Genomic DNA, 461,373 nt, shown 5'->3' on the forward strand with positions numbered 1-461,373 from the left:
ACAGTTGCGGTGTCGAAGCTGCCTGCTGGCCGTCGGAAGAAGTGGTGCGAGCGACAATGGTATGCTCGCCGGGAGCCAGTGATGGCACGGTAAGAGTCCAATCGACGGTAACGGGAATTTGGTCACCTTGGCCGAGCACCACGCCGTCCACTTCGAAAGACAACGAGGTGATGGTCCCACCATCGATCTGGGCGCGGCCCTGCAGAGTCATCAGGGTGCTGGCAGGCAACAATGCGTCTGCCTCGGGGGAGATCACCCGGACGTCCGGCACGCCGATGACGTCCCAGACGACGGTTTCACGTGTGGAGAGCTGGCCATCGGATACCAGCAGCTCGAAAAGATAGGAACCGCCTGCGCCGAAGGTGACCGGCGTTTCCAAGGCATGCGGATTTGCGATGACGACTTCCTCCGGGCCGGCGATCTGGTTCCAGTGGTAGGTGAGATTGTTCGATGGATTGCCATCGTCGCTCACCGTGGCAGCAAGTGTGGCTTGATCGTAGGGACGCGCGGGAGCGGCCGGCGTCATCGTGACCACGGGTGCGTGGTTGTTCGAGGGATTCACCTGGATGGTGGTCCGGGCGACGGCGCTGAATTCGCCATCGGAGACGACGAGTTCGAATAGGTACTCGCCTTCCACGGTGAAGTGGATCGAGGTAGTGGCTTCTGTTGGCGTGGCGATCTCCGCGGCAACGGGGCCATCGAGTTGGACCCATGCATAGGTCAGCGGGCTGCCGGAGCGACCGTCATCTTCCACGGCTGGTTGCAGTGTTGCATTCAGGTTCGGCAGGTTACCGGCAAGGAAGGATGGCAGGGCGACGCGGGGTGTCTTGTTAGGGAATCCGGTGGCGGTCGCCGGAACGATGACGATCACATCGTCGAAGCCTACGAGTTCGCCGTCCGATGCGGACAATCGCAGGCGATAGGTGCCGGGAATGTCCACAGTGACAGCGGTGGACAGGGCCGACGGACTGGCGAAGACCACATCTCCCGGGCCGCTCACCAGCGACCAAGCCTGGATTACTGGCTGGGCAGAGGGCTTGCCGTCGTCGGTGACGGTTCCTTCGAGGGAGAAGCTCGCGGCGTTGGCTTCGAAGTCGGTGCCTGCTGAAACGACGGGGGCTTGGTTCGGTGTCGGGGGCAGCGGCGCGGCAGCGACCTGTACGGGGATCTCGCGGCGTGTGGTGGCGAGGCCGTCCGAGACCTCCAGCACGAGGGTGTAGTCGCCGGCCGTCGTGAAGGTGGCCTGTGTGCCCATGCCGCTGGTTGGCGTGAAGGTCACTGGGGCCGGGCCATCGAGCACAATCCAGCGGTGTTCTAATAGGCCGGTCGGACGTCCGTCGTCGGTGACTTGCGGTGCGAAGTCGGCCTGACCTGCGGGAAGCTGGAGTGAAACGCTGGCAGGGAGTGATGTGATGACCGGTGCTGCATTCGGAAGCGTGACGACATCAATGGTGACTTCGTCGGAGACGGTGGTGGTGCCATTCGTCACCGTGAGGCGCACGACGTGGCGTCCCGCCTGCGAAACGGTAATGATGGCATCCGGACGCGAGGCTTGATTGAAGGCCACGGATCCCGGTCCGGAGACCTTGGTCCATGTGGTGGTCAGGGAACCGCCCGAGAAGGCAGCTGTATCGATGGCGGGCGCGAAGGTGTGGGACTCGCCGGGCGCGAGCGCGACGTCAGGTCCTGCGTCGACCCGTGGGTCGGCGGCAGGCGGGGCGAGGTATTTCCCGCTATCTCCCGCTTGGACAATGGCGAGGATCTGCGGCTGGGTCAGTGCGACATTGTAGAGCGAAAGCTCATCCACCTGACCGGGGAAGACCGGCGTTTCACCCGGGAAGCTGCCGACGAAGCACTCCTTGTCGAAGTGATGGACGGTTCCTGCGGGTGCGGTGGAGTCGGTAACCAGCACGCCATCGATGAAGGCCTTCTTTCGAAGCGTGACGGGATCGTAGGTCAGCGCGAGATGGAAGGGACGGCCCAGTGGCAGCGGGCGGACTTGGATGTCATTGACGGCTCCAAAGGCGGGACTGCTGGTCCGCCAGAAGAAGCCCGCTTCCTTGGCTCCGGAAGGCAGCGTGAATTCCGCGAGCTGCAGGCGGTGGACATTGATGCCGGATACGTTTTGGAAGGAAAGGACGTTGGCGCCTGCTGGCGCGAGCGGCGTCGGCAAGCTCATCCACGTCTCGATGGAGAAGCCGCGGCCGCTATCAGCGGGAGCAACGGCCGGTGGCAGATAGCGCACACGAGAGACGCTGCCTCCGAACTGGAAGCCATCGCCTGCTTTCACGGGGGCGTAGAGTTCGGTGCCGCTCCAGATGCCGGTGCGGCCGGTGATGACATCCACCGGGTGACGGTTGCCTGGCATCCATGCGACCAACCCATCCGGTGCTGCGGTGGCAGTCGGCAGGCCGGCATGGACCTGCATGAGATCGCTCGCCGAGGTGGTGGCGTCGGTGGCCGTGAGCTTGAGTGTGTAGATGCCCGCCACGCTGAAGGTGACCGTGGTATCCGGCGATGAGGCATCGGCGAAGGTGGCCGTGCCCGGCCCCGACACCTGTGACCAGGCGCTCTTCACATCGGTCGTGTCGTCCGAAACCAAGCCATTGAGCGATGCCGCCAAATTACTCACGCGGAGGTCGATGCCCGCGTCGACCACAGGGGCGCGGTCGAGCGTCGGAGGTTGCTTGCCGGTGGATGAGGACTGATAGAGCTGGCCTGCTTCTCCCATGGAGAGGGGGCGGTCATAGAAGGCGAGGTCATCGATATCGCCATCGAAGCGGCGGTAGGCGTCCTTCGCTGTTGCCGGGCTGAAGCCCGGGGTCGCTGGCATGCCTCCGATGGTGAGCTGGCCGGCGGTGGAAAAGAAGGGGCCAAACGGTGCGGTGAAAACGCGTTGGCCTTGGCCGTTGAGATACAGCCAAGTCTCGTTGTTAGAGCGATTGTGGGTCAGCACTGCGTGGTGCCAGGCGTTTGTCGTCAGCGCCGTGGTCGTCAGTGCGACGTCTCCGTAGACGCTGTTCGCAGTCGCAGGGGGAGAGAGGAAATAGAGTTGGCCGCTGGATGAGGTAGAACCCGGGCGACCCCAGGAGATGCCATTGAGGGCGCCGGTGGCGGGATTGAACAAGGAGACGAGATAGCCGCCGGTGAGGGAGCGGGCGCGGAACCGGAGTTCAATGGAGAAGCCCGTCGATGAGTTCAGTCCGATCTCGCCCGCCGTTCCGCCGGCAAGCACGTCCGGGCTGTCGAGAAGCTGCACTGCGTCATTCAGCACACCGGTGGTGAAGCGCGGCGAATCCCAGAATCCGGAGCGGGAGAGGTGACGGCCGCCGACCATGTCGCGGAGATTGCCATCGAAGGGCCACCACGACGTGATGCCTGATGGGGCAGGCAGGCCGACCGGATGATCGACCTGAACCAGCACGGTGTCCGATCCGGTGCGCTCGCCATCGCTCACGGACAGCTTGAAGCGATACTCGCCGGCAGTGGTGAAGGTGACGCGCGGGTCGAGCTTGTGAGGATCGCTGAGGGTGGCCGAGGCGGGGCCGGAGACTTGTTCCCAGAGGATCGCCGGAGCGACGAGGCCGGGTTCGCCGTCGTCGGTGAAGGTGCCGTCGAGGAATGCCTGTCCGCTGGTGTTAGAGAGTCGGGTGGCGGTTCCCGCATTTACCTGTGGCGGCGAGTTTAAGGGCAGCCGCAGGGTCTCGAGAAGGTTGTTTAGGAGGACGACTGCTTCGGCTGGTGTTTCCGCGGAGATGAAGTCGCCGGGTGCGGATGCCTGGAGCCGCATGTTTGCGTCGTCGATGGCGTCAATGCCATTGCTGAAGGAGACGACGATCACGCGCACGCCGGCGGCACGAGCTGCCTTTGCCGCCACGTCGGAGTAAGGACCAGCACCGTCATTGAAGACGAGGATCACGCGGTCCGGGGCACCGCTGCGCGGAGTCGCGAGGACGTGATTGAGTGCGCCCTGGATGCCGTTATCGATGTTAGAAGGCTGGAAGCTTCCTTCGGTGCCGGGCTCGCCGCGGGATTGGACGAGCGATTGTTTCACCAGTGTCAGGTCAAAGGTCAGTGGTGTAACCATGGGGCCATTGAACTTGCGCATGGCGGCGCGGTCGGTGGCGGGATCGAGTTTCGAAAGGACCATGGCCGCGGCTTCACGCGCCTTGGTGATCGGGAGGGATGGATCGCCGTCGTTCTTGAGAGCCCACATGGAGCCCGAGTGGTCCATGGTCAGGACGAGATCGAGCGGCCGACGTTGGGCTGTCGCGGTGGCCTCGACGACGACGAGATCTTCACTCGACCATTCGCCGTCGAAGGCTGCGAGCTTCAGGACATAGGTGCCCGGCAGTGACACCGAGATCGTGGTGGATGCCGACAGGGGATCTGCAAACGAGACCTTGCCCGGTCCGGAAACCTGGGTCCAGCCAATCGCCAGATCGGCAGTCGCGGTTTCGTCAGACACTGTCCCTAACAGCGCGATCGACTTGTTCTGGAAGTCTGTGGTCAGGTCGGCTCCGGCGGCGACCACCGGTGGCAGGTTCGGGATCGGGCGCTGGACGTGAACCGTGACGGTATCGCTCGATGCCAGTTCGCTGTCATCGGCCTCCATGCGGAATTCGTAGTCGCCCGGTGCGGAGAAATTCACCGAGGTGGTGGCCTTGTCCGGTTCGGCGATCACGGCGGAGGGGCCGGAGACCTGCGACCACAGCTTTACCAAGGTGCTTCCGGCGGGAAGCCCATCGTCCGATACTGCGGCGCTGAGGAATTCATCGGCTGGAGCGCCGAGGCGGAACGATACCGCATCGAATAGTGCGTCGTTCTTGTCCGCGGGAGTCATTCCGACGAAAACCACTGCCGACTGGTCCTTGGTATCGGCCTTCGTCGCGATGAGCCGGATGCGCGCGCGAGTGGTGGATGCGGGCACCAAGGCACCGGTGCCGAACTTCAACCAGCGATCCCCGATGAGGCTCGCGGCTGCCGCGTGCGATGCGAGCAACTGTCCGGAAGCGTTGTAAAACTCGACGACCGCTTCAGGGCGATCCAGTTCACCGGTGGGGACTTCCGCGGATGGCCGGCCGGTGTAGTCCTGCGGCAGCGGTTGCTTGGGCTGATAAGTGAAGCTGCGGGCTTCGAAGGCAAAGCGTGCCGCGCCGAGTGCGACTGCAGAGCGCTGGCTTTCGGTCAGCTCGATGTCTTGGGAGAGTTCCGCCGTTTGGTCGCCGGGCACTTGGAAATAGACGGCACCCTCGGATGCAGCCGGATAGATGTTCGCGGTGGTGAACGAGTAGTCCCGCTTGCGTGAGTCCGCCTTGCCCTGACCCCAAGTGGCGCTGCCCACGGCCGACCAGCCGGGGATGGCTCCGTTTACGAGCGCTTCTTCATTGCCCGGATTGACGATGAGGTTCGGGCCCAGTGAATCGAGGGTGGTGGCGCGATCCGCACCTGCCGCGACGACTGGAGCGCGGTTCACCTTTTCCACCGAGAAGGACACTGGCTGTGATACCGTGCGGCCACCGTCGGCATCGACGGCTGTGGCGGTGAGCGTGTGTTGCCCGCCGGGAAGGTTTTCCAATGCTACCTGTAGCGTGCCGGTAGTGCCGCTGCCCACACGCGTGCCATCAAGCAGGAGCTCGACGAACGACAGATCGCTATCGGGGTCCGATGCCTCTACCTTGACGGTGATGGCCTGGCTGCCGGTGATGCGGGCACCCGATGCCGGCGAAACCACTGCTACCGTGGGATTGCCTGCGACGCGTATGATCACGTCAGCTGGAGCGGACGCGGCCTCGATATCGTGCGCCGTGTAGCGGAAGCGGTCGACACCGGAGAAGCCGGCATTCGGCATGTAGATGGCCTTGCCGTCGGCAATGACCATGGAGCCGTGCAGCGGATAGCTGGTGATGGTGAAGGTCAGCTGATCTCCATCGGCATCGCTCACCGGGAGTGGCAGGGTGAGAGGCGTTCCCTGGCGAGTGGAGGCGCGGGCATTTCCGGCGACGGGCGCGTCATTTGCCGCTTGCACGACGATCTGGACCTGCGAGGTCGCGGCCAAGCCCGCGGGATCGGTGGCGGTGAAGTCAAAGGATGCCGTACCCGAAAAATCCGGTGTGGGCGTGAACACGAGAGACGGCGCGCTACCGCTCAAGGTGCCCGGAAATCCTGCGGGCACCGACCAGGTGTAGGCCAAGGAATCACCATCGATATCCGATGCGGCCAACTGGATTGCGATCGGCTGGTCTTCAATGCCCGTGACAGAGATCGCGGCGGCGATCACCGGTGGATCATTGACCGGCGTCACAGTGATGCCGACTTGGGCCGAGGAGGTGGCACCGGACGGATCCGTCACGTCATACGTGAAGGCCGTCGTTCCGTGGAAGTTCGCGGAGGGAGTGAATTCGAGCGTCGGTGCAGTTCCGGTGATGGTGCCGGGAAAGCCCTGGGGAAGATGGAGTGCGTAGGTGAGGGAGTCTCCGTCTGCATCGGTCGCGGATAGAGAGAGTGCAACGGGCAGATCTTCCGAGGTGGTCACTGCAAGGCCCGCTGCCTGGGGAGCGCGGTTTGCCGGCTGGAGTTGCAAGGTGATGGTCCCGACCGTGGAGGCGGCTCCTTGGGTATCGATGACCCGGAAGGTGAAGGTGTCCTCTATGACCGCCGTCGAACGGGGGCCGGTGTGGGCGTAGGTCAATGCCGGGGCTGATCCGCCGAGCGCGCCATGCTGCGGCTGGCTGAGGATCTGGTAGGTCAGGGCATCACCGTCCGGATCGGTGGCGGTGAGGGTCAGCGGGGCATTCGCTTCGCCTTGATTGAGGAGGAAGGTCGCATCTTCCGCCGAGGGGGGGCGATTTGGCTGCCAGACGTGGATGATGACGGAGGCGGGGGCGGAGTCGGTGGTGCCGTCGGAGGCGTTGAAGTAAAAGATGTCGGAGCCGACGAAGTTGAAGCTGGGAGTGTAGGTGGCGGTCGCTCCGGAGATCGTGACCGTGCCATGACCCGGCGGCGTGGTCACGGTGTAGGAGAGAGCCTGTCCTTCCGGGTCGGTGGCGATGAGGGGGATGGCGATGGAAGCACCGACGGGAGTGGTTGCCTCCGTGGCCGTGGCCACGGGTGGCAGGTTCGGTGTGGTGCCGCTGCCTTCGCACTCGATGATGCCGCCGCCGTTCAGCGTGAGCCGGTCGGTGAAGGCCATGCCGTGGAGCAACGAGCTTCCATTCACCGTCAGAGTCCCTGTCGGGACGACGAGTTTTCCGTGGAAGGCGCTCTGGCTATTCAGCGTGAAGCTGCCGGCGGAGATGCTCAACGCGAGCCATTCGGGATGGCTGGGATGGCCGAGGTAGCCGTTGGCATTGAGGGAGTTCTTCAGGCGCAGTTCGGTTGGCCCCGATACATCGATGTGGGAGCCGCTGTTGAGATCGAGTTGCTGGATCTCGTAGAGGGCGGGGGAGGCGGTGGATCCTGGCTGAAGCACGAGAGTGCTGGCTCCGTTCAGGGTGATGCGCTCGTAACGTCCCGGCGGCAGGTTGATGGAGCTTCCCTGGGCATTCAGGGTCAGGGTCCGGATGGTCGCGAAATTGCCCGCACTCTCGCCCTGCTGATTGATATTTACGGCGCGGGTCCCGGTTCCGGCCAGAGGCGGGGCGGCTGTAGGCAGCGGCTCGCCATCAACCCGCCGCGTGATGCCGCCGAGCGAGATCCCATTGTTGAGAGTCAACCGGTAGTTCGAGGGCTGCGATGATCCCGTGCTATCTTGAACCGGGGGAGAAGTTGCGCCGCCATTAATCCGTATTTCAGGAGTTCCCGGGATCAGCAGTGATCCATCAACGGTCAGGCCGGAGTTGATATTGAAATTTCCTCCTGTCATCACCCGGACGCTGCCCTTGACGCGGCCTTGGTTGAGCTGCGGTGGCGATTTTGACACCACCGCGTCAGTCACGGAGGCGCTGGAGGCAAGGATAGAGCAGGAAAAAGCCGCAGCTATGAAGGAACGAAGGGAGGAGATCCGGGGGCGGACGTTCGTCATGCAAAGCGCAATAATTGAGGGTTGCTACATCTGACAAGATCTCTGTTGTGAAAAATAGATTTGGAATTCCCTATGGTGGATTCCTCGGTTTGTTTGAGTCGAAGTGAGTGGATTGGTATTCTAACAATAGTTTTAAAATACGTGAATCCATTCGTGTTGGCGGGATTCTTGCCATGTGTCCGACAGCATGCCGGGGCGGTCGTAGCCCAGCCGACGGGTGCGAGCGGAACACCGGATGGTCGGAATCGCCTTGCCCGAACCGTTCACAAGCGGGTAGTAACGGCCACCCCGATGCGGCAATCCGGGCCTGTAGCTCAGCGGTTAGAGCAGGGGACTCATAATCCCTTGGTCGTGGGTTCGAACCCCACCGGGCCTACTTTTTGGGAGCCTTTTCGAAGGTGAGGTAGGTAGGGCTGCCGCTTGCGGTCATTTTCACCGAGTGAGGTGTGGGCTGCGGAGGCAAGGCAAGCTCCTTGGTGCTTCCGGTGAGTGGCATTTTTGTGGCGCTTGCCAGTTTTCCGGGGACGCTTTCCAAAGTGACTTCGGTTTCCTTGCCGTCGAGGGTGGGTGTCCAGACGGCCCAGATGATCTTGGTGCCGGTCTCGTGTTGATACTCCTGAATGCGAACCGTTGGCTCGCTCTTCACGATGCGGGTGAAGCGGTAGTCGCCGAGCGTCTGCTGGAGATGGCTTACGGCGTGGAACGATGGCTTGGGCTTGAAGTTTCGCGTGAGGCCGGAGCTGGCGTGCAGGCTTGCCTTGTCGTCGTCGTTGAAGAAGTAGAGGTAAGCTCGTTCGACGGGCATGGAGGAGAAGACGAGGTAGGAGCGAACGAGCCACTCGGCTTGCTGCTCGTCGGTGACGCCGACCCACTTGGAGAAGTCGCCGGTCTTTTCCTGCGGCTGCGTGGTGCTGTCGTAGCCGAATTCGGTGATCCAGATGGGCTTTGTCTTGGCGTGCTCATCACGCCAGTGGCAGAGGTCTTCGACGTCCTTGAGATAGCGGGGCAGGGCGGGATCTTCGGGGAAGCTGCGTTTCCACGTCGGCCAGTTTTCGAGTTGGGCGTAGGTGTGGATGGTGAGGACGTCGACCAGATCTGTTAGGCCGGTGAGGCAGGTGACGCTTTTCTCGTAGTCGCTGCCCTTGCCGGTGGTGAGGTTGCAGGTGGCGATCTTCAGCTTGGGGTCACCTGCGCGAAGGCCGGTGGCCATGGCTTTCAGCATGCGGGAGTAGTCGGCATCGCTCCACTTGCCGGGCTCGTTGCCGACTTCCACGGACTCGACGAGCTTGCGGGCGCTTGATGGGCCAAATTCCTTCGCGAAGGCCCGGCCGTAGGCTTCGGCGTCCTTGTCGATGTCCTTCCAGCTTTCCCGTGGCACGGACTCGAACATCAGGCAAGCGTCTGTAATCCAGCCGCGTTTTTGCCAGGAGCCATAGACGCCGCTCCAGTCGACACGGTTCTTGGCGGAGGGAAATTCGGGTAGCACCGCGGTGTCTTTGCCGAGGTCCCACTCGACGGGATGGTAGTCGCGCACCAGGCGGGCAGCCGGTTGGTAGAGGTCCGGCTTGAATTGCACCGTGTGGCCGTTGAGGCCGATGAAGTCCTTCATCAGGGGGCGGGGGGCGGACCATGCGATGCTGGCGAGGGCGGCGGTGAAGGCGAGTGTGAGGCGCATCGCCGGCGGATACGTGAGGGGATTTCGGCCTTTCTTCACCGTGGAGTGATAAATCTCCCCGAGGGCTCCGCTTTCGGGGGTGAGAATGGCTTCCCCCGAACAGGACTGGAATGACTGGCTGGCTGAGAATGCCGCCCGCTTCCTGCTCTTCGCCCGGCAGCAGACGCGCTGTGAGCACGACGCCGAGGACGTGCTTCAGGAGTCATTGGTCGAGTCGTGGCAACGCGCCGGAGGGCGGCCGGAGGCTCCGCTGGTCTATGCCACGATCCGCCGCCGCGCCATCGATCTGAGTCGCTCGAACTCCCGCCGCAATGTCCGCGAGCAGGAGAGCAGTGATCTCTTCACGGCCTCGTCTGATGACCGCGAGACCACGGAGGTCCTCGAACGCGAACTCCGCCGGCTGCCGCCCGATCAGCGCGAGGTGCTCATCCTGAAATTCTGGGGCGGCCTCACTTTCGTCCAAGTGGCGGAGGCGCTCGAAATTCCCCAGGGAACAGCCGCTTCCCGCTATCGCCTCGCCCTTGAAGCCCTTCGCCAACCCCTTGCCACCGCTTTGACATGAACTCCGACCACGACCTGGAAGAATTGCTCGGTCGGCTGTCGCCTGCAGCGCCCGGACCTGAGCTGATGGAGCGCCTGCGCGAGGCCCGGCCGCCGGAGAAGAAGCCGCGTTCTCTCCGTCGCCTTTGGCTGTTGCTGCCACCGCTCGCCGCTGCGGCGGGAGTTGCCTTCGCATGGCTCGGCCATGAGCCACCCGCTGCTCCGCAGCAACCGATCGCGGAACAGCCATCGCAGGAGCCGCTGAAACCCGTGGGTAGCGTCCAGCACCTGATGGAAGTCGCCGATCTCGGCATCGTCGTCGGCGAAGACCAGCAGCCGGTCCGCCTGATCCGCACCCGCTGGATCGATGAAGTTGTCTACGCCCGGGCCGGTGGTGGTGAGCCCGTCAAGGAAGGCCGTCTGCGTGAGGAAGTGCTGCCCGTCTCTCTCGACCTCTACTGAAAAATCGAAACAACGAACCACTGATACAAGTACCATGAAAACGACCTGTTTGTTAGTTGCCCTGAGTGGCCTAGCCGCGGCTAGTGGCCTAGCCGCGGCTCAGCAACCTGTTCCCGGCCCGCCGCCGATCCCTCAGGCGCCCGGCGTTCCCGGCGCTCCGGCTATTGCCGCGCAGCCCCGCGTCTTTGGAATGGCCGGAGGTGCCGGCATGGCAGGAATGCCTCCGGATGTAACCATTCTCACCTCTGAAGCGAGCGATCTGGTGGAGCCGTTGACGTGGGACGTTCGCGAGGCACAGCGCCGTTTCCAAGAGGTCATGCGCTCGGGGCCGGTTGGTTTCCTCGGGGTCAACGCGACGGTGGTGCCGCCGGAGCTTTCCGCGCACCTTTCGCTCCCGGAGGATACCGGCTTGCTGGTCGAGGTCGTGTCGAAGGACAGCCCTGCGGAAAAGGGTGGCCTCCAGACGAATGACGTGCTCGCGAAGCTCGATGACCAGATCCTGATCGACCAGCGCCAGTTCTCGGTGCTCGTCGCCAACAAGAAGGAAGGCGACACGGTGAAGATCACATACGTCCGCAAGGGCGAGACGCATGAGACCAATGTGGTGGTCGGCAAACGGGAAAGCCCGGGCCCGCGGGGAAGGATGGAGAAGGCGGATGCTGATGTCCTTTTCCAGCGTGCCGGAGGTGCGCCGCTGCGCACCTTCGTCCGGCGCTTCCAGATGCCGGGTGGCGGGAGTGGCGAGGTCAAGATCGCCGGGGAGGATTCCAGGGTCGAGATCCTGGACGGCGGTCCTACTACGGCTCCCGGTGAGCCGCCTGCTCCGCCGAATGACGATGTGAAGAAGCAGCTTGAGGAGATTCGCGCGATGCTGGAGGCGCTCCAGCAGAAGGTGAAGTGAATGTTTGAAAGTCACGGGCATTCAGCATCATTGCGCAATCCGGGGCGGCGGGAGTGGATCCTACCGCCCCGGCTTTGATAGGGGGGCGAGAGTTTCTTCCCACAAACGTGGCAGTGGGTTCTGGGAAACTCTTTTCCAGCGAGGGTGTTGCCCTGAGTAGCACGTATCCCGTCGAACGGAATGGTGGAGCAGTTGGAATTCACTCCGATTCTTTGCCTAACTCCATTTCACGGTTTCACCTCGATTCATCATGAACCTAGCCTCAGCTCAGCCCGCGCTCGATCCATCCACTCGTTCACGACGGCAGTTTCTCTCTAACGTTGCGGGAGCCGGAGTGGCGTCAGTGCTGATGCCTGCCGTGGCGAGGGCTGCGGACGAGATGGATCCAGAAGTCGGGAAGCTCGTCGCCGCTACTTTAGGCATCGACATGCACAACCACATCGATGTGCCGCTTGCCGCTGCGGATTTGCCCGGACCGGAAGTCGACCTGGCAAGTGAGATGAAACGCTCGGGGCTATCCGCCATCTGCATGACCTTCGCGGTGGACTACCAGCCGATCCGCAAGCCTGGCGATGCCTACGACCGCTTTGTGAACGGATTGACCGCGACGGACGCGCTTCTGACCCGGAACAAGATGCGCCGTGCCTTGAATTTAAAAGATCTTCAGACGGCTCATGATGAAGGCCAGCCGATCGTGGTCCAATCGATTGAGGGTGGTCATTTTCTCGAAGGCAAACTGGAACGCGTGGAAGAGGCATATAGACGCGGATTGCGGCACTTCGGGCTGCTTCACGACCACGACGCGGAGCCGCCGCTGGGTGACATTTACACGGTGCCGGCTCACCTCGGCGGGCTGACTGAATTCGGGGGGAAGGTTATCAAGGAGTGCGAGCGCCTGGGCATCGTCATTGACCTTGCGCATGCCAATATGGAGACGGTGACGGCTGCCTTGAAGATCGTCACCAAGCCGGTTCTGATCACCCATACAGGTTTGGATACCCAACTGGGGAAGAATCCCCGGATGGCGGATATGATGAAGCCCCGCCTGATCGGCAAGGAGCAAGCGAAGGTGGTGGCCGAGGCAGGCGGTGTCATCGGCGTGTGGACGCACCTCGCGGATTCTCCCGAGGATTACGCGAGCAATGTTCGGGCGCTGGTGGATGTCATCGGCGTCGATCATGTCGGTATCGGGACCGATACGAAGCTGACGCCGCCTCCCGGCGGAGGAGCGAGACGTGGTGGTGGCACCAACCAAGCCTGGCCGGATCAGAAGGCCGGCTTCTACCACGCTGTGGTCGCCGCGATGCTCAAGTCGGGCTTCACGGCCGAGGAAATCGGGAAGATTGGTGGCGGTAACTTTTGTCGCGTCTTTGACGCGGGCACTGCCGGGCACTCTTGAAATGCTGAAGATTGAGTCGCCAGCAGCGCGATTCTACGCTGGTGTTAGTCGTCTTTTGAGACGTCAGGCCATGGCAACGAGCGACATGAATCCGAAGGTGGATGCTTTTTTGGGCAAGGCTGAGAGGTGGAAGGAGGAGTTCGAGAAGCTGAGAGCGATTGCTCTCAGTTGTCCGCTGACGGAGGAGCTGAAGTGGGGGAAGCCTTGCTACTCGTTAGAAAGCGGTAATGTCGTCCTCATCCATGGCTTCAAGGAGTATTGCGCGCTGCTGTTCATGAAAGGTGCGCTGCTGAAGGATGCGAAGGGGATCCTAGTCCAGCAGACGGAGAACGTGCAATCGGCGCGGCAGATCCGATTCACGAATGTGCGGGAGATCGTGAAGCTGGAGCCGGTTTTGAAGGCTTACCTCAAGGAGGCGATCGAGGTGGAGAAGGCGGGGATGGAGGTGGAGTATAAGAAGACTTCCGAGTTCGTGGTGCCGGAGGAGTTTCAGAAGAGGCTGAAGGGTGATGCGGCTTTGAGGAAGGCGTTTGAGGCTCTGACGCCCGGGCGGCAGCGGGGATACTTGCTGCACTTCGCCGGGGCCAAGCTATCGAAGACGCGAGAGGCGCGGATTGAGAAGTGCGTGCCGCTTATCATGATTGGCAAGGGGCTGAATGATTAGCCGGCTGGACTAGAATGGCTGACCATGCATCCTGTGATCTTCCGATCATGAAATATCTAGCCCTGATGGTCCTTCCGGTCATCGCCTGCAGTGCTCTAGCTGAGGAGGATCCTTTCGCAGGGGGCGAGCCCAACAAGGCTGTCGTTGAGAAAGACGATGCATTCGAGGTGGTAGCCGATCCAGCCGGAAAGGCGTATTTCCCTGAAGGCCGGGCTTCTTACTATACAAAAGAGTTGTTGGCGATGAAGGAGCCTTCCGTTCTATCTCCGCTGGAGAAGGGGGTGGATAGAGTGTTCCGGTTTACCTGCCTTCGCAGTTTCCATGATCCGCTGGTGGTGCGGATCACCGAGGCGGGCGGAATTGTCACGGCGCGAGCGGTCCAATTGCACAGGGACGAGAGTTACCGGCCTGTGGGGATCGTTCACGACAAGACATGGGAACTGGACGAGAAGAGCAAGAAGGCTATTGCCGAGATTGTGCCGACAAGGAAGGATTTCTGGATGCCTCTCAGTGATGCAGAGGAGACGCTTTCAGGTTTGGATGGATCCACATGGATCTTCGAGGTTCATGACAAGGAAGGCTATCGCATGGTCGATGTTTGGAGTCCCGGCGTGTTGTCGAGCATGGACATGGAAGAGATGAAGAAGATGCTGGATGGCCGCGGGCTGGATCTGTCCAAGATAAGAGACTTTCGTGTCTACAAGAGGACCGGAGAAAAGCTCTTGGAGATTGGAGAGATTCTTCCGAAGCCGGAGGAGCGCTACTGAGGCCACATCGAGATGTGATGCTTCACACCATCGAGTGCATCCAGAACATGACGGAGTCTTCCACGTTCGCGATCATGCGGACCTGGCTGTCCTGGGAGATGACGAAGCCGATGACGCCGGGTTCGACGGAGCAGAGGCGATAGACGGCGCGGTGGCGGGTGCCGTCGGATTGGACATTCCAATCGCCGAGCGTGGTGCCGTCGAGGTCGTGGGCTTGGAAGACGCGGAAGACGTTGTGGGGGACTTGGATTTCGCCGCCGAAGCCGAGGACGCGGGCGGCTTGGTCCAGCACTGCGGCACCGTCCACGAGCATCAGGTCGGAGAAGAAGCGGGCGAGTTCGAAGAAGGCTTCTTCCAAGCGATCCAGCTCGGCGTCCTTGCTGGTGCGAAAGACCTGCCAGGCGTCTTCGACGGTCGAGCCCTCGGGGCAGAGCTGGCCGACGCGACGGATGATCTTTTTCATCAGGTGGGGGAAGCGATTGCCGGCTTCGTCCGATTCTGAGGTATACTTGCAATCGACCCAGCGGAATGGGTCGCCGCCGTCCACGCCGGTCGAGGGAAGGAAGACGACGGTGCCACCGTGGCCGCTGGTGCGGACGAGGTTGATGACGCGCTTGATGAATTGCAGTGAGACGAGGTGGCAGAGCTCGGCGTAGTCGTTCTGGCTCAGGGTCGGCGGGAGGCAGCGGTCACCGAGTTCCTGGACGAGGTGGAGCCGCAGGTGGGCGAAGCGCTCGCTGAGGAGGCGGGATTGGAAGACATCGAGGCGCGGGCCGTGGAACTCGCGGCCGCGCCATTCGCCGATGAGCTGGTAGTCGTGGTAGAAAAGCAGCCAGCCGGGGTCGCGGACGTGGATGATGGGGTGCTGGATGACGTGGCTGGCGGGCTTGCGGCCGCCGGCGACGAGGTTCATCCAGCGCGGGCCGGTATTGAGGATGCCCCAGATGCGGATGCCGCGGTCGCGGTCCGGCCAGACTGCGACGGCGGAGTGGAAGAAGCTGGCGGCGGGGCTGAGGCGCTTGATTTCGTTCGCGGAGAACGCGTGGGTGGTCGAGAAGCGGATCGCGTGGACGCCGTCGGGTGGGCCGTCCGAGATCGGGAAGGCATCCGGGGGGGCGAGGATGACACGGGCGCGAACGGCTCGGCCCTCTTCCTTCAGCAGGCTGGAGGAGTAGAGAACATCGCAGGCGCGGCGGATTTCCTCTGGTGACGGGCAGTCCGGGCGATCATTGAGCAGCTGGTGAAGCTGCGAGACCATCCCGGCGAGGTCGAGGGGAGAAGAGGGAGCGGCGGCGACCATCTCGGACATGACCCGACTAAAGAGCGGGAGAGCGCATCCGTCCAGACCCGGACTTGAAACATCCTCTGTCATCGGCGCGTTTCCGCAGGGCCATGAAAACCCTCTTCGCCGCCGCGCTCGGACTCACGCTTTTCTCCAGTCTCGCCCATGCCGATCCCAAGGTGGTGGCCTATGTGCCGAACTGGATCAATCTGGAGGAGTTCTCCAAGACGATCGACTACGCCAAGGTCACCCATCTCAACATCGCCTTCGAGAATCCCACGGATGACACGGGAGAGCTGTCCTTCAACAAGCGCAACAAGGCGCTGTTAGAGAAAGCCAAGGCGGCGAAGGTGAAGGTGCTGGTGTCGATCGGTGGAGGATCGGCATCCGGTGACAAGGTGCTGAAGGAGCGCTATTTCAAGCTGATGGCTGCTGACAAGCGGGCGGACTTCGCGAAGAAGCTCGCGGCTTATGTGGTGAAGCACGGCTTCGATGGGCTCGACGTGGACATCGAAGGGCCCTCGATCAATGAGGACTACGGGGACTTCATCGCGGCCCTCGCTGCAGAGCTCCAGCCGAAGGGGAAGTTGCTCACGGCGGCGCTGTCGAAGGGCTATGGCGGAGACAAGGTGCCGGATGCGGCGCTGGGTCACTTCGATCTGCTGAACATCATGGCCTATGATGCAAGGGGCTCGTGGGATCCGAATGCGCCGGGGCAGCATTCGTCACTGGAGATGGCGAAGGAGGCATCGAAATACTGGCTCGGTCGCGGAGTGCCGAAGGAGAAGGCGATCCTGGGCGTGCCGTTTTATGGCTATGGCTTCGGGAAGGAGTTTCATGATGGCGGCTTCGGCTACTCGGATATTCTGGCGAAGCATCCCGAGGCGAGTGAGCAGGATCAGGTGGGGGAGACGATCTGGCACAATGGGCGGCCGACGATTCGCGAGAAAGCGAAGTTCGTGAAGGACGAGGGGCTGGGTGGGGTGATGATCTGGTCGCTGGACAACGACGTGAAAGGGGAGAAGTCGTTGTTAGAGGCGCTGCATGGGGAGTTGGTGAAGGAGAAGAAGTGAGAGGGGGTACATGAAAAAGGGGGGACAAGAGTGTCCCCCCTCCTCAAGTTGCTGACCTCAGCGCATCCGGTAGTAGTTGTCCGGATTGTAGAGGAAGTAGACGTCCTTAGGCGTGAGGCGTGGGAGGTAGGAGAAGGGCTTGCCGGTGGCGTCGACCTCTTCTTTCACTTCTGCGGCGGGCTGTGGGGCGCCGGGGCCGGTGGGCTTCAGGTCGGGGTTCTTGGTGAAGGAGGTTTCCTCAATGCCGGTGACGATGTGGTCCACCCACTTCAGCTTGTTCGCGTCTTCGCCGAATTCGCTCCAGTCGCCGCTGCTGTTGTGAGCGTACATCTGCTTGATGAATTCATCGGTGCTGACGCCCATCTTGGCGGCCACCGGGGTGGCAAGGCGGGTCCACCAGCGCTGGCTTTCCTTCACGACTTCGGCCTGCTCGGTCAGGTTCATCTGGCCGAAGAGCGTGGAGCTGATCTGGTGGTGCAGGATGATGGCGTTCGGGTAGCAGTAGCTCTGCTTGGCCAGGGTGGTGATGCCGGCGGCCATCGAGGCGGCGAAGGACTTCACCACGACGTGGACGGGTGCATCGCTCGACTCCATGGCCTTGAGGATGCGGTAGCCGGCCATGACCGAACCGCCGGGCGATTCATCGATGACGATGAAGATCGGCAGCTTCTTGTCGGCATTGTTGTAGAAGTCGATGCGGTCAGTGATCTGGTCCGCGGTGGCCATGGTGATGAGGCCATTGAGGGGGATGCGGCGGTCGGAGATGACCAGCGTGCCGTCATCGCGCAGCGGGTTCTCGAGATACACCGGCTTGGCGTCGGCGTAGGACTTCCGCTTGGTCTCCATCTCCATGTTGGAGATCTGGTTCTGGAGCTTGCTGAGCTCGATGCCGGACTGGCTCTGCACGGCCTTGAGCTCATTGGTGAGGTATTCGGCGCGGGCCTTGGAGAGTTCGTTGTCGCGGGTGATCTGGGCCTTTTCGGCTTCGATCTTGCTCATCGCTTCTTCTTCCGCGGCCTGGCGCTTGATGGCGGAGAGGCTGAGACGCTCGGTGAGAAGGTCCCGCTCCATCTTGAGGCGGGTGATTTCGGAGCGCATCGCATTGGTCTCCGCGGTGAGCTTCGCGGCGGCGAGGTTGTTTTCGGCGGTGAGCTTTTCCTGCTCCTCTTTTACGAGGTCCTTTTTCTCTTCCGGCTTCTGGGCTTCGGCTGAGGCGGGTTTGCCGGTTGGCACTTCGGCGGGGACGTCGACGGGCTTGATCGTCGGCATTTCGGCGATGGCGATCGGCGGGGTGGCGGCCGTGGCCTTGGCGGCGGTAGCGGCAGCATCGGCCGTGGCCGGAGTGGCGGCGGGCTCCTGGGCTAGAATGGCAACGGTGGCCAGACCGAGGACGACGAGGGCGGAACGGGTGGTGGTTTTCATGATGTCGGAGTGCGGGAAAGCGCTACGCGGCTCCCGGAGGCTTGGCTTTCAAGCGGCACGGGGGCACGGGCTTGTCTTATTGGAAAACAAGCACAAGCAATGCCGTCCCGTCGAGTCCGTAAGGGACTGGAAAGCAAGGCGGCACGAAGGTAGGGCCGCGCTAGCTCCGAAAGATCAGTTTCCGCCGCCTTCCTTCTCCAGACGCTTTTGCTTCCGGATGCCGAGGAAGACCATGGTCGCGGCGAAGGCCAGGAACAGGCAGGCGGCGATGCCGAGCAGCGTGATGAAACGCTGGCTGCCCTGCTTGAAAGTGGCGTCGCTGACGACCTCGGGCAGTTCTTCTCCTGGAATGCGGGCGAGGACCATCTTGCCGTCCTTGATCTCGGCGCGGGTCATTTTGGCCATCACGGGGCCGAGAACGGGGTCCTTCAGGTAGCGCTCAAAGAGGCGCAGGGTGGAAAAGTGCTCCATGAAGCCCTGCGGGATGGTCGCTCCGGGGACTTCCAGGGCCTCGACCTGGAGCGCGACCTCGCGGCGGGCGAGCAGGGGGTGGCCCTTGATTGTGCCGATCAGGTAGCGGGGATCAGAGGCCATCATGCCCTCTTCATCCTTGCGGGCGAGGCGCGGGCGGCCATTGAGCTGGTAGCAGATGTCGATCAACAGCGCGTCAGCGGTGATTTCGCGGACGCGGAAGCTCTTGCGGAGCTCCTGGAGCTGCGGGAAGGCGGCGATGGAGAGATTCAGATCGTCGGCCGTGAGTTCGAGCCGGGCCGGCTTGGACGCGTCGTCGAGGTCGGTGCGGAAGGCTTCCAAGCGAGCGACGAGGGCATTGACCTTGGCCTCGTTGCCCTCGGTGGGTTCTACGGCGACCGGGGCAGGGGCCTCCTTGGTGAATTTCTCGATCTCGGCGGCCTGGCGGAAGGGCATCCACGCGGTGAAGGCGATCAAGCCGACCATGATCAGCAGGGCCAGAATGAAGATCAGGCAGCCGGCGAGAGGCGAGCGGGCGGAAGCTTGCGGAGGCATGGGCGGCGGTTCTTAGCCGCGCGTTGGTGGAAATCAACCCGCGATCTTCAACCACAGCCACATCGAGACGTAGGCGACGCCGAAGGCGCAAGGGAGGGTCAGGACCCAGGCGCCGAGGATTTTCCGCACGATGCCCATGTCGATGGCGCTGAAGCGCTTGGTGGCGCCCACGCCCATGATCGCGGTGGTGATGGCGTGGGTGGTGGAGACGGTCATACCGAATTTCCCGGTAACCGCCAGCAAGGTAGCGGCGGTGGTTTCGGCAGCGAAGCCGTGGACCGGCTGGAGCTTCACCATCTTGTGGCCCATGGTCTTGATGATGCGCCAGCCACCGGCGGAGGTGCCTGCGGCCATGGTGAGGGCGCAGACGACCTTGATCCATACAGGGACGTCAGGCGAGAGTTCGCGGACCTTGGAGGCCATCGCCTTGAGTGGTGGCTTGCCGTCCTTGGCGGCCTTCTCGCCCTCGGACTTCAGAGTCTTCGGCCAGTCGGTGACCTTGACCGCGACCATTTCACCGAGGATGGGGAGCTTGGGTAAAATACGAGAGTTCTCGTAGGCGACATTGGCGTCGTAGTCCTTCTTCACATCGCTTCGGGTGCGGGTGGCACCGGCTTCATCGCCGAGCGATTGATGGACCTCCGCAGCGAGCGAGAGGAAGGCTTCGCGGAACTCGCCGGAGCGCATCTTGAAGCCCTCGGCCTCGAGGGCGGCGGCGGTCTCCTGGGTCTGCTTGCCGGCGATCACGGTGCCGAGCAACTGCTCCGCTGCGGGGGTCTTCTCCATCTTGAGAAAGTGGAGGAAGTCCGGCAGCTTGTCGAATGAGCCGGCGGTGGTGGCGGCGACCAGCGCGAGGGTGATGATGCCCATGGTTTTCTGCGCATCCGCCAAGCCGTGGGCGAAGCCCATGTAGCTGGCGCTGAAAATCTGGGCGCGGCCGAAGAAGCGGTTCACCCACATCGGGCGGGCATTCCGGAGCAGCGCATAGAGCAGCGTCATGACGAGGAAGCCGCCGATGAGACCGATCACCGGCGAGCCGATCATCGGGATGAGGACCTTGTGGATCACGCCTTCCTTCACCATCTTGCCGTCCTTCAGCTTTTCCTGGGTCCAGATGATGGCGTCCAAGTTGATCTTGCCCAAGATGTTTTGGGCATTCGCCATCGTGGCACCGCACAGGCCGCCGACCATGGCGTGCGTGGAAGAGGAGGGGAGGCCGAGCCACCAGGTCAGCAGGTTCCAGACGATCCCGCCGAAGAGCGCGCAGATGATCACCGAGGAATTCACGAACTGAGAATCCACCAGGCCCGACGAGACCGTCTTCGCCACCGCGTGGCCGATCAAGGCGCCGATCAGGTTGGTGCAAGCGGCGAGCATGATCGCCTGCCGCGGCGTGAGGACTTTCGTCGAGACGACCGTGGCGATGGAGTTCGCCGTGTCGTGGAAGCCATTGATGAACTCGAAGGCAAGCGCGACGAGAATGACGACGATGATGAGCGTCATGTCCGGCGGCTCAGGAGTTCTTGTAAGCGATCTGTTTCGCCACGTTGCCGACGTCGCGGCAGCGATCGAAGACCTTTTCCAGCAGGTCGTAGAGGTTGGAAACGATGACAACGAACAGGGCGTCGTATTTGCCGCCGTAGAGCTCCTTGAGGCACTCGAGCATGAGCTTGTCCGCATCGCCCTCGATGGTCTGCATGCGGTCGTTGAGTTCCTTCATCTTCACGATATCCATACCCTTGCGCAGGGCTTGGATCATTTCGACCACCAGACCGGTCGCTTCATCGAGCATCGCGGCATGGCGATTGAAGTCGGTGGTAGCCACCTTGTCCTGCGAGATCAGATATCGTTCGACGAACTTCTCGACGGTCTTCGGGATCTTGTAGAGGGCGGTAGAGAGGGCCTCGATGTCCTCCCGCTCAAGGGCGGTGACGAAGCTCTTTACCAAGAGTTCGCTGATTTCCTGGGTGATCGCCTTGTCCTTTTTCCGGACTTCCGCGAACTTGTCGAGGGAGGGGGCCTTCTCGTGGCGCAGGATGTGATTGAGGCCGACGATGCTCTGGCGGGCCTCCTCGGCGCTGGCGATGAGCAGGTCGAAAAAGCGGTCCTCTTTGCCGAAAAGGCGTTGGATCGAGATCATTGGGGAAAGGTTTCGGGCGGGATTTGTGTCGAAATCGTCACACGTGGCAAGCCGCACGAAGGGATTTCCCTGACAGAGTGCCGGCGGCCCGACGCTGAAGCGGGGGCCGGATCTTTACAAGCCGCCATGTCACTGGTAACCGAAGCCCCGCCGCGGAGACGGCCGAATGCCCCGCCGATGACGTCTGAACAGCCCGCGACGCCCGCTTCCGCCCCGAAAAGTCCGGCCGATGTGCCAGCGATCCAAGTCCAAGGCGTCGATTTTTGCTACGGGGACAAGCAGGTCCTGAAAAACGTCACCCTCGACGTGCCGACCAACGAGGTGGTCGCCTTCATCGGCCCCTCCGGCTGCGGGAAAACGACGCTGCTGCGCTGCTTCAACCGGATGAACGATCTCGTTCCCGGGGCGCGGGTCACCAAGGGCTCGATCATCATCGAGGGGGCTAACATCGCTGACCGATCGATCGACCCCGTGCAGCTCCGCCGCCATGTCGGGATGGTCTTCCAGAAGTACAACCCTTTTCCCCGCAGCATTTACGAGAACGTGGCCTACGGTCCGCGCACCCTTGGCGAGCGGAAGAAGGCGGCGCTCGACGAGGTGGTCGAGAAATCGCTCCGGCGCGCGGCGCTGTGGGATGAGGTGAAGGACCGCCTGGACGACATCGCCACCGGGCTGTCTGGCGGCCAGCAGCAGCGGCTGTGCATCGCCCGCACGATGGCGGTGGATCCCGAGATCATCCTGATGGACGAGCCGTGCTCGGCGCTCGATCCGATCGCCACTTCGCATGTGGAAGATCTTATCATGAGCCTCCGCGAGCACTATACCATCGTCATCGTCACGCATAACATGCAGCAGGCGACGCGGGTGTCGGATCGCACGGCATTCTTTTACCTGGGCGAGATGGTGGAGTACGACACCACGCGAAAGATCTTCGAAAACCCGACTCACAAGCGTACCTTGGACTACATCAGCGGCCGGTTCGGCTGAATTTCCCCTCCATGCACTCGGATACTCCACATATTCTCCGCGAATTCGACCAAGCCTTCGGCGCGCTTCGCAACGAGGTCATCGCCATGGCCGGGCAGGCCCGCCTCAATCTGGAACGCGCCATGCAGGGCCTGCTCGAGCGTGATCTGGAAAAGTGCAAGGCCGTGGTGGCCGATGACGACGAGGTGGACGAAGCGGAGATGACGATCGATCGCATCGGCATGGAAGCGCTGGTCCGCTTTCACCCGGTCGCGAGTGACCTGCGGCTGGTGATCACCTCGATGAAGGTGGCGTCGAACCTTGAGCGTATCTCTGATCATGCGGTGAACATCGCCAAGCGTGCGCGCAAGATGATCGCCCGTCCGGCGTGTGCCGAGGTGCCATTCATCGAGCCGCTCTATGCGATGGCCGGTGAGCTTCTGCGCGATGCATTGTCCGCCTACTCCGATCGCAATGCCGAGCTCGGTGAGTCTCTGAAGGCGCGCGACAAGGAGCTGGACAAGCTTCACAAGCGGCTGATCGCCACGTTTAGCGCGCGCTTGGAAGAGGGCGGCTCAGGTGCGGAGGATTACCTGCATCTCATCTTCGTCGCTCGCTCGCTGGAGCGGATCGGCGACCTCGCGGTGAACATCGGGGAAGACGCGGTGTATCTCGATTCGGCCCGCGACATCAGGCACGACAAGAGCCGGATCCCGCCGAAGGAACCGCAGGTCGAGTGAGGGGGCGTGCTGTTTGGCTGCTTCCGCGTTCTCACGAACGCGCCTGCGTTTAAGAAAAGCCCGCGACAGGATGAACCCGTCGCGGGCGGTGCGTTTGTGCGAGGAGGTCAGGGAGCGGCGGAGGCCTTGGCGCGGAGGAAGCCTTTTCCGGTCAGGCCGTTCGATCCATCGAGGCTGAAGGTCTTCCATTCCCAGCCGCTGTGGAGGGCCGGTGGATTTGGCGGGGCGACCGGCGTGGACTCGACGCTGACGCCGGTGGCAAAGGTGGTGAGGCCGGTGCTGCCTTCGATGGTGTAGCCGACGTCCGGATTGCTGCCGGTTGCCGGGGTGCCGGCGGTGAACGAAGTGCCGGTCCGCACGGCCACGGTGAGCAGCAGTTGCTTCTGGGTATCGACGTCGCCGCCGTCTTGCGCCAGGCCGTAGATCCGGCCGTTGTTCTTGCCGTCGCCGGGGTCGCCGTCGAAGGCGAACTCGGTGATGTTGTCCAGGCCATCGCGGTCCGGATCATCGGTGGCACCGGCTTGATTGGCCGGAACGCTGCCGCCGCCGACGTAGGTTTGGATCCACGATTCGAATGGAGTGACTGCGGCAGGATTGATGATGGCCACGACTGGCGGAGTGGCGCCATTGCCATCGTCATCATAGGCGTAGTTGAGCGTGAAGCCGCTGGGCAGGCCGGTGACGCTGGCGAAGGTACCGGTCACGCCGCCGCTGAGTGACTTGAGGATCACGTGGGTAGATCCTGTCAGGGTGCCCGAGCCGCTGAATGCCAGTGTCGATGTTGCACCGAGGGTGATAGGGCCGGACGAGCTGGTGATCCGTGGGACCCGCGGCGAGGACGAGCTATCGTAGGTGAGGCTGAGGGCGCCATTGATGGCCGCGCCCGCGTTGGCGGAAAGGAGGCCTTGCGGGGCGAAGGTGGTGCCGGAATTCACCGTGACCAAGCCGCTGGTCTGGCCGCCGAAACCCAGCGTGCCTGCACTGACCGTGGTGGGTCCGGAGAAGTTGCTGGTGGCGGAGCTGAAGATCACGGTGCCCGCGCCGGTCTTGGTGAGCGAGCCGGTGCCGGTCGCAGGACCTGTCAGGGTTATCACCCGGGGCTCATTGGCTGGGCCTGATCCGGTGACCACGGCGGGCCCGTTGAGATTCACCGGCACGTTCGAGGTGGAGTTGGCGAGGGCACCAAGGGTGCCGCCTTCGAGTTTCAGCTGGGCGGTGATCGGGCCGGTGGAGCCGAGGTTCATGCCGCCGCTGCCGACGTAGAGTTCGCCACCGGCGAGCCGGAGGATGGAGGTGCCACCTAGCGCTGCCTGGCCGAACTGGAAGCGCTCCGCCTTCGCCACGGTGCCGGTGCCGTGGACGTGCATGACGACCTGGCCGGCGGCGTTTCCGCCGAGGAGGACGCCCCCGGCGGGATTGACGTCGGTGGAGGTGAAGGTGCCGCCGCCGATGTCGAGGATGGACCAGCGGTCCGGGCTATTGATGGCGACGGTGGTGGCTCCATTGACGGTGAGACTGCCGCTGTCGACGCGAGCGCTGACGCTGGAGTTGGCATTGTTGCCGATCAGCAGGGTATTGGTGATGGTGGCTGCCGCTCCGTGCACGTAGAGGCCGGCGGTCGTCGAGCCTGCGGCGGGTTCGGTGGTGCCGAGATTGAGGGCACCGCGGCTGATGCTCATGCTGCCAGCATTCAGCGTGCCGCCGCTGGCATTGATGAAGAAGGCCCCGGAGGCGACGTTGGCGGGATTGGAGACGGCCCCGTCGATCGCGACGCTGCCGGCGACGAGTTCGAGACCGGCAGATGCATTGACGAGCGATCCGGTCCCGGTGGCATGGAAAGAGCCTCCGTTCACGCGGAGTTTGGCTCCAGCGGCTGTGGTTGTGAGTGAGCCGGCGGTGAAGCTGGAGCCGGTGTCCAAGGCGAGGACGCCCGCATTGATGGTGGCGGCTGCGTTGAAGGTATGGGTGCCGGTCAGGGTGAAGGTGCCCGTCCCAGCCTTGGTGAACGCGGCCCCGGTGCCAGCGGTGGAGGCGGGGTAGCTGGTGCTTGCATTGTTCTGGCCGACGGTGAGCGAGACGGGATCGCCAATCGTGTTCGTGAGCGGGAAGGAACGGTCACCGGTCAGGCCACCGAGTGTCACCGAGGTGAGGAATTCCGAGACGGTCAGATTGCCACCGGTGGTGGAGTGGGTGAGGGTGCTGTTCTGAAGCGCGAGACCATCCGCGATTTCGACCGTGCCGGCGGAAATCGTGGTCGGGCCGCTATAGGTGCTCGCGGCATTCAGGGTGGACTTGCCGGTGCCTGCATAGGTCACGCTGCCGGTGCCACTGGTCGCGTAGTTGAGGGTGACGTCGTCGGAGCGGTTGAAGCGCAGCGCACTGCTGTTGGCGATCGGACCATTGATCGAGCCGCTCGCGCCTCCGTTGCCGACCTGCAGTGTGCCTCCGCCGACCGTGGTGGTGCCAGCGTGGTAGGCGTCGGCGGCGATGATCAAGGTGCCCGCACCGGACTTGGCAAGGCCGCCGCTGCCGTCGATTTGTCCGCCGAGTGTCAGGGTGCTGGCCGCATTCTCCACGCTGGCGGTCAGGCCGTTGTCCGTGAGGCCCAGCGGCGCGCTGATGGTGTGGCTTCCGCTGACGACCTGCAAGGTGGCTCCAGCGATCCCGTCATCGAAGGTCAGGGTGCTGGCTCCGGCCACGGTGAAGGATTGGGCGCTATTGAATCTGAGGACTCCGACGGTGGCGGCTGCCCCCAGCGTGACGGTGCGCGGCTGGGTGATCGGCGTGCCCTGGGCACCGCCGAGGTTGGCGATGGCGGAGACGGCGTTCGGCACGCCGTTGCTGGTCCAATTTGCGGGAGTGGCCCAGGTGCCGCTGTTGTTGATGTTCCAGAATGATTGCGGGCGACTGCCGACTTCGATGGTGAGGGTGATGAAGTTCCCGGACACGCCGAAGGTGTAGGTCTGTCCGGAGATCTTGGAGCTCTCCGCTACGGCCAAGGAGGAGATGCCAGCGCCGCCGATGGTTCCGTTGAAGGCGAAGAGATTGTAGGTGCCGGTGCCGGTGAAGGGCGTGTTGGTGCCGACATTGTAGAGCTCCACGGTGCCGCCATTGATGACGAGCCCGTCGGCATTCGATACCGTGATGAGGTCGGACGTGGTGGTGTCAACGGCTTCCCATTTGATGGTGGATCCGGCGGCAAGATTGAGCCCCCCTGCAGTGATGCTGCCGACGACGCCTTCTCCCGGAATGACGGTGCCACCCGACGCCACGGAGACGACGCTGGTCATGAGGCCGTTGCCAGCCAGCGTGGCGGTGTTGTTGATCGCGACGGTGCCGCCGCCGGTGGCGGAGCCGCTGGTATTGCTGATCACGAGCTTGCCGGCATTGATCGTGGTGGAGGGCGTACCGATGCGGCCGGTGCTGCCACCGGGGCTGTTCAATTCAAGGACGCCGCCGCCGAGCACGATGTTCGTGGGCTGGAAGTTGCCAGCGATCTTGATGGTGCCGGTGCTTACCCCATCGTTGTTGAAGTTGTAGGTGACGCCGCCGCTGTTGTTGCGAACGTTGAACGTGGCTGTGGAGCCGAAAGTCAGCGTGCGGCCGGTCTTCACTTTGACCGCCACATTCGCGTTCGCGGTGGAGGCGCGGTAGAAGACGTTGTCGATCGTGAGATCCTGCGTCGCGGCAGTCATGTCGATGCCGCCACCGCTGCCAACCGTCATGGTCTGTGCCGCGCCGACGGACGCCAAGGTGACCAGCCCGCCGGGGTCGAGGATTTGGATGGTCTGGATGCCGACATTGGCCACGTTGATCGTGTTCGCGGTGGTGACCAGATTGTTCCAGATGCAGACTGCGGAAGGAGAAGTGGTATTGATCGGCGCGTCGGTCGCGGCGGTGGTGCCTGTGGCATCGAGCCACCATGAGCCCAGGTTGGTGAGGCTCGTGGTGTTGTTAGCCTTGTAGTAGGTCACGGCCTCCGCGGTCGCGGCGAGCGAGATAAAGACCGCTCCGATGGCGACCTGCGGGAGGGTGCGGAAAAGGATGGGTTGTGACATGGCGGGGTTTGCTGGGTTTGGATTGGGAGGTGGATAAGATTCGATTCGTGAAATCGGACGAAAGACGGGCTTGGGGTCTCGGGATTGAGTCGGGCGAGTGGGGAGTCGCCGGTTACTGGAGACTGCTAGTGATGGCAGTCAGAGCCCGGATCAGGGCTCCATGCGCGAAACGACGGATTGGCGATTCGGCATGCGAACCGCCGGATTTGGACAAGGCCGCGAGGGGCGATGCCGGAGGAGACGTTCATGGATTTGTCGGACAAGCGGTGATGGGTTGCTTGAACCTTGGGTCTCCTATTTCCCTGTCGTAAACCGCCGCCAAATCAAGGCAGAGCTGTCCTGCCTGCATGATTTTCAACATATAATGCAGGAAACGGAATCCACCTGCTTCACCCGCGGCACTGTTGCGCGAATGAAGGGCGAATTCCGTTTCTCCAAGTCTGCCAGATGACTCCCGGTGGCCTTATCTGCCACCCACGGTCTTCACTTCCAGCTTGCTGAAGCAGGCGTGGGTATCCACCACGCGCAGGCCCACTGTGCCGGCGGGGTAGCTTTCATCGCGAACCGTGAGGACCTCCTTGCCTCCCAGGGTCACCTTGATCACGGGACCGCGGGCGATCACGCCGAGCTGATGGGTCGCTTCGGCTGGCAACTCCACCGGAGCACGACCGATTTCCTTCCAGCCCTTGCCGTCCATTTTGCCGAGAACCAGCATCTTGTCGCGAGGGATCAGGCCGGCGAAGTAGCCGCTCTGGGCATCGAAGCCGACCGAAGGCTGGGTGACGCGGAAGAGGAGCCCGGCATCGCGGTCGCCCTTCACGAAGCGCAGCGTGGCGGTTGCTTCGAAGTCCGTGAATTCGCCGCCATCCAGCACCAGCTTTTCGCCGCTGCGGTAGTCATTGACGGGCTTCTCTGGAACGGTGCCGAGATGCATTCCATCCTTCTCGAAGGCGACGAATTGCAGGTGGCCGTAGTAGGAGAATCCCTTGGGGTGGCCCTGGGTGAAATCCGCGCTGACGGGGAGCTTGGGAGTGGGCGATGACTCGCCGGAAGGAAAGGGCAGGGGCGTGCCGGGGGCGACGGGCTTGCCGAAGTCCGGAAGGCCATCCGCGCCGAAGGTGAAGGGCTGCACGAAGATCGCCCGCCGCCAGCCGGTGCCCTTGTCGCGCTTGGCGTGATAGACATGCCACCACTCGCGATCGTCCGCGCTTTTCACGAAGCAGCTATGGCCAATGCCGTAGGTTTCATCGGTGCCGCGGAACACCGGCTCGGGGCGCTTGGTCCATGACTTGGGATCGAGCGGGTCCTTGCCGGTGAGTTCGAGCATGCCGAGCTTGTAGGTTGGAAGCCATGAAGCGGCGGTGGAGTAGGTGACGAAGGTGCGGCCGCCGTTTTGCAGGACCTCGGGGCCTTCGGCGAGGCCGCGCGACTCCTGCTTCTCCTCGGTGCGCTCCCAGAGGTAGTCGTCGTTCTTCGCGAGCAAGACGCGCGGGCCGGAGAGTTCCGTCGGCGACTTCATCGGGGCGATGTAAAGGAACTGCTTGTCGGTGCCGGGGGCGTCCCAGCCGGACCAGATGGCGTAGCGCTTGCCGCTGACTTCCAGCACGGTCATGTCGATCGCCCAGATGTTCGGCGACTTCCCATCCTTGCCATCGCCGGTGGCGAAAGGCCCATGCACCGTGTAAGGGCCGAGCGGATCGGCATCGCGCGAGGTCAGCACGTAGGCCAGGTGGTTGGCATTCTTCCCGTCTGAGGCGGCGAAATAGACATGCCACTTGCCATCTAACAGGTGGATCTCCGGGGCCCAGACTTCCTTCGCATAGGGACCGCTTTCCGGAGCGGTCCAGATCACGTGCTTCTGGCCCATCGAGGTGAGACGGTCGGAGACCCAGAGGGCGATTCCGCGGTTTCCTTCCGAGTGGCACCACACGTACTGCTTGCCGTTCTTCGTCACCCACGGGTCGGCACCTTCCGAGATTGGATTGAGGAAGGTCTTCTCGACGGCGGAGACGGAGGCGAGCAGGCAGAGGGTGATGGCGAGCGGGCGGAACATGTTTTACGGGTGATACGAGTGCTGGATCATTGGTGCAAGGAATGGAGTTGTCATACATCTTTGAGGTGATTCCTCACTGATTGCCTTCGGCTATCGAAATGGCTAAAGGGACCTTGATCCGATGAAGAGCGGCATGTTGAAGCCATTCTATAAGTTTGGAATCTTTTGGTATGCACTGGTGCTTCTCTGCGCGTTTGCGGGGTGGACGATCCGTCACCAAATTCAAACCTCACGGCTCAGGGTCGACGAATCGTCGTTTCCCGAGGGCCATCCGACCTACTACCAATCCATTTCACTCGAGCGAACAGCCTGCTATGGAACATGTCCCGTTTACACGGTCATCCTCCACCGCGATGGCAGGGCTGAATACAAGCCACGGGCGCATTTGGCGCAGCAGGGAGACTTCGAAGGAGAAATCAATTCTTACGAGTTCGAGCGTCTATCCTATTTGCTGGAGAAGAATGGCTTCGAGCGAATGAACGGGAGTTACAAGGCTGGCTTCACCGACGCGGCCACCTGCATCGTGACCGCGAGCTCCTCATCCGGGGCGAAGAAGGTTTCCGACTATGGTGGCGCGGGGCCGATCAACCTTTGGGTGATCCAGCAGTTGATCGATGGCATCCGTGCGCGAACCGACTGGAAGCCGGTGCCAAAAGCCTCTCCATGAAACCTCGCGGCTTCTTGTGGCGGAGTGCTTATTTCCGCTGCTGCATCTTGCAGTTGGGATCGGGGGCGGTGCGTTCGCCGATCTCATTGACGGGGTGGGTGAAGAGGTAGCGCCAGGTGTCCTCGTAGAGATATTTGCCGGATTTGTCCTTGGGCGAGTTTCCGCCGGGAACGACGGCGCCGTGGGCGCGGTTGGGGTCGTTCTTCACGTCCGCTTCGGTGATGAGGCGGCGGCTGTTAGAGTAGGGTGGGGTGGCGCTGTCGATGTTGACGATGGGGCCGTAGTCGTTGAGCTGGAGCATCTGCCAGGAGCGGCAGTAGTGGTCGTTCTTCCAGCCGTCGTCGAGGACGTGGGAGAAGCCGAAGTAGCGCTCGCTGGGCGTGGCGGAATGAAGGCTTTGCCAGGATTCGTATTGGTCGCGGGGGCCGGAGAACATGACGACGCGATCGACGCGGACTTCCTTGGCCATGCGAGCCGCGGTCGTGGAGCCGTGGGAGATTCCAGCGAGAATGACCTTGTCCCAGATGAGGCCCTTGCCACCGGGGGCGAGGAATTGATCCCAGTTGCCCTGCGGGTTCTCCTTGGCCAGCCACTTCACGAATTGAAACGAGCGCTCCATGATGCCGTCCGGCTTGGGGATATCGACGGCCTTCGAGTGATCCTCGCCGGTGGCGGCTTCGAGGCGGATGTTAGAGAGGAACAGGTCGTCTGCAGGTGGCGGGCCGCTGTAGAGCTTGGAGAACCAGCCATTGGCGTAGTGGACCTGGATGGCGTGCAGGCCATAGCCGGAGACGTGCTCGAAGAGGCCTTGGTTGTGGCCCATCAGCCAGATGACGAGCTTGCCCTGCGGGGCGACGCTGGTGTCGACGCAGGCGTGTTCGGTGTCCTGGGGCTTGCCGTCCTTTTCGAAGACGAAGTCGATCTCCGGGTGCTCCTTGGCGCGCGGGTCGATCTTGCTGGCGCGAGCGTTGAGGTCGTAGCGCTTTGGAGAGGGATCCTTGTAGGCTGGCGGCGCGGCGAAGGCGGCACCGGTCAGGAGAATCAGTCCCATGTACAAAGCGGTTTTTCTCATCGGCATCGTAATACGCTGCGAAGCGGGGGATCTTCACGGACAAAGGGAATTTCCCGGTTTGTATGGCAACTTGCGAGTGGGTGGGGCGGAGAATCGAAGCGGCCGCTCCGGCACCTACGCGATCGCGTAATGGCGAAAATGTCCGGAGTTCCTAAAAGTGCGGGCGTCTTGGAGGTCCACCCAGATTTCCATTACACCCCCTGTGCAATAATCCCCTACCCCCTACACCCCCATGACCGATCAAGAAAAGATCAGTCGCCTGGCTTCTGCCGCGACCGAATCCCCTTCGTCGTTCCCTTCGAACCCGAGTCCGATCGTTGTCGGACCCCCGTTCGCGATTCGAAAGACGCTGTGCTCAGATTGCCATGCGTCTGAGATGCCACTGCCGTTCTTCCCAAGAGTGGCATTCTATCAGGAAGCCCGCGTAATGCTGGGTGACCGCAAGACTGGACCGAACCACCGCCGCTTGCGCCCACATCAGCGGCCCACGCTGGCTGCGGCCTCGTGCTGCCTGATGTGCTCGCTGAGCGCCTTGTTCGTCACATCCCCGCGCGGTGAGGAGTCTCTCACCGCCGTGGCCCGCAATGTGATCCAAGCCAGCAGCGATGCTGGCATGATGGTGTCCAATTCGGCACCTTGAACCGGTAATTCAAGGGTGGGTCAGGCTTCCACGCTGCTTTCGTGGTGCCTGCCCACCCGGACCGGTGACCATTCCAAGGTCGCGCTGCGGAAATCCCGCGGAGCCGCGACTCGGTAGCGGCCATCGTCGCCGCGCTGCGCCATGGTTTCGTGGCCGTCGATGTTCACCGTGAGTTCGGGTTCGGCGCTGCCGATTCCGCAGAAGGTGAGGTGCACCGTTTCATAGCCCGGTGTCCATGAGCCCAGCCATTCGCGGGTCACGGTGACGCGGCCTTCCGCGCCTTCGACGCGAAGGGTCGAGTCACGATAGACGCCTTGCTTCCATGCCTCGCCGTCGCCCTGGTCTTCGTACCAGCGGCTGGTCTCGCTGCCATTCTTCCACCATGCTCGCAACTCGGGCTCGGGGTTTGGAATCTCGCCGGTGTGTTGTTGGAGCGGCCAATGCGGGATCACCGCGCCGCCGCGTACGAAGACCGGGATGCGGTCGATGGGGCACTCGATCCAGATGTCGGTAGCCACGGCCTTCGGCCGCGAATCATCGTGGTAGGAGAACCAGTCCGCTTTCGGCAGGTAGAGGAAGCGGCCTTCCTCGCCCTCGGCCAGGATCGGCACGACGTAGAGGTGGTCTCCGAAGTAGAACTCCGCGCTGCGCCAATAGGCGTCCGGGTTCTCGTGCTCGACCAGAGGCAGCGAGCGGAGCATCGGGGTGCCGTCCTTCACATACTGCCAGAAGGCGGTGTAAACGGCGGGCAGGAGGCGGTAGCGCATCTCGATCGCGCGGCGGACGAAGTCGGTGGTGTCTTCGCCGAAGGACCAAGGTTCCTGATCGCCATGATCGCCGGAGGAGTGAGTACGGAAGAAAGGATGGAAGACCGCGAGCTGGACCCAGCGCAGGTAGAGCTCGGGCGAAGGCGTTTCGATGAAGCCGCCGATGTCCGACCCTATGAACGACATGCCGGAGGTGGCGAGCCGCTGGCACTGGGTATTCGCCATGTTCAGGTGCTCCCATGAGGCGACATTGTCACCGGTCCAACCGCAGGCGAAACGCTGCGTGCCAGCGTAGGCGGAGCGGGTGATGGAGAAGGGGCGTCTGCCATTGCCAAAGCGCCGCAGGCCCTCCTGCGTCGCGCGGATCATCTGCATTCCGTAGATATTATGCGCCTTGCGGTGGGAGCAGGGATGGCCGTCGTAGTCGTGGCGGACGTCGTGCGGGAAGGTGCCGTCTTCGAAGACCGCCGGCTCGTTCATGTCATTCCAGATGCCGTGGACGCCGACATCTTCGATGAGGCCTTTGAATTGATCCGCCCACCAGTGGCGGACGTCGGGCTGGGTGAAGTCGGGGAAGTGGCAGAGGCCGGGCCAGACTGAGCCCTTCATGAGATTGCCGTCCTGGCGGCGGCAGAAGTAGCCCTTTTCGACGCCCTCGACCCAGACGGGATAGCCGGGATCGATCTTGAGGCCGGGATCGATGATGGCGACGGTCTTGAAGCCGTCTTGCTCAAGCTCGGCGACCATGCGCTTCGGATCGGGGAAGCGCTCGGCATCCCACGTGAAACAGCGGTAGCCGTCCATGTAGTCGATGTCCAAGTAAAGCGCGTCGCAGGGGATCTTGCGGTCGCGGAAGCCCTTGGCGATGCCGCGGAAGAGCGTTTCCGGATAGTAGCTCCACTTGCACTGGTGGTAGCCGAGTGCCCAGAGCGGCGGCATTTCCGCGAGGCCGGTGAGGCGGGTGTAGCGGCGGACCACTTCGAGCGGGGTATCGCCGTGAATGAAGTAGTAGTTCATCTCCCCGCCCTCGGCGCGGAAGGTGGTCACGTTCGGCTTCTCGCTGCCGAAGTCGAAGCCGGTGCGGAAGGTATTGTCGAAGAAGATTCCGTAGCTGCGGCCGTGGCAGAGGCTGATATAGAAGGGGACGTTCTTGTAGAGAGGATCGGTGTGCGGGCCGTAGGCGTAGGTGTCGCTGCCCCACAGTTCGAACTGGCGGCCGCGCAGGTTAAGGTCGCAGGACTTGTCACCGAGGCCGTAGAAGTATTCGCCGTGCTGGCAGACCTTGCTCATTTTCACGACCTCGCCGCCGAAGACCTTGTTGTCCTCCCAGTGGAAGCCCTTGTCGTCCTGGCAGAGGATCTTCCCCGTGGCGGTTTCGGTGATGGTGGTCTTGAGCCCGTGGCGGGTGATGCGGATCGAGAGAGAGCCGGTCTTGATGGCGAAGCCGTCGGCGAACTCGATCAGCTCGTGGTCTGGCTGGGCGGGGGCGAAGGCCGGGTCGAGGGCGTAGGAAAAATCGTCGTCGAAACGGCCTTCGGGGGAAAATCGGAAGCGGACGATGCCCTCCGCTACCAGTTGGACGGCGAGCAGGACGCCGTTGTCGGTCAAAAACTCGAACAGCCCGGCGCGGGGGTGCCGGGTTTCGCGGATATTTCCAGGGAAGAAGTCCGCCGCGAGCTGCGCGGTGCGGTGCTTCTCCATGTAGTTGCCGGAGAATTCGTCGGAGGCCATGGGTGAGTCGGCGGGTTCTGGGGGTGAACGCCGTTTGGAATATAGGCTGGGAGCCACCCGCGTGCCAAGCTCCCGGAACGCGTAGCCTAGAAACTACGCAGACGGGCGGATTTTCCCGAATCGAGGGCCCTCCATGAATGCCATTCAGAAAAACTGTGTCTGTAGATGCCTCGAAATGGACTTTGGCGGGCGTTAGGCATACAGGATGCAATGCGCGTTACGTCACGCCGACACACATGAAGATCGCGATGCTGTCTTGGGAAAGCCTCCACTCGATTCCAGTCGGGGGAGGAGCCGTTCACGTCACCGAACTTGCCGCCGCCCTGGAGCGGCGGGGGCATGAGGTCCACGTTTTCACCCGCCTCGGAAAGGGGCAGACGACGGCGGCGATCATCGATGGGGTGCACTACCACCGCTGCCCGATCGAACTGCATCCGGACTTCATCACGGAGACGAATAACATGGGTAACGCGCTCATGTATTTCCTGGCGGCTCACGAGGTTCAGTCGGGGAAACCGTTCGACATCATCCACGGCCACGATTGGCTGTGCTCCAAGGCGGTCGCGCAGGCCAAGAACGACCATGGTCGCAAGACGGTCTTCACGATTCATTCGACGCAATTCGGCCGGACCGGAAACAACCTTCATACGGGAGTGTGTGACCGGATCCGGGCGATCGAGCGCGAGGGCACCTATGTCGCGGATCGCGTGATCGCGGTGTCCGGCTATCTGGCGGATGAGGTGAAGTGGCAGTATGAGGTGCCGGAGTGGAAGCTGAGGGTGGTTTACAACGGCATCGATTGCGCGCGCTTCGATGATCCCATTGATCCGGCCATCTGTCGTGCGAGCTATGGGGTCGCGCCGATGGATCCGATGATTTTGTTCGTGGGCCGCATCAGCACGCAGAAGGGTCCCGATCTTTTGTTAGAGGCAATGCCTTCGATCCTCCACTACAAGCCGAATGCGAAGGCGGTCTTCGTCGGCGGTGGTGACATGCTCGGTCATCTCCAGCACCGGGCGAAGGAACTCGGGGTGGATTTTGCGGTGAGATTTCCCGGTGCGATGAATCCGGATGGCGATGTGATGAATCTCTTCAAGAGCGCGGACGTGGTCTGCGTGCCGAGTCGCAATGAGCCCTTTGGCATCGTGGTGCTGGAGGCATGGGCGGCGTCGAAGCCGGTGGTGGTGACGCGCAATGGCGGGCCGCGCGACTTTGTCTCGCACGGTGAGGACGGCTACATCGTGGATGCGAGTGCGTGGGGCATTGCCGACGGCGTGAAGGCGGCGTTCTCGAACTTCGAGCACGCGCGGTGGATGGGAAGCCGGGGTCGGGTGAAGGCGGCGTATGGGTTTAGCTGGGATACGATCGCGGAGCAGACCGAGGCGATCTATCGGGAGATTGTGCCGGTGGGGGCTGAGGCGGAGGTGAAAGCCAAACCGGTTGATGGTGCTCTGGAGAAGAATGCGGAGGTGCCTGTGAAGAAGGTGGGGGAAGCCAAGACGACAGCTCCGGCCGAAGTCACCAAGGTGGAGGTAACCGAGGTGAAGCAGGCAGCTAAATGATTTTTCGTAGGCGCGGTGGTGAGGCTGCGGGGGCGACCGGTGAAGCAGTCTTTGCCCTTGGCTTCCGCGTTCTTACGAACGCGCCTACGGCTGGTTTGCGCGGGCTCGGCGAGATTGGACGCGTCGACGGGACGTCGACACCCCTTAGCCGTGTCGACAGAATGTCGACACTCCTTATACTGCCTTCACTTGCTCCTTCGGAACGCCGCGCATTTCGAAGATCCGGAAAATGGTGTCTTCGATCAGGTTATTCGGGCAGCTGGCGCCGGCGGTGATGCCGATGACGGCGGGAGCTTCGCCTAACAGCGCGCCGGGGTAGCCACTGGTGATCTCCGACTTTTCGTGGAGATCGAAATGGACGATCTGCTCCAGCGATTGAAGGCACTGGGCGTTGCGGATGAAGAACGTTGGCAACGCTTGTTCGCCGATTTCCACGAGGTGGGTCGTGTTCGAGCTGTTGTAGCCGCCGACGACGAAGAGCATGTCCATCGGACGGCGCAGCATTTCGAAGAGCGCGTCCTGCCGTTCCTGGGTGGCACCGCAGATGGTGTCGAAGACTTGAAAGCTCTCCGACGAACCATCGCGAGCTACCACGGCGGCGCGGACGCGGCGTTGGATCTCCTCGGTCTCGCTCTTGAGCATGGTGGTCTGGTTCGCCACGCCGACTTTCTTCAGGTGAAGGTCGGGATCGAAGCCCGGGGAGACGGCGTGGGGGAAGCGCTTGAGCAGTGTTTCCCGGTCGCCGCCTTCGCGGATGTAGCGGCAGACGATGTCGGTTTCCTCAAGTGTGAGAACGATGAGGTAGTGGCCCTTGCCGTCCTCACCGAGCGCGCGGGAGGCGGTGGCCTGGGTTTCCTCGTGGCCGGCCTTGCCGTGAATGATCGAGGTGATGCCGTCCTTGGCGTAGCCGCGGACCCGGCGCCAGACCTTCATGACGTCGCCGCAGGTGGTATCGACCACGTAGCAGCCGAGTTCCTCGATCTTCTCCATGAAGTTCGTCGGCGCGCCGAAAGCTGGCACGATCACCACGTCCTCGGCGGTGAGTTGGTCGTAGTCGTTAGTGAGCTGTTTCCACGGCAGGGAGACGATGCCCATGTCGACGAGCTGGCGATTCACCTCGGGATTGTGGATGATTTCGCCGATCAGGAAGATGCGGTTGTCCGGGAAGACGCGGCGGGCGGCGTAGGCGAGGTCGATCGCGCGTTCGACGCCGTAGCAGAAGCCGAACTGCTGGGCGAGGCGCACGGTGGTATTGCCGAGGGTGATCTCGCCGCCATTGGCGCGGATCCGCTCGACGATGGACGACCGGTAGTGGCGCTCGACCTCGGCATTGACCTGGGTCATCACGTCCGGGCGGCGGACGTTCACTCGGGGGCGCTTCGGGGCGGCTTCGCTCATGCGGGGGCGATATAGCGCCGGGACGCCGGGGAACAAATCATTTCCGGACAGGAATGGGGTGCTGCCGGGACGCCCAGAGTGCCAAGGAGTTCGGAGTCAGAGGCCGGGGGTCCTGGCGGCCTGGCGCTCCAAATCCTCTTTCCTTCCGAGCACCGGCAGCGCCAGCAGGGAGAAAAGCACCACCGCCATGACCTGCATTCCCAGCAGATAATAGGGCCATGGGCCCATGTGATCGAGCAGGCTGGGGTTCACCGGCTTGTGGGCGGTGAAGCCGAAATTGGTGCCAAGCCATGCGTTCACTACCATGGAGAGGAGCACGTAGAGATCTCCCAAGAGAAGGGCGGTCAGCGGGCCTTTCCACCACGGGCGTTCCGTCCGCCAGCCGCGGATGATGGGCAGGTAGAAGGCCGCTCCCACGATCGCGAAATGATGGACGAAAAAGCTGAAGAACGCGGGGTGGGGGAAGCCCACCGTGATGGCGGGGGTGAGCAGGGCCTGGATGGTGCCTGCCAGCCCCCAGAAGTAGGTCAGCAGGCAGAGTGTCCGCTTTTCGGTAATCAGGGCGAATCCAGCGATGATGGCAGCCAGATCGCACAGCTGCAGCGGCAGCGAGCTGTCCAGATCGGGGTCGCCGTCGATGGTCAGCCACGCCGCCTGCGTGTAGCCGAAGGCCGTCAGGCAAAGGAAGGCCAGTAGTCCGCGGGCGATCCGTTCGTTCCTGCCGCCTGTTTTTCCCAAGGCGATGATCGAGGAGATGCCTGCGATCCCAGCGACCATCGCCCAGCCGTGCATGGCGGTAAACGGATGGAACACGGGCGGCATGGGGGCAGACAATCGCTCTGGCATCTCCTCGGCAAGCCGGGAAGGCGGATCGGGTCATGATCCGGAAGAATCCCTCGCGTCGGCTCGCCGAGGCCGCGTAATTTGCTGCCATCATGAAGCGCGGCTCTCTTTTTGCGATGGTCCCTGCCGCGTCGGTGCTGCTTGCTCTCCGGTCGCATGGCAGGCCGGTCAATCCGGATGCGCTGACCGAGGCGGGTTTCACGATTTCCGTCCAATGCTGGTCGCTGAAGGAATTCACGCTCTGGGAGGCGATCGAGATGGCTGCCTTTGCAGGAGCCAGCGCGATCGAAGTCTTCCCGGGGCAGAAGATCGGTGGGGAGCTCGGCGGCACGAAGCTGGGTCCGGATATGAGCGATGAGCAGATCGCCACGCTGCTAGAGTATGCGAAGAAGAACGGCGTGGTCCCGGTGAGCTTTGGCGTGACCGGCATTTCCAAGCGCGAGAAGGAAGCCCGGCAGACCTTCGAATTCGCGAAGAAGATCGGCCTCCACGGTGTGACCACCGAGTCGCTCGAGGCGCTGGATACCCTCGAGAAGCTCGCCGAGGAATACGACATCAAGGTCTGCTTCCACAATCACCCCAAGCCGACCGCGATGTGGAATCCGGACAAGACCTGGGAGGCGATCAAAGACCGCCACGAGAACATCGGCTTCTGCGCGGATGTGGGCCACTGGGCAACCTCCGGACTCGATCCCATGGAGGTGGTCAAGAAGGTCGCGCCGCGCGTCCACTCTTTCCACATGAAGGACCGGGAGGCGTTGGGCGAGTGGACTCATGACCGTCCCTTTGGCACCGGGGTGATCGACATCGCCGCGATTCTCGACGAGGCCCGCAAGCAGGGCTTCGCGGGCGACGTGACGATCGAATACGAGCATAACTGGAAGAGCAACGTGCCGGAGATCGCCCAGTGCGTGGGCTATCTGCGCGCCTACGCGAAGATCAGGAAGGCGTAAGCCATTGAAAATGGACGGGGAATTGGAACGGCTATTTCTTTCCCCGCCCGCCTTCCCGTGGTAGTTCCGTCACTGCCATGAGTGATCCCTATTTGCCGCCGTCCGAGCCCGCGTCTGTCGCTCTGCCGCAGTCCGGGCTTTCCAATGAAGAGCGCACCTGGGCTTTGGTCGCGCATCTTTCCGCACTGTCTGCCTATCTGACCGGATTCGGGATGATCCTGGGGCCCTTGGTCGTGTGGTTGATCAACAAGGACAGCAAACCCTTTGCCGCGGAGCAGGCGAAAGAGGCGCTCAATTTCAACATTTCATGGCTGCTGTGGGGAATCCTTTGGGGTGTGGCCGCCTTCATCCTCACCTTCGTTCTTGTCGGCATCCTGATGTGGATCGCGTTTGCCTTCTTCGGAGTCGTGTGGACCATCCTCTGCATCATCGGCGGGATTAAGGCGAATGAAGGCGTGGCCTACCGCTATCCGCTGACGATCCGTTTCATTTCGTGAGTTTGAGGGAGTGCCACATCATCACCGGTCCGGCGGGTGCGGGGAAATCCTCCCATGCCCGCCGGCTTGCTTTGGAATTGGGCGCATGCCTCATCGATAGCGATACAGCGACGGAGCGGCTTGTCCGCGCCGGGCTTTCGCTGGCGGGGATGGATCCCGATGATCGCGACTCGCCTGCTTACAAGCGGGTGTATCGTGATGCGGTGTATGAGGCGATGTTCGACCTCGCTGTAGCGAACTTGCCGCAGATTCCGGTGGTTCTTGCTGGTCCGTTTACTCGCGAAGGCGGTGAGACGGATTGGCCGGAGCGGCTGGAGCAGCGGCTTGGCGTTAAGCCGGTGCTGCACTTCGTGTGGTGTCCCATCGAGGTTCGCCGCGAGCGGATGATTGCGCGAGGCGAGGACCGGGATTTGCCGAAGCTGAAGGATTGGGAAAGCTATGCTGCTTCCTGCCGTGAGGAGCGGCCGGTGTGGGAGCATGTGTTCGTGGAGACAGGTTGTTAGAGCGTGGGGGGAAGGCGCCGCAACGGGAAGATGTGGACGTCCACGTGATCCACCCAGAGCATCGATTCGGGTGGACCGTGAGGTTCTGGCAGGCCGTCCCATTTTACCGGGAGGGTGGACCACTGGTCACACTTGGCAGGGCCCCAGCGGTAGGGCGGGTGATGGACCTTGCCGCTGTAGAGGCGGTCGTTCCTGCCGCGGGAGAAGAGGATGTAGCGCTCTAACAGAAAGAACTCGAGCGTGCCGGGATGTGCTTCCCGTATTTCGCCGGCGGGGCCGTACTCGTAGACCGCCTCGTCGAGTTCGCCATCCCGCAGGCAGTGATAGCGGGTGGCATTGAGATCTCCGCCGTAGCGCATGCGGGCGTGCTCGTAGGGAAGCAGGAAGAGATTGCGCGCCAGCTCCACGGCGACGGGTTGGTTGCAATCGAGTGAGAGGAACCACACGCCCGGCTGGCCGGAGTCATCGTGGCAGTAGATCCGGACGTTGAGCTCGAGGAACCACGACAGCCCGGGCACGGCAGGCATGAGGACGGGCCTGACCCGCTCCATCAGGAACGGCACCACGCCGAGCCAGGCCTCTCCCTCGTGAAGATCGAGATGAAGGCCGGCGGGCAGGAGCGGGCGAAGCAGATCCGGATCGACGCGCCAGTGGAGGAACAGCAGGCGCGACCAGCGCTGCTTCATCACCGGGAGTCCCGCGGGACGATCGCGGGCGGCGAGGCGATGGTAGGTGGTCGGCTGCGTGTGGTTCACCCGCCCATGGATGGCTTTCCGGGGACCTTGAGAAAAGGAAAGGCTGCACAAGCCCCGGCAAATTCCGTGGGCCATGGACAGAGTTGGACTCCGGAGCGGAACATTTCCGAAGATTTTTTGCTAAGTCGGCTGATCCGCCCGGCATCCATGCGTGCAATCCCGCTTCCCTCCTAGGTCTGCGGGGATGCTGTCAGACAAAATCCGAGAAGGATGAAACGTGTTCTACCTGAGAAACGTTCCGTCCCGACCCACGGCGAGGTCCCCAAGACCAAGCCACCCGATTGAACCCAATATACCCTCAGAAGCCCAATGACCCAACGTCAGACCCTGCTGGCGCTCGCTGCAATGACGAGCCTCTCCGCGACCCCTGTCCTAGCCCTTTCCCTCTACTGGGATGGCACGAATACCACCCCGGACGCCGATGGCGGTGCGGGGACTTGGGATACCGCCACAACCTTGAATTGGGATACGGCGGCCACTGCCGGAAGCGATGCCGTATGGCCCGCCACAGGCACGGACAATGATGCGGTCTTCGCCGGCGCCGGCGGGGCCGTCACTATCCCGACCAACGGCGTGGTGGCGAATGACCTGAGCTTCCAGAGCACAGGATACACCGTCAGCGGCGACCCGCTGACCCTGAATGCCGCGACGAACAATATCACGGTAGCCGGTGGCGTCACCGCAGCGATCTCCGTGCCGGTCACCGCCACCGCGGGCAATGTCAACGTTGTCGGCACCGGCACGCTAGATCTCAGCGGGGCCTATGCGGGAAGCGCCCGGAATTTCACGGTCTCCAGTGCCACGGTGAACCTTTCCTCACCTACCTTTGCGATCAAGAAGTTCATCGTGGGGGCCATCATCGGCACCACCACTCCCGCCACGCTCAATCTCAACGGCGGGACGGTCACCACGTCCGGTGACTATGTGGGGATTGGGGACGGCATCAGTGCCACGCTGAATGTCCAAGGGGGTAATCTGACGCTGGGCGCGGCGACGACGGCGCTTTTCCTGGGGACCAATACGAATACGGTCGGGACGCTGAACATCACGTCCGGCAGCGTGAATGTGAACTCCGGGCCGCTGAACGTGGGCACGGGCTACAACGGCGCCCAGACCACGGCCTCGACGGGCATCCTGACCATTTCCGGCACCGGTGCCTACAACCACAACAGCGGCAGCCAGGTGAAGCTCACCAACTCGGCGAACCAGACCGGCACGGTGAACCTGCTGGCGGGCGGCACTTTCAGCATCAACGGGCAGGCAATCACCAAGGGCTTGGGCACCGCGACCTTCAACTTCGACGGTGGCACGCTGCGCTCGCTGGTGAGCACCGCGAACTACTTCACTGGAGGCCTCAATCCCGTGGTGAATGCCGGCGGCGCGAATGTCGATACGAATGGCTTCAACGGCACCATCTCCACCAACCTGACCGCAGGCACGGGCAATGGTGGCTTGACCAAGAAGGGCGCTGGTTTCCTAGGCTTGGCCGGGGTGAACACCTACACCGGCAACACGGTGATCCAAGGCGGTCAGCTGATCGCGAACGCGCTCACCGCCATTCCGGCTCCGGCCAAGGTCTCGGTGGCAAGCGGTGCGGGCTATGGCACGCGGCTCGGCCTCGTCAGCGAGGCTGACTTTCTCAGCCTGGCAGGTGCCGCGGCGTTTGCTCCGGGTTCCTACGCTGCCTTTGACACGGGCAGCGGCAACCAGGTCCTGACCACGAACATCGCCACCGCCACCAATCTCGGTACGGCGATTGGTTTGGCAAAGGTCGGCGCCAATACGTTGACGGTCGATCTCTCGGCCCAGACGTTCACCGGCGACATCGCAGTGAATGGCGGCCCGCTGACGCTGGATACGGCGGGCACGCGCAGCTATGGCGGAGCCATCACCGGAAACCAGACGCTCAATGTCCAGGGCACCGGCGGCCTGACGCTTACCGGCACTTCGAGTATCGGCCAGTTCAACAAGTTTGGTGGCAGCACCTTCACTTCCGCCGGGACAATGACCGTGGCGAACGGCCAGAACTTCTATGCTCATGAAGGGACCTTCCGGCAGACCGGCGGCGTCGTGAACAGCGGGGCCTATGTGGTCATTGGCCGGACAGCCGGCCTGACCGCCGAGTATGTGATCAATGAAGGCGTGCTGAATGCCAGCGGCGTGACCGGAACCTCTCGCAATACCGTGCTCGCCGAGCAGGGCAGCACCGGGATCCTGACGATCAACGGCGGACTGGTGAATGCCCTCAACAGCGCCACCGGCGGCGCGGCAGGCAACTCTGTCTATGGCATCCGCATGGCTGGCACCGTGGCGGACACCGCGACCCTGAACCTGAATGGCGGCACGCTGGTGCTCAGCCGGACCACAGGCGTGGGCACCTCAACCTTCAATTTCAATGGAGGCACCTTGAAGGCGAACAACAGTTTCACGGACTTCATGTGGGGCTTGACCCGGGCGAATGTCCGCAATGGCGGGGCGGTGATCGATACGAATGGCAGCAACGTGACGATCGCCCAAGCCCTGCGACACTCGGAAATTCCAGGCGATGCGGCGACGGACGGCGGCTTGGTCAAGCGCGGTGATGGAGCCCTGGACCTCGCCAGTTCCGAGAACGACTACACCGGTGACACCACGGTGGTGGGCGGGAGCCTGGTGATGCACTCGCCCACGCTGGCGGACGGCTCGGACGTTACGATCGGGAGCGGGGCCTTTTTGGACCTTGAGACCGGCGTGACCGATACCATCCGGACTCTGGTGATCAATGGTCAGCCGGCGGCGGTGGGCACGTGGGGCGGCAGCGGCTCTAGCGGGGCGGATCACGTCAGTGACGCGATCCTTGGCGATGGGCTACTTCTCGTCACCCAATTGGCAGCCGTTTCCGACTATGACGCCTGGGCCACCGGCAAGGGATTGACCGGAGGAAATGCCGCGTCCACGGCTGATCCGGACCAAGACGGAGTGAGCAACCTGCTGGAGTTCGCGCTGGATGGCGATCCGCTCAGTGCCTCCGATAAAGGCAAGCAAGTCGTGCAGATTCAGGATGTCTCCGCTCCTGCTGGGAAAGAACTCACCCTGGTGGTGGCGGTGCGTGATGGGGCAACTTTCACCGCAGGCAGCGGCAATTCGCAGACCGCGACGGTGGACGGCGTGGTCTACCGGATCGAGGGATCACTTGGCCTCGCCAGCTTCGACAGCCCGGTCTCGCATGTCTCCGTCTCCGATGATGCGGGCATCGACATGCCTTACTTGGGTGGAACGGATTGGGAGTATCACACCTTCAAGCTGAATGCCTCCGAAGGACTTCCCTCGAAAGGCTTCCTGCGGGTGAGTGTGCAGCCGGCTCCCTGAGCCACACCGTTGACCATTGTTAGATCACACCGCGCGAGCTTCGGGGCTCGCGCGGTTTTTCGCGTTTCAAGCCGAAGCTCAGAGCGCTGCGATGATCTTCTCCATCCGCTTGCCGTAGTCGACGTAGCTGTCGTAGCACTGCTGCCAATCGACCTGCGACTGGTCCTTCACGTGGAAGACAGTGGCGACGTGGGGCTCGATGGCGATCCAGCCCTCGTAGCCGCGGGACTTCGCATCGGCGAGGATCTCGGGGATCTTCGCATCGCCCTCGCCCGGCATGGTGTAGATGGGCTCCACGCCGTCGGTTGGCGGGCTGATGCAGTCCTTGATGTGGATGTGGACGACGTGGTCGCGGACCGTGGTCCAGAACTCCCACGGGTCTTGCCATGGGTAAGGCTCGCCCTTCGAGCGGTCGCGTTGGAACAGAGGATTGCCGGTGTCGAAGACGAGCTTGAGGCCGGGGATTTCCTCGATCAGCCGAAGCGTGTGTTCGGCGGAGAAGCCGCCCCAGTTCATACAGTTTTCGTGGATGGCGGTGAGGCCGGCATCGTCGAAGCGCTGCACAATTTCACGAAGGCGGCGGAAGCGCTCCTGCTCCTGCTGGTCTTCGCCCCATGGCTCCTGGGCGTAGGACATCACGCGGATGAGCTTGGTGCCGAGGCGTTGCATGCGCGGGATGGCGCGCTCGATTTCAGCAAGCGTGATGGCGAAGTCGGTGGTGATCTTCTTGCCCCAATTTCCGATCAGCGAGCCGAATTCGGGGATCTGAATGCCGGCTTCATCGAGACGGTCGGCGACGCGGTCGAAGTCATCCTGCGGCAACTCGTGGAGGTTCGCGCCATTCATTCCGCGAGCGGAGATGGCGGACCAGCCGAGTTCCTTGGTGGCCTTGATCTGGGTCTCGAGGTCGCGTGCGGCCTCGTCGGCGAAGCCCGTCAGTTTAAGGGTCGGAGCGGACATGTCTGACAGATGTTGAGCCTGCCCGGCCGCTGCCTGCAACCCGCAAGTGCATCCCCTCAATGGGTGCCCCATTGAATGGAGTATTTCACCTCGTTCCCACCGAGCCCCGGACGAAGAACTTGTGGGCTTCATTGAGGGGGACCTCAACTTCGACGCTGGTGGAGCCGTCCGGGTTCTGGTGGAGGAGCCGGTCCGCCGGAACGAAAGGAAGCCAAGACGACAGATCGTCGCTGGTATCCAGCAGGATCGCTGAATCGGGGACGGTGCCGCGCCGGGTGTAGCCCACTCGCAGGCCATTCGCGGAGTGGCCGAGCAGCCGGATCGGGTTCACGGCATCCTGCTGCAAGGGATCGCGCAGGAAGACATACTCGGTACCGAGATCGAGGCCGTCGCCGTCCGGGTCATCATGCAGACCAGTGAAGGGACCGCCGGCGGGGAAGTGGAGTGAGCGCCAAGCGCTGAAGTCGGTGAGGGGGAAGCCATTGGACGAAACTCCCTTGCCCTGAAGTGGGATCGTGATGGTGCCAGCGATGGTTTCGAGGTTCAAGGTTGAGGCTGTGTCGCCTTCCGCTGTCGGCTGGAAAGTAAGCGGCAGGGTGACGGGAGTGTCGGCGACCACCGGGAATTGGGCGGCTGAGTGGAGCTGGAATGGTCCGGCCCCAAGCGGTGACGCGGTAGCGGTGATGGGTTCGGAATTGTCTCCGGAGATCAACACGGTGCGGGTCAAAAGATCGCCTTGCATCACCGCTCCAAAATCGAGTGAAGCTGGCTGGATGGTCCATGGGGCGATGACTGTCATTTCCGCCAACAAGGGAACGGTGGGACGCAGCGGGTCATTGCTGGTCAAGCGGAGCTGCCGGCGGTAGGTCCCGGGAGCCAGTCCGGTGCTGTTAAAACTGAGGTTAAAGTCCGCGGAGGCACCGGGAACCAAGGTGCCGCCGGTGGCGGAGCAGCTCAGCCAGGAAACATCGCGCCCGCGCTGCAGGACGCTCAGGGAATTTGCCGCCAGCACGCGGGCGGAACCGGTGGTGTATCGGGCGTCCGAGAAAAGCTGCTGCCCCAGTGCGAGGATACGTCCCTGGCCCAAGCTGCCTTGAGCGGCGAAGCCGCGGCCATCGGGCAGGAGCGCGAGCAGGGAAGCTTGGCCGGTGGCCGCGAGTCCGATCTCGCAGTCCGTTCCCGTCAGGGCGGAGACGCCTTGCATCAGGGGGAGGACAGCGAAGCCCGTGGCTTGCGCGGTGGTCACGGGGACGTGAGCTGCACTCAGGCCACTGTCCTTGATCAGGCTATTCAGACGGCTTACGGAGGAATAGGTGCCACCTTCAAGGATCAAGGTGCCTCCGGACTTCACCCATTCGCGCAAGGCCGAGAAGTGGGAGCTTACCAACGAGGTCATGCGGCCGTCGATGATGATGGTGTCGTAGGCAGCGGGCGTCAGCAGCCCGGCAGTGGTCGGGATATTGGTCGGCGTGGCACCCCAAGTCGCGAGGTCGGCAAGGAGGGATTGATGGTTGTTCGCGAAGACACCGACCCGTAGCCCGGCCAAGACCGGGGATGTGGTGCCCGGCGCGGAGGGATTCATGACGGACGAGGTCCAAGTCAGGTTCTCGGGGCCGGCGTTTGCAACTTGGAGTGGCAGGGTCGAGGTAGCACCGGCAAAGCGGGTCAGTGGAGGAAGCTGGACTGGAGCTTCCAAGACGGGGCCCAAGGTTGCGGTTCCGGACAGGGGAATTGCCGGAGGCGGTGTCACGGCATTGGAAATGATGCGCAGATTCCCGCCATACGAGTTGGCGAGGAGTGGGCTGAAGCGCACTGTGAAAGTCGCCGACGCGCCACCTTTCAATGTAAGCGGGAAGGCAGGACCGGTGGCGGTGAAGCCCTCCGGAAGTTCCAGGGCGGAGATGATCACCGGCACCGTGCCCTTGTGGTCCACCCGCAGCGTGGTGCTCGCCGGCACTCCGGCCTTGGTGCTGGCGAAGGTAATGGACGACTTGTTTGGCAGCAGGGTCGACTCGGTGGGAACTTCAATCGTGATCGGAACGGTGACCGCCGGTTGGGCCGGGCTGTTGGTCGTGTACTTGAGCGTGGCCTGATAGGTGCCCGGGATCATGCCCGCGGAATTGATCGTGAAGCCCGCCGTGCTGGTGGCGCCAATGGCGGTCGTCCCACTCACCGGGGTTGGGGTGACGAAGCCGCGCAGGCGGCCGGCCATCCACGAGAAGCATTGGTCGGTGAGCTTGCGGTTGCCGGTGGAATTGTAGGTGAAGACATCGTAGAAAACCGAGGTCGAAGCAATCACCCAACCTTTGCCTTGCGGTCCGACGACGGTCGAATTGTTGAAGGTGGTGCTGTTGATCTGCCTCTTCGTGAGAGCCGCAGCCTGTCCACTGAGGTTGAACTGCAGGTAAGGGTAGCTGGTATCATACAGCGAGGTGATCCCGCTGGTGATGGGATGGGGCACGACCTGCAGCGAACCGTAGCCGCCAGTGCCCGTGGCTGCCACAATGCCGCCACCAGACATCAGCGAATTGATCTTCGTGATGCTCGAATTCTCGGTGGTAACCATCATGCAGCCACCATTTTCGATCCAGGTTTTGAGGGTTGCGATGTAGGCGGTTGATAGCGAATCGATCGTCTGGTCGAGAAGGATCACATCATAGGGAGTCGGGTTAGGCGAGGCGGCTGCCGCAAGATAGGTGACCGTGGCACCACGTGCGACCAGAGCAGCTTCAAGGTAGTCCAAGAAGGGATCAAAGACCGAGATGACCCCGATCTGCAGTCCCTGAAGGTCCTTGCCATTCGGGGCGGCATAGGGCGTGTATTCCACGCTCGCGCTCCATTGAAGGGCGGCTCCGCCGGGATTGCTGATGTTGAAACTCCGCGTTGCCGTGGTGAGACCGCCTTGGAGATTCACCGTGTAGGGAGTGGCATTGGTCGTAGCGAGCGGGGGCGGGGTGGCGGTGCCGTTCAGCGTGATTTCCGCGGCAGGAGTGTTCGCTGCATTCGAGGCGATCCTGAGTTTTCCCTGGAATGTGCCGACTTGTGGCGAGTTGAAGCCTAGTGTCAGTGTGCGGGACGCGCCCGGGACCAAGGTGAAGGCGCTGTCAGCGGGGGTTACGGTGAAGGGAGCATCGATGGTGAGCGAGGACACCGAGAGGACTTCGGTGCCGCTGTTGGTCACCGTTGCAGAGATGGTGGTGGCATTGGCACCGGCGAAGACCGAAGCGAAGGTCGCCGTGGTACGGGAGAGGGTGATGGCGGGGGTGCCGATGACGGTGAGTTCCACTGGGACAAGCACCACGGGACGTACCGGGTCATTGGTGGCCAGCTCGATGCTCGAGCGATAGATTCCGCCGATCAGCCCGCTGGCATTGGCCGTGACGGTGACATCGGCGCTGCCGCCCGCGGCGACGGTGCCGCTGGCGGGACTCGTCGTGCGGAAGGTGGGTGTTCCGAGGGTCGCGTCGAGGAAAGACGACATGATGCCCTGCACTTGGGCGTCGTCGCTCACGCTGCCGGTGCTGCCGACGTACACCAGATGGTAGAGGCGGGTATTGGCGGCGAGGCCGGAGATGGTATGGGCGTCGTCATTGGTGTCGCTAGCGAAGCTGTGGGACAGTCCTGGCTTGTCTTCCACGATCACGAGATGGTGGAGGGTCCGGAAGCCGGGACCTTGGACGCGCTTGAAGAAGCCGCGATAGGTCACCTGGCCGCGCTGGAGTAGAACGGAAGAGCCCACCGCAGCGCCGGCACCATTGGCTCCGAGATTTCCCCGGATGCGGAATTCATTCACGTTTTTCAGATCCGCCGCGAAGACAAAGAGTCCCGGGTACTTCCGCGTGAAGTACTGGCCGCTGGTTCCCAAGCTGCCAGGCGCAGCCGTGATGAGGCCATCCGTGTAGATCAAGTTGCTGTCGGAAAGATCGGTGGAGAGTTTGTTGCCGCCGTCGAAGAGATTTGCGCCGCCGTCAATGATCTCGCTTCCGGTGAAGCCTTCGTCGAAGTGCTCGCGATAGGGGATCGCGGCCGTGACGCTGGCCTGATTTGCATCCAGCTTGGTCAAGGCAGTGCTGAGATCGGTGGCAGACGTCACCGCGATCGATGGTACTGACCAAGTCAGGGCCGAGTTGCCTTGGTTGGCCAAGGTAAAGGAGCCGGTCATCGTGGTGCCCGCAGCGAGGGTGAATTGCAGGGGCAGCGGGGTCGCGAGCGCAGCAACGGGGGGGAGGATGGCACTGCCAGTGACGGGAACTTGAAGCGCCGGCTGGGCGGGCTCGTTCGAATGGATCGTCAGGCTGGCGGCAAGGGGGCCGCTGGCGGTGGCGGGTTGGTGGCGGACACGAACCACCACGCTGCTGAAGGCAGGGACGCTGAGGGGATAGCCAGTGCCGGCGATGGAGAAGTCCGGAGACGAAGAGTCGATGCCAGTGATGAGCAAGGTGGCCGCTCCGCGGTTTTCCAAGGTGAAGTTCTGTTCGCTGAATGTTCCCGCGCAGGTTGCGGGCATGGTGATGGATGCGGGCGTGGTTTCGAGGTCCGGCGTTCCGGTCACGGTGAGGCGCACCGGCACCGTTAGATTCTGGGCGGGGCTGGTGGCGGTCAGCTGGATCTCAGCGAGATATTCCCCGGCCGCCATGCCGGTGGTCTTCGCCGTGACCTGCAGGGGCGAAGCGCTGCTGGCGGCGGCGGTGCCGCTCGGCGGTGAGAGTTCCAGCCAGTCGATCATGCGGTGAGATCCCCAGAGCGCTAGGCGCACGGCGAGATTGAGGTGAGACACCACGCCAGTCTTGTCGTAGAAAACGTCGTCTCCGAAACATGCCACGCGTCCCTTGCCCAGGGATGAGATCGCACCCACGGTCGCGGTCCCCATTTTCATGATGGGCACGGCGGGGGCTGCGAGCGTGAGCTGCCCATAGTAGTAGGTGGCGGGCAGGGCCGTGACGCCGGTGGTGACCGGGTGGGGGAGGAACGTCGCGGCCGGACTACTAGAGTTCCAGTAGGAGAGCGTGATGCCGCTGCCGGCCAGGATGCTGTTCGGATAGGAGAAGTAACTATTCTGGTCTGCCAGGAACAGGGATCCGCCGTCCATGACCCACGTCCTCAGCAGGGTCAGGTTGGAACTCGACAGGTAGTCGACATTGCCATCAAGGTAGATCAGGTTCTTGCCCGAGATATTGCCAGCGGTGAGGCTGGAGTAGTTGATGTAGCTGGTGTCCGCACCTTCGGTCTTCAGCCGGGCCACCAGGTCATCATAGTAGCTGGAGGAACTGGAGATCACCAGGGCCTTCAAACCTTGCAGGGGCTTGGTGAGGGATCCATCTCCCACCGGCACCACGGTGGAGGTCCAAGAAACGGCGGAGGCGCCGGAGTTCGCGAGGTTCAAACTCTGGGTGGCGGAAGAGCCCGAAACCAAGGACAGGGCGAGGGTGTTCGGCCCCACGGACAGAGCTCCGGAGGCCATGCCGCTGCCATGGAGTCCGATCTGCCGCGGTGCCTGTCCGGGTGCATTGGTGGTGAGGGTCAGTGTGCCGACGACCTCTCCGAAGTCCTCCGGGCCGAAATGGATCGCGAGGCTGCGGGTTTCTCCTGCTGCCAATTGCAACGGGGCGGATAGCGGCAGCGAAAAGAATGGTGAGCCGGCAAGAGCGGCTTGGACACTCAGCGGGGCGGATCCCAGGTTGGTGATCTGTAGCGCCTGACTCCGGATGCTGCCGATGGAGGTCGGCTGGAATTCCAAGGCTTCGGCGGACACTTGGAGAATGGGCGCGCCGGTTACTTGCATTGCCAAGGGGATGGTCACTGCGGGACGTCCGGCCTGACTGTGGAGCAGGGACAGGATCCCCTTGTAATTTCCGACGTTGGCATGGCTTGCATCGAAACGCAGTTGCACCGGGGTGCTGCCGCCTGCCGGAATGCTGCCGGAGGATGGCTCCGCATAGACCCAGGTGAGACCCGGATCGATGAGTTGAAGAAAGGCTTGCATGACGGGGCGCGCCACCTCCTCCGCACCGAGTGAGGAACCGCTATTACCAGCATAGAGCAGATAATGGATGCGCCGGGTGCCGGACAGGCCGCTCACGGTATGATCGTCTTCATTCGTGTCCGTGGGGAAGCTGTGACCGAGCCCCGGTCGGTCCTCGACGATCACGAGCTGATTGATGGAGGGATCGCCGGCTCCGTAGGTCCGCTTGAGGAAACCGCGGTAGGTCCTGCCGTGAAAGGTCATGGTCAGTTCGCTGCCATCGACCGTGCCGGAACTATCCGCCCCGGTGCCGCCGGTGATCTGGAAATTGTCCACGCCCTGCATTTCGGCGGAGAACACGAAGAGTCCGGGATACTTGCGGGTGAAGTAGCGCCCGCCGGGGCCGAAGGATGCGGGCGAGGCTGTGATCTTGCCGTCGGAGTAGTTGAGGTAGGTGGTAGCGGCTAGGTTCGTGGCAAGATAATTGCCATTGTCGTACATGTCGTTGCCGCCGTCGGAGATGTTGGTGCCGGTGACGCCGTCGGTGAAATCGTAGCGGCCCGGGATCAGGCTGGTGATCGTCTGATAGTCGCGGTCGAGATCGACTAACAGATCGGCCAAGACGTCAGTGTCATTGGCGGATTCATTGCTGGTATCGCTCATACCCACGCTCCACTCGAGGGGCATGTCGCCCGGATTGCTGATGAGGAGTTGTTCGGTGCGCGCGGTGCCTTGAGGCGTGCTGGTGGAGAAGGCCAGCGGGCTGTAGTTCAAGAGGGCGCCCGTGAAACCAGTCCCACGGAGCTGTGCGCTCAGCAGAGGATGGGTGGGATCGTCAGAGCTGATCGTGATCGCCCCTTCTTGCAGCCCCACATCAGGAGGACAGAATGTGACCGGAAGCGTCAGCCGCTGCCGGGGTGCCAGCGTCAGAGGCGCGGGCGAAACAATGGCGAATGCGGGGTGATTGATCGTAATCGCTGAAATCGAGACCGGTTGTGTTCCCGGGTTTTCGATGGCGATGTTCCGGATCGCGGTGCCATTGACGGCGGAATCCGGGAAGACCAACTCCGCGGGATCGAAGGAAATGGCGGGAGCGTCGGAGACGCTGAGCTGCACCGCGATCTCGCGTTTCGGGGTGGTGGGAGAGTCGGTAGTCAGCACTAGCCCCCCTTGGTAGATGCCCGCCTCGACGAAGCTGGCATCGAACAACAGTGTGACGGTGGCCGTCTCGCCCGGAGCCAACGTGCCCGAGACCGGGTCTGCGATCTGGAGCCAGCGGCTGCGTGCCGCCAGCCAGTCCACCGCTTGATTGACGAACAGCCGGGTCTGTCCCGTGGCCCAGTCGCTGGTGTAGTGAATCTCGTTGCCTGCCATGAAGACCCGGCCGGCTCCAAGCCAGGAGGCCGCAGCAAAGATGTCGCCCGAAGGAGTGCGGACCAACGCCTCCGCCGGGCCGCTGACCGTGCAATGGGCGCCGTAGGAACTCGCCCCGATTGAGGTGACATTCTCGGTGATCTCGTGGGGCACGATGTCGGTAAGCGTCTCGAAGATGAAGCTATCGTAGACGAGCCCTTGAATGCCGCTGCCGTTTGCCAGCGCGTTGATGTTTCCCATGGAGACGCTCTCGTCGCCTTCCAGAAAGAGGGCACCGCCCGCCATGGTCCAGGCGCGCAAGAGGGCGATGTCGGCGGCTGTCAAGGAGGACGCCGTGTCGTCGAGGACGACGATGCTGATGCCATTGAGAGAAGTCGCGCCAAGTGGCAGGGTGAGCGCTGTGACGGAGGCACCGCGGCTGCCCATTTCGGTTGCGAATTCGGAGAAGCTCCCCGTGAGCATGCCGATCCCGACGCCGCCCAAGTCCACGTCGACATCCTCGACCGAAGGCAAGGCGTCGTGGACCCGCACCGCACCGGGGCGATCCGGATCCTCCTCGGTTCCGGCGACATGAGCGGGCAGGTTCGTGCTTTGGTTGGCCGAGATCGAGGCCACGGTGGACTGCCATTGGAGAGGGACGTTGCCGTCGTTGGTGATCTGCACCGTGCGGGTGGTAGAGTCGCCCGCCAAGAGGGAGACGGAAATGGATTCTGGTGCGGCAGAGAGTTGCGCCTTACCCAAGCGGAGCTCGAGGCCCTCGGCATTGGGAGGGAGCGTGACGGTCGTGGTCGTGCCGGCCATGTAACCGGCAGCGGTCGCGCGGAGCTGATAGCTTCCTTCGTAAACCTGGAAGTCGAAGTGTCCGTCTGCGTCCGTGGTGATCGTGCCGCCAAGTGGTCCGGAATAGGTGAGGGCGGCACCACCGATAGCTCCCAGACCATCCTTGCGCAGCACCTGTCCGCTGATGCGGTGGAAGCTGTGGACTTCAAGTGGCCGCAGGGACGTCCAGCTTTCGCCGGTGGCGGGAGTCACCGTGAATTTAAGCGGCACCTGGGCCGGAGTCGGGAGATTGGGAGCGAGAGCGATGGTGAAGCGATGCAAGCCGGTGAGCTCTCCGGGATCCAGATAGCTGAGCGGGAAGGGACCGCCTGTCACGGTCACGCCGGGCGTTGGCGTTTCGAGGCCGAGTGTCGCGGTGCTCGCTTCCGCGGGCTCCGACCCGACGTTCTTGAATGCAACATCGAAGGTAATCGTTTCACCAGGGCTGGCGATGCCATCGCCGTTTCCGGCCAGCTCGGCGACCTCGACCACGCTCGGAAGCACCCGGGGTCCCGAAACGTACTCGGCGGCGCGGTGCAGATTCAGGCGTCCGCCCGAAACGCAGATCCCGTTCAATGCAGGCAAGCGATCGGCCGTTTGCAGCAGCACCTCCTTGATGTCCATATGGCTGCGTTCCGGACTGATGGCATAGAGCAAGGCGGCGGCGCCGGAAACATGGGGCGTGGCCATGGAGGTGCCGCTCTTGGTGCCGTAGGTATTGCCGGGCGTCGTGCTATAGATGTCAGTGCCAGGAGCGCCCAAATCGACGGTCGTCTTGCCGAAGCAGGAGAAGGATGAGAGCGCATCGGTGCGCGTGGTGGATGCCACGGCGATGACATTGTCGAGATTGTAGGTGCTTGGGTAGTGAGGGGTGATGTCGTTGTCCGTGGCATCGTTGCCAGCGGCCGCGATAAACAATTGGCCCGCGGCACCGGCGTCGCGGATGGCCTGCTCCAAGGTGGCGCTGTAGGCACCACCGCCCCAGGAATTGGATGTCAGCGTGACCCCAAGCTTGCGGCCGTAGTTGACAGCGTCGACCGCGTCGGAGGTGCTGCCACTCCCGCCTGGGCTGAGGAATTGCAAGGCAACCAGTGAGACTTCCCAATTGACTCCGGCAACGCCGATCAGGTTGTCACCCACGCCACCGATGGTCCCGGCGCAGTGGGTGCCGTGGCCATTGCCGTCGGTGGGGTCTGAGTCGTCGGTATAGAAGTCCCAGCCATGGACGTCATCGATGAAGCCATTGGCATCATCGTCGATGCCATTGGCCGGGATCTCACCGGGATTGGTGTACATGTTGGCGGCCAAGTCCGGGTGACTGCCATCAATGCCGGAGTCGATAATGCCGACGATGACATCGCGGCTGCCGGTGGAGATGCTCCAAGCCTCCGGGGCATCGATGTCAGCATCCGCGACTCCGGAAGACTGGCCGGTATTGTGCAGACCCCAGAGCGAGGAGAAGCTGGGGTCCGACGGCGTCACGTCGGCGAACTGCAGATAGTCGGGCTCGGCAATCGCCAGTTGCTCGTTTCCGAAATCCGCGCGGAAGCGTGAGATCAAGCCATCCACGGCATCGAGTATGGCATGGGGGGCTTGGACGAGATAAACGTCGTCGGTGAGCAGCTTCCGCCGGATCTTGAGACCCTGCCGTGCGCACCAGTCTGCAACAGCCGCGCGGTCGAAGCCGGCGGGGAAGCGCATCATCGCGTGATCAGCGACCTGGATCGTGCGGCTCAGGCGCTTGTCCCGGCCGTCGGGCAGGTGCTGCCATGTCTCTTCAACCTGAAGCAGGGGATACTTGAAGGAGCTTTCAACGAGTTGTGAAATACGCCGCCTGTTTTGGTTGCCGGGCAGGCTGAGTTCGCGACGGTCGAGAAGCTTGGCCGTGGCCAACAGGTGATCGGCGGGAGCCTCCACCCCTGCGGACGAATCCAGTGCGTTGCGTTCCGGTCCGCTCTGGTCACGGGAGTCAGGGCCCGCCGTGGAAAATGCTGTCGCTTCCGTAGATGCCGTGCTGTCGCCGCTGCCAGTCACCGGGGCGTGGCGGGGACTCAATAACAGGAGCAGGGCAATGAGAAGGAGGGCAAGGAGCGTGAGGAGGCGCTTCATGGCAGTGGTGCGCGGACGAGAAAGACACCGCGGAGACCATGCTATGCCGGATCCGGGCGCAATTATCCCCGGATGATGAGTAATTCAGCGGCCCGGGGTGGGCCGGAGATATGGAACCCGGGCCTGCCGTGCAAGCAAATCACCCCCCTTCACGAAAATGTCATCATTCCTTCAAATAGACCTTTTCCCCGCCCTTGGAGGCGCTCTCGTAGATTGCGCGGATGACGGCGACCGGCTTGCGGGCTTCGGCGGCGGAGACGGTAGTCTCGCGGCCCTTCTGGATGGCGTTGACCACTTCCTCGAAGTTCCGCTGGTGCTGGTAGAAATTGATCGCCTTGGGATCGTTCGCGCCAAGGCCGGCGGCTTGGCCTTTCATGAGCGTGGAGCGGATTTCGGCGTCCTCCGGCTTCTCGTTCATGAAGTCCCAGATTTCGAAGGCTTCATCGGCGAGGAAGACGGAGCCCTCGGTGCCGCTGAGTTGGACGCGGGCCGGGTGGCCATCCTTCGACCAAGTGCAGGTGGAGCCTTCGATCACGCCGCGTGCGCCGTTTTCGAATTCGACGATGGCGACGGCGATGTCTTCCACCTCGATGCGCTCGTGGGCGAGGCACGCCATGCTTGCCTGCACGGCTTTCACGGGACCGGCGAGATAGATGAGGGCGTCGATGGTGTGGATCGACTGGTTCATCAGCGCACCGCCGCCATCGAGTGCCCAGGTGCCGCGCCAGCCGGCGGAGTCGTAGTAGGCTTGGTCGCGATACCACTTCACGTAGCAGGAGGCCGAGGTGAGCTTGCCGAAGCGGCCTTCGTCGGAGGCCTTCTTGAAGGCTTCCATGCCGGGGTGGAAGCGGCGATTGAGGACAGCGGAGAGGGTCTTGCCATTCGCCTTGGCGGCGGCCATGAGCTGGTCGATGCGCTCGACGGTGACTTCCAGAGGCTTCTCGCAGATGACGTGCTTGCCGGCATTCAGGGCGGCGAGGGAGGGATCGAGGTGAGCGCCGGACGGAGTGCCGACGGTGACGATTTCCAGCTCGGGATCGGCGAGGAAGGCAGCCATGTCGGAGTAGGCCTTGGCACCGTATTCGGCGGCCAATTTCTCGGCGGCCTCACCGCGGAGGTCGAAGACCGAGTGGAGTTCGCCACCGGTCATCGCGGTGATCGCCTTGGCGTGGAAGTGGCCGATCATGCCGGCACCGATGATTCCGAATTTCATGGTTTTGGTGTGAAAGAAAGAGGGTTTTCCTGCGGGTCAGGGCTGTATGACAAGGTGCCCGTGAAGCTCGCTGCGATGAGAAAAGCGGGGGATGACAAACTTGTCGAGAAAAGGCTTCCCTAACAAGCTTTCAGGCTTGCCGGATCGTCCACGGCACTCTGGAGTCGCCGAAACTCAAGAACGGTTCTTTATGGCAAACTTGTCCGACAACTCTCAGCACAGGGCATGGTGGACCCAGCTCAATGGCTACCACTGGTTCGTCATGACCGTCGCCTCGCTGGCGTGGTTTTTCGACTGTCTGGACCAGCGGCTGTTCTCGCTGGCGCGCAATCCGGCGCTGAAAGCACTGATGCCGGGAGCGCCGGACGGAGACATTCAGGCGGTTGGCAAGGAGGTCACAGCCCTGTTCCTGGTGGGCTGGGGGATCGGCGGCATGATTTTCGGGGCATTGGGGGACCGCTATGGTCGCTCGAAAATGCTCACCGTCACGGTGCTGCTCTATTCGATCTTCACCGGGTTGAGCTTCTTCAGCACCCACTATTGGGACTTCGCGATCTATCGCTTCTTGACCGGCGTTGGCGTCGGCGGCGTGTTCGGTCTGGCCGTTGCCTTGATCGCCGAAACGGTACCGGATGGAGCGCGGGCTGGGGCGCTTGGGACGCTTCAGGTTCTTTCCACCGTCGGAAATATCACCGCGGCTTTCATCAACATGGGCGTGGATGCGCTGCAGACAGCCGGAACCATCACGCCGGGCACGGGCTGGCGGTGGCTATTCCTGGTGGGCGCGGTGCCAGCCTTCCTTGTGTTCTTCATCCGGGGCTACCTTAAGGAGCCCGAGCCGTGGTTGAAACTGAAGCGCGAGGGCCGCTTGCCGACGGGGAGCATTTTGGCCCCTTATGCCGCGCTGCTGCGTGACGCGCGGTGGCGACGCAACCTGATCGTGGGAGCCATCATTTCCTCCACTGGCGTGGTGGGGCTTTGGGCAATCGGGGAATATGCGGTGGACCTCCAGCGAATTGTGTTTCGCAAGCATTTCGAGGCCACGGGTGCCGTGGGGCCTGAACTCGCCAAGCTGGTCAATGGAGCGGTGACCAATGCCTACCTCCTTACCATGGTCGGCGCGGCGTTCGGGATGTCTTTCTTCACGTGGCTCTGTGGCAAGACCGGCCGCAAGGTGGCCTTTGCGGTTGGGTTCTCGTCTGCCGCGATCATCACGGCGCTGGTCTATTGGAAGATGAACTCGCCGATGGATGCGTATTGGATGACGCCGCTGATGGGCGGGGCGCAGCTTGGCGTGCTCGCTGGCTTTGCGATCTATTTGCCTGAGCTTTTCCCAAGTCGTTTGCGGAGTACCGGGACGTCTTTCTGCTACAATCTCGGTCGCTTTGCCGCTGCTGGCGGGAGTTTCTTCTCCGCGGCCCTCGCCAAGGGAGCGTATGGCCAATATGGCTCGCCTGACATGGAGCGCTACTCGGCCATGACGATGTGCGTGATCTATCTCGCGGGGATCATCGTCCTAATCTGGGCTCCGGAGACGAAGGGGAAGCCGCTGCCGGAGGATTGATCACTCCCGCGCTGCGGCGAGCTTCGCGTCATCGAGGTCCAGCCGGTAAAGGATCTGATTGTAGTTGTAGCGCGGCGTTGGCTGCGCGTGGTCGGCGAACTCAGCGGTGTAGGTTCCTTCGAAGACGATGAAGCTCGCATCTTCCGGCGTGAGCTCGGGGTGAATGCGCGGGTTGTAGAAGGTGTAATTGTCGTGGGTCAGGACCTTAACGGCCTTGCCCCACGGGCCCATGGGTGAGGCCGCCTCGGCATACCAGATCTCGCCGAAGGCGGAGGGCTTGCCGTGGAGCTGGGTGAAGATGGTGACCCAACGCTTGCGGAAGGGATTCCAAGCCACAGAGCCGCGGTGGGGCTTCACTTCCGAGCCGTCTTCGGCCGAGCGTGGGGATGGGGGAGTGGTGACCTTTTCCCATTGATCGCGCAGTTCCCAGCCTTCGAAGGTGGCCGGGCAGCGCATGGTGGGAAATGGATCGCCGAAGAGGATCCATTCCTTCTTCTGTTCGTCTTTCCAAAGGAGCGGATGGCCGCGCGGAATGAGGCCTTTTTCTCCGTCGCCTTCCTTCCATAGGACCCGATGCCGGGTGAAATTTTCGGTCTGGCGGTCCCAGGTGCAAAGGCCGACTTCATATTCGTCGAGGTGGCCTTTGATCTTCGAATAGGTCGCTACCAGCCGTCGTCCGGAGTAGCGGTCGGGGATCTCGACCATGCCGGTGAGCCACGTCGGGCCGTCGCCGGGGATGGGAGCGACGCCGCGCACCTTGCCCTGGGCGTCACGGAAGTGTTGGAAGGGAATCGAGAGTGGGGGCTTGAACTCCGGGATGGGTTGAACAGCGGTACGGGCTGCGGTGGACTGAAAGACTCCGAGGGGATAGCCCGCCAAAGTGGTGTCCCCCCACAGCCAGAACAGTTCGTTGCCTTGCCGCGCCACAAGAACGGAATCGCAGCCGAAGACGCCGGTCTCCGAGGCCTTCGCTTCGCCGCCGAGCTTCTGCTGCTCCGCGAACATGCCTGCTCCTGTGAGCCGGCCTAGCCGCTTGGCAATGTTTCGTCGCTCGACCTCGATGCGGATGGTTCCGCCGGCTGTCGGCGAAGTCCGGATGCCCTCGTAGCCGAAGCCGTCCTTCTTCACGCCGTAGCCGTGGCCCTTCACGCTGAACCAGACGGCGCGGTCGAAGAGCTCGGGATCTTCCAGGGCGATCAGGCCGGCATTGTCGCTGACATAGCGGGCGTCGTGGGTGGTCCGCAGCTCGACGAGCGGGACAGGCCAGCCGTTCTCCTTGTCGACGATTTCGATGCGGCAGGGCTCGATCGCGAGTCCGGCGGATGAAAGAGCGAGCAGGGAGAGGGCGGCCTTCATGGCCGGTCGTTACTTCGCTTCGGCGAGATCCCTTACACAGCGGAAGCCGGTATGATTGGTCGGTGACTCGCTATCCTGCGAATGCCGCGCGGCGGGCCGGTAGCGCATGCAGTAGGAGACGTGGCAGAGGAAGGAGCCTCCCTTTGTCACGCGGTGGACCTTGCCATCGCCTTTTTTACCGGTGTCGCGATTGACCCAAGTGGTTGGGCCGGTGGGATTGTCGGGATCGCACTCGGTGAAATAATCCGGATCGTAGAGGTCGCTGCAGAGTTCCCAGACATTGCCGGCCATGTCGTAGAGGCCGTAGCCGTTCGGCGGGAAGCTTTTGGCGGGGGAGCTGCCTTTGAAGCCATCGTCGCCGGTGTTCTTGTTAGGGAACTCGCCCTGCCACGAGTTGGCCATCCACTTGCCATCGGGCTTCAGCTCATCGCCCCAGGTGTAGATCTTTCCTTCGAGACCGCCGCGGGCGGCGTATTCCCACTCTGCTTCGGTCGGGACGCGCTTGTTGGCCCACTTGGCATAGGCGACGGCGTCTTCATAGATCACGCAGACCACGGGGTAGTTCTCTTTGCCAGTGATCGAGCTGTCCTTGCCGGTCGGGTGTTGCCAATTCGCGGTCGGGTCCCAGCGCCACCACTCGATGGAGCGGCCGGGAATGTTCGGGTCGCCTTCGACGTGGGCGTCCTCGCGGAAGACGATCGAGCCATTGTTGAACTTCTCGCCCGGCAGGTTGCCGCGGGCTTCCGCGGGGAAGTCCTCAGCCTTCACCTCGCGCTCCGCGAAGGTGGCATATTTGGTGGCCTTGATGAATTCGGCGAACTGGGCATTGGTGACCTCAGTCTCGTCGATCCAGAAACCTTTTACGGTAACCTTGTGGGCCGGGCCTTCCTCCGGGAAGGTTTTCTCCCCGTAAGGTGTTTGAAATGCCCCGTCGTGTCCCATGGTGTAAGTGCCTCCGGACAAGCGCACCATGCCGTCCTTCTTTTCCAATCCCGCCACTTGGGCAGGAGTGGATGATGAGGACGAGGCGGCCGTTTCCTTTTGGCAGGATGGCAGCAGGGCGAGGAGCAGCAGCAGGCGCTTCATGACGGATGATTTCGGGAAATGGTGAACCGTTCCGGGCGGCGGGGCACGGAAAAATGTCCGCTCTGCCGTGATTGCAATGCCGGGCGATCCGTCGAGGATAGCGCCGCCGCCATGAACGATCGTCGAATCTATCCGCTCAAGGGACTGCCGCAGCAACGCCAGATCTGGAGCTGGATTTCCTATGACGTGGCGAACCAGTCCTTCACGTTGATCGTGAACACGATGCTGTTCTCGGTGTTTTTCGGCGCGGTGATCGTGCAGGACGATACCAAGGACGATCGCCTGTGGTCGCTGGCCTTTGGCGGCAGCATGCTTTTGGCCGCCTTGTTGTCGCCGCTGGCGGGCGCGGCGGCGGACGAGCGGGCCTGGAAAAAGTCGGGACTGATCGTTACCGGCGTCGTTTGCGCCCTCTTCACCTGCGGTCTCGCCTTTCTCAAGCCGGGGCAGATTTGGTTGACCATGCTGCTCTATATTCCGGCGAACTTCGCGTTCGCGATCGGGGAGAACTTCCTCGCCAGCTTCTTGCCGACCTTGGCGCGAAAGGAGGAGGTGGGGCGCCTGAGCGGGTTCTCGTGGGGACTCGCTTATTTCGCCGCGCTGGTTCTCATTTTCATCACTGCGGGCAGCATGATGCTCTTCAAATTGAATGACCCGGAGAAATGGCGCCCGTTCTTCATGATGGCCGGGCTGTGGTTCCTTTTCTTCACCATTCCGACGATCCTCTGGCTGAAGGAACCTGCGGTGGAGCACACCGTTCACTCGGGGAAATCGTGGCTCACCGCCGGCTTCGTTCGGCTTGGTGAGACCTTCAAGCACCTGCGCGGATATCGCGATCTCGCGATGTTGATGGCGGCCTCGTTCTTCTTTGGCACCGGCATGAGCGTGGTGGTCTCGTTCGCCAGCAAGCTGGCGGGAGAATACGGATTCACGAACGAGAAGATGGTGATCTTCATGGCGGTGATCACGGTGTCCGGGATTATCGGGACGGTGGTGCCGATGCTGTTCCAGGATCGCATCGGGCACCGGCTCACTTCGGCGTTGCTGCTCGGCGTGTGGGTGCTCGCGGCCGCCGGCTTCGCGGGATATGCCTACCTTTACGAGGCTCACATGGTGAACGGTGTCGGCCACTATCCGACGTGGCCGCTGTGGCTGATCGGGAACTTGTTAGGCTTCGGTCTCGGTTCACTGGGTTCGGCGAACCGGGCGTTCGTCGGGTATCTGGCACCGCCGGAAAAATCGGCCGAATTTTTCGGGATCTGGGGTCTGATGATCAAACTTGCGGCCGTGATGACCTTCCCGTTTGCGTGGGTGAAGGACACGACCGGCAACCCGCAGGCCTTGCTCTTGTTAGCCGGTTTCATCGCCGTGGGACTGGTGCTCACGCTGCTGATCGATGAAAAACGCGGCCACGCGGTGGCGCAGCGCGGTGTGGAAGGGGCGGAATAGGGTCGAAAATGGCCGTTTAAATTGTCGCAAGGCGGGTTTGTCATTTCCGGCGGGGTCGCTAGTGTCCGCGGCGTGAGCGACCCTTCCGATGAGCTGGCCAAGCGCCTGCTGTCCGCATTCGAGCTAGGCCCGTCCTGGGCCCGGAACGATGCACCGGCGAAAAAACAACCCGAGCACCGTGACCAAGATGCCCCGCGCGAGCGCGAGCGGCGGGATCAGGGCGACCGCGATTTCCGCGGCCGTCGTGATGACCGCGGCGGCGATCGGCGGGACCAGCGCGGAGGCTTTGGAGGCGGTGGAGGAGGCGGCGGACGTCGCGATGATCGAGGCCCGCGTCGTGATGGCGACCGCCGTCAGGGCTATGGACAAGGTCAGGGTCATGGCCATGGACGCGATCAGGGGCCGCGTGACTTTCCCCAGCCGGCGGAAGGCGTGCGGGTCTCGATTTCTCCCGCGGCGGAGGCGGTGCATCTCGTGGTGAAGGAAATCCATCACGTCGCCCGCGTTTACTCGCTCTATGATGTCGCCCAGATCCTGCTTGCCGGACGTGAGCGGTATCACCTGCAGTTCGCCGTTTCGGACAAGGTGGGACCGATCTTCAAGAGCAAGCTCGATTCCTCGATGTGGCTGACGAAGGAGGAGGCAATTTCGCATTTCTGGCACTCGGATGCGGCGAAGGACCTCTACGAATCCGAGGAGATCGAAACCGACCCACCGGCTGGCAATTTCCAGGTCGTCGCGCGCTGCGGCATGAGCGGCGAGTGGCTCGGACCTCCGAACTTCCATTCTTATCAGACGACGCTGCGTCGTATTCATCGCGAGCAGTTCTCGCACATGCCGTTCGAGGTTTATTCCTCGCGTGTCCGCACGGAGCGTGGCGAGGAAGCGGTCAATGCGTGGCTGGAGACGATGAAGAAGCGCGTGCGCTGGCGGCTCAAGGGTGCCGGTGATGACGCGTGGAGCTTTGATCGTGGCGAGATCGAGCGCGACTTCGCGACCAAGCGTTTCGCGGAGGTCTTCGAGGAAATCCGCAGCGCTGAGGTTTCCGGCAATATCCCGGCCCGCGATCTCTCGCCGGGCCTGCTTGCCTGTGTCCGCATAGCCGGTTCGCATGCGCGCAAGCATCCTGCCATTTTGATCCCGGCGATCTGTCGCTTGTTAGAAGGCGAGCATCTCTCGGTCTTCAAGCGGGAGGGCAAGCTCTTCACCGGTCCTGCCCGTCCGCATCCGCTGACGACCGATGCCATCCTCGCCGAGCGCCCGTCGGCCATGGTCGAGTGGCTGGAAAAGAACCCGACCGCGAAGCTCGCGGACCTGTGGAAGGGTGTCCTTCCCGAGGGATCCACTGAGCCGGGCAAGGAATGGCTGGCGGATCTCTTCTGGCTGTTGACGCAAGGTCACGTGCTTCTCTTCGCCGATGATTCACTCGTGCTGCCGCGCCGCCGCGCTCCGCAGCAAGGTGGTGGAGGACCCAAGCCTGCCGGGGCCAAGGCTCCGGCGACGAAGGCCGCGAAGAAAAAGAAGAAGAAGCGGAAGCGGAAGGCACGTGGTCCGAAGGTCGCCGTGCCGAGTCACGCGAAGACCGTTCGCACGATCTCGCGCATGTCGCCTGGCAAGCTGCGGACGCTTCGTGGTCCCGATCTCCTGTGGCGCCGCCGTCTGGTGAAGCGCGGGAAGATCATCGCGCTGGCCGAGGAGGAATAACCGGCGCTGGTTTTCCTCACATCCCTTAACGCAAAAGCTCACCCGCCATCGGGTGAGCTTTTTGCTTTGGATGAGTGCCTCGCCCCGGCGAGCCCGGATTCTCCCCCCAGATCACCCAGGTTCTGACCCGGGACGAAGCAACGGGACTATCGCAATTCTTCGGGTCGGGGCAACACCGATCCATGGCGGTGACGAGTTTCCGACACCGCTTGCTCGCGGAAAAATCCCGGAAGTTCGGGCTTTCCTGACCATACGGGCTCGTGGGTGACAATCCGGACACCGGCTCCAATCGCTGCGGCGACAAGGCGCGGAGCGGGTGACGGCGAGCGCAGTAGTCCGTAGCGGCCTGCCGCGAGGCGTTTCACCAAGGCATCATCCGTTTCATGGTGAATCACGATTTCCTTCAGGGGGAACTCGCGCCCGGGCGGCAATGAAAGCTCGATTCCAACTCCGGCGGCGCGGGCGGCGATGAGCATGCGGGCGATGGCGGTGATATCCGTGGTCTCGTTCGCGCGGATCAGGCAACGCGTGAAGGGACGATAGCGGAAAACGTTTGCTTCACATTTCAATGCAGACGGATCGTGCTCGATGCCGAACTCGTGCTTCATCCACCACGCATCACTGCCAGCGGCGGCTTCGAGTTCGTGCGAAGAGACGATCGGCGCGAGCGCTTGGAGCAGCTCCATGATTTCAGGTGCAGGCGTTTCTCGAAGTTGTGGAAGGCCATTGTTTTGCCAAGTGGCGAAGAGTGAGACGTAATTCGGGCCGCCTGCCTTGGCGCCGGGGCCGAAGCAGGAACGCTTCCAGCCGCCGAAGGGCTGCCTTTGAACGATGGCACCGGTGATGGGGCGATTGATGTAGGCGTTGCCGACTTCCACTCGGTCGCGCCATGCATCGATCTCCGCGGGATCGAGGGCATGAATGCCACCGGTGAGGCCGAAGTCGGAGTCATTTTGAATGCGGATCGCGTGGTCGAGGTTGTTGGCTCGGACGAGGCCGAGGACCGGGCCGAAGCATTCGGTGCGGCGAAACCAACTGTCTGGCGTGACGCCCAGCTTGATGCCGGGAGACCACAGGCATGGATTTCCATTCAGCATCTCTGGCTCGAGCAGCCATTCCTCGCCGGAATCGAGCGTGGTGAGTGCGCGGTGCAGTGCCTCGCCCGGTTCGCGGATGATGGTGGTGACGACTGAGTCGTATTCCCAGGACGGACCGGTCTTCAGCGAAGCCGCGGCATCGCGGAGGCGGCGGCGGAAGCCGGGATCGTCGTAGAGTTCCGCCTCGATGATGGCGAGGGAGGCGGCCGAGCACTTCTGGCCGGCGTGGCCAAAGGCACTTTTCACCAGGTCCTTCACTGCGAGATCGGGGTCGGCGGAGGCGGTGATCACGAGAGCGTTCTTGCCGGAGGTCTCCGCAAAGAGACGCAGCTCCGGCTTCCACGAGAGGAACATCCGCGCGGTTTCGTAAGCACCTGTTAGAACGACGGCTCCGATGCGCGGGTCAGTGACGAGCGAGCGGCCGATTTCGTTGTCGGGGCAGGGGAGGAATTGCAGCACGTCGCGAGGCACGCCGGCTTCCCACAAGCAGTTCACCATTTCCCAAGCAGTCAGCACGGTCTCGGGTGCGGGCTTCAGGATGACGGTGTTTCCGGCGGCCAGTGCGGCGAGAATGCCTCCGCAGGGGATCGCGTAGGGGAAATTCCACGGCGGGGTCACCAGCACGGTTCCGAGAGGTTCGCAGGCGAGGCCGTCGAAGGCGCCCTCGCGGGAAAAACTACGGGCATAGTAGTCGGCGAAGTCGATGGCCTCGCTCAGCTCGGCGTCGGCTTCCATCACCGCCTTGCCGGCATCGAGCACCATGGTGGCGATGGCTTCGCCGCGACGGGATGCGATGATGGATGCGACTTTTGCGATGATTTCAGCGCGGGCTGGCCAGCCGAGGTTCTTCCACGATTCGCGTGAGGAGACGGCGACTTGCAGGGCGCGTTCGATGTCTTCGGGTCCGCCGAGCGCATGGCGGTAGGCCACTTGGCCGGGCCGCGAGGGATCGGTGCCTTCGGCTGTCGCGGAACCCGGGGTGCTCTTGCCACCGATTTGAAGCGGGACGAAGGTTGGCTCCGCCTTGCGCATGGCCTCCACTCTCTCACGGGCCCAGCGGACATTGTGTGGCAGTGACCAATCGGTGTCGGCTTCGTTGTGGAAAGGTTCGTCGAGTGAGTGAGGCGGACGGCTTTCGGTGTTGCGATCCTGCACGCGCTGCGGGCCGTGGGTCGCGGTCCCGATCATGGCGCAAGCATTGAGGAAACGCTTCTTCTGCCGTTCCCACGCGGCGTCGCCCGGCTTCATGCCAAAGAGGTCGTGGAGGAAGTTTTCAGGCGAGGTGTTCTCATCCAAACGGCGGACGAGATAGGCGATGGCGCTGTGGAAGTCCTCGCGCTTCACGACCGGTGCGTAGAGGAGCAGCCCCTGCGCGGCATCGCGGACGGTGCGGGCCTGGTGGTTGGCCATGCCTTCCAGCATCTCGAATTCCACGCGGTCCTCGACGCCTTCGCGAGCGCGGAGCAGGAGGCCGTAGGCGATGTCGAAGAGATTGTGACTGGCCACTCCGAGCCGGACTGCACGGGCGACATCCTTGCGGCATCCTTCGTGGAGCATGCGCTTGAAATTGGCATCCACCTCCACCTTCGAGCCGTAGGGAGCGAGCGGCCAGTCGTGCGTCTCGGCATCGACCTTCTCCATCGCGAGGTTGGCACCTTTCACGATGCGAATCTTGATGCTCGCGCCGCCGGCATCGACGCGCTTGAGCGCCCAGGCATTGAGTTCCTTTTGCACCGGCCACGCGTCCGGCAAGTAGGCTTGGAGAACGATGCCAGCTTCGAGTTTTTGGAATTCGGGCTCATCCAGCACTTCGCGGAAGGCGGAGCAAGTGAGGCGGAGATCGCGGTATTCCTCCATGTCGAGGTTCACGAACTTCGCCGGAGTGGACTTCATGGCGGCGCGATAGAGCTCGCGGAGGCGCTTCTTGATCTCGGTGAGTGTTTCATCGACGGCGACGAGGTGGATCTGGCTGAAGATCGCGGAGATCTTCACCGAGATGTAGTCGGTGTCGGGATCGGCGAGGCGGGCGAGATTGGCTTCAAGGCGGTGATTGGCTTCCTCTTCGCCGAGGACGGCTTCGCCGAGTTGGTTGAGATTCATGCGCATGCCGGCATCGCGGCGGCGGCGGAGGTGGCGGCGGAGTTTTTCTTCCTCGGCGGGAAGGATGACGGATGAGCTTTCCTGGCGCATCTTTTCCGCCACGAGCGGCATCACGATCTCGGGCGCGGCGGCAGAGGCGATTTCGCCGGCGCGCATCGCCACTCGGGCGGGGAGGGGGAGGTAGTGGGGGACGCCGTAGTCCTCGATCAGGTCGCGGAAACGCTTTGCCTCGCGCGCGGCCGTCGGCGGGCGAAAGACTTGGTCGGCCATGGCGAAGGTGAAGGCCTTGCCGGACGCGTCGTCCATCATGGCGGCCATTTGGCGTGCTTGCAGCTTTTCGCCGAGGCGTTGGCCGCGGGTCGCTTCACGCAGGAGCTCGGCGGCCAGCTCGATCGCTTCCTCGGGCAGTTCAGCGTCGGAGGGGCGGAAATGGCGGCACCGATCAATGCGATCGCAAACTTGAGTCATACCCGTCACTTTAGCACGGGCGTCTTGACTGAATAGGACATCGACCTCGCGATCGGTGGCCAATTTGGGCTGAGATTCCGGCAATTGTTGGATCGCCAAGGAGGGCATTCGGGTCGATATTCCTAGGGAATTTTGCAGTTATGCAGGCCGAAATTTTTGGCCACGCTGCGACGTTCTTGTTCAACCCAATGCGCCTGCTTTCAACCCAAGTCCTTTTGCTCCTGTCGCTACAGGTGGCCGGGGCAGACGAACCTGTATCGTTCAACGACGCCATCCAGCCGTTGATGTCGGAGACCTGTTACCACTGTCACGGACCTGACAGCGGGACGCGGGAGCCGAAGGATGAGCCACTGCGGCTGGACCGGCCGGAATTCGCATTCGCGAAGCGAAAGAGCGGCAAAGCGGTGATCGTGCCGGGCAAGCCGGACGAGTCGCTGATCATCCAGCTGATGCGCAGCACGGATCCGGACAAGCAAATGCCGCCGCCGAAGGCGCACCGGCAGATCAAGCCGGCGGAATTGGCGCTGATCGAGCGCTGGGTGAGTCAGGGCGCGAAATTCGAGGAGCACTGGGCCTTCGTGACGCCGGTGAAAAAAGCTCCGCCGCACCTTGAGGGTGACACGTGGTCGCGCAATGACATCGACCGCTTCATTCTCGAAAAGCTCAAGGCGAAGGGACTGACGCCCGCGCCGCCTGAGGATCCGCACACGCTCATCCGCCGGGCATCGCTGGATCTCACCGGCATGCTGCCTGATCCGGCCGATGTCGACGCCTTCGTCGCCAATCCGACCGATGCCGGCTACGAGGCCTATCTCGACAAGCTGCTGTCGTCACCGCGCTACGCCGAGCACAGGACGCGCTACTGGCTGGACTACGTGCGCTACTCCGACACGCACGGCCTGCATTTCGACAACGTTCGCTCGCTGTGGCCTTATCGCGACTACCTGATCCGCTCATTCCAGCAGAACAAGCCTTTCGATCGCCTCGTGACGGAGCAGCTCGCGGGGGATTTGCTCCCGGCTCGGACGATCGATGAACTGGTGGGAACGGGTTACGTGCGGGCAAACGTTTCGACGAACGAAGGCGGCACCATTCCGGAAGAAGTGCAGGTCAACAATACCCGCGACCGTGCCGAGGCATTCGGCGGGGCCTTCCTGGGACTTACCGTCGGGTGCGCGGCGTGTCATGACCACAAGTTCGACCCCACCTCGACGAAGGACTTCTACAGCCTCGGGGCTTTCTTCAACAACACCGCGGAGAAGTCGTGGGACGAGAACATCCAGGACCCTGCTCCGGTGCTGAGGATTCCGTCGGCTGACAAGCTTCCGGCATTGGAGGATGCGATCGCCCGGCGTCATGAACCGGCGGCGAAGTACGAGGAGCTTCGTAGAAACGAGATGGCCGAGTTCCGGCAACGGCAGGCCGAGGGCTTGAAGCCGGTGCCGGTGTCACCGGAGGCGCTGCAGGTTCGCTTCCGTTTCGACGAAGGCAAGGGTGACACGGTGGTGAACAGCGCGCCTGACGCGAAGACGAAGAGCTACCAGGTCGATACGAATCCGCTCATCTGGGGCGAGAACTCATGGCTGTGGCCGTCGATGCGGATGGACATCAGCAGCAAGCTGCCGCTGCCCGATCAAGGTGACTTCGAGGCGAACCAGCCGTTCTCGCTCTCGTTCTGGACGATGGCGCGGATGAAGACCGCGAACATTGACACGGGGACGGGCAGCATCGTTTCCCGCATGGGGGGCAGCGATCGCATGGACCACCGCGGTTGGGACATTTTCTGCGATGGTGGCAAGTATGTGATCCACATCATCAACAAGTGGCCGCAGTTTGCGATCCGGTTGGAAAGCGATCCATTCCCGCGCGGCGTGTGGCGCCATGTCGGTTTCACTTACGATGGCTCGTCCAAGGCGGCTGGAGTGAAGCTCTACGTGGATGGCAAGTCGGTTCCGCTGAAGGTCACGCATGATAGCCTGGAGCCCGGGCAATCGATCCGGACCGACGCGCGGATGGAAGTCGGACGTCGTGACGATGAAGAACCGTTGCGCGAGAGCCGCTATCAGGATCTGAGGCTTTATGGTCGTGCGCTTTCTTCGGAGGAATTCGGGCGTCTGCCCTTCGAGGACCTGGCGGCGGAGATCATCGCCCGCGAGCCTGATCCCGCGAAGTGGACGACCGACGAGCGATTCATTGTGCTAGACCGCTGGTTCCTTTCGGCGCAGCCAGATGCCGCGCGCTTGAAGGAAGAACTCGCTCGGATCGATGGCGAGATCGGCGAGATCACGAAGGATGGAACTCCGACGTTGATCGCGAAGGAGCGGGAGTCTCCTGCCTACTCGAATATTCTGGTGCGTGGCGTCTACACCTCCCGCAAGGAGCGGGTGACGCCGGCGACGCCGCATTTCCTGCCGCCGATGAAGGACGGCCTGCCCGCCAATCGGCTGGGGCTTGCGAAGTGGCTGCTGCAGGATGACCAGCCGCTGTTAGGCCGGGTTACTGTGAACCGGATGTGGCAGGAGGTATTTGGTACGGGCATCGTGGAGACGGCCGATGACTTCGGTATCATGGGCACCCGGCCGAGCCATGGGGCCTTGCTCGATTGGCTGGCGGTGGATTTCCGTGAGTCGGGCTGGGACATGCGGCGGCTTTACAAGATGATGCTGACCTCGGCGGCGTATCGCCAGAGCACGGCGACGACTCCCGACAAGCTGGCGAAGGACGACAAGAACCGGCTGCTTTCACATGGTCCGCGATTCCGGATGGATGCGGAGGTGCTGCGCGATACGGCGCTGCAAGCGTCCGGCCTGCTGGTGGAGAAGACCGGTGGACCGCCGGTGAAGCCCTATCAGCCGGTCGGCGTGTGGGAGGCGGTGTCAATGCCGGAGTCGAATACCAAGCAGTATCAAGCGGACAAGGGCGAGAGTCTCTACCGGCGCTCGATGTATTCGTTCTGGAAGCGCTTCGCTCCGCCGCCATCGCTGGAGACCTTCGATGCGCAGGCGCGCGAGGTCGTGTGTACGCGCCGGACGCGGACGAACACGCCGCTGCAAGCGCTGGTGACGATGAATGATCCGCAGTTCGTGGAAGCCGCGCGCAAGCTCGCCGAGCGGGCGATCAAGGCAGGCGGGCATGATACGTCGCGCCTCGATTTCATGGCGCGGACGACGCTTTCGCGGGATTTGAGCACGCCTGAAATGGAAGCCCTTTCGAAGAGTGTGGAGCTTTTCCGGAAGCACTTCAGCGAACACGCTGACGACGCGACTGCCCTGCTCACCACCGGTGAATCGCCGGCGGACGCCACGCTTCCTCCTTCGGAAGTCGCCACTTGGGCGATGGTGGCCAACCAATTTCTCAACCTCGACGAGTACGTGACCAAATGAAGCCGTTCCTGCATCCCTGTTCCGATTTTTCCGGCGAAGGTCCGTCCGTGCTCGATATGCCGGTGCCGCTCGCGCTCAAGCAACGCTGGCTGGAGCTTGCCACGCGGCGGCAGTTTCTCGGCCGCTCCGGCAAGGTGCTCGGGTGGGCGGGTCTTGCGAAGCTGATGTCGGGGCAGTCCGCCTTGGCGTCAGGTGGCGAACCTAGTGTGATGCTCCCGAACTTCGCACCGAAGGCGAAGCGTGCGATCTACCTGTTCATGGCGGGTGCGCCGTCCCAGTTCGAGACCTGGGACTACAAACCGGAGCTGATCAAGCGGTTCGACCAGGACCTGCCGGAGTCGGTTAGAGGAGGTCAGGTGCTGACCGGCATGACCGCGTCGCAGTCCCGCTTCCCGATCGCGCCGAGCGTGTTCAACTTCCAGCGACACGGTCAGGCGGGGCATTGGGTCAGCGAGCTCTTCCCGAACATCGCGAAGGTCTCCGATGAGTTCGCGGTGATGAAGTCGCTGCACACGGATGCCATCAACCACGAGCCTGCGATCCTGCTGATGAACTCCGGCAACATGGTGCCGGGCAAGGCGTCGATCGGCTCGTGGATTTCGTATGGCCTCGGCTCGATGAACGAGGATCTGCCGACCTTCGTGGTGCTGACCTCGAAGTTGCCGCTGTTCGTGAATATCCAGGCGCTATCGTCGCGTCTGTGGTCGTCAGGCTATCTTTCGCCGGAGCACGCGGGAGTGGCACTTCGCTCCGGCGGTGATCCAGTGATCCATCTTTCGAATCCGAAGGGCGTCAGCCGCGAGCTGCGGCGTGCGATGATCGATGGCGTGAACGATCTCAATCGCCAGCTTCACGACAAGATTGGCGATCCCGAGACGAACGTCCGCATCTCGCAATACGAGATGGCCTTCCGCATGCAGGCCTCGGTGCCGGAACTCACGGACCTTTCCGATGAGCCGCAGTCGATCTGGGACATGTATGGGCCGAAGGCGAAGGAGCCTGGCACGTATGCCTACAATTGCCTGATGGCGCGGCGCATGGCGGAGCGCGGGGTGCGCTTCACGCAGATCTTCCACCGCGGCTGGGATACCCATGGCGACCTGCCAAGCCGGATGAAGATCCTTTGCGAGGACATCGACCGGCCGACGGCAGCGCTGATCGCGGATTTGAAGCAGCGTGGCTTGCTGGATGACACGCTGGTCATCTGGGGCGGTGAATTCGGCCGCACCGTGTATTCGCAAGGTGGTCTCTCGAAGGAGAACTATGGCCGCGATCACCATCCGCGCTGTTTCTCCATGTGGATGGCAGGCGGCGGCGTGAAGCCGGGAGCCGAGTACGGCGAGACGGACGATTTCTCGTATAACATCGTCAAGGATCCGATGCACATTCGCGATCTGAATGCGACCATTCTCAGTCTTCTCGGCGTGGATCACGAGAAGCTCACTTTCAAGTTCCAAGGGCTCGATCAACGCCTCACCGGCGTGGAGCCCGCGAAGGTCATCAAGGAGATCATCTCATGAATCAGGGCGTTCCCGTGTTCGCACCGGGAACGCGGAAGGCGACCTTGTAGAAGCCCTTGGTGGCCTTTGCTTCGACGTAGATCGAGAGGCTGCCCTCGGCCGTGGCGACGTGCTTGTGGCGGTCGATGGTGCCGGTCTGGGTGATCGAGAAGGGCAGGGCCTTCCATTCCAGATCGGCCATCGTGGGGTTCCCGTAGATCTCGTAGCAGTAGCCCGTGTAGGCGGGGATCGTGAGCTTATAGCGGACGGTGTTGCTAGGTCCGACGACGGGAGTGCCGGTGGCGACAAATCCTCCAGGCGCGGGGTAGGTGGGCTCCAGCGGAGTGAGGCCGCTGACGAAGTCCCAGTTCGCATAGACCTCGCCGGTGGTGGTGCCGGCGACGGGCAGGAAGCTCAGCAGGATGGCGGACTTCTGCGCGGCGGTTAGTGAGGCGAAGACGTTGTCGTTCGAGTTCTGGGTGGCCCATTGGGTGCCGTTGGCGGCATAGGCGACCTCGTTCCAGCCGGTCTGCGTGCAGGCGCGCGTGGTCTGGCCGGGCAGGGTGACGCCCCAGTGGAAATGCCGGGTGCGGCCGGTGTAGAGGCCGGCCTTGATGGTGCGGAATTTGAAGTAACCGCTGGAGCCGGTGATGAACTGGCCGAAGCCGGCGAAGTTGGCGTCGCAGGCGGCATTGCGACCGGTGCCGGTCGAGTAGAGGTAGTCGCCTTCGTTGTCGGCATGCCAGCACTCGACCAGGGCGTTCTTCACGGGATTTCCCGAGGAATCAAGCACGCGTCCGGTGACGTAGGTCACGATGCCGGTGGCGCTGCTGAGATGATCGGTGAGCTGGACGAGGTCGTTGTCCTTGTCGAGCGGGATGTCATCGGCCAGTGGGTAGTAGGGCCCTTGAGTGACGATCGGCGACTGGGTCAATGCCTCGGCGAGGAAGCCGGGAAGCGTGAATCCCGCGGAAGCGGCGGCCATGCTCTTGAAGAAGCGGCGGCGGCTGACGGGAATGTAGACGGGCAGCGGTTTGCGTTCGTTCATGGCGATGAGTTTTTTGGGAAGACGAGGCGGCCGCGGGGAGAGATGGAGGTCCGTCCGCTCCTCCGCCATGGCACACGGTGCCACGGCCGGACGGACCTCCGCTTTGCCAGGAAATCTAACTGGGCGATCGGGGAGGAGGCCCGCCTGCTCCTCCGCCGGGACGTGCCCGGCCAGGCGGACCTCCGGAATTCCCGGACGTGTTTCCGATGGACGATGTCGGTGGCGGTTCCGGGCGTGCCGGTGTAGCGTCACTGACGCGGGAGCCTTTCGGAAGCATTCCCAAATTCGCGAGCAAGCCGCGGCGGCTGGCGAAGGCGAGATGGATGGGTAGCTTCATGGGGTTTCCGTATCGATGGGCCCACCGTAGCCGACGGTCGATTAAGGGCGCGTTAAGCGCGGAAAAATCGCCGGAAATTTCGTTCTCCCCCTTTCATGGTAGCTTAATCCAAGACGTGCTAGCCTGCCTCCGGCACTGGGTGTGCCGCCTGTGATTCATGCGACTTTTGATCATCGAGGACGAACCGCGACTCCAGCGCGCGCTGGCCAAGGCCCTGCGCGAGGAGGGCTATGCCGTGGACACGGCGGAGGAGGGCGAGGATGGCCTCTTCAAGGCGACGGCCTTCAACTACGATGCGGTGGTGCTGGATGTGATGCTGCCGGGCATGGATGGGTGGGAGATCCTGCGCCGCCTGCGCGCAACGAAGCCAACACCGGTGCTGATGCTCACTGCCCGCGATGCCACCAGCGACCGGGTGAAGGGTCTCGATGGCGGCGCGGACGATTATCTGGTGAAGCCCTTCGAGCTGGATGAACTCTTTGCCCGCATCCGGGCCATCATCCGCCGCCATGCGGGCCGGCCGCACTCCACGGTGGTCATCGGCGATGTCGAGATCGACACGCGCGGCCGGAAGGTCGAGTTCGGCGGAAAGGGTGTCGTTCTAACAGCACGCGAATACGCCATCCTCGAATACCTCGCGCTGCACCGCGGCGAGGTGATCAGTCGCACGGAACTTTACGAGCACCTCTTCGACGAGAATGAGGACACACTTTCCAATCTGTTGGATGTCCACGTTCACGGCATCCGGCGGAAGCTGCGCGCGGACCTGATCGTTACCCGTCGCGGCGAAGGCTATCTCATCGAGTGATCATGTTCACGCATTCCATCCGTTGGCGCTTGCAGATATGGCTGGGTATCCTGCTGGTGGGGCTGCTTGTGGCCTTCGGTGCGACGGCGTGGCAGCTTGAGAAGACGCAGCGGGTGCAGCGCTTGGACGATGAACTTGCGAAACGGGCCGTGGCGCTGGGCGTGAGCATTCGTCCTCCTGATCCGTCATCCATGGGCAATCGGATGTCGTCGGGGCCTGGTGGTTCGCAGCGGCGTTCGCCGCGGGATGAGGATGTGAGTTCCGGTGGGAACGGCGATGACTTTGGTCCCGGGCCTCCGCCGGAATTCCGCGATGGAGGGCCGGGAGGATCTTCCAAGCGCCGCCCTCCACCCGACGAAGGCGAGGGCAGTCCCTTTGACACATCCAAGGAATTCGACCGCGGCAGTTTCGAGCCGGGACCTCCATCAAGGTCGCGCACAAGGTCTGTCTCCTCGACGGCGAAGGCGATGTTTCCGGGCGAGGCGGGAGAGGGCTACTACTACGTCGTGTGGACCGGGCGGCAGGCGCGTGCCCAGAGTTCGGAGAATGCCCCTGTTGCCGTCCCGCTGCCGCAGCGAGAGGCGCGGGATACACAGACGCGTTTCCGCGACCGTGCTGGAATGCGGGAGGCCTTCCACTTCACCGAGATGGGTGAATGCGTCTTGGCAGGACGTCCGGTGGGGAAAGATCTCGCCGACATGAAGCCCTACGCCGCGCGGTTGTCGCTGATTGGCGTGGGGGTGCTCGTTGTCGGGCTTGGAGGAGGGTGGGTGCTGACCACGCGCTCGATCCGTCCGATCGAACAGATTTCTGGTGCGGCGAAGCGCATCTCCGAGGGCAAGCTTTCCGAGCGGATCCCGGTCGATCAACCGGGCAGTGAGCTGGGGCAACTCGCCGAAGTGCTGAATACGACTTTCGAACGCCTGGAGGATAGCTTCGCCCAGCAGAAGCGCTTCACCGCGGATGCCTCGCATGAGCTGAGGACGCCGCTGTCGGTGTTGATTGCCGAGACCCAGACGGTGCTGTCGCGCGAGCGTCCGGTGGAAGAATATCGTGAGGTGCTGGCTGGAAATCTCGATACCGCCCGGCAGATGAAGCGGCTGGCGGAGGCTCTGTTAGAGCTGGCCCGCCTCGACACGGGAGCAGAGCGGGAGCCCGGTCCTCCATTGGAAGTCGGAGGATTGGTGGACGACGTGATCGTCCGGCTCCAGTCATTGGCGAAGACTAGGAACGTCGACATCAAGCGGCAGGGTGAGGTCGCCCTGATCAGCGGTAGTCCGGACCGCCTCGCACTGGTGATTTCCAATCTGCTGGAAAATGCGATCCATCACGGGCGCGAGGGCGGAGCGGTGGCGGTGACGACTCGCCAGAATGAGAGCGAGGTTGTGATTGAGGTGGCCGATGATGGTCCGGGCATCCCGGAGGAGGACCTGCCCCATGTATTCGAGCGCTTCTACCGCGCGGACAAGTCACGCACGGGTTCGCAGGGCCGCTATGGGCTGGGTCTCGCGATTTGCCGGGGTCTGGTCGAGGCGGAGGGTGGAACGATCGGTGTTGAAAGCGAGATAGGGAAAGGGACGCGCTTCACCGTGAGACTGCCGGCGGCTCAGGCAGGCTGAGATCCCGCGTTGTCGAGGTCATCTGGCTGATGATGCTTCCGCAGCTTTCTGGCGCGCAGGAGGATGCCGTCGAACATGAGATAGACGACCGGTGTGGTGAAGAGCGTGAGCAATTGGCTGAGGGCGAGGCCACCGACGATCGCGTAGCCGAGCGGCTGACGGAGTTCCGAGCCATCGCCGTGGCCGAGGGCGAGCGGAATGCCGCCGATCATCGCGGCGAGGGTCGTCATGAGGATGGGCCGGAAGCGTTTGACGCAGGCGTCGAAGATGGCCTTCTCCGGTTCCACGCCATGGTCACGCTCGGCCTCGATGGCGAAGTCGATCATCATGATCGCGTTTTTCTTCACGATGCCGATGAGGAGCAGGATGCCGATGATGGCAATCACGCCGACATCATGGCCGAAGGCCCATAGGGTGAGCAGCGCACCGAGGCCGGCGGAGGGCAGGGTGGAGAGGATGGTCAGCGGATGGATGTAGCTCTCGTAGAGCATGCCGAGGATGATGTAGATCGCGACGATCGCTGCGGCGATCAGCAGCGGCTGCGACTTCAGCGAATCCTGGAAGGCCTGTGCGGTGCCTTGGAAGCTGCCGGTGACGGTGGCGGGAATGCCCATTTCCGCAGTGGCATTCTCCACAACGGTGACGGCGTCGCCGAGTGCCACGCCCGACGCGAGATTGAAGGAGATGGTGACCGAGGGGAACTTGCCGAGGTGATTCACCGTGAGCGGCTTGCTGGCTCCGGTGGAGAAAGTCACCAGGGACGAAAGCGGGACCTGTCCGCCGGTGAGCGGGGACTTGAGGAAAATCTTGTCGAAGGTGGATGTGTCTTTCTGAAGCTCCGGCGAGACTTCGATGATGACCTTGTATTGGCTGACCTGGGTGTAGAACTGCGTGATCTGGCGCTCGCCGAAGGAATTGTAGAGGGCGGAGTTAATGTCCTGGGCCGGGATGCCGAAACGGCTGGCTGCCTGGCGATCGATCTCCACGGTGAGGGCAGGGGCGGCGGACTCCTGGTCGGAGGTCACGTCGCGCAGTTGTGGGAGCTTCTTCATGGTCTCCATGATCTTCGGCGCCCACTCGTTCAGCTCATCCATGTCGGAATCCCGCAGGGTATACTGGAACTGGGTCTTGGAGGAGATGCCGCCGAGATTGAGGTCCTGCTGTGCCTGGAAGAAGACGGTGAGACCGGGGATGTTTGACGTGGCTTGGCGCAGCCGGTTCATAACCACGCTCACGGGGTCGCGCTGGTCGCGTTCCTTGAGAGTGATGAAAAACCGGGCGCTATTCATCGAGCCGCCACCGCGCCCGCCGGAGCCGAGGCGGTTCTGGAAGGCCAGCACGGCGGGATCTTTCTTGAGGATATCGCCGACCTGCTGCACTCGAGCAAACATGGCATCGTAAGAAATGTCAGGAGATGCCTCCGCAGTGGCATTCATCAGGCCGGTGTCCTGTTGGGGGAAGAAGCCCTTTGGCATTTTCATGGCAACGAAGCCGGTCAGTGCGACGGTGATTACCAGGGAGAAGAGCGTGATCTTCCGATGGCGGAGTACCGCGTGCAGCATTGCTTCGTAGGTGCGCTCCAAGCCGCCGAAGAATTTCTCCAGCCCTCGCTCCAGAAGGGCGCGGGGTCCCTTTCCGGTGGCGGGATTGAAGTGCCTCAGGAAGCGCGAGCAGAGCATCGGCACGAAGGTCAGCGAGACAAAGCAGGAGACCATCACGGCAGCGGTGACCGTTACCGCGAACTCGCGGAAGAGGCGGCCGACGATGCCGCCCATGAGCAGCACGGGAATGAAGACGGCAATGAGCGAGAAGGTGATGGAGAGAATGGTGAAGCCGACTTGCTTCGCGCCCTTGAGGGCGGCGTCCATCGGCTTCATGCCTTCCTCGATGTAGCGGTAGATGTTCTCCAGCATCACGATCGCGTCATCGATCACAAAGCCTACTGAGATGGTCAGGGCCATCAGCGAGAGATTGTTCAGGCTGAAGCCGAGGAGCTTCATGACCGCGAAGGTTGCGATGATGGACACGGGCACCACCGCGCTGGCGATCAGGGTGGCGCGGATATCCCGCAGGAAGGCGAAGACCACGACGGTGACGAGGATGACCGTAAGGACGAGGTGGAACTCTACCTCCGACACCGAGGCGCGGATGGTGCGGCTGCGATCGCTCAGGAGATCGATGCTCATGGCCGGCGGGATTGATGCGCGCAGCGAGGGCAGGAGATCGTTGATGCGTTTGATCGTCTCGATCACGTTGGCAGATGCTTCCTTGCGAATGACGAGGCCGACGCCGGGCCGGTTATTCACGAGGGCGGAGGAGCGAGCGGTCTCCGGTCCATCGACGGCGCGGCCGACATCGCGGACGCGGATGGGAGCGCCCTTGCGATAGGCGAGGATGAGGTCGTTGTAGGGCTCCGCCTTCAGGAGCTGGTCATTTGCGTAGATGGAGAAGCTTTGGCGCGGACCATTGATCGTGCCTTTGGGAGAATTGATGGTGGCGGAAGCGATCACGCCGCGGACGTCGTCGAGGCTGAGGCCGACAGCGGCGAGCTTGGCGGGATCGACCTGAACACGAACTGCGGGCTTTTGCTCACCCATCACATCGACCTGAGCCACGCCGCTGAGCTGGGAAATCTGCTGGGCCACCACGTTCGCGGCGTAGTCGCTCACTTCGGTCAGCGGCAGCACATCCGAGATGAGGCTGAGCATCAGGATGGGTGAGTCCGCGGGATTGACCTTCCGGAAATTGGGCGGGCTGGGAAGGTTGGTGGGAAGCTGGCCGGCGGCGGCGCTAATGGCCGCCTGGACCTCCTGCGCGGCGGCGTCGATGTTCTTGGTGAGATCGAACTGAATCGTGATCTGAACGTTGCCCAAGCCGCTGGCAGACGTCATCTGGGTGACGCCGGGGATCAGGGCGAGCTGGTTTTCCAACGGCGTGGCCACCGAGGATGCCATGGTTTCCGGACTTCCTCCGGGCAGGTTCGCGGAGACCTGGATGGTGGGGAACTCCACCTGCGGCAGTGGGGCGACCGGCAGCAGTGGGAAGCACACGAGACCCACCAGCAGGATGCCGATGGTCAGAAGCGTGGTCGCGATGGGGCGACGGATGAAGGGTTCGGAAATGCTCATGATTCCGACTTGTTGGTGGTGACCGCGGCACCGGGCTTTAGCTTGGTCTGGCCTTCTCGCACCACGCGGTCGCCGACTTGAAGGCCGTCCTCGATCACCGTGAGTCCGTCCAGGGTGACGCCGGTCTTCGTCTGGCGCGCCTCCACGGTATTATCATCTTTCACCAGATAGACGAAGGGGCCCTTGAGTCCCGGCTGCACGGCTTCCGCGGGCACGACCAAGGCGTCCTTCTTCGTCTCGACCAGCACGCGTGCATTGACGTATTGGCCGGGCCAGAGGGTGTAGTCTTTATTCGGGAAGGAAGCCTTGAGCTTCAGGGTGCCGGTGGTGTTGTCGATCTGGTTGTCCACCAGCTTGAGCTGACCTTCATCAAGCAGGGTGTCATCCTCATCCTCAGCTTGGACGGAGAGTTCCGCGGCACCGGGTTTCATGTGCGGCCGAAGGTCGGAGAGGTGGCGCTGGGGCAGGGTGAAGATGACCGAGATGGGCTGCATCTCGGTAAGCACGACCAAGCCTTCCGCCTGGCTGGCGGTGACGACGTTGCCGGCATCGACCATGCGCACGCCGGTGCGGCCGGAGATGGGGGCGCGGACGGTGGTGAAATCGAGATCCAGTTGGGCGGCATCGATGGCTGCCTGGTCGGCTTTCACCTGGGCTTCCAACTGAGTCGCGGAGGCTTCCGCCTGATCGACCACTTGCCGGCTGATCGCGTTCTCTTTCACGAGGGTCTCAGCCCGGGTGAGGATGGTTTTGGCATTGGCGAGCTGCGCTTCATCCTGGGCCTTTTTTGCCTTCGCTTGGGCCAGCACGGATTCGAACGGCCGAGGATCGATCCGGGCGAGCACGTCGCCTTCCTTGACGATCGCTCCCTCGGTGAAGTTGATGCTTTCCAAGGTGCCGCCGACCCGGGGACGGACGGTCACGGTATTGGCCGCCTGGACATTGCCGATGCCTTCGAGCCAGATCGGGATGTCCTTCTTCACGACCTTCGCGACGGTCACCGGCACGGGCCGTGAGGCACCACCGGAGGAGCCGCGGCTCTGGCTGTCCGCGGCGGTATTCATCCGCTGGCGCGCGAAATAGGCGCCGGTGAGAACCAGCAGGAAGATCAGGAACCAAACGACTTTCTTCATCGGCGGGGGAATCACTACCACGGGAAGAGGCAGAGAGTATGTCGAACGCCGGTTTTTATTGTCGCGAATTGTCGCAAGGCCCCAGGTCGCGACACAATTTGCGACACTTTTTTGCACGCCCTCGGGGCCGGAAACGGCGATGCTAGCTGCAATAAGGAATGGAACCGCTTCCGCACATCGCCGTGGTGGACGATCACGGGGAGATCCGAGAGCTGCTGGTGCGCTATCTGGGCCAGCACGGCTACCGGGTGAGCGCGGCTGCCAGCGCGGCGGAATTCCGGGGAATGATGGCTCGCGGGGAGGTGCCGGATTTGGCGGTGCTGGATATCATGATGCCGGGAGAGGATGGGCTGTCGCTGTGCCGTCACCTGCGGTCGGGGTCCACGCTGCCGGTGATTTTTCTAACAGCGATGGCGGAGGATACGGACCGGATTGTGGGTCTGGAGTTGGGTGCGGACGATTATCTCGTGAAGCCTTTCAATCCGCGTGAGCTGCTGGCTCGCATTCGTGCGGTGCTGCGCCGGACCGGGGGCGATCCCGCGGAAGGCGAGAAGCCGGTCGCGAAAGGGAGCAGCGTGCGCTTCGGCGACAAGGTCTTCGACATGACGCGCCATGAGGTCACGGGTCCTGATGGCGTGGCGGTGCCACTGAGCACCGCCGAGTATCGGCTGCTGTGCGTCTTTCTGGAGCATGCGGGCAAGGTGCTGAGCCGTGATGCGCTGCTGGATCTAACAAGCGGTCGCGAGGCGGAGGCATGGGACCGGAGCATCGACAACCAGGTCAGCCGCCTGCGCCGGAAGATCGAGGAGGATCCGAAGAATCCCGTCCTCATCAAGACCTTCTGGGGCGATGGCTACTGCTTCACCGGGGAGGTGACACCGGCATGAAACGCCTGTGGATGAAAAGTCTCACGGGGCAGTGGATCGCGCTGCTGCTGCTGTCGCTGGTGTTCTCGCAGCTGGTGTTCCTCGCGATCTATCGGGATGAGCAATTGCGCACGGTCTCGCTGCTGAGGCGGGATGAATTCGTATCGCGCTCAGGCTCGGTGGCGAGGCTGCTGGACGCGGCGGGGCCGGATCTACACGACGACATTGTTAAGGCGGCGAGCACCAGTGCGGTGAGGTTCTGGCTGGCCGCTGGCCCCGAGTCCGACCCGCTGACGTGGCAAAAGCAGGCGCTGGAGCGCATGATGGAAGCGAGCCGTCCTCCACCGCCCGGAAGCTTGGAATTGCAGGGCGGGCTGAAGTGGGAGGCGCTGCCTGTGGACGAGTGGAGAGGTGGCTCGCCGGCGACCTTGTTGCACTTGGAGAAATGGAATGGCTTTGGTCTGACGACCCGGATTCACGACGGGGTTTGGCTGCACTCGGTCTATGCTAAGCCGGGGCCGGTGACGGGTCCTCCCGGATCGTATTATGTTTCGATGGGGATCACGGCCGCGGCGCTGTGTCTGGTAACCGCGCTGATCGCGAACCGGGTGGGGCGACCCCTGCGGCGTCTAACGGAAGCGGCGGAGAAGCTCGGGCGTGGCGAAGAGACCGAGCCGCTGCCGGAGGAGGGAGCGGATGATATTCGACGGACCGCGACGGCATTCAACCGCATGCAGTCCCGGATCAGGCGCTACGTGGAGGACCGCACCGGCATCATGGCCGCGATCAGCCACGACCTGCGCACGCCGATCACTTCGCTGCGCCTGCAAGCGGAGTTCGTGACCGATGATGAAACCCGCGACAAGCTGGTGTCCACGCTGGATGAGATGAAGGCGATCACCGAGGCGAGCCTGGCCTTTGCGCGCGAGGAAGCCTCGGCGGGTGTCACGCGGACGGTGGATTTGCACGCGTTGCTAGAGAGCCAGTGCGAGGATTTGCAATTGCTCGGCTGGAAAGTGGAGTTCAGCGGGGATGAGCCCTTGCCCTGGCGCTGTCGGCCGGACGCGCTGCGGCGGGCCGCGAGGAACGTCATCGAGAATGCCGTGCGCTATGGTGGTGTGGCGCGGGTCAGCACCAGGACCGCGGCGGGAATGCTGGAGATCCTGGTGGATGATGACGGTCCGGGAATTCCAGCACAAGACATGGAGCGGGTATTCACGCCCTTCGTGAGGTTGGAGGAATCGCGCAATCGCTCGACGGGAGGCACGGGACTCGGCCTACCGATCGCGCGGTCGATCCTGAGAAATCACGGCGGGGATTTGATCCTGGAGAACCGGCAAGGCGGTGGCTTGCGGGCAGTCATGCAATTGCCCGGCGCGTGAGCCGCGCCAAACCATTGAAATCCAGCCGTGTTGAATTTTGTTTATCAAACCATAAATCATTGGTGCACGCGTGATCTTGTTGAGGAAGGGGGAAATCCAATAGAACTCCGTTACTCAGATCGCCTGATATTTTCAAATTTCCAGTCGCCGGCTCGCCGGTTTCGCGGCACCCACCGCAAACATACAGAAACGTCCCACGGTCCCATCCCAAAGGAGTCCCGCCTTTCGGACCGTCCACCCCCCATCTGGTTTGCGGCAGTGTCATCTGCCTTAACCCGGATTCACCCTTACAACTAGCCATGCAACCCCGGATCCCCCTCCGTGCGGCCGCCTTGTGCGCCGTATCTGTCCTGTTGTCCTGCCTGTCCAATGCCTCCGCCCAAGTCGAGTGCTGGGCTCCTGGCATGACCGCTCCGGTGACTCTCTCCGAGAGTACCCGCAACCGCGCCGTTTCCTTCACCAAGCCCTACCGCTACGACGTCTTCGGCGTCGCCGGCCGGTTGATCCTGGGAAACAAGGCGGTGAATACCAGCGTGGTGGACAATGAGTTTCACCTGAAGCTGCTCGGCCTCATCGGCACCGGCAGTGCGGTCGATTCGACCGCCTACGTCCGCCTGCAGACCGGATTGACCCAGTTCTATCCGATCGATCTCACGGTGAAAGGCCGCTTTCCCGGAGTCCAAGTCGGACCGATCCAGCAGTATGGGCAGTCGTGGACGCTCTGCGACCCGAAGAACCCGCGCGATGTGAATTTCACCTTTCACCTCGTCGGTTCAGGCCTGCTCGGCAGCGTGCTCGCCCCGGCGTACTACAATCTCAATCCCAGCGGCTACTTCTACGTCCTCGGCGAGTATCACGCCACGCCGCCGGTGATGACGGGGGATATTTCAGTGGCCTCGAATTCGATCCTCTACGGAGCCTCGGTACCCATCACGTACCGTATCAATCGCGCGGAACTGCCTCCCGTCTATCGGCCGCCGTTCCTGGGCCTTGATCTGGGAGATGCGAATCTCACCATTCTCGGCACGCCGCCGTCCTCCTCCGGGAGCAACACCAGCGGCGGTGTCATTGATCTGCCGGACTACCATGCTCCCGACCTTGTCAGTGTGACTGTCGATCTCAGCGGCAGCCAGGGAAACGGTTGGCTCAAAATCCGCCGCACTCCATGAAAATCCCCCCCTCGCTGTTCGCCGTCCTCGGTCTGCTTGCCAGCGCCCCCACCCGAGGTGAGGAACCGCGCCCCAGCGGCAGGGGGCCGGAAGTCCTCCCCCCCGGACTCCAGCCCCCTGCCAGCGACGTGACCAATGACGAAGCCTTTCGCGCCAAGCGTGCCGCCAGCGGTGCCACGATGCTCAAGCCGGTGCCGCGCCAGGCGAAGAGCTACAGCATCGAAGAGCTGTCCATCTTCATCAGCCACGGCGAGACCCATGTGATCCTGCCGAAAGGTTCGGTGATCTTTTGCCCCGATGAGCTTGCGAACCGCGTGTCTAACAAGGTGTCTGGCAAGCCGGTGACTTGGAACGAATTCCTCGTCGCGAACCGCAATTGGATTTCCACCCACGAGGTCACGCTCGCCCAAGTCCGCGGCGAGGCCCCGCTTTCCGAAGAGGATCGCAAGGCTTTCACCACCTCAGGCCGCATGGTGATCGCCACCCTGCGCGGCAACCCGATCACTGTTCTCCCTGTCCCTCCACCCGACATCCAGCCATGAAACTCCTCCCAGCCCTTGCGCTCATTGCTGCCACCGTCCTGCCTTCCGCAGGCAAGGACTTCGTCCGCCAGATCCAACTGATCCAAGGCCAGACGGTCGTCTATGACATGCCGGTTTCCGGACTCAACGGCCAGATCCTCTCCAAGCCGCTCGAAGGCGACGGGGCGATCATGCAACTCTACGCCTACGAGGACGAGACCTACGATCCCTTCAGCTTGCTCGATCTCAGTGCCGGCTCTCTCGCCCACGTCAATGTCTCGCTCGACTCGCATCTGGTGGATGTCAATCTGCTTGGCATTCACCTCGATGTGATCCTCGGCGGTTCCGGCGACTACCAGCCGCTGCCGAAGTTGGTCGACGAAGTCACCATCGGGACGTATTTGCCGACCGCCACGCTGACCCTTCGCTCGGAAGATACCTATAACCCGCCGCGAACCCGCGCCGACAAGCCGTTTTCGATGAAACTGGGCATCCGCAAGCTCACGGAGCCGGGCGATCCACTCGGTGGCGTCAGCAAGGTGAAGCTGACGCGCGATTTCAAATTCTATCACCCGGATCTGTTTGTGCCGTATCCGAATGGCGCCGGCCAAGGCAGCTACGACGAGGCATTCGAGTTCACGAAGAACGGCGACTTTGCCGATCCGGAGATCTATCAGATGCTGCCTGCCGCGAGCCCGACCAAGGCCTGCGGGGAAGAGACCTTCACCGCCAAGGTGCCGCTCGGTGGCAACGGACGCGAAGCTGCCATCGCCACCTCGACGATCCAGATATGGCCGGTGTGTGACGCGACGATCGAGAACCTGGAAGCCGGGAAGCGTTACACCGGCATCCCTCCGCAAGCGCGGGTGGTGTGCAATGACCTCTACCCGGACAGCCTCACGTATGCACAGATCTACAAGGGCCAGCCTTCGCTGGGCACGACGGGCCGCATCATCGGGTCGTCGGTGGTTTCATTCAACACCTACTCGCCGCAAGACGCCGTGGTTCCGCTGACCGTGAGCGAAAGCGACATCAAGGAGGATGGCACCTACACCGTCGAAGTGCTGACCGTGACTCCTTTCGACCAGCGCAAGCCGGAGCGGATCGCTTACGTGACCTTCGATATCGATCGCACGATCAAGGTGAACGCCTCGCTGGCCACGGCCGAGGAGAAGTGACGTGTCAGTCAGGAGATCAGGCGTTTTGCCAGCCGGTAGGCTTCGGCATCCCGCTTGTCCGATGCCTCGGCGAACAGTGATTTCACCCGCTGTTCGCCGCGATGGCAGATGAAGCGCGCGGTCTGGAGCGAGGCGTCATCGCCCAAGGCGTGCGCCCTTGCGGCGGAGACGGTCATGGCAAGCAACTCCGAACCGGCATCGACCAGCCGGCCTAACAAGAGCTGGCGTCGTTCGAGCTTCGGGCCGTTGAGCGCCATGGCGTGGAAAAGGGTGCGGGCGAGCTTGCGACTGAGTGATGCGGTCTTGGCCAAGCCGCGGCGCAACTGTGGATCGAGATTCGAAGGAATGCCGCGTGAGAGGGGAAGCCAGCGCTTTGGATACCAGCCGGCGTAGAACATGCCCGCGCGGAGGCCCGTCTTCGCGCGTTCGGACAGAGGCTTCCGGGTGTCGAGAGCTGCGGCACCACGGCGCAGGTGGGGATCGAGTGCTTCGCGCGCGATGAAGAGGTGCATGATTTCCGTGGAGCCTTCGAAGATGGTGTTGATGCGGCAGTCGCGCAGCAGCCGTTCTACTGGGTCCGGCTTCTCGCCGCGGGAGCGGAGAGAGTCGGCGGTCTCGTAGCCGCGGCCGCCCTTGATCTGCATGGTCGAGTCGGCACCACGCCAGCCTGCTTCGGTGCCCCAGAGCTTGGCGATGGCCGCTTCGAGGCGGATATCAGCCTTCTTGTCGGCATCGACCAAGGATGAGGTGTAAAGTACGAGGGATTCAGTAGCGAAGGCATCGGCCGCGAGGTTGGCGAGCTTGCCGGCGATGGACTCGTGCTTGCCGATCGCCTGGCCCCATTGTTCGCGTTCGCGGGACCAGGGCACGGTGATCTCTAGGCAGCGATCCAGTAGTCCGACGCAGGCGGCGGGCAAGGTGAGGCGGCCGGTATTGAGCGTGGTCAGTGCGACCTTGAGGCCCTTGCCTTCGCCGAGGACCACGTTTTCGCGCGGCACCTTCACGCCGGTGAAGCGGATCACGCCATTGTAGAGGGCCTTGAGCCCCATGAAGCGGCAGCGGGTGATGATGTCCACTCCGGGCCATGTCATCTCGACAATGAAAGCGGTGATGGCGTTTGGCTTGTCCGGCAAGGGGGTGCGGGCCATCACGATGAGGTGCTTGGCCTTGAGGCCATTGGTGCACCAGAGTTTCTCACCATCGAGAATCCAGTGACTGCCATCGTCGGAAAGCCGTGCCGAGGTCTTCATCCGGGCGGGATCCGAGCCGACGTCGATTTCGGTTAGAGCGAAGGCAGAGACGGAGCCTGCGGCGCATTGGGGGAGATACTTTCTCTTTTGCTCTGCCGTTCCGAAGGCGAGGAGCGGTTGCGGGATGCCGATGGATTGATGGGCCGAAAGGAGGGCGGTGAGATTGCCACAGTGGCCGCCCAGGAGCATCGCGGCACGTGAGTAGTTCGTCTGCGACAGGCCGAGGCCGCCATAGTCGCGGGGGATCTTGATGCCGAAGGCCCCGAGCTTGGCGAGGCCATCGAAGACGGCATCGGGGATCTCGCCCTCGCGGTCGATCGCATCGGGATCGGTGTGGTCACGGAGGAATGCGGCGAGCTTTTCGAGGAAGGCATCGCCTTCGCTCCGGTCGGCAGCGGATTGCTGAGGGAAGGGGAAGATGAGCGAGAAGTCCGGCGAACCATCGAAGATCGAGGCTGCGAAGCCAGACAGTTCGCGAGTGTCGCGAGACGACTCGGCGAGTTCCAAGGCCGCCCGCTGACCGGCGGACATCTTGCTCGTATCAATCAGGGTGTCGTGCATGGCTCAAGAGGGGTGTTTGAGTTCGTCCTGAAGGGGGCCGCCACGGAATGGCGCGTAGCCGGTGCCGAGAACCATCGCGAGATCGATGTCGTCGGCCGTTTCGGCGATGCCTTCGCTGAGGCAGAGACGGGCTTCCTGGCTCATCGCGTGATTGAGCCGCGCGGCGACGTCGGAGGGTGCGGGTTCATTTCCGGTTCGGAGGGCGAGTGCGGCTGGATTGGGCGTGGCTTCGTTGTGATCGTAGCTATAGAAGCCTGCACCGGACTTGCGACCGAGTTGGCCTCGGGCGATGAGCTTTTCCAACAGATCGGGAACTTTCATCCTGTCGGGAAAGGCTTCGGCCAAGGTCCGGGCGACGTGGGCGGAGACATCGAGTCCGACTTCATCGAGCAGGCGCAGCGGTCCCATCGGCATGCCGAAGTCGAGCATCGCATCGTCGATGGCCTTGGGGTCGCCGCCGCGTTCGAAGATCCTGGCGGCTTCCACGAGGTAGGGCATGAGGATGCGGTTCACCAAGAAGCCGGGAGCATCGCGCACTACCACGGGCAACTTTCCGAGTGAACGGACGAAGGCGACCGCGGTGGCGAGCGTTTCATCGGACGTGGTGGCCGTTCGGACGACCTCCACCAAGGGCATACGGTGGACGGGATTGAAGAAGTGCAGGCCGACCAGTCGCTCAGGATGGGTGATGACGCTGGCGAGTTCGTGGACGGGCAATGCCGAGGTATTGGTCGCAAGGATGGTGTCCGGACGGACGCGTGATGAGAGATCGGCGAAGACCTTTTGTTTGATATCGAGCCGCTCCACGGCGGCTTCGATCACGAGGTCGCAGCGGTCGAGGGGGACGGGAGTTGCGGACGGGTGGATTCGATCCATGCCGCGGGCTGCGGCGGTGGGCGTGAGGATGCGGCGGCTACGAGACTCGTCGTAGTTTCTGGCGATCGACTTCATGCCACGGGCGAGGGCGTCATCGTCGAGATCGCGAAGGATGACATCGTGGCCGCGGGTGCTGAGCCAGTAGGCGATGCCCGCGCCCATGACACCCGCGCCGATCACTGCGCACTGGCCGATCTTGCGTGGTTCGGCGGCGACGAAACGGTGCTTTTTCGCCCGCTCCTGGAGAAAGAACAGCCGCAGAAGCTGTCGCGTTTCCGGGCGTGGCGCGAGTTTCAGGATCGCTTCCTTTTCGCGGCGAAAGCCTTCCTTGATCGGTCCGCTGCAGGAGGCCAGCGCCACGTCGAGAGCCGCCTCGGGACCGGGATAGAGGCCGCGGGACTTGGCGCGCAGTGCCGAGCGAGCCTTGGCACCGATGATGGCGATGGAGAGTGGATTGTGCAGATGGAAGAAAGGCTTCAAGTGGCGCTTGCCGCGGTCGAGGAAGGTCAGGGCGTAGGCATCGAGGTTTTCCTTGGGAACGACGGCGTCGACGAGGCCTTTTGCCTTCGCAGCGCCGGCGGCCATCACCTTGCCACCGAGGATGATGGGCAAGGCTTTCGGAAGGCCGATGAGGCGGGGGAGCCGGGTGGTTCCACCCCAGGCAGGGAGAATGCCGAGATTGGTTTCAGGCAGGCCGATCTTGGTGACCGAGGCATCGCTCGCGACGCGCCAGTCGCAGGCGAGGGCAAGTTCACAACCACCGCCGACGCAGGCTCCATGGATGGCGGCAACGGTGACGTAGGGGAGGCGCGCGAGTTTCTCGAAGGTCGCTTGGCCGAGCTCGATCAGGTCGCGCAAGTCATCTCCTTGAAGAGAGGAAAGCACTTTCAGGTCTGCGCCTGCGATGAAGATGGAAGGCTTGGCAGAGCGGATGATCAGGCCGGTGAGTTCCGGGTGAGCGGAGAGGGCATCGAGCTTCTCGTTGAGTTCGACCAAGGCGGGGCGGTCGAAGATATTGGCGGAGGAACCTTCGCGATCGAAGGTGAGGACGCCGTGGGTGCCGTTGAGTTGGAAATGGAAGTGTGGCATGGCGTTGGGTGGTTCGTCACGGGCGTTCGAGCCAGAGGGCGGCGCCCTGGCCGCCGCCGACGCAGAGAGTGGCGAGGGCGGACTTGCCGCCGGTCTCGCGAAGCTGGTGCAGGGCTGTTAGAACGAGGCGGGCACCGGTGGCTCCGACTGGATGGCCGAGGGCGATGGAACCGCCGCGGCGGTTGAGCTTTTCGTGGGGGATCTCGATGGGCGGCATCGAAGCTCCGCTTTTCAGTTCAGCGAGGACGGCGAGCACCTGGGCTGCGAAGGCCTCGTTGATCTCGATGACATCGACATCATCCGGCGAACGGCCGAGGCGGGCGATGGCGTGAACGGGACCGAGTCCCATGCGCGTGGGGTTGCAGCCGACGTAGGCGTAGCTGGTGAGACGACCGAGGGGTTCGACGCCGATTTTCTTCGCGGCTTGTTCGCTGCCGACCAGCAGGGCGACGGCACCATCGGTGACTTGCGAGCTGTTGCCGGCAGTAACGCTGCCGCTCTGGCGGTCGAAGATGGGACGGAGCTTGGCGAGCTTCTCGGGTGTCGAATTCTCGCGGATCCCGTTGTCGCGAGTGACTGCCTTTCCGGGCAGGTGAACGGGCGCGATCTCTTCTAACAGCCTGTCGGCGGAGGCGAGCGCCTTGCGGTGAGAGGTGGCGGCAAAGGCGTCCTGGAGCTGGCGCGAGAGATTGAACTCGCGGGCGAGTGTCTCTGCCGTGTCGCCCATGATCTGGCCGCAATAGGGATCGGTCAGGCCTAGCTGGAGGCCAACGCGCGGTTTGAAGTCCGCGGGTCGGAAATCGGCAATGGCCGTGATCTTCTGGCCGATCTCTTTTGCCTTCGAGAGTGTGGCGAATTTGGCGACGGTCGCATGAGGATAGAAGAAGGGGATCTGCGACATGCTTTCAGCACCGCCGACGAGGAACAGTTCGCCTTGGCCAGTGGCCATCCGCTGGTGAGCAGTAGTGATTGCCTCCATGCCCGATGCGCAGTTGCGGTGGACGGTCACCGCAGGCGTCTTCTCGGGGATGCCGGAGCGCAGGGCGATGACCCGGGCAATGTTCGCGGCATCCGGTGGCTGCGCGACGCAGCCCATGATGACCTCATCGATCAGGCCTGGGTCGATGCCGGTGCGAAGCAACAAGGAGGTGCAGGCATGACAGCCGAGATCGTCTGCCGAAAGCATGTCGAAGTCGGAGCCGGAGCGACAAAAGGGGGTGCGGATGCCGGCGATGATGAAGAGATCGCTCATGAGACTTCGGGGTTGGGGCGGTGATCGACGACTTTTTGCTCTTTCAATTCCTTCCCGACGCCTTGCATGCGGCGCATGTCGTCCCAGGTGTGGAACACGATGTCATTGGGCGCGAACTCGACTGCTTGGCCGAAGCGATGGCTGATGTGATGGCGGAGTGCATCCCGGTCGCAGCCATTGATCGGGACTGCGTGAACGAAGACCTGATCGGTTTCGAGCGGGTCGTCGTGGCGCTTGCGCAGTTCGATCTGCCAAGCGCCGAGGCCGTCGGTATCATCGAGCAGGTTTTCCAGGGCATTGAAGTCGACGAGCGTTCCCTTGAGCTTGCCTACATTGAGTTCGCGGATGTCGGAGACGCGGGAGATCTTTCCTAACAGACGCGGGCAGGTCCGGCCGCAGTGCGGGCAGGGTTCGTAGGTGATCCCGCCTTCGACAAGGTCACCGGTGCGGTAGCGGATGACGACGGTGCCACGTGCATCCAGCGGAGTGCAGACGATCTCGCCGGGCTGCCCGTCGGGAACACGCTGGCCGGTCTTTGGATCGATCACTTCGAGGAAGACCATGTCAGGGTAGGTGTGGAAGCCGGTGGTTTCCTCGCCTTCCGGCGGCATGCACTCGGTCCACGCGAGCTTGGCTTCGGTGAAGCCGTAGGTGGACATGATGGCCACGTGCTCGGCACCAATCTCCTCGCAAAGCGCGCGCAGTTTCCGGCGCATGCCAAGGGGGACCTTCTCGCCGCCGAGGACGATGCGTTTCAGCTTGGTCCAGCGCTCCTTCTCGTGGGCGGCCTGCTGGAGCAGGTGATAGAGGAAGGTGGGCATCGCGATGATCGCATCGGGATCGATCTTCGTGACGAGCCGGAGATTGCCGTCGGTGCCGAGCGTTTTCCCGCCGCCGGTGGACATCATGAAGGTGTTGAAGCCGATGCCCGCGTAGTGGGCCAACCAGAAGGCGAGGTGAGGCGCGAAGGGAAAGGCGTTGATGTGCCGCCATGAGGGATCGGACTTGCAGAGTTCCATCATGCGGCGTCCGCCCTCCTCTAGGTTGGCGAGGTCGTGCTTGGTGTAGAGGAATGGCACGGGTGCGGCGGAGCGGCCGGTGGTGCTTGTCAGAAGGATCGGCCGGAGCTCTTCCTCAAGCGCCTGCTTCGTCGCCGCGGGGCCGTGAGTGAGCGCGTAGCGCAGCGTGGACCACTGGTGACGCAGGGCTTTTTCATCGGGAATGATGACGAAGTCGCGCGGGGTGGAGAGATCGGCCTTCGAGGTGAAGGGCAGCGATTGGAGATCATCGGTGCTGCGAATGTCGCCGGCCTCGATGTCGAGGTCTTTGAAAAGTTTCCCGTAGTGCGCGGTGAAGGGCACCACGCGGTCCTTCAGGAGGCGCTGCAGCAGCGCGTCCTGGCGGTGGTGGAGTTCGTCACGCGACGTCGTGGCCCACCATGGGTTGAACGGATGGGGTTTCATCAGCTTGGAAATCTGGGCGCAGCAGGGCGCGGATCTCATCGAGATGGTCGAGGGCGACCTGACGACCAGCATCGATGAAGCGGCGGAAGCCTGAGTAGTCGTGCCAAGGGGCGAAGAAGTGCTCGGGCCTCAGGCATAGATCGGCACGCTTGCACGATTCATGGGCGAGGCGGATCTGCGCGGCGCGAATGCTCTGGCGAAAGGTGTCGATGATGTTGCCGCGAGCCATGAAGTTGATGTTGCGGTTGACGGCGATGCCGCAACGTTTCCATAGACCGAGATCGGGAACTTCCTCGACACGGCAAAAGCCTTCATCGACATCCGCAAAGGTGGGGATGGTGGAAATGGCCAGCACCCGATCGACATCGGAAAACTTGTGCAGTGCCCCCACGGGAACGGGATCGATCACCCCTCCGTCGACACAGCGATGGCCATCCAGCATGACGGGCGCGATGATGCCGGGCATGGCGCAGGACGCGTGGACGGCATCGGCGATTTTTCCGCGGCGGCGGACAAGGCGCTCCTTGGTATCGATATCGAGCGTGACCACGAGAAGGCGGCGCTCCAGGTCCTCGAAGCACACGTCACCGAGCGAGCGTTCGAGATGAGCTCGCGCCTTGTGGCCGTGGAAGAGTCCCTTCATCGGTGGGAACATCGGATCCGCGAGCTTCCAGAGTTGGCGGCGATCCTGCATTTCGGCGGCGAGATCCTCGAGCGCCTTGCCGGAGAATCCCACAGCCCACAGGGCGCCGATGTAGGCGCCCATGCTGGAGCCGGCGATGGCATGGACCTCAATGCCGTTTTCCTCCAACACCTGCAGGACGCCGACATGGGCGAGGCCGCGGGCTCCTCCGGACGACAAGGCGAGTCCTAGTTTTGGCGCTGGCGCACTATCCAAAGGACGCTCGCGTCGGGCCGGGCGCGGGCTGCTGCGGAAGAAACGTAAGATCTTGCCGAGCATGGTTTGGGGTCCTTTCTGCTGGAAGACCGGCTTTTCCACCGATCCACCTAACAGTAGTCCCTAAGCCAGCGAAGATCAACTGGGCGCTTTTACGAACATTCGCAAATCACAGGGTGATCTGCGCGCCGAGCTCGACGACGCGGCCGGGCGGGAGGCGGAAATAGGCCGTGGCGGGGGATGCGTTCCTTGCCATGACGGCGAAGAGTGCGAGCCTTACCCGATCCAGTGCGCTGGCGTTTTTGCCGACGCCGTAGGTTTCCCGGCCGAGGACGTAAGTGGCCTTGCCCGGGTGGAACTTCACTTCTTCGGGCAGCCGGGTTTTGAGAGCTTCGGGCACGTCGGGCGTGTCCGCAAATCCGAAGCTGAGATGGACCCGGTGGACTCCTTCGCCAAGGTCGTTGTGGCCGAGGCACTCGTTCGGGTCGGCGTGCGGCTGGTCGAGGGTCTGAACGTGCAGCAGCACCACGCGTTCATGGAGGACCTGGTTGTGTTTCAAATTGTGGAGCAGGGCGGTGGGGACGTTGTCGCCGCGGCCGCTCATGTAGACGGCGGTGCCGGAGACGCGGTGGATCTGGCCTTTTTTCAGGTCGCTCAGCAGCGCGTCGATGGGAAGCGATTCGCGTGAAAGACGCTGGAAGAGCCGGGCACGGCCCCAGATCCAGGTGACCATCAGCGAGAAGATCACGCCTCCCACGACCAGTGGCAGCCAGCCGCCGTCGATGATCTTGTGGGTATTGGCAGCGAGGAAGGCACCGTCGACGATCAGGAATATCGTCGTGAGGGTGGCGGCCCGCCATTTGCTCCATCCCCAGACGGAAATCGCGGCGGAATAGAAGAGCATGGAGGTGATCGTCATCGTCAGGGCGATGGCGATGCCGTAGGCCGCTTCCAGAGCGTTCGAACTCTTGAAGCCGAGGACGAGGAGGATGCAGGCGACAGCAAGCAGGTTGTTTACGGACGGCACATAGACCTGGCCGGCGGAGTGCTCGGAGGTGTAGCGCACCTTCACGCGGGGCATGACGCCGAGTTGCACCGCCTGGGTGGTGAGCGAGTAGGCCCCGGAGATCAGCGCCTGGCTGGCAATGACTGCCGCCGCCGTCGCCAGGATGGTCAGCGGGAAGCGAAGGAACTCCGGTGCGAGCAGGAAGAAGGGCGCACGGATGGCGCTGGGATCCTCGATGAGCAGCGCGGCCTGGCCCAGATAGTTCAGCACGAGGCCGGGGAAGACGACCGTGAACCAGGCGGCGCGGATGGGTTTCACGCCGAAGTGCCCGAGGTCCGCATAGAGCGCCTCACCCCCCGTCACCGCGAGGAAGACCGATGCCAGCAGCGGGAAGGCATGGTGCCATTCATGGATCATGAACATCAGCCCGGCGTGGGGACTGAGGGCGGTAATGACTTCCGGTTGCTTGATGATTTGGCCGATTCCGAGGGCGCCGAGCGCACCGAACCATAGCATGACCACCGGACCGAAAAGCACGCCGACCCTGCCGGTGCCGTGACGCTGGATGGCAAAAAGCGCGATCAGGATGCCGACGCAGATGGGGAGGATCCATCGCTCCACCACCGGCGCGCTGACGGAGAGGCCCTCCACGGCACTGAGCACTGAGATCGCCGGGGTCAGCATGCCATCCGCGTAGATGAGCGCCGCGCCGGCGAGGCCGAGGATCAGGACGGACTTGGGATCCTTCCGGCCGAATCGCCGCACGCCGGAGCGGATCAGCGCTGACAGCGCCAGGATCCCGCCTTCGCCCTTGTTATCGAGACGCAGGATGATGAAGAGGTATTTGATCGAGACGACCAGAATCAGCGACCAGACGATCAGCGAGGCCGCGCCGACCAGATTCTCCGGGTGAAGCGGCGCGCCGTGGCTGCCGGAAAAACACGCGCGGAAGGCATACAGCGGGCTCGTCCCGATGTCTCCGAACACAATGCCGAGGGCCGCGAGCGTCGCAGCGGGGAGCGAGGGCTGGCGGACCGCATGGCCGGCGGAAGATTGCTTCATCGTCGCGGAACTGCTCTTCCGCCCCGCTTTCCAATCAGCCCGCCCGCCCCATGGCCAGCGAAAAGACCCCGCGCGGGAACGCAGAAAAGGCTTGATTTAGCAATACCTGCGGCTCGCGGGACGGGGTGCCCGGAAATCGCCCGGCTTGCGAGGAATCCCCGCTGGACGCTGGGCCGTCAGGCCGTTAAACGCGGCCCGTCATGGCCAAGAAACCGGTGGTGCTCATCATTCGCGACGGCTGGGGTGTGAACCCCGGGGGGAAGAAGACGGCGAAAAAGGACGGCAATGCGACGCTGCTCGCCAAGACCCCGTTTCACGACGTGATGCTGGAGCAGTATCCGAAGGGCTCCCTCAGCGCCTCCGGCCTCGACGTGGGGCTGCCAGAAGGACAGATGGGCAACTCGGAAGTCGGCCACCTCAATCTCGGTGCCGGGCGGATCGTTTATCAAGACCTGACCCGCATCAACAAGGCGATCGAGGACGGCACCCTGGCCAAGAACAAGACCTTCAAGAAGGCGCTCGCCGCGGCGAAAGGGAAGCGCCTCCACTTCCTCGGCCTGCTTTCCGATGGCGGCGTCCATTCGCATCAGGATCACCTTTGCGCGATGGTGGCGATGGCCAAGGAAGCCGGGGTGGATGACATCTACGTCCATGCCATCACCGATGGCCGCGACACGTCGCCGACCGGCGGTGCCGGCTACCTTTCCAAGGTCGAGGATGAGATCGCGCAATACGGCGCCCGGATTGCCACCGTGACCGGTCGCTATTACGCGATGGACCGCGACAAGCGCTGGGAGCGCACCAAGCTTGCGTGGGACGCGATCGTGCACGGCATCGGCGAGGCGAAGGACGTGCTCGCTTCCGAGGCGGTGGCGGAGAAATACGGCGACGAGAAGACGGACGAGTTCCTGCTGCCAATGGTGTTCGTCACGCCGGGCAAGAAGCTCGTGCGCGATGGCGATGTGGTCCTGTTCTTCAATTTCCGCGCCGACCGCGTGCGACAGATTTCCGATGCCTTCCTCAACGAGGGCACCTTCAAGCCTTTCAAGGCGGGCCGTCGTCCGAAGGTCCACTACGTGACCCTCACCCAGTACGACGCCAACTATAAGTGCGACGTCATCTTCGGGCCGGACAAGCTGAAGATGGGCCTTGGCGAAGTGGTCGCGAAGGAGAAGAAGACCCAGATGCGGATCGCGGAGACCGAGAAGTATCCGCACGTGACCTATTTCTTCAACGGCGGCATCGAGAAGCCGAACAAGGGCGAGGACCGCTACATCATCCCTTCGCCGAAGGACGTGGCCACCTATGACCTCAAGCCGGAGATGAGCGCGGGCAAGGTCACCGACACGGTGCTCGAGCAGCTCAAGAACTACGATCTGGTCATCCTCAACTTCGCCAACCCCGACATGGTCGGTCACACCGGCGTGGTCGAAGCGGCCATCAAGGCGTGCGAAACGATCGATGCCGACGTGAAGGCGATCGTCGACGAAACGCTCAAGCTCGGCGGCAAGCTGCTGATCACCGCCGACCACGGCAACTGCGAGTTCATGATCAATGCGGACGGCTCGCCGAATACCGCGCACACGACGAATCTGGTGCACCTGGTTTACGTCGCCGCCGATGCGGAGAAGTATGAGGTGAAGGACGGCATCCTCGCGGATGTAGCGCCTACCCTGCTAGAGATGCTCGGCCTGCCGAAGCCGAAGGAGATGACGGGTGGTTCGCTGCTGAAAAAGAAGTGAACCGTGGCTGCGGCGAGATGCCGCGCCGGAATCAGCCGCCTTTGCTCCGTGGAGAGTATTGGCGGCGGCAGCTAGAGCACGGGTGATTTCCACCCAGCACCTCGAGCGATTGCCTGAGCGGATGAATGGTTTATGGTTTGGTCCCGGTGGGAAACACCGGTAGCGGCCCCGCGGGATTCAGTTCGGTGGGAGCCTTGAGCGCGAACTTCCGGTCCTTGCCCGGTTCGAAATTGCCGAAGGCGACGGGAACCACGGTCATGACCATGATCGGCGTGTCTTCACCGGCGACCTTCGCGACGTGCAGGAGCATGGCGCAGTTGGGAAACTTGGAGACGGAGAGCTGGTCACCGGCGGCGATCCACCCTTCCGCCTTGGTCTCGTCGGTGGGGAATAGATATTCGATCACCACCGGCCACGGTGCGGGCTTGGTGAATTCGTCGGGAGCGATCATCGCTTGTGCCCGCACGGCGAAGCCGGGATGGAACAGATCGTCCGGGCCGAGCTTGCGGACCTCCTGGACCTGATAGTCGCCCTCGGCATACTGGATCAGCGCGGGCTCCTTGAGGTTCGTCAGGTAGTTCCTCATCAGCGCTGCATTGAAGGTCTGCAGGTCCTCATCGGACAATCCGGCGTAGCGGCGATAGAAGGCGCGGGGATCGGCGGACTCGCCGGGGGGGGCCTGAAGCAGGGGCAAGGGCAGCGGCGGTTCGACGCGCTTCAGTTTGCGAAGGATCTCGTAGTTCCGCGGGATCTCCGGGTGCTGGAACACATGCAGGCAGAGCAGCCAGCTCAGCACCGCGAGGCATAGCGCGACGACATTGGCCAGGGCCCACCAGTAGTAGGCCGGTGAGCGCTTCTTTTTCGGCGGCGGCTGCTTGTCGCGCGGCATCAGCGGCACTCCTCAGGCTCGGGCGTCGGCTCGTTGGCGGTCTCGAATGAGGTGCCGCACCCGCAGGAGCGGGCGGCATTCGGATTGTCGATGCGGAAGCCGGCGTCGTTCAGGTCATCGCAGTAGTCGATGCGGCAGCCTTGCAGCTTGCCGGCGCTATCGGCGGCCACGATCACCCGGGCACCGGGGACTTCCACGATGGTGTCGCCGTCTTCCGGGGCGGCGATTTCCATGACATACTGCCAGCCGGCGCAGCCGCCCTTGCGGACGGCGAGGCGCAGTCCGCTTCCCGGGCTCGCGCCCTTGCGTTCCAGCAGTGTCCGCAGTTCGCCTGCGGCCTTGTCGGTCACCGTAATCATCTGGAGGAAAGACAAGACGCAAGATTCGCAGACGCAAGACACAAGACTGGAACTTTTTCCCGGGCGGCCCACCCTTGCCGCGTGCCGCGCATCCGAATCCTGCCCGAAATCCTGGCCAGCCAAGTGGCGGCGGGCGAGGTGGTGGAACGGCCGGCCAGTGCGGTGAAGGAATTGGTCGAGAATAGCCTGGATGCCGGGGCGGGGGAGATTTTGGTCGAGATCCGCCGGGGCGGGGCTGCCCTGCTGCGGGTGATCGACGATGGCTCGGGGATGTCCAAGGATGATGCTTTGCTCAGCCTGGAGCGCCACGCGACCAGCAAACTCGCCGATTCGGCTGGGCTCGCTTCGATCCGCACCCTGGGTTTCCGCGGTGAGGCGGTGCCGAGCATCGCCAGCGTCTCGCGGTTCCGGCTGATCACGCGTGAACCGGAGGCAGTGGCGGGGACCGAGATCGCGGTGGAAGGGGGAGTCATGCGCGATGTCCGCGAGGCTGGCTGCGCGCCGGGCACGACGGTCGAAGTGAAGGATCTCTTTTTCAACGTGCCGGCCCGGCGGAAATTCCTGCGCGCGGAGAGCACCGAGTCGGCCCACGTGGAGCATCAGCTGCGGATGCACGCGCTGGCCGCCGCTGGTGTCAGGTTTCGCTTTCGCAAGGACGAGCGCGAGGTCTTCGACCTCCCCGCGGGGATGTCGCGGCTGGACCGTGTGCGTTGGATGACGGGGAACGACTTGGGGCGCGAGTTGATCGTGCTGCCGCTCACGCATGGCAACGGGGTCTCGGTGGAGGGCTTCGTGCTACCGGCGATCCACGCGCGCAAGGGACGCCGCCACCAATGTGTCTTCCTCAACGGGCGGCCGGTGGAAGACGGGGCGATTTCCCGCGGTCTTGCCGAGGGCTTTCGCAGCGCGCTGTCCGATGGCCTCCATCCCGCGGCGTGGCTGTGGATCGAGATGGAGCCTTCGCTGGTGGACGTGAACGTTCATCCGGCGAAGCGCGAGATCCGGCTGCACCGGCCCCACGAATTGCGCGAAGTGCTGACCGAAGCGGTTCGCGAAGGCTTGGCCAAGGCGGAGGCGGCGAAGCGGCCGGTTTTCAAGGTGGAAGCGACGGTGGCTCCTGCCCGGCCCGTCGAGGAGCGGCCGGTTTTTCATGGCACGCCAAGGGAAGTCCCGAGGACGGCTGCGCCGCGCGAGTGGCCTGCCAGCCTGCCGGTGCAGCAGCGGATGTTCGAGCCGGTCGCGGCACCCGCAGTGGCTCCCGCGACGACTTCCTTGCCAGTGCCGGTTCCGGAGGCGCCGCCGGTGTCGAAAGCCCCGCCGTTCCGTTACGTCGGCACGCTTCATGACCGCTTTGCGATCCTGGAGTCGGAGGATGGCTTGGTTTTGCTCGATCCGCGCGCGGCACGGGAGCGGATCCTCTACGAGCGCTGGCTGCACGATGCCGATGGCCGCGGGGTGGAGAGCCAGACCCTGCTGGTGCCGGTGCTGCTGGAGCCCGGGCCCCGCGAGTGCGAGCTGGCGCTGCGCCACCGGGACGAATTCGCCAAGGCAGGCATCGAGCTGGAAGACTTCGGTTCCGGCACCCTGCGGGTTGGCTCGCTGCCGGACTTTCTCAAGCTCGCCGACGTCCGCTCCTTCCTCACCGGGCTGATCGACGAATTGGCAGGCGGCCAGCTTCCTGGCAGCCGGGTGGCGTTCGATCTCCTCGCCAAGCTGCTGGCCCGTCGCGCGGCGCTGGTGGAGGCTCCGCGACCGCACGAAGCCTTGCGCCTGCTCGACGTTTTGTTCCGCTGCGAGCTCCCGTACTGCGCCCCGGATGGCCGACCGACGCTCACCGAATTCTCGATAAAGGAGCTGGAACGGCGGTTTTCCGGAGCGAAAAGCGCAGGTTTTTGAAATTTCCGGCCTCAATATTGTCTGGGATATCAGTTATTCAAAATAGCTGAAAATTTCATTGTTTGGGGACTTCCGTCCTGCTTTTCTGACGGAGTCCATGAGTTCGATCGTTCCGCGCCATTTCCCCGCCAACGCTCCTCGAGTGGGGCGGGGGAATGACGTCGGGATCGGCGCAAAGCTTGCAGTGACGGGCATTTTCGAGCCTTCCTGCAAAATTTTCAGCTAACGTGATCACGGAATGTTCCGCTGCGGAAGTTCCTGAGACAAAATGGAATTCAATCCGTTCAAAAATTCGTTAGAAATTTCTTGTTCGGCTTTCCTGATTGTTCATACTGCGCGGCGAAGGACCTTTGAAGGGTCGAGAGTTTTTGGAAAAACACTCATGAAGCCACGCTTGCTCCTCCTCCTTGCGTTTGTGGCGCCGGCAATCCTGCCGGTGGCGGAGGGGGCATTGCTGCTTAGCGATCGCCTTGAGGCGTCGCATGGCGCACTTCTGGACAATCGCCGCGAGGCTCTGCCAGGCCTCAGTAATCCGTTCGGAGTTCCGGACAAGGCCCGCCTGGTCGTCGAGAAGCCGGACACGAGCTTCCGGAATTTCCGCGGCTGGCGCGGCAATGTGGTGGGGACGGTGTTCTGGATCGGCGAGCAGCCGACCGAAAACAACCCGGTCCCCAACACGATGAGCTCCTGGGACATGAACTGGCAGGCGAACTTCGGTGGTTATGACGACCCCGATCATCGCAAGGGCTACCAGCCGGCCGGCTTCGTCCCGAAGCAGAATCCTTTTTACATCGCGCTGCCCTACAATGACGTCGCCAAGGGTGGTGTCCATCGCCCGGAGGCTTCCGAGGTGATCCCGTGGTTCTGGCGCGACTATCGCGGCGACGGGATTTCCGTCTGCAAGGGCCGCTGGCTCGCGATTCACTACCAAGGCAAGGTTTGCTACGCCCAGTGGGAGGATGTCGGTCCCTTCGAGGTAGACCACTGGCAGTATGTTTTCGGCAACGAGGATCCGCGAAATAACCGCAATCAGAACGCAGGCATCGACCTGAGCCCTGCGGTCCGCGACTACCTCGGCTTCCGCAGCGGCGAGCGCGTGCAATGGCGCTTCGTCGAAGGTCGTGACGTTCCGCATGGACCTTGGTCCGGCTGGGACGGCGGCCTGCCCCAGCGCTGAAAAAGATCACCCACCGCAATCTGACGATTGCTGTTCCCACACCCGACACACACCCGAAGACGACGCGAGTCGTCCCCTTACATCAACTGATTCCGTTCCGGAGAGGCGATAACATCCCGATCGCTTCCCCGGAGACCCGGCGAGGGACTCTGTCCCGAGCGGGCACGGTCCGGCTCCACTCTTGTGGCCGTCCCGTGCCCGGCACCCTCGCCGGGTCCCTCTCCTCCAAGGCTCAGTCCCACAAGCCGAGGATCAAGGAGAACGGAGGAGGTCCGTCTCACACACTGTTCACACCAGCCATGAAAACCAGCCGACTGGCTGCCCTTGCGGCGGCTTCTCTCGCCACGTGCGCATTTATCTCTGGAGCCGCACAGGCCCAGACCACCGACCCACTCACTCCTGCAGGAGCGATGACGGCCTTCCCGACCATGGTACAGACCGGCACCAAGCCGACGCTCACCTGGTCGATCATGCACCCCGCCCGCATTGCCAGCGGCCAAACCAGCGGCAACGGAAACGGAAACGGAAACAGCAATAGCGACGGTTCCCAAAACATGGCGTACGTGAATCCGCCAGGGACCCTGATCCCGGCGACGGATTGCTACGTGACCGTCCAGATCATCGGAACGGGTGTCACCGCTTGCGGAGGCGGCAACTCCACCGCGCCGGCGACCGACCTGCGCCTGAGCCTGGCCGGTGCCACCTACAAGCAGCTGTTCTATGGAACCCAGGCAAACGTCGATCCCTCGAAGCAACTCTACATCAAAAAGGTGAGTGCTGGTCAGACGATCGACCTCGGCGGTCGCTACGTGATCGGCACTGGTTGGAGTCCCTTCTACACCACCCGCAGCGGCAACCTCCAGGTGATTGCGCTGGTCAATGGCGACACCTATACGGCCAAGACGAAGTTCCAGGGGCAGGCCGCGATGGCTAGCTATCTCAAGCCCTACATCGACTCGTCCTTCAAGGTGAACATCGGGCCGCTGAGCGTGCTGCTGATCATGGAGCTGGCTCAGACCAACCAGAGCTCTCCGTGCTTCGACTATCAGGACCAGGTGGTGCTGGTCACTTTCAGCGCCAAGCACCCTAACAACGGTCATGGCAACAACCTCGACGGGGTCGATTCCTCGAACCCCGGTCAGGGTCATGGTGGTCCCAACGGAGCGGTCGATCCGTCCGGCGGCGTGGATGACGAAGCGAAGTAACTCCAACTCCTTCGAACATGAAAATTTCCACAACCTGTCTCCCATTCCTCGCGATCGCCTTGGCGGTGCCGGCGACCTCGCTGGCAGTCGAGCCTGTCGTCATGCGGGACGCCGCGACTCATGACCAGCTCGTCGAGAAGCTGAAAGTCGCAACCAACCAGAATCCGCTGGTGAAGTTCACCCCGGCTGAAGGCCCGGATCCCTCTGTGGCGGCCCAGCAATCGGGCGATCTGATGGAGACTTCGGATTTCCTCTCATTCGGCGGCCGGGCGACCCTCGTACCAAAGCATGCGATCCTCAATATCCCGCCGTTGCTTGCGAACCGCATCAAGCTCGAGCGGGGAAGTGCAGTGCAGACTTGGGCGGAGTTCTACGCCTCCAACCGGGGATGGATCACCACCGTCGAAGTAAGCCGCGTTCAGGCTGAAGGAAACCAAGCGCTTGGAGAAGAGCTTTCGAAGCGGATGGAGAAGAGCAGCACCGTGGTGGTGGCCACCTATCAGGGCGGCCCGATTTCCGTGCTCCCGCTCAAAGTCCCAGTCAAAGCCGCTCCTGCCGAAACCGCCGGCGCTCAAAAGCCAGCCACCATCAAAAAGCCATGAACAAGCTCATCCTTTCACTCCTGTTAGTGGCGGCGCCGTTTGTCCATGCGCAGTCGACCAGCAGCTCCTACACGAATTTCATCCGCCAGAAACAGCTGCCTTCCGGGGTGGTCTGGGACATGCCGGTGGCAGTCAACGGCGAAAGCCAGTCGGCGCTTGCCATCAATCCGGGTGGCGCTCAGTTCGAACTGTGGACGGTCAATAACGCCGTCAGCCCGGTCAAATCGTATCTGTTGGAGTCCCGCTACGTGGCTTCATACGTTCCGATGGCGACGGTGGCGATTCGTTCCGAGGATCCCTATGACATCGTGCCCCGCACGCGTGCGGATCGCCCCTTCTACGTGGACGTGACGGTGCAAGGCTTGCTCAGTGGCGCGTCCGATCCCGACGCTTCCAAGAAGGTGAACTTCCTGCGGCACGTCCAATCCTACGGAACGGCTGGAACCGGCGTTGGTCTCGATCGCACCCAGGCAACGCTCCTGTCGCAGAATTACATCCAGCAGAACGGCCTGACGACCACGACCTTCGCGATCACCTCGATTCCTGGGGCCGATCGCACCAAGGTCCGCGGTGAAGAGCGCTATTCGATATTCTCGCTGGCGGATAACCGGACGGACTCAAGCAGCGGGCTTACCTATACGGCCCCTGCTGCTCAGTTGGGCTCGCAGTACATCCAAATCTGGCCGGTGGCGGACGGTGCCTTCGCGGGGATCACCGCCAACCAGCTGATCCGCTACAAGATGCCGACGGTGACGGTCACCCTCAACGATCTCTATCCCAACAGCACCACCTACGTGCAGGCCTACAAGGGTGCCGCGCAGTTGGGAAAGACAGGAACGATCGTCCCGGGCTCCTCGCTGGTGGTCAACGATACCGTTCCCAAAAGCCAGATCCTTTCGCTGGCTGACTACGACGCCACCTTCAAGGACGACGGCCAGTGGACCATGGAGTTGCTGACCAAGACGCCCTTCGGCATCGACCGGCTTGCCTACGTCACCTTCACGCTCGACCGCACGCTCCAGATGAATGCTTCGGTGACTACGATCACCGACTGAAACAACCCTCCGCGCTGCGGAGAAAGTCCATAGTCGCCATGGCCCTTCCTCTCCCATCACTTCCCATCCCCGCCGGGCACCTGCCCGCCGGGGACGGCGAGTTTCTCGATGTCCTGCCGCAAGTTGTCGTTCCGGTAGAGGAGCGAGAAGGTGGCCTCGCGGGTCTGCCGGAGCTGGTCCTCGATCTCGGTGTAGGCCAGCAGGAGGAACAGTCCCTTCACCGGTTCGCGATGGAAGGAGAGGTTGCGGGTGGCGAACTGGTCCTTGACGGTCCGGTCCTGGCGGTTGGCGGAAAGCGCGCCGTATTCTCCGGCAAGTTCCTTCTTCAGCTTGTTGAACCGGGTCTCCATGTCCTCGGCCTTCGCCGCCGGGTCGCGGTAGTGGACCGTGACTTCGAAGAGCCGGCCACTGAGGAAGCGGCCTTCCAGGGCTTGGGCGGCAGCACCCGGGAGATTGCCCTGGCGGGGGGAAATCTTCACGACGCGAAGTGCGGGTTGATCCCCGGGCAGCGAAATGTTAACGTCCAGGGAATGTCGGGAAGCCCAGTCAATCAACTTCTCAGGAGTATCTCCCCAGCGCAAGCCGAACGGCGGCTCCAAGACTGCCTGGGCATGGAGCCGTGCCCAGCCGAGCAGGGCGATCACAAGACAGCGGATGAAGGTGCGCACGGCCGCGGTTTCCCTCTTTTCCGGCGGCGTCGCAAGCCCGCAGGCTGGAAGGGTGGCTCGCTGCTGGTGGAAGCCGCCATTTCGATGACCTTGCTGACGACGCTCGGGCTGACACTCCTGAAGCTCTCGCTGAATGTGACGGCTCCACGACAGTGGACGCTGCAGCAGTCGATCACGGATGCCTACCTGACCTATGAACAGGCTGCGGCGCAGCGCTTGAACTTTGCGGATTTGACGAGTGCCCAGTCGCTGTGGCCGGCCCAGCCGAGCATAGCCACGACTTCGGTGGTGCTCGGCAAGCTTCCGGGTGGCACACCGATCACGGGAACGGTGACGCGGACCCGCTATCCCGACTCTAACAACCTGCCTGCCAGTGGTGGCTCCGGCACCACCACCACGAATCCCGCCGGCATGGAGGTGTGGCGCTTCCAGAGCGTCATCAAGTATACCTTCGGTGGACGCACCTATCTGAAAACCCGAACCGTCGTTCGTTCACAATGAAGCTCCCGATCCGCAAATCCCGCGGCCGCGGGTACACGCTGGTGGAACTGACGCTGGCCATGAGCGTGGGGATCATGATCTCCGCGATCGTGATGACGCTGATGAGACAGCAGCTGAACTTCCTCAGGATCTTCCGCGCCCAGAGCTTCCTCGTGACGGAGGCGCCGATGCTGAACAACTTCGTCGTCAAGATCATCGGCAATGCCGACAGCTTCCGGCTCTATGCGAGCGTGGACGATCTCGTGGCCGGACGGGCGCAGGTGATGACGAATGCGCCGGTCATCATGCTTCGTTTCAAGGAACCGAACGGCACCTTCCGTGCGTCGGTGCTTTCCTTCGAGAACCCCGGCACTGGCACAGGACTCTACTATCGGATGGTGAACACCGCGGGGACGCTTGGCACCGCGCAATGGTCGCTATCCAAGAGGCCTTCCAATGTCCGTTTTGCGATTGAAAACGGGATCCTGCGGATGGTGGTGAGCGGGCCCAATGGTGAAGAAGTAACTTATTCAGGAGCAGTACAGCTATGAAAACGCGATTTCAATCCCGCGCCGCGAGCCGGGGATACATCTCCTATATCCTGGTGCTGACGGTGGGAACCATGCTGACCGTGCTGACCCTTAGCGCCTACAAATACGCCGGGTCATCGCAAACGATCCAGAAGGAGACCCAGCTCCGGGTGGACTACCAGGAAAAGGAAGACGAAGTGCTCCGGGGGATCGTGAACATCGTCCCCAACCGGGCGATGAAGGCCATGCAAAGCGGTTCCAACACTTCCGGAGCCGCACGCGATGCGCTGCGTTGGAGGAACATTTTTTCGGACGCCCTGGACCAGGCCGGGACCCGCTCGTCGATCACCGCGGCCCTTGCCACCCAGATCGGCGGATCGAAGGCGATCATGGCCAACACGGGCGACGTGGCGGTCTATACCGATGACGTCAAGGATGCCAGTGGCAACGTGACCCAGGCCTCCAACATCGAGAACGTCTTCGACGCCATCGACCCTGAAACCGGGATTATTTCTGCCGGTATCGGACGGTCCTTGGGGACGGGATTTCCGGCACCGTTGGAGACCGCCAACAGCAACGTCACGAGCCGTGATCCGGTCTATCCGATCATCAGCACCACGAAGGTCTACGGCAACCTGGCGCAGAGCAGCCTGCCGCTGTCGGTGAGCAGCTATCCGCTTTACACCAAGATTCCCTATCCGGAAATCCGCTTCGGCTACTGCGCTCCGGGCCAGCTATTCGTGGCCAAGCGCAACTGGTGGACGTTCAGCTTGCACCTGGGTGAGCACGCCAACCTGCTCAAGAGCTACGCCCGTGGAGACAGCCAGATCGGTGAGCGGGACTTCATTCTTTCGATCTACGAGATTCCCTCGCAGCTCGCGATTTCGGCGGAGGCGTTCACCAAGATCGGCACTCACGCGGACGGCACCCCGTGGCAGCACGCCACGATCCAGGGCGGCATCTACGCGACGCGCGCCCAGGTTAGCAACGGCATGCACGTGGACCGCCTCATGGCCCGCCGCGGCCTGACTCTCGGGAGCGATGTCACCATCGGCTCAAACACGATCGATGGCAATCCGCTGACTCCGGGTACCCGCGAGAAATACGAGGTGACCACCGGTACCTACATGCCGGTGGCCCTGGCGTCGGATTCCGGCCGTGCGTCCTTCGTCTCGATCAACCGCGGCTCGGATTTCTTCGATCGCTTCGCCCATACCACGGAAACGAGCACCCTTTCGCCGACGACTTGGAACAACTATTCGGTGGGCGCTCTCCAGGCTGCGATGCGCCTCGACATCTCGGCTGTCACCAGTGCCACCAACCGCACGCCCACGGCACTGCGTTTCCAATACTACAAGGGCGGCGCGCGCCAGACGCTCAACCTGCCGCTGACCACGGGACCGGCGACCGGTCTTGCCGCCGGCTACATCAAGGTCGCGGACGATGGCCAGACCTATAACTTCGGAACCACGCTGGTGGACGTGGCTTATGGTGTCAGCGGCGGCACCTTCCTCTACAAGACCGGCGTCACGGGGCCGATCACCTTCAACACCGCCACCTTCGGCAATCCTGGCACTGGAACGAAAGCCGGCTACTACAAGCCCGTCTATCCCTTCGAGATCAAAAACCTTCAGGGCACCAAGCCATGCATCGCGATCTACCCCAAGCGACTCCAGGCTTTCCTCGTCTCGCTCGGGGCGGACGGCCTGGACGTGAACAACTCGATCGCCATCAACGTCGACTATTCCACCACCGGCATCAACTTGCCCGCCTACAAGCCGAACATTCCCTGCACGGCCAATGACTACGGCGTGCTAATGACGGAGTGCGATGACCTCACCCCCTTCACGAAGGGGTTCTCGCTGGTCACCAACCTGCGTCTCTACATCGGCGATGACTTCAATGTGGTGGCTACCACGGTGCCTGCGGGCTCGGGATTGGCAGCTCCATTCTATCCGCCTGCCTCGCTCTTCGCTCCGGAGAAGCGCTATGGCACGGACTACGATCCCTACAAGGTCGAGGTCGCCGGCCAGATCGGCCACCTCAAGGGTGACGACGGCGCGAGTTCCACGCCGGTCAACCTGCTCGACTTCAAGATGGCAAGCGAAGCCAGTGCTGCTGCCGCCAACATCGATGTCAACCTGCGTCCCATCACTCATCCGGCGGAGCTTCCTCCGATCACGATGATGAACTGGCTGGTGGTGCTGGAGGAGCGCCGGAAGATCTTCTACACCGGCGCGGGCGCGAACTGATTCCGGATCATTCGTCGTCGTAAAGAAGGCGTCCGCAGCTCTCGCACTGCACGCCTTCCACGCCGGACTTCACCTTCACGAGGGTGGAGGCGACCAGCTTGATGTGGCAGCCGCTGCACTTGCCAGCGGTGACGGGTGCAATGGCGACGCCGTTCTTGATCTTCAGCAGGCGTTCGTAGAGCGGGAGCAGGGTTTCAGGAGCGGCGGCGGCGAGGCGGTTGCGCTCGGCCTGGACTTCGGCGGTGTCGGCATCAAGGCGCTTCTTGCGATCGGCAAGTGCCACCAGATCCTCGTCCACGAGCTTCTTGGTCTTGGCGAGGGAGGCTTCCGCTGCGGAAAGGGTGGCGCGCAGGGCGTCGGCACGTTCCATCAGTTCCAGTTCCTTGGTTTCGAGCCCGTCCACTTCCTTCTCGTAGCGGACGATTTCATTGCCGAGTGCGGTGAACTCGTCGTTCTTGCGGGTCTCGAACTGCTGGGTCTTGAGGCGGATAATGGTGGTCTTGCGGGTGCCGACATCGAGCTCGACCTTCTTGATCTCGATCTCGTTCGCCTGCACTCCCTCCTTGGCCTTGGCCACGGCGGCATTGTCGCCAGCGAGCTTGTCCTTGGCCCGGGTCTCGTCCTTGGGGATCTTGGCGAGGTCTTCGGCGAGGGAACGCAGGCGGCGGTCGCGGTCTTGGAGCACCAGCAGCGCTTGAATCGATGGCAGCATCCACGGGTGTTAGCCGCCGCATCGGCCGGGGGCAAGCGTCCAACGTGACGGGAAGGGAAAGGAGGGCGGGCGTCGCCTCTTTCAAGTTCCGGATTGTCGCCGGGCATCGTTCCTGCCGAAGCTAGGAAGTATGAGAAGACTTCCACTGATTCTGGCGATGGGATGCCTTTCCTGGCAGTGGGCTGCTGCGGCGGAGCCGACGGTCGATGAGATCCTTGCCAGCGTGGAGAAGAAGGTCGCGCCGAACGTCTCGAATATTGGGACTGTTCCGGAGGATCCCGACCTGCTGGTCATGCAGGCCAACGAGCGGCTCAACCGCGAGATCATGGCCTCCAAGGATCGAAAGCTGCGAGTGATCTACGCCATCACCTGTCTCAATTCTGCGATCAGCTATGTCGAGCAATCTCCAGCTAGCGAGAAGCTTCAAACCGACCCGGATTTCGAGCGACTGAAGAAATTCCGGGCGATTCTAGCGAAGGAGTTTATCGCTCTTTCCAAGAAAGAAGCGGCTCCTCAGCCCTCGAAGTAAGTGTAGCCCGCCAAGCCGGTTCGGTAGAGGTCGAGGACCTCGCGGCGCTCCTTCGGAGAGATCCGGCCTTGGGCCACGGCCTTTTCGGCGAAGGCGCGGAAGCGGCCGACCAGTTCCTTCGGGTCGTATTCCACGTAGGAGAGCACGTCTGCGACGGTGTCACCCTCGACCTCGTGGGTGTAGACGGGCTTGCCGTCTTCGAGGTGCACACCGACGACATTGGTGTCGCCGAGGAGGTTGTGAAGGTCGCCGAGGGTCTCTTGGTAGGCGCCGACGAGGAAGGTTGCGATGTAGTAGGGCTCGCCCGGATTGATGCTATGGAGCGGCAGCACCTTCTTTTCGTCCTCGCGGTCGATGAAGCGGTCGATCTTGCCGTCGCAGTCACAGGTGATGTCTGCGATCACGCCACGTTGGAGCGGGCGCTCGTCGAGGCGGTGAATCGGCAGGATGGGGAAGAGCTGCTTGATCGCCCACGAGTCTGGCAGGCTCTGGAACAGGCTGAAATTGCCGTAGTAGAAATCGACCAGCGTGTCGGAAAGCTCGCGCAGGTCCTCCGGTACGATGTCCAGATCCACGATGAGCTTGGAAATGCGGGTCATGATATGCCAGAACCATGCCTCGGCCAACCCGCGTTCGCGCAGCGTGGCGGCTCCGTAGAAGAACTGGGCCCGGACCTGGTCGCGGTAGTAGACCGCGTCGTTGAAGCACTCCTGCAGGTTGCGCTTGCTGAGGTCCTTGTTGACCGCGATCAGGTTGAAGAGGTTCTGCGGGGCATTTTCGGGGGTCGGGGGTGCCTTCTCCGTGGTCTGCACGGTGGACACGTCGAGCACGTTGAAAACGAGCACCGAGTAGTAGGCGACGATCGCACGACCGGATTCCGAGATCAGGTTCGGGTGCGACACGCCGGCCTTGTCGCAGATCTGCATGATCGTCTCGATGACGTCGGTGCAATACTCGAGGATGGAGTAGTTGCAGGAGGAGTGGAAATTGGTGTGGGAGCCGTCATAGTCGACGGCCATGCCACCTCCGATATCGAGCACGCCCATCGGTGCGCCTTCCTTGACGAGGTCGCAGTACATCCGGGCCACTTCGGTCGCGCCTTCACGGATCGCGGCGATGTTCGGGATCTGGCTGCCCTGATGGTAGTGGAGCATGCGCAGGCAGCCGAGGTAGCCTTCTTCCTTGAGGCGATCGACGACCTCGATGACCTGGCTGGCGCTGAGGCCGAAGACCGACTTGTCGCCGGCGCTTTCCGCCCAGTGGCCGGAACCGCGGGTGGAGAGGCGGACGCGGACGCCGATATTCGGCAGCACGCCCAGCTTGCGCGAGCGCTCCAGCAGGAGATCGAGCTCGCTCGGCATCTCGAGCACGAGCATTACCTTCAGGCCCATCTTCTGGGCGTGGAGGGCGAGGTCGATGAATTCCTCGTCCTTGTAGCCATTGCAGACGATGTAGGCCTCGGTGTCGTGCATGTGGGCCAGCGCAGCGATGAGCTCGGGCTTGGAGCCGGCTTCGAGACCGTAGTGGTATTGCTTTCCGAATTCGGAGATTTCCTCGATGACCTGGCGCTGCTGGTTCACCTTGATCGGATAGACTCCGCGGTATTCGCCGCGATAGCCGGTGTCCTTGATCGCCTGGCCGAAAGATTCATTCAGCTCGCGGATGCGCGAATGCAGCAGGTCACGGAAACGTAACAGGACGGGCAGGTCGGTGCCGCGGTCGCGGAGGCCTTCGATGATCTCGAAGAGGGAGACATCGGAGCCGCCGTTGTCGTCCTGGAGCTTCACCGTCACGTGGCCCTTTTTGTTCACGCCAAAGAAGCCGTGACCCCACTGGTCGACGCCGTACAACTCAGCGGACTGGGCGGGAGACCAGCTATTGTCCTTCTTGGGCTTGGCGACCTTGTCGGCGGCGGGCGGAACCATGCGCGGGAAGAAAAGGCTTTTTGCGGAAAATGAAAGGGAAATGACGGGGTGGGGCGCTTCCACGAGTCCGCCCGGCCGGAGCGGAAAAAAATTGCAGGGCGCGTAACCTTTTCCCAGCCATCCACGGAGTCCCGGTGAACATGAAACGAAACACGCTCATCACCCTCGCCGCCGCGCTGCTGCCGCTGGCTGGATTTGCCGAGGAAAAAGCCCTCTGGGAGGTGCAAGCCCGGCTCGACGGCGGGAAAAACCCGCGGCTCAACGGGTGGATCAAGGAATTCTTCGCCAAGGACGGTTCCGCCGCGATGATCGGGGACAAGGCGGTGTTCCGGATCGCCGGCTTCGAGAATCCGGCCACGCCGGAGGAAGACTGGGTCGCCGAAGTGCGCGATCTCGCCGACCCGGCCGCGGTCATGAAGGAGGTCGAGGGCGAGGCGAAGCCGGATGGTCAGGGCCGCTTCCTGATGGAAGAAGAGGGCGTTTCCTTTGTCGTCTGGCGCGACGGTGATGCGGTGCGCCTCGCTAGCCCGCCGCAAAATGCTGGCACTGCCGTAGCCACGACTGCAGCTCCGCAGGGGGATGCCTGGGTGTCCGGGTGGGTGAATCTCGGCAAGATCTCCGAGCTTGAGGAACTCGCATCGACGACGCTGAAGCTGCCGGAGAGCCTGGGCTTTTCCGCATCGAGCGCGGGCGAGGGGATCGCCATCGACGTCAGCGCTGGCTTGGAGAACAAGGAGGCTGCCGAGACCGCCAAGATGCTTTTGCAGCAGTTCAAGGCGGAGCTGGTCGCAGACAAGGATTTCGGACCGAAGCTGCCGCCGGTCACCATCGACGCCGAGGACGGCAAGCTCACGGTCAGGATCGAATTGACCGAGGCTCACCTCGACGATCTGATCGAGGAGGTGAAGAAAGCCATCGAGGAGCGCTAAACTGCCCCTTCCTACGGTCGTGACTGCGGACACTGACAACGACCTCGCCCTGCGCTGGAAATCCGGCGTGGTGGAGGCCTACAACGAGCTGGTGCGGCGGCATCTCGATCCCGTCCACCGCTACGTCCGCTCGAGATGTGGGAACGATCAGGATGCAGCCGATATCTGCCAGGAGGTCTTTCTCGAAGTCTGTCTCAAGATCGCCAATTTCGAACCGACGCACCCGTTCACTGCCTGGCTCTATACGATCGCCCGGCGCAAGACCATCGATCGCTTCCGCCGCCACAAGCCGACCGAAGAGTTTCACTCCGATCTCCACAGCGGTACCGAGTCGAGCCACCCTTCGAGCATCCTTGAAGAGCGTGATTCCGCCCGGAATGCTTGGGAAAAGGTCTTCAGGCTGCTACCTGAAACTCAGGCGACCGCGCTGTGGCTGCGCGTTCAAGGCCACCAAAGCATCGAGCAAATCGCCGCCACCATGGACCAGAGCGAAGCCAACGTGAAAGTCCTGCTCTTCCGCGCCCGCCAGCGTCTGGCGATCGAATGGCGCCCCACTGTCACCATCACCCCGTGATCCCATGGATACCCTGAATGCCATCTGCGATGCCACCCAGCGCGACATTTCCGCCGCGCTGGACGAGGGCATCAAGCTTCCCGCCGCCGTGATCGATCACGTGGAGCATTGTCCCCACTGTGCCGCATTCCTCGATGCATGGAGTGGTGGCTTGGACGAAATGCTCGGCGCCGCGTTGCCGCCGGCAGGGCTGGAGTTGCGGGAGAAGATTCTCGCAATGCCTCGGGAGAGCGTGCGCGTGGAGTCGACGCGGCATCGTTTCCGCGGCTATCTTTCTGTCGCCGCGGCTGCGGTGGTGATCGGCATCTGCGGCTACACGCTGATCGATGTCCGTCCGGTCGGAACCACCCACCGGCCAAGCGTGGCGGAGCGGGAATACGCTGCCATCAAGTCCGACTTCCGCCGTGGTCTCACTGCTTTGCGCGAGCCGGCCGGTGCCATTCAACGCGTCCTCAGCCCATGACCTCGTGGGTCGATCCGCTTGCCGGCGAGCCCGCCGATCTGGTCCGCATTGCCGGGCTCGGCGTGGACTACGGCGAGCGCCGTGCGGTCGATGCTGTCAACCTGCGCGTCCCCGCGGGAGAGGTGTTCGGTTTGCTAGGTCCGAATGGTGCGGGCAAGACGACGATGTTTCGCGTGATGGCCACGCTGCTCTCGCCAACCCGCGGTGAAGTGGAGTTGTGCGGAGAGAAGATTCACGTAAAGCCGCGGGAAGTCCGCTCGGCGATCGCCTATATGCCGGACCTGGCGCCGATGCCGTCCGACTTGCGTGCGGTGGAATACCTTCGCTTCTTCGCGGAGTCCTACGGGCTGCGCGGCAAGGCCCGCGATTCGCGGGTGACGGAGTGCCTCGACTCGGTCGGGCTCCGGGAACGTTCGAAGGACATCTGCACCAAGCTCTCGCTCGGAATGCGGCAGCGGCTTGCCTTGGCGAAGGCTATCCTTCACCGGCCGCGGCTGCTTATTCTGGATGAACCGGCGAGCGGGCTGGATCCGCTGGCTCGTGCGGATTTGAAGAAGGCGCTGCGCCGCCAGGCCGATGCCGGTGCCACGGTGATTCTAAGCTCCCATATCATGGCGGAGATCCAGGATCTCTGCACCTCGATCGGACTGCTGCAGCGCGGACGTCTGCTTGATGCCGGGCCGATTCGCAAGGTGCTGGCCAAGTTCGGCCAGGCGGAGACGCGTGTCATTGTGCGTGCAGCCGGTCGTCGCGATGAAGTCGCCGCCTGGCTGCGCGAAGTGCCCGGGGTGAATGCGGAAATGCGGATGACCGATGACGAGTCGATCGAGCTGCGTCTCGATGAAAACAAGCTCTCGCGTGCCGCGCTGTTCACCGCGCTGGGGGAAGCCCGTCTGGGGGTGACCGGCATGCATGCGGTGGAAACCAGCGTCGAGGAAGTGGTGGTCCGCCTCGGTAGCCAAGCCTCCCTGTCATGAATGTGCCTGATTTTCCTTCCCTCTGGAATCTTCCGGCGAATCCGGTTTTCCGCCGGCATGCGGTGTCGAGGCTGCGGCTGTGGCGTGTTCTCGTATGGTTGGTGATCACCCAGGTGATCACCGGCTTTGCATGGGGGGTGACGGTGCTTTTGTATCTCCACGCTCAAGGCAACGGGAGGATCGAGTTCAACCTCGCTTCGCCAGCTTTCCAGCGTTTGTTAGAGAAGCACGGCACCAATGCCTACCTCTGCGGCTGGCTGGCGGTACTGATCATCCAGGGCTTGCTGGTGGTGCTGAAAGGCACCTTCAGCGTGGCCACGGGCGTGGCGCGGGAGTCGAACGAGGGGATGATCGATTCCGAGCGCCTCGCGCCGCTGTCCACCGGGCATAAGGTCGTGGGACAATTGCTGGGTCTGCCCTTGTTAGAGAACGTGTTGGCCTTGCTGCTGATTCCTTGGGCGGCGGCGAGCGCGTGGCTCGGCGGGCTTTCTCCGGTGATGATGGCGAAGGTTTACCTGATCTTCGCCACCTCGGCCCTGCTTCACCATTCCATCGGTCTGGTGGCGGGCACCTTGATCCGGCAGAAGATCCTCGCCGGCACAATCTCGCAGGTGCTGGTGATCCTGCTGCACTTCGTGCTGCCATTTTCCCAGAGCTTCGGCATCGGCCTGATCTCTCACCTGGGCATGGAGTCCGCGATCCTCCACGAGATCGTTTCCGCCACGCCGCAGATGCTGGTGCCGAAAGGTTTTTTACCTCCTGACGTCCTTCCGCCGCCGGTCGATTTCTTCCGCTGGGAGATCGCGGTTTCCGGCTATCACTGGATCATCACGGTCACGGCCCTGGCTGCACTGCTCACGATGCTCGTGCGCCGCTGGAACGACCAGGAGTCGCAGCTTCTTGGCAAGGTCGGCACTGCGTTGCTGGCGGCGTGGATGCTCGTGCTTACGTGCGGAGAACTACTGCCCGGTTTCTCTCACGGCCGTGCATTGTCCGACCTCAATGTCCTCAGCCTGGAGTTATCATTGGATCCCGAGTGGTATTCGGGGCCTCCGATGCTTGGCGTGCTCTGGATCGCCGGCTTCGCGCTGGTGCTCGGCCTGATCAATCTCCTGTTCACCGCGATCCTTGTCCCATCCCCGGAAGCGCGGGCCCGTTGCCGTCATCTCGTTCGCGCGCCGTGGTGGAATGACGGCCGGAACGCCATCCTCTGGGTGGTGTTGCTTTCGCTCTTTTCCGCGGGGGCGTGGTGCCGTGTAGTCGTCACGCTCCTGCACGAGACGCCTGCGATGCAGGTGGTCGATCTCCGGGCCTCGGGGATGGGGTGGATCGCGGCGTCATTGCTCGCTCCTGCGCTTGCGTCTCATGCCTTGGTGCTGTGGCGCGGCTGGAAGGTGGCGCTGTTTGCCGGCTTCGCCTTGTGGGTCGTTCCGTTGATGGTCGCGGTGGTTGGTGTGCTGATGTCGGTTGAACCCGACAGTTGGCCGATGTGGATCGCTGGCATGTCGGGCTTCGCGTTACCCGCCTACGGTTCGTTTGCCGAGGTCGCCGGTCTGCCATTAATCAATTGCCGATCTGTCTTCCACGTCTCGCTCGCGCTGCATGCAATCGCGACCGTGGTCTTCCTGCTCAAGGCGCGCCGCAGGATGCCCGTGCCTCCGCCCTTGGTGGCAGCGGTGGCTGATCCTGTTTCGTAGGGCGGCGAGGGAGCATGCGCACCAGGCCTTCGCCGCAAATAACGCCGATCAGATTGGCGAGCGCGTCGTAGCCATCGAAGCTGCGCGCAGGGAAGAAGTATTGGCTGCCTTCCTCAAGCATCATGCACGTAAGGACGATCAAGCTGCCGAGCATCAGCGGGCCGGCTTTGCGGCGCTTCAGTTGTAGGTTCGATAGCACGGTCAGAGTGCCGACGAGGCCCACGTGACCGAGCTTGTCGCCAAAGGGAACCTTGGCGATGAATTCCCAGATCATTCCGATCTGCCCGCGATCCGCGAGGACGACGAGCGAGACGAATGCCGAGGTGAAGAGAACGAAGGCGAGACGGATCAACATGACTTTCCGTCCGGTATGATCCTCCTAACCGGTTGAGGTCAAATTCACTCGGTCGGTTCACGGCGAATTCACCCGGGCTTCACTGGTTTAAGGGGTGTCGACGTTCGGTCGACACGGCGTGGTCAGAATGACCGCGTTTCCTACGACAAGCGGTCTCTGAAATCCGCATAGCCGAATTCGCGGATCGTCTCCAGCGATCCATCCTCATGCTGTAGCACGATGGAAGGGTGGGGGACGCCATTGAAGGTGGTGGTCTTGACCATGGTATAATGAGCCATGTCGTCGAAGACGAGCACGTCGCCCGCTTTCAACGGGCGAGGGAAGGTGAAGTCACCGGTGACATCGCCGGCGAGGCAGGTGGGGCCGCCAATGCGGTAGACGTGGTCGCCGGATTCGGAGGAGAGTTGATAGGTCTCGCCTTGGAAGGTGACGGCGGGACGGGAAGCTTCCTCGTGCGGAATGAATTCCGCGCTCCCAGTGGTGGCGAGATAGACGTCGGGCCGGTAGGGCATTTCGAGGACGTCCGGCATGTGTGCCGTCGCGGAGACGTCGAGGATCGCGAGCTTGTGGCCGGCGGATTCGAAAACATCGAGGACCTCGGCGCGGAGGACGCCGGTGTGGATCGCGGCGGCTTCGCCGGGTTCGAGCCAGACTTCGACGTCGTATTTCGCCTTCGTTTCGCGGACCAGGCGGATGAGACGCTCGCGGTCGTAGAAGGGCTTGGTGATCCAGTGGCCGCCGCCCATGTTCAGGTAGGTAAACTGCGGTGAACGCAGCAGGTGGCCGAACTTCTCGTCGACCGCGGCGAGGGTCTTCTCAAGGTCGTCCGAGTTCTGCTCGCAGAGGGTATGGAAATGCAGGCCGGAGAGGCCGGTGAGATCTGCGCCTTCAAGCTGGTCCGCGGTGATGCCCAGTCGCGAGCCGGCGACGCAGGGATCGTAGAGAGGCGTATGGCCGGTGGAGCACTGGGGGTTCACACGCAGGCCGCAGTGGAGTTCGCCGCTCTTGAAGCGCGGATGCGCCATCACGATGTCGCGGAAGCGGAACCACTGCGACAGCGAGTTGAAGTCGAGGTGGTGGGTGAACTCACAGAGCTGGCGGATCTCGTCCTCCTGATAGCCCGGCGAGTAGGTGACCACGTGCTTGCCGAAGTAGTCGCGGGCGAGCAGCGCTTCCCACACGCCGGAGGCGCAGCAGCCGTCGAGGACATCGCGGAAATGAGGAAACGCCTTCCAACAGGAGAAGCCTTTGAGCGCGAGCACGATCTTGCAGCCCGCGGCATCGGCGGTTTCGCGAAGGATGGCGGTATTGCGCTTCAGCGCGGCGAGGGAAATGACGAACGAGGCCACGGGCAGAGAAGGAAGTCCCGAATGAGGAAGTGCCAAGTTCCAATTTCCAACAGCCTCGACTCGCGGGGCGGCGAGGGGTCGTGCTAGCTGAGATACTGGTCATCGCTGACCTTCTCCAGCCAATCGACGGCCTTGCCATCAAGCTGCTCTTGGATTGCGACGTGGGTCATCGCGGTGGTGGGGGCAGCACCATGCCAGTGCTTCTCGCCCGGAGAAAACCACACGACATCGCCGGGCCGGATTTCCTCGATCGGGCCGCCTTCACGCTGCACCCGTCCGCAGCCGGCAGTGACGATCAAAGTCTGGCCCAGCGGGTGCGTGTGCCACGCGGTGCGGGCACCGGGTTCGAAGGTGACCGTGGCGGAAGCGACGCGGGCTGGAGCGCCGGTTTGGATCACCGGGTCAATGCGGACGGTGCCGGTGAACCAGTCTTCTGGGCCTTTCGTGGAGGGGCGGGAGCCGGCGCGGTGGATTTCCATGGCCACCTTCTAGTTCCAGAGGACAGATGGCGCACGCTTGAAAGCGGCTACCATCCCAGCAATCGGCCAATGGCGGCGCGCAGGGCTGCTTCGAGAGTTGCAGCTTCCGCGTGGCTTACCGGGATAGCCACCTTGCGTACCGATTTGTCCGCCGCATCCTGCCGTGAAAGGCTGAGGAGGTAGGGTGCCCGATCTGGATCATTGCGAGCCACGATCTCGAAGGCGCTATTCGACTTCTCCGACTGGTGAAAGAGCTTGGCCTCGGTCTGCCGGCCTTGCAGCACGGACAGCGCGGCGCCGATGTCGGTAAGGCTCCATTTCATGGTCAACTTCCGTTCCCAGTCGAACTGCTTGTCGCCGGTCTGCGTGGCAGCGTCGACGAACAGGGCGGACTTCGCGGGATTGAGACCGAAGCGGATGACCCCGCCAGTGCCGCGGCTGTTGGGCTTGTAGATCGGAAGCTGGGGAAGACGTTGAGGATCGAGCGCGGTTTCCGTATTCATGCGGAGGAACTGTTCACCGGAACATTTCCTCTGGCAAGGAGGAAATTGCGCATTTGAACAGTGTTTCAATAGCGCATGACTTTCGAGAGGAAGCGCTGGCAGACGGCGGACTCGGGGGAGTCAAACAGGCCCGCAGGAGGGCGGCATTCCTCGATCTTGCCGGCGGCGATGAAGGCGACCTGATCGGCGACTGCGCGCGCGAAGCCCATCTCGTGGGTGCTGAGAATGATGTCTTGTCCGGCTTCGGCGAGTTCCTGGATCAGCTCCAGCACCTCCGCAGTCATCTCCGGGTCGAGCGCGGAGGTTGGTTCATCAAGGAACAAAATCTCCGGCGAGAATGCCACGGCGCGGGCAATGCCGACCCGCTGCTGCTGACCGCCGGAAAGCTGCGAGGGCAGCTTGTCCGCGTGCTTCAGGAGGCCGAAGCGGTCGAGCGCCTGCTCTGCCAATTCGTGTGCCTTGGCGGGTGGATGCCCGTGGACCTTCTCCAGTGGCAGCGTGATGTTCCGCCGCGCGCTGAGGTGGGGGAAGAGATTGAATTGTTGGAAGAGGAAGCCGTTTTGCCGACGGTAGTTTTGGAGCTCGGCGGCGTTGGCAACCAAACGATGCTCGTTGACTTGGACCGTGCCGGCATCGGCGGTTTCGAGGCCGCCTAACAGACGCAAGAGGGTGCTCTTGCCTCCGCCAGAGGGACCGATCAATACCAGCACTCGCGCCGAGGTGAGGCTCAGCGAGAGTCCATCGAGCGCAGTCGTTGCGCCGTAGCGTTTGGTCACGCGATCGACTTCAAGTTTCATCGCGGAAGCGTTTTTCCAACCAGTGCGACAGCCACGCGACGGGAAGGGTGAGGACGAGGTAGCCGATCGCGAGCGGCATGTAGCCCTCGAGCCCGGCATAGGTGCGGGAGATGAAGTTCTTGGTGTTGTAGAAATACTCGGACACGCCGATCACGCTGAGCAGCGAGGAGTCCTTGATCAGCGAAACAAAGAGCCCGGCGATCGCAGGCAGGACCCGGCGCAGTGCCTGGGGGAAGATCACGTAGCGGTAGACCTGGACGGGATTGAAGCCTACCGCGCGAGCCGAGTCCCATTGCGTCTTCGGGATGCTTTCCACGCCGCCGCGCAGGATCTCCCCGAGATAGGCACCGCCGAACAGGGATAGCAGCAGGCCGCCGATGATCACCTTGTCCTCAAGTCCCCAGCCAGCCAGCGGCCGGGAAAGGAGCGGCGCGAAGATCACGAAATAGCCGAACAGCAGGTGCACCAGCAGCGGGGTGTCGCGGACGAATTCGAGGAAGCCGCGGCAGGTCTTCCGGATCACGGGCAGGGGCGAACGCTGGCCTAACAAAAACAGCATCCCAAAGACCACGCTCCCTAACAGCGAGCCCAGTGAAATCCACAGCGTGAGCTTCCAGCCCAGCCACAGCGACTCGCGGTATTCCCAAGCCTTTGCCCAGTTGGCCTGTTTGCCAAACCGCTGGAAGATCGCGGTGCACAGCCAAGCGAAGCCCGCCGCCATGACGACGGCGACGAGGACATTGGCGATCTGCTGGCGGCGAGTCACGAATCCTTAGCGGATGATGAACGGGATACCCTGGGCTTCGAGGAACTTCTTCTCTTCCTGCAAGTACTGCGCGCCTAGTTTTTCGAAGCCGCCATCGGCCCGGAATCCCTTGATGAATTCGTTCACCTGCTCGCGGAGCGCGTCGTTGCCTTTGGCGATGCCGAGCGCCCAAGACTCCTCCACGAAGGCCTTGAGCAGGCCACGGGTGGTGTCCGGGTTCTCCTTGTTGTAGCGGAAGATGCTGAGCTGGTCGTAGATGAAGCCGTCCGCGCGGCCTTGGGCGACTTCCTGCACGCACGAGGCCTCATCCTCGAAGACAACGAGCTTCGCCGAAGGCAGGTGATCGGTGATCCAAATCTGGCCGGTGGTGGCGGCTTTCGCCGTGAGCGAACGGCCGGGCTTTTTCAGATCTTCGATCGACTGGATGTCCGAGTTCTTCTGCACGAGGATAGCCAGGCCGGTGAAGGCGTAGGGATCGGAGAAATCGATCGATTTGCGCCGTTCGTCCGACGCAGTCATCGAGGAGAGGATGAGGTCGATGCTGCCCGTCTGGAGCGCGGGGATCAGGCCGGTGAACTGCATCGGCACGATCTTCAACGGCCGGCCGAGTTTTGCGGCCAATGCCTCGGCAATCTTCACGCCGACGCCGTCAGGCTTGCCGGCCTTGTCTTGCATCTCGAAGGGCGGGTAGGTGAGGTCCATGCCGACGCGGAGTTCCGCGCCGCTACCGCCGGACGTGGACTTCTCGGAGCAGGCAGCCACGGCCAGCGCCGAGGCGGAGAGGGCAAGGAAGCGTCGGCGGTCGGTCATGACGCCGGAGGGTAGCGCAGGCATGGCGCGGCGGAAGCGGATTCCGTGCCTTGTGGGGCAGGTCTCCGGAATGTGAGCTAGCTCAGCAGCCAGCCGCCCGAGCATCGGGCAGGTCAGTGATCCTTCACCGGCGCATCGGCAGGCCCACTTGGGGGGATGCCTTTGTCCGCCTCGTCATTCGGTGGCAGGATGGTAACTGGAACCAAGCGCTCATAGCCCATGTCCTTGGCGACCTGATGGATCCGCTTCAGATCATCCTCCGAAGGTGATTTGATGGCCGTCGACAGATTGGCACGGAGCCCCATGAGTGCGGCCTTCTTTTCATCCGGGTGGTCCAGCTCGACCAGGACCCTTAATGCGAGTTCAAGGCCCTGTAGCCGACAGGTGGTCAGAATCAGCTTTGAAGAGATTTGCGCCCGATCCTTTCCGGGAGGGACAAGCTCATACATCTTCCGGAGGCCGCCCAGTTCATCTTTCCTGGATAGTGACGACGCATACGAGATCAGGGCGATTGACCGGGCTGTTCCCTCCAGCCCGAGAATGAATGAACCGACCGCGATTTCAGGGTTCTTAAGATAGGCTCTTCCGAGAATGCTGTTGGTGTCGGGCCATTTCTTATAGAACTCAGCCAGGATCTCGCTCTCTTTGACCCCTTTTTCCTTCGCGATGGACGCGACGATGGATCTCCGTTCCTCGTTTAGCTTCTCGATCTCCGTGGTCCTGATTTTATCGAGAGACATCGTCTCCTTCAAAGCTCCGAACTTGTCGCTGTAAGGAGCATCGCTTTGAGGCGTTTTCGCCTGGCTGGCAGCAGGAGGCGTCGTATCGTCCTTTGACGGTGGCTCCTGAGGGCCGAGTTCTCCGTGGCAAATTGCCGAGATAAGAACGCAAAGCCCGAGAACCGGGCCGAGGGTAGGCGTATTCATCGCACTGGAAGGGAGGGCTTACATGCAGTCTATCAGCGGCAAGGTCTGTTGATAGGCGCGATCTTCGAATTCTTGATCCGATCAGAACGCATCTATCATACGCGCCGCCCTGCAATCTCTTACTCTTTCTCCCGCGCTTCCACTTCCAGCGGAGCATCGGCGTAGCCGTGGGTCAGGCATTCCACCAGATATCGCTGCATGAACGGCCCGATGCCGCCCATCTGCTGGTATTGCGCCACATGCACTAGCTCGTGGCGTAGCACCCGGGAGTGGCCTTCCAGAATGTAGATGCCTTTCCCCAAGGTCATTCCGGCAGGCTCGAAAAGCGGCAGGCGCCAGTGCGCGGCCAGCTTTACCAGCGGTCGTGGCACGGGCAGGGGAATCGGCTTCAATTCCAGCACCCGGACTTCCTCCGGGCGTTCGATTTTCAGCTCTGCCGCAAACGCCAAGCCCTCGGCCGCGAGCGGCACGCCTTCTGCGAGAATCCGCCGCTCCTGAGCCTGCGCCCACCGTGTTGTCGCCGGAGCAATTCCGGAGGCCAGCGTGAGCGCGAGACCGAGCGGGAAGATCATCAGGAACAGAACTGCTCCACCAGAACGGCCTTGCTGTAGTCGCGGTTCATCCGGGCGATGTGATCGACGCTGATTTCCTTCGGGCAGGCCGCCTCGCACTCGTAGTGGTTGGTGCAGTTGCCGAAGCCCTCGCCATCCATCTGGCGGACCATGGCGAGCACGCGCTTGTCGCGCTCGGGCTGGCCCTGGGGCAGGTGGCCGAGGTGAGAAACCTTGGCGGAGGTGAAAAGCATGGCGCTGGCATTCGGGCAGGCCGCCACGCAGGCGCCGCAGCCGATGCACGCGGCGGCGTCGAAGGCCGCGTCGGCATCCGACTTCGCGATCGGGATTGCATTCGCGTCCACTGCAGAGCCGGTGCGGATGTCGATGTAGCCGCCGGCCGCGATGATGCGGTCGAGAGCGGTGCGGTCGACGATGAGGTCGCGGATGATCGGGAAAGCCTTCGCGCGGAAGGGCTCGATCCAGATGGTGTCGCCGTCGCGGAATTTCCGCATGTGAACCTGGCAGGTGGTGATGCCGCCTTCCTTGCCGTGGGGGACGCCATTGATGGTCAGCGAGCACATCCCGCAGATGCCTTCGCGGCAGTCGTGGTCGAAATGGATCGGCTCGCCGCCGTCCATGACGATCTTCTCGTTCACGATGTCCAGCATCTCCAGGAACGAGGCTTCCTCGGGGATGTGATTGGCGGGGTAGGTTTCGATGCGGCCGTTGTCGTTCGGACCGTTCTGGCGCCAGACCTTCAGCGTGAGGTTCATGATCGGGAGAAAAATCTGCCGGACGCGGGTGCGCGTGCGGCTACGGCCCCAACTTGGAATTTCCGGCCGCGGCGCGCTAGTCGAAAAAGCCGTTTTCCGCGCTGGAACCATCAGGAATTTTCCCGCCGGGCATGAATCGAGCTTTTCGAACCCGACCCAAGCGTGTTGGGATACAAAACCATGGCCTCTCTTGCTACGACCGTCGACGGACTGAAATTCTCGAACCCCTTCGTCATCGGCTCGGGGCCTCCGGGAACCAACGTCAAGGTCATCAAGCGCGCCTTCAAGGAAGGCTGGGGCGGGGTCATCGCCAAAACCGTTAGCCTCGATGCGTCGAAGGTCGTCAATGTCGGCCCGCGCTACGCCAAGCTGATGGCGGGTGACGGCAAGGAAGTCATCGGCTGGGAGAACATCGAGCTGATCAGCGACCGGAAATTCGAGATCTGGCTGGATGAATTCAAGGAGGCGAAGGACGAGTACCCGGACGGCATCCTAATCGCCTCCATCATGGAGGAATATAACAAGGACGCCTGGTGCGAGATCGTGGAGCGCTGTCAGGACGCGGGTGTCGACGCCTTCGAACTGAACTTCTCCTGCCCGCACGGCCTGCCCGAGCGGAAGATGGGAGCCGCGATGGGCCAGGATCCGGCGATTTTGGAAGAGGTCTGTGGCTGGGTGATGGGGGTGTCGAAAATCCCCGTGTGGGCCAAGATGACGCCGAATGTGACCCATATCGAGGACCCGACCGCCGCGGCCCTGCGCGCCGGGTGCCACGGGGTTTCCGCGATCAATACGATCCGCAGCGTGATGGGGGTGAATCTTGAAACGCTCCGTCCCGAGCCCACGGTGGAGGGCTACACCACGCCCGGCGGCTACTCTTCCAAGGCGGTGAAGCCGATCGCGCTACGGATGGTCATGGAGATCGCGCAGCTGATTAAGAAGGATTTCCCGGGGCGGACGCTGTCGGGCCTCGGCGGGGTCGAGACCGGGGCGGATGCGGCGCAATTCATCCTGCTGGGCAGCGATACCGTGCAGGTTTGCACGGGTGTCATGAAATTCGGCTACGGGATGGTGAAGGATCTCTGCGAGGGGCTGCTGACCTTCATGGAGGGCAAGGGCTTCGAAAAAATCGAGGATTTCAAGGGCCTGAGCCTGCCGTATTTCACCACCCACGCCGAGCTGGTACGCATGCAACTAGCCCGCAAGGCCGAGGAAGCGGCGGCCAAGGAGCGTGCCGGCATGGTGAAAAGCGACGCCGAGTGGGATGGGGACGATTTCGTGAAACAGTCCGACGCGCTGGCACGAAAGCCGACTTCGTGACCGGAGGCGATTGACCCGGGAAATCGGGAATAAAGGCCCTACAATGCAATTCCTGCGGATTTGGTCTGCATGAATCCTTGCACAATCGGGTGACGGTTCCCATTTTGCCCCGGCATGCATCCCGATTTGGCGAAACTGCTCGAGGCCGGAAGAATCAACCAAGCCGTTGCAAACCGTCTCGACCAGCTTGCCCCTGGAAAATTCTGTCTTCACAAGGCATGGGGCGCTGGGAAAGTGACTGACTGGGACCTTCCCGGAAAGAAGGTCACGATCGACTTTGAGCAAAGCAGCGGCCAGACCATGGACCTGCAGTTCGCGATCCAGCGGACCGAGTTCCTGGACGCCGGCGATTTCCGCGCCAAGAAGGTCGAGCAACTTGAGGAACTCCGCGCGCTCTCCAAGAGCGACCCGGTCGAGTTGGTCTGCCACCTGCTCGCCAGCCACGGCGGCACCATGACCGTGGATGCGCTGGAGAAGGAACTTTCCGGTGCCGTCATTTCGGCCGATGATTTCCGCAAGTGGTGGGAATCCGCCAAGCGCTCCCTGCGCGATAGCAAGCGCGTGGTGGTCCCGTCCCGCCGCACCGATCCTCTTCAGCTCCGCTCCGGCGATATGAGCCCGGCGGAAGCACTGGTGTCCGATTTCGAGCAGGCCCGCGATCTGAAGACGATGGCCAAGGCGCTCGAAGCCATCACCGGGGATCTCAATCTGTTCAAGGCAGACACCGCGGCGCTGCAGCGCTTGCTCGCCGGTATCAATGATACCGCCGCGAAGAACGTCCGCATCTCGCTTGGACCCGCCTTGGAGCTCCTGTCGGCTCGCGACGAGATGGTCCGCGCGTTCGATGACATGGAGCTGCCGGCCGAGTCGCTCCGCCTTTCCGATCTGCTCGCATCCGAGGAAAACCGCCTCGCCGATGCGCTCAACGGCCTCGCCTCCGGTCGCCAGCGTGCGATCTACGAGGAATTCCCGGCCGCTTTCGGTGAGCGCTGGGTGGACGTGCTGACGTTCATTTTCGACAAGGTCGGCACCCGCGGCGTCGCGGAGATCGCCAAGCTCCTCGAGGAGCGCGGCCAGATGAAGAAGCTCTCCGAGCACCTCGTTTCCGCTTTGGCCCGCCGCTCGCTCGGCACGGATGCCTTGATCTGGGTCTGCCGCGAGCGCGACACCACCGCCTCCGGGATTTTCAGCAGCGAAGTCGGAGCGTGTATCCTCAATCTGCTCGAAACCGACCACCTCAGCGATGGTCCGCGCAAGACCACGCGCCTGCAGTCGATGCTCTCCGACGACAAGGAGTTGCTCGGCGACATCGTGGGTTCCATGGACGTCAACGAAGCCCGCAATTTCGGTCGCCGCCTGATGGAGTGCCCGGTGTTCAGTGAGCTGGACCGCAAGAGCCTGATGGCCCGCGTGATCAAGGCCCGCCCGGAGACTGGCGAACTCGTAGCCGGTCGTGGTGGGAAAAAGGAGCAGGAGTTGCTCGTTTCCTGGCCCAGCCTTGAAAAGAAGAAGGCCGAGCTGGACGACATCATCCGCAACCGCATCCCGCAGAATACGAAGGACATCTCCATCGCCCGCGAATACGGCGACCTTCGCGAGAACTTCGAATACAAGTCCGCCAAGGATCACCAGAAGTATCTCAACAACCGCAAGACGGAACTCCAGCGGGACATTTCCCGCGCCCGCGGCACCGACTTCAAGGCGGCCGACATCTCCGCGGTGAATATCGGCACCATCGTCAAGCTCGTGAACGAGGCCGGCAAGCAGACGACCTACACCGTGCTTGGCGCTTGGGATTCGGATCCCGAAAAGGCCGAGCTTTCCTATCTCTCCGAGCTTGGTGCCGCCTTTCTCAACAAGAAGATCGGCGAAACCGTGGAAGTCCGCGACGAGAACGAGGTCACGCACTCCTACACCATCCAGTCGATCGCCGCGGTGAATCCCTGAAGTTCGAAATGTGCCGAAGTCTCCTCATCTCTGTTCTCGCTGGCGCGATCTCCCTTTCGGGAGCATTCGCTGAAAGCGATGCCGAGAAGGGGATTTCGGAGGCCGAATCCCGGTTCTACGAAGCGAAGTCAAAGATCGATTCGGACTACAGGCGGGATTTTGCCGAGGCCCTTTCGAAAGGAGAGACGATCGAAGTTTACCTTCTGGACTTCGAGACGGAACGCACTCCATCTGATTTTCTCTATTGGGACACCCGATTGGAAGAAGATGAGTTCCCGATCATTCCTTACGGCGCCAAATCGAAGATTCTAAAACGCGCGATTCTCACGGACGACCAGAAGCGAGACTTCCTTCCGAAGCTTCAGAAGGTGATCGGAGTCCAAGGCGATGTCGGAGGTGGCGCCTTCTGCCACATGCCCATTCACGGAGTGAGAATCACCGCCGGTGAGAAGATCATCTTCCAATCGAGCTTCTGTTGGAAGTGCGGGAACTTCGCATTCACTTACCCTGATCGTCCCGCATGGATCGAGATCCACGGAAGCGAGATCGCCGAAGCTTTCAACAAGCTCATGCCGATTCCTCAGTCCGAGATCGATCGCTTTGAATCGAAGTACGGCAAGAAGTCTCCGGATGCTGCCAAAAAGGCTGATCAAAGCGGCGAGAAGCCGGATCGAGCTGAATAGCCTTCAAGCGGCAAGACGTGCCGAAGCCGCAACCCGCATTTAGTTTCCAGCTCCACCTCCTCCCTCAACAATTCTCCAATTCTACTACCATGGAACACACCACCATCGTTGAAATCCGCGGCCGAGAGGTCATCGACTCCCGCGGTAATCCTACCGTCGAAGCCGACGTCATCCTCGAATGCGGCGTCGTCGGCCGCGCCGCTGTGCCCAGCGGTGCCTCGACCGGCGAGCACGAAGCCTGCGAACTCCGCGACGGCGACAAGTCCCGCTACCTCGGCAAGGGCGTGCTGAACGCCGTTGAGAACCTGAATGGCAAGCTGGCTCCCGCGCTCTGCGGCATGCTCGCCACCGACCAGGCCGCGATCGACGCCGCCATGATCGCGATCGACGGCACCAAGAACAAGTCGTCCATCGGCGCCAATGCCATCCTCGCCGTCTCGATGGCTGTGGCCAAGGCCGCTGCCCAGGCGACCGGCCTGCCGCTCTACAAGTACCTCGGCGGCCCGAACGCCAAGGTGCTGCCCGTGCCGATGATGAACATTATCAACGGCGGTGCTCACTCCGACGCCCCGATCGATTTCCAAGAGTTCATGATCATGCCGATCGGCGCTCCGACCTTCCGCGAAGGCCTGCGCTACGGTGCTGAAATCTTCCACGCGCTGAAGAAGGTGCTGCACGACCGCGGCCTTTCCACCGCCGTGGGTGACGAAGGTGGCTTCGCCCCGAACCTCGCTTCCGCTGACGACGCTCTCAGCGTCATCGCTCAAGCCGTTGAGAAGGCTGGCTACAAGCTCGGCGAGGACATCGCCATCGCGCTCGACGTCGCTTCTTCCGAGTTCTGGGATGCCAAGCAGAACGCCTACGTCTTCAAGAAGTCCGACAAGTCGGTGAAGAGCGCTGAAGAGCTCGTTGCCTACTACGCCGGCCTGCAGGCCAACTACCCGATCATCTCGATCGAAGACGGCTGCGCCGAAAACGACTGGGCTGGCTGGAAGATCCTCACCGACAAGCTCGGTGCGACCACCCAGCTCGTGGGCGACGACCTGTTCGTCACCAACGTCGAGTTCCTCTCGAAGGGCATCGCCACCAAGACCGCCAACTCGATCCTCGTGAAGGTGAACCAGATCGGTTCGCTTACCGAGACCTTCGACGCCGTCGAAATGGCCCAGGAAAACGCCTACACCGCCGTGCTTTCGCACCGCTCGGGCGAGACCGAGGACAACACGATCGCCGACATCGCCGTCGCGACCAATTGCGGCCAGATCAAGACCGGCTCGATGAGCCGCTCGGACCGTATCGCGAAGTACAACCAGCTCCTCCGCATCGAGGAAGAGCTGGGCAACGACGCGGTCTACGGCGTCGGCAAGATCAAGGTCCTGCGCTAATCCGCATACTGCCTTTTCCAAAAGCCTCCCGGGAGACCGGGAGGCTTTTTTGTTGGCGGGTATTGCCGCCGGGCCCGTCGCTTGGCATGAAGCGGCCGTGCGCATCATCGCGGGAAAAGCAGGACGACTGGCCATCAAGGTGCCGAAGGCGGTGACTCGGCCGACCACCGACTTCGTGCGGCAGGCGGTGTTTTCGATCCTCGGCCCGCGGGTCGAGGAGGCGGCGGTGCTGGATCTCTTTGCCGGTTCCGGGGCGATCGGGCTTGAGGCGCTTAGCCGTGGTGCGGCCTCGTGCGTATTCGTCGACGAGCATCGTCAGGCGGAGATCGTGATCCGTGAGAATCTGGAAAAGGCCAAGCTGGCCGGAGGGCGGGTGGTCAAAGCGGATGTGCACGCCTGGGTGGCCCGGGACACCGGCAGCTACGATCTGATTTTCGCCGATCCGCCATATGCGAAGACATCCTTGGACCGGGACCATCTCAAGGACCTGATGGGCAAACCGGCTCTTCTCGGGCGGCTTGCTGATGGCGGGCTGCTGATTGCCGAGTGCTTTTCTTCGACCCGGAGTCCGGAAGCGCCGGGATGGGTGCTAAGCGAGCGCCGTGAATACGGGAATAGCGCCATTCTGCTTTACGCCGCGGAATAGGAGCTGGGCGGGTGGCAGAGAGGCGAGAGGGGAATTCCCGTAATTCCCCTATATAGGCATTCGGGAATAGTGGAGTGCTCTTGCCGGTTCAAACATGGGTCACTAGCCTCCGCGCGATGCTGTTTCCGCTGGTTCTGGCGATCTATCGCCTGCTGCTACCCGTCTACCTGTTCGTGGCGATGCCGGGGTGGCTGGTGCGGATGGGGCAGCGGGGTGGCTTTGGCAGCGGACTGCGGGAGCGTTTTTCGATCTATCGGCCGCCTCTGGAAGATGAGCCGTGCGGGCAGGTCCACCTGCACTCAGTGAGCGTGGGGGAGACGATGATCGCGGTGAAGCTGCTGCGGGCGTGGCAGGCGCGGGAGCCCGGCAAGCGTTTCGTGCTCGCGGTGGGGACGGCTACCGGCCACGCGGTTGCGGTGGAGGCTGCGCTTCCCGGAGTGCGAGTGACTTATGCGCCGGTGGATTTCCGGCTTTGCGTGAAGCGATACCTGAATCGCTTCGAGCCGTCCCAGATCGTGTTGGTGGAAGGGGAGATGTGGCCGCACCTGATGCTCGCCTGTCGGAAGCGCGACGTTCCCGTGAGGCTGGTGAATGCGCGGATGTCGCCGCGATCGGAGCGTCGCTACCGGAAGCTTGCTCCGGTGGTGCAGCCGATCTTCGGTCTGCTCGATTTGGTTGCCGCCCAAGAGCCGGCGGACCGGGAACGGTGGCAGGCGCTCGGCGTGGCGGTGGAGAAGGTGCAGGTAACGGGAAGCTCCAAGTTTGATCCCGGTGCCGCGGCGAAACCCGAACAGCGGGTAGAGTTCGCAGCGATGCTGGAGGCATTCGGCAAGGATCGCCACGTGGTGCTGGCCGCCAGCACTCACGCCGGTGAGGAGGCTTGGTTGGGGAAGGTAGTGCGGGAAACCGGAGCGCTTTTTGCGGTGGTGCCGCGCCATGCGGAACGGCGTGCCGAGGTGCGGGCAGATTTGGAGAAGGAGGGTTTTGAGGTGGTGCTGCGCTCGGCATTCCGGCCGCCGGCCGATCCATCCCAGGCTTGCCTCGTCATCGATAGCACGGGGGAGCTGCGCGACTGGACAGCGCATGCGGCCGTGGTGGTGATCGGGAAGAGTATTCTCGGCACTGGCGGGCAGAATCCGGCGGAGGCGATCATCGCGCGGCGTCCGGTGCTCTTCGGACCGCACATGGAGAACTTCGAGCCGCTGGTGACGTCACTGGTCGCTGCTGGCGGGGCAATTCGCTTTCGCGATGCCGCCGAACTGAAGACGTCGCTGGAACGGCTGTTGGCTGATCCTGCGCTTCGCTCCAAGACCTGCGATGCTGCTGCGGAAGTGCTCCACGGCCACGATGGCGCGACCGGGAGGATACTCGATCTTCTGCAGGGAACCGGCAAAACCTTGGAAGTTTGACCCGGTGATTTTCTACAAATTCGGCGCAAAGACCCACTGACGGAAACGTGAGGAAGGATGCGAATCCGCAAAGAGGGGCTGTCGCTGCTGAATTCTAGCCTGTTTGGGCCTTTTTCCTCCGCGGATTCCTCCTGTTTCGTTGTTGGCGATCTCGTTCCAATCGCCGCCTTGATCCCGAGGTTGACGAGAATTCATACCCATTTCTCTTTATTGGCGGGCCACTTTGAGCGACACCGCGGGCCTGCCCATGACGAATCCGTTTCGCGAAGACCTCGTCTCCCGCTCGCGCCCCGAGCCCTGCACCGTTGTGATTTTCGGTGCCACCGGAGACCTCACCCACCGCAAGCTGGTCCCGGCGATCTACAACCTTGCGATCGATGGCGAATTGCCGCCCGGCGTGAAGATTGTCGGCTTCGCCCGCCGCGAGAAAAGTGACGAGGAGTTCCGCCAAGGTCTCGAAGAGCTGAACCGCAAGGTTTCGCGCTCCGGTCATGACGACGCGATTTGGGCGAAGTTCCAGGAGAGCATTTCTTATCACCAGAGCGAGTTCACCGATGCCGATGGCTACAAGCGTCTCGCGGAACGCCTGGATGCGATCGACCGCGATCGCGGCGGGAAGGGGAATCGCCTGTTCTACGTGGCCTCGGCTCCGGAGTTCTTCGATGACATCCTGACCCAGCTCAAGGGTGCTGGTCTGAACAAGGCCAAGGATGGTTGCTGGGCACGCGTGATCGTCGAGAAGCCGTTCGGCACCGACCTCGCGACCGCGCAGCACCTCAACCAAGTGGTGAACCGAACCTTCCACGAAAAGGACACCTACCGGATCGACCACTACCTCGGGAAGGAGACCGCGCAGAACATCATGGTGCTGCGCTTCGCCAACGCGATTTTCGAACCGCTCTGGAACAGCCGCTACATTTCCCATGTCCAGGTCACCTGCGCCGAGAATCTCGGCATGGAAGGTGGCCGCGGTGGTTACTACGACAAGTCCGGCGCGCTGCGGGACATGGTGCAGAACCACCTGCTGCAGCTCCTCAGCCTGATCACCATGGAACCGCCGACCGACCTCAGCGCGGATGGCGTGCGCGATGAGAAGGTGAAGGTGATCCGCTCGCTGCGCCAGTGGGATACTCCGGAGAAGGTCGCCAAGAACGTGGTCCGTGCGCAATACACGGCCGGCCACGTCGACGGCCAGCCGCGTCCCGGCTACCGCGAAGAAGATCGCGTGGATCCGGAGAGCATGACCGAGAGCTACGTCGCGGTCCGCCTGCTGATCGATACCTGGCGCTGGAGCGGCGTGCCGTTCTACATCCGCATGGGCAAGCAATTGCCGAAGAAGGCGACCGAGATCTCCATTCACTTCAAGGACGCGCCTTGCGTGCTCTTCAATGCACTTCCTGGCGGTGTGCCCGGCTCGAACGTGCTGGTCCTTCGCATCCAGCCGGATGAGGGCATCTCGCTGCGCATGGTTTCGAAGATCCCGGGCACCAGTCTGCGTCTGGAGCCGGTGAAGATGGATTTCCACTACTCCACCAGCTTCGGCAAGGGCAGCCCGGAAGCCTACGAGCGTCTCTTGCTCGATGCTATGGCCGGTGATGCCACGCTCTTCGCCCGTCGCGACGAAGTGGAAGAGGCATGGAAGTTCATCGATAACATCGAGCACGCCTGGCACCAAAGCACCACCCCGCCGCCGATGGCCGAATACGTCGCCGGCAGCTGGGGCCCGAAGGAGGCCGACGAGCTTCTCCAGCAGGACGGCAACGTGTGGCGTCGTCTCTAACAGGAATGCCATGACCACGCTTTCCATGCATCCCGAACTCGGCCTCGAGGTCTCCGTCGGGTCCATCGATAAGGAACTTCGCAAGCTTTGGGAACAGGACGAGGCGCGCACGAATGCCTCGCTGATGAACCTGGCGATCTACTCCGAGGCACCGGGTGCCTTGGAGAAGAATTCCGCGGCGATCCGGGAGCTGACCGCCGAGCATGCTTGCCGCGCGATCTTGGTGGGCATTGATCGTGACGCTCCCGAGGCATCGATCCGGGCGTGGATCACGGCGCATTGCCACCTTTCGCATGGCAAGAAGTCGGTGTGCTGCGAGCAGATCGCCTTTGCTCTAACTGGCACGGCGACCGGTCGTTTGCGCAATACCGTCTTCGCTCACCTTGCATCCGATCTGCCGCTGATCCTGTGGTGGCAGGGCGAGCTTTCGCCGCGTTTTGAAGAACGGCTCTATAGCTTGGTGGACCGCTTCGTGTTCGATAGTGCCGACTGGGCCGATCCGCGCGAATCGTTCGGACGCATCAGCGATGCCATCCAAAGCGTGACTCGCGAGATGGTGGTGCAGGATCTTTCCTGGACGCGGTCCTTCCAGTTCCGTGTCTCGGTGGCTGCCTTGTTCGATGACCCGCTGGTGCTCGCGGCCCTGCCGGAGATCGAGGCGGTGGAAATCGTCCATCACCCGGCGAACCGCCAGAGTGCCCTGCAAATTCTTGCGTGGCTCGCGGTGCAAGCCGGTTGGCGCGATGGCATGGAACTCGATCTCGCCGTCCAACGCCGAAATGGCAACAAGGAGGGCTTTTCTTTCGAGGGCCCGACGGGCAAGACGATCGCCGTCACGGTGACGGCTGATGAGAGCTCCGCGCCGCTCGGCTTGGTGAAGCTGTCCGGTGGAGGGGTGACCGTCTCGGTCTCGCGCGAAGCGGGAGCGCCCTATTTGACCCGCCGGATCGAAACGCCGGGGCAGGTGGTGGAAGCACCGGGACCAGTTGATCCGGATGCACCGGCGAGCTTGATCGGCGAGCAGCTTTCCCGCGGTGGAAAAAACACGCTGTTCCAGAAGATCCTGCCGAGGTTCAGGCAGTTGTTAGAGCGGTGAGTCCAAGACTGGCGTGGCAGAAACTACGGCTTTCCTTTGCCTGGGAAATCGTTTGTCTCCGGATATGCGCGATGCATCTGTGATAGGAAGACGACAGAATTTCCTCACTTCGTTGGGTTTCGCCGTGGTGAGCTTGGTCGCGCTGAAAATCGCACAGGCTGAAGTCGCCCCGTGGCGGATGAATGACGGGAGAGTCCTGAACCTGGAACTTCGCGACGCATGGGGTGAGGATGAAGCGGCAATGGTCGAGTTCATCTCCCCTGAGATGAAGCTTCTCACGCTGAAACGTAACGAGATTCATCCAGAGGATCAGAAGAAAATTCCCACCGACCGACCCCGGAGCGAGGACCTTAAGTTCGTTTGGGCAAGAGCCCGGCACGATGGTGAGAGGAAGGATGATGTCACCATCATCTACAATTTCGAGCGCAGCCTACCTGGCGTCACAGAATGCAATGAAGGAACGCTCAAGGTTGCGCCTTTCAAGATCGGAGACGCAGTGGTCGCACCAGAGGCGTGGAAGGTCATCACACACTCCGGCCCAGACGGCGCCGTAGTCGAGTTTCGCACGACGGGACCGTATGACGCGACGAAGCTCGCGGGGGCGAAGTTTAGTGCGAGCGTTGAGCTCGAGGTGGGAAAGGATCGTAGGCGGAGTATCCAGCGCATCGACTTCCCCCAGCGTCCGTTGCAGGAAGTGAAAGTTCGGTTTGGAGAGATGGAGATCACCTCCGTTTAAGGACCTGCCGTGGGGGAAGTCCCCGCGCGATACGGAGTGCAGGTCCACTCGGAGCCGGAGCAAAAGCTGATCAGGTATCTGGTGGAGAGCAATGGGCGCACCGCTGGCCGTGGAGGAATGGAAGCGAGCATCGCCGGCACCTTTGCGACCGTGAAAATCGACTATTGGGAATCCTTCGAGAAGAAGGTAGTCCAATTCGCCGGAACGGCCGGGCAGCCTGATCCCCGTTGAGTGGGTTTACAGGCAGCCGCGAGTCACTCCGCCATGTAGCTCGCGAGTCTCTCGCGAAGCGTGGTGCGGGCGCGGAAGAGCAGGCTCTTCACGGATGAGACCGAGGTCTTGAGGACCTTGGCAATGTCCTCGTAGGGCATCGACTCGTAGCTGTAGAGGATCACCGCGGTGCGCTGGGCTTCCGGCAGGGTCGAGATGGCGCGGTCGATCTGCTGGTGCATCTCGAGCTTCATCGCTTCCTCCTGCGGCTCGTGGCGGGTTTCGGCGGACATTTGGAAGCCGCTATCCTCCTCGCGCTCGTCGGTGGAGACTTCCTTCCGGCGGGAGCGGCGGCGGGTCTCGTTGAAGACGAGGTTCCGCGTGATGGTGAAAAGGTAGGTGGTGAACTTGGCGTCCGGCCGCCAGCGCTTGGCGTGCTTCCAGACGCGCAGGAAGGCGAGCTGGGCGATGTCTTCGGCCTCGGTCGGGTCATTGAGCATCCGGGCCACGGTGCCGACCACGGCATTCTGGTGGCGTTCCACCAGCTGGCGGAATGCTCGTTCATCGCCTTCCGCGATTCGATGCATCAGCGCCACATCCACGTCATCCCCGTCTGCGGCGTCGTTCGCTGGCATCGGGCGGGAATCGGGCATGTGGATCGGCGGGAAGGACAGTGCGGCTTCCATGATCTTCCCGACAAACCGCGGGGCGAGCAGGAAGTTGCGGACGGCAGCGATGATGTGCCCATCGGGCGGCTAAAAGCCGCGGATACGCACATTTGTCGGTGGAATGACGCGGAATTCGACAGTCTATTCAGTCAAAATCACCGGTGGGGCATGGTGGCAGGCGACTAAACGGGATTGTTTGACGGAGAACCCGTCCTTGGAGCAGTCTGCGGGTGAACGACGTCACTCGGCCTCCCTGTTCCTTGAAACCGAAATTCACCCTGCTGTTCGGCCTCATCGCGCTCGGTGGACTCGCCTTGATCGCGGTCCAGCGCCGCGAGATCCTGAGTCTTCGCGCGGAGGCCGTTGGTTTGGAGGCCAAATTGCCAACGCTTTCGCATCACCGCCCGGCCAATCCTGAGGTTGCGGATGCCAGCCCATCCCCGGTTGAAGCCGAGCCTGTCGCAGGTTCTGGCATCAATTGGGATGAAGCGCTCCTGATCGTCAAGGGTTCGTCGCGAAGCGTGGCCGACGGGATCATTCTTCAGAAGCAGATCGCCGCCCTTAGTCCGGAGGGATTCCTCAAGGCATTGGACGAACTCGACGCAAGGGAGCTTCCGGAAGACTCCAAAATGAATCTTGCCCGCCTATTCCTTGGCGGACTGGTCAAAGCCAACCCGCGTTTGGCGGTGGAGCGACTCGGAAAATATGCCGATCTCGACCATCAGATGGCTCCGAGGCTCGGGGCAGCCATGGAGGCATGGGTGAAGCAAGACAGCGGGGCGGCACTGGCTTGGCTCGACCGCTGGGTGGCAAGCAATCCTGTCTACGACCGGGCACTTTCCCGCATCAGCCCCGGCCGGGTCGTGTATGAATCCGCTGTCATCAAGGTGATGCTATCACAAAAGCCGGACCTACTGGCCGCGCGTGTTTCCGCGATGCCCCGCGAGGAAGCCGTGAGACTGTTGACCACCGTAGGGTGGGATGGCCCGGAAGCTGGCGAGCAATTCACTTATGCTGAACTCGTGCGGAAAACGCTTCCCGAAGCGGAGGGTAGCCAGGTTCTGGGAAGCAAGGCGAAGCTGCTCGCGCAGTCTAGCTTGGAAGAAGCCTCGGGGTATCTCGACCGGATCCATCCGACTGGGGAAGAATTGAAAGTGTGTCTCAGCGGTGTCGTCGAATCCCGCATGGAGTCGAAGGCGTCCGATCCCGACCTTGGAAACGAGATCAAGACGGTAAGGGAATGGGTGACTGCCCGTAACCCGGCTCAGGCGGACACTCTAACAGGCGTCGCCTTCGGACACGCTTTGAATGGCCGCGACTTGGACTTCGACGAAGTGGCCCCCGTGGTGATGCAGTTCCACGATGCCGCGGGAAACGATGAGATCCTGCACGCGTTCTTGAAGAACGGAGGATGCTGTCACGGGAGCAAATCCCTGGAACTCGCCGCCAAGATCGCGGATCCCGCGATCCGGGAAGAAGTCGTGCGTCACATCAACAATCATCATTGAACCCACCGCCCGCGGCGCATGAAATCACCTGTCCAGACCGCAGTAACGACCATGGCAGTGGCCGCGATCATCGGCACCGCATGGTACCAGTCGCGGGTTCTTGCAACAGAACGCTCGCGTCTGTCGTCGCTGCGCCAGCAAGTGGAGGCAGCTACTTCAACTCCATCTGCCGCGGTGCCGGCACCTGCAACGGGCCGGCCCGACAAATCTTCCCAATCCCCAACGCCGCCGAAAAAAACGGCTCCGGCGATTGTCCTTAATGAGGAACGGTTGCAGCTCATTCGTGACCTGGCGTCCTCCATGGAAGTGCAGAAGGGGATAGCGGGTCTGAGGACACGGAGTGACGATGCGATGCTGGCGATCGGAGCGATGAGCAACGCCGAGTTCCGACGCTATCTCAAAGCGGTTCTGGCGTGCTCCGAATTGACCGAGGCCGAGCGCAAGGATCACTGCAAGTTCGCCTTCTTTGCGCTGCTGGATCGCCGGCCTGCGGACGCGCTGACACTCTACACGGAGTCCGACGATTGGGCCCGGCTTGGGGTTCCACCGGTATTTGTTTCGCGCGCTTTCCAGCGGTGGACGACGGAGGATTTGCCAGGTGCGCTTGCCTGGCTCCGGGAGACGATTGCCGAGCGTCCGGAGATGATCGAGGAAACGGACAAGGGGCAGGTTGTTTACGCTGTGGCGAAGACCGATCCCGTGCAGGCGCTTTCGATGATCACGGAGTTCGGAATCAATCCGCCTTCAAATTCCACGCAAAGCGTCATCGGGGTGGCGGATACCCCCGAGAAGAGACTGAAGGCCTTGGAGGCCCTGCGGGCCTACCTGCCGACAATCCAGGACAAGGGCGATCGCAACCAAGCCGGCGACTACGCGGTCGCCGTGCTGGGCCGGCAACTCGCCAAGGATGGGGTGGAAGCCGGCACCCAATGGGCGGATTCGGTTGGATTGACCGCTTCAGAGGCTTGGAGCTTGGGCAGCGACATTGGAGACGCCGTTCGCCCCGGCGAGGAGGCGCAATGGATTGCCTGGTTCGACAGCAAGCTCGAAGACAAGTATTGCGGCCGCCCAATCCGCCATATCATGGGCTATTGGGCGAAACGCGACCACAAGGCAGCGGCGACCTGGCTGAATGATGCTCCCGCGGGCGCCGCGAAGAATGCAGCGGTTGCGAGGTTTGCCGAGACGGTGAGCGAGGTCGAACCGGAATCTGCCGCACAGTGGGCAGAGACCCTTCCGCCCGGAACCTTGCGGACGAAGACACTTACCGAAGTGTATTGCAATTGGCCCAAGGAAAGCGAGGCGTCCAAGGCTGCGGCCCGCGCGTTTGCAGAGAAAAACGGTTTGGATCCGTGATGGGTTAGATGAAGAGCGCGAGCTGCAGGCCGGGGCCGTGAACGCCCTCGATCAGGATGCCTTCCACGTCTGCGGTCTTCGAGGGTCCGGTGGCCCAGAGGATATTCCGGCTGGGGCCGAGGCCGGCCATGGCGTCGGGGATGGTGCGGTGGATTTCGCTCTCCTTCAGCACGCCGACGTGGACCCAGGGGGAGAGGGCGGCGAGGCGGTCGGAGGTGTGGGCGTCATCGAGAATCAGGCTGCCGGACTCGGCGATGGCGCCGGTGGCGCGGGTGATGCCGAACTGGTAGTCCTCGTAGCGGCTGCGATCGTAGGCCGTCTCGACGGTTAGACCGGCGGCGGCGAGGGCATTGCCGACGTCCGCCATGAGAACGGGATCGCAATACCCACGGGTCTGGCCGTTCTGTTGGAGAAATGTGACCAGATCCGCGATGCTATTCACGACCTTGCCGCTGACTGCGGTGAAATTCCGAGTGAAGGCCTCGCGCGACGTGCCTTCGAGCCTCGGCTTCGAATAGAGCACTGCGGAGTCGTAGTCCGGGTAATCGGCCTTGGCCTTCACGTCGGTGAGGGCGGTGCGGATCTTCGAGAAAATGGCGTCGCGGGAGCTCATGACTGCTTGGATTTGTTAGAGCGGCTATTGAACCACTTGCGGAAGTCGCCGCCGTGCCACTCGGGGAGGGTGCGTTGGCCGAGCCATTCCTGGAGGGGCTTCACCGGCGCGACTTGAATGGGGAGATGGTTCATCGCCTTGCTCATGGTCATGGCGGTGCGCCACAGGGAAGGGGTGGTGGCGAGGGTGGCGAAGGGGCTCATCGGCGGCGCGCCGGGCGAGTGGATCTTCTCGCGCTTGGCCTTGTCGCGGAGGCGCAGGAGCAGGTCGGGGATGGGGATGTCGACCGGGCAGACTTCATTGCAGGCGCCGCATAGCGACGAGGCTTTCGGCAGGTCGGCGAGTTCGGGGAATTCCTTGCCAGCAAGGAGTGGTGAAAGGACTGCACCGACGGGTCCGCCGTAGGTGGCGCGGTAGGCGTGGCCGGAAGCCTGACGATAGACCGGGCAGACGTTCTGGCAGGCGGAGCAGCGGATGCAGCGCAGGATTTCGCGGCAGTTCGACTCGAGCACGTCGGTGCGGCCGTTGTTGAGGAAGACGACGTGCATTTCCTCGGGGCCGGAGGGCTGGGAGGTGTCCTTCGGGCCCGAGATGAATTCGGTGTAAACGGTGAGCTGCTGGCCGGTGGCACTGCGGCCTAACAGATTGAGGAAAACCGCCAGATCCTTGTCGGTGGGCACGAGCTTTTCGATGCCCACGAGTGCGATGTGGACCTTTGAGGGGGCCATCCCGAAGCGCGAGTTGCCTTCGTTCGTCACCAATACCAGGCGGCCACTCTCGGCGGAGATGAAGTTGCCGCCGGTGATGACGGCCTCGGCCTGCATGTATTTCTCGCGGAGGAAGACCCGGGCGCGGCGGGTGATCGTTTCCGGATCGTCGTTGTAGTCGGCGGCGATGCCTTCGCGCTGGAAAGTACGGGCGATCTCGCGGCGGTTCTTGTGAATGATCGGCCGGACGATGTGCGAGGGCACGTCGTCATCGAGCTGGATGATGAACTCGCCGAGGTCGGACTCCAGGCACTCGATGCCGTGCTCGATGAGATAGGGATTGAGGTGAATCTCCTCCGCTGCCATCGACTTCGATTTGGTCAGCTTCGAGATGCCACGGTCCTTCAGGATGGAAAGGATGGTCGCCTTCGCGTCATCGCCGGTATCGGCGAAGTGGACCTGCACGCCATTGCGCTGGAGCGAGACTTCGGCCTGCTCCAGGTAGCTGTCCAGGTGGTGCAGCGTGTGGTCCTTGATCTTGCCGGCCAGCTTGCGCAATTCATCGGGGTTTTCGTAGTCCTTGAAGAGCACCGTGTAGCGCTTGTCAGTGCTCGCGGCGGAGCCACTGATGACCGAGGTCTGCTTCTCCTCCGAGATCTCCCGGGCGTAGGTGTCGATGAGCTGGTGATCGATCATGGCAGGGTTTTGAGAATACGACACGGATTGCCGGCGGCAACACTGCGCGGTGGCACGGACTTGGTGACCACGCTGCCGGCGCCGATGGTGCAGCCGTCGCCGATGGTTACGCCGGGGAGGATGATGGCTCCGCCGCCGATCCAGCACTTGTGGCCAATGGAGACTGGCTTGCCGGTGGTGACGTAAGGGGCGGATGAACCGGGTGGATTGACTCGCTCTTCCGGCGAAAGCGGATGGCCAGCAGTGTAGATCTGGACTGCCGGGCCGATCAGCACATCATCGCCGATGGTGATGAGGTTGTTGTCGGCAAAGACGCAATTGACGTTCACGAAGGCGTTCCGGCCGATGGAAATGTAGCGGCCGTATTCGCAGGAGAAGGGAGCCTCGATCCATGCGCCTTCACCGAGGTGGCGGAAGAGATGACCGAGGACTCGGGCCCGTCCATCGAGGTCGCGCGAGTCGAGTGCGTGGAACTCCTTCAGCAACGAGCGGCTGCGATGATACTGCTCGATCAGGTCCGGATCGCGCGATGAGTAGGGCTCACCGGCGAGCATCTTTTGCTCCTCCGTCATCGCAGGGTGTCGCGCAGCACTTGGATGGCATGCTTGTGCTCGATGGGGCGCCCTTGGACGCGAGCGAGACCAGTGATGTGCATCAGGCAGGACATGTCGCCGCTGACCAGCAGGTCGGGGTGCACGTCGAGGATGTGATCGAGCTTCAGCGAGCCCATGCGGCCCGAGATGTGAGGGAAAGTGACCGAGAAGGTTCCGCCGAAGCCGCAGCATTGCTCGGCTTGGCCGAAGGGGACGACCTCGGCGTTCTTGATGGAAGAGAGCAGCGACGTGATCGCCTCGCCGGTATTCGTGCCGCGGCTGTGGCAGGAACGGTGAAACGCGAGCTTGGTGGGCTTGTCGAAAGAGCCCTTCCACTCGCGGATGCCGAGGCCGTTGACGATGAAGTCGCACACTTCCCAAGTACGGCGTGCCAGCGAGTCGATGGACGGATCCGGGCACTCTTCGAACTGGAGCGGATTGCCGTGGAAGTTCATCGCGGCACAGGAACCGCTCGGGACGATGACCGGCAGATCACCCGCGAAGACGCCGGCGGTGTAGCGGGCGACCTTGCGCGAAACGGGCCAGTCCCCCGAATTGAAAGCCGGCTGGCCGCAGCAGGTCTGGTTATCCGGGAACTGCACCTCGACGCCGAGATGCTCCAGGACTTCGACAGTGGCCCGGGCGACATCGTCGTAAAACGCATCGCACAGGCAGGTCCCCATCAGCAGGACTTTTTTGCCCGCCGGACGGGCTTGGGTTGCGGCAGCCATCGCGATCAAGGAAAAGGACGTCGGGCCCGGAGGTCGAGTGCGGATGTCGGGGCAGACGTGCTTGGGTTTGGGTTTGGGTGAAAGCGCGCTGGGATTCTCCGCGCCGGGGTGCCGAGTCCCAAGAAGGAGAGTTATTCAGGGCGGAGGCGGCGGATGCAAAGCAGGCCAGCGAAGTTCAGAACCATGGAGGCCAAAAGGCAGTCCAAGGCATAGCCCCGATTGTGGGATCCCGCAACGAAGGTGCCGAAGCCTGCCAACGCCGCGCCAGAGGCAAGGACCGCCAGCCACCAGAATAGCCGGTGTGACCGGAGAAGAGGAATTGCGAAGGGAGAGGCGGAAACGAGGAATGACAGCATCAAGAACCCCGAGATGGCGATCATCTGCCGCCATCCGGGCATGCGGCTTCTTTTGAAAACCTGCACGATTTCCCTCCAGATCTCCCAGCCGCGGTCATGGCCTCCGCCGATGGTCAGGAAATGGAATGCGACCCAGCAGACCAAGGCCGCGATCAACAAGATGAGTGCCACCTTGTTTACCCGGAGCACAGTCGAAGGCGACATGCCTCACTTGGATACGGGATCGCCAGGCGTCCGTCCACTCCGCTTGTCCCCAACCCTCACTTCATGGGGGCGAACACCATTGCCGTCCGGGCCGGGGAATAGATCGTCAGCTTGCCCTCTTCGGAGACGGGATACTCGATGCTCGCGTCGACCCGGCCTTGGCCGCCGATGTCACGGGCGTCGGTGTCGAGGATCAGGCGGTAGGCTCCGGTGCCCGGGATGGGGAACTCGAAGTCAGGCACTGAGATGTCCACGGAGAGATTGAAGACGAAGATAAGGTCGCCTCGGCGGGCGCACATGATCTTGCGCTCGTAGTCCATCCACAGATTTTGGGCGCGTTCGGGACCGGGCACGCCGTGCTGCCTGCCGGTCTCCAACATCACTTTGTCGAACGCACCCAGCCACGCGTATTTCAGCGCGGGATTGTCGGCGAGCGACCATTGGCGGCGGCAGTAGTGATAGGACCAGCCGTTGCCTTCGCGCGGGAAATCCAGCCACTCGGGGTGGCCGAATTCATTGCCCATGAAGTTCAGCCAGCCTTCGCCACCGAGTGCGAAGGTGAGCAGGCGGATGATCTTGTGCAGGGCAATGCCGCGCTCGACCACGGGGTCGGGATCGTCCTTGCCCATGTTCCAGTACATCTTCTCGTCCATCAGCCAGAAGGCGAGGGTCTTGTCGCCCACGAGCGCCTGATCATGGCTTTCAGCATAGGCGATGTTGGCCTCGCCGTGGCGGCGATTGGTCAGGGTGCCCCAGATCTCGTCGAGGTTCCAATCCTCGTCCTTGGTATGCTTGAGCAGCTTGATCCAGAAGTCCGGGATGCCCATTGCGAGACGAGCGGTGAAGCCGACGCCGCCTTCGCTCACGGGGCGGCACAGGCCGGGCATGCCGGACATGTCCTCGGCAATGACGATGGCACCGGGCCGGATCTCCTGCGCCAAGCTGGTGGCAAGCTGGAGGTAGAGGATGGCATCGTGGTCGACACCGTTGGTGAAATACTTGCTGTAGTTATCGAAGGATTCGCAACCCCGGTGCCAGTAGAGCATCGAGGTGATGCCGTCGAAGCGGAAGCCATCGAAGCGGAACTCCTCCAGCCAATAGCGGACATTCGATAGAAGGAACTGGCGGACCTCAGGGCGTCCGTAGTCGAAGACCTTGGAGTCCCACTGGGGGTGATCGCCGCGGTCGTCGCCGTGAAAGTAGAGATTGCCGGAGCCATCGAGGTCATTGAGACCCTCGGCGATGTTCTTCACGGCATGGGAGTGGACGATGTCTAACAGCACCGCGATTCCCAGGCCGTGGGCGGTATCCACCAGATACTTCAGATCCTCCGGCGTGCCGAAGCGCGACGATGGGGCGAAGAACGACGAGACGTGGTAACCGAAGGATCCGTAGTAAGGATGCTCCTGCACGGCCATGAGCTGGACGATATTGTAGCCGTCCGCGGCGATGCGGGGCAGGGTGGCATTCGCGAATTCGCGATAGGAATGCACGCGGCCTTCCTCACCGGACATGCCGACGTGGGCCTCATAGATCAGCGGCACCTTCACCGACGATGGATCGAAGTCGTTCCGCCATTGGTAGCTCTCTTCGGGCTCCCAAATCTGGCCGGAAAAGTCGTGAGACTGGGGATCCTGCACCGCGCGCAAGATGCACGCCGGGATGCGATCGCGATGCGAGCCATCGGCTCCGACGATGTGCAGCTTGACCTTCTGGCCGTGGGAAAGCGTTCCCGCGGGAAGATGGAGCTGCCAGACACCGCCGCGCGCCGGCGCGAGAGGGTGGCTATCGCGGTTCCAGTCGTTGAAGTCGCCGATCAGTGAGACGGCCTTCGCCTTCGGCAGCCATTCGCGGACCATCCAGCCGCCGTCGGGCTGGCGGTGGATGCCAGTGAGCTTGTGTCCGTTCGCGAAGGCAGGGAGGCTGCCGTTGCGGCCTTCGATGTCGGAGAGGGTCTGCTGGAAGCGCTCGATCCGGCCTTGGATGTCGCCGGTATGGGATTCAAGCCATGGATCATCGCGGACCAGTTGGGGAATGTCGCTCACTTCCCCAGCATGAGCGCGGGCCGTGCCAGTGGAAAGAATGGATTGAGTCGTTTCCTGCGGCCTACTTTTTCTCGGGCAACGGGACCTCGCGGGTGATGAGGTCCTTCATGTAACCGGCGTCCAACAATTCCGGAGTGATGACGGGCTCCTTCCCGGGCACATAAAGCACGTTTACCGGGATGGCCGAGCGGCCAAGCTCCTCCAGCTTGGCGTCGATCGCGGGGTTCGGATTGGTCTTGTCGCCACGCATCAGGACGATTCCGCGGTCCTTCATCAGCGCGGCGACTTCCTTCGGATACGCGCGCTTCTTGTTGAGCTGGCACGTGGCGCACCACTTGGCGGTGAAGTCGACGTAGACCGGCTTGCCGTCTTCAAGCAACTCATTGACCCGCGCTTCACTCCAGGCTTCCCAAACGAGCTCGGATTTCGCCGGAGGAGCGGCAAGTTTCATGCCTCCTGCAGCAAAAAGCACGGTGAGGACAAGCGCAATGGTCCGGGCCTTGCGGCTCCGGAACGGCGTATGCCAGCGGCCGAAGATCCATGCTGCGATCGCCACGGCGGTGAGGCCGAAGATCACGTTTAGCATGTTATCGAGTTCGATCTGGCCGACATAAACCCACAGCAAATACCCTGCGGTGGCGAAAAGCAGGAATGCCATCGCTTGCTTGAAGCTCTCCATCCAAGCGCCTGGCCGGGGCAGAAGATCGACCAAACGCGGGAAGATCGACAGGATCAGGTAGGGCAGGGAAAGCCCCAGTGCCATGGCGGTGAAGGCCGTGAAGAATTGCACGGGCGGCAGGGCGATGGCCGCACCGATGGCCGCGCCGAGGAACGGGGCGGAGCAGGGAGTGGCAACGACCGTGGCGAGGATGCCCGAGAAGAACGAACCGCTGACGCCATCCTTGGTTTGGAGCTTTCCGCCGACGGACGTGGCCGAGGCTCCGATCTCGAAGACGCCGTACATGCTCAGCCCGAGAATGAACATGAGGAGCATGAGCACGAGCACGGTCCACGGATTCTGGAGCTGATAACCCCAACCGATTTCCTGGCCCGGGCCAGCGGCGGAACGCAGGGCGAACAACACTCCGCTCAATGCCCAGAAAGAGAGCAATACCCCGGCGGTGAAGGCCAATCCGTGGAGGACGATCTTCTTGCGGTCCTGCCCCGACTGCTGGACGAAGCCCATGATCTTGAGCCCGATCACGGGGAAGACACAGGGCATGAGGTTGAGGATGAGACCTCCCAGCAGCATACCTCCGAGGATTGGAAGGAACTTGCCCAAGGAAAGGGGCGCCGCAGGGGCCTTGCCGATGGTGGTCGGCGGAATCGCGACCGCCTTGCTGGCCCCGTTGATGGGATTGGTGCCGACCAAGATCCCCGCGACCTGCTTGCCTTGCGGAACCGCGTGGTCGAAGACGGGATCCTTGGTGACGCGCTTGAGTGCGAGCAGCCAGTCGTCTCCATCACGCGTCAAACCGGCCCCATTCTGAGCCAGAGCAATGAAGGGATAGTCGGGAATGAAGCTCAGTGAAGCTTGGGAGAGATCGGTGGAGACGCCTTTGAGGCGTAGCTGGAGTTCGGTGCCGGAGGCCTCGACACTGACCTTCCAATCCTTGGATGGCTGGGGGATCTCGGCCCGGGCAGCGGTGAAGAGGGCAGCTTGAGCACCGTCCATCTCCGGCGCGCCTGCAACGGGAAGCGTGATCTCAAATTTCGCCGGCCCTTCCTTGGGTTCATCGCGGCATTGGCCTTCCCGGCAGATTTGCCAAACCGCGGAGGCTTTCAATGTGACCTTCGAGCCGTCCGCCAGATTCGCGGGGGGCGTGATTTGAGTGAGGAAAACGGGGGTGCCTGAGTAGGTGAAGCTCTTGCCGAAAAGACCGTCCGTGACATGAGGGACCGGCCACTGGAGTTCCGAAGCCGTGAAACCCTCCGGCAAGGTCCATTTGACCTCAGGGGATTTCTCGATACCTCCGGAGTTCTTGTAGTAGCTATGCCATCCTCCAGAGGGATGCTGGAGTTTCAGGGCTACGGTGAACGGCTTGCCCGGGGCAATGGATTTCACCTCGGGCACCAACGTTGCCGTGGTATCCGTAGCAGCCGCTTCCTCAAACCCTGTCTTCGGAAGCAGTCCACCCAACAGATCCTGATCCTCTTGGGCGCGCGCCGGGGCGTGAATAGAAAGGAATCCGGCTGACAGGACTGCTAGGAGGAAGCGGGGAAAGCGCATGGTAAAGCGGACGTGACTGGTAACTAGAGGAGCAGGCGGGCGAATTTATCCCACAAAAATGCCGGGCGAGGCCGCGATGGCCTGCCCGGCACGGGAAATCACGGGAATGGCAGCGGGATTAGTAGCCGCGCTGCTCTTGGTCCTTGGCATTGCCGTAGGCTCCGCCGGCAACTCCGCCTGCAGCGGCACCGATGGCGGCACCTTCCAGCGTGCGGCCGGACTGGTGACCGATGATGGCACCGGCACCGGCACCGATCAGAGCACCGGTGGCGGCTCCACGCTGGGTGTTCGGACCGGCGGGCCCGGAGCAGCTGGTGCCGAGGAAAGCGGAGGCGAGGGCGAGGAGAGCGAGGGTCTTCTTCATGATTCGATTGGTTCTGATTCTAGAAACTGCTTCGGCCAGAACGCGCGTGGCGCAAGGGACGAATGCGGCGACAGGAAAGACGTTCCTCCTGAAAAATTTATTCACAAGTCCAAAGTATCGAGCGCCCGGACGCACTCGCGGACAAGTCTGGGACCCTGATAGATGAAGGCTGAATAGATCTGAACCAGGCTCGCCCCAGCGCGGATCTTGTCGACGGCATCCTCCGCACTGGAGATCCCGCCGACGCCGATGATCGGGACTTTTCCGCCGAATTCCGTGGCGAAGGCGCGGATGATTTCGGTGCTACGCTGCGTGACTGGCTTTCCGGAGAGGCCGCCTGCCTCGTTGGCGCGCGGGTGTCCGGCGACAGGGGCGCGGTCGAGGGTGGTATTCGTGGCAATGAGGCCGTCGAGCCCGCCGTCGAGGAAGACCTTGGCCAATGCCGTGACATGTGGCGGATCGAGGTCGGGAGCCACCTTGAAGAGCAGCGGCACTCGCTTGCCGTGTTCCTTTTCGAGGGCCGCCTGCTCCTTCTTCAGTCGCTCTAGCAGGCGGGCGGATGCTTCCTCACCCTGGAGATCGCGCAGGCCAGGGGTATTCGGTGAGGAGAGATTCACCGCGATGTAGTCCGCCACCGGATAGGCGGCCTTGAGGCAGGTGAGGTAGTCGTCCGCGGCGTTCTCGTTCGGGGTGTCCTTGTTCTTGCCGATGTTGAAGCCGATCACGCCTTGGAAGTGCTTCGAGCGGCGGACGTTTTCCACGCCGGCGGTGATGCCGGGGTTGTTGAAGCCCATGCGGTTGATGATCGCCTCGTGCTCGATCAAGCGGAACAAGCGCGGCTTGGGGTTTCCGGCCTGAGGGCGTGGGGTGATGGTGCCGATCTCGACGAAGCCGAAGCCGAGCCGGCCAAGCGCGTCGATGGTATTACCTTCCTTGTCCAAGCCGGCCGCGAGACCGACGCGGTTCGGGAATCGCAGGCCCATGACCTCTACCGGCGACATGAACTCATCGGCGGGGAAGAGCAGGGGAAGGACGCCGGATTGCTCCGCCAGCCGCAGGCCGCGAAGGCTCACGTGGTGGGCAGTCTCGGCATTGAGGCAGAAGAGCAGGGAGCGAGCGATGTCGTAGGCGTCGGACACGCACGGAGCGTGAACATCTCATCACGAAGGTCCAATACCGAACATCGGAGTGATGAAATGATCATCGTTTCCGTCGATGAATAGGAGGGGTCTTTCGATTCACGAGAATGACGAGTTGCCCGTTAGGCTCCGCGCCGATGAACCGCTTCAAGGCCTCCCTGCTCGTCACCATTTTCCTCAACGGCGCCTGCCAATACGACACGCCTGCGAGTTATTCCCTGCCCGTGACACAAGGACCGTCGGGCGCGATCGAGGAGTCCTCGCATGCGCGCCCGACGGTCCACTTTCCGGCGCGAGTCGCGGTGGTCCGAATCGAAGGAAGTTCCGGTGGTTTCCGGATGATCTCCGACACCGATGTGGAGCAGAGTGAACACGCGGCCGTGGCGAGTTCGCTGCCCGGCATCGAGGGGCTGGTCAGTCTCAATCGCGTGGCCTTGATCAGTGAGGTGAAGTCCTACCGGGAGCTGGATGCGGAGGCCCGCAAGGTGGGCGCGGATCTGGTGGCGATCTATCGCTTCGAGGCCAGCGACCGGTCGAGTGATGCTTTCCTGCCCTTGAGCGTGGCGACGTTAGGGCTGGCCCCGACGAATACCTATACCGTGACAGCGACGGCGACCTTGATGGTTCGGGATGCTCGGACAGGTTACCTTTATGGGGTGATGGAGGAATCCGCCACGAACAAGGGGCTGACTGCGGGAATGGATCTCGCCAACGCGCAGGAGCGGTCGAAGCGGAATGCGAAGAAGAAGGCGCTCGATCAGCTCACGGCGAAGCTGCCGGTGTTCTGGAATGGCGTGTTGGCGAAGGGACGGTGACAGCTGGGAGCGCGGGATTTATTCTGCTTCACCCGTAGGTTAGCCCTTCCGTCCAAGCGGAATGAATTCCGCGCTCCCAGTTATTCTCCGGCGTCGGGATAGGAGCCTAACAGCTTAACCATGGAGCAGTGCTTCTCCAGTTCCTCGATGCCATTCTTCACCATGGGGTCCTCGCAGTGGCCGGAGAGGTCGACGTAGAAGATGTATTCCCAGTCCTTCCGCTTGGATGGACGGGACTCGATCTTCGACATGTTGACGTGGAACTGATCGAAGGCTTGTAGCGCTCGGACCAGGGAGCCGGGCCGATCATGGATGGCGAAGAGCAGCGAGGTTCGGTCGTTGCCGGTCTGCGGGCAGGTCTTCTCGCCGATCACGAGGAAACGAGTGGTGTTGGTGGCGCGATCCTGGATCGACTCTTCCAGCACTGTCAGGCCGTACATTTCCGCGGCGGCCGGGCTGCCAATGGCGGCAGCACCTTGGGCGGAGTTTTCCTTCGCCAGTTGGGCGGCGCGAGTGGTGGAGGAAACGTCCACCGTGTCGGCATTCGGGAAATGTCTCAAGATCCAGCCACGGCACTGGGCCAGCGCCTGCGGGTGCGAATAGAGCGTCTTGATCTGCTCGCGGGGAATATCCGCCATCAGGCAGTTTTCGATGCGAAGCAGGATCTGCGCGCAGATCTGGAGCGGTGAATCGACAAACAGATCCAGCGTGTGCGAGACCGCGCCTTCGGTGGAGTTCTCGATCGGCACCACGCCGTAATCGGCACGGCGGCGGGCGACTTGGTCGAAGACTTCGGCGAAATTTGGTAGCGCGGTGTAGTTCACCGAGTGGCCGAATTTCTTGATCGCGGCTTGATGGGTCCACGAGCCTTCCGGGCCGAGGTAGGCGATCTTGAGATCGTCTTCCAAGGCGAGCGCAGCAGACATGATCTCGCGATAGATCGCGCGGATCGATTTCTCCGGCAGGCGACCCTTGTTGCGCTCGATCAGGCGGCGAAGCAGTGCTTCCTCGCGTGCCGGGGCGTAGATTTGGAGGCCGTCGCGCTTTTTCACTTCGCCGACCTGGTGAACGAGGTCGGCTCGGGCGGAGAGGAGATCGAGGAGCTGGCCGTCGATGTCGTCGATGTTCTTGCGGATGTCGTCGAGGTTCACGCGTTTTCTTCTTCGGCAGGGGCGGCGGCAGGGGAAGCGCCAGCGGCGCTGAGGGCAAGCTGTTCTTCTGCGGCGACGGCACCTTCCAGAGGTGCTTCCGGCAGTTTCACTCGACGCAGCTCCTGGGCATTCGGCAGGTCGTCGATGCTGCGGATGCCGAAGTGCTCGTAGAACATCTCGGTGGTCTCGTAGAGGAGCGGACGGCCGGGAAGCTCGGCGCGACCGCCAATACGCACCAGTTCGCGGTCGAGCAGCTTTTGCAGCATGCCGTCGCAGGCGACGCCGCGGACAGCCTCGATGGCGCCCTTCGTGATTGGCTGGCGGTAGGCGATGATGGCGAGCGTTTCCATGGCCGGGCCGCTGAGGCGCTCGGGCTTGCGGCCTGGGAAGAGCTGGCGGACGAATTCGCCGTAGGAGGGCCGGGTGAAGATTTTCCAGCCCTTGGCGCGCTCCATCAGCAGGAAGGCGCGGCCGCTGGCCTCGTAGATGTGATTAAGCGCGGCGATGCCCGCGATCACCTGATCCGAAGAAACGGCGGCGATGCTCACCAGCCAGTCCGGCAGTTCTTCAGGCGTCTCGCCGTCCTCGATCTTGCGGGCGCGGGCGTCCTCGGCCTCGGCGACGCGGGCGCGGATCAGCCGGGCGATTTCCTCGGCCGGCATCGGCTCATCCGAGGCGGTCAAGAGGGCTTCGACAATCGAGGAAAGTTCCATGGCGGGCGGCGGAGCTTAGGATAGCGCCCGGCCATTTCAAGCGTGCCGGCAACCTATGTCACCGTGAGGCAGGCAAGTCCGGACGGCTGGCGATAAAATCGCATTAAAATGCGCACTCCAGAGGAGATTGGGGTTGCCGTGGAAAGGGGCGGCGATCATGCCAGCGGCGGGCCGAAATCTTTTGCTGGGATGGATAGGGAGCACGTCAAAAACAAGCTCGCGGAGCTGATCGCGGACCGGAATTTCGTGTCGATCCGCGCGATTTTCGGCGGACTGGCCCCTGCCGATTCCGCGGAAGTGATCGCCGAATTCGATGCGGCTGAGCAGGTGGCACTGTTCCGCCTGCTGCCAGGAGAATTGGCGACAGAAGTCTTTGAGTATCTGGATGTGGAGGTCCAGGAGGGGATGCTTCACGCCATGGGCGACCAGCGAGCGGTCGAGCTGCTGGAAGCGATGTCTGCTGACGATCGCACCGCGCTGCTGGAGGAGCTGCCCACCGCCGTCTGCGCCCGGCTGGTCAATGCCCTCTCTCCCACCGAACGCTCGGTCGCCCTGCGCCTGCTGGACTACGCGGAAGACAGCGTGGGACGCCTGATGACGTCCGAATACCTGACCCTGCGGGACGAATGGACGGCGACCGAGGTGCTTGATCACATCCGCCGGAACGGCAGCGACAGTGAAACGCTGAATGTGCTCTACGTGGTGGACGGGAGCGGCAAGCTGGTGGATGACGTGCGCATCCGCGAGCTGCTCCTTTGCTCGCCGGAAACGCACGTCCGGGACCTGCGGGACGGGGTTTTCACCGCCTTGCATGCGACGGATGATCGCGAGACCGCAGTGGCGGCTTTCCGGAAGTATCACCGGACCGTGCTGCCGGTCGTGGATGGACACGGTGGTTTGGTCGGGATTGTGACTGTGGATGACGTGCTGGACGTGGCCGAGGAGGAGGCCACCGAGGACATCCACAAGCTCGGTGGCGTGGAGCAACTCGATGAGCCCTACCTCGACATCTCCTTCTTCAGGCTGGTGAAGAAGCGGGCGGTCTGGCTGGTCGTGCTTTTCGTCGGCGAAATGCTCACGGCCACGGCCATGGGATTTTTTGAGAATGAAATCGAGCGGGCGGCGGTGCTCGCGATCTTCATCCCGCTCATTATTTCCAGCGGCGGAAATAGCGGCTCGCAGGCGGCTTCGCTGATCATCCGCGCCATGGCGGTGGGAGAGGTCGGGCTGCGCCAATGGTGGCAGGTGATGCGCCGGGAGATCTTCTCGGGGCTGACGCTGGGGCTGATCTTGGCGGTGATCGGGGTGATCCGGATTTCCGTGTGGTCGGCTTTTTCCGACGTGTATGGGCCGCATTGGCCGCTGTTGGCGGCCACGGTGGGCGTTTCTCTGGTGGGGGTGGTGCTGTGGGGGACGCTGTCGGGTTCGATGCTGCCGTTCCTGCTCAAGCGACTGGGGGCGGACCCGGCGACGTCGTCTGCGCCCTTCGTGGCGACCCTGGTGGATGTCACCGGCCTGATCATCTATTTCGTGGCGGCTCACCTGATCCTGCGGGGAACCTTGTTGTAACGCGGGTTCGCGGGGCTTTCCGCTTGCGGGGAGGGGTGGGGGCTGGTTGCCTTTCCGCCGCTCCATGGCCGCCCCGCAGAACACCATCGCGCTGGTTTTTGATTATGACCAGACACTCAGCCCCCGCTACATGCAGGATGATGTGCTGTTCCCGGAATTCGGCATTGATCCGGCGCAGTTCTGGAAAAAGTGCAACACGCTGGTGAAGGAGCAGCAGTGGGATGGCGAACTGGCCTACCTGAAGTGCATCCTGGACTACCTCCAGATGGATCATGTCACCAACGCCCGGCTGACCCAGCTCGGCGCGGGGCTAAGCTTCTTCCCCGGGGTGGCCGAGATGTTCGACACGCTGCCGACGATTTGCCTCGGCCATGACCATGAGTTGGCGGGGGTGAAGATCGAGTTCTACATCATTTCCTCCGGCCTGAAGGCGCTGCTCGACGGCAGCAAGCTGGCTCCGAAAGTCAAAGCCATCTTCGGCTGCGAATTCGGCGAGGACGAGCAGGGTCACATCAGTTTCCCGAAGCGCGCGATCTCGCACACGACCAAGACGCAGTTCCTCTTCCGCATCAACAAGGGGATGCTGGAGCACAATCAGGACGTGAATGACCACATGCCGCCTGACCAGCGGCCGATCCCGTTTGAAAACATCGTCTACGTGGGCGACGGGCCGACCGATGTGCCGTGCTTCACGCTGATGAACAAGAGCGGCGGGCAGGCCATCGCCGTTTACAATCCCGACGACGCGAGTGGCCGCAGCTTCCGCAAGTGCTTCCAGCTTTCCAATCATGCGAATCGTGTGAAGCACATCGCCCCGGCAGATTACCGGCAAGGCAGTCACCTGTGGCTGCTGCTTGCGGAGATGGTGCGCGAGACTGCTGACCGCATCCTCCGCCGCCGTACCGAGGAGCGCGAAAGCTCCACCGTCGCAGCGCCCACGTTCTAGAAGACAATGGAACCGCCAAGACGCCAAGTTCGCCAAGGTTTGATTCAGCCTTGGCCGGGCGATCCGGCTAATTTGTTAGATCAAGCCGAGGTTTCATGAAGTTCCGCATCTCAGTCATTTTGAACGTCATCTTGATCGTGGTGACGCTTACCATGTGGAAGCATCAGATTTCCGTGGCCATTGGTGACTTCTACTATCGCAAGACGGTCTATACGGTGGTTGCTGGATCGGTGAGCCAGTTGGAGAAAGGAAACACGAAGCTGGTCCGTGATGCCCTCGCTTTGATCTGGGAAAGTGGAGATGCGAAACAACCAATCATCGAGAACGCCGGTCAGAAGCTTGGAGTGATTGGGCCTTTCCAACCCGAGCCGCCTAAACAGAGTCCGTGAACTGCCCCTAACGGGTAGCCGAACATTTGAAGAAACCCTTTCATGTCTGAAAAGAAGCATTTCCATTTTACCGGCGTCTGCGGGACGGCGATGGGCGCCGTGGCAGTTGCGATGAAGCGCAAGGGATTCACAGTCACCGGCTCCGACACGAACGTCTATCCGCCGATGTCCGACTTCCTTCGTGGCGAGGGGATTGAGATCACCGAGGGCTATCGCGCGGAGAACTTGCCGGCGAATGCAGACGTGATCGTGATCGGCAATGCCATCAGCCGCGGCAACGAGGAGGCCGAGGCCGCGCTGTCCCGCAAGCTGCTCTATCAGTCCCTGCCGGAGGTGATGAAGGAGCACTTCCTGCGCGGGAAGCGGAACTACGTGGTGAGCGGCACCCACGGCAAGACGACCACCAGCTCGATGCTTGCGTGGCTGTTCATTTCGGCGGGAAAAGATCCCGGTTGGATGATCGGTGGCCTGCCGAAGAATCTCGGCCGCGGCGCGAATTTCACGAGCTCCGAGTTCAACGTGCTGGAGGGCGATGAATACGACACCGCCTTCTTCGACAAGCGCTCGAAGTTCCTCCACTACCTTCCGGAAGTGGCAGTGGTGAACAACATCGAGTTCGACCACGCCGACATCTACTCCTGTTTGGACGAGATCAAGCTGACCTTCCGCCGGCTGCTCAATGTGGTGCCGCGCACGGGCTGCGCGATTATCAATGGCGATGATCCGAATTGCTGTGAGGTGGCGGAGAAGGCGCCTTGCCCGGTGAAGACCGTGGGCCTCGGCGAGGGCAATGACACGCGAATCACGGACGTGACCTACGAGGCGGATCGTAGTTCCTTCACCCTCGGCGGCGAGCGCTACTCGCTGCGCATGACGGGCGAGTTCAATATCCGCAACGCGGCCATGGCGACTGCGGCGGCTTTGTTCGCCGGCCTAACACCCGATCAAGTTCGCACCGGGTTGGAGAGCTTCGATGGCGTTGCCCGTCGTCAGGAACTTCGCGGCGAGGCCGGCGGGGTGAAGGTGATCGACGACTTCGCCCATCACCCGACCGCGATCAAGTATGCCGTGGGCAGCCTGCGCCAGCGCTACAATGGCAGCAAGCTGTGGATCCTCTTCGAACCACGCTCTAACACCACGCGCCGCGCCGTTTTCCAAAAGGAGCTCGCCGAGGCGCTTGCCTTGGCGGACGAAGCCGTGATCTCCGAGATTCCAGATCTCCACAAGTTTCCCGAGAATGACCGGCTCAATCCCGACCAACTAGTGATCGACATCCTCGCGCACGGCGGGAACGGCCGTTACATCCATACGGTGGACGAGATCGTCGATACCGTCACCAACGAGGCACAGCCCGGCGACGTGGTGGCGGTGCTCAGCAACGGCGGCTTCGGAGGGATCCACAAGAAGCTGCTGGAGCGGCTGGGGTAAGCCCCGCGCAAGGCGATCGCTCTATCCTTGGGCGATCGCTTCCAGCTCGGCCAAGGTCTTTGCTGAGAGGTCAATCTCAGCTGCCGCGAGGTTTTCTTCCAAGTGCGCCACGGAGGAGGTGCCAGGGATGAGCAGGATGTTTGGCGACCGGTGCAGCAGCCAGGCGAGTGCCACCTGCATCGGCGTGGCACCGAGCGATTCCGCAATCTTGTTCAGCCCCGAGGACTGGATGGGGGAGAATCCGCCCAAGGGGAAGTAGGGCACGTAGGCGATGTTTTGCGCGGCCAAGCTGTCGATGAAGGCGTGGTCGGCACGATTGACCAGATTGTAGAGGTTCTGGACGCAGACGATCTCGGTCATCGTCTGGGCCTGCTGCAACTGCCATGGCGTGACGTGACTGAGGCCGATGTGCTTGATCAGGCCTTGCTGCTTGAGGTCCGCCAACGCCGCGATCTGTTCTTCGAGCGGATCATCCTTCGGAGCCTCAAGTCCGCCCATGCGCATGTTGACGATGTCGAGTGCGTCGACGCCGAGATTGCGGAGGTTGCCGTGGACTTGCTCGATCAATTGCTCGCGGGAGCGCGCCATCTGCCATGAGCCATCGGCAGGACGTTCGCAGCCGACTTTCGTGACGATCACGAGATTCTCCGGGTAGGGATGGAGCGCCTCGCGGATCAGCTTGTTGGTGACGTGCGGGCCGTAGAAGTCAGAGGTGTCGATGTGGTTCACGCCCAACTCCACGGCGCGCCTGAGCACGGCGAGGGCGGCCTGATGATCGCGGGGCGGACCGAAGACTCCGGGTCCAGCGAGCTGCATGGCCCCGTAGCCGACGCGATGGACGGTCAGCGTAGTATTCGGGAAGGTGAAGTTCCCTCCGAGAAGGGGTGAAGCTGTGGACGAAGTGGGGTCAGGGGAATTCATGGTGCAAGAGGGGTAAGGCTCCTTGAATGTTCCGTCAAATGACAAAATATGAAATTTGTCATTTGTCTCTTCCTTGCTGGTTTTGCCCGGGTTTCGGTGCATTCTCACCTCGGAACCATTCATGTCCGACGAACTGCCCCTGCCTGAACGCATTCTCGACGCTGCCGAGGTCATGCTGCGCCGCCATGGCGCGGAGAAAGCGAACGTGGTGGACATCGCCCGCCTGATGGAGATGAGCCACGGCAACATCTACCGGCACTTCCCGAGCAAAAAGGCGATCCTGGACGCGGTTGCCGTTCGCTGGCTGCAGGCGGTTTCTTCGCCGCTGCAGAAGATCGCCAACGAGAGCGAGCGGTCTGCGTCAGAGCGGCTTGAGGCTTGGTTTCATACCCTCCGCGCTGCCAAGCGTCGCAAGGTGTTGGATGATCCGGAGTTATTTCGCGTCTACCACGGGATCGCCATGCAGATGCGGGCCGTCGCGGACGAGCACGTGGCGACCCTGCATTCCCAACTCGAAGGCATGATCGCGGATGGCATCGCGCGGGGAGAATTCTCCCGCGAACTGGATGCCAAAGCAGCTGCGCGAGCTTTCATGCAGGCGACCATGGCGTTTCATCATCCGCTGATGCTGATGCAGAACTGTCCCACGGACGAGGAGGCTCACACGGCCATCGGGATCATCCTGAATGGCTTGAAAGCAGGACGATAATGCAGGACCGCCGGTGTCTGCCTACATCCCTGCCAAACGGTGGTTCATCGCCACCGACTTCCGCAGGGCGCGCATCACATCGATCATCGGGATGTGGCCCTTGGCTGCCTGCTTGCACTGCTCGTTGACGAAAGCATTCCGGCTGACGTGGCGGCCGATTTCGCTGTAGAGCTGGCGCATCTGGGTATCGATCAAGCCCTGCTGGGCCTTGAGCGCGGAGATGTCGCGGTTCGCCTGGCCGATCTGCTGGAAGGCAACGGACGCCTCGGCGCGGTGCTTCTGGCGCTCTTCGGAAAGCTGGTTATCGATGATGTCGACCAGTGCGTCACCTTCCGCGATGCTGGAAGCGATCCGGTCGCGATCGGTTTTCAGATCCGTGAAGCGAGTCTTGAGCTCGGTCATCCGGCTGCGGGTTTTCTCGATCGATTCACTGGTTCCCTCGCGTTGAAGGACCTCCGCTTTCATCTTGAGACCATCGTAGACCCGGCGGATTTCGCGGGCCTGTTGAATCACCGAGTCACGATCCTTTGCGAGCTTCTCCAAGTCCGCGAGCAGGCCGCCGCGCTTCTCTTCAAGCTCGAGTTGCGAGTCGGACTTGGCATTGAGGAGGCTGGAGCGCTGCTCGTGGGCGTCGGCAAGGACGGCCTCGCAATCGGAAAGCTTGCTGCGGATTTCCTCGCGCTCCTTGATGAGCTTGCGGAGGTTCCAGTATTCGACGCCGAGTTCCTCGACCTCTTCGACCCGCTCCCACACGGATTGCCCGAGCACCTGCTCCGCCTCGCGCAGCAGGTGCATTTCCGAAGCAGCTTCCGACATGCGGCGCTGGCGGCGGTTCACGCCAAAGGCTTGGGCAATCCGAGCGAAAATGTAGCGGGTGGTCGTCATCCGTTATTTGGCACCAGCGATCCTTTCCTGAAGATTGGCGATGACTGAGAAATCTTCAAGCGTCGTGGTGTTCCCACTGACCGTTCCGGTCGTCACGAGCTCTTTCAGCAGGCGGCGCATGATCTTTCCGGAGCGGGTTTTGGGCAAGGCAGGGGCAAAATGGAGGTCATCCGGCTTGGCGATCGCGCCAATTACTTTTCCGACGTGCTCGCGGAGCTCTTTTTGCAACGCGGGGGTCTCGGTGATCCCGGCTTTCAAGGTGACGAAAGCGACAACTGCCTGGCCCTTCAAATCGTCAGGGCGGCCGACGACCGCGGACTCGGCGACTGCCGGGTGGCCGACCAGCGCACTCTCGACCTCGGCGGTGCCAAGGCGGTGGCCGGAAACGTTGAGGACGTCATCGAGGCGGCCGACGATCCAGAAATTGCCCTGCTTGTCGCGGCGGGCACCGTCGCCGGCGGTGTACATGCCCTTGTAGTCAGACCAGTAGGTCTTCTTGTAGCGGGCCTTGTCGCCGTAAATGGCGCGGGTCATGGACGGCCATGGTTTCCGGATCACAAGGCGGCCACCTTCGTTCGCCTTACACTCCTGGCCGGTCTCGTCGAGGATGGCAGCGTCCACGCCGAAGAACGGCAAGGTAGCGGTGCCAGGTTTAGTCGGCGTACAGCCAGGGAGCGGGGTGATCATGATGGCGCCGGTCTCGGTCTGCCACCAGGTATCGACGATCGGGCAGCGGCCGCCGCCGATCTTTTCGTGATACCACATCCAGGCTTCCGGATTGATCGGCTCGCCGACGGAGCCGAGAAGGCGGAGGGAGGAGAGATCGTGCTTCTTCGGGAAATGATCGCCAGCCTTGATGAAGGCGCGGATGGCGGTCGGCGCGGTATAGAAAATCGAGACACCGTATTCCTCGATCATCTGCCAGAAGCGGCCGAAGTCGGGTTGGTTCGGGGCACCCTCATACATGACCTGGGTCACGCCCATCGCGAGCGGGCCGTAGACGATGTAGCTGTGGCCAGTGATCCAGCCGACATCGGCGGTGCACCAGTAGACGTCGTCATCCTGCATATCGAAGACGTACTTGCAGGTCACGTAGGTGCCGGTGAGGTAGCCGCCGCTGGTGTGGAGGATGCCCTTTGGCTTTCCGGTCGAGCCGGAGGTGTAGAGGATGAAGAGCGGGTGCTCCGAGTCGAAGGCCTTGGCCTCGTGCTTGGCAGAGACCTTGGCGACCTCATCGTGCCACCACGTGTCGCGGCCGTCCTTCATGGCGATGTCCTGGCCGGTGCGCTTGAAGACGACGATGGACTTGATGGCGTTGTACTTCTTCAGCGCTTCATCGACGTTTTCCTTGAGCGGGACGATCTTGCCACGGCGCCAGCCACCGTCGGCGGTGACCACGTGGGTCGCGCCGGAGTCTTCCAGGCGGTCGACGATGGACTCGGACGAGAAGCCGCCGAAGACCACCGAGTGCACCGCACCGATGCGGGCGCAGGCGAGCATGGCGATGGCCGCCTCGGGGATCATCGGCATGTAAACCAACACGCGATCCTTGGACTTCACGCCCTTCGAGAGCAGCACATTGGCGAAGCGGCAGACCTCGCGGTGAAGCTGGGCGTAGGTGAGCACCTGGCGGTCGCCGGGCTCGCCTTCGAAAATGATGGCCGCCTTGTTTCGGCGGGAGCCCTTGGCGTGGCGGTCGACGCAATTTTCGCAGACGTTGAGCTTGCCGCCCACGAACCACTTCGCGTCCGGAGCTTTCCAATCGAGCACCTTGGTCCACTTCGCGCGCCACTCGAGCTCCTTGGCTTCACGGGCCCAGAATGTCTCAGGCTTATCCACCGACTCCTGCCACAGCTTCTTGTACTGAGCCATGCTGGAAATGCGGGCTTTGGCCGAGAACTCCTTGGTGGGTTTGAAGACGCGGTCTTCGACGAGGTGGCTTTCGATCTTGTTGCTCATGGTGCCTTGGGTGACCGGCGCGAGTCGGGTTGCCGGACTGCGGGAAGCTACAAGGCGCATTTCGCAGGGGGCGACTCAAAACTTGCGCTTCGATACCCGCTTTCCCGACTTTTTCGGGGTAGGGGAGGAGCGGCGTTTGATAGGTGGAAGAAGATACGCCACCAGAACGCCAAGGTGCCGGTGCGCCACGGAGCCGTCCATGAAGCGGGCTGCTCTGGTGGTCACCAATGCGCCTACGGAATGTGGAGACTACCGGCCCTTACTTCTGTCTTGGCGCGCGCTTCGCCGCCTTCTTTCCGAAGCCACGGGCAGATGGCGGACGGGAGTCGTCTGTTAGGCTGCGGCGGGAAGGCTTCTTGGGTGGCTTGGGACCGGCTGGAGCACCTTTCCTAGCGGTTTTCTTTGCCGCTTTCTTCGCTGTTTTTGCCTCTGGTCGGCGGTCGGCGCGCGGCTTCGGGTTCTTCTGCAGGAGAGCGATGGTCTTCTCGTCGATCGGGAGCCATGCGCCTTCCGGCAAGTCGCCGAGTTCGACCATGCCGATGCGCACGCGCACCAGCTTCTGGACCTGGTAGCCGAGTGCCTTGAACATCATGCGGATCTGGCGCTTCAGGCCGGTCTCCAGCACGATGCGGTAGCGGCGGGAGGAAAGTCGGGTGACTTCCTTTGCCCTCATCCGCACCTTTTCGACGTAGATGCCGCTCTTGAAGAGGTCGAGGTGCTCGTTGAGCACGGGTTGGTTGGAAGTGACTAGATACTCCTTCTCCACCAGCTTCGACGGGTGCATCAGCGCCTGCGAGAGATCTCCGTCGTTGGTGAGGATGAGCAAGCCTTCCGAGTCGCGGTCGAGGCGGCCGACGTGGTGGAGGTGCTTCAGGATGGGCGGCAGGATGGTGAAGATCGTGTCGCGGCCGAGCTCGTCCTCGCGCGAGCAGACGTAGCCGCGCGGCTTGTAGAACATCACGGTGTTCGTCTCCTTTTCCTGCACGCGCTTGCCATCGACCCGGACGAAGTCGCCGGGCTCCACGCGCTGGGCGGGATTGAGACAGGGCTTGCCATTGATCTCGACGCGGCCGTCCTGGACCATGGCGTCGCAGGCGCGGCGCGAGCCGACTCCGCAGGAGGCGAGGAATTTGTTCAGTCGGGTGCCTTCAGGCATGCGTCAGAGGAGTGTGGGAAATGGAGTGATTGAGGGATCGGGCGCCGCGCTGTGCAAGCTCCAGAAACGCGAAAAGCGCAGCGCCTTGCGGGCACTGCGCATCTGCGGGAAATCCGGGAGAGGCAAGGCTTCAGCCCTCGCCCTTGGTCTTGGGCAGACCGATGGGGCTACGGCCTTCCTTCCAGACACCGCGCTCCTTCATGAGCTTAACGCGTTCAAAACGCTTCATCACGGAACGCTTGCCTTCGGCGCCGCCCTTGGCCTTGAGACTATTGTGCTTCGACATGGGAAAATTCGCGGGTTGCTTGGTCGCGGGGCGCGGAAACTAGGAACCTCTCGCGCGGATGGCAATGGGAAAATCCGGGGTTTTGGCGGAATTATTACGCAGTTCCGAACAATCTATCACCAGCGTCGCCCAATCCGGGCAAAATGTAGCCGCGATCATTGAGTCCGCGGTCGATCGCGGCGGTGAAAACCGGCACGTCCGGCCAAGCGGCTTCGAAGGTGGCGATGCCTTCCGGAGCGGCCACTAGGCAGGCGTAGCGGATGTGGGTGGCGCCCAGCTCGACGAGCCGTTTCACGGCTTCCACCGCCGAGCCGCCGGTCGCGAGCATGGGATCGATCACGATCACCTCGCTGTCTGCGAGAATCGGCGGGGTTTTCAAATAGTAGGGCTCCGGTTGAAGAGTCTCCTCGTTCCGCGCGAGGCCGATGTGGGCGATGGCGGCATTCGGGAGGAGATCGAAGAAGCCATCGAGGAAGCCGAGGCCGGCGCGGAGGATGGGGGTCAGGATGATCCGGCGGGTCATTTCCACGCCACTGGTCATTTCGAGAGGGGTTTCGCAGGGGACGACCTTCGTCTCAAAGTCGGCGGTGACTGCGGGGACCATCAGGGAGGCGATCCGGCGCAGTCGCTGGCGGAATTCGGGGCCGGGGCAATTGCGGCAGCGGAGGCCGGTCAATTCGGCTTGGACGAGGGGATGTTGGACGACGTGAACCACGCTTACCACCCAAGCGCGAACCGTGCCGGGAGGCAAGGACTCAAGGGATGCTGGCGCAGGCAGCGGCTTCCTCCTTGCTCAGAAGCCGCCACTCGCCGGGACCGAGGTCTGCGGAGAGTGCCAGTGTCCCGATTTGCTCGCGGTGCAAGCCGGTCACCCGGTTGTCGATGCGGTGGAACATCCGCTTGATCTGGTGATAGCGGCCCTCGTGGAGGGTCAACCGGGCTTCCCGCTCGCCAATGATTTCAAGTTTAGCCGGTTTGGTCACGAGGTTCTCCGTGTGGAAGTAGAAGCCTTCGGCAAAGGCTGCGACTGCCTCGGGCGGGATTGGGTCGCGTGTCTGGACGCGATAAACCTTCGGCACCTTCTTCGCGGGATCCATCAAGACCTTGGACCAGCGCCCGTCGTTCGTCAGTAGCACCATGCCCGAGGTATTCCGGTCCAAGCGGCCGACCAAGTGCAGAGTGGCGCGGTCCGGATCATCAATGAGGTCGATCACCGTGGGATGCTCTGCGTCTGATGTCGCGCTCACCACGCCGACCGGCTTGTGAAGCATCACGTGAAGCTGACGCTCCGGAATTTGAATGACGACCTCTTCCAATTCCACCCGAGTGAAGCGGTCTACCTCATGATCGAAACGTCGCGTTTCAACCCCATCCAGACGCACCTGACCGGCGAGGATCCGAGCCCGGGCGCGGTTTCGTCCCATTGACTCGTGCTTTGCGAGCAGGCGGTCCAGCTTCACTCGGGGATTCGAGAGTGGATGCTCGTTAAACGCAAGCCGACGGAGCTGGATTCCACCTTGAAGCGTCACTCCGTCTTCCTTACCAAGTGCTCGCCATCAACACGGTGGCCAGCGAATTTTGGACATATACGCGAAACTAAATGAGCTTTGCGCGAAGCGTTCCGAGTTGAAGCTGCAAGGCAAGATTCAGGAGATGATCCCCATTCAGCGGGAGATTATTCACGCCTCTATCCTGCATGGAGGAACAGAACGCATCGTGAATGCGTGGAACTACCTTTCAATCTTACTTGGCAAAGTTTGCGACTACCCTGTCGCGGAGGACGCTGCACGAAACGCATTGGAAGTTTACTCGCGGGAAGAGCATCCAAAGTTGGAGAACCTAGGATCATACCACATGGTCTTATCCCGGATTTTGGCAGCGCAGAAGCGATTTGCCGAAGGTGTCGCTGAAGCCGACCGGGCTGTGGCTTGCTTTGCAATATTCCACAATCCCTCGGATGAGTTCCTTGCAGCAAGAATCGAGGAGGCCGAGCGAATGAGGCAACTTCGGGATCGAGGAGAAGAGAATGAGGTTAGCTCGCCGAAGCCCCACAATGACCGTAGCGGGCCGCGAGCCTGAATCCAAATCGGGGTGCCGCTTGGATGGAGGCATTCGCACTACAGCATGCCCGCCGGGAGGCGATAATCCTCCCAAGCGGGGCCGAAGAACGGAGCCGATCGTCAGGCCAGCCTCACCAGTAGGTCATCGCTGTCAACCTGCTCGCCCTTCTGGACGAAGACTTCCTTGATCACGCCATCCTGTGACGCGCTGACGGTGGTGAGCATCTTCATGGCTTCGAGGACGACGAGCTTGTCGCCTTCCTTGACCTCTTGGCCGGGGGACACGGCGATCTCGGTGACCATGCCGGGCATGGGGGCGCAGGCTTGGGCGGTGTCGGATGGGTCGCCCTTGGCCCGTGCGGCCTTGGAGCCGGTGCTAACGCGTGACTTGTCGACGACCACGCTTTCGCGGGGCATGCCGTTGAGCTCGTAGAAGAGGGTGCGCTTGCCGTCGGCATCTGCATCGCCGATCGAGACCAGTTTGACGAAGAGCGTCTTGCCAGGATCGATCTCGACCTCGACTTCCTCGCTGACGTGCATGCCGTAGAAGAAGGCCGGGGTGGCGAGTCCACTAAGGTCATCGTACTTGCGGCGGAACTCGATGAAGTCGGCGAAGACGCCGGGATACATCAGGTGCGAGTAGAGGTCATCGTCGTCAACCTGGCGGCCGATCTTCTTGGCGACGGCGGTGCGGGTGGCTTCGAGGTCGACGGGTTCGGCGAGGTCGCCGGGGCGCTGGGTGGTGGAGGGCTTGTTGCCGAGCACGACCTTCTGCACATCTTCCGGCCAACCGCCGTCCGGCTGACCGAGGCCGCCGGCAAGCATGTCGATCACGCTCTCCGGCCAGTCGATCGAGCCGGGCTTGAGCTTCGGCACGTCGGCCGCCTTGATGCCGCGGGTGATGAGGAACATCGCCATGTCGCCGACGACCTTCGAGGACGGCGTGACCTTCACGATGTCGCCGAAGAGTTGGTTCACGTCGGCATAGGTGCGGGCGATCTCGCGCCAGCGGTGGCCGAGGCCCATGGCATTCGCCTGCTCGCGGAGGTTCGTGTACTGGCCGCCGGGCATCTCGTGTTCGTAGACCTCAGCGGTGCCTGCGCGGGGGGCGGAGTCGAAGGGCTTGTATTGAGCGAGCACTTCTTCCCAGTAATCGGAAAGCTCGTTGAGTGTGTCGGCATTGAGGCCGGGATCGCGGTCGGAATTGGCGAGCGCGGCGCAGACCGAGTTCAGGTTCGGCTGAGAGGTCGAGCCGGACAGCGAGGCCATGGCGAGGTCCGCGATGTCCACACCTGCACGGGCCGCGGCGATGACGGAGGCGGCATTGAGGCCGGAGGTGTCGTGGGTGTGGAAGTGGATCGGGATGCCGATTTCCTGCTTCAGCGCGGCGACCAGGTTGTAGGCGGCCTGCGGCTTGCAGAGACCGGCCATGTCCTTGATGGCAAGGATGTGTGCGCCCATCTTCTCGACTTCCTTGGCCTTGGCTACGTAGTATTTCAGCGAGAACTTGTCGCGCTTCGGATCGAGGATGTCGCCGGTGTAGCAAATGGCGGCTTCGCAGAGTGCCTTGCCGTGATCGCGCACAGCTTCCATGGCGACCTGCATGTTCGGCAGGTAATTGAGCGAGTCGAAGATGCGGAAGATGTCCATGCCCGCATCGGCCGAGTGCTTCACGAAGCCAGCGACGACATTGTCCGGGTAGTTCGAATAGCCGACGGCGTTCGAGCCGCGGAAGAGCATCTGGAAGAGGATTCCGGGGATTTTCTCACGCAGTCTGCGGAGGCGCTCCCACGGGCACTCCTTGAGGAAGCGCATCGCGGTGTCGAAGGTGGCACCGCCCCACATTTCGAGTGAGAAGAGGTCGGGTGTGCCGGCTGCGTAGGCGTCGGCGATGCGCAGCATATCATGCGTGCGCATTCGGGTGGCGATGAGCGACTGGTGGGCGTCGCGCATCGAGGTGTCGGTGATGAGCAGTTGCTTCTGCTCGAGGATCCACTTCGAGAAGGCGTCGGGCCCTTTCTCTAACAGGATGTCGCGGCTGCCTTGGAAAGACTTGGCGGCGGGATGGGGGACTCGCGGATTGAGGATCGGCTTCTCCGGCTTCCAGCCCTTGGCGGTGGCGTTGCCATTGACGGTGATGTCCGAGAGGTAGGTGAGCAGCTTGGTGGCGCGGTCGCGCTTTGGCTTGAACTTGAGCAGCTCGGGCTTGGTATCGATCAGCTTGGTGTGGGCCTGGCCGCTGCGGAAGGTGTCGTCATTGATGACGTTTTCGAGGAACGGGATGTTCGTCTTCACGCCGCGGATGCGGAACTCGCGCAGGGCGCGGTCCATGCGGACGCAGGCGGTCTCGAAGTCACGACCCATGGCGGTGAGCTTCACCAGCATCGAGTCGTAGAAGGGGGTGATGATCGAGCCCGCATCACCGGAGCCCGCGTCGAGACGGATGCCGAAGCCTGCGGCCGAGCGGTAATTGAGAATGCGGCCGTAGTCCGGTGCGAAGCCGCGCTCGGGATCTTCCGTGGTGATGCGGCACTGGATGGCGTAGCCATTGCAGGGGATCTCATCCTGCTGCGGGATGGCGATCTCAGGCGAGAAGAGCGAGAAGCCCTTCGCGACGAGGATCTGCGAGCGCACGAGGTCGATGCCGGTGACGCACTCGGTGACGGTGTGCTCCACTTGGATGCGCGGGTTCATCTCGATGAAGAACCAGTCGCCCTTCACCATGTCGTAGAGGAACTCGACGGTGCCCGCGTTGTTGTAGCCGATGCCCTTGGCCAAGGCCACAGCGGCATCGCAAAGTTCCTTGCGGACGATCGGATCGAGCTCCACCGAGGGGGCGATCTCGACGACCTTCTGATAGCGACGCTGCACGGAGCAGTCGCGCTCGTGGAGATGGACCACGTTGCCGTGCTGGTCCCCTAGGATCTGCACCTCGATGTGCTTGGCGCGGGAGATGTAGCGTTCAAGGAAAACGGCGGGGTTGCCGAAGGCCTTCTCGGCTTCGCCCTGGGCCTCGGCGAGGAGGCCGGCGAGTTGCTCCGGCTTCTCGACGACGCGCATGCCGCGTCCGCCACCCCCAAAGGCCGCCTTGATGATGAGCGGGAAGCCGATGTCTTTGGCGACCTTCAGAGCTTTGTCAGTATCGCTGATCGGTTCCTCGGTGCCGGGCAGGGTGGGGACATTGAACCGGGCTGCCAGCTCGCGGGCCGCGGTCTTGTCGCCCATGCTTTCCAGCAATTCCGGCGAGGGTCCGACGAAGGTCATGCCCTCACGCGCGCAGGCACGGGCAAAGGCGGCATTCTCCGAAAGGAATCCGTAGCCCGGGTGAACGAGCGTCACGCCCTTCGACTTCGCCATGGCGACGATGCCTTCGACATCGAGGTAGGCACCGACCGGGCCCTTGTCCTTGTCGAGTTGGTAGGCTTCGTCCGCTTTGAAGCGATGGCGGGAAAAGCGGTCCTCCTCGGCGAACATCGAGACGGTGCGCAGTCCGAGTTCGTTCGCGGCGCGGAAAATGCGGATGGCGATTTCACCGCGGTTGGCGGCGAGGAGCTTGTCGGTCTTGGGTTGCGGCATGCGGGGGAGTTCCTAAGGGAAGGGTGGCGAATCGGCCAAGGGGAAAGCTCGCTGTAACGATGCCCCGATCGGGTGTTTCGGATTTGTTAGAAAAGAAATTTCAGAAAGGTGTTGACGGGGTCGGTTTTTCGGTTATTCTCGCCTTGTCGCGACAATAGTAGGCGGCCCGATTGAAGAGTCTTCCGGTTTTTGGGTTTTTCCGGAGTCTTATCGATCGGGCCGCTTCATTTTTGCCCGGATGGGTTGATTGTCAGGTGGCTGGAGAGGGAGTGGCTGCCTAGGGATGGCGGTCTTCAGGCCAACCGATAGCTTCCGTGTCGCGGGGATTTCCGTGGGCGTGCGAGAAGTTGGATCCCTGCCGAATTGTTCGTTGGCAGTAAGGGGTCATTTGGCCGGCCCGGACACCGGCGCTCTCCAGGGTCCTAGCGGCCTACTCGACCTTCGCGATCCGGGCCCGATCCAGATCGAAGGGACTGATTTCCAGCAGCACGGTCGCGCCGTCGGGGATTTCCGGCGGATTCTCGGCGAGTTCCCTGGAGAGATGGGCTACTACCGCCTTGCCGTTAGGGAGCGCTGCCCGGTAAATGCCCGGGGAGAGCGTCTTGAGAATCGTTCCGTAGGGGCGCAGGCAATCGTCGAAAGAGGATGACATCGTGTCGGGTGCGAATGAAGCGGATGCGCGCGAGGCATCGACGGGATTTGAGCGATTTGCAAGCTCCCGCAAAGGCCCCGGCTTGACGGGGTGGTGGTGGCGAAGCATTCTTGCGGCCTTCCCGGTGGTCTCCAAATGAGTTCCGTGAAGCTTTTCCTCTCACGATCGATCCATGAATCTCCGACTGATTCTTCCGGCCGCCGCAGCGGTTTTGCTTGCGGCCTCTTGCACGCCCTACGTTGAGCCCCCGCCGGAAGCTCCGACGGATCCGTCCGGCCGCAAGGCACCGACTCCGGAGGAGCAGGAGAAGATCCGCCAGCAGCGGGAAGAGCAGAAGAAAAAGGACGAGGCCAACCAGACGCCCGACCGCGACACGAAGCCGGAAGGCGAGAGTGGCGCGATCACGGAACAGCCAAAGGGCGAAGGCTCCAATGGCGACGGAGGTAGCGCTCCGGAGAAACCGGCGGCTCCGCAGAAGGAGATCCCGGTGGCCCGCCCCGTTCCCGGCAAGCCCGGCATGGTCTTCAGCCCCTTCAATAACAAGGTCATCGACGTGAAAGGCATCCCAAGCGGTCGCCTCGTCGCTGATCCGACCTATCCGGCCTCCGAGAAGAAGCACTTCCGAGTGCCCTGAGACCCGGCCGAATTTCCCACGCATGATTTCGAGGAGCCGGTCCCGTTCGGGCCCGGCTTCTTCATTCCCAGCCAACCCAATGGAGTTTGAGAAGGTCGCCATCCTTGGCGGCGGGCTGCTCGGCGGCTCGCTCGCACTGGCGCTGGCCCGTCATTTCCCCGAAACTTCGGTAGCCCTTTGGGCTCGCCGGGCGGAAACCGTCGCAACGGCCCGTGATAGGGGCATCCAAGGTGCTACCGTCGAGATGGCGGAAGCGGTAAAGGGGGCGGATCTCGTGGTCCTTTCGACGCCGGTGGGGGCCATGGCCACGGTGCTTTTGGCTGCGCAGACAGCGGGCCTGTCCCGCGAGGCACTGATCACCGACGTCGGCAGCGTGAAGGCCGCCCCGCACCGGCTCCTGCAGCCGATCCTTGAGCGCATTGGCGGGAAATTCATCGGCAGTCACCCGATGGCGGGCTCCGAGCAGACCGGGATTGGTGCGGCGGACGTGGAGCTTTTCAAGGGAGCCGCCTGTTTGCTCACCGATGATGGTCGGGTGGGTGATCCTTGGGCCGGAAAGCTCCAGCGCTTTTGGGAAGCCCTGGGTTGCCGGGTTTCCTGGCTGGATGCTGCCGGGCACGATGCGCTTGTCGCGCGGATCAGCCATTTCCCGCATCTGGTCGCCGCGGCGACTGCCAGGGTCGCCCTGGAAGATCCGGCCCATGGCAATTTCGGCGGCGGCGGCCTGCGAGATACCACCCGCGTGGCGGGTGGCGATCCTGCGATGTGGTCGGAGATCGTGATGGAAAATCGCGATGCCCTGCGAGGTGTCTTGAGTCACGGTATCCGCGAGATGAGTGAAATGCTTGCCATGCTTGAAGCAGGCGACCATGAAGCGCTCCGCCGTTGGTTGGAAGGCGCGAAGGCTGCCCGAGACGCTTCCCTCCGCCGCGACTGAAATCCTTTTCCATGAGCGAGTTCCGAGTTAAATCGATCCGCACGCTGGATGCCGCCTTTCCGGTGCCCGGCGACAAGAGCATGTCCCATCGCGCGGCGATGATTGCCGGCCTCGCCGATGGCGTGTCCACGGTCCGCAATTTCCTGCCCAGCGAGGATTGCCTGAACACTCTCGGCGCCATGCAGGCTTGCGGAGTGGAGGTGGAGGTGCTGGAGGAAATGCCGGGCTTCGGCCCGACCTCGATGCGCATCCATGGCCGCAGCATGAAGCTGAGCGCGCCGACGAAGCCGATCGATTGCGGGAACTCCGGCACTGGCATGCGTTTGCTGGCGGGGCTTTTTGCGGGCCAGTCCTTTGAGACCGAGCTTTTTGGCGATGAATCGCTTTCCGGTCGTCCGATGGGCCGTATCACGGTGCCGCTCGGCGAGATGGGCGCGAAGATCGATTGCCTCGGCGAGAAGCCGGGCTGCGCGCCGCTCAAGATCCACGGTGCCCAGCTGCATCCGATTCGCTACGAGCTGCCGGTCGCCAGTGCTCAGGTGAAGAGCGCGGTGCTGCTCGCGGGCATGTTCTGCGAAGGCGTGACCACAGCGGTCCAGCCGGCGGATACACGCGACCACACCGAGCGAATGCTTGAGTCCTTCGGCGTGAAGATCGTCACAGAGGGCAATGCCATCTCGATCGAAGGCGGTCAGGTTCCGCAGGCGCGCGACTTCCGTGTGCCGGGGGACATTTCCAGCGCTGCCTTCTGGGTGGTGGCTGCAGCTGCCCTGCCGGGCTCGCGCCTCGTCATCAAGAACGTCGGACTCAATCCGACCCGCATCGCCGTGCTCGATGTGATCGAGCGCATGGGCGCCCAGATTACCCGGACCGTGCTTTCCACCGATGACGGCGAGCCGATCGGCGATGTCGAGATTCGCGGATCACAGCTCAAGGGCACCGAATTGCTCCGCGCCGAGATCCCGAATCTCATCGACGAGATCCCGGTCATCGCCGTCGCCGCTGCGATGGCCGAGGGCAAGACCATCATCCGGAATGCCAAGGAACTCCGAGTGAAGGAGACCGACCGCATTACCACGGTCGTCGAAGGCCTGCGCGCGATGGGTGGCCAGATCGAGGAATTCGAGGATGGCATGGAGATCACCGGTGGCGCACCGCTGCATGCGGCGACCATCGAGAGCCACGGCGACCACCGCATTGCCATGGCCTTCGCCATCGCCGGCCTTTTTGCCAGCGGTGAGACGGTGATCCGCAATACCGCCTGCGTGAACACCTCGTATCCCGGTTTCGCCAAGCAACTTGCCGCCGTCCTCGCCGAGAGCAAGGATCTGGCAGACTACGACCTGCCGACCGTTCCCGTTCCTGTTCCCGCATGATCCTCCACCGCGCCATCGCCATCGACGGACCTGCTGCTTCTGGCAAGAGCACGCTGGCCCGTATCCTGTCGCAGAAGCTCGGGCTGATCATGGTCAACTCCGGTTCCATGTATCGTGCCGTGACATGGAAGGTGCTCCAGCGTGGCATCGACCCGAATGACCGTGCGGCTGTCGTTCAAGCGCTTCGCGACATGGAGATCGAATGCGGCGTGGATGGTCATGTTTCCACGGTCAGGGTAGATGGCATCGATCCGGGTGAAGAACTCCGCAGCGAGGAGGTCAACAGCCACGTCTCCGCAGTCTCCGCCATTCCGGAAGTCCGCGAGTGCCTTGTCTCGCTCCAGCGCGACTACTTGAAGCTCGGTGACGTGGTCATGGAAGGCCGCGACATCGGCAGCGTGGTGTTCCCGGAGACGCCGTACAAGATCTACATGGATGCGGACCCGAATGTCCGCGAGGCGCGTCGCGAGGAAGTCGGCGAAGTCGATAGCGTCGCTGCGCGTGACCGCGCTGACAGCCGCCGCGAAACCGCTCCGCTGAAAATCGCCGAGGGCGCTGCCATTCTCGATACCTCCGGCCACACGATCGAAACCGGCGTGGCGGCTGCTTTGGAAATTCTCCGTGGCCAGGGCTTCGCGATGCCTGCCTGACACCCCTCATCTCATGCGCTGGATCTACTGGCTTGGTTGGAATCTCTTCGGCAGTGCCTACCGCTCGCTCTTCGGCCTGAAAGTCGTCGGACGCGAACACCTCGTTACAGATGGTGCGGTGCTCATTGTCGCGAATCATGAGAGCTTCCTGGACCCGCCGCTCATCGGCACGCTGTATCACGACGAGATGTTTTATCTCGCGCGCAAGACGCTGATGACGGGGCCGATGCTGAAGTGGATCTACCTTGCGTGGAATTCCATCCCAGTGGACCAGGACCGGCCGGACATGACGAGCCTGAAGACCATCATCAAGCTGCTTTCGAATGGCCGTCGTGTCCTCATTTTCCCGGAAGGGGAACGGAGCCTCGACGGCAACTTCGGCCCACCGCAGCCGGGCGTCGGCCTGATCGCGGTGAAGTCGAATGCGGTCATCCAGCCGATCCGAATCCGCGGCGCGCGCGAGGCCTTGCCACGCGGGTCCGGTCGCGTTCGCTTCAGCCAGATCTCCCTGCACATCGGCCCGCCAATCCGGCTGACCGAAGCGGAGTTGAACTCGGCAAAGGGCAAGCACGGCTACCAGCACATCACCGAGCGACTCTGGGACGCGGTGAAGGCGCTGTGAGGGGAAGTAGCGAGGGGAGCACTTTTCCATCGAATAGGAAGAGTGGCGTGACCGTTCCATGACAGGAATGTCGTGGCTCCTGCGGCTGGGCATTCCCGTGCTCCAGCGCCTCCTTGACACTTTCTGCCAGACCCCCAGCGTCGTGCTATTCCATGACTCCGCGATCACTTCTGCTCATCTCAGCTACAGCCATCGCGGGATGGGCCACCGGAGCCATCATCAGGGAGGACACGCCAGTGGCAGCAGGCTCAACGGCCGAGCTTCCATCTCCTGCTTCCGAGCGCGCCGTTGCACGAAAGCCACCGCTCGAAGCCACCGTGCCGCCGCCGTCGATGACGCCGCTTCGTTCGACCGATACTCTTGAAACCTTGAAACCTCTGCGTGGCGGTGACCTTCATGCGCGCCTCGCGCTTTGGTTGATCGATGCTTCACCGGAGGATATCTCGGCGTTCTGGGATCATTACCGGTCCACGTTGACCGAGGAAGACTTGAGGCCGTCGAACGCATTGATGGCGGTGGATGGAGGAATGGGAACCGGCCGGTTTGAGATCAGCGAACTGATTCTCTATCATTGGATGCGTCACGATCCCTTGGCGGCGATGGCGGCTGCCAAGCGTGACCATGAGGAATATCAAGCGTGGCGGGCATGGACTGCGCTGGATCCTCAGGCAGCTTTTGACGCGGCACTGGCCGATGGAAAAAGGTCTGTCGAGGACGTCGCGAGAGCGCTTGGCATCTATCAGGCCTCGTGGCTGAGGCAGCATTTGGACGACCTGCCGGAGGAGGCGCGGAAGATCGCTTTGGAAGCAAATACCGGGAATGAGGGTGATGATCCCGGGGCAACTCTCCGGTTCCTTGCCAAGCACGGCTATGGTTTCCGGCCGGACAGTTTCGCCGTTGCGATCCGTGATGATCCATGGGCTGCATACGATTGGGTCGAATACCTGGCGGAATCGGGAAATGGCAGACAGGCGAGGGAGCAGCGGGACGAATTCATCCGCCTTGCTGGCGAAGAGCACCCGGAGGTCATCGAAGCACTGCTTCGAACCACTCCGGAAGGTGCCTTGAAGCGAAAGATGGAAGACTCACTGTTTCGCAGTCGCCTCAGCACTGATCCCGAAGGCGCAATCCAAGAGGCGATGACGACAAAGGCGCCAGCCTTGGCGGTGGATCGACTGGGGGAAGCGGGAAAAATGCTGGCGTCAACCGACCCGGAGCGTGCGTTTGAACTGGCGAAGCGGATGTTCGATACATGCCCGGATGCTTTCGATACCAGCATCACTATCCATCATCCGGGCGGTAGCGCTTCTTACGGTGGCACGCCGAATCAAGGACCGGCATTTGCCAAGGCGCTCATGGAGATCGATCCGGGGCGGGTGCTCGATCTCGCGGTGGCGGGCAATGACAATAGCACGAGATCCTCTACATTCAGCCGCCTTCTCGACGATTGGTCGAAGATGGATCCCCAAGGCTTGAGCACATGGGCCGACGGGCAGTCCGACGAAAATGTTCATGATGCGGCTTTGTATCCGCTGCTCATGGAGAGCCAGGAGAGGGGTGACTTTGCCGGGGCATTGAGCACGATCTCCCGCATCCAGGGCTCCCATCGTGCGCACTACACAGCGAGCACCTTCACCAGCTGGGTTGAAGGCGATCCAGCGGCTGCGGCGGAGTGGCTGAAAGGCTCGGGGCTGCCGGCAGCGGAAGTCGAGACCTTGAGAAAAAAACTCCCCACCAGTCCGGAACCATGAGCGGGAGAATCACTTCGACCCATGCCGCCGCCGTTCTGGCATTCGTGGCCCTGGCGGGTATTTCATCGATGCGGGTGCCGGCCAAGTCAGGACCGGAGTCACTGGCTGCCACTGCTTCCTCAAAGACCCATTCGCGTGATGATGCACGCTCCAAGCGCTATGGTCCGCCCGAGGCCGTACAACGGCGGATGGAGAAGATCCGGCAAACGAAGGACCCCGGCGAACGCATGCGCGAGACCATCGATCTGGTGAATTCGCTCCCCGTGTCGGAGTTGAGGCGCTGGCTTGAACGCGGATGGTTTGCCGCAGGCGATGGCTATGAGAGGAAAGTCTTCACCTTGCTCGCGAAGGAACGCTGGAAGCGGGACGATCCGGAAGGCTATGTGGCCTGGGGCATGAAGCATGAGAAGGATGGCAGGGACGTGCTTGTGGAATGGGCGCGGACGGATCCGGAGCGGATGCTCGACTTTTTCCGGAAACATCCGGATCCGATGCTGGAGCTGCAGCTGTGGGCAACTGCTTCGAATCTAAATCCCGGTTTCGCGACGAATCGCCTGTTAGAGCTTGCGAAGACGGGAGGAGCGGATCCGAACTTCAATTATTGGCCAGTGGATCGACTCGCCGCGATTATCGGGAAAGCGGATTCGTCACTCTTAGAGGCGCATCTCGGCGATCTGCCGGTGGAGTGGCGCGGCAAGGTGCAGGGGGCTATCGTTGCCGCCCGGTTGCAGAAGGACTTCCCGGGTGAGGTCGCAAGGCTAGCGGAGATGCCGGATGGCTGGAAGTTGATGGAGACCGCTCGCCAGAACATGGAAGGTTTCAGCCTGCGGGTCCTGGATGCGGTCGCGGACTTTCCGCCGGCATGGAAGGCGTCGATGGTGGAGAATGCGGCGGCCTTTGTGAATGATCCTCGCTGGGTGGATGCGGACATCGAGGGACTTGGATTTACTGCTGAACAGGCGCGGACGATCCGGGCTCAGGCGATGAGAATGGCGGTCTACTCTTCGCCGGAACGAGTGCTGGGATCACTGCATGAGGCGGATCTAACAGAGGAGCAACGGAAGTCGGTGCTAGGTTCCCTCTTTCATCCCGGCAGCGATCCGACTCAGATGGCGGGGATGCTGGCCAATCTGAAATCATTCGAGCTACGCCAGCTGGCGGAATCGATGATGGTGCCGCCCGCCAATGAAGCCGCGGGGGTGGCGGAAAGTGCCGAAGTTCCGCCTAAAGCTCAGGGAAGTTGGATGGAACAAGCGGCCGAGCAAGGAGGGTCGCAATTTATATTCATGCAGTCATTGGCAAATTGGAACAGCGAAACCGAAGCATCGATGATCGCAGATTTCAAAGCGCTCCCTGAGGAGAAGAAGCGGCATGCGGCGAAGGTCATTGTCGGCGGGCAGGAGTACGTTTCAGATGTAGAAGCGAGCCGTGCCATGAGCGGGGAAGCGATCCGCTATTTGCTGGCGGAAGGTGTCTCAGTAGCCAGCTCGGAGAAGCCGGTGACCGAGGACACCCCATGGACGCAAGCCGCGCTCCATGCCGCGAGATGGGTGCAGGAGGATCCTCTGGCCGCCAGCCAGTGGGTGCTCACCTTGCCGCCCGGCGAGCCGCGGGATAAGGCGATCCAGCTTCTAACAACGACGTGGAATCGGTATGATCCCGATGCCGCGGGAAAATGGGTCCAAGGCTTGCCTTCAGGAGACCGGGAGAAGGTGAAGGCTGGGAAGTGAGCGGTTCTTCAGGTCGCTGGGAGATCTGGATTCATTCGGTTGTACAAGGCCGGTGAACCTACTATCCAGGCGGAATGAACTCCGCGCTCCCAGTGGGCCATCAACTCCAGCGCCACGCTTCGATTGCCCAGCGGTAGCCATCGCGCTCGGTCACGATGTGTCCGAGGCCCGGCCAGGGGAGGTGGAAGCCCATGCAGCGGGTGTGCTTCTCGACTGCCTCGTTCCAATACTTCTTCCGCGTCTCGACCGCGACCACCGGGTCATGGTCGAAGGCGATGGTCCAATTCGGATCGGCGAACATCAGCAGGTGATGGTGTGCGAGATCCATGAGGTGGAGCAGCTCGTCATTGCCGGAACGGATGCGGAAACAGGCGTGGCCGTCGGTGTGTCCCGGAGCGGGTTCGATGCGGACAAGTCCGCCGAGCACTTCGGTGGTGCCCTTCACGGGGCGGAGCTTTTCCTGCAGGATATCGAAGTTCTGGCGCACCTCCTTGATCATGCCCGGGATGGCGCCCTTGTTGCGCTTGCTCTTGGAGAAGTCCGGCTCCGGCGAGCGCCAGAACGCGAGCTCTTCCTCTAACAAATAGACCACGGCATTCGGGAAGGCGGGCTTGCCCTGGTTGACGAAACCATTGAGGTGGTCGGCGTGCGCGTGGCTGAGGAAGCCTGCGGTCACTTGATCCGGTGAGATGCCCACGGCGGCGAGGCCTTCCTGGAGCCAGCCCATCTTGGGATTGCTGCCCTTGCCGAAGCCGGCGTCGAAGAGCAGGACGTCATTGCCCGCCTTCACCACCAGGATGTTCACATAGAGGGGTAGGGGGCCCATGCGTTCGCCGTGGCGGACCATTTCCTCCTTCATCTTCGGGCGGTCCTCCTGCGGCCACATCAGGTCGAGGCCTTCGCCAAGGCCGAGGTCGCAGTCGCTGATCGACCAGGCGTCCGCATCGCCGATCTTGAAGTGGTAGACGAAGGGCTCGCGGAAGGGCTTGGGCTCCGCTGGAGCCTGTCCGGCCGCTTGCTGCGCGCCCGCGTTCGACGCCGTGAGGGCGGCCATGCCGGCGAGTGCCGATCCTACGAATCCCCGTCGTGAAACCTCGTTCATGGCGCGACTCTACGCGCGCCCGAACCGGATTTCATCAGCGAAACGCCGCCTCCCGTGTCAGCCGGGAGAATGCCCGGTCAAGCGGGCGCTGGTCGGAGAGTCCACCTGCTTGCAAGAGCGGTAGCCGTCGCCGTGCTCGGGCAAGGACTCGAGGAACTCACGGCGTTGGCTTTCCTCCGCGAAATCGAGGCCGATCAGGGCGCGGCCGATGCGCTCGCCGGATTGACGGTAGTTGAAATAGCATAGGTTCGCCCGGCCGCGGACGCGCTTGTCGAGGAAGTCGTGCAGGGCACCGGGGCGCTCGTAGAAGTCGAGCCGCAGGAAAACCGGGCTGGCCAAGAGGTCGCCACGGAGCGGGATGGCGCGGAAGGCGATGTCCACCGCGCCGGTCAGGTCTTCCCACTGGAAACCCCGTGCTTGGAGCTTTTCTGGCACGGCATCGAGCACCGCCGCGTCTTCTGCGGTGATGGTGAAGGCGGGCCACGCCTCGCTTTCGTGTACCTTGCCGTATTGGAAATCGGCGATATTCACGCCCTCGAAGCAGGTATCGAGCAACTCCAGCATGGTGCCGGGGCGCTCGGGAATGCGGACCCGCAGGGTGCGGGAGGCGCTCTGCGACGAGCCTTCGGATTGAGCGATGAGGCCGATCTGGAGGAAATCGATGTTCGCGCCGGAGACGACGACCAGCACGCGCTTTCCGGCGAGTTGCTCGCGGTTCTTCATCACGGCGGCGAGGCCGAGCGCGCCGGAAGGCTCGGAGACGCAGCGCAGGCCTTCCCACAGGGTGCGGATGGCGCGGCTGACTTCGGCATTGGTGACCGTTTCGATGCGATCCAGCGTGCTGTTCAGGATCTCGAAGGTATTCGTGCCCGCTTTCCGCACGGCGGTGCCGTCGCAGAAGATGTCCACCTGATCGAGCGGGACCGGCTTGCCGGCCTCCAGCGCGGCCTTCATCGATGCCTGCCCGACGCCTTCCACCCCGACGATTTCGATCTCGGGCCAGTAGGTCTTGAGCCACTCGGAAACCCCTGCGGCCATGCCGCCGCCGCCGATTTGCAAATAGGCGGCATCGAAGGGGCCGTGGCCGGAAAGGACCACCTCATCGGCGAGGGTGCCTTGGCCGGCCATGACCTGGACATCGTCGTAGGCGTGGACGTAGGTCGCGCCGCTGGTGGAGGCGTCGTCGAGGGCGGCGGCCACAGCTTCATCGTAGCTGTCACCGGTGAGGATGATTTCCACGCGGTCGCCGCCGTGATGGCGGACGGCGCTTTGTTTCACCCGCGGCGTCGAACGGGGCATGTAGATCCGGGCTTGGATTCCCAGCGCGCGGGCGGCGAGGGCGACGCCCTGGGCATGGTTTCCGGCGGAGGCTGTGACCACGCCGGTGGCTTTTTCTTCGGGCGTGAGGACGGCCATGCGGTTGCAGGCACCGCGCCACTTGTACGCCTTGATCGGGGAAAGATCCTCGCGCTTTACCCAAATTTCGACGCCGGGCACCAGTGACAGGTGTTCCAGAGGAGTCGGCTGGCCGAAGCGGTAGACCCGCTCGCGGGCAAACAAGATCTCCTGGCGCAAGCGGCGGTCGGGCGGCAGTCCTTCGCGTTCCACGGCGGCGGGTGTGGCGCATCGGGGCGAGGCGTGCAAGGCCGGAGCGATTAACAGCACAGTCTTGACGCACGCGGCCCCCGCGGCGATGGCTCGCGGGCCATGACGAAGTTCCGCCCGTGCATCGACCTCCATCAGGGAAAGGTGAAGCAGATCGTCGGCGGCACCCTGCGCGACGACGGCCCCGGGCCGAAGGAGAACTTCGTCGCCAGCGCCGGGGCGGGGGAATTCGCGGAAATGTTCCGCCGCGATGGTCTCACCGGCGGTCATGTCATCAAGCTCGGTCCGGGCAACGAAGAGGCGGCCAAGGAGGCTCTCGGCGTTTGGTCCGGCGGCCTGCAGATCGGCGGTGGCATCCACGCTGGCAATGCTGCCGAATGGCTCGCAGCCGGTGCTTCGCATGTCATCGTCACCTCATGGCTCTTCGAAGGTGCGGCCTTTTCCGAGAAGCGAGTGTTAGAGCTGGTCGACGCCATTGGCGCAGACCGCCTCATCATCGACCTTTCCTGCCGCCGCACTGCCAAAGGCTGGACCGTGGCCATGGACCGCTGGCAAACGCTCACCGACCTCGATGTCACACCAGCCACTCTCGACCGGCTGGCCCCGTGGTGTGACGAATTCCTCATCCACGCGGCGGATGTCGAAGGCCTCTGTGGCGGCATTGATGGCGAGCTTGTCCAAATGCTCGGTGCCTGGGCCGGTCGTCCAATCACCTACGCCGGCGGCGCTGCCTCCATGGCGGACGTGGAAAAGGTCCAGGAACTCTCGGGCGGCAAGGTGGATGTCACCGTTGGCTCTGCCTTAGACATCTTCGGGGGCAAGGGTGTGCGCTACGACGAACTTGTGGCGTGGAATCAGCGTTGATCCTTCCTCGCAGCTAGATTGTCGGTACAGGCGGTTGCTGGATGGCCGCATGCTGCGCGCACAGCCATAAGACCTGTCCGCCTTTGATTTGGACGGGACGGAGGTCTCCCCATCGCTTGGCAGGCTTCACCTGTTCAAGCAAGGCATCGTGGATGTGTCGCAACGCCACTTCCTCAGGACGGCCCCCATGCATCCTGCCGGTAAGAACCTTGCTTTCAAGCTTCGGCTTGGAGGTGGGCAGGACTTTGGCCGCGTCTCCCATCAGGTCGAGCGCCGTCTTGCAATCCATCCCCGGCAGATCACCCGAAACCGTTCCTGCCATCGGAATGAACGCTTTCAAGAGCGTCGCGGCCCATGGGAGGTAGGGCGCCACTGTTAAAAGCCATTCCTTTGGCATCTTCAGAAGATAGTCGGGAGGCTCATCGCTACAGATGCCGGCCGCGGGATGCGGACCATCGGGGTGCTCGCACCAGCAGGTGATGCGCAGGGAAATGTGCGTCGCCCTTGTGATCCATTTCCCTTGGTCGGGCAGAATCGTGAACATGTTAGGCGCCTTCCCTTGTTCCTGGATCTCGGGGGCCAGGGACTTGAAGATCGCGTGGGCGGTGGCGAGCAGATCTTGGTTTCCCTGTTTGAGTTGCCTCAGTTGCTCCATCAGATCTTCCTCCCGCGGGTCATAGCCTTGCAGCATCTTGTCCACTGGAAGGTCGGTCCGGCCGCATTCCTCGCAGTCCACGGTCCTGCCGCGCCATTCCTCCAGTCGTGATTTACGAAAGGTGCCCGTGCACGCTTTCCCTTCTTTCTTTCCGCAGCAGGGCACCCGATGATCCATCTCAAGCCGCGGCCAGCGCAGTTGGCGGATCTCTTCCAAAGTGCGAAGCACCAGTCCCAACAAGTTGGCGGGATATTTGTCTCGCACTATTATCTGCAGGTTCCGGTCCAGCAGTTCCACGTACGCGGCACCACGATGTTCGGTATCAAGGAAAAATCCATCCCTCCAATTCCGGTCCAAGGCATCGGAAGCTTCCGGATCCCTCACCCGGCGCAGGGGATGGACGGCGGCCGTCAGCGCCGGGATCAGTCCGATCGGCGGATCATGGGGGACGCGGCAGAACAAGGTCGCCTGTGGCTCGTAGGATCGAGCTGCTGGTGTCCAGTACAAGTCGTCCGGCCGATCGCGGACGATGTGCTGCGGGATCAGGCTGGTCCTTTCGTCGCGCTTGTAGGCGATGTCGAACTTCCACATCAGCCAGAGTAAGTAGCCATGGAGCTTGGCGGGGTAGCCGTCGCACTTCCGCTTCGCATCCTTCTTCCAAATCGCCTTCAATCGCGTGTGATCGAGGATGCCTGATTTGGCGATAGTGGGCTTGTCCTCGATCACATGTCCCACGGCTTTTGCCAACCACTCCGGCTTCAGCACCAGCAGGTTTTCCCCTTCTAAGCAGGCATCCGCCTCGTCCGCAGCATCGGCGAAATAGACAGCTTGGCCCTGCACTTCCATGATCGCGGCCAAGTCCGCTGCATTAGTGCGCTCCATTCCTGCTTTCTCGCATTTATCCACAAACTCCCGGAACTCGATCACGGGCTTCTTCGTTTCCAAGATGGCCGTACGGGCCTCGTGCCAGCTCGGAAGAAAGGGTAGATTCATGCCTTCCAATTGCGCCGCCACCTTTGCGATCTCCTCTTTCAGGCTGGCGATGCCGGTTCCGTCCGGGCCCTTCTCGCTGTCGACCTCGTGGAATCCCCAAATCAGGTCCCCGAAGCGTTCTCTCAGGACATCCATCCCCACAACCGCCGGGATAGAGCCATCAGCGTGAGTGGAGACGATCAGCACTTTTGCTGTCCACCCGGCACTTAGTTGGATGCGCTCAAGCTTGGATACCAACTCCGGGTCCAACCCGGTTCGCGGCTTCCAGACTAGCAGGTAGATCGCCTTTGGACTAAAGAAAATCTGATGGGTGATCTGGTAATGGTCTTGACCACCGAAGTCCCAGCAGTTCAGCCGCAGCGCCCTTTCCGAATCCGCGGGATGGGTCAGATCGAGCGGCTCTTGGGCGATCTCGATTCCCTTCGTCTCTCCCAAAGGCTCCGGGACTTTCCCCTGGAGGGCCTTTAACAGCCACGACTTTCCAACATTGCCTTGGCCGATAATGAGTAGCTTCGCCTCGTCGAAGCGACGCGGGGCTTCTAAGCCGCCCGCCAGTGACGCCTTGGCAGCGTTGGAAAAATACTCGACCAGTCTCTTCGCTCGGTCTGGCCCGGTCGCAAGCTGAAGCAGTTCCCGCGGCAGCGGATTTTTATCGAGGTGAAGCTGAGTTAGGCCTGTAAGCTCGCCGATCTCAGGGGGCAGGGAGGCTAGTTGGTTGTTGGAGAGATATAGCTCTGTCAACGCGGCGAGCCTACCGATCTCCGGGGGCAGGGAGGTTAGTCGGTTGTTGCCGACGTAAAATATTTGCAATGCTGCGAGCTTACCGATCTCGGGAGGAAGGGCGCCCAGTTTGTTGCCGTTGAGGGAAAGCGCTGTAAGTGCGGTGAGCTTGCCAAGCTCGGGGGGCAGAGAAGCTAGTTGATTCTTGCCTAGATCAAACACCGCGAGCGCGGAGAGCTTGCCAATCTCCGGAGGCAGGGAGGCCAGTTGATTACCAAAGAGGTGAAGATCGGTCAGCTCGGTGAGCTCAGCAAACTCCGGAGGAAGGGAGGATAATCGGTTGTAGTTAAGGTTAAGATCGGTTAGCGCGGTGAGCCCTCCGATCTCCGAGGGCAGGGATGCCAACTGGTTCTGGTTGAGAAGAAGCTCGGTCAGCTCGGTGAGCTTGCCGATCTCGGGGGGCAGGCGGGTGAGGCCCATTCCGTTGAGATTCAACTCGGTCTCTCCTCTGCGTTTGCAGGCTCTGATTTTCCGCAGAGCCTTGTCGTAGGCAGCCTGCTCTTCGGGTGTCATGGCGGGGTCTGGCATGGCGGTGGGGCGGACAAAAGGGGGAACGCGAAAGGTGGATGGCAGCAGACTACAGAGTGGCGCGGAGGGGGCGGCGAGGCTTTTTCGCCATGGGCTTGGGAGGCTAGCGGCGCTGCCGCGGAAATGTGTCGATGGCGAGGCTAGTTCACCCAGACCCTAAGTCTCAAGGGATGCTGCCGACTCTAAGACGGGTGATGATTTTGGGATTTGAGCATCGGAGCGGGACGCATTGAAATGGTGGCCATGTCGAAGTGCTCAGACTTCCCCTATTTGCCGCAGTTCTTCGAGTGCGAAGCTGAACTGTTCGACCAGCTTTCCAACCGTCCCGGCAACCAGCGCTGTGTGGTCGGCCGGGACGAACTGTTGCTGGTGGTTCACGATGTTCCCCAGGCGGGATCGCCGGACCGGGTGCCATTGATCTTTTGGCGGAGGCAGGATGAGACGTGGGTCGATAGTTCCGGCCACAAGGGGCTGAAAAAGCTCGGGGACCTGCTCGACCGATACGCCAAGCTGCTCGACGAGAAACAGGACATTATCGACGAGGCTGATACTGCGCAGGAAATCTTCGACCTGGCCCGGGTCGCGGCGCCGCTGGCTCGGGCGTCCCGCAATCTCGCGATCGCGATCGACCAGACGCTGGTGCACGACGAGGATAACCGCGAGCTGCGATCTTATCGGGACCGCGCCCGCGAAGCCGAGCGAGCGGCCGAGCAGCTCAGCCACGATGCGAAGCTGACGCTGGAGTTTTGGAAGGCGGAGCAGAGCGAGAAGCAGCAGGTCTCGGCGGAGAAGCTCAACGTAATCGCCTTTCGCTTGAACCTCTTGGCCGGATTCTTCCTGCCGTTGGTGGCGCTTGGCGGGCTATTCGGGATGAATGTCCATTTGCCGGAGTTCGTTAATGGCTGGTTCTGGCTGATCTTCTGCGGCGGTTTGTTGATGGGCGGTTCCCTGGTGTGGATGGTCAGTCGCAAGACCGGAGCCGGCTTATGACCGATGGCTTGTGGATTCTGTTAGGCGGGTTGGCCGTCGTGGCGGCATTCGTCTTCTGGCATGCAGGTCGCGTCAAACGCCGGCGTCGCAAGCTGCGGGCGATGCGGCTTGACGCCCGGCAGAGGGAGCTGGTGATCGAGCGGTTTCCGATATGGGAAGAGATCCCCGAGGAGATCCGGATGGAGACGGAAGGGTGGATGCATGTGTTTCTCTCCGAGATGAGCTTCGAGGCCTGTGGCGGGCTCGATGAGGTCACGGAGGAGATGCGGCTGGCGATCGCCGCGCCTGCCTGCTTGCTGATCGCGAAGAGGCCGCAGGATTACTACGAGAGGCTTCGTAGCATTCTCGTCTACCCGGACGCTTTCACCGTGAAGAACGAGTGGGGCACGGAGGACGTCAATCTCGGAGAGTCATGGGGAACCGGCAGCGTGGTGCTTTCGTGGCAGTCGGTGAAGCAGGGGGACCTGAACCCCGAGGATGGCTTGAACGTGGTGCTGCACGAGTTCGCCCATCAGATCGACCAAGAGGACGGGGCGGGGGACGGCGTGCCCGAATTGGAGGAAACCGAGGACTACGGGCGGTGGTCACGAGCGTTCCTGCCAGCCTACGATGCCTTCTGCGAGCGGGTGAATGCGGGCAAGCGCAGTGTGCTGGATGACTACGGTGCGGAAAACCCGGCCGAATTTTTCGCCGTGGCGACCGAGACGTTTTTTGAGCGCTCAAAGGGCCTGAAGCGCGAGGAACCGGAGATTTACGCGGAATTGGTGAGGTTTTATGGCATGGACCCGGGGACGTGGTGAGTAGTCCGGGGGCTTGCCCTCCGTGGGGAAAGCGGTCAGAAAGCCCCCGCCGATATGATCATTTCCCCGAAAATCCGCGGATTCATCTGCACCACCGCTCATCCGGATGGCTGCGCCGCCCATGTCCAGGAACAGATCGACTACGTGAAGTCGAAGCCCGCATTGAAGAACGCCGCCAAGCGAGTGCTGGTGGTGGGATCCTCGACCGGTTACGGCCTCTCCTCCCGGATCGTGCCAGCTTTCGGTGGCGGTGCCTCGACCATCGGCGTGTTCTTCGAAAAGGAGAGCAGCGAGGGCAAGTGTGGCACGGCGGGCTGGTACAACTCGGTGGCCTTTGAAAACGCGGCCGCCAAGGAAGGCCTCTATGCGAAGAGCTTCAATGGCGACGCCTTCTCCAATGAGATGAAGCAGCGAGTGATCGACGCCATCAAGGCCGACCTCGGCCAGGTGGACATGGTCGTCTATAGCCTCGCTTCACCGCGGCGCACCGATCCGAATACCGGTGAGGTTTACAAGTCGGTGCTCAAGCCAACCGGCGAGACCTACACCAACAAGAATCTCAACACCGACAAGAAGCAGGTCGACAGCGTGACCATCGAGCCGGCGACCGAGGACGAGATCGCGCAGACCATCAAGGTCATGGGCGGCGAGGACTGGAAGCTGTGGATCGATGCGATGAAGGCCGCCGGTGTGCTGGCGGATGGCTTCAAGACGGTGGCCTATTCCTACATCGGGCCCGAGCTGACCTGGGCGATTTACACCGATGGGACGATCGGCCGCGCGAAGCTTCATCTGGAGCAAACCGCGAAGGACCTGAACGCCGAATTCGGCGATGGCACCGCGGTGGTTTCCGTGAACAAGGCACTTGTCACGCAGGCGAGTTCCGCGATCCCGGTGGTGCCGCTCTACATTTCCATCCTCTACAAGATCATGAAGGCAAAGGGCCTCCATGAAGGCTGCATCGAGCAGATTCATCGCCTGTTCGCCGACCACTACGGCGCGGATGGCGGGCCGCAGCTCGATGAGAAGGGCCGCATTCGCATCGACGACTGGGAGATGCGCCCGGAGGTGCAGGCCGAGGTCGAGAAGATCTGGCACACGGTCACCACCGAGACGCTCGACGACGTGGCGGACTTCGAGGGCTATCAGAAAGAGTTCTACCGCCTGTTCGGCTTCGGCCTCGCCGGAGTGGACTATACCGCCGAGACCGATCCTGATCGCTCGTTGCCAAGCGCTTCCTAATCCCATCCAACTCGATGTCCCAGTGGTACTACGGATCCTCGGCCGGTCAGACCGGGCCGGTTGAAGAGCACGAGCTCCGGACGCTGATTGCGTCCGGGGGCGTTGGCCCGGAGACACTGGTATGGCGGGACGGGATGAAGGACTGGCTGCCGCTCCAGTCCGTGCCTGAATTGCAGGTGAACGCCATTTCGCCCTACCAGACGCAAATGTCGGCCGCTTCAGGTGGCGTGCCGGGCTACTATATGCCGACCAGCGGCCTGGCGATTGCCAGCATGGTCTGCGGGATCGTATGCATCCTGCTTTGCGTCTATCACGGCCTGCTGGGCTTGCCGGCGGTGATTTGCGGCCACCTCGCCCTGTCCCAGATCAATTCCAGCCCGTTGCCGATGGGCGGACGCGGCATGGCCATTGCGGGGCTGGTGCTGGGTTATCTCGGGATCACCGCGAGTGTGGGATTCATCGCGTTTTTCGTATTCGCCATTTCCTCGGCACATCCCTAAATCCTTTCCTACATCATGAACTGGTTTTACGCGAAGAACGGCTCTCAGCAGGGGCCGCTGTCCACCGAAGACATGAAAAGCCGGATCGCCATGGGCGAAATCGGGCCGAGTGATCTGGCGTGGTGCGAGGGTATGTCCGACTGGATGCCGGTGGGGCAGATTCCCCAGCTCAAGATCGAGGCTCCGGTGAGAGATGAAGCTCCGCCGCCGGCTTTCGGCGCTCCGGCTCCGTCCGCGTCCGCCACTCCTTACCAAGCACCTGTATCCGCACCGGGCTCTCCGATGCCGGTGCAGATGATTCCCGGCCAGTCCCGGGCGCAGGGGCTGGGGATCGCCTCGATGGTGTGCGGCATCATTGCGTTCATCTTCTGCTGCACCGGTTTCATTTCCGCTGCGATCGCACTCGCGGCCATCATCACGGGGCATCTTGCGATCTCGAAGAACAAGCAAAATCCTGCGGTCAATGGTGGCAAGGGGATGGCGCGTGCCGGCCTGATCCTGGGCTACATCGGCCTTGTGGGTGCCGTGCTCTTTATCGCTCTGAACTTCTGGGCGGCGAGCCTTCCTCCGCAAGAGGTTGAGGAGAAGATCATCAACTTGTTCCCGCAGGAGATTCGCCAGCAGATGCGTGAACAGATCGAGGCCGGAAAGGCCAAGCAGCAGCAACGCTGACAGTGATGCGCGGTGTGCAGCGCCCCTGGACCTTGCTGGCGATCGCTGGCATGGCGGGTGCGCTGCTCCTGCGCGGGTGGATTTCCTGGTGGCCCACGGCCTTGCCTCCCTGCTTGGTCAAGCATTGGACCGGCTTGGATTGCCCTGGTTGCGGCGGTACACGCTGCGCCGTGCGATTGCTGCAAGGGGATATGGCCGGAGCCCTAGGAATGAATGCGGCGGTGGTGCTGGTCGCTGTCTCGGGAGTCGGCGTGCTCGGAAATGCCGTGTGGAGCGAATGGCACGGGCGGCCGGCGAAGGGCGTGCCGCCTTGGCTCGCGTGGTCGCTGGCGATCTTCGTGGTGATCTTCGCGGTGGTGCGGAATTTGCCGTGGTGGCCGTTCACGCTGCTGGCTCCGCATTGAGTGGTGGCGCGACCCATCTTGCGGGTTGCGGGCCGGAAAACCGCCGCCTAGCGTCCGCGCATGGCCATCGAGCAATTCGCCAACCGCTTCGTCTGCGATCTGATCGCTTACGAGCCCGGAAAACCGATCGAGGAAACCGCGCGCGAGCTGGGACTCAATCCCGCGGACATCGTGAAGGTCGCCTCCAATGAGAACCCGCTGGGACCCTCGCCATTGGCGAAGGAAGCCATGCGCAAGGCGCTCGATGAGTCGCATATTTACCCGGACGGCGGCGGCTGGAAGCTGCGCAGCGCGATCGCGAAGAAGTTCGACCTGGATATATCCAACGTGGTGCTCGGCAATGGCTCCAACGAGATCATCGAGATCCTCTGCCACAGCTTCCTGAACCCGAAGGCCGAGCTGATCGCCGCGGAACACGCCTTCGTGGTCTACAAGCTGATGGCTACGCTTTTTGGCGCAAAATACGTGGAAGTTGCTGATCCGGAATTCATTCACGATCTCGAGGGGATGGCGGATGCGATCACGCCGGACACGCGCCTTCTATTCATCGCCAATCCGAACAACCCGACCGGCACCATGGTCGGCCAAGAGGCGCTCGATCGCTTTATGGCCCGCGTGCCGGAGCATGTGGTGGTGGCCTTTGACGAGGCCTATCACGAGTTCCTCGATGACGCGCCGGACGTGATCAAATACATCCGCGAAGGCCGCAATGTCTGCGTACTGCGGACCTGCTCGAAGATCCACGGCCTCGCCGCGCTGCGGATCGGCTATGGACTTGCACCGAAGCACCTGGCCGAGGTGCTTCAGAAGGCCCGCCAGCCGTTCAACACGAACGCCATCGCCCAGGCCGGCGCGCTTGCCGCGCTGGAAGACGCCGACCACGTCAACAAGACCAAGGCGATCAACAAGGAAGGCTTGGCGTTCTACGAGGCTGCCTTCCGTGAGCGCGGGCTTGAGTTCGTCCCCAGTGTGGCGAATTTCATCCTCGTGAAAGTGGGCGAGGGCGACCGTGTCTTCCGCGAGATGCTCAAGCACGGGGTGATCATCCGCGCGATGAGCGGCTACAAGCTGCCGGACTGGGTCCGCATTTCCATCGGCACCCCGGCGCAAAATCGCCGCTGCCTGGAGGTGCTGGATGCCGTGCTATCAGCCGCTGCGGTCTGAAGATATCCCTTAAGCCTGTTTGACAGTCGAGGCGGCTGGGCATATTTCTAACGGCCTCACAAGCTGATGCCCGGATCCGTCGCCTTCCAGGACCAGCGGGAATTCCGTTGCACTCACTGCAGCGGGAGAATTCTCGTCCCCAGAGACATGCCCCCGATGACGGGGCCTTGTCCTCATTGTGGTGGCACGATCACTTCTCCCAGTGGCGACGAGGTGGCGCTGGAGCCGCAGCGTCTGGAGGCAAAGGTCGAGGTGCCGGCGGTCGTCGTGACCGAGAAACCGGTGGCTGTTCCCGTGTCGGTGCCCGTGGCGGAGGTGAAGGGCCCGATGGCTCCGCCGCCATTGCCGCCGTCTTACTTGGCGCGCTCGCCGTTTGCGCAGGATCCATCGCCACCTGTCCAGGAACCGCCGAAGAACGATGCATGGTCGCGAGCCGAGGAATTGGCCAAGGCCCATGCACGCGAAAAGGTCCAAGCCGAAGAGCGTGCAGCGGCCGCCGAGCGAGCCTTGGCAGCCGAGCGTGCGCTTGCCTCAGAGAAGGTCCGGGCGGTCGAATTGGCATCGGAAGCGGGCAGGGCAAAGCAGAAGTCGGAAGCGGATGAGAAGTTCGCCGCTGCCGAGCGTGCGATCAATGAGGAGAGGGCACGGGTGGCAGAGATCGCCGCCGAAGCCGAGAAGGCGAAAGCCAATCAGAAGGTCATAGCGGAAGAGAAGGCAGCTACTGCCCAACGTGCTCATGCGGCCGAACTTGCGCTTGCCGCTGAAAAGGCGCGCGCCGCGGAGATCGCGACGGAGGTAGAGAAAATTCATGCCAAGCAATTGGCCGAGTCCGAAGCCAGGGCTGCTGCCATGGAGCGGGCATTGGCGGCGGAACGCGCATTGGCCGAAGAAAGGGCCCGTGCTGCAACTCAGGCGCAGGAGGCGGCACGCGCCTTGGCATCCGAGCGCGTGCTGGCAGAGGAAAAGGTCCGCGCCGAGGCACGGGCCTGGGAGATCGAGCAGATTCTTGTCAAAGAGAAGGCGGAAGCCGAAGCCAAGTCCAAGGGGGCTGAAGAAGCCCGGCAGGCAGAGATGGCTCTGGCTGCCGAGAATGCCCTGATTACGGAGCGAGCCGCCACTGCCGAACGTGCCTTGGCCAAGGAGCGTGCCCGTGCGGCAGAAAGCGCAGCCGCAGAGGAACGCGCGCTCGCTGCCGAGAAGGCGCTCGCCGATGAGAGAGCCCGTGCCGAGGCCCGCATGGCGGAAATCGAACGAGCGCTCACCGTGGAGAGGGCTCGGGCTGAAGCGCAGGCGCTTGCGGATCGCAAGGCGCTGGAAGAAGAACGCGTGAAGGGAGAGGAAAGGGCTCGAGCTGAAGCTCAAGCCGCCGCCGAAAAGGCTTTCGCAATTGAGCGTGCCAAGGCGGAGGAGGAACGGCGCCTTGCTGAAAAGGCTCGTGCCGAAATTCAGGCAGCTGCCGAAAAGGCGCTAGCCGCCGAGCGTGCCAAGGCTGAGGAGGCGCGACGTCTTGCCGAGGAAAAGGCTCGCGCCGAAGCGAAGGCGGCTGCAGAGAAAGCCGTCGCCGCAGAACGAGCGCGAGCCGAGGAAGCCGCGGCTGCGGAACGCGCTAAGGCCGAGGAGCAGCGGCGTCTTGCGGAAGCAAAGGCCCGTGCGGATGCACAAGCTGCAGCCGAGCGGGAGATCGCCCAGCAGCGTGCGCAGGATCAAGCGAAGCTAGCCGCTGCCGAACGGGCCTTGGCGGCCGAGAAGGCGCTCGGTGAAGAGAAGGCTCGCGCCGAAGAGAAGGCGGCGACTGCGGAACGAGCCTTGGCCGCCGAGCGCGTCATGGCTGCCGAACGCGCCCGCGCCGCCGCCCAAGCGCTTGCCGAGGAGAAGGCTGCCACGCAAGCGATGGAGAAGGCTCGCGCTGCCGAAAAGGCTGCAGCAGAGGAGCGGGTTCGTACCGCCCAACGCGAGCAGGCCGAGTCAGCCCGCAAGGCGCAGGTCGCCGAGCAGGCACTCCAGTCCGAGAAGGCCCTTGCCGTGGAGCGGATGTTTGCCGCCAAACAAACGATCGAGGTCCAGAAGGCGATGGCTCAGGAGCAGGCGGAGTATGGCCAAGCTCCGCTGACAGCATCATCCGCCGCGCCGGTGCCGGATGCTCAAGTTTATGTTGCTGCACCCGCTTCCATGCAGGGGATGCCACCGGGTCCAGGCCCCGTGAAGCCGGCTCCTCCGAAGGAACGCATCTCCAGTGACAGGTATCCACCAGCCAATCAGTCTGCCAAGGTGGGTCAGGGATCGCGCCGTATCATTATCGTCCCATGTCTGGTGCTGCTGGCTCTGATGGCGATCGGTGTGGGAGTGTGGATGTTCCTCCAGCACTCGCAGGACCGTCCCGGGCAGGTAGTAAAGAGACCAACGATCAATCCGAACGTTCAGGCCCAATTGCGGGAGAAAGAATACGTGGATAACGGCTGGCAGACTGAAGCCAAGCAGGTCCTTTCCGAGTTCCTTGCCGCCGATTCCGCAGCTGGAAAGGCAGCCTTTTCAATCAATGGCAGCGATCTCCTACAGACCATGGAGGACTTCTACGGTCCGGGGCGCATCGATGACTCCGACACGCCGTTGTCGGGCTTCGCCGTCGAGCAGCTTCCTCCGGATGATCGCAAGCGGGGGATCTTCATGATGCGCTACGATCAGCCGCCGCAGTTCGAGATGCGGGATTTCTTCCGTCCCCTTGCGCCGGTCGAGGTTGAGCGCGGTTTGGAGGAACCGGGCTTGCTGCTATCGACGCTTGCCCGCGCGGACAATTTCACATCCGAGCCGGTGAAGGTGAATGTGTTCTTCAAGCGCACGCCGGATGGCCTCCGCCTTGACTGGGAGTCCTTCATCCAGACGAAGCATCGCACGTTCCGTAGCTTCACTGAACTCGCCAATCCCGGAGCCAGCAGCGTTTTCCGCTTGTTCGTGGTGGAGGATGTGGCCGAGCAGGGGAAAGACCGCATTGGGATGAAGACCTATCGGATGGTCGATCCCGCCCACAAGACGGACTCGATGCGGGTGAATGTGCCGGTCGATTCCGACGCAGGCCGTGCGCTTTCCATTCTCAACTGGCGCGGCGTGAAGGATGCGCGGCCCAAGACCAAGACCGCCACGATCGAACTCGAGTGGACCAAGGGGATGGTGCCGGATCTCGCGGTGAAGCGTTTTATTTGTTGGGAATTCCTTGGCATCGGTGGCCAAGCGGTGGAGACCACGAGCAAATGATCGCGTCCACCGAAACCATCGCGGCGCTCGCCAGTGGCGGGGGCACTGCGGCGGTCGCCTTGATCCGGCTTTCCGGCCCGCAAGCGGAGGAAGTGGCGGATCGTGCCTGTCATGGTGCGGCGGGGCGCTCTGAAGAGCGCCGTGCCACGCGAGCGAAGGTTCGCGATACGGAGGGGCGCGTGCTCGATGATGTCTTGCTTACGGTGTTCCGTGGGTCTCGCAGCTTCACGGGCGAGCCTGTGGTGGAGATCGCTTGTCACGGTGGCCGCCTTGTCACGCGCCGGGTGCTGGAGCGGCTGTTAGAGTGCGGTGCCAGATCTGCGGGTCCCGGTGAATTCACCGAACGCGCCTTCCTTCATGGCAAGCTCGACCTGACCCAGGCCGAGGCGATCATGGACCTGATCTCGGCCCAGAGCGATCTCGCGCTGCGTGCAGCGCATGAGCAGCTGGAAGGTGGAATCGGTCGCGAGGCTGTTAGACTGCGCGAGGATCTCATCGGGGTGGTAGCTCATCTTGAGGCGTGGATCGACTTTCCAGAGGAAGACATCGATCCCGATACCGGAGATCTTTTCCTGTCTCGCGTGGCTGCGGCTCGTGGGGGTATTGCCAAGCTGCTGGCGACGGCGGAGCAGGGGAGGATTCTCCGCGAAGGCGTTCGCACGGTCATCTGTGGCCGTCCCAATGCGGGTAAATCGAGTTTGCTCAATCTGCTGCTTGGCAGCGAGCGCGCGATCGTCAGTGATGAGGCTGGCACCACGCGCGACACGATCGAGGAAACGATCATCCTTGATGGGGTTCCGCTGCGCTTGGTCGATACAGCGGGTTTGCGCGAGGAGGCGGGCGGCATTGAGCGCGAGGGCATTCGTCGCACGCTTCACGAGGCCGGGCGTGCCGACCTTTTGCTAGTGGTGCGCGATGCGTCGCTACCGGCTGCCGAGAGCGCCGTGGAGCTGCCGGAAAGCAATCGCGCCGTCACCGTTCTCAACAAGTCCGACCTCGGCGAGCATGGCGACTGGGTCGGCAGCGATGGGGTTCGCCTTTCCTGCAACACCGGTGCGGGTCTCGATCAACTTCGCCGGGCGATCCGTGAGTCCCTTGATCTCGGCGAAGCGGACTGGGGGGAACACGCGGTGGCGATCAATACCCGCCACCGCGATTGCCTGCGCCGAGCTGATGAGTCGCTGGAGACCGCGGAGGTTTTGTTAGAAAGCGCCGCGGCTCCTGAACTCGCCGCGCTAGAATTGCGCGGTGCGCTCGATGCCCTCGGCGAGATCGTCGGGAAGGTGGACACCGAGGACATCCTCGGTGCCATCTTCAGCCAGTTCTGTATCGGCAAGTAGCCCGATTACTTCAGACACTCGCGGATATACGCGATGCCCTTCGTGTAGACTTCCTCAGGAGAGGGGAAGAGATCGCGCCAGACGCGTGTGGCGGCGGCCAGCTCGGGCAGGGCACGGCCAAAGGCCTCGATGGTCAGCCAGCCGGTGTAGCCTTCTTCCTTGAGCACCTGGATGCTCTCGCGGATCGCCGCGTGGCCGGTGCCTGGGGTGCCGCGATCGTTTTCGGAGATGTGCACGTGGCCGACGCTCTTGATGTATTTCCGCAGCGTGGCGGCGGGATCCTTCTCCTCGATGTTCGCGTGGAAGGTGTCGAACATCGTCGTGAAGTTCGGGTGATTCACCAGCGCGGCGTATTCGGCGCCCTGTGCCATGGTGGAGATGAGGTAGCACTCGAAGCGGTTCAGCCACTCGATCACGAGCTTCACGCCGGCCTGCTGGGCGTGGTCGGCCACCTCGCGGTGCACCTCCGCAGCCCATTGCCATTCATCGCTCGTCGGGCCATTGCCCGTGAACACGCCCAGCGGCTGGTGATAGGGGCCCATCAGGATCTCGGTGCCAGCGGCGTGGCAGGAATCGACGATGCCCTTGAGGAAATCAACGGCACCGGCGCGGTTCGCGGCCACGGGGCTGGAAGGGTTGTGCGCCTCGTCGGGAACCACGGTTACCGCGGTGGAGCGCAGACCCTGGTCGGCGAGGGCCTTGCCGACGACCTTGTAGTGGGCCGGGTCGGAGGAGAAGATCGGCAGCTCGACGCCATCGTAGCCGGCGTTTTTCAGGGAGGAGAGGAGGTGAAACTGGTCTTCCTGAAGGGCGGGGGTCCAGAGGAGCAGATTGAAGCCGATGTTCATGGTGGATTTCTGACTAAGGAGCCAAGCTCGGGAGGGCTACACATTTTTCTAGGGTATGTGATTTTGCTTCCGTTTTTGTGAGATTTTTTCTGAATCGCGCTCATCGATGAACGATCTTGTCCACGGCGAACCAAGCTGGAAGCTAACCCTCGACCGGGTATCGCTGTGGATTTCCTGCCGCGCCGGGCACATGGCACCGGTCGAGTTCCAGCTCGGCGAGAGGACCGTTTCGCCCTATGCGCTGGCTCCGTGGACACCGGACGAAGTGGACGCCGGGCTCCCGCCGTTGTTGACGGTTTTGCGCGGGGACTTCCTTTGCTTTCCCTTCGGGCCGCAGAAAAACGCACCTCCTCATGGGGTTTCTGCGAATGCCGAATGGAAGGTGATCGCTGGCGGCGATGACCGACTCCACCTCGCCATGGATGATCCGGATAGTGGCGGCTGGCTGGAGAAAATTGTCATCCTGCGTGAAGGCGAGACCGTGCTCTACTGTGAGCATCGTATTTCGGGGGTCTCGGGCGACTACAGCTATGGCAATCACCCGGTGATCGATTTCTCGCACCTCACCGAGGGCGAGGGCCTTGTCAGCGTATCGCCCTTCCGCTGGGGCTCCGTTTATCAGGGACATTTCTCAAACCCGCTCCAGCGGGAATACGGCATCTTGAAGCCTTCCGGGACTTTTTCCGATCTTCGTGAAGTGCCTCTGGCTACTGGTGGGACGACGGATGTTTCAAAGTATCCCTCGCGCCAAGGTTTCGAGGATCTCGTGATGATGAACAGCGAGCCAGCTACGGACGAGCAGCCATTCGCATGGTCTGCGGCAGTGCTCGATGGCTATGTGTGGTTCTCACTGAAGGATCCAGCGGTCTTCCCATCGACGATCCTTTGGATCTCCAATGGGGGTCGTCACGCCGCGCCATGGAATGGCCGCCACCTCGGCCGCATGGGCATTGAGGAGGTTTGTTCCTACTTCGCCGATCCTGTCGACGTCTCCCGCACCAATCCACTCGCCGCGGATGGCGTTCCGACGACGCGTCATTTCCGAAAGGATGAGACCGTTTCGCTGCGTCTCGTCCAAGCGGTTGCTGCTGTGCCGGACAAGTTCGGCCGCGTGACCTCCATCACTCCTGCCGGTCCCGGCAAGGTCGTGATCACCGGTGAATCCGGCGCAACCGTCGAGTCGGCCATCGACTGGAATTTCGTTCTCTAACATCAAGGCATCCGCAACCCAACATCTACCACCCAAGATCATGAAACTTCACAACGCCATGTGGCCCGGCCTGGTCGGGAAGGAACCCGGCACCGACCATCCGCCGATCTCGCTCGAGCGCATGCTCGAAATGACCGCCGCCGCCTCCGTCAATGGCCGCAAGTACGATGGCGTGGACCTGTTCCTGTTTCACCCGCACACCGACCCCGACGCTTCCGACGACGCGATCAAGGTGATGGCCGACCAGATCGCGGCGCACGGCCTGAAGGTCGGCTCGCTGGTGGCCCCGGTCTGGCCGGGCACCGTCGGCGGACCGGCTTTCGGCTCGGCTGATGATCGCAAGAACTTCGTTCTCGCCGTCGAGAAGGCCTGCCGCATCGCCGATATCCTGAAGGCTCACGGCGTGCGCGAATACGGACTGATCCGCATCGACTCCGCCGGTGGCGTGCACGATTGGGCAGAGGATCCTGTGGGCAATACCAAGAAGATCGCCGAGACTTGGCGTGAAGCGGGCAAGATCGCTGCGCAACACGGCGAGCGTCTCGCTGCCGAAGGTGAGATCTGTTGGGGTGGCATGCACTCGTGGAAGGCGATGATCGACACGCTGGAAGCGACCGGCATGCCGGAGACCGTTGGCTTCCAAGCCGACCTCGCCCACACCTACCTCTACCTCATGGGCTACAATGCTCCCGAGGCAGCCCTGCTCAAGGAAGGCTACACCGACGAGGAATTCTGGCCCGCCTACAAGACTCTCACCGATGCGTTGCGCCCATGGACCATCGACTTCCACGTCGCTCAGAACGATGGTTCCGTTCACGGCACCGGCAGCCACGACAAGACCGGCCGCCACTGCCGCGCCGATGATCCGAATGGCAAGCTGGACATCGCCAAGTGCTCCACCTTCTGGCTGCAGGACGCCGCCGCCCGAGGGATGAAGCACATCTGTTGGGACGGTTGCATGTTCTCCAACGAGATCCTCGAGGACGCCCGCACCTGGGAGACCATCCTCGGCAAGATGATCGAAGTCGACGAGGCGCTCTGAAGCGGCGGCCACTCCATTCACCATTCTTCAGGATCCATCTACCATGGCTGCCCCGACTTCAATTCTTGCGGAAAAACTGCACGAATATCCTCATCACGATGTCATCGACGGAGGATCGGATTCGATTCTCGATGACTGCCTCAATCAAAACGACGGGGTGCTGCAGCTTCTGCACCGCTACGCCGGCCGGACATTCTGCACACCGGGCAAACGTCTTCGCCTCGACGAGAAATCCTACTATCCGGACTACATGGGCGGAACCGGCCTCGATGAAGTCTGGATGTGCTGCACCGTGCCCATTGTGACCGGCGTCATCGATACCCGCACGGGAAAGGCGCCGTTCCGTGAAGGAGAAGCCCACGTTCTCACTCCGGGTGGGCAAGTCATCTCGCTCCAGGATCTGATCGAGACCAATCCTGAAGCTGTCATGGGAGAAAAGCTCGTGGCGGTTTCCCAATCCCTGTTCGGCAAGGTCACCTGGCCGATCGTGTCCAAGAAGTTCGACAACCTGAACCCCATTCCCCATCACCTTCACTGGTCGAAGTGGGAGGTTTACGATATCAATTCCTTCGATAACCCCGGAGTCAGCCCGTCGCACTACCACACCACGGCCATGGGGCTGTATCCGTTCGTCACCAAGGACCAGTTCCTTGCCTGCATGCAGCGTTGGGGTCAGGGCGAATACAACGGCGTGCGGCACTTGTCGTCGCACACGATGATGAAACTGGATGACGGCTTCGTGATGCCGAATGGCGTGCTGCACTCACCGACGGACCTTTGCACGCACGAGCTTCACGTCACGATGGACGAGCATTTCCTGGCCGAGGACCTGACGCTTGACGGAAGGATCGGAGCGGCCGATGCGTTCTACGCCTGCCGGGAAGAGGACTATCCGAAGGACCGGCACGAAGACTGGGAATACCTGGTGGACAAGTTCGACTTCGAGGCGAACCAGGATCCCGACTTCGTTCAGAAGAATTCGCGTCCGGCCATCACTGCCAAGGAATTTGCCGGCGACGGAGTGGAGGCACGGTGGATTGTTTACGGTGATTTCCTCGGTGACCAGAAGTGTTCCATTCTCCGTCTCACCCTTGCACCCGGAGCCAGGACGAGTTTCCGCCCGGAAAGCCCCGCGCTGTTCCACACGAACGGCGGACGCGGCCGGGTCGGAAAACTCGAAGTGCGCTATCACCAGGACATGAAGCTCGGCGAAATCTATCCCGAGATCGGATTCATCACCCAGGCCGCGCTGAATCGCGGTGGTGTGGAAATCGAGAACACGGGAGATGAACCGCTCGTGCTGACCTTCGACTTCCCGCAACACGCGCATTCCCAAACACCCGGCGCCGCATGACGCCGTTTTGAATCAAACATCAACCCAACAGACGCACCCTCTTCCCCATCATGAAAAAGCAACTCCGCATCGGCCTCATCGGTTACGGCTTCATGGGCCGCACGCACTCGAATGCCTATTCGCAGGTCGGCCACTTCTTCGACTCGAACCACGAAGTCGTCCGCCAGTCCGTCTGCGGCCGCGACGAGGCCAAGGTGAAGGCCTTCGCCGAGAAGTGGGGCTACAAGTCCTACGAGACCGATTGGAAAAAACTCGTCGCCCGCGAGGACATCGACGCCATCGACATCTGCACGCCGAACGACTCGCACGCCGAGATCGCGCTCGAGTGCATCAAGCATGGCAAGATGATCCTATGCGAAAAGCCGCTCGCCCTCGATGGCAAACAGGGTGAGGAGATGGTCAAGGCCGTCGAAGCCTCCGGCCTGCCGAACCTCGTCTGGTACAACTACCGCTTCCTGCCCGCGGTTAGCCACGCGAAGAACATCGTCGCAGCCGGTGAACTTGGTCGCGTTTTCCACTACCGTGCGAACTTCCTGCAGGACTGGACGATCTCCGAAGAGCTCCCGCAAGGTGGTGCCGGACTCTGGCGCCTCGATGCTGCAGCCGCTGGCTCCGGTGTAACGGGTGACCTGCTCGCTCACTGCATCGATACCGCGCGCTGGATCAATGGCGACATCGTCTCCGTGAGCGCGATGACCGAGACCTTCATCAAGGAGCGCGTCCACACCGCCACCGGTGAGAAGCAGGCCGTCACCATCGACGACGCCTGCGCCTTCCTCGCCCGCTTCGAGAATGGATCGCTGGCCATCTTCGAATCCACTCGCTACGCGCGTGGCCACAAGGCGCTCTACACCTTCGAGATCAACGGTGAACACAAGTCCCTCTTCTGGGATCTCCACGACCTTAACCGTCTTTCTTACTTCGACCACGGCGTTCCCGGTGATCGCCGTGGCTGGAGCAATATCCACTGCTCCGACGGTGATCATCCTTACGCCGGCAACTGGTGGGTGCCCGGCCTGTGCCTCGGTTACGAGCACTCGTTCATCCACGAGATGGCCGAGTTCCTCAAGTCACTCGATGACCCGAAGGCCGAGAAGCGCTACCCCGACTTCCGCCATGCTCTTGGCACCCAATACGTCTGCGACGCCGTCCTCGAGTCGGCGAAGACCGGGCAGTGGGTGAATGTGAAGAAGGCTTGAACTGAACTGTTCAGAATGCCACCGATCCGCATGGGCCGGTGGCATTCTTTTTCAGTGTGTGCCTTCGTTGCTCCTGCTCGGTTTGAACCTCACGTGATGGAGACTGGAATGCTTCGATCCCTTGCTCGTGCTTGAATCAGCATGTTGTGGTGGTTCTCACAGATGAGCCATGTCATCTGGCGGTCGATAATGTAATACTCGAAGCAGTGCATCTCGACGATCACCTTGATGATGGCGGCACCGTTCCCTTCGGCGACCCAATACTTGCCGTTCTCCTCACTGGCGAGAAACCAGTAGTTCTCGTCGACGCTGACCCGCTTCCGGAGTTCGGCGAAAATATCGGGCGGTTGGCAGGTCTCGGTGATGTCGGCGAAGCACGCGTGCAACCAAACTTGATTCAGATCCTGGCGGCCGCGCGTTAAGAAGCGCTCGGCGATGGCATCGAGCAGGCTTTCATGTTGGCCGAGCCGACAGAATCGGAAGTCAATTTCGGGGTGATCTTTCAACACTCCGGTGATGGCATCGCGTAGAGTTCTCATGATGGCTGGCTCAGTCCACCGGCACGAACTTCTCCTCTTGTCCACCGCGCTCCTTGAACTCCTTGTAGCGCCAGTCGAACTGATATTTCCGGCGGTCACCGGCGCTCCATTCGATGGTGAAATAGTAGCGTCCGTCCGATTGCCATTTGCCGGTCACGTCCTTGTTCTTCACGTCGGACTTGTCCTTGAAGAAGAGTTCGCGGGTTTCTGATTTCCATCGTGAGCCGACAAGCAGGTCCACCACTTCCTTCACGTCCTGGGGGCCGGTGAAGGATTCGATCAAGATCCTCTCATTCTCACCGCGATTCTGTTCCCACTTGGTGCCGTCCTTGGTGTAGATGATTTGCAGGTGCTTGCCATGGTTAGGCTTGGGGTCTGCGCCGAGATCCGTCGGATTCGCCGAGAAATCTTTCCCGTTGGCGACGAGTTCCGCGACCTTGCGGGTCACGTCCGCCGATAGATCGCCGTTGGCGTAGGTTGCCTTGAGGATGGTCACCTTGGGGGCGGGTCGAGGCTTTCCTCCTACCAACGTGCCGCCCTGTTGCATCGATTTCACCCGGCTGGCCACCTTGTCCATCTCCTTCTTCACCAGCAGGGCCTGGTCGACCTCACCTTTCTTGGTCAAGTCCTCGACCATGCGCTTTAGCTCCTGACCAAGAGATTGCTCTGCCTTGATGAGATCAGGCCGAATCTGCTCCGCCACCTTCGGGCGCTGCTCCAAATAGATCTTCTCCAGCCGGGCGATGGCCGGATGACTGGATTCGCCATCCGGGGTGCCGGATTTCTCGAACTCCTCCAACGCTTCCTCGGCTTCCAGTCGGTTGACTGTATTATCGGCCACCTTCGCCTCGTCCCGGATTTTCTCCAAGGCGCTCCGATACTTGTCGTCCAGCTCGGCCAATGGCGCCTGTGCCTTCGTTCGCAGGTCGTCTGCCAGCGACCTCTGGTAGTCCAACTCCATGCCTACCGAGGGAGAGAGTTTCTTTTCCTCCACTTGAGCCAGACATGCCGGACGAAGGAGCATCAGCAGGGGCAAGACAAGTTGCGGAACGGGGAGGTGCATGTTCTTCCGAAGCCTATCCCGGATAGGAAATCCGCTTGAAATGGTCAAGATCGCTGGGCGACACCGACACATGCCGGTGAGATCTCGTCACCGAACGATATGCTTTTACACATCTCGCCCGCGATTGCCATGATGCGGGAATTCCGCCAGCGTCTCGCCCGTGATCGGTATCGACCTCGGAACCACCAATAGCCTCGTTGCCGTTTTCGAGAACGGCCACCCGCGCATTCTTGCGAATGAGCTGGGGGAGGAACTCACGCCCAGCGTGGTGGCAGCGGCTGAGGATGGCCGGCTGTTGGTCGGTAGGGCAGCGAAGGACCGCATGATCATCGATCCGTCTTCGGGCATGGCCTGCTTCAAGCGGGACATGGGCACGCCGGCGAGGTATCGTTTCGGCGGGAAGGATTGGAACCCGGTCACCTGCTCGGCGATGGTCCTTTCCGAGATGAAGCGGATCGCTGCGCTGCATCTCGACATCGATGTTACCAAGGCGGTCATCACGGTACCGGCTTACTTCCACGACCAGCAGCGGCAGGCGACAATCGAGGCTGCCAAGATTGCCGGCTTGCAGGTGGAGCGCATCATCAACGAACCCACAGCAGCTGCGCTGGCCTACGGCTACCGCAATCCCGAGCAGGAAACGCAGGTGCTCGTCTTCGACATCGGGGGCGGGACCTTTGACGTCACCTTGCTGGAGATCTTCGACGGCGTGGTGGAGGTGAAATCGACGGCCGGGGAAAGCCGGTTGGGCGGGGAAGACTATACGGACGGCTTCTGCGAGTGGCTGGAGAATAAGCATGGCTGGGTGCCGGGCTTGGCCCAGCGCGGGAGCTGGCGGCAACGTGTCGAGGTCGCCAAGCGCCTGCTCGCGGTTCACGAGGTGGCGAGCGTCGCGGTCGATGGACGATTGGTCGAGGTCACCCGCGAGGATTTCAAGGAAGCCACCACGGCAATCACGGCGCGGCTGCGGCCGGTGGTGAGCCGCTGCCTGCGCGATGCAGGCATTTCAGCCGCAGAGCTGGACGATGTTCTCATGGTCGGAGGCGCCAGTCGCATGAGCGTGGTCAAAGACTTCGTGCAGGATCAGCTCAAGCGAATCACCACGATCAAGTTGGACCCGGACCGGGTGGTCGCGCTTGGTGCCGCGGTGCAAGCCGGGCTGTGCGCCAATGATGCCGCCGTGGGAGATATCGTGCTGACGGACGTGAGCCCCCATACCTTGGGCATCGCGATGGCGAAGGAGGTTGCGAGCGGCGGGGTCGACAAGGGCTATTTCGCTCCGATCATCGACCGCAATACCACCGTGCCGACGAGTCGCAGCCGGGTCTTCAATACCCTGCACCCGGATCAGGATCGGATAAAAATCGAGGTGTTCCAAGGTGAGGCCCGGATGACCAAGGACAATCAGGGGATCGGCGAAGTGACCGTTCACGGCCTTCGTCACATGCCGGGCCAAAAGCGACCGGGGGAGGTAGACGTCCGGTTTTCCTACGACATGAACGGCATCCTGGAAGTGGAGGTGACCGTGCTGTCGAATGGCCAGAAGAAGCATCTGGTGATCGAGCAGCGCCCGGGCACACTTTCGAAGCGGGAGATTGAAGAGGCCGTGGCCCGGATGCAGCCGCTCAAGATGCATCCTCGGGACTCGTTGCCAAACCGCGCCCGCCTCGAGCGTGCCAACCGGGTCTATGCCGAACTGGTCGGCCCGGCGCGTGAGCATCTCAATGCTGTCACCGATCGCTTCGAGGCCGCGCTCGAATCGCAGGATCCGCAAGCGATCAAGGAAACCGCGGCCGTGCTCGATAGCTTTCTGCGTGGCTTCTTCGAACACGAAGGAGAACGGCAGCCTGAACCCCTCGACGCCTGACTGTCATGCCGTGGACCACACTCGGTCTGGATCCCGCGGGCGCAACCGAACGGGATGTGAAGCGCGCCTATGCGAAGCTCCTGAAAACCTGTCGGCCGGATCAGGATCCCGAAGGATTCCGGAAGCTCCACGACGCCTATCAGGCCGCGTTGTATGAAGTTGAGTGGCGCGGGGATGATGGTGATGATCGCGGCGATGCCGGGGAGGGTCATCCCGGGACGGCTTCCAGCGAGATTTTCCGGCTCCCGACCTTCGATGCACCAGTTGCTCGCGAAGAAGGCGATGTGGCAGACGAGCCAGCATCCGAAGACACCTCGTGGGGTGCGAGCGGCACCTTCGGGTCGTCGCCCGGCCTGCAAGCGATCATTGATTGTTTTGATCGCCTGGAGTCGGCCTTTGCCAACGGTGGGAACGGCATTCCCGGTCTGGTCGAGCAGGTGGAGACCCTGCTCTACGAGCATCCCTCGGAAGTCATCCGCTGGGGCGGATTGATGCAGGAGGTGTTTGCCCGGCATGGCGATCATCCGGAACTGGTACTCAAGGCCGACACGATCCTGTTCGAACTCGAGCATGGGGGCGCTTCCGCCACTTTGGCAGTCGTTGAACGCCTCGATCGCAGGGGTGACTCGGAGGGGATCGCGAATCTCGCGAACCTGTTGCTTCAGAACAAGGGGCGCATCGCGACTTCTGCTGCGGGGATTGCTACTGCCCGTCTCGCCGGTGCGACGGCCTTTTGGGCTAAGGGCCGCACCGAGCGTCTCGCGGATTTCGCTTATCAGCATCTCGCCCGCGGAGAGCGCGACTTCCAGATGCAACTCATCGATCGCCATGTGGCGATGGCGACGATGCTGGTTTTGGTGCCGGCCAACTTGAAATCGTTTTGGCGGCAGCGGCTGATTCGACCCGCGGGCAGGGATGATTGGGAGGACGAGGAAAGCAAGGCGGCCATCGGGTGGCTGAAGACTCCCATGGCAGGACGCGGACCGTGTTTCGATACCCTCGTCGGCTTGCTTCCCGCGGACATTGCCGCGCCGGTCAAGGCTGCTGCAGCAAAGCGGATGGCCCCGGACTGGGAGGAGGCTGCGCCGGGGAAAAAGGCCACGAAGTGGGAGCGCAGCTCTTCCTCCGGCTATGGCATCAATCCTCCCGGCTGGTCATGGATCCTCATCGGGATCTTCGCGGTTAGGATCTTGCTCTTCTGTGCCAGCCAAACCTCGAGCCCGCCGTCGCCCTCGCCCCGTCTGAATTTCCCTTCATCGCCGGGGCAATACGATCCGGAGACCCAACGTCGCATCAAGGAGGGGGCCGAGAGAGTCCGCGAACTTCGGGAGAAACGCGAGCGGTCCAAGGACGCTGTTCCGAGCCCGCCTTCGCTGGTTCCGTCGCCCAAGTTAACGCCAGATCAAGAGCAGCCGGAGAACCCTCTGCTGAAGCAGTTCCAAAGCGGGAATCATTAAAATGCCAGATCACGGTCAAACGCTCCGGAACCATCGTTCCGGCAACTTCCGGCCGGAGTGATAGACGATATGCAGGACGCGCCGATGAGCTGGGGCACTGGCTTGGGAAGAGGCGTGGAGCAAGAGCGGTCGCATGAGTAGCACCTCCCTGGTCAAGGCAAGGCAGGGAACCTCGCCGTTGGCGGCGGCATGAGTCGCCGTCTCGGAGGATGGAATGAAACCCAGCCGGTGAGTTCCTGCGCTGATTCTCAACGGACCATTGGCTTCCCCGCAGTCATCGAGGTGAAGCCGCGCCGCGAGAAGTTCCTCCAGCACGTCGAGCGGCGGACGGGCGTAATGAACGCCGGACTTGCATGATGCGAGATCGTAGCCGGGCGAGGAGACCTTGTCGGCGAAGGGGAACATTAGATCCTGATGCCAGGCGACTTTCCAATTTGTGCCTGGAGTTTTATCGAAGGCGATGGCCTGAATGGCCACGGCGGACGAGGGGAGAATATTCCCGGAGACCAACTGCTGCTTCAGGGCAAGTGCGGCGAGTCCCACGGCTGCCAAATCGAGGAGGCAGCGCATACCGGCTGCGCCGTCGGTGAAGGCTTCACCTCGCAACTGTTCTAACAGATCCTCCCCGAGGTCGGAGCTGATCAGATCGTATCCGTCACGCGCGAGATCCATCTTACCACCCGGTGTCGAACGCCCGCTTGCCGATCATCTTGCCGGCCTCAAGATCAAGATGGGCCTGCGCGAGGGATGCGGGCGTGAGGATGCCGCCGTTTTCTTTCATCGTGCTGAAGATACGGCCCGCGTCGACAAGTGTGGCCACCTCCTTCAACAGATCGTGCTGCGCGATCATGTCCGGCGTCTGGAACATGGAGCGGGTGAACATGAACTCCCACGAGAAGGTCACGCTCTTCGGCTTCATGAGGCCGATGTCCGGCACGGTGGGCGACTCGACAATGGCGGTGATCTTGCCCTGGGGGATAATGGCTTTGGCCATGTTCGCCCAGTGGCCGGTGGTGTCGGAGAAACAGGCGATGTAGTCGACGGCAGCGATGCCGCGTTTGTCGAGCTCAGCAGTCCAGTCGATCGAGTGGTCGATCACGCGATGCGCGCCCATCCGTCGGCACCATTCGACGGTCTCCGGCCGTGAGGCGGTGGCGATGACCGTGTAGCCGGTGAGAGCGGTGGCGATCTGGATGCCGATGGAACCGACGCCGCCCGCACCGCCGATAATGAGGAGGTGCTTGCCCTTGCCTTCTTTCAGGTCGCCCGCGGACAGGCCGAGGCGTTCGAAGAAGCACTCCCAAGCGGTGATCGCGGTCAGCGGCAGAGCGGCAGCGGCGGCGAAGTCCAGCGAAGCCGGTTTCTTGGCAGCAAGACGCTCGTCCACCACTTGGAGTTCGGCATTGCAGCCGGGGCGGGTGACGTCCCCTGCGTAGTAGACCTGATCGCCCCGGCGGAAGTGCTTCACCTCATCACCCACGGCCTCGACGATGCCTGCGGCGTCCCAGCCGAGGATGCGCGGCTCGGTTTCCTCCTGCTTGCGGGCCTGCCGCTGCTTGTAGTCCACCGGGTTGACGGCCACGCCCTTGACCCGCACCAGCAGGTCACGCGGACCTGGGACGGGATCGGGGAGGTCGATTTCGACAAAGCAGTCCGGGTGATCGAGCGGGAGTTTTTGCGTGATGGCGATGGCTTTCACGCCTGCCTAACTACTTCACCTCCGGGGTGCCTGTCAGCTTCGCGATGTGGCTTTCCATCACCTTGGCCCAGATTTCGTAGCCCACGTCGTTCGGGTGGAGGTAGTCGGGCATGATTTCCTTGGCGAGGACGTTGTCGCCGTCGAGGAAGGCGTCGCTCATATCGAGGTATTGGATGCGGTCGCCGTCCGCGAAGTTCTTGATACGGGCATTGATCTGTTCATTGAGCTGGCGAAGGCCGTCTTCCGGTTTCGGGGCGCGCGGGAAAATGGAGAGAAGGAGGATTTTGGCGTTCGGCTTGCGGTCCTGAAGGAGGTCGAGGATCAGCTTGATGCCGTCGGCGGTCTGCTCCGGCGGGTCCTGGCGGTGGCCGGTGTTATTGGTGCCGATCATCAGGACGAAGAGCTTGGGATCCACGTTCTCCAGTTCGCCATTCATCAGGCGCCACAGGACGTGCTCGGTGCGATCCCCGGAGAAGCCGAGGTTGAGGGCTTTCCGGTTGCCGTAGTATTTGTCCCAGGCTTCCTTGCCTTTGCCTTCCCAGCCCTGGGTGATGGAATCGCCGATGAAGACGAGGTCGTGGCCGCCTTCCTTGGCGAGCTTCACCTTGTTCTCGTGGCGGGGTTTCCACCAGTTCTCGTTGAAGCGGGTGGCCGGGATGGTCGATGGGCTCACGTGGTAGTCGCGGCGCTCCTGCTCGTAGGTCTTCTTCATCTCCTCCAGCACGGTCGCGTAGGCGGGATCGTCGTGGACGGATTTCAGTTCCTGCGGATCCTTTTCGAGATCGAAGAGGTTCCACTCCTTGGTGGAGGGGAAATACATCAGCTTGTAGCGGTCGGTGCGGACGCCGTCGTGCGGGGCGACGTGGTGGGTGCGCTCGCCACTATAGAAATAGTAGATCGCTTTCCGCCAATCGGCCGGCGTCTCGCCCTTCAGCACGGGCAGCAGGCTCTTGCCCTGGATGCCGGCGGGGATGGGGACGCCGGCGGCTTCGAGGAAGGTCGGGGCGTAGTCAATATTCTGGATCAGTGTCTGATTGCGGGTGCCGGGCTTCACGACGCCGGGCCAGCGGGCGATGAAGGGCATCGAAAGGCTTTCCTCAAACATCCAGCGCTTGTCGAACCAGCCGTGCTCGCCGAGGTAGAACCCTTGGTCGGACGAATAGATCACCAGCGTGTTCTTCGCGAGACCGGTCTTGTCCAGGTAGTCGAGCACGCGACCGACGTTTTCATCCACGGCGCGGACGCAGCGCAGGTAGTCCTTCACATAACGCTGGTATTTCCAGCGGGTGACGTCGTCGGGCTTGAGCTTGCCAGCCTTCATGTCGGCGAGGAAGGCCTCGTTTTCCGGGTCGCGCACCTCGTCCCAAGCTTGCTTCTGCTCGTCGGTCATGCGGCGGTATTCGCCGTTGGGGCTCTCGCTGGTGAAGAAGTCAGGATACTGGTTCTCGCCCTTGAACTTCATGTCGGCACCCCAGGAGAGGTTTTTGGCGACCATCATCTGCTGCTCCTTGAGGGTGCTACTACGCCCCTCGTAATTGTCGAAAAGCGTGGCGGGCTCGGGGAAGCTGACCTCCTTGTAAAGCTCCATGTGCCGGAGGGCAGGCATCCAATTGCGATGCGGAGCCTTGTTCTGGCACATCAGCACGAAGGGCTTTGACTTGTCCCGGCTCTCCAACCAGGCGATCGCCTTGTCGGTGATGATGTCGGTGCAGTAGCCTTCTTCATGCTTCCGGCCCTCGGGACTGATGAAGTCGGGGTTATAGTAGTTCCCTTGCTCGGGAAGGATGTCCCAGTGGTCGAAGCCAGTCGGGTCGGTGGCGAGGTGCCACTTTCCGATGATCGAGGTTTGGTAGCCGGCTTTCTGAAGGAGCTTGGGGAAGGTCGTCTGGCTGCCATCGAAGCGGGAACCGTCATTGTCAGGGAAGCCATTGATATGGCTGTGCTTGCCGGTGAGGATGGTGGCGCGGGAAGGGCCGCAGATCGAATTCCCGCAGTAGGAGCGGGTGAAGACCACGCCGTCCTTCGCGATGCGGTCGATGTTCGGCGTGGGTGCCAGGTCCTTCAGCGGGCCGCCGTAGGCGGAGATGGCATTCAGAGCATGGTCATCGGAGAAGAGGAACAGGATATTCGGCTTGTCCGCGGCGAAAAGCGCGGGGGCCAGGGCGAGGGCGGCAAGCAGGAGCAACGGGCGCATGGGGTGGAGGATACGGAATGAAGTCGTGAATCTGGCAAGTGCAAGCGAGTGGTCCGGACAAGCGACCATTTGACGAAAGCGGGCAGCGTGGCTTTTCTTATCAGACTATGACATACGTTCCTCTCATTAGCACCGGCACCGCCGGTCCGCTTGGCGTGCTCCACCTGCCCCGGCTTTGGCTCAAGGTGTCGCTTGAGGCCCGCGGCATGCTGGCCGATGGCTACCCTGGAGCGGGCAAGGGCTACGACCAGATGGTCATCGATGGGCTGGGCCTCGAGCGCGAGGCCGTGATTTCCTACATCTCCAGCGAGCGTCCCACCTACCCGCAGTTCGAAGCCTGGGTGAAGGCTCAGCCGGGCGCGAAGCTTGATGCCGCCACGATCAAGGCGCTCAATTCCTCCATTCTCGGTTACATCCACTCGGATGAGACGCGGAAGAAGGTCATGGCCGCGAATGGCCTGCCAGACGACGTCAATGCACCGAAAGACGCGGTGAGTATCAACAACTTGGACGACTGGCAGGAATTCCATGCCGCGGTCCTGAAGTAGGTGCACCCTAGAGAATTAAAGGGGTAATGCGCAAAACCGGGGACGCCCTGCGCATTACCTCATTTTCTTCGGCCTCCATTTGCCGCTCTATCTCAGTTATCCATGACGGTTACCGCACCCCGCCTTTCTGAATTGCCCGTCTCCTGCGTTCCGGTGCTCGATCCGGACTTCCTGCCCGCCGTCCTCTGGAACCGTGCTTACCGTGAGATGGCCGCTGGTGGACGGATGCTGGAGCTCGCGCTGGTCCGTCAGGATGGGACGGCCTTCCGTTGGTCCTCGCCGGTGCTGGCAAATACTCCGGAAAACGTCCCGCTGACGCTGCGCTACATCGAGCGCGTGCTGAAATTCCTGCTCTGGCAGAAGGGTGGCAGCCGCGTGCTGATCGCCGGTGCGCCGGAGCTGGTGCCCGCACTGGAGGAGATCTATGGGCCGGGTGGGGCACGTGAGTTCGACTGGGCTTTCATCGGCACGAAGATCTTCGGTGAGCCGCTGAGTTTTACCGCGGTGGAGGTGGCTGATTTACCCTCCGAGTGCGGCGACGCGATGGCTCTGGGCCGTCATCTGGATGGTTGCCGCATCGGCTTCGACCTCGGTGGCTCGGACCGGAAATGCGCCGCGGTGATCGATGGCGAGGTGGTTTTCTCAGAGGAGATCGTTTGGGATCCCTATTTCCAGAGCGACCCGGCGTATCACATCGAGGGCGTGCAGGACTCGCTGCAACGCGCCGCCGCGCATCTGCCGCGGGTGGATGCGATCGGTGGCAGCTCGGCTGGCGTGTATGTGAACAATGAGGTGCGCGCCGCTTCGCTATTCCGGGGCGTGAGCGAGGCGGACTTCGAGAGCCGGATCAAGGGTATGTTCCTGGAGCTGAAGGATCGGTGGAGTGGTATTCCTTTCGAGGTCGTGAACGACGGCGAGGTCACCGCGCTCGCCGGCTCGATGGCACTCCAACAGAATGCCGTGCTGGGCGTGGCCATGGGCACCAGCGAGGCAGCCGGCTATGTGGATCCCGGCGGCTCGATCCGCCCGTGGCTGAATGAGCTCGCTTTCGCGCCGGTGGACTATCGTGAAAATGGTCCGCGCGACGAGTGGAGCGGCGATGAAGGTTGCGGCGTGCAATTCTTTTCGCAGCAGGGTGTGGCTCGGCTCGCCAAGGCTGCTGGCTTTGACTTCGGAACCATGCCTTTTCCCGAGCAACTCGTGGAGGTGCAGACGGCGATGAAGGCGGGGGATGACCGGGCGCGGAAGATCTATCAGACGATCGGCACCTGCTTCGGGTATGCCATCGCGCACTATGCGGACTTTTATGAGATCGGCAGCCTGCTGATCCTTGGCCGTGTGACCTCGGGTGAGGGCGGTTCGATCATCATCGAGGAAGCCGAGAAGGTGCTGGCCACGGAGTTTCCCCAGCTGAGCATCCAGCTGGTGGTGCCGGACGAAAAGACCAAGCGCCACGGACAAGCGGTCGCCGCGGCGAGCTTGGCGGCATTGACTTGATTTGGAGTCAGTTTCTTTTTGCCCTGTCTCCGCTTGGAAGTTTGCGCCGGCCGCTCGTAGTATCCGGCCATGAGTTCCGGCGATCCGAATCACATCGAAGGCCTGCGCCGCCCACCGTCGAAGGGGGGCTTTCCGTGGCTGCGGGCGTCGGCGTTCATCATCGTGGTCGCCGGTGCGATTCTTCCGTTCACGCCGCCCGGCCAGAAGATCCTCCGCGGCGTGAAGCATTTGGTCCAGTCACCGCCGCCGCCCGCGACCGTGGTGGAGAACAAGGTGGATGATACCCAGGACCGTATCCGCGATGTGGAGGCCAAGCACCGCCAGCAGATGGAAGAGCTGGAAGCGAATTATCAACGGGACCTCGCCAGCCTGAAGAAGCAGGCAGAGGACGCCGAGCGTCGAGCCAATGCTCCGGAGGCCCCGCTCTCCGCCCACACCGCGCAGAATGGTGGCGATGTCCGCACGCTGCGCTCCGGCATTCCCTTCAAGTCCGAGGTGAAGGTCGACAAAGGCGGCATCGCTTCGATCGAGCGCAAGGACGACAACTCCTACACTGCCGAATACAAGCTCACCATCCGCGTGCCCGAGCCCTCGAAGACGCTGGAGCAACTGCAGACCGTCAATCCGCATCTCTCCAAGCTCCTGCCCGGGCTTCCGGGAATGATGGAAAAATCAGAAGTTTCCCGTTGGTTCTATGATCTTTATGATCGGAAGACGCGAAGCCTTCGGGAGGACGCCACGAAGCTCAACGAACTCCTGACCAAGCACAACTACTACGACTGCGAGACGATGCTCAATCTGACGCATCCGCAGAGCGGACGAAAGATCTTCCTGCTCCAGGCAGAAATGGATGTGGTCTCCGATGGCTCCGATGGCGACCGGCTGCCGACGATGCCGGATGAGATTGTCAATTCCCCCAACTACCAGCCCTACACGAGCTACGGCTGGCCGAAGAAGACGACCACGGCGAACCCGATGATCGCAGGCTTCGAAAGGCGGATCGCGAATGCCAACAAGGAGCTCGCCGGTTCTTCGACCGCCGCCGACCGCAAGGCCTGGCTGCGCACCCGGATTGCCGAGCTCAAGCGGGGTATCGACGATATGAAGGCGCGCAGCTTCCTGATCGCGGAGTATGACCCGTTCATCGTCATCCCTACCTCCCTCCTTTCCGGGCGGGAGCCGTTCTCGCCGAAGGTGGGCGATTACGCCGTGGTGGTGCACGGGGAGAAGCTCTACCCGGCAATTGTGGGCGACGGTGGTCCGACCTTCAAGGTGGGGGAGGCTTCGTTGAGGATCGCGAAGCAGATCAATGCCCGGTCCTCATCCTACAGCCGGCCTGAGTCCGATCTCACGGTGACGTATCTGGTGTTTCCGGGATCCCGCGACGAGGCCAAGGGTCCGCCGGACTATGAGAAATGGCGCACTCGCTGCGAGGAACTGCTGAAGGATTGCGGAGGGCTGGGTGAAGGGGTGGAACTGTATCGCTGGGAGAATCTTTTGCCTGACCTTACACCGCCGACTCCCAATCCTGCGCCAACGCCTGCGGGGAATTCGGCCCCGCCCCCTGTGCCGGCACCTTCGGGGACACCGGAACCTGCGCCAGCTCCGGAACGCTAGCTGCTAGGGCTTCCCGGGGCTTGGCGCCTATGCCAGCTCACCGGCGATGGGATCCACGAGGGGTGAGCCCTCGCGGGTCAACACCAAGGAATCGCCGCGCACCTCCGCCAGACCGTGATCTAACAGACGCTCGACCGCCGCGTTGTCTACCAACTTCAGCGGCACGCCTTCCACGGTGCGCAGCATCAGCGCGATGCGTTCCAAGCGGCGTTGTTCAGCATCCAGCGATTCGCTTTCCACCACGGCATTGCCGAGTGAGCTGATCATGCGAACGTAGCCCGCAGTATCGGAGAGGTTCTTCGTCCGGATTCCGCCCAGTGTCGAAACGGCTGAGGGGCCGAGGCCAAGGTAGTCTTCGCCGCGCCAATAGCCGCGATTATGCGAGGAGTGGAAACCCGGCTGGGCGTAGTTTGAAGTCTCGTAATGCTCGAAGCCAGCAGCGCTCAGCAGATCGTGGGCGAGGAAGAACTGCGTGGCGTCGCGATCCTCGTCGGCGTCCATGTCGCCACGCTTCAAGCCCTCGAAGAAGGCGGTGTCTTCCTCGTAGGTGAGATTGTAGGCGGAAATATGGTCCGGCTTCAGGGAGATCGCGGTTTCCACGGTCCGCCGCCAGTCGTCATGGGAGAGGCCGGGGATGGAGAACATCAGGTCGATATTCACGGCGGGCATCCCTGCTTCGCGGAGCACCTTCACCGACTCTGAGGCCTGCGCAGGATCGTGCTCACGTCCGAGTGTTTCCAACACGTGCGGCGCGAATGACTGGATGCCGAGCGAGACGCGGGTCACTCCTAGCTCGCGGAAAAGTCGCGCCTTCGCCACATCGAAGGTGGCGGGATTCGCCTCCATGGTCACTTCATCTAGCGACCGGAGGTCCAGGATTTCGCCCAGCCCCCCGAAGAGCTTCCGGAGATGGGTGGGGGAGAGCATGGAGGGCGTCCCGCCGCCGAGGTAGAGCGTGCGCGGCTTTTCCTCCAAGCTGGCGATCCTTCCTCGGGCTTCATCTAACAACGAATCAACGAACGCGCCGATGGGCGTGTCGCCCGGCGTGTGCTTGTAAAACGAGCAATACGGGCAGACCCGGTGGCAGAAGGGAATGTGGAGATAGAGGAGCATCGGGCCCGGCGGGCGGCGGAAGAGAGCACGCCCGCAGTGAGATGGCCAGTGTCCGGGCGCGAAATGCCCTTTGCAAGTCCGGCAGGGGCGGGAAACATGGGGCGGGTTCGCCCGACCACCTTTACCGACGCACCACGATGCACATCCGTCCTCGCCGCAACCGTCGCACCCCGGCGATCCGCTCGCTGGTTCGCGAGAATGTTCTCACCCCGGCGGACTTCATCCTGCCGCTGTTCCTCCATGAGGACGCAGTGAACACGCCCATCGCCTCGATGCCGGGCGTGACGCGCTGGTCGCTGGAGGGATTGGTGAAGGAGGCGGGGGAAGCGCATGCGCTGGGCGTCCCGGCGGTGGTGCTGTTTCCGAAGATCGAGGAGGGCCTCAAGACCCCACTGGCCGAGGAATGTCACAACGATGACGGTCTGGTCCCGCGAGCGATCCGCGCGCTTAAGGCGGCGCACCCGACGCTCTGCGTGATCACGGACGTGGCGCTCGATCCCTACAATTCGGACGGCCACGACGGCGTGGTGCAGCGCGACGAACGGGGCGAGCTGCAGATTCTCAATGACGAGACCGTGGAGATTCTCTGCCAACAAGCTCTCTGCCACGCCCGGGCGGGAGCCGATATCGTCTCGCCCAGCGACATGATGGATGGCCGGGTTGCCGCCCTGCGCTCGGCGCTGGATGCGGACGGCTTCGACCAGGTTTCGATTCTCAGCTACTCGGCGAAGTATGCCTCGGCCTTCTACGGTCCGTTCCGTGGTGCGCTCGATTCCGCGCCGAAGGAGGGCGACAAGAAGACCTACCAGATGGACTGCGGCAATGCCCGCGAGGCGATCCGTGAGGTGATGCTGGATGAAGCTGAGGGCGCGGACATGGTCATGGTGAAACCGGCCGGTCCGTATCTCGACATCATCGCCCGAGTGCGTGAAAGCACTACGCTACCCGTGGCTGCCTATCAGGTCAGCGGCGAGTATCTCATGATTGAGAGTGCTGCTGCTGCGGGCTGGGTCGATGGCAAGGCTGTCGCGCTGGAGAGCCTGATGGGCATCAAGCGAGCAGGCGCGGACATGATCCTCACCTACTACGCCAAGCGCGCTTCGGAGTGGCTCAAGGCATAAGGAAAAAAGGCGTGGGCATTCCGCCCACGCCGTGTCGACAGGAGGTCGACACTCCTTACGCGTAGCTGCGGATCGAGAGATGCACCGCCTCGAAGGTCAGTGGCTCCTTGTGCAGCTCAGGCTCGACGCCGTTGCCCTTGTACTCCCACGCGGAGACGTGGCAGAACTTGTCGTCGTGGCGCTTGGCTTCGCCGGGCTGGGTTTTGCCGGCCTGGACTTCGGGGTCGGCTTCCGTGAACTGATGCTCGGTGCGGAAGTGGCCGCCGCAGCTTTCCTCGCGGTCGCGGGCGTCGTAGCACATCATCTCGCCGAACTCGAGGAAGTCGGCGACGCGGCCGGCCTTCTCCAGTTCCATGTTCGCCTGGGCGCCGGAGCCGGGGATGCGGACGTTATTCCAGAACTCCTCGCGGATTTGCGGGATCTTGGCGATGGCCTCGGTGAGGCCTTCGCGGGAGCGGGCCATGCCGCACTTTTCCCACATGACGCCGCCGAGTTCCTTGTGGAAGCTGTCCACGGTGCGCTTGCCATTGATGGAAAGCAGCTTGTTGGTGCGCTGGGTGACCTGGGCCTCGACTTCCTTGAACTCGGCCTGATCGGGCTTGATCGTCCCCGGCTTCTGCGTCGCGAGGTAATTCGCGATGGTCGCGGGAATGACGAAGTAGCCATCGGCCAAGCCCTGCATGAGAGCAGAGGCACCGAGGCGGTTCGCGCCGTGATCGGAGAAATTCGCTTCACCCAGCACGTGCAGGCCGGGGACGTTCGACATCAGATTATAGTCCACCCAGAGGCCGCCCATGGTGTAGTGCACCGCGGGATAGATCATCATCGGCTGCTTGTAGGGATCCTGTCCGGCGATCTTGTCGTACATCTGGAACAGGTTGCCGTAGCGCGCGCGGATGGTGTCCTCACCGAGACGCGCGGTGGCGTCACGGAAGTCGAGATAGACGCCGAGGCCGGTCTTGGCGATGCCGCGACCGTCATCGCAGGCTTCCTTCGCAGCGCGCGAGGAAATGTCGCGCGGGGCGAGGTTGCCGAAGGATGGATACTTGCGCTCAAGATAGTAGTCGCGGTCGTCTTCGGCGACGTCGGAAGGAACGAGCTTGCCCTCGCGGATTTTTGCGGCGATTTCGCGGGTCTTCGGTGCCCAGACACGGCCGTCGTTGCGCAGCGACTCGGACATCAGGGTGAGCTTCGACTGGTAGTCGCCGCTGACCGGGATGCAGGTCGGGTGGATCTGCGTATAGCAGGGATTGGCGAAGAGGGCACCACGCTTTGCTGCACGCCAGGCAGCAGTGACGTTGCAGCCCATTGCATTGGTCGAGAGGAAGAAGACATTGCCGTAGCCACCGGTGGCGAGAATGACGGCGTCGCCAGCGTGGGAGCTGATCTTACCGGTCACCATGTCACGGACCACGATGCCCTTGGCGTGGCCGTCGACGAGGACCACATCCAGCATCTCGGTGCGGGGATACATCGTCACGCCGCCCTTGTGGATTTCCTTCTCCAGCGCCTGATAGCAACCGATGAGCAGCTGCTGTCCGGTCTGACCGCGGGCGTAGAAGGTTCGGGAAACTTGCGCGCCACCGAAGGAGCGGTTGTCGAGCAGGCCGCCGTATTCGCGGGCGAAGGGAACACCCTGGGCAACGCATTGGTCGATGATGTTCACGGACACCTCGGCGAGGCGGTGAACATTGGCCTCACGAGCGCGGAAATCGCCGCCCTTCACCGTGTCGTAGAAGAGGCGCTGCACCGAGTCGCCGTCGTTCTGGTAGTTCTTCGCGGCATTGATCCCGCCCTGTGCGGCGATCGAGTGGGCGCGGCGCGGGCTATCCTGATAGCAGAAGCACTTCACCTTGTAGCCAAGCTCGGCGAGCGTGGCAGCGGCGGCACCGCCGGCAAGGCCGGAACCGACGACGAGAATGGTGAACTTCCGCTTGTTCGCCGGATTGATCAGCTTGGAGTCCATCTTGTGCTTGGACCACTTCTGATCGATCGGACCGGACGGGATTTTGCTGTCGAGAGCCATGACGGGAAAAGGATGAGGGAGGCGAGGCGGAGAAATCAGCGGCCGAATCCGAAGAAGTTGATGGCGACGGGGATCGAGATGAAGCCGAGCCAGATAAAGAGCGCGTAGCCTTTCGAGATCGCGGTGACGAGCGGCGCTGACTTCTTGGAGCGGAGGCCGAGGGTCTGGAACATCGCGCCGACGCCGTGGCTGAGGTGCGAGCAGAGCAGGGTCATCGCGAGGATGTAGAAGGCCGAGACATACCAGACCGAGAAGCCATCAATGACCATCTTCCAAGCATCATGGCGACCGAGTTCATCCTGATAGCCACCGTAGGCATTCCCGAGGTGCAGGGTGAAGTGCATCAGGTGGTAGATCACGAACGCGAGGATCGTGATGCCACTCCAGATCATGATGCGGCCGGAGGTGCTGGCCTGAATGTTCGTCTCCTTGGCGTAGGCGGTGCGGGCGGCCTTGTTTTCGGCCGTCAGGGACACCGTGGCGGCGATATGGAGGGCGACTGCGGCGAGGAGGCCGAGTCGGGCACCCCACACGCCGGCTCCGTGGAGGAAGTGGTGGAGGAATTCCGCGTAGTCGTTGAAGGGCTTCGGACCCAGGAACACCACCAGGTTGCCCGCCAAGTGACCGGCGAGGAAGAGGACGAGCACGAGGCCGGTCAGGGCGACGATGAGTTTCCGGCCGATGGAAGATTTCCAAACGCGGCAGACAATCGGGAACGAGCAGGCGGAGGCGTTCATGAGGCGGTGGTTTTGAGACCGGCGCGCGACAGGCTTAGAATTCGTGCTGTGGTGATGCAAGGGGAGACTCCCCGAGCCGCAGGATCAGGAGTGAAAAAAGCGAATCGGGAGGATTAGAACGGTTTGGCCATGGCCAGATAAGCGGCTCCGGCTCCCAGTACGACGCAGATACCCAGGATCGCCGCGGGCGGCAGGACTTTCCGCTTCGCCAAGGCGGGAGCGGCGCCGATCACCAGCCAGATTGCCAGCTTGGCTTGCCACCAGTGCTGGTCCATCGGCGGCTTTCTCAGCATGGCGAAGCCCATCAGCAGAAGCACGAGGAGGAAAATGCCGTGCAGCATTCCGCCCAGCTTGCGGCTCTTGTCATCCGCCGCGGTCACGATGGCTCCGACACCAGCGAAGACCCCGAGGGCAGCCGCAATATGTAGCGTTTTGAGGAGGAAAGGATCCATGCCCGGAAGTCTGGCCGGGCAGCGAGTCCGGGCAAGGGAAACCTCCCGGTAGATATACTACTTTCGTAACAGCGCCAAACCTAGTGGCGTTTCCTACGCCGTCGCTGCCAGCTTTGGAATCGCTGCCAAGAGCTTCTTTGTGTAGGCGTTCTGCGGATTGGCGAACAGGGCATCCGCCTCGCCCTCCTCTACGATTTTCCCCTTGTACATCACGACGATCCGGTCCGCCAGATAGCGCACCACGCCGAGGTCGTGGGTGATGAAGATCATCGTGAGCCCCAGTTCGGACCGCAGCTTCTTGAGAAGATTCAGGATCTGCGACTGGATCGACACGTCGAGCGCTGACACCGGCTCATCCGCGATCACCAGCTTCGGCTCCGGCGCGAGGGCCCGGGCAATGGCGATGCGCTGGCGCTGGCCGCCGGAGAATTCGTGCGGGTATTTCTTTTGGAAGCGCGGGTCGAGGCCCACGGTTTCCATCAGCTTGGCCACGCGGGCCGAGAGTTCGGCCCCGCCGACGCCGGGATGTCGCTGCCTGATGGCCTCGGCGAGCGTTGAAAAAACGGTCATCCGGGGATTCAGCGAGGCGTAGGGGTCTTGGAAGACCATCTGGAAATCCAAGCGGCGCTTGCGGACCTCGGACGGCGCCAACTGCGCGAGATCCTCACCGTTGAGGATGATGGAGCCCGCGGTCGGCCGCAGAAGCTGCATGACCGTGCGGGAAAGTGTGGATTTTCCGCAACCGGACTCGCCGACCAACCCGAGGATCTCGCCCTTTTCGATCGAGAGATTCACCCCGTCCACCGCGCGGATCGTTTCAACGCTCGAGGAAAAGACCGAGCCGGTGCGCTTTTTGAAGTGGGTCTGCAGGTCGCGGATTTCGAGGTAGGCCACGGGCCTTACAAAGCATGACACAATCCACCCGGCACGGAAAAAAGCATCGGAGTTGCGAGCGTCTTTGGCCTTGTAATTTTCCCCCGCTTGCCACGGCGGACGGCGGAGCCCTACCTTTGCCCCCCACATCCATGAGTGACGTCCCGAACGAAGCCGCCGCGCAGCACATCATCACCATCGCCAAGGAAACCGGCATCAATGTGACCTCGGTCGCGGCGACCGCCAAGCTGCTGGCCGAGGGCGGCACGGTGCCGTTCATTTCCCGCTACCGCAAGGAGGCCACCGGCTCGCTGGATGAGGTGCAGATCCAAGCCGTGCGCGACCGGATGGTGCAGCTCGTGGAACTCGATGGCCGCCGTGTCTCCATCATCAAGTCGCTGGAAGAGCGGAACCTGCTCTCTCCGGAGCTGAAGAAGAAGATCGATGCCGCCGGGACCATGGCCGTGCTGGAGGACATCTTCGCCCCCTTCCGCCCGAAGCGCCAAACCCGCGCCACCAAGGCGAAGGAAAAGGGCCTGGAACCACTTGCCGACTGGCTGCTTGCGAATCAAGGAGCCGATCCAGCCGAAGAGGCGGCGAAGTTCGTCAATGCCGATACGGAAACGGATGCCGAGAAGAAGGTTGCCGATGTCAACGAGGCGCTCGCCGGAGCCCGCGATATCATCGCCGAGCGCGTGGCGGATGACGCCGCGCTGCGTGGTCGCGCCCGTAAGATTTACGAGGAAGAGGCCACGGTCGCTTCCAAGGTGATGTATGGAAAGGACACCGACGCCGAAGCCGCGAAGTATCGCGACTACTTCGAGTGGAGCGAGCCCTTCAAAAACATCCCGTCCCACCGCATGCTGGCGATCCGCCGCGGTGAAAAGGAGAGCTTCCTGATCATGCGGATCGAGGTGCCGCTTGAGCGGATCAGCCGCCTCGCCGAGCCCGAGTGGGTCACCGGTCGCGGCCCTGCTGCCGATCAGGTGAAGCAAGCGGTGGAAGATGGTTGCAAGCGCTTGCTGATGCCCTCAATGGAGACAGAGATGCGTCTCGCCGGAAAGAAGGCCGCCGACGAAACCGCCATCCGCGTTTTCGCCGACAACCTCCGCGAGCTGCTTCTCGCCTCGCCGCTCGGCCGCAAGCGCACGCTCGCCATCGACCCCGGCTTCCGCACCGGCTGCAAGACCGTCGCGCTCGATGCCCAAGGCGCGCTGCTCCACCACACGGTGCTCTACGCCACTGCCGGTTCTAACAACCAGCTCTACGAGGCCGCCGTCGAGCTCACCGGCATGATCACGAAGTTCAAGATCGAGGCCATCGCAATCGGCAATGGCACCGCCAGCCGTGAGACCGAAGCCTTCGTGAAGAAGCTCAAGCTGCCGTCCGGGATTCCCGTGATCATGGTGAATGAGTCCGGCGCGTCCATTTACTCCGCCTCCGAAGTCGCCCGCGAAGAGTTTCCAAATGAGGACGTCACCGTTCGTGGTGCGGTCTCGATTGGGCGCCGCCTGATGGATCCGCTTGCCGAGTTGGTGAAGATCGACGCCAAGTCGATCGGCGTTGGCCAGTATCAGCACGATGTCGACCAGCGCGCGCTCAAGACGTCGCTCGATGATACCGTGGAGAGCGCCGTGAACGCCGTCGGCGTCGAACTCAACACCGCCTCCAAACAGCTCCTCGCCTACGTCTCCGGCCTCAATGCTTCGCTTGCTGAAAACATTGTCGCCTTCCGCACTGAGCACGGCGGCTTCACCTCGCGGGATGAGTTGAAAAAGGTCCCGCGTCTTGGCGAGAAAGCCTTCGAGCAAGCGGCTGGCTTCCTTCGCATCCGCGACAGCAAGCACCCGCTCGATAGCTCCGCTGTTCACCCCGAGCGCTACCCGCTGGTCGAGCGCATGGCTGCGGATGTGGGTTGCGAGGTTGGCGACCTGCTGACCAACGAAGTTTCCCGCAAGAAGATCGATCTCAAGAAATACGTCTCCGGCGATGTCGGCCTGCCTACCTTGCAGGACATCTTCGCCGAGCTTTCCAAGCCGGGCCGTGACCCGCGCAAGCAGTTCGAGCATTTCTCCTTCGCCGAGGGCGTTGAGAAGCCAGGCGACCTCAAGGTCGGCATGAAGCTTCCCGGCATCGTCACCAACGTCGCCGCCTTCGGTGCCTTCGTCGACGTGGGCGTCCACCAGGATGGCCTCGTCCACGTCAGCCAGCTCGCCGACCACTTCATCCGGGATGCCAGTGAAGTTGTGAAGGTCGGCCAACGGGTCGACGTCACCGTCATGGAAGTCGATCTTCCGCGGAACCGCATTTCCCTTTCCATGAAGTCCAAGCCGGACATGGAGCCCCGCCGTGCTCCGGCAGGTGGCGGTGGCGGCAACGACCGCGGCCCGCGCCCGGATCAGCGTCGCGACAATCGCCCGCAGCAGGGCGGGGGAAACAACGACTGGTTCAGCCAGGCGATGGGCCAAGCCAAGAAGAAGTAATCCGTCGCCTTTCGACGTTCGCTGTCGGGAGTGCTGCAATCCGTTGCAGCACTCCACACGAGTCCTGAAATTCCACGTGCGGAAAGCAGCTTATTCCCTTCATGCTCCGCGACATGAAGGTAACCAAGGTGTGCTGCCAAGGCTGCGGGGCGGATTTGCAGGTCGATGAGTCGATCCGCTTTGCCACCTGCAACTATTGCCACGCGCGGCTAGAGATCATCCATGATCCAACGGTGACCCATACGCGGCTGTTGGAAGACATCGGACGCACCACCGAGAAGATGGCCGGGAATCTCCGGGTGATCGAACTCCAGAATGACCTGGAGCGCCTCGACCGGGAGTGGGAGAACCGCCGCCAGGGTTTCATGGTGACCAGCAAGAATGGTCACCGCTCGGTTCCCACCGAGGCGGGCAGTTTGATCGGTGGCGGCATCATGCTCGTCATGGGAATTGCGGCCACGGCGGTGGGAGCAAACCTTGGAGGTCCTTTGCCATTGTTCGGCCTCGTCTTCATCGGACTCGCGATCTACTCGATCATCAACGGCACCAGCAAAGCGACAGGTTACCGTGATGCTGAAAAATCATTTATGCAGCAGAGAAACGACTTGATTGACCAGATCGACGAGGCCCGACGGAATTAACCGTCTAATAACTTACGAAGAACCACGGTATCCGGATTCAGTTGTCGAGTTGCATGGGGCAGGGAGCGCATGCAAAGTGATGCACCGTGAAAACCCTCGCCAGCTTCTTGATCCGTCACGCTACCGGCCGCGACGCCCCTCGAATCGCCGGAATCCAAGTTCGCTCGTGCCAAGCTGCCTGCAAGGGCTTGGTGCCTGAGACGAAGCTTCGCCAGTTGGATGCATCCCGCCGTGCCGTAGAGTGGAAGGACGTGCTGGGAACGCCCTGTGAGCAGACGATTCTGGTCGCGATGAAAGGCACCCGGATGGCCGGATTCTGCACCTTCTCCCAATCACAGGATCCGGATGCCGGTCCGACGACCGCGGAGATCGGTTCGTTCTTCGTCGATCCGCTCGCCTGGGGACGCGGCGCGGGTCACGAGTTGGCGGAGGAGGCCCTGGACCAAGCCAAGCGCCGGGGCTACTCGCGCGTCACCCAGTGGGTGATTGGTGCGAACGACCGGGCGAAGCGCTTCTGTGAGAGTATCGGTTTTTCGCCGGATGGCGTGGAAAAGACCGAAGACATTTCCGGCTGTCCGGTCCGAGAGCTGCGCTATGTGAGGGCGCTGTGAGAAAGGGATTCAAGGTTCCCCTCCGATGTTCGACGTGTGGATCTCCTTCACTGCGGGGAGGTCGGCGAGGGAATTGAGGAGTTCGCGCAGATGCCGACGCGGCAGGTGCACCTCGATGCTGGCTCGGACTTGTCCGTCCTCAAGCGACTCGATCTGCATCTGGCGGGCTGTGGCGTGAAATACCTCGCGCAGACGCTCGATGCGGATCCGGGTCTTGCCATGGTCGGGCTCGAAGAGCAGCTCGATGGAGACCGCGCGCATCCCGCCGAGGTGACGGATTTCCCAGCCCTGCACGGCAGTAAGGACGGTCCTCATCAGCAGGCTGAGCGCGAGCGCTCCCACCAGATGCCCAGCCCCCGCGGCCATTCCCACGGCTGCGGTCGCCCAGATGGTGGCGGCAGTGGTCATTCCCGAGATATTGGAGCGATCATGGAGAATCGCTCCTGCGCCTAGGAAGCCGATACCAGTGACGATCTGCGCGGCGACGCGCCCGGAATCCCCGGTGGTCGAGGTGAAAGCGTAGGAGATCATCGTGAAGGCCGCCGACCCGAGACAGACGAGCATGAGGGTGCGAAGTCCTGCCGGCTTTTCATGACGCTCCCGTTCCGCGCCGATCAGCGCGCCGGAGATCACGGCCGCGAGGGCGAGAAGAATTTCCAGCCACGGCGACGGGACGATTCCCCGCAACCCGCCGGTAATCCAATCTGCAAGGAGAGATGGCTGAAACGATATTGCCACAATAGCTAGGGTCGCTCCACCACAAGCCCCGGGGCAAGCGAGAATGACGGCGGGGAATTTCGGCAACCCGCGCCCGGCGAATGGAGGTTGCGTGAAAACACGTGGCATAGAAACATCCGCGCCGTGCACGAAAGCGTCGAGCGATTGATTCAAGCAGCCCTCGCAGAGGACATCGGGTCGGGAGACCTGACGTCGCAATACTTTGTCCCCGGAGACCGCCGCGCGACTGGCTTCATCGTGGCCCGCGAATCCGGCGTGCTTTCCGGCGGGGAAGTCGCCGTCGAAGTCTTCCACCGGATCGATCCGTCGGTGGAGGCCACGCTGCTTGTCGAGGATGGCAGCCGGATCGCCGAAGGTGCATTTCTGATCAAGCTCGAAGGTCCGGCCCGTTCGGTGCTTACCGCCGAGCGCACGGCCCTCAATTTCCTCCAGCGCATGAGCGGGGTTGCCAGCGCGACCTGGCAGTATGTGGAGGCGGTGAAGGGCACCAACGCCAGCATCCTCGACACCCGCAAGACCATCCCCGGCTGGCGCTATCTGGACAAGCTGGCGGTGACGCATGGCGGCGGCGTGAACCATCGCATGGGGCTCTATGATCGCGTGATGGTGAAGGACAATCACCTCGTCGCTGAAGGCCGCTTGGAAGAACTTCAGGAGGCGATTTCGAATCTCAAGGCCGAGCACCCCGGGGTGGAAGTGGAACTCGAGGCGGACAGTCTGGAGCAAGTCGAAGCCTTCCTCGGGCTGGAAGGTGTCGATCATCTGTTGCTCGATAACATGACGCTCGGCGAGCTGCGGCAGGCCGTCGAGTTGCGCGGCGACAGGGCGTCCCCGCTGTTAGAAGCGAGTGGTGGCGTGACCATCGACACGGTGGGCGGCATCGCCGCGACCGGTGTCGATTTCATTTCGGTGGGCGCCATCACGCACTCGGTGCGGGCTCTGGACTTGGCCTTGGACTTTGTGAAGAAGGAATGAGTTGCATCTGGCAAGACGTGGAGTTGCCCGCCGGCTTCCGCTTGGATTTCCGGGAGACGACCGGCTCGACCAATGATGATGTCCGTGAAGCCGCGCGTGCGGGCGCCCCAGCCGGACTGGTGGTCGTAGCCGGGCGTCAGCAATCGGGCAGGGGTCGCCGGGGTGCGGCGTGGGTCTGCCCGCCCGGTGAGGGGCTGGCGTTTTCAGTCCTGCTGCGCCTAACAGAACCGAAGGCGTTGTGGCCCCGGCTGTCCTTGGCAGCGGGGCTTGCCGTCGCTGAAGGGCTCGACCGTCACGGAGTGGCCGCGGAGGTGAAGTGGCCGAACGATGTCTGGATCAATGGCAAGAAGATCGCCGGAATTCTGGTCGAAGCGGGCGAGGATTTCGTGGTCGTCGGCATCGGGATCAATGTCGGCGTGACCGAGTTCCCCCAAGCGCTGGAAGACAGCGCCACTTCGCTGGCGCTGGAATGTGGCGAAGCTCCGGAACTGCCGCTGGTGCTTGCTTCGATGTTAGAGCGCCTGCCGGTGTGGCAGGCGAAGATCGGTGCGGACTTCGATGAACTATTACGTCGCTTCCGCGAGCGCTGCGCCCTGACAGGCGAGCGCGTCCGCCTGACCGCTGCGGATGGAGTTCTCGTCGGCGAAGCCGCCGGTATCGGCGACGGTGGCGAGTTGCTGGTCCGCACGTCCGAAGGCATCCGCCGGATCGTCCAAGCGGAGGAAGTGCGCGTGGTGGAAAGCTGAGAAATTCAGGCTTCCGATTCCTCAAACTCCTCTTCCTCGATGTGAGCCGCCGCGGTGTGGAGGCGCCGCTCGATCTCGATCTCTCCTAACAGGTGGGTCTGGCGCAGGACGAACTGGTTCATCTTCATCAGTTCCAGCACGGCCAGGAAGGTGACGATGACCTCGGCCTTGGTGGTGGCGGTCTCGAACAGCGAGTCGAAGCGGGCCGCTTGGCCGGGGGCGAAGCGGAAGAGGAGCATCTCGATCTTATCGGCCACCGTGTAGCGGTCGTCCACGATGTCGCCGAGATCGTGCGATTCCTCGAAGCGCTTGAGGACGTTTTGGAACGCCCGGATCAGGTCGAAGATCGACACCTCGGCGAGACTGACCGGCTCCTCCGGCAGGTCCGGCTTTTCCGACTGATAGGCGAACGAACCCTCTTGCTCGACTTCCTTGAGGCTGAGGAAACCGGCCGCATCCTTGAATTTCTTGTACTCGATGAGCTGGCGGATCAGCTCCCAGCGCGGATCATCCTCTTCGGCGTCTTCTTCCGGCGGTTGGTCCTGGCGCGGCAGGAGGGTGCGGCTTTTCAGATACATCAGGTTCGCCGCCATCACGATGAATTCCGCGGCGAGATCGATGTTCAGGAGCCGGAAAGTGTCGATGTAATCGAGATACTGGCTGGTGATGCGGGAGATCGAAATATTGTGGATGTCCACCTCATCCTTCTTGATGAGGTAAAGAAGCAGGTCCAGAGGACCCTCGAAAATATCCAGTTTGACCTTGTAGTCGGCGCCTTCCACGGCCGGACAGGTAGGGGATCCCACCACAACGGGCGAGGGGAAATTTGCGCTCGCCTGCACAAGGCTCCACCATTGTAATCCGGCGCTCCCCCGGGGCAGCATCATGGAGGCGGATCAAACGCAATCGTTCAATCAGAAGCTGAGCCAGTGGATCGCGAGCCAAGGGTTCTGGTTCCAGCTCCGGCACTCGATGTCGGGTGGGGGGGGCTGGGCCATGACTTTCAACCATCTCACGCGGTTGGCGTTCAAAATCCTGATTGCCCTGCTGGTCGCGGCGGCTGTTTTCGGGATGTGGCTGATCAAGCGGGTGGATTCCGCGCATTTCGTGACGTCACTCAATAACGGCTTGGCCAAGGGCCTTTCCGCCAGCGAGGCACAGATCGTCGAACTCCGCCGCACGCAGGGCGACGCCCAGATCCGCCGGATTGTCGTCGAGGGCGGGGACAAGAGCTACTTCCGCAGCCTGGATGCCGGGAATATCCGTTTCAAAATGCCCCTCATGGCAGGCCTGGCCGGACAGTGGAAAGCCGGAACCTTGCAGGCGAAGTGGCTGGAGATGGAAGTGAAGGGGGGGGCGGATTCGGCGGATCAGGCAAAGGTTCTTGGCGACTCCGTGTTCCGGGATTGGGAGGCCTTCGATTTCTCGTCGGTGGAAGTGGACGAGTCGTCGATCCGCTGGGGGTATTCCCAGCGCACGGCCGGCCGCATCGAAAAGAGCCGCATGATCGCGACCCGCTCGCCGGACGGATGGCACTTGGTTTTCACCGGTGGCCGGTTTTCCCAGAACTGGCTGCGGGATCTTGCGATTGAGAGCCTGACCGTCGAACTGAGCCGCAGCGGAATTCACATCAAGGACGGCAAGTTCAAGTGCGGCGAAGGCACCGTGGCCTTCAGGGATCTCGCGGTGGCTGGCGGCGAAAAGCCACAGGTGTCCGGTAAGGTGGAATTCACGAAAGTGGCCCTTTCCTCGCTGCTCCCGGAAGCGGCGACGCGAATCGTGGAAGGGACGATTTCCGGCGAACTTGGCGCATCCGGATCGACCAACACGGTGGATGGGATTCAGTTCGAAGGCGACCTTACGTTAACGGAAGGCTCGATGATCAGCCTGCGGGAGGAACGGATCGAACTCTTCAAATCACTGGCCCTGGCGGACCGCTTCCACAGCTATCGCAAGATCGACTTCAACCGCGGCAGTTTCCACGTCAAGACGGGTGGGGGATCAATGAAACTGACCAGCGTCGATCTCATGGCCTCCGATCTGATGACCATGCAGGGCCGGATGGACGTGCGCTATCCGACCGACCAGGAGCTATCCGGACCCGAGGGCACGAATCTTCCTGCCAAGTTTGCGCCGGTCTTTGATCCCAAGGCCACCACCGAGAACAACAAGGGGGATGATCTCTCGCTCTCGAAGGCGGGCAAGGCTTCCTCAGCGAACGGGAAGGGCACGGAGATTTTCGACCGCCGCGCCCAGGAGCGCCTCAATGACCAGCTCAGGCAAGAGGACATGATCCGCCGCTCCCAATCGCTCCGCTGCAGCGGTGGTGTGCGCATCTCCATCCCCGGCGACGCCTTTGACCGGAATCTCACCTTGCGGGAGACTTTTCCGGTCGATCCCGGCAGCGGCCGGATTGCCTTGGACGTTCCGCTCGATGGCACCCTCTTCGAGCTGACCCGCCGTCAGGCGGATGAGATCAACAAGCTCATCGAAAAGCGCGAGGGTCGCTGATGAGACAAGCCGAATCCGCCTGACTTTGGTGGATCGGGCCGACTTATCAAAAACGATCTCCGGCGATCAGCTCGCCGAGGCCGCGAGGCCAAGGCTGGCGTAGATCTCGCGAGTCGCCTTGCTCTTGTTGAGCGTGTAGAAGTGGATGCCGTCCACGTCGTGATCGAGCAGCTCGGCGCATTGCTGCGCGGCATAGTGAATGCCGACCTTTTCCACGGCCGCGGGATCGGCCTTGGCGCGGTCCAGCGCCCGCAGGAGCTTTGCGGGGTAGCGTGCACCGGCCGCGAGTTCTGCCATCCTCGCCATGCCGGCCAGCGAGGTTACAGGCATGATGCCTGCGATGATTGGCACGTTGATGCCGTGGAGGCGGCATCGGTCGCGGAAGTCGAAGAAGTCGTGGTTGTCGAAGAACAGCTGCGTGCAGATGTAGTCCGCGCCTTCATCGACCTTCGCCTTCAGATGGTCGAGTTCCAGCAGGCGGTTCGGCGTGGTAGGATGACCTTCGGGAAAACCGGCGACGCCGATGCCGAACCCGCGCGGGTCAGGGTGTGCGCCGGATTCATTGAACTTGCGGATGAAGCGGACCAGATCCGCCGCATGGCGGAAGTCACAGTCCGACCAATCGTAGTTCGGCCAATCGCGCGGCGGGTCTCCGCGCAATGCCAGGATATTGCTGACCCCGGCCGCGGCGTAGCGGCGCAGGATCTCCTCGATCTGCGGTTCGCTGTGGCCGACGCAGGTCAGGTGAGGGACCGGGGGGACGGAGGTGGTCTGCTTGATCTTCACCACCAGCTCGTGGGTCATTTCCCGCGTGCTGCCACCCGCCCCGTAGGTCACGGAGACGAATGACGGCTGATAGGCCTCGAGTTCGACGATGGTCTTATAGAGGTCCTCCACGGCGGCGGCGGACTTCGGCGGGAAGAACTCGAAGGAAAAGGTCGGGCGGCGATTGGCCAGGATGTCGCGGATATGCATGCGCTGGAAGACGGCGGCAGCATGGGTCGCGGCGGGGCGCTGTGGGGAGCAAAAAACCGGTGCTGTCGCAACTTCGCGGAATCCCGGGAGTTTTCCACCTCGCAGACCGTAAAGGTCCCCGCTACCCTCGCTCCGGCCCATGAACTCCTCTCACTCCGCTTGGATCGCCCTGCTTCTCGTCGGCACTGCCATCGCGCAGGAGCCACCGAAGACGGACGATCAGCCTGCACCCCCGCCGCGCGGCGAAGGTGGCAAGGATAGGGACAAGGATCGTCCGGGCCCAGGCGGTCCTGGCAAGGACAAGGAGCGCGGCGGGCGCATGCTGGAACTGTGGATGAAGGCGGACACCGATGGTGACGGCTTTATCTCCGCGGCCGAATTCGCTTCCATGGAGCGTATCGGGCAACTTCCTGCGGAGAAGCGCGACGAGATCTTCAAGCGGCTCGACAAGGACGGCGACGGCCGCATCGACTTGAAGGAATTGCCGCGGCGTCCCCAGGGTGGCATGCCGCCTCTCGAAGAGGTTGACGCCAACAAGGACGGCAAGATTGTTTTCTCGGAGTTCAAGAATCTCGGCTTCGTTGCGAAGCTCCCGGAGGAGCGGCAACTGAAGATGTTCAATCGCATGGACCGGGACGGCGATGGCGCTCTGACCCCGAAGGACCGCCCTGAGGGACCGCCGCCCCACTGGGATGGAAGGAAGGACAAGGACGGCAAGCCGGAAGGCGGCAGGGGCGGTCGTGGACCTCATCCCATGGAGTTGGTCCGGAAGTTGGATCAAAATGGCGACGGAGCACTCAGTTTCGAAGAATTCCGCAAGGCGGGCTTCATCAAGGATCTGAGCGAAGACGAGCAGGAAGACCGCTTCGAGGAAATGGATCACAACAAGGATCTCAAGATCGATGCTGCTGACTTCCCGCCTCCGCCAGAGGGGCCCAAGGACGATGAGCCAAAGCCCGAGGCACCGAAGGGGAACGGGGCACCGGTGGGACCTTGATTCGATGGGAGCTTCCTGAAGTGTGAGGCACCATCCGCTTCACAGGTCCTGCGAACCAACCGTCCAAGCGGAATGAATTCCGCGCTCCCAACCTCAGAAATTCACCTCGAACCACACGCCGCCGAACAGGCGATTGCGCTCGGGGCTGCTGTCCATCGGGATTGAAGTGCCCACGAAGGGGGTCACCGACACAGTGCGGTTGAAAGCGTAGGTCCAGCCGGCTTGGGCATAGAGATCGTGCCAGCCATTGGTGCCGTAGTAGTCCTCGGTCCACGAGGTGCCAGCCTTGGTCGAGACGAACGAATTCTCGCTGGTTGGATGAGACCATGCGGCTTCGAGGTGGCCATACCAGCCACCGTTGCCAGTGTCGTAGGCGATCCCGGTGCCAATGTCCCAGTCCTTGGTGAGATGCCAGGTGAATGACGGCTCCAGATCAAAGCCGTCCTCAAAGAAGCTGTCCTGATAGTCGCGCCACGTGGTGCCGAAGGCGGCGGTCCACTTCTCCGTTTCGTAGCGGAAGTCGAAGAAGGCCGCGGCTTCCGAGAAATCGCCGTCGCCCGTGGCGGTGCCATAGTAGCCGCCGATATCGAGCAGCCACTCGTTGCTCAGCGCGATTTCCGCCTGGGCCTGGATGTCGATGAGGCTGCCGGCAAGCTGGAAGCCGCGGTGGACATAGTCCGTGCGGTAGCCCGTCACTACCTCGATCCCGATTGGCAGGCGATCCTTGTCGTCCGCGCTGGTCGTGACCGGACCATTCCCGGCCTCGCTCTCTGCGTGGGCGGGGCCGAGCAGCGCGAGACCGAGGAAGAGGCGTTTCATTCCGGGCAGGAGATCAGGATTACGGCGTGGGCTGGATGTCGGATTCGGCCAGCGAAGCGTGAAGGATTTCCTTCCGCAGGCCGCCCTTGCGCTCGCTCCACCAGAGCACCACCGGCGAGGCGATGAAGATCGAGGAGTAGGTGCCGATCACCAGACCGATGAGGATCATGAAGGAGAAGTCCTGCAGCGCAGAGCCACCGAAGAACGAGAGGATGGCCACGGTTGCGATGGTGGTGAGCGAGGTCAGCACCGTGCGGGAGAGCGTGGCATTGACGGCCTCATTCATCAGTTCCTTCACATCGCCTTCGCCATGCTTCAGCGAGTCGCGGATACGGTCGAAGATAACGATGGTGTCGTTGATCGAGTAACCGGCGATGGTGAGCAGCGCGCCGACGTGGATCAGCGAAAGCTCGCCACCGAAGAGGATCACCATGCCGGCGGACAGCACCACATCGTGGAGCAGCGCGACGAAGCCACCGAGCGCGAACGAGAACTCGAAGCGAATCGTGATGTAGAGAAGGATGCCGAGCAATCCGAGCACCAGGGCGATGCCGGACTCCAAGAGGTAGTCCTGGCCGAGCGCCGCAGACACGGCTTGCGTGCTGGTCTGGATCACCGGCTTGCCGTCAGCATTCTTCTCCGCCAGTGAAGGGAAGGTGGTCCGGAGATGCGCCTCGACCTTGCCTTCGTCGCCGGTCGCACAACGTACGGTCAACAGCTCGCCGGTGATCGATTTCTCGACCTGGGCAGTCGGGCGTTTGGCGGTCTCGGCACCTTCCAGTGCTTGGTCGACTTCCTGTTGGCTGATGTGCTTCTCGCCCATCTGGAATTCGATCAGGGTGCCACCGGTGAAGTCGACGCCGAGGCTGCGGTCCTTTCTCATCGCGACCGCGCCGATGCTGGCGAGGATCAGGAGACCGGAGACGATGTAGGAGATCTTGGTCTTGGAGAGGAAGTCGATGTTGGTCGCCTTGATCAGGTTGAGGAAGCTCAGCTTCTTCAGGAGGTTCAGGTCATTCGCCCACCGGAACAGCACGCGGGTGACGAGGATGCCGGAGAACATCGAGGCCGCGATACCGATGACGAGGGTAATGGCGAAGCCCTTGATGGTGCCGCTGCCCATGAAGAGCAGGATCGCGGCAGTGATCAGCGAGGTGAGGTTCGAGTCGAAGATCGCGGAGAAGGCCTTGTCGTAGGAAGTGCTGATCGCGATCTTGAGCGACTTGCCGGCGGCGATTTCCTCACGCAAGCGTTCGTAGATGAGCACGTTCGCATCGACCGCCATACCGATCGAGAGAATCATACCCGCGATACTCGGCAGGGTGAACGTGAAGTCGAACATGGCCATGCCGCCGAAGATCATCAGCGTATTCACGACCAGACCGAAGAGAGCGACCAGACCGGCGGTGCGGTAGTAGACCAGCACGAACAGTGCGGTGATGCTGAGACCCACGATGCCGGCCATCAGGCCTTGCTTGACCACTGCCGCGCCGAGGGTCGGGGTGACGGTGCGCTGGTCGATGATTTCGAGCGGGTTTTCCAAGGGGTTCTTCAGCGCGTTGGCCAGCGAGCGGGCTTCCTCGACGCTCTCCTGACCGTCGATTTGGAAGTTCTTGCCGAGCGGGACTTGCTTGAGGCCGGGTGCCGTCAGGACCTGACCATCCAATACCACCGCGATACGGTCGCGGCCGGGTACGAGATCCTTGGTGAGGTTCATCATCTTGTCACCGCCAGCGCTGGTGAGCGTGATGCCCACGCTGACGCCGCCACCCATCGACTCGGGATAGGCGTTCTGGACGTCCTTGCCGGTCCATGCGACACGATTGCTGAGAAGGAGATACTCGGTATGCTTGGTGCCTTCGCGTTCGTACTGGTGCTGGAAGACCTTGTAGCCGGGCATGCGCGGCTCCTCGCCTGCGTCGATTCGCTCGGCCAGGGTCTTGCCATTGGGGCCGGGGTGCCCGCCGTCCAGGTTCACCTTGCGGACCTCAAGACGAGCCACCTTCTGGAGCTGGACCTTGATGTCAGCTGCGGTTTCCGGAGACATGCCGGGCATCTGGAGCAGGATCTTGTCGTTCCCCTGCACCACGGAGCTCATTTCGATGTTGCCGTAGGCGTTCAGTCGCTTTTCCACGGTCGACTTGGCCTGCTTCACGTCATCCGCCGTGAGCGGGATCACTTCACCGGTGGTTTCGTTGATCTTCGGTTTCACCAGCAGGGTGAACGAGGATCCACCGGCGAGGTCGATGCCGAGCTTCAGGTTTTCCTTCGGTGGATAGAGGGCCAGCACGCAGAGCGCCGAGACACCCAGGACGAGCACGGTGCCGATATTGCGCTTACGGACTTCGTAATCGGTGGCGAAGTACCAGAAGAAGAGGACCAGCAGGGCAAGGCCGGACAGGAAAAGGATCATCGGATCCTTCAGGAACGGCGTGGCGAACAGCGCGGACGGGAGCATGACGGGAAAAGGGAAGGAGTGGCGCGAAGGGCGCGGACGAAATCAGGATAGGATCAGGCAGCCGAGGATGATTCCTTTTTGATGACCGAGGCCACGGAGGGCTTGTCGAACTCCATCATCACACCTTCGGCCACCTTGAGAACTACGGTGCGGTCCTTGATGTTGTGAACGATGGCGTGGATGCCGGCGGTGGTAACCACTTCGTCACCCTTTTGCAGGGCGGAGAGGCGCTTCTCCAAGTCCTTCCGCTGCTGCTGCTGAGGCCGGATGAAGAGGAAATACATGATCACGAACAGCGGCAGGACCGTCATCAGCATGCCCAGCGGATTCTGGCTTTGGCCGGACTCGGCTTCGGCGAGCAGCAGGTGGAAAAAAGACATCATTCGGATTTCGACTGGGTGTAGCGGCGGATGAAGGACTCCTTGAATTCAGGGAATTTCCCCTCACTGATGGCCTCCCGCGCGTTGGCGGCAAGGCGCAGGAAGAAATGCAGGTTGTGAAAGGAAAGCAACCGCAAAGCGAGGATTTCCCCGGCCCGGAAAAGGTGCCGGATGTAGGCCCGGGAGAACCTCGCGACGTGGGGGTGGGAACTCTCGCAGAGGGGGCGCGGATCGCGCTCGAAGGCCAGGTTTTTGATGTGGATGGGACCGTCGAGAGTGAAGGCCTGGCCGTGCCGGGCGACCCGGGTCGGCATCACGCAGTCGAACATGTCCACCCCGCGGCCGATCATCTCCAGAATCTGCGGCGGGGTGCCGAGGCCCATGGCGTAGCGGGGCTTGTTTTCCGGAAGGAAAGGGACGCTGTGTTCCACGGCCCGCATCATTTCCTCCTCTGGTTCGCCGACCGAGACGCCGCCGATTGCGTAGCCGTCGAAATCCAGTTCCACGAGCTCGCGGGCGGACTTTTCCCGGAGGTCAGCCCAGATCGAGCCTTGGACGATGCCGAAGTGCCGCTGGATGCCGGTGCCGCTGGTCGGTTGGTTCTTCTCGATCCAGTCCTTGCAGCGCTTCGCCCAGCGGGTGGTCAGGCCGAGCGAGGTCTCGGCATATTTCCGCTCGCAGGGGTAGGGTGGGCACTCGTCGAAAAGCATCGCGATGTCCGAGCCGAGCGCAGCCTGGATTTCCATGCTCAGCTCCGGGGTGAGCATCATCCGGGAGCCATCGAGGTGATTCTGGAAACGCACGCCCTCCTCGGTGATCTTGCGCAGCTTGGCGAGCGACCAGACTTGGAAGCCGCCGGAATCGGTCAGCATCGGCCGGTCCCAGGTGGCGAACTTGTGCAGGCCGCCGAATTCCTTGATCGTCTCCGGTCCGGGCCGCAGCCACAGGTGGTAGGTATTGCCGAGGATGATCTGGGCTCCGAGCAGTTCCAACTCGTCCGGGTGCAGGGTTTTCACCGTGCCCTGCGTGCCCACCGGCATGAAAATCGGGGTTTCCACCGTGCCGTGGGCCAGCTCCATGAGGCCACGCCGGGCCTGGCAGGAGGGATCGCGCGCTAAAACCTGAAACATCGGGGCGCGCGATTTACGGGCAAATCCGCCGGTGGGCAATCTTTCCGTGAGGACACGCCGCCGCGGCATCTAACAAAGACGGAGAAAGGGCGCGAACCAGATTCCCCCCGGAGTCAAAATTCGCGCCCTTTCCGAAATGACCGGAGCCTCCGCCGCGGATTCAGTCGGTTTGATCTCCCCCCAGAGGTCAATTCCGTCAGTAGGAATTCGCGGCCCGGCGACGGCCAAGCGCTAACCTGCCGAAGCAGTTCAGCGCGGTCGGAGATTGCCTCAAATATCGGGAATTGGAAAGTATTTAGTGAGCCTAATTGCCAAGAAAACTGAGGTCTTCGTGCAAAAAGTAGCATTTTCAACCGCTTGCGACGATTCCGGGAATAAACGCCGCGGCCTGCATTGCCAGCGGTGGCGACCATTGTTAGGAGTCGGGTCATGAAACTGATCCGTTACGGCGAACCGGGGCGTGAGGAGCCGGGAGTCATCTTGGAAGACGGCCGCCGGCTGGATGTCGGAGGGCAGTTTACCGACTACGACGAGGGATTTTTCGCCCTCGGTGGCTTGGAAGCCCTGCAGGCGTGGGTGGATGACGGGTGCCCGGACGCCGAGGAAATCCCGCAGGACGCCCGCCTCGGCCCCCCGGTCGACCGGCCGTCGAAGATCGTCTGCGTGGGGAAGAACTACCTGGAGCACGCCAAGGAATTCGGGGAGGGGATACCGACCGAGCCGGTGCTCTTCATGAAGGCCTCCACCTGCTGGTCCGGCCCCTTTGACGACGTCATCAATCCGCCCGGCTCGACCAAACTGGACTACGAGGTGGAGCTCGCGGTGGTCGTCGGCAAGACCGCCACCCACGTGAAGGAGGAGCACGCCCTCGATCACGTCGCCGGTTATTCCGTCTTCTGCGACTACTCGGAGCGGGCGTGGCAGAAAGAAATGGGCGGCCAATGGACCAAGGGGAAAAGCCACGACACCTTCGGCCCCATGGGCCCGTGGCTGGTGCCGGCTTCGCAGATTTCCGACCCGCAGGGCCTGCGCCTGTGGTGCAAGGTGAACAATGAGCTCCGCCAGAATGGCTGGACCGGCGACATGATGTTCGGCGTCCGCCATCTGGTCAGCTACATCAGCCGCTTCATGACCCTGCTGCCCGGCGACGTGATCGCGACCGGCACTCCGTCCGGCGTCGGTATGGGGATGAAGCCCCCGCGCTACCTGTCTCCCGGTGACTGCGTCGAACTCGGCATCGAGGGGATCGGCGAAATGAAGCAACGCATCGTCGCCAGCCTCTGACCCCCGTATTCTCCGCCGCACTCCGCGCTTGCCCCCCGCCGGGGCGGCGATTACGCGGGGCGGCTCGCCTCCACTACCTACAACCATCCCGCACCCGATGCCCATCGCCCGCGCTCTCCTTTCCGTCTCTGACAAGACCGGACTCGCCGATTTTGCCAAGCAGCTCCATGAGCTGGGCGTCGAACTGCTTTCCACCGGTGGCACTGCGAAGGCCCTGCGTGAGGCGGGCCTGCCGGTGATGGACGTGTCGGAATTCACGGGAGCACCGGAGCTTTTCGAAGGTCGCGTGAAAACGCTGCACCCGAAGGTCCACGGCGGCCTGCTCCACAAGCGCGATGACAAGGAGCATCTCGCCCAGGCCAAGGAGCACGGGATTCCTCCGATCGATCTCGTGGTGGTGAATCTTTACCCCTTCGAGCAGACCGTGGCCAAGGAAGGGGTGACGCTGGAGGATGCGATCGAGAACATCGATATCGGCGGGCCCTCGATGCTGCGCAGCGCGTCCAAGAACTACGCCTCCGTCACGGTGGTCACCGATCCGGCCGACTATGAGAAAGTGATCGAGGAAATGAAGGAGCACGGTGGCAACACCACGCTCGGCTTCCGCGAGCAGCTCGCCGTGAAGGTTTTCCTTCGCACTTCGCAGTATGACGCCGCGATCTCGAACTTCCTCGGCCAGTGCAAGCAGGGGACCCGCAGTAATTTCAGCGTCAGCCTGCCGCTCGAAATGGAGCTGCGCTACGGCGACAATCCGCACCAGAAGTCCGCGCTCTACGGCGACTTCAGGAGCTGCTTCTCCCAGCTCCAGGGCAAGGAACTCAGCTACACCAACATCCTCGACATCGAGGCTGCGGCGGATCTCATCCTCGACTTCGTCCGTCCGACGATCGGCATTCTCAAGCACACGAATCCGTGCGGTGTTGGCCAGGATGACGAGGACCTGCGCATCGCATGGCAGAAGGCCTTCGAGACCGACCGCCAGGCTCCATTTGGCGGCGTGATCGTCTGCAACCGCCCGCTGACCGAAGGCGTGGCCCGCATCATTTCCGAGATCTTCACCGACGTGATCATCGCGCCGGACTACGAGCCCGAAGCTCGCGCCGTCCTTCAGAAGAAGAAGAACCTGCGCATCATGAAGATGAATGACGCCTACCTCTCCGCGAAGAAGGCTCCGGTCATCCGCTCCTGCCCGGGAGGCCTCATGGTCATGGACCGCGATCACACCGCGCTCGGTCTCGACAATCTCGAAAGCAAGGTGGTGACCAAGCGTCCACCGACCGAAGAGGAAATGCGTGCGATGCGCTTCGCCTGGCGCGTGGTGAAGCACGTGAAGTCGAACGCGATCGTTTACGCGAAGTCCGACCGCACGCTCGGCATCGGCGCCGGTCAGATGAGCCGCGTGGACAGCTCGCGCATCGCGGTGTGGAAGGCGAAGGAAGCCGGTCTCGAACTGAAAGGCTCGGTCATCGCCTCGGACGCCATGTTCCCTTTCGCCGACGGCCTGCAAGCCGCCATCGAAGCCGGAGCCACCGCCTGCATCCAGCCCGGTGGCTCGATGCGTGACCAGGAAGTCATCGAAGCCGCGGACGCCGCGGGTCTGGCGATGATCTTCACGGGTCACCGTCACTTCCGCCATTAAGGTCGAGCGGGCCGGTCCCGCCTATCCAGATGCCGAGTGCCACAGTCAGCTACCCGATGCCTTGTTCATCGGCGGTCGTCTTCGAGCTATTGCACGACTACGACCGGCGGTTGGAATGGGATACGCTGTTGAGGGAGGCTCGGCTCACTCGGGGGCACACCGTCGCGGAGAAAGGGGCTACCTCACTATGCGTGGGGAAGCCGTTCTTCGGATGGATTGGGATTGAGACTCGCTATCTCACCTTCGTTCCGGGTTCGATAGCAGCGGTGGAGATGATCAATCGCTCGCCATTCTTCGAACACTTCGCGGCAAGCATTCGCCATGAGGATGCGCCGGAGGGATCACGGCTGACTTACAAGCTCAACTTCTCGGCGCGGCCTCGCTTCCTGCGCTGCCTGCTCCATCCGGTCATGTTGGTGGCCCTGCGATACGAGACTCGCAAGCGTCTCGCGGCTTTGGCGGGATTCTTGCGGGAGAAGGGAAAACCGGTCTGAGCTTCTCGTATCAAGCGATTTTGACGGCTCCAGCAGCTTGGCTCTCCTCGGGGTTCGGGATTAGTTGCAACTCCTTGTCGCTCCTGCCCTCCAAGAGTGACTGAAGCTTCGAGAGCTGATCGAGAATACCGGTGGTGGCGCGCCGGCGGTGTAGCTTGATCGGTCCCTTGTCGTCCGTGACGACCGTCTCGCATAATCTTAAATCCCGAAACCCACAGTTTTGGCCGCGACCATCCTCGCGGATATGGACTTCAGTTAGGATCGCATGGCCGTGTGGCCGGCAATCGATTCGAGCAAGGCGTGGTCCAATCCGCCCGCCATCCCTAGTAAATTGCTCCCGACCGACAGCCGGGAACGAGGCGAAATAGTCCCATTGGAGAAGCTGGATATTCTCTTCAAGCAGCTGCTTGGCATGCTGCAGGTGATTGAGGAATCCTCTGAGATCGAGAGTGATTGTCGCGCCCTTTTGGTAGCCTTCCGCTACGCTGCGCAATGGAGCACAAGTCAGCAGCCTGGACACTTCCGTGGCTCTGCCGATGGCGTAGTCAAATGTGGGATACGTCAGAAGTTCCGAGTCGCGAAGGCTCGCCTTCCAAGCTGCCTTGATGTCACCGGTTTGTAATAGCATGCGATCTTCTGGCGAGGAGTGCTTCTTCGTCTGTTCGAAAACCGGACATCTAACACTCCGGAAGACGCAGACTCTATGGGAAGTCCTGACCGGAAGCGACAGAGTGTGTCAATTCAAGAGCCGAACCTGGGCGAGTCATTCGACAAACCTCACCGGCTTCTCGTAGATCGCGAGCACGATGCAGCCTGCTTCACTGGTCGCACTGTGCTGCGTGCCCGGAGGGTGAATTCTCAGCGTCCCGGGTTTCAAGATGCCATTCGCATCCCGCTGGGTGCCGGCGAGGATGAGCAGATGCTCGTAGCCCTCGTGCACGTGCAGCGGAACCTTGGCCTCCTGTCGGAATCTCAGCAGAGCGGCAGTGGGACCGGAAATTCCATCGCCATACAGACGATGAATCTCCACACCGTCTCGGAAAGACTCCCAATCGATGGAATCGGGATTCTTAGCGAGGTGGAAGAGGTCTTGGATTTCGAAATGCTCGAAGGGCGCGTGGTCCGGGTCGCTCACAAGTTCAGCCGAGAGCATGGACCAATGCGTCAGAATCGGCAACTGCGCCGAAGACCCCGCCTTGCATCTTGACCATCTTCAGGGCGGCGAGGTGGTTTCCGTGGTCGGTGGCCGCCGTGCAGTCGGAGAGCAGCAGGCACTCGAAGCCGCGGTCATTTGCCTCGCGCATCGTCGTATGAACGCAAACGTCGGTGGTAATGCCAGCGAGGATGATGTTCCGGATGCCAGCCTGCCGCAGGACCATGTCGAGGTCGGTGCCATAGAAAGATCCTTTGCCTGGCTTGTCGATGATGACCTCTCCCGGCAGCGGCGCGAGTTCGTCGATGATGTTCCAGCCGGGCTCGCCGCGAACGAGCACGCGGCCGCAGGGCCCGACGTCGCCGATGCCCGCGCCGATTTGCCGGCTGCGCCAGCGCTTGTTGGCGGGAAGGTCGGCGAGATCAGGGCGGTGACCTTCACGGGTGTGCATCACGTGATAGCCCTTCGACCGGGTGGCCTCGAAGACCTTCTTGATCGGCTCGATGGGCGCGCGGGTCAGCGAGATATCGTAGCCCATTTGGTCGACATAGCCGCCGGGGCCGCAGAAATCGATCTGCATGTCGATGACCAGAAACGCGGTATTTTCCGGTCGGAGGTCGCCGTCATACGGCCACAGGTAGGGATCGGCTGCAACGTGGGGCATGGTGAATAGGCGGGGTGGAAACGAAAGCCACGGACCCCACGGAGCGGAATGCAGGCCAAGATGCGCTTGCCTTCATGCCGTTGCCGGTGAGATCCGTGGAACCATTCCGTATTAACCGAGATTCTTGATGGGAAAGGTGGTGTCAGGATTTGGCGAGGACTCCGGCAGCTTCGGGTTCTGGCTCCTCCTCTTCGTCTTCCTCATGGACGATCACTGGGGATGAAGCAGTGACCAGCTTCGAGGCGGCGACCATCACGCAGCCGACGATCAGGTAGCTCGCAGCCACGGTCGGGCTCTGGGCAATGCCAAGCCGGTCTCCGTGCATGAATCCGAAGAAGGTCAGTCCCGCTCCAGTCATCGAGAAGAGGCCGGCCTTGAGGAAGTTCCGGTCGATGATGAAGACCGCGATGGAACCGAGAATCAGGCCGCCGAGGATGGAGCCTCCACCGAGGACTTCGAGGCCATGGAAGAGCACGCCTTCGTTATTCATCGCCTTGAGAAGTTCTGCTTTCTTCTCGGGCCCGAGCGAGGCGAGGATCGTGCCTGCACCAGCAAGTGCACCTGTCATCATGGTGACCACCCAGTGCGCGAGGTGAGGTGCCAGGGAAAGCACGATGGCAGGGGCATGGCGCTTTGGCGTTTCTTGGAAGGCCTGCGCGCCGATCAACATCCCGATGTAGAGGAGGATTGGCAGGATCGCGACCGTCGGGATGAGAGCGAGCATCACGGAGACGATGCCCAGCCATGTGAGAATGATTACTGCGATGCCGGTGGCAGCCGAGTAACCGATGCGGCCGCCCATCGCCTTCCAACCGGGATGGCCGATGTAAACGGCGTTGATGAAGGGGTTTCCCATGATGCAGCCAATCAGGCTGATGACGCCGTCGGCGGTGAGCACGCGAGTGGTGGGGAATGCATCTCCGGCCACCTCGGCGCTCTCGACATTGTCGAGGGCTTCCACGAGGTCATAGATGCCAAAGGGGATCGCCGTGACCAGCAGGATGCCGAGGAACTGGAAGCCGCCGAAGACATGACCGAAGGCCGGCAAGGGGACACTGAAGCCGAAGCCCTTCAACGCCTCGGACAATGCCGTGCCGGTCATGCCGCCGTAGTTCAGGCCGAAGAGGTTCGAGCCCCACGCGATGAGGGTGCCCACCGCGATCGCGACGAGACCGGCCGGGACGCCCTTGTATTTCACGCCGCCAAACCAGCTCAGCAGGATCACCGCGAAACAGGTGATGCCGATGACAGGAGTCATGAACATTTCCACCGCCGGCTTCATTGAAATGAAGGTGACCGAGACGCCGGCCAACGTGCCGAGCAGCGCAGCGCGTGGGGTGACCTTGCGGATCCATGGGCCGACGAAGCCGCCGATCATCAGCACGAAGCTCTGGATGAAGACCCATGTTAGGCCGGCTTCCCAGCCTTTGATAGGATCGCCGGTTTGCAAGGTGATGGGCAGCATGATCACGAAGACCACCACGAACATGTGCGGCACGCTCGTTCCCGAGGGTAGCGCACAAACGTCGGTGCGTCCGGTTTTCTTCGCCAGCTTGTAGGCGAGCCAGGCGTAGTAACCGGTGCTCAGGCACAGCATCAATCCGGTCGCGGGCAGGATGCGGCCGAAGACGATATCGGCCGGCATCTTCAGGACGAAGAGCAGCAGGCCGGTGAGGGTGAGCAGGTTCACGAGGATATTCGTGCCGAACCCGAAGAAGGCGTTCCAGTCGCCCGGAACCCAGAGTTTTGGTTTGAAGCCGGTGTTCATGTCCGTTGGTTCGTTCTGTTAGACGGGATGGGAAAGGGTGTTTGGCAGTCAGCTCAGGGAAGCGAGGATCGAGCCTGAGTCGGTGACCCAGCCGAAGATGCCGCCCTGTGCCTTGATCATCTTCAGCCCCATTTCCTGGAATTCCGGAAAGTAGGAGCCGACGCAATCGGAGGGGACCAGGCACTCGTAGCCGCGATCGTTGGCCTCGCGGACGGTGGTATTGACGCAGACCTCGGTGGTGACGCCGGTGACGACGAGTTGGGTGATGCCGAGGTTTTGCAGGATGGCGTGGAGATCGGTGGCGAAGAAGGCTCCCTTGCCCGGCTTGTCGATGACCGGTTCACTTGGGAGCGGGTAGAGCTCAGGGATGATGTCATGACCCGCTTCGCCGCGGATGAGGATGCGGCCCATGGGGCCGGGGTCGCCGATGGTCTTGGCGGACTTGCCGCGGACCTTCTTTGCCGGGGGCAAGTCGGCGAGGTCCGGCCGATGGCCCTCGCGGGTATGGAGGACGGTCAGGCCTGCAGCTCGCCACGCGTCCAGGAGGATCCGGTTCGGCTCGATCGTGCGCCGGAGTTGCGACACGTCATTGCCGAGCATCTCGCCGAATCCGCCCGGTTCGAGGAAGTCACGCTGCATGTCGATGATCAGCAGTGCGCATTTCCCTGGTGAAAGTTCGAACGGGTAGGGTTCGGCGGGGATGGGGAGGAGATCGCTCATGGACGCGGGGCGGCGGGTTTCAGATCAAAAGAAGGCGGTGATGCCGGTGTGGAACTGGAACAGGTCGTTCTCGTCGTGGTCGCCATTGGGCGTGAGCACCAGATTGCCGTCTTCGAGGCCATCGTTACTAAGGTGATAGTATTTGACCCCGGCGTACCAGGTCCAATGGCCGTAGCCTTCCGGAATGAAGGTGAGCGGGACGCTGGCCTTGATGCCGGTGGAGACCACGGCAATGCCGGAGCCGCCGCCGGTGCCATTGAATTGCTGGTAGAAATCGTCATCGACGATGTTCATGAAGGTCGGGAACTCGAGCTTCACCGGGCCGATCTTCGCGGTCGGATTGATGCCGACGGTGAAGTAGAATGACTCCTCGGAGGTGAGGGGATTGAAGACGACCGTGGCCTTGTTTTCGAGCTCCTGCCAGTAGGCGATGTAGGGATTGAGAGCCCACGGTCCGAGCCACTTCGAGTCATCCATGCTCAGCTTCAGCTCCAGGTGGTGCGAGGTGGGGTAGGAATCCACCATGCTGTCGAAGGCGGTGTAGGTGGTGTCGAACTTGAAGATGTCCGCGAATTTGACCGTGAAGCCGAGGATGGGGTCGAACTCGTTCCAGCGGCCCGGATCCGCGCCCGATTTTTCACTGTGGATCGAGCTCCACATGCCGGCGGTCAGCGAGACATTGTCGACGAATCCGGTATCGCTGGAGTAGAGATTTACGAAGGCGAGAAGTAGCGGCTGGAAGATGACTCCGTCGTTTTCAACATTCAGTCCGCGGGGTGTGATGTAGTGGTCGGAGACATCGAGCTGGAACAGCACATTGACCTTTGACGGTGTCGCTGCAGGAGCGATGGCGGCAGGGGTAGACTCCGCTTCGCCGGCCAGCAGCGGGGAGGCGCTGCTGGCGGCGAGGACGAGGAGGGGAAAGGCACGAGAGGCAAGAGACTTCATCATGGCGGAATTCCTATTGGCACCGCGCATGCCATGCGTGAGAAAGAGAGTTGGTCGCTGATTTCTAGTGATTTGTGAGCTTATGGCGAACGGGGCGTGGCGGCGAAGCTGTCGCAAGTGTTCCAGCGTGCAACAGGTGCGACACTTATTGTGATCCGCCCGCGAGGTGGGGGAACTTCCGGTAGATCCGGCTGCGATGGATCTTCAGCAACCGCGCGGCTTCGGCGACGTTGCCTTGGGTTTGCTCGAGGGCGCGTTGGATAGCCGAGTGCTCGGCGGATTCGAGGTCGAAGCTTTCGGCTCTGGATGCAGCGGCAGGCTTGGGCCGTGAATCGAAAAGCTGCAGGTGCTCGGGCTGCACGGGCTTGCCGCCGGAGAGGATCAATGCCCGCTCCATCACGTTCTTGAGCTCGCGGATATTGCCGGGGAAATCGTGGGTGGCGAGGACGCCCAATGCGTCTGGCGAGATCGCGGGAACAGGGCAGCCCATTTCCGAGGAGAAGAGCTCAAGGAAGTGGCGGGCCAATATTGGCAGATCTTCGGGCCGATCGCGAAGTGGCGGCAGATCCACCGTGTAGCGAGCGAGGCGGAAGAAGAGATCCTGCCGAAAATCACCGCTCGTGATCTTTGACTGGAGATCGGCGTTGGTAGCACTCAGGACGCGGACGTCGACGCGGCGAGGCTTTGTTGCACCGACCGGAGTGACCTCGCCATCTTCCAAGACTCGCAGCAGCTTCGCCTGAAGCGTGGCCGGCATGTCGCCGATCTCGTCGAGGAACAGGGTGCCGCCATCGGCGAGTTCGAAGTAGCCCTTGCGATCGGAAGTGGCGCCGGTGAACGAGCCCTTCATGTGACCGAAGAACAGCGACTCCATCAGCTCCGAGGGGATGGCGACACAGTTCACGGGAATGAAGGCTGCCTCGGAGCGTGGGCTATGGTGATGGATCGCCCGGGCCACGAGCTCCTTGCCGGTGCCGCTTTCGCCAGTGATCAGCACGCTGGTCTTTCCGAACTGCTGGAGGCGCTCGATGTCGTCAAGGATGTGCTTCAGGTGCTTGCTGTGGCCCACGAAGCCGCCGATGCCCCAGCGCTCGGCTTCTTTTCTCGTCAGCGTGTGAAGCCGCTGGTTGGCGGTGTCGCGGGCCTGTTCGGCGTCACGGCGGCGGGTTACTTCGGCTTCGAGTTCGGTATTACGCTCCTTGAGTTCGCGGGTGAGGCGGCTGATCTTGAGATGAGTCGCCACTCGCGTGACAACTTCCTCGGCGTGGAAGGGCTTGTGGATGTAGTCCACTGCTCCCACCCGGAAGCCTTTCAGGATGCTCTCGGTTTCGTTGCGGCTGGTGATGAAGATGACCGGGATGTCGCGAGTCTCCGGCTCGGCCTTCAGTTCGCGGCAAACGTAATAGCCGTCGTGACCGGGCATCATCACATCGAGCAGGATCAGGTCGGGCTTGGCCTTTGCTGCGATGCGCAGGGCATCCACGGCATTCGAGACGGCGAAGATCTCGTGTCCTTCCTTCTCCAATACGTGGCTGATAAGGGATAGGTTTGCCGGGGTGTCATCGGCGACGAGGATGCGGCCTTCGGTCATGTGACTTGGATTTGGGCCAGCACGCGCTGGATCGTTTTCATGTCGTAGCTGGCGACGAATTCCCGCAAATGCTGGGCCAGTCGCTCTCCTGGCGGGCCGAGCGCTTCGACCTCGCCGAGGCAGTTCTTGAGAACCGTGGCGCTATGGAGTTCAGCCGCCATCATCATTCGCGTGGCGAGTTCCTCGGGGAGAACAAGCGCACTGAAATCGATGCTCTCCGTCCTCTCCACGGACGCTGGCACCGGATCGCTGACGAACTCAACACCGAGATGTTGGTGCAGAACCGAGTAAATGCGCTCCGCTTGGAACGGCTTCGCCACGAAGTCATCGCAGCCAGCCTTGAGGCATTGCTCGCGCTGATGCACCAAGGCCGAGGCTGAGGTGGCGATCACCTTGATTCCGGTGGTGCCGAACTGCTGGACAATCCGTCGCGTGGCCTCAATGCCATCGAATTCCGGCATCCGGACGTCCATGAAAACGATCTGCGGACGTGACACCCCGGTCACCTCCACGGCTTGCCTGCCATGCTCGGCCAGCACGACTTCGCAGCCCACCTGCGTAAGCATGGTGGCCAGCACGTCGCGGTTTTCCGCAATGTCGTCGACCACCAGTGCCTTCACCCGGTGCCCCTCGGCCAGATGTCGCGTCTGTCGCTGAAGGATGACCGGCTTAGTGGACTCGCCGACCGGCGGGAGCTTCAGTGTGAGCCGGAAGGTCGAGCCGTGGCCCGGTTCTGAATCGAGTGTGAGCTTGCCGCCGAGGATTCCGGCTTGGCGCTTCGAGATGGCGAGACCAAGACCGGTGCCGGTCTCCGCGTGGCGGCCCGGGCCTTGCTGGAAGGGCTCGAAGATTCGCTCCTGCAAGCCTGGCTCGATGCCGGGCCCGGTGTCCTCCACCTCGAATACCCAAGGCTCGCCCTCCTGAAGAATCCTCAGCGTGACGCGGCCTCGCTTGGTGAACTTCACCGCGTTGCCTAACAGATTGATCAGGATCTGGCGCAGCTTGCCCTCGTCACCGTGGACTAACAACGGGCGGCCCAATGCGGGAGCATCGAGCCGGAGGCCGAGCTGTTTCTCCTCTGACGGGTTTTGGAAGATCGCGATCAGCTCATTGGCCAGCGCGTTCAGGTCGAAGTCGGCACGCGTGACGTCCATCCGACCGGCATCGATCTTGGAAAGATCGAGGATCTCATCAATCAGATGCAGCAGGTGATTTCCGCTGCTGAGGATGGTCGCGATCATGTCGCGATGGAAGGGCGGCAGCGCGGTGTCGCGGGCAAGGATCTGCGAGTAGCCGAGGATGGAATTCATCGGCGTGCGGATCTCGTGGCTCATGCTGGCGAGAAACTCCGACTTCGCCTTGTTCGCCGACTCGGCCGAAGCTTCAGCTTCCTTCCGAACGAGAATCTCGCCTAACAGGGCCTCATGAGATGCTTTCAGCTGCGCCGACCGGCGCGCCTCCAGCCACAGGTAGGCGGCCAGCAGCCCGGTGATGGCCGCCCCGGTCAAGCCGACGATCCATGGCAAGGCGGCCGCGTCCCGGCGGCGCAACAGAGGGTCGGGTTCGAAGTGGAGGTTCCAGTGACGCCCCGCGAACTCAACCGGAGTCGTCCATGAAAGCGCGCCTTCCCAGCGCTCGCCGGACTGCCGGTAGATGGTGCCGCCAGCCGCGGGATCCTCAATGGTGAGCAGGACGCCATTGTTACCCACCGGGCGGAGGGTTGACTCGATCAGGTCGCCAATGCGGAAGACGGCGGTCGCGAATCCGGACAAGTTCTCCCGTCGTTGTTCGACAGTCGTTGCAGGACTCTGGTAGAGAGGCAAGAAAACCACGAACCCCGTCTGTGAGCCTGGCTCCTGGGCCAGCCGAACTGGCGCAGTGGCGGTGGGTTCGCCGGTGTCGCGGGCTTTCTCCAAGGCTGCGCGCCGGATCGGTTCCGAGCCGACGTCAAACCCCAGCGCCGGAGCGTTTCTTGCCAGACTTTCCAGATAGAAGACAGGGAAATACTCGTCGCGAGGGCTCGCCGGAGCGAAGTGCACCCCGGATGATTCCTCGGTGAAGGTGAAGTCCGCGAAGCCCTCGGCCCGGGCCTTGGCCTCCCAATTTCCGCGATCCGCCGCCTTCACCCGCGGATCCCAAGCCAGCGCCTGGAGCTCTGGTTGGCGGGAAAGCGTCGGCTCAACGAAGGTGCGGAACTCGTTTCTAGTGACGTCGGAATCAGTTCGATAGAGCCCGGCGAGCGCGTGCAGCACCTCCATGGAGCGCAGGACTTGGCCGCGGATCAGCTCTGCCCGATCTTGCGCGAGCTTGCGAAGTTCTCGCTCCAGGGCTTCCTGCTGGCTGCGCTTTGTCTCCACGGCGAGCAGCACTGCCAGACATAGCCCCGCGACCAGCACCAGGAGCGCAGGCAGCTTGGCCGGGGAAATAGCAGGGGTTTTCGGGGCCATGCGCCGACCGGTAGGAGCACCGGACATGCCCGATTTGCCCCGGCGGTGATTTTTCAGGTGCGGGTGCCCCGCCACCGGACTATCCCGTGCCCATGCTTCTCGGCGTCAATATCGACCACGTGGCCACCCTGCGGCAGGCCCGCTACGCCCTGCTGCCGGATTCGCCGAATGCCGAGCCGTCGCCCCTGCAGGCGGCGCTCGATGCGCAGGATGGCGGAGCCGACTCCATCACCATTCACGTCCGGGCCGACCGCCGGCATATGCAGGACCGGGATGCGTTTGAGATCCGGAAGGGTTGTCCGCTGCCGCTGAACTTGGAAATGGGCGTGACGGCCGAGATGACCAAGCTCGCCCTGGAGTTGAAGCCGGAGTTTGCCTGTCTGGTCCCAGAGACCCGCGAGGAGGTCACCACCGAGGGTGGTCTCGATGTTGCCGGCCGGCTTGCCGAGGTAAAGGCCTGCGTGAAGACCCTTCAGGACCACGGGATCCGCGTTTCGCTTTTCATCGATCCGGATCTGCATCAGATCGAAGCCGCTTCGCATTGCGGTGCGGAGATGATCGAGCTGCATACCGGCTGCTTTGCCAATGCAGTTGACTCCGAACTGGAGCGCGAGATCGGTCGCCTGATCGAAGGTGCGAAGGCTGGCCACGCCGCGGGCATTCAGGTGAATGCGGGGCACGGCATCAACTACTCGAATATCTTCCGCCTCTTCACGGTACCTTATTTGGCCGAGCTCAATATCGGGCACACGATTGTCTCCCGGGCGATGCGGGTGGGTTTCACCGAAGCCGTGCGCGAGATGAAGGAACTCATGGCCGCCTACCCGGAAGCATGAAGCTGTTCGGAATCGGCATTGATGTGGTGGAGGTCGAGCGCATCGAGTCCTCGATGGCGGAGTTCGGCGAACGCTTCGCGACGAAAATTTTCACCGCAGCAGAGCGCGCTTATTGCGACTCCCAGAGACGTCCGGCGATTCACTACGCGGCCCGCTTTGCGGCAAAGGAAGCGGTGGCGAAGGCGTTTGGTACGGGAATCGGCAAGGAGCTTGGCTGGCTGGACATGGAGATCGTCCGCAAGGATAGCGGAGAACCTGGATTGGTGCTGAGCGGAATGGGGAAGGCGTATGCGGAGGGAAAAGGGATCGCTGAGGTGAAGATCAGCCTGACGCATGCACACCACTACGCTGCGGCGAATGCGGTGGCGCTGGGGGAGTGAAGTCTGCTGTTAGGCTTCGTTCCGATTACCGTGAGCTGGCTGAGAGCTTTTCCCGAAGTTTCATCAGTAGCAGGCCGAGCACGTTCTTGCCGGTGCCGTCGCCACCATCGCCCCAGTAGGAATCATTGGCGGTATGTTCGATGAGTTTGGCGGTGCCGGTGGAGAGAAGCAGTTCCTTCAGCTCCGCATGCTGGGTGAACTTGGCTTCAAGTGCTTGGCGCATGATGCCGACCTTCACGGCTTCCCAATCCTTGCGAAGCTTCTTCTTCCGGTCGCGGCCGAGTCTGGCTGCCAGCATCGGCGAGTTGGCTTTGCGGACTTCTTCCCGGTCGGCGGGGTTCTCAAATTTCTGAGCCTGGAAGTAGTGCTCGGAAGTCGGCCACTTCTTCTTGCCGAGGGTGATCGGGTAGGCGGCGAAGTTGGAGAATTCGCCGTAGGGATCGCCGACGCTGTAGAAATGGATGGGGGCTGCCATATCAAAGTGTCCGCAGCATCTCCAGTGCCTCGTGGAGCTTCTCGCGCGTGCCGGTTGATGCGAGGCGAGGGAAACGTGTTCCCTCAAGCATGATGTAGTCGCCGCCGCGCTGGAGCATCAGACGTTGGCCCTTGATCTCGACCGAGGCGACGCCCTTTCCAGCGGCGACCAGACGGATGCGGCCGACGGTGATCAAATTCTCCGCGGGTTCCGGCAATCGGCCGAAGCGGTCGCGCCAGCGGGCTTCCATTTGGTCGAGGTCCTTTTCGATCATGCTCTCGGCCAGCTCCCGGTAGGCGCTAACGCGGAGCTGAGTCTCATCTAGCCAGCCGCTCGGCAGGTATGCGGGAAGCAGGGGGCCATCGCCGGAGCCACGGGCAAACTCTGCTTCGGAGAAGGCCACGAAGTCGCTGCGGAAGGTGGCTTCAACCCGGACTTTTGGCGTCTTTCCTTGGAGTCGGTCCACCGACTGCCGGAGGAGTTGGCAATAGAGATCGAAGCCGACGGCGGCGATGTGACCGCTCTGCTTGGTGCCTAAAAGATTGCCCGCGCCGCGGATCTCGAGGTCGCGCATGGCGATTTTGAAACCGGAGCCGAGGGCCGTGTACTGCTTGATGGCGTGGATGCGCTTCCGGGCGTCACCGGCGGTGATGAAGTCGCGCGGAAGAAGGAGGATGGCGTAGGCCTTTTCCCCGGCGCGTCCGACGCGACCACGGAGCTGATAGAGATCGGCGAGACCGAAGCGGTCGGCACGGTCGATCAGGATCGTATTCGCGTTCGGGATGTCGATGCCGGTCTCGATGATGGTGGTGGCGAGCAGGATGTCGGCTTCGCCGTGGACGAAGTTCCGCATCACCACTTCCAGCTCGTCCTTTTCCATCTGGCCGTGGCCGACGAGGATGCGCGCTTCGGGAACGAGTTCTTGAAGCTTCTTCCGCATCATCTCGATGCTCTTGACCCGGTTGTGCAGGAAGAAAACCTGACCACCTCGCTTCATTTCCCGCAGGATGGCGTCGCGGATGATCCGCTCGTCGTATTGCACCACGCTGGTGTGGACGGGCACCCGGTTCGGCGGCGGCGTGTCGATGGTGGACATGTCGCGCGCGCCCATCAGCGCCATATAGAGCGTCCGCGGGATCGGCGTGGCGGAGAGGGTCATCACGTCGATGCTGCGGAACAGCTCCTTGAACTTCTCCTTATGCTTCACGCCGAAACGTTGCTCTTCATCGACCACCGCTAGGCCCAGGTTCTTGAAATGCACGTCGCCTGAAATCAGGCGGTGGGTGCCGATCACGATGTCCACGGAACCATCGGCAAGTCCTTGAATGGTTTCGCGCACTTCGCTGGGCGTTCGGAAACGATTGAGCAAGTCGATGCGGACGGGGTAGTCGCTCATGCGCTCGCGGAAAGTCCGCCAGTGCTGCTCGGCGAGCACGGTGGTCGGCACCAGAATGGCGACCTGCATCCCGCCGGTGGCCGCCTTGAAGGCCGCGCGGATGGCGACCTCGGTCTTGCCAAAGCCGACGTCGCCGCAGATGAGGCGGTCCATCGGTTTGGCCGACTCCATGTCGCGCTTCGATTGCTCGATCGCGCGGCGCTGGTCCGGCGTCTCGGTGTAGTGGAAGGAATTCTCGAACTCCCACATCCAGCGCGAATCGGGTGGGTGGGGGATGCCGGGCTCGGCTTGGCGCTCGGCCTGCACGCGCAAGAGCTGGGCGGCGTAGTCGAGAATCGATTTCTCGGCGCTCTTGCGGATGTTCTTCCACGCCGCGCCGCCGAGCTTGTTGAGTTCGGGTGTCTTGCCGCCGAGGCCGACATACTTGGCGACGAGATGGGCTTGGTCGATCGGGACGGCGAGCAGGCCGCCATCCTTGTATTCAATGGAGATTTCCTCGCCGCTTTCTCCCGGCGCGATGCCACGAAAGCGACCGATGCCGTATTCGTAGTGCACCACCAGGTCGCCCTCCTCGATGTCATCAAGTGAGGCACGGGCGGTGAGAATACGGCGTGCTTCCTGGCGACTGCGCTTGATGGTGCCAGGCGTGCGATAGCGGCCGAAGAGTTCGCTGGAGGAAAGCACCGCCATCTGCGCAGCGGGAACGGTGAAGCCCTGGATCAGCTCGCCGCGCAGCCGCACGACATCTGCCACGGCCTCGTGGCCGGCGAGCTCGATGAAACGGTCTTCCTCGCCCTTGTTAGAGAAGACCATGCCGACCCGCCAGTTTTGCGAGCGCCACTCATCGATCTGGTCGAAGAATCGCTGGCGGCGGCTTTGTTCGAGCACGAAGTCGCCGGCTTCGAAGCTGCCGAGCGGACTGCCGAAGCAAGCGGTGGTGAAGTCTTCCTCGCCGGCTCCTTCAAGGGCCCCCGAAATGACCCGAACCTCGGCCTCGATATCCGCGTCCTCGAAGGCAATCCGGACATCACCCTTTCTCACATACTCGGCGACCGTGGCTTCCAACTCCGGCTCGGCGAGCAGCAATTCGGCTTGAGCGAGCTTTCCGACCGATGCCTGCGTATCGACGTCAAACTCGCGAAGCGAATCGACCTCGTCGCCGAAAAATTCGATCCGCAGCGGTCGCCCACCTTGCCACGGAAAGACATCCACGATGCCACCTCGAACGGCAAATTGGCCGCGGCCTTGGACCGTGGTGACGCGGTCATAGCCGTGGGCGGAGAGCTTGGCCGCAAGGTCCAACGGATCAGCGCCAGCACCTTGCTTCACCACGATCCGGCTTCCGGCCAGCTCGTTGGGAGCAGGCGCTCCTTGGGAAAACGCCTCGGCACCGCAGAGGATCACGCAGGCATCGCGTTGGGCGGCCATGTCCAGGACTTCCAGCCGCACCGCTGCTGCTTCGGGGTCCGAAAGTTGGCCTCCTTCCAACTCCACCGGCATTTCCGGCAGATCCGCCGCGTCAATACCCCAGAGTTCAAGCTCCGCGGCGAGCCGCTCGCGCTGGCGTGGCGCGTCGCAGACCAGCCACAGACGCTTCTTTCCGGAGTCTGTTAGATGCCGGCAAACCACAGCCGCGAGCCAGGCGTGGGCTGCTTCGTCGGTGTGATCAAACACGACACCTCCCGCACCCGAGGCCGCGAGGGCCAGGCGCTGCCTGAAATCCGGCTGCCCGATTGCCCGCTGCAGCCAGTCGTCCTGGTCATCCGCCTTGCGGGGCACGCGTGTTCCCTAAACCGCATTTGCCGTTGGCCAAGCGAGAAAACGGCGGTGTGTGGCGAATTCGCCACCCGAAAGCTCATTCGTGTGACATCTGCGGCATGCTACACCGACGGTGCGGATTGTTTGAAACTCCTGACTATCCATGAGAATTGACATTGTCACCGACACCTTTGCTCCCGACGTGAATGGCGTGGCCATGACGCTCGGTCGGCTCTGCGACGGCCTTCGCCGGCGCGGGCATCTCGTTCATGTGATTCGGACTGGTGAAGGTGGGGGACGGGGCGAAACGATCGCGGCCTCGGTGGCACTGCCGCTGTATAAGGAAGTGCGGATCGGCCTGCCCGGCCCCTTCAAGCTCCGCAAACGCTGGATGAAGCGCCGCCCGGACGCGATCTATGTCGCCACCGAGAGTCCACTCGGCATTTCGGCGCTCAAGACTGCCAATGCGCTGGAGATCCCGGTGGCCACGGGCTTTCACACGAATTTCCACCAGTACATGGAGCAGTATCGCCTCGGTGGCCTCCAACCGGCGGCGATGGCCTATCTGAAGAAGGTCCACAGCCGGGCGAATCTGACCATGGCTCCCACTCGTGACGTGGTGGACATGCTTGAGCGCGAGGGCTTCCAGAATGTCCGCCTGCTCGGTCGTGGCGTGGACACTGAGCTCTTCCATCCTGCGAAGCGCGACAGCGCCCTGCGTGCTTCTTGGGGGGCTCGCGAGGGCTCACCGGTGGCGATCATCGTGGGCCGGGTGGCTGCGGAGAAGAACCTGCCGTTTGCCATGGAATGCTTCCGCAAGATGCGCGAGCGTTTGCCGGATCTGGCGTGCGTGGTCGTCGGGGACGGCCCGCTGCGGGAGAAGCTCCAAGCTGAGCATTCCTTCGTCCATTTCGCGGGTGTGCAGACCGGCGAGGACCTCGCCCGTCACTATGCCTCGGCTGATATCCTGCTCTTCCCGAGCGAGACCGAAACGTTTGGCAATGTTTTGTTAGAAGGAATGGCCAGCGGTCTGGTGACGGTGAGTCATGACTACGCTGCCTCCGGCCGCCACGTCGCTCAGGACCGCAACGGACTCAAGGCACCGAAGGGCGACCGCGAGGCATACCTCGGCGAGTGCTTCGCTGCCCTGCATCGATGGAGCGATGATGCCTTTCGCACCGAGGCCCGCCTGACCACGGAAAGCCTGGGCTGGGACCAGGTGGTGGAGTCATTCGAGAATCACTTGCAGGAGGCTTGCGAATCCCGCGGACCAGTGACGCTCACGCTCAAGGAAAAGAGCAAGCGCCCTAAGCGGAACTTCCGCACGATCTTCATCTCCGACGTCCACCTCGGCACCGAGGATGCGAAAGTCCATGAGGTCATCGATTTCCTCAAGCACACTCGCTGCGAGAAGCTGGTGCTGAATGGCGACATCATCGACGGCTGGGCTCTCAAGCGGGGTGGAAGATGGCGCAAGCGTCACAGCCGGTTCATTCGCACCGTGCTCAAGAAGATGGAGAAGGATGAAACGGAAGTGATCTACCTGCGGGGCAATCACGATGACATTCTCGACCGCTTTCTCCCGCTGGCCTTTGGAAAGATGCGATTCGTGAAGGAACACATCCACCAGGGGGTGGATGGGAAACGCTACCTGGTGGTACACGGCGATGGCTTCGACAGCGTCTCGACCAACCACAAGTGGATCGCCGTGATCGGGGCGGTCGGCTATGATCTGCTGCTCAAGGCGAATCGCGTCTACAACCAGTATCGTGCGTGGCGAGGCAAGGAATACTATTCGGTAAGCAAGGCGATCAAAGCCAAGGTCAAATCGGCGGTGAACTTCGTCGGTGAGTATGAGATCCAGCTTCAAGACCTCGCGCGGAAGAAGCATTGCGACGGTATCATCTGCGGCCACATCCACACGCCGGAGGACAAGCAAGTCGGCGAGATCCGCTATCTGAATTCCGGCGACTGGGTGGAGAGCCTGACCGCAATCGTGGAGCATCACGATGGACGGCTTGAGCTGATCCGCCATCAAGAGTTCATGGCGGAGCTTGCATCCGAAGTCCGGCAAGGCCGCGGGGAAGCGTCTAACGTCATCGAGATGGAGCTTTCAGCCTGAGCGTGCAGCCGGCGACTGCGTACTTGCAGCGCTTCCCGGAGATAGATAGCAAGCTACTCTGATGGAGTTGCTGCCTGCTCGTACGCCTTTTGCTCTTCGCCTTCTCTTGGCGGTGGCGTCCGGAGGCATTTATGCCTTAGCCTATCCACCGGTTGGTTGGCGCTGGCTGGTGTTGCCGGGTGTGTTAGGACTGTTGATCGCTCTCCAAGGACAGCGCGGGTCAAAGGCTCTTGCGATTGGCTTCCTCCATGGCTTGGCGGTCTTCGCCGTCGGACTGTCGTGGCTTTACGAACTCTTCGCGGTGTGGGCGTTCTTTCTATGGGTCGTCTTGGCGGTCTTTCCCTCGATGTTTGCCCATTTCCAAGGGCTTGCCTCACAGCGCGGCGTCAAGGGGTGGCACTTCGCGGCCTTCACCGCGGCCAACTGGGGGAGCTGGGAATATATTCGCTCGGAACTCTTTTGGCTCAAGTTCCCGTGGTTGAGTGTGGGATCGGCCATCGGACCGAATGGCTGGCTGCCGTGGATAGGAGTCTATGGTGTGGGTGCCCTCGTCGTCTTCGGGACCGCGTTAATCTCGCTGCGGCATTGGAAGGGTGGAGGGGCGTCGTTTGCGCTTGTGCTGGGTGCTTGTCTGGTTGTGTCTCGTCATGCGGAGCCACGTGACGACGATCCGGCCACGGTGAAGCTCGGCGGGATTCAGGGGGAAGAGGGCACGCTTCAGGACCTCCTGGCTGCGACCAGAACGCTGCTGCCTGAGGGGCTTCACTACGTGGTGTGGCCTGAGTATGCGGTGCCCTACGACATCCGTGCGAACGTGAAGGAATGGAATCTCGTCCAGCAACTCTGTCGTGACCGCGATATCACGCTTACCTTCGGCACCCAGCGTCATGAGGCGGGCGGCGAGGTGTGGCGCAATATTGCGCTCACTGTCGATCCCAGTGGAGCGCGTGGTGAACACAACAAGGTTCATCCCGTGCATTTTTTCAATGACGGAGTCGCCGGCACGACGGCGCTGCCGATTGAGACTCGCCATGGAAAGGTGGGGACGCCAGTCTGTTTCGATTGTGACTACGAGGGCGTTGTCCGGCACATGACTGCAGCTGGAGCAGAGATGTTCGTCGTTCCCGTGATGGATGCGAAACGATGGACCGCTCGCCAGCACGATCAGCATGCGGAGCTGATGCGGATCCGCGCCTGTGAGAATGGCCGGTGGATGTTTGTTTGCACCACCTCAGGCGTGTCCCAGGTGATCGATCCGAGCGGGATGGTCCATGGCCGCCTCGGCGCGATGGTGGAAGGTGTCCTCACCGGCTCGATGCGGCGGGAGTCGGGACTTACCTTCTACACCCGCCTTGGCTGGCTGACCCCATGGTTGGTTCTCGGAACCGCAATCGCGTCTTGGATTTTGCTGCTTTGGCCGAAGCGTCGTGACAAGGCGGAGGAAGGCGTGCCTGCGTGACGAGCTATCGCCGTGGGATTGGCGGCGGACCGGGGCGGATGAATTCGTGGTCAGTCAGGGTCTTGAGGAAGGCGACTAGTGCGGCTTTGTCTTCGTCGCTGAGTTGCAGGCCTTCGGTGGGATGCTTTGCGAGATTCGGATCGAGGGTAGGGCTCCGGGTCAGGCCATGGTCGTAATGATCGATCACTTCCTCCAACGTAGTGAAGCGGCCGTCGTGCATATAGGGCGCGGTGCGCGCGACATTGCGGAGGGAAGGCACGGCGAACTTGCCGCGGTCACCTTCGAGCTTGGTGGCATCGAAGCGGCCGGCGTCCTTGCTGAGCGACAGGCCATTGTTCGCGAAGGCGGCGCTTTGGAACATCGGGCCGCCGTGGCAATGGAAGCAGTCGGCGCCGCGTTGGCCGCGGGCGGGATCGAACTCGGTGTTGAAGAGTTCGGCTCCGCGTTGCTCTTGGGACGTGAGCGGCGCTTGGCCGCGCATCGCGCGGTCGAATTTCGAGTCGTCTGAGACCAAAGTCAGCAGGAACTGTTCGAGCGCTCGAGACAGCCGGTCGGCATTGATTTCCGGTGAACCAAACGCGTCTTCGAACATCTCGTGGTAATGCTCGCCACTCTCGATGGCCTTCACGACTTCAGGCAGCGTCGCGTGCATCTCGACCGGATTTTGGATCGGCTCAAGGACTTGCGCGCGCAGAGTCGGAGCACGGCCGTCCCAGAAGTACGATGACTTCCACGCGAGATTGTAGAGTGGCATCGACTGCCGCGTGCCGATGTCGCCCAAGGCACCGGGGCTGAAGGTCCGTGCGTCGCTGAAGAAATGGCGGCGATCATGACAATCGGCGCAGGACTGCGTGCCATTGCCGCTGAGGTCGCGGTCATGAAAGAGCCGCTCGCCGAGGATCACACCCTCCTCGGTGAGCGGATTATCCAAGGGTAAAGCAGGGCGGGGGAAGCTGGCGGAAAAGCGGAAGCGATAGGGGGTGGCATCGGGGGCGATCAAGGCGTTGGCCTTGGCTGCGGCTTCCTGTCGGGTGGGGGTAGGTTGCACGCTCTCGACGCGGAAGGCCTTTGGCAGATTCGCCTTCAAGGTCGCCGCCAACGAGTCGCCCGGGCGCGAGTGGGTGGTCGAGGCCTCGGCGGTGATCGTTAACTTGGCGAAGATTTCGGAGGCGTCGAAGCCGAGATGAAGCGTTTGGTCGCGCTGGAGATCGAGTTCCAGAGGGAGCTCCACCGTCATGAGGTTCTCATCATTGGCGACATGGAAGGAATAGCCGCTGAGGCCGCCGTCCTTGCCGCGCCACATGCCCTCGACCGCGGCGAAAATATAGCCGCCCTGCCAGCCCCAGTGCATGCCATTGACCGAGGGATTGAGCGGGTGGCCTGCGGGGTAAGCAGCCGGGTCGCCTTTGTTGGTCTCAGGGGGCACGCCGATGTGAAAGCGGAGGCGGGTGAACTTACCGGCCGGGATGTCCGAGAGTGCGAATCGTGTCCGGCCCTCGCGCAGGCTGACGAAGGCAGCCCACGATTCGGCGCTGAGCCAGTTGCCATCGGCGGCCATGAGCTCGGCCCTGGAGAGGATCAGGTCGCAGCGGGTCAGCGAGACCCGCTGGCTGTTTTGGGTCTCCAGCGAGAGGGTGTCGAAGGCCAGTGGCTTGGCGCCAAACGTCGGCCGCACCTCGATGTCCAGCCGCTGTCCGGCGTGGAGCACGGACGAGATGGCCAGCAGGAGGAGAGCGGGGAGCCGGGCGGTCATTGGCGGCATCCTGCCAGAATCATCATGAATGGACCATGAATGAATGCGAGATTCATCGTGGATTCATGAAGCGGATGCTAGTTTCCTGTCCGCCGATGCGACTGCTGATTGCCGACGATGAACCCGACCTGCTCCGAGCCCTCTGCGAGGCGATGCGTGAGGAAGGCCATGCCGTGGACGAGGCCATCGATGGCACCGAGGCGCTCTACAAGGCGACCGAGTGGGATTACGACGCAGTCATCCTCGACGTGATGATGCCGGGACTTGACGGCTTTGAGGTGCTCAGCCGTCTTCGCAAAATCAAGAAGACGCCGGTGCTGATGCTGACCGCTCGGACCAAGGTGAACGATCGCGTCCACGGTCTTGACGCCGGGGCGGACGACTACGTTTCCAAGCCCGTGGACCTCATCGAGCTGGCTGCCCGGGTCCGGGCGATCATCCGGCGCGGGCAAGGCGACGCGAGTTCCTTAATCACGATCGGTGATGTCACCATCGATACGGCGGCCCGGCGGGCGACCAAGGGCGGCGAAGCGGTCACTCTCACCGGCGGCGAGTATCCGTTGCTAGAATACCTTGCCCGCCGTCGTGGGAAAACCGTCACCCGCACGGAGATCTACGACCACCTCTACGACGAGAACGACACGCCGCTCTCCAACATCATCGATGTGCAGGTTTCCAATCTCCGCAAGAAGCTTGGCTCCTCCTTCATCACCACCTACCGCGGCCAAGGCTACAGCATCGACGCATGATCTTTCGCAAGTCCATCCGCTGGCGAATCCAAGCTTGGCATGGCCTGCTGCTGCTGGCGATGACGGTCGCTTTCGGCGTCACTGCTTACCGGTTGGAGCAGACCAATGCCTTCCGGCGCTTGGACGATGATTTGAAAGGGCATATCGGCCTGTTGACTGCCGTCTTGGAGAACGGCGGGCCGCCGCGATCCGGCGGAGGCGGCCCTGATGGAGGCGGTCCTGATGGGGGAGGCGGCTTCGGCGGTGGAGGACCGAGAGGAGGCCGTCCCGACAATGAAGACGAGCGGCCACCACCTCGAGGTCAACGCCGCGGGCCGCCACCGGGATTTCAGGCACCCGAGATCGCCACTGCTTTCTCGCAGGCCGATCCCGACCCTTACTATTTTCATGTCTGGACCCGCGATGGTGGCCCCCTGACAAAATCAGCCACTGTTCCCGGGTGGATTCCTCTGCCTGTAGGCGGGACCATGGATCCCAAGTCACGTCTGAGGGCTGGCTACCGCGAGGTCTATCTTTTCACTCCACCCGGAGAATGCATTCTGGTGGGGAGATCAGCGGCATCGGTGGACAAGGCGATGCGCGAGTTTGCCTGGAAGACTGCTGGGATTGGGGGCGGGCTATGGGTCGTCGGGCTTGCCGTGGGCTGGTGGATTTCATCGCGGGCGCTGCGACCCATCTCTGCCATCAGCGCGGCTGCGAGCCGAATTTCGGAAGGCAATCTGAAGGAACGCATTCATACGCCCGAGACGGAAAGCGAGCTCGGGAGGCTGGCGTCTTTGTTAGATCAAACCTTCCAGCGTCTCGATGCTGCGTTTGATGAACAGGCGCGCTTTACTTCGGATGCCGCCCACGAACTGCGCACTCCGGTTTCGATCATTCTTGCCCAATCGCAGCTCGCGCTATCGCGGGAACGTGACAACGCCTATTACCGTGAAACCATCGAGACAGCCCAACGAGCTGCCAAGCGGATGCAAGGGATGATCGAGTCGCTGCTACAGCTTGCCGTGCTCGACGCAGCGGCCGGCGCGTCTGACCTGAACCCCGGCGACTTGGCAAGTGAATGCCAGGAACATCTTCCAGCCCTCCGGGTGCTGGCCGAGGAAAAGAACACGACTCTCCGTGCGGACCTTCAGCCGGCGGCATGTTGCATGAATGCCGAGCAGGTCGGGCAGATCCTCACGAATCTCGTGGCCAATGCCGTGAAGTTCTCGCCAGCGGGCTCGGAGATACGCGTCACTACCGGGAGCCTCGATGGGAAGGCCTACCTTTCCGTGCAGGACAATGGCCCCGGTATTGCGGCAGAGCATCAGCCGCATTTGTTCGAGCGCTTCTATCGCACGGATCGTTCGCGCAGCAGCGCCACCGGCGGCACCGGGCTGGGGCTGGCCATCTGCAAGCGCATTGCCGATGCGCACGGCGGCACCCTCTCGGTGAAAAGCGTGGATGGAGAAGGCAGCGAATTTCTTTTGGAAATGCCGTCATTCACCTCGGGTTCATGATGGGTTTGTTAGGACAGGAGCATGACACGGCTCCTCCTCTTACTCCCTCTGCTTCTCGGCACCGCTCACGCTGATCCCAAGCTTACGAGCTGGTATACGGCTCAAGCGGGCAAATACGCCCGGATCCAGGAAACCGATGCCGAGGCGGTCGCGGGCACTTCGAAGACGACGTGGACTCGCACCTCCGGGCCATTCACGCTGGCGCAGACAACCCCCGCGTATGCGGGACCGACCCAGATCGACTACAGCACGAACTGGGTCTATGTGCGAACGCCGTCCCTGGGTACCTACACCATGGGCCCTTGGTACGACAACGCGGCCAAGACCCAGCTCTTCATCAACGTCCCGAAGAACCAAGGGCTCATCATCCGCATCCCGCGTGCCGCGCCCGTCATCCCAGCCACCAAGACGCAGATCAATGGCCTGAACGTCGGCGGGGTGATGCAGCCGGGCGCGGGATACTATGTCGACGGGGTGGCGATGTATGATCCGACCGACGGCTTCAGCTACAGCGGTGGCAGCGAGACTTCTCCCGGCACCGGACAGTGGCATCGCGACGCCTACGTCAACGAGAGCATCACCTTCGACTACTCGATGGCGCACCAGCAGAACACCGGTTTCTACCACAATCATGCGAACCCGCTGGCGTTGCGCTATCAGCTCGGCGACGCGGTCAGTTTCAACAGCAGCACGAAGAAGTATGCCGAGACCATGAGCCCCACGGCCCACTCGCCGATCGTGGCGTGGATGATCGATGGACTGCCAGTTTATGGCCCCTATGGCTACGGCACCGCGATGGATGCGAACAGCGGCGTGCGCCGCATGGTGGGGGGCTTTGTGAAGCGTGACGGGACCACTACCGGAGTCGATAATATCACCACCGCAGGCCGGACGCTGCCAGCGTGGATGCTGCGCAACAATGGCAACACCAGTGCTGCCGGTCCTGCGGTGAATGCGACCTATCCGATGGGCCGCTATATCCAGGATTGGGCCTACCTTGGCGACCTGCAGAAGAGCGCGGGCGTAAACTACCAGCAGGGCGTCGACTTCGACCTGAATGAATACAATGTCCGCTACTGCGTGACGCCGGAATTCCCGAGCGGCACTTGGGCTTACTTCGTGAACATTTCCAGCACCGGCACGCCGCAGTTTCCCTACATGTGCAATCGCTGGTTCTACGGCACGCCCACCGGCGGCAAGGTGAACAGCATCACCGAGACGGTCACGAGCCAGTTCGTGGGTGGCCCCAGCCGTCCGCTGACGGTGAATACGCCGTCGGTCAGCGGCACCAGTGTCACGATGACCTGGAATGCCGTGGAGGGCGGCACCTACTCGGTGGACGCGTCGACCAATGGCACGACATGGACGAACAAGGCGACTGGATTGACCGTGAGCAACGCCAACACCAAGTCGAACACCCACACGGCTCTCAGAACCAGTGGCACCGAGCAAGGTCGCGTGCAACGCACCGCGCTGGCGACCTACGACACGACGGGCGTGGTGACACCAACCGTTTCGCAGACTGCGACCACCAGCTATAATCTTGGAACCCCACCGACCGCGCCAACGCTGACGACCATTTCGGCTCTTGTGGGTGCGACCGAGGACACCGCATTCACCATCTCCTATGCGAGCCTCGCTGCCGCCGCGGATGAAGCAGACGCCAATGGCGACACGATCAGCTTCCGGATCGAGTCCGTGCTGTCCGGAACGCTGACGAAGAATGGCAATCCTGTCAGTGCGGGCAGCGCCTTGATTTCCACCGGCGAATCCGTGGTGTGGACGCCGGGGGCAAATGAAAATGGCACACTCGCCGCCTTCACCGTGAAGGCGTGGGATGGATCGCTGGCGTCCAGCAGCGCGGTGACGGTAAATGTCCAGGTGACTTCAGTCGCAGATTCCGTCCAGTGGGATGGTAGCGCTGGCACTGGCGATTGGGCGACGGCAGCGAACTGGCTGGACAATGCCGTGCCAGCATCGGGCGACGTGGTGAACTTCACCGGGGCTGCACCACTCTCGATTGGACTTGGAGCAGAGCGGAGCATCGCCGGCCTGAGTCTTTCGGGCAACTCGGCCTACAACTTCAGCGGTGGCTCCTTCATTCTGGCAGAGGGAGGCTCCCTCGTGACTGCTGATCCTTCGGCGGGAACCATCGTTCACAGCATCGGCAGCCCGGTGAGTTTCCAGGGATCGGGTGAAATCGCCACGTCGCTGAATGCGAACCTCCAGATCACGGGAAATCTGACGGCTTCTTCGGTTCTGACAAAATCGGGCGCGGGCAAGCTCGTGCTCGGCGGGACCGCTTCAGCCGTTGAAGTCAGGGTGGAGCAGGGCGGCATCCTTCATGCCAGTGGTGGCACGGCGTCCCTATCCGTGAACAAATTCTACGTCGGTTCGGCGACGACGACAGGAATCCTCACTTTGACGGATGGCGCGGGCCTCTCCACCGCAGATATCCAGCTCGGCATCAGCGGTGGAGGCACCGGGACGCTCAACATCAGCGGAGCAGGCACCACGGTTGCCGCGAGCGGCTTCATCTATGGTAATGACGACAGCACGGTCTCCATCTTTGGCGGTGGCTCCGTTTCGCTGAATGGATTCAGGAACGTGACGGCAACCGTGGACAACGGGAAACTCATGTTCAACCAGACGACCTACAGCTCGGCGAACTTCGTCATTGCCAGTGGTGGCGCCACGATGGGGGCCAGCAGCGACAGCGCCAATCTCACGGGGACCATCAGTGGTAGCGGTGACCTGACGGTGTCCGGGGCCGGCGAACTCCAGATCACTGGCACTCACACCAGGACCGGCAATACCATTGTCCAAGATGGCACGCTCCGGATGGCCTCCGCCAGCCTGGACGATGGTGCGGACGTTTCAATCGCCAGCAATGCCAAGCTGGATCTCTTCTTTACTGGTTACGACGCGATCGGAGAGCTCTTCATCGGTGGCGTCCGCCAGGTCCAGGGCACTTGGGGCAGCCTGTCCTCCAATGCCGATCACAAGACCTACCGGATCACGGGCACGGGCATCCTTGTGGTTACGCAAGGACCGACCGCCTTTGAAAACTGGACCGCCACTAATGGACTGACTGGAGCCAATGCCCAAGAAGGCGCCGATCCCGACCAAGATGGCTTGGCCAATGTCCTAGAATGGCTGCTTGGTGGGAATCCGACTGCGAACGACGCGGGCAGCAAGCAACTCGCCGTCGCCCGGGATGGAGGTTTCCTGACGGTCACGTTCCCACGTAGCGACGACAGCGAGGCTGAATTGGACACTTACCTCCAATACACCACGGATTTCGTGACCTGGACTGATCTGGGGGTTTCTTCGGCCGATTGGACCGCCGCGGACGGGTCCTCGCTGACGATCACGGAAAATGGCAGCGACCTCGACACGATCACCGTGAAAATCCCGATTGGCGGAAAAACGAAGATCTTCGTGCGGCTGGCCTCGGAGATTGAGTGAGTTCCGCTGCTGTCACCGATCCCGTTCCCTGCGCTGGACGACGCGGGGGCGGGATGTCATGAAGCGCGCATGTCCGATGTGCTGATCATCCGCCAAGTCCGTGTGGTTTCCGAAGATTCGCCCGCCTTCGTCGAGGCTGACGTGCGGGTGGAGCAGGGGATTATCACCGCCGTGGCACCCGGCCTGACGGTGCCGGACGGGGCAAAGGTGATCGAAGGTAAGAATCGTCTGCTGATGCCGGCGATGTTCGACGCCCACGTGCATTTCCGTGAGCCGGGTTTCGAGGCCAAGGAGGACATTGCCAGTGGCACTGAGGCCGCCATCAACGGGGGAATCACAGGCGTCGTCATGATGCCGAATACTTCGCCAGCCATCGATTCGGCCACGGTGGTGAAGATGCTCTTCGACAAGGCGAAAGCGGTTTCCCGAATCCCCGTCTATACCTCCGGCTGCATCACCAAGAACCGCGAGGGCAAGGAGCTCGCGGCGATCGACGGGATGCGCTCACTGGGGGTGAAAATGCTCACCGATGACGGTGATGGTGTATCCGATCCAGCCGTGCTCTATCGTGCGATGCAGTATGCCAGCGAGTTCGGCATGTTCTTCGCCAGCCACTGCGAAGTCCACGAACTCGCCGGCCCGCGCGCGCTTAACGACGGCCCGATGGCCTACAAACTCGGCATCAAGGGCAGCCCGGCCTGCGCCGAGGAAATCATGATCGATCGTGATATCCGGCTGGCCCATGCCACGGGTGCACACATCCACATCCAGCACGTGTCCAGCAAGCTCGGCATGGAGACCATCCGCTGGTGGAAGGAACGCGGTGATGTCAAGGTCACCGCCGAGGTGGCTCCGCATCACCTGATGTTCCGCGACGAGGACATCGGCAACTACGATGCTCACTACAAGATGAACCCGCCCCTGCGCACGGCGGAGGATAATGCAGCATTGTTAGAGGGGTTGAAATCCGGCGTCTTCGATCTGCTCGCCACCGACCACGCGCCGCACACGCCTTTCGAGAAGGCCCAGGATTTCACCAGCGCACCGAACGGGATCACCGGTCTGGAAACGGCGTTGGTCTCGATGTTCGACCGCTACGTCACCACCGGTGCGCTGACTTGGGACATCCTGGTGAAACGTTACTCCGCCGAACCTCGCCGCTTGATGGGCCTCGAGCCTGTGCCGGTCGCGAAAGGAAAGCCGGCGGAGTTCATTCTCTTCGATCCCGAAGGCAGCACGACCTTCTCGGTCGAGTTCATGAAGTCGAAGAGCCGCAACACTCCTTTCCTTGATCAGACCCTCAAGGGGAGCATCGACCTGGTCGTGTTAGGCGGAGAGATCCTGCTGGAAAGGTGATCACCCGAAATGAAAAACGCCGCCCCTTGCGAGGGCGGCGTTTGTGAGGGAAGCGGTATCAAGCTTGGTCGATCGTCTTCTCCGTAGCGGCATCGACGATCACGAAGCGCTCGCGGTGAAGCGATGGATCCGAGCGGAAGATCAGGCGGCCGGAGTGCTGGCGCTCCAGCTCCACGAGGTGCTTGCTGTCCTCGGTCCGGAATCGATTGAGCACGTCAGGATTCACAACGACGACGAGGTCACCTGCCTGGTCGCGGTGCTTGTTGATGACGGTCACGATGCGGCGCTGGATTTCCACGCTCATGGTCATGGGCGTCTTCACGCGACCGCGGCCCTGACAATAGGGGCAGGGTTCGAACATGGTGTCGCGCAGCGACTCATTGAGGCGCTGGCGGGTCATCTCCATCAGGCCGATCGCGGAGATCTGCAGGACCTGTGTCTTCGCCTTGTCCTTCTTGAGGCGATCCTTCATCGCCTTGTAGACCGTCTGCTGGTCCTTGCGATGGCGCATGTCGATGAAGTCGACGACGACCAGACCGCCAATATTGCGGAGGCGGAGCTGGCGGGCGACTTCCTGGGCAGACTCGACGTTGGTTTCGAGAATCATCTTGTCCACGTCCTTCGAGCCACGGTTGCGGCCGGTATTGACGTCGATGGAGATGAGTGCCTCGGTTTCATCGATGACGATGTAGCCGCCGCAGGGCAACCAGACCTGGCGCGAGAATGCCTCGTCGATCTGCTTCTGGATGCCGACGGCTTCGAAGATCGGCTGATTGTTTGGCAGGTGATGAATACGGCGCTTCGCGCGGCGGGACACCTTGCCGGCGATCTCGCGGATGAGTTCGGTCGTCTGGGCGTCGTCGCAGAGGACTTGATCGACTTCATCTGTGAGGAAGTCACGGGCAGTGCGCTCGATCAAGCCGGGCTCCTGGAAGACGCAGAGCGGTGCCGGGCCTGAGTCACGCTTGTCTTCCACGCCGTGCCATTGCTCGAGCAACATCGCGAGATCGCGCACGAAGTGACGGGCACGAGTACCGTGCGCCACCGTGCGCATGATGATGCCCATGCCTTCCGGCACGCTGAGCTTCTGCATGATCTTCCGCAGGCGCTGACGCTCCTTCGGGTCTTCGATCTTGCGGGAAATACCGAACTGCTCGGTGTAGGGCATCAGCACGAGGTAGCGGCCGGCCAACGAGATGTTGGTGGTGACACGCGGGCCCTTGGTGCCGATCGGTCCTTTCGAGACCTGGATCATGATTTCCGAGCCGATCGGATAGATGCTCGGGATGTCCTTCGAGGTGATCTTCTGCTGTTGCTTTTTCTTGTGGGAACCGGCGCGCTCGATTTCTTCGAGTCCGGCATCAAGGGCGGCAGGGATGGCATCCCAGAAGTGAAGGAAGGCGTTCTTGTCCAGGCCGATGTCCACGAACATGGCTTTCAAGCCCTGCTCGATGTTCTTTACGCGGCCCTTGAAGATGCCGCCGACAATGTTCTGCTCGCCTTCACGCTCGACGGTGTATTCTTCGAGGACACCGTTATCGAGGAGAGCGACGCGCCGTTCAAGGCGTTCAACATTGACAATGACCGTATTGCCTTCCTTCGGATTCGGTCGCCCGATGCCGAGGAAGCGTTTGATTTTCTGGATCATGGATTTGATGGAGAGGAAGTATTGGAAAGAGGTTAGTGAGAGCGCGCCGGAGGCTTCTTGCGCGGTTTGACCACGGTGCCTTCAGCATCGGCCTTGCGGGTGATGGTGGGTTTCGGGGTGATGGGTTGAGTGGCGTTGGGGTTTTCGGGGACGATGCCCGACGCGGCGGCGGCCTCGGCGGATTCATCACCGGTGTCGCCGTCGTTCTGAGTGAGATCAATCGCTTCGAGGACATCCGCGGGCAGGGCGATCTCTTCGATCGGTTCGAGCTTGCCCGCGACCGGATCCAGAGGATGGAGCGGCAGCCTCATCCCTTCATCGCGGGCGAGCAGACCGCGCAGGATAAGATGCACCAGCGGCCCGCAAACCTTGCCGCCGGACTTCCCGTCGTGAACAAAGACAACCACGGCGTAGCGCGGCTCGTTGTAAGGCGCGAAGGCCATGGTCCACGAATTGTGGCGCTGGTAGGGCTTGCCATCCACGATGGCGGTTTCTGCCTGGGCGGTGCCGGTTTTGGCAGCGACCTCGTAGCCGGGGAGTTTCACACCATCGACTTCGTAAGGCGGAATCTTCACTCGTCCGGCGGTGCCGCCCTGCTCGTTGACCGCCTTCCACATGCCGAGATGGATGAGGTCGATGTCGGACTTCTTCACGCCTTCCTTGAGCAGGTCCACCTTCAGGCGAGGCTCATCCTTGACGATGGTTACCATCTTTTCGCCTTCGCGTCGTTCGGCCTTCTTGATCAGCCGCGGCTGATAGTAGCGACCGCCGTTGGCGACGCAGGAGATCATCGCGCAAAGCTGCAAGGGCGTGGCCATCGAGTTCCCCTGGCCGATGGCGGCGAAACCCATGTTGATCGGAGTCGAGCGTTCGTTCGGGTTCCTGCGCAGCCATTCGCGGCTGCCGATGACCGTGCCGGTTTGCTCGCCGGGAAGGGGAATGCCGGTTTTTTCGCCGAAGCCGAGCATGCGGAAACCGTCCGGCATCCCCGGGGCTCCGATGGCATTCGCGAGCTGCATGAAGTAGGGGTTGCATGATTGCTGGATCGCCTTCGGAAGGGTGAGGGGGCCGTGGCTGCCGCCTTTCTGCTTCTCAATCCAGCAGCGGACACGCTGGGTGCCGTAATTGACCCCGCCGCTGCAGTTGAAAACCCGGGTCGCGAGGCCACGCGTGGCTCCGACCAGAGCCGTGGGAATCTTGAAGGTGGAGCCCGGGGCAAACGCGTTGATGTTGCGGTCCATCCACGGGTGGAGCGGATTGCTGTCGTATTCCTTGGCCTTCGCCTCGGAAATACTAGGGATGTAGTCGTTCGGATCGTAGTCCGGGATCGAGGCCATCGCCAGGATCTCTCCAGTGCGCACGTCCATCACGATGCCGGATGCATCGCCCGCGCGGCGGATGACATTCGAAACGAGATACTGGGCCTCGGCATCGATGGTCAGCGTGACCTCCGCGCCGACACCTGGGTCCAGCACATCGTAGGCACCTTCACCGAGGATCTTGCCCTTCTCGTTCTTTACGATCTTCTTCCATCCCTCGGTGCCACGCAGCATGTCATCGAGGGTGGCCTCAACGCCGGCAATGCCCGCATCGTCGCCGATGTACTGATAGCCATACTCGCGCCGCGCGGCCTCGGGGATGGTGCCCTTCGACCACTGGCGAAGGTAGCCCAGGGCATGGCAGGACAAGGCCTTGTAGGGATACTCGCGCAGGGGGCGGACATTGAGATAGACGCCGGGGATATCGAGCGAGTGCTCTGCGAACTTGGCAAAGTCGTCGTAAGTGACGTCCGTGGTGTAAACAAAGGGCACGAGGCCGCCGTGTGTCTTGTAGTGGACCCGCATCGCGTCGGCATTGAAATCCCGGGCCAGACCGAGATCGGCGAGCGGGCCGATGACCCTCTCCTTCACGATTTCGACGATGTCGGTCACCTTGACCGAGCGCGGCATGCCCTTCTCATCTCCGATGTCATTCTTGGTCGCCTCCTCCCGCTGGAGGCGGTAGGCCTGATGGATTTCCTCGAGATTGAAGGATACCTCGAACTGCCGCTTGTTGCGGGCAAGCACGATGCCGTTCCGGTCCTTGATTTCCCCGCGGATTCCCGGTTCGCGGACCGTGATCTGGCGGTTGCCCGGAATCTGGTCCTTGAAAGCCTTTTGCTCGATGATCTGGAACTCATACAGCCGCGACAATAGCACCCCGAAGCCAAACAGCACGAGGGCGGTCAGGATGTAAACGCGAAGCCGGTAGCGGGGTTCGATCATGGTGTCACGCGATGGAGCGGTAGCGGGACCGTTGCTTTTTCTTCAATCCTTCAAAGCGGATCTCGTGGCCGAATTTCCCGGCAATGGAGAACAAAACCCAGAACACCAGCGGCGAGAACAGCATGGTGAGGGTGGAGGTGGCGGCGATCTGGAATAGCGTGGCTTCCGTGAAAACGAAGCCGCCGCGGATGAAATTGATGATGAGATATTCCGCGGTCAGATAGACGAAGATGGAGATTCCGACGAGTGCGGTGGAGAACTGCCACTTGCCCTCGCGGAAGAGCGGTTGGATGCCCTGCATCAGATACCCGATCACCCCATAGAGCAGGATCGAGTAGCCGAAGCGGAGGGGCTCCACGTGATACCGGTAGATCTCCGGATCGCCACCGGGTGGCCCCAGCGCACACTGGGCATCCCAGAGGAAGCCACAGGTGAATGCCAACGCCAGCATGACCGGGGGGCCGACCGTCACCGACGCACAAAGGAAGACCAGCGTCACCAGCAGCAGCCGTGCATTGTAGAGTCCCGTCAGCGCCGGAATGAATTGCTGCGCGGCGAGCGCCAGCAGGACGAGGACGAACAGGCTCAAGGCGTAGCGGATCACGGGGTCACGGCAGGCAAAAGGAATACCGTGCTCAGATCCGTGAAATCAACTGACGGACGGACCAAAGCCTCGGAGTCGAGCGGTCCGGGAATGACCGACTCGATGGTGCCCACCAGGATGTTCGCGGGGAAAAGCCCGCCGCGCCCGGTGGTGTAAACTTTCGTGCCCGGGCTGAGCCGGGAATTTCGGGAAAGGAATCGCAGGCGGAGCCGCGGCCCGCCCTCGTATTGGCCACGCTGGCCGCTGAGGATGCCCTTTTCGACGGTGCCCTCGACCTGCACGGAAACCTGGCATGCCTCGTCCGTCAGCAGGATCACCGACGAGACTCCGGTCTTGCCAACCCGGTCCACCTTGCCGACGAGACCGCCATTGGCGACCACCGGCTGGTGAAGGGCGACTCCGCTCTCTTCGCCACGGTCGATGTCCACCGTCTGCCACCAGGTCGTGGGCTGGCGGCGGATCACGTGGGCGGCGGTGGCCTTGAAATCCATGCGCTTCTGGAATTCCAGGTCGCGACGCAGCCGGGCGTTTTCTTCTTCCAGATCCTGGGCGTGGGACTCGATCAGGCGCAGCCGGTCATACTCGCTGCTCATGGTCTCGAGTTTGGCCTCCAGCTCTTTCGAGTGGTGCACCTCGTCGACGAAGCTGCGGGCCTTGACCTCCATCGAGGAGCCGGCGCTTAGGAAGGGAGTCAGCCACTGATAGTAGGTGGCTTGGATTTCCCTGACGGCGCGCTCGCTCCGGGTCAGGGCCCACACGGCCCCGGCCAGAAAGAGAAGGAATGCGAGGAGATTGAGCGGCCTCATGGCGAGGAGCGCTTGGCGTCAGCCGGTCAGTAGTGGGAAGAAGTGGTGACCCGCTTCAGTACCTCGATCTCCTGAAGCATCTTGCCGGTGCCTTCCGCCACGGCACTGAGGGGATCCTCGGCGACATGGACCGGCAGGCCCGTTTCTTCACGGAGAAGTCGGTCCAAGCCCCGCAGGAGGGCTCCACCGCCTGCCAGCACGATGCCGCGGTCCACGAGGTCGGCGGCAAGTTCTGGCGGGCAACGCTCCAACGTCGTGCGCACGGCATCGACGATGGTGGAAAGCGGGTCGGCCATGGCCTCGCGGATTTCCTGCGAGGTGATGGTGATGGTTTTCGGCAGGCCGGCCACGAGGTCACGGCCCTTCACATCCATGGTGATCTCCTTCGTCAGCGGAGCCGCGGAGCCGAGTCGAATCTTGATATCCTCCGCGGTGCGCTCGCCGATCATCAGATTGTAGGCGCGCTTCATGTAGGAAACGATCGCCTCATCCAGTTCGTCGCCAGCTGTCCGGACGGAGCGGGCGAAAACGATGCCACCCAGCGAGATGAGCGCCACTTCCGTGGTGCCGCCGCCGATGTCGACGATCATGTTGCCAGAGGCGTCCATGACCGGGAGGCCCACGCCGATTGCGGCGGCCATCGGCTCTTCCACGATGTGGACTTCACGCGCGCCTGCCTGCTCGGCTGACTCGCTCACCGCGCGGCGTTCCACTTCGGTGATGCCGGAGGGAACCGCGATGACCACCCGCGGGTTGTTCCGCCGGCGGTTATTCGCCTTGCGGATGAAATGGCGGAGCATCGCCTCGGTGACCTCGAAGTCGGCGATCACGCCGTCCTTGAGCGGGCGGATGGCCACGATATTGCCGGGCGTGCGGCCTAGCATGCGTTTGGCATCGTCGCCTACAGCCAGCACTTCATTGGTGCCCGCCCTGACGGCCACAACGGACGGTTCGCGCAGGACGATGCCCTGATCTTTGACGTTGACGAGGGTATTGGCGGTGCCGAGGTCGATGCCGATGTCATTGGAAAACCAGCTGCCGAATAATCGAGCAAACATTCTGATGGTGAAAGGATTGGAAAAGGAAAATGACGGTCGTCAGAAGCCCCGGCGCGGTACCGTCCGCCGATTGCAAGGGTTCAAAAATTCGCCCTCCCCGACTATTCGGGAAGGCGGCGGACTATGGCGATCTGCACCCCGTGGGGTCAAGCGGGAATCCCTTGTCCTACAAAGAGCGACGGCGGCAAAAAGAAACCGGGAATCGCGCGTGGCGATCCCCGGCATGTGAATAACCCGGCTGCTCCCGAAATCAGGGGTTGAGCTTGATCCGGTAGAAGGCCTTGCCGGCCGGCGGGGAGGGGTCGGTGAAGCTGGCCGTGCCGGCGGTACCGGCGAAGGCCGCATTCAGCACGGACCAGGATCCGGAGCCGAGGTTGGTGCTCCTTTCGATGGTGAAGGTCACTCCGGTGACGCTCGGCCACTGGATCTGATGGCCGGTGCCGATGGTGGCCGCGAAGCGGGAGGTGCCGGTGTTCGGTGTCAGGCCGAGGCGATACTCGGTCAGGTTGTCGGAGCCATCGTGATCGAAGTCGCCATCCGCCGCCTGGCTCAGGTCTCCGAACCAGGTGGTTTCCCAGGCGTCAGGCAATTGATCGCTATCGGTGTCACCAGCGCCACCGGTGAAGAAGAACTGACCGGGAGTGCGGGCGATGTCGCTGATGCGGACTTCATCGATCACGCCAGCGAAGCCATCGGTGGAACCAGGGCCGGTGGGGTCACCCTTGCCCTCATTCCCGATCGTGAAATCCGGAGCGGCACTGATGAGGTCACTCGTCATCTGACCGGAGAACACTTCATTGGCCTGCGTGCGCGATGGATCGAGCAGCGTCCAATAGAGCTTCAAGTTGTCCGGCGTTGCTTCGCTGCCATTGTAGCTGACGGCGACGTGATACCAACTGCCTTGGACGATGGCGTCCGGATCACCACTCGTCGGCAGCGGCGCTGAGAGCGATTGGGTGCCGATAGCTCCGTGGATGTTGATGAATTCCAAGCGCGGCGTGGTGCCGCCCGTGTTCCCCGGTCCATTGATCGGAACGAGACGGAATTGCCAGATGCGACTGGCGCTGGCATCCGACTCGCCAGTCACGATCTGCATCGCGTTTGTGGGAGAAGTGGCGGCCGCGGGATTGAAGTCGATCCTGACGATGGCTTCGTAGGTGAATGCTCCATCCGCACCTGCATAGCTCATGGTGGTATCGTCTTCCGGGCCATTCACCAAAGGCTTCGCAGAGAGTGCACCACCCGAGGCGGAGCCGCGTCCGAGTGATGTATCGAGGCCCGTGGAGAAGCCGGCAAGCGAAGGTGTCCAAAGCCTGCCGTTCCCATTGAGGGCACCCATCGTGACGGGATTGCTGCCCACATCCATTGCCGGTTGATCCACCTCATCGAGATGCCAGAGGTGAAGGGTATGGCTATCCGCTGCATAGGGTTGAAACGCTCCGGAGTTGTCCAGGATGCCGTCGCCGTCGATGTCGCCGGGCTTGGAAGCCGCTGAGTTGGGATCCGAGCCTGCATTCTGCTCCTGCAGATTGTTCGCGGTATCGCCGTCTGGATTACCGGTAGCATCCTCGTCGAGACCATTGAAGTTGGCGATCTCCCACGAGTCGATCAATCCATCGGTGTCGAGGTCGGTTGGCTTTTCCGCAGTGGTTGGATTGGTGCCTGCGGTCTCTTCCTGCTCGTTGGTATAGCCGTCGCCGTCCGGGTCGCCGGAGCCATCCTGTCTTGCCAGCAGGGTGGTCCTGTTGTCGCCATTGACGTGGAAGTAGAGGACTTCCCAGCCGTCTACCAGGCCGTCCGCATCGCCGTCGGGTGAGGAGAGTTGATCGAGAGGATTGGTACCGGCGGTGTATTCTTCGGCGTTGGTGTAGAGATCCTGATCGGGATCCTGGGAGGCGGTGAAACTCAGGTCGCCCAGGAAGTTGAATTCCCAGCCGTCGCTCAAGCCGTCGGTGTCGCTGTCCGGGAAGCTGGTGCTGCTGTTGGGATCAGTGCCCGCTGTTTCCTCGTCGTTATTGGTGGCGAAGTCGTGGTCGGGATCACCGTCACCGGATTGGTTGAGATTGCCGAAGTGCGCGATCTCCCAGGAGTCTGCCAAGCCGTCGGCATCGGTCTCACCCGGGATGGACTCGGAGTTGTTAGGATTGGAGCCGGCGGTTTGCTCCGCGAGGTTGTTGAATCCATCGCCGTCGAAATCACCCGATCCGTTCTGGGTGAGATCGCCGAAGTAGGTGACCTCCCATCCGTCCTGGAGGTTGTCGTTGTCCGTGTCCCCTTCGTTGAAGAAAATGAACTGGCTCGGCGTTCGTGCGACCTTGCTGATGCGCACCTCGTCGAGAAGACCGCCCAGCGGCTCGCCTCCCAGCCCGCCGGTGCTGCGGCCTTCATTTCCCAGCACCAGGATGGCATCGTCGGCGAGCTCCACGGTTTCCACCGTATTGGTCCCGATCTCATTGGTCGTGGTGGACGAGGGCGCGACACGGGTCCAGTAGAAGCGGAGCGTGGTGCCATCGTAAGTCAACGCGACATGGAACCATTCATTCGCGACGAAGGCGTGGGCTCCAGTGGTGGGGATCGGGATGATCGCCGCGGCGGGGGTAGTGCCGATGGCGTTGAACTCGAGATTGCCGGTGGTATTGATGCGGAACTGGAAGCCGCGATCGGCTGCGGCGCCGTTGGTGTCGGTGCAGATGATCTCGCGGTTCGCGCCGGTAATGGATGAGACGTTGACCATCGCTTCCAAGGTGAAGGCATTGCCAACGCCGTAGATGGTGGAATGGCCCGTCATTTGATCAGGGCCCACCGGCGCACTGTCGCCGGGGCGGAAGGCTCCGTTTCCATCCGCGTCGACGCCGAGACAGGCGTCGCTGAAAAGGCTCGCGGCATTGCCGAATCCAGTGAAGCCGGTGCTGCCGAGCACGGTGGTGATCAGCGCCTGGTCGACGGTGTCGCCGGCATACGGATTGCCATCGATCGAGAGGGCTGCCCGACCGGTGGAACCGGCATTGGCGGCGGAACTCGTTCCCGACGCCTCGCTGAAATGATAGAGATAGGTGGTATCGGCATCAGCTGACGTGTAGGGGGCCACTCCCGCTTGTGCGGCGGGGAGAAGCAGCCCTGAGACAAGCAGCGCACCGACGAAGGGGTTCGTCTGGATTTTCATTTCTCGTGAATCTTGGGTCTGGGTTTGGGGTCGGGAGACGCCGCCGGGAACAACGGTGCGTCTGCGGGATTCAAGGAATCCGATCAATCCAGCTAGGCCCGCATTTTCGCTTGTTTTCAATGAGATGCGGCTCCGTCACACCAATATGGGACGATGCGTAACACATTCGTGTGATGGCCCCTGTGGCTGCTTGCGTCCCCCTGCGATTCCCTCTTGAAAGCGTTCCCCAACTATCCACGGATAGAGGGCAAACCCATGCATTCACACGCTCCGACCCAAGCAGTTCGCGGCTGGCGGCCACGCCAGCTGTCGCGGTGGGTCGCGTGGGTTTGCCTGCTTGCTCTAACAGGAGCTCTGCTGGCGGCGGAACCTAAGGTCGAACCCTATGAAGTGGACAGCAACACCATTCACTTGTGGCATCTCGATGAGCAGGGACCTCCATTCAAGGATGCGGTCAATGATGGGAGCGATCTGCGAGGTATGCACAACGGAGCGGCTGCTGGGGAGCCCGGCTTGCTAGGACTGGGACGCTCGATTTCATTCCATCATGATGCCGGAGGAACACCGGGTGAACCCTCGCTCGCAGGCGCGATCGTAACGGTGGCCCCTGTTCTCGCGAATGGCAGCGAGGACAATGCACCGGAGGGCTTCCGTTTTCAGGGTGAGAAGGGGGCATTCACCTTCGAGGCGATGCTGAAGTTCGATGAACTGCCGTCCCAAGCCCGGTCCATCGCGCTTGCCATCATCACGATGGACGGTGAACAGAGCGACCGGATCTTCAGCTTCCGTGTGGAGCGGGAGGGCTTCCTTTCCTTCACTCCTCTTCCCAACAGCGGCGCAGAGGGCGGCGCCATCGCGTCGATTCCAGTGCGCGGTCCGCACGCGATCAATACCAAGGACTGGTTCCATGTGGCCGTGTGTTACGACGGTCGGCCGGGAGTGCCGGGCTCCCTGCAGCTCTATTGGACACGGCTGGATGCTCCGCGCGAGTCAGCCAATCGGATCGGTCTCGGCATGCTTTCGCACAAGCTGGCCACAACGACGGGCGACTTCGCGATCGGCAACGAAGCGCGGAACCACCTTCCCGGGAATGCCGAGGCGGAGCCTTTCCCCGGGCTGATCGATGAAGTGCGGGTGAGTTCGGTGGCGAGGCATCCCACCGACTTCTGTTTCGTTTCTCCCGGGAAGCGCGGATCAGACTATGCCATCCCTCCAAAGGAAGCGAACGCACGTGGCGGCACCTTTCAACTGGGCTTCACCGGCGTGACGGTGGACGGCGAAGCAATCCAAGCAATTCCACCGGCAGGCACGCCACTGAGTCTCAGCCCGGGCCTGCACCGGATGGAGTTCGAGATCGGGGCAGGGTCGAATTTCGTCGGTCGTCCTGTGCAACTGCGCTGCCAACTCGGTGGATTCGACGAACACTGGCAGGAGAGCGTGCTGGGAATGAGCCTGACCTTCGAATTTTTGGATGCAGCCTCGAAGCCACTTTCCCAAGCCCAGTTCAACATGACGGGAAGCAGCCCCGGATGGGGGACGGGATTGGGCGACTCGAACACCACGATCAGGCGCGGAGCGCTCTACTCACCGGAGGACGCGAGATTCCTGCGCGTCACGCTCAGTTCCGGAGCGCAGGACACCAGCGGCAGCTTGTGCCTCGATAACCTCGATATCCATCTCCCTGAGAGTCCGGAAAAACCGCTATGGGCCAACGGCCGGTTTGAAATCGGCTCGGACGTGCTTTCGCCGATGCGGGCTCCCACGGGCTGGTCGCGCGGTGGGGAAGAACCAGCCATCGCCCTGGTTTCTAACAAGGATGGCTCTGCCATGCTGAGCCTCATCGATGGCGACCAGTCGATGGGTGGAAAGTGGACGGCCACCCAGGCACTTGATCCGGCGAAGACCGCGGGGCGAACGCTGATCGTCACGTGGCGCGAGGCCTACAACGTGATCACCGGCAACTTACAGCGAGCGACCTTTCTCAATGTTCCGCCGGGAGAGTATGTCTTCCGCGCGATTGGAATGACGAACGATTCCCGCCCTGAAACGGCGGCACTCACGCTGCCCATCCTGGTGCGCCCGCATGCCTGGCAGCGGGGATGGTTCTGGCCCGCGGTCACGACTTGCCTCAGCTCGCTGGTGGCGGTCGCACTGATCCGGCAACGCAACCGGCGCAACCGGCAACGGCTGCGCGAACTCGCCTTCCAAGCCGCGTTGGAAAGAGACCGAACCCGCATTGCCCGTGACGTGCATGATGACCTCGGCACCCGCATCACGGTCCTCAACCTGGCGGCGACCTTGGCCGGGCGTGCGATGGAAAGGGAACCTGACAAGGCGCGGAAGCAGCTCGAGAAGATGAAGTCTGTTTCCCGCAGTCTGGTGATCGCCATGGATGAACTGGTATGGGCAATCGATCCCTCACACGACAACCTCGATGAGCTCGCCTCGCGGCTGACCCAGAATGCCGATGAGATCTTCCAGGATAGCGAAATCCGCTATCGCTATGACGTGCCGGATTCCTTGCCGCCGCTACCGGTGGGATCGGATTTCCGGCACAACGTTTCGATGGCGGTGCGCGAAGCCTTGAACAACGTCCTGAAGCACGCGGGCCCATGCGACCTCACCATGACCGTGAGTTTCGACGGCAAGCTTCTGGAGATCTCGATCCTGGATACCGGACGAGGCTTCACGGCAACCGCCGCTCCGGGTGGCCACGGTCTCGGGAACTTCGAGTCCAGGCTTGCCGATATAGGCGGCACTTGCGAGGTTCGTTCCACTCCGGGAGAGGGGACTCTTGTTCGCTTCCTCTGCCCGGTTCCCAAAAACCCCAAAGCCCTTCCCGATGACTGAGAGCCCGGTGACCGTCGCGATCGTGGAAGATGATGGAGCGCTAAGGGAGAGCTTGATCGATCTGATCGAGACATCTCCCCGGTGGAAGCTCGCCGCCGCATTTTCGGACGGCGAGTCCGCGCTCAAGGTGCTCGCGAACACCCCGCCGAATGTCGTGCTGATGGACATTCAGCTGCCAGGGATGTCGGGAATCGAGTGTGTCGAGAAGCTGGCAGCTCGCCAGTTGGACACGGAGATCCTGATGCTGACGGTCTACGACAACAACGAGTGGATCTACAATGCACTCGCCGCCGGAGCATCCGGCTATCTCCTCAAACGCGACATTGCCGAGCGACTCTTGGAAGCGCTGGACGAGGTGCTTGCAGGCGGATCGCCGATGTCGGCTGCGATCGCCCGCAAGGTGGTGCGCCATTTCAAGAAGAAGTCTCCAGTCGAGAACCTTGACCTCACACCAAGGGAGACGCAGATCCTGAACTTGCTGGTGAAGGGCTCGCTCTACAAGGAGATCGCGTGGGACCTCGGGATCGGGGTCGAAACGGTGCGGACGCATCTCCACAAGATCTACACGAAGCTCCATGTCCGCACACGGACGGAGGCTGTGGTGAAGTACCTCGGGCGGGACTAGAATGCTTTGGCGGGTGATCCAAGGAGCCACCGATTCAATCCGCCCGCACCCGCACGAAATCGCGGCCGGGCTGCAGGGGAACCAAAGAGCTCCGAGTGAATCCTGTGGCAGTGCCGGCATCGATTTCGCGAAGATCTCCCGCGCCGAAGTCCAGGTCGCTGCTGATTTCCACGGTGTAATGGACGCCGGGGAAACTGGTCCAAGTCAGACCCATGACCGCGGCACCGCCATTTGCTGGAGGAGTAGTGAACGGTGAGGTGAGAATCTTGAGGCGGTCTGCCGCATCGAAGGGATTGGTGAAGCTGTCGAGTTCGTCAGCGTTGGTGACTCCGTCGCCATCGGCGTCCGCCGATCCTTCGTTCGGTCCGACCGAGAAGCCCCACATCACTTCCAAGCGATCGTCCATGCCATCGAGGTCGCTGTCGACGAGAGGCGAGTTCACGGGGAAACTCTCGACGGCTCCGATGTCTGGTGCGGAGCCGATGGGCCGGGGGAGTTTCCGCTGGTCCGAGCCCGGTGAAGTGACGAGCAGGGTAGCGGCATCGATGACAGGTGACCCCGGCAGCGGAATGTGGCAGCGGGTCATGCCGCCGTAATTGCCGAGCGGTGCCAGGCCCGGGTTCAAGGGCGCAGAGGTAGTGCCGACCTTCGGGCCCGCGGGGAACAGAGCGGCGCAGGAATTGTTATTTCCCACGAAGTTGACTCCCTGCCGCGGATAGCGGGTCGAATTGGCGGCACCGGTGAAGTAGAAATCGTGGCCCGGGGTCGCGAAGGTGGTTCCGGTCACCTGGTTTCCGGCAACAAGGCAGTTGGCGATCCTGATTTGATCCCATTCATCCAGATTGCTGCAACCGCCCCGGTCGGTGGCCTGATTGTAGGCCAAGGTGCAGTGATCCAATTCGATGGTGGCCGATCCTTGGATGGCACCCCCTTCCTTTGCTGAATTTCCAGAGAACGTGCAGTTGGCCAAGCTGGCATGACCCTCCAAATGGAGGGCTCCACCGTAGCCGTCGGCGTGGTTGCCTTGGAACAGACACGAGTCCGCAGTGAGATCGCCTCCAGCGATGCGGACGGCCCCTCCCCAGCCAATGTTGGTCATGGCTGTATTCGCGTTCAACTCGCAACCCACGAGTGTGCCCGAGGCACGGGCGATGGTCACGCCTGCCCCTCCCGAGTCCCGGCGTCCGTGATGGATGGCCAGATTCTCAAGCCGGAAGTTCGAGCCGGTCCACGCATAAAAGACTCCGGATTGGGAGTTGCCTCCAATCGGAAAGAGGCGGCCTTCCGCGCGGATGGCGAGAGCTCCGGAAAGTTCGATCGTGGCACCCGCCAAGGTGATGCCTTCCGCCGGAAGGCCGGAGCCCAAACGGACTTCATCGTAACCCGGATTTAGCTCTGCTTCATCCACTGCTTGGCGAAGCGTCAGAGGAGACATCCCTCCCGACAAGCTATCGCCGGCACTCGTGACGCGGATGAAATCGCGAGTAGTGAACGACTGGGTGGATGAGTGAATCGCGGAGGCGGAAACATTCGCGACCACCTTCCAATGGTAAGTGGCGAGGGGCAACAGGCCAGTCGGTTCGATCCACGGCGACGTCACAGTGCCGATCGACGTCATCGCGGCAGGTGAGGTGCCGAGGAAGACTTCGTAGGAAGTCGCCGCGGGCTCGAAGATCCAGGTGAGGCGGGGTTTCACCGGGACACCGGCTTCATTGCCGACCGGGAAGAGAGCGGCCTCCAGCGACGAATGGTCTGCAGAGCCAAGATCGGGTGCAATTCCGCTGGTCCGCTGAACGCCGCGCTGGTCCGCCGAGGGAGGATTGGCGAGCGACGCGGAGGCACGCCGGGCTGGTGACGCGCCGCCGGGGGGCATCGTGAAGGTTGCTCCGCCATGGTCGCCAAGATCAAGAAGCCGTGGATCGAGCGGATTTGCAGGAGTTCCAATAAGTGGGCCTGCGGGAAGCACGGTTTCCAACAGGTAGTTATTTCCGATCAAGTTGGTGCCTTCGACATGCAACCCGGCGGTGTCCCCCAGAAGATCATCGTTTTTCCAAACCCAATTGCTCGCGACGACTTGGGGGGAACCCGTATGGTTGCCTGCCACGATGCAGTTCCTGAGATAGAGAGGACCGCTCCATTCGATCCCGGCGGCTGAATTGTTCGCTTGATTGCCGCTTACGGTCGTATGGGTCAGATCACCACGGACGAAGATGTCAATCGCAGCCCGGCGGCCCCGATTGGAGGCGACGGTGCAGTTGGTCATCTCCAGATCCTCCGCCCAGATCGTAGAGGAAGAAGTAGTGCCGCCCTCGGAAAGGGCCGAGTGATTGTATGCAAAGGTCGAATTCCGCGCGCGGAATATCCCGAAGGAATAAACGGCATTCCCGTCCATGGCCGCCCGATTGGCGAGGATGCTGCAAGAATCCATTTCCACCACGCCGTCATCATTTTCGATGGCCCCACCTTCATAGCCGCTGGAACAATTGCGGAGTTCCACCCGGCGAAGCGACATCCATGCGGAGTTGGTGATCCCTCCGCCGTTGTTCGATGCGTAGCCCTTTTGAAGGACGAGATTGGAAAGGGAGACGCTGGCATACCAATCGTCACATTCGAGCAGGCGAGTCTGATCGTTGCCATCGATCACGAACCGACCATCCGGAATGGAACCGTCGATCTCGACATCGGAGTCCAAGTTGAGAGCGCCCTTGGACAGGAGGAGCGGACCGGAAAGAATTGATGGACTGATGGAAATCTGATCCCGGCCGGGATTCGAGGCGGCGAGATGCAAGCATTCCCGCAAGGAAAGCCCCGAGCCGTCAGTGGGATTGGCATCATCTTCATCCGCAAGGGTGGTGACGGTGAAGCGCGAACGGGTGGTGAAGGCCATCACCGGCGAGGGAATGTGCACTTCGCCTCGCACGGCAATTACTTGCCACTGATAAGAAGTGCTGGATTCCAAGCTCACCGCAAAACTGTCCGACGAAGTCGAACCGATTTCGGTCAGAGGCCCGCCGGCAGCTCCGATGAGAATGAGATAGGAATCGGCTCCGCCTTCGAAATTCCATCGCAAGGTTTCTGACGGCAGGACACCCGTGGTCGCATTCGCCGGGTAGAAGAAAGCATCGCTTGCGGACACCTCAATGGCACCGAGATCGGGAAGCGCGCCAGCGATTCGGGGAAGGCCACGTTGGTCAGCGGCTGGAAGGGATGCCAATACCATCCCGTGATTGAGGGCAGGGCTGCCGTATGCGGGAACGGTCATTGCGCCCGGATTGCTCTCGGTCGCCAAGAGCAGAAGCTTCGGGTCGAGGGGAGCCGAAGCCGTGCCGACAAGCGTCCCGCTCGGGAAGAGCGTCTCCGCCCCGGTATTGACGCCGATGAGATTGGCGCCTTGCGGGGTGAGATAGGAGGCGGAACTGGCAAAGACATCTGACCGCCGGTTGGTATTGTTGGTCTTGTTGCCAGCGACAATCGAGTTGGTGAGGACCGTCCCGGACAAGCCCACATACAATCCTCCGGCGTCTTGCGACAGATTGTTGGTGATGGTGCAGTGTGTAAGCTCGCAAGTCCCGGCGCAGTAAATGGCCCCTCCTTGGGCAGCCCGGTTTTCAGTGAAGGTGCAATTGGTGGCCCGGGTGATGCCAGAGGTGTGATAAAGCGCCCCGCCATTGGAGGTTGCGGCGTTCCCGGTGAAGATACTGTTCTCAACGACAAGTCGTCCGCCATTGTTGTAAAGCGCCGCACCGCCCGCTGAGGAGTTCCCATGGAACGTGCATCCAGACAGCGTGGCGGCTCCATCGCATCCCAGCGCACCACCGGACAAGTTGATGGTTGATGCACCCGTGAACTTGAGCCGCCGGATGGTGGCTTCTCCTTCGACTGCGATGCGGAGTTGCCGGTTGCCGGCAAGATTCAAGGTGAGGCCGCCGGGCAGGTCCGACCCATCGATCTCACACTCAGAGGAAACGTTCAGTCCGGTCGCCTGCGACAGCGAAATGGTGGCACCGGAGAGGGCTGCCGCGAAGACGATCCGGTCCGGGCCCGGACGCGCGGCTGCGATTCCCAATGCTTCGCGGAGCGAGAGGCCGGCTCCTGACGGCGGATCGAGATCATTCTCGTCTGCAAGGGTGGTCACCACGATCGCCGTGCGAGTCGTGAACGAAGAGACAGTGCCCGTCGTGGTGACGCCGGAGATGGTTGCATCCACCCGCCAATAGTAGGAGGTGCCCGCTGTCAGCGTGGGAAGCTGGAAGCTGCCCCGGGTTGACGTACCCACCGAAGTCAGGCTGTCAGAGGATGTTCCGATGAAGATCTCAAAGCTCTGCCCGGATGCATTCCAAGCGAGCAACGGAGCCAAAGCCACTTCGGATGCTCCCGCCGCAGGGACTGAGAAAACAAGCGCCGGATCACGCTCCACTGCTCCCAGGGCGGCGGTCCCATCGAGCGGACGTGGTCTTCCCAATTGATCAGCGGCCGGGGTGGTGGAGAGTGTGAGTGCCTGGGCGAGGGAAGGAGAGCTTGGAACCGGCGGACAGTGTTGGGATTTGCCTGCGACATAGGTGCCGGCAGGAGCCAGACCGGCATTCAAGGGCGAGCTTGCGGTTCCCACCCATGACGTGGCCGGAAACATGGTTTCGGAACCGCTATTGTCGCCGATCAGGTTCCTTCCCAGATAAGTCAGGGAAGCCGTGACGCGGACATCCGGCGATCCTTCCAAGGCGCGGTTGCCGGCGATGATGGAGTTTTCGAGAGTCAAGGTGCCGGCGGACCGGTAGATGCCACCGCCGCGGAGGTTCGCGGTATTTCCGGTGATGGTGCAGTGAATCAGGTTGCAGGAACCGCTCTGCAGATAGATTCCTCCGCCGTTGCCCGCACGGTTTCCGGAAATGGTGCAATTCCGCGCCGTCAAGGTGCTGGTGATGTTGATGGCTCCGCCGGAAAATGAAGATGCCCCGCCATTCATCAATGCGAGTGCCCTCAACTCCGTCGGTGCCCCAATTCGCAAGCATGCACCCACCACACTGGCGCCGCCTGGCAGCGAGTCGCCTTCAATGATGAGATCCGACGAGATTGTCAGCGACCCTCGGGTGACGGTGACGGGGATGCCTGTCAGATCCGGGTGGAAGCGGATGATATCAAGCCCCGGATTGGAATTGGCCAAGGTGATCGCTTCTCGCAAGGAGACTCCCTCTTCCGGGAAGGTTGACGAGAGTTCGTCCGCGGCCTTGGTCACAACCAGCGGTTGCCTGACGACGAACGACAACAGGGGGCCTGGAATGGTGGAGCCGGAAACGATTGAATCGATCCGCCAGTAGTAGGTCGCCCCGACATCCAACATGGGCAATGCCATCCGCCCGGTTGAAGTCGTGCTCTGCAACGCCAGCGTCCCCGGGGCGGTGCCGAGATACACCTGATACTGGGAGGCGGAAAGTTGGTGCGACCATTCAAGCACCGGTGCCACCGCCGCATTTGTGGTGCCATCGGAGGGGAAGAAGCTGCTGGCGGATGCCTCCACCGAGCCCAAGTCGGCGGCGGTGCCGGAGACGCGCGGGAGTCCGCGCTGATCGATGGACGGGCTGTCGGCTGTCGCCACCGCTGCCTGGAGCAGCTTCGAACCTGATAGAGGGAGGCAAGAACTTGTCCGGCCACCATTGACCGCCAAGGCTCCAAGGAGAGGATCCAATGGGGCGGCCGTCGTTCCCACCAGTGTGCCGGCGGGGAATTGAGTGGTAACCCGGTTATTGCAAGAGATGAAGTTCTGGCCGCTCTTCTGAAAGTTGACGCCGTCCACGTATAGGTCGATGCGGCCACTTGAAGTGGTTGTGTTGCCCGAGATGACGGAGTTCTGCAGGCGCAAGGTTCCTCCACTGCCGGAAACCGAAACTCCTCCTCCCGGGAAGGACGTTGACCGGTTGTTCAGGACCGTGCAGTGGATCAGGTCGACCGTTGTGAGAGAGCTGAAACTGACTGCGCCGGCTGTCAAAGCTTCGTTGTCTGCGACGGTGCAGTTGATAAGCTTAGTAATTCCGGATGAGACGGAGATCCCCCCGCCACCGCTGCCGCCTTCCATCCGGTTGGAAAGAATGGAGCATTGCTTCAAGGTGACCGTCCCTGAAGCGAGGATTCCGGCGCCGCTGTTTGATGAAACACATGCCGAGACGGTGCAATCCTCCATGGTCAGATTGCCGGTGTTCTGAATGCCATTGCGACCCCGCGTCACATGGAGGCCACGCATCACGACGATCGAAGGAGTCGAGAACACCCGCTGGGTGAGATTGCCGTCGATCACTACGCCTGATGCCAGCGACATGGCGTCTATGGTCACGTTTTTCGAGAGTGTAAGTGTGCCCCGGCTAAGGAGGATGGTGCCTCCGTTCAGTGCCGGAGCGAACTTCACCGTGTCACCGGCGACGGCATCCCGGATGGCCTCGCGGAGCGAAAGGGTCGCACCGGCGGGTGCGTCGAGATCGTCGGACAAGGTGGTCACTGTTAGATCGGCCGCCCGGCTTTGGCAGAGCAGGGCGGCGATCAGGGCAGCGGTGGCAAAGAGCGTGCGGAGGGACTTGGTCACGGAAAGGTTTTGATACCCTTTATCAAGCGACAGGTGCGTCTGATAAGTCAATTCTCACAAGACATGCTGCCTCTGGAATCCATGACTTCTCGAAGGTGCCGGAAATGGCACGGATCCGTAGCTGACAGCAACTCGTTCGTGAGAAGGCTGCAGCCTCAGGCCAACACCGGCCCGACCGCGGCGTGGCGGGTCAGGAATTCGTCGGCAAGGCCCATGTAGGCATTGGCACCGATACCGGTCGGATCGTGTTCGAAGATGGTCTTCGCGTAACTCGGCGCCTCACCCAGGCGGATGGTCCGCGGGATCACCGTGCGGTAAAGCGCTTCCGGGAAGTAGTTGCCGACTTCATCGACAACCTGTTTCGCCAGGTTGGTGCGGCCGTCGAACATCGTCATGACGATGCCTTCCAGCTTCAGCTCCGTGTTCGCGCCAGAATCGCGGATCTGATCGATGACGTGGACGATTTTAGCCAAGCCTTCGAGGCCGAACCACTCGCACTGGAGCGGGATGAGGATTTCATCCGCCGCGGCTAGGGCGGAGGTCATCAGCACGCCAAGCGACGGCGGTGTATCGAGAATGCAGACGTCGAACAGGTCGTTCGGCTTGAGTCCCTGAAGGTGGATGCGCAGGCGGGTGAGGTGGTCATCGCCGCGGGCGAGTTCGATTTCCACGCCGGCGAGATCCATGTGGGACGGGATCAGCGAGAGATTGTCGCGGCCGGTGGGGATGATCTTGTCGCGGACATTCGCCTGACCGAGCAGGGCGGGATAGACGGTGCCTTCGCCATCGCACTCGATGCCGAGACCGCTGGTGGTGTTCGCCTGCGGGTCGAGGTCGATCAATAGCACGCGTTGCCCGCGCAGGGCGAGGGCAGCGGAAAGGTTGAGCGCGGTGGTGGTTTTCCCCACGCCTCCTTTTTGATTGGCGACAGCAACGACTTTCATGACGCGGCAAACAGCGGCGCGCAGTCTTCCGGGCTGGCGGCGTGGTGGCAAACAAAACCGCGATCTTGGCGGAATTCCCTCCTTCTCCCGCTCGCTTCGATCCGGATTGCCCGCAGGACACGCTTTGCGCGTGCCGCCCGTATCATGAAATGATTAATTCGTGGCCGCCCAACCCGCGGATCATGAAGCTCACGTCATTCCTCTTCTCCCTGCTGCCCGGGATTCTCGGGATGACCTTGCTTGCCGCAGAGCCGGTGACCGTCCCTTCCGGGGGAAGTGATTTGGCCGGGGAAGGGGCATCCTTGAAGGCCTATGCGGATCCTGCCCACGGCACTGCCACCAAGCGTGAGGGTGGGGGATGGAAGGTCGATGTGGCCCAGCCTGATGAGACCAAGGCATTCCTGGCGCAGGTTTCGATGGATTGCGGCGCCGACGCGCTCGCACCGGGGGAGATCGTAATGGCCTTGATCAAAGCCAAGTCCTCCGCGGGAACGGCATCGGTCGAGGCAAAGCTGCAGCTTGCCGATTCGCCCTACACGCCGGCTGCGCCAAGCAGCACGCTTGAGTTGGGCACCGAGATGAAGGAATTGCCGGTGGTCTTTCACGTGACCGATGCGATCGAGAAGGGTCATGCGATGCTGACGCTGCTGTGTGCGGCGAAGCAGCAGGCGGTGGAGGTGGATTCGGTCCGCGTCTTCCGCTATCCGGCCGGCACCGATACCTCCGGCTTCCCGCGAATCCGCCGCACCTATCCCGGCCGCGAGCCGGATGCGCCATGGCGGAAGGCCGCGCTGGAGCGGATCGAGCAACATCGCAAAGCTGACTTGTCGGTCAGTGTCCGCGGGGCGGATGGTAAGCCGCTCATTGGTGCCAAGGTCACCCTCACGTTGCGGAGACATGAGTTCGGCTTCGGCTCCGCGGTGACGGCCGAGCTTCTAACAGCCGAAACGGAGGATGCGCGGCGTTATCGAGAGATCGTCGACCGGTTGTTCAGTCGCGTGGTCTTCGAGAACGATCTCAAGGACTTCGGCTGGGAAACCGGCGCCGAGGGAAAAGACGAGCACAAGCAACAAATCGACCAGGCGTTCGGCTGGCTCGGACGACGGAAGATCGCGGTGCGTGGCCACTACCTGATGCAAGTCGCCGTGCCGCCGAACCTCACGGAGATGACAGATGCGGAGGCGATTCGCCGCCATTTTCTCGATACGGCCCAGGAGCGCATCGACTTCGCCAGCGGCCGGGTTTGCGAATGGGATGTCGTCAATCACCCGGTCGCATGGAGCGGTGCGGACTTGCTCTCGAAACGGCCGGGATTGGAAAAGCTCGATCGCGAGATCTTCGGCTTGGCCTCGCGGGCGACCTCGCTTCCGTTCTTCGTCAATGAGGACCAAATCTTTCGTCCGGGTCGTCAGGCGGATGAAACGTTCGCCTACCTTGAAGCGCTCAAGCGCGATGGCTTCCGCGTCGATGGACTCGGCAATCAGGCGCATTTCGACGAGAGCTTCCTGCCTTCACCCGAGCAGCTTCTCGCCGTGACGGATCGCTTTGCGGCGGTAGTCCCGTGCCAGGAGGTCACCGAGTATGACATCGTCACGCAGGAGGACGAAGAACTGGCCGCCGACTACACGCGCGATACCTTGATCGCCTGCTTCAGCCATCCCGCCTACACTGGGTTCCTGCTGTGGGGATTCTGGGAGGGCCGTCATTGGAAACCGGAGGCCGCCTCCTGGAACCGCGACTGGTCGATCCGCAAGCGCGGGGAAGTGCTGGAGGAATGGCTCGGCCGCCGCTGGACCACCCGTGTCACGCTGACCACCGGGGAAAAAGGAATTGCCCGCTGGCGCGGGTTTCCCGGGTACTATCAGCTCGAGATGGGGGAGAAGCATCAGGAGTTCACCGTGTCCAAGGCTATCCCCTCGGCGGTGGTTGAGTTGCCCTGAGAGGAATCTCGGCTCTTGCACGGAGGGGCCGCATCGCGGACGGATGGCTCGTGACCGAGGAATCCCAATCCCCGCCGACGCTGCAACGACGCATCGCACTTCTCCTGTGGCTGGTGCCGCTGGGGCTTGTTTTCACCAGTGGCATGGGCCTGTGGCTGCATTTCAAGGGCAAGGCCGCGGCGGAGCAAGCCGAGCAGGTGCGCTTCACCACGGCCATCGACGGAAAGCTACTGCAGGATGACATGGGCAAGATGCTCGGGTTTGTCGGTGAGCGCCATGTTTCCACCCCCGCCGGAGTCCAGGGACTCACCCGCGCGGAGGCTATGATCGAGGGCTCGCTCGGCCCGGCGAATGCGGGCTACAAGGTCGAGAAGATCTCGGGCCCGGAGATCGGGGAGACTCGCTGGCCCATCCTCATCGCCACCCTGCGTGGCAGTGATTCCAAGGCCGCGCCGCTGTGGATCGTGGCTCCTTATGATGCACGCCCGGGCTCCCCCGGTGCGGAGGCAAATGCCAGCGGCGTCGTCAGCGTGATGGCCGCTGCCCATGCCCTCGCAAATGCCTCGCCGAAGCTGACCGTCCATTTCGCCTTTGTGCCCCATGCCTACGATGCGGAGGCCCCGGTCATGGAACTTCAGGGGGAACTGGCCGAGCAGATCGGCAAAGCGGGCACCGTGCTTGTCGTCGAGGCCATGGGCGCGGCGGAGAAGCTCATGATCAGCTCGCGTGATGCCGGGAATGCGGCACTCCGCCAAGCGACAGGTCTCGGCGAGGTCGTGGGGGCGGAATCGATCTGCCTGGAGGATGACTTCGATTTGTCCTCCACCTTGTTCGAGTTCGGCCTGCCCACCGCCCGGGTTTCTACCCGGCGGGTGGTGAAGGCGGACGAAGCCGATGACACGGCCCCGGATGCGGCGGTTCATGCCGCCGCAACACGCGCTTTGGTGACTCTGATCGAAAGATTATCAGGCTCATGAAAAAAACCTCTTGCACGGCTCGGAGGTAACCCCTACCAAGCGCGCCACCTCGCCGTTGGCGAGGCGACAGGACACGAGGGGCATTAGCTCAGTTGGTAGAGCACTTGCATGGCATGCAAGGGGTCAGCGGTTCGAATCCGCTATGCTCCACTCCTCCAGTCCTCGCCACCTTCTTCTTCCCGAAGGTGCTTTTTCCCCACGAAGATTCATCGCGGTGGGCATTGATCGATCGGCGTGAGCCACATTCCGGGATTTGGGCTTGGAAGAACACCCTCTCGTCGGGCTCAATCACGGCATGTTTAGCGCCAGCAAGCTTTCCGAGGAACAGAAGTCCGCCCTGCACCGCTGGGCCGCCGATGGCGCCAGCATCGCCGACCTCCAGAAGCACCTGAAGGACGAGTTCGACATCGGCATCACTTACATGGATGCCCGCTTCCTGGTGCTTGATCTTGGCATCGAACTCTTGGAAGCACCGAAGGAGGAAAAGAAACCGGAAGACGAGGCGCCCAAGCCAGTGCCGACCGGGACCGTGGAAGTGACCATGGACGGCCTTGCGCTGCCCGGTGCGCTGGTTTCAGGCAAGGTGGTTTTTTCCGACGGCGAGTCCGCCATTTGGATGCTCGATCATCAAGGCCGTCCCGGTCTCGATCCCGACACGCCGGGCTATCGTCCGACGCAGGAGGATGTCATCGACTTCCAGAAGCAACTTTCTGAAATGATCCGGAAGAAGGGCTACTAAGCGGACGATCGAGCACCGCTGGTCCCGATTGTGAAATATTTATGTAGAGACTGTTTATCCTTGATGGGAAGACAACTGGCCGCCTAAGAGGCGGTCATGTCTCGACTTAAGATTGCAGCTATCCTCGCTCTCGTCATTGGTCCTTGTCTTGCCTTCGTAGGCTTCAAGGAAAGGCAACGCATCGGGAAGATCGAAAAGGACGGCGTGGAAGTCGCGGGAATACCCACGGGCGGCCGAATCGAGACTGGTCGCAAGGGCGGCAAGACCCACAGGATCACCGTCACGTATCCTGCCGGCGGCCCACCCAACGCGACGTCCAAGGAATTCAAGGTCACGGGTGATTTCTTTGAATCCATCTCCAGCGGTGAAACCATCACAGCGGACACCGTGAAGGTGAAGATGCTCGCGGATCAACCGGAGGAAGCGTTCATCGTGGACGGTTCGGATGATGACCGTGTGCTGTTCCCGGTTGGCCTTGCCGCCTTCGCTCTGGGTGGGGTTGGCACTGCCTCCATGTTCCGCAAGGGACGCCAAGGCTGATCACCAGCTACTTTCAAGAAGGCCCGGCGGGAAATCCTGCCGGGCCTCTTTCTTTGCGGGAACGGGTCAGTTTTCCAGCAGCTCGACTCGGAAGAACTTCTTCGGATCAGCGGCGGGAAAGGCAATTTCAACCAACCCGCCGGCGACAGGCAGGCCTTGGTTCTGCGGCACGTCCCATGGCATCCAGCTTCCAAGATTGTCGGAGGTGTCGATGCGGAACGAGCGGTTCACTGGCAGGGTGAAGCTCAGCTTTGAGGGAGGCGAGGAGGTGACGGGTCGGAAGGCGCTCGTGCCATTGTGAGGATCGGTGCCCGCAAGGAACTCGTCGCGATTATTGAGTCCGTCACCATCAGCATCGGCGGCGGGATCGCCGGACGGATCATTGTCGGGTTCGAAGTTCGAATTACGCCAGGCATCGTAGGTTTGGCGGGCAGCGAGTTCGCCGTTGATCCAGTTGGTTACGAGCGTGACGTTGGCGGAGTCGATGACATTGCTCGCAAGCGGCGGCATGCGGGTGAAGCCGCCGGTGACGGCCATGCGATGGAGGACGATCGAATGCGCGGTGTCACCGGGAACGACCAGCTTGTTCAATGGATCGCTGCCGCTATTGGCGGCGCTGCCGTTCACCAGCAGTGTCTGGGCCAGCGTCAGCTCCGGACGGCCGTCCCAGGACGGGGGACCGGTGCCGCCGCTCTTGTGGCAGTAGGAACAGTTTACGGCTAGATAGGATCGCACGCGGGCTTCCAGCGAATAGGCGGTTTCCGTCGGTCGCAGATGGCGCGGCAGCAGGTTCGGCGAGCCGGGGTTGTTTGTGAAGTAGCCTTGCTGCTGGAGCGTGGTGAGCTGGTTGCCGGTGAAGCCGAGCATGTCGCTGCTCAGATTGAGCTGGCGGGTGTTGAAGGAGAGCGCATGGCCTGCCTGCGAGGTGTGGCAGATCATGCACTCCGCGCGGCTGGGAATGTGCCAGGTCTGAGGAACCGTATTGCCATTGTCGGTGATGTTGAGCGCGAAATCGATACCGCCGTCCTCGACCAGCGTGGCTTCGGTGCCGGCATCGTTCCAGCGATAGCTCACGCCGTAAGCACCACTGGCGTTCTTCACGATGAGGCGCGTTTCGATGCGCTTCTTGCTGGCAGGCACGCCGCGCTGCATCTCCATGTCGAAATGCTTCACCCAAATCGTGCCGGTCGGTAGCGTCCATAGGCCATCCTTGGACCAGACAAACTGCGAGGTGCCGTTCGGGATCACCATCCAACGCCGCTTGATGGCGTTATCGCTCCAGAATGGCAGATTCACGTCGTAGGGGACCAGGCCCGGCGATGGCGAAAGGTCGCTGAGATCCGCGAACAGGCCGGTGGCGGAAAGTGTCGCGGGATAGGTATTCGCGACCGTAGAGGTCGTTAGCCGCCGGACGATGCCGTCGCCGATGTCGGCGAGCAAGATGTCCTGATTCGACGGATCGTAGCCGAAGGCCGCGATGTTGCCTTCACCGGCAAGGCGCTGGACGTTTGTGCCATTCAGGTCCATCGCCCAGATGTTTCCGGATTCATGGTCGCCGAAGATGTACTTCCCGGTTAGCGCGCCGATGCGGGTGCCGCGATAGACTCGCCCGCCGGTGACGGCCCTCCCTCCGAAGTCACCGTCCCGCCCGTAGTCGTAAACCGGGCCGGTGTGATAGGCGGTGAGGAAATTGGCGGGCATGGTCGGGTTCGTGGTGCGCGGCCCCGCGATCGTTCCTTCGCGATAGACCCAGCCGTAGTTCCCACCGCGGGTGATGATGTCCACTTCCTCGCGCGCGCTCTGTCCGACATCACCGCACCACAGGGCCCCAGTCGCGGGATCGAAGCCCATGCGCCAGGGATTCCGCAGGCCAGTGGCCCAGAACTCGCGGCGCACGGTGCCGGTCACCGTGCTGCCATTGTAAGTTCCGTTCCAGTCGCCGCCGAGTGCCACCGTCACGAAGGGATTGGTCTTCGGAATGGCGAAGGCGGCTACGCCCGAGTAGAGCGGAATCGAAGCATGGGTGGTAGGCTCGACGCTGTTCGCCATGTTTCGGTCCACGTCGATACGGAGGATACCGGAAAAGAGATCCTTGTTGATGAGCTGGCTGTTGAAGGTGGGATCGTCGTTGCCATTTCCTTCGTCTCCGACGGAAATGTAGAGGTAGCCATCCTGAGGCCCGAAGTGAAGGTCGCCGCCATTGTGGTTATCAAACTCGTCGCGCTGCTCGATGAGGATGCGCTCGGTGGTCGTGTCAGCGGCGTTGGGATTTCCCGCCTGGGTGGTGAACCGCGAGACCCGCTGGTAGCGCAGGCCGCTCTTGATCACCGAATAGGAGATGAAGAAGAAGCGGTTGGTCGCGTAGTTGGGATGAAAGGCCAGGCCTAACAGGCCGCACTCGGAACTGGTCTCGATGGTTTCGCTCTTGGTGGTGAGGTAGCCGGACAGATCCAGGAAGACGCTGGAAGTCGGGGACGCTGCCGTGACATTCGGAACCACCTTCAGCTGCCCGCCCTTTTCGCAGACGAACAGCCGCTGCGTCTCACCCGGCGGGGTGACCAGACAGAGCGGCTGGCTGAAGGTGAGCGTGCCCAGCGCATTCGGTAGCGAGTAGGCGGTGGCTGGCGGTGAAGCCGGGACATTCAACGCTGCATTCGCGATCTTCAGCGAGCTCGAGAACGTGATCGTGACCGTGCCGGTGGATGTTTGCCCGGTGCTATTGGAAATACGGTAGGTGAAGCTGTCGCCGGCCGGGGTCCCGGTGGTGTGGGTGTAGAGGATGGTTCCATCAGGGGAAACCGTTGCCGTGCCGGAGGCCGGAGGGCTTTCCACGATGAGCGAGGACCGGACGATCTCGCCGGAGTCGTTGGCCAATACGTTCAGCTTGGCCTTCTTTCCGTAAAGCATCGTCACCACATCCGCAGTCACGGAGGGCGCGGGAAAATTCGCGTCGGGTCCTGCTGCCGTGTTGGCCGAGATCTGCGCTTGGCTCAGTGCGTAGTCGTAGAGACGGACTTCGTTGTAGGTGATGTTCGAATTCGAATCGTCCGAATACTGCGAACGCCCCAGCCAGTTGTTGACGTCGTTCAGTTCGTTGAGGCGGAAGTTGGTGTCGACGAAGGCGACTTGGCTGCCATTGCGATACCAAGTCCATCGTCCACCGGTGGCGGCATTTGCTCCCACACCCGCCTGAAAGGTGGCGACGTAGTGGTACTGAGTGCCGGCCGTGGTCGCGAGCGTGCTGTCGGCACCCAATTCAGCCGCCCCGTCATTGCGGGCGACCAGCTTCTTGTCGTTGAAGGTGGTCCCGCGACATTCGGCGATCATCAGGTCGTCGCGGGAATTGGTCCCGCCTCCTGGAGCACCGGCGCTATTGCCGATCTCGCCGGTGCCTGAGGTATTCATGCTGCCGAAGTCGAACAACCGCTGCCAATTCTTCGCCGAGACCGGTATGGCCCAGATTTCGACGGTCATGTTCGTCTTTGACGAGACGATGCCATTCGGCAGGTCTAGATAGGCGGAGATCGTGGCTGCGGCCACGTTTCCATTCGACGTGCCGGGAAGTGTGACCACGGTGCCATTCCTCACCGCCCCGGCCCCGACGATAGTCGCCGGAGCAGCGGAAATGACGTCGGTGATGACCGTGCCATTGGTTTGATTGCCCGTGGTATTGAACGTCCACCGGTGGGTGACCGTCTGGGCTTCAGCGGAGGCCAGCAGGCCGAGGAGAAGGAGCGCTTTCCGGGACATCGGCCGGGACGATAGGCGCATTCCGCGGGAAGGCAAAAGACTTCCGGTGACGGATGGGGTGAAGTTGCTTGAAAGAGATGCCGCGTCGCTCGCGAACGGCTCAATTCTCGATCAACTCCACCCGGAAGAAGCGTTTTGCATCGGCGGGCGGAAAGGCGATTTCGACCAAACCTCCGGCGACGGGGAGGCCTTGGTTTTGCGGAATGTCCCACGGAGCCCACTGGCCGAGATTGCTGGAGACATCCACCCGGTAAGAACGGTTGGCCGGCAGCGTGAAGCGAAGCAATGGCGGAGTTGGCGAGACCTGGGGGCGGAAGGCGCTCGATCCGTTGTTCGGATCGGTTCCAGCAAGGAACTCATCGCGGTTCGAGATTCCATCACCATCGGCATCGACTGCGGCTGCTCCCAGTGGATCATTGTCCGGCTCGAAATGCAGCGCGCGCCAAGCCTCATAGTTGAGCCGGTCGTCCAACTCTCCGTTGATCCAAGTCGTCAGTAGCGACACGCTGGCTGTATCGATAACATTGCTGGCGAGCGGCGGCATGCGGGTGAAGCCATTGGTGACCCCCACGCGATTGAGCACGATGGAGTGCAGCGTGTCGCCGGGGACCACGAGCTTGTTGACCGGATTGCCGTTGTTATTGGTTGCGCTGCCGTTGACGAGACCGGTCGCATCAAGGAGTAGCTCGGGCCGTCCATCCCAAGCACCGCCGCCGGTGCCGCCTGCCTTGTGGCAATAGGAGCAATTCACGGCGAGGTAGGAGCGAACGCGGGCTTCGACCGAGTAGGCAGCTTCATCCCCGCGCAAATGGCGTGGCAGGAAATTGGGCGAGCCGGGGTTGTTAGGAAAGTAGCCCTGATTGAAGAGGGTCGTGAGCTGGTTGCCCGTGTGGCCCGACATGTCGGACTCCAGATTGAGCTGCCGTGTATTGAAAGAGAGCGCATACCCGGCCTGCGGCGTGTGGCAGATCATGCATTGGCCGCGGGCAGGGATGGTCCAGGTCTGCGGCACGGGGTTCCCGTTTTCCGTCACCGCGAGCGGGAAGCTTTCGCCTTCATCCTCCACCAGTGTCGCCTCAGTGCCCGCGGCATTCCACTTGTAGCTGACTCCGTAGGCACCGGTGGCATTCTTCACCAGCAGACGGGTCTCGATGCGCTTCTTGCTGGCGGGGACGCCACGCTGCATCTCCATGTCGAAATGCTTCACCCAAATCGTGCCGGTGGGCAGGGTCCACTGGCCGTCCTTCGACCAGGTGAAAGTGGCGCTCGCGTTCGGCAGTGTGAACCAGCGGCGCTTGATGGCGTGATCGCTCCAGAAGGGCAGGTTCACGTCGTAGGGCACCACGCCCGGAGCGGGGGTGAGCGTAGCGACGTTCGAGAAGAGACCGGTTTCGCTAAGCAGGTCAGGGAAGGTGGTGCCGGTCGTGCTGGAAACCACGCGCATGATGCGATTCCCATCTTCATCCGCGATCAGGACATCCTGGGTCGCGGGATCGAGGCCAAATGCGGAGATGCCCCCCTCGCCGAGGATTCGCTGAACGCCACTGCCGTCCAGATTGATCGTCCAGATATTGCCGCTGCCGTTGTCGCCGAAGATGTACTTGCCGTAGAGCGAACTGACCCCGCCACCGCGGATGACCACGCCGCCGATGATTGCGTTGCCGATGAAATTGGCCCCGCCGGTGGAGTGGGAATAGCTGTAGACCGGATCGATGGAGGTGAAGCCTGCGGGCTGCGTCGGGTGGTCGGGAGTTGAGTCATCCCAAGGTCCTTCGGACGGCCCTTCCCGATAAACCCAGCCGTAGTTACCTCCCTTGGTAACGCGATTGACTTCCTCCCGCGAGCTGCCGCCAACATCGCCAACCCACATGTCTCCGTTCAGCGGGTCGAAAGAGTAGCGCCAGGGATTGCGCAAGCCGACAGCCCAGAATTCGCTGCGCACGTAAGCCGATGCGATCGGCAGGCCATTGAAGGTGGTGGCTCCCACGAAAGGGTTGTCCGCAGGAATCGAGTAGCGGGCGATCCCTGCGTCGCGCTTCACGGCGTCCGGTGGAGGACTCGTCGGATATTCGGCGGGATTCGGATGCGGACTTGGCTCCAGATTCCCCGGCTTCTTGTCGACATCGAGCCGCATAATGGCCGAGAAGAAGTCCTTGTCGATCCGCTGCGAGTTGAACTGCTGATCATTCTGGGCGCCCTCGTCACCCATGCTGTAGTAGAGATATCCGTCCGTTCCGAAATGCAGGTCGCCGCCGTTGTGATTCACCTGCTCGTCGCGTTGCTCAATCAGGACAAGCTCGCTGGTGGAGTCGGCAGCATTTGGATTTGCCGCCTGGGTGGTGAACCGGGACAAACGGTCGTGCAAGGGAGGCGTGCTGCCGCTTCCGATGCCGGAGCTGTAGGTGATGTAGAAGTAGCGGTTTTGAGCATACTGCGGATGGAAGGCCAGTCCGAGCAAACCCATCTCGGAACCTGTATTTCCCGTGCGCAGCACTTCATTCGCCCGGGCATCAAGCAGTCCCACCAGATCGAGAAACAACACCTTGGTCGGCGATGCCAAGGTAACATCGGGGATCACATAAATCTTCCCACCCTGTTCCACGACAAAGAGCCGCTTGTTGTCCCCCGGCGGAGAGACGAGGCAGACCGGCTCGGTGAACGTCAGGGTAGGGAACGCATTTTCCAGTGCGATGCTCGTCGGCGGTGGCGTGGCCGGCACATTCAGCGCGGGATTCGGCTGACGCAGCGGCAATGGATCCGCAAGGGCGGAGGCGACCAGGAAGACTAACAGCGACGGGAGGGGGGGCCGGCACATGGGGCGGAAGATATGCAGCGCGGGTGCCAGAACAAGCCCTTTGAGGTGAAACTTGGCATTGCATTTTGAGATGGCGGCAAGCCACCCGGGCTTGACAATTGGCGGCTTGCGAAGGTGCTTCGGCGCGGTGAGAAGCATGCGCATCCGTCGGTTTGGCCGCGGCGTCGGGATCCTGACGCTGGTGGTTGCGCTGTGGCTGGCTGCGGTGGCAGGGTGGATCGTGGCATTTGGCGGCACGGATCACGCCCAGCGGTCCGATTGTGCGATCGTGTTGGGAGCGGCGGCGTATGGCAGCAAGCCCTCGCCGGTCTTTGCGGAGCGCATCAACCATGCCGTTTCCCTTTATCAGTCGGGCACGGTGAAGTGCCTGCTTTTCACCGGCGGCAGCGTGATCGAGGCGGACCAATCGGAAAGCGCGGTGGCGCGCAGCCATGCAATTGCTGCCGGGGTGCCCGCCGACGCGATTTTCACGGAAAGCCAGTCCCGCACCACCGAGCAAAATCTGGTGCAAGCGAAGGGCGTGATGAAGGAACACGGCCTGAAGACCGCTGTGATCGTCAGCGATCCACTGCATCTGAAGCGCGCGGCCTCGATGGCCGAGGATCTGGGCATCGATGCGGTGACGTCGCCGACGCCGACGTCACGCTATCGGACATGGAAGGTGAAGACGGGCTTCCTGATGCGGGAGGTGTTTTACCTCCATGGCTATTGGATCACGGGGAAGTGATGCTCGCGATCATGGCGATAGTTTCGACCGAGCCTCGCGATAGCGGTTGATCGATATCACCAGAAGAATGAGCCCTACGAAGCCGATGGTGAGACCGATCGCCGCTGGGCACAGCAACAGGCCGATGTGAACCGACCATTGTTCCGTGTCACCGAAACCACTGGCGCCCAAATCGGAAAAGGCGCTCATCATGCTCATGACGGTGGCCCCGATCCCGAGCAAGGTAGGGAAAGCGGTAAGCATCGACGAACTCCAGATGGCCCGCTTCCAGAAGCGTTGACGCGCGGTGATTTCCTCCGGGGCGGGAGGAGCCGCGGGTGCTTCCGGAGGCAGGTAGGGCTGGGCCATCGTTTCGTCTTAGCCCTCGGCGTCGTCCTTCTGGACGGCCGGTGCAATCGCATCGATGATTTCGAGCGCCTCGTCATCCAGTGCAGGGGCTTGCAGCGCGGCGAGCGAGTCATCGAGCTGGGCGACCGTGCGTGCGCCGATGATTGCGGAGGTGACAGCGCTCTGGCTGAGCACCCAGCGCAGGGCGAGATGCTGCAGGCTCATCCCACGGTCCTCGGCGAAGCGATGCAGCGCGCGGATCTTCTCGATTTGAGCATCCACCTGTGAGGTTTGAAGAAAGCCCTCGGAACGAGCGGCGCGCGAACCGGCGGGAATCCCGTTCACATACTTGCCGGTGAGCATGCCCTGGGCGAGCGGGCTGAAGACAATGGAACCAATGCCCTTTTCCTCGAGCCAGTCGTGGATGCCTTCAGCTTCCGGCCAGCGGTTGAGGATGGAATGCGGCGGCTGATAGATCAGGCAGCGGACGCCCATGTCCTTGAGGATCTTCACCGCTTGCTTGAGCATCTTCGGCGGATACTTCGAGAGGCCCACGTAGAGTGCGCGACCGGAGTTCACCGCGGTGGCGAGGGCGGACATGGTTTCCTCCAGCCGCGTGTCCTTGTCGGGACGATGCGAATAGAAGATGTCCACGTAGTCGAGGCGCAGGCGCTTGAGCGATTGGTCGAGCGAGGCGAGGACGTGCTTGCGCGAACCCCACTCGCCATAGGGGCCTTGCCACATGTCGTGGCCGGCCTTGGACGAAATGATCAGTTCGTCGCGATGCGCGGCGAAGTCTTCGGAAAGGATGCGGCCGACGTTTTCCTCGGCGCTGCCCGGAGGTGGACCGTAGTTGTTCGCGAGGTCGAAATGGGTGACGCCGCGATCAAAGGCACGGCGTAGGATGGCGCGGGCCTCGTGCTGGTCATCGACGTGGCCGAAATTGTGCCAGCAGCCGAGCGAGATTTCGGGCAGCAGCAGGCCGGAATCGCCACAGCGGCGGAAGGGCATGCGGCCATCGTAGCGGGTAGGATCGGCGGAGTACATGGTCGTAAGGTGGATAGGGCTCAGGGCGTGGTTTGGCGCGCCGCTTTTTTCAGGAGGTGATTCGGATTGATCACGAACTCGTATTTCAGGCCGTCGGGATCGGTGAAGTAGGTGGCGTAGTATCCGTTGCCGTATTCAGGGCAATCGCAGGGTGCGTCTTCGATGGTGCAGAGGCCTTGATCAGCCAAGGGAACGAGCACCTCTCGATGAAAACGGTCCACGTCATCGCGGTCTTCCGCACAGAAGGCGATGTGACAGTGATGTCCGAGCGCGCCTCGCTGGTGAGGCACCGCCTTGAGAGGCTCGCGAACCTGACAGATGCTGATCTCGTGCGGGGTGTCCAAGTCCCAGCGCTTCCAGTCTTCGTAGCCGTAATCCTCGCCATAGTCGCTGTCATTCAGCTCATACCCCAGATGACGGAACATCGCCGCGTAGAATGGCGATGAACGCTCAACGTTCGAGACGTTGATGATCATGTGGTGGAGCAGGCCGCGATGGGACATGGCAAATCAAAGGGAACGGAGAGCATCGATGCGCGTCAGCACCGGTGGATGAGAGTAGTCGAGGAAGACGCGGAACGGATGCGGAGTCAGATTGGAAAGGTTCTTGGCCGAGAGCTTCTTCAAAGCGGTGACGAGCGACTCGGGCTGACCCGTTGCCTTCGCGGCATACGCATCCGCTTCGAACTCGTGCTTCCGTGACCACGCTGCGGAAGCGATGCCTAACAGACGACTCGCGGGTGCGAAGAGCAAGCCGAACAGCACCAGTCCGACATGAGCGGAGATCTTTGTCACGCCGAAGGCCGCGAAGAGTTCATGGGAGAATTTCCCTCCGTCGATCACAAGCCCCAGCAGGAAGAACAGCGCGCACGCCTGAAGAACGGACACTACGAGCCGCTGGACGATGTGGCGGAGCTTGAAGTGGCCGATTTCATGGGCAAGCACGGCGACCAGTTCATCCTGCGTCTGCTCTTCGATCAGCGTGTCGTAGAGCGCGATCTTCTTGGTCTTGCCGAAGCCGGTGAAGAAGGCATTGGCCTTGGTCGAGCGCTTGGAGCCGTCCATCACCGAGATCTCCGCGAGCGGGAAACCGCACTTTTCCGCCATGGCGTGGATCGCGCGGAGCAGCGGGCCGTCGGCCATGGGCGTGAACTTGTTGAATAAGGGCAGGATCAAGGTCGGCGCGAGCCAGGTAAGGAAGAGCTGGAAGGCGACGAAAAAGCCCCAAGCCCACAGCCAGGCATGCTGCACGTGGGTGAAGATCCACAGGATGCCCGCGGCCAGCGGCAAGCCGATCACGGCGGCGAGCACGAGGCCCTTGATCTGATCGATCACGAAGGTCTTCGGCGTGGTCTTGTTGAAGCCGAACTTTTCCTCGATCACGAAGGTATCGTAAATCGAGAAGGGGAGATGGAGCAGCGTGTGACCGACGAAGAGCAGGCCGAGGAAAACCAAACCGGCCGGGATTTCACCCGCCACCAAGCTGCGGGAAAGGCCATCCAACCAGCCGAAGCCGCCGAGGACCCAGAAGATCAGCAAGGTCGTCAGCGAGAAGGTCGAGTGGATGATCTCAAACCGCGCCGATTCCCGGGTGTAGGCCTGCGATTGCGCGTAGCGCTCGGCATCGAAGACATCGGTGAACTCCTTCGGCAGGTCGGGCGACAGCGCCTTCAGGTTCAGCAGGGTGGCGATGAAATCCAGCTTCCACAGCGCGAATAGCGCCACGAGGATGAGGAGGGCGACGGCATTCCATTCCATGGGCGGCGAAGGATGTACCGGGGCCGCCGGGGTGGATAGTGGTTTTTGGAGGTTTGCCGGGGCCGGGAAAAATAGGTCCTATGGGACCCATGCGACCTATGGTCCTCTTTCTCTGCGCGCTTCTCCCAAGCTGCGCCGCCATTTCCGCGAAGAAGCACACCTACGGCCGCGGCGCGGCGGTGCCGGTCAACGGCGCGCAGGTCTCCCTCAGCGTGAAGCCCGAGGGCACGGCGGGTGGGAGCTTCGTTGTCAGCGCCATGGTGGTTTCAGGCGGAATGGCCACCTTGGACGGACCGTTCCGCTGGCGGATCGAGGCGACGGGTGAGGAGGGGAAACAGCAGTCGCTGGTGGTTCACCGGCTCCGGACGGTCACCACGGTGACCAAACGGGACGAGTGGTATCCGGTGAAACACTTGGGCCAGCGGGCAGAATTCCGTCCGGTAAAGGCCGCGCCGGGCCGCACCCGGGCGGTGTTTGAGATCCCCGGCTACCTAGAGGTGAAGCCTCGCGAGGACGGGATGCTCACGATTCTGGCCGATGTCTCGGTGCAGACGGCCGGCCGGTGGCAGCGGGAGTTGCTGAAATTCCGGCTGGATCCCGCGGAGAAGCGCCAGGACGAGTTCATCTTCTTGCCGGCCGAGATTGTAAAAAGCCTCGGCACCGATCCCGCCGATTGGGAGGATCCCGGCTGGGATTGAGCGTTGCTCCCGGCCTCGGCAAGTGCTTCATTTGTCTCCAGATCGCCGTGAGTCGCCTATTTACCCACCTTCTTTTCGGTGCCGTCGCGGCGACCGCTTGCCCGGCGCAGGACCTCGCTGCCATTTCCGATCCCGGACAGGCCGGCGGTTCAGCGAGTGACGCTTCCATCTTCACGCGCCGTGATGCGCGGGCGATCACCCTGTCGATCCCGGCGCCGCGCGGGATGATTCTGGACCGCAATGGTCAGCCCTTCGCGCAGAGCCGCGTGGCTTGGCAGCTCGGGCTCCAGTACCAGCAATTTGAAAAGGCGGACCGCGAATTCGTCGTCGAGTGGGGGCGGGCCCGCATCGAGAAGGCGAAGCTGCTGGTTCCCGGCGTCAGCGAGCCGACCGATGAGGAACTTTGGAATCACTACCGCGAGCGCCGCTGGCTGCCGCTGCTGATTTCGACGCACCTCAACAAGGCCCAGAAGGAAAAGATCGAGTCCAATCTCGGCTCCGGCCTGATCCTGCATCCGGTTTACCAGCGCTACTATCCGCACGGATCGATGGCGGCGCATATCATCGGCTACACCGGCAGCGTCGGAAAATTGCCGACCGGCCCGATCAATTTCAACGAGCCCCTGTGGGAGGAGAGCGAAGGCCGTTCCGGCCTTGAGTATCTCTACAACAAGGAACTCAGCGGCCAGTCCGGCATGAAGAAGCTGCTCTACGATGAGCACGGCCGGAAGTTCCCCGAGGAACAGCCGAAGCGCCCGCGTCCTGGTGGCAACGTGATCACGACGCTGAACCTCGAATGGCAAAAGCATGCCGAGGACGTGCTGAAAGAGCATGCCCGCCGCGGTGCCTTCGTGTTGATCGACGTGAACACCGGCGAGGTGCTGGTGATGGCCTCGCGCCCGTCCTTCGATCTAAACGAGTGGATTCCCGGCATGTCCGAGAAGCGGCTGAAGGAGCTGCAGGACGATGCCGCCACGCCGCTCTACGGTCGTGCGTTCCAGTCCGCTTATCCTCCCGGCTCCTGCTTCAAGCCGATCGTCGCGATGACGGCACTCGATTCCGGGGAAGTCGATGCGGACACCGCCATCGATTGTCCGGGATCGATCACCATTGGCGATCACACCTTCCACAACCACAACAAGAGGGACGCCGGCGCGATCAACGTGATCCAGGCGCTCGCCACCTCGAACAACATCTGGTTCGGCAAGGTGGGCATGCGGCTGGGTGCGAACACCTTCCTCAATACCGCCCGCCGTTTCGGCTTCGGCGACAAGACCGGTCTGGACTTGGTCGGAGAGAATCCCGGCAATATTCCGACGAACGAGTGGATGCTGGCGGTGGAAAAACGCCGCTTCAAGGACGGCGACGCTTTCAACATGTCGATCGGCCAGGGCCCGGTGCTGGTGACCCCGCTGCAGGTGGCTCAGTCCATGGCAGGCATTGCCAACGGCGGCGTGCTGCCCAAGCTCCACTTGGTCAATCAGGTTCAGGATGCCTACGGTCGCGTCATCAAGCAGGCGATGCCAGAGCGCCGCAACTGGCTCGGGATCGACGAAAAGGCGATCAAGACCACCCGCGAAGGAATGCGCGAGGTCGTCGATGGCGGCACCGGCCAAGCTGCCGGCCTGAGTTTCACCGAACTCTGCGGCAAGACCGGCACCGCCCAGTGGAAGATCAACGATCACACCAACCTCGCGTGGTTTGCCGGCTTCATGCCCTACGATGAGCCGCGTTTCGCCTTCGCCGCCGTTTATGAAGGCCGGCCAGGTGAGAATCCCAGCGGCGGTAAGAATGCGGCTCCGATCGTGAAATCGTTCTTCGAGCCTCTGAAGGATGAGTTCAAGGAGATCATCGCCCCGGCACCGAAGGCTTTGGAAGTGATCGACGAGTCCGTGGCTGCGCCGAAGGCCCAGCCGGTCACCGAAGACGAGGCGGAAGGCGTGGTGAAAACTCCTGAAGGCAAGATTCTCGACACCAAGCCCAAGCCGAGCGGCAACGAAGCGGACGTAGCGCCGATTCCGCGGGCACTGGAAGTTGATCCGTCGGAGATCGAGGAACCCGAGGACGGACAATGATCTCCTGACGTCGGACACCGAGAACCACGGGAATGTCGACGTCTCGCAAGGAGTCCCGCCGGAAACGGCCTGGGTGTCTGGTGATTTCGATCCTCGGTGGGATCGCGGGTTTTGCGTTCCTGATGCTGGTCTTTCCGAATTGCGATGCCAACTCGAAGCAGGGGCGGATGGCGAGATCGCTATCGCGCGACCAGTTGGCCGGCCTGCATCGGGCGATGACGAAGCTATGGGACAAGATTCCCAAGGAGGAGCGGGAGTCCGCACACATCCGTTTCGGCAGCGATCAGATCCCGGAGGAATTCGGCGGGCTGGATGCCCATTTGGTGCGGATTCGGGATGGAAACTCCATCATCCGCTTGCAGGGCTGTATGGATCATTATCTGGACCTGGTCTTTTACGGAGTTGGCGAACCCACGTCACGTGGGGATCATTCTCCCCGTATCGTCCTGATGTCGGGAGAACACGAGATTCAAACGGAAACCCTCTGGCGACCGGACCAGGAGGCACCGGTGCCCGAATCCGGAAAATAGTCTTCGCAGCCGGATGCCGCCCGGGATCGCGTGTCAAAACTCCCTGTTTTCGGGACTGGACGCGGCCCGACTTTGGCGGCAGATACCCCATGCCCCGCAAGCGCGGGGCTTTTTCACCTACCGACCCAAGTCACGATCATGGACATTCAAATTGCCACACTTTGCGACTTCGCCGCTGACTACAACGGCAAGCTCGTCATCTCCGGCACCTTCGACACTCTCGCCGCCCGCCAGCTCCCGGTCGTGCACCCGAGCTGCAGCCTCGCTCTCCGCTTCTGCTTCACCCCGGAAGACTCCGGCCGCCACAAGCTCTCCATCAACATCATCAACGAAGATGGCGAGCCGCTCGATCCCCAGAACATGCCGATCGAGCCGGAATTCGAAGTGCAGCTTCCTGCTGGCGTTCCGTTCCTCACCCGCAACGTGATCCTCAACCTTCAGGGCCTCCAGTTCCCGAAGGGCGGCATCTACTCGATCGACCTCGGCTGCGACGGCGAACTGCTGATGCGCCTGCCGCTTCGCATCGTTCAGGTCCAGCAGCAACAGCCTGAGCCTGTCGCCTAAGACGTGTCGTTGACCCGTTACTCCTGTGCCCTGGTGACCGGCGCTTCCGCCGGTCTCGGGGCCGAGTTTGCCCGCCAGCTCGCGCCGCGTTGCGAGACGCTGGTGATCATCGCCCGCCGTGCGGAGCGTTTGGTCGAGCTGGCTGGCGAATTGGAGAAGAGTCATCCCGGCCTGCGTGTCTTGCCGCTGGAGGCGGATCTCACCGATCCGAACGCGCGGTTGCAGGCTGTAGGCCATTTGCTTTCCAAGGGGCTCGTCCCCGACCTGCTGGTGAATAACGCCGGCATGGGTGACTACGGTGAGTTCGTCACCTCGGACTGGATGAAGATCGAGGCGATGCTGCGACTGAACGTCGAGGCGCTGACCCATCTCACCCACGCCTTGCTACCCTCGATGATCGAGCGGAGGAGCGGGGCGATTCTCAACGTCAGCTCGCTCGCGAGCTTGCTGCCGATTCCGGACTTCGCGGTCTATGCGGCGACCAAGGCGTATGTCAGCAGCTTTTCCGAAGCCTTGCGCATCGAGGTGAAGGATCACGGCATCCGCGTGATGGCACTCTGTCCCGGGCCGGTGCATACCGAGTTCGGCGAGGTCGCCGGACGCTCGCCGGGAACCGACTTCGGAGCGCGGGAGTGGTTCTACGTGCCGCAGGAGCAGGTTGTCCGCGAGGCTTTGTGTGGTCTCGCTTGCGATCGTCCGCGCGTGTATCCCGGCTGGAAAGTCGCTGCCGCAGCAGTGGGCATTTCGCTGCTACCACTGGCGATCATCCGGATCGTGATGGCGACGCGGCCGCGGAAATAACGACCGCGTAGCGGTCGAAGGAAGCACGCCTACTTCCCGCAGCCACAGTTGTGGCCGCAGTTCTTCTTTTTCTTCCCGCCGCCGGTTGCCTTGCGGACCAGGAAGAGCACCGCGAGCACCACCGCGGCAAGTGCCGCCCATGTCTGCCAGTCGTTCATCTCAGAAGAAAAGTAGGGCAATGTGGTAGGCGACGAAAGCCGCCACCCAGGCGAAGACGCTCATGAAGGCGAATTGTCCGGCGGCCCATTTCCACGAACCCGACTCGCGGGCGACGACCGCAGAAGTCGGCAGGCACTGCAGGGCGTAAATGAAGAAGACCAGCAACGAGACGACGGCGGGAATCGTGAACATCTTCCGCCCATCCGGCCAAGTCTCCTCGGACAAGCGCGTGCGCAAGCGTTTCCAAGTCTCTTCGTCGGTGTCCGCTTCTTCCACGTGGTAGAGCTGGGTCATCGTGGAGACGAATACCTCGCGCGCGGCGAAGGAGGTGAGAATGGCGGTGCCACCACGCCAGTCCAAGCCCAGCGGCCTGACCGCCGGCTCGGTGAGGTGACCGACACGGCCGATGACGCTGTGATCCAACTGCTCGGCTGGGTCATCACTCCCGGACTTCGGGTAGGTCTGAGCCGCCCAGAGGAGCACACTGATGGCGAAAATGACGGTGCCCGCCTTGTAGAGGAAGGACCAGGCGCGACCGGCGACGTGGCGGAAGATGTAGCTCCACTGCGGCCCGCGGTAGGGCGGCAGCTCCAGCATGAAGTGCTTCGGCATCTCCTCCGGACCGAGCTTGCCGCGGAGAATGCGCGCGACGATCAAGGCGGTCACGGTACCCAGGACATAAATCGCGAAGAACACCAGCGCCTGGGTTAGCTTGCTTTCCGAACTCAGGAGCAGCGGTACCAGCACCAGATAGACCGGCAAGCGCGCGGAACAGCTCATCCATGGTGCGACGAACATCGTGGTCAGCCGTTCCTTCGCCGAGTCGATCGTGCGGGTGGCCATGATCCCGGGAATCGCGCAGGCATACGAGCTGAACAGCGGCAGGAAGGCCTTTCCGCTCAAGCCGGCCTTGCCCATCAGTCCATCCATCAGGAAGGCGGCACGGGCCATGTAGCCGGAGCTTTCCAGCAAGCCGATGAAAAGGAACAGCAGCACGATCTGCGGCAGGAAGACCACCACACTGCCAACGCCACCGATGATCCCATCTACGATGAGGCTGCGTAGATCACCTTCCGCCATGGCGCCGGTGACATAATTGGCCAACCACTTTTGTCCGTCCTCGATCCAGCCCATCGGCAGCTCCGCGAAGGAGAAGATCGCCCAGAAGATCGCCAGCATGGTGAGGACGAATGCGATCCAGCCGAAGATCGGATCCAGCAGCCATTGGTCGAGCTTGTCGGAAAGTGTCGAGGTATGGCCATCGGGCCGGCGGGCGGCCACTTCGCACATGCGCAGGACCAGCGCCCGGCGTCGCTCGCCGATCTCGCCTTCCGGACCGTGCGTCCACGGCGTATCCGCCACCGGAGGGAAGGGGTGGCGCAGTGCCTGCTTGAGTTCCACGATGCCTTTGCCGGCATTCGCCTGTACCGGCACGACGGGCACGCCGAGTTCTTCGGAAAGCTTCTGGGGATCGAGCCGCAGGCCGGCCTTTTCGGCCATATCCACCATGTTCAGGGCGACGACGACCGGCACGCCGGTTTCGATCACCTGCAAGGTCAGCACGAGGTGACGCTCGAGATTCGAGGCGTCCACCACCGAGACCACCACGTCCGGCCTCGGCTCGCCCTCGATTTCGCCGAGCAGCACCTTGCGGGCGATCTGCTGGTCGACGCTATCACCATCGAAGTCATAGCAACCGGGAAGATCGACCAGCCGGAGCTTGTGGCCGTGTGGCGTGAAAAACTCTCCGCTTTTGCGCTCCACCGTGACGCCGGCATAGTTGCCGACCTGCTGGTTGGCCCCCGTCAGGGCATTGAAGAGCGTGGTTTTCCCGGCATTGGGGTTGCCGGCGAGGGCGACGGTTTCGAGGGAACCGGACATTGGGAAATCAATCAGGCGACGGCGACCATCACCTGGCTCGCCAACTCGCGGCTGAGGGCGAGACGGGTGCCGCAGACGGAGCAGATCAAATTGCGGCCATCGGCCAGCTTGCGAACCTGAAGGGTCTCGCAGAATCCAAGCTTGCGGAGCTGATCGCAGGCCGGGCCATTCAGGAACTTGATGCGGAAATCACAACCGACCTTCGCCTGGCTCAGGCTGAGCAAGCTGTCGGTTTCGAGTTCCTGGGCCGTCGCGTGCGCCATCGCCGCGATGGTCCTGCAATTGAGATGAGTTTGCAACAAGATTTCCGGGGGCATTTGTCACGCCGGTCTCGGGCGACAGGGTAGCTCCGAAATCCCGCCGGATCGGGCTTCATTCTTCCGTCGCCCTCATCATCATGGGTGCGAAATGCCCGTCCCGGTAGAAACAGAGGAGGAGAGCTCAACCATTCCCTTGGGGTTACGGTTGGCGATTCTCTTTGTCTGGATCGTGAACGTCGGACTTGTTTTCGTCCTTCTCGGTCTTTCGTTTCTCGTCATCGCGACCCTTATTCCTGCGGCTCTTAGCGCAGCTCCGTATCCTCAGGGGGTAGTGGTCAGCATGGGCGCGGTGGTTGCCGAGATGATCGTGGTCGGAATGCTCTCGGGTGCCATCTGGCTCGCCATGCATCTGGAGAGTCGCCCGACCGGCTTGTCACCCCGGCACCCGGGACGCGGGATCGTTTTGCCGATGGTGGGCACTCCCATAGTCGGGGGGATCATCGCGGTCCCGTTTTGGGTTCCCTCCATCTTCATCCACGACGTTTCCCGGACGTTTCCGTGGCCTCTCGTCTGGGGTGCCGCTGGAATCGGCGCATTTTCCCTGTATCGCTATCTCGACCGCATCTTGCCGAAATGATGGAAGAGCCCGAATGGGAACAGGGAAGCACAGGAGCTCATCCGGTGACGGAAGAAGTGGCTGTGCCTCTTGGTCCTCGGCTTGCCATGCTCTTTTTGTGGGCTGTCACCGTGGTCCTCATTTTCGTCATTCTTAGTCTGACGCTCATTGTGATCCCGACCCTTGTCTCTTCGGCTCTCAGCGCAGATCCGTATCCCAAGCGGGTGTGGGGCAGTCTTGTCGCGGTGGTGACCGTGATGACCGCGGTTGGAATGCACTCGGGCACCACCTGGTTGTCCATGCAAATGGAGAGTCGCTGGACCGGGGCGCTGCCCCCGCACCCGGGACGTGGGATCGTTTTGCCGATGGTGGGCATTGTCGTGATTGCGGGGATCATCGCGGTCCTGTTTTGGGTTCCCTCCATCTTCATCCACGACGTTTCCCGAACGTTTCCATGGCCTCTCATCTGGAGCACCGTTGGAATCGGCGCATTTTTCCTGTATCGCTATCTGGACCACATCTTGCCGAAATGATGGAAGAGCCCGAATGGGAACGCGAGGAAGTGACTGGTCCGCCGGTGATCAGCCAGCTTGCGTTGCCGTTCGGCCTGCGGGTGACGATTTTGTTTGTCCGTGCGGTGATCGCTTTGATCGTGCTTCCGACCTTGTTCTCAGGCGTGCTCGCGGTCTGGGGAATTGTTGATATGTCCTACCTCTGGCAGCGTCCTTTTGATGCGATCGCCAATCGTGTGATTGTTTGGGTTTCCTTCGTGGGACTGGTCACGATGCTGTGTTCGGCCACCTGGCTTCACGGCCATCTGGGCGGGCAGACCCAGTCGGCGGATAGGATCGGAGTCGCGAGGAGTCAGGATCACGTGGTGCGCCAGATCTTCTTCCCGGCGCTGGCCTTCACCGCGATTTACAGCTTTCTGGCAGTCCTGATGTGGGTGCCGTCCTTGGTGGCCAGTGGTATCGGGAAGACCTATCCTTGGCCACTGTTCTGGGGATCGGTTGGCGGCGGCTCGGTCCTTCTGTATCGCTATCTCGATCGCATCTTGCCGAAGTGATGGACGTGCCTGAATCGGAACGCGAGAAGACCACCACTCGTCCAGTGGTCGAAGAACCACTCCCGCCGTTCGGGTTGCTGGCGGCGATCCTGTTTGTCCGGTTGATCGCCGCACTGACGTTCTTCATAACGGCGGGAGCAGTCTTGACCGCGCTGGTTCAAGTGATGGTCGGCCCGTTTGCGGAAGACCCCTTTCCGGACGCCCTTGTCGCGAGCCTGCTTTCCGTCGCGGTGTCAGTGGTGCTGGCCGTGATGCAGGGAGGCGCGGTGTGGTTGGATTCGGTTCTGAGCAAACGGCCCTTTTCTTGGGCGGGAGAGCAGGGCGGGCATCCTGCGAGACTGTTGTTCCTGCCCATCATTGGCTGCGTGGCAGGCTATGGCTCGGTGGCGGTACTTGCCTGGCTACCCTCGATTGGGAAAAGCAACGTTGCCGAGACATGGCTATGGCCGCTGGCGTGGGGAAGCATTGGCGCGGGAGCACTGTTCCTTTATCGTTATCTCGACCGGAGCCTGCCGCGCTGAGGATATTTCAATCTATGGAGGAACCCCTTGCTAATTCGGAAATCGAGGTGGAAAAGACACCGCTTGGGATTCACCTCACGCTGCAGTTCTTGCGGCTATCGATGGTGGTGATGGTTTTTCCATTGTTGGGATCCTGCCTGCTGGCAGTGGCGTCGCTTTTTGTTGGGGCGTTCTTCTCCTCCACCGTCCCCAAGGCCATCGGCTTCAGCATGATGGGGCTGGGCAGTTTCATCATGATGCTGACTACGATCACCGCGACCGCATGGATGGAATGCCATCTCAACAAGAGCCCGGTTCCCTTTGCCTCTGCCTGGGTGGCGGGCCGGCCCGGGCACCCGGCACGGAAACTGGTCTTGCCTGCCGTCGGCAGCGTCGCATTCTACGGCTATGTTGCCGTCTTGTTCTGGATCGCCGCGGATCCCGGTCCGGAGTCGGAGCGGAGCGCCGGGTGGGCAGTCGCGTGGGGCAGCGCGGCGGTGATGGCCACCTTGCTGTATCGTTATTTGAAAGCGAAGTTGCCCGAGTGACGGGCGGATGCTGTTAGAAGCCGAAGTAGCGGCTCGCGTTTCCGCTGCAGACGTCTGCGATCAGCTTCGACAGCGCATCAAAGTCGTCCGGCAGTTCACCGCGATCCGTTTCGGTGCCGATCAGATTGCAGAGGATCCGCCGGAAGTATTCGTGGCGCGGGAAGGAGAGGAAGGAACGCGAGTCCGTGAGCATGCCGACGAAGCGCGAGAGCAGGCCGGTGGACGACAGCGCATTGAGCTGGAGCTCCATGCCGTCCTTCTGATCGAGGAACCACCAGCCGCTGCCGAACTGGATCTTGCCCGCGACGGTGCCGTCCTGGAACGCACCGGTCATGGCGGCGAAGAGGTAGTTATCACGCGGATTGATATTGTAGAGGATCACTTGCGGCAGGCAGCCGCGTTGGGCAAGCGTGCCTAGATAGGTGATCAGCGCCGCGCCCTGGCGCTCGTCGCCGATGGTGTCGAAGCCAGCATCCGGGCCGAGCAGGTTGAACATCCGCGGGTTGACATTGCGGAAGGGGCCGAGGTGGAGCTGCTTGGTCCAGCCCTTCGCGGCATCCTGCTGGCCGAAGAAGACCATCAGGAAGAAGGTGAACTTCTCCTTTTCTTCGGCAGTGACCGGCAGGCCACGGCGCGCCTTGTCAAAGATGATCGAGGCATCGGCATCATCGCACGGCAATCCCGGGCAGCGCTCCAATCCATGGTCGGAGAGACGGCAGCCGGCGGCGTGGAAATCATCGTGGCGCTTCTGCAGGGCCTGCAGCAGGTCCGAGACGTGATGGATGCCAGTGTCGGTGATTTCCTCGAGCTTCTCGATCCATGCATTGAATGCCTTCGGGCTATCGACGGCGAAGGCCTTGTCGGGACGGAAGGTTGGCAGGACCTTCGTTTGCAGCGGGCTGAAGGCGATGGTCTCGTGATGGTCTAGCGGATCGGCTGGATCGTCGGTGGTGCCCACCATCTTCACCTGGAATTTGTCGAGGATGCCATGGACGCAGAAGTCCTTTTCCGCGAGGCGCGCGTTGGCTTCTTCCCAGATCTCGTCAGCAGTGGCCGGGCTCAGGAGAAGATCGATCCCGAAGTAGCGACGCAACTCGAGATGCGTCCAGTGGTGGATCGGGTTGCGCAGGGTGTAGGGCACAGTCTCGGCCCAGGCCTGGAACTTCTCGCGAGGGGAAGCGGAGCCGGTGATGTATTCCTCATCGACGCCATTGGCGCGCAGGAGCCGCCACTTGTAATGGTCTCCGCCCAGCCAGATATCGGCGAGGTTTTCCCAGCGATGATTGGTCGCGATCTCCTTCGGCGAGAGATGGCAGTGGTAGTCGTAGATCGGCTGGTCCTTGGCCACCTCGTGAAACAGACGGCGAGCGGTCGGCGATTGGAGGAGGAAGGATTCTTCGTCGAGGTAGGCCATGGGCGTGAGGAGATGGGCGCGACCATGGCAGGATGCACGGGCCCGGCAAGAGGTTCCTCGCCGGAGTTGTCATACAAATGGGTTACCCGTGACGGGGGTGATGGACGTGGTCGCGCACGTCCTGGTGCCGGTGGCCCGCCTCATGGCAGTGATCGCAGCGGACCCAGCCGGAAGTGCCGTCGGCGAAGTGCTCCTTCTTCCAAATCGGGACGCGGAACTTTACCTCATCGATGATGTAGCGGCAGGCATCGAAGGCGGCATCGCGATGCGCCGCGGTCACCACCACCACCACCGCGAGTTCGCCGATGGCGAGGCTGCCGACGCGATGGTGGCAGCGCGCGTGGAGGATCTCGAATTTCTGCCGGGCTTCGTGGACGATGCGGTTCCCTTCCTTCTCTGCCAAACTACGATAAGCCTCGTACTCGAGCGAATGCACGGCCTGGCCCTGGTGGTGATTCCGCACCCAGCCCTCGAACGAGCAGAAGCCGCCGGCTGCGGGGTCGAGGATGCTTTCGCGCAGCGCGCGCGGGTCGATGGGATCGGTGACGATGGCAAACATGGCTCAACCTCCGGCAACAGGGGGAATGAAAACGATTTCGTCACCATCGGAAATCAGCTCGTCCCACTCGCAGAAGTCGCCATTGCGGGCGGCCCGCAGACTGCCGATTTCCAAGGGAAGGCGGTGGAGGAACCGCAGCTCCTCATAGAGCCCGGCGGGGGTGCAGGCGATGGTCTCGACCCGCTCCTCATCGAGTCCACGGGATTCGCGGAGCTTGGCGAAGTAGAGGACGTGGACGACCTTCGTCGTCACGCCATGCTGGAGCTTGGCGAAGCACTCGGCGAGTTCCTGGGGCGTGTTGGCATTGTCGAGTGCCTCGGCATGGGGAAGAGCGAGCACGAGCGGATTGAGCGCTTCGAGGAAATGCCGGGCGCAATGATCTCCCCGGCCAAGCGCCTCCGCAGCCTTAGAAATACCAGAAACCTCGTAGATGGTGCACAGCGGCTCCGCCCGCCCATCGATGCGGTTGGCGAAGCAGGTTGCGTGGCGCGTGGGGTCACGATGGGCGAAGAGGTGCGCCAGCGTGGTCTCATCGAGCAGGAACAAATCACAGCTGATCACCAACACGGGAGAGTCGGGTTTCTTCGCATGAATGGCGGCCAAGGCAGCCAAGGGGCCACCGCCCGCGACTTGATCCGCCACGACGGGCAGGTCGATCGGAGGAGCGGAGTCATCGCGCATCGAAAGGAACACCTCGCCACCAATCAATTGGGCGAGTCGCGCCAGCCAATCGATTTGGCGAACGCCATCCGGACGCTCGATGGTCGCCTTGTCTCGGCCCATGCGCTGGCTCTTGCCGCCGATGAGGATGAGGGTGGTCATTTCGAGTCAGCCTTGTAGTCGCTCTTGCCGCCGGTCTTCTCCAACAGCTTCACGCCGTGGATCACCATCGCCGGATCGAGTGCCTTGCACATGTCGTAGAAAGCGAGGGCGGCGATGCTCGCGCCGGTCAGCGCTTCCATTTCCACGCCGGTCTTGCCAGTGGTCTTGCAGGTGCAGCGGATGCAGGCTTCCCGGCCCTCGAAAGTCACCTCGAACTTGCACGAGTCGAGCGGCAGTGGGTGACAGAGAGGAATGAGCGATGATGTCTGCTTCGCTCCCATCGTGCCCGCGAGGATGGCCGTCTGAAACACGGGACCTTTCTTCGTGGCAAAGTCGCGACCGTCGAACTGGGCCGCCACCGCGTCATTCACCGTGACTCGTGCCTCGGCAGTTGCAATGCGGACCGTGATCTCCTTCGCCGACACATCGACCATTGCGGCTTGGTTCTGCTCGTTGACGTGGGACAGGGACATTAGGGAAAGGGATGGAAATCAAAGGTGTCAGCCGGCCGACCTGGCGGAACCTCGACGATGCCGCAGGATCCCGCTACCGAAATGAAATCGCCGGAGTTCCCTGGAGGACGAGCGAGCAATGTGCCATCCGGGCCCGTCGCCACGGTCAGTAGCCATGAGAACTTCGGCAGCGGCGTGGGAACCTCATTCATGCGCACCCGAGGCGGAGAGAACTCTCGTCCTTCCAATCGCGACAGCGCTGGGAGCACGTGGCGCGTGAAGGTCGCAAGCACCGACACCGGATTCCCCGGTAGTGCGAACACCGCAGGTGGACCGGACCAGAAGGCCAGCGGTTTGCCAGGGCGTTGCTCGACGCCGTGGAACGCGGGCTTGCCAAGCCGCTCCTCTAACAGACCGCGAATGAAGTCTTTCTTGCCCTTCGAGATCCCGCCGCAAATCAGCAGCACATCGCAGCTCGCCAGCGCCTCGTCGAGTTGTCGCCCACAGATCGCCGGATCGTCCGGAGCATGATCGTGGAAAACGATGGGACTGCCACGACGGGTGAGCATGGCTTCAAGCATGGGGCCATTGGAGCGGCGGATCTCCCATGGCTGTGGCGTGGCGTCCGGCGGCACCGCTTCGTCACCGGTCGAAAGGATCGCTACCTTTGCTCGACGGAAGACCTCCGCCTCGGTCAGTCCCACCGATGCAGCGATGGCGATCTCCACCGGGCCGATGGAGTTGCCAGCAGCCACCAGCATTGCTCCGGCGTCAGCGTCGCTTCCGGCATCGTGGATGAACTGGCCTTTCTTGAAGCTCGCCGCGGGCCGTCCCGAATCAAGGTCTTCATAGGGAACGACCGTGTCACAATCGTCTGGCACCACGGCACCGGTCATGATCTCCCACGCCTGTCCCGGCGGAAGCGCACCTGGCGGCGGATCTCCCGCAGCGTGCAGGCCAGCGAAAAGGACAGGACCGGTAGCGGGCAACGTGTCGGCGGCAAAGGCAATCCCATCCATCATCGCCCGGCGGTAGGGCGGGAAGGGGCGGTCGGCGCTGATCGGCGCAGCCAAGGTCCTGCCGAGGGCAGCGGCCAGCGCAACCGTCTCCGTGCCGAGGGGGCGCAGCGAGGCCGTGTGCGCATCGGCTTCGGCGAGGGTTAGCAGACGGTCCATGGCATCAAGATTTGACTCCGGAGGGCAGCAAAGCCAGCGCGAGGAAAGCACAAATGGCCAGCGAAACCCCGACGTAGACCGGAATCGTCAGCGTTTCCTTGAAGAGCAGGAAGCCCATCACATTCCCGATGATGATCGATCCGGCGCCAAACAAGGCCACCGTGCGTCCCAGCTCCATCGCCGAGTAGATGTAGAGCTGGCCGAAAACGGCGATCTGACGGATGACCGTGTAGAGCAGGAACCACCACGTGAGGAATGCCGCGGGCGTAAAGCCCTGCGTCTTCATCGCCCGCGCCCCGATCACGTCGGAGATCGAGAACAGCAGCTGCGAGCCGATGATGAGGAAGGCGGGCGATTTCCAGAAAGGCACGCCGTTCCGATGCGCGAGGCTTGCCAGCGGGTCAAGCCTTGGCGACGCCCCGGCTGGAGAGCTGGATCGGATTGCCCGCAGGATCCTTGGTGTCGGCGAATGAGAAGCCGTTCCACTCGTGGACCTTGCCGAACTTCAGCCCTTCACCGGTGAGCCGCTCCACCTCGGCTCGGACGTCGCTCACGGCGAAGACGATTTTTGCCGGAGAGTGGGATGATACGCCGGCCGGAAGCTTGCCGCGATGCAGGGCCAGATTGCAGCCGCCGGCGCCGAGCTCGATCCAGCCGTCTTCTTCCGGTCCGACTGTTTCCATGCCGAAGTGCTGCTGGTAGAAGGCCGCGACCTTCGGGAGGTCGGCGACGAAGAGGATGATCCGGCTGATGTGAGGAGCCATGGCAGGATCGGTTATACACTTGGTCGCCTGACCTCAATCCCGCGGTCACGGTTCATCCGGCACCTGAGACCTTTTCATTTCCCGAATCGCTGATTCGCGGCCATGGTTTCCCCGTGAGCCAACCGGTGGATCGACTCGGACGCGGCGTGCGGGATCTGCGGATCTCGTTGACCGACCGTTGCAATTTCCGCTGCCGGTATTGCATGCCCGTGGAGGTCTTCGGGCCTGGCTATCGCTTTTTGCCGCGTGAGGACTTGCTCAGCTTCGAGGAAATCGTGCGCCTGACCCGCCTGCTGGTTCCGCTGGGGGTGGAGAAGGTCCGTCTCACCGGGGGTGAGCCACTACTGCGTCGCGGCATCGAGGATCTGGTGGCGATGCTTTCGTCGATCGACGGGGTGAAGGATCTCGCGATCACCACGAATGGCGTGCTGCTCGCCCACCATGCCGAGGCGCTGGCCTTGGCCGGTCTGAGCCGGGTGACCGTGAGCCTTGATGCGATGGACCCCGAGATCTTCGCCCGCATGAATGGCGTGGGAGCGAAGGTCGAGCGCGTGCTGGCCGGGATCAATGCGGCGCAGACCTACGGACTCAAGGTGAAGGTGAATGCCGTGATCCAGCGCGGTGTGAACGAAGGCGAAGTGCTTCCGCTCGCACGCTGGGCGAAGGCCCAAGGCGTTGACCTGCGATACATCGAGTACATGGACGTCGGTGAGACCAATGGCTGGAAGCTGGCCGAGGTGGTGCCGGCTACGGAGTTGCTGGAAATTCTCTCCACGGAGTTCGATCTGGCGCCACGGGATGCGGCTTATCGCGGCGAGGTAGCAGCGCATTGGCGTCATCGCGATGGAGCGGGGGAAATCGGCGTGATCGCCTCGGTGACGCGGCCCTTTTGCCGGGACTGCCAGCGGCTGCGGCTGTCGGCGGATGGCAAGTTTTTTACCTGCCTGTTTGCGGCCGATGGCCATGACATCCGCGGCCTGCTCCGCGGCGGGGCGGGGGATGAGGTTTTGAAGGCTGCCGTGCATGGCCTGTGGTCGGTGCGGGACGATCGTTACTCGGAAGAGCGCGGCCTGGTCCCGCATCCGAAGGCCGAGATGAGCTACCTCGGCGGCTAGTGCGAATGGGATGTCCATATGATGTGCATCCATTTGCAGGAAAAAGATTTATGAGGGCCGTTATAGGCCGGGGAGAGCTCGAAAAGCTGCTGGCCAACCGGGCGAAGCGGGAGTTAGATCCCTATCGTGAGACTTCCGCCCCTCGGACTCCGCGCGAAGATCGCGTTGGCACTGGCGATTGCCGCCGTGCTTCCGCTCTTGGTGGGGTTGATCGTGCTCGAGACCTTCGGCTTCGGTCACATGCTCGATACCAAGGGGCGTCTATATGAATCCGAGGCGCGGACTCTGGCCAGGTCCTTGGAAACCGCCGTCGAATCGCAGGCTGGACATTTCTGGAGTTGGGTCGCTGCTGATCCATCGCTGCCGGATTTCGTGAGCATACCGATCCCACCGGCAACCAAGGAGGAAATCGCCGCGATCGAGAAGCGCTGGCCGAAGTTGTCCGTGGACGATCCGTTGCTGCACGGGGTCCTGGAAAACCCGGGGTCAGAGAGCCTCAATCGCTATGTGAAATCCCATCCGCAGGCCGCGGAGATCTTGGTGACCGAAGCCACGGGCCGCGTGGTCGCCGCCACCCGCAAGACGACGGACTACGACCAATCGGACGAGGAATGGTGGACCATTGGGCGCAATCTCAAGGAGGGGGGCATGTGGACGGAGGTGCTGCATTTTGATGCGAGCGCGAGGGTGTTTTCCTTGGATCTGGTGATGCCGCTGCATCGCGATGGCCAGTTCGTCGGTGTGGCCAAGCTGGTGCTGGATGTTTCGCCGATGTTTCATGCTCTCCGCCCCTCGGATGATGACGACCGGGCCCGCCTGGAGATTCTCTTGTCCGATGGCCACGTTCTCGCTCGCACCGGCGACAAGGGATTCCAACCGCTACAGGAGACACTGGAGGCTGATTCGTTGCTGGCGATGAGGGTTGGCCGCACCGGCTGGACCTTGACCGGGAAGGGAACCAACGATGAGCGGATGACGGGCTTTGCGGCGATCCAGTCGCCGGAGATCGACCGGCAGCTGTTCGAGCCGGGGGGCTATGTCCTCTATTCGACGCCGAAAGAGACGGTGGTCGCGCCCCTCCGGCGGCAGGTGCTTTTGATCGGGGGAGCGGCAGGGTTGGCCACGGGAATCTGCGTGCTGGCGGGCTTCGCATTCGTGGACCGCAAGATCCTACAGCCCATCGCCATGCTGAGCCAGGCGACGCGAGCCCTGGCGGAAACGGTGCGGCTGCGGAAAGACCCGACCCTTTCCGAAAGCGAGGCGGACTCGAAGCGGCGCGCTGCGAAAGAGGATCTGGAGCGTATCGAATCCATCAAGACGGGTGACGAGGTCGAGGACCTCGCGGCCGACTTCGGCATCATGACCTCGCGGGTGATGCGCTATCATCGCGAGCTGGAGTCGGAGGTCGATTCGAAGACCGCCTTGCTGCGTGAGGAATTGGAGATGGCGCGCGAGTTCCAGAATGCGCTGCTGCCCTCGGGCTATCCGGATACCAGCCGCCACAGCGATCCGCTGCGTCTCGGCTTCGCGCATTTTTATCAGCCAGCCTCGACCGTCGGCGGGGATTTCTTCGACCTCATGGAGCTCGATGAACATCGCACCGGTGTCCTGATCGCGGATGTGATGGGCCACGGTGCACGCTCGGCGCTGGTCACCGCGATCTTGCGGGCCGTGGTGCGGAACCACGTGATCTCCGCCGGAAACCCGGGCGACTTCCTCGGCATCCTCAATCGCGAACTCCACGACGTGATCGAGCGCAGCCAGCAGACGCTCTTCGTTACCGCCTTCTTCATGGTGATCGATACCCGTGAGGCGAAAGCGACCTGGGCGGTGGCCGGGCACCCCTCACCCCTGCGGGCACGCCGGAGCACGGGAAATCCGCCGCAGATGCTGTGGAATGGCGCGCAGAAGCAACCTGCGCTCGGCCTCATGGCGGACGTCGTCTATCACACCTCGTCATCGCCGATCCGGGCAGGGGACGTGTTCCTGCTCTTCACCGACGGCGTGGTGGAGGCGGAGAATCCGGGCGGGAAGGAATTCGGCATCCCGCGCCTGATTTCCACCTTCGATGAGTCGCTCGACGGGCCCCTGGCAGCCATGCCCGCGAAGATCGTCTGCGAGGTCGCTTCCTTCCAGAAACGCCGCCATCATGATGACGATGTTTGCGTGGTGGCCGTTGAGGTTCTGCCAGGTGTGATCCCTGATATCGCCAGCAGGGGGGCACCCCTGACAGGATCGGTCCCGAGCGGTGCTTGACTTGCCGGGCGTCTTCGGGCAGTCCCGCGCCATGGCCAAGCTCTCGATCCGCGACCTCGACGTCAACGGCAAGGAAGTCCTCATGCGTGTGGACTTCAATGTTCCGCTGGAAGGCGGCGTCATCACCGACGATACCCGCATCCAGGGCGCGGTTCCTTCGATCCAACATCTTCTCAAGGGCGGCGCGAAGCTCGTGCTCTGCTCCCACCTCGGTCGTCCGAAGGGTGGTCCCGAGCCGAAGTTCTCGCTCGCTCCCGCCGCTACTCGCCTCGGCGAGCTCATCGGCCAGGAAGTGAAGCTCGCTCCGGATTGCATCGGCGATGAGGTCGCCGCCCTGCGTGCCGCCCTCCAGCCCGGCCAAGTGCTCATTCTGGAAAACACCCGTTTTTACCCGGCTGAAGAAGCCAACGAAGCCGACTTCGCCAAGGCCCTCGCCGGCAGCGCCGAGATCTACGTGAACGACGCTTTCGGCACCGCTCACCGCGCCCACGCTTCCACCGAAGGCGTCACGCACTTCGTGTCCAAGAGCGCCATGGGCTTCCTCGTCGAGAACGAGCTCGAGTATCTCGAAGGCAAGCTGGAGAACCCGGAACGCCCGTTCCTCGTCGTCATGGGCGGCTCGAAGGTTTCGGACAAGATCCAAGTGATCAATCGCCTCATGGAAAAGGCCGATGCCTTCCTGATCGGTGGCGCGATGGCCAATACTTTCCGCAAGGCACAGGGCTACCACACCGGCAACAGCCGCGTGGAAGCCGACAAGCTTGACCTCGCCCTCGATATCCTGGCCCAGGCCAAGGCGAAGGGCGTAGGCTTCCTGCTGCCTGCCGACACCCGCATCACCCAGGAGTTCAAGGAAGGTGCCGAGACCAAGTGCACCGCTCCTTATGAAAAGGGCGGCGAAACTCCGGATGGCTGGGAAGGCATCGATATCGGTGACGTCGCCATCGGCGAGTTCGTCGCCGAAGTGGCCAAGGCCAAGACCATCATCTGGAACGGCCCGATGGGCGTGTTCGAGATCGACAGCTTCGGTCACGGCACCAAGGCGGTCGCCGAAGCCATGGCCAAGGCTGATGCCGTCACCATCGTCGGCGGTGGTGATTCCGTCACCGCCGTGAACAAATACGGTCTCGACGAGAAGATGACCTTCATCTCTACCGGTGGCGGCGCTTCCTTGGAATTGCTTGAAGGCAAGGTGCTTCCCGGCGTTGCTGCCCTAACCGAGGCTTGAGTTGGCCCGAATCCCGCTGTCCACTCCGCACCCATCCTAATTCATGATCCGTAAGCCCATCTTTGCCGCGAACTGGAAGATGAACATCGGTCCATCCGAGACCGAGGACTTCGCCAAGAGCTTCTTGTCGAAAGTCCAGAATCGCACGTTCCCCGCCGACATCGTCATCGCGCCGCCGTTCGTCTCGCTGGCCAAGGCCGCCGAGATCCTCGGCAACGTCTCCAGCATCGCGCTCGCCGCACAGAATTGCTCGCAATACGACTCCGGTGCCTACACCGGTGAGATCAGCGGCATGATGCTGAAGGAGTTCTTCGTCCACTACGTCATCCTCGGCCACAGCGAGCGCCGTGCGATCTTCGGCGAGACCGACGAGGTGATCAACGCCAAGGTCCGCAAGGCCCGCGAGCTCAACCTCAAGCCGATCTTCTGCATCGGCGAGACGCTCGATGAGCGGAAGGCCGGCCAGCTTGAAAAGGTGCTTCGTACCCAAGTCAGCCAAGGCCTCAAGGGCGTGACCGAGCGTGACCTGCAGGACATCGTGATCGCCTATGAACCCGTCTGGGCCATCGGCACCGGTGTCACTGCTACCGCCGAGCAGGCTCAGGAGGCACACGCTTTCGTCCGCTCGCTCGTCGCCGAGCAGTTCGGCAACGACGCCGCTGCCAAGATCCGCATCCAGTACGGCGGCTCGGTGAAGCCCGGCAATGCCGCCGAGCTGATGGCCTGCCCGGATATCGACGGCGCGCTCATCGGTGGCGCCTCGCTTGAGCCGCAGAGCTTCCTGGACATCATCCAGAATGGCGCACCGGCCTGAGGCGGGTAGCTCACAGGTTCCATAATCTCAGAAAGGCAGCCCTCGGGCTGCCTTTCTTTTTGCAACCCTGGGAGGTCCAACGGCGACAAGATCGCCGGATTGCCGCTTGAGTTTCCGGCGCGGGAGGAAATGCTCCCCCCGTCCGCCATGAAAGTCACCCTCGCTTCCGTTTTTGCCCTCGTTGCCCCCGCAGTCATCGCCGCGGACGCCCCGAAGTCGCTCGCCGACTACCTGATCCCGAACACGATGATCAAAGGCGAGGTCGTGGTGGTGGTGCCGCCCAAGGAGCTCGACAAGTACATCGCGAAGGTCGAGGAAGCCGCCCGCAAGGATCCGGACTGGTTCAAGGAGCACGCCAAGAATGGCAAGCCGGGCGTACCGCTGCCCTTCGATGAGCGCCTCGGCCTCACCAAGGAAGAATACGACGACTATCTCAAGTACTGGGGCAAGCGTGAGTTCAAGGGCGTCGAAGCCGTGCCAATCCGCCTCAGCGAAGGCAGCGACGGCCGCTGGAGCATCATCGTCGGCGGACGTGCTTCCACGCTTTCCACCCTCAAGTTCGATCCCAAGGCCGACATCTTCAAGTCGCCGAACGGCGAGCTGAAGCGGATCGAGGATGTGGACGCCGATGGCAATAGCACGCTCGGCGCGTGGACCGGCCACGAGTGGAAGCTCGAGGAGAAGTCCAGCCTCGGAACTCTCAAGGAGAATTTTGCGATCGGGAAAACCGGCGACAAGAAATACGGCCTGCTGATCTACCGCCTCCAGGAAATCTCGGAACAGGGCAGCAAGATCGCCGACGATGGCATGGTCGTCCGCTTCCCTTTGGGTGAAGCCGGAATCCTGAAGACCAAGCCCAACCCGGGACCAGCACCGGCAGAGGATCCTTCTGCGAAGCCGACTCCGGCTCCAAAGACAGCCCCCAAGCCTTCCACGAAGAAGAAGTGAGGTTGAAGTGAGGTGACATGCCCGCAGCTCCGCCTCCCCGGTGGAAGCGCCGGATCCGGTGGATCCTGGCGGTGCTGCTCGTGAGCCCCTTCTTGCTGCTGGTCCTCGCCAATGTCCTGCTCGCCACTCCGTGGGCGAGAGGATATCTGGGCCGCAAGCTCTCCGACCGCATCGGCGTCGAAACGGTAGTGGGGCAGGTGACCTGCACTCCGTGGGGCGGGCTCGCGGTCAGTGATCTGAGATGCCTTCAGCCGCCGCCTTTGCGGGAGTCGCTGAAAGCACCGCTGCTGGAAGTGCGCGAGATCCGGGCCTATCCGCAATGGAACCGGCTCCTGCACGGCGAGATCGCGGCCTCATCGGTCCGCATCGAGCGACCACGGTTGGCGCTGTCCCTCGAAATGGCCGCCTCCATGGTGTCTGCGGCAGCGTCGACATCCCCACCTCCCGTGGTCGTGGCTCCTCCACCGGTGATCGCGGCGGAAGCACCAGCAGCAAGCGGGATTGCTCCACCTCAGGCGGCCGCTCCACCCAATACCACTCCCGCGACGCCGCCACCCGCGCCGGACGCCTCGATTGGCACGGCATGGATCGAGATCGTGGATGGAGAAGGGGAACTATGGCTGTCCGGTGTGAGGCTCGCTTCGCTCCACGGTGGCGAAGGAAAGATCCCGTTCTCAGGCGCGCCGGCGTTTTCGAAGTTCCAGCTTCGGGAGCTGGAACTGCTCGGCCGGAATCTCGGCCATGATCTCGCGCTGCCGCTGTCGTGGCGCGCGCCTGAGCTCCGATGCAACACTGGAGAAGTTCAGTTGGCGGATTTGCAGGTGAAGCTCTCTGCCGCCGTGGGAGTCATGCCCGGGGTGCCCTTCGCCGTCGATATCGTCGTCCCGAAACAAGAAGCGCACGGCGACCGATGGTTGGAACACATCAAGCCCGCGGCAGGGCAGTTCGAGGCTCGATTGCAGGGAGTCGGGCTCATGCGCCATCCTTCGACCTGGCAAGGGCTTGCTGCCGCGACGGCCGGGACGGTGACGATGCAACTCGGGGAGCAAGCGATGGCCTTCGATGAGGGCCGTGCCTCGATGGTGCTGCAGGGTGGCGTGCTACAATGCCCGGACGTCCGGCTGACCGGTGAGCGTGCTTCCTTTCTCGGCAACGGCCAGCTCCGTTCCGATGGACAAGGGACCGGGGTCTTGCGCGTGGTCGTTCCTCCGGACACTGCCGCTGCCTGGACCCAGCGTCTCACCATCGGGGACCGGGCACCGGTGTTCGCTCCTCTTGAAACACCGGACCGGATGTTCATCGATCTACGATGGGTCCCGTACTTGGGAGGTCAGGGAATCGAACTCGGCGCCGGTGGCCCCATCGTACCTGCGGGAGAGGTGTTCAAGCTGCTGTCCGGCGGATGACCGTCACGCCCGCCATTCCGGCGCACACTTCGTCATGTCCCACATCAGCCGGTCGAGGGCGGAATTGATGTCCCCGCTCCGGGCATTGGTAAAGCCCGCCCAGCACATGCCGCTGGCAGTGGTGACGGCGATGCTGGCGGTGCCCGGCAAGCTGCCATTATGCCAATGATTCGGCACCGCGTTCACCGCCCAGCCGCTCGCGTATCCGGCGTTCGCCTTGGTGCCCCGGAACATTTCCTTGAGCGTCGCCTCCCTGAGCAAATCGGGCGTTTCGGCGAGACCGTCGAAGTGGGTCAGGAATTTCACCAGATCCTCCGGACGGGCGATCCAACCGCCATGGGAATCCATGCGGCGGACATTCATGTTATAGGGATTCTCGCCATTGCGACCGTAATAAACCACCTCATCGGCCCCTCGCTCGGCGAGCGTGTTGCCGGCGATCTTCATCGTGTGGATGTCGCAACGCTCGAGCACCGTTTCCCGCACGTGCTGGTCGTAAGGCTTGCCTGTTAGTTTCTCGACGATGCGCCCCAGCACGCAGTAGCCGAAGTTCGAGTAGGCGTAGGAGGTGCCGGGATCGTTCTGCAACGGATGATCGCGCACGGTGCGGGCGATCAAGTCGGCGTGTCCCAGTTCCGGATGCTGGAACATGGGATCGTCCCGATCATTGCCCCAGCCGCCCGCAGTGTGGGTAAGCAGGTGATGCACCGTGACATCACCGACCTTCGGCGGGAGCTTTTTCCCGCCATCCACGGCCAGCAGCCCGTCGGGTACGAAGACCTTGGCGTCCGGCTTCAGCTTGCCCTGTTCAATGAGGCCGTAGATCGCGACGGAGGTGAGGGGCTTGGAGACGCTGGCGATGCGGAAGGTGTGCTCCGGCGTCAGCTTTTCCTGGCTGGTCTCGTCGGCAAAGCCATAGGCGCCACGGAAGACCATCTTCCCCTGGTGAGCGAATGCCACCGAGAGCCCCGGCACCGAGAACTCCTTCATGAACTTCTGGGCGAGCGCCTCAATCGCCTCTGCTTCCTTGCCCGCGGGATCGAGGGTCGGCACCGCCCAGGCCCGGGGAAAGGCAAGGGCAGGGAGTGTAAAAGCCAGTCGTTTCAGGCAGTTACGACGATCAATCGGAGGCATGGGAAGCGGGCGGAATCGGATCAAAACGGGCGCGTGTGCTGCTTTCTGTCAGGGTCCGTAATCCCACGAATCTAACTGACTTGGACTCAAGGCCGAATGAAACTTAATTTCTGCGATCCTTAAACCCCGGTTCATTTTGCACGATAGCTTTCCTTTATTCACATTCCTCCGTCACGGCCTGCGCATCGCCGCGGTCGTGTGCTTGGTCGCTCCTGCGGTCCAAGCCGCGACCTATCACGTGGATCCCGCGACGGGCAATATGTCCAACCCCGGCACCGCCAGCCAGCCGTGGAGCACCCTTGAGGCCGTTTTCACCGCCAATAAGACCTTCGCCGCCGGAGACGAAATCCTGCTCTACTCCGGCTATCACGGCGCGCCGATCGTGAAGGGGAACAATAGCGACTTCGTGAAGATCCGCCCTGCCGCGGGAGCCACGCCGAAGCTCAAGAACCTGATCGTCCGGTCCGGTTCGCGCTGGGACATCTCCGGCCTCGATATCTGTCCTGAGCACCAAGCCGCCGGTACCACCTACACCTCGGCCCCATTGGTCGAGATCGAGAGCTCGGCGAATTACATCACGATGCACGACTGCTTGACCCGCGGGGCACTGAGCACTTCGGGATGGAGCATCGACAACTGGAAGAACCTCGCCGGCCGCGGCATCCGCACCGCCGCGACCAACACGCTCTTGGAGAACAATCGCATCGAGGTGAGCAGCCACGCGCTCACCGTGCGCCGGACTGCTTCCTTCACCACCGTGCGGAAGAATACCATCAAGGGTTTCTCCTGCGATGGCATGCAGGCCCTGGCTGACGATTGCCTCTACGAAGGAAACACCATCACCGACGGCTACATTTTCGATAACGCCCACAATCACGATGACTTCTTCCAGAGCTGGTCGGTCGGCAGCGATGGCTTTACCTCCGGCGAAGGCACCATTGCCCGTGTCACGGTGAGAGGGAACCTGTTCATCAGCCGCACGGATCGCAATCAGCCTTATCCCACCGAACCGCAGGGCATCGGTCTCTTCGACGGCTACTATCAGGATTGGGTGATCGAGAACAACGTCATCGCGACCAATGCCGGTCACGGCATCGCGATCTACGGTGCCATCGACTGCAAGGTGGTGAACAACACCGTGATCGAGAATCCCTTCAATGCCCCGAGCTCGACCCGCCCCTGGATCAAGATCGCCGCGCACAAGACCCGCACCACGCCGTCTACTGGAAATCTGGTCCGCAACAACATCACTGCCAAGCCGGTCGATCCGGTCGCCGATAGTTCCACCGTGGACTACAACCAGACGACCACGTCCTACACGAGCTACTTCGCGGACTTCTCCAATTTCGACTTCAAGCTGAAGTCGACCTCGCCGGCGAAGGATGCAGGCACGACCGCCAGTGCGCCTCTGACCGACATTGCCGGGACCGTTCGCAGCGCACCCTATGATTTGGGTGCCTACGAATTCGGCGCTTCAAGTGGGGCTGCAGGAACGACCTACGCGTCCTGGCTCCAAGCGAACGGGCTGCCCGTGGATGGCTCCGGTCTTGGCGCGAAGACCGCCAATCCATCGAAGGACGGCGTCACCAATGAGATGAAGTTCGCGCTCGGCCTGCCGACCACGGTTCAAGGTCATGGCGGTCGCGTGACGACGGGAACCAGCATCGTATCCAACCAACGCTACCTGACGCTCACATTCATCTGTCCCGATCCCGCGCCGGAAGGGGTAAGCTACGAGGTGGAATCCGCGGCGAATCTTTCGGCCTGGTCCGCCACGAGTGTGACTGAAATGTCAAATACGGTGACCGGGGGGCTTAGAACCCGGATTTTCCGCGACACCGCCCCGATCGGCAGGGACGCGAAGCGTTTTATTCGTCTTGAAGCGACGGCCCCGTAGGTGGTGAATCCCGCCCGGTGCTTCCGGTCTCTATTCTTTATCAAGACGATGCGCTGGTCGCCATCGACAAGCCGGCCGGGATGATCGTCCATCCGGGCCGCGAGGCCGAGGGCCCCGAGTGGGTGGCCATGAAGCGCGTCCGCGACATGCTCGGTCGCCAAGTGCACACGGTTCACCGGTTGGATCGCCCGACTTCCGGCGTGCTTCTTTTTGCTCTCGATCTTGATACCTGCGCCCGGGTCCAGCAGTGCTTCGAAAAGCGTCTGGTGGAGAAAACCTACCTCGCGGTGGTGGAGGGGACCGCCCCGGAGCGATGGACCTGCGAGACGGCGCTGCATCGCGTGCCGGGAGAAGCCCCTCAATCGTGCAAAACCGACTTTGAACGAGTCGCCGTGGTTCCGGCCGGAAGCTTCGGACGATTACCCCAGCTCTCGCTTTCACTTCTCAAGGTCGCCCCACACACCGGCCGCTATCATCAGATCCGCCGGCATTTGTTGGAAGCCGGCCATCCGATCGTCGGCGACTTCCGCTATGCGGGTGCGGACCGGAGCATGGAGCTGGGCGAAGCTCTCGGCACCGGAACGCGGATGCTGCTCCAGGCGAGGTCGCTGCTGCTGCCACATCCCCACACGGGAGAAATGTTTGAGATCACCGCGCCCGCCGATGTGGACTTCCTCCGCTGCTTCCCGGCGATGGAACAGGAACTACGGCCAGTGCCGTAGTTCATTCAGTTGCCGAGGTAAACGCGCGAATCGTAATCGATCGAGACCTGTCCGTCCTGCTGGTGCTCATTGAACAACCGGCGGAGTTCCGCCAGCATTGACTCATGGCCCGGTCGCCCCGGAGCCGGCGTGTAGGAGGACGAAAGCAACCGGCCTTCCAATCCCTCGTAATCGAAGCGCTGGGAATTGGGAAAGGTGTGGACCTCGTAGCCACCGGGAAAGACCAGCTTCAGCGACTCCGGCCCGATATTCTCGTGGCGGATCTCGGCATAGTCGGTGCCAAACTTCCGCAGCATGGCTTCGTAGTCGCGAAGGAATGGTGTGGAGTCCAGGTGCCGTTCATTCCAGATCAGCGCGATTTTGCCGCCGGACTTGAGGATGCGGCGGAACTCCGCACGAGCTTCCGGGGTGTCGAACCAGTGATACGCCTGTGCCGAAACAATTAGATCAGCACCATGGTCCGCGAGCGTCGTCGCCTGCGCGCTGCCATCCACGCTGTGAAAGCGGGGATAACCGGCCAGCAAGCGCTCCGCAGCCTCGCGCATCGGCGGGTTTGGCTCCACGCCGTTCACCGCGTAGCCGGCTTTCAACAGCAGCTCCGAAAAGATGCCCGTGCCCGAGCCGATATCGGCGATCACGCTCTCCGGCGTCAGCTTGGCCTCCCGCTCTAACAGGGCGATCAGCTCCTGCGGATAGCTCGGTCGATAGCGGATGTAGTTCTCCACCCGGTTGGAGAAGCGCTGTTCCGGGGATTGCTGGCTCACGGTACGGTCAGTGCGTTTTCTTCCAGAGATACAACCAGCGCTCGGATACGATCTTGCCGGTGCTCTCATCGAGCAACTCGCAGGTCATATCCAGGTCGTTCACGTCCTTGCCCGGATCGAGCACGAAGAAGGCGCGCAGTACCTGTGGCATGTGGACGTCCTTGCTGCGGCCGAGACCGGCGGGCAGGGCATCCACATTGGCCATGCTCAGGTCGCTCAGGCCGACGTGGAGGATTTTCACGCCCGGCTGATTCACGGTGACCACGGGCTTGAACTTCGAAATATCATCCCACTTCGGATCGCCCACCTTCTGCTCGGGAGTCAGAGGCTTGGCGAAATCGATCGCGACCAGCACTTCATCCGGCTTCTGGACGGGATTGCCGAGGCGCGTGTCGCGCACCGTGAAGAGTCCGGATGGCGGGAGATCACGCATCCACTTCAGGCGATAGTGAAACTGGAAGGGCTTGCCCACTTCCGGTCCGGGCGTTGGCTCCCAGACGAGGATGACATTGTCATTCGTCTCATCCACGGTCGGCATTTCGATCAGGTGGATCTTTCCGTTGGAGAAGCCGGACACGGGCTCGACCTTCACGCTCGGGCGGTTGTGATAGGCGGCTTCCGGGTCCTGATAGGAGCTGAAGGAACGGTCGCGCTGGACGAGTGCCCACGAGCGCGGGTTTTCCATCGTGAAGACACAGTGGCGGAATTGTCCCTGTGTGTGCTCCAGCGGGCGGTAGTGGAGATTGCCGCTGCCGAGCTCCATCAGGAATCCATCGCTATCGTGCACCTCCGGACGGAAATCGTAGGGGCGGGGATGGGTGTTCTCGCCGAACCAGAACATGCTGGAGAACGGTGCCAGCCCGAGCTGTTTGACCGGCCGGCGGAGCGTGAGCTCGGCCTCGATGTCCATGACCGTCTCGACGCCCGGCGTCACCGTGAACTTGTAGGCGCCGGCCACGCTCTCGCCTTCTAACAAGGCGTGGGCGACCAGCGTGTTCGAATCCTTAGCGGGCTTCTCCAGGTAGAACTCGCGGAAGTCCGGAAACTCCTCCGGTACGCCCGGCAGGCCGCTATTGATGGAGAGTCCGCGGGCGGAGAGGCCGTAGGGGGCTTCCTTCGGAATGGCGCGGAAGTAGCTCGCACCGAGGAAGACGAGGAACTCGTCCATGTATTCCGGCGAGTTGAGGTGGGTCCGGGCTCGCCAGCCGGCATAGCCGGGAGGAGGTGGCGTGCCAGCCGGGATCGTGTTCTTCCCGTAGTCGAAGAGGTTCGTGTCGAAATCGAGATGCTTTGCCTGGCTATCGGCCACTTCAAAAACGGACACGGTCTTTTTCGCCGTCCATCCCGGGTGGAAGAAGTCGATGGAGAATGGCCCTTGGTCCCACCACAGCCCGGATTCCATCTTGAAGCGGATATCGCGGTGCTGGTCGTAGCTCAGGTTTGCCCAGAAGGCCGCCAAGTCATTGGGGCGCGGCTGATAGGGCTTTGCCGCCAGGTCACGGGCCTTTTCGCGGAGCAGGTCGAAGGTGAACACCTCGGCGTGTAAGGTGGGCATGGCGGAGACGCAAGCAGCGGCGGCGGCGATCAGGAGGCGGACGCGGGTCATTGGGGTGAAGCGTGGTCCGTCCCGGCGGCGGGAGCAAGGCAGGGATGCAGCAGCCGCCGACAATTGCGGCGGGGTGAGCTCTGGCCCTGGCGTTAGAATAGCCAAGGCTCGGACGGGCGACTGCCGGCAGCGGCCGGGCTCATCGGAGCGGAGGGCGGCATGAACCGGGGATTGTAGGTTTCAAGTCGCTCCAATTCTTCCTTCCAGAATTCAGACATGGCCGGTGACGAAGAGAGGGGCAGCTCGTCCAACAATGTGAACAGGGGGTCGACGTCGCCGCCCGCAAATCCGACGATCAGTTGCCAAGCCCGCTCCGGCTCGGAAGTCGGGAGGGTGAGGGAAAGCGGCACCGTCGATCGCGTTAGCCCATGGGGATAGGCATGCAGTGGCAGATCCGGGGTCACTGCCCGGTGGACATTCCGCACCAAAGAGCCGAACAGATGGCGAAAGGACGCTGGCAGCGGGCCGATGCCTTGCGGTTCGCGAAGCAACTGTAGCCGAAGCATCCCGCGGTGGGTCTCGCCCGCCAGCCACCACGGCGGACCAATCCAGACGCCCGCCCGGTTGAAAGGCGGGCGGCGTTCCAACAAAAGCTCCCGTTCTCGCTCGATGGCGTGCGCGGGCGAGTCGCAGAGTTCCCACTCGATCCGGCGAATCCCCGCCACCAGTCGCCGCGTGCGGCGCGGATGTCGGTCCAGCGTCACGTGCCGGTAACTCCCGACCCGAGCCCGCAGGTTCGCCGACTGGCCGATGTAGAGCAGGCGCTCCGCCTCGCCCGTGAAGAAATAGACGCCCGGGCTTTCCGGCAGTCCCGAGAAGAAGGCAGGGCCGAAACGCATCGTCAGGGGATCCTCCAGACGGAAGAGGATCCGCTGGTTGCCCCGGTGGCCCTGTGCTTGCTTCATCGCCCGGTCGACACGATGGACGGGTCTGCCTCCGGGCTCAAGCAAGAGGGCTAGAATTCCGGAAACTGATGCCGGATTGATGGGATAACTCCCTACTGGGTGACTGGGAGGATCTACGCATGCGGATCCCCTCTGTTAAGCGCTTATGAGAGGGGTCGTACGAAATTCACTTAGGAGGGGAAAATCGGCACATACTGAGATCCAAGAACATCGCCGGATGGAGACCTCCAAAACGTCGTAAGCTCTTGCATACAATTGCATTTCGCATAATATGCATGCGGGACAATGGGGCATTATGGCTTGTTAGCCCAACAGCTTGCGAATATAGGTCGATGACATGCGATTCGGATCTCACGATGCAGGCCGCGAGCGGTTGGAGAGTTTGAAGGCATCCGGCCTTTTGGGGGATGCGCATGGGATTGATTTCGACCGGGTGACCGAACTCGCGGCGAAGGCGGCGAATGTCCCGGTCTCTCTGGTGTCCCTGGTGGACCAGGACAGGCAGGTTTTCGCCGGTGCCTGTGGGCTTTCGGGCGCGCTGGCGGATTCGCGGCAGACCCCCATCGACTACTCCTTTTGCCAGCACACGGTGAACCTGCGGCAACCGCTGGTGATCCCGGACGCGCGGAAGAATCCACTGGTCGCGAAAAATCCGGCGATCAAGGAATTCGGCGTCGTGGCCTACCTTGGCTTTCCCGTCCTCGGGGCCGGACAGCATCTCTACGGGGCCGTCTGTGCGGTTGATACCGAACCCCGGCAGTGGCGGGAGGATGAGATCGAGATCATCCGCGGATTCACCTCGATCGTGTCCGCCTTGATCGATCAACACTTGGCCCGGCTCTATCAGAAGCTTTTGACGGACGTGCTGCTGCACGATCTGAAGGGACCCTTGGGTCGCATCCGCATGGCAGCGGACGTGTTTGTGGCGCGAGCCAGCGAACTGCCGCAGCCACTGGACACGCTGGCCCAGTCCCTGAAAGGGAATGCAGATCAGGCGTCCGCGATGGTCGCCTCGCTGCTCGGCAAGAGCCGCCAGACCGCCAAGTGCGATGATCTGCGAGCCACGGCGGAAGCAGCCGCGAGACAACTCCGCCCACGGGCTGAGGAAAAGGGCATCCAGATTCGGGTCGACGATCCGGGCACCGCGATTCCGCTGGAGCTTCCGGAGCGGGTGATGGCGCAGGTGCTGGAGCATCTGATCGGAAACTCGATCCGCTTCAGCAATGTCGGAGAGGTGCGCATCCGGATCAAACGGGTGGGCGAGGCTGCAATCATCGACGTGGAGGACGATGGCCCCGGCTTCCAGGCGATCGACTATCCCCGGATCTTCCAGCGCTATGCGCCGCTCAGCGCGAAGCCCTCGGGCGGCGAGGCTTCTGCCGGCTTGGGCCTTTCTATCGTGAAGAGCCTGCTGGAAAGCGAGGGCGGGACGATCGTCCTGCTCAGCCACCCCGGAGAGAGCGCCGTCTTCCGCATCACGGTGCCGGTGCGCCGGGCCGAATGACCTTCGCATGAGGTCAGAGTCGCCTCTTGTCGAATGGGGCTTCCGGTGGCAAGGATTCCCCTGATGAAGGCGAGGCACATGCTTGCGATGGTGGTGACGACGGTGCTGTCGGCGACGGCAGCAGTCGCCCAGGAGGAAAAGAAGGAAGCCGCACCGGCCGCCCAAGAGATCGCGATCGAGGGCAAGGACGGAAAGACCATCCAGGCGGAGGTTCTCTCAGCCGACGAGGACTCGGTGAAAATCCGTCGTGCCGATGGCAAGGAGTTCGATCTTCCATTCGCCCGGCTCAGCGACGCGGGCACGGCCGCGGTCAAGAAAGTCATCGCCGAGCGGGAAGCCGAGGTCGCCCGCCTGAAGGCCGAGGAAGAAGACGAGAAGAAGCCCGGCGTTCGTCCCAAGATCCCGGACGATCCGAAGACACCCGATGACCTCCCCGAGAAGTTCGTCGTCAAGAAGGGCCAGACCGTGATCGTCCGCTTCTCCCTGGCCGAAGACGGCTTGGCCCGCCCGAAGATCATCAAGGAAGTCCCCCAGGACCGCTCTTACATGCAGGTCGAGTTCAAGGACGGCGATCCTTTGACCGCCGCCCTCACCTCGACCTTCCCAAAGACGCTGAAACTCCGCTGCCTCGCCAAGAAAGCGGGCGAGACCACCTACAACGAGATCACCATCGTCCCCCTCAAGAGCGGCACTCCCAGCTTCGAGACTTGGTCGGATCCATACGAAGAACTCGTGTTCTTCGACTTTGTCTATCTTGAGTAATGCGGGTTTAATCGCGCCACGATTATCACGCCGACATGGAATCAACATCCGACAGGAGATTTCACCGTCTTCATGGGTGGTTCGTTGCGATGAGCCTGCTGGCTGGGATCGGGATTCAAGTTCAGCTGCTTCACGCAGCTGCGGACGATCACGCAGCAGCGGAGCAACTTGGGACAATGGAGCGGATATTCAAAAAGAATACCCCTCCAACCGGCATCACGGTCCGGACGAAGGAAGGGACTGAAAAGGATATCGTTGAGATGCTGCTACGGGGGATGGCACCGGACCAAGTCTCTGATCTACTAGGTAAGCCCGAAAAGGTATTTGTCCCTTCCGGAAGCTCCGGCCCCTCTAGCTTTCCGTCGGAATGGTCAGATGCGGATGAAGAGTGGTGGATTTACCCCAATCGCAAAACAAAGGATGGGCGGTACCTTCAGTTGCTTTTCGCAAACCGCTCCGGTGGGAAAAAGATTCTGTTCTCCGTTTGGCTGTGGCCGAGCGAAACGGACTCCCAACAACGCAGCGCTGGCCAACCCGCCACCGCTCCCCAGACGAAGTCAGAGGGCAAGGAGAAGCCTCAACCGCAATCGAAGCCTGCCCCGAGGTAGCGACTGACGAGTCCCAAGCGTTCGAATTCAGCGAGTGACCACGACCCTCAGGAACTTCGCCCGGGTCGTCTCGTTTTCATCATCGAAAACAAGGCTCACGGTTTCCGCTCCGTCTTCTTGGGGCGTGAGGGTTTCGATATAGTGGGTCCCCTGCATGGCCGGTTGCCAGTTCGACAAGCTATCACTGCTTTGCTCGATGGCGTAGGCGATTCCGGCAGCACCGCCGGCGGGGCGGCGGTAGGTGAGCGTGAATCCTTCCGGTCCCATCAGGACCTGTGGCCGGTGCTCGGCAGGGGAGCCGGACTTGGGATGGCTGCCGAAGGAATACTCCACGAGATTGACGAGCCCATCTCGATCGAAGTCGAACGAATCGCCCGCACTACCGGTATTGGAAATGGTGCCAAAGTGAGTGAGTCGCCAGTTTTCCAGTGGCGTAATCCCCACGCCGGAGAGCACCACATCGAAGACGCTTTCGTCGCGATCATTGCTCTCCACTCGCAAGGTGGTTTGACGAGTGCCCGCTGCCATGGGCTGCAGGGCTGCCGTGAAGGAGATCTGGCCTCCGATCGGAACAGTTGCGGGGAGCGTCCCGGCATTGAGCGCGAAGTCCGCAGTGTTTCCTCCGGACAACGCGATGGTGGCTACATTCAGATCGGCTGTACCAGTATTCCGGATCGTGAAGGTTCGGGGCGCACTGGAGGTGCCGATCAACTGATTGCCCATGCTGAGGGTGGCTTCGGTCAAGGCCAGGTTATGTGAGCCGCCTGCCGAGATGGCGCGCCCTCCCGACAGACTATCGGGCAGGCTACCTGTCGATTCACCCCACTGGACGATGGTACCGTCGGCCTTCAGCGCCACGGTCCGGTTGCCCCGCGATGCGATCGCTTTGACACCTGTCAGTCCGGCCGGAACCGTGGTCTGGCCGTTAGAATTGGAACCCCAGGCAACCACCGTCCCGTCGGTCTTCAGAGCCACTGTGTGCAATACTCCGGCCGCGACGGCTTGCACGCCGGTCAGGCCCGCGGGAATCGTCCGTTGACCTTGGGTATTGTCACCCCAGGCGGTCACGGTGCCATTGCTCCTGACGGCCACTGTGTGACGACCTCCAGCCGCGATCCCTGTGACGGAGGTCAATCCGCCCGGAACGGTCCGCTGGCCATACTGATTGTCTCCCCATGCAACGACCGTTCCGTCCTCTTTCAACGCGACCGTGTGATAGGAGCCCGCCACGATAGCCCGCACGCTCGTGGCCGCAGCGGAGACGGTGCTTTGCCCATACTGGTTGTCACCCCATGCGACGACTGTACCATTGGTCTTGAGCGCGACCGTATGCCTTTCGCCAGCGGCGATTCCTTTGACCGCCGTGAGTCCTGCAGGGATGGTCCGCTGGCCATAGGAATTGTCACCCCAAGCCGCCACCGTTTCATCGCTCTTGATCACTACGGTGTGATTCGCCCCGGCCGCGACTGCTTTGACCGTGTGGAGGCCTGTGGTCGGCGGGAACTGCCCATACAAATTCACACCCCATGACCGCACATTCCCGATCGTCAGCTCCGTGCCGCTGCCATGTTCCACGACGATCTCCGGCGTGGTCCCGGTGCCCTGTAGGTTGATCTCGAACGGACTCTCATCGTCATCACTGCTCGTGAGCGAAAGGATCGCATTACGCGCTCCGGCACTAGTCGCCGAGAATCTCACGATCACCGAAGTGGACGCCCCAGGCAGAAGCGTCGTGGCGGGCGGGGAGACGATGCTGAAATCCGTGGCATGAGTTCCGGACAGTGTGGGCGCGATATTGGTGAGCAGGCCATAGCCTGAATTCACCAGCGTGAAGGTCAGTTCAGTAGAGCTTTCGGCGACGACGCTATTCGCAAAGGAGCGGATGCCGGAATTGTCGCTGAGTTCGTTGGCGGGATCGGTTCCACTTCCGGCAAACACACCGAGCTCCGGCAGGGCCGAACCGGAAAGGGCGAGGTCGAAGTTCGCTTCGTCGGGGTCGTTGCTCTGGACACGCAGCGTGGAGTAGCGGATGCCAGTAGCGCCGGGGGTGAAGGTCACGGAGACGGTGGCCTCTGCGCCGGGGGCGAGAGTGCCGGGGATGCCACTTGGGGTCACTTGGAAGTCGCTGGCATTTCCACCGGTGGCACTCACTCCGGTCAGCACCAGATTGGCGACGCCGGTATTGCGGATCGTGAAGGTTTTCAACGGGCTCGTGGTGCCTAACAACTGGCTGCCGAAGTCCACGGCGGAATCCACCAGAGCGACCATGTGATAGTCACCGGGCGCGATGGCCCGGACACCTTTTAAGTCCTCGGGCATGACCAGCGGTTCGACAGGATTGCTACCCCACCTGAGAATCCTGCCGTCGTTGGTCACGGCGAATGTCTGGTAGCCGATTGCGGCGATCGCCTTGATGCCGGTAAGTCCCGCGGGAATGCTCGTCTGGCCGCGCCCGTTGTAGCCCCATGCGACGATCGTTCCATCGCTGCGAAGCGCCACGGAGTGCCCCAAGCCAGCGGCCACGGCCTGAACGCCGGTGAGGCCAGCCGGGACATTCAACTCGCCGGAGTAGTTCTGACCCCAGGCAACCACCGTGCCGTCGGTCTTCAATGCAAGCACGTGGGAGTAGCCTGCAGCTACCTCCTTTACTCCAGACAGGCCCACCGGAACCGGCGCACCACCGGTTCCATAGTAACCCCACACAGCGACCGTGCCGTTGGATTTCACCACCGCCGTCCCATCGGACCCTGTCGACACAAATGCCAGAGGGCCGAGATCGACGGGTATATCTCCCAGGGTAGAGGGATCGCCCCACGCGACCAGCGAGCTGTCATTCTTCAGCAATAAATTATGACCTCCACCTGAGGCGATGGCCTTGACCCCGCTGAGGCCGGCTGTGGGAGGGGTGGACCTGTTGTGCAGGTTGTATCCCCAGCCAATCGCCCGGCCGCCAGTGGTCAGGGCCATGCTGTGCTGGGTGCCTGCGGCAATCGCCTTGATCCCGGTATTCGGAGAGAGGGGGATGGATGTCTGGCCGTCGGTATTGCGCCCCCATGCCATGACCTTGGCCGTTTCCAAAGGCACTCCGGGAGTCTGCTCGACCGTGATGTCGGCATAACCCCGGGTACCGGTCAGGGCGATCTCGAACGAACCCTCGAGGGGATCGTTGTTAGCGATCTTTAGCAAGGCGGTGCGAGTGTCACCTGAACCCGGAGTGGCGTGACAGGTGAAGGAAACAGCGAAGCTGGTCTGTCCTCCCGGCGGGACCGGGGAGGTCATGCCGCTGACATTGACGGCGAAGTCGGCAGCATCAGGGCCACTCACATTGAAACCAGTGAGGTCGAGAGGCTGATCTCCCGTATTGCGGATGACGAAAGTACGTAGCGGGCTCGTGGTGCCAAGGGCTTGGTTACTGAAGACCACTTCCGAGTTCACGACCGCCGCATTGCATTCGCCACCAGCGGCAATCGAACGGATCCCGCGCAACGGATTCACGAGGGCAGGTTGGTTTGACACGGTTCCACCCCAGGTGGAAAGAGTGCCATCTTGCCTGAGTGCCAGACTGTGCGTCTCGCCCGCGTCCACCGCGATGAACCGGTCCAGGCTGGGAGGCACCGTCACCTTGTAGTAGACGTCATTGCCCCACGCCGCGACCGAGCCGTCACTGCGGATCGCCATCGTATGGTCATCCGCCGCGATGGCTTGGATGCCAGTTGTCCCGGCGGGGAAGCTCGCCTGACTGCCACTGGTATCGCCCCAACCCACGAGCGTCCCATCGGTCTTCAGCGCCACGGAGTGATCGTATCCGGCTGCGACCGCCCGGACGCCGGAAAGTCCGGTGGGAATGACGGATTTGGAGAAACGGTTGTTGCCCCATGCCACCACCGTCCCGTCGGTCTTCAGCGCCAGCGTGTGGTTGTGGCCGGCGGAGATCGCTTGGACTCCCGTGAGGCCGGGAGGCACAGTTGTCTGACCGTCAGAATTATAACCCCAGGCAACAACAGTGCCGTCCGCCTTGAGGGCCACGCAGTGGGTTCCTCCGGCCGAAATCGCGGTCACGTCCTGAAGCCCGGCGGGCGGAGTGAAAATGCCGGAAGAATTGCTACCCCAGACGACCACAGTGCCATCGCTTTTCAGGGCCAGGGCGCTGGTCCTGCCAAGATCGACCTGGCGTATCCCGGATAGTCCGGCGGGGACCACCGTCTGGTTCCACTCCGTGTCTCCCCACACCCTCACCGTCCCGGTCTCCAAGGGAGTGCCATCGGCAGCTTCAATGACGATATCACTCGCCGCATTCGCGCAGGCCAAGGATGTCCACCAAATGAGAATCGCAGCACAGGAGAGCCGGATGCCGGGGGAGCGATCTGCGTGTCGAATCATGGATCGCGCTCTTTCTCCAAAGTCTCGCCACTTGAGAAGTACATTTGTCTAACAGGGCTGCCAATTTTGATATCTAGTCGGGTGACTCGAGGCGGGGATAGGGAAGCCTGATTCGCGCCGACTGGAGAGCGGCTTTCAATTTCATCCACTCTTCACCGTCAGCTTCAGCGATTCACTGGCGATGGATGGCCGATCTCGATAATCCCCGTTCCATCAGATTTCGGTCAATGTCCCGCAAGTTCCGCCTCTTCCTGTTCCCCTCTCCGATCCTGCCGTTGATTCTGGCAGTGTCATGTTGCTCAAATCCAGGGTGCGAGAATGAGGTCCGCGAGCAGTTGGTTTCACCAGACGGGGTCAACAAGGTGGTGATTTTCAGCCGCAATTGTGGAGCGACGACCGATTTCAACTGTCAGGCGAGCATTTTGCCGGTCAGCAAGCCGCTGCCAAATGACGTGGGTAATGCCTTCATTTTTGACAAGGGAGAGGCGAAGGTTGTTTGGCGGGACTCGAAGACGCTTTCGGTATCCGCCGATAGCTCCGCCCGGAGTTTCAAGCGGGAAGAGGTGCTTCAAGGGGTCGAGCTCAAATACTCAATCGTGGCGGACGAACCGGCTTCCGGGAAAGTGCAGGCCATCGGTGAGTCCGGATGACACGAGGTTTCGGGTGCCAACCCTGCCTCCCGTTCATCCTTGCAAGGCTTGGCACGGCGGGCGCTTCATGGGTCCTACCTCATGGCCATCCGCGTTGGACTTCATCACGTCACTGAATACCGCTACGACCGCGAGGTCAATCTGTCGCCTCACGTGATCCGGTTGCGGCCCTGCGTCCACTCGCGGACGCCGGTGCTGGCCTACTCGCTGAACATCCAGCCGGCGAATCACTTCGTCAATTGGCAGCAGGACCCCTTTGGCAACTGGGCGGCGCGGGTCGTATTCCCGGAGAAAACCCGGAATTTCCGGATCGAGGTCGATCTGGTGGCTGACCTGACGGTCATCAACCCCTTCGATTTCTTCCTGGAGGAGTATGCCGAAAATTGGCCCTTCGACTACCCGCCCGCGCTGAAGCACGAGCTCTCGCCCTACCTGAAGATCCGCGAGCGCGGACCGCGGATGATGGAGTGGCTGGGCGGCATCTCGCGGGAGAAGCGCCGGACGATCGATTTCCTGGTGGACGTGAACACCCGCGTGAACCAGTCGCTGGGTTATGGGATCCGCTTGGAGGCGGGCGTGCAAAATTGCGAGGAGACCTTCGAGGCCGGGACAGGGTCCTGCCGGGATTTCGCCTATCTGCTGGTGCAGGCGCTGCGGCATCTGGGGCTGGCGGCGCGATTTGTTTCCGGATATTCGGTTCAGCTCAAGCCGGACGAGAAACCGCTGGAAGGCCCGGCCGGGGTGGCGGAGGACGTGACCGACCTGCATGCGTGGGCGGAGGTCTATATCCCGGGCGCGGGCTGGGTGGGGCTGGATGCGACCTCAGGGCTTTTCGCAGGGGAGGGGCATATCCCGCTTGCCTGCACACCGGAGCCGGCAAGTGCGGCGCCGGTGGTCGGCGGGGTTGATCCTTGCGAAAGCGAGTTCCTGTGGGCGAATGAGGTGACCCGCGTGCATGAGGACCCACGGGTGACGAAGCCCTACTCGGATACGGAGTGGGCTGCAGTTGACGCGCTGGGCGGGAAGGTGGACGAGTTGTTAGAAGCGGGCGACGTGGCGCTGACGATGGGCGGCGAGCCGACCTTCGTGTCGATCGATGACATGGAGGGCGCGGAGTGGAATTTCACCGCGGACAGCCCGGCAAAGCGGAAGCTGGCGCTAAGCCTCTTGAATCGGCTGAAGGATGCCTTCGGCACCGGGGGACTGCTTCACTATGGCGAGGGCAAGTGGTATCCGGGCGAGCCATTGCCGCGCTGGGCCTACACCGTGATCTGGCGGAAGGACGAGCAGCCGCTCTGGAAGGATGAGAAACTTCTGGCCGATCCGAACTCGGACCTCGGCCACGGGATCGAGGATGCACGGCGCTTTTCAGCGATGGTGACCGATGAGCTCGGCTGCCAGCAGGCGCACGTCATCGCGGGCTTTGAAGACGTCTTCTACTACGCGTGGAAAGAAAGCACGCTGCCCCCGAACGTGGATCCCTATTCGGCGGATCTGGACGACCCGCTGGAGCGGCGCTATCTGGCGAATCTGTTAGACCGCGGACTTTCGAAGCCGACCGGCTTTGTTTTGCCGGTGGAGTGGGATCCCGAGGCGAATGCGTGGAAGAGCAATCTGTGGACCTTCCGCCGCGGGCGGATGTCGCTGATTCCAGGCGGTTCGCCGATGGGTTTCCGGCTGCCACTCGATTCGCTGCCGATGGCAAGCGAGGAAGTCCGGGCGCGACAAGCGGCGGCACTGGAGGCTTCGCCACTCGAGAAGACAGGCGTTCTCCCCGCCCACGGGGCAATCCTGCCGGCGGGACGGACGTTGCAGACCGGCGTTGGCTTCAAGCCCGCTCCTCCTGCGGCGGCCGATGGCGGTGAACTCACCTCCACGACCGCCATCTGCGTGGAGCCTAGGAACGGCAAGCTTCACGTCTTCTTCCCGCCGGTCACTCATCTCGAGCACTACCTGTCCTTGTTAGAGGCGGTGGAGAATGCGGCGACGCGGCTGAAGCTGCCGGTGATCATCGAGGGCTACGAGATGCCGTGGGACCAACGCGTCGAGCGGATCAAGGTGACTCCCGACCCCGGCGTGATCGAGGTGAACGTTCATCCCGTAACGAACTGGCGGGATCTGGTGGAGAACACCACGACGCTCTACGAAGCAGCGCGGGTATCGCGTCTCGGCACGGAGAAGTTCATGCTAGACGGTCGCCACACCGGCACCGGTGGCGGCAACCACGTCACCCTCGGCGGCGCGACTCCAGACCGCAGCCCCTTCCTCCGCAAGCCCGGCGTGCTGCGCAGCTTGATCACCTTCTGGCAGCACCATCCGGCGCTGTCGTATCTCTTCTCCGGACTTTTCCTTGGCCCGACCAGCCAAGCACCGCGTGTCGATGAAGGACGCGACGACCGCTTGTTCGAGTTGGACATCGCCTTCGACCAGCTTCCCGAAAATGGCGATCCCCCGTGGCTGGTGGACCGCATCCTGCGGAACATGCTGACCGATCTAACAGGCAATACGCACCGCGCCGAGTTCTGCATCGACAAGCTCTACGCCCCGGGCTCTGCGAGCGGGAGGTTGGGTATCCTGGAGCTGCGCGCCTTCGAGATGCCTCCGCATCCACGCATGAGCTTGGTGCAGATGCTTCTGGTGCGGTCGCTGGTCGCGTGGTTCTGGAACGAGCCGTATCATAAGAAGATGGTCCGCTGGGGCACCGAACTTCACGACCGTTTCATGCTGCCACACTTCATCCGCGAGGACATGAAGGACGTGGCGCTGGGGCTGAAGAATGCGGGCATTCCGTTCCAAGCCGCGTGGCTGGAGCCATTCCATGAGTTCCGCTTTCCCGTCTATGGCCGAGTGGTTCACAGTGGAGTGGAGATCGAGATCCGCGCAGCGTTGGAGCCATGGCATGTCCTCGGTGAGGAGAGCTCGGCTCAAGGCACGGCGCGCTATGTCGACTCGTCGGTGGAGCGCATTCAGGTGAAGGTGCGCGGCGCCGTGGAAGGCCGGCATGTGCTGGTCTGCAACGGCCGCCGGATTCCGCTGATCGCGACCGGGAGGAAAGGGGAATACGTCGCCGGCGTCCGCTACAAGGCATGGGACCCATGGTCGGCCATGCACCCGACCATCGGCGTGCACACGCCTCTGACCTTCGATGTGGTGGACACCTGGAACAAGCGATCGCTCGGCGGCTGCGTGTATCACGTGCTGCACCCGGGCGGCCGCAGCTACGAAACTTTCCCGGTGAATGCCTACGAGGCCGAGTCGCGCCGCGTGAGCCGCTTCTGGCAGCATGGCCACACGCCCGGAACCATCGAGCCGGCCTCGACGGGCGGCTACGGCTTTCACCGCGTGGAGGATCGCGCAGGCGGGCCGGTGGTCAGCTACGTCGAGGTCCCGCCGGAAGATCCGGGGATGGAATTCCCCGTCACGCTCGACCTGCGAATGGGAGGCTGAAAAAGGCCTGCGAAATTTCCGCGAAAGATTTCCCCGCATTCGGGTAATTTCCTGCGGAGATGTCCGCCGAACCGCATAGCGCCGAGGAAAGAATCGTGGGCCTGATCGCCCGGCACCAGCCGGAGATCCACCGCTACGTGCTCTCCCTGCTTCCCGACCGGATGCTGGCCGATGATGTGGTGCAGGAGACCAACCTGGTCCTGTGGCGAAAGGCGGCGGAGTACGATCCCGTCCAGCCTTTCCTCCCCTGGGCGCTGACCATCGCGTGGTATCAGGTGAAGGCCGCACGCCGAGATTCCGGCCGCGACCGCCATGTCTTCGATGATTCGCTGGTGGAGATCCTGGCGGCAGAGCATCGCGAATCCGACGGCAGGGAGGCGGAGCTCGATGCGGCATTGGAGAAATGCCTCGGCGAACTTTCTGAAAGCAACCGGGGGCTGATCCTCGCCCGCTACACGCCGGGTGCCTCCGTGCAAGACCTCGCGGCCGAGCGGAAGCAGACGCCGACTGCCCTTTCGCTCACCCTAATGCGGATCCGCAAGGCGCTGGAAACCTGCATCGAACGCAAACTCGCCACGCCATGAAGGAAGACCGGCTTGATCTGCTGTTGAATGCGCTTTTCGAGGAAAGCCTCGGTGAGGACGAGCGTGCCGAGTTGAATGCCTTGCTGGCCTCCGCCCCGCAATCGCGAGGCCGCTATCGCCGGGTCGCAGCGATTCACTCGGCATTGGCGCGGAAGGCTGCGTCGCCATCGTTTTTTGAAGCACCTGCCGCCGCCGGGTCGAAGGTGACCGCCTTCCCGAAGCGCCGGTTGGCGATCGCTGCGGTAGCAGCCGTGGCGATGCTGGCGGCAGGGATCTCGATCATGCTCCTTCAGTCGCGTGGACCGGTGGCGAATGTCTTGGAAACCCAGAGCGTCGCTTGGGCGGAAGGCTCGGCGGCCCCCTCGTCAGGTCGCCTGCCGGTGGCCGTGCCACTGGAGTTCACGCGCGGATTCGTGCGACTCGGATTTCCCAGCGGCGCAAATGTCACTCTCGAAGCACCTTGCCGTTTCCGCCTCGATGAAAAGGAAGCGCTTTCAGTGCTCCATGGACGGGCATCCGTCCACACACCGCATGGTGCGGAGGGCTTCCGCATCGACACCCCTGGCGGACGCTTTGTCGATCTTGGCACCGAGTTCGGCCTGGCAGTGGGCAGCGACGGCAGCACGCCGGTGGTACTCACCGAAGTTTTCAAGGGCGAGGTGAACATCGAGGCGACGAACACCCGCCTGACCATCGGCGAAAGCCGGGCGCTGGTGCGCGAGGAAGGGAAGCCGAAGCTGCTCGCCGCGCTGGACGAGTCGCCGGTGATGCTGGTGAACCACCTCGAAGGCTTGCCCGGATCCGCTTCGACCGAAGGCAATCTCGCGCTCGGCAAGCCGGTCTTCAGCCCGGGTTACTGCACCCGTCCGCATGGATCGGTCTTCCCGCCGGACAATCTCACCGATGGCCGCTTGAATGACAGCGGTGTGCCCGGTGATTGGTCCTTCTGGCTCGCTCCGGATGGTGAGAGCGGTGAGTTCACCGTGGACTTGTTGCAGTCGGAGACGATCGGCCGGGTCTCCCTGCAGAATACGAACAATCGCGGCAACGATGACCGTGGCACGGAGAGCTTCGTCCTGCTCGGGTCACTCGACAATAAGACCTTCTTCCCGCTGACCGATGGAAAACTGCCGCGCATCACCGATGGCAAAGGGAGCGAGTTTCCCTTCATCGACTTCAGCTTCGCGCCCGTCGAGTCCCGCTATGTGAAGCTGGTGGTGACGAGCCACTATCGCCACCCCAAGCGCCCCATCGATCATCCGTGCCAAGGTGGCGGGCTGAATGAAATCCGGATTTTCGCTGAATGATTGCCAAAGCCCATCTTGGAACGCTTCTGGCGTTCGCGTTGCCCGTTCAGGCGGAGGTCGATTTCGCCAGCCAAGTGAGACCGGTCCTGAACTCCCACTGCACCGCCTGCCACGGCGGAGTGAAGGAAGCAGGCGAGGTCTCGTTCATTTATCGCGACAAGGCACTCGGAAAGGGGAAGTCCGGCAAGCAGATCATCGTCCCGGGTGATCCCGCAGCCTCGGAGGCGATGGTGCGCGTGCTTTCAACCGATCCCGATGAGGTCATGCCGAAGCCCGAGCATGGTCCGCGACTGGCAGACGGTGAGATCGCTACGCTGCGCCAGTGGATCAAGGAAGGCGCGAAGTGGGGCGAGCATTGGTCATTCGTCGCACCGGAGAAGCACACGGCACCGGCGGTGAAAGACACGGCGTGGCCCCGCAACGACATCGACCGCTTCCTGCTCGCGAGGATGGAGAGAGAAGGACTGAAGCCGTCGAAGGAGGCGGACAAGGCAGCTTTGCTGCGGCGGGTCTCGCTGGATCTAACAGGACTACCGCCATCGATCGCGGAACTGGATGCCTATCTCGCCGACAATTCGCCCGACGCCTACAACAAGCAGGTGACGCGCCTGTTAGCCTCGCCGCGCTTTGGCGAACGCTGGGCCAGCGTGTGGATGGATCTGGCCCGCTACGCGGACTCGGAGGGCCTCGGCCTCGATAGCAGGCGCGATGTCTGGAAATACCGCGACTGGCTGATCGGGGCCTTCAATCGCGACGAGCCTTACGATCAATTCACCATCGAGCAACTCGCAGGCGATCTGCTTCCGAACGCAACCCTCGACCAGCGGATCGCCACCACCTTTCACCGGCTCACCCAGGCAAACAACGAAGGCGGCACGGATGACGAAGAGTTCCGCGTGGTCGCCACCATGGACCGGGTCGCCACGACCTGGGAAGTCTGGCAAGGCGTCACCATGGGCTGCGTGCAATGCCACAGCCATCCCTACGACCCAATCCGCCACGACGAGTATTATCGCTTCATGGCCTACTTCAATCAGGCCGTGGACAATGACGTGCCGGAGAATCATCCGGTGCTGCGCGTGCCGCTCGATAACGCCCGCTACGCGGAGGCCGGCAGCTTGCAGGACAAGATCGGCCGATTGGAAGAGCAGATCCACGAGCGACGAAACTCCGTCGCTTCTCATTCGGCGTGGGTGAATCCGACCGGTATGACAGGCAGCAGCCAGAGGGCAAAGCTGGAGATGGTGAAGCACGATGGCGTGGAAGAGTTCCGCACCATTGGCAACGTCGCCGCCGGCGCCGTGCATACCCTCGACATTCCGAAGCCCGTGGAGCTTCGGAAACTCACTGCATTCCGTGTGGAGATCCGTCCGGTCGATGAGGCCAAGGCGATCCACACCCCGGAGTGGGGAGCGATGATCCGGAAGTTCGAGCTGCAACTCGTCGGCGCCGATGGCAAGGCAACGACGGTTCCCTTGGCTGAGGTCATCGCGGACGAGGCTCATCCGGAGTTTGATCCGAATCTCTCAATCAAGGGGTCGAACCGTGGCTGGGGACAATACACCAAGATCTTCCAGCCCCGGCACGCGATCGTCACTTTGAAGGAACCGCTGGAGATCCCGGCTGGAGCCACGCTGCGGGTAATCCTCAACCATGCCACCGATTCGGCGGGAGGGGCCTATCCGCTGATCGCGAAGCGAGGACGCATCGCACTGACCGATGACCCCGAGTGGACCAAGCCCGACGCCGAGGTCGAGGCGATGAAGAAGGAACTGTCAGATGCCCGGAAGACGCTCGCAGCCATCCCATCCACGACCACGCCGGTGATGCGCGATCTGCCGACCGACCTGGCGCGGCAGACTCGCGAATTCATCCGCGGGAACTGGATCGACAAGGGCCAAGTCATCGACAAGCCCGGCACGCCCGCGATCTTTCCGCCGATGCCCGAGGGCAAGACCCCGGACCGTCTTGCCATGGCGCAATGGATTGCCTCACCGCGCAATCCCCTGACAGCGCGCGTGGCCGTGAACCGCTTCTGGCTGGAGCTGTTCGGCACCGGCATCGTTCCCACGCCCGAGGATTTTGGCTCGGCGGGCGAGAAGCCAACCCATCCCGAACTGCTGGATACCTTGGCCGTGCGTTTCGAGACCGACATGAAGTGGAGCATCAAGACGCTGCTGCGTGAATTGGTGAGCACGGCTGCGTATCGGCAGGATGCGACGATTTCCCCGGAAATGGCGGAAAAGGACGCAGGCAACCGCCTCCTCGCACGCGGCCCTCGCCAGCGCCTGACCGGCGAGATGGCCCGGGACAACGCGCTGGCCGTGGCAGGCTTGATCGCCAATCGCGACGGCGGCCCGCCGACCAATCCACCGCTGCCGGCCGGAGTATGGAAGCCCTTCGACTCCGGCGACAAATGGATGACGCCCGCCGAAGGAGATCCCGGCCGCTACAGCCGATCCGTGTATGTCTACTGGAAGCGTAGTATTCCGTATCCTACGTTGGCCACCTTTGATGCGCCAACCCGCGAGATGTGCTCGAAGCGGCGCATCCTTTCCAACACGCCCCTGCAAGCGCTGGCGGTGCTGAATGACCCGGCTTTCGAGGAATGCGCGAAGGGCCTGGCGCGACAAATGAAATACAAAGCCGATGGCGACGTGGATACACGGCTGTCGCTCGGCTACCGCACCGCCACCTCACGGGCCATCACCCCGGACCGGCTCGCCGAACTCCGGACGCTCTTCCAGAAGCTCGAAAAAGACTACGCCGCAAATCCCAAGCTCATGGAAGGGATGGCCGGCACACCCGATGGCGCAGCCTACACCGTGGTTGCCTCGGTATTGCTCAATCTCGATGAAGCCTTGATTCGCTGAACCGCCATGTTTCCCGACCTCCAGACTGAAAAGCTCCGGCACATCACGCGCCGCCGGTTCCTTCGCGATTGTCCGGGCGGTATCGGAGGCCTGTGGCTCGCAGCCCAAGGTCTCGCAGGTGCCGCGGGGAAACTGAAGATCAGCCACGATCCCTCGGCACCGCTTGCACCATTGCTGCCATCGTTCGCGCCGAAGGCGAAGCGGATCATCTACCTCCACATGGACGGCGCTCCGAGCCAGCTCGAGCTGTTCGAATACAAGCCGGTGCTCGCGAAATACAATGGCAAGGAGTGCCCGAAGGAATACCTGGAAGGCCAGCGCTTCGCCTTCATCCAAGGCGTGCCGAAGATGCTCGGCCCGCAGTTCGAGTTCAAGCAACACGGCCAGTGCGGCGCATGGGTCTCCGATCGCCTGCCAGAGCTGTCGAAGCACGTCGACAAGCTATGCTTCATCCGCACGATGCAGACGGACCAGTTCAATCACGGCCCGGCCCAGTTGCTCCTGCACACCGGCAATCAAAACCTCGGCTATCCCGCCATGGGCTCATGGCTCACCTGGGGCCTCGGCACGGACAACCAGAACTTGCCCGGCTTCATGGTGTTGATCTCCGGCGGTCGCTTCCCGCGCGCCGGAGCCTCGCTCTGGGGTAGCGGCTTCCTGCCATCCGTCTATCAGGGCGTGCAGTGCCGCTCTGCCGGCGATCCGATTCTCAATACCACCAATCCAGCAGGCGTGAGCCGCGATGTCCGGCGCGCCGCACTCGACACGCTGGCGAAGCTCAACACCAAGGCTCACGAGGATTTCGGCGATCCCGAGACCATCACCCGCATCGCCCAATACGAGATGGCCTATCGCATGCAGGTATCCGTCCCGGAGGTAATGAGCATCGAGGACGAGCCCGCCCACATCCACGAGATGTATGGCACCTCGCCGGGCAAGGATTCCTTCGCTAACAATTGCCTGCTCGCCCGTCGTCTCGCCGAGTCAGGCGTGCGCTTCATCCAGCTCTTCGATTGGGGCTGGGACTCCCACGGCTCGAATGCTTCCGAGGCCCTCAACGACGGCTTCGTGAAGAAGTGCAACGACATCGACAAGCCAATCGCCGCACTGCTCACCGATCTGGAACAGCGCGGCATGCTAGAAGACACCCTAGTCGTGTGGGGCGGCGAATTCGGCCGCACGCCGATGCAGGAAAACCGCGGTGGCGGTGATGGCAATCGCTTCACCGGCCGCGATCACAATCCGAACGCCTTCACCATCTGGATGGCCGGTGCGGGAGTGAAGCCAGGCTTCAGCTTCGGCGAGACCGATGAGATGGGCTACCACGTTGCCTCCGATCCCGTGCACCTCCGCGATTTCCACGCGACGCTGCTGCACCTCTTCGGCTTCGAGCACCAGCGACTGGCGTTCCCGTTCCAAGGACTGGACCAGAAGCTAACTGGGGTGAAGCCTGCGAAGGTGGTGAAGGGGATTCTCGCTTAGTTGGCGGGTGAAGAAAAATTTCTTCTCCCGCGAGGGGTGATCGGCCCGGCGTGCGTTGACCGGGTGAAATGATCAAATCCGCCCTCCTCGCGCTTCTGGTTCTCGTCGCTCCTGCCTTCGCGGAAGAGAGGCCATTGAAGATCGCCACCGTGGACATGCAGCAGATCTTCAAGAGCTATCACCGCACCGAAGCAGCCCAGAAGGACTACAACGTTGAGATCGCCCGGATCCAGAAGCAGGACGGCGAGCGCCTTTCCGGGATCCGGGACATCGGGGCGCAGTTGGAGAAGCTCGTCAAACAACTGGACGATCCCACCGTCGCGGAATCCAAGAAGGTCGAGCTTCAGCGGCAAGCGACCGACCGCAAACAAGAGGGCCTTGCCCTGGAGCGAGAACGCCGGGACTTCATCGAAAGACAGCGCACCCAGGTCAACGAGCGAATGGTCCAAGTGATGAAGGGGCTGTTGGCCGAGATCCGCAAGCAACTCGATGAGATCTCCAGGGCGGAGGACTATGACTACGTGTTCGATTCCTCCGGGGTCAGCGCCTCTCAGGTGCCCTTCGTGCTCTCGTCCAGGGAAAGCGGCGATTTGACGGAGATGGTTTTGACGAAACTCAACGCGGGTGCCGCTAAGGAAGAGGCCGAACCGGCGTCGAAGTGATTGAATGGAAGACGACCTCCCCAAGCTGACGCGTGGATTGGTGCGCTGCGAGGATGCCGCGTGGCGGGACTTCCATGCCCGCTTCTATCCACGGTTGAAGGCTCAGGTGGTGGCTCGCGGTATCCCGGAATGTGAGTCGGCAGAAGTGGTGCAGCGCGTTTACCTGCGGGTGCTCCGGCATGCGAAGGTCTTCCTGGCCCATGAGGATTTCGATGCATGGCTGTCCTGTCTGACGCGGTGCGAGGTCATCGATTCAAGTCGTCGCGATCGGCGGCGGAGCTGGCTGGGCGAGCGCTATCAGCAGTGGCAGGAGCTGCGGCGACCGGCTGTCGATGGAGAGGGAAGTGATCTTGAGGCGGCACTGGCTCAACTGGAGGAAACCGACCGGTCGATGCTGGTGAGGCACTACGTGGAAGGCTGGTCGCAGGAAGACCTGGCCCGCGAGCAAGCGACCACCGTCAAGGCTGTGGAGTCAAAGCTCGCCCGTCTGCGGAAGCGTCTAAGAGGACTGCTGGAAAACCCTGATGTCTGCTAGAAGATGAATGCCATCGATTCAAAGGAGCATGAGGTGCTGGAGCGCACGCTGGGGGAGGTCCGGCGGGTGCGTCGCCATCGGGCGGCGCGCAGGATGGCGGTAATGCCTCTGCTAATGATGCTCGGAGCCGGCTGGTTTGCACTAACTCGTGGTCCGGCACCGGCTCCGCCCGTGATGACGGAGGCTCCACAGGCAGCCCACACCGCAGGGGAGTCGCTGACCGTGGTCGAGTGGAAGGACGGCATGCCCTCACTGGTCGAATATTCGGGAAAGGACCTCGGGAAACTGGAACTCGCCTTCAGCTTGGAGCCCGTCGTCACGTTTCCAGAAGAGCTCTGGTAAGAAGGAGGATTGCAAAGCTCATCGCCACGGCTAGACCCGGCGCGTGAACGTCATCCTGGCATCAGCTTCCCCGCGGCGGAGAGAACTTCTGTCTGCGACCGGCATGCATTTCGAAGTCGTGACCTCGCCCGCGGAAGAGATCCATGACGCCGCCATTCCACTCGACGAACTGTGCGAGAAAAACGCCGAGCTCAAGGCGCTGGCCGTGGCGGTCGATCATCCAGACGCCGCAGTGATCGGAGCCGACACGCTGGTGTGGATCGAGGGCGAACCGCTGGGCAAGCCAAAGGATCTCGACGAGGCGCGGGCCATGCTACGGAAACTCAGCGGTCGGCCTCACACCGTGTGCACCGGTGTTTGCGTGGTCTTCCCCGGTGGAAGAGTGCAGCGCTTCCATGAACTGACCGCGGTCCGTTTCCGGGAACTGGATGACGCCACGATCGAGGCCTACTTCGAAAAGACCAACCCGCTGGACAAGGCAGGAGCCTACGGCATCCAAGACAGCGGTGAGATGATTGTCGAAGGCATCGAAGGAGCCTTCGACAATGTCATGGGGCTTCCGGTGGCGAGGCTCGTTGAGATGCTAGGGGCGGAAAATTGAATCCCGACAATCCCCGACAACCCGCTTCTCCCAGAATATTTCGCTCGCCTCTGAAGGACTGGGCCGGCAGAACATTGGATATGTTGACATTGTTAGCCGCCTCTTATCAGACCAGCTCGCCTGGCGGAGCTGAAATCGTCGTTATCCTCCTGTTTGTCTTGGTTGGGTTGGCTGCCATCGGGGTGTGGCTATGGTCCCTCATTCACTGCATCCGCAACAAGATGCTGTCCGATACCAACCGCATCATTGGCATCGTGCTTATCGTCCTCCTGGGACTGCTCGGCAGTTTGATCTATTTGTTCCTGCCGCGGGAGTCACAGCCCCAGAGGTGAGGTTCATCGGGGTGGACATTCGTCCACCCCGCGTCGACGGCACGTCGACACCCCTTAAGCCACCACGAACCCAGCCGCCTGCTCTGGCGTCAGCTCGATGAACTGCCACGGCAGGCCGTGCACATTCAGATCCGCCATGAAGCTGTCCGGATCATACTGCTCCATGTTCCAGACGCCCGGCTTCTTCCACTTGCCTTCCAGCATCTGCTTCGCGCCGATCATGGCGGGCACGCCGGTGGTGTAGCTGATCGCCTGGCTGCCGACTTCGCGGAAGCACTCCTCGTGGTCGCAGATGTTGTAGACGTAGATCGCCTTCGGTTTGCCATCCTTCACGCCGGTGATGACGTTGCCGATACAGGTCCTGCCCTTGGTGGTAACGCCAAGATCGCCGGGGTTCGGCAGCACGGCCTTGAGGAACTGCAGCGGAATGATCTCCACGCCCTGATAGACGACCGGATCGATGCGAGTCATGCCGACGTTCTGGAGCACTTCAAGGTGCTTCAGGTAGTTCGGCGAAAAGCTCATCCAGAACTGGGCACGCTGGATCGTCGGGATGTGCTTCACCAACGATTCCAGCTCCTCGTGATACATCCGGTAGATCTCATAGGTGCCGACTCCCTCCGGACAGGTGAAGGGCTGGTGCTTCGACATCGGCGCGGTTTCTACAAAAGCACCATCTTCCCAGTGCCTGCACTCGGCGGTCACCTCGCGGATATTGATCTCCGGATTGAAATTGGTGGCGAAGGCGTGGCCGTGGTTGCCACCGTTCACGTCGATGATGTCCAGCGTGTGGATCTCGTCGAAATGGTGCTTCAGCGCCCAGGCGGTGAAAACGTTCGTCACGCCCGGGTCGAAGCCGGAGCCGAGCAGGGCGGACAGGCCGGCTTTCTCGAACTTCTCCTGATAGGCCCACTGCCAGGAATATTCGAACTTCGCGACGTCCTTCGGCTCATAATTCGCAGTGTCCAGATAATCCACGCCGGCATCCAGGCAGGCATCCATGATGGTCAGGTCCTGGTAGGGCAGGGCGACATTCACGACCAGCGTGGCACCGGTTTCACGGATCAGGGCGGCGGTCTGGGCTGGATCGTCGGCGTCCACCTGGGCGGTGGCGATGTCGCGGCCCGTGCGGGCCTTCACGGACTCAGCAATGGCGTCGCACTTCGATTTGGTCCGGGACGCGAGGGTGATTTCGCCGAAAATCTCGGGGACCATGGCGCACTTGTGGGCGACGACGCTGCCGACTCCGCCGGCTCCGATGAGAAGGACCTTGTTCATGGAAATGGTGGGGAGAAGGGGTGGGGGAAAGCGGCCCGCCACGCAAGGAATTCCGCGTGCAGGAATCGTTCCCCGCAGATCCGGCCGCCGGGCAGCAAGATTTTAGAGACAAACGGCCCGCCGGAGGGCATTTTACCAGCGAATGAAGTCGTGTCCCTCCGCGGAATGGAAAGCTTGGTTGGCCGAAAATGGCCCCCGGCTGCTCCTTTTTGCACGCGGCTGGGCCCCGAGCCGGGAGGATGCCGAGGATTTGGTCCAAGAAGCCATCGTCCGCTTGTGGAATTACCAGCAGGACAAGGGCAGTGGGGTTCCGGACCTGCCGCTGGCCTTTTCCACCATCCGCTTCTGCGGACTGAACCACCACCGCTCGGAATCCCGTCGGCGGAAACGGGAGGAATCGATCATCTACCTGAACGACTTCACCGATGTCTGGCTCGACCCGTCCGTGGAGGACGACGAGGACGCCGTCCGCCTGCGGGATGCCGTCCAGAAGCTCAGCCCGAAGCTGCGCGAGGTGGTCACCATGAAAATCTGGGGTGGACTCACCTTTGCCGAAATTTCCGAAGCCCTCGCCATTTCCCAAAACACTGCCGCGTCACGCTACCGCTACGCGCTCGAACAACTCGCGCAAGACATGCGCCGACTGAAGGAAGAACGCCATGGAATCGCCTGAAGATATCGAAAAGGCGCTCGCCCGTCTGATGCCCTCCGCGATCAGCGAGAGAGGCCAGCGGTCGATGAACGACCTGATCGACAGCCTCGCCGCCGGAGAAACGGTGGCGGTGGAATTGCCGCCCGCGAAGAAGTCCAGCCGCCTGGCTTGGTTCGGCTTCGGTGGGATCGGCGCAACCGCTGCTGCAGTGGCCTTGGCGCTCAGCCTGCCGCAGGGAGACCCGGGTGTGGGATCTCGCGCCGTGGTCGTAAATGCTCCCGTGAAGGAAGCTTCGGCGGCCAAGAGCGACGTGGTTTTGATCGGCTCTTCCGAAGTGGTGGAAGACGCCGTGCCGGAAGACTGGATGTCGGAAACCGACGGCGTCCCGCATCGTGCCTGGCGCGTCCGGGTCGTCGATCAGGAACGCGTCCGCGATGTCGAAACCGGTTACGAAGTGCTCGTCTCCCGTCCGCGGGAGGAAGTCCGGCTGATGCCTGTCACCTCATTCTAATTCGTGAAATTCGCTATCTCCATCCTCGGAATCGCTCTCGGCAGCTTCGCCTTCGCGCAAGAAGCAGGAGTCGAAAAGCCGGCCACGACTCCGCCGCAAGTCCTGCACGGGGTATGCGGCATGCCTTGGCTCGGCCTGACGGTGGATCCTCTGGACGATGCCGTGCGCGCCCATGTCCCCGCGCTTCCCCAGGGGATTGGCTTCGTGGTCACGGACGTGGCCGCGGGCAGCCCGGCGGAGAAGTCCGGCGTGAAGACCTACGACATCTTTTGGAAGCTCGGCGACCAATTGATCGCAAACAAAGCTCAACTCTACACCCTGCTCCGTCTGCACAAGGATGGCGACGAAGTGAAGCTCGGCCTCTATCGATCCGGCGAATCGCTGACGATTCCCGTGGTCTTGGGCCATCCGCAGGAAAATCAGGCGCTTGCCCAACTACCGATCAAGCCCGTCATTCTGCCGGACACGCCGATGAAGGTGCTCAATCCCGCCGAGCGCAGCGCCACGATCGACACAGCCGACGGCAAGGCCGTGCTCAGCCTGGTGAACGGCCAGTCCGAGGTGAAAATCGCGGACAAGAACGGAAACGTGCTTTTCGAAGGTCCGACCAAGGATGCCCAGGGAGTTTCACTTGTCCCGGATGCGTGGAAGTCCCGTGTGGGAGCCTTGGAGCGGGCTTTGGCACATGCCCTCAAGGGCGGCAACCACGAGCAGCCCCGTGACCGCGTTCTCCCGCCTCCAGCGGAGCAGAAGTAAGGCACCTTTGGCCTACCTGTGGTCGCTCACCGCGGTGCCTGAGAGGGAGTCGTGCCAGGCGCGATTGCCATTCGTGAAGAAGGCGAAGTAGAAGCCGAGGCAGCAGGGCGCGAACGAGAGTATTTTCGCCGCATTCCGCCCCAGCACTTGTCCGATGGTAAGCTTGGTGCCCTGCACTGGCCTCACGCGGATTCCCATCGCAACCTTGCCGTAGGTTCCCTGCATCGGCGACAGCTCGGCGAGGGTGCAATAAATGATCCAGATGCCGACAGTTCCCAGGCCGATCAGCAATCTTGCCTGCAGGGCCGCCTCTTGGACTGCTGGTGGCGAGGTCCGGTCGATGATCGGGCTAACCCCGAAGTAGGCGTGCGATACCAGATATAGCCCCATCTGGATGGGCACCGTGTCGATCAGGTAGGCGATGGTCCGCTTGACGTTGTTGGCGGGGCGATACGTGAGATAACGCATGAAACTCGCCCGCATGTTAGACATCTCTCCGGCACGGGCAAGACATCATCGGGGAGAAAGGATCAACAATCAAATTGCCTGAAGAGGCAGGACCGCTGGCGCCAAATGCGGGATCATCCAAACGAGACCTTCGATTGATGATGGGGGACTCCGCCTACTTCTTCAGCTGCCGCAATTGCTCAAGCCGCGACAACGGCTTCTCCGCCGGAGCAGCAGCTGCCGCAGGCTTTTCCTCTGCCTTGGCGACAGGCGGCGGTGGTGGCGCGTTCTCAGCAGGCTTGTCGATGCGGAGCGTCCCGCCCTGGCCGACCTGATGAAGAATGGTGGCACCGTTCTCGGGCACCGTGACGCGACAGAAGAGAGCCGTATGTTTGCCCACTGCTGCATCAGCGGCGATCTCCACGGGGAAATTCACCTCCGCCTGCCCCTTCGGGAAGCTGACCGGCTGGGTCTTCGCCCCGTGTGGCAGGCCTAACAATTCGGCGGTGGCATTGCCGGTGAAGTTGCCGGGGTAGTCGACCTTGCACACCACGGTCGTTGGCTTGCCTTGCTCGGTGGCGGCCATGTCGATGGCCATGCCCAGATAAGGTTCCGCGATTTTCAGGGTAACGAGCGAGGTGGATACCAGCACCGGACCCTTGGGAGTATTCGCTTCGCCCAGCACGCAGACCTGCCACTCGCCCGGTGCGGCATCGCCATTGGCATTCACTTCGTAGAGTGCCTCGCTCTGATCGCCGGGCATCGTGACGGTGGCAGGGGTGCCGATCCCCGGCGGGTTCCAGAGGAAGCGCAGGTTGATCGGCTCCTTGTAGTCCCCGTTGCGCTGGGCGCGGACCTTCAGGTTCATCGAGCCGTTCTTCACGATCGGCACTGCAGGAGCCTCAAGCTCCAGATGAAACGGGGCTTCTTCGATCACCGCGACGGCAATGCGATCGCTCTCGGCGGAATGATAGGCGCCCTGGTTGTTCACTTCCACATGATGGACCGTATCGATCAGGGCCCCTTCCAGCGGCGGTGCATCACCGGTGGACTTCACCTTGAACCGATGCAGGCTGCCCGCCACCGGCGCTTCGGCAGTGGCTTCGAAGACCACCGGCGTGGCATTGACCGAGCGATGGAAGACGGGCGATTTCAGCGAAACTCCCGCAGGCAGGCTTTCCGCAGAAAACGCGAGGTCACAGCCGATGTTCTCGCGGGTGACATTGATCACGGCCGCATAGCGATTGCCGCGCGGCACATTGATCACCTTCCACTTCTGGGAGTTGTCACGCTCGACCACGGGCAAGGCAGCGGCAACCACCGGATCGCGGCGCGTGATTTCGAGCCGGTAGGTGAAGTCAGCGCCGCCCTGTTTGAGCTGATCGCGGACCACGGCCACATATTCGCCATCTTCCGGCGCAGCCCATTGGAGGATGGAGTCGGGTCCGCCCTGGTCGTCGTTGTTCGCGAGATTCTTGCCCTTGTCCGCATCGCGGATTGAGAGCACTGGATCCAGCGGTGAACGGAGTTCACGGGCGAGCACCTTCAGTGTCAGGTTCTCGCCTTTCTTTGCAGAGAAGGAAAAGAAGTCCACGTCGCCGGTCTCGCCGATCACGCCATGGGCGGCGCAGGGGAGATCGGGAAGCTTCGTTGCTTGCTTCGCGCCCTCGTTGGGCTCGATTTCGGCGACGTGGTTGAGGGAGGAAACCTTGATCCAGACGGGAGAAGGAGCAGACAACCCGTCACGCGATGGAAAGAGAGGGAAGCGGCCACCGGCATCGGCAGGGATGGTGACGCGTTCCGTGAACTCGCCGGCCGGATCGCCGATGAACTTGAATTCCACCGTTTCGCCGGGTTTTGCCCCCGTGGGAAAGACACCGGTCGGCCGCGGGAAGGTGCCGATGCTCACCCGATACTCACAGTTGTCATTGCCTTCATAGGCAGCCTCGCGCACCAGCACGCGATAGTCACCATCCTCGGGGATGATTGTAGAGACGAAGGCGTCCGTGCGCAGCAGCGGGGCATCATCGCACGAGGCGATCTCGAAGCCTTTGGGATCGACGATAGCCACATAGGCATCGAACATCGTACGACCCAGGCGCATCGCTTCGACCTCTGCGGTGAAGCGCTGGCCCTTCTTCAAACTGCAAACATAGTAGTCCACGTCCTCCTGCTTGGCCACGCCCTGGACCGTGGTATTCAGCTCGATCCGCTGTGCCTGCTCCGGCTTGTCGTTCGGATCGACTTCATTCACGACCGGAAACTGTCCGACAAAAAACGATCTCAGGTAGCTGACACCGCCTGTCGTGCGGACGCGCAGGCCGTGCTCACCGAGCGGCGCATCCGGCTTGATGAAGACCTTGGCAGAGGCGTGCTTGTCGTTCTCGACGGCGATCGAACGCACCTCGACGCCCGGGTCGTAGGCGAGCAACTCCTGCAGGCCATCGAGACGTTCACCGTAGAATTGCATCTCCACCTCCGTGCCCCGCTGGCCACCGCGCGGCTCGATGAGATTCAGCACCGGCGTGAAACCGGCGAAGGCGGTCCCGCCCAAAAGCAGCGAAAGCGTGAGCCGCGCAATCATGCCTTCTTCGCAAGCAGGGCATCCAGCACGTTGCCATCGGCCACGATCTCGATCGGCCGGCCGCCGGGAGCCATCAGCTCCTTGTCCGCGTTGATGCCGATCTGGTTGTAGATCGTGGTGGAAAGGTCCGCCACGGTGATCCCATCGGTATCCACACCGCCACCAAGGGCATCGGACGAACCATGGACGTAGCCTTGCTTGAAGCCGCCGCCAGCCATCATCACCGAGAAGACATTCGGCCAATGATCGCGGCCGCCGGTCGGGTTGATCTTCGGCGTGCGGCCGAATTCGGTGGTCACCATCACCAGCGTGGAGTCCAGCATGCCACGGCGCTCTAGGTCGCGGATCAGCGCGGCGATCGCCTTGTCCACCTTGGGGAGCTGGCCCTCGATGTTACCCTTGATGTTGTCGTGGTGGTCCCAGCCGCCGACGGTGAGGGACACGAAGCGCGTGCCAGCTTCGATCAAGCGACGGGCGAGCAACATCCGTTGGCCCGCGTCATTGCGACCGTATTCCTCTTTCAGGGCATCCGGCTCGGCTTTCAGGTTGAAGGCCTCGCGGGCCTTCTCGGACGAGATCAGCTTGTAGGCGTGCTGATAGAAGGCATCCATCGCATCGATCGCGTCAGACTTCTCCAAGCCGCGGAAGTGGGCATCCACCGTCTCCAGCAGCGAGCGGCGGCGGTTGAAGCGGAATTCATCGCAGCCACCGGGCAGGTTCAGGTCGCGGACCTGGAAGTTCCCCTGCGCCGGATCCGAGCCGAGTGCGAAGGGGCCGAAGGCCGAGGAAAGGTAGCCGCTGCCCGCGAATTCATTCGGCACGGTCGGCACGCAGACGTAGGGCGGCAGATTGTTCATCGGCCCCAGCTCATGGGAAATCACCGAGCCGTAGGACGGATACTCCAGCGCCGGGGACGGGCGGTAGCCGGTGAACATGTTATGCGTGCCGCGCTCGTGAGCCGCCTCACCGTGGGACATCGAGCGGATGACTGTCATCTTGTCCGCGAGCGTGGCGAGTTCCTTGAGGTTCTCGCCGAACTGCACACCGGGGATCTTGGTGTCGATCGCGCCGAAGGGTCCGCGATACTCGGCCGGGGCATAGGGCTTGGGGTCGAACGACTCCTGATGAGCCATACCCCCCGGTAGGAAAATGTGGATGATGCCCTTCGCCACCCCCTCGCGGGTCTCGTAGAACTTCTGGTCCCCCCGGGCCTGCTGGCGCAGGAACTGGGGAAGGGTGAGCCCGAGCCCCCCGACCAAGCCCACGTGGAGGAATTCTCGACGGGACGCATAGCGGTCGAGCGGATTGCCGGGGCAGGTCGGTTTCATAGGTGAAAAGGAGTTACCGAGCACTGGTTACGCCGGTGCAGGGGAATTCTTTTTCACCATTGAGCAGCGAAAACCGGAAAAACGCCGGTTCCCGTCCTGCTAGCCCGCAAATTCCGCCTCACCCACGTGAATCCGCCCGCTTTCGAGGATCTTGCAACGCAGCCCGCCGCGGTCATGCATCAGTTTCTCGGTTCCGGCCCTCCCGCAGGCATCATCCATCCAATAGCACGGGGCACACTTCTGGGTACCCTCCAGCAAGGCATCGCCGAGTCGGAAAACGCGGCCCACCAGGCGGTTCAGGTCGATCCCGGACACCACCACATTTCGCCGGAAAGCCGACGGCGGCAGGTCCGGGTTCTCCGCATGCTGGCGGATGTCATCGATGACCGAGCGGTCGATCAGCGTGACCTGCCCCTTGTAATTGTCCTTCCAGTCGAAAAACCGGTCGCCGGGAATCCCGCGGCCGGCCACCAGCTCGACCTCTTCGTGTTCCACAATCCCATGCTCGCTCGGAGCCTGGCCGTGGTGGCCGAAGTAATTGTGGCCGGGCGAGGTGTAGAGACCGTGGATGACGACGCGGGTCACGGGAGAAAGGTAGTTTCCGGATGAAAGCCATGCAACTCACGCCTTCGCCAGTGCCACAGCGCAGAACTTGTAGTTCGGCTGGCGGGAATGCGGGTCGAAGGACGGATGGGTGAGTCGATTCACCTCCGGATAGTGCATTGGCAGGAAGAGCTGGCCGGGCTGCACGGTCGGCGCGATGTAGACGGAGGCATGCATCTCGCCACGCCGTGAACGGATAGTCACGGTGTCGTGCTCCTTGAGGCGGAGGCGGGAGGCATCGGTCGGATGGATTTCAATGTAGGCCTCCTGCGGATAGAGCTTCTGCAGGATGTCCGACTTTCCCGTGCGGCTCTGGGTGTGCCACTGGCTGCTGGTGCCGCGGCCGGTGAGAAGGGTGAAGGGATAAGCGGAGTCGGTTGGCTCCGGCAGATCCGCTGGGGGCGAGAAGAGCAGCTTCGCCTTGCCACTAGGAGTGTAGTAGTTTCCGTCCTCAAAAAGCCGGCGCTCACGATTCGCCGGTGGATTGGAGGCGGGGTAGGGCCACTGGACCCCACCGAGGCGATCGATCATTTCGTAGCCTTCCACCCCGGTGATGTCGCAGGGGCGATCTTTTGTTAGATCACGCAACAGGCGGAAGGCGGACTCGGGATCAGTCCAGCGGCTGAACAACTCATCACAGCCCCAGGCATGGGCGATCAGCCGGAAGATGCGGAAGTCGGAAAGTGCGATACCCGGGGCCTCACGCACCTTCTTGAGCGTGCCAATGCGCCGCTCGGAATTGATGAAGCAGCCGTCTTTCTCACCCCAACCGGCCGAGGGCAGCACGAGGTCTGCGGCCCGCGCACTCTCGGTGGTGTGGAACATGTCCTGCACCACGATGAACTCCAGCTTCTCCCGCAACGCCGCCAGCCGGCCGCTGTCGATCCACGAGTGGAAGGGATTGGTGGCCACGATCCACAGGCCCTTGATCTTGCCCTCTTCGGCGGCGGCCAGGATCTGGTCATAGGCGAGTGAGGAATCGGCCGGGATATTTTCCAGCGGAATCCCGAGTCCGGCGGCAACCTTCTCGCGATGGCTCTCGTAGGCGAAATCGTGCCCGCCGACCATCGAGGTCGTATTCGAGAACAGCCGCGAACCCATCGCATTGCACTGGCCAGTGATCGAGTTCGCGCCGGTGCCAGGCTTGCCGATATTGCCCGTGATCAGGGCCAGGTTGATCATCGCCTGCGCCGCGCGAACCCCCTCGTAGGATTGATTGATCCCCATGGTCCACCACCACGAGACGCGCTTGCCGGGCTCGGACACGGTGCGGGCGAGCGCTTCGATCGCCTCGACCGATTGCCCGGTTTTCTCGCTAACTGATTCAGGGGAATAGTCGCGGAGGAACGCGACAAAGTCATCGTAACCCTCCGTGCGCTCGATCGACTCGGGATCGGTCCGGCCATCGCGGACGATGCAGTGCGCGAGCGAGTAGAAGAGCGCCAGGTCACCCTTCGGCTTCAGCACCACGTGCTGGGTCGCGGCCTGCGCGGTCTCGGTGGCGCGGGGATCGATGACGATGATCTGCGGGTTGCGCTTATTCCGCATCACCCGCTGCCACAGGATGGGGTGGGCGATGCAGAGGTTCGAGCCGACCAGCACGATCACGTCGCTTTCCTCGAAATCGGCATAGCTATAAGGCGGCGCATCGAAGCCGAAGGACTGCTTGTAGGCCGCCACAGCCGTCGCCATGCATTGGCGGGTATTCGCGTCGCCGTGGATGAAGCCCATCCCGAACTTGAACAGGCTGCCGAGGAAGGCCATCTCCTCAAACGGGATCTGGCCGGTGGAAAGGAAGGCGACCGACTCGCGGCCGTGCTTCTCCTTGATGTCCTTGAAGTGGGAAACAAAGGCCTCCATCGCCTCCGCCCAGCCGACCGGCACCATTTCGCCGGCGTCATTCCTCAGCAGCGGCGTGGTCGCGCGGTCGGGCGAGTCAAGCGGATCGAGCGCCTGCCAACCCTTCGGGCAAGCCATGCCAAGGTTCACTGGATAGCCCGCCTGCGGGGTCAGGTTGATCGCCCGGCCGTTTTCATCCAGGTGGAGCTTCAGCTGGCAGCCGGTAGCGCAGTAGCCACAGATCGAGGTGACGGTGGACGCCGGTTTGAGCCGCGCGGGCACCTTGCCGAGGCCGAAATGGCCGGGCTCGAGAACCAAGTCCGCGGTCAGCGGGCCGGTGTGCTGCTTGAGGAGCTTTGAAAGCATCAGGTCGGGAGAAGCGAAATCTAACCCCGAAAGAGCACGCCCCGTGCGCTTTTTTGAGGTCAAATCACGCCATCCCGTCCGGAGAAATCATTCGCCCCATGAAGTAGCTTCATTCAGGGAGGCCCTGACCCGCCACCGGTCGTGCCTGAACTCGCGTAACTCCTAGGGAGAGAATCACTCGTCTCCCCGGGACTCCCGCTTCAGTTTCTCAACCTCCCGGCGCAGCTCCTCGATCTGGCGTTGCTGCCGCTCCATCTGGCGGGCCAGCTGCTCCATGCTGCCCACCAAGGCCGATCGCTTGCGTTCGCCCTCGGCTGCCGGCCGGCCTTCTTGGCCCGGCCTGCCTTCCTCTCGGTCGGCTTGCGGCGGCGGCCCTTCCGGGCGCAGCTTGGCGTCTTTGCGCTCACCGCGGTGGATCCAGGCAAGCTTCAGCGGCTTGTCCTCCCGTCCTGCTTGTTCCACCGCCTGTCTAAGGTCATCGATGCTGCCGATTTTCTTGTCTCCGGCGGAGAGAATGATGTCGTTCACCTGCAGGCCGAGGCGGTGCGCCGGGCTGCCATCCGCCACCTCGGAGATCCGCACGCCCTCGCCTCGGTTCAGCGCGAAATGGTCGCGAACCACCTCCGGGATGGGCTCCACCATCAGGCCGATCTTCCAAGTCGGAGCTTGCGGCGGCAGCGGCCGTTCAGGCTGCGGCGGGTCGTATCGGTACAGATCCCGGTCCTTGGCCTTTTCCTCGGGGTCGATGAGGGACTGCTCGCTGCGATCCTGCAGCAGCTTCCGGAGATCGTCCTCGGTGGCGCCATCACGGTGCATCCGCTCGAAGAGTTCCATGAGATCCTGCCCCGGTCCCGACTGCGGTGCGGTCGGAGGCTCTTGCGCGGAAAGCGGGGCAGCGGAAAGAATTGGGAGGGCGAGAAAAGCGAGTGTCGTTTTCATGGGTCCATCCCGGAAGCGATGCCAGGCAGGGACCTTTGTCTTTCGGGAGGAAATATTTCCCGCTTTCCCCGACGCATCGACCTGCAACGATTCACCTATGCGCGCAACTCTCTGCCTCATCTCGTTGATCCTGCCACTCGGCGCGGCTCCAACCGATGGCGAACTGTTGGCATCCGTCAAAGAGCGCACGAAGCTGGAGCGCGTCACTCCCCATGCCGTGGACATGTCGAAGGCGATGGCCGCGCGCTGTAGCATCGACTCGATCCTCCTGAAGTCTGGCCCTCACGCCGGCGCGAAATATCACGTCTTCGCCAATGCCCCGGCGGCTCTACCCCTCTTCGATCCGTGGGGCAAATTTCCCGAAGGCAGCCTGATCGTGAAGGAGAAGCTCAATCCTGCCGATGACAAGACTCAGCTCTTCACCGGCATGTGGAAACGTGAGCAAGGCTACTTTCCCGAGTGCGGGGACTGGGAGTTTTTCACCGTCGACGGCGAGACGTCGAAAATCGTCGAGCGCGGCAAGCTCGTCAGCTGCGCGAGCTGCCACGAGGACTTCACCAAGGGCGATTTCGTCTCGAAGAAATACGTGATGCCCGCCCAACTCACCGGCGGCCGGATCGTCCTTCACGCCAGCACCGCACAGACGAACGGCAAGAAGCTCCAATACGAGCCCATCGAGAAAAAGAACACCCTCGGCTTCTGGGTCGATCCCACCGACAGCGCCTCGTGGTCATTCGAGGTGACCCGCCCCGGCAAATTCGAGATCCACGTTTGGCAAGGCTGCGGCAAGGACAGCGGCGGCAGTGAAGTGGAAATCTCCGCCGGAGATCAACGCACTCGCTTCACGGTCGAAGACACCGGCAATTTCCAGAACTTCAAGGAGCGCAATGTCGGCACCCTGAACTTCGAAAAGGCTGGCCCGCAAAAACTCGAAGTCCATGCCCTCTCCAAGCCCGGCGCAGCGGTGATGGATCTCCGGCAAGTGGTGCTGGTGCCGGTTCCATAGATGGCCTCAGACAATCATCGTGCGGAAGGTCAGGTTGATCCGCGGCTCCTTGATCTTCGCCGCCTTCGGCAAGGCATGCTTCCAGTAGTCCTGCGTCTCGTCCTTCATCACCAGCAGGCTGCCGTTTTCCAACAGCAGTGAAACAGTCTCGCCATCGAGTTTGTGGCGGAATGAAAACACCCTCTCCGCGCCTAGGCTGATCGAGGCGATGGCGGCATGCTTGACCAGGGACTTCTCATCATCGCTATGCCAGCCCATCCCTTCGCCACCATGATGATAGAGGTTGGCGAGACACGAATTGAAAGACAGGCCGGTGATGTTCTCGATCCTCGCCTTGATCTCCGCGAGTTCCGGCGTCCACTCCGCCGCCTGCTTCACCGTGCCGGAATAGCGATAGGGAATGCCCGCGTCGGCGAACCATGCGACTTCCCGCGCCGTGACCACGCGCTTGCCGAACATCACCACCTCATCATTACGCCACGGCAGCGTGGAACTCAGGCGCTCATAGGAGTTCCGCGCCATGGCCTCGTCAAAGATCCGCCCATGGTAGATCGCCGTGCCGTCGCGGGGCAGCAGGTTCATCGCTTCGCTTCCCATCGCCGAGATCAGCCCTCCAGCATCGCATCCAGCCGCTGCATCTCGCCGACCTGCCACTTCATCGCGCCGACCTGCTCGGTGGCTTCATGGATCTCCAACGGCGTCGCACCCAGCGTGAGTTGGGCGAGCTGGTGGCGCGTGGTTTCGGCATTGGCGGCGAGTTCCTCGAGCTGCTGGGTCACCCCTTCGATCCGCTCGCGGACCGCCTCCGGATTCACCTTGGCGCGCGTCACCAGTGCGAGCTTCTGGCACAGCGGCCAGAGCGACGACAGCGACTCGCGGGTGCGACGGTCGATCTCCTCGCGCAACTCAGCCGGCAAGTGCGGATTGGCAGGATCGGTGGCCGCGTCTTGCAAAGCCAGCAGCTCCTTCACCGCCGCCAGCATCCGTGCCTTGATCGTTTCGCCGGGGAAGGGGACCTTGAACCGCAATGCGCTGATCAATTGATCCCCATCGCCGCCGTCCTGGAGCAGTTGTAACGCAGCCGCGTAGTCGTGGCCTTCCATGGCCGTCTGCGCCTTGCCGGATTTGGAAAGAAAGCGATACGCCAGCCACCCCAGCAGGCCGACAAGGACGGCCAGGGCAACCAGCGCCAGCGAGATGCGCCAGAAATAAACGGCCGCCGCCAATACAGCCAAGCCGATGAGCCACCCCGCGCCGCCACCCGAAGATTCTTGGGACATATGATGCCTCGACAGCATCCGCGCGACGCGTCAACGGGCAAGAGGGAAAAGAGCCGGATCTTGTAGCAACAGGCCCGGTGGATTGGCTCCACCGGGCCTGCGATATCTGAGCGCTTCTCCAGGAACGCAAATCATTCGGTCGCGCTGGCCCGCAGGAAGGCCTTAGCCTGCGCGGAGATCGGACCATTGATCCGGAAAGACCGGTATTCCCAAGCCGCCGAACTCAGTGGAACCGCGGGCAGCGTGATGCCGGGCGTCCCAGCGACCTCGCTCAGCGACAGCGTCCACGTCGAGAGGTTGGTGCTGCCTTGGACCCGGTAGATCACCCCATCGATCTTGGATGAAACGAGCCCACTGCCATCCGCGCTGAAAGCACCGGCCCCGGTGCGGACCGGGATCGTGATCACGAGTGCATTCTCACCGCCGAGGGAGAACCCCTTCGTCTGGATCTTGCCACTGGCCACGCCTGACGTGGGATTCCCATCGAACGCGAACTCCGTGAGATTGTCGAAACCGTCGCCATCGGCGTCGTCGGCTTTCCCTCGCTTGTCGGGATTGCTAATCTGCATCGCCCAAGGGATGAATGGATCGGCTGTCCATGCGGGATTCACCTCAATGATCCCCGAGCCGGTGATCTCGGCGAGGCCGGTCACCCCGGGCTCGGTCGTTCCCTGCGGACCATAGCGACCGGCTGGCTTCGATACGCCGCCCACAATGAAACTCTTCACGACATTGACCGTGGACTCCGAGACAAAGCCAAGATCGAGCAGCGCATCCGAGTCGACATCCAGTGTCGCCCCACCATAGAGCGTGGGATTCGAAAGCCGCAGGATTCCTTCCACCACCATCGTGTTGCCTTGATAAGCGTTCGCGTCCGAAGTGAGGGTCAAGGTGCCGGTGCCTTGCTTGACGAGCGCTCCATTCACGAGATTCACACCGAGCGACAGGATTCCAGAGTCATTGACGCGGATCGTGCGGGTGCCGCCGAGATCGATGAAGTTGGCGGCATTCACACGCGTGATCGTCACGCTGCTGTCGCCGGATTTCACGAACTCTCCCGCATTGGCGAAGCGGATGCCACTGGCACTGTTGCCGCAGGTGATGGTTGCGGCATTGGCGATCGATAGGCCTCCGCCATCGAGCGTGAGTTCGGACGCACTGGCACCGCCGAGTTTCAGTTCGCCGCCACCCGGGCCGAAATTCAGCCCCGCGATGGTTTCATTCACGCTGGAACCGGTTTCAAGGGTGGCCGTGGCACCGCTGATCACCGTATTCGCCGTGATCACGGAGCTGTTGCCGAGTTGCTCGCTGGCGGCGAGCCGCAAGTAGCCGCCGTCGATCGCCACCGGGCCGCTGATGGTATTATTACCAGCCACCGGATTGACCAAGGTAACCCGGCTGAAATTCGTGCCGGAGGACGTGCGCCCACTGACGGTGAAGCCGCCGCTGCCAGTGAGCTTCGAGGCGATGCGCAGGCCCTGATCGGAAGTGCCAACTGCGGCCTCATGCAGCGGCGCACCAGCTTGCAAGTCGAGCGTGCCGCCGGTGATCGTGGTGGCGCTAGCCGTGGCTCCGATGCGTTTGATCCCGGCAACCGATAGCGGCGTGACGGCGTCCACAGTCACGGTGTAGGCACCCACAGCAAGGATGGCCGTGGCGGATCCATCATTCGCCCACGGCAAATGCGCAACCGCACCCTGATCCCAGTTGAGCAGCGTGGTGTTCCAATTGCCCGCCGTGGCAGCCGCTGCCGCATCGCCATTGGCAACGATATCAACCGTGCCACCATCGTAATACATCACCTGCGGAAGCACCGACGTCGCAGCGCTTTGCTCCAGCACGATGCGCTTGTTCGCCACATCGTGTCTCACTCGATAACCGGCAGGCACGCCCGTGATCGAGTTGAAGGTGCCATGCATCACACCCGTGTATTGCAGCACCGTGTAGGAAGGCTGCGTCGCCCCACTGCCAAAGGGCACGATGGCGATCTCCGCGATCTTCGCCGGTCCGAGGATGAGATCGCCATTCACCACCAGCTTGTCGGCAGCGGCTCCATTGACTTCGATCTGGATTGCCCCTGTGCCCATGGAGGCGACCTGCACCCCGCCAGTGGTAAATGTGCCGATCGAAGACGGACCATCGCCAGGAGCAAGATAGGCGCGGGTGGCGACCGTGCTTCCAAGCATCGGGGAAGAAACAATCGATCCCGTGCCGCCAAGCGTGGCACCGGCGGCCACCGTCGCACTCCCCTCGCCAGCACCGTCACCAGTGGCGTTGTTGAAAAGGAGGCTGCCCGCGTTCACCGCCACCACGGTTCCCGAAGGACGGGAGAAGGGCGACTCGACCGTCCGCCGCACGATTCCATTACCGCTCTTTGAAAGAGTTCCCGTCCCCGAGATCGCGGCATTATAGGTGAAGGAATCTGAGCGATTCAGCGTCACCGTTCCATTGTTCAGGTTTACCGGGCTATCGTTTCCTCCTGAATCCTTGAACGAACCCGTGGTGCCACCGCTGCCCAGTTGCGCCGCGATTGTGCCGGTCACATTGAGGTTCCCCGCAATGATGTTGTCCTTCGTGAAAATGACGTTGCCGGAAGCAGTAGTCCGCTCGACCACGATATCACCGGGACCATTGAGCGTGGAGGCAATGGTGAGGTTCACGGTATTCGTCGCCCGGAACTTCGGCGTGCCGAGCAAGGTGAGGGTCCCGGAATAAGTAGTCGTCCCGACATAGTCGGCAAGGATCGCGCCATCCTCCAATTCGATCGGCGTCGTCACCGTGAGGCTGCTGGCGGTGTTCAAGACAGCGCCCGATTTCACGGTCACCTTGTCACCGAGCCCCGCAACGCTGGCCGTGCTGAGAACTCCTTCCGAAACGACAAGATCGTAGCCCGTGACGCTACCGCCGGTGGTGCCAGTGCCACCGATAAAGAGCGTGCCGCCTCCGGTCTTGGTGAGGACATGCTTCGTTCCCGAACTCGTCGTCGTTCCGAAGCCCACGTCGAAGCTCACGTTGGACGGCACGCGGATCGACGCATCCGCGGTGAGAACCAGATCCTGCACGCCGGATTTGCCGCGACCGGCGTAGGCGAGGTTGCCGGTGGTCGACGAGGTGATCGCGCCCAGGAAAGTTCCGGGCGAGGCATCGTCCTCCATTCCATTGCCGGCGATCTCCACCTTGTAGGTGCGGCGTGAGGCAGCGGTGGCATGCACCGCACCGCCTTGGCCATTGAGGTCGAGGGTCGCGCCGGAAGCGATCTTGATCGTATTTCCCGTGGCTCCGAACGCGTACGAGGTGTTGCCAGTGAGGTTCGAGTTGCTGAGCGTCAGCTTGCCGGCATTCACACGGACCTCGCCCGTGAAGCTGTTGAGGCCACCGAAGAAAAGATACGCGCTTCCGGTCTTCTCAAGGATGACCCCGGTGCCCACCAAGGTCCCGGGCCCATCGAAGGAGTAGTCATTGAAGCCGGTGGCGGAGAAGGTCAGCTTGGCAGGACTGAATGTGCCATTCAGCCCCACATCGAGAAAGCTGGCACTGTCAGGGAAGACCAGATTGTCGCCGGTTGCCGGCACCCCCGGATTCCAGTTGGCGGCCGTGTCGTAGTTCGTATCGGCACCCCCGCCGGTCCATGTGACCGTGGCCGCAGGAGCCGAGACGATGCCAAGGGCGGCGCTGCCGAGCAGCCAACGACGAGTGAAGGGGGAGCGCTTGATCCGTGAGGTATTCATGATGCGTCGATGTCAGGAGGTCGGACGGCGGGCCGAACCTGAGACCCGCCATTCAAGCCTGAGGGAAGACCATATCGGCGGCTCACGGGCGAGTCCGCGCCGTGGAACAATCTGCCCTGCTGATCATGGCAGTTTGACATCAGCCGCTAGGCCTGCCTTGCTCCGGGTCCATGGAGTCCCTGCGCCGGATCACGCTAGCCGATCAGACCGAGATCGCCCTCCGGGAGGCGATTCGCGAAGGGCGTTTCGGCGATCGTCTGCCCGGCTTCCGGCCACTCGCCAAGGCGCTCTCCGTGAATCCCATCACGGTCTCTGAAGCGGTCGGAAGGCTCGTGGCCGATGGCACGCTGCTCTCCGATGGACCGCGGAAAAAGTTCCGCATCGTCCAGAATGCTCGCAGTGGCAAACAGGCCACCCGGCGCAAGGTGCTCTACCTCACCGCCGAGCCCCTGCACGAGACAATCACTGTCGCCGTGGAGATCCTCTCGCAGCTTTTGTTAGAACGCCCGGATTGGGATGTGAAGCATCGCACCACCGGTCATGCCAAGAATGGACGACCCGACCGCCGGCGCTGGGATGGACTTTTGAAATCCGAGGAAGCCCAGCATCTGGTCGTCTTCGGCGGGCGGCCCGATATCGCGAAGTGGTCGCTCGATCGCGGCGTGCCAGCCTATTTCCTCGGCGGCGATAGCGGTCGGCTGCCGGTCCCCATGCTAGGCGTGAATGCCGCGGAGATGCTGTCCCAAGTGATGGACCGCTTGATGGATCTCGGGCACACCCGGATTTGCCAGATGATGTGCGGCTTGCCCGAGGGCTTCTGCGAACGCCAACGCCACTACATGGCGAAGTGCCTGGAAAAACGCGGCCTGCCCTTCGTTCCGAACTACCACGCTCCGATCCTTCCACGTTCCGATCCGGACGATCTCGCCCGCGCCCTGACAAAGGTGATCAAAGTCCGCCCGCCCACCGCGCTGATCCTGTTCGATTGGGAGCACTTCATCGCCACCTCCTGCGTGCTGCGCGATCATGGCCTGCGCATCCCGCGCGACATCTCGGTCGCGATGCTGTCCCAGCACCGGATGATGGAGTGGCACCTGCCGCGGATCACCCATTTCCAATACCCTGTCGTGCAGGTGGCCAAGACCTTGGCAAAATGGATCGAGTCTCCGCCGGCAGATCTGAACATCCAGGTCTCGCTGCCCTTGGAATTGGTCGAAGCGGAGAGCCTCGCGAAGGCGCGAAAGGACTGATCAATCGAGGAAAATCGACAGCACTCCTCCGACGATTGCCAGCACGTCCCAAGTGCTTGGTCCCTTGGACTCGAAATCCCCAGGACCATCACGCCCCACGGATTCGATGCTCACCGGCGGCGCAGGCGGGCGGTTCTCCTTCATCGGCGCATACAGTTTTTTCACCCGCTCCGCCTCGTGCTGCTGATAGATCAGCTTGCCGCCGGCGCGCCACCACTCGGTCAGACGGCGCAGCTCGCTGCCTTCCAACCACACGCCATGAGTACCACAGCGATCGACGATCACTCCGCTGCGCCCGCCGAAGTTGAGATGGCTCATCCGCTCCGCGCATATCGGACACTTCTGGTAGGTGATCTCGTCGCGATTCTGGCGAAAGTCGGTGGCGATTTGGTTGATCTGGGCCGGATCAAGCCACACCAGCGGATTGGTCTGCGCTTCTAACAACGCCTCCAGTTCCCCTGGATTGAAAAAGGTGCCATAGCAGGTGGTGCAGCGCTCGATGCAGATCTTCGGCTCGGTATCGAACTCGATCACATCCAGCGGAGTGGTGCAGTGCGGGCAGGGCAGGGAAGCATCGGAGCCGAGGTCACGGAAGTGCACCTGCCGCAGGTTCACATCCTGCCTCACCCCGCAGAAGGGGCAAAAGGTCATGGCTCCTTGCAGGGCCCCGCCGCAGCTCGTGCATTTCATCGGGATACGTTTCGCTGAAAAGCAGCGTCTGGGTCAATTCCAGCGGCAGCCCGGATTTCCAATGCCAAGCTCCTCACCAGGGGTCATCCGTCTCGATGGCCCTCTCCTGCGGCCGCGGTGGCTCCGGAGGAACCGGCTCCTTCGGCGGATAAGGGCGGAGCACCGCAGGCTTCCAGCGATTGAGGCAAAGCACCAGCAGGCCCGCGGCTGCCGCGCCTGAAAAACCTCCTCCGTAGGTCCAGAGCGGGATGACCGGTGAAACCGGCGCCGAGAGGATTTCCGCTACCTTTGCGTTGGTATTCGGCGCCTTGAAGGGCTCCCCGGGAGGATTGAGATATCCGATCTGTAGCGAGAGTTCCTGAAATTTCTTCCAGCGCCGCGAGAAGTCTTCGCTGTTCACGAGCGCGGTGGCTTTCGGGTCGCCCGTCGCCGCAAGTTTGACGAGTTCATAGCATCCGGGATACAAGGCATTCCGGGCCTCCTCTTCGAGCAACCATTCCAGGTGCCGGGTGTCGTCCAGAACCGCAGCACTTCGAAAATCGAAGGACTTCACCTCCGGATTTCTGGAGGAGATCTCAAGTTCCCGCGCGGGCACATCAAGGCCACTGGCGATCTGGGCCGCAATCCGCTGGGCATCGCGGGGATCAAAATAGCGGACTTCAATTCTCACGCCATCCGCTGATGATTTCAAGCGGCTGCACTGGTCGATCACGGCGACCGCTTCCTCGAACGTGGTGGCCCAGCGATTCTCGAGATCCAGATCCCGGGCAACCATCTTCGCCCGGACCGGAGTGAGACGCTCCGCGTGCCCCGCATGTGCCGGGGATTCAATCGTCGCCACTCCCAGGTAACGCTTGGGTTGCTTCACGCAAAGGAACGCCCCGCATGCCCAGCCAATGAAAAAGCCGACCACGATCATGAGGCTCAAGCGTTTGGCCGAAATCGGATTGCGAGGAGGAGAAACGTCCACGAGGCGAAGCCAAGCAAGCGCGATAGCCGAGGTCAAATCACGATCCCCTCACAGGGATACAACTTGTCTTCCAATCTGAAGTCATGTCTTCGCTGGCAAGGTCGGCCCGTCCTGCCAGCGTCCTTTGATAAGCACCTCCTTGGGATCCTGTGGCACGCCGCGCCGATTCGTCGTGAGCCGCTCCACGACGAGGTCGAACGCAGCAGCACCCACCGCGCGGAGGTTGCCATCGATCCCGGCAGCCGCATCCATTTCATCCGCAGTGCGAAAGAGATACGCCACACCGAGATCCTGCGGGATGCGCAGGCCGGCCTTCGACAGCAACTGGCGCACGGCCGTCTTGTAGACGAGCAACGAGTCCGGCTTCTCCGCCTTCAACCATGCGGCAAACTCTCTGGCAAAATCACCATCCCCATGAAGAAAGGGCGTGCAACGTCTGCCAGGATCGAGCTGCCGCTGGAAGTCCAGGAAACTACCGGACCACTGGTAGCCGGAGATGCGATTGTTGAACTCCGGCGCGATCAAGCCGGTGCGCCGGTAGCCCTTCGCCACCATATGCTCTAGCGCCAACCGCACATTGAACATCCCATGGAAGTTCGCTCGATCCACGACCACATCACGAAAATACGCGCTCAAACCCGCGATCGCGAAATGCTTCGGCGAAAGCATCCCACGCCGCTCGCCCCCGCGCGAGAAACCTAACAGCACCCCACGGATACCCCGCGCAAACAGCGTCTTCTCCAGCCGCGCGGTGTCATTCCCGTAGTCCTGCAGTGCGAAAATCTCGAGCCGGAATCCCAGCTCGGTCGCCCGCTGGAGCACGCCCTCATATTCCCAGCAGCAGACGTCCTTCTCCTGCCAGCCCTGTGCGCCGTGGTAATCCGTCACCAGCGCCACGGTGTCCACCTCGCCGGCACCACCCTTGCGCCGGGTCGCCATCAGCGCGCTGACCATCGGATTCGGCAGATAGCCGGATTCCTCCGCGGCCGCCTTCACCTTCTCGCGCAGCGCCACGCTGATCCGCGAGTCATTCCGCAATGCCCGCGAAACGGTCGACGGCGAAACCCCCAGCCGTGCGGCCAAGTCGGTCATGGTGGGGCGCTGCTCCATGCCAAACGGGAGAGCATTTTCCGTGCGCAACGATGTGCATGACAAAGCGGACGCAATCGCAGCGCCCCGCCATGCCATGGCCCGCCCGGTGCTTTTTCAGGGGGCATGCGGAGCACGGAAATCCGCCACTCAACCAACAATCCCCACACCCCATACGACCATGCCCACAGTCGACAAAGAGATGCACAAGAACGGCGACTTCCTCGTGGATTACGAAGAGAAGGTTTTCCCGGATGTGAAAGCCGATCCCGGCGAGAAGGCACTCGTCACCTTCCACACCGTGGCCTTCGAGGGCTCCATCGGCCTGGTCAATACCCTCTCCGCCACTCGCCTGCTGCGAAAGGGTTACGACACCTCGATCCTGCTCTACGGCCCCGGCGTCACGCTGGGTTTCCAACGCGGATTCCCGACGCTCGGCGACGAAGCCTTCCCCGGCCACCTGTTCATCAATCAGCGCATCGCCAAGTTCATGGAAGAGGGAGGCAAGGTCTACGCCTGCCGTTTCGCGACCCAGGCACTCTACGGCCAGACCGAGAAGGCCTTCATCCCGGGCATCATCCCGATCAACCCGCTCGACGTGCTGGACCTGGTGCTGCTGCACAAGAAGGCCGGCGCGGTGGTCATCGACACCTGGACCCTCTGAAACGATGAGCACTGTCAGGGCAGCCGCCGTCCAGATCGCACCGGATTTATCCTCCGGCGCGGGCACCGTGGACCGCCTCGCGGACGCGGTGGCGGAGGCCGCCGGGAAGGGCGTCCAACTCGCCGTCTTCCCGGAGACCTTCGTCCCGTGGTATCCATACTTCTCGTTCGTCGAGCCGCCGGTGAAATCCGGCAAGCCGCACCTGCGGCTTTATGAGGAAGCCGTGCAGGTCCCCGGACCAGTCACCAAGCGCTTCTCCCAGCTCGCCGCACGACACCGGATGGTCCTCGTCATCGGGGTCAATGAGATCGACGGCGGCTCCCTGTACAATACCCAGCTCATCTTCGATGCCGATGGCACGCTGCTGCTGAAGCGACGGAAGATCACGCCAACCTTCCACGAACGCATGGTCTGGGGCCAGGGAGATGGCTCCGGCCTGCGCGCCGTGGATTCCAAGGTCGGCCGCATCGGTGCCTTGGCCTGCTGGGAACACTACAACCCTCTAGCACGCTACACGCTGATGGCGGATCGCGAGGAGATCCACTGTGCGCATTTCCCGGGCTCGATGGTCGGCCAGATCTTCTCCGATCAAATCGAAGTCACCATCCGTCACCATGCGCTCGAAGCCGGTTGCTTCGTCGTGAATTCGACCGGTTGGCTTAGCGATGCCCAGGTCGCGGAAATCACTCCGGATCCTGCGATGCAAAAGGTCCTCCGCGGCGGCTGCTTCAGCGCGATCATCTCACCGGAAGGCCAGCACCTCTGCGAGCCGATCACGGAAGGCGAGGGGATGGCCATCGCCGACCTCGACATGTCCCTCATCACGAAGCGCAAGCGGATGATGGACTCCGCCGGCCACTACGCCCGCCACGACATCTTCACCCTGCTCGTGGACAAGACCCAAAGAACCGCCCTTCACGAAACCACTCATGAACGAGTTCTCCAACGCGTTGCTGTCGAAGAAGCAGTTCCTGCTCTCTGAGCTGCAGTCCTTCGGCGTCCGCCTCACCGACACCTCTGGTGCGCCGAGCCGCAGCGGAGGAGCGGGCCCGACAGATCACAAGGCGCTCACCGTGCTCGGCACCACCATCATGGTGCCGGTCCACACCCGCGGCGCGGCGCATTCACCCTACACCGTCGGCGCACTTCAGCATGGAAAGGCCCCGCTGTTCCGCGATGGTGAACCGATGGGTGAGGTGCAGTTTCCTCCGGAGCCGAAATTCTACGGACTTAGTACTTCCGATGGCATCCCGTATTGGAAGATCGCCCAGCTTCACTCGCGGGACGTCATGGCGAGCACTGTATTGCAAACCTGCATTCGCTACGGGAACTCGTCCACCAAGTGCCAGTTTTGCGCCATCGGCGAATCCTTGAAGGCAGGTCGCACCATCGCGAAGAAGACCCCCGCCCAACTCGCCGAAGTCGCCGTCGCAGGCCGTGATCTCGATGGCATCCGCCAGGTCGTCCTCACCACAGGCACCCCCGCCACCAGCGACCGTGGCGCTGCCATCATGGCCGAGAGCGCCCAAGCCGTGAAAGCCGCCAGCGGCCTGCCCGTTCAAGTCCAGTGCGAGCCGCCCGCCGACTTCTCGTGGTTCCGCCACATGCACGACGCGGGTGCCGACAGCCTCGGCATGCACCTGGAAGCCTGGGACGAAGACGTCCGCCGCGTCATCATGCCCGGCAAGGCCGAGGTCCCAGTGTCCTTTTACCTCGAAGCCTTCGAGTCCGCCGTCGGCGTCTTCGGCCGCGGACAGGTCAGCACCTATCTCCTCGCCGGCCTCGGTGACACCGCCGAGGGCCTGTTAGAAGCTTCCCGCGTTCTCATCGCCCTCGGTGTCTATCCCTTCATCGTGCCTTTCGTGCCCGTCACTGGCACCCCGCTTGCCGGCCATTCACCACCATCCGCCGACTTCATGCGCGCCGTGCTTCCGGAAGTCGGACGCATGCTCGCCGAAGCCGGCATGACCTCCGACACCGTCAAAGCCGGCTGCGCCAAATGCGCCGCCTGCTCCTCACTCTCCAGCTTCGAGAACAAGAAGTCCATCTGCGCCGCCTGATCCCATGCCAGAAACGCCTTTCACCGTGGAGCTTCCCGATGGCTCCCTGAAATACTGCTACTCTCCGTCTTCCGTCGTCAGGGACTACTTCACCGCCGGAGACACGCTTCGCACCGACGAATTCCTTCGCAAGGCCCGCGCCTCGCTCAGCGAAGCCTCGAACCGCGTTTTCGCCAAGTTCGGCTTCTCCTGCTCTTCCGCCGCCAGCTCGCTGGAAGAGATCGAGCACTGGGCCTCCGCCCTGCCACCTGAATCGACCGTTCGCATTCACTCCATCTAACAATCATGTCCTTTCCCGAACATCGCCGCACCGACGTCGCCATTATCGGCGGCGGCCAGGCTGGCCTTTCCGTCAGCTATTGCCTCAAGCAACGGGGCATCCATGACCACGTCATCTTCGAGCGCCATCGCATCGGCCACTCGTGGCGTAGCGAGCGCTGGGACAGCTTCTGCCTCGTCACTCCGAATTTCCAATGCCGCCTGCCCGGCCATCCCTACGATGGCGATGACCCCGAAGGCTTCATGGTGAAGGACGAGATCGTCGCCTACATCGAACGCTACGTCGCGAAGGTGAAGCCTCCCATTCACGAAGGCGTTTCCGTCCAATCCATCGAAGCGCACGAGGACGGCTTCCTTGTCACCACCAGCGAATGCACCTGGATCGCCGCACAGGTCGTGATGGCCATCGGTGGCTTCCACAAGCCGATCGTCCCGCCTGGCACCGAAAACATCCCGGACTCCATCTTCCAGATTCACTCGGTCGCCTACCGGAATCCCGAACAGATCCCTGCGGGCGATATCGTCGTCGTCGGCTCCGGCCAATCCGGCTGCCAGATCGCCGAGGACCTCCACCTCGCCGGCCGAAAGGTCCATCTCTGCCTCGGCAATGCCCCGCGATCTCCCCGCCAGTATCGCGGCAAGGACGTCGTCGCCTGGCTGGAGGACATGCGCTACTACGACACCCCGATCAGCGCCCATCCCGATCCCGCGATGGTCCGTGACAGCACCAACCACTACCTCACAGGACGCGATGGCGGACGCGAGATCGACCTGCGCCGCTTCGCCCTCGAAGGCATGGGCCTCTACGGCTACGTCGACGGCATCGATGAAGCGGGCTTCAGCCTGCGGCCCAATCTCAAGGAACGCCTCGATGCCGCCGACAAATCCTACGTCGGCATCCGCAAGCGCATCGACGAATACATCGCTGCACAGGGCATCGATGCCCCGGAAGAACCCGTCTACGAACCCTGCTGGCAACCTGAAGAGGAGCCACAACGCCTCGACTTCTCCACGAAAGACGTCGGCGCCATCATCTGGTCCATCGGCTTCCGCTCCGACTTCAGCTTCGTGAAGTTCCCGATTTTCGACGAACGCGGCTACCCGCGCTACGACCGCGGCGTCACCGAAGTCCCCGGCCTCTATTTCATCGGCCTGCCCTGGCTGCACACCTGGGGCTCCGGCCGCTTCGCCGGCGTGGGCCCGGACGCCGAGCATCTCGCCGACCAGATCCACCAATCGCTCACCCGCAAGCCGTCACCTGAACTCGCAGGCATTGTCTGAAATCCAGCACGCCAACTGCTTCTCTTCAAAGCTATGATCCTCGAGCCCTTTCCACCGGCGCTCCCTTACGACTTCGTTTTCAAGCTCGCCCGGGATTCCCACGATCTGGAGGGCTACCACAAGCTGCGACGCGAGATCTTCTGCGAGGAGCAGCACGTCTTCGAAACCGACGACCGCGACCTCTTCGACGAGTCCGCCATGCCCATCGTCTGCAAGTCACTGATCGCCGGCATGGAAGACACCGTCGTCGGCGTGGTGCGCATCGATGAACGCTCATCTGGACTCTGGTATGGCAGCCGTCTCGGCGTTTCCTCCGGCTTCCGACGCCTGCGCCACATCAGCCCCGGTGTCGCCGTGAGAAACCTCCAGCCTTGCTACGCCGCACTCGGAGCCCTCGGTGCCGGTCTCATCTACAAAGCGGTATCCACCGCCTGCGCGCTCGGCTGCCATGAATTCCTCGCCACCGTCCAACAGCAGAACGCGCGCTTCTTCCAACGCCTCCACTGGCAGCCTTTGGAAAACATCATGCTTCACGGCCTGCCCCACGTGCTCATGCGCGCGGATCTGAATCACTACGCCGCCGCGAAGAAAGTAGCATGACTGCAGCCCCTCCAGTCTCATTGCTGGAAGAACTCGCCCGTTTTCTCCAGCAGCATCCCGCCGTTCGCGAGAAGGCTTGCATCCACGAGGTGTATGCTCCCGCGGAAAGCGTCGCAGGCATATCCCGTCTCGGCGACGACTGCGCTGCGATTCCCGATCCATCCACCGGCGGACACCTGCTGTTCGCCGCGGAAGGCATGCTCGATTCCTTCGTCCGCGATGACCCATGGTTCGCCGGCTACTCAGCCGTGATGGTCAATCTCAGCGACGTCGCCGCGATGGGTGGCACTCCCATCGCCATCACCGATGTGCTCGTCACCCCCGACATGGCGTCGGCAGAGGAAATCTGGGCCGGCATGCGCGCCGCGTCCGAGACCTACGGCGTTCCCATCGTCGGCGGCCACACCACCTTGGCAAAGGTCGACTCACCCCGCCTCTCCGCTGCCGTCTTGGGCAGGGCAGGGGAAGAGCTGCTCACTTCCTTCGATGCCAAGCCCGGCGACGCTCTCGTTATCGCGATCGACATGCGCGGCACCTATCGCGGAAACAAACCCTTCTGGAATGCCAGCACCGGCTCGCCACCTGATCGTCTCCGAGGCGATCTCGCCCTCTTGCCCCAGGTCGCCGAACGACGGCTCTCCCTCGCAGCCAAGGACATCAGCAATGGCGGCATCATCGGCACCCTCGCCATGCTCGCCCACTGCTCCGGCGTCGGAGCGATCCTGGACCTCGCCCATTTGCCAAAACCCGACGAGGCAGGGTGGGAGCGCTGGCTGGTTTCCTTTCCCAGCTTCGGCTTCCTGTTCGCGGTGCCGCAGCCCCAGGTGGCAGAACTCGCCGCCCTTTTTGCATCCCGTGACCTCGCCTGCGCCCCCATCGGCCATTTCACGGAAAACCCGGATCTCGTTCTAACGGACGATTCGGCCCGGGTCGTGCTCGATTTCGGCTTGGAAGCCTAAACGGGCGAGCAAGCCCCGCTTGGGCTTGCAATCCTGTGCACTCCCGCGAGCCTCATGGCTGCCATGGCAGACCAACCCGGAAGCACCCCGCGACTGCGATCTCTCGATGCCCTGCGCGGCTTCGACATGCTGTGGATCACCGGCTTGGCAGACCTTTTCCTCCAGCTCGCCAAGGTCACCCAATTCCCTCGGCTGGAAGCCTTTGCCGTGCAGCTCGAGCACGTCGAATGGGACGGACTGCGCGTTTACGACCTGATTTTCCCGCTATTCATGTTCCTGTCCGGTGTGGCGGTGCCCTACGCCCTAGGGAAGAAGCGCGAACGCGGTGATTCGCGAGGTGCCTTGCTCGCCGGCGTGTGGAAGCGGGTCCTGATTCTGGTCCTGCTAGGCATCGTCTACAATGGCGGACTACAATTGAAGTTCGAGTCCCAGCGCTACGCCAGCGTGCTTGGCCAGATCGGTGTCGCCTATGGCATCGCGGCGAGCATCTTCCTGATCACCTCGACTTGGAGAGCCCGGGCCATCTGGTGCGGCGGGATCCTTGTGACGATAGCCGGCCTGCAGCTCTTGTTTCCGGTTCCAGGTCATGGTGCGGGCGTGCTCACTCCGGACGGCATCGTCAATGCCTGGCTCGACCGGTTGCTGTTGCCCGGACGATTGCATGGAGGTGTCTTCGATCCCGAGGGAATCCTGTGCGCCTTTTCCGCCGCGGCACTCACCCTTGGCGGAGTATTGACCGGCGAACATGTGAAAGACTCGGGGCCGCCGTCACACATGACCGCCGCCCGGTTGTTAGTCGCAGGAACGTGCTTGCTCTTCGCCGGCTGGCTATGCTGGAAGTTCGGCTATCCGCCGATCAAATCGGCGTGGACCACCACCTTCAATCTGCTCGCGGGCGGCATCGCTCTCTGGCTGTTCACTGCCTTCCACCTCTTCATCGATTTCCGCCCGCAGTCGAAGTGGAGCTTCCCGCTCGAAGTGATCGGCATGAACTCCCTGACGATCTACCTCACGGAGAGGGTCTTGTCGTTCCCTGAGATCTCGGAGTTCTTCTTCGGCGGCATCGCGCAGTGGTGCGGCAAGTGGCAAGAAGTCGTCCTCATCGTCGGTATCCTGGTGATCGAGTGGCTGCTGCTCTATTTCCTGTGGAAGAAGCGGGCGTTCCTGCGGGTGTAGCATCTTGAAATACGAAGGCACACTGGGAACGCGGAATTCATTCCGCTTCACCGGTCCTGCGAACCTTCCTTGCCGGCGGAATAAATTCCGCGCTCCCCGTCAGTCACTTCGCCGACGCCTCGTGAAACGCCTTCCGAATGTCCGAGCCATCCGAGTTCGGCAAATCCGCGCGCTGGATCAGCAGCAGGTGAATCCGCTTCTTCACCGGATCGATCCACGTCTGCGTACCATACGCGCCGCCGTGGCCGAAGGTTCCCGGTGAAAGCGTCGCGGCCACGCCCTGCGGCTCGCGAATCACACACCAGCCGAGACCCCAGCCGTTGCCAGGCGTGAAGCCGGTTTGCAGATCACCGCTCTGCACCGTGGTCATCTGCTTCACCGCCTTCTCGGAGAGATACCGTTTCCCATCGAGCTCGCCGCCGCGCAGGATCATGCGGGCGAATTTCTCGTAGTCCGCCGCAGTGGAAAACAGGCCGCCATTCGCACGTGGATAGCGATCATGGCTGGTGATCGGCTTGTTGCCGAGGAACATCAGGCCGGTCTTCTGCAGCTCACCTGCCTCGGTGCGCTTGTAGGCGGTCGCGAGTCGCTTGGCCTGCGCCTCGGTCGGATAGAAAGTGGTGTTTTCCATGCCGAGCGGCTGGAACAGGTGCTTGTCCAGGAAGTCGGGAAACGCCTCCCCGGACACCACTTCCACCACGCGCGCGGCAGTATTGATGCCCGTCTGGCAGTACTGCCACTTCGAGCCCGGCGCGAACTGCATCGGCTTCGCCACGATCAGCGGCATCAGGTCCTTCAGCGTGGCGATGTCACCGGACTCTTGCGGCGTCACCTCGGCCAACCCCGCACTGTGGGTCAGGCAGTGTTTGATCGTCACCACGACCTCCTTGCCATCGGCATCCTTCAGGCCCTTGAACTCCGGCAAATACTTCGACACCGGATCATCCACCGAGAGCTTGCCCGCGTCCTGCATCATCAGCACCGCGGTCCCGGTGATGGGTTTCGACATGGAGGCGATCCAGAACAAGTTGTCAGCCTCCATGCTCGCCTTGTTCTCCAGGTCAGAGAAGCCATTCGCGCCGAGGTGAATCGTCTTCTGGTCATCGGCGACCAGCGTGACCGCTCCGGAGATTTCCTTCGCAGCGACCATCTTGTCCATCGCCTCGCTGATGTTGGGGTTCACTTGGGCGAAGGCGGTGGTGGCGAGAAGGGAGAGAAACAGGATGGGTTTCATGAGGAGAGATGGCAGATGGCAGATGAAAATCAGCAAGTGAGAGCGCGAAAGGAAGGATCTCTTCCATCTACGATCTGCCATCCACCATCTCCCATCTATTTCTTGTTCGGATCGTAGAAAATCCTCACCTCGGCTTTTTCGCCGCCGAGGAGCTGTTGGGCACGCTTGAGGGCGTCACGGGTGGAAATATTCGGGTTGCTCGGCTTGTTGAGGAAGATGTTGCTCTCGCCAGCCTTGCGGTCGGCGCCCTCCTGCACGGTCGCCAGCACCCCGGAATTCTTCAGCACCCGATACACCTCGCGGGTCGCCCCCGAGACCAGCAGGTGCCGGTCGTTGGCGCGCATGAACTTCACCAGATCCTCCAGCGCCAGCACCGAGGTCGCGTCGAGATGGCGCGCGTTCTTCAGCCGCAGGATCATGATCTTCAGCGATTCATCCGCCGCGGAGCGCTGGATCTGGGTGCGGAAGAGCTCGGCCGCACCGAAGAACAGGTCACCCTCGACGTGCACGATCGAGATCGCCGGGTTCGGGCGCTGGCGTTTTTCACCCATCTGCCGGAGTTCACCCGCATCGCTGAACTCATATTCCACCAAGTGTGGCCGGCTCGCCTTCCTCAGAAACAGGGTGATCGATAGCGCGACGCCGATGAAGATCGCCACGTGCAGTGGTGCGATCAGGGTGGAGATGAAAGTAACGATCAGCACCGCCGCATCGTCCGGCGTCGAGCGCGCGCAGACCCGGATGTTGTGGCGATTGATCAGCGCCAGCGCGATGCCGATGATCAGCGCCGCCAGCGCCGCCTTCGGCACATAGTCGATCAGGGAAATGCCGCCGAGCTTTGGCAGCCACGCGATCAGCAAGGCAGCGGACAGAACCAGCGTGCCCGAATAGATCGAGGACATTCGCGTGCGGGCGCCGGAGGAGAAATTGAGCGTCGAGCGCAGCAGCGATCCGGAAGCCGGCATGCCACCGGCGATGGCGGACGCGAAATTCGCCGCACCCACCGCGAACATGTCCTGGTTCACATCCGCACGATCGCCCGAGCGCGAGGCGATGGTCTTCGCCATCAGCGTGTTTTCCAAGCACGCGAGGAAGGCTACCGCGAGCGCGACTGCCACCAGCGACGAAATGTCCTCGAAGATCCCGGGACGCGCGAAGTGGGGCAGGGAAGGCAGCAGATCTTCCGGCGTGAAGGTGCGGAAGCGTGCGGCGTTCGCAAAGGGAGCCACACCTTTCTGGATCAGCGAGCCAAAGACGGCCGAGACCAGGATCAGGATGATCGCCAGATTCGGCCATCGCGGTCTCCAGCGCTTCATCAGCATGAACAGCGCGAAGGTCGTCCCCCCGATGATGATCGGCCCCAAGTCCGCATGCGGCAACGCCCGCACCAGTGCATCCGCCAACCCTACGAAGCTGCGCGGCCTCTCCTGATCCACCTCGAAGGCGATGCCTAACAGGTGCTTGAACTGATTGGTCACGATCAACACCGCGGCACCTGAGACATAGCCGACGAGCACCGAGCGGGAAACATACTGCAGCAAGTCGGCCACGCGCAGGATCGAGCCCAGCAGGCAGAAGATCCCGACCATCATCACCAGCAGCGGCACCAGCTGGGTCTCACGGGCGGCGAGCGCCGGTTCCACGGCAAAGAAGCCGAAGAGCATGAAAGCCGTCGCATTGGTCGGCCCAAGGATCGTGTGGCGGGATCCGGCGAACAGCGGCGCTATGATCGAGGCCGTCGCCGAGCACGCGATGCCGAAGACGATCGGCAGCTCGGCGATCGCCGCATAAGCCATGCCCTGCGGGATATCCAGCAGCGAGACATTCAACGCGGCCTTGCCATCCGCGCGGAACTTCTCGCGATCGTAGCGCCGCAGCGTGTGGAGGATGGGCAGCAGTTCCAGCTTTCCCCCGCGGAAGAACTCGCCGACGCGGCGAGCGATCCGTCGGGGCTGGAAATGCGAGCTCATGAAATCCTCATCATCAGCGGAAGCGGGCGCGGCGCAGCAGCACCAGTCCGAGCACCACGCTCACCACGTTCGGCGCCCAGGCTGCAAGCTGTACACCGGTGTGGCTCTTGCCGCCAATCAATCCGCAGACGAAGTAGGCCACGCCGATCAGCAGGCTGAGGATCAGGCCGGATGAAGTATCCTTGCGGCGCGCCTTGATGCCAAGCGGGATGCCGATGAAGGCAAACGCGAGACAGGCGAAGGACGAGGCGAAGCGCCGGTGGATCTCACCCTCGTAGTTCGCGATGAATCTTGCCGAGTCGATGGCCAGCGTCGTCTTGAGCTTGCTCCGCGTATCCTCCAGCTGTGGCTTGTAGGCTACCCCCTTGCTTTCCAGCTCCTTGACTTGCTGTTTGAGCGCCGCGACTTTTCCCACTCGATCTATCTGCGACTGTTTCAGCTCCTGGATCGTTTCGCGGATGGCTGCGATGCTCATGGCCGCCGGATCATCCTTGGTCATCCGGGTTTCATACGGCAGCACCACTGGCACGGATTCCTCTGCCAGCACGATCTGCGGTCTGCCCTTGTCGTCCGGCGCCGCATCATCGTCTGCCTTGGCACCGGTCAGTCCGGTGCTTCCGCCAGACGTCATGAACATCGCGTCGTAGAGGTGCAGCCGGAACTGCTTGTCCTCTTCGTCGATCACGGCCTTCGCCCTCATGGCATGGACGTAAATGTCGCGAGCCTCCGGATCATCGGGGTTGGCCACCTTGAAGAGATGGAAGCCCTGCATTGTCGAGCCATCGGACTTCTCGATATAGGCGCGCACATCCTTCAGGCTTTCCTCGAAGCGAGCCAGGCCATCCTGTTCGGCGGCAGCACTCAGCATGCTCCGCGGATCCATCGCGAAAGCCCGCATCTTGATGTTCTTCGAGATCGATCTCGCCCACGGCGCAACCTCGAGATTCAGCCACAGGCAGCCACCGGAAAGCAGGGCACCGAGCACGAACACCGGCAGTGAGATCCGGCCCAGGCTCATGCCAGCCACGCGGAAACCGGTGAGTTCATTCTCCGAGGACATGCGGCCGAACACCAGCAGCACCGCCGAGAGGAAGGCCCAGGGGATGGTGTAGATCAGCGCGAAGGGCAGCGTGGCCACCAGGAACTCGCCAATGATCGAAAGCGGAGCACCAAGTTCCACCACGAGCATTCGCAAGCTCTGGAACAGGCTGCCCATCACCAGGATCGTGCTCAGCAGCAGGATGGCGAAGAGCGTCCCTACGAGGACTTGGCGGCCGATGTAGCGGTCGGAGAGACGCATGGGTGCGTACAGCATGATTCGCCTCAGGCACCCTGTCTAGCGGGAGTTCCGGTGGTGACATTGGCTATACTCAGCGGGTGTATCTACGAAGGTTATTCACAGAACTCACTAACAGTTAGTGAATCCGGCCGAAAGTCCTTGCCCCGTCCGACTCTCTTGCTTTCCTCCACCGCGAATTCGCCCGGACGAGCCGGCCGGACTCTTTCACAAAAATAGCACGCGGTATGGGGTTTGCTTCCCCTGCCGTTCCTCCCAGCCAGCCCGCAAAAATCACCACATGCTTATCGATCCGTCCCGCGGCGAGTCCGCCGATGCCCAGCTCCAATCCCGTCGCGGTGCCCTCTGCACCCTCGGAGCCGGCGCTCTCGCCCTGCTAGCCACCACTGGCTCCGCCTCCGCCTTCTTCTCAAAGAAGCCTGGAATGTCGATCTTCACCCCGTCTGCCCCGGTCGACTTCAGTGACCTGCCGCAGGATTGGGTGACCCATCAGGGCGGCGAGTTGAAGGCGTATGCCGACTTCCTCGCGAGCCTGCGACTTGAGCGGTTGACGCCCCACCAGGTGATCGCATCCCACGCGAAGCAACGCGGATCGGTTTGGAATTCTCTCCCGCCACGCACGCTGTGGCGTCAAATGGCTCCCACCCTGCGCGTGATCGACCGCGTCTCGGCCCAGCTCGGTCAGCCGGTGAAGGAAGTCGTCTCCGCCTACCGCGCCCCGTCTTACAATGCCCGCTGCCCCGGTGCGAAGTCCGGCTCCTACCATCAGGCCAATGTCGCCATCGATGTGGTCTTCGATGCCTCACCCTCGACGGTCGCCCAGACCGCCCGCACCATGCGCTCCAGCGGACTGTTCCGCGGCGGCGTCGGTCGTTACCCGACCTTCACGCACATCGACACCCGCGGCCAGAACGTCGATTGGTGAGTTGTTAACCAGCGGCCATCTGCCTTTCAGCACCAACGGTGCGTCATCCCTCAGCCCAGCCCATCGGGCTGGGTAGCAGATGCAATACTCACGAAGGGCTGAAGGCCCGAAGCACGGTGGGCAGCCGGTAATCTTCACTCCACTCCCGCCCGCTCAAGGTCCTTCGCCTTGCGCTGGCTCACCGTCTCGAACTGCTCCTTCCACGCCGTCGTGGTCTTCCGCGACGTCGGCATCACATCTAACAGCGCAAGCGCCGAGTCGCACGCCGCCGCTGCCTCCTTGAATCGTCCGGCACTCTCCAGGATATCCGCTCGCTGTAGCGAAAAAGCCACCGACGGCCGCAGCCGCGCCGTCATCGCATCCACACGGCGCAACGCCGAGTCATAGTGCCCGAGCGGCACTTCCATCTCGATCGCCTTCTGGTGCAGCCCGGTGAATACCCCGAGCTTGGCCAACCCTTGATCAAGCACCGCGATCGCCTCCACCTTGTCACCCCGCTTTTCCAACCACGCGGCGCAGGTCAGCACGTCGCCCGGCGATGGCTTGGGCGAAAGATCCAGCGCCTGCCGCATCGCGGCGATCGCCTCGTCATGATTGCCTTTCTCTTCTTCCACTTCGGCGAGGAAGAGCAGCCCCGGCACGAACTTCGGATGCTCTTTCACAAGCTCAGCAGCCTTGGCACTCGTCGCCGCGTCCTTTTCGGTGCGACAAGTCCGGGCGTCTAACAGCAGATTCTCCGGCTGCTTTGGATCCAGCGTGAGCAACCGGGCGACCACCGGCCGCGCGAGTTCAGGATGACTGGTCGAAAGGAAAAGCCCGGCCTTCTGGCGCAGCACTTCCTGGTCATCAGGTGCCTTCGCCAGGTGCTCCTCCAGCTCTGCCAGTGTGTGGCTTGGATCGGGATGCGCCGAAAGCGTGAAGGGTAGCAACAACGCTGCGAGAACCGGCAGGGACAGCTTCATCGGGATGGATGGAAAAAGAAGTGCGCCGCGGCACCCAGGGGAGGGCAGGGGAGCCGCGGCGCTTTCGTGTCGGCAGGAGATCGATCTGCCAGATCAGGGAGTGACGGTCAGGCGCAGGTAGATCGAGGAGGGCGCCGGGCCATCGGTCACCGTGAGAACTGCTTCCAAGGTCTCCGGATCATCCTCGGCAGGCGACACCGCTTGGACCGCGATGGCGGCCGTCTGGCTGCCATTGCTTTCACCGGTGTGGTGCCAGTTCGTCAGGTCGGTGGACCACTCGACGGTGGCGGTCACATCGGTGGCACCCTTGGCGTGCGGGAAGCGGGCGGTGAAGCTGCCACTGGCCGCTGCGACCGCTGTGACCGTGGCACGGCTACCATCGTTCGAGCCATCGGTGCCCATGTAATATTCGAGCACGTTCGCCACACCGTCGTTGTCACTGTCGCTATCGGCAGCTCCGAGTTGATGCTCCTTGAGGAAGGCTTGCAGCGGGCGGTCGGCAATGGTCGCCGAAGCACTGGAAGTCCCCAAGTTGTAGCCGCCGCTCGCAGACAGCGTGAGGGCGAGCGATTCATCTCCTTCCGCTTCATCGTCGGCAAGGATGGTCACCGGGATCACGGCCGAGCTTTGGCCTGCAGGGATTTCAATCGTGCCGCTGAGCGGAGCGATGTCGCTGCCGGTGGCCGTGCCGGACGTGGTGTAGGAAACGGCCAGCGCTCCGGTCGTAGGACCCGTGCGAGTCACAGTGAAGGCAAGCGATTGATCGGCACCATACTCACCGCCGGTTGCGTCCGTCGCCTCGATGCTCACGGTTGGCATGATGACCTCCGCCTCGTGCGAAAGCGCGAATGGCACCACCATGAACCGGACATCGATCGCCTGGAAGTTGCCATTGAGTTCGGGCAGATCCTGCGTGAACACCCGGAACGAATTCCCATTCGCGGTGTAGCTGATGATGTTCTCCGCAGCCGTCCCGCTCGTGGCCGCATCGGCCGTGAGGAAGAGCGCCGAGTTGGACGGATTGACCACCGTGCCATCGCCGATCGTGAGATCGTAGTAGTTGGCATTCACGGTCACGTTGCCACCGGCGTCATTCAGCGCACCGTTGAGGATCGCGGGACTGCCAGTCGTGCGGATCATCCCGCTGAAGACTCCCGGCGTCGAATACGGCAGATAAACGAAGCTGAACGAGGCGTCCTGGCTGGTGCCTGCATTGTCGCGGACATCGATGATCCAGGTGCCGCTGCTGATCTTGACCGAGAGCACATTGTCGCCATCGGTGGATCCCACGTTCCCATTCGGGAACGCGAGCAGGTTGCCGCTGATCGAGAGGCCGGTCACGGTGTAGAGACCGCTGCCGGTCTTGTTCACCTCGACTCCAGCGGGCAGGTTGCTGGCAAGCACATGCCCATCGGGGTCGACCAGCGCACCGGTGAAGCCACCCGAGAAGGGCAGGAAAGCCACCGCGGTGCCGGCGGATTCCTCCGTGGTCGTCGGGTTCGCCCCCGCGGCATTGGGGTTCGAGTTGTCGGCCACGCTGACCAGCGCATTTCCAGAGCTGGAGAATGCCGAAACGATGTTGTCCGCGGATTGGCCGCCATTGTTCCAGTTCGCCACCGCGGTCACCCCGGAGAGAAAGGGAACGGGACTGCCATTCACCACGAGCGAAATGTCACCGGTGTTGCTGCCCGGGTTCACAAACGAACGCGGAGCGGCCGAGGTCCCGGCCACGGTCCAGTTCCCTTCGAAGAGACCAGCCGAGGCCGTCTTCACATTCGGAGCGGCCGGGTCCACCAGCACTTGCACCGAGATCGGGTTGGCCGCAGTGACAATGCCTTCCTCGTCGGTGGCCTTGGCGATGATCGTGTAGCTGCCGGCCGGGACGTTCGCCCAATCGAAGCTGTAGGGAGCCGTGGTATCTTCGCCGAGCAGCGTCGTGCCTGAGTAGAAGCCAACCTTGGTCACCGTGCCATCGAGATCCGATGCGGTGGCTTGCAGCGTGATGTTTGCCGGAGCGGCGAATTGCGTGCCATTGGCCGGGCTGGTGAGCGCCACCGTCGGCGGGAAGACCGCACCCTCCGCCGTGAACGAGCGGACCGGAGTCCGGATCGTGCTCGTGCCATCGCTGACCTCCGCATACCATTCGTAGCGACCACCCGACTCAAGTCCGGCCCAGTTGACCGTGGCCACGCCCGCCGGGACGGTCACGTTGCCAACTTCGGTGAACGGACCGACACCGCCGGACAGGTTCACGTCGAGCGAGAACTGGCTGTCCGCATCCGTCTCGTATTGATCGAGCGTGGGCGAATAGGTCTGCACGTCGATGCGGTTGAGCGTCGGGCGGAAGGTCATGATCCGCAGCCAGCCATCGCCACCGTTGGTGCGGCCCTGATAGTCGGCGAGGATCGAGTGGATCGTCCGCCCCTCGAAGGTGTCGCTGCGGCGGCCTTCGCCATGGATGTGGCCGCCATGCATCAGGATCAGGTTCGGATTGTCCTTCAGCGAATCATAGATCGCCTTGCCCATCGTGCTGAAGCTCGCAGGGTTGCCCGTGTTCACCATGTGGTGGGTGATCACGATGCCACGGCGGGTCGGATAGGCCTTGAGCAAGGCATCCGCCCAGTCGAGATCGGCCGCATCCGGCGTGGTGTCGTATTCGAGGCTGATGACGATGAAGTCCATGCCACCCGCGGTGAAGAGGGTGTAGTTGTTGTCAGCCTTCGTCGGTTCGGAGGTGCCGCCGTAGTAGGACTTGTTGGCGAAGTGGTTCACTCCGGTCGTCGGATGAACGCCGAAGTAGGTGTTGAAGTTGGTCGTGGTGCCATCCGCATCGCCGTTCGGGGTCTGGTCGTGGTTGCCCACCGCCACGATGTAAGGCACGCCTTCCGCCTGCATCGTCGTCGTTGGATTCTCGAGGGCGTAGAGCGCATTGCGGGCATTCGCCCACTCGCCGGCCACCGGCGTGTCGCCGTTGTCGGTGATGTCACCAAGGTGCAGCACGAAGCCGATCTTGCGGGCATCCTTCTCCGCCACGATCCACTCGGTCTGGGCCGAGAAGATCTGCGCCAGATTCCCACCGATGTTCTCCGAGTAGTACTGCGTGTCCGGCAGCGCGACCACGGTGAAGAAGTCCGACTCCGAGGCATTGCCGATGTTGCGGCCGTAGAACTTCACCTGAAGGTTGCCGCCGTTCAGGTCATTGACATTGGCGGACAGTTGGCCGACTCGTGGCACGTCGATCGCGGCATCGGCGGGCGAGGCCAGCGAAATGGTGGGCGGCACATCCAGATTGAACGGTGCCCCGGTGGTGCGGATCACGCCGTTGGCAAGCGTCCCATCGATAGCCGTGCCCGCACTGCTGAAGAGCGTGGTGCCGGAAGTTTCATCCATCGCGTAGCGGGCGACGAGACCCTGTGCGGAGGAAACCTGGCTGTTGATGGTGGATTGGATCTCGTCGAGACCGCGCGCCGTGTTCCAGATGCGCACTTCATCCATCTGACCTTGGAAATAGCCCTCGCGCGCACCGGTCGAATTCATCGCAGTGCCGAGGCTTGCGTGCTGGATCGAAAGGTTCTGCGGAACCTGGCCGTCCGTGCTGACGGTGGCCTCTTCCTTGCCATTGAGATAAAGCGTCCAGGCAGTGCCGTCGAACGTAACGGCAGCGTGTTGCCAAACACCGACCGGCACCACCGTCTGTCCCAAGGCAGGATGATTGAGCCCCGTGTTCGCATCTTCGAAATCCGCCGCCAGCTTGCCGGTGGCGACATCGATGCCCATGAAGTAGTTGCAATTGATGTTCGCCGGCGTGTCGGCTTCACCGCGGCCTTTCGCGATCAGCGGAATGGCAGTCACACCACCGGATCCGGTGCCCGCACCGACACCGCCCGCCTCACGCTTGAACCAGCACTCGATGGTGAAGGTGGAGAGCTTCAGCGCCGGATTGTCGCCGAAGGTGACGTAGTCATCCACGCCATCGAAGAACAGGCCATCGGTCCCGGCAGGCGGGGCCACGGAAATCGTTGCCGCAGTGGAGGTGGTGTATCCGCCCTTGTCATCGATCGCCCGTGCCTTCAGGTCGTGCGTGCCAAGACCAGCGTCGTTCCACACGAATTCATAGGGAGCGGTGAGATCTTCGCCTAGCAGCGTGTCCCCGTCGTAAAACTGCACCTTGGTCACCGCGGTGTCGTCGGTGGCGGTGGCCGTCAGCGTGACCGGCGCTCCGAAGATCGCATTCGTGCCGCCGGCAGGCGAAGTGAGGCTCACGACCGGCGGAGGATTGGTGGCGAACAGCGCGAAACTGAAGCCCACTTCGTTCGCCGCCAGGTTCTGCAGGCCCGGGTTCGCCGTCGCAGTGCCCGGGATGTCGCGTCCTTCGATCACCCAGCGGTTGTTTGCGCCGTCCCATGCGAAGCTCCAGATGTTGTCGCCGCGGTTGGTGCCGCTGACGATGGAACCTTCCGGGCTGATCAACAGCACGCTGTTGGAATCATTACGACCGGGAGAGGAAAGATACCATTGGCCGGTGCCACCTTTCGTGACGGTGAAGGTGCCGGAGTTCGCGACCGCGTCACCCTCGGCATCGATGCGTCCCATCGCCGCCACATCGCTGTGACCGGAGGGGATGTAAACAAAGGCCACCGGATCGTTTTCGAAGCTGAAGGCGTCGGCTCCGTTGTCCTTGCAGATCAGCGTGAAAGTGCCGTCCGCGTTGGCAGAGGAAAGGGCATAGTTGTCCTCGTTCTTGCCGCCGGTGACGAGCAGAATGCCATTCTGGCTGGTGGCAGGCACCGCAGCGAAGGTGCCGCGTGAAGCGTTATAGCCGCCAAGCCGCAGCGTGTAGAAGCCGGCATTGGCGGTGCTGTCAAAGACCGTTGAGGTGCCCGGATCGGTCGCGCCGCTGGTCACGGTGAACCCGGCGCTCTTGCTCGCGAAGCCGGTCATCGCGCCGTTGTTGTCGGTGTTCGTCACCCAACCGCCGAGCCAGTCGGTGTACTTGAAGTAGCCGAAGGATTGGCTCGTATTCCATTCGTCGCCGGACGGGAAGAAGGTCGCGGCGTCAGTGGTGGTGATCGCCGTATTGCCGATGTTGATGGAGCTGGAATAGCCATCATAGGTGATCCCGATGTTGCCGGGCGATTGAATCGCCGGCGTGGCGAAGCCGAGACCTGCTCCAATCGGATTCGGCGTGGTGCCCTGGTTGCTGCGGCCATTCTCGCGCAGCGAAACCATTAGGATGCCATTCGTCACATCAGCGGAAGGCGTCGCGCCATCGAAGCGCAGGCCGAAGTCACCGCGCGTGCCGCCCACATAGGTGGCGCCATTGCTTTGCGACAGCGCACCGGAAACGCCAGTTGCGCTGTTTCCCGTGTCGTTCTGGGTGATGGCGAGATTCCCGATAAGGGGGACTGCTCCGAATGCCGGCGAGAGCAGGCAGGCAGTGAGGGAAGTGATGGCGAGCCGGGCTCGGCCCTGAGGAGAGGTATGGTGCATGGGGCGTTAAAAACGCCCGAGGCATCTACCTGCGATTCACCATCCGCGAACCTGCATTGTGTGAGGAAATCGGGACGTGAAACTTTAGTCACGTGAAAGGAACCCGTGCCACATCCCAAGTGACGGAATGGTCAGGAAGCCACTCCTGTTAGAGCACCTTCTCGAACACCCTCGAATCACGCCCGCTTTCCTCAAGCTGCCGGCGACGAGGCTCTGGCAAGGCGTCCGGCCCCGCCAAGGTATAGCTCACCCGGTTCTCGAAAAAGTCCGCCGCACGCGTGGTCAGCGCGAAGACCCGCGGCAAGCCCTTCTCGCGGGCCACCTGCTCGGCGTGCTTCACCAGATCCACGCCATAGCCGCGGCCTTCATGATTGAGCTTCACATACAGGCAAGCGACTTCCGCAGTGTGATCCCCCGGGTATTCATGCAGCGCCACGCAGCCGACCACGTTGTCGTCGATCGCCATGACGTAGTAGTCACCGATCTTGGCCTGGATGTCCTCATACGTGCGGGCCACCAGCTTGGTCCGCCGCACCGAGCGGCCGATCATGCCGAGCAGCTCGGGAATATCTTCCTCCCGCAGCGGCCGGATCTCCCGGTAGCTATCGGCGTGAATCATCGTGCCCACACCTTCGTTTGAGAAGAGCTCGTCGATCAGCACACCTTGGCGGCGGCCATTGAGCACATGGACGCGCGGCACTCCCTTGCGACACGCCTCCGCGGCAGCCCGCAGCAGGTCAGCACCCGTCACCGTTCCCGAACCTGCCAATTCATCGGCATCCGCCGCCCGCACCGCAGGCACCGGCTCGCCATCGATGAGAATCGCCTCTTCTAACAGCGCGATCAATTTCACCGCGCCGATCCCGAGCGTGAAATCGACGACCTGCGGATCAAGCGGATCATTCGACGAGGCGTCGGCCACCACCGTCTGCCCACGGCCGAGGATGGCTCGAGCCTCCTCCACCGCACCCGGGTCACCGAGCGGGCGGGTGAGTCGGGCCGACATAATCTCGCACTCCAGCGTCCAGTCGTAGAGATCCTTGATGTCGCCACCCAGCACCCCGAGAATCAGCTTCACTCCCACATCTTCCATCGCCGCGAGATCCAGCAGGCTTTCCGCGATCGCGGGCTCGGGCAAAAGCCCGGCATCAATGAGCACGACGAAAACCTTCCCGCGGAACTGCGGGACATACTGGAGCACCGCTCGAAAATCACCCTGGTCGGCCACGCCCGATTTCTAGCAGGGATCGGGACGCCTGCAACCGTTTGGGCCGTCTTGATTAACCGGTCCGGGGTATTTGCCATCCCGGCGGCGGGGAGGTCCGATGGTGTCCTCGACAATCTGCCTCTTCGTCCCTCAAACTGTGCCACCGTGCGACTCCTGCTCGCCATCTTCCTCCTGACCCTGCTGCCGCTCCTTTCCGCCGAGCGCCCGCGGGCCATGGTCCGGCAATGGCAGTCGGAGGACGGCCTGCCGGGAAACGTGGTGCGCTCGATGGTCCAGGCGGCCGATGGCTACCTCTGGGTCGCCACCGCGGAAGGCATCGCCCGCTTCGACGGCATCGATTTCGACGCCATCGAACCGGATGGCGAGCTGCGCCAATTGCGCTTCGCCTTTTGGCGGATGTTTGCCCCGGAGGATGGCAGCGTGTGGGTGGCCACCTTCCAGGGCGGGCTCTTCCGCATCCGTGACAGCCGCCTGGAGCGCGTCGTCCACGAAGTCGCGAGGTCGCGGCCACCATTGATCAACCAGCTGATCCTCGATGGCAGCGGAGTCATTCACTTCCTCCGCGGCGAGGAAATCTGGAAGGTGGAGAATGGCACGCCGTCGCAGGTGGAGAAGCCGTCACAGGACCTGATCGACCGCTTTGCCCGGGACCACGAGAAGCAGATCGCTGGCGGTCGTGCGGTGGATGGCGTGGCTGCGGGGACTGTGGCACAACTCCACACCAGGGACGGCCGCCTCTGGGCCGCCGATGCGACGGGCCGCTTGGTGATCGACGGTGAAACGCCGGTCGACCTGCCGGGTGTGGCCTCTCCCTACGTCTTCAATGAACTGCTGGAAGACCGCGAGGGCAACGTCTGGGTCGCGACACCACTCAGTGGCCTGGCTCGCGTGCGACGCAGCCGGGTCGAGCCGCTTTCCACCACCGATGGCCCTGAGCCCGCTGCGTTCGGCGTGATGCAGGACCGCTCCGGCGTCTGGTGGATCGCCAACCGCCGCGGCGGGATCGACCGCTGGACCGAAGAAGGAGGAGTGGAGCACTTGGAACTCGTGCCCACCGGTTACCAGCGGCCGGTGGCGACCATGTTCGAGGACGCCAAGGGGCAACTATGGGTGGCTGCACGCGGCGGCTCGGTCTTCCTGAGAAAGCCAGATGGTTCCTTCGCCCAGCAGTTCCAGAGAACCCAGGTGCCGTCCAAGGTGCGAACGATGCAACAGGATGGCCAGGGAGTCTTGTGGTTCGGAGGGACGCAAGGTCTTGCCTCCTATGATGGCACGGCCGTGCACGTGTATGGCGAGAGCGATGGGTTTCCCAAATGCGAGGTGACCGTGCTCATGCGCGATCACGATCGCATGCTGGTCGGCACCAATGACGGTCAGGTCTTCGCCGGCGGCAGTCGCGGCTTCCGGCTATTGGGGAATCCCGCACCGCTCAAGCACTGGTGGGTTTCCGGCCTCCTCGCCGTGTCTCCGGACGAGCTGTGGGCGACCACGCTGGGCGGCGGCGTCTTCCTCTGGAATGGCAAGTCATGGCAGCAGTTCGCCGCGGACGATGGCTTGCCGGATGCGCGTCTCACCAGTGTCCTCAGCGACGACCGCGGGCACCTGTGGTTCGGTTCTCTGGGTGGCATCCTTCGAGCGAGCCGCCAGGAATTCCTCGATCGCGCGAACAAGCCGGACCGCCAGATCCACTGGCTCAGGCTCGATCGCTCGGACGGCTTGCCGACCCGCGAGTGCATCGGCGGATACCAGCCCGCAGGCTGGAAGGGGAAAGACGGGCGACTCTGGTTTCCCACCGGCAGCGGCGTGGTGCGCGTGCGTCCGGATTTAGTGGAGGTGAATAAGGTGCCGCCACCGGTCTATCTCCGCAGCACGCGCATCAATGGCGTCCAGCCGGAAGAGCAGGACGGCAGGATCGAAGCCGGCCCCGGCCGCTCGCGCGTCGAGTTCCGCTTCGTCGGACTCAGCTACAGCGCACCGGAAAAAGTCACCTATCGCGCTCGCCTCCAAGGCCTCGATGATTCCTGGCGCGAACTCGGCAACCAACGCTTCGCCGCCTACGAAGCCGTGCCGCCCGGGCGCTATACCTTCGAGGTAATGGCGGTGAATGGCGACGGCGTGTGGAGCAAACAGGCCGCCCGCGTGGCCATCCGCATCAAGCCGCACTTCTGGGAGTCGGCATGGTTCATCTTCACCGTCACCGCACTCACGCTGGCATGCACCGCCACCATTGGCTGGTACCTCGCACGCCGCCGCATGAAGCAGCGCATCCAGGCGCTCAAGATCAAGAATGCCCGCGAAGGCGAGCGCACCCGCATCGCACGCGACCTCCACGATGACCTCGGCGCGAGCCTGACGGAAATCTCGATCCTCTCCGCGCTCGCCGCCGAAGGCGGAGACGAAAGCACCATGCGCCCTGCGCTCGACCAACTCTCTAACAAGGCCAAGGCCGTCGTTGGCACGCTCGATGAAATCGTCTGGGCCGTGAACCCGCGCGACGACACCTTGCGGTCGCTCGTCGACTACCTCGCCGCCTTCGCCCGCGAGTTCCTCGACACCGCCGGCATCGCCCTGCGCACCGATATCCCACGCAATATCCCCGAGACACCTCTCGATGCTCCCGTTCGCCACGGAGTCTTCCTCGCCGCGCGTGAAGCGCTGAACAACTTGGTCAAGCACTCGAAGGCCACCCAAGCGCGCCTCGCGGTCCTGCATGAGCCGACCAAGCTCGAGATCCGCATCGAGGACAACGGCCGCGGCTTTTCTCAGGAATGGGAGGCCAAGGGCTACGGCGTCGCCAACCTCCGCGAGCGGATGCAAGCCGCCGGCGGCGATTGCTCCATTTCCAGTATAGCAGGCGAGGGGGTAACCGTAACCCTGACCTTGCCACTGCTTGCCGACCCATCAACCCAAGCCTAATCTACCTACCGTGTCTGCAAAACCCGAGACCACTGACGTCGCCATCGTTGAAGACAATGCCGCCCTCGGCAGCAGCCTGAAGAAGGTGGTCGAGTCAGACCCGACCTTGCGTTGCATCGGCGTGTGGACCACGGCCGAGGACGCACTGAAAAAGATCGATGCCTTCCGCCCGCAGATCGTGCTGATGGACATCAATCTGCCCGGCATGTCCGGCATCGAGGCCACCGCCCGGCTGAAGCAACACCTGCCGGACGTGAAGGTGGTGATGGTCACGGTCTATCGCGACCACGACAAGATCTTCGCCGCATTGAAGGCCGGCGCCTGCGGCTATCTGCTCAAGCGCTCGAACCCCGCGGAAGTCCGGGAGGCCATTCTCGACGTCCGCACCGGTGGCGCACCGATGAGCCCGGAGATCGCCCGCCGTGTGGTCGAAGCCTTCCACCAGCCAGTGAAAGCCGAACCGTCTCTCCTTGACGAAGTAAAACTCTCCAAGCGCGAGACCGAGATCCTCGAACTGCTTTGCGAAGGCCTCGCCAACAAGGAAATCGCCGACCGGCTGGACATCTCCGTGGAGACCGTCCGGGTCCACCTGAAGCACGTCTACGAAAAGCTCCACGTGCGCTCGCGAACCGAGGCCGCGATGAAATACCGCGACTCTCGCGAAGAACCGAGGTTTCCAATTTAACTAACCCTGCGTGGCCGATTCGGCCGCGTTCAGGGCTTTCGGCGTTATGGGTCGAAACTACCCCCATTGGGGTAATCGACGGTTATGTGGGCATGATGGATAACGATTCTTGTATTGCCGGGATACCGGCAATGCCTCCTTCCCAAGGGAGAAAAACCCTCAAAACCCCATAACCCATGAAACACACGCCATTTGGTGCGGATATCCGTGCCTCTTTGCTTGCTTGCGCGTCTTTGTGCGCAATCTCCACCGGTCACGCCGCGAATGGCAGTTGGTCGGGACTCACCAGCCCCGGCCTCTGGAATAACACCGCCAACTGGACCGGAGCTGTCGTCGCCGACGGAGCGGGGAACACCGGTAATTTTTCCACCGTCGATCTGCCAGCAGGTCTCTTCACCGTATCGCTCGATACACCGCGCACGCTCGGCAGCCTGACCTTCGGCGATACCGATACGTCCACCGCCGGTTCATGGCTCATCGATAACAATGCGGTTCCCACCAATATCCTCACGCTCTCGGGAAGTCCCGTCGTCACGGTAAATGCGCTCGGCACCGGAGCCCAAGCCGAGATTAGCGCAGTCCTCGCAGGCACGGAAAGCATCTCGAAAGCAGGCGCCGGCGCCTTGGCCTTGAGCGGTGTAAACACCTACACCGGCGGCACCACTCTCAACGCGGGAACTCTCGCCCTTAACAACGCGGCCGCTCTCGGCACCGGCGCTCTCACCATCAATGGCGGCGCTCTCGGCAATACCTCGCTTGCAGCCGTTACTCTTTCCAGCAATCCCAACCAGACATGGGCAGGGGACTTCGCCTTCACCGGCCCTCAAAACCTCGTGCTTGGCACCGGCAATGTCTCGGTCCCGGCAGCCCGGATCGTCAATGTGTCGGCTGGCATTCTCGAAGTGTCCGGGATCATCACCAGCGCTGCCGCCTTCACCAAGGACGGCGCGGGCGAACTCCGGCTTCATGGGGATAACCTCGCCACCTCCACCGGCCCGCTGACCTTGAAGGGCGGCACTCTCCGGATTCGTGGCAATGTCCCGACCGGTGGTACCGGTGCCGTCATCAACCAAAACCCGCTGGGGGCTGCCGCTCGCACCATCACCTTCGAAGGCGGTGCCTTGATGGCCAATGGCCACCAGGGAAGCAATGGTCCCACCGTCGGCGCGATCACCCAACCCTTCACCATCGCCGCCGGTCAGACCGGCACCTACTACCACGCTCAGCGCGGCAGCATCACCTCCACCATCAGCGGTGCTGGCACCTTCAATTTCGTCACCAACTACGTCCGCGGCGATATCAACGGCAACTGGGCCGGTTTCACCGGGACGCTGAACATCAGTGCCGCGACTGCGGGTAACTCTGACTTCCGGATCGCCGGAGGCACGACCTTCAACGCCGCGATGCGGGTGAACATCTCCAACGCATCGGTTTCCCAGACCTACAACCCACCGAACAATACCGTCGGCACCACTCATATCATCGGCACTCTGACGGGAACTTCCGCAGCTTTCATGGGCGGCAGCACGGTCAACGGACGCTTCGTAAACTGGCAAGTCGGTGCCTTGAACGAAGACTCCGAATACGCCGGGGTCATCGCGAACTCAACCGGAGCCGCGCGCTTGTACAAGGTCGGCACCGGCACGCTGACTCTCAGCGGCACCAATACCTACACCGGCGATACGCAGCTGAATGCCGGCAAGATCCAGGTCGGGACGGGCGGAGCCACCGGCAGCCTCGCCGCTACCAACGTGATCACCACGGCCGGAACCCAGCTGATCTTCAACCGCGACAACACCGCCATCAGCGCTTATCCGGGCATCCTTTCCGGCCCCGGCACCATCACGAAGAAAGGCACCGGCCAGATCAATTTCAGCGGGGTCAACACCTACACCGCGGGCACCGTGATTGAAGGCGGCATCATCGGGGTCAATAGCGCTTCATCGCTCGGCGCTGCCGCCGGTGCTGTTAGTTTCACCACCGGTGACGGCGGCATCATCGCCATCGCACCGGGAATCGTCGACGCTCATCCCTTCAGCGTGGCCAGCGGCATCACGACCTCCTTCGGTGCTGCCACCGCAGCGGACTCGCTGGAAGTCACCAGCGGGATCACCGGCGCAGGCTCGCTCGCGGTCACGGGCAGCGGCGTGCTGACACTTTCGGGAGCGAATGCTTACGGCGGCACCACCACGATCGCCACCGGCAGCCTGGTTGCCACCAATGTCACCGGCAGCGCCACTTCAACCGGCGCGGTTGCACTTTCCGGCGGCACGTTGGCTGGCACCGGCACCATCTCCGGCGCGGTCGCAGCGACCAATAACTCATCGATCAAACCCGGTGCTCTCACTCCGACATCTTCCGGCGTCGGCAATCTAACAGTGGGCTCGCTCGCCCTTGCAGGCGGCAACACCATCTACACCGAGTTCACCGACGCCACGACCTACGACAAGATCATCGTCACGAACACGAACGGCCTGACCTCGTCCGCCTCTCTCGCCAATCCCGTGATGGTGGATCTCCGCGTGGTGAATTCCGCTGCCAAGTGGACCTCGCCGGGCACCTACACCATCGCCCAGTTCGCAGGCTCCTTCGTGGGCAATGCCAATGACTTGTTCGAAGTCACTCCGGCGAGCCAACAAGCAGGCCAGACCTACACCTTCTCAGTGAGCGGCAACCTGCTCCGACTGACCGTCGCAGGAGCGTTGCCATCGATCTGGAACGTCAACGCCTCAGGCAACTGGAGCACCGCCGGCAACTGGCAAAACGGCTCCCCGAATGCCATCGGTACCACCGCCGAATTCAGCAGCGCCATCACCGGCCCGCAAACGGTCACCTTGGACGCCGCCCGCACCGTCGGCTTGATCAAGTTCAACAACGCCAACGCCTACACCGTCGGCGGCAGCTCCACGCTGACCCTGAACCAAACCACCGGCAATGCCGAGATTCAGGTGCTCTCCGGCGCTCACACCATCTCGGCACCAATCTCGCTGGCCGATTCACTCGACCTCAATCTCTTCAATGCCGCCAATTCGCTGTCCTTGCTGGGAAACATCAGCAGCAGCGGCAGCATGGGCATCGCGAAGACCGGCCCGGGCAGCCTGACCCTCGGTGGAAACAACACGTTCACCGGCGGCGTAAACTTCGCCAACGGCACACTGACCTTCTCTAACAACAGCCTCGGCACCGGCACTCTCACGCTGAACAATGCCACGCTCGCATGGGCATCCGGCAATACCCAGGACATCACCGTCGGCCGCACGGTCATCTTCGGTGATGATCCGATCACGTTCTTCATGGATGACAACGTCACCCTCGCGAACGACTTCGGCTCGCCCGGGATCGCGAACTTGACGAAGACCGGTTTCGGCACGCTCAAGATTGTGGCCGATGCCAGCCTCTTCGGCAATCTGACCGTCGCGAGTGGCAACCTCACACTCGGCAATGGTGGAGCCACCGGTTCCATCTTTGGCAACATCAGCCTGCCCGATGCCGCCAGCGTCCTGACGGTAAGCCGTTCCGGCGATCATTCGATCAACAATGTCATCTCCGGTGCTGGCAGCCTCGTCCTGAATGGCGCGGGCATCCACACGCTGAACCAGCCGAATACCTTTACCGGACCCACCACCATCAACAGCGGCACCGCCTATCTCGGCAATAGCTTGGCACTCCAGGGCAGCACCTTGGGTTACAACACCATCGGTGGCAGCTTGAACTTCGGCACGAATACCGTGGCGACCCTCGGCGGCTTGGAAGGGGACAAGAACCTCACCCTTGAGAATACCGATGTGGTCCCATCCGCGGTGACTCTCACCGCCGGTGCCAATGGTGTCAGCACCACCTACACCGGCATCTTGTCCGGCCCCGGCTCCTTCACCAAGGCCGGCGCAGGCATCATGACCATGACCGGCGCGCACACCTACACCGGTGCCACCCAGGTCAATGGCGGTGCCTTGGAATTGAGCGCTGGCGTCACCCTGAACAATACCACCGTGAGCGTGGGTGCCACCGGCCGCTTGACCAGCAATGGTGCCACCATCACCGCTTCCGCTTTGTCGAACGTCGCCAATGCCGCAGCCGGCGGGGCCCAGCTCCAATTGCTCGGCGGCACGGCCAGCTATCCGCTCGGCATCAATGCCGTCGGCAACAGCACCCAAGGCTACCAAATCCTGGTGTCCTCCGGCGCGACTCTCACCGCCGGCCCGATCACCCTCGGCCGGTCAGGCCTGAATCTGGGCACGGAACCCACCGCGGGCTCCGCCACCGATGGCCTGCTGGTAACCGGCGGCGATGTCGATATCAATGGCACGCTCACCCTGGGCAATGCCTCGTCGAACTCCTCGGTCAGCACTCAGATCACCTCAGGCACCCTGGATGTCACCGGCGCGATCTCCGTCGGCCTCAACAACGGTGGCCGCTGGTCGGTCCTCGATGTGGCGGGCGGGGCCTTCAGCAGCACCGACACGGTCACCGGCATCCGCCTCGGTGGACCTCAGCAGGGCAATGCCGCCTTCCTCGCACGCGGCGGTGTGGCCACGGTCGAGCGCTTCCAGTTCGGCAATCTGGCCCTCGGCGGGACCAGCACGGTTCACGTCAATGGCGGCGAACTCTATGTCGGCTCCGGCGGCATGGTCATCGGCACCACCGAGCCCGGCTTCGTCGCGACCTTGCGGCTCTCCGGCGGCACGCTCGGCGCGAAGGCGGATTGGTCGACCTCGATTCCGGTCGCCACCGCAAACACCATCGCGGTCAAAGCAGCGGATGCCTCGAACGTTGCTCACAACATCACACTCTCCGGTGCCATCACGGGCACCGGTGCCTTGGTGAAAGAGGGGGGCGGCACGCTTACCATCTCGGGTGCCTACAGCTATTCCGGCAGCACTGCCGTCACTGCCGGGACACTTGTCCTGAAGTCCGGCACCCTGAATGACAATGCCGGCGTGGAAGTCACCACCGGTGCCGTCTTGAACCTCGACTTCGTCGGCACCGACACGGTCCTCGGCTTCAGCATCGACGGCACGCCACAGGCCTCCGGCACCTGGGGTGCCATCGGCTCGGGTGCCGCCCACCAGACCGCACGCATCACCGGCACTGGTCTGCTGAATGTTCCCGCCGATCCGTTCGGCAGTTGGATCGCCGGCTTCCCGGCAGTCGGTGCCCAGAACGGCAAGTCCGATGATCCCGACCACGACGGCCTGACCAACCTCGATGAGTTCGCTCTCGACGGCAACCCGGCCAGCGGTCTCGCCAACAGCAAGGTCCGCGTGCAGGTCGAGACGGTCGGAGCCGAGCAAGCGCTGGTCATCACGTTGCCGGTCCGCAATGGCGCGACCTTCGCGGGAGCGACCTCGAAGACCGCCACGGTCGACCGGATCGTCTACACCATCGAAGGCACGAACACCGTGTTCCTCTTCGACCAGGTCGTGACGGAAATCACCGCGAGCACGGCCGGCATGCCAGCAGTGAACACCGGGTGGACCTACCGCACCTTCCGCCTCAATGGCGCCGTCGGCGGAGCCACGCCGCGCGGGCCGAAAGGCTTCCTGCGTGCCTCGCTCGCAGAACAACTCTGACCCCTTTCTCTGGGTATCAATACGGGTAAAAAAGAGCGGCCCGGGAGAGCGATCTCCCGGGCCGTTTTGATTGCACTTTAAAAAAGGCAGGGGACTTGGCCCGCTCAGGACTCCGCGGTGATCGGCTTGTCCAGCACGTTGATGCGTCCCGTATCCAGGCGATATGCCCAGCTATGAATTTGAAGCGGCTGCCCGCGTTCCCAGGCATCCTCGACGATCGTCGTGCGGGCCACATTCTCCGCATTGGAAAGCACGTTGATTTCGCAAAGCCGATCCAGCGCATCCGTCGGCGACAGCGCCGCCAACTCATCCTCCCGTCGCCGGGCGATATTGCGCACGTGGCGCAACCAGTTATCCACGAGACCGTGGCGCTCATTCCCCAGAGCCGCCTTCACGCCCCCGCAACCGTAGTGACCGCAGACGATGACGTGCTTCACCTTCAGTACATCCACCGCGAACTGCAGCACGGAGAGCATGTTGAAGTCCGTCTGCACACACACGTTCGCCACATTGCGGTGAACGAAGATCTCACCGGGATCGAGACCGGTGATCTGGTTCGCCGGCACCCGGCTGTCCGAGCACCCGATCCACAGATACTCGGGCGTCTGCTGAGACACCAGTCGCGAGAAAAATTCCGGATCTTCGGACACTCTGGCCGCAGCCCACACGCGATTGTTTTCCAACAAATGATCAAGCGAAGACATCGGCGGGGATCAAACCGCACCAACCCCGCCTTGTCCATGCCCACCCCCGTCAAATCCGTCAGCCGCTGGGAGCGCGGAACTGGAGCGCAGCGGAAGTGGTCCGGGCCATTTCCTCTTATCCGGACAACCTCTGGCCCGCAGAAGCACCAACTCGCTCCGCTTCTCCATTAACCTCCCCCCCCCAGCCGTCGGAGACCCGGACTGCGCGCAGCCCTGCTGCCGCTCAATGCCAGCAGCCCTGCTGCGGGGAAGCACCGGGCGGCCCTCTCTCCACTCTGAAAGCTCGCACCATTTTCTCCCCTTGGCACCTCGCCCCCACCACCTAAATTCCCCGCGTGCCCGATCTCTTCGATGTCCCAGCCTCCGGCGAACCCCGCCGCGACGACAATGGCACCGGCGAGCCGCTTGCCTCCCGCATGCGGCCGCGCTCGCTCGATGAAATCGCCGGCCAGAAGCACATTCTGGGCGAGGGGAAGCTTCTCCGCCGCGCCATCGAGGCAGATCGCTTCGCCTCGCTCATCTTCTACGGCCCGCCCGGCACCGGGAAAACCACCCTCGCCAGCGTCATCGCCCGCACCACCGGCTCACGCTTCGAGGCCCTCAACGGTGTCGAATCCAACGTCGCCGAAATCCGCGCCAAAATCGACCAGGCCCGCACCTGGCGCGACCTCCGCGGCGAAACCACGATCCTCTTCATCGACGAAATCCACCGCTTCAACAAAGCACAGCAAGACGTCCTGCTCCCGCACATCGAGCGCGGCACCGTCCGCTTCATCGGCGCCACCACCCACAATCCCTACTTCTACGTCAACTCGCCGCTGGTCTCGCGCTCGCAGATCTTCCAGCTCGAATCCGTCTCGACCGAGGACCTACTGCCCGTCCTCCAACGCGCCCTCAGCGACACCGAACGCGGTTTCGGCACACTCAACATCGAAGCCGCCCCCGAAGCCCTCCAGCACCTCGCCGTCATGTCCGACGGCGATGTCCGGAAAGCACTCACCTCTTTAGAGCTCGCGGTCCTCACCACCCCGCCTTCTCCATCTACCATCTCCGATCTCCCATCTGCCATCCATCTCACCCTCGCCGTCGCCGAAGAATCCATCCAGCGCAAGGCCATCGTCTACGATGCCGATGGCGACGCCCACTACGACACCGCCTCCGCCTTCATCAAATCCATCCGCGGCTCCGATCCCGATGCCGCCCTCTACTGGCTCGCCAAGATGCTGCACGCTGGCGAAGACCCGCGCTTCATCGCCCGCCGCCTGGTCATTTCCGCCAGCGAAGACATCGGCCTCGCCGACTCGAATGCCCTGCGCGTGGCCATGGCCGCCCAACAAGCCTACGAATTCGTGGGCATGCCCGAAGGCCGCATCCCGCTCGCCCACGCCACCGTCTATCTCGCCACCGCCCCGAAATCGAACACCGCCTACGCCGCGATCAACGAAGCCATGGCCGATGTAGAGAAAGGCCGCACCCTCGCCGTCCCCGAGCACCTGCGCACCAAGACCCGCAAGAAGCTCGCCGCAGCCAGTGGCACCGATGAGGAAAAGATGCGCTACCTCTACTCCCACGACTACGAAGGCGGCTACGTCCCTCAAGCCTACCTCCCCGAAGGCCGCATCTACTACCACCCCGGCGAAAACGGCCTCGAAAAGCGCATCAAGGAGCGGATCGACTACTTCAGGAGCTTGCACGATTCATCCAACAAGGGGCCCGAATGAAGCCCCCCGATCGAATCCAGAATCCGACGAAGATCGACCGAACCCGGATCGAAGCGATCCTCACGGCGGGAAAAAGACCGACGATCCAGTTCGACGATGCCCACTACAACGACGCCCTGTTGAATGACATCAACGGGCTCTGTCGGATCTTTGGCGACGAACTTGAGATCCGGTTCTACGGACATTACCAGAATGGATTTGATGGCAAGTGGCTCACCCATCTTCCGGATGTCGCCTGGCTTTCGCTCGACTGCCTGACGACCATGCGGTCGACGGAATACTTGGCTGACCTCGCCAATCTCAGGAAGCTGGCTTTCGCGGTCTTCGAGTCGCGAGATCCGAAGATATTGGAAGGCCTTTGCCTGGAGCAGTTAGTGGCCTTGCGAATTGGCGAGAGCAGGAAGCTCGTTGTGGATCTCGGACCTTTGGAACGGTGTGGTCGATTGGAGTCGCTCAACATTTCCGCCCAGAACAACGGATTGGAAGTGGTTAGTCGCTTGTCCACCCTGCAAAGCCTCTCGCTGTGCTCGATTGCGAGGAAGATTCCCCTGCCGAGAACTGATCTCATCCCCAGTCTCAGGAAGATGCTTCTGATTTTGGGCGGTCGCGAGGAAATCGATGGCATCTCTTCCAACAGCTTGGAGGAACTCGATGTGATTCGAGTTCGCGGACTCTCATCCGTCGGAAACCTTGCTCGCTTCCCGTCTTTGAAATACCTGACGATTGAGGATCAGGCCCAGCTTGCCACTGTCGATCTCGGCAATGCTCCGGAGACCTTGGAGAAGCTCATGCTGGTGAATTGCAAAAGCCTCGCCGATCTAGGGAACCTCCAAGCTCTCCCTTCTTTGGTCCGGCTTGAAAAACTCTGCATTTCGAACTCGGTCCTCGATCTGGAAGACCTGCTGGCGGCTCGTTTGCCGGCATCGCTCCGCAGCTTTGGTTTCTGGACCAGGCGAGCGAAAGAGGATCGAGCGATCCGAACTCGGCTCGACGCCTTGGGCTACGACGCCCAATTCTGGTCGTGAGGGCAGCGGGGGTGGAAATGTGGAACGTCAGTTCTTCTCGTAGGCGCGCTGGTGACAGCGCAGAACGGTTTTCCCATCAGCACACCCTCTGGAACTCCGCGCCAGCCTCCCAAAGTAGAAAGCCAACCCTCGCTCAAATAAGAGCTGGAATTTTAGCCATTATGGACATAAATGACCTTTGTGGACAAAATATCAGCCCTTAAGTTCCGCAACCCGGTCCACCTCGTCAAGACCATCGGCGAGCGCCTCCGCCAGGCGCGCTTGGCCCGGGGCTGGACTCAGGACGAACTGGCCGGACGCGCCGGCATCGCGCTTTCCACACTCAAGTTGATGGAAGCCAAGGGCAACGGATCGCTCCAGCGGTTTGCGCGGGTTGCCGTCGCGCTTGGCCTTGATGGCGACCTCCGCGAACTCTTTGCCCGCCCTGCCGCAGCGGAATCGATCGAAGCCCTGGAGCGCATGGAACGGAAGCGCGCGCCGCGACAGAAGAAGGGCGGGGAGAAGACACCCAAATGAACCTCGACGTCTCATATCATGACCAAGAGGTTGGCCGTCTCCATCAGGACGACCGAGGCCAGGTGATGTTCGAGTATGCCGCCTCGTGGCGGAGTGGATCACCCTCGCGCGAGCTATCACCACTCTACCTCCCCAACTCCACCACCGGCGCCGTGGCGACCCCCACGCCAGCCTTCGGACCCCTGTTCGGGCTCTTCCAAGACGCCCTCCCGGACTGGTGGGGTGAGCAAATGATGCGACGTCTCTTTGACGAAAAGGGCATCCCTTGGAACAAGGTGACCGCCCTCCAGAAGCTCGCTTGCCAAGGCGACCGGAAGATAGGCGCGCTCGCCTACCGGCCGGTGATGGACGAGACCATCTTCGCCGATAACCTGCTGGTCGAGCTCAGCGCCTTGGTCGATTCCGCCCGCAGCGCCTTGAAAGGGGAAGCCGGCAAAGTGCTTTCCGAACTCGTGCGCTCGGGGATCTCCCCTGGAGGCGCACGCCCGAAGTCCCTGCTATGGCTTTCCAAGGATGGCCGCGATCTTCAACTCGAACCCACTCACGGACACGACGCCTGGCTGATCAAATTCGACCTCGATCCCGATCTCCATGAAGGCCGGATCGAGCACGCCTACATGCGAATGGCCGCAGCCGCCGGGATCGAAGTGCCGGAATCACGGCTCATCGAGGCGGCGGGTTGCCACCACTTCATGGCGCGCCGCTTCGATCGCGAGCCATCAGGCAAGCCGATCCACTTTCACTCCTTCTCGGGCCTCACCCACACACCGGTGCGCGATGGCATCGACTATGACGACCTCATGAACCTCGCTCGCGAGTTGACCGACGATCATCGCTCGGTCGAGGAAGTCTTCCGCCGCGCGGTGTTCAATGTGCTGGCTGGCAACGAAGACGACCACGGCCGCAACCACGCCTTCCTCATGGACAGCGATGGCTCATGGCGCTTGTCGCCGGCCTTCGATCTCACGCTGGCATCAAACCCGCTCACCTCCGGCTATCGCGCCGGCCGCGTCATGGGGAAGGGGACCAACGTCGGGCTAAAGGATCTCATCAAACTCGGCCAGTCGCATGATGTCCGCCGGATCACAGAAGTGATCGCCGAGGTCCAGGACGCAATCTCCCAATGGAGTGACTTCGCCAACGAATCCCGATTGCCCGCCGGAGTGACGACAATGATCCGCGGACAGCTCGAAGCGATGCCCCTAACGTAGGCGCGCTGGTGACAGCGCGGAACGGTCCCTTCAAACCCGCCTAGGCAATCGCCTCCATCGCCCCAAGCACCACCACCGGCCGCTCCTCCACATCACTCCGATCCAGATCCACCACGATCTTCAGCACCCAATCATTCAGCTCCTCCGGATCCACCAGCATCTGCTCGATGGCCCACCGCCGCGGCACCTCATCCGACATCCGCATGTGCTTCGTGGCCCGCGCCTCCGGATCCAGCCGGATCCTCTCATGATCCGCAAAGTAGCCATCTAACAGCCCCTCGATCCGCGCCGCCGTCCAAGCCTGCCCGTCGCCATCATTCGGCTCGATCTGCGCCATGATCGCCGCCGTATTCTCCTCCGCAAACGCCTTCAGCAGCGTGAACACCGCATTCCTCACCGCCCGCGTGAACGCCGGCCGATTGCGGGTGAGGGGAACCACCTTCCGCTCCTCCACCGGCTTCTCAAGCTCCGGCTCATACTCCGGATTCCGCAGCTTCTCCCACTCATCGAGCAAGCTCGAGTCGACCGTCCGCAGCAGATCACCGAAGTAATCCTCCGCCTCCACCAGTTCCTCGGTCTTCGCCATCGGCGGCACCGTCTGCGAGAGCACCTTGTAAACCTCGGACAAGTGCCGCAGCAGCACCGCCTCGCTCTTCTCCAGCCCGTAAGTCTTCACATAGTCCTCGAACGACTGCCAGTGCTCGAACATCTCCCGAGCAATGCTCTTCGGCCTCACCGATGCCTCCTTCATCCAGGGCCGCTCGGCCACGAAGGCATTGTAGGTCTGATAGATGAATTCCTTGCCCGGCTTCGGACACTCGACCTCTTCCAGCATCTCCATCCGCTCCTCATAGCTCACGCCCTCGTTCTTGAGCCGCGCGATCAGCTCGCCCTTCAGCTGATCCACCTGCTTGCGCAAAATCACCTCGGGATTCTCAAGGATGGCCTCCACCAGCGAGATCACATTCAGAGGATAATCCGGCGACTCGCGATCAAGCAGCAGGATCGCTTCATGCAGCCACAAGCCCAGCGCCTGGTTCATGGAAAAGTCCTCCTGAAGCTGGATGTTCAGCTTCACCTTCGCCGGGCCGTTGCGCTCGGCCTTCGGGATGATCGTCAGGATATTGCCCTCCACCATCCCGCGGAAGATCTGGAACGCCCGCCGCCGGTGCGCCTTCTTCTTCGCCGCCGGCTCATGGCTGTCATTGATCAGTTTCCGCAGCGCCACGCAGCCATCCTCCCGCTCACGCCCCAGTACATTCAGCAACATCGAATGCGTGACATTGAAACTCGAAACCAGCTTCTCCGGCGGCGCATCGATCAAGCGCCGGTAGCTCTTCTCATCCCAATTCACGAAACCCTTCTCCGGCGGCTTGCGCTTCACGAAGCCCTTCTTGCCGCTCTTCGCCGCCTTCTGCTCCAGCCGCAAATTCTCGATCACATGCTCCGGCGCCTGGCAAACCACCGTGCCGCTCGTATCAAACCCACGCCGCCCCGCGCGCCCCGCGATCTGCTTGAAATCCCGCACCGCCAGCGTCTTCGTACTACTCCCGTCGTACTTGAAGAGCTGCGTGAACAACACCGTCCGGATCGGCACATTCACCCCGACCCCCAGCGTGTCCGTCCCGCAGATCACCTTCAGCAACCCACGCTGCGCCAGCTTCTCCACCAGTATCCGATACTTCGGCAACAAGCCCGCATGGTGAATCCCAATCCCATGCCGCAACAGCTTCGACACCTCCTTGCCATACGGGCTCCGGAAATTCGCATCATGCAGGATCTCCGCGATCTGCTGCTTCTCCTCCTTCGTGCAAAAATTCCAGCTCAGCAAATTCTGCGCCGTCCCCGCACAGGCCAGCTGCGTGAAGTGCACCAGATACACCGGCGCTTTGTTCTTCTCCACCAGCTCCGCCACCATCTCCTCCAGCGGCGTCTCGCTATAGTCGAACTCCAGCGGCACCGGCCGCTGATCCGACTTCACCAGCATTGTCGGCGTCCCGGTCAGCTTTGTTAGACCCTCCTCAAAGAACGCCGTCTCACCCAGCGTCGCCGACATCAGCAGGAACTTCGCCTGCGGCAGCGTCAGCAGCGGCACCTGCCACGCGAACCCGCGCGACGCATCCGAGTAATAATGGAACTCGTCCATGATCACATCGTCCACCTGCGCATGCTCGCCCTCGCGCAACGCCAGATTCGCCAAAATCTCCGCCGTGCAACAGATCACCGGCGCCCCCGGATTCACCGTCGCATCACCCGTGATCATCCCGACCTTCTCCGGCCCGAAGAGGTGGCACAGCGAGAGGAACTTCTCATTCGCCAGCGCCTTGATCGGCACCGTGTAGTACGACCGCCGGTTCTGGCAGATCGCCTTGAAGTGCAACGCCAGTGCCACCAGCGACTTCCCCGAGCCAGTCGGCGTGTTCAGGATCACATTGTTCCCCGCATACAACTCCAGAATCGCCTGCTCCTGATGGTCATACGGCTCCACATTCGTCTCGATCAGATAGTCGAGAAACGCACTGAGAACCTCGTCGTTTGAGGAAGGATCGGAAACACGAGAGGGATCGAGCAGCATCGGCGGGCCGGGATGCTGGAGCCGGGCAGGGGACCGGTCGAGCCCTCATCCCATGTAGCGGCGCGTCTATGACCGTCGCACTTTAGCGGCATCAGCCGCATCCCTGTGCCCCCGATTTCCATTCACCCGCTGACCATTTCCCGCAAATCCGGTTGCCAACCCGCCATCCCTCTGCTGAATTCCGGACCCATGGCGAACGCAACCAACGTCCTTTCCAGCGGCATCGAGATCACCGGCTCCATCCGCTTCTCGAATGACATGATCATCGACGGCAAGATCGACGGCGAAATCATCTCCGACAAAGGCCGCGTCACCATCGGCGAAAACGCCGTCGTCAAGGGCAACGTCACCGCCGGCGAAGTGAAGGTCTTCGGCAAGATCGAAGGCAAGATCACCTCCGAGCGCTGCGAGCTCAAGGCCAAGTCCCGCCTCGAAGGCGACATCAAGGCCAAGATGTTCTCCATGGAAGAAGGCGCCCAGCTCGCCGGCCGCACCGAGATCGGCTAAGCCTCGTTCTCCCAAATCACCACTTTCAAAAAAAGGCCGCCTGTCCATCAGGCGGCCTTTTTCGTGCCCGCCTCTCTCTTTTTCTTCGTAGCGGAAGGACTGCGTCCTTCCGGCTGGGCGAGGCAGAAGGAAACACCGCCGCTCCGATCACCGCCGCGGCCCTCACCGCCAGCCATAGTGGTCCGCATCGCGCCGCGTGCGGTCGAAGCCACCCTTGCGCTCCGTGTAAACCCCCTTCGTCTCGCCCGCTTGATAGGGGACGCGCCACGATCCACCTACGCCACCCTCTTGGCCTCCGCCTTCTTCACCCACGCATCCCCCGCATAAATCCCCACCGCCGTCCAAATCAGCCCGAACGACAGCAACCTCACCGGATTCATCGGCTCCCCATAAAGCCGCCACCCGATCAAAAACTGCAGCGTCGGCCCGATGAACTGCAGGATCCCCAGCGTCGTCAGCGAGATCGTCCGCGTCGCATGGCCGAAGCACAGCAGCGGCGTCGCCGTCGCCAATCCCGTCCCCACGATCCACAGCGCATCGGCACCCCCATGCCCGAACCAAGCCTCCCCGCGGACCGCCTGCCAAGCCAGCCACCCCACCGCCAGCGGCGCCATCAAGCTCGTCTCCGCCACCAATCCCCCCAGCGCCCCCAACGGCGCCTTCTTCCGCACCACAGCATACAGCGCGAACGTGATCGCCAGCACCAGCGCCACCCACGGCACACCCTTCACCGCCGGAAACTGGCACGCCACCCCGGCCAGCGCGATCCCCACCGCCAGCAACTGCCGCCGGTTCTGCCGCTCCCCGAAAAACCACGCCCCGAACAGCATGTTCAGGAACGGATTCAGGTAATACCCCAGCGCCCCCTCCAGGATCCGCCCGTTCAGCGTCGCCCACACATACAGCAGCCAGTTCGACGCCAGCAGGCTCCCGGACAGCAAGTGCCACCCGGCCCCACGCCACGAGGAAAGCCCCCGCACCACCTCCCCAAGCTGTCGCCGCCACCCCATCAAAAGCACCAGCAGCACCAGCGACCAAATCGTCCGGTGCGCGATGATCGACACCGGCGGCAAGAACCCCAGGTGCTTCCAGAACACCGGCAACACCCCCCACAGGAAAAACGCCACCACCGCACTCGCCACCCCGCTGCGGGACTCAGGCTCGGACCCGGTCGTGTTCACGACAGTGCCTCGAATTTCCTGCAGATCCACGCCACCCGCGCCGCCGCCGATTCCATCTCCAGCAGATCCTGACGCTCGTCCGGATCGTGCAGGAATTGCTGCGCCATCACATCCGCCAGGATCGAGGGATCATCGATCTGCTCCGTCATGTTCACCAGCGCCTCCCGCACCTCGGATGGCAGCCCGCGCGTCACATGATCCGCCGCCTCGTGCAACGCCTCCAGCGCACCCTTCGCCTGCGACTCCGGCTCGAAAAGCGACGGCACCGGCATGATCCGCGCCTTCGGATACGGCGAATCCAGCCAATCCACGAACTTCACCCGGATCACCCCGTGCAGCAGCAGGTTCGAGGTGCCGTCATCCAGCTCCCGCGACGCCCGCACCAGCCCCATCGTCCCCACCGGCGATGCACACCGCGAAGGATCATCCATCTCCTTCCCGAGCAACCTCGCCACCGCGAAAAAGCACGTCCCCTGCAGCGAATCCGCCAGCATCATCCGATACCGCGGCTCAAAGATGTGCAGCGGCAATCCGCCGTGCGGAAACAGCGTGCAATCGGGCAGCAGCATCACGCCACAGGTTTCCGGGATATTCAGCGACGACATGGGTGCTTTACCTGCGGCAAAAGGAGGCCCGCCTCGCCAACCGCGCAATCCAAAAAACCGGTGTGAGCAGCAGCCTGTTAGAAAGCGACAACCGGCATTCCGTGGCCGCCCTCCATTCGTAGCGGAACGACTGCGTCGTTCCGGCGGGGCAAAGGTGTCCGGGCCTAACGACATCAATCCCCAATAAACATCGCCCCATAAAACCAAAGACAAGAAAAGAACACGAACACTGGGAGCGCGGAAGCGGAGCGCAGCGGAAGTAGCCCGGGCCCATCCAATTCTTCCGGGCAATTTATTCCGCCTGCACAACAAACAAGCTCCCGAATTAAAATAGCCTCCCCCAAAAAAATAGACACCCACAGTTTCAGCACAAACCCGGGACATTCCTTATTCTGACAATTACCCCAAAACCTCAATATCCCACATCCCCATCAACCACCATATCCAATCCGAAATCCAAAATCCCCAATCCGAAATCCAATTTCTTTTCCTCGCCCAATCCCACCTCCCGCTGTCCCATTCCCCCGGCCAATCAATATGGAAATCACGGAAGACTGGGTGAGGGGACTGACCGGCTGGAAGCCATTCAAGGACGGCAAGACCATCGCCGATCAAGGCCTCATCGCCGGCCTCAAGCGCTCCGCCGATGGCCACCTCATCCAGGGCACCCTCCGCGAAGGCCGCCTCACCCTCCGCCCCATCGTCAAGATCGGCCCTCGCGGCCCCAGCGACGTCACCGTCCAGTGCGGCTGCCCCGACCACCGCGCCACCGGCGGCGTCTGCGCCCACGCCGTCGCCGTCCTCCTCACCGCCATCGCCGCGAATTCCAGTGCGAACCCCGGCCAAAAACCGGGCGCCACCACCGCCTCCAAGGCCCCCCAAAAAACCGACACCCCCGCCATCGTCCCCATCGCTTGGCAAGTCCGCCTCTCCCCACGCCTCGAAGCCGAATGGCTGGAGGGCAAGCTCTCCGTCCGCCTCCAGCCCGCCCCCGGCCAACCCATCACCGCCTCCGACGCTGCCGTCACCGCCTGGCTCGCCGACCGCAACCAAGCCCCAACCGGCCCCAACCCCGCACCGCTCGCCCTCCGCCTCGCCGGGGAAGACGCCGCCTCTCTCCTCGACCGCCTCGCCGGCCATACCCGCATCGAGATCGACGGCCGCCCCGGCCCCTTCCACCTCGATTCCGACCCCGGCCCGCCCCTCCGCCTCGCCGATAGCCGCCTCGATGGCTCCCAAGTCTCCCTGACCCTCGACCCCGCCGAGACCCGCCGGAAGCTCGTCCGCTGGGGCGCCAGCCCCGCCTTCATCACCCTCGGCACTGGTGCCGGCACGGGCACCGCCGCCCGCCTTCCCGCCGCCTCCAGCCGTCCGGCTTGGTTCGAGCGCGTCGCAGCCCTAGCCAGCCAGGGAAAACTCCGCCTCTCCGCCGCCGACTTCCTCGCAGACCTAGATGCCTGGCTCGATCTCTTCGAGGCCCCGCACCCCGGCTGGCTCGGCTCCCTCCGCTTCGCCAGCGCCGCCCCGGACTTCGTCCTCGATCTCGAGGGCTCGCTGGAAGTCCTGGAAGCCACCCTGTCCGTCCGCTACCCCGGCCTCTCCGCCCGCCCCCTCCCGGACCCCGGCGAGGACCTCCCGGGCCTGCCCGCCATCGCCCCGGACGGCCACCTCCAAGCCCGCCAGCTCGACTCCGAGGAAGCCGCCCGCCACCTCCTCATCGTCGCCGGTTTCGACCCCGCCGCCCGCCGCGCCCGCTTCCAGATCCGCGGCCGCGATGCCATCCTCTCCTTCGTCGCCGATGACCTCGACTCCCTCCGCCAGCGCTGGACCGTCAGGGAAGGGGAGCGCTTCGCCACCGTCCTCCAGCGCGTCCACGTCGTCCGCCCGGAGATCGAGCAGAAGGCCGATTTCGGCTCCTCACTCGCGTTTGAATTGTCGTTTCAGACCACCGGCGGCCAGCGCATTCCCGGGGGCGAAATGCGCCGTCTCCTCGGCGGCGGCAAGCGCCGCGCCACCCTGAAAAGCGGGGCCGAGCTCGTCATCAGCCGCTCCTGTGAAGAACTCGTCCAGCCCCTCGTCTCCGAACTGGGAATCGGCCGCCCCGATGAGGAAATCCGCCTCTCCGGTGCCGCTGCGATCCTTTTCCAGAATTTGCGTGAAAAACTCCGCAATACACTCCTGAAAAGCAATTCAGATGCGCTACTTGAAAATCAATCCCCCCAGATTTCAAACATAGGCTTGGAAGCCGACCTCAGACCCTACCAATCCCAAGGATCCGCATGGCTCGCCGACCGTTTGAATCGCCTCGGCGGCGCACTTCTGGCCGATGAAATGGGACTGGGGAAGACTCTGCAAACAATCGCTTCCATCAATCATTTCAATCAATCTGAAACCACCGCCACCGGACCCACCTTGGTCGTAGCGCCGACCTCCTTGCTCGGCAACTGGCAAGCCGAGTTCAAACGCTTCGCACCGGGCCTGAAATGCCTCGGACTCCACGGCGCAGGGCGGGACAAGCTGCGCGACCAGGTCCCGGGAGTGGATGTGATTGTCACAAGTTATGGAACCTTGGTCCGCGACCTGGCCTTCCACCTCCAGAGGGAGTACCGACTGCTCGTCGCAGACGAGGCCAGCCTCCTCCGGAATCCGGATGCCGAGGTCAGCAAGGCCCTCGCCAAGATCCAGGCCCGCGGCCGCGTCGCTCTGACCGGCACCCCGATCGAGAACCGCATCCAGGACCTCTGGGCCATCTTCCGCTTCGTCGCCCCGGGCTACCTGGGCGATCGGAAGGACTTCCGCGAACGCTACGAGGTGCCAACCACCGATGCCGACCCGAAAGCCTCCGCCGGCCTCATGGAGCGGCTCCGCCTCCGGATCTCGCCGTTCGTCCTGCGCCGCACCAAGTCCCAGGTCGCCAAGGATCTCCCGGATAAGATCGAGATCGATGAATGGCTGACCCTGGCCGACGACCAGGCCGCCCTCTACGCCAGCCTCGCCAGATCCGGCCTCGATGAGCTGGAGCGCATCCGCGAGCAGCAAGGAGAGGGGGCCGGCAAGATGCATCTCCTGACCCTGCTCCTGCGCCTCCGCCAAACCTGCGTCGATCCCGGCCTGCTGGACATCCCCGGACGCAAGGATTCAAACGCGGTGAAAATCGATCGTTTGCTTGAGCTGCTTTCCGAACGCTCCGAAAACACCGGCAAAACACTGGTATTCAGCCAATTCGCCAAGAACTTACGCCGCATCGAGAAACGCCTCGAAACCGGCTTCGGTAAGGTATTTTGCCTCGATGGCACCACCCGCAACCGCCAATCCCTAGTCGATTCTTTCCAATCCGAGCCCGGCCCGGCCGTCTTCCTGATCAGCCTCAAGGCCGGCGGCTACGGCCTCAACCTCACCGCCGCCGACGCCGTCGTCCACCTCGACCCCTGGTGGAATCCCGCCGTCGAAGCCCAGGCGACCGACCGAGCCCACCGCATCGGCCAAAGCCGTCCCGTCACCGTCTACCGCCTCATGACCCGCGACACAGTGGAAGAGCGCGTCCGCCGCATGCAGGACAAAAAGCGCGCCCTAATCGACGCCACCACCGGCGACCCCAACGAAACCGACGGCATCCCAACCAACTGGACCAGCGACGATCTGGAGGGGTTGCTGCGATGAGCATGGACCGGAAGGCTGCCCAGGCCGCTTTGCGGGATTTCCATTGGGAAGAAGCCCATTGCCGGCCTTGATCCAGTTTGGATCGCGTCCTTGGATTACTTGTTACAATGCATGTAATGCGGAATTGAAAGTTGCCATTTATGATTGCGGCAGGAAGGCAATCGTCGTAGACGGTTGCTCATCGCAAAGCTTCACGCCCGTGTCGCTCTGTGTTTCCTGCCCCGAGGTGTCGTTACCACCTCGGGGCATTTTTCCTTCAATGGCAGCGTTTTTGGACCAGCTCTTTTCGCCCGTCGTCTGGGTTCTGACGTTAGTAGGCTCGATTCTTTTGAGCGTCTTTGCTAACCTTATTAGCCCTTGGGCACAGCGGCAGCTTTCGCTGGTGTCAGCTTCATACCGAGAACGGCAAAAGCTGAAAAAGCAGAAATATGAAGATCGGCTTGACGTCTATTCGTCGTCCGCCTGCTTCGTCATCAAGGAACAGATTAACGTAGCTTGTATCCTTCTCATCATGATGGGCTTCGTCTGCTTCACCATGACTTCTCTCGGAACGCTGCTCATCTTGAGAGAGGCTCCCCCCAAACCTGATACCAAAGCTTGGGTTCTGAAACTTGGTGAATTTTCCATTCCGGTCGTGATCACGAATAGCGCCATCATTCTTTTTTGGATGAATCGGCGGTTCATGAGAGCCCTTAAGTTCGCTCACGGCGTCTTGCACCGTTTCGGTTCGAAGACGTTCACAGCTGAGCAAAAAGATAGGCTGAATTATTCGTTGACCGAGGAAGAGAATTAGGATTGTGCTCATGTGTCCGCGGTGCGGACGCCGGTGTAACGAGCCGGAGGGAGTAACGATCCCATGAAACGTAAGGGAAACACAGCACAGATAACGGGCGCGGAATCCTGCTTAAGGATATCCGAACGCATATTCCCGCCCGGGGTCTATCCACGGCACGGGAATGAGGTATGGAGTAACGCATAGCCTGAGCAGCGAAAGCGCTACAGCGGGTAGCCCGTGCCGTGGATCTGACCCGATCCCGGACGGCTTCGAAGCCGAGCACCTTGGTGGTGTTCGGGACTATCACCTTTCTCGCGAGAAATCGCCCGGTTTGCGCAGCCGGACCCTGAGCCCGCGTCGCGTCTCGTCCCCTGATGACGATTCCCATTCTCGGCAGAGTCCGGCTGCGCTCCGGTCGCGCGTCCTTCACGTCCGAGACTACAGCCCGCCGAATTGGCTCACCGTCGCCGGCGTCTCCAAGAAGCGGAAAGCCATCGAGCGCAAAGGCCTGCCCTCGTTCAAAAACTGGCGGTTCATCACCCTCACGCTCGATCCCGAACTTTTCGAGCAATGCCCCCTTTCCGGCTATCTCCAGGGCAAGGACCACATGCGCCGGTTTCTCTTCGCTTGCCGCGGCGCCGGCCTGTGGAGCGACGAGGCCAAATGGTGCTGGAAAATGGAGTTCCAGGCAAACGGCTGGGTTCACTGGCACTTGCTCGTCGAGCGCACATTGAAATTCACGCACGACGAGCTGCGGGACATCGCGCGCTTTTGGGGCCTCGGCCGCACCAACGTCGAACGGGTCAACGTCCGCGAGTTCCTTTACTCTTTCAAATACGCTTTCAAGGCCGTTTATCAGGTTGACCAGGACGGATCCGATTCCCGCAACGTCGCGCCCGAGTGGTTCCTTGATTACCACTCTACCAAGCTCGTCACCGTCACCAACGAGGATGGAATCCGCCGCAAGGTCCGGAAGCCCGTTTCCTTCGCCCGCGTTCGCTTCTGGCAGACCTCCAAGGGCTTCTACACCGGTCTCCAGATCGAGGACGAACGGCCCGACATCGAGCCAAAATCGGCCTTGGTCCCCTTTCCCGTTCGCGTCTCCGCGGAACGGTTAGAGCGCTCCGTCCAAGTCGTCTCCCGCGATGCCGGGGGCAACTACAAGTCGAGCGCCGTCATCACTCTTGCCATGTCGAAGGGCCGCTTCTGGCACCTCGCGTCCTGGCACACAGCTCACGGAGCGGCAGTCGGGCTCGCCGTGGGTTCCTTCGCAGTGCCCGCATTCATCGTAAAACAAAACACAACGTCATGTCTGATCGCACCCCTGATACGGGAAAACCGCCTGTCGCTTCCAGCAGCCGAGAGATTGCGGCAGGAGGGAACCCATTTGCGAACCTCCTGAGCCAAGCCGATCTCGGCATCAAGATCACCGGCCTCGTCACCGCCAAGGATGATGCGCGCAACGTCGCTGGCACATCCAAGGGTGGCAAACCCTACTCCTTTTGGAACCAGCGCGCCACCGTTCTCGCCGGATCGGATACCGTCGAAATCACCATCCGCAAGGACACCGCCGAAGCTCTGCCGGCTTTCGATGTTTTCAGCGTCCGCAAGTTCCGCGTCGTGGGTGTGCGCGTGAATAATGGACTGCCGTCCTACGATGTTGAGTTGGACTCGTAGGAAGCAGAAGGCCGGAGGGCACGGAGCCGCGAAGCGGCCCGCGCCCCCGGCCTTACCTTTCCTTGTTTAAACAAAACATAATTGACAACACCCCTCTTCTCCCCTGCCCACCCATGAACGAACTACTGCAATCGCCGTACTTGGCTGAACTTCTCCCTCTTGCTGTTGGCGTCCTCGCCATCGTCGTCGGCGCCAAGATCGTTCTCCGCTCTGTTCGCAAGCTGCTTCGTGAGGAGTCGGATCACTTCTGCGAAAGCCCAGATTGGGCCGGGCCATACCCTGAGCGGACCGCCCCGGCTCGTCGCCGTCGTCGGGTTTCGAGCCCGCCCGTTTATCGTCGTCCCCCGTCGATGCCCTCGGCGGTGCGTGCCGGGCGCTTCTTCTAACAAAATGACCGCCCCCTTTCTTAAGTCTGACTCCCGCGTGTCGGGTGCAACCCATGAAAGAGGGGCGGTCACCTTCCGCTTCTTGGTATGGCTTTCACTGTTGTTCTTGGGCGTCCTGGCCTCCGCGTCGAGGTTTCAATCTGGCGACCTTCTCGGCGGTCTGCGCGGCATGCTGCGAGCACTCTGGCAGCTCCTCTGAACCTTCGAATTCTCTCGATCAATGGACTGGGAAGTTTTTCACGCGGCTCTTTGGAGCCTGTTTGGGATTTGGTTGCTCCCTCGCGGAGCGGCCATTGTCTGGGCCTCGGTGAAAGCCGTGGCGTCGTAAGCTCCGAAAGGGGCTCGGTTTGAATCGTGGAATTGCACGCAATGAACAAATTCCTCGCTGGCAACAAGCGCACGCTGGCCCTTCTGGGTCTCGCGATGCTTGCGGCCACGGGTGTTTCGCACGCGGCAGCTGCGGACGTTATCGACGCTGTCGATGGCCTCTCCGGCGATGCTTCACTCGGCGTTACCGCCGGTGTGACCATCGGCGCGGTGGTCTTCGGCGCCAAGGTCGTCTGGGGTGCCATCAAGTCGATGGCTTGAACCCGTGCGGGCTCATTTGTCGGGGGGACTTCGGTCCCCCCGATACTTCCACCTCTCTCGTTAGTCATGTATGGAACCAACCGAAATCGAGCTGCTTCATCAGATCGTGGTGAACCAGCAAGCGCAGATCGAACAGCTTTCGATCATCGCGGGGTTCATCGCCTGCGCCGTGCTGGCCTTTGGCTTCTGCAAGCTGTTTCCACATTGATCCTCGTTCTTCCCGCGAATGCTCAGCGGAAATATACAGGGTCACACTCCACGGGCCTAACGAGTCCGTCTCTCACGCTCCGCAGATACTTCTCGGTGAACACTCAACTCTACACGGGGCTTTGGTTCCGTGTCAGGTGCAACGGGGGCGCTTGGGTCGACTTCGGCCCTAATTTTGCGACTACGGCCGTCCTGGATGATTCCGCTTCCGTCTCGGTTCCGGGCTTCGGTGCCTCGATGTCCGGTCAAGAGAAAACCATTCCAGGGCATCAGGTCCTGATGGAGTTCGATTGGGGCCGCAACGGCACCGTTGACGCGAGCACCTACTTGGATTTCCCCGAAGGTCGCATCACCCTGTTTTACACTCCGCCGACGAACAGCGGCTCCAACTACAATTTCAGGCTTCAGCCTGCCGTCGTGAACATCGCTGGTGGCACGGAGCCCTACATCGGCGCAGTAAATGAGCCTTACCCGTGGGCTGACGATAACGACAACGACGGGATTCCCGACAGCACCGATCCCGACGACGACAACGACGGGATTCCCGACAACCTCGACATGTTTCCGAAGGACCCAGCGGAAAACAGGGACCGGGACGGGGATGGCGTCGGCGACAATGCCGATCCGGATCGTGACGGTGATGGGGTCCCAAATGCCCAGGACAAGTTTCCCAACAACAACCAGGAGTGGAAGGACAGCGACGGTGACGGAGTCGGCGACAATCACGACTCTGACGACGACAACGACGGCATCTTCGACGGTAACGATTTGCAGCCGACGGTTCCTAACAAGCCCGCTCCCGGTGGCGGCTCAGGTGGCTCCGGTGATGGTGACGGTGGCGACGCCACCCCGATTAACCCCGGCACTCCTGGCACCCTCGATCTGGGCAATTTGGGCGCACCTGGACAGCTTGAGAATCCCGACAAGGCATTTGCGGATTCCATGTCTCACGTCTCGCTTCCGGGTGGGATTCCGGATGGCATCGGCGACTTCGCCATTGATGGGCTTGCCGACGATCTGAAGGCCGCAGGTACGGGCATGAAGTCGCTGCTTTCCGGCTGGCAGCCGTTTCAGACCTACGTTCCCTCTGGGGACATGACCTCTTTCACCGCTGATTTGGGGCGCTTCGGCTCGGTCATCATCCCCTTCCCCACTGAGCCCGCCTCGATTGGCATCTTCCGGGGTTGCTGTCTCTTCGCCGTCTATTGGGGCGGGGTCATGTCCGTCATGAGAATTCTAAAGGTCTGATCCGATGGGCGCCCTAGATCAATTCTGGCAGTGGCTCCAAAACGAGTTTTGGCTCAAGCTCAAATACTCGCTGGGCTTCTTCTTCGGCTGGTTCAACGACAAGATCCAAACCATGTTCAACACGGGCTGGGCCGTGTTGTATGCCGCTTGGTCGATCGTCCTCGTGTTCGCTGCTCTGGGCGCGTGGGCAATCGGTCAGATTTCCGATAGTCTCTCACACATCGACCTGCAGGCCATCAAGACGGGCTCGGGTTCGCTGCTCCAATACGGGGCCTTCATCAATCGCTTCATCCCTCTCACTGAGGCGGCGTCGGTCTCCATCATCGTTTTCAATATCTGGCTCGCGGTAACCATTCTGCGCTGGATCAAGTCCTTCGTCCCGTTCGTTTCGAACTGATGATCTCGCTCGTTACTGGCAAGATCGGAGGCGGCAAGACGCTCCACTGCGTGGGCCTCATGCTGCGTCACTTGTCCAGGGGGGGCACCGTTGTTACCAACGTGGAGCTGGTTTGGGAGGCCGTGGCCCGGCTTGCCCGGATTCGTTATCGCGTTGAAGTCCAGCCCGAGCAGCTCGTGAGAATCGACCTGGTCGATTCTGCCGAATGGCACGTGGGCATTCCCTGGGGAACCGCGGCCCTGCCCGTTCTCGTCGTGCTGGATGAGGTTCACCTGTTTTTCAACGCTCGCGATTGGGCCAAGACGCAGCAGCTTCACCGCGGCATGCTTTCGTTCCTGAGTCAGTCTCGCAAATGCTGCATTGATGTCGTCTTCATTGCGCAGGTCGCGACGACCCTTGAGAAGCAGTTCCGCGTTCAATGCGAGTGGGAGTTCTATTGTCGCAGCATTAAGGACATCAAGATTCCGGGGTTCGGTTACCTGCCTTTCAATTTCATGCTCCAGGTCAAAAAGGACGTGGAGACCGACAAGCCTGTCAGCCGTGAATTCCGTGCCTATGATCGCGCCTTGTTTCCTCTATACGATACCCGCGCTTTCTTGGATCTACAGATGCGTACCGCTTCGGAGTCGGCCGCCAGAGTCGCGCCGTTGAAGTTGAAGCGAGTTCCGATCATTCCTCCCGCATTCTGGATTTCCGGTTTGATTGGCTTCGTGCTCTGGGTGGCAGCTTCGTATCTACTATGAGACTCGTAATTCTCGTTGTTATCGGGATCGCCGTAACCATCTTCGGCCTCAAGAGGTGCACCGGCAGCAACGCTCCGAAGCTCCCCTTTCTGGGAGGCAAGGCGAAGCAGGAAGAACATGCGAAGGCTGACCAGGATGCCGTTCCGGCGAAAGTCACGCCGCCGGTCTTCAACACGTCGCAGGTGATCACGTTCCACAATCGCGTGGTGCCGTCGGCTGAGGTGATCGGGCGAGGTGGCGAGGGCCAGCAAGCGCCCGTTACCTGGACGGTCGACACGGCCTCTAATAGCATCCTTGTCCGTGGTGAGGCCAAGGGGGTTGCCGACATGGTCGCAGCACTACGGCAGCTCGATATCGGCGGCGATGAATGCTTCGTCGACGGAACTATGATGTTTGTCCGTGGCGATCGTGTGAAGGATTTTGAAGCGACCATCGCATATCGGGAGGGAGCCTCGCTAGTTCCGTCCGCAACGCTTTCCCCTGGTGGATTCGGCGTGGTTCTGCCCTGGGATGCTTTCAACGTCTCGTTGTCCTGGCTTTCAGAGAACGGGTATCTGCAGATCATCGACAAGCCGCAGGTGCGGCTTGCTTCTGGCGAAATGTCCGAGGTTTCGACGGGCTCCGAGGTCGCCGTCCCGACCACGACTTTCACCGATGCTGTTTCGAGGACGTCGATTGAGTTCCGCCGCGTCGGCCTCACTTTCAAAGTGCGTCCGTTGTTTCTCGATGCCGGCCGTGTTCGTCTCGATGTCGAAGCGGAAAACGGCGTGCTAGGATCTCCGCAGAAGGTCGGCGACTACGAGGTCCCGACGATTACAAGCCAGCGGGTGAAGTCCGTCGCAACGATGACGTTTGACGACGGATTGATGATTGGCGGACTTGAGACCGTCCGGCGGTCGCAACGGTTCGGCCTCCTCGGCAAATCCGAGACCGTGGAGGCAGGCAGGCTCTATTTGCTGCTCGTTCTCCGCTCCGGCCAGCCGAAGGCGGTTCCGGTCGATCCTGCGGGCTTCTGGAGCGATTGGGATAGCCCGGCGACCCTTCCCGCCGTGGACGACCTCCCCGGATCGGTTCTTCCCCCCATGAATTGGCGGAACGAAGAGCGGAGTTTCCTCCGGTCTCGTGGTCATCCCGCCAAATAGCCGATTCCACCCGCAGTCACTAGTGACGCTATGGAGCGAAAGAAAGCCTATCGAAAGCGGCAGCAGGCCAAAGGCCTCGTGCAAGTCTGCGTCTGGGTCCCGGCCGATCAGGCAGGGGCTCTCCAGCTTGCCGCAACGCGGCTCTCTGAGGATCGCTCGTTAGAGATGGCAACCTTGCGGTCAAAAGCGACCGGCCGGCTTGTGAAGTAGCCAGCAATTCACCTTACTAGGGTCACTCGAGACTGCGTAGGAGCGCGGAACGTACCGAACCAAAGTTGGCTCGCTTGGAACTTTGCAGAGGCGCCACCTGTGGAAGGCGTGGTGATGTCGATGACAGCGCTCTGGAAATAGCCCGGCTGGTTTGAGCCAGGCGCCGGCGGCGCGTAGCTCCAAGCACCCCACGCACCGTTCTTCCGCTCTCTCAACTTCGTTGTTCGCACCTCTGCGGTCCAGTATGCACCCCCACCCGTGTAAACGATGGATGGCTTGAAAAGTTGGACGATGCTCCCGTCCTTGCGTTCTAGAAACCAGTCGTCCACGGGCAATCGGAGAGCATACTTATCGAGCAGCTTCTCTGTTGCGTCGCGAATGTTCCAGGACGGCTCCAGCGCGTGAGCGTTGATCGAGCAGACGATGGAAGTGAGGAGGATTGCGGGAAGGACGCGCATATGTCGATGTTGGCGGGCTCGTGATAACATACAGCTACGCGATCACGCAATATCAAGGGTTCCAAGGGATCTCCCTTGGCGGGTCGAGGGCGGAGCCCTGCCGACGGACAGCTTGGGGGTCCAGGGGGCAATGCCCCCTGAAAATTTCCAAGCGATCCGCGGTAATTAAGAAAACTTAAGCATTTGCCCCGGCGGAACGCTGAGTAGTGACTGGACAATCAAAGGGAGGCTTTGAGATTCCTTGTGGAAATGAAAAAGCTCATTGTCGCGCTACTTCTCGTGTTCGCATTTTCGGATTCCCAGCTTCGCGCTCAGACCAAGATCAACGAGCAGGCGACAGCTGACGTGAACGCTGTTACTGAGGTAGTGGCCAAAGAAGAGCGAGACAGCGTCGCTTGGTTTCTCGTCGATAGCGAAAGCAAGAAAGCCGCTGGGATGACGGTTCAGATGGTAATCGCCAAGAACGAGATCAACAAGATCCCTAACAAAGGCGGTGCCCACGACGCCCTCGTGAGGCTGTTAGGCACTCTTATGGCGCGAGAGACCGCCGCGCTCGATTCGCGAACATTCGCTTACGCAAGGCTCAAGGACTTTTCGACGAGAGACGGCAACGCCAAGAAGGCCCTCGAGGAAGCGACCAAGGCGGTCAAGTCCCGCCCCGCGGATCCCCTTGCCTCGAAGCTCAAGTGATCCGCGGCAGCGACCTTGTTTGGCATTAATCGGTTGGGATTTTTGCTGTCCTAGGGATTGGGAGCTTCCCCCAATCAACCTCAGTAACCTTTTGTCACCGCATCTGTCGATCGCCAGAAGACCATCGAGCCAGGGAGAAACGGACTTTCCGGGTCGTCGTCCCAGCCGATGAGATCATCCAGGCAAAGCAGTGCCACTGACCGGCTCCACTGATGAAGCTGCCAGTCTTGGGCGGTGCCCGGATCGTCACCTGTTAGCAGCCACGCCAACGCCGGCGACAGAACCCGGTAGCGGTGCGGAAACAACTTCCGCTTCCCTCTGTGGTCGTGTGAGAGGATTCGCACGATGTCACCGGGGCGGATCTCCGGCCGGGTGAAAAGCTCGGCCTTCCACAGGTCGAATTGTTCGGCTTCGTGTTTCATCGGAAGAAGGGGAAGCGGCCCGGGCCGGAGCCCGGGCCTAGGTGCCTCATTCAACGCTCACGGCCATGTCGAACCACGCGAAGCGCGTAGGAATGCCGTACGGATAGAGCCGCGCTCTGACGGCTCCGTAGGCGGTCGGGAACGGCTTGTGTTCCTCGGTGGCCACATAGCTGGCCCAGAAGATCGTCCCGCGGGTGTCGGGCGAAATTAGCTGGTGAACAACGTCGTCCAGGTGGATCTCGCACGAGCCCGCAACGAGGCCGTGGCGCTCAATGATGGCGGCGATAACAAGTTCCGAAGCGTCGGGAATGGGCATGATTTCAAGTGGTTGCTCCCGACCCACCAAGAGTCAGAAGATACCACTTTTCTGGCGAACGATAGTTCGCACGCTCGCGCCCACGGCCGCAGGGGCGCACGCCGTCAAAACGCAGCGCAGCGGAGTGATGCCTCGTTGTGTGTCTCGGCGCAGCATGACACACAACGACGGCTTGACGGCGGGCGACCCGGAGGCCGGGCGGGACGCCCGCTAGTCCAAGTGGAAAGGCGGGGGCGTTGGAGTCTGAACCGCCCTAGCGAATCGCCTGCTATTGCAGCCACCTCCGCGCTGTTGCGAAGCATCTGCGCCCTCTAACACTTTGTCCGCAGACTCCCGGAACGTGGGCCTTCGCAGCGCAGCGAGAATGAGCCCCGGCCGGTTGTCGAGGATCGCCCGCCCCTGCGATAGTGGCAGCCCCCCTGCCCTCCGGACTCGTTTCCCCACCCGTCAGCTGCACGGGTCACATGCTTGATTTTACGGCACTCGGTGGAATAATCACCGCGGAAAGGCGGGAGTTCGGAGGGTTCGTGTTAACTGCGGCTCTCCGCCCGCCTTTTCCTTTGCCCATGCGATGCCGATGCTGATTTGGCCGCTTATTGAGACGAAAAAGCGTCACCAGGACTCAGGAATGCCCGGTGACGCTGGGTGAATTTGGCGCAACGTACTGGAAATCAGAGGCACCCGTCTCAAGATGGACTTGTTACAACGGGGAAAAGAATGAATGGGGAGGTTCGACGGCATACGCGGGCGGGATGGAAGCTCGGATTCATTTCGACGGCTTGCTTTCGTCGGGTGGCTCAACTCGCTCGACTTTTGGAGCTTTGTCCGTGTCCGCCTGTGCAAGCCAGGTTCCCACGACTAGGCGCGGAAATGGGATCGACCAAAGCTTCCACTCATCCTGATCGCGGCGGAAAGTCAGAGACGCGGAATCGCTGAACTCGGACTGCTCGGAGTCCTTTGTGTAGACCAGAAATGCGTCGGGCCCGTCGTGGAGCACACCGTGGATGCGGATCGACTTCGCTGTGGGGATGGAAAACGCCTGAGGGCATGCCTTGAAGGCCTCCTCGATGATTCGGAGAACGAAAAGGTTATCCGCCAATGAGGGATCGACGTGCGAGGCGCGTGGGCGTTTCGCGAGTTCCTTCCGAAAATAGGTGGCCGTGTTCTTTATTGTCTCTGGGTGCATAGTGTCGACCAAGGACGGTGCGTCCAATTCGACGACCGCTTGCACCATCTGCTGAAACTTCGACTGGATGCTCCCGTCGTCGACCGGCCCTCCCAACGCGTGAGAAACAATGCAGAAGCCGATGACGAATTTCAGAAGTATCTTCATCTTGATCGAATGTCTTAGCCAGTCTCACGCCCCCCCTCAAGGCTCGTTTCAATTTGCCCGCCTGTTCGACAGCCTCCGCCCTTTCCTGTCTTCTGAATGTTCGGGTTTGCGGATTCTGCGTGCGATTGCCCGCCAATCTGCTAGGCTTTCCTCTAACGGCGCAGGATGTCCGAGCCCGGAGAGGTCGGAAGGTCTGGTTCCGGGTTGGCCTTTGTGGTGGCCACTCGATCCAACAGAGAAAGCGCCCAAAAAACTCCCCTTCCATCGCCGATTTGTGAGGCACTACGCGATTGCGGCATATGTCGAAGTTTCGGCCATGTTAGGGAAATCCCCTCAACTAATCATGAGTAAGCCTAAAGCACGCCGCCAAGCCCTGAATGCCCTTCACGCCTTCGAGCTCTTTTGCCGGGAACACTCCTTCGGTCTGCCGGTCTGGCTCGCGTCCGACTACCTGAACATGACGCCTCAAGGTGTGCACATGGCATCGGAACGTGGCTGGATCGCATACTTCCAGCATGGTCGGAATCGACTCTATTCCTACCGGGACGTGATTCGATACCGCTGGAAGTCGAGAAAGTTCAAAGACAACGCCCAGCCTGCCCCCTATCCAACCGGCGCACGATATGACTTTGAGCTGGTTCCCGAGACGGCGGCCGAGCCGACGCAGCCTGACGTCTTAGCCGCGCACAATGCTAAAATTCGAGCTTCCCTTGAGGACGCAGCGAAGGAGATTGCAGCCATGAACAAAGCGGGACTTCCGTGGCCTCGGCCGCGCATCTAACAGCCCCCTTTCAAGGTGAGTATTTGTCGTGCAACTCATTGACTGACTGCATGTAATGCGGAATTGAAAATGGCGCATTCATGCAGGTTAAAGAGATGCCGAAAAGGTAAAGCTCCCCGCCCGTGTTCCTCTGTTGTCATCCATCACCCGAGAATGTTGCCCTACCTCCAGGCTTTTGCTTACCTTCCTTGGGATGCCGTCATTCGCGTTTTGGAACATTAATCGAAAAGACCTGAATGCAGCGACCCGCTCTTTGGTCGAGGCTAAGAACCTAGACGTGCTTCTTCTGTGCGAGCCTGATGGCGATCCCGATGAGTTGATTGTGGGACTGAACGAATTGGATCAGGGGCTATACTATCGCGTGCCCGTTTTAGCGCCCCGCTTTCAAGTCTACACGAGACTCATGAATGAGTTCATTCGACCCCGATTTGACGGCCCTCGCTGCTCAGTTCTGACGATTTCCATCCCTGGTATTCCTCCCTTCAATTTGATGCTCATTCACGCCAATTGTGCCAATTACCATAGCGACCAGAACATCGCGCTTGAGCTGATCGAAATAGCAAAACAGCTACGACTGATTGAGTCGGAGGACGGCCACACCCGTTCCATCGTCGTCGGGGATTTCAACCAGAACCCCTATAGCACGGGCCTTTTGGCGGCAAATGGATTTCACGCGATAATGGATGCGGCTGAGGCGAGGAAGGGCTCGCGGATCGTTCAGCAAAAACCTTGGGACTACTTCTATAATCCGATGTGGAGTCTTATGGGCGACCGCAGCAAGGGGCCTCCGGGAACGCATTTTTATCGAGGCAATGGCTTGGTGGAACAACAATGGCATATGCTGGATCAGGTAATCGTTCGCCCCTCGCTTCTAGAGTTCTTCGACCTCGAAAAACTTGAAATTTTGACTGCGCTCGGCAAGCTCCCTCTCCTTACTGCGAGCAACCGTCCTCGTCGCTCCGATCTTTCTGATCATCTCCCGATCTATTTCGAACTCAATACCTGAAATGTCCGATCCTACGTCGTTTTGGCCCAGCTTTGAGCAGTTCACCCCCACCCGGTCACCCTCGGCAATTCTTCGGGAAATTGCTAACGACTTGCACAAAAGAACCGGGAACCTCGTCGGTGCTGCGGTCGTTCGCACAGACGCAGCCCAAGAGCGGTTCGGTTATAATTTAAATATCAAGGCTCCGGCCTTGGGTTCCTATACATTTTGGCTTCTCAACATCGAGCATCCACTCGAGATGTATCCCTTAGAAATCAGCGTGGACGAGAAGGTCGGAGTCGAACTCGGTTTCGGGATGGAAGGGTGGCGCCATTTCAAGGAAGTCGAAAACGAAGAGGGCTTTCTCAAGGCTTTGGGTCTGATTTTAGGAACCGTGAGGGTGCGACAAGTAGTGGGGGCTCTCATTACCCAAGCTAGGGATATGAAGGCGCCGGTATCATTTAATGATGATAGCGATGATATTCCCTTTTGAGTGGATAAGCGGAGACAGTCCCCGAATCGTAACGTTTCGATAAGCTCGGTCAGACCCGAAGCACCATTCAGGGGCTAGTAGCAGGTCTATCCATCTCTATCGCTGGCGCGACCTGTGCCTCGATCGTGCACAACCCACCCGCACAGCCCTTGTTCGCCGCAAGAACTGGAACGCGCCGGAGATCTGGAGCGGACAGAAAAGTCCGACGCAAACGAGCCAGCGAATAAGCCTCCCGGTTGTTCCACGGGAGCAGCGAAAGGATCCGGGCCAAAAGACAATAACCTAACAGCACCAGGGCCAGAGTTCCGACGGCTGGCAGCCAATAGAGCCACCGCATCTGCGGGACATAGCTAATCAGCAGCAGCGCCAAATACGCCGTCCGAAGCTGAACCGAAAATGCCGCGAAGCCACGGTCGCGCACCAGCAACACAATGCCTTGGCCCACGCCCACGGTCACCGCCATCGCGCCGATGAACGCCAGAGGGAAACCGGATAGCCCGACAAAGAGCAGCACCGTAGTCGCCGCCCATGCCCACCAAGTCCAGTCGGTGAGGTTGATGTAGAATAGCGGGCGCCCAGGTCCGTCCACAGCAACCGGAGCTGTCTCCACCGCTTCGTTAGGCTCGGTTTTCATCTTTCCGTCGGTCCTTTCGAGAAGACCGATGCTCCCCCATGAGCCCCTGATCGTCAACGCAAAGGGAGCGCGAAGGGGCCAGTCGCAGTCCTACCCCTCTTGACGCTATTCGCCAATACTGGTCGTTCATGACAACGTGTTCCGACCCAGCGAAGCGCTCCCAACGGGAGAAACTCATTCGAATAAATTTCGCGTCTTTTCGCGTTCTTTCGCGGTTGAAATTCTTCGTCCGTCTCCGGCCTGAAGCGGCTACGACTCCAAGCAAAACGAACGCCCGGGCCGGACGTCGAGCTACTCCAATAATTCCACTATATAGGCATTCGGGAATAGTAGAGCGCTCCCGGATTGAGGCTCAAGCAGCCCTCTTTCGGCCGCCACCCCACTGCGAAACTCCCGCACGCCGGCTTCCGCTTTTCCGCTCTCCTATACATACCGGAAAAGCGGAAAACTCCGCCCCCCTACTCCGGTTCAGCCGGGCTCGCCGTGCCATTCGGCAGATCCTCCTCCAGGCAAATGATCAGCTGCATCCCCTTCTCAACGCCCAGCGCCTTCAGCGAAATCATCCCATGCCTCGAGGGCCCGGCATAGACCAATTGGTAGTCCGCCTTGCAGCTCTTCGAATCGGTCGAGATCACCCGGCACCCCTTTCCTTCCAGCGCCTTGCGGATCGCTTCTGCTCCGGCGGCACCGGTATCGCTGCTCCAGTTGCTCGACCGATGCACCACCAAGCTACAGCCATACGGAACTCCCGGCGCGCTTCCCTTGGTGAATTCCTCCTCGATCTCGACCTTGCTCCAAGTGCTCTTCGCCAAATTCCGGATCACCCCATTCATCTCCACCGGCCACCCGCTGAAATCCGCGCTCACCGTCGGCGGCGGATTCCGCGTCCCAACCGCCACGGCACCGCAGGACGCCAAAATCACGGCCATGGCGATCGCCGTCCGTTTCCTCATGTCTCCAAATCCTGCGGCGTTCGGTGAACCATTACAGCCCAAATTACTCCGCTAATTCCGCCCTAGAGGCATACCGAATTAGCGGAGTGCTTCCCAGCGACTCACCAAGACTTCACCTCATCGTTCCCGCCGAGTTTCCCATCGGCACCCAGACTCCAAACAATGACGTTCTTCTGGCGCACGATTCCACCGGGCTTGGTCGGATCCGCGATTTCGTTATCGAGATCGTTGTCGAACTCCAGGTTCAGCGGATGACCCCAGGCATCGAACATCCCTTCCACCTGATTGCCGGAGTAGACCAAGCCACCCTTGTTCTTGTTATCGGCGATCTTGGTCGTGAGGAAAACAATGCCCTTCGGATTCTGCATCGTGCCACTCGGGTCTTCCTTGCCCAGCAGGATGGTCAAGAGCTCCGCTCCAGCCTTCCCATCAGCCGTCATCTGGTCCTGATCGCCCACGCTCGGGAAATGATTGTAGGTATCGCGATACGCATTCAGCGCCATGTCCAGGTCACGCACGCAAGTCAGGGACACCAGCTCTCTCGACCGCTTGTTGACCAACGAAATGGCAGTGAGGCTCAGCGCCGCCAGCACCATGATGATGGACATCACCACGAGCAACTCGATGAGCGTGAAACCGGAACGGGACCTAGGATGGAAATGGGTTTTCATAGATCTATAACTCCAATCTCTGCCAATAAAGCAGCATCTCGGCTCAGTGGCAATGCGCGAAAACAAGCCAAGGATCGATCACCCCTATTCCGACCGCCGCGCTCACCCCTTATCGCGCCGGGGTCCCGCAACGGACCATCCGCTCGGCGAAATCCTTGAGGCAATCCTCCCGCCAGCGGCTGACCGTCTTCGCACCCTGCTGGTCCCCTTCCCTCAATCCCGGATCCGGATCATCGGTCCACCAATGGGGATAGTCCGGCGACGGCTTCTGCCCGACCGCGGGCAGCACCGAGGCAAAGCTCCCAGTCCTGCCATCCAGACCCGGATGATTGCTAGCGATCCGATAGCTCCATTTCCGCGCCGACTTCGGCGAAAACAGGAAATGCCAAGCGCCATCGCCACCCGGAAAGCCGCTGAATTCCTGGTCATCCACCACCAGCCGGGCGCTGGCATCAGTCGGCGCGCTTCCCTCCGGCCGATACCCCAGATCGACGATCGAATACGTCTCCACCGTATCCGCCTCAGTCGGAGCACTCGTAAAAGTCATGCGCTTCCGGTCCCAAGAGCGAACAAAGCTGCCACCCCAAGATCCCGATTCCGCCGCCGGATTCTCCGGCCTAGCTCCGGGTCCCAGCAGATACGTCAGCGAAGGCGTGTCCCCCATTTTGATCTCCGGGGAGATGGTCGCGAAGTAATCCCCGAGCGCACCGCGGCCTTTGACATGAGCGGTCACGAACTCGCGATTGCCCAGATCGCCCGCCTGATTCCCGCCGCGAAAGAAGCCCATATAGGTCGAGTTCGCCTCGATGATCCACAGATCCCGATGCTCCCGGGCAATGTAGTCATAGGCCGTAGTCGACCACTTCTTGTTAGGCCCGCCGATCCAGTAAATCCGCAGCTTCTGCTTGATCGAGGGGTCATCGTGAAGGGCCTGCGCGAGATCATCGATGCCACCCCAAACCAGCAGCCACAGCGGCCGCGGATCATCGCGGCGGGCGCATTGGAGGATCCAGTCCGAGCCTTCCGTCCGTTCACCCCAGCCACGCAGATCCGCGGAATCCGTGCCACCCTGTTTGGTCACGGCCCGCAGCTGGTCCGGCTTCGGATAGTCGTCCGAATAGCTCTTCAGGTTCGAAAAGTCCTTCGCGTAGATATCAATGAGCTTCAGCAGGTTCTCCTTCCGGTTCCGCGCCGCACCCCACGGCGACGCGATCAGTCCCTCCAGATCAATCCGGTCCGCATAGACCAGCAGGTGGACCAGCGACTGGAAGTCATCGAAATCCGTCCCGCCGATGTCGGTCGAAACGATCACCCGCGGGCGAACCTCGGCGGACACCGACAAAGTCATGGCCGGAATCACCAAAACGGCCAGGAAGAAGAGGGCGAGAACTCTGCGGAATCCCATGGACCTGAACCTTTGACCGGCCGCGGGACCACCACAATCGCGTCCGGCGACATTCGTATCGTGAAAAGTGCACCATCCCGCGCATCTCTCATCCCTGCCCGATGATACCTTCGTGCCTCAGGTCGCTTGTCCCTTGCGCGGCCGGACACGGTCGCTAAGGTCGGCCAACTTCGCCGCATGAATGATTCCCCCACTTCCACCGACTACGATGTCGTCATCTTCGGCGGCGCGTTTTCGGGGTCGGCGCTGGCGCTGCTGCTGAAGCGCGCTCGCCCGGAAACCCGGGTCCTCATCGTCGAGAAATCGGAAGCCTTTGACCGCAAGGTCGGCGAATCCACCTCCGAGGTCGCCGGCTGCTTCATCACCCGGGTACTCGGGCTGGCGCACTACCTTTCCTGCCATCATTTCCAGAAGCACGGCCTGCGGATGTGGTTCACCACCCCGGAGAACGATTGCCCGAACTCCTGCTCGGAAATCGGGCCGAATTCCCAAGCCCGCTTTCCCACCTACCAGCTCGACCGCGCACTTCTGGACCAGCACATGCTGGAACAGGCCCAGAAGGAAGGCTGCGACCTGCTCCGCCCGGCCTCCATCAAGTCCTTCGAACTGAATGGCGCGGGCAAGAACACCGTCGTCCTGAAGCACAATGGCGAGACCCGCACCATCACCGCCGGCTGGGTCGCGGACTGCTCGGGAAAAGCAGCGCTCATCGCCCGCCAGCGCGGCCTCTGGCGGAAGCTTGAAGATCACCCGGTGCATTCCATGTGGGTGCGCTATACCAACGTCCTCACGCTGGATTCCCACGAGGCCAGGACGAAGGCACCCAGCTTCAAGAACGGCCCATCGGTCGGCCGCGCCAGCGCGACCAATCACCTGATGGGCCGCGGCTGGTGGTCCTGGATCATCCCGCTCTCAAATGGCGACTTTTCCGCCGGTGTGACCTGGGACGAGCGGCTTTTCACGCCGCCGTCAGAGGGCCCGGTCGGCGAGCGCGTGAAGCAGCACCTGCTGACGCACCCCATCGGCAAGCTGATGTTCGCGGATGCCGTGCCGGTCGAAAACGACGCCCGGATTTACAAGCATCTCCCCTACTATTCCACCGAGGTCTGCGGCGATGGCTGGATCCTCGCCGGCGATGCCGCGGGATTCATGGACCCGCTCTATTCCCAGGGTCTCGATTACTGCGCACACTCCACCTATTGCGCGCACAACATCATCCTCAAGTCCCTGCGCGGCGAATGCGTGAAGATGGCATTGGCCACTCACAATGAGATCTATCCGCAGTCTTACCAGAGATGGTATCACGGCCTCTACCGGAACAAGTATCAATATCTCGGCGACGCGGACCTGATGCATGCCGCATTCCTCATGGATATCGCCGCCTATTTCATCGGCCCGGTGCGGGCAGTGTATTGGGATGCCGACCGCGAATACTCGACCATGCCCTACAATGGCCTCGGAGGCGCGATCTTCGCGCGGCTGATGCGCTTCTACAACCGGCGGCTGGAAACGATTGCCCGCAAGCGCCTGATGGCAGGCACCTACGGCAAGAATAACCTGAAGCACCGCCACCTGATCCGCGTCCCCTTCGAGCCGAACCTGAAGGCGGTCCGGCACATGCTGGGCGGCATGAAGGTGTGGCTGAAGCTGGAGGCGGAGACCATGTTCACCCAGCCGATCCCGGCCCTGCCTGACCCAATGGAAAAGGCCGCGGCCAGCCGGGTCGCGGAGGCGTCCTGACGGAGCATTTCGGTAGCGGAAGGGCTGCGCCCTTCCGGCGGGCGGGCGTGGAAGACAAATCGCCGCTTGGATTCGGGGACGGGCCGAACCCAACCGGAACGACGCAGTCGGTTCCGCTACGAAATCCCATTGTCATCTCTGGCTCATTCCCGCCTGAAATCCCAGACAGATCCCCTTCCCGGCGGAATTCCTTGGTGGAACTTCCGGTTGGAATTTTCATCGCGCCTTCACGCGAAATTCCGATACACCCTCAAGCATCCGAATCGTTAGAACGATCTTATCCCATGGAATACGCCTCCGAGACCGAAGTCACCACCGCCGGAAAGCACGTGCGCTCCCTATCCGCGGCGCTCAATCAGGTGCTATTCGGCCAAGAAGAACTCGTTGATCTGGTGCTGACTGGCGTTCTGGCCCGGGGACATATCCTGCTGGAAGGTCTGCCGGGACTCGGCAAGACCGAACTCGTGAAGGGCCTCTCGAAATCCCTCCGGCTCGGCACCAAGCGCGTCCAGTTTACCCCGGATTTGCTCCCGGGTGACATCACCGGCAACCCGGTGCTGCAGGAAGTCGACGGCCGCCGCGCCTTCGTCTTCCAGCCGGGGCCGCTGTTCACGAACATCGTGCTCGCGGACGAAATCAACCGCGCCTCCCCGAAGACCCAGTCGGCGCTGCTGGAAGCCATGCAGGAGCGCCGGGTGACCGTCCTCGGCGAGACCCACGAGCTGCCCAAGCCCTTCTTCGTCCTGGCGACCCAGAACCCGATCGAACTGGAAGGCACCTACCCGCTGCCGGAAGCCCAGCTCGACCGCTTCCTTTTCAAGCTCGAGGTCACCCGCAACAACGTCGAGACCCTTGAGCGGATCGTGAACCAGCGCGAACTCGGCACCGAGCCGACGGTTGAGCCAATCATGGATGCTTCGACGCTGGATGAAGTGCTGAATTTGGTACGCCGCATCTATCTCCCGGACGTGGTCGCAAATTACATCGCCCGTCTGGTCGATGGCACTCATCCGGGCCAGAGCTCCGCCGCCCGCGGCATCCGCTACGGCGCCAGCCCGCGTGCTGCCCTCTCGCTGGCCTCCGCAGCCAAGGCCCGCGCACTGATGAATGAACGGACCAATGCCTCCTTCGAGGACGTGCGCTTCGTCGCCCCGTCGGTGCTGCGCCACCGCATCGTGCTGGAATACAATGCGCGGGTCGAAGGACTGACGAACAACGACATCGTCCGCGCCCTGATCGAGGAGGTGCCGTTCCAGGGCGGCGCGACCCCGCGGACGCTCAAGACCGCCTGACCCGCGGCTGCTCCACCCCAGCCGTTCCATCTCCCAAAGCAGCCGGAACACCTCATCTCCCTGCCCTTCCCTTCATGCTCAAGCGCCTGCTTTTCCTGCTGGTCTCCCTCGTCGCTCCGCTGGGGGCGCAGGAGATGCTCTTCAGCCATGTGCCCGACCCGAAGACCAAGACCAAGGTCGACGCGGTGGCACTCTTCAATCGTCCCGCTCCCGGCGGATTCCTGCCGGTCCGGATCACGGTGAATAATACCTCCGAACAGGAGGGGAAAATCAACATCTCCACCACTTCCGAGGATGGCTACGGTGACCGGGGCAGCGAGATCACCTCGTCCTTTGACCTGACGATTCCGGCGGAGCGGAATAGCGTCCACGATATTCTGGTGCCATGCGCCACGCTGCTGAACTTCGGCTCCGGCGGCTTCGTCAGCGTGGATGTCCGTCTCTCCGGTTCCTACGGCAGCGCGTCGGGAAAGCTGAACGCGAACTATGACGACAGTCAGTCGGCAGTCTTGCTGAGCGAACCTCTCTACACGCCGAACGGATCGATGCTGGATAGCCATCTCTCGAGCTCCGGCAGCAGCGTCCACTATCGCGGAGGTTCTCAAACTTTCGCGGGTCGATTCGACGCGCGCTCGCTGCCGGAGGACTGGCGGGCTTACTCCGGATATGACGGCATCGCGATGACCGACACCGACTGGGGAAATGCCACCCCGGGTGCCCGCACGGCCATCCTCCGCTGGAATCGCCTCGGTGGCGAGCTGGTCATCTACACGCTGTCCGGATCCTCGGATCTGGCGACCCTGGGAATCTCCACGGAGGGCAAGGGCACACGAACCGCCGACCGCAGCTTCGGCCGGGTGACACTCATCCCTCTGGGCCGCGACTTGAAACTTGATGCACCGGCGACAGTGGAGCGCTTTCAGGACCACGCGCGCCTTGCACCCTTGAACCATTCCATCCGGAACGACTTCAGCGCAGCTTGGCAGACCAAGGCCGACTTCGGCGAGCAGCGCTACAACTACGGCCTCTTCGTCCTGATCTTGGTCGCATTCGGCGTGCTCGTCGGACCGGTGAACCTGTTCGTTTTCGCGAAGTCCGGCCGTCGCCACCGGCTGTTCATCACCACGCCCCTGATCGCCTTGGGCACCAGCGTGCTACTGATCGCGCTGATCATCCTGATCGATGGCTTCGGCGGTCGCGGCATGCGCACCGTCCTGATGGAAGTGCGCCCGGACGATGGGGAGAACTCCGCCTACCTTCTGCAGGAACAAGTCAGCCGCACCGGTGTGCTCCTCGGCGGTGGATTCACCGTGAACGAGCCCGCCGTTCTCACCAGCGTCCCGCTCGCCAGCGGCCAATGGTCCCGCCTGACCAATGACAACGACGGTGGCGGCATGCGTTACGAGGAGAAATTCGAAGACGGCAAGATGCAGGTGGAGGGTGACTGGTTCCAGAGCCGCTCCGAGCAGGGCCACTTCATGAGGGCCATCGTGCCGACCCGCGGACGGATTGAGGCCCGCGCGGAAAGCGGCACCCCATCCTTCCTCTCCACCTTCGATTTCCCCATCGAGACGCTCTACTATCACGACAACTCCGACGGCTGGTGGAAGGCGGAAAACGTCGTCCCCGGCAAGGCCTTCACTTGTGTCGCCGCATCGCCCGCAGAAGTGGAGGGATTCGTCAACGATGCCTCCAAGCGCCTCGCCGAGCGAACCCGCGGGGTGCTGGCCGTGAACGGGAAAGGCAGGGTCGACCGGGAATTCAAATCGCTCCACGAGCGGGAAGGCCACTTCATCGCGGTCTCCAACAAGGCACCTGCGATCGACACCCTGAAGGGCATCAACTGGATCGAAACGCGCACCTACATCACCGGACCCATCGTGAAGCCATGAGCGAAGCAGCCATCAAAGTCCACAATCTCTACCGCTACTTCGGACAGCTGAAGGCGGTGAATGGCATTTCGTTCGAGATCCCGCATGGCTCGGTGTGCGGCTTCGTCGGCGCGAACGGCGCTGGCAAGACGACCACCATGCGCATCCTCGCCTCGCTCGATTACCCGACCATGGGCACCGCGGAGATCTGCGGGATCAATGTGGTCCATCACCCGGACGAAGTGCGCAAGTTGATCGGCTGGATGCCGGATCATTTCGGCAACTATGAGCACATGACCGTCGTCGAGTATCTCGACTTCTACGCCCGTGCCTTCGGTTACCGCGGGAAGGAGCGGAAATCCCGCGTGCAGGAGGTGATGGAATTCACTGACCTCATTCCCCTCGCCGACCGCTTCTCGAACAAGCTCTCGAAAGGCATGACCCAGCGCCTCTGCCTCGGCCGCGCGCTGCTTCATGACCCGCAGATCCTGATCATGGACGAGCCGGCCGCCGGACTCGACCCGAAGGCCCGTGTCGAACTCAAGCACCTGATCCGGGTGCTGGCCCAGGAAGGAAAGACCATCTTCATCTCTTCCCACATTCTCTCGGAGCTGGGTGAGATGTGCGATTCGCTGCTCTTCGTGAATGGTGGCCGCATCGTTCACCATGGCGACGCCGAGACCCTGAAGCAGGGCACCGACTCCGCCGGCGGCATGCTCTACGATGTGCAGGTGCTCGGCGATCCGCAGGCCGTCTCCGACTGGTGCGTGATCAATCCGCACGTCAAGTTCCTGGAGAGCCGCAAGGCCGGCGCGCGCATCCGCATCGAGGCCAGCGAACCGGAGCGCGCCGCGGAGGTCCTCGCCCGCATGGTCAAGGACGGCCTCAAGGTAACCGAATTCCACAAGGAACAGCGCAATCTCGAGGACGCCTTCATCGACATGCTCGGCCGCATCGACCGCGGCGAAGGAGCCCTGCCGACCGCGCCGAAGTCCGAGCTACCCGCCTTCACTCCGCCCGAACCGTCGAACAATTGATGAGCGTCAGCGCCGCCAATCCTGTCGTCCCGCCGCCCGCTGTCACGCCGCCTCCGGTGGCCGGCCAGCTCGATGAGTTCAGCGACAAGCTTTCACCGATGCTGGTCAAGGAGCTCCGCCAGGGACTGCGGGGTAAGACCTTCGTCATCCTCTTCCTCGCCCTGCAAGGCCTGCTCGGCATCGTGCTGCTGTCGGCGATCGGTGCGAGTTCCGATGGCGACTCCGGGCCGGCGGTGAGCAAGGTGATCTTCTTCTTCTTCGCCCTCGCCGCTCTCGTCGCCCAGCCACTGCGCGGCATCGGAGCCCTGCACCATGAGATCAAGGGGAACACCATCGACCTGATGGTGCTCACCCGCCTCGGATCATGGCGCATCGTCCTTGGGAAATGGGTGGCCATCGTCAGCCAGACCGGACTGCTGCTGATGGCGATCGTGCCATACTTGATCCTGCGTTACTTTTTCGGGCGCATGGATCTGTTTGCCGAGCTCTTGTTGCTCGGGTTGGTCTTTGCCGGGTCGGCCATCTTCACGGCTATCACGGTCGGCCTCTCGGCGCTTCCTTCCATCCTCGTCCGCGGATTGATGCCGCTCGCCCTCGCCGTTTTCATTGGTTTCAGCATTCCGTCGATCACCTTCAGCCACGAGCTGAATGGTTTGATCCGCATCTGCACCTTGCAGGACAAGGCGGAAGCTTGGGGACTCTTCAGCACGCTCGCCGTCGGCATCTATATCGGCTGGATGGCATTGGCGATGGGTGCCTCGATCATTGCGCCCCAGGCGGAAAACCACAGCACCTCGCGGCGCTTGGTCGCGCTTGGCATGATCGCCCTGCTGGGAGTGATCGGTTGGATTGCCGGGACCTCGCGCGACGTGATGGCAGTGATGCTGATCATGGTCGGCGTGCCAGCGGTGGCGCTCGCCCTGACCGAGCCGTTGGAATTGCTGCCGCCCATCTGCCGGCCCTTCCTGCGGTTTGGCAACTTGGGGAAAGTTGCCGGCCGCATCCTGTATCCCGGCTGGGCTTCCGGCGTCCTCTTCACCGGTCTCCTGATGACCGGCACCATCCTCGTCTACCTCTCGCGCCCCAATACGGACATCAATCCCAATCTCCCGATCGTGAAGCTGCTGATGACGCTTGGCACCCTGCTGCTGCCAGCGCTGATCATCCGGGTCCTCGCTTCGCGTGCGCGAAGTCCGCTCGGAGTCTACATTCTGATCGGAGTTCTCCTTTGCGCCGCGGCCATCGCGCTGGTCCTGATCATGACGGAAACCGACAACGACGGGTATGTCTGGTTCTTCTCGTGGATTCCTCCCGTGCAGATGGTCGTGGTGGATTTCCTTTATCGCAATCACCCCTCGTCCACCACCATAGCAGACCTGAGTGGCCTGGTTCAGGTCGGCGTCATCACTTGCTCGGCCTATTTCGTCCTGCTCCTGTTCTTTGCCCTGAAGAACTTCTCCGCCATCCGCGAGGTCGAGCAAGAAGCCGAAGGCCACGCTCCGAAGCCAACGTCATGACCGCCGAAGAACTCACCCGCTGCCACGCCCGGGCGCTCGCCGCCGCGGCTCGCCTGAGGTTGCCGCTGCGATCACGCGTGTGGAAGGGCCAGGCTGGCGAATTCCAAGGCGCCGGCGTCGGTTCGTCCCTCGATTTCCAGGACCACCGGACCTACGTCCCCGGCGACGACCCGCGCCACATCAACTGGCAAGCCTACGCCCGCACTGGCCAGTACACCATGAAGCTCTACCGCGAGGAAGTCCGCCCCGTCGTCGACGTGGTGCTGGATGCCTCGGAGTCGATGTTCTTCGACCCGCAGAAGGCGGAGCGCGTGGCAGAGCTGTTTTGTTTCGCCGTCGAATCCGCGCGTCGCTCGGGTGCAAATACCGCCGTCTTCCTCGTCCGTGGCGACGCGGTGCGCCCTCTGGCACCTGAAAGCATCTCCCTCCATCGCTGGCTCGATGAAGCACGCGCGATGAAAGCCGCCGATCCCGCGCTGGCGCCGGATCTTTCGCGCATCCCCTTTCATGGCAATGCGATCCGGGTCATGGTCTCGGACCTCCTGTTCCCTGGTGACCCGGAACACGCCGTGCGCATGCTGGCCGCCCGCCAAGGCAGCCCGATCTTCCTCATCCCCTTCCTGCAAAGCGAGGCCGCCCCGGACTGGACCGGCAACTACGAGTTCATCGATGCCGAGCGCAAGTCGCGCCACCAGCATCGCATCGAGCCCTCCGTGCTGAAGCGCTACAAGGAGAGCTACGCGAACCACTTCTCGATGTGGAAGACGGCCTGCCGCCGCCACCAGTGCCGCATGGCCCGCGTCGCCTGCGAGCCCGACTTGCAGACCTCGCTCTTCGCCGAGGCACTGCCGAGCGGAGCATTGGAGACGGCAAATTGACGCTTCACTCACCACCTTTCACCTGACCCTTGCTCACTCTCACCAACCCAGCCGGCCTCTGGGCGCTCCTCGGGATTCCCGCGGTGCTGGCGATCCATTTCCTCCAGCGCCAGGCGGTCATCATCCCGGTCTCGACGCTGTTCCTGTTAGAGAAAACCCAGCGCGAGTCGGCGAGCGGCCGGCGCATGGACCGGCTGATGAATTCGGTACCGCTGTGGATGCAGCTTCTCGGCGTGCTCCTGCTGACATGGCTGCTGGCGGAGCCGCGCTACCAAAAGGCGCGCAGCACCCAGCGCGTCGCGATCGTGCTCGATTCATCGGCCTCGATGGCCGTCTTCAAGGACAAGCTGAAGGAGAAGATCGTCGCCTCCCTGCCCGACCTGCAAGGACACGCGACTGCGCTGGAGCTGACCGTTCTGGAAAGCACGCCGGGCCGGCCGAAGCTGTTCGCCGGGGACAACAAGGATGACCTCGCCAAGGCGCTCGATGCCTGGCAACCGCGCGCCGGCCTGACCGATCCCGCGCAGGCCCTGCGACTCGCGCGCTCGCTCGTCGCGCGTGAAGGCATCGTCGTTTACGCCACGGACACCCCGATCGACTCGCCGCCTTTCGACGCCCGCCTGCTCTCGCTCGGCGAGCCCATCGACAATGTCGGCTTCACCGGCGTGAGCATCGGCGAAAAGGAAGGCGCGAAGGTCTTCCAAGCCCTCGTCCGCAACTACTCCGCCCACGCGAATTCCCGCACCTGGCAAGTCGAGCTGCCCGATGGCACCCGCACCGAGCCACGCCAGATCGATCTGGAGCCGAATGCCATCGTCACCCTTCAGGCCGCCTTTCCGGAAAAGGCCGAGCGCCTGAAGCTCGTGCTTTCTCCGGACAAGTTCACGCTCGATGACGTGCTGCCGATCGTGGTTCCGCAGCCGAAGAAGCTCGCGCTCTTCGCCTCCACCGGCGGGGCCTACGATGAGCTGACCAAGAAACTGCTCCGCTCTCTGGAAGCCACCGAGTCGGTCAATGACACCGCCACCGCCGACCTCACCATCCTTTCCTACGATCCGCTCGATCCCGTGCTACCCGCGGGTCACGCCATCGTCTTCGTCAAGGACGAGACCAAAGGCGGAGCCTACCTGAAGGGCGGCATCGTTGCGGAAAAGCATCCGCTGATCGATGCGCTCAACTGGCAATCCCTGCTGGTTCGCGAGACGATCCAGCTCCAGCGCCGCCAGAGCGACACGGTGCTGCTGTGGCAAGGCGAGCGCCCGCTGATTTTCCTCCGCGAAACGCCGGCCACCCCGGAGACGCCGGCTTCCCGCCAGCTCTGTTTCAATTTCGACCTGCGCCTCTCGAACGCTTCCACCCTGCCAGCCTTCATCGTGATGCTCCATCGCTTCGCCGAGGAACTTCGCGAGGCGAAGATCGCGCCGATGACGCAGCTCTTGGAAAGCGGCCAGCCGCTGACACTCGCTGCCAAAACCGGGCACGAGGCACCAGCCCTCTCGATCCAAACCCTCGGCCTCGACGGCAAGGTGGTGAAAACCGACACGCTGCCCGCAGCAGCCCGCGTGAAGATCGATGCTCCGCTCGAAGCCGGCTTCATCAAGGTACGCCAGGGCGACACCGACTTGCTCACCGCCAGCGTCCACTTCGCCGATACCCGCGAGGCCGATTTCAGCGCGTGCAAGCCCGAGAACACCCTCGACCAAGGGAGCGCCGCCGCTGTGGAGCGCCACACCGATGAAGATCACTGGTGGCGCGCATGGTTCCTCTTGCTGCTCGCCGCGCTGCTGGTTTCGTGGCATTTCACTCGCGAGCGCGAAGCTGCGAAAAAGCGCGCCACCGAACCCCAACCCGCCTGACCGCCATGAAATCCCGCCACCTGCTTTTCACGGTCCTGCCGCTGTTCTTCACCGCCTGCACCACCACCACCGCCTTCCGTCACAAGAACGGCTCGCTGACGGTATCGCAGCGGGGCATGAATGCCGCTCCATCCACCTACTGGATCACCGGGGCGAATTCCGGACGCATCACCACCGCCAGCGACCTCACCGTCTTCCGCAAGTTTCCCGGCAAGTCGATGCCCGCCGTGCCGCTGAAATGCGATGGCTTCGTCGATGCCACCAAGAAGAAGGTCGAAATCCGGCTCGTTGAAAAACAGGGCGGCAATCTTTCCCAGGCTTGGGTCAACGGCAGCCACAAGGTCGTCGAAGAAGGCGCTCCGAAGCCGTTTTACCACTGGCTCATTCCATGACTTTCGGCTCTCCAGAATGGTTCCTCCTGATTCCGGCCTTCCTCTTCATCGGCTGGTTCTGGAAGTCACTGCGCCTGTGGTCTCCCCTACGGCTGCTGCTCGTGCTGCTCGCGGCGTTCGGCCTCGCCGATCCCAAGATCAACGTGCAGGAGGATGCGCTCGACCTGTTTGTCCTATTGGACCGGTCCGACTCCACCGAGGACCTCGTCGACAAGAACCTGGCCGAGTGGAAGCGCCTCATTGAAGACGGCAAGCCAAGCCACCGCGACAAGGCCTACTATTTCAACTATGGCGCCGAGGTGGCGGACACCGAGCTCGATGACGTGAGCTTCACCGGCTCCCGCAAGCTGACCCGCACCGGCCTGGCGCTCTCGCACGTCACCGCCCTGACCAAGGAGAATCGCCCTTCTCGCGTCCTCGTCTTTACCGATGGCTTTGCCACCGAGCCCCTGCATGAAGCTGCCGAGCAACTTGAGGCACGCGGCATCCCGGTGGATTTCCGCCTGATTCGTGAAGAGACGCTCGATGACTTCCGCGTCTCACGCCTGGAACTGCCGGAGCGTGTGCAAGCCGGCGAGCCCTTCCTGCTCGCGGCGACTGTGCGCGGCTCTTCCGACACCGATGTAAACCTGATCCTCCGCCGTGGTGATCAGACGCTGACCGAGACCAAGGTCAAACTGGTCAATGGCGTGGGCCGTGCCGAGTTCACCGATCGCATCTCCCGCTCTGGAGCTTTCCAATATGAAGCGGAAGTCGTGGTCGGCAGCGATTCGCCATTCAAGGACGCGCATCCCGGCAACAACAAGGCGTCACGCTGGATCGAAATCGCGGGCGGACCGCGCGTCCTGCTCGCCACCAAATATACCGATGACCCGGTGGCCAAGGTGCTCTCGTCACTCGACTTCACCGTGGATGTCGTGACGAACCCCGCGGACCTGAAGCCGGGCCGCCTGACCGGCGCACGCGCCGTGATCTTCAACAATATTCCCGCCTTCGAGGTGCCGGTGGAGTTCCTCGAAGCGCTCGATTTCTTCGTGCGCGAGCAAGCCGGCGGCTTCCTCATGGCGGGCGGCAAGCAGTCCTTCGGCTCGGGCGGCTACTTCAAGTCCCCCATCGATGCACTGCTGCCCGTTTCGATGGAGCTCAAGACCGAGCACCGCAAGCTCGCCGTGGCACTCGCGATCGTCCTCGACCGCTCGGGCTCGATGTCGGTCGAAGTGGGCGGCGGCATGGCCAAGATGGACCTCGCCAATAATGGCGCGGCGGATGCCATCGGGCTGTTAGGCCCCATGGACCAGGTCACCGTGCTCGCCGTCGACAGTGCCCCGGAGACCATCATCCCCCTGACGGATGTGAGGGGCAACGTGGGCAAGCTGCAGGCCCGCGCACGCAGCGTGAAATCCACCGGCGGCGGCATCTACGTCTACGAAGGTCTCAAGGGAGCTTGGGACGAACTCAAGAAATCAAAGGCCGGCACCCGCCACGTCATCCTCTTCTCCGACGCCTGCGACTCCGAGGAGCCGGGCGACTACAAGCGCCTTTTGGCCACGATGAAGAAGGAAGGCTGTACCGTCTCCGTCATCGGCATGGGCCACAAGACGGACGTCGATGCCAAGCTGCTGGAAGACATCGCCAAGCTCGGCGACGGCCGGATCTTCTTCGCCGACCGGCCGATGGACATCCCGAAGATCTTCGCGCAGGAGACCGTGACCATCGCCCGCTCCGCCTTCATCGAGGATCCCGTCGGCGCACTGCCGACCGGCCGCTGGGCGGAGGTTTCGCCGAAGCCGCTTGAGTGGCTGCCGGAGGTGGATGGCTACAATCTCTCCTATCTCCGCGAAGACGCGACCCACTCGCTGGTCAGCAAGGACGAGTATGTCGCCCCGCTCGTCGCTCAAGCTCGCCGCGGCCTCGGCCGGAGTGCCGCCGTGTCCTTCCCGCTCGGCGGCGAGTTCTCGCAGCGGATCCGCGATTGGAAGGGCTACGGCGATTTTGTCCAGACGATGACCCGCTGGCTGATGGGCATGGACCTCCCGCCGGGAATCGGCCTCAAGCACCGGCTTGATGGCACACGCCTGACGCTCGATCTGCTCTACGATCCCGAGCAGTGGTCGCAGAAACTCTCCCTCATGCCGCCGAAGCTCCGTCTGCTGGAGACCGGCCCGGGTGAAGCGCCTTATGATGTCCCGTGGAAGCGCATCGCACCGGGTCACTTCTCGGTGACGAAAGATCTGGATGAAGGATCGATCGTCCGCGGTGCGATCCAAGTCGGCGAGCATGCCCTGCCCTTCGGACCGGTCACGGTCGGCTCGTCCGTCGAGTGGGCCTTCGAGCCCGAGCGCCTCGCCGACCTGCGAACCGTGTCGGCGCAAACCGGTGGCCGCGAGCTGCTCAATTTGGAAGACGCCTGGTTGCGTCCGCCGAACCGACAGGATGTTTCCCTGCGCATCTGGATCGCCTTGGCGATGCTTGTCTTTCTCGTGACCGAAGCGCTGATGACCCGCACTGGTTGGAAGCTGCCGCTGCCATCGATGCCGAACTTCGCCCCGCGCGAAAAAGTAGCGAAGCCCATCAAGGTCAAGGCACCCAAGCCCGAGCCGGTGTTCGCAAAGAAGGAAGACGACAAGCCGGTCGTCACTGCGGAAACGACGGAAGAAGACAGCTCTGAGCGCCGTTCGCGCTACCAGCGGGCCAAGGATCGGAAGTAACTCATGCGCATCCTGATCTACGCCATGGGCAGCGCGGGGGACGTGCATCCCTTCGTCGGTGTCGGAAAGGCCCTGCAAGCGCGCGGACACGAGGTCATCGTCGCGACCAGCGCGTTCTTCGAGAGCGTGGTCACCCGTGCCGGGCTCCGCTTCCGGGCGATGGGCACGGTTGAGGATTTCGAGCGCATCCAGGGAAACCCGCACCTCTGGCATCCGACCAAGGCGCTGCCCTCGATCATCGAACATGCGGTGAATCCGAGCTACGAGCCGATCCTGGAAGTCGCTCGCGAACTGAATATCCCGGGCGAGACCATCATCCTCGCAAGTTCGCTGGCATGGGCGACGATGTCGGTTCGCGAGCTGTTAGACGTGCCGGTGGTGAGCATCCATCTCGCGCCGTCGCTGTTCGTCAGCGTGCATCGCCAGCCGGTGATGCACGGCGCGCCGGTTCCCCAGGGAGCGCCGGTTTGGATGAAGAAGATCCAGTGGGCGATCGCGGAAAAGGTCGTTGATCGCCACGTCCTTCCGGAGCTGAACCGCTTCCGCGCCCGCCACGGGCTAGCTCCCACGCGCGGCGTCCTCCGCGGCTGGCACTCGCCGGACCGGGTGATCGCGTTGTTTCCCGAGTGGTATGCCGCGCCGCAGCCGGATTGGCCGGAGCAGGTGATTCAGACCGGATTCCCCTTGTTCGACGAAAGCGAGCAACGCGAGGTGCCGCAGGAACTGGAGGACTTTCTCAACGACGGCGAGCCACCCGTGGTCTTCACACCCGGAAGCGCGATGGACCGGGGGCATGAGTTCTTCGATGAAGCGGTGAAAGCGATGAAGCTGCTCGGCAAGCGCGCCGTCCTGATCAGCCGCTTCGACGATACCATCCCGGCCGATCTGCCCAAGGGCGTGCGCCATTTCTCCTACGTCCCCTTCAGCCAGGTGCTGCCACGAGCCGCAGCCATGGTCTATCACGGCGGCATCGGCACCTGCGCCCAGACGCTCCGGGCCGGGATTCCCCATCTCCTGATGCCCATGGCCCACGACCAGCTCGATAACCTGAGCCGCGTCCACGACCTCGGCACCGGTGACGGGCTCCCGCCGAAGCGCTTCAAGGCGAAGCAGATTGCCGCCACTCTGGACCGCCTTCTCCACGATCCGGCGGTGAAACGGCGGGCCGAAGAGGTAGCCAAGCGCTTCGATCCCGCGGGCTGGATGACCCGGACCTGCGACCTGATCGAGGAAATGAAGCCGTGAAACCGCTCTTGGCGCGGGGCTCCGGCTGCCTACAGTCCCGCGCATGTCATCAAGTTTCGGCCACGCTTTCCGCATTCACACCTTCGGAGAATCGCACGGTGGCGGCGTGGGCGTGATCATCGATGGCGTGCCGCCCCGCGTTCCGCTCACCCTGGAGGACATCCAGCACGAGCTCGATCGCCGGCGCCCGGGCCAGAGTGAAATCGTAACGCCCCGCAAGGAGGCCGACAAGGCCGAGATCCTTTCCGGCCTGATCGACGGCCAAACGCTGGGCACCCCGATCGCCGTGGTGGTCCGCAATGAGGACCAGCGCCCCGGCGCCTACGACGAGATGGCGGTGAAATACCGGCCTTCCCACGCCGACTACACCTACGATGCCAAATTCGGCATCCGCGCCCTTTCCGGCGGCGGCCGGGCTTCCGCCCGCGAAACCATCGGCCGCGTCGCCGGTGCCGCCGTGGCGAAGAAGGTGCTGGATCACCTCTGCCCCGGTATCGAGGTGCTGGCCTGGGTGAAGTCGATCCACGATCTCAATGCGACCGTCGATCCCCTCTCCGTCACCGCCGAGCAGATCGAGGGCAATATCGTCCGCACCGGCGATCCGGCGATGGTCGAGCCCATGATCGAGCGCATCAAGGAAGTGCGCGGCGAAGGCAACTCCGTCGGCGGCGTGGTCGAGTGCGTGATCCGCGGCTGCCCGCCGGGACTCGGTGAGCCGGTTTTCGACAAGCTCGAGGCCGAATTGGCCAAGGCCATGCTCTCTCTGCCCGCCACCAAAGGCTTCGAAATCGGCTCCGGCTTCGCGGGCACCCTGCTCACGGGCAAGGAGCACAATGACCCCTTCCGCATGGTCGAGGGCAAGGTCCGCACCACCAGCAATCGCTCCGGCGGCATTCAGGGCGGCATTTCCAATGGCGAGAACATCGTCTTCCGCGTGGCCTTCAAGCCCACCGCCACCATCATGACCTCGCAGGAAACCGTCACCAATACCGGCGAGAATACCGAACTCGCCGGCCGCGGCCGCCACGATGCCTGCGTGCTCCCGCGCGCCGTGCCGATGGTGGAAGCGATGGCCGTTCTAGTCGTATGCGATCACCTGCTCCGTCAGCGCGGCCAGGTCGGTGGGTTCCCTGCTCCGGACGCGTGAAGGAACTTCTCGCAGCACTCGATTTGGAGACGATCCCGCAGCTCAGCCTCGGGACCGCCGCACTGTTGATTTTCGGAGCCTGTGCCGTGCTCGCGGTGCTGCGTGGCCTGCTGCGGATCTTCGCCGGTTCGCTGGTGGTATTCCTCAGTGGCTTCGCCGCGTATCTGACGTGGCGGCATGCCCCCGCGGTCGAGATTCCCGGCGGACCGTGGATCGCCCCGGTGATTGCCGGTGCCGTGGTGTTCTTCATCTTGCGCGCCGTGCTGCACTTCGCCGTGCGTCCCTTTGGCAAGAAGAACGAGGAATCGGAAGAGACTTCCAAACGTTCACCGAAGCGCTGGATCATCACGTCCTTGCTCAGCCTGCTTCCCACCTCATTGCTGTGGTTCACCGGTGCAACCGCGCTACGGAATATCGGTTCGGTCGCGGAGATCAGGCGCTTCGTCGAAGGCGACCATGCCACCACCCCACCCTTGGCCTTCGTCGCGAAGCTGAAGGAAACCATCAATCACGCGCTGCCTGAAGGCTTGTTCCAAGGCATCGATCCCCTCGCAGACGAAGCCCGGGTAACACTCGCCAAGCTCATCGCCCTCGGCGACAGCGGCCCTCCACCGAAGGCGATCCCGGTGATGGAAGAGCCTGAGATCAAAGCGCTGATCCAGCAGGATCCGAAGCTTCGCGAACTGGCGAAGCAAAAGCGCTACGCCGACATCCTGCGTGATCCGCGGCTGGATCACGTGATGGCGAATCCGGATCTGAAGAAGATGCTGGCGGACCTACGACTCTAACAGGCGGCCGCTCCCAGCAAACGCTACTGAGCCTCCGTCTTCAGCACTCCCACGTAAGGCAGGTTCCGGTAGCGCCCTTGGTAATCGAGGCCATAACCCACCACAAACTCATCCGCGATCAGGAAGCCGACGTAATCCGCCGCGATGTTCTCCGCATGCGGCTTGTCCTTCGACAGCAGCACGCCGGTCTTCACCTCGGAGGCACCATCCTGATAGAGCCGGTCCACCACGGCCTTCAGCGTCCGGCCGGTATCGAGAATGTCATCCAGCACCAGCACCTTGCGGTCCTTCACGTCGGGCAGCTTGTGATCCAGGAAGCTCACCACGCCGCTGCTCTCGGTGCCACCGTGATAGCTGGCGACATTGATGCACTCCATCTCCAGCATCCGCGGCACCCGGCGCAGCAGGTCGGCAGCGAAGACGAGCGCACCCTTCATGAGCACCACGACCACCAGCACCTCGCCCGGGAAGTCCTTGCGAATCTCCAGCGCCATCACATCGAGCCGCTTGTGAATCACCTGCTCGTCCACCAATACGCGCTCGATGTCGTCTTCCATGGCCACAAGCATCCGCATTCCTGGCGGCCTCTATCAAGCGCTCACTCGACCAATCAATCCTGCGTCCGCTTGAACCGATACACCTTGCCGCCCGGGCGATGCAGGTTCAGGCGGTCGGTCGCTTTCAGTTCGAGGAAAGCCGGATCGTCCTTGAGCGCGCGATACTCGTTCTCGCGGTAGTCCTTTTCCGCGACCACCCGCTTTTCGGCCTCAAGCGTCTGCGAGAGCTTGTATTCCAAGTCCTTCAGCCGGCGCTGTTGTGGCAACGCCGTGGCAACCACAGCCAGCCCGAGGATCAGGCCCATCACCGCGAAGATGATGCGATTGGCCGTAGAAATCACCCGCGTCTGGGCTTCCAGACGCTTCAATTTCGTTCCTGAGATACTTTTCCGCCGGGCGGCCATTGGCTGGCAGTTGGTTAGCATTCCTAAAGCATCCAGCCTAGCGGAAAATCGGACAGCCGCACGATTTTGACATGCGAAACATTGCTGGAAACTCGTGGTTGGAACGACGTTGACCCGTAGGGATCAGCCAGCTTACCTCGCCCCAGCCATCCGTTGTCTGTTAAACCATGAAAGCTCCAATCACCGTCTCCGTGACCGGCGCCGCCGGCCAGATCGGCTACGCCCTCCTTTTCCGCATCGCATCCGGCGCCCTCTTCGGTCCTGACCAGCCAGTGAACCTGAGATTAATCGAAATCGAGCCCGGCATGCCCGCGCTCAAGGGCGTGGTGATGGAGCTCGATGACTGCGCCTTCCCGCTCCTCCGCGAAGTGGTGCCGACCTGCGATTTGGATGAAGGCTTCCGCGGCACCAACTGGGCGCTGCTCGTCGGCTCCGTGCCGCGCAAGGCCGGGATGGAGCGCGGCGACCTGCTCGGCATCAACGGCAAGATCTTCACCGGTCAAGGCCAGGCGATCGCCCGCAACGCCGCCTCCGACGTCCGCACGCTCGTCGTCGGCAATCCCTGCAATACCAACGCGCTCATCTGCGCCTCGAACGCCGATGGCGTCCCGAAGGACCGCTTCTTTGCGATGACCCGCCTCGATGAAAATCGCGCCAAGAGCCAGCTCGCCCAGAAAGCCGGCGTCCATCACTCCGAGGTGACCAATCTCTGCATCTGGGGCAATCACTCCGCCACCCAGTATCCCGACTTCACCAATGCCAAGATCGCTGGCAAGGCCGTCACCGACGTGATCTCTGACAAGGCGTGGCTCGAGGGGGACTTCATCAAGACCGTCCAGCAGCGCGGTGCCGCCATCATCGCCGCGCGCGGTGCTTCCTCGGCCGCTTCCGCTGCGAATGCCGCCATCGATACCGTGGTCAGCCTCGTCAATCCGACCCCGGCCGGCGACTGGCACAGCGTGGCCGTTTACTCGGATGGCAGCCACTACGGCATCGCCAAGGGCATCATGGCCTCCATGCCGATCCGCACGCTCACCAATGGCACCTGGGAAGTCATCGACGGCGTGCCGGTGAATGAGTTCAGCCAGGGCAAGATCGACGCCACCATCGGCGAACTGCTCGAGGAGCGGGACGCGGTGAAGGGCCTGATTCCTGCCTGATCGGATTATTATAAAAATTTCACGCAAAAGCCGTGGGATTTCCCACGGCTTTCTGCTTATTTGGGGGCACATGTCCCTCCCTGTCGTCACCGGCCTGATTCGTCGCCGTCTTTTGGTGAACTACCGCGTCGATCCCTCGGTGGTCGCGCCGCTGCTGCCAGAAGGATTCCGGCCGAAGTTGCACCGCGGCCAAGCCATCGCGGGCATCTGTCTGATTCGCCTGGAAGATATCAGGCCGCGGATGCTCCCGGTATGGGCTGGCATCAACAGCGAGAACGTCGCGCACCGGATTGCCGTGCTTTGCGATGACGAGGACGGCACCACCCGCGAAGGCGTTTTCATCCCGCGCCGCGACACCAGCTCGCTGGCGAATCATCTCGCAGGCGGCCGCATTTTCCCGGGCGAACATCATCTCGCGGACTTCATCGTCTGTGACGACCACGGCATCATCGAGATCAAGGCGCGCGCCCGCGATGGCCACATGAGCCTCTCGCTCAGCGCGACGGAATCCGATGAATTCCCCGCTTCATCCTGCTTCAATTCTTTAAAAGAATCCTCGGACTTTTTTGAAACCGGCAGTGTTGGCTACTCCACCACCAAGAGCTGTGACCACCTCGACGCCATCCGTCTGGAGACCTACCAGTGGCAGGTGAAACCTCTGACGGTCTCAAAGGTGGCTTCGTCCTATTTCGACAATCCCGCCCTCTTCCCGGCCGGCAGCGCTGTCTTCGACCACGCCCTGATCATGCGGGATGTCGCTCACGAGTGGCACAGCATGGAAAGCCGCCGGGTCGCGGTGCCTGCGTGAAGTGAGGTGACAAGACCGGGTCCCGTGGGGCTTGCATGCAGGGGCTGCTTTCCTACAGTCCGCCGCCGATGTCCCAGCCGCTTGTCATTGCCGGTCGCGAGTTCTCGTCCCGCCTCTTCACGGGCACGGGGAAATTCTCGTCGAATGAGTCGATGCGAGACGCGCTGGCCGCCTCCGGCACCCAGATCGTGACTGTGGCCCTGCGTCGCGCCGACCTCACCGGCAAGGCCGATCCCTACGCGAACATCCTCGATTTCATCGACCCGGAGAAATACCTGCTCCTGCCGAATACCAGCGGCGCGATGAATGCGGAGGAAGCCGTGCGCCTCGCCCGCCTCGCCGCCGCCGCCGGGCTGCCGAAGTGGGTGAAGCTGGAGATCCATCCCGATCCCACCTATCTTCTGCCGGATCCCATCGAGACGCTGAAGGCCGCCGAGATCCTCGTGAAAGAGGGCTTCACCGTGTTGCCCTACATCAATGCCGACCCCGTGCTCGCCAAGCGACTCCAGGAAGTCGGCACCGCCACCGTGATGCCGCTCGGTGCACCCATCGGCTCTAACAGGGGCGTCGCGACCCGTGACCAGATCCGCATCATCGTGGAGCAAGCCACCGTGCCTGTGGTGGTCGACGCCGGCCTCGGAGCTCCCAGCCATGCGGCCGAAGCGATGGAGCTCGGTGCCGATGCCGTGCTCATCAATACCGCCATCGCCGTTGCTTCCGATCCGGTGCGCATGGCGATCGCTTTCAAGAAGGCCGTCGAGGCAGGTCGCGAAGCTTACGAACTCGGCTTGCCTGAGCGCAGCGATGCAGCTTCCGCCACGAGCCCGCTGACCGGGTTCCTCAACGCCTGAGCATGAGCGCACCGCTCGTCTTCGGCTTGGTGGCAGCGGCCTTCATCGCGCTGCACGTGCTCGCATGGAAACTCACGGACCAGAAGAGCCGTGGCGTGCAAGTGACCGCGGCCATCGTGCTCACCCTCCTATGCCTGCCCGGCGCTTGGTTCGCCCTCTACTATGTCCACTGGCTGCCCGAGCCGCCCCTTCTCTATCAGCTCCGCTCGCTAAGCTTCGGTGAGGGCTTTCTCGCCCTGTTTGGAGCTGCGGCCGGAGCGTGGCGGAATCTGCTGCCCAAGCTGTTGAAGTCCGTTCCCACCGCCGCCGGTGCCTTCTTGCTGGCACTCCCCTTTCTCAAGCCCGTCTTCCGCCCGCTCGATACCACGACCTTGGAAGAGCGTTGGGAAGGCGATGTCTGCTACCAAAGCTCCATGGTCACCTGCGGTCCCGCAAGTGCTGCCAATATCCTGCGCTTCCTCGGCGACAAGCAAGTGACCGAACGCGATCTGGCACGCGACGCATGGACCTCACAAAGCAGCACTGAGGCCTGGCATCTCGCCCGCACGCTGCGACATCGCGGCTATCGCGTGCGCTTCCTCGCACCGGATGGATTGCCCGCCAAGGAAGACCTGCCCGGCATCCTCGGCACCGGCAGCAAAACGGCCGGGCACTTCATCGCCCTGCTCGAAATCGAAAACGGCGAGATCCACTACATCGATCCTTTGGGTGGCCGCTTCCACAGGCCGGTGAAGGACTTCCTCAAGTGGGTCGCGTTCGAGCCGTTCTTCATGTCGGTGCAGAAGGAGCACTGAATCGCTCGCCGATTCGCCTCCCGTCTTGCTTTTCCCCAGAAATCATGATGCATCGCGCCATCATGAACCGCCGCCATTTCCTTGCCACGGGAGCGCTCGCCGGAGCCACGTCCGCCCTGCCCGCTCAAGCTCAGGAAGCAATCCCGAAGCCGGTCTATCCCGCGAACCGCATCGGCGTGTCCTCGTATTCGTTCTGGGGTTTCCAACGTGAAGCCCTGAAGGACATCCCGACCTGTCTGGATCACACGGCGCGAATGGGCTTCGATGGCTTCGAAATCCTCCAGCGCCAGCTCGCCTCCACCGACAATGCCGAGCTGCAGAAGATCAAGCGCCACGCGTTTCTGTTAGGCCTCGATCTCATGGGCTACTCGACCCACCAGGGCTTCCTCTCGCCGGACAAGGAGAAGCGTGAGGCGCAGATCAAGCTCACCACCGATTGCATCGAGCAGGCCTATGCGCTCGGCATCCCGACGATGCGCGTGAACTCCGGCACTTGGGGCACCTCGAAGGACTTCGATGACCTCATGGCCAAGCGCGGCGTCGAGCAACCGCTGGAAGGCTACACCGAGGAGGACGCCTACAAGTGGGTGATCGAGTCCTACCAGAAGATCGTCCCTGTGGCGGAGAAGTGCGGCGTTACCCTCGGCCTCGAAAACCACTGGGGCCTCGGCGTCACTCCGGAAGGCGTGAAGCGCGTGGTGGACACCATCGATTCCAAGTGGCTTCGCGTCACGCTGGATACCGGCAATTTCCTCGAAGACCCGTATGATCGCCTCACCAAGCTCGCGCCGGATACCGTGCTGATGCAGGCCAAGACTTACTACGGCGGCGGCGTCTGGTACACGCTGGATCTCGATTACACGCGCATCGCCAAGATCATGCGGGACGCCAACTACAAGGGCTACGTCTCGCTGGAATTCGAGGGCAAGGAGGACCCGCTGACCGCGATTCCGAAGAGTCTGGACTTGCTCCGCAAGGCCTTCGCGGGATCGTAAGGCATGGGCATGGAAAACGCCGGTCGCATGCTTGTCTTCGCGGGACTCGGTCTCGCGGTGATCGGTGCCGTGCTGTGGTTCGCCGGCGGAAAAGGCTGGCTCTCATGGCTCGGCCGCCTACCCGGCGACATCCGCGTGGAAGGCGACAAGGGCAGCTTCTACTTTCCGGTGGTGACCTGTCTGCTGGCGAGCGTGGCGCTCAGTGGCCTGCTTGCTTTAATCCGGAAGTTCTTTGGGTGACCCAGCTTCTCAACCCAACCGCGCCGCGTAGAACCCATCCCACCCAGTCTCCGCCGGAGAAACCGTTAGTTCCTGCTCGATTGCCCGCCGCGCATCACGTTCCACGAGATTGCGAAGCTGCCCGCCATTCTCCGACGGCAGCACCGAGCACGTCGCATAGACGAACTTCCCACCGGGACGGAGAAGTTCCGGATAGTGATCCAGCATTCGCCTCTGAAGGCGCTTCGTTTTCTCCAGCGACGGCGCGGTGAGCCGCCACTTGAGATCCGGCTGGCGGCGCAGGGTGCCAAGGCCGGAGCACGGCGCATCGATGAGCACCCGATCCGCCCAACCGGCGTAACGCTTCAGCGTGTCCTCCCGCCACATCTCGGTGCGAATGATCCGCGTCCCGGCACGCGATGCCCGGCGGCGGAGTTCACTCAGCTTCGCCGTGGAAATGTCCATCGCCACGATCTCTCCCTTGCTCTGCAGCAGCGCTGCGAGATGAAGCGCCTTCCCACCCGCACCGGCACAGGCGTCGATGACCCGCATCCCCGGCTCCAGATCCAACAGCGGTGCGATCCGCTGCGAACCGGCATCCTGGATTTCCACCAGCCCTTCCGCGGCGAGAGGCTTCGGCAAGGTCTTCCCGGCAGGCAACACCAGCGCATCATGCGTGCCTTCCACACGGCTCGCTTCGATCCCGTGCGAGCCCAACCACGCGATGGCTTCACCCACCTCCATCCGCAGGCGATTCACGCGGAGGAAAACAGGCGCGCGCCGATTCAGTGCCGCCACTTCCCTGCCCCAGGCATCCCCCAGCTCGCGCTCTCCGAGTTCATCCAGCCAGTCCGGAATCGACTCGCGGATTGCCCGCGGCTGACCGGAAAGCTCCGCCTCGCGGGAACTGATCTCATCAGGATGACTCGGCCACCACTCCGGCACCTCGAATCCGCTGCGGACCCATTGCACGGCACACAGCGCCTCGATGGACTCATCGCCGGCAAGGAAGCCCAGCGCCCGCCGCCAACGGGTCACCTCGAAAGCAGTCTCCGCAATAAAGCCACGGTCGCGCTTGCCCCACTTCGGATTGGCACGAAAGAGCCCGTCAAGCTCGCGATCCAGCACGCGGCCCTCATTGAAAACCTGCGCCAGCACCCCCGCCGCGCTCTCCGCCAACATCCGGTGAATCCTCACGGCAGGACGATGGTCTCCGCAAGGTCACGCGGACAATCCCGAATCAGCAACTTAATGTCCCCGCCCCTTCGGCGCGGCCGGTGCTGGCTTCTCAAAGCGCAGGTAGGTGATCGATTTGGTCCGGGACTCCGCATCCAGGGCATTCACCCGCATTTCCTTGATCGTGTAGCCTTTGTCATCCGGCAGCTTCATCACCGAGTTGACCTGGAATTCCTTCAGCGGGACGCCCTTCCTATCGTGGGCGCGGATCTGCCAGAAGGCTCCGTATTTTTTATGAACCCAGACGTAGACGACGCCGTAGGCTCCGTTGCCATCAGTGTTATCCAGGCGGATCTTATAGCAATCCTCGCCATTGGCTTTTTCTTCCCCGGCAAACGTGGCCTTCTTCCAGTAAAGGAACCGCAACGTCAGGTCCTCGTAGCTGACATCGGTGCCAGCGACCGGCTCTGACAGACGACTCACAGGGAATTTCTTGAAGTTGCCCTTGGCGTCGGTGATCTCCAGAAGCTCGGCGTCCTCATCCCCCATGCGGATGTGGAAGGGCTTCTGGCCAGCGATCTGGAACTGCATGTTGCCCTGGCGAACGAACAGGCTAACCGCCGCCTTCGGCCCGCCGTCCTTCTCCACACTGCCATTCAGGTCCATCTGCTGGAGCGTCGCCGAAAGCCGGATCGACCGCACCATCGCGGCCGCGTCCGGCTGCTGGGCGTGGAGCGGAGCGACGGCAGTGACGGAGGAAAAGAGGAGGGCGGCGATGGCTTTCATGCGCGACAAGGGTGCAGTCAAAACGGCTCTCCCGCAAGTTCGGGAAAGATTCACAAAAACAGCGGCCCTGCATGACCGGATTTTTCAAAATCGTGACATTAGGGACTTGCTGCCGGACGGGGCGGCGAAGTGGAATCCTGCACGCCCGAAAGGACCGTCCCAAAACCCCATGAGCCTCCGCACCCAGCTTACGGAAATCCTTCCTCCCCTTCTCCCGAGCAACCCATCGGAAGCCATCAAGGGGACCGAGCTCATCCGGCTCGCACGGTTGCAACTCAATGGCGCTTATTCGGATGCCTCGCTGCGCTACCATTTCTCCATCATGTCCTGCGATCCGGCCTCGCCGATCGCCAAGGTGGAAAAGGGCCAGGGCTACTACCGCCGCTCCGCCCCGGTGCCGGCGCTGACCGGTGCCCAAGAGCTGCTTTCCCTGAGCCAAGGCCGGCTCGATGACCTGAGCGCCGACCACGAAGCGGTCGACCTCGCTCTGGAGCGCCTGCGCAAGTTCCGCGCGGTGGTGACCCGTTACTACGAGGTCAATGGCCGCTTCCCATATACTTTCCGCCAGGCCTTCGCGCAGGGCGCCCCGCTGGGAAATCTTTGGAAATACCCGGAGGTGGTGCTGGTCGACTGGGAAACCGGCGACGCCCCGGACGAGGAGCTCGCGCTCGATCCCACGATGCTTTCGCTGAAGCAGCGCCTCGGCCTCCCGCCATTCCGCCTGCAAGCGGCCCGGCTGCGCATCCATCCGTCGCTGGCCAGCTTCCGTGAAGACTTCTTCCAGGCACTGTCCTCCTCGATGTGGGCACAGGGCAGCGAGCTGATCTACGCCGCACCGGTTCAGGACGAGGCGCTCGCCGATGGCCTGCGCCGCCTGAATGCCATCTTCGGCGTCGGAGTGATTTCCTTCGGCCTCGACGCCGCGGCGCTGGATGACCTTCCGCGTGCAGCCAATATCCTCAATGCCCATCCGCGCGAAACGGAAGCCTTGATGGACCGGCTGAAAATCGACCGCATCGCCGCGCCGCACACCCGCCAGCACATCGACTGGCAAGCACTCGATGGCCTCCGCCGCGAGAGCGATGAAGTGCATCAACTCATCGGCTGGCTCAACGGCTGCATCAGCAAGGGCCGCGCCGAGGCATTCCGCGAGGAAGCCTGAGCGAGAGCGGGCGAAACTTGAGTCGCTGCTAGCGATTCAGCCTGATCCCCGGACCCGGAGCAACATCCCCTGGGCGGCGTGCGTTTCCCGTTTTCATCATCCATGAAAACGCCCCTGCGCTTCGCCGTCCTCGCCGCCCTGCTGATTTCCTGCGCCTCCGGGCAGGACGAGAAATGGACCTCCATTTTCAACGGCAAGGACCTCGATGGCTGGACGCCGAAGATCCGCGGCTTCGCGTTCGGCGAAGACCCGAAGCAGACCTTCGTCGTCGCGGACGGCGTCATCCGGGTGGACTACAAAAACTACGACGGCTGGGGAGACGCCTTCGGACATCTGTTCTACAAGACCAAGCTCTCGAACTATAAGATCCGCCTCGAATACCGCTTCATCGGCGACCAAGTGAAAGGCGGTCCCGGCTGGGCCACCCAGAACTCCGGGATCATGCTGCATTGTCAGGATCCCAAGACCATGGGCAAGGATCAGGAATTCCCCGCCTCCCTCGAGTTCCAACTCCTCGGTGCCGGAAATGGCGTGAAAACCACCGGCAACCTCTGCACGCCCGGCACCTACATCACCATCGGTGACAAGGTGAACAAGACCCACTGCATCAATTCCCAGGAGCCTACCAAGCCGCTCGGCGAATGGGTCAAGGCCGAGGCCGAAGTCCACGGTAGCAAGCTCATCAAGCACCTCATCAACGGCAAGATTGTCTTCGAATACACCGACACCAAGCTCGACGAAAACGACCCCGACGCGAAGCCGCTCGTCGAGGCGCTGGGCAGCAATGAACTCACCGAGGGCTACGTCAGCCTCCAATCCGAAAGCCACCCCGTCGAGTTCCGGAATATCGAGGTGCTAGAGCTGAAAGCGGAGTAAGAGTTCCGCCTCCCACTCACGTCAGGACAAGCAGTCGGAGGCGGCCCATGCGAACCCTGTGATCTGGGTGACATAAGAGTCGCGAAGCGGTTGCTGCCTTCGATCTCGTCATCCGGAAAGCTCCCGGCTAGTCCCGTCCGAACCCGGATCGCAGACAAAAAGAAAGCCGCCCCGAAGGGCGGCTTTTAACCTTTGGCCACTCGTAAAAGAGTGGCGGAGCGGACGGGACTCGAATAGGTGCGACAAATGTGACCTCGCGTCGTCGAAAGTAGCCGAAAAACACCTTATATCGTTCTTTGTAAGAGCACTATCGCGATTCAATAGTGCGCAAAATAGCCTCGAATTGCGGTATGTTTTCGAGAGTTTTGCGTCGGAATTGCGTCGGGTTGAGGGGTTCATTTTTCCGACACTTATTCGATTGCCGGAGACTCTGGGTCGGATAAAGCCTCCGTTATGGCGAACGATTTCACTGTCCGATCCGTTGAGTCCAAGGGGCACCGTTACTGGCGAGCCCGAATCTCCAACCGACTAACAGGCAAAGGGAAAGCGGTGAAGCGCGACTTCTCCACCGAGGAGGATGCGGCAAAATGGGGCGAAGAAGAGTCCACACGACTTCGAGAGTTCGGAAGGCGGACGCTGGAAATCCCCCCGCGTGTGCAAGACTACCTCCAACGATTCGCTCTCAACGCGCTCTTCGAGAAGAACCTCGACGAACATCAGATTCGCCGTCTACTGGAGGAGGCTCTACACCGATTCAAGCCAGCTCAGGACCACGAACCATTGTGGAGCTTTTACCCGGAATTCCGCCATCGCCGGAACTGGTCGGAGGAGACGCTGGCCCGTGGAGCCGCTCGGGTTTACGAGAACGAACTCAAGCCCTTCCTCCAAAATGAACGTCTCGGTTCATTCACCAGTCTCGAATCCGGCCTTCGATTGGCAACGAGAGAACTCGACGATTGGGCCGCTCGATACGCCGCAAAGACTGGCGAGCCACCCGCTCACCGAACCTTCCTAAACCATCGGAATGCTCTGGGAACGTTCTTCCGCCACCTCGCAAAGCGCGATCTGGTGCCTCATTCTCTGCCGGTGCAAATCCGCGAGATCGCATCGAAAGACCTTCGTTCCACGATTAAGAAGGAGACGGGTGAATCCATTCATGTTCTCGCCCCCGACCTTATTGAGCTGATTCTCCAGACCGCGCCTCAATTCCACCTCGCGCATTTTCTGGTGCTCAAGGCGCTTTGCGGCATGCGGGACAAGGAGGCTGCAAATTTGACCTGGGATTGCCTCAAGGAGGATCACGTCTTCGTGCCGGCCGAGATCAGCAAGATCGGCAAATCCCGACGCATCTCGTTCGAGGACGTCCCCGGCCTTGGAAAATGGCTGGCCTTTGCGGACGCCCATGGTCGCCCACGGCGCAAGACGGTCGGCGGAGCACGTGCCCGCCGTGAAGGGCATTGGCTGGGGCTGGTGGAGTCGCTCCGAGAACAGCTCTGTTTGGCCGAAGGGGAATCCTGGGGGGACAAATACCCAAACGCCCTGCGGGATTCGTTTTGTAGCTACGGCTGCCTCGTCCTCGACTACACCAAGGTACAGATGATCTGCGGTCATCACGTTGGCAGCCACACGACATTCCGCCGATACATCAGCTCAAATGTCACCAAGGCTAACGCGAAAGCATTCTTTGCGCTTCATCCTCCGACTGCCTGATTTCCTGATTACCAGTTGGTTTGCTTTGGGGAGCGGCAGATGGGTCGCAGCCATTGAGAACCAATCGAGGGGGTGCAGGCGCATCCCAGCAAGGCCTTTGCTCACGGAGCCTTATGAGGAATTCCATAAATGTCCGGACCTTGAAACTTCTGGACGGAACCAGAGTCGATGGCAAAGCTAGTCGCCATCCCTCCTCATGAAAATCGCCATTGCCTGGTTCTGCGGCGCTCTCGTTTTCATCATTCTCAATGTGGCTCTGGAAGCCGTCCTGGCAGCCATTAGCTTCAAGCCTTGGCTGCTGGGCACTCTTGGAGGAACGGCATTCACGGTTGCAAGGGCGTGGGGAAGCTTCTGGTGCGCGCGAAAAGTCTACTCCATCATCAAGAACGCTGCTGGCCGTGCTCTCGTTGAAGTGGTCCAGGAACTGGCGCAACTCGGGGAAGAGTATCCAGCAGTTCGGTCCATCCTACCAATTGTCGCAGCAGCTATAAAAGCACAGGCGGACACGATCCGAAAACAGATTCGACTTGGCGAAGTGACGCCAAGACAGGTGGCTCTTCAGTTTGCCGGGAATACTGCTGGCGATGCGTTAGAGAGTGGAAAATGGCACCTTTACCGAGGCGTGCTTTCGCCGGCCGGGAATGAGCTAATGCGACTCTACGATGCTTGCTGGCGGGCCAATGTGGCGGATGGATTTGCAACGGAAGAGAAGCGTCAGGAGGAGATGGCCATGATGCACCGCCTGATCCTTCAAGTGGGCTAAACCGCAGTGCGGAACTGTGAGAAAGATTCTCGCTCTCCACGCGGAAGCCTTACGGAACGTGCCACATTGCTTCTTGCCATTCAACGCAACTCAAGTTCCCCTGTTCTCGTCCATCCACAGATGGGCGAGGGCTTGATAACCCTGACCGTGAGCGGTCGGCATTGACCGCAACAATGCCGCCAAACTGGCCAAATGGCCGGGGAGGCGGCGGCGCATGTCCAGGTCTCCCCACGGGGCGACTAAAGGCCGTTGCGGCTGTCTCACGGCAGCTTATCAACTCCCCGTCCACCAGAGGAAGGACACCTTGAAGGTCCTTCCCATGAACGATTCCCTGAAGAACTCCCGCATCAAGATGGTGATAATCGCAGGGCTCATCGTGCTGCTGACGATGATCTGCTTTCCTCCTTTCGAGAGAGTTTTGATCAATCGCGATTCGGGTGTTGTGATTCGGGCGATTCCCAGTGGTTATCGCTTTTTGTTTTCGTCACCTGAATTCATGGGTGGCCCCTTTATGGAGAGGGTGAATTATGGGCAGCTTGGATTGCAGGTTGTCGGCTGGGGCTGCCTGCTTGCCATAGTGAACTTGGCGGTTTCGGTTCTGACGAGAGAAAGAGAGAAAGCCGAAACAGCCTCCCGTGAGGACCTGATAAATGGCAAGAACTCCGACCCAAAAGCGAATGGTTTGAAAGGTAAGGGTGCAGCAGAGTTGACTGACGTAGGGGCGATTTCACCCCGGACCGCGACATCGGAAGAAATCGGAGTGGTGCTACCGGATGCGTTGGAAGGCCCATCGCTGCCACAAATCTCGGAGATCGAAGCCACCTCGTCGGCGTTGGAATCTCCATCCATGGACGCTTCTGACGACACCCCTGAGTCAACGGTGACTACGTCTCGACCTCATTACCCGGTTTATACGGGCACTACTGATCCCACGTCCCCCTATGTGGTCTCGTTGCTGATCACCGCAGCCATCTGTTTTCTGCAAGCGATCTCCACCTATAGTGGAGGGCTCGTAATCCCATACGCGATCGGAGGGATGATTGGCTCCGCTCTCATGGGTGGAATCGTCGCCCTCGTTGTTTGGGGCCTCAACGCAGAGATTCGGGGCAAGAAGGACTTTGGCTCGGCAGCGAAGGTTGGTTGGGTTTATTGCATGCCTATTTTGGCGGCCTTTTCGGTCGTCGTCATTAGAGCGTAACGCCAATCCTCCAAAGAGAGGCTGTAGCGAAGAGATCGGAGCAGGCGAGCAAGCCATCGGAAGCTCCAGAAGAGATTCGTCAGAAGAGTCCTATGCGCTTGTCGGGTTCGAAAGTTTGCCAAACCGTGGGGACGTGTCTTCGTCGATCCTAGAGTCGGAACGATGGCAAGAATGGCTTCTCCATGCCGCTGTGTGACTACAGTGGAGAAACGATCCGTAAGCTCCATGGCTCCGGTTTGATCTGGGAAAGCCCTTCACTCTTGCGGAAAATGATCCACCCAGAATTCGGTTTCGGAGAGTCGATTCTCCAGAAGCGAAACAAGGCCACGAGTGGTTAGGATATGAAGGTGCGAGAGCGAAAAATCCATGCCGTCCTCCTCGTATCGCCTCGCCACGTAGAACTCGACTTCGTCGACTTGGATCGGGGGAGCTGAGCGGGTTCCTTCCGAATCATAATCCACGGCCCATAAAGTGCCATTGGGAACTACCAAGCAGGCCATCGGCATCGAGTAGGAAACTCGAATTGCTGGACCACACGCATCCCGTCCGCCCTCCCAGATCAGATCACTAACAGAGGCCAACGCTTGAGCCCATTTCCCGTAAATTTCGCCATCGCCGTCAGGCCGATTCTTATCGGATCGGATTTGCACCGCGGATCGACCCACCGGCGTTCCAGATCGGTACATGGACTGTAGGGTTCGTTTAACTTCGGCGCGAGTCACATTGGAGTCTAGGTAGCAGGAGCGGATTAAAAGGTTGCCTGTCTCCTTCTGCGCACGAGTCGAGCGCGCAATCACGAGGGGGGCTTGGTCGGTCAAGCGTTTGCATTCAATCGCCAGACGGATGAAGTACTTGGCTTGATGTCCCAAGTCAGTGCGGGCAACTTTTACCCGGATGTCGAATTGACGAGGCAAGCCAGTAACAGGGTCCCGATAGGTTCCGCCGTGTTCGGCTTCGGGGTGGATTTTATTGAGGTTGGCTTGGCGGATGGCGTAAAGAACCTCCATCTCGAACGCGAAGTCGTCGCTTTCGTTCAAGCATTGCTCGATGCGGGCCGCGTCAACTGGTTGGAGAGCGTTGACGCTCTTATCGCGGCTGCTGGGGAGATTGCGATTTCCAGAGGGAATGCTCATGGTTGGGATGCGCTCTGTGGTTGAATCCTTTAGTCACTGCATTGGAATTCGCCTCGAAGCGGTGGCTGCCTGTATTCAAAAAACGGTTTGGTGGAATCTCAATCAAATCCACCGTCAACGACGGCTTTCTGTCGCCGTCCTAAGTGTATCCGGGAAATCACATGATTTCCTGAACACTATGGGACGGCATACGATGGGATGATCATTCCCGTCGCAATCCTAGTCCGAGTCTCAACCGCCAAGCAGGAGACCGACCGTCAAGTGTCGGAGCTTTCCGCCTATGCCCTCGCCAAGGGCTACGAGATCATAGAGGTCTGCCGGGAGGAAGTCTCCGGCAAGGCGAGCCATGCCGCTCGTCACGGACTGCATCGAGTCGAAGAGCTTGTCCGCACTGGTGCGGTGAGAAAGGTGCTGGTCCACGAAGTCACTCGCCTAGCCCGTCGCAACAGCGTGGCCCATGCGTTCGTTGAGACGCTCGAAGAGCTTGGAGTCTCGCTCTACTGGCACCAACAGGGAATCGAAACCCTGCTCCCCAACGGCAAGCGGAACCCGGCCGCCGCGATCATGTTCGCACTGCTCGCGGAGATGGCACGGGCGGAGGTTGAGACGCTTTCCGAGCGCATCAAATCCGGGCTGGCGGAGGCACGCCGTAAAGGGCGCAAGATCGGGCGACCGCTCGGTAGCTCGCTCGAATCAGCGGAGTTCCTAGCCAAGCATCAGGACATTCGTCGCCGCCTCCGCGAGGGGCACTCGATCCGCAATACCGCAAAGATCACGGGAAAAGGAATCTCTACCGTGCAGCGAGTGAAGGCAGCCCTACACGGGGATGGGTGAGGTGCGACCTGTAACCCGCTTCCTAAAACGAGAAACCCGTCACCCGCTTTCCGTTGAAGGAAGCAGGTGACGGGTTGCAGGCTACGGGTGAGAGTGTGTGCGGGCCTATCGACGCTTTGCGGACCAGTCGTTGGCTTGTCCTTGGAGGATTTGCATTTCCGCCGCGATCTCATGCCAGACCCGGTCGAGGGAGATTGACTGGCCCGTCGTGCATCTGCCCCATACCGTCATGCCTTCGATGTCGCCGACGCGTTCGCCATGATTGGCGAGAGTGCGCTTGGCCCACGAGCTTACGATCCAATGCTCGAAGACTTCCGACTCGCTGGGATCGATGCTCTCGTCGCTACACAGGTCCTCCCACGTATCGGCATGAGATTCCTCAGCGACCCACGTCCCACGGTGTTCGGTGAGCTTGAGGAATGAAGCAGTGTTTCGATCCCGAAGTTCCTGCCCGATCACATCGAGCGCCGGGTAGTTGTCAGGCTCGCCAATGACCTCGTCATACAGGGCATGTAGTTTGGAGGCGTGGCCTTCCTCCATGACGGCGGAGAGGAGGTCATCTGCCCTGCTCCACCCCTCCACCCGAGCGGCTTCCTCATGGTCGGGAATGCCCCGGCACAGGTCGAGGATTTCGTCGTAATCGGTATCCCCGAATCCGCCGCGATCACCGGCAACCTTGGCCACGGTCGAAACCAACGAGGACACGCAGTAGTAGACCTCACGGCTGACCAGCTTCTGGACGATCCGCAGGTTTGTTTCATTCTCGCAGCCTCCAGCGGCGAAGTATTCCGCGAGGTTGGTCGATGTCGCTATGGATGGAATGTTGGAGGTCATCAGCAATCTTCCCGACCCATAGCCCCTGAGCCGTTCCCTCCGTCGGGTTCACCGGCTAGGCACGTGTCCGAGCTATCCTGGCAAGCAGCCAGATACGCCACCGGGGGGGGGGCTCTCCTCCCCGACGGGAGCCCTCGATCATCCCCATCCCAAGCAAAAAAATTCTCACCCTGCGATGCACCGCAACCGGCGGCCACAACGTGTCACCCGATGTCGCTTTCCGCCACACAATCGGATAGACTCGGCACCCCCAAAACGGTTAGGTGTTCCCCTGTCATAGCGGGTGACCCCAAGTCGCCCAATCCTCCCCAATCTAGGTCTAGCATCCGAATGCCTGAGAATTTCTTCGAAAAGCCCATCCTTAACTCCCCCTACAACTACCCCGGCAGGCATTGGGAGCTCGATTCGGACGGCCAGCCGACGAACCGGATTACGGAAAAGCGGCGGGAATGCTCCTACATCACCCCGGTTCCCAAGCCTAAGAAGAAGAAGGCTAAGGAGGAGACCCCGGACCTCTTCGGCGGACCGAAGGGCATTTCCGTGGACGGTGAGCTGTATGACCCCACTTCGATCATCAACGAGATGCGGGGCTACATCGACCGATGGCGGAAGCTCCCGAACCCAAAGGACTGGGGTGTCACCCCCGAAACCCAACGGCTACTCCAACACTGGCGTCACCATCCGTTTGAAGGCGTCCGTCCATTCTTCTGCCAGATCGAGGCCGTGGAGACTGCCATCTGGCTCGCCGAGGTCGCGCCAAAGTTGGAGCAGGGAAAGAAGTTTCGCCGCTATTTGGAAGCCGCCAACGCGGACGCCAATCCGGAACTCTTCCGTATCGCGCTGAAGCTCGCTACGGGAGCCGGGAAAACCACGGTGATGGCCCTCCTCATCGCTTGGCAGACGGTCAACGCCGTCCGCCATCCTTCCAGCAAGCTCTACTCGCGTGGCTTCCTGATCGTCACGCCGGGGATCACGATCAAAGACCGGCTGCGCGTCTTGCTCCCAAGCGATATGGAGAGCTACTACGCGAGCCGGGAGATTGTGCCTCGCGACATGCTGGGTGACATCGCCAAGGCCAAGATCGTCATTACCAACTATCACGCCTTCAAACTCCGCGAGCGCATCAACCTCTCGGCCGGCGGCAAAAGCCTGCTCCAAGGGCGCGGCCCCGAGCTTCAGACCAAGGAGACCGAGGGCCAAATGGTTCAGCGGGTCATGGGCGAGCTGATGGGGATGAAAAACGTCGTGGTCCTCAATGATGAGGCCCACCACTGCTACCGGGAGCGCGTTGGGGCTGACGCCGAGGACACCGAAGAAGACCTCAAAGGCGACGAGAAGGCTGATGCCCAGCAGCAAAACGCCGCCGCCCGGCTTTGGATTTCCGGCATTGAAGCCGTGAAACGAAAGCTCGGCGTCCGAATAGTTTACGATCTCTCCGCCACGCCGTTCTTCCTTGCGGGTTCCGGGTATCGGGAAGGAACGCTCTTTCCGTGGGTCATGAGTGACTTCTCGCTCATGGACGCCATTGAGTGCGGGATCGTGAAGCTGCCGCGCATTCCCATTGCAGACAACGTTCCTGGTGAAGAAATGCCGATGCTCCGAAACCTTTGGGAGCACATCGGCAAATCGATGCCGAAAGGCCGTCGCGGCGCAAAGAATCTCGATCCCCTTTCCCTCCCTCCCAAGCTCACAACTGCGCTCGACGCTCTCTACGGGCACTACAAGAAGACCTATGACCTTTGGGCCGACCGCGGGATTTCGGTTCCGCCCGTCTTCATCGTCGTCTGCAACAACACCTCTTCATCGAAGCTCGTTTACGACTACATTTCGGGCTTTGAGCGGGAAGAGAGCGGCAAAACCTCATTCCACGAGGGACGGCTGGAGTTATTCCGCAACTACGACGAGCACGGACAACCGCACGCCCGACCTCGAACGCTGCTCATCGACTCCGTGCAGCTTGAATCCGGTGACTCCCTCGACTCGAATTTCCACGAAGTTGCCGCCGATGAGATTGCCCAGTTCCGCCGTGAGATCGTTGAGCGCACCGGCGATCAAGAAGCCGGTCGCAACCTTTCAGACCAGGACCTCCTTCGGGAGGTGATGAATACGGTCGGCAAGAAG

372 protein-coding genes and 2 tRNA genes (2 of these 374 running past the window's edge) are annotated in these 461,373 nt (G+C 62.1%); 209 read left to right on the forward strand and 165 right to left on the reverse strand.

From position 1 onward, the window contains the following. Window positions 1–7,924 carry the 5' portion of a PKD domain-containing protein gene (locus WKV53_RS06180; RefSeq protein ID WP_341403488.1) on the reverse strand. 5,045 nt of this gene lie to the left of the window's left edge, so the window shows 7,924 of its 12,969 coding nt (coding positions 1–7,924); the start codon lies at window positions 7,922–7,924; its stop codon lies off the left edge, out of view. A 402-nt stretch (window positions 7,925–8,326) separates the two neighbouring features. On the opposite strand from WKV53_RS06180, the gene WKV53_RS06185 reads away from it, so the two are divergent. Beyond that, window positions 8,327–8,399, forward strand: a tRNA-Ile gene (locus WKV53_RS06185). Here WKV53_RS06185 and WKV53_RS06190 read toward each other — a convergent pair. Further along, window positions 8,397–9,737 (reverse strand): glycoside hydrolase 5 family protein, encoded by a 1,341-nt coding sequence (locus WKV53_RS06190; protein ID WP_341403489.1) that lies wholly within the window; start codon window positions 9,735–9,737, stop codon window positions 8,397–8,399. The two genes, WKV53_RS06185 and WKV53_RS06190, sit on opposite strands and share 3 nt — an antisense overlap. A 46-nt stretch (window positions 9,738–9,783) precedes the next feature. On the opposite strand from WKV53_RS06190, the gene WKV53_RS06195 reads away from it, so the two are divergent. From WKV53_RS06195 to WKV53_RS06220, 6 genes are all read left to right on the forward strand, one after another. Further along, window positions 9,784–10,260, forward strand: coding sequence for an RNA polymerase sigma factor (locus WKV53_RS06195; protein WP_341403490.1), 477 nt, complete (start codon window positions 9,784–9,786; stop codon window positions 10,258–10,260). Beyond that, window positions 10,257–10,700, forward strand: coding sequence for a hypothetical protein (locus tag WKV53_RS06200; protein ID WP_341403491.1), 444 nt, complete (start codon window positions 10,257–10,259; stop codon window positions 10,698–10,700). Before WKV53_RS06195 ends, WKV53_RS06200 begins: the two co-directional genes overlap by 4 nt. Before the next feature lie 34 nt (window positions 10,701–10,734). After that, window positions 10,735–11,601: a S1C family serine protease gene (locus WKV53_RS06205; RefSeq protein ID WP_341403492.1), complete on the forward strand. Its 867-nt coding sequence runs from the start codon at window positions 10,735–10,737 to the stop codon at window positions 11,599–11,601. Between the two features lie 250 nt (window positions 11,602–11,851). Continuing rightward, window positions 11,852–13,000, forward strand: a complete 1,149-nt coding sequence (locus tag WKV53_RS06210; RefSeq protein ID WP_341403493.1) for a dipeptidase — start codon at window positions 11,852–11,854, stop codon at window positions 12,998–13,000. Window positions 13,001–13,070: 70 nt separating this feature from the next. Next, window positions 13,071–13,664: a YdeI/OmpD-associated family protein gene (locus WKV53_RS06215; protein ID WP_341403494.1), complete on the forward strand. Its 594-nt coding sequence runs from the start codon at window positions 13,071–13,073 to the stop codon at window positions 13,662–13,664. 47 nt (window positions 13,665–13,711) lie between these two features. Next, on the forward strand, window positions 13,712–14,431 hold the full coding sequence (locus WKV53_RS06220; RefSeq protein WP_341403495.1) for a hypothetical protein: 720 nt from the start codon (window positions 13,712–13,714) through the stop codon (window positions 14,429–14,431). A 22-nt stretch (window positions 14,432–14,453) separates the two neighbouring features. Here the strand turns inward: WKV53_RS06220 and WKV53_RS06225 are convergent, their stop codons facing one another. After that, window positions 14,454–15,740 (reverse strand): putative sensor domain DACNV-containing protein, encoded by a 1,287-nt coding sequence (locus WKV53_RS06225; RefSeq protein WP_341403496.1) that lies wholly within the window; start codon window positions 15,738–15,740, stop codon window positions 14,454–14,456. 83 nt (window positions 15,741–15,823) lie between these two features. Between WKV53_RS06225 and WKV53_RS06230 the strand changes: the two genes are divergently transcribed. Next, the gene (locus WKV53_RS06230; RefSeq protein WP_341403497.1) at window positions 15,824–16,786 is read left to right on the forward strand and encodes a glycosyl hydrolase family 18 protein; all 963 of its coding nucleotides are present in this window, start codon (window positions 15,824–15,826) and stop codon (window positions 16,784–16,786) included. Between the two features lie 57 nt (window positions 16,787–16,843). Here the strand turns inward: WKV53_RS06230 and WKV53_RS06235 are convergent, their stop codons facing one another. The 4 genes from WKV53_RS06235 to WKV53_RS06250 all read right to left on the reverse strand — a co-directional run bounded on the left by WKV53_RS06235 (window position 16,844) and on the right by WKV53_RS06250 (window position 21,374). Next, entirely contained in the window at window positions 16,844–18,208 is a 1,365-nt protein-coding gene (locus WKV53_RS06235) for an ATP-dependent Clp protease proteolytic subunit (RefSeq protein ID WP_341403498.1), read from the reverse strand. Window positions 18,209–18,382: 174 nt separating this feature from the next. Then, window positions 18,383–19,234 (reverse strand): hypothetical protein, encoded by an 852-nt coding sequence (locus tag WKV53_RS06240; RefSeq protein ID WP_341403499.1) that lies wholly within the window; start codon window positions 19,232–19,234, stop codon window positions 18,383–18,385. A 33-nt stretch (window positions 19,235–19,267) separates the two neighbouring features. Further along, entirely contained in the window at window positions 19,268–20,737 is a 1,470-nt protein-coding gene (locus WKV53_RS06245) for an inorganic phosphate transporter (protein ID WP_341403500.1), read from the reverse strand. A gap of 10 nt (window positions 20,738–20,747) precedes the next feature. Beyond that, on the reverse strand, window positions 20,748–21,374 hold the full coding sequence (locus tag WKV53_RS06250) for a DUF47 domain-containing protein (RefSeq protein WP_341403501.1): 627 nt from the start codon (window positions 21,372–21,374) through the stop codon (window positions 20,748–20,750). A gap of 126 nt (window positions 21,375–21,500) precedes the next feature. Here WKV53_RS06250 and pstB point away from each other — a divergent pair, with 126 nt between their 5' ends. After that, a complete protein-coding gene (gene pstB, locus WKV53_RS06255) occupies window positions 21,501–22,361 on the forward strand; it encodes a phosphate ABC transporter ATP-binding protein PstB (protein ID WP_341403502.1) in 861 nt (286 codons plus the stop codon). Between the two features lie 11 nt (window positions 22,362–22,372). Then, entirely contained in the window at window positions 22,373–23,080 is a 708-nt protein-coding gene (phoU, locus tag WKV53_RS06260) for a phosphate signaling complex protein PhoU (RefSeq protein ID WP_341403503.1), read from the forward strand. 107 nt (window positions 23,081–23,187) lie between these two features. On the opposite strand, the gene WKV53_RS06265 is transcribed toward phoU, so the two are convergent. Both WKV53_RS06265 and WKV53_RS06270 read right to left on the reverse strand, forming a co-directional pair. Then, window positions 23,188–27,138 (reverse strand): beta strand repeat-containing protein, encoded by a 3,951-nt coding sequence (locus tag WKV53_RS06265; RefSeq protein ID WP_341403504.1) that lies wholly within the window; start codon window positions 27,136–27,138, stop codon window positions 23,188–23,190. Between the two features lie 463 nt (window positions 27,139–27,601). Beyond that, window positions 27,602–29,191, reverse strand: a complete 1,590-nt coding sequence (locus tag WKV53_RS06270; RefSeq protein ID WP_341403505.1) for a family 43 glycosylhydrolase — start codon at window positions 29,189–29,191, stop codon at window positions 27,602–27,604. 121 nt (window positions 29,192–29,312) lie between these two features. On the opposite strand from WKV53_RS06270, the gene WKV53_RS06275 reads away from it, so the two are divergent. Then, complete coding sequence (locus tag WKV53_RS06275; protein WP_341403506.1) at window positions 29,313–29,858, forward strand: DUF6438 domain-containing protein; 546 nt, start codon at window positions 29,313–29,315, stop codon at window positions 29,856–29,858. Window positions 29,859–29,886: 28 nt separating this feature from the next. On the opposite strand, the gene WKV53_RS06280 is transcribed toward WKV53_RS06275, so the two are convergent. After that, window positions 29,887–30,909, reverse strand: coding sequence for a BPSS1187 family protein (locus tag WKV53_RS06280; RefSeq protein WP_341403507.1), 1,023 nt, complete (start codon window positions 30,907–30,909; stop codon window positions 29,887–29,889). Window positions 30,910–31,162: 253 nt separating this feature from the next. On the opposite strand from WKV53_RS06280, the gene WKV53_RS06285 reads away from it, so the two are divergent. Continuing rightward, window positions 31,163–31,570, forward strand: coding sequence for a hypothetical protein (locus WKV53_RS06285; RefSeq protein WP_341403508.1), 408 nt, complete (start codon window positions 31,163–31,165; stop codon window positions 31,568–31,570). A gap of 20 nt (window positions 31,571–31,590) precedes the next feature. Here WKV53_RS06285 and WKV53_RS06290 read toward each other — a convergent pair whose 3' ends face one another. Continuing rightward, window positions 31,591–34,068, reverse strand: coding sequence for a glycoside hydrolase family 31 protein (locus tag WKV53_RS06290; RefSeq protein WP_341403509.1), 2,478 nt, complete (start codon window positions 34,066–34,068; stop codon window positions 31,591–31,593). Window positions 34,069–34,304: 236 nt separating this feature from the next. Here WKV53_RS06290 and WKV53_RS06295 point away from each other — a divergent pair, with 236 nt between their 5' ends. After that, window positions 34,305–35,630 carry a glycosyltransferase family 4 protein gene (locus tag WKV53_RS06295; RefSeq protein WP_341403510.1) on the forward strand — a complete coding sequence of 442 codons (1,326 nt, stop codon included), beginning with the start codon at window positions 34,305–34,307 and terminating at the stop codon, window positions 35,628–35,630. Between the two features lie 174 nt (window positions 35,631–35,804). Here WKV53_RS06295 and WKV53_RS06300 read toward each other — a convergent pair whose 3' ends face one another. Then, on the reverse strand, window positions 35,805–37,028 hold the full coding sequence (locus tag WKV53_RS06300) for a 4-hydroxy-3-methylbut-2-enyl diphosphate reductase (protein ID WP_341403511.1): 1,224 nt from the start codon (window positions 37,026–37,028) through the stop codon (window positions 35,805–35,807). A gap of 96 nt (window positions 37,029–37,124) precedes the next feature. Then, window positions 37,125–37,841: a YwaF family protein gene (locus WKV53_RS06305; protein WP_341403512.1), complete on the reverse strand. Its 717-nt coding sequence runs from the start codon at window positions 37,839–37,841 to the stop codon at window positions 37,125–37,127. A gap of 122 nt (window positions 37,842–37,963) precedes the next feature. On the opposite strand from WKV53_RS06305, the gene WKV53_RS06310 reads away from it, so the two are divergent. The 3 genes from WKV53_RS06310 (at window position 37,964) to WKV53_RS06320 (ending at window position 39,824) form a co-directional block, all read left to right on the forward strand. Continuing rightward, window positions 37,964–38,824 (forward strand): sugar phosphate isomerase/epimerase family protein, encoded by an 861-nt coding sequence (locus tag WKV53_RS06310; RefSeq protein ID WP_341403513.1) that lies wholly within the window; start codon window positions 37,964–37,966, stop codon window positions 38,822–38,824. A 77-nt stretch (window positions 38,825–38,901) separates the two neighbouring features. After that, a complete protein-coding gene (locus WKV53_RS06315) occupies window positions 38,902–39,321 on the forward strand; it encodes a DUF4870 domain-containing protein (protein WP_341403514.1) in 420 nt (139 codons plus the stop codon). Next, window positions 39,318–39,824 (forward strand): P-loop nucleotide/nucleoside kinase family protein, encoded by a 507-nt coding sequence (locus WKV53_RS06320; RefSeq protein ID WP_341403515.1) that lies wholly within the window; start codon window positions 39,318–39,320, stop codon window positions 39,822–39,824. Before WKV53_RS06315 ends, WKV53_RS06320 begins: the two co-directional genes overlap by 4 nt. Here the strand turns inward: WKV53_RS06320 and WKV53_RS06325 are convergent. Next, the gene (locus tag WKV53_RS06325) at window positions 39,821–40,579 is read right to left on the reverse strand and encodes a YqjF family protein (RefSeq protein WP_341403516.1); all 759 of its coding nucleotides are present in this window, start codon (window positions 40,577–40,579) and stop codon (window positions 39,821–39,823) included. The two genes, WKV53_RS06320 and WKV53_RS06325, sit on opposite strands and share 4 nt — an antisense overlap. Window positions 40,580–40,888: 309 nt before the next feature. Here WKV53_RS06325 and WKV53_RS06330 point away from each other — a divergent pair, with 309 nt between their 5' ends. Next, the gene (locus WKV53_RS06330) at window positions 40,889–43,927 is read left to right on the forward strand and encodes a beta strand repeat-containing protein (RefSeq protein ID WP_341403517.1); all 3,039 of its coding nucleotides are present in this window, start codon (window positions 40,889–40,891) and stop codon (window positions 43,925–43,927) included. A gap of 78 nt (window positions 43,928–44,005) precedes the next feature. Here the strand turns inward: WKV53_RS06330 and WKV53_RS06335 are convergent, their stop codons facing one another. From WKV53_RS06335 to WKV53_RS06345, 3 genes are all read right to left on the reverse strand, one after another. Continuing rightward, complete coding sequence (locus tag WKV53_RS06335) at window positions 44,006–44,887, reverse strand: sugar phosphate isomerase/epimerase family protein (protein ID WP_341403518.1); 882 nt, start codon at window positions 44,885–44,887, stop codon at window positions 44,006–44,008. A gap of 85 nt (window positions 44,888–44,972) precedes the next feature. Next, window positions 44,973–55,151: a S8 family serine peptidase gene (locus WKV53_RS06340; RefSeq protein ID WP_341403519.1), complete on the reverse strand. Its 10,179-nt coding sequence runs from the start codon at window positions 55,149–55,151 to the stop codon at window positions 44,973–44,975. Between the two features lie 163 nt (window positions 55,152–55,314). Beyond that, window positions 55,315–56,364: a Gfo/Idh/MocA family protein gene (locus WKV53_RS06345; RefSeq protein WP_341403520.1), complete on the reverse strand. Its 1,050-nt coding sequence runs from the start codon at window positions 56,362–56,364 to the stop codon at window positions 55,315–55,317. Between the two features lie 199 nt (window positions 56,365–56,563). Between WKV53_RS06345 and WKV53_RS06350 the strand changes: the two genes are divergently transcribed. Then, window positions 56,564–57,928: an MFS transporter gene (locus tag WKV53_RS06350; protein WP_341403521.1), complete on the forward strand. Its 1,365-nt coding sequence runs from the start codon at window positions 56,564–56,566 to the stop codon at window positions 57,926–57,928. Here WKV53_RS06350 and WKV53_RS06355 read toward each other — a convergent pair whose 3' ends face one another. Together WKV53_RS06355 and WKV53_RS06360 are read right to left on the reverse strand one after the other, a co-directional pair. Further along, window positions 57,929–59,284 (reverse strand): glycoside hydrolase family 183 protein, encoded by a 1,356-nt coding sequence (locus WKV53_RS06355; RefSeq protein ID WP_341403522.1) that lies wholly within the window; start codon window positions 59,282–59,284, stop codon window positions 57,929–57,931. Window positions 59,285–59,293: 9 nt separating this feature from the next. Beyond that, window positions 59,294–60,370, reverse strand: a complete 1,077-nt coding sequence (locus WKV53_RS06360; protein WP_341403523.1) for a formylglycine-generating enzyme family protein — start codon at window positions 60,368–60,370, stop codon at window positions 59,294–59,296. Between the two features lie 111 nt (window positions 60,371–60,481). On the opposite strand from WKV53_RS06360, the gene WKV53_RS06365 reads away from it, so the two are divergent. Beyond that, window positions 60,482–61,816, forward strand: coding sequence for an MFS transporter (locus WKV53_RS06365; RefSeq protein ID WP_341403524.1), 1,335 nt, complete (start codon window positions 60,482–60,484; stop codon window positions 61,814–61,816). A 72-nt stretch (window positions 61,817–61,888) separates the two neighbouring features. Next, complete coding sequence (locus tag WKV53_RS06370; RefSeq protein ID WP_341403525.1) at window positions 61,889–63,520, forward strand: hypothetical protein; 1,632 nt, start codon at window positions 61,889–61,891, stop codon at window positions 63,518–63,520. A gap of 146 nt (window positions 63,521–63,666) precedes the next feature. On the opposite strand, the gene WKV53_RS06375 is transcribed toward WKV53_RS06370, so the two are convergent. Then, window positions 63,667–67,185 (reverse strand): proline dehydrogenase family protein, encoded by a 3,519-nt coding sequence (locus WKV53_RS06375; RefSeq protein ID WP_341403526.1) that lies wholly within the window; start codon window positions 67,183–67,185, stop codon window positions 63,667–63,669. Window positions 67,186–67,373: 188 nt separating this feature from the next. Here WKV53_RS06375 and WKV53_RS06380 point away from each other — a divergent pair, with 188 nt between their 5' ends. Together WKV53_RS06380 and WKV53_RS06385 are read left to right on the forward strand one after the other, a co-directional pair. Beyond that, window positions 67,374–70,568: a DUF1553 domain-containing protein gene (locus WKV53_RS06380; RefSeq protein ID WP_341403527.1), complete on the forward strand. Its 3,195-nt coding sequence runs from the start codon at window positions 67,374–67,376 to the stop codon at window positions 70,566–70,568. Next, complete coding sequence (locus WKV53_RS06385; protein WP_341403528.1) at window positions 70,565–72,088, forward strand: DUF1501 domain-containing protein; 1,524 nt, start codon at window positions 70,565–70,567, stop codon at window positions 72,086–72,088. Before WKV53_RS06380 ends, WKV53_RS06385 begins: the two co-directional genes overlap by 4 nt. 1 nt (window position 72,089) lies before the next feature. Here WKV53_RS06385 and WKV53_RS06390 read toward each other — a convergent pair whose 3' ends face one another. Beyond that, on the reverse strand, window positions 72,090–73,115 hold the full coding sequence (locus WKV53_RS06390; protein ID WP_341403529.1) for a dioxygenase family protein: 1,026 nt from the start codon (window positions 73,113–73,115) through the stop codon (window positions 72,090–72,092). Between the two features lie 494 nt (window positions 73,116–73,609). Here WKV53_RS06390 and WKV53_RS06395 point away from each other — a divergent pair, with 494 nt between their 5' ends. Together WKV53_RS06395 and WKV53_RS06400 are read left to right on the forward strand one after the other, a co-directional pair. Continuing rightward, window positions 73,610–74,260: a response regulator transcription factor gene (locus WKV53_RS06395; protein ID WP_341403530.1), complete on the forward strand. Its 651-nt coding sequence runs from the start codon at window positions 73,610–73,612 to the stop codon at window positions 74,258–74,260. A 2-nt stretch (window positions 74,261–74,262) separates the two neighbouring features. Further along, a complete protein-coding gene (locus WKV53_RS06400) occupies window positions 74,263–75,879 on the forward strand; it encodes a sensor histidine kinase (protein WP_341403531.1) in 1,617 nt (538 codons plus the stop codon). On the opposite strand, the gene WKV53_RS06405 is transcribed toward WKV53_RS06400, so the two are convergent. Continuing rightward, window positions 75,867–79,007: an efflux RND transporter permease subunit gene (locus WKV53_RS06405; protein WP_341403532.1), complete on the reverse strand. Its 3,141-nt coding sequence runs from the start codon at window positions 79,005–79,007 to the stop codon at window positions 75,867–75,869. The two genes, WKV53_RS06400 and WKV53_RS06405, sit on opposite strands and share 13 nt — an antisense overlap. Further along, the gene (locus WKV53_RS06410; RefSeq protein WP_341403533.1) at window positions 79,004–80,140 is read right to left on the reverse strand and encodes an efflux RND transporter periplasmic adaptor subunit; all 1,137 of its coding nucleotides are present in this window, start codon (window positions 80,138–80,140) and stop codon (window positions 79,004–79,006) included. The genes WKV53_RS06405 and WKV53_RS06410 overlap by 4 nt, the downstream gene beginning before the upstream one ends. A gap of 158 nt (window positions 80,141–80,298) precedes the next feature. Here WKV53_RS06410 and WKV53_RS06415 point away from each other — a divergent pair, with 158 nt between their 5' ends. The 5 genes from WKV53_RS06415 to WKV53_RS06435 all read left to right on the forward strand — a co-directional run bounded on the left by WKV53_RS06415 (window position 80,299) and on the right by WKV53_RS06435 (window position 85,256). Then, window positions 80,299–81,027, forward strand: coding sequence for a response regulator (locus WKV53_RS06415; RefSeq protein ID WP_341403534.1), 729 nt, complete (start codon window positions 80,299–80,301; stop codon window positions 81,025–81,027). Next, a complete protein-coding gene (locus tag WKV53_RS06420) occupies window positions 81,024–82,388 on the forward strand; it encodes an ATP-binding protein (RefSeq protein WP_341403535.1) in 1,365 nt (454 codons plus the stop codon). The genes WKV53_RS06415 and WKV53_RS06420 overlap by 4 nt, the downstream gene beginning before the upstream one ends. Window positions 82,389–82,687: 299 nt before the next feature. Then, entirely contained in the window at window positions 82,688–83,557 is an 870-nt protein-coding gene (locus WKV53_RS06425; RefSeq protein ID WP_341403536.1) for a hypothetical protein, read from the forward strand. After that, on the forward strand, window positions 83,554–84,099 hold the full coding sequence (locus tag WKV53_RS06430; RefSeq protein ID WP_341403537.1) for a hypothetical protein: 546 nt from the start codon (window positions 83,554–83,556) through the stop codon (window positions 84,097–84,099). Before WKV53_RS06425 ends, WKV53_RS06430 begins: the two co-directional genes overlap by 4 nt. After that, a complete protein-coding gene (locus WKV53_RS06435; RefSeq protein ID WP_341403538.1) occupies window positions 84,096–85,256 on the forward strand; it encodes a hypothetical protein in 1,161 nt (386 codons plus the stop codon). The genes WKV53_RS06430 and WKV53_RS06435 overlap by 4 nt, the downstream gene beginning before the upstream one ends. Window positions 85,257–85,264: 8 nt before the next feature. Here the strand turns inward: WKV53_RS06435 and WKV53_RS06440 are convergent, their stop codons facing one another. The 6 genes from WKV53_RS06440 to WKV53_RS06465 all read right to left on the reverse strand — a co-directional run bounded on the left by WKV53_RS06440 (window position 85,265) and on the right by WKV53_RS06465 (window position 94,713). Beyond that, a complete protein-coding gene (locus tag WKV53_RS06440) occupies window positions 85,265–87,067 on the reverse strand; it encodes an acyl-CoA dehydrogenase family protein (RefSeq protein WP_341403539.1) in 1,803 nt (600 codons plus the stop codon). Between the two features lie 3 nt (window positions 87,068–87,070). Then, window positions 87,071–89,032 carry a 3-hydroxyacyl-CoA dehydrogenase NAD-binding domain-containing protein gene (locus WKV53_RS06445; RefSeq protein ID WP_341403540.1) on the reverse strand — a complete coding sequence of 654 codons (1,962 nt, stop codon included), beginning with the start codon at window positions 89,030–89,032 and terminating at the stop codon, window positions 87,071–87,073. A gap of 16 nt (window positions 89,033–89,048) precedes the next feature. Further along, window positions 89,049–90,284 (reverse strand): thiolase family protein, encoded by a 1,236-nt coding sequence (locus WKV53_RS06450; protein WP_341403541.1) that lies wholly within the window; start codon window positions 90,282–90,284, stop codon window positions 89,049–89,051. After that, entirely contained in the window at window positions 90,281–91,747 is a 1,467-nt protein-coding gene (locus WKV53_RS06455) for a phenylacetate--CoA ligase family protein (RefSeq protein WP_341403542.1), read from the reverse strand. The genes WKV53_RS06450 and WKV53_RS06455 overlap by 4 nt, the downstream gene beginning before the upstream one ends. Further along, entirely contained in the window at window positions 91,701–92,609 is a 909-nt protein-coding gene (locus WKV53_RS06460) for a patatin-like phospholipase family protein (protein ID WP_341403543.1), read from the reverse strand. Before WKV53_RS06460 ends, WKV53_RS06455 begins: the two co-directional genes overlap by 47 nt. Window positions 92,610–92,814: 205 nt before the next feature. Next, window positions 92,815–94,713 (reverse strand): potassium transporter Kup, encoded by a 1,899-nt coding sequence (locus WKV53_RS06465; protein WP_341403544.1) that lies wholly within the window; start codon window positions 94,711–94,713, stop codon window positions 92,815–92,817. Window positions 94,714–94,913: 200 nt separating this feature from the next. Between WKV53_RS06465 and gpmI the strand changes: the two genes are divergently transcribed. Next, the gene (gene gpmI / locus WKV53_RS06470) at window positions 94,914–96,455 is read left to right on the forward strand and encodes a 2,3-bisphosphoglycerate-independent phosphoglycerate mutase (RefSeq protein ID WP_341403545.1); all 1,542 of its coding nucleotides are present in this window, start codon (window positions 94,914–94,916) and stop codon (window positions 96,453–96,455) included. Between the two features lie 130 nt (window positions 96,456–96,585). Here the strand turns inward: gpmI and WKV53_RS06475 are convergent, their stop codons facing one another. Together WKV53_RS06475 and WKV53_RS06480 are read right to left on the reverse strand one after the other, a co-directional pair. Further along, complete coding sequence (locus WKV53_RS06475; RefSeq protein ID WP_341403546.1) at window positions 96,586–97,344, reverse strand: hypothetical protein; 759 nt, start codon at window positions 97,342–97,344, stop codon at window positions 96,586–96,588. Further along, a complete protein-coding gene (locus tag WKV53_RS06480) occupies window positions 97,344–97,718 on the reverse strand; it encodes a HesB/IscA family protein (protein ID WP_341403547.1) in 375 nt (124 codons plus the stop codon). The genes WKV53_RS06475 and WKV53_RS06480 overlap by 1 nt, the downstream gene beginning before the upstream one ends. Before the next feature lie 66 nt (window positions 97,719–97,784). On the opposite strand from WKV53_RS06480, the gene mutL reads away from it, so the two are divergent. The 5 genes from mutL (at window position 97,785) to WKV53_RS06505 (ending at window position 103,638) form a co-directional block, all read left to right on the forward strand. Then, window positions 97,785–99,599, forward strand: a complete 1,815-nt coding sequence (gene mutL, locus WKV53_RS06485; protein WP_341403548.1) for a DNA mismatch repair endonuclease MutL — start codon at window positions 97,785–97,787, stop codon at window positions 99,597–99,599. 382 nt (window positions 99,600–99,981) lie between these two features. Then, window positions 99,982–100,776 (forward strand): hypothetical protein, encoded by a 795-nt coding sequence (locus WKV53_RS06490; RefSeq protein ID WP_341403549.1) that lies wholly within the window; start codon window positions 99,982–99,984, stop codon window positions 100,774–100,776. A 299-nt stretch (window positions 100,777–101,075) separates the two neighbouring features. Then, window positions 101,076–101,981 (forward strand): hypothetical protein, encoded by a 906-nt coding sequence (locus WKV53_RS06495; RefSeq protein ID WP_341403550.1) that lies wholly within the window; start codon window positions 101,076–101,078, stop codon window positions 101,979–101,981. A gap of 17 nt (window positions 101,982–101,998) precedes the next feature. Continuing rightward, window positions 101,999–102,583 carry a hypothetical protein gene (locus WKV53_RS06500; RefSeq protein ID WP_341403551.1) on the forward strand — a complete coding sequence of 195 codons (585 nt, stop codon included), beginning with the start codon at window positions 101,999–102,001 and terminating at the stop codon, window positions 102,581–102,583. Continuing rightward, window positions 102,580–103,638: a hypothetical protein gene (locus WKV53_RS06505; protein ID WP_341403552.1), complete on the forward strand. Its 1,059-nt coding sequence runs from the start codon at window positions 102,580–102,582 to the stop codon at window positions 103,636–103,638. Before WKV53_RS06500 ends, WKV53_RS06505 begins: the two co-directional genes overlap by 4 nt. A gap of 56 nt (window positions 103,639–103,694) precedes the next feature. On the opposite strand, the gene WKV53_RS06510 is transcribed toward WKV53_RS06505, so the two are convergent. Then, the gene (locus WKV53_RS06510) at window positions 103,695–104,117 is read right to left on the reverse strand and encodes a hypothetical protein (protein ID WP_341403553.1); all 423 of its coding nucleotides are present in this window, start codon (window positions 104,115–104,117) and stop codon (window positions 103,695–103,697) included. A gap of 132 nt (window positions 104,118–104,249) precedes the next feature. Between WKV53_RS06510 and WKV53_RS06515 the strand changes: the two genes are divergently transcribed. The 3 genes from WKV53_RS06515 to WKV53_RS06525 are packed head-to-tail and all read left to right on the forward strand — an operon-like array spanning window position 104,250 to window position 107,568. Next, on the forward strand, window positions 104,250–104,807 hold the full coding sequence (locus WKV53_RS06515) for a hypothetical protein (RefSeq protein WP_341403554.1): 558 nt from the start codon (window positions 104,250–104,252) through the stop codon (window positions 104,805–104,807). Continuing rightward, window positions 104,804–105,337 carry a hypothetical protein gene (locus WKV53_RS06520; protein ID WP_341403555.1) on the forward strand — a complete coding sequence of 178 codons (534 nt, stop codon included), beginning with the start codon at window positions 104,804–104,806 and terminating at the stop codon, window positions 105,335–105,337. The genes WKV53_RS06515 and WKV53_RS06520 overlap by 4 nt, the downstream gene beginning before the upstream one ends. After that, window positions 105,334–107,568: a hypothetical protein gene (locus WKV53_RS06525; RefSeq protein ID WP_341403556.1), complete on the forward strand. Its 2,235-nt coding sequence runs from the start codon at window positions 105,334–105,336 to the stop codon at window positions 107,566–107,568. The genes WKV53_RS06520 and WKV53_RS06525 overlap by 4 nt, the downstream gene beginning before the upstream one ends. A gap of 7 nt (window positions 107,569–107,575) precedes the next feature. On the opposite strand, the gene WKV53_RS06530 is transcribed toward WKV53_RS06525, so the two are convergent. Next, complete coding sequence (locus WKV53_RS06530) at window positions 107,576–108,280, reverse strand: zinc ribbon domain-containing protein (RefSeq protein ID WP_341403557.1); 705 nt, start codon at window positions 108,278–108,280, stop codon at window positions 107,576–107,578. 157 nt (window positions 108,281–108,437) lie between these two features. On the opposite strand from WKV53_RS06530, the gene WKV53_RS06535 reads away from it, so the two are divergent. After that, window positions 108,438–108,809, forward strand: a complete 372-nt coding sequence (locus WKV53_RS06535; RefSeq protein WP_341403558.1) for a hypothetical protein — start codon at window positions 108,438–108,440, stop codon at window positions 108,807–108,809. Here WKV53_RS06535 and speA read toward each other — a convergent pair. Next, window positions 108,794–110,734 carry a biosynthetic arginine decarboxylase gene (gene speA, locus WKV53_RS06540; RefSeq protein WP_341403559.1) on the reverse strand — a complete coding sequence of 647 codons (1,941 nt, stop codon included), beginning with the start codon at window positions 110,732–110,734 and terminating at the stop codon, window positions 108,794–108,796. The genes WKV53_RS06535 and speA overlap by 16 nt on opposite strands. Window positions 110,735–110,874: 140 nt before the next feature. On the opposite strand from speA, the gene WKV53_RS06545 reads away from it, so the two are divergent. The 5 genes from WKV53_RS06545 to WKV53_RS06565 are packed head-to-tail and all read left to right on the forward strand — an operon-like array spanning window position 110,875 to window position 115,374. After that, the gene (locus WKV53_RS06545) at window positions 110,875–111,663 is read left to right on the forward strand and encodes a hypothetical protein (RefSeq protein WP_341403560.1); all 789 of its coding nucleotides are present in this window, start codon (window positions 110,875–110,877) and stop codon (window positions 111,661–111,663) included. A 19-nt stretch (window positions 111,664–111,682) separates the two neighbouring features. Further along, window positions 111,683–112,237, forward strand: a complete 555-nt coding sequence (locus WKV53_RS06550; RefSeq protein WP_341403561.1) for an RNA polymerase sigma factor — start codon at window positions 111,683–111,685, stop codon at window positions 112,235–112,237. Window positions 112,238–112,241: 4 nt separating this feature from the next. Next, window positions 112,242–112,700, forward strand: a complete 459-nt coding sequence (locus WKV53_RS06555; RefSeq protein WP_341403562.1) for an anti-sigma factor — start codon at window positions 112,242–112,244, stop codon at window positions 112,698–112,700. Next, window positions 112,697–113,677, forward strand: coding sequence for an ABC transporter ATP-binding protein (locus tag WKV53_RS06560; RefSeq protein WP_341403564.1), 981 nt, complete (start codon window positions 112,697–112,699; stop codon window positions 113,675–113,677). The genes WKV53_RS06555 and WKV53_RS06560 overlap by 4 nt, the downstream gene beginning before the upstream one ends. After that, complete coding sequence (locus tag WKV53_RS06565; RefSeq protein ID WP_341403565.1) at window positions 113,674–115,374, forward strand: hypothetical protein; 1,701 nt, start codon at window positions 113,674–113,676, stop codon at window positions 115,372–115,374. Before WKV53_RS06560 ends, WKV53_RS06565 begins: the two co-directional genes overlap by 4 nt. Here WKV53_RS06565 and WKV53_RS06570 read toward each other — a convergent pair. The 10 genes from WKV53_RS06570 to WKV53_RS06615 all read right to left on the reverse strand — a co-directional run bounded on the left by WKV53_RS06570 (window position 115,307) and on the right by WKV53_RS06615 (window position 122,686). Then, entirely contained in the window at window positions 115,307–115,729 is a 423-nt protein-coding gene (locus tag WKV53_RS06570; protein ID WP_341403566.1) for a VanZ family protein, read from the reverse strand. The genes WKV53_RS06565 and WKV53_RS06570 overlap by 68 nt on opposite strands. Before the next feature lie 140 nt (window positions 115,730–115,869). Continuing rightward, a complete protein-coding gene (nspC, locus tag WKV53_RS06575; protein WP_341403567.1) occupies window positions 115,870–117,078 on the reverse strand; it encodes a carboxynorspermidine decarboxylase in 1,209 nt (402 codons plus the stop codon). 83 nt (window positions 117,079–117,161) lie between these two features. Beyond that, the gene (locus WKV53_RS06580) at window positions 117,162–117,557 is read right to left on the reverse strand and encodes a (R)-mandelonitrile lyase (RefSeq protein WP_341403568.1); all 396 of its coding nucleotides are present in this window, start codon (window positions 117,555–117,557) and stop codon (window positions 117,162–117,164) included. 47 nt (window positions 117,558–117,604) lie between these two features. Continuing rightward, a complete protein-coding gene (locus tag WKV53_RS06585; RefSeq protein WP_341403570.1) occupies window positions 117,605–118,060 on the reverse strand; it encodes a hypothetical protein in 456 nt (151 codons plus the stop codon). A gap of 65 nt (window positions 118,061–118,125) precedes the next feature. Further along, the gene (locus tag WKV53_RS06590) at window positions 118,126–118,857 is read right to left on the reverse strand and encodes an amino acid ABC transporter ATP-binding protein (RefSeq protein WP_341403571.1); all 732 of its coding nucleotides are present in this window, start codon (window positions 118,855–118,857) and stop codon (window positions 118,126–118,128) included. Then, window positions 118,847–119,623 (reverse strand): amino acid ABC transporter permease, encoded by a 777-nt coding sequence (locus tag WKV53_RS06595; RefSeq protein WP_341403572.1) that lies wholly within the window; start codon window positions 119,621–119,623, stop codon window positions 118,847–118,849. The genes WKV53_RS06590 and WKV53_RS06595 overlap by 11 nt, the downstream gene beginning before the upstream one ends. A 6-nt stretch (window positions 119,624–119,629) precedes the next feature. Then, window positions 119,630–120,457, reverse strand: a complete 828-nt coding sequence (locus WKV53_RS06600; protein WP_341403573.1) for a transporter substrate-binding domain-containing protein — start codon at window positions 120,455–120,457, stop codon at window positions 119,630–119,632. Between the two features lie 89 nt (window positions 120,458–120,546). After that, on the reverse strand, window positions 120,547–121,359 hold the full coding sequence (locus tag WKV53_RS06605; protein ID WP_341403574.1) for a hypothetical protein: 813 nt from the start codon (window positions 121,357–121,359) through the stop codon (window positions 120,547–120,549). A gap of 119 nt (window positions 121,360–121,478) precedes the next feature. After that, window positions 121,479–121,931, reverse strand: a complete 453-nt coding sequence (locus WKV53_RS06610; protein ID WP_341403576.1) for a hypothetical protein — start codon at window positions 121,929–121,931, stop codon at window positions 121,479–121,481. Beyond that, the gene (locus WKV53_RS06615) at window positions 121,931–122,686 is read right to left on the reverse strand and encodes a succinate dehydrogenase/fumarate reductase iron-sulfur subunit (RefSeq protein ID WP_341403578.1); all 756 of its coding nucleotides are present in this window, start codon (window positions 122,684–122,686) and stop codon (window positions 121,931–121,933) included. The genes WKV53_RS06610 and WKV53_RS06615 overlap by 1 nt, the downstream gene beginning before the upstream one ends. A gap of 180 nt (window positions 122,687–122,866) precedes the next feature. On the opposite strand from WKV53_RS06615, the gene preA reads away from it, so the two are divergent. The 10 genes from preA to WKV53_RS06665 all read left to right on the forward strand — a co-directional run bounded on the left by preA (window position 122,867) and on the right by WKV53_RS06665 (window position 133,919). Further along, on the forward strand, window positions 122,867–124,006 hold the full coding sequence (preA, locus tag WKV53_RS06620) for an NAD-dependent dihydropyrimidine dehydrogenase subunit PreA (RefSeq protein WP_341403579.1): 1,140 nt from the start codon (window positions 122,867–122,869) through the stop codon (window positions 124,004–124,006). 114 nt (window positions 124,007–124,120) lie between these two features. Further along, window positions 124,121–125,953 carry a GreA/GreB family elongation factor gene (locus tag WKV53_RS06625; protein ID WP_341403581.1) on the forward strand — a complete coding sequence of 611 codons (1,833 nt, stop codon included), beginning with the start codon at window positions 124,121–124,123 and terminating at the stop codon, window positions 125,951–125,953. Between the two features lie 8 nt (window positions 125,954–125,961). Further along, on the forward strand, window positions 125,962–126,636 hold the full coding sequence (locus WKV53_RS06630) for a hypothetical protein (protein WP_341403582.1): 675 nt from the start codon (window positions 125,962–125,964) through the stop codon (window positions 126,634–126,636). 89 nt (window positions 126,637–126,725) lie between these two features. Beyond that, complete coding sequence (gene eno / locus WKV53_RS06635) at window positions 126,726–128,021, forward strand: phosphopyruvate hydratase (protein WP_341403584.1); 1,296 nt, start codon at window positions 126,726–126,728, stop codon at window positions 128,019–128,021. Window positions 128,022–128,118: 97 nt separating this feature from the next. Next, window positions 128,119–128,667: a 16S rRNA (guanine(966)-N(2))-methyltransferase RsmD gene (gene rsmD / locus WKV53_RS06640; protein WP_341403586.1), complete on the forward strand. Its 549-nt coding sequence runs from the start codon at window positions 128,119–128,121 to the stop codon at window positions 128,665–128,667. A 116-nt stretch (window positions 128,668–128,783) separates the two neighbouring features. Beyond that, a complete protein-coding gene (locus tag WKV53_RS06645; protein WP_341403587.1) occupies window positions 128,784–130,076 on the forward strand; it encodes a 3-deoxy-D-manno-octulosonic acid transferase in 1,293 nt (430 codons plus the stop codon). Between the two features lie 247 nt (window positions 130,077–130,323). Further along, window positions 130,324–131,856: a glucose-6-phosphate dehydrogenase gene (gene zwf / locus WKV53_RS06650; protein WP_341403588.1), complete on the forward strand. Its 1,533-nt coding sequence runs from the start codon at window positions 130,324–130,326 to the stop codon at window positions 131,854–131,856. A gap of 10 nt (window positions 131,857–131,866) precedes the next feature. Further along, complete coding sequence (locus WKV53_RS06655) at window positions 131,867–132,952, forward strand: glucose-6-phosphate dehydrogenase assembly protein OpcA (protein ID WP_341403589.1); 1,086 nt, start codon at window positions 131,867–131,869, stop codon at window positions 132,950–132,952. Window positions 132,953–133,016: 64 nt separating this feature from the next. Continuing rightward, a complete protein-coding gene (locus tag WKV53_RS06660) occupies window positions 133,017–133,688 on the forward strand; it encodes a hypothetical protein (protein WP_341403591.1) in 672 nt (223 codons plus the stop codon). A gap of 9 nt (window positions 133,689–133,697) precedes the next feature. After that, complete coding sequence (locus tag WKV53_RS06665; protein WP_341403592.1) at window positions 133,698–133,919, forward strand: hypothetical protein; 222 nt, start codon at window positions 133,698–133,700, stop codon at window positions 133,917–133,919. 23 nt (window positions 133,920–133,942) lie between these two features. Here the strand turns inward: WKV53_RS06665 and WKV53_RS06670 are convergent, their stop codons facing one another. Beyond that, window positions 133,943–134,551: an RNA polymerase sigma factor gene (locus WKV53_RS06670; protein WP_341403594.1), complete on the reverse strand. Its 609-nt coding sequence runs from the start codon at window positions 134,549–134,551 to the stop codon at window positions 133,943–133,945. A 275-nt stretch (window positions 134,552–134,826) separates the two neighbouring features. Here WKV53_RS06670 and WKV53_RS06675 point away from each other — a divergent pair, with 275 nt between their 5' ends. Then, window positions 134,827–136,074 (forward strand): hypothetical protein, encoded by a 1,248-nt coding sequence (locus WKV53_RS06675; RefSeq protein ID WP_341403595.1) that lies wholly within the window; start codon window positions 134,827–134,829, stop codon window positions 136,072–136,074. An 18-nt stretch (window positions 136,075–136,092) separates the two neighbouring features. Continuing rightward, window positions 136,093–137,430, forward strand: a complete 1,338-nt coding sequence (locus WKV53_RS06680; protein ID WP_341403597.1) for a hypothetical protein — start codon at window positions 136,093–136,095, stop codon at window positions 137,428–137,430. Between the two features lie 4 nt (window positions 137,431–137,434). On the opposite strand, the gene WKV53_RS06685 is transcribed toward WKV53_RS06680, so the two are convergent. The 9 genes from WKV53_RS06685 to WKV53_RS06725 all read right to left on the reverse strand — a co-directional run bounded on the left by WKV53_RS06685 (window position 137,435) and on the right by WKV53_RS06725 (window position 147,108). Next, entirely contained in the window at window positions 137,435–138,043 is a 609-nt protein-coding gene (locus tag WKV53_RS06685; protein ID WP_341403599.1) for a LutC/YkgG family protein, read from the reverse strand. Beyond that, on the reverse strand, window positions 138,040–139,446 hold the full coding sequence (locus WKV53_RS06690; protein WP_341403601.1) for a lactate utilization protein B: 1,407 nt from the start codon (window positions 139,444–139,446) through the stop codon (window positions 138,040–138,042). The genes WKV53_RS06685 and WKV53_RS06690 overlap by 4 nt, the downstream gene beginning before the upstream one ends. Continuing rightward, window positions 139,443–140,018 (reverse strand): sugar O-acetyltransferase, encoded by a 576-nt coding sequence (locus tag WKV53_RS06695; RefSeq protein ID WP_341403602.1) that lies wholly within the window; start codon window positions 140,016–140,018, stop codon window positions 139,443–139,445. Before WKV53_RS06695 ends, WKV53_RS06690 begins: the two co-directional genes overlap by 4 nt. After that, window positions 140,015–140,770, reverse strand: a complete 756-nt coding sequence (locus tag WKV53_RS06700; protein WP_341403603.1) for a (Fe-S)-binding protein — start codon at window positions 140,768–140,770, stop codon at window positions 140,015–140,017. The genes WKV53_RS06695 and WKV53_RS06700 overlap by 4 nt, the downstream gene beginning before the upstream one ends. Before the next feature lie 131 nt (window positions 140,771–140,901). Then, the gene (locus tag WKV53_RS06705; RefSeq protein ID WP_341403604.1) at window positions 140,902–141,330 is read right to left on the reverse strand and encodes a hypothetical protein; all 429 of its coding nucleotides are present in this window, start codon (window positions 141,328–141,330) and stop codon (window positions 140,902–140,904) included. A 56-nt stretch (window positions 141,331–141,386) separates the two neighbouring features. Beyond that, window positions 141,387–143,375: an alpha amylase C-terminal domain-containing protein gene (locus tag WKV53_RS06710; RefSeq protein WP_341403605.1), complete on the reverse strand. Its 1,989-nt coding sequence runs from the start codon at window positions 143,373–143,375 to the stop codon at window positions 141,387–141,389. A gap of 61 nt (window positions 143,376–143,436) precedes the next feature. Beyond that, window positions 143,437–145,440 carry a protein-disulfide reductase DsbD family protein gene (locus tag WKV53_RS06715; protein WP_341403607.1) on the reverse strand — a complete coding sequence of 668 codons (2,004 nt, stop codon included), beginning with the start codon at window positions 145,438–145,440 and terminating at the stop codon, window positions 143,437–143,439. Between the two features lie 283 nt (window positions 145,441–145,723). Continuing rightward, entirely contained in the window at window positions 145,724–145,969 is a 246-nt protein-coding gene (locus WKV53_RS06720) for a YMGG-like glycine zipper-containing protein (protein ID WP_341403608.1), read from the reverse strand. 101 nt (window positions 145,970–146,070) lie between these two features. Next, entirely contained in the window at window positions 146,071–147,108 is a 1,038-nt protein-coding gene (locus WKV53_RS06725; RefSeq protein WP_341403610.1) for a quinone-dependent dihydroorotate dehydrogenase, read from the reverse strand. A gap of 137 nt (window positions 147,109–147,245) precedes the next feature. On the opposite strand from WKV53_RS06725, the gene WKV53_RS06730 reads away from it, so the two are divergent. After that, a complete protein-coding gene (locus tag WKV53_RS06730) occupies window positions 147,246–147,923 on the forward strand; it encodes a hypothetical protein (protein WP_341403611.1) in 678 nt (225 codons plus the stop codon). 80 nt (window positions 147,924–148,003) lie between these two features. Here WKV53_RS06730 and pheA read toward each other — a convergent pair whose 3' ends face one another. Further along, window positions 148,004–149,074, reverse strand: a complete 1,071-nt coding sequence (gene pheA / locus WKV53_RS06735; protein ID WP_341403613.1) for a prephenate dehydratase — start codon at window positions 149,072–149,074, stop codon at window positions 148,004–148,006. After that, window positions 149,071–149,787, reverse strand: a complete 717-nt coding sequence (gene scpB, locus WKV53_RS06740) for an SMC-Scp complex subunit ScpB (RefSeq protein WP_341403614.1) — start codon at window positions 149,785–149,787, stop codon at window positions 149,071–149,073. The genes pheA and scpB overlap by 4 nt, the downstream gene beginning before the upstream one ends. Before the next feature lie 189 nt (window positions 149,788–149,976). On the opposite strand from scpB, the gene mgtE reads away from it, so the two are divergent. The 4 genes from mgtE to mpl all read left to right on the forward strand — a co-directional run bounded on the left by mgtE (window position 149,977) and on the right by mpl (window position 154,119). Next, entirely contained in the window at window positions 149,977–151,356 is a 1,380-nt protein-coding gene (mgtE, locus tag WKV53_RS06745; protein ID WP_341403615.1) for a magnesium transporter, read from the forward strand. A 64-nt stretch (window positions 151,357–151,420) separates the two neighbouring features. After that, on the forward strand, window positions 151,421–152,302 hold the full coding sequence (locus WKV53_RS06750) for a haloacid dehalogenase-like hydrolase (RefSeq protein ID WP_341403616.1): 882 nt from the start codon (window positions 151,421–151,423) through the stop codon (window positions 152,300–152,302). 95 nt (window positions 152,303–152,397) lie between these two features. After that, a complete protein-coding gene (locus tag WKV53_RS06755) occupies window positions 152,398–152,691 on the forward strand; it encodes a hypothetical protein (protein ID WP_341403617.1) in 294 nt (97 codons plus the stop codon). 42 nt (window positions 152,692–152,733) lie between these two features. Further along, complete coding sequence (gene mpl / locus WKV53_RS06760; RefSeq protein WP_341403619.1) at window positions 152,734–154,119, forward strand: UDP-N-acetylmuramate:L-alanyl-gamma-D-glutamyl-meso-diaminopimelate ligase; 1,386 nt, start codon at window positions 152,734–152,736, stop codon at window positions 154,117–154,119. 21 nt (window positions 154,120–154,140) lie between these two features. On the opposite strand, the gene WKV53_RS06765 is transcribed toward mpl, so the two are convergent. Next, window positions 154,141–155,040, reverse strand: coding sequence for an oxidoreductase (locus WKV53_RS06765; RefSeq protein ID WP_341403620.1), 900 nt, complete (start codon window positions 155,038–155,040; stop codon window positions 154,141–154,143). Between the two features lie 121 nt (window positions 155,041–155,161). Here WKV53_RS06765 and WKV53_RS06770 point away from each other — a divergent pair, with 121 nt between their 5' ends. Next, window positions 155,162–155,749, forward strand: a complete 588-nt coding sequence (locus WKV53_RS06770; RefSeq protein ID WP_341403622.1) for a TetR/AcrR family transcriptional regulator — start codon at window positions 155,162–155,164, stop codon at window positions 155,747–155,749. A 21-nt stretch (window positions 155,750–155,770) separates the two neighbouring features. Here the strand turns inward: WKV53_RS06770 and WKV53_RS06775 are convergent, their stop codons facing one another. The 6 genes from WKV53_RS06775 to WKV53_RS06800 form a co-directional block, all read right to left on the reverse strand. Then, window positions 155,771–156,634 (reverse strand): coiled-coil domain-containing protein, encoded by an 864-nt coding sequence (locus WKV53_RS06775; protein ID WP_341403623.1) that lies wholly within the window; start codon window positions 156,632–156,634, stop codon window positions 155,771–155,773. A gap of 3 nt (window positions 156,635–156,637) precedes the next feature. Then, window positions 156,638–158,593 (reverse strand): acetate--CoA ligase, encoded by a 1,956-nt coding sequence (acs, locus tag WKV53_RS06780; protein ID WP_345789644.1) that lies wholly within the window; start codon window positions 158,591–158,593, stop codon window positions 156,638–156,640. A gap of 259 nt (window positions 158,594–158,852) precedes the next feature. After that, window positions 158,853–159,749, reverse strand: coding sequence for a pseudouridine synthase (locus WKV53_RS06785; RefSeq protein WP_341403625.1), 897 nt, complete (start codon window positions 159,747–159,749; stop codon window positions 158,853–158,855). 130 nt (window positions 159,750–159,879) lie between these two features. After that, on the reverse strand, window positions 159,880–160,035 hold the full coding sequence (locus WKV53_RS06790; protein ID WP_341403627.1) for a small basic protein: 156 nt from the start codon (window positions 160,033–160,035) through the stop codon (window positions 159,880–159,882). Between the two features lie 94 nt (window positions 160,036–160,129). After that, window positions 160,130–160,786: a uracil phosphoribosyltransferase gene (gene upp / locus WKV53_RS06795; protein ID WP_341403628.1), complete on the reverse strand. Its 657-nt coding sequence runs from the start codon at window positions 160,784–160,786 to the stop codon at window positions 160,130–160,132. Between the two features lie 4 nt (window positions 160,787–160,790). Next, window positions 160,791–161,495 carry a pseudouridine synthase gene (locus WKV53_RS06800; RefSeq protein ID WP_341403630.1) on the reverse strand — a complete coding sequence of 235 codons (705 nt, stop codon included), beginning with the start codon at window positions 161,493–161,495 and terminating at the stop codon, window positions 160,791–160,793. A 166-nt stretch (window positions 161,496–161,661) separates the two neighbouring features. Here WKV53_RS06800 and WKV53_RS06805 point away from each other — a divergent pair, with 166 nt between their 5' ends. Beyond that, window positions 161,662–162,114 (forward strand): hypothetical protein, encoded by a 453-nt coding sequence (locus WKV53_RS06805; RefSeq protein ID WP_341403631.1) that lies wholly within the window; start codon window positions 161,662–161,664, stop codon window positions 162,112–162,114. Between the two features lie 101 nt (window positions 162,115–162,215). Here the strand turns inward: WKV53_RS06805 and WKV53_RS06810 are convergent, their stop codons facing one another. Continuing rightward, entirely contained in the window at window positions 162,216–165,671 is a 3,456-nt protein-coding gene (locus WKV53_RS06810; protein ID WP_341403632.1) for a pyruvate carboxylase, read from the reverse strand. A gap of 430 nt (window positions 165,672–166,101) precedes the next feature. Then, window positions 166,102–166,323, reverse strand: coding sequence for a S1 domain-containing protein (locus tag WKV53_RS06815; protein WP_341403633.1), 222 nt, complete (start codon window positions 166,321–166,323; stop codon window positions 166,102–166,104). 172 nt (window positions 166,324–166,495) lie between these two features. Here WKV53_RS06815 and WKV53_RS06820 point away from each other — a divergent pair, with 172 nt between their 5' ends. The 7 genes from WKV53_RS06820 (at window position 166,496) to WKV53_RS06850 (ending at window position 174,023) form a co-directional block, all read left to right on the forward strand. Further along, the gene (locus tag WKV53_RS06820; protein WP_341403634.1) at window positions 166,496–166,957 is read left to right on the forward strand and encodes a hypothetical protein; all 462 of its coding nucleotides are present in this window, start codon (window positions 166,496–166,498) and stop codon (window positions 166,955–166,957) included. A 79-nt stretch (window positions 166,958–167,036) separates the two neighbouring features. Further along, complete coding sequence (locus WKV53_RS06825; protein ID WP_341403636.1) at window positions 167,037–167,894, forward strand: prephenate dehydrogenase; 858 nt, start codon at window positions 167,037–167,039, stop codon at window positions 167,892–167,894. Window positions 167,895–167,905: 11 nt separating this feature from the next. Continuing rightward, complete coding sequence (gene aroA, locus WKV53_RS06830; protein WP_341403637.1) at window positions 167,906–169,270, forward strand: 3-phosphoshikimate 1-carboxyvinyltransferase; 1,365 nt, start codon at window positions 167,906–167,908, stop codon at window positions 169,268–169,270. Next, window positions 169,267–169,920, forward strand: a complete 654-nt coding sequence (gene cmk, locus WKV53_RS06835) for a (d)CMP kinase (protein WP_341403639.1) — start codon at window positions 169,267–169,269, stop codon at window positions 169,918–169,920. Before aroA ends, cmk begins: the two co-directional genes overlap by 4 nt. Before the next feature lie 13 nt (window positions 169,921–169,933). Continuing rightward, window positions 169,934–170,542: a lysophospholipid acyltransferase family protein gene (locus WKV53_RS06840; RefSeq protein ID WP_341403640.1), complete on the forward strand. Its 609-nt coding sequence runs from the start codon at window positions 169,934–169,936 to the stop codon at window positions 170,540–170,542. A 152-nt stretch (window positions 170,543–170,694) separates the two neighbouring features. Beyond that, window positions 170,695–172,293: a hypothetical protein gene (locus tag WKV53_RS06845; protein ID WP_341403642.1), complete on the forward strand. Its 1,599-nt coding sequence runs from the start codon at window positions 170,695–170,697 to the stop codon at window positions 172,291–172,293. After that, window positions 172,290–174,023, forward strand: a complete 1,734-nt coding sequence (locus WKV53_RS06850; RefSeq protein ID WP_341403643.1) for a hypothetical protein — start codon at window positions 172,290–172,292, stop codon at window positions 174,021–174,023. The genes WKV53_RS06845 and WKV53_RS06850 overlap by 4 nt, the downstream gene beginning before the upstream one ends. A gap of 100 nt (window positions 174,024–174,123) precedes the next feature. Here WKV53_RS06850 and WKV53_RS06855 read toward each other — a convergent pair whose 3' ends face one another. Both WKV53_RS06855 and WKV53_RS06860 read right to left on the reverse strand, forming a co-directional pair. Next, window positions 174,124–175,125, reverse strand: a complete 1,002-nt coding sequence (locus WKV53_RS06855; RefSeq protein WP_341403644.1) for an MBL fold metallo-hydrolase — start codon at window positions 175,123–175,125, stop codon at window positions 174,124–174,126. A 57-nt stretch (window positions 175,126–175,182) separates the two neighbouring features. Then, window positions 175,183–176,733 (reverse strand): pyridoxal-phosphate dependent enzyme, encoded by a 1,551-nt coding sequence (locus WKV53_RS06860; protein ID WP_341403645.1) that lies wholly within the window; start codon window positions 176,731–176,733, stop codon window positions 175,183–175,185. 99 nt (window positions 176,734–176,832) lie between these two features. Between WKV53_RS06860 and hisA the strand changes: the two genes are divergently transcribed. Beyond that, a complete protein-coding gene (gene hisA / locus WKV53_RS06865) occupies window positions 176,833–177,594 on the forward strand; it encodes a phosphoribosylformimino-5-aminoimidazole carboxamide ribotide isomerase (RefSeq protein ID WP_341403647.1) in 762 nt (253 codons plus the stop codon). 13 nt (window positions 177,595–177,607) lie between these two features. Here hisA and WKV53_RS06870 read toward each other — a convergent pair whose 3' ends face one another. Beyond that, on the reverse strand, window positions 177,608–180,535 hold the full coding sequence (locus WKV53_RS06870; protein ID WP_341403649.1) for a COR domain-containing protein: 2,928 nt from the start codon (window positions 180,533–180,535) through the stop codon (window positions 177,608–177,610). Window positions 180,536–180,757: 222 nt separating this feature from the next. Between WKV53_RS06870 and WKV53_RS06875 the strand changes: the two genes are divergently transcribed. The 9 genes from WKV53_RS06875 to mnmE all read left to right on the forward strand — a co-directional run bounded on the left by WKV53_RS06875 (window position 180,758) and on the right by mnmE (window position 190,911). Continuing rightward, window positions 180,758–181,540 (forward strand): CorA family divalent cation transporter, encoded by a 783-nt coding sequence (locus tag WKV53_RS06875; RefSeq protein ID WP_341403650.1) that lies wholly within the window; start codon window positions 180,758–180,760, stop codon window positions 181,538–181,540. After that, on the forward strand, window positions 181,537–182,340 hold the full coding sequence (locus WKV53_RS06880) for a M90 family metallopeptidase (protein WP_341403652.1): 804 nt from the start codon (window positions 181,537–181,539) through the stop codon (window positions 182,338–182,340). Before WKV53_RS06875 ends, WKV53_RS06880 begins: the two co-directional genes overlap by 4 nt. Window positions 182,341–182,394: 54 nt before the next feature. After that, window positions 182,395–183,582, forward strand: a complete 1,188-nt coding sequence (gene fabV, locus WKV53_RS06885; protein WP_341403654.1) for an enoyl-ACP reductase FabV — start codon at window positions 182,395–182,397, stop codon at window positions 183,580–183,582. 14 nt (window positions 183,583–183,596) lie between these two features. Further along, the gene (locus WKV53_RS06890) at window positions 183,597–184,082 is read left to right on the forward strand and encodes a GYF domain-containing protein (protein ID WP_341403656.1); all 486 of its coding nucleotides are present in this window, start codon (window positions 183,597–183,599) and stop codon (window positions 184,080–184,082) included. A 15-nt stretch (window positions 184,083–184,097) separates the two neighbouring features. Further along, complete coding sequence (locus WKV53_RS06895; RefSeq protein WP_341403657.1) at window positions 184,098–184,754, forward strand: GYF domain-containing protein; 657 nt, start codon at window positions 184,098–184,100, stop codon at window positions 184,752–184,754. A 50-nt stretch (window positions 184,755–184,804) separates the two neighbouring features. Then, on the forward strand, window positions 184,805–185,158 hold the full coding sequence (locus WKV53_RS06900; protein WP_341404118.1) for a DUF2752 domain-containing protein: 354 nt from the start codon (window positions 184,805–184,807) through the stop codon (window positions 185,156–185,158). A 60-nt stretch (window positions 185,159–185,218) separates the two neighbouring features. Next, window positions 185,219–186,322: a histidinol-phosphate transaminase gene (hisC, locus tag WKV53_RS06905; protein ID WP_341403659.1), complete on the forward strand. Its 1,104-nt coding sequence runs from the start codon at window positions 185,219–185,221 to the stop codon at window positions 186,320–186,322. Between the two features lie 156 nt (window positions 186,323–186,478). Next, on the forward strand, window positions 186,479–189,571 hold the full coding sequence (locus WKV53_RS06910) for a hypothetical protein (protein WP_341403661.1): 3,093 nt from the start codon (window positions 186,479–186,481) through the stop codon (window positions 189,569–189,571). Then, complete coding sequence (gene mnmE / locus WKV53_RS06915; protein WP_341403663.1) at window positions 189,568–190,911, forward strand: tRNA uridine-5-carboxymethylaminomethyl(34) synthesis GTPase MnmE; 1,344 nt, start codon at window positions 189,568–189,570, stop codon at window positions 190,909–190,911. Before WKV53_RS06910 ends, mnmE begins: the two co-directional genes overlap by 4 nt. Window positions 190,912–190,916: 5 nt before the next feature. On the opposite strand, the gene WKV53_RS06920 is transcribed toward mnmE, so the two are convergent. After that, complete coding sequence (locus WKV53_RS06920; protein ID WP_341403664.1) at window positions 190,917–191,759, reverse strand: sugar phosphate isomerase/epimerase family protein; 843 nt, start codon at window positions 191,757–191,759, stop codon at window positions 190,917–190,919. Window positions 191,760–191,865: 106 nt separating this feature from the next. On the opposite strand from WKV53_RS06920, the gene WKV53_RS06925 reads away from it, so the two are divergent. From WKV53_RS06925 to WKV53_RS06940, 4 genes are read left to right on the forward strand one after another with little or no spacing between them, the layout of a single operon-like run. After that, complete coding sequence (locus tag WKV53_RS06925) at window positions 191,866–192,969, forward strand: hypothetical protein (RefSeq protein WP_341403666.1); 1,104 nt, start codon at window positions 191,866–191,868, stop codon at window positions 192,967–192,969. 40 nt (window positions 192,970–193,009) lie between these two features. After that, complete coding sequence (locus tag WKV53_RS06930; protein ID WP_341403667.1) at window positions 193,010–194,011, forward strand: sugar phosphate isomerase/epimerase family protein; 1,002 nt, start codon at window positions 193,010–193,012, stop codon at window positions 194,009–194,011. A gap of 43 nt (window positions 194,012–194,054) precedes the next feature. Then, on the forward strand, window positions 194,055–195,365 hold the full coding sequence (locus WKV53_RS06935) for a hypothetical protein (RefSeq protein ID WP_341403668.1): 1,311 nt from the start codon (window positions 194,055–194,057) through the stop codon (window positions 195,363–195,365). 50 nt (window positions 195,366–195,415) lie between these two features. Then, window positions 195,416–196,564: a Gfo/Idh/MocA family protein gene (locus WKV53_RS06940; RefSeq protein WP_341403670.1), complete on the forward strand. Its 1,149-nt coding sequence runs from the start codon at window positions 195,416–195,418 to the stop codon at window positions 196,562–196,564. Window positions 196,565–196,653: 89 nt separating this feature from the next. Here the strand turns inward: WKV53_RS06940 and WKV53_RS06945 are convergent, their stop codons facing one another. Both WKV53_RS06945 and WKV53_RS06950 read right to left on the reverse strand, forming a co-directional pair. Beyond that, a complete protein-coding gene (locus WKV53_RS06945) occupies window positions 196,654–197,103 on the reverse strand; it encodes a DUF6756 family protein (protein WP_341403671.1) in 450 nt (149 codons plus the stop codon). 10 nt (window positions 197,104–197,113) lie between these two features. Next, window positions 197,114–198,166 (reverse strand): hypothetical protein, encoded by a 1,053-nt coding sequence (locus WKV53_RS06950; protein WP_341403673.1) that lies wholly within the window; start codon window positions 198,164–198,166, stop codon window positions 197,114–197,116. A 160-nt stretch (window positions 198,167–198,326) separates the two neighbouring features. On the opposite strand from WKV53_RS06950, the gene WKV53_RS06955 reads away from it, so the two are divergent. Continuing rightward, window positions 198,327–200,033: an Hsp70 family protein gene (locus WKV53_RS06955; RefSeq protein WP_341403674.1), complete on the forward strand. Its 1,707-nt coding sequence runs from the start codon at window positions 198,327–198,329 to the stop codon at window positions 200,031–200,033. 5 nt (window positions 200,034–200,038) lie between these two features. Further along, the gene (locus tag WKV53_RS06960; RefSeq protein WP_341403676.1) at window positions 200,039–201,490 is read left to right on the forward strand and encodes a J domain-containing protein; all 1,452 of its coding nucleotides are present in this window, start codon (window positions 200,039–200,041) and stop codon (window positions 201,488–201,490) included. Between the two features lie 15 nt (window positions 201,491–201,505). Here the strand turns inward: WKV53_RS06960 and WKV53_RS06965 are convergent, their stop codons facing one another. The 3 genes from WKV53_RS06965 to WKV53_RS06975 are packed head-to-tail and all read right to left on the reverse strand — an operon-like array spanning window position 201,506 to window position 205,383. Further along, window positions 201,506–202,162, reverse strand: a complete 657-nt coding sequence (locus WKV53_RS06965) for a phytanoyl-CoA dioxygenase family protein (protein WP_341403677.1) — start codon at window positions 202,160–202,162, stop codon at window positions 201,506–201,508. 1 nt (window position 202,163) lies between these two features. After that, window positions 202,164–203,189, reverse strand: a complete 1,026-nt coding sequence (locus WKV53_RS06970) for a zinc-binding alcohol dehydrogenase family protein (protein ID WP_341403678.1) — start codon at window positions 203,187–203,189, stop codon at window positions 202,164–202,166. Between the two features lie 10 nt (window positions 203,190–203,199). Then, window positions 203,200–205,383, reverse strand: coding sequence for a sulfatase/phosphatase domain-containing protein (locus WKV53_RS06975; protein WP_341403679.1), 2,184 nt, complete (start codon window positions 205,381–205,383; stop codon window positions 203,200–203,202). Window positions 205,384–205,490: 107 nt separating this feature from the next. Between WKV53_RS06975 and WKV53_RS06980 the strand changes: the two genes are divergently transcribed. From WKV53_RS06980 to WKV53_RS06990, 3 genes are all read left to right on the forward strand, one after another. After that, the gene (locus tag WKV53_RS06980) at window positions 205,491–205,931 is read left to right on the forward strand and encodes a DUF5069 domain-containing protein (RefSeq protein ID WP_341403681.1); all 441 of its coding nucleotides are present in this window, start codon (window positions 205,491–205,493) and stop codon (window positions 205,929–205,931) included. A gap of 102 nt (window positions 205,932–206,033) precedes the next feature. Further along, a complete protein-coding gene (locus WKV53_RS06985) occupies window positions 206,034–207,428 on the forward strand; it encodes an ROK family protein (RefSeq protein ID WP_341403683.1) in 1,395 nt (464 codons plus the stop codon). A gap of 69 nt (window positions 207,429–207,497) precedes the next feature. Further along, window positions 207,498–209,045: a glycoside hydrolase family 75 protein gene (locus WKV53_RS06990; protein WP_341403685.1), complete on the forward strand. Its 1,548-nt coding sequence runs from the start codon at window positions 207,498–207,500 to the stop codon at window positions 209,043–209,045. Window positions 209,046–209,072: 27 nt separating this feature from the next. On the opposite strand, the gene hemW is transcribed toward WKV53_RS06990, so the two are convergent. Further along, the gene (hemW, locus tag WKV53_RS06995) at window positions 209,073–210,158 is read right to left on the reverse strand and encodes a radical SAM family heme chaperone HemW (RefSeq protein ID WP_341403687.1); all 1,086 of its coding nucleotides are present in this window, start codon (window positions 210,156–210,158) and stop codon (window positions 209,073–209,075) included. Window positions 210,159–210,295: 137 nt separating this feature from the next. Between hemW and hemB the strand changes: the two genes are divergently transcribed. Next, window positions 210,296–211,279, forward strand: a complete 984-nt coding sequence (gene hemB, locus WKV53_RS07000) for a porphobilinogen synthase (protein WP_341403689.1) — start codon at window positions 210,296–210,298, stop codon at window positions 211,277–211,279. Between the two features lie 55 nt (window positions 211,280–211,334). Here hemB and WKV53_RS07005 read toward each other — a convergent pair whose 3' ends face one another. The 4 genes from WKV53_RS07005 to WKV53_RS07020 form a co-directional block, all read right to left on the reverse strand. Then, window positions 211,335–213,305: a fumarate reductase/succinate dehydrogenase flavoprotein subunit gene (locus WKV53_RS07005; protein ID WP_341403691.1), complete on the reverse strand. Its 1,971-nt coding sequence runs from the start codon at window positions 213,303–213,305 to the stop codon at window positions 211,335–211,337. Window positions 213,306–213,340: 35 nt separating this feature from the next. Next, window positions 213,341–214,042, reverse strand: a complete 702-nt coding sequence (locus tag WKV53_RS07010) for a succinate dehydrogenase cytochrome b subunit (protein WP_341403692.1) — start codon at window positions 214,040–214,042, stop codon at window positions 213,341–213,343. Between the two features lie 113 nt (window positions 214,043–214,155). Next, window positions 214,156–214,494 (reverse strand): hypothetical protein, encoded by a 339-nt coding sequence (locus WKV53_RS07015; protein ID WP_341403694.1) that lies wholly within the window; start codon window positions 214,492–214,494, stop codon window positions 214,156–214,158. A gap of 93 nt (window positions 214,495–214,587) precedes the next feature. Further along, a complete protein-coding gene (locus tag WKV53_RS07020; protein ID WP_341403695.1) occupies window positions 214,588–215,388 on the reverse strand; it encodes an ATP-binding cassette domain-containing protein in 801 nt (266 codons plus the stop codon). A gap of 131 nt (window positions 215,389–215,519) precedes the next feature. Between WKV53_RS07020 and WKV53_RS07025 the strand changes: the two genes are divergently transcribed. From WKV53_RS07025 to WKV53_RS07035, 3 genes are all read left to right on the forward strand, one after another. Further along, complete coding sequence (locus WKV53_RS07025; RefSeq protein ID WP_341403697.1) at window positions 215,520–217,850, forward strand: Tex family protein; 2,331 nt, start codon at window positions 215,520–215,522, stop codon at window positions 217,848–217,850. 113 nt (window positions 217,851–217,963) lie between these two features. Then, on the forward strand, window positions 217,964–218,491 hold the full coding sequence (locus WKV53_RS07030; protein WP_341403698.1) for a hypothetical protein: 528 nt from the start codon (window positions 217,964–217,966) through the stop codon (window positions 218,489–218,491). An 86-nt stretch (window positions 218,492–218,577) separates the two neighbouring features. Continuing rightward, a complete protein-coding gene (locus WKV53_RS07035; RefSeq protein ID WP_341403699.1) occupies window positions 218,578–219,102 on the forward strand; it encodes a GNAT family N-acetyltransferase in 525 nt (174 codons plus the stop codon). 9 nt (window positions 219,103–219,111) lie between these two features. Here the strand turns inward: WKV53_RS07035 and WKV53_RS07040 are convergent, their stop codons facing one another. Continuing rightward, on the reverse strand, window positions 219,112–219,789 hold the full coding sequence (locus WKV53_RS07040; RefSeq protein WP_341403700.1) for an MgtC/SapB family protein: 678 nt from the start codon (window positions 219,787–219,789) through the stop codon (window positions 219,112–219,114). 174 nt (window positions 219,790–219,963) lie between these two features. Here WKV53_RS07040 and nadC point away from each other — a divergent pair, with 174 nt between their 5' ends. Both nadC and WKV53_RS07050 read left to right on the forward strand, forming a co-directional pair. Beyond that, the gene (gene nadC / locus WKV53_RS07045; RefSeq protein WP_341403701.1) at window positions 219,964–220,815 is read left to right on the forward strand and encodes a carboxylating nicotinate-nucleotide diphosphorylase; all 852 of its coding nucleotides are present in this window, start codon (window positions 219,964–219,966) and stop codon (window positions 220,813–220,815) included. After that, window positions 220,812–221,561 carry a biotin--[acetyl-CoA-carboxylase] ligase gene (locus WKV53_RS07050; RefSeq protein ID WP_341403703.1) on the forward strand — a complete coding sequence of 250 codons (750 nt, stop codon included), beginning with the start codon at window positions 220,812–220,814 and terminating at the stop codon, window positions 221,559–221,561. Before nadC ends, WKV53_RS07050 begins: the two co-directional genes overlap by 4 nt. 5 nt (window positions 221,562–221,566) lie before the next feature. Here WKV53_RS07050 and WKV53_RS07055 read toward each other — a convergent pair whose 3' ends face one another. Continuing rightward, window positions 221,567–222,343 carry a segregation and condensation protein A gene (locus WKV53_RS07055; RefSeq protein ID WP_341403704.1) on the reverse strand — a complete coding sequence of 259 codons (777 nt, stop codon included), beginning with the start codon at window positions 222,341–222,343 and terminating at the stop codon, window positions 221,567–221,569. Between the two features lie 103 nt (window positions 222,344–222,446). Between WKV53_RS07055 and WKV53_RS07060 the strand changes: the two genes are divergently transcribed. Continuing rightward, window positions 222,447–224,072 (forward strand): hypothetical protein, encoded by a 1,626-nt coding sequence (locus WKV53_RS07060; RefSeq protein WP_341403706.1) that lies wholly within the window; start codon window positions 222,447–222,449, stop codon window positions 224,070–224,072. Window positions 224,073–224,138: 66 nt separating this feature from the next. On the opposite strand, the gene metF is transcribed toward WKV53_RS07060, so the two are convergent. Beyond that, window positions 224,139–225,047 carry a methylenetetrahydrofolate reductase [NAD(P)H] gene (metF, locus tag WKV53_RS07065; protein ID WP_341403707.1) on the reverse strand — a complete coding sequence of 303 codons (909 nt, stop codon included), beginning with the start codon at window positions 225,045–225,047 and terminating at the stop codon, window positions 224,139–224,141. Between the two features lie 139 nt (window positions 225,048–225,186). On the opposite strand from metF, the gene WKV53_RS07070 reads away from it, so the two are divergent. Continuing rightward, window positions 225,187–226,044 carry an EF-hand domain-containing protein gene (locus tag WKV53_RS07070; RefSeq protein ID WP_341403708.1) on the forward strand — a complete coding sequence of 286 codons (858 nt, stop codon included), beginning with the start codon at window positions 225,187–225,189 and terminating at the stop codon, window positions 226,042–226,044. Window positions 226,045–226,137: 93 nt separating this feature from the next. Here WKV53_RS07070 and WKV53_RS07075 read toward each other — a convergent pair whose 3' ends face one another. Genes WKV53_RS07075 through tgt form a run of 4 tightly spaced genes read right to left on the reverse strand, consistent with a single transcriptional unit; the run spans window position 226,138 to window position 230,831 of the window. Continuing rightward, window positions 226,138–226,863: a hypothetical protein gene (locus WKV53_RS07075; protein WP_341403709.1), complete on the reverse strand. Its 726-nt coding sequence runs from the start codon at window positions 226,861–226,863 to the stop codon at window positions 226,138–226,140. A 19-nt stretch (window positions 226,864–226,882) separates the two neighbouring features. Beyond that, window positions 226,883–229,321, reverse strand: coding sequence for a protein translocase subunit SecD (gene secD / locus WKV53_RS07080; protein WP_341403710.1), 2,439 nt, complete (start codon window positions 229,319–229,321; stop codon window positions 226,883–226,885). A 53-nt stretch (window positions 229,322–229,374) separates the two neighbouring features. Beyond that, window positions 229,375–229,704 carry a preprotein translocase subunit YajC gene (yajC, locus tag WKV53_RS07085; protein ID WP_341403712.1) on the reverse strand — a complete coding sequence of 110 codons (330 nt, stop codon included), beginning with the start codon at window positions 229,702–229,704 and terminating at the stop codon, window positions 229,375–229,377. Continuing rightward, window positions 229,701–230,831: a tRNA guanosine(34) transglycosylase Tgt gene (tgt, locus tag WKV53_RS07090; RefSeq protein WP_341403713.1), complete on the reverse strand. Its 1,131-nt coding sequence runs from the start codon at window positions 230,829–230,831 to the stop codon at window positions 229,701–229,703. Before tgt ends, yajC begins: the two co-directional genes overlap by 4 nt. A 429-nt stretch (window positions 230,832–231,260) precedes the next feature. Here tgt and WKV53_RS07095 point away from each other — a divergent pair, with 429 nt between their 5' ends. From WKV53_RS07095 to WKV53_RS07105, 3 genes are all read left to right on the forward strand, one after another. Then, complete coding sequence (locus tag WKV53_RS07095) at window positions 231,261–232,115, forward strand: fumarylacetoacetate hydrolase family protein (RefSeq protein WP_341403714.1); 855 nt, start codon at window positions 231,261–231,263, stop codon at window positions 232,113–232,115. Between the two features lie 97 nt (window positions 232,116–232,212). Further along, the gene (purH, locus tag WKV53_RS07100; RefSeq protein WP_341403715.1) at window positions 232,213–233,754 is read left to right on the forward strand and encodes a bifunctional phosphoribosylaminoimidazolecarboxamide formyltransferase/IMP cyclohydrolase; all 1,542 of its coding nucleotides are present in this window, start codon (window positions 232,213–232,215) and stop codon (window positions 233,752–233,754) included. Window positions 233,755–233,783: 29 nt separating this feature from the next. Beyond that, window positions 233,784–234,248 (forward strand): SRPBCC family protein, encoded by a 465-nt coding sequence (locus WKV53_RS07105; protein ID WP_341403716.1) that lies wholly within the window; start codon window positions 233,784–233,786, stop codon window positions 234,246–234,248. Window positions 234,249–234,258: 10 nt separating this feature from the next. On the opposite strand, the gene WKV53_RS07110 is transcribed toward WKV53_RS07105, so the two are convergent. The 8 genes from WKV53_RS07110 to WKV53_RS07145 all read right to left on the reverse strand — a co-directional run bounded on the left by WKV53_RS07110 (window position 234,259) and on the right by WKV53_RS07145 (window position 243,539). Next, the gene (locus WKV53_RS07110) at window positions 234,259–234,876 is read right to left on the reverse strand and encodes a hypothetical protein (RefSeq protein ID WP_341403717.1); all 618 of its coding nucleotides are present in this window, start codon (window positions 234,874–234,876) and stop codon (window positions 234,259–234,261) included. 135 nt (window positions 234,877–235,011) lie between these two features. Beyond that, entirely contained in the window at window positions 235,012–235,383 is a 372-nt protein-coding gene (locus WKV53_RS07115) for a cupin domain-containing protein (protein ID WP_341403718.1), read from the reverse strand. Window positions 235,384–235,387: 4 nt separating this feature from the next. Continuing rightward, window positions 235,388–236,065 (reverse strand): biuret amidohydrolase, encoded by a 678-nt coding sequence (biuH, locus tag WKV53_RS07120; protein WP_341403720.1) that lies wholly within the window; start codon window positions 236,063–236,065, stop codon window positions 235,388–235,390. 142 nt (window positions 236,066–236,207) lie between these two features. After that, window positions 236,208–237,833, reverse strand: a complete 1,626-nt coding sequence (locus WKV53_RS07125; RefSeq protein ID WP_341403721.1) for a regulator — start codon at window positions 237,831–237,833, stop codon at window positions 236,208–236,210. Between the two features lie 48 nt (window positions 237,834–237,881). Continuing rightward, complete coding sequence (locus tag WKV53_RS07130; RefSeq protein ID WP_341403722.1) at window positions 237,882–238,553, reverse strand: cysteine hydrolase family protein; 672 nt, start codon at window positions 238,551–238,553, stop codon at window positions 237,882–237,884. Between the two features lie 24 nt (window positions 238,554–238,577). Continuing rightward, window positions 238,578–239,504 (reverse strand): hypothetical protein, encoded by a 927-nt coding sequence (locus tag WKV53_RS07135; RefSeq protein WP_341403724.1) that lies wholly within the window; start codon window positions 239,502–239,504, stop codon window positions 238,578–238,580. Between the two features lie 142 nt (window positions 239,505–239,646). After that, window positions 239,647–241,092 carry a sigma-54-dependent transcriptional regulator gene (locus WKV53_RS07140; RefSeq protein WP_341403726.1) on the reverse strand — a complete coding sequence of 482 codons (1,446 nt, stop codon included), beginning with the start codon at window positions 241,090–241,092 and terminating at the stop codon, window positions 239,647–239,649. Beyond that, on the reverse strand, window positions 241,089–243,539 hold the full coding sequence (locus WKV53_RS07145; protein ID WP_341403727.1) for a CHASE domain-containing protein: 2,451 nt from the start codon (window positions 243,537–243,539) through the stop codon (window positions 241,089–241,091). The genes WKV53_RS07140 and WKV53_RS07145 overlap by 4 nt, the downstream gene beginning before the upstream one ends. Before the next feature lie 92 nt (window positions 243,540–243,631). On the opposite strand from WKV53_RS07145, the gene WKV53_RS07150 reads away from it, so the two are divergent. After that, on the forward strand, window positions 243,632–244,375 hold the full coding sequence (locus WKV53_RS07150; protein ID WP_341403728.1) for a pyridoxine 5'-phosphate synthase: 744 nt from the start codon (window positions 243,632–243,634) through the stop codon (window positions 244,373–244,375). Between the two features lie 2 nt (window positions 244,376–244,377). Next, window positions 244,378–244,755 (forward strand): holo-ACP synthase, encoded by a 378-nt coding sequence (gene acpS / locus WKV53_RS07155; RefSeq protein ID WP_345789645.1) that lies wholly within the window; start codon window positions 244,378–244,380, stop codon window positions 244,753–244,755. A 25-nt stretch (window positions 244,756–244,780) separates the two neighbouring features. Here acpS and ybiA read toward each other — a convergent pair whose 3' ends face one another. Beyond that, window positions 244,781–245,230, reverse strand: a complete 450-nt coding sequence (gene ybiA, locus WKV53_RS07160; protein ID WP_341403730.1) for a riboflavin biosynthesis intermediates N-glycosidase — start codon at window positions 245,228–245,230, stop codon at window positions 244,781–244,783. Between the two features lies 1 nt (window position 245,231). Further along, on the reverse strand, window positions 245,232–248,405 hold the full coding sequence (gene mfd, locus WKV53_RS07165; protein WP_341403731.1) for a transcription-repair coupling factor: 3,174 nt from the start codon (window positions 248,403–248,405) through the stop codon (window positions 245,232–245,234). A gap of 142 nt (window positions 248,406–248,547) precedes the next feature. On the opposite strand from mfd, the gene WKV53_RS07170 reads away from it, so the two are divergent. Further along, complete coding sequence (locus WKV53_RS07170; protein WP_341403732.1) at window positions 248,548–250,506, forward strand: glycosyltransferase; 1,959 nt, start codon at window positions 248,548–248,550, stop codon at window positions 250,504–250,506. A gap of 61 nt (window positions 250,507–250,567) precedes the next feature. Then, complete coding sequence (locus WKV53_RS07175) at window positions 250,568–251,965, forward strand: apolipoprotein N-acyltransferase (RefSeq protein ID WP_341403733.1); 1,398 nt, start codon at window positions 250,568–250,570, stop codon at window positions 251,963–251,965. A 4-nt stretch (window positions 251,966–251,969) separates the two neighbouring features. Here WKV53_RS07175 and WKV53_RS07180 read toward each other — a convergent pair whose 3' ends face one another. Continuing rightward, window positions 251,970–253,718, reverse strand: a complete 1,749-nt coding sequence (locus WKV53_RS07180) for an MbnP family protein (protein ID WP_341403735.1) — start codon at window positions 253,716–253,718, stop codon at window positions 251,970–251,972. Window positions 253,719–253,813: 95 nt separating this feature from the next. Between WKV53_RS07180 and WKV53_RS07185 the strand changes: the two genes are divergently transcribed. The 4 genes from WKV53_RS07185 to WKV53_RS07200 all read left to right on the forward strand — a co-directional run bounded on the left by WKV53_RS07185 (window position 253,814) and on the right by WKV53_RS07200 (window position 260,790). Next, window positions 253,814–254,467 (forward strand): response regulator transcription factor, encoded by a 654-nt coding sequence (locus WKV53_RS07185; RefSeq protein WP_341403736.1) that lies wholly within the window; start codon window positions 253,814–253,816, stop codon window positions 254,465–254,467. Further along, window positions 254,464–255,966 (forward strand): sensor histidine kinase, encoded by a 1,503-nt coding sequence (locus WKV53_RS07190; RefSeq protein WP_341403737.1) that lies wholly within the window; start codon window positions 254,464–254,466, stop codon window positions 255,964–255,966. The genes WKV53_RS07185 and WKV53_RS07190 overlap by 4 nt, the downstream gene beginning before the upstream one ends. A gap of 21 nt (window positions 255,967–255,987) precedes the next feature. Further along, the gene (locus tag WKV53_RS07195) at window positions 255,988–259,434 is read left to right on the forward strand and encodes a YHYH protein (RefSeq protein WP_341403739.1); all 3,447 of its coding nucleotides are present in this window, start codon (window positions 255,988–255,990) and stop codon (window positions 259,432–259,434) included. A gap of 69 nt (window positions 259,435–259,503) precedes the next feature. Continuing rightward, on the forward strand, window positions 259,504–260,790 hold the full coding sequence (locus WKV53_RS07200; RefSeq protein ID WP_341403740.1) for a dihydroorotase: 1,287 nt from the start codon (window positions 259,504–259,506) through the stop codon (window positions 260,788–260,790). Window positions 260,791–260,848: 58 nt separating this feature from the next. Here WKV53_RS07200 and WKV53_RS07205 read toward each other — a convergent pair whose 3' ends face one another. The 6 genes from WKV53_RS07205 to WKV53_RS07230 form a co-directional block, all read right to left on the reverse strand. After that, window positions 260,849–262,438, reverse strand: coding sequence for an Rne/Rng family ribonuclease (locus tag WKV53_RS07205; RefSeq protein ID WP_341403742.1), 1,590 nt, complete (start codon window positions 262,436–262,438; stop codon window positions 260,849–260,851). A gap of 32 nt (window positions 262,439–262,470) precedes the next feature. Then, window positions 262,471–264,702, reverse strand: a complete 2,232-nt coding sequence (locus tag WKV53_RS07210; protein WP_341403744.1) for a peptidoglycan D,D-transpeptidase FtsI family protein — start codon at window positions 264,700–264,702, stop codon at window positions 262,471–262,473. A 4-nt stretch (window positions 264,703–264,706) separates the two neighbouring features. Continuing rightward, entirely contained in the window at window positions 264,707–265,306 is a 600-nt protein-coding gene (locus WKV53_RS07215) for a hypothetical protein (RefSeq protein ID WP_341403745.1), read from the reverse strand. Then, window positions 265,303–266,112, reverse strand: a complete 810-nt coding sequence (gene mreC / locus WKV53_RS07220) for a rod shape-determining protein MreC (protein ID WP_341403746.1) — start codon at window positions 266,110–266,112, stop codon at window positions 265,303–265,305. Before mreC ends, WKV53_RS07215 begins: the two co-directional genes overlap by 4 nt. A gap of 26 nt (window positions 266,113–266,138) precedes the next feature. Continuing rightward, window positions 266,139–267,170 carry a rod shape-determining protein gene (locus WKV53_RS07225; protein ID WP_341403747.1) on the reverse strand — a complete coding sequence of 344 codons (1,032 nt, stop codon included), beginning with the start codon at window positions 267,168–267,170 and terminating at the stop codon, window positions 266,139–266,141. Window positions 267,171–267,420: 250 nt separating this feature from the next. After that, entirely contained in the window at window positions 267,421–270,333 is a 2,913-nt protein-coding gene (locus WKV53_RS07230) for a LamG-like jellyroll fold domain-containing protein (RefSeq protein WP_341403748.1), read from the reverse strand. A gap of 255 nt (window positions 270,334–270,588) precedes the next feature. On the opposite strand from WKV53_RS07230, the gene WKV53_RS07235 reads away from it, so the two are divergent. After that, window positions 270,589–273,183 carry a histidine kinase gene (locus tag WKV53_RS07235; RefSeq protein ID WP_341403749.1) on the forward strand — a complete coding sequence of 865 codons (2,595 nt, stop codon included), beginning with the start codon at window positions 270,589–270,591 and terminating at the stop codon, window positions 273,181–273,183. Continuing rightward, window positions 273,176–273,808: a response regulator gene (locus WKV53_RS07240; RefSeq protein ID WP_341403750.1), complete on the forward strand. Its 633-nt coding sequence runs from the start codon at window positions 273,176–273,178 to the stop codon at window positions 273,806–273,808. The genes WKV53_RS07235 and WKV53_RS07240 overlap by 8 nt, the downstream gene beginning before the upstream one ends. A 34-nt stretch (window positions 273,809–273,842) precedes the next feature. Here WKV53_RS07240 and WKV53_RS07245 read toward each other — a convergent pair whose 3' ends face one another. Both WKV53_RS07245 and WKV53_RS07250 read right to left on the reverse strand, forming a co-directional pair. Then, window positions 273,843–280,379 carry a choice-of-anchor Q domain-containing protein gene (locus WKV53_RS07245; RefSeq protein ID WP_341403752.1) on the reverse strand — a complete coding sequence of 2,179 codons (6,537 nt, stop codon included), beginning with the start codon at window positions 280,377–280,379 and terminating at the stop codon, window positions 273,843–273,845. A gap of 155 nt (window positions 280,380–280,534) precedes the next feature. Next, window positions 280,535–281,323 carry a ParA family protein gene (locus tag WKV53_RS07250; protein WP_341403754.1) on the reverse strand — a complete coding sequence of 263 codons (789 nt, stop codon included), beginning with the start codon at window positions 281,321–281,323 and terminating at the stop codon, window positions 280,535–280,537. Window positions 281,324–281,505: 182 nt separating this feature from the next. On the opposite strand from WKV53_RS07250, the gene WKV53_RS07255 reads away from it, so the two are divergent. The 5 genes from WKV53_RS07255 to WKV53_RS07275 all read left to right on the forward strand — a co-directional run bounded on the left by WKV53_RS07255 (window position 281,506) and on the right by WKV53_RS07275 (window position 285,519). After that, window positions 281,506–283,263, forward strand: coding sequence for an endo-1,4-beta-xylanase (locus WKV53_RS07255; RefSeq protein WP_341403755.1), 1,758 nt, complete (start codon window positions 281,506–281,508; stop codon window positions 283,261–283,263). A 50-nt stretch (window positions 283,264–283,313) separates the two neighbouring features. Further along, window positions 283,314–284,240 carry a M28 family peptidase gene (locus WKV53_RS07260; protein WP_341403756.1) on the forward strand — a complete coding sequence of 309 codons (927 nt, stop codon included), beginning with the start codon at window positions 283,314–283,316 and terminating at the stop codon, window positions 284,238–284,240. A gap of 77 nt (window positions 284,241–284,317) precedes the next feature. Next, window positions 284,318–284,390, forward strand: a tRNA-Ala gene (locus WKV53_RS07265). Window positions 284,391–284,535: 145 nt separating this feature from the next. After that, the gene (locus WKV53_RS07270) at window positions 284,536–284,979 is read left to right on the forward strand and encodes a hypothetical protein (protein ID WP_341403758.1); all 444 of its coding nucleotides are present in this window, start codon (window positions 284,536–284,538) and stop codon (window positions 284,977–284,979) included. 96 nt (window positions 284,980–285,075) lie between these two features. Beyond that, window positions 285,076–285,519 carry a hypothetical protein gene (locus WKV53_RS07275; protein WP_341403759.1) on the forward strand — a complete coding sequence of 148 codons (444 nt, stop codon included), beginning with the start codon at window positions 285,076–285,078 and terminating at the stop codon, window positions 285,517–285,519. A 66-nt stretch (window positions 285,520–285,585) separates the two neighbouring features. Here the strand turns inward: WKV53_RS07275 and WKV53_RS07280 are convergent, their stop codons facing one another. Both WKV53_RS07280 and WKV53_RS07285 read right to left on the reverse strand, forming a co-directional pair. After that, window positions 285,586–289,269 carry a PQQ-dependent sugar dehydrogenase gene (locus tag WKV53_RS07280; RefSeq protein WP_341403760.1) on the reverse strand — a complete coding sequence of 1,228 codons (3,684 nt, stop codon included), beginning with the start codon at window positions 289,267–289,269 and terminating at the stop codon, window positions 285,586–285,588. A 100-nt stretch (window positions 289,270–289,369) separates the two neighbouring features. Next, window positions 289,370–292,084, reverse strand: a complete 2,715-nt coding sequence (locus WKV53_RS07285) for a PQQ-dependent sugar dehydrogenase (RefSeq protein ID WP_341403761.1) — start codon at window positions 292,082–292,084, stop codon at window positions 289,370–289,372. Window positions 292,085–292,220: 136 nt separating this feature from the next. Between WKV53_RS07285 and WKV53_RS07290 the strand changes: the two genes are divergently transcribed. Continuing rightward, entirely contained in the window at window positions 292,221–292,811 is a 591-nt protein-coding gene (locus WKV53_RS07290) for a YdcF family protein (protein WP_341403762.1), read from the forward strand. Between the two features lie 9 nt (window positions 292,812–292,820). On the opposite strand, the gene WKV53_RS07295 is transcribed toward WKV53_RS07290, so the two are convergent. Genes WKV53_RS07295 through WKV53_RS07310 form a run of 4 tightly spaced genes read right to left on the reverse strand, consistent with a single transcriptional unit; the run spans window position 292,821 to window position 295,942 of the window. After that, window positions 292,821–293,159 (reverse strand): MotA/TolQ/ExbB proton channel family protein, encoded by a 339-nt coding sequence (locus WKV53_RS07295; protein ID WP_341403763.1) that lies wholly within the window; start codon window positions 293,157–293,159, stop codon window positions 292,821–292,823. A gap of 9 nt (window positions 293,160–293,168) precedes the next feature. Beyond that, window positions 293,169–294,185: an aldo/keto reductase gene (locus tag WKV53_RS07300; protein WP_341403764.1), complete on the reverse strand. Its 1,017-nt coding sequence runs from the start codon at window positions 294,183–294,185 to the stop codon at window positions 293,169–293,171. Between the two features lie 20 nt (window positions 294,186–294,205). Then, window positions 294,206–294,688 (reverse strand): VOC family protein, encoded by a 483-nt coding sequence (locus tag WKV53_RS07305; RefSeq protein ID WP_341403765.1) that lies wholly within the window; start codon window positions 294,686–294,688, stop codon window positions 294,206–294,208. A gap of 6 nt (window positions 294,689–294,694) precedes the next feature. After that, window positions 294,695–295,942, reverse strand: coding sequence for a M48 family metallopeptidase (locus WKV53_RS07310; protein ID WP_341403766.1), 1,248 nt, complete (start codon window positions 295,940–295,942; stop codon window positions 294,695–294,697). A gap of 89 nt (window positions 295,943–296,031) precedes the next feature. On the opposite strand from WKV53_RS07310, the gene WKV53_RS07315 reads away from it, so the two are divergent. The 5 genes from WKV53_RS07315 to WKV53_RS07335 all read left to right on the forward strand — a co-directional run bounded on the left by WKV53_RS07315 (window position 296,032) and on the right by WKV53_RS07335 (window position 300,610). After that, entirely contained in the window at window positions 296,032–296,640 is a 609-nt protein-coding gene (locus tag WKV53_RS07315; protein WP_341403768.1) for a hypothetical protein, read from the forward strand. 47 nt (window positions 296,641–296,687) lie between these two features. Continuing rightward, window positions 296,688–298,715: a peptidoglycan D,D-transpeptidase FtsI family protein gene (locus WKV53_RS07320; RefSeq protein ID WP_341403769.1), complete on the forward strand. Its 2,028-nt coding sequence runs from the start codon at window positions 296,688–296,690 to the stop codon at window positions 298,713–298,715. Window positions 298,716–298,747: 32 nt separating this feature from the next. Next, on the forward strand, window positions 298,748–299,245 hold the full coding sequence (locus WKV53_RS07325) for a hypothetical protein (protein WP_341403771.1): 498 nt from the start codon (window positions 298,748–298,750) through the stop codon (window positions 299,243–299,245). 138 nt (window positions 299,246–299,383) lie between these two features. Next, window positions 299,384–299,809, forward strand: a complete 426-nt coding sequence (locus tag WKV53_RS07330; RefSeq protein WP_341403773.1) for a DUF6941 family protein — start codon at window positions 299,384–299,386, stop codon at window positions 299,807–299,809. Between the two features lie 3 nt (window positions 299,810–299,812). Beyond that, a complete protein-coding gene (locus tag WKV53_RS07335; protein WP_341403774.1) occupies window positions 299,813–300,610 on the forward strand; it encodes an SDR family NAD(P)-dependent oxidoreductase in 798 nt (265 codons plus the stop codon). A 29-nt stretch (window positions 300,611–300,639) separates the two neighbouring features. On the opposite strand, the gene WKV53_RS07340 is transcribed toward WKV53_RS07335, so the two are convergent. Genes WKV53_RS07340 through WKV53_RS07350 form a run of 3 tightly spaced genes read right to left on the reverse strand, consistent with a single transcriptional unit; the run spans window position 300,640 to window position 302,967 of the window. Next, complete coding sequence (locus WKV53_RS07340) at window positions 300,640–300,768, reverse strand: hypothetical protein (RefSeq protein WP_341403776.1); 129 nt, start codon at window positions 300,766–300,768, stop codon at window positions 300,640–300,642. Between the two features lies 1 nt (window position 300,769). After that, window positions 300,770–302,650, reverse strand: a complete 1,881-nt coding sequence (gene feoB / locus WKV53_RS07345; protein ID WP_341403777.1) for a ferrous iron transport protein B — start codon at window positions 302,648–302,650, stop codon at window positions 300,770–300,772. A gap of 11 nt (window positions 302,651–302,661) precedes the next feature. Further along, window positions 302,662–302,967: a FeoA family protein gene (locus tag WKV53_RS07350; protein ID WP_341403778.1), complete on the reverse strand. Its 306-nt coding sequence runs from the start codon at window positions 302,965–302,967 to the stop codon at window positions 302,662–302,664. Window positions 302,968–303,139: 172 nt separating this feature from the next. On the opposite strand from WKV53_RS07350, the gene WKV53_RS07355 reads away from it, so the two are divergent. From WKV53_RS07355 to WKV53_RS07370, 4 genes are read left to right on the forward strand one after another with little or no spacing between them, the layout of a single operon-like run. Further along, on the forward strand, window positions 303,140–303,547 hold the full coding sequence (locus tag WKV53_RS07355; RefSeq protein WP_341403780.1) for a hypothetical protein: 408 nt from the start codon (window positions 303,140–303,142) through the stop codon (window positions 303,545–303,547). After that, window positions 303,544–304,059: a hypothetical protein gene (locus WKV53_RS07360; protein WP_341403781.1), complete on the forward strand. Its 516-nt coding sequence runs from the start codon at window positions 303,544–303,546 to the stop codon at window positions 304,057–304,059. Before WKV53_RS07355 ends, WKV53_RS07360 begins: the two co-directional genes overlap by 4 nt. Further along, on the forward strand, window positions 304,056–304,592 hold the full coding sequence (locus WKV53_RS07365) for a hypothetical protein (protein ID WP_341403783.1): 537 nt from the start codon (window positions 304,056–304,058) through the stop codon (window positions 304,590–304,592). Before WKV53_RS07360 ends, WKV53_RS07365 begins: the two co-directional genes overlap by 4 nt. Next, window positions 304,592–305,113 (forward strand): hypothetical protein, encoded by a 522-nt coding sequence (locus WKV53_RS07370; protein ID WP_341403785.1) that lies wholly within the window; start codon window positions 304,592–304,594, stop codon window positions 305,111–305,113. Before WKV53_RS07365 ends, WKV53_RS07370 begins: the two co-directional genes overlap by 1 nt. A 70-nt stretch (window positions 305,114–305,183) precedes the next feature. Here WKV53_RS07370 and WKV53_RS07375 read toward each other — a convergent pair whose 3' ends face one another. Beyond that, a complete protein-coding gene (locus tag WKV53_RS07375) occupies window positions 305,184–305,348 on the reverse strand; it encodes a hypothetical protein (protein WP_341403786.1) in 165 nt (54 codons plus the stop codon). Here WKV53_RS07375 and WKV53_RS07380 point away from each other — a divergent pair. Beyond that, window positions 305,347–305,640, forward strand: a complete 294-nt coding sequence (locus WKV53_RS07380) for a hypothetical protein (protein ID WP_341403788.1) — start codon at window positions 305,347–305,349, stop codon at window positions 305,638–305,640. The genes WKV53_RS07375 and WKV53_RS07380 overlap by 2 nt on opposite strands. A gap of 13 nt (window positions 305,641–305,653) precedes the next feature. Here the strand turns inward: WKV53_RS07380 and uxaC are convergent, their stop codons facing one another. The 7 genes from uxaC to WKV53_RS07415 form a co-directional block, all read right to left on the reverse strand. After that, entirely contained in the window at window positions 305,654–307,054 is a 1,401-nt protein-coding gene (gene uxaC, locus WKV53_RS07385; protein ID WP_341403789.1) for a glucuronate isomerase, read from the reverse strand. An 82-nt stretch (window positions 307,055–307,136) separates the two neighbouring features. Next, on the reverse strand, window positions 307,137–307,613 hold the full coding sequence (locus WKV53_RS07390; RefSeq protein WP_341403790.1) for a molybdenum cofactor biosynthesis protein MoaE: 477 nt from the start codon (window positions 307,611–307,613) through the stop codon (window positions 307,137–307,139). A gap of 3 nt (window positions 307,614–307,616) precedes the next feature. Then, window positions 307,617–308,435, reverse strand: coding sequence for an NTP transferase domain-containing protein (locus WKV53_RS07395; protein WP_341403792.1), 819 nt, complete (start codon window positions 308,433–308,435; stop codon window positions 307,617–307,619). Further along, window positions 308,432–308,908 carry a cyclic pyranopterin monophosphate synthase MoaC gene (moaC, locus tag WKV53_RS07400; RefSeq protein WP_341403793.1) on the reverse strand — a complete coding sequence of 159 codons (477 nt, stop codon included), beginning with the start codon at window positions 308,906–308,908 and terminating at the stop codon, window positions 308,432–308,434. The genes WKV53_RS07395 and moaC overlap by 4 nt, the downstream gene beginning before the upstream one ends. After that, window positions 308,908–310,062: a molybdopterin molybdotransferase MoeA gene (locus WKV53_RS07405; protein ID WP_341403795.1), complete on the reverse strand. Its 1,155-nt coding sequence runs from the start codon at window positions 310,060–310,062 to the stop codon at window positions 308,908–308,910. Before WKV53_RS07405 ends, moaC begins: the two co-directional genes overlap by 1 nt. 4 nt (window positions 310,063–310,066) lie before the next feature. Further along, window positions 310,067–310,432, reverse strand: a complete 366-nt coding sequence (locus WKV53_RS07410) for a hypothetical protein (RefSeq protein WP_341403796.1) — start codon at window positions 310,430–310,432, stop codon at window positions 310,067–310,069. A 31-nt stretch (window positions 310,433–310,463) separates the two neighbouring features. Beyond that, window positions 310,464–310,826: a VOC family protein gene (locus WKV53_RS07415; RefSeq protein WP_341403798.1), complete on the reverse strand. Its 363-nt coding sequence runs from the start codon at window positions 310,824–310,826 to the stop codon at window positions 310,464–310,466. Window positions 310,827–310,951: 125 nt separating this feature from the next. On the opposite strand from WKV53_RS07415, the gene moaA reads away from it, so the two are divergent. The 6 genes from moaA to WKV53_RS07445 all read left to right on the forward strand — a co-directional run bounded on the left by moaA (window position 310,952) and on the right by WKV53_RS07445 (window position 318,593). After that, on the forward strand, window positions 310,952–311,941 hold the full coding sequence (gene moaA, locus WKV53_RS07420) for a GTP 3',8-cyclase MoaA (RefSeq protein ID WP_341403800.1): 990 nt from the start codon (window positions 310,952–310,954) through the stop codon (window positions 311,939–311,941). Window positions 311,942–312,067: 126 nt separating this feature from the next. Continuing rightward, entirely contained in the window at window positions 312,068–314,197 is a 2,130-nt protein-coding gene (locus tag WKV53_RS07425) for a SpoIIE family protein phosphatase (RefSeq protein ID WP_341403802.1), read from the forward strand. A gap of 31 nt (window positions 314,198–314,228) precedes the next feature. Beyond that, entirely contained in the window at window positions 314,229–315,425 is a 1,197-nt protein-coding gene (locus tag WKV53_RS07430) for a phosphoglycerate kinase (RefSeq protein WP_341403803.1), read from the forward strand. 43 nt (window positions 315,426–315,468) lie between these two features. Beyond that, window positions 315,469–316,239: a triose-phosphate isomerase gene (gene tpiA, locus WKV53_RS07435; RefSeq protein ID WP_341403805.1), complete on the forward strand. Its 771-nt coding sequence runs from the start codon at window positions 315,469–315,471 to the stop codon at window positions 316,237–316,239. Between the two features lie 147 nt (window positions 316,240–316,386). Continuing rightward, complete coding sequence (locus WKV53_RS07440; protein ID WP_341403806.1) at window positions 316,387–317,187, forward strand: hypothetical protein; 801 nt, start codon at window positions 316,387–316,389, stop codon at window positions 317,185–317,187. A gap of 80 nt (window positions 317,188–317,267) precedes the next feature. Further along, a complete protein-coding gene (locus tag WKV53_RS07445) occupies window positions 317,268–318,593 on the forward strand; it encodes a hypothetical protein (RefSeq protein WP_341403808.1) in 1,326 nt (441 codons plus the stop codon). 3 nt (window positions 318,594–318,596) lie between these two features. On the opposite strand, the gene WKV53_RS07450 is transcribed toward WKV53_RS07445, so the two are convergent. Beyond that, window positions 318,597–319,727, reverse strand: coding sequence for a serine hydrolase domain-containing protein (locus WKV53_RS07450; RefSeq protein ID WP_341403810.1), 1,131 nt, complete (start codon window positions 319,725–319,727; stop codon window positions 318,597–318,599). 136 nt (window positions 319,728–319,863) lie between these two features. Here WKV53_RS07450 and WKV53_RS07455 point away from each other — a divergent pair, with 136 nt between their 5' ends. Beyond that, window positions 319,864–321,624, forward strand: a complete 1,761-nt coding sequence (locus WKV53_RS07455; RefSeq protein ID WP_341403812.1) for a right-handed parallel beta-helix repeat-containing protein — start codon at window positions 319,864–319,866, stop codon at window positions 321,622–321,624. 17 nt (window positions 321,625–321,641) lie between these two features. Continuing rightward, a complete protein-coding gene (locus tag WKV53_RS07460; RefSeq protein WP_341403814.1) occupies window positions 321,642–322,346 on the forward strand; it encodes an RluA family pseudouridine synthase in 705 nt (234 codons plus the stop codon). A 5-nt stretch (window positions 322,347–322,351) separates the two neighbouring features. Here WKV53_RS07460 and WKV53_RS07465 read toward each other — a convergent pair whose 3' ends face one another. From WKV53_RS07465 to WKV53_RS07475, 3 genes are all read right to left on the reverse strand, one after another. Next, complete coding sequence (locus tag WKV53_RS07465; protein ID WP_341403815.1) at window positions 322,352–323,110, reverse strand: class I SAM-dependent methyltransferase; 759 nt, start codon at window positions 323,108–323,110, stop codon at window positions 322,352–322,354. Window positions 323,111–323,117: 7 nt separating this feature from the next. Next, window positions 323,118–324,716: an OpgD/OpgG family glucan biosynthesis protein gene (locus WKV53_RS07470; protein ID WP_341403817.1), complete on the reverse strand. Its 1,599-nt coding sequence runs from the start codon at window positions 324,714–324,716 to the stop codon at window positions 323,118–323,120. A 92-nt stretch (window positions 324,717–324,808) separates the two neighbouring features. After that, on the reverse strand, window positions 324,809–325,621 hold the full coding sequence (locus tag WKV53_RS07475; RefSeq protein ID WP_341403819.1) for a nucleotide excision repair endonuclease: 813 nt from the start codon (window positions 325,619–325,621) through the stop codon (window positions 324,809–324,811). Between the two features lie 337 nt (window positions 325,622–325,958). Here WKV53_RS07475 and WKV53_RS07480 point away from each other — a divergent pair, with 337 nt between their 5' ends. The 3 genes from WKV53_RS07480 (at window position 325,959) to WKV53_RS07490 (ending at window position 328,495) form a co-directional block, all read left to right on the forward strand. Further along, window positions 325,959–327,125 carry a GAF domain-containing sensor histidine kinase gene (locus WKV53_RS07480; RefSeq protein WP_341403821.1) on the forward strand — a complete coding sequence of 389 codons (1,167 nt, stop codon included), beginning with the start codon at window positions 325,959–325,961 and terminating at the stop codon, window positions 327,123–327,125. 63 nt (window positions 327,126–327,188) lie between these two features. Then, on the forward strand, window positions 327,189–327,887 hold the full coding sequence (locus tag WKV53_RS07485) for a hypothetical protein (RefSeq protein ID WP_341403822.1): 699 nt from the start codon (window positions 327,189–327,191) through the stop codon (window positions 327,885–327,887). Between the two features lie 89 nt (window positions 327,888–327,976). Next, window positions 327,977–328,495 carry a hypothetical protein gene (locus WKV53_RS07490; RefSeq protein ID WP_341403823.1) on the forward strand — a complete coding sequence of 173 codons (519 nt, stop codon included), beginning with the start codon at window positions 327,977–327,979 and terminating at the stop codon, window positions 328,493–328,495. Between the two features lie 27 nt (window positions 328,496–328,522). On the opposite strand, the gene WKV53_RS07495 is transcribed toward WKV53_RS07490, so the two are convergent. Then, a complete protein-coding gene (locus WKV53_RS07495) occupies window positions 328,523–332,875 on the reverse strand; it encodes a choice-of-anchor D domain-containing protein (protein ID WP_341403824.1) in 4,353 nt (1,450 codons plus the stop codon). A 227-nt stretch (window positions 332,876–333,102) separates the two neighbouring features. Between WKV53_RS07495 and WKV53_RS07500 the strand changes: the two genes are divergently transcribed. The 11 genes from WKV53_RS07500 (at window position 333,103) to WKV53_RS07550 (ending at window position 345,690) form a co-directional block, all read left to right on the forward strand. Continuing rightward, a complete protein-coding gene (locus tag WKV53_RS07500; protein WP_341403826.1) occupies window positions 333,103–333,525 on the forward strand; it encodes a hypothetical protein in 423 nt (140 codons plus the stop codon). Between the two features lie 81 nt (window positions 333,526–333,606). Next, a complete protein-coding gene (locus tag WKV53_RS07505; protein WP_341403827.1) occupies window positions 333,607–336,972 on the forward strand; it encodes a transglutaminase family protein in 3,366 nt (1,121 codons plus the stop codon). A gap of 59 nt (window positions 336,973–337,031) precedes the next feature. Next, the gene (locus tag WKV53_RS07510; RefSeq protein WP_341403829.1) at window positions 337,032–337,556 is read left to right on the forward strand and encodes a sigma-70 family RNA polymerase sigma factor; all 525 of its coding nucleotides are present in this window, start codon (window positions 337,032–337,034) and stop codon (window positions 337,554–337,556) included. Further along, window positions 337,553–338,863, forward strand: a complete 1,311-nt coding sequence (locus WKV53_RS07515; RefSeq protein WP_341403831.1) for a discoidin domain-containing protein — start codon at window positions 337,553–337,555, stop codon at window positions 338,861–338,863. The genes WKV53_RS07510 and WKV53_RS07515 overlap by 4 nt, the downstream gene beginning before the upstream one ends. After that, window positions 338,860–341,736 (forward strand): PSD1 and planctomycete cytochrome C domain-containing protein, encoded by a 2,877-nt coding sequence (locus tag WKV53_RS07520; RefSeq protein ID WP_341403833.1) that lies wholly within the window; start codon window positions 338,860–338,862, stop codon window positions 341,734–341,736. Before WKV53_RS07515 ends, WKV53_RS07520 begins: the two co-directional genes overlap by 4 nt. Window positions 341,737–341,742: 6 nt before the next feature. Then, the gene (locus WKV53_RS07525) at window positions 341,743–343,218 is read left to right on the forward strand and encodes a DUF1501 domain-containing protein (protein ID WP_341403835.1); all 1,476 of its coding nucleotides are present in this window, start codon (window positions 341,743–341,745) and stop codon (window positions 343,216–343,218) included. A gap of 68 nt (window positions 343,219–343,286) precedes the next feature. Continuing rightward, a complete protein-coding gene (locus WKV53_RS07530) occupies window positions 343,287–343,880 on the forward strand; it encodes an OmpH/Skp family outer membrane protein (RefSeq protein ID WP_341403836.1) in 594 nt (197 codons plus the stop codon). 4 nt (window positions 343,881–343,884) lie between these two features. Next, complete coding sequence (locus WKV53_RS07535) at window positions 343,885–344,415, forward strand: RNA polymerase sigma factor (RefSeq protein WP_341403838.1); 531 nt, start codon at window positions 343,885–343,887, stop codon at window positions 344,413–344,415. 3 nt (window positions 344,416–344,418) lie between these two features. Continuing rightward, on the forward strand, window positions 344,419–344,757 hold the full coding sequence (locus WKV53_RS07540) for a hypothetical protein (RefSeq protein WP_341403839.1): 339 nt from the start codon (window positions 344,419–344,421) through the stop codon (window positions 344,755–344,757). 43 nt (window positions 344,758–344,800) lie between these two features. After that, window positions 344,801–345,358: a Maf family protein gene (locus WKV53_RS07545; RefSeq protein ID WP_341403841.1), complete on the forward strand. Its 558-nt coding sequence runs from the start codon at window positions 344,801–344,803 to the stop codon at window positions 345,356–345,358. Between the two features lie 80 nt (window positions 345,359–345,438). Beyond that, a complete protein-coding gene (locus WKV53_RS07550) occupies window positions 345,439–345,690 on the forward strand; it encodes a hypothetical protein (protein ID WP_341403843.1) in 252 nt (83 codons plus the stop codon). A 54-nt stretch (window positions 345,691–345,744) separates the two neighbouring features. Here WKV53_RS07550 and WKV53_RS07555 read toward each other — a convergent pair whose 3' ends face one another. Further along, window positions 345,745–346,968: a saccharopine dehydrogenase family protein gene (locus WKV53_RS07555; RefSeq protein WP_341403845.1), complete on the reverse strand. Its 1,224-nt coding sequence runs from the start codon at window positions 346,966–346,968 to the stop codon at window positions 345,745–345,747. A gap of 142 nt (window positions 346,969–347,110) precedes the next feature. Here WKV53_RS07555 and WKV53_RS07560 point away from each other — a divergent pair, with 142 nt between their 5' ends. Genes WKV53_RS07560 through WKV53_RS07570 form a run of 3 tightly spaced genes read left to right on the forward strand, consistent with a single transcriptional unit; the run spans window position 347,111 to window position 348,887 of the window. Beyond that, window positions 347,111–347,641, forward strand: a complete 531-nt coding sequence (locus tag WKV53_RS07560) for an RNA polymerase sigma factor (protein WP_341403846.1) — start codon at window positions 347,111–347,113, stop codon at window positions 347,639–347,641. After that, window positions 347,628–348,131, forward strand: a complete 504-nt coding sequence (locus WKV53_RS07565) for a hypothetical protein (protein ID WP_341403847.1) — start codon at window positions 347,628–347,630, stop codon at window positions 348,129–348,131. The genes WKV53_RS07560 and WKV53_RS07565 overlap by 14 nt, the downstream gene beginning before the upstream one ends. A gap of 3 nt (window positions 348,132–348,134) precedes the next feature. Continuing rightward, entirely contained in the window at window positions 348,135–348,887 is a 753-nt protein-coding gene (locus WKV53_RS07570) for a PDZ domain-containing protein (RefSeq protein ID WP_341403849.1), read from the forward strand. 12 nt (window positions 348,888–348,899) lie between these two features. On the opposite strand, the gene WKV53_RS07575 is transcribed toward WKV53_RS07570, so the two are convergent. The 6 genes from WKV53_RS07575 to WKV53_RS07600 form a co-directional block, all read right to left on the reverse strand. Further along, entirely contained in the window at window positions 348,900–349,355 is a 456-nt protein-coding gene (locus WKV53_RS07575) for an RDD family protein (protein ID WP_341403850.1), read from the reverse strand. A 154-nt stretch (window positions 349,356–349,509) separates the two neighbouring features. Continuing rightward, the gene (locus WKV53_RS07580; RefSeq protein ID WP_341403851.1) at window positions 349,510–351,918 is read right to left on the reverse strand and encodes a PPC domain-containing protein; all 2,409 of its coding nucleotides are present in this window, start codon (window positions 351,916–351,918) and stop codon (window positions 349,510–349,512) included. Beyond that, window positions 351,915–353,246, reverse strand: coding sequence for a DUF1501 domain-containing protein (locus tag WKV53_RS07585; RefSeq protein ID WP_341403853.1), 1,332 nt, complete (start codon window positions 353,244–353,246; stop codon window positions 351,915–351,917). The genes WKV53_RS07580 and WKV53_RS07585 overlap by 4 nt, the downstream gene beginning before the upstream one ends. A 99-nt stretch (window positions 353,247–353,345) precedes the next feature. Further along, the gene (locus WKV53_RS07590) at window positions 353,346–353,831 is read right to left on the reverse strand and encodes an MOSC domain-containing protein (protein WP_341403855.1); all 486 of its coding nucleotides are present in this window, start codon (window positions 353,829–353,831) and stop codon (window positions 353,346–353,348) included. 36 nt (window positions 353,832–353,867) lie between these two features. Continuing rightward, window positions 353,868–356,054, reverse strand: a complete 2,187-nt coding sequence (locus tag WKV53_RS07595) for a molybdopterin oxidoreductase family protein (RefSeq protein ID WP_341403856.1) — start codon at window positions 356,052–356,054, stop codon at window positions 353,868–353,870. 174 nt (window positions 356,055–356,228) lie between these two features. After that, window positions 356,229–356,888 (reverse strand): PDZ domain-containing protein, encoded by a 660-nt coding sequence (locus tag WKV53_RS07600; protein ID WP_341403858.1) that lies wholly within the window; start codon window positions 356,886–356,888, stop codon window positions 356,229–356,231. Between the two features lie 202 nt (window positions 356,889–357,090). Between WKV53_RS07600 and WKV53_RS07605 the strand changes: the two genes are divergently transcribed. After that, complete coding sequence (locus WKV53_RS07605; protein WP_341403859.1) at window positions 357,091–357,999, forward strand: DUF5077 domain-containing protein; 909 nt, start codon at window positions 357,091–357,093, stop codon at window positions 357,997–357,999. Between the two features lie 6 nt (window positions 358,000–358,005). On the opposite strand, the gene WKV53_RS07610 is transcribed toward WKV53_RS07605, so the two are convergent. From WKV53_RS07610 to WKV53_RS07620, 3 genes are all read right to left on the reverse strand, one after another. Next, on the reverse strand, window positions 358,006–358,581 hold the full coding sequence (locus tag WKV53_RS07610; protein WP_341403861.1) for an alpha-ketoglutarate-dependent dioxygenase AlkB family protein: 576 nt from the start codon (window positions 358,579–358,581) through the stop codon (window positions 358,006–358,008). 23 nt (window positions 358,582–358,604) lie between these two features. Further along, window positions 358,605–359,279, reverse strand: a complete 675-nt coding sequence (locus WKV53_RS07615) for a hypothetical protein (protein ID WP_341403863.1) — start codon at window positions 359,277–359,279, stop codon at window positions 358,605–358,607. A 131-nt stretch (window positions 359,280–359,410) separates the two neighbouring features. After that, window positions 359,411–363,007, reverse strand: a complete 3,597-nt coding sequence (locus WKV53_RS07620) for a beta strand repeat-containing protein (RefSeq protein WP_341403864.1) — start codon at window positions 363,005–363,007, stop codon at window positions 359,411–359,413. A gap of 170 nt (window positions 363,008–363,177) precedes the next feature. Between WKV53_RS07620 and WKV53_RS07625 the strand changes: the two genes are divergently transcribed. After that, entirely contained in the window at window positions 363,178–364,257 is a 1,080-nt protein-coding gene (locus WKV53_RS07625; RefSeq protein ID WP_341403865.1) for a substrate-binding domain-containing protein, read from the forward strand. Here WKV53_RS07625 and WKV53_RS07630 read toward each other — a convergent pair whose 3' ends face one another. The 3 genes from WKV53_RS07630 to WKV53_RS07640 form a co-directional block, all read right to left on the reverse strand. Continuing rightward, window positions 364,258–364,908: a TFIIB-type zinc ribbon-containing protein gene (locus WKV53_RS07630; RefSeq protein WP_341403867.1), complete on the reverse strand. Its 651-nt coding sequence runs from the start codon at window positions 364,906–364,908 to the stop codon at window positions 364,258–364,260. Between the two features lie 112 nt (window positions 364,909–365,020). Next, window positions 365,021–365,875 (reverse strand): hypothetical protein, encoded by an 855-nt coding sequence (locus WKV53_RS07635; RefSeq protein WP_341403868.1) that lies wholly within the window; start codon window positions 365,873–365,875, stop codon window positions 365,021–365,023. A gap of 123 nt (window positions 365,876–365,998) precedes the next feature. Beyond that, window positions 365,999–367,027 (reverse strand): LacI family DNA-binding transcriptional regulator, encoded by a 1,029-nt coding sequence (locus WKV53_RS07640; protein ID WP_341403870.1) that lies wholly within the window; start codon window positions 367,025–367,027, stop codon window positions 365,999–366,001. Window positions 367,028–367,187: 160 nt separating this feature from the next. Here WKV53_RS07640 and WKV53_RS07645 point away from each other — a divergent pair, with 160 nt between their 5' ends. From WKV53_RS07645 to WKV53_RS07680, 8 genes are all read left to right on the forward strand, one after another. Next, window positions 367,188–367,670, forward strand: a complete 483-nt coding sequence (locus WKV53_RS07645) for an MSMEG_0572/Sll0783 family nitrogen starvation response protein (RefSeq protein ID WP_341403872.1) — start codon at window positions 367,188–367,190, stop codon at window positions 367,668–367,670. A gap of 4 nt (window positions 367,671–367,674) precedes the next feature. Next, window positions 367,675–368,652: a Nit6803 family nitrilase gene (locus WKV53_RS07650; RefSeq protein ID WP_341403874.1), complete on the forward strand. Its 978-nt coding sequence runs from the start codon at window positions 367,675–367,677 to the stop codon at window positions 368,650–368,652. Continuing rightward, entirely contained in the window at window positions 368,600–369,730 is a 1,131-nt protein-coding gene (locus WKV53_RS07655; RefSeq protein ID WP_341403875.1) for an MSMEG_0568 family radical SAM protein, read from the forward strand. Before WKV53_RS07650 ends, WKV53_RS07655 begins: the two co-directional genes overlap by 53 nt. 4 nt (window positions 369,731–369,734) lie before the next feature. After that, window positions 369,735–370,010, forward strand: a complete 276-nt coding sequence (locus WKV53_RS07660; protein WP_341403876.1) for an MSMEG_0570 family nitrogen starvation response protein — start codon at window positions 369,735–369,737, stop codon at window positions 370,008–370,010. A 5-nt stretch (window positions 370,011–370,015) separates the two neighbouring features. After that, window positions 370,016–371,290 carry an MSMEG_0569 family flavin-dependent oxidoreductase gene (locus tag WKV53_RS07665; RefSeq protein WP_341403878.1) on the forward strand — a complete coding sequence of 425 codons (1,275 nt, stop codon included), beginning with the start codon at window positions 370,016–370,018 and terminating at the stop codon, window positions 371,288–371,290. Window positions 371,291–371,323: 33 nt separating this feature from the next. Beyond that, on the forward strand, window positions 371,324–371,890 hold the full coding sequence (locus WKV53_RS07670; protein WP_341403880.1) for an MSMEG_0567/Sll0786 family nitrogen starvation N-acetyltransferase: 567 nt from the start codon (window positions 371,324–371,326) through the stop codon (window positions 371,888–371,890). Next, window positions 371,887–372,849, forward strand: coding sequence for a sll0787 family AIR synthase-like protein (locus WKV53_RS07675; RefSeq protein ID WP_341403881.1), 963 nt, complete (start codon window positions 371,887–371,889; stop codon window positions 372,847–372,849). The genes WKV53_RS07670 and WKV53_RS07675 overlap by 4 nt, the downstream gene beginning before the upstream one ends. Before the next feature lie 63 nt (window positions 372,850–372,912). Then, window positions 372,913–374,025, forward strand: coding sequence for an acyltransferase family protein (locus tag WKV53_RS07680; RefSeq protein ID WP_341403883.1), 1,113 nt, complete (start codon window positions 372,913–372,915; stop codon window positions 374,023–374,025). 103 nt (window positions 374,026–374,128) lie between these two features. On the opposite strand, the gene WKV53_RS07685 is transcribed toward WKV53_RS07680, so the two are convergent. From WKV53_RS07685 to WKV53_RS07695, 3 genes are all read right to left on the reverse strand, one after another. Continuing rightward, window positions 374,129–375,259 carry a serine hydrolase domain-containing protein gene (locus tag WKV53_RS07685; RefSeq protein WP_341403884.1) on the reverse strand — a complete coding sequence of 377 codons (1,131 nt, stop codon included), beginning with the start codon at window positions 375,257–375,259 and terminating at the stop codon, window positions 374,129–374,131. Window positions 375,260–375,354: 95 nt separating this feature from the next. Next, window positions 375,355–377,229 carry a SulP family inorganic anion transporter gene (locus tag WKV53_RS07690; RefSeq protein ID WP_341403886.1) on the reverse strand — a complete coding sequence of 625 codons (1,875 nt, stop codon included), beginning with the start codon at window positions 377,227–377,229 and terminating at the stop codon, window positions 375,355–375,357. Window positions 377,230–377,242: 13 nt separating this feature from the next. Continuing rightward, window positions 377,243–378,544, reverse strand: a complete 1,302-nt coding sequence (locus WKV53_RS07695) for an LptF/LptG family permease (protein WP_341403889.1) — start codon at window positions 378,542–378,544, stop codon at window positions 377,243–377,245. Window positions 378,545–378,806: 262 nt separating this feature from the next. Between WKV53_RS07695 and WKV53_RS07700 the strand changes: the two genes are divergently transcribed. Next, window positions 378,807–379,451: a D-Ala-D-Ala carboxypeptidase family metallohydrolase gene (locus WKV53_RS07700; RefSeq protein WP_341403891.1), complete on the forward strand. Its 645-nt coding sequence runs from the start codon at window positions 378,807–378,809 to the stop codon at window positions 379,449–379,451. Between the two features lie 134 nt (window positions 379,452–379,585). On the opposite strand, the gene WKV53_RS07705 is transcribed toward WKV53_RS07700, so the two are convergent. The 3 genes from WKV53_RS07705 to WKV53_RS07715 form a co-directional block, all read right to left on the reverse strand. Further along, on the reverse strand, window positions 379,586–380,413 hold the full coding sequence (locus WKV53_RS07705; RefSeq protein WP_341403893.1) for a tetratricopeptide repeat protein: 828 nt from the start codon (window positions 380,411–380,413) through the stop codon (window positions 379,586–379,588). A 93-nt stretch (window positions 380,414–380,506) separates the two neighbouring features. Then, the gene (locus WKV53_RS07710; RefSeq protein WP_341403895.1) at window positions 380,507–385,903 is read right to left on the reverse strand and encodes an Ig-like domain-containing protein; all 5,397 of its coding nucleotides are present in this window, start codon (window positions 385,901–385,903) and stop codon (window positions 380,507–380,509) included. 148 nt (window positions 385,904–386,051) lie between these two features. After that, on the reverse strand, window positions 386,052–387,131 hold the full coding sequence (locus WKV53_RS07715; protein WP_341403897.1) for a GNAT family N-acetyltransferase: 1,080 nt from the start codon (window positions 387,129–387,131) through the stop codon (window positions 386,052–386,054). Window positions 387,132–387,275: 144 nt separating this feature from the next. Here WKV53_RS07715 and WKV53_RS07720 point away from each other — a divergent pair, with 144 nt between their 5' ends. From WKV53_RS07720 to WKV53_RS07730, 3 genes are all read left to right on the forward strand, one after another. Beyond that, on the forward strand, window positions 387,276–390,047 hold the full coding sequence (locus WKV53_RS07720) for a sensor histidine kinase (RefSeq protein ID WP_341403899.1): 2,772 nt from the start codon (window positions 387,276–387,278) through the stop codon (window positions 390,045–390,047). A gap of 10 nt (window positions 390,048–390,057) precedes the next feature. Continuing rightward, window positions 390,058–390,732: a response regulator gene (locus tag WKV53_RS07725; protein WP_341403901.1), complete on the forward strand. Its 675-nt coding sequence runs from the start codon at window positions 390,058–390,060 to the stop codon at window positions 390,730–390,732. A 176-nt stretch (window positions 390,733–390,908) separates the two neighbouring features. Beyond that, a complete protein-coding gene (locus tag WKV53_RS07730; RefSeq protein ID WP_341403903.1) occupies window positions 390,909–396,302 on the forward strand; it encodes a beta strand repeat-containing protein in 5,394 nt (1,797 codons plus the stop codon). Between the two features lie 104 nt (window positions 396,303–396,406). Here the strand turns inward: WKV53_RS07730 and can are convergent, their stop codons facing one another. Then, the gene (gene can / locus WKV53_RS07735; protein WP_341403905.1) at window positions 396,407–397,006 is read right to left on the reverse strand and encodes a carbonate dehydratase; all 600 of its coding nucleotides are present in this window, start codon (window positions 397,004–397,006) and stop codon (window positions 396,407–396,409) included. 335 nt (window positions 397,007–397,341) lie between these two features. Here can and WKV53_RS07740 point away from each other — a divergent pair, with 335 nt between their 5' ends. The 4 genes from WKV53_RS07740 (at window position 397,342) to WKV53_RS07755 (ending at window position 401,479) form a co-directional block, all read left to right on the forward strand. Continuing rightward, on the forward strand, window positions 397,342–398,727 hold the full coding sequence (locus WKV53_RS07740; protein WP_341403907.1) for a replication-associated recombination protein A: 1,386 nt from the start codon (window positions 397,342–397,344) through the stop codon (window positions 398,725–398,727). Then, window positions 398,724–399,752 carry a hypothetical protein gene (locus WKV53_RS07745; RefSeq protein ID WP_341403909.1) on the forward strand — a complete coding sequence of 343 codons (1,029 nt, stop codon included), beginning with the start codon at window positions 398,724–398,726 and terminating at the stop codon, window positions 399,750–399,752. Before WKV53_RS07740 ends, WKV53_RS07745 begins: the two co-directional genes overlap by 4 nt. A gap of 171 nt (window positions 399,753–399,923) precedes the next feature. Then, window positions 399,924–400,268 carry a helix-turn-helix domain-containing protein gene (locus tag WKV53_RS07750; protein ID WP_341403911.1) on the forward strand — a complete coding sequence of 115 codons (345 nt, stop codon included), beginning with the start codon at window positions 399,924–399,926 and terminating at the stop codon, window positions 400,266–400,268. Then, a complete protein-coding gene (locus WKV53_RS07755; protein ID WP_341403913.1) occupies window positions 400,265–401,479 on the forward strand; it encodes a type II toxin-antitoxin system HipA family toxin in 1,215 nt (404 codons plus the stop codon). The genes WKV53_RS07750 and WKV53_RS07755 overlap by 4 nt, the downstream gene beginning before the upstream one ends. A gap of 40 nt (window positions 401,480–401,519) precedes the next feature. Here the strand turns inward: WKV53_RS07755 and WKV53_RS07760 are convergent, their stop codons facing one another. After that, complete coding sequence (locus tag WKV53_RS07760) at window positions 401,520–404,054, reverse strand: DEAD/DEAH box helicase (RefSeq protein WP_341403915.1); 2,535 nt, start codon at window positions 404,052–404,054, stop codon at window positions 401,520–401,522. Window positions 404,055–404,243: 189 nt separating this feature from the next. Between WKV53_RS07760 and WKV53_RS07765 the strand changes: the two genes are divergently transcribed. Next, window positions 404,244–404,561 (forward strand): bactofilin family protein, encoded by a 318-nt coding sequence (locus WKV53_RS07765; RefSeq protein ID WP_341403917.1) that lies wholly within the window; start codon window positions 404,244–404,246, stop codon window positions 404,559–404,561. A gap of 275 nt (window positions 404,562–404,836) precedes the next feature. On the opposite strand, the gene rarD is transcribed toward WKV53_RS07765, so the two are convergent. Next, the gene (rarD, locus tag WKV53_RS07770; RefSeq protein WP_341403919.1) at window positions 404,837–405,742 is read right to left on the reverse strand and encodes an EamA family transporter RarD; all 906 of its coding nucleotides are present in this window, start codon (window positions 405,740–405,742) and stop codon (window positions 404,837–404,839) included. After that, complete coding sequence (locus WKV53_RS07775; RefSeq protein WP_341403921.1) at window positions 405,739–406,347, reverse strand: LON peptidase substrate-binding domain-containing protein; 609 nt, start codon at window positions 406,345–406,347, stop codon at window positions 405,739–405,741. Before WKV53_RS07775 ends, rarD begins: the two co-directional genes overlap by 4 nt. 537 nt (window positions 406,348–406,884) lie before the next feature. Between WKV53_RS07775 and WKV53_RS07780 the strand changes: the two genes are divergently transcribed. The 4 genes from WKV53_RS07780 (at window position 406,885) to WKV53_RS07795 (ending at window position 412,459) form a co-directional block, all read left to right on the forward strand. Further along, entirely contained in the window at window positions 406,885–410,007 is a 3,123-nt protein-coding gene (locus WKV53_RS07780; protein ID WP_341403923.1) for an SNF2-related protein, read from the forward strand. Between the two features lie 124 nt (window positions 410,008–410,131). Further along, entirely contained in the window at window positions 410,132–410,800 is a 669-nt protein-coding gene (locus WKV53_RS07785; RefSeq protein WP_341403925.1) for a hypothetical protein, read from the forward strand. 313 nt (window positions 410,801–411,113) lie between these two features. Next, a complete protein-coding gene (locus WKV53_RS07790; protein WP_341403927.1) occupies window positions 411,114–412,184 on the forward strand; it encodes a rolling circle replication-associated protein in 1,071 nt (356 codons plus the stop codon). Next, on the forward strand, window positions 412,091–412,459 hold the full coding sequence (locus WKV53_RS07795; RefSeq protein WP_341403929.1) for a hypothetical protein: 369 nt from the start codon (window positions 412,091–412,093) through the stop codon (window positions 412,457–412,459). The genes WKV53_RS07790 and WKV53_RS07795 overlap by 94 nt, the downstream gene beginning before the upstream one ends. A 122-nt stretch (window positions 412,460–412,581) precedes the next feature. Here WKV53_RS07795 and WKV53_RS07800 read toward each other — a convergent pair whose 3' ends face one another. Then, window positions 412,582–412,704 carry a hypothetical protein gene (locus tag WKV53_RS07800; protein WP_341403931.1) on the reverse strand — a complete coding sequence of 41 codons (123 nt, stop codon included), beginning with the start codon at window positions 412,702–412,704 and terminating at the stop codon, window positions 412,582–412,584. Window positions 412,705–413,214: 510 nt separating this feature from the next. On the opposite strand from WKV53_RS07800, the gene WKV53_RS07805 reads away from it, so the two are divergent. The 6 genes from WKV53_RS07805 to WKV53_RS07830 all read left to right on the forward strand — a co-directional run bounded on the left by WKV53_RS07805 (window position 413,215) and on the right by WKV53_RS07830 (window position 417,170). After that, window positions 413,215–413,433 carry a hypothetical protein gene (locus tag WKV53_RS07805; protein ID WP_341403933.1) on the forward strand — a complete coding sequence of 73 codons (219 nt, stop codon included), beginning with the start codon at window positions 413,215–413,217 and terminating at the stop codon, window positions 413,431–413,433. A gap of 70 nt (window positions 413,434–413,503) precedes the next feature. Beyond that, on the forward strand, window positions 413,504–413,641 hold the full coding sequence (locus WKV53_RS07810; protein WP_341403935.1) for a hypothetical protein: 138 nt from the start codon (window positions 413,504–413,506) through the stop codon (window positions 413,639–413,641). 278 nt (window positions 413,642–413,919) lie between these two features. After that, the gene (locus WKV53_RS07815; protein ID WP_341403937.1) at window positions 413,920–414,888 is read left to right on the forward strand and encodes a thrombospondin type 3 repeat-containing protein; all 969 of its coding nucleotides are present in this window, start codon (window positions 413,920–413,922) and stop codon (window positions 414,886–414,888) included. A 4-nt stretch (window positions 414,889–414,892) separates the two neighbouring features. After that, a complete protein-coding gene (locus WKV53_RS07820) occupies window positions 414,893–415,285 on the forward strand; it encodes a hypothetical protein (RefSeq protein WP_341403938.1) in 393 nt (130 codons plus the stop codon). Further along, a complete protein-coding gene (locus WKV53_RS07825) occupies window positions 415,285–416,028 on the forward strand; it encodes a zonular occludens toxin domain-containing protein (RefSeq protein ID WP_341403940.1) in 744 nt (247 codons plus the stop codon). The genes WKV53_RS07820 and WKV53_RS07825 overlap by 1 nt, the downstream gene beginning before the upstream one ends. Further along, window positions 416,025–417,170: a type II secretion system protein GspD gene (locus WKV53_RS07830; protein ID WP_341403942.1), complete on the forward strand. Its 1,146-nt coding sequence runs from the start codon at window positions 416,025–416,027 to the stop codon at window positions 417,168–417,170. Before WKV53_RS07825 ends, WKV53_RS07830 begins: the two co-directional genes overlap by 4 nt. Before the next feature lie 218 nt (window positions 417,171–417,388). Here WKV53_RS07830 and WKV53_RS07835 read toward each other — a convergent pair whose 3' ends face one another. Further along, a complete protein-coding gene (locus tag WKV53_RS07835) occupies window positions 417,389–417,838 on the reverse strand; it encodes a hypothetical protein (protein ID WP_341403944.1) in 450 nt (149 codons plus the stop codon). 249 nt (window positions 417,839–418,087) lie between these two features. Between WKV53_RS07835 and WKV53_RS07840 the strand changes: the two genes are divergently transcribed. Beyond that, window positions 418,088–418,528, forward strand: coding sequence for a hypothetical protein (locus WKV53_RS07840; protein WP_341403946.1), 441 nt, complete (start codon window positions 418,088–418,090; stop codon window positions 418,526–418,528). 80 nt (window positions 418,529–418,608) lie between these two features. On the opposite strand, the gene WKV53_RS07845 is transcribed toward WKV53_RS07840, so the two are convergent. From WKV53_RS07845 to WKV53_RS07855, 3 genes are all read right to left on the reverse strand, one after another. Then, window positions 418,609–418,950 carry a hypothetical protein gene (locus tag WKV53_RS07845; RefSeq protein ID WP_341403948.1) on the reverse strand — a complete coding sequence of 114 codons (342 nt, stop codon included), beginning with the start codon at window positions 418,948–418,950 and terminating at the stop codon, window positions 418,609–418,611. Between the two features lie 46 nt (window positions 418,951–418,996). Then, a complete protein-coding gene (locus tag WKV53_RS07850) occupies window positions 418,997–419,266 on the reverse strand; it encodes a hypothetical protein (RefSeq protein WP_341403950.1) in 270 nt (89 codons plus the stop codon). A 766-nt stretch (window positions 419,267–420,032) separates the two neighbouring features. Next, the gene (locus WKV53_RS07855; protein WP_341403952.1) at window positions 420,033–420,599 is read right to left on the reverse strand and encodes a hypothetical protein; all 567 of its coding nucleotides are present in this window, start codon (window positions 420,597–420,599) and stop codon (window positions 420,033–420,035) included. A gap of 343 nt (window positions 420,600–420,942) precedes the next feature. Between WKV53_RS07855 and WKV53_RS07860 the strand changes: the two genes are divergently transcribed. From WKV53_RS07860 to WKV53_RS07870, 3 genes are all read left to right on the forward strand, one after another. Further along, window positions 420,943–421,380, forward strand: a complete 438-nt coding sequence (locus tag WKV53_RS07860; RefSeq protein WP_341403955.1) for a hypothetical protein — start codon at window positions 420,943–420,945, stop codon at window positions 421,378–421,380. Between the two features lie 193 nt (window positions 421,381–421,573). Continuing rightward, entirely contained in the window at window positions 421,574–422,386 is an 813-nt protein-coding gene (locus tag WKV53_RS07865) for a hypothetical protein (RefSeq protein WP_341403957.1), read from the forward strand. Window position 422,387: 1 nt separating this feature from the next. Next, window positions 422,388–422,858 (forward strand): hypothetical protein, encoded by a 471-nt coding sequence (locus WKV53_RS07870; RefSeq protein ID WP_341403959.1) that lies wholly within the window; start codon window positions 422,388–422,390, stop codon window positions 422,856–422,858. A 67-nt stretch (window positions 422,859–422,925) separates the two neighbouring features. Here WKV53_RS07870 and WKV53_RS07875 read toward each other — a convergent pair whose 3' ends face one another. From WKV53_RS07875 to WKV53_RS07890, 4 genes are all read right to left on the reverse strand, one after another. Then, window positions 422,926–423,492 carry a hypothetical protein gene (locus WKV53_RS07875; RefSeq protein ID WP_341403961.1) on the reverse strand — a complete coding sequence of 189 codons (567 nt, stop codon included), beginning with the start codon at window positions 423,490–423,492 and terminating at the stop codon, window positions 422,926–422,928. 458 nt (window positions 423,493–423,950) lie between these two features. Continuing rightward, entirely contained in the window at window positions 423,951–424,445 is a 495-nt protein-coding gene (locus WKV53_RS07880; RefSeq protein ID WP_341403963.1) for a hypothetical protein, read from the reverse strand. Window positions 424,446–424,546: 101 nt separating this feature from the next. Then, a complete protein-coding gene (locus WKV53_RS07885) occupies window positions 424,547–425,116 on the reverse strand; it encodes a prepilin-type N-terminal cleavage/methylation domain-containing protein (RefSeq protein WP_341403965.1) in 570 nt (189 codons plus the stop codon). 109 nt (window positions 425,117–425,225) lie between these two features. Then, window positions 425,226–426,521 (reverse strand): nucleoside hydrolase-like domain-containing protein, encoded by a 1,296-nt coding sequence (locus WKV53_RS07890; protein WP_341403967.1) that lies wholly within the window; start codon window positions 426,519–426,521, stop codon window positions 425,226–425,228. 177 nt (window positions 426,522–426,698) lie between these two features. Between WKV53_RS07890 and WKV53_RS07895 the strand changes: the two genes are divergently transcribed. From WKV53_RS07895 to WKV53_RS07950, 12 genes are all read left to right on the forward strand, one after another. After that, complete coding sequence (locus WKV53_RS07895; protein WP_341403968.1) at window positions 426,699–428,261, forward strand: NAD(P)/FAD-dependent oxidoreductase; 1,563 nt, start codon at window positions 426,699–426,701, stop codon at window positions 428,259–428,261. Window positions 428,262–428,545: 284 nt separating this feature from the next. Then, a complete protein-coding gene (locus WKV53_RS07900) occupies window positions 428,546–429,553 on the forward strand; it encodes an AAA family ATPase (protein WP_341403970.1) in 1,008 nt (335 codons plus the stop codon). 74 nt (window positions 429,554–429,627) lie between these two features. Then, the gene (locus WKV53_RS07905; protein ID WP_341403972.1) at window positions 429,628–431,445 is read left to right on the forward strand and encodes a hypothetical protein; all 1,818 of its coding nucleotides are present in this window, start codon (window positions 429,628–429,630) and stop codon (window positions 431,443–431,445) included. Next, on the forward strand, window positions 431,442–432,461 hold the full coding sequence (locus WKV53_RS07910; RefSeq protein ID WP_341403974.1) for an ABC transporter ATP-binding protein: 1,020 nt from the start codon (window positions 431,442–431,444) through the stop codon (window positions 432,459–432,461). Before WKV53_RS07905 ends, WKV53_RS07910 begins: the two co-directional genes overlap by 4 nt. Continuing rightward, entirely contained in the window at window positions 432,461–433,978 is a 1,518-nt protein-coding gene (locus tag WKV53_RS07915; protein WP_341403976.1) for an ABC transporter permease, read from the forward strand. Before WKV53_RS07910 ends, WKV53_RS07915 begins: the two co-directional genes overlap by 1 nt. After that, on the forward strand, window positions 433,975–434,856 hold the full coding sequence (locus WKV53_RS07920; protein WP_341403978.1) for a DUF58 domain-containing protein: 882 nt from the start codon (window positions 433,975–433,977) through the stop codon (window positions 434,854–434,856). Before WKV53_RS07915 ends, WKV53_RS07920 begins: the two co-directional genes overlap by 4 nt. A 29-nt stretch (window positions 434,857–434,885) precedes the next feature. After that, window positions 434,886–436,712: a DUF7407 domain-containing protein gene (locus WKV53_RS07925; protein WP_341403980.1), complete on the forward strand. Its 1,827-nt coding sequence runs from the start codon at window positions 434,886–434,888 to the stop codon at window positions 436,710–436,712. 5 nt (window positions 436,713–436,717) lie between these two features. Continuing rightward, window positions 436,718–437,104 carry a hypothetical protein gene (locus WKV53_RS07930; RefSeq protein WP_341403982.1) on the forward strand — a complete coding sequence of 129 codons (387 nt, stop codon included), beginning with the start codon at window positions 436,718–436,720 and terminating at the stop codon, window positions 437,102–437,104. After that, complete coding sequence (locus WKV53_RS07935) at window positions 437,101–439,812, forward strand: VWA domain-containing protein (RefSeq protein WP_341403984.1); 2,712 nt, start codon at window positions 437,101–437,103, stop codon at window positions 439,810–439,812. The genes WKV53_RS07930 and WKV53_RS07935 overlap by 4 nt, the downstream gene beginning before the upstream one ends. Before the next feature lie 3 nt (window positions 439,813–439,815). Continuing rightward, a complete protein-coding gene (locus tag WKV53_RS07940; RefSeq protein ID WP_341403986.1) occupies window positions 439,816–441,057 on the forward strand; it encodes a glycosyltransferase in 1,242 nt (413 codons plus the stop codon). A 43-nt stretch (window positions 441,058–441,100) separates the two neighbouring features. Then, window positions 441,101–442,204: a chorismate synthase gene (gene aroC / locus WKV53_RS07945; protein ID WP_341403988.1), complete on the forward strand. Its 1,104-nt coding sequence runs from the start codon at window positions 441,101–441,103 to the stop codon at window positions 442,202–442,204. After that, window positions 442,201–442,992, forward strand: coding sequence for a CvpA family protein (locus WKV53_RS07950; RefSeq protein WP_341403990.1), 792 nt, complete (start codon window positions 442,201–442,203; stop codon window positions 442,990–442,992). The genes aroC and WKV53_RS07950 overlap by 4 nt, the downstream gene beginning before the upstream one ends. A gap of 23 nt (window positions 442,993–443,015) precedes the next feature. On the opposite strand, the gene hpt is transcribed toward WKV53_RS07950, so the two are convergent. Together hpt and WKV53_RS07960 are read right to left on the reverse strand one after the other, a co-directional pair. Continuing rightward, entirely contained in the window at window positions 443,016–443,549 is a 534-nt protein-coding gene (gene hpt / locus WKV53_RS07955; protein WP_341403992.1) for a hypoxanthine phosphoribosyltransferase, read from the reverse strand. 53 nt (window positions 443,550–443,602) lie between these two features. Next, window positions 443,603–443,917: a hypothetical protein gene (locus tag WKV53_RS07960; RefSeq protein ID WP_341403994.1), complete on the reverse strand. Its 315-nt coding sequence runs from the start codon at window positions 443,915–443,917 to the stop codon at window positions 443,603–443,605. A 203-nt stretch (window positions 443,918–444,120) separates the two neighbouring features. Between WKV53_RS07960 and WKV53_RS07965 the strand changes: the two genes are divergently transcribed. From WKV53_RS07965 to WKV53_RS07990, 6 genes are all read left to right on the forward strand, one after another. Continuing rightward, complete coding sequence (locus tag WKV53_RS07965; protein WP_341403996.1) at window positions 444,121–445,113, forward strand: malate dehydrogenase; 993 nt, start codon at window positions 444,121–444,123, stop codon at window positions 445,111–445,113. Between the two features lie 70 nt (window positions 445,114–445,183). Next, window positions 445,184–445,921 (forward strand): DUF2071 domain-containing protein, encoded by a 738-nt coding sequence (locus WKV53_RS07970; protein ID WP_341403998.1) that lies wholly within the window; start codon window positions 445,184–445,186, stop codon window positions 445,919–445,921. Between the two features lie 68 nt (window positions 445,922–445,989). Then, complete coding sequence (locus tag WKV53_RS07975) at window positions 445,990–446,772, forward strand: thiazole synthase (protein ID WP_341404000.1); 783 nt, start codon at window positions 445,990–445,992, stop codon at window positions 446,770–446,772. A 2-nt stretch (window positions 446,773–446,774) separates the two neighbouring features. Then, complete coding sequence (locus WKV53_RS07980) at window positions 446,775–447,566, forward strand: cysteine peptidase family C39 domain-containing protein (protein ID WP_341404002.1); 792 nt, start codon at window positions 446,775–446,777, stop codon at window positions 447,564–447,566. Between the two features lie 62 nt (window positions 447,567–447,628). Beyond that, window positions 447,629–448,561, forward strand: coding sequence for a TIM barrel protein (locus tag WKV53_RS07985; RefSeq protein ID WP_341404004.1), 933 nt, complete (start codon window positions 447,629–447,631; stop codon window positions 448,559–448,561). A 9-nt stretch (window positions 448,562–448,570) separates the two neighbouring features. Then, window positions 448,571–448,801 (forward strand): DUF2905 domain-containing protein, encoded by a 231-nt coding sequence (locus WKV53_RS07990; RefSeq protein ID WP_341404006.1) that lies wholly within the window; start codon window positions 448,571–448,573, stop codon window positions 448,799–448,801. Between the two features lie 9 nt (window positions 448,802–448,810). Here the strand turns inward: WKV53_RS07990 and WKV53_RS07995 are convergent, their stop codons facing one another. Both WKV53_RS07995 and WKV53_RS08000 read right to left on the reverse strand, forming a co-directional pair. Next, window positions 448,811–449,977 (reverse strand): RsmB/NOP family class I SAM-dependent RNA methyltransferase, encoded by a 1,167-nt coding sequence (locus WKV53_RS07995; protein WP_341404008.1) that lies wholly within the window; start codon window positions 449,975–449,977, stop codon window positions 448,811–448,813. Between the two features lie 51 nt (window positions 449,978–450,028). Then, on the reverse strand, window positions 450,029–450,742 hold the full coding sequence (locus tag WKV53_RS08000) for an outer membrane lipoprotein-sorting protein (protein ID WP_341404010.1): 714 nt from the start codon (window positions 450,740–450,742) through the stop codon (window positions 450,029–450,031). A 169-nt stretch (window positions 450,743–450,911) separates the two neighbouring features. Between WKV53_RS08000 and WKV53_RS08005 the strand changes: the two genes are divergently transcribed. The 5 genes from WKV53_RS08005 to WKV53_RS08025 all read left to right on the forward strand — a co-directional run bounded on the left by WKV53_RS08005 (window position 450,912) and on the right by WKV53_RS08025 (window position 456,451). Then, window positions 450,912–451,904, forward strand: a complete 993-nt coding sequence (locus tag WKV53_RS08005) for a hypothetical protein (RefSeq protein WP_341404012.1) — start codon at window positions 450,912–450,914, stop codon at window positions 451,902–451,904. 102 nt (window positions 451,905–452,006) lie between these two features. Then, window positions 452,007–452,780 (forward strand): 3-keto-disaccharide hydrolase, encoded by a 774-nt coding sequence (locus WKV53_RS08010; protein WP_341404014.1) that lies wholly within the window; start codon window positions 452,007–452,009, stop codon window positions 452,778–452,780. A gap of 549 nt (window positions 452,781–453,329) precedes the next feature. Further along, window positions 453,330–454,490, forward strand: coding sequence for a hypothetical protein (locus tag WKV53_RS08015; protein ID WP_341404016.1), 1,161 nt, complete (start codon window positions 453,330–453,332; stop codon window positions 454,488–454,490). Window positions 454,491–454,686: 196 nt separating this feature from the next. Continuing rightward, window positions 454,687–455,253, forward strand: coding sequence for a hypothetical protein (locus WKV53_RS08020; RefSeq protein ID WP_341404018.1), 567 nt, complete (start codon window positions 454,687–454,689; stop codon window positions 455,251–455,253). Window positions 455,254–455,572: 319 nt separating this feature from the next. Further along, window positions 455,573–456,451, forward strand: coding sequence for a hypothetical protein (locus WKV53_RS08025; protein ID WP_341404020.1), 879 nt, complete (start codon window positions 455,573–455,575; stop codon window positions 456,449–456,451). 254 nt (window positions 456,452–456,705) lie between these two features. Here WKV53_RS08025 and WKV53_RS08030 read toward each other — a convergent pair whose 3' ends face one another. After that, complete coding sequence (locus WKV53_RS08030; RefSeq protein ID WP_341404022.1) at window positions 456,706–457,584, reverse strand: hypothetical protein; 879 nt, start codon at window positions 457,582–457,584, stop codon at window positions 456,706–456,708. A gap of 198 nt (window positions 457,585–457,782) precedes the next feature. Between WKV53_RS08030 and WKV53_RS08035 the strand changes: the two genes are divergently transcribed. After that, window positions 457,783–458,418, forward strand: a complete 636-nt coding sequence (locus tag WKV53_RS08035; protein ID WP_341404023.1) for a recombinase family protein — start codon at window positions 457,783–457,785, stop codon at window positions 458,416–458,418. Window positions 458,419–458,523: 105 nt separating this feature from the next. Here WKV53_RS08035 and WKV53_RS08040 read toward each other — a convergent pair whose 3' ends face one another. Further along, complete coding sequence (locus WKV53_RS08040; RefSeq protein ID WP_341404024.1) at window positions 458,524–459,252, reverse strand: hypothetical protein; 729 nt, start codon at window positions 459,250–459,252, stop codon at window positions 458,524–458,526. A gap of 330 nt (window positions 459,253–459,582) precedes the next feature. On the opposite strand from WKV53_RS08040, the gene WKV53_RS08045 reads away from it, so the two are divergent. Further along, window positions 459,583–461,373 carry the 5' portion of a BPTD_3080 family restriction endonuclease gene (locus WKV53_RS08045; protein ID WP_341404026.1) on the forward strand. 1,278 nt of this gene lie beyond the right edge of the window, so 1,791 of the gene's 3,069 nt are visible here — the first part of the coding sequence; its start codon is at window positions 459,583–459,585; its stop codon lies beyond the right edge, outside the window.

Source organism: Luteolibacter sp. Y139, from assembly GCF_038066715.1.
Classification (GTDB): Bacteria; Verrucomicrobiota; Verrucomicrobiia; order Verrucomicrobiales; family Akkermansiaceae; genus Haloferula; species Haloferula soli.

Coding starts and splice junctions, on each gene's coding strand:
- WKV53_RS07900 (WP_341403970.1), top strand. CDS start 428,546: ATGGAATACGCCTCCGAGACCGAAGTCACCACCGCCGGAAAGCACGTG.
- WKV53_RS07935 (WP_341403984.1), top strand. CDS start 437,101: ATGACTTTCGGCTCTCCAGAATGGTTCCTCCTGATTCCGGCCTTCCTC.
- WKV53_RS06605 (WP_341403574.1), bottom strand. CDS start 121,359: ATGAATACGCCTACCCTCGGCCCGGTTCTCGGGCTTTGCGTTCTTATC.
- WKV53_RS07615 (WP_341403863.1), bottom strand. CDS start 359,279: ATGTCCCAAGAATCTTCGGGTGGCGGCGCGGGGTGGCTCATCGGCTTG.
- uxaC (WP_341403789.1), bottom strand. CDS start 307,054: ATGGCCTACCTCGACGAAGAATCCTTCCTCCTCCAATCGCCGACCGCT.
- WKV53_RS06395 (WP_341403530.1), top strand. CDS start 73,610: ATGCGACTTTTGATCATCGAGGACGAACCGCGACTCCAGCGCGCGCTG.
- WKV53_RS07430 (WP_341403803.1), top strand. CDS start 314,229: ATGGCCAAGCTCTCGATCCGCGACCTCGACGTCAACGGCAAGGAAGTC.
- WKV53_RS06250 (WP_341403501.1), bottom strand. CDS start 21,374: ATGATCTCGATCCAACGCCTTTTCGGCAAAGAGGACCGCTTTTTCGAC.
- hpt (WP_341403992.1), bottom strand. CDS start 443,549: ATGGAAGACGACATCGAGCGCGTATTGGTGGACGAGCAGGTGATTCAC.
- WKV53_RS07340 (WP_341403776.1), bottom strand. CDS start 300,768: ATGAACGACTGGCAGACATGGGCGGCACTTGCCGCGGTGGTGCTCGCG.
- aroA (WP_341403637.1), top strand. CDS start 167,906: ATGAGCGAGTTCCGAGTTAAATCGATCCGCACGCTGGATGCCGCCTTT.
- WKV53_RS08025 (WP_341404020.1), top strand. CDS start 455,573: ATGAACGATTCCCTGAAGAACTCCCGCATCAAGATGGTGATAATCGCA.
- WKV53_RS07175 (WP_341403733.1), top strand. CDS start 250,568: ATGGAGTTGCTGCCTGCTCGTACGCCTTTTGCTCTTCGCCTTCTCTTG.
- WKV53_RS06655 (WP_341403589.1), top strand. CDS start 131,867: ATGACCACGCTTTCCATGCATCCCGAACTCGGCCTCGAGGTCTCCGTC.
- WKV53_RS07675 (WP_341403881.1), top strand. CDS start 371,887: ATGACTGCAGCCCCTCCAGTCTCATTGCTGGAAGAACTCGCCCGTTTT.
- WKV53_RS06195 (WP_341403490.1), top strand. CDS start 9,784: ATGGCTTCCCCCGAACAGGACTGGAATGACTGGCTGGCTGAGAATGCC.
- WKV53_RS07030 (WP_341403698.1), top strand. CDS start 217,964: ATGAAGGTAACCAAGGTGTGCTGCCAAGGCTGCGGGGCGGATTTGCAG.
- WKV53_RS07625 (WP_341403865.1), top strand. CDS start 363,178: ATGGAGTCCCTGCGCCGGATCACGCTAGCCGATCAGACCGAGATCGCC.
- WKV53_RS07380 (WP_341403788.1), top strand. CDS start 305,347: ATGATGCTGACTACGATCACCGCGACCGCATGGATGGAATGCCATCTC.
- WKV53_RS07475 (WP_341403819.1), bottom strand. CDS start 325,621: ATGAAGCAAGCACAGGGCCACCGGGGCAACCAGCGGATCCTCTTCCGT.
- WKV53_RS06815 (WP_341403633.1), bottom strand. CDS start 166,323: ATGTCATCCTCTTTCGACGATTGCCTGCGCCCCTACGGAACGATTCTC.
- WKV53_RS06435 (WP_341403538.1), top strand. CDS start 84,096: ATGAAACTCCTCCCAGCCCTTGCGCTCATTGCTGCCACCGTCCTGCCT.
- WKV53_RS07755 (WP_341403913.1), top strand. CDS start 400,265: ATGAACCTCGACGTCTCATATCATGACCAAGAGGTTGGCCGTCTCCAT.
- WKV53_RS06315 (WP_341403514.1), top strand. CDS start 38,902: ATGAGTGATCCCTATTTGCCGCCGTCCGAGCCCGCGTCTGTCGCTCTG.
- WKV53_RS07075 (WP_341403709.1), bottom strand. CDS start 226,863: ATGAAACGCCTCTTCCTCGGTCTCGCGCTGCTCGGCCCCGCCCACGCA.
- fabV (WP_341403654.1), top strand. CDS start 182,395: ATGATCATTTCCCCGAAAATCCGCGGATTCATCTGCACCACCGCTCAT.
- WKV53_RS07840 (WP_341403946.1), top strand. CDS start 418,088: ATGAAAAAGCTCATTGTCGCGCTACTTCTCGTGTTCGCATTTTCGGAT.
- WKV53_RS07815 (WP_341403937.1), top strand. CDS start 413,920: ATGGAGTTCGATTGGGGCCGCAACGGCACCGTTGACGCGAGCACCTAC.
- preA (WP_341403579.1), top strand. CDS start 122,867: ATGGCCTCTCTTGCTACGACCGTCGACGGACTGAAATTCTCGAACCCC.
- WKV53_RS07980 (WP_341404002.1), top strand. CDS start 446,775: ATGAGCGCACCGCTCGTCTTCGGCTTGGTGGCAGCGGCCTTCATCGCG.
- WKV53_RS07745 (WP_341403909.1), top strand. CDS start 398,724: ATGAAGCCCCCCGATCGAATCCAGAATCCGACGAAGATCGACCGAACC.
- WKV53_RS07920 (WP_341403978.1), top strand. CDS start 433,975: ATGACCGCCGAAGAACTCACCCGCTGCCACGCCCGGGCGCTCGCCGCC.
- purH (WP_341403715.1), top strand. CDS start 232,213: ATGCCCATCGCCCGCGCTCTCCTTTCCGTCTCTGACAAGACCGGACTC.
- WKV53_RS07300 (WP_341403764.1), bottom strand. CDS start 294,185: ATGTACTCCGCCGATCCTACCCGCTACGATGGCCGCATGCCCTTCCGC.
- mnmE (WP_341403663.1), top strand. CDS start 189,568: ATGATCGCGTCCACCGAAACCATCGCGGCGCTCGCCAGTGGCGGGGGC.
- WKV53_RS06565 (WP_341403565.1), top strand. CDS start 113,674: ATGAATGTGCCTGATTTTCCTTCCCTCTGGAATCTTCCGGCGAATCCG.
- WKV53_RS07275 (WP_341403759.1), top strand. CDS start 285,076: ATGTCTCGACTTAAGATTGCAGCTATCCTCGCTCTCGTCATTGGTCCT.
- WKV53_RS06200 (WP_341403491.1), top strand. CDS start 10,257: ATGAACTCCGACCACGACCTGGAAGAATTGCTCGGTCGGCTGTCGCCT.
- WKV53_RS07780 (WP_341403923.1), top strand. CDS start 406,885: ATGGAAATCACGGAAGACTGGGTGAGGGGACTGACCGGCTGGAAGCCA.
- WKV53_RS06685 (WP_341403599.1), bottom strand. CDS start 138,043: ATGAGCTCCCGCGACGCCATTTTCTCGAAGATCCGCACCGCCCTCACC.
- WKV53_RS06415 (WP_341403534.1), top strand. CDS start 80,299: ATGGAACCGCTTCCGCACATCGCCGTGGTGGACGATCACGGGGAGATC.
- WKV53_RS06520 (WP_341403555.1), top strand. CDS start 104,804: ATGAAGCTCCCGATCCGCAAATCCCGCGGCCGCGGGTACACGCTGGTG.
- WKV53_RS06530 (WP_341403557.1), bottom strand. CDS start 108,280: ATGCTGCCATCGATTCAAGCGCTGCTGGTGCTCCAAGACCGCGACCGC.
- WKV53_RS06330 (WP_341403517.1), top strand. CDS start 40,889: ATGACCCAACGTCAGACCCTGCTGGCGCTCGCTGCAATGACGAGCCTC.
- WKV53_RS06750 (WP_341403616.1), top strand. CDS start 151,421: ATGGCCGCCCCGCAGAACACCATCGCGCTGGTTTTTGATTATGACCAG.
- WKV53_RS07470 (WP_341403817.1), bottom strand. CDS start 324,716: ATGACCCGCGTCCGCCTCCTGATCGCCGCCGCCGCTGCTTGCGTCTCC.
- biuH (WP_341403720.1), bottom strand. CDS start 236,065: ATGCCCCACGTTGCAGCCGATCCCTACCTGTGGCCGTATGACGGCGAC.
- WKV53_RS06445 (WP_341403540.1), bottom strand. CDS start 89,032: ATGCCACACTTCCATTTCCAACTCAACGGCACCCACGGCGTCCTCACC.
- WKV53_RS07285 (WP_341403761.1), bottom strand. CDS start 292,084: ATGTGCCGGCCCCCCCTCCCGTCGCTGTTAGTCTTCCTGGTCGCCTCC.
- WKV53_RS06440 (WP_341403539.1), bottom strand. CDS start 87,067: ATGCACGACACCCTGATTGATACGAGCAAGATGTCCGCCGGTCAGCGG.
- WKV53_RS07990 (WP_341404006.1), top strand. CDS start 448,571: ATGGAAAACGCCGGTCGCATGCTTGTCTTCGCGGGACTCGGTCTCGCG.
- WKV53_RS07860 (WP_341403955.1), top strand. CDS start 420,943: ATGAGTAAGCCTAAAGCACGCCGCCAAGCCCTGAATGCCCTTCACGCC.
- WKV53_RS07610 (WP_341403861.1), bottom strand. CDS start 358,581: ATGAACCTGCTGCCCCGCGACGGCACGGCGATCTACCATGGGCGGATC.
- WKV53_RS06400 (WP_341403531.1), top strand. CDS start 74,263: ATGTTCACGCATTCCATCCGTTGGCGCTTGCAGATATGGCTGGGTATC.
- WKV53_RS06570 (WP_341403566.1), bottom strand. CDS start 115,729: ATGTTGATCCGTCTCGCCTTCGTTCTCTTCACCTCGGCATTCGTCTCG.
- WKV53_RS06880 (WP_341403652.1), top strand. CDS start 181,537: ATGACCGATGGCTTGTGGATTCTGTTAGGCGGGTTGGCCGTCGTGGCG.
- WKV53_RS06930 (WP_341403667.1), top strand. CDS start 193,010: ATGAAACTTCACAACGCCATGTGGCCCGGCCTGGTCGGGAAGGAACCC.
- hemW (WP_341403687.1), bottom strand. CDS start 210,158: ATGCTCCTCTATCTCCACATTCCCTTCTGCCACCGGGTCTGCCCGTAT.
- WKV53_RS07580 (WP_341403851.1), bottom strand. CDS start 351,918: ATGATTGCGCGGCTCACGCTTTCGCTGCTTTTGGGCGGGACCGCCTTC.
- WKV53_RS07535 (WP_341403838.1), top strand. CDS start 343,885: ATGGAAGACGACCTCCCCAAGCTGACGCGTGGATTGGTGCGCTGCGAG.
- WKV53_RS06810 (WP_341403632.1), bottom strand. CDS start 165,671: ATGCCGCAACCCAAGACCGACAAGCTCCTCGCCGCCAACCGCGGTGAA.
- WKV53_RS06840 (WP_341403640.1), top strand. CDS start 169,934: ATGCGCTGGATCTACTGGCTTGGTTGGAATCTCTTCGGCAGTGCCTAC.
- WKV53_RS06625 (WP_341403581.1), top strand. CDS start 124,121: ATGCATCCCGATTTGGCGAAACTGCTCGAGGCCGGAAGAATCAACCAA.
- WKV53_RS06295 (WP_341403510.1), top strand. CDS start 34,305: ATGAAGATCGCGATGCTGTCTTGGGAAAGCCTCCACTCGATTCCAGTC.
- WKV53_RS06420 (WP_341403535.1), top strand. CDS start 81,024: ATGAAACGCCTGTGGATGAAAAGTCTCACGGGGCAGTGGATCGCGCTG.
- tpiA (WP_341403805.1), top strand. CDS start 315,469: ATGATCCGTAAGCCCATCTTTGCCGCGAACTGGAAGATGAACATCGGT.
- WKV53_RS07235 (WP_341403749.1), top strand. CDS start 270,589: ATGCATTCACACGCTCCGACCCAAGCAGTTCGCGGCTGGCGGCCACGC.
- WKV53_RS06990 (WP_341403685.1), top strand. CDS start 207,498: ATGAGTTCCGGCGATCCGAATCACATCGAAGGCCTGCGCCGCCCACCG.
- WKV53_RS06630 (WP_341403582.1), top strand. CDS start 125,962: ATGTGCCGAAGTCTCCTCATCTCTGTTCTCGCTGGCGCGATCTCCCTT.
- WKV53_RS07710 (WP_341403895.1), bottom strand. CDS start 385,903: ATGCACCATACCTCTCCTCAGGGCCGAGCCCGGCTCGCCATCACTTCC.
- WKV53_RS06765 (WP_341403620.1), bottom strand. CDS start 155,040: ATGAATTCCCCTGACCCCACTTCGTCCACAGCTTCACCCCTTCTCGGA.
- WKV53_RS07110 (WP_341403717.1), bottom strand. CDS start 234,876: ATGCTATTACAAACCGGTGACATCAAGGCAGCTTGGAAGGCGAGCCTT.
- WKV53_RS06980 (WP_341403681.1), top strand. CDS start 205,491: ATGACATACGTTCCTCTCATTAGCACCGGCACCGCCGGTCCGCTTGGC.
- WKV53_RS06335 (WP_341403518.1), bottom strand. CDS start 44,887: ATGTCCGCTCCGACCCTTAAACTGACGGGCTTCGCCGACGAGGCCGCA.
- WKV53_RS07660 (WP_341403876.1), top strand. CDS start 369,735: ATGCCAGAAACGCCTTTCACCGTGGAGCTTCCCGATGGCTCCCTGAAA.
- WKV53_RS08010 (WP_341404014.1), top strand. CDS start 452,007: ATGAAAACGCCCCTGCGCTTCGCCGTCCTCGCCGCCCTGCTGATTTCC.
- WKV53_RS07485 (WP_341403822.1), top strand. CDS start 327,189: ATGAAGGCGAGGCACATGCTTGCGATGGTGGTGACGACGGTGCTGTCG.
- WKV53_RS07365 (WP_341403783.1), top strand. CDS start 304,056: ATGATGGAAGAGCCCGAATGGGAACGCGAGGAAGTGACTGGTCCGCCG.
- WKV53_RS07330 (WP_341403773.1), top strand. CDS start 299,384: ATGGACATTCAAATTGCCACACTTTGCGACTTCGCCGCTGACTACAAC.
- WKV53_RS06525 (WP_341403556.1), top strand. CDS start 105,334: ATGAAAACGCGATTTCAATCCCGCGCCGCGAGCCGGGGATACATCTCC.
- WKV53_RS06500 (WP_341403551.1), top strand. CDS start 101,999: ATGAAAATTTCCACAACCTGTCTCCCATTCCTCGCGATCGCCTTGGCG.
- WKV53_RS07310 (WP_341403766.1), bottom strand. CDS start 295,942: ATGGAATGGAATGCCGTCGCCCTCCTCATCCTCGTGGCGCTATTCGCG.
- WKV53_RS06700 (WP_341403603.1), bottom strand. CDS start 140,770: ATGGCTGCCGCAACCCAAGCCCGTCCGGCGGGCAAAAAAGTCCTGCTG.
- WKV53_RS06265 (WP_341403504.1), bottom strand. CDS start 27,138: ATGTCACAACCCATCCTTTTCCGCACCCTCCCGCAGGTCGCCATCGGA.
- WKV53_RS07280 (WP_341403760.1), bottom strand. CDS start 289,269: ATGTCCCGGAAAGCGCTCCTTCTCCTCGGCCTGCTGGCCTCCGCTGAA.
- tgt (WP_341403713.1), bottom strand. CDS start 230,831: ATGTTTCAGGTTTTAGCGCGCGATCCCTCCTGCCAGGCCCGGCGTGGC.
- WKV53_RS07225 (WP_341403747.1), bottom strand. CDS start 267,170: ATGTTTGCTCGATTATTCGGCAGCTGGTTTTCCAATGACATCGGCATC.
- WKV53_RS06285 (WP_341403508.1), top strand. CDS start 31,163: ATGACCGATCAAGAAAAGATCAGTCGCCTGGCTTCTGCCGCGACCGAA.
- WKV53_RS06890 (WP_341403656.1), top strand. CDS start 183,597: ATGTCCCAGTGGTACTACGGATCCTCGGCCGGTCAGACCGGGCCGGTT.
- hemB (WP_341403689.1), top strand. CDS start 210,296: ATGCACATCCGTCCTCGCCGCAACCGTCGCACCCCGGCGATCCGCTCG.
- hisC (WP_341403659.1), top strand. CDS start 185,219: ATGGCCATCGAGCAATTCGCCAACCGCTTCGTCTGCGATCTGATCGCT.
- WKV53_RS07525 (WP_341403835.1), top strand. CDS start 341,743: ATGTTTCCCGACCTCCAGACTGAAAAGCTCCGGCACATCACGCGCCGC.
- WKV53_RS07775 (WP_341403921.1), bottom strand. CDS start 406,347: ATGTCGTCGCTGAATATCCCGGAAACCTGTGGCGTGATGCTGCTGCCC.
- WKV53_RS06390 (WP_341403529.1), bottom strand. CDS start 73,115: ATGAACGAACGCAAACCGCTGCCCGTCTACATTCCCGTCAGCCGCCGC.
- feoB (WP_341403777.1), bottom strand. CDS start 302,650: ATGTCCGGTTCCCTCGAAACCGTCGCCCTCGCCGGCAACCCCAATGCC.
- WKV53_RS07140 (WP_341403726.1), bottom strand. CDS start 241,092: ATGACCGAAGGCCGCATCCTCGTCGCCGATGACACCCCGGCAAACCTA.
- WKV53_RS07060 (WP_341403706.1), top strand. CDS start 222,447: ATGGAGGCGGATCAAACGCAATCGTTCAATCAGAAGCTGAGCCAGTGG.
- WKV53_RS06210 (WP_341403493.1), top strand. CDS start 11,852: ATGAACCTAGCCTCAGCTCAGCCCGCGCTCGATCCATCCACTCGTTCA.
- WKV53_RS06220 (WP_341403495.1), top strand. CDS start 13,712: ATGAAATATCTAGCCCTGATGGTCCTTCCGGTCATCGCCTGCAGTGCT.
- WKV53_RS07390 (WP_341403790.1), bottom strand. CDS start 307,613: ATGTTTGCCATCGTCACCGATCCCATCGACCCGCGCGCGCTGCGCGAA.
- WKV53_RS06660 (WP_341403591.1), top strand. CDS start 133,017: ATGCGCGATGCATCTGTGATAGGAAGACGACAGAATTTCCTCACTTCG.
- WKV53_RS07650 (WP_341403874.1), top strand. CDS start 367,675: ATGAGCACTGTCAGGGCAGCCGCCGTCCAGATCGCACCGGATTTATCC.
- WKV53_RS07810 (WP_341403935.1), top strand. CDS start 413,504: ATGGAACCAACCGAAATCGAGCTGCTTCATCAGATCGTGGTGAACCAG.
- acs (WP_345789644.1), bottom strand. CDS start 158,593: ATGAGCAACAAGATCGAAAGCCACCTCGTCGAAGACCGCGTCTTCAAA.
- WKV53_RS07480 (WP_341403821.1), top strand. CDS start 325,959: ATGCGATTCGGATCTCACGATGCAGGCCGCGAGCGGTTGGAGAGTTTG.
- WKV53_RS07005 (WP_341403691.1), bottom strand. CDS start 213,305: ATGGCTCTCGACAGCAAAATCCCGTCCGGTCCGATCGATCAGAAGTGG.
- WKV53_RS08040 (WP_341404024.1), bottom strand. CDS start 459,252: ATGACCTCCAACATTCCATCCATAGCGACATCGACCAACCTCGCGGAA.
- WKV53_RS06580 (WP_341403568.1), bottom strand. CDS start 117,557: ATGGAAATCCACCGCGCCGGCTCCCGCCCCTCCACGAAAGGCCCAGAA.
- WKV53_RS06495 (WP_341403550.1), top strand. CDS start 101,076: ATGAAAACCAGCCGACTGGCTGCCCTTGCGGCGGCTTCTCTCGCCACG.
- WKV53_RS07210 (WP_341403744.1), bottom strand. CDS start 264,702: ATGATCGAACCCCGCTACCGGCTTCGCGTTTACATCCTGACCGCCCTC.
- WKV53_RS07145 (WP_341403727.1), bottom strand. CDS start 243,539: ATGGCCCCGAAAACCCCTGCTATTTCCCCGGCCAAGCTGCCTGCGCTC.
- WKV53_RS07870 (WP_341403959.1), top strand. CDS start 422,388: ATGTCCGATCCTACGTCGTTTTGGCCCAGCTTTGAGCAGTTCACCCCC.
- WKV53_RS07315 (WP_341403768.1), top strand. CDS start 296,032: ATGCGACCTATGGTCCTCTTTCTCTGCGCGCTTCTCCCAAGCTGCGCC.
- WKV53_RS07025 (WP_341403697.1), top strand. CDS start 215,520: ATGAGTGACGTCCCGAACGAAGCCGCCGCGCAGCACATCATCACCATC.
- WKV53_RS07125 (WP_341403721.1), bottom strand. CDS start 237,833: ATGAACACCGGCTTCAAACCAAAACTCTGGGTTCCGGGCGACTGGAAC.
- WKV53_RS06790 (WP_341403627.1), bottom strand. CDS start 160,035: ATGTCGAAGCACAATAGTCTCAAGGCCAAGGGCGGCGCCGAAGGCAAG.
- WKV53_RS07585 (WP_341403853.1), bottom strand. CDS start 353,246: ATGAAACCGACCTGCCCCGGCAATCCGCTCGACCGCTATGCGTCCCGT.
- WKV53_RS06965 (WP_341403677.1), bottom strand. CDS start 202,162: ATGGATCTCGCGCGTGACGGATACGATCTGATCAGCTCCGACCTCGGG.
- WKV53_RS07915 (WP_341403976.1), top strand. CDS start 432,461: ATGAGCGTCAGCGCCGCCAATCCTGTCGTCCCGCCGCCCGCTGTCACG.
- WKV53_RS07375 (WP_341403786.1), bottom strand. CDS start 305,348: ATGATGAAACTGCCCAGCCCCATCATGCTGAAGCCGATGGCCTTGGGG.
- WKV53_RS06720 (WP_341403608.1), bottom strand. CDS start 145,969: ATGAAGAAGACCCTCGCTCTCCTCGCCCTCGCCTCCGCTTTCCTCGGC.
- WKV53_RS07655 (WP_341403875.1), top strand. CDS start 368,600: ATGAACGAGTTCTCCAACGCGTTGCTGTCGAAGAAGCAGTTCCTGCTC.
- WKV53_RS06785 (WP_341403625.1), bottom strand. CDS start 159,749: ATGCCTGAAGGCACCCGACTGAACAAATTCCTCGCCTCCTGCGGAGTC.
- WKV53_RS07985 (WP_341404004.1), top strand. CDS start 447,629: ATGAACCGCCGCCATTTCCTTGCCACGGGAGCGCTCGCCGGAGCCACG.
- WKV53_RS07645 (WP_341403872.1), top strand. CDS start 367,188: ATGCCCACAGTCGACAAAGAGATGCACAAGAACGGCGACTTCCTCGTG.
- WKV53_RS07830 (WP_341403942.1), top strand. CDS start 416,025: ATGAGACTCGTAATTCTCGTTGTTATCGGGATCGCCGTAACCATCTTC.
- WKV53_RS07805 (WP_341403933.1), top strand. CDS start 413,215: ATGAACAAATTCCTCGCTGGCAACAAGCGCACGCTGGCCCTTCTGGGT.
- WKV53_RS07835 (WP_341403944.1), bottom strand. CDS start 417,838: ATGCGCGTCCTTCCCGCAATCCTCCTCACTTCCATCGTCTGCTCGATC.
- WKV53_RS07910 (WP_341403974.1), top strand. CDS start 431,442: ATGAGCGAAGCAGCCATCAAAGTCCACAATCTCTACCGCTACTTCGGA.
- mgtE (WP_341403615.1), top strand. CDS start 149,977: ATGGATAGGGAGCACGTCAAAAACAAGCTCGCGGAGCTGATCGCGGAC.
- WKV53_RS06465 (WP_341403544.1), bottom strand. CDS start 94,713: ATGAAGCAATCTTCCGCCGGCCATGCGGTCCGCCAGCCCTCGCTCCCC.
- moaC (WP_341403793.1), bottom strand. CDS start 308,908: ATGTCCCTGTCCCACGTCAACGAGCAGAACCAAGCCGCAATGGTCGAT.
- WKV53_RS06590 (WP_341403571.1), bottom strand. CDS start 118,857: ATGAAACTTGAAGTCGATCGCGTGACCAAACGCTACGGCGCAACGACT.
- WKV53_RS06695 (WP_341403602.1), bottom strand. CDS start 140,018: ATGACGGAGGAGCAAAAGATGCTCGCCGGTGAGCCCTACTCATCGCGC.
- WKV53_RS06430 (WP_341403537.1), top strand. CDS start 83,554: ATGAAAATCCCCCCCTCGCTGTTCGCCGTCCTCGGTCTGCTTGCCAGC.
- WKV53_RS07965 (WP_341403996.1), top strand. CDS start 444,121: ATGAAAGCTCCAATCACCGTCTCCGTGACCGGCGCCGCCGGCCAGATC.
- WKV53_RS07600 (WP_341403858.1), bottom strand. CDS start 356,888: ATGGAACTCTTCGAGCGGATGCACCGTGATGGCGCCACCGAGGACGAT.
- WKV53_RS06245 (WP_341403500.1), bottom strand. CDS start 20,737: ATGACGCTCATCATCGTCGTCATTCTCGTCGCGCTTGCCTTCGAGTTC.
- WKV53_RS06975 (WP_341403679.1), bottom strand. CDS start 205,383: ATGCGCCCGTTGCTCCTGCTTGCCGCCCTCGCCCTGGCCCCCGCGCTT.
- WKV53_RS06940 (WP_341403670.1), top strand. CDS start 195,416: ATGAAAAAGCAACTCCGCATCGGCCTCATCGGTTACGGCTTCATGGGC.
- WKV53_RS07730 (WP_341403903.1), top strand. CDS start 390,909: ATGAAACACACGCCATTTGGTGCGGATATCCGTGCCTCTTTGCTTGCT.
- WKV53_RS07250 (WP_341403754.1), bottom strand. CDS start 281,323: ATGAAAGTCGTTGCTGTCGCCAATCAAAAAGGAGGCGTGGGGAAAACC.
- WKV53_RS07690 (WP_341403886.1), bottom strand. CDS start 377,229: ATGAGCTCGCATTTCCAGCCCCGACGGATCGCTCGCCGCGTCGGCGAG.
- WKV53_RS06610 (WP_341403576.1), bottom strand. CDS start 121,931: ATGATCTTCCCGCTCGGTCTCGCGCTCACGCTGGCCTCCGGAATTGCT.
- speA (WP_341403559.1), bottom strand. CDS start 110,734: ATGGTTCCGCCCGCCGCCGACAAGGTCGCCAAGCCCAAGAAGGACAAT.
- WKV53_RS06950 (WP_341403673.1), bottom strand. CDS start 198,166: ATGCACCTCCCCGTTCCGCAACTTGTCTTGCCCCTGCTGATGCTCCTT.
- WKV53_RS06755 (WP_341403617.1), top strand. CDS start 152,398: ATGAAGTTCCGCATCTCAGTCATTTTGAACGTCATCTTGATCGTGGTG.
- WKV53_RS07505 (WP_341403827.1), top strand. CDS start 333,607: ATGGCCATCCGCGTTGGACTTCATCACGTCACTGAATACCGCTACGAC.
- WKV53_RS07630 (WP_341403867.1), bottom strand. CDS start 364,908: ATGACCTTTTGCCCCTTCTGCGGGGTGAGGCAGGATGTGAACCTGCGG.
- WKV53_RS07135 (WP_341403724.1), bottom strand. CDS start 239,504: ATGATGAAGTCTCTTGCCTCTCGTGCCTTTCCCCTCCTCGTCCTCGCC.
- WKV53_RS06490 (WP_341403549.1), top strand. CDS start 99,982: ATGAAGCCACGCTTGCTCCTCCTCCTTGCGTTTGTGGCGCCGGCAATC.
- WKV53_RS07290 (WP_341403762.1), top strand. CDS start 292,221: ATGCGCATCCGTCGGTTTGGCCGCGGCGTCGGGATCCTGACGCTGGTG.
- WKV53_RS07295 (WP_341403763.1), bottom strand. CDS start 293,159: ATGGCCCAGCCCTACCTGCCTCCGGAAGCACCCGCGGCTCCTCCCGCC.
- secD (WP_341403710.1), bottom strand. CDS start 229,321: ATGCTCCCGTCCGCGCTGTTCGCCACGCCGTTCCTGAAGGATCCGATG.
- WKV53_RS06600 (WP_341403573.1), bottom strand. CDS start 120,457: ATGCCTGCGCTACCCTCCGGCGTCATGACCGACCGCCGACGCTTCCTT.
- WKV53_RS06505 (WP_341403552.1), top strand. CDS start 102,580: ATGAACAAGCTCATCCTTTCACTCCTGTTAGTGGCGGCGCCGTTTGTC.
- can (WP_341403905.1), bottom strand. CDS start 397,006: ATGTCTTCGCTTGATCATTTGTTGGAAAACAATCGCGTGTGGGCTGCG.
- WKV53_RS06705 (WP_341403604.1), bottom strand. CDS start 141,330: ATGTCGCCTTCGACTGTGCTCCGGGTAAACAAGGTGGCACTCATCTTG.
- WKV53_RS07575 (WP_341403850.1), bottom strand. CDS start 349,355: ATGCGTTATCTCACGTATCGCCCCGCCAACAACGTCAAGCGGACCATC.
- WKV53_RS07510 (WP_341403829.1), top strand. CDS start 337,032: ATGTCCGCCGAACCGCATAGCGCCGAGGAAAGAATCGTGGGCCTGATC.
- WKV53_RS07895 (WP_341403968.1), top strand. CDS start 426,699: ATGAATGATTCCCCCACTTCCACCGACTACGATGTCGTCATCTTCGGC.
- WKV53_RS07595 (WP_341403856.1), bottom strand. CDS start 356,054: ATGCTTTCAAAGCTCCTCAAGCAGCACACCGGCCCGCTGACCGCGGAC.
- WKV53_RS06925 (WP_341403666.1), top strand. CDS start 191,866: ATGAACGATCTTGTCCACGGCGAACCAAGCTGGAAGCTAACCCTCGAC.
- mreC (WP_341403746.1), bottom strand. CDS start 266,112: ATGAGGCCGCTCAATCTCCTCGCATTCCTTCTCTTTCTGGCCGGGGCC.
- WKV53_RS07415 (WP_341403798.1), bottom strand. CDS start 310,826: ATGGCTCCTCACATCAGCCGGATCATCCTCTTCGTCGCCGACCTCCCG.
- WKV53_RS08005 (WP_341404012.1), top strand. CDS start 450,912: ATGAGCCTCCGCACCCAGCTTACGGAAATCCTTCCTCCCCTTCTCCCG.
- WKV53_RS06895 (WP_341403657.1), top strand. CDS start 184,098: ATGAACTGGTTTTACGCGAAGAACGGCTCTCAGCAGGGGCCGCTGTCC.
- WKV53_RS07875 (WP_341403961.1), bottom strand. CDS start 423,492: ATGAAAACCGAGCCTAACGAAGCGGTGGAGACAGCTCCGGTTGCTGTG.
- WKV53_RS07750 (WP_341403911.1), top strand. CDS start 399,924: ATGACCTTTGTGGACAAAATATCAGCCCTTAAGTTCCGCAACCCGGTC.
- WKV53_RS07685 (WP_341403884.1), bottom strand. CDS start 375,259: ATGAAACCCATCCTGTTTCTCTCCCTTCTCGCCACCACCGCCTTCGCC.
- WKV53_RS08030 (WP_341404022.1), bottom strand. CDS start 457,584: ATGAGCATTCCCTCTGGAAATCGCAATCTCCCCAGCAGCCGCGATAAG.
- WKV53_RS07850 (WP_341403950.1), bottom strand. CDS start 419,266: ATGCCCATTCCCGACGCTTCGGAACTTGTTATCGCCGCCATCATTGAG.
- gpmI (WP_341403545.1), top strand. CDS start 94,914: ATGGCCAAGAAACCGGTGGTGCTCATCATTCGCGACGGCTGGGGTGTG.
- WKV53_RS07665 (WP_341403878.1), top strand. CDS start 370,016: ATGTCCTTTCCCGAACATCGCCGCACCGACGTCGCCATTATCGGCGGC.
- ybiA (WP_341403730.1), bottom strand. CDS start 245,230: ATGGCAGCCCCCATCCATTTCTACAGCGTCGGCGATCCCTACGGCGAA.
- WKV53_RS07605 (WP_341403859.1), top strand. CDS start 357,091: ATGCGCGCAACTCTCTGCCTCATCTCGTTGATCCTGCCACTCGGCGCG.
- WKV53_RS07490 (WP_341403823.1), top strand. CDS start 327,977: ATGAGCCTGCTGGCTGGGATCGGGATTCAAGTTCAGCTGCTTCACGCA.
- WKV53_RS07095 (WP_341403714.1), top strand. CDS start 231,261: ATGAAACTGATCCGTTACGGCGAACCGGGGCGTGAGGAGCCGGGAGTC.
- WKV53_RS07150 (WP_341403728.1), top strand. CDS start 243,632: ATGCTTCTCGGCGTCAATATCGACCACGTGGCCACCCTGCGGCAGGCC.
- scpB (WP_341403614.1), bottom strand. CDS start 149,787: ATGGAACTTTCCTCGATTGTCGAAGCCCTCTTGACCGCCTCGGATGAG.
- hisA (WP_341403647.1), top strand. CDS start 176,833: ATGACGAAGTTCCGCCCGTGCATCGACCTCCATCAGGGAAAGGTGAAG.
- WKV53_RS06345 (WP_341403520.1), bottom strand. CDS start 56,364: ATGAAATTCGGAATCATCGGTGCCGGCATGATCGGCCACTTCCACGCC.
- WKV53_RS06555 (WP_341403562.1), top strand. CDS start 112,242: ATGGATACCCTGAATGCCATCTGCGATGCCACCCAGCGCGACATTTCC.
- WKV53_RS06240 (WP_341403499.1), bottom strand. CDS start 19,234: ATGCCTCCGCAAGCTTCCGCCCGCTCGCCTCTCGCCGGCTGCCTGATC.
- aroC (WP_341403988.1), top strand. CDS start 441,101: ATGTCATCAAGTTTCGGCCACGCTTTCCGCATTCACACCTTCGGAGAA.
- eno (WP_341403584.1), top strand. CDS start 126,726: ATGGAACACACCACCATCGTTGAAATCCGCGGCCGAGAGGTCATCGAC.
- WKV53_RS07865 (WP_341403957.1), top strand. CDS start 421,574: ATGCCGTCATTCGCGTTTTGGAACATTAATCGAAAAGACCTGAATGCA.
- WKV53_RS07010 (WP_341403692.1), bottom strand. CDS start 214,042: ATGAACGCCTCCGCCTGCTCGTTCCCGATTGTCTGCCGCGTTTGGAAA.
- WKV53_RS06585 (WP_341403570.1), bottom strand. CDS start 118,060: ATGAATACGGAAACCGCGCTCGATCCTCAACGTCTTCCCCAGCTTCCG.
- WKV53_RS07855 (WP_341403952.1), bottom strand. CDS start 420,599: ATGAAGATACTTCTGAAATTCGTCATCGGCTTCTGCATTGTTTCTCAC.
- WKV53_RS06275 (WP_341403506.1), top strand. CDS start 29,313: ATGAAGAGCGGCATGTTGAAGCCATTCTATAAGTTTGGAATCTTTTGG.
- WKV53_RS06365 (WP_341403524.1), top strand. CDS start 60,482: ATGAACGATCGTCGAATCTATCCGCTCAAGGGACTGCCGCAGCAACGC.
- WKV53_RS07255 (WP_341403755.1), top strand. CDS start 281,506: ATGAAGCTCACGTCATTCCTCTTCTCCCTGCTGCCCGGGATTCTCGGG.
- WKV53_RS06945 (WP_341403671.1), bottom strand. CDS start 197,103: ATGAGAACTCTACGCGATGCCATCACCGGAGTGTTGAAAGATCACCCC.
- WKV53_RS07185 (WP_341403736.1), top strand. CDS start 253,814: ATGCGACTGCTGATTGCCGACGATGAACCCGACCTGCTCCGAGCCCTC.
- WKV53_RS06645 (WP_341403587.1), top strand. CDS start 128,784: ATGCTGTTTCCGCTGGTTCTGGCGATCTATCGCCTGCTGCTACCCGTC.
- WKV53_RS06355 (WP_341403522.1), bottom strand. CDS start 59,284: ATGAAGGCCGCCCTCTCCCTGCTCGCTCTTTCATCCGCCGGACTCGCG.
- WKV53_RS06425 (WP_341403536.1), top strand. CDS start 82,688: ATGCAACCCCGGATCCCCCTCCGTGCGGCCGCCTTGTGCGCCGTATCT.
- zwf (WP_341403588.1), top strand. CDS start 130,324: ATGACGAATCCGTTTCGCGAAGACCTCGTCTCCCGCTCGCGCCCCGAG.
- WKV53_RS07565 (WP_341403847.1), top strand. CDS start 347,628: ATGGAATCGCCTGAAGATATCGAAAAGGCGCTCGCCCGTCTGATGCCC.
- WKV53_RS07440 (WP_341403806.1), top strand. CDS start 316,387: ATGAAAGTCACCCTCGCTTCCGTTTTTGCCCTCGTTGCCCCCGCAGTC.
- WKV53_RS07530 (WP_341403836.1), top strand. CDS start 343,287: ATGATCAAATCCGCCCTCCTCGCGCTTCTGGTTCTCGTCGCTCCTGCC.
- WKV53_RS07325 (WP_341403771.1), top strand. CDS start 298,748: ATGTCGACGTCTCGCAAGGAGTCCCGCCGGAAACGGCCTGGGTGTCTG.
- WKV53_RS07795 (WP_341403929.1), top strand. CDS start 412,091: ATGTCTGATCGCACCCCTGATACGGGAAAACCGCCTGTCGCTTCCAGC.
- WKV53_RS07705 (WP_341403893.1), bottom strand. CDS start 380,413: ATGAAGCTGTCCCTGCCGGTTCTCGCAGCGTTGTTGCTACCCTTCACG.
- WKV53_RS07405 (WP_341403795.1), bottom strand. CDS start 310,062: ATGGACCGTCTGCTAACCCTCGCCGAAGCCGATGCGCACACGGCCTCG.
- WKV53_RS07050 (WP_341403703.1), top strand. CDS start 220,812: ATGAGTTGCATCTGGCAAGACGTGGAGTTGCCCGCCGGCTTCCGCTTG.
- WKV53_RS06870 (WP_341403649.1), bottom strand. CDS start 180,535: ATGACACCCGAAGAGCAGGCTGCCTACGACAAGGCTCTGCGGAAAATC.
- WKV53_RS06205 (WP_341403492.1), top strand. CDS start 10,735: ATGAAAACGACCTGTTTGTTAGTTGCCCTGAGTGGCCTAGCCGCGGCT.
- WKV53_RS06845 (WP_341403642.1), top strand. CDS start 170,695: ATGACTCCGCGATCACTTCTGCTCATCTCAGCTACAGCCATCGCGGGA.
- WKV53_RS06385 (WP_341403528.1), top strand. CDS start 70,565: ATGAAGCCGTTCCTGCATCCCTGTTCCGATTTTTCCGGCGAAGGTCCG.
- phoU (WP_341403503.1), top strand. CDS start 22,373: ATGCACTCGGATACTCCACATATTCTCCGCGAATTCGACCAAGCCTTC.
- WKV53_RS07240 (WP_341403750.1), top strand. CDS start 273,176: ATGACTGAGAGCCCGGTGACCGTCGCGATCGTGGAAGATGATGGAGCG.
- WKV53_RS06300 (WP_341403511.1), bottom strand. CDS start 37,028: ATGAGCGAAGCCGCCCCGAAGCGCCCCCGAGTGAACGTCCGCCGCCCG.
- WKV53_RS07890 (WP_341403967.1), bottom strand. CDS start 426,521: ATGGGATTCCGCAGAGTTCTCGCCCTCTTCTTCCTGGCCGTTTTGGTG.
- WKV53_RS06545 (WP_341403560.1), top strand. CDS start 110,875: ATGAAACGAAACACGCTCATCACCCTCGCCGCCGCGCTGCTGCCGCTG.
- WKV53_RS07555 (WP_341403845.1), bottom strand. CDS start 346,968: ATGAACAAGGTCCTTCTCATCGGAGCCGGCGGAGTCGGCAGCGTCGTC.
- cmk (WP_341403639.1), top strand. CDS start 169,267: ATGATCCTCCACCGCGCCATCGCCATCGACGGACCTGCTGCTTCTGGC.
- WKV53_RS07640 (WP_341403870.1), bottom strand. CDS start 367,027: ATGGAGCAGCGCCCCACCATGACCGACTTGGCCGCACGGCTGGGGGTT.
- WKV53_RS06920 (WP_341403664.1), bottom strand. CDS start 191,759: ATGAACATCGGCTTCAATCTGCTCCTCTGGACCCCCGCCCTTCAGGAA.
- WKV53_RS07885 (WP_341403965.1), bottom strand. CDS start 425,116: ATGAAAACCCATTTCCATCCTAGGTCCCGTTCCGGTTTCACGCTCATC.
- WKV53_RS06825 (WP_341403636.1), top strand. CDS start 167,037: ATGGAGTTTGAGAAGGTCGCCATCCTTGGCGGCGGGCTGCTCGGCGGC.
- WKV53_RS06515 (WP_341403554.1), top strand. CDS start 104,250: ATGGAGCCGTGCCCAGCCGAGCAGGGCGATCACAAGACAGCGGATGAA.
- WKV53_RS06820 (WP_341403634.1), top strand. CDS start 166,496: ATGAATCTCCGACTGATTCTTCCGGCCGCCGCAGCGGTTTTGCTTGCG.
- WKV53_RS06935 (WP_341403668.1), top strand. CDS start 194,055: ATGGCTGCCCCGACTTCAATTCTTGCGGAAAAACTGCACGAATATCCT.
- WKV53_RS07190 (WP_341403737.1), top strand. CDS start 254,464: ATGATCTTTCGCAAGTCCATCCGCTGGCGAATCCAAGCTTGGCATGGC.
- pstB (WP_341403502.1), top strand. CDS start 21,501: ATGTCACTGGTAACCGAAGCCCCGCCGCGGAGACGGCCGAATGCCCCG.
- WKV53_RS07395 (WP_341403792.1), bottom strand. CDS start 308,435: ATGACCACCCTCATCCTCATCGGCGGCAAGAGCCAGCGCATGGGCCGA.
- WKV53_RS06985 (WP_341403683.1), top strand. CDS start 206,034: ATGACGGTTACCGCACCCCGCCTTTCTGAATTGCCCGTCTCCTGCGTT.
- WKV53_RS07695 (WP_341403889.1), bottom strand. CDS start 378,544: ATGCTGTACGCACCCATGCGTCTCTCCGACCGCTACATCGGCCGCCAA.
- WKV53_RS07130 (WP_341403722.1), bottom strand. CDS start 238,553: ATGAGCGATCTCCTCCCCATCCCCGCCGAACCCTACCCGTTCGAACTT.
- WKV53_RS06770 (WP_341403622.1), top strand. CDS start 155,162: ATGTCCGACGAACTGCCCCTGCCTGAACGCATTCTCGACGCTGCCGAG.
- WKV53_RS08020 (WP_341404018.1), top strand. CDS start 454,687: ATGAAAATCGCCATTGCCTGGTTCTGCGGCGCTCTCGTTTTCATCATT.
- WKV53_RS07200 (WP_341403740.1), top strand. CDS start 259,504: ATGTCCGATGTGCTGATCATCCGCCAAGTCCGTGTGGTTTCCGAAGAT.
- WKV53_RS06340 (WP_341403519.1), bottom strand. CDS start 55,151: ATGAAGCGCCTCCTCACGCTCCTTGCCCTCCTTCTCATTGCCCTGCTC.
- WKV53_RS06235 (WP_341403498.1), bottom strand. CDS start 18,208: ATGAAAACCACCACCCGTTCCGCCCTCGTCGTCCTCGGTCTGGCCACC.
- WKV53_RS07820 (WP_341403938.1), top strand. CDS start 414,893: ATGGGCGCCCTAGATCAATTCTGGCAGTGGCTCCAAAACGAGTTTTGG.
- WKV53_RS07970 (WP_341403998.1), top strand. CDS start 445,184: ATGTCCCTCCCTGTCGTCACCGGCCTGATTCGTCGCCGTCTTTTGGTG.
- WKV53_RS06215 (WP_341403494.1), top strand. CDS start 13,071: ATGGCAACGAGCGACATGAATCCGAAGGTGGATGCTTTTTTGGGCAAG.
- WKV53_RS08000 (WP_341404010.1), bottom strand. CDS start 450,742: ATGAAAGCCATCGCCGCCCTCCTCTTTTCCTCCGTCACTGCCGTCGCT.
- WKV53_RS07540 (WP_341403839.1), top strand. CDS start 344,419: ATGAATGCCATCGATTCAAAGGAGCATGAGGTGCTGGAGCGCACGCTG.
- WKV53_RS08035 (WP_341404023.1), top strand. CDS start 457,783: ATGATCATTCCCGTCGCAATCCTAGTCCGAGTCTCAACCGCCAAGCAG.
- WKV53_RS07495 (WP_341403824.1), bottom strand. CDS start 332,875: ATGATTCGACACGCAGATCGCTCCCCCGGCATCCGGCTCTCCTGTGCT.
- yajC (WP_341403712.1), bottom strand. CDS start 229,704: ATGATGTCTTTTTTCCACCTGCTGCTCGCCGAAGCCGAGTCCGGCCAA.
- WKV53_RS06475 (WP_341403546.1), bottom strand. CDS start 97,344: ATGCCGCGCGACAAGCAGCCGCCGCCGAAAAAGAAGCGCTCACCGGCC.
- WKV53_RS06775 (WP_341403623.1), bottom strand. CDS start 156,634: ATGACGACCACCCGCTACATTTTCGCTCGGATTGCCCAAGCCTTTGGC.
- WKV53_RS06680 (WP_341403597.1), top strand. CDS start 136,093: ATGAAATCACCTGTCCAGACCGCAGTAACGACCATGGCAGTGGCCGCG.
- WKV53_RS06690 (WP_341403601.1), bottom strand. CDS start 139,446: ATGATCGATCACCAGCTCATCGACACCTACGCCCGGGAGATCTCGGAG.
- WKV53_RS06290 (WP_341403509.1), bottom strand. CDS start 34,068: ATGGCCTCCGACGAATTCTCCGGCAACTACATGGAGAAGCACCGCACC.
- WKV53_RS07975 (WP_341404000.1), top strand. CDS start 445,990: ATGTCCCAGCCGCTTGTCATTGCCGGTCGCGAGTTCTCGTCCCGCCTC.
- WKV53_RS07760 (WP_341403915.1), bottom strand. CDS start 404,054: ATGCTGCTCGATCCCTCTCGTGTTTCCGATCCTTCCTCAAACGACGAG.
- WKV53_RS06230 (WP_341403497.1), top strand. CDS start 15,824: ATGAAAACCCTCTTCGCCGCCGCGCTCGGACTCACGCTTTTCTCCAGT.
- WKV53_RS07765 (WP_341403917.1), top strand. CDS start 404,244: ATGGCGAACGCAACCAACGTCCTTTCCAGCGGCATCGAGATCACCGGC.
- WKV53_RS07560 (WP_341403846.1), top strand. CDS start 347,111: ATGAAGTCGTGTCCCTCCGCGGAATGGAAAGCTTGGTTGGCCGAAAAT.
- WKV53_RS07230 (WP_341403748.1), bottom strand. CDS start 270,333: ATGAAAATCCAGACGAACCCCTTCGTCGGTGCGCTGCTTGTCTCAGGG.
- WKV53_RS06560 (WP_341403564.1), top strand. CDS start 112,697: ATGACCTCGTGGGTCGATCCGCTTGCCGGCGAGCCCGCCGATCTGGTC.
- WKV53_RS07520 (WP_341403833.1), top strand. CDS start 338,860: ATGATTGCCAAAGCCCATCTTGGAACGCTTCTGGCGTTCGCGTTGCCC.
- WKV53_RS07105 (WP_341403716.1), top strand. CDS start 233,784: ATGCCGAGTGCCACAGTCAGCTACCCGATGCCTTGTTCATCGGCGGTC.
- WKV53_RS06380 (WP_341403527.1), top strand. CDS start 67,374: ATGCGCCTGCTTTCAACCCAAGTCCTTTTGCTCCTGTCGCTACAGGTG.
- WKV53_RS06535 (WP_341403558.1), top strand. CDS start 108,438: ATGGGATGCCTTTCCTGGCAGTGGGCTGCTGCGGCGGAGCCGACGGTC.
- WKV53_RS07940 (WP_341403986.1), top strand. CDS start 439,816: ATGCGCATCCTGATCTACGCCATGGGCAGCGCGGGGGACGTGCATCCC.
- WKV53_RS07670 (WP_341403880.1), top strand. CDS start 371,324: ATGATCCTCGAGCCCTTTCCACCGGCGCTCCCTTACGACTTCGTTTTC.
- WKV53_RS06900 (WP_341404118.1), top strand. CDS start 184,805: ATGGCGGGTGCGCTGCTCCTGCGCGGGTGGATTTCCTGGTGGCCCACG.
- WKV53_RS06455 (WP_341403542.1), bottom strand. CDS start 91,747: ATGAAACCCCATCCGTTCAACCCATGGTGGGCCACGACGTCGCGTGAC.
- WKV53_RS07205 (WP_341403742.1), bottom strand. CDS start 262,438: ATGATCCAGAAAATCAAACGCTTCCTCGGCATCGGGCGACCGAATCCG.
- WKV53_RS06850 (WP_341403643.1), top strand. CDS start 172,290: ATGAGCGGGAGAATCACTTCGACCCATGCCGCCGCCGTTCTGGCATTC.
- WKV53_RS06360 (WP_341403523.1), bottom strand. CDS start 60,370: ATGAAGCGCCTGCTGCTGCTCCTCGCCCTGCTGCCATCCTGCCAAAAG.
- WKV53_RS07370 (WP_341403785.1), top strand. CDS start 304,592: ATGGACGTGCCTGAATCGGAACGCGAGAAGACCACCACTCGTCCAGTG.
- WKV53_RS06225 (WP_341403496.1), bottom strand. CDS start 15,740: ATGTCCGAGATGGTCGCCGCCGCTCCCTCTTCTCCCCTCGACCTCGCC.
- WKV53_RS07700 (WP_341403891.1), top strand. CDS start 378,807: ATGCTTATCGATCCGTCCCGCGGCGAGTCCGCCGATGCCCAGCTCCAA.
- WKV53_RS07825 (WP_341403940.1), top strand. CDS start 415,285: ATGATCTCGCTCGTTACTGGCAAGATCGGAGGCGGCAAGACGCTCCAC.
- WKV53_RS07845 (WP_341403948.1), bottom strand. CDS start 418,950: ATGAAACACGAAGCCGAACAATTCGACCTGTGGAAGGCCGAGCTTTTC.
- WKV53_RS07170 (WP_341403732.1), top strand. CDS start 248,548: ATGAGAATTGACATTGTCACCGACACCTTTGCTCCCGACGTGAATGGC.
- WKV53_RS07195 (WP_341403739.1), top strand. CDS start 255,988: ATGACACGGCTCCTCCTCTTACTCCCTCTGCTTCTCGGCACCGCTCAC.
- WKV53_RS07350 (WP_341403778.1), bottom strand. CDS start 302,967: ATGCCCCCGGAAATCTTGTTGCAAACTCATCTCAATTGCAGGACCATC.
- WKV53_RS06615 (WP_341403578.1), bottom strand. CDS start 122,686: ATGAACCTCACGCTGAAGGTCTGGCGCCAGAACGGTCCGAACGACAAC.
- WKV53_RS07880 (WP_341403963.1), bottom strand. CDS start 424,445: ATGAGGAAACGGACGGCGATCGCCATGGCCGTGATTTTGGCGTCCTGC.
- WKV53_RS07620 (WP_341403864.1), bottom strand. CDS start 363,007: ATGAATACCTCACGGATCAAGCGCTCCCCCTTCACTCGTCGTTGGCTG.
- WKV53_RS06910 (WP_341403661.1), top strand. CDS start 186,479: ATGACGGGGCCTTGTCCTCATTGTGGTGGCACGATCACTTCTCCCAGT.
- WKV53_RS06450 (WP_341403541.1), bottom strand. CDS start 90,284: ATGAGCGATCTCTTCATCATCGCCGGCATCCGCACCCCCTTTTGTCGC.
- WKV53_RS06375 (WP_341403526.1), bottom strand. CDS start 67,185: ATGACTCAAGTTTGCGATCGCATTGATCGGTGCCGCCATTTCCGCCCC.
- WKV53_RS07180 (WP_341403735.1), bottom strand. CDS start 253,718: ATGACCGCCCGGCTCCCCGCTCTCCTCCTGCTGGCCATCTCGTCCGTG.
- mpl (WP_341403619.1), top strand. CDS start 152,734: ATGTCTGAAAAGAAGCATTTCCATTTTACCGGCGTCTGCGGGACGGCG.
- WKV53_RS07360 (WP_341403781.1), top strand. CDS start 303,544: ATGATGGAAGAGCCCGAATGGGAACAGGGAAGCACAGGAGCTCATCCG.
- WKV53_RS06280 (WP_341403507.1), bottom strand. CDS start 30,909: ATGGGACTGATTCTCCTGACCGGTGCCGCCTTCGCCGCGCCGCCAGCC.
- WKV53_RS06270 (WP_341403505.1), bottom strand. CDS start 29,191: ATGTTCCGCCCGCTCGCCATCACCCTCTGCCTGCTCGCCTCCGTCTCC.
- WKV53_RS07550 (WP_341403843.1), top strand. CDS start 345,439: ATGTTGACATTGTTAGCCGCCTCTTATCAGACCAGCTCGCCTGGCGGA.
- WKV53_RS07515 (WP_341403831.1), top strand. CDS start 337,553: ATGAAGGAAGACCGGCTTGATCTGCTGTTGAATGCGCTTTTCGAGGAA.
- WKV53_RS06410 (WP_341403533.1), bottom strand. CDS start 80,140: ATGAAGAAAGTCGTTTGGTTCCTGATCTTCCTGCTGGTTCTCACCGGC.
- WKV53_RS06960 (WP_341403676.1), top strand. CDS start 200,039: ATGCCGTGGACCACACTCGGTCTGGATCCCGCGGGCGCAACCGAACGG.
- WKV53_RS06730 (WP_341403611.1), top strand. CDS start 147,246: ATGAACCGCTTCAAGGCCTCCCTGCTCGTCACCATTTTCCTCAACGGC.
- WKV53_RS07680 (WP_341403883.1), top strand. CDS start 372,913: ATGGCAGACCAACCCGGAAGCACCCCGCGACTGCGATCTCTCGATGCC.
- metF (WP_341403707.1), bottom strand. CDS start 225,047: ATGCATATCCGCGACATCCTGGCCAATCGCCGCCCGACCTTTTCCTTC.
- WKV53_RS07305 (WP_341403765.1), bottom strand. CDS start 294,688: ATGTCCCATCGCGGCCTGCTCCACCACATGATCATCAACGTCTCGAAC.
- WKV53_RS07070 (WP_341403708.1), top strand. CDS start 225,187: ATGAACTCCTCTCACTCCGCTTGGATCGCCCTGCTTCTCGTCGGCACT.
- WKV53_RS07905 (WP_341403972.1), top strand. CDS start 429,628: ATGCTCAAGCGCCTGCTTTTCCTGCTGGTCTCCCTCGTCGCTCCGCTG.
- WKV53_RS07015 (WP_341403694.1), bottom strand. CDS start 214,494: ATGGATCCTTTCCTCCTCAAAACGCTACATATTGCGGCTGCCCTCGGG.
- WKV53_RS07930 (WP_341403982.1), top strand. CDS start 436,718: ATGAAATCCCGCCACCTGCTTTTCACGGTCCTGCCGCTGTTCTTCACC.
- WKV53_RS06310 (WP_341403513.1), top strand. CDS start 37,964: ATGAAGCGCGGCTCTCTTTTTGCGATGGTCCCTGCCGCGTCGGTGCTG.
- WKV53_RS07500 (WP_341403826.1), top strand. CDS start 333,103: ATGTCCCGCAAGTTCCGCCTCTTCCTGTTCCCCTCTCCGATCCTGCCG.
- WKV53_RS07450 (WP_341403810.1), bottom strand. CDS start 319,727: ATGCCTCCGATTGATCGTCGTAACTGCCTGAAACGACTGGCTTTTACA.
- WKV53_RS07270 (WP_341403758.1), top strand. CDS start 284,536: ATGTTTAGCGCCAGCAAGCTTTCCGAGGAACAGAAGTCCGCCCTGCAC.
- WKV53_RS06855 (WP_341403644.1), bottom strand. CDS start 175,125: ATGAACGAGGTTTCACGACGGGGATTCGTAGGATCGGCACTCGCCGGC.
- WKV53_RS06670 (WP_341403594.1), bottom strand. CDS start 134,551: ATGCCCGATTCCCGCCCGATGCCAGCGAACGACGCCGCAGACGGGGAT.
- WKV53_RS06405 (WP_341403532.1), bottom strand. CDS start 79,007: ATGAGCATTTCCGAACCCTTCATCCGTCGCCCCATCGCGACCACGCTT.